At 45.1% G+C, this 461,373-nt stretch carries 422 protein-coding genes, 3 tRNA genes, 2 pseudogenes and 1 riboswitch (2 of these 428 cut by a window edge); of the genes and pseudogenes, 186 read left to right on the top strand and 241 right to left on the bottom strand.

Going from position 1 to position 461,373, the window contains the following annotated elements; genetic code table 11:
- Together M1D72_RS03170 and M1D72_RS03165 are read right to left on the bottom strand one after the other, a co-directional pair.
- A protein-coding gene (locus tag M1D72_RS03170; RefSeq protein WP_456295540.1) for a DUF11 domain-containing protein crosses the window boundary here: on the bottom strand, window positions 1–2,316 show its start. The gene continues 8,223 nt to the left of window position 1, outside the view; only the first 2,316 of its 10,539 coding nucleotides appear in the window; its start codon is at window positions 2,314–2,316; the stop codon falls past the left edge of the window.
- Window positions 2,317–2,593: 277 nt separating this feature from the next.
- Window positions 2,594–3,598: a sugar-binding transcriptional regulator gene (locus tag M1D72_RS03165; RefSeq protein ID WP_456295539.1), complete on the bottom strand. Its 1,005-nt coding sequence runs from the start codon at window positions 3,596–3,598 to the stop codon at window positions 2,594–2,596.
- Between the two features lie 428 nt (window positions 3,599–4,026).
- On the opposite strand from M1D72_RS03165, the gene tal reads away from it, so the two are divergent.
- Window positions 4,027–4,977: a transaldolase gene (tal, locus tag M1D72_RS03160; RefSeq protein WP_456295538.1), complete on the top strand. Its 951-nt coding sequence runs from the start codon at window positions 4,027–4,029 to the stop codon at window positions 4,975–4,977.
- A 102-nt stretch (window positions 4,978–5,079) separates the two neighbouring features.
- Window positions 5,080–7,074, top strand: a complete 1,995-nt coding sequence (tkt, locus tag M1D72_RS03155) for a transketolase (protein WP_456295537.1) — start codon at window positions 5,080–5,082, stop codon at window positions 7,072–7,074.
- A 112-nt stretch (window positions 7,075–7,186) separates the two neighbouring features.
- Here tkt and M1D72_RS03150 read toward each other — a convergent pair whose 3' ends face one another.
- The 8 genes from M1D72_RS03150 to M1D72_RS03115 all read right to left on the bottom strand — a co-directional run bounded on the left by M1D72_RS03150 (window position 7,187) and on the right by M1D72_RS03115 (window position 19,960).
- Window positions 7,187–8,650 (bottom strand): glycoside hydrolase family 32 protein, encoded by a 1,464-nt coding sequence (locus tag M1D72_RS03150; RefSeq protein WP_456295536.1) that lies wholly within the window; start codon window positions 8,648–8,650, stop codon window positions 7,187–7,189.
- Between the two features lie 48 nt (window positions 8,651–8,698).
- On the bottom strand, window positions 8,699–10,321 hold the full coding sequence (locus tag M1D72_RS03145) for an ABC transporter ATP-binding protein (protein ID WP_456295595.1): 1,623 nt from the start codon (window positions 10,319–10,321) through the stop codon (window positions 8,699–8,701).
- 55 nt (window positions 10,322–10,376) lie between these two features.
- The gene (locus M1D72_RS03140) at window positions 10,377–11,399 is read right to left on the bottom strand and encodes an ABC transporter permease (RefSeq protein ID WP_456295535.1); all 1,023 of its coding nucleotides are present in this window, start codon (window positions 11,397–11,399) and stop codon (window positions 10,377–10,379) included.
- A gap of 66 nt (window positions 11,400–11,465) precedes the next feature.
- Entirely contained in the window at window positions 11,466–12,464 is a 999-nt protein-coding gene (locus M1D72_RS03135; RefSeq protein ID WP_456295534.1) for an ABC transporter permease, read from the bottom strand.
- A gap of 47 nt (window positions 12,465–12,511) precedes the next feature.
- Window positions 12,512–14,560: an ABC transporter substrate-binding protein gene (locus M1D72_RS03130; protein WP_390195579.1), complete on the bottom strand. Its 2,049-nt coding sequence runs from the start codon at window positions 14,558–14,560 to the stop codon at window positions 12,512–12,514.
- 497 nt (window positions 14,561–15,057) lie between these two features.
- Window positions 15,058–16,176, bottom strand: a complete 1,119-nt coding sequence (locus M1D72_RS03125) for a carbohydrate porin (protein WP_456295533.1) — start codon at window positions 16,174–16,176, stop codon at window positions 15,058–15,060.
- A gap of 204 nt (window positions 16,177–16,380) precedes the next feature.
- Window positions 16,381–17,754 (bottom strand): melibiose:sodium transporter MelB, encoded by a 1,374-nt coding sequence (gene melB, locus M1D72_RS03120; RefSeq protein WP_390195583.1) that lies wholly within the window; start codon window positions 17,752–17,754, stop codon window positions 16,381–16,383.
- 88 nt (window positions 17,755–17,842) lie between these two features.
- Entirely contained in the window at window positions 17,843–19,960 is a 2,118-nt protein-coding gene (locus M1D72_RS03115; RefSeq protein ID WP_456295532.1) for an alpha-galactosidase, read from the bottom strand.
- Window positions 19,961–20,251: 291 nt separating this feature from the next.
- Between M1D72_RS03115 and melR the strand changes: the two genes are divergently transcribed.
- From melR to M1D72_RS03100, 3 genes are all read left to right on the top strand, one after another.
- Window positions 20,252–21,145: a transcriptional regulator MelR gene (gene melR, locus M1D72_RS03110; protein ID WP_456295531.1), complete on the top strand. Its 894-nt coding sequence runs from the start codon at window positions 20,252–20,254 to the stop codon at window positions 21,143–21,145.
- Window positions 21,146–21,284: 139 nt separating this feature from the next.
- A complete protein-coding gene (locus M1D72_RS03105; RefSeq protein ID WP_456295594.1) occupies window positions 21,285–22,442 on the top strand; it encodes an iron-containing alcohol dehydrogenase in 1,158 nt (385 codons plus the stop codon).
- A 265-nt stretch (window positions 22,443–22,707) separates the two neighbouring features.
- A complete protein-coding gene (locus M1D72_RS03100; protein WP_456295530.1) occupies window positions 22,708–24,270 on the top strand; it encodes an HD domain-containing phosphohydrolase in 1,563 nt (520 codons plus the stop codon).
- Between the two features lie 33 nt (window positions 24,271–24,303).
- Here M1D72_RS03100 and M1D72_RS03095 read toward each other — a convergent pair whose 3' ends face one another.
- The 4 genes from M1D72_RS03095 to M1D72_RS03080 all read right to left on the bottom strand — a co-directional run bounded on the left by M1D72_RS03095 (window position 24,304) and on the right by M1D72_RS03080 (window position 28,445).
- A complete protein-coding gene (locus M1D72_RS03095) occupies window positions 24,304–25,923 on the bottom strand; it encodes a PAS domain-containing sensor histidine kinase (RefSeq protein ID WP_456295529.1) in 1,620 nt (539 codons plus the stop codon).
- 153 nt (window positions 25,924–26,076) lie between these two features.
- A complete protein-coding gene (locus tag M1D72_RS03090) occupies window positions 26,077–26,391 on the bottom strand; it encodes a DMT family transporter (RefSeq protein WP_456295528.1) in 315 nt (104 codons plus the stop codon).
- A gap of 174 nt (window positions 26,392–26,565) precedes the next feature.
- Entirely contained in the window at window positions 26,566–27,519 is a 954-nt protein-coding gene (locus tag M1D72_RS03085) for an FAD:protein FMN transferase (protein ID WP_456295527.1), read from the bottom strand.
- Window positions 27,516–28,445 (bottom strand): LysR substrate-binding domain-containing protein, encoded by a 930-nt coding sequence (locus M1D72_RS03080; protein ID WP_456295526.1) that lies wholly within the window; start codon window positions 28,443–28,445, stop codon window positions 27,516–27,518. The genes M1D72_RS03085 and M1D72_RS03080 overlap by 4 nt, the downstream gene beginning before the upstream one ends.
- Before the next feature lie 150 nt (window positions 28,446–28,595).
- Between M1D72_RS03080 and M1D72_RS03075 the strand changes: the two genes are divergently transcribed.
- The 3 genes from M1D72_RS03075 to M1D72_RS03065 all read left to right on the top strand — a co-directional run bounded on the left by M1D72_RS03075 (window position 28,596) and on the right by M1D72_RS03065 (window position 32,332).
- Window positions 28,596–29,204 (top strand): NADPH-dependent FMN reductase, encoded by a 609-nt coding sequence (locus M1D72_RS03075; RefSeq protein WP_456295525.1) that lies wholly within the window; start codon window positions 28,596–28,598, stop codon window positions 29,202–29,204.
- Between the two features lie 5 nt (window positions 29,205–29,209).
- Entirely contained in the window at window positions 29,210–31,630 is a 2,421-nt protein-coding gene (locus M1D72_RS03070; RefSeq protein WP_456295524.1) for a flavocytochrome c, read from the top strand.
- Between the two features lie 291 nt (window positions 31,631–31,921).
- Window positions 31,922–32,332, top strand: coding sequence for a VF530 family protein (locus M1D72_RS03065; protein WP_390195612.1), 411 nt, complete (start codon window positions 31,922–31,924; stop codon window positions 32,330–32,332).
- Window positions 32,333–32,456: 124 nt separating this feature from the next.
- Here the strand turns inward: M1D72_RS03065 and M1D72_RS03060 are convergent, their stop codons facing one another.
- On the bottom strand, window positions 32,457–33,101 hold the full coding sequence (locus M1D72_RS03060; protein WP_390195615.1) for an OmpA family protein: 645 nt from the start codon (window positions 33,099–33,101) through the stop codon (window positions 32,457–32,459).
- Between the two features lie 211 nt (window positions 33,102–33,312).
- On the opposite strand from M1D72_RS03060, the gene M1D72_RS03055 reads away from it, so the two are divergent.
- Together M1D72_RS03055 and M1D72_RS03050 are read left to right on the top strand one after the other, a co-directional pair.
- The gene (locus M1D72_RS03055) at window positions 33,313–33,939 is read left to right on the top strand and encodes a DsbA family protein (protein ID WP_456295523.1); all 627 of its coding nucleotides are present in this window, start codon (window positions 33,313–33,315) and stop codon (window positions 33,937–33,939) included.
- A 15-nt stretch (window positions 33,940–33,954) separates the two neighbouring features.
- Entirely contained in the window at window positions 33,955–34,428 is a 474-nt protein-coding gene (locus M1D72_RS03050; protein WP_456295522.1) for an FKBP-type peptidyl-prolyl cis-trans isomerase, read from the top strand.
- A gap of 60 nt (window positions 34,429–34,488) precedes the next feature.
- Here M1D72_RS03050 and M1D72_RS03045 read toward each other — a convergent pair whose 3' ends face one another.
- Window positions 34,489–35,097, bottom strand: coding sequence for a beta-phosphoglucomutase family hydrolase (locus tag M1D72_RS03045; protein ID WP_456295521.1), 609 nt, complete (start codon window positions 35,095–35,097; stop codon window positions 34,489–34,491).
- 154 nt (window positions 35,098–35,251) lie between these two features.
- Here M1D72_RS03045 and M1D72_RS03040 point away from each other — a divergent pair, with 154 nt between their 5' ends.
- Window positions 35,252–37,018 carry a methyl-accepting chemotaxis protein gene (locus M1D72_RS03040; RefSeq protein ID WP_456295520.1) on the top strand — a complete coding sequence of 589 codons (1,767 nt, stop codon included), beginning with the start codon at window positions 35,252–35,254 and terminating at the stop codon, window positions 37,016–37,018.
- A gap of 26 nt (window positions 37,019–37,044) precedes the next feature.
- Here M1D72_RS03040 and M1D72_RS03035 read toward each other — a convergent pair whose 3' ends face one another.
- The 8 genes from M1D72_RS03035 to M1D72_RS03000 all read right to left on the bottom strand — a co-directional run bounded on the left by M1D72_RS03035 (window position 37,045) and on the right by M1D72_RS03000 (window position 46,384).
- The gene (locus M1D72_RS03035) at window positions 37,045–38,307 is read right to left on the bottom strand and encodes a BatD family protein (RefSeq protein ID WP_456295519.1); all 1,263 of its coding nucleotides are present in this window, start codon (window positions 38,305–38,307) and stop codon (window positions 37,045–37,047) included.
- Window positions 38,304–39,998: a VWA domain-containing protein gene (locus M1D72_RS03030; RefSeq protein WP_456295518.1), complete on the bottom strand. Its 1,695-nt coding sequence runs from the start codon at window positions 39,996–39,998 to the stop codon at window positions 38,304–38,306. Before M1D72_RS03030 ends, M1D72_RS03035 begins: the two co-directional genes overlap by 4 nt.
- Window positions 39,988–41,007, bottom strand: a complete 1,020-nt coding sequence (locus M1D72_RS03025) for a vWA domain-containing protein (RefSeq protein ID WP_456295517.1) — start codon at window positions 41,005–41,007, stop codon at window positions 39,988–39,990. Before M1D72_RS03025 ends, M1D72_RS03030 begins: the two co-directional genes overlap by 11 nt.
- The gene (locus M1D72_RS03020; protein ID WP_456295516.1) at window positions 41,000–41,488 is read right to left on the bottom strand and encodes a DUF4381 domain-containing protein; all 489 of its coding nucleotides are present in this window, start codon (window positions 41,486–41,488) and stop codon (window positions 41,000–41,002) included. Before M1D72_RS03020 ends, M1D72_RS03025 begins: the two co-directional genes overlap by 8 nt.
- Window positions 41,488–42,447 (bottom strand): DUF58 domain-containing protein, encoded by a 960-nt coding sequence (locus M1D72_RS03015; protein ID WP_456295515.1) that lies wholly within the window; start codon window positions 42,445–42,447, stop codon window positions 41,488–41,490. Before M1D72_RS03015 ends, M1D72_RS03020 begins: the two co-directional genes overlap by 1 nt.
- 16 nt (window positions 42,448–42,463) lie before the next feature.
- Window positions 42,464–43,453, bottom strand: a complete 990-nt coding sequence (locus M1D72_RS03010; RefSeq protein WP_456295593.1) for an AAA family ATPase — start codon at window positions 43,451–43,453, stop codon at window positions 42,464–42,466.
- A gap of 27 nt (window positions 43,454–43,480) precedes the next feature.
- Complete coding sequence (locus tag M1D72_RS03005; RefSeq protein ID WP_456295514.1) at window positions 43,481–44,788, bottom strand: anaerobic sulfatase maturase; 1,308 nt, start codon at window positions 44,786–44,788, stop codon at window positions 43,481–43,483.
- 75 nt (window positions 44,789–44,863) lie between these two features.
- Complete coding sequence (locus M1D72_RS03000; RefSeq protein WP_456295513.1) at window positions 44,864–46,384, bottom strand: arylsulfatase; 1,521 nt, start codon at window positions 46,382–46,384, stop codon at window positions 44,864–44,866.
- Window positions 46,385–46,526: 142 nt separating this feature from the next.
- Between M1D72_RS03000 and M1D72_RS02995 the strand changes: the two genes are divergently transcribed.
- Complete coding sequence (locus M1D72_RS02995) at window positions 46,527–47,363, top strand: LysR family transcriptional regulator (RefSeq protein ID WP_456295512.1); 837 nt, start codon at window positions 46,527–46,529, stop codon at window positions 47,361–47,363.
- Between the two features lie 49 nt (window positions 47,364–47,412).
- Here M1D72_RS02995 and M1D72_RS02990 read toward each other — a convergent pair whose 3' ends face one another.
- Both M1D72_RS02990 and M1D72_RS02985 read right to left on the bottom strand, forming a co-directional pair.
- Entirely contained in the window at window positions 47,413–48,246 is an 834-nt protein-coding gene (locus tag M1D72_RS02990) for a DUF5718 family protein (protein ID WP_456295511.1), read from the bottom strand.
- A gap of 35 nt (window positions 48,247–48,281) precedes the next feature.
- Complete coding sequence (locus tag M1D72_RS02985; RefSeq protein ID WP_456295510.1) at window positions 48,282–48,935, bottom strand: TetR family transcriptional regulator C-terminal domain-containing protein; 654 nt, start codon at window positions 48,933–48,935, stop codon at window positions 48,282–48,284.
- Between the two features lie 219 nt (window positions 48,936–49,154).
- On the opposite strand from M1D72_RS02985, the gene M1D72_RS02980 reads away from it, so the two are divergent.
- From M1D72_RS02980 to M1D72_RS02925, 12 genes are all read left to right on the top strand, one after another.
- Window positions 49,155–50,687, top strand: a complete 1,533-nt coding sequence (locus M1D72_RS02980; RefSeq protein WP_456295509.1) for an ABC transporter ATP-binding protein — start codon at window positions 49,155–49,157, stop codon at window positions 50,685–50,687.
- Window positions 50,680–51,792, top strand: coding sequence for an ABC transporter permease (locus M1D72_RS02975; RefSeq protein ID WP_456295508.1), 1,113 nt, complete (start codon window positions 50,680–50,682; stop codon window positions 51,790–51,792). Before M1D72_RS02980 ends, M1D72_RS02975 begins: the two co-directional genes overlap by 8 nt.
- Window positions 51,792–52,721 carry an ABC transporter permease gene (locus tag M1D72_RS02970; protein ID WP_456295507.1) on the top strand — a complete coding sequence of 310 codons (930 nt, stop codon included), beginning with the start codon at window positions 51,792–51,794 and terminating at the stop codon, window positions 52,719–52,721. Before M1D72_RS02975 ends, M1D72_RS02970 begins: the two co-directional genes overlap by 1 nt.
- 363 nt (window positions 52,722–53,084) lie before the next feature.
- A complete protein-coding gene (locus tag M1D72_RS02965; RefSeq protein WP_456295506.1) occupies window positions 53,085–54,164 on the top strand; it encodes a BMP family ABC transporter substrate-binding protein in 1,080 nt (359 codons plus the stop codon).
- A 95-nt stretch (window positions 54,165–54,259) separates the two neighbouring features.
- On the top strand, window positions 54,260–55,672 hold the full coding sequence (gene xdhA, locus M1D72_RS02960; RefSeq protein WP_456295505.1) for a xanthine dehydrogenase small subunit: 1,413 nt from the start codon (window positions 54,260–54,262) through the stop codon (window positions 55,670–55,672).
- Complete coding sequence (xdhB, locus tag M1D72_RS02955; RefSeq protein WP_456295504.1) at window positions 55,665–58,049, top strand: xanthine dehydrogenase molybdopterin binding subunit; 2,385 nt, start codon at window positions 55,665–55,667, stop codon at window positions 58,047–58,049. Before xdhA ends, xdhB begins: the two co-directional genes overlap by 8 nt.
- Complete coding sequence (xdhC, locus tag M1D72_RS02950) at window positions 58,033–58,926, top strand: xanthine dehydrogenase accessory protein XdhC (protein WP_456295503.1); 894 nt, start codon at window positions 58,033–58,035, stop codon at window positions 58,924–58,926. The genes xdhB and xdhC overlap by 17 nt, the downstream gene beginning before the upstream one ends.
- Complete coding sequence (gene uraD, locus M1D72_RS02945) at window positions 58,923–59,414, top strand: 2-oxo-4-hydroxy-4-carboxy-5-ureidoimidazoline decarboxylase (RefSeq protein ID WP_456295502.1); 492 nt, start codon at window positions 58,923–58,925, stop codon at window positions 59,412–59,414. The genes xdhC and uraD overlap by 4 nt, the downstream gene beginning before the upstream one ends.
- Entirely contained in the window at window positions 59,411–59,734 is a 324-nt protein-coding gene (gene uraH, locus M1D72_RS02940) for a hydroxyisourate hydrolase (RefSeq protein WP_390195687.1), read from the top strand. Before uraD ends, uraH begins: the two co-directional genes overlap by 4 nt.
- A gap of 1 nt (window position 59,735) precedes the next feature.
- On the top strand, window positions 59,736–61,103 hold the full coding sequence (gene guaD, locus M1D72_RS02935) for a guanine deaminase (protein ID WP_456295501.1): 1,368 nt from the start codon (window positions 59,736–59,738) through the stop codon (window positions 61,101–61,103).
- Window positions 61,049–62,281 carry a urate hydroxylase PuuD gene (locus M1D72_RS02930; protein WP_456295500.1) on the top strand — a complete coding sequence of 411 codons (1,233 nt, stop codon included), beginning with the start codon at window positions 61,049–61,051 and terminating at the stop codon, window positions 62,279–62,281. Before guaD ends, M1D72_RS02930 begins: the two co-directional genes overlap by 55 nt.
- A gap of 319 nt (window positions 62,282–62,600) precedes the next feature.
- Entirely contained in the window at window positions 62,601–63,557 is a 957-nt protein-coding gene (locus tag M1D72_RS02925) for a hypothetical protein (protein ID WP_456295499.1), read from the top strand.
- Window positions 63,558–63,911: 354 nt separating this feature from the next.
- Here the strand turns inward: M1D72_RS02925 and M1D72_RS02920 are convergent, their stop codons facing one another.
- Window positions 63,912–64,442 carry an Lrp/AsnC family transcriptional regulator gene (locus M1D72_RS02920; RefSeq protein ID WP_456295498.1) on the bottom strand — a complete coding sequence of 177 codons (531 nt, stop codon included), beginning with the start codon at window positions 64,440–64,442 and terminating at the stop codon, window positions 63,912–63,914.
- 83 nt (window positions 64,443–64,525) lie between these two features.
- Between M1D72_RS02920 and M1D72_RS02915 the strand changes: the two genes are divergently transcribed.
- The 5 genes from M1D72_RS02915 to M1D72_RS02895 all read left to right on the top strand — a co-directional run bounded on the left by M1D72_RS02915 (window position 64,526) and on the right by M1D72_RS02895 (window position 68,949).
- Window positions 64,526–65,755: a trans-sulfuration enzyme family protein gene (locus M1D72_RS02915; RefSeq protein WP_456295497.1), complete on the top strand. Its 1,230-nt coding sequence runs from the start codon at window positions 64,526–64,528 to the stop codon at window positions 65,753–65,755.
- Window positions 65,756–65,936: 181 nt separating this feature from the next.
- Window positions 65,937–66,743 carry a transporter substrate-binding domain-containing protein gene (locus tag M1D72_RS02910; protein WP_390195702.1) on the top strand — a complete coding sequence of 269 codons (807 nt, stop codon included), beginning with the start codon at window positions 65,937–65,939 and terminating at the stop codon, window positions 66,741–66,743.
- Window positions 66,744–66,820: 77 nt separating this feature from the next.
- Window positions 66,821–67,765, top strand: a complete 945-nt coding sequence (locus M1D72_RS02905; protein WP_390195705.1) for an amino acid ABC transporter permease — start codon at window positions 66,821–66,823, stop codon at window positions 67,763–67,765.
- Window positions 67,758–68,510 (top strand): amino acid ABC transporter ATP-binding protein, encoded by a 753-nt coding sequence (locus M1D72_RS02900; protein WP_446697916.1) that lies wholly within the window; start codon window positions 67,758–67,760, stop codon window positions 68,508–68,510. Before M1D72_RS02905 ends, M1D72_RS02900 begins: the two co-directional genes overlap by 8 nt.
- A 163-nt stretch (window positions 68,511–68,673) precedes the next feature.
- A complete protein-coding gene (locus M1D72_RS02895) occupies window positions 68,674–68,949 on the top strand; it encodes an EF-hand domain-containing protein (protein ID WP_456295496.1) in 276 nt (91 codons plus the stop codon).
- 57 nt (window positions 68,950–69,006) lie between these two features.
- Here M1D72_RS02895 and M1D72_RS02890 read toward each other — a convergent pair whose 3' ends face one another.
- The 11 genes from M1D72_RS02890 to M1D72_RS02840 form a co-directional block, all read right to left on the bottom strand.
- Window positions 69,007–70,233 (bottom strand): allantoate amidohydrolase, encoded by a 1,227-nt coding sequence (locus M1D72_RS02890; RefSeq protein WP_456295495.1) that lies wholly within the window; start codon window positions 70,231–70,233, stop codon window positions 69,007–69,009.
- 18 nt (window positions 70,234–70,251) lie between these two features.
- Window positions 70,252–71,484, bottom strand: a complete 1,233-nt coding sequence (locus tag M1D72_RS02885; protein ID WP_456295494.1) for a pyridoxal-phosphate-dependent aminotransferase family protein — start codon at window positions 71,482–71,484, stop codon at window positions 70,252–70,254.
- 1 nt (window position 71,485) lies between these two features.
- Window positions 71,486–73,051 (bottom strand): gamma-glutamyltransferase family protein, encoded by a 1,566-nt coding sequence (locus M1D72_RS02880; protein ID WP_456295493.1) that lies wholly within the window; start codon window positions 73,049–73,051, stop codon window positions 71,486–71,488.
- Entirely contained in the window at window positions 73,048–74,247 is a 1,200-nt protein-coding gene (locus M1D72_RS02875; RefSeq protein WP_456295492.1) for an amidase, read from the bottom strand. The genes M1D72_RS02880 and M1D72_RS02875 overlap by 4 nt, the downstream gene beginning before the upstream one ends.
- 30 nt (window positions 74,248–74,277) lie before the next feature.
- Window positions 74,278–75,282 carry a bile acid:sodium symporter family protein gene (locus M1D72_RS02870; RefSeq protein ID WP_390195718.1) on the bottom strand — a complete coding sequence of 335 codons (1,005 nt, stop codon included), beginning with the start codon at window positions 75,280–75,282 and terminating at the stop codon, window positions 74,278–74,280.
- Between the two features lie 37 nt (window positions 75,283–75,319).
- Window positions 75,320–76,138 carry a MurR/RpiR family transcriptional regulator gene (locus tag M1D72_RS02865; protein ID WP_390195722.1) on the bottom strand — a complete coding sequence of 273 codons (819 nt, stop codon included), beginning with the start codon at window positions 76,136–76,138 and terminating at the stop codon, window positions 75,320–75,322.
- 34 nt (window positions 76,139–76,172) lie between these two features.
- Window positions 76,173–76,901: an amino acid ABC transporter ATP-binding protein gene (locus M1D72_RS02860; protein WP_390195725.1), complete on the bottom strand. Its 729-nt coding sequence runs from the start codon at window positions 76,899–76,901 to the stop codon at window positions 76,173–76,175.
- Complete coding sequence (locus tag M1D72_RS02855) at window positions 76,888–77,538, bottom strand: amino acid ABC transporter permease (RefSeq protein ID WP_390195727.1); 651 nt, start codon at window positions 77,536–77,538, stop codon at window positions 76,888–76,890. Before M1D72_RS02855 ends, M1D72_RS02860 begins: the two co-directional genes overlap by 14 nt.
- An 11-nt stretch (window positions 77,539–77,549) precedes the next feature.
- Window positions 77,550–78,218: an amino acid ABC transporter permease gene (locus M1D72_RS02850; RefSeq protein ID WP_456295491.1), complete on the bottom strand. Its 669-nt coding sequence runs from the start codon at window positions 78,216–78,218 to the stop codon at window positions 77,550–77,552.
- 8 nt (window positions 78,219–78,226) lie between these two features.
- A complete protein-coding gene (locus tag M1D72_RS02845) occupies window positions 78,227–79,018 on the bottom strand; it encodes a transporter substrate-binding domain-containing protein (RefSeq protein ID WP_456295490.1) in 792 nt (263 codons plus the stop codon).
- Between the two features lie 259 nt (window positions 79,019–79,277).
- Window positions 79,278–80,720 carry an NCS1 family nucleobase:cation symporter-1 gene (locus M1D72_RS02840; RefSeq protein ID WP_390195734.1) on the bottom strand — a complete coding sequence of 481 codons (1,443 nt, stop codon included), beginning with the start codon at window positions 80,718–80,720 and terminating at the stop codon, window positions 79,278–79,280.
- Window positions 80,721–81,000: 280 nt separating this feature from the next.
- Here M1D72_RS02840 and M1D72_RS02835 point away from each other — a divergent pair, with 280 nt between their 5' ends.
- From M1D72_RS02835 to M1D72_RS02820, 4 genes are all read left to right on the top strand, one after another.
- Window positions 81,001–81,672 (top strand): GntR family transcriptional regulator, encoded by a 672-nt coding sequence (locus M1D72_RS02835; protein WP_390195736.1) that lies wholly within the window; start codon window positions 81,001–81,003, stop codon window positions 81,670–81,672.
- Between the two features lie 2 nt (window positions 81,673–81,674).
- Entirely contained in the window at window positions 81,675–82,406 is a 732-nt protein-coding gene (locus M1D72_RS02830; protein WP_456295489.1) for an aspartate/glutamate racemase family protein, read from the top strand.
- A 22-nt stretch (window positions 82,407–82,428) separates the two neighbouring features.
- Window positions 82,429–83,352 carry an allantoinase PuuE gene (puuE, locus tag M1D72_RS02825; protein WP_456295488.1) on the top strand — a complete coding sequence of 308 codons (924 nt, stop codon included), beginning with the start codon at window positions 82,429–82,431 and terminating at the stop codon, window positions 83,350–83,352.
- 250 nt (window positions 83,353–83,602) lie between these two features.
- Window positions 83,603–84,982 carry a nucleobase:cation symporter-2 family protein gene (locus tag M1D72_RS02820; RefSeq protein WP_390195742.1) on the top strand — a complete coding sequence of 460 codons (1,380 nt, stop codon included), beginning with the start codon at window positions 83,603–83,605 and terminating at the stop codon, window positions 84,980–84,982.
- Between the two features lie 145 nt (window positions 84,983–85,127).
- Here the strand turns inward: M1D72_RS02820 and M1D72_RS02815 are convergent, their stop codons facing one another.
- Genes M1D72_RS02815 through slyA form a run of 3 tightly spaced genes read right to left on the bottom strand, consistent with a single transcriptional unit; the run spans window position 85,128 to window position 87,728 of the window.
- Entirely contained in the window at window positions 85,128–86,165 is a 1,038-nt protein-coding gene (locus M1D72_RS02815; protein WP_390195744.1) for a DUF2955 domain-containing protein, read from the bottom strand.
- Window positions 86,166–86,175: 10 nt separating this feature from the next.
- On the bottom strand, window positions 86,176–87,237 hold the full coding sequence (locus tag M1D72_RS02810) for an HlyD family secretion protein (RefSeq protein WP_390195746.1): 1,062 nt from the start codon (window positions 87,235–87,237) through the stop codon (window positions 86,176–86,178).
- A 35-nt stretch (window positions 87,238–87,272) separates the two neighbouring features.
- Complete coding sequence (gene slyA, locus M1D72_RS02805) at window positions 87,273–87,728, bottom strand: transcriptional regulator SlyA (RefSeq protein WP_456295487.1); 456 nt, start codon at window positions 87,726–87,728, stop codon at window positions 87,273–87,275.
- A gap of 368 nt (window positions 87,729–88,096) precedes the next feature.
- Here slyA and M1D72_RS02800 point away from each other — a divergent pair, with 368 nt between their 5' ends.
- Window positions 88,097–88,900, top strand: a complete 804-nt coding sequence (locus M1D72_RS02800) for a class II glutamine amidotransferase (protein WP_390195750.1) — start codon at window positions 88,097–88,099, stop codon at window positions 88,898–88,900.
- Window positions 88,901–88,927: 27 nt separating this feature from the next.
- Here M1D72_RS02800 and M1D72_RS02795 read toward each other — a convergent pair whose 3' ends face one another.
- From M1D72_RS02795 to M1D72_RS02780, 4 genes are all read right to left on the bottom strand, one after another.
- On the bottom strand, window positions 88,928–90,034 hold the full coding sequence (locus M1D72_RS02795) for an adenosylhomocysteinase (RefSeq protein WP_390195752.1): 1,107 nt from the start codon (window positions 90,032–90,034) through the stop codon (window positions 88,928–88,930).
- 236 nt (window positions 90,035–90,270) lie between these two features.
- Window positions 90,271–90,732, bottom strand: coding sequence for an IS200/IS605 family transposase (tnpA, locus tag M1D72_RS02790; protein WP_456295486.1), 462 nt, complete (start codon window positions 90,730–90,732; stop codon window positions 90,271–90,273).
- Between the two features lie 206 nt (window positions 90,733–90,938).
- The gene (locus M1D72_RS02785; RefSeq protein ID WP_456295485.1) at window positions 90,939–91,988 is read right to left on the bottom strand and encodes an NAD(P)-dependent alcohol dehydrogenase; all 1,050 of its coding nucleotides are present in this window, start codon (window positions 91,986–91,988) and stop codon (window positions 90,939–90,941) included.
- A gap of 149 nt (window positions 91,989–92,137) precedes the next feature.
- Window positions 92,138–93,049: an AraC family transcriptional regulator gene (locus tag M1D72_RS02780; protein WP_456295484.1), complete on the bottom strand. Its 912-nt coding sequence runs from the start codon at window positions 93,047–93,049 to the stop codon at window positions 92,138–92,140.
- A 456-nt stretch (window positions 93,050–93,505) separates the two neighbouring features.
- On the opposite strand from M1D72_RS02780, the gene M1D72_RS02775 reads away from it, so the two are divergent.
- Complete coding sequence (locus tag M1D72_RS02775; RefSeq protein WP_456295483.1) at window positions 93,506–94,261, top strand: carboxymuconolactone decarboxylase family protein; 756 nt, start codon at window positions 93,506–93,508, stop codon at window positions 94,259–94,261.
- 21 nt (window positions 94,262–94,282) lie between these two features.
- Window positions 94,283–94,762 carry a (R)-mandelonitrile lyase gene (locus tag M1D72_RS02770; protein ID WP_456295482.1) on the top strand — a complete coding sequence of 160 codons (480 nt, stop codon included), beginning with the start codon at window positions 94,283–94,285 and terminating at the stop codon, window positions 94,760–94,762.
- An 80-nt stretch (window positions 94,763–94,842) separates the two neighbouring features.
- Here the strand turns inward: M1D72_RS02770 and M1D72_RS02765 are convergent, their stop codons facing one another.
- The 7 genes from M1D72_RS02765 to M1D72_RS02735 form a co-directional block, all read right to left on the bottom strand.
- The gene (locus tag M1D72_RS02765; protein WP_456295481.1) at window positions 94,843–95,805 is read right to left on the bottom strand and encodes an aldo/keto reductase; all 963 of its coding nucleotides are present in this window, start codon (window positions 95,803–95,805) and stop codon (window positions 94,843–94,845) included.
- 216 nt (window positions 95,806–96,021) lie between these two features.
- Complete coding sequence (locus tag M1D72_RS02760) at window positions 96,022–96,579, bottom strand: cyclophilin-like fold protein (protein WP_456295480.1); 558 nt, start codon at window positions 96,577–96,579, stop codon at window positions 96,022–96,024.
- A 29-nt stretch (window positions 96,580–96,608) separates the two neighbouring features.
- The gene (locus M1D72_RS02755; RefSeq protein WP_390195766.1) at window positions 96,609–97,769 is read right to left on the bottom strand and encodes a MalY/PatB family protein; all 1,161 of its coding nucleotides are present in this window, start codon (window positions 97,767–97,769) and stop codon (window positions 96,609–96,611) included.
- Window positions 97,770–97,776: 7 nt separating this feature from the next.
- Window positions 97,777–98,643: a DUF3737 family protein gene (locus M1D72_RS02750; RefSeq protein ID WP_456295479.1), complete on the bottom strand. Its 867-nt coding sequence runs from the start codon at window positions 98,641–98,643 to the stop codon at window positions 97,777–97,779.
- A 63-nt stretch (window positions 98,644–98,706) separates the two neighbouring features.
- Window positions 98,707–99,657 (bottom strand): alpha/beta hydrolase, encoded by a 951-nt coding sequence (locus M1D72_RS02745; RefSeq protein ID WP_390195770.1) that lies wholly within the window; start codon window positions 99,655–99,657, stop codon window positions 98,707–98,709.
- Between the two features lie 181 nt (window positions 99,658–99,838).
- Complete coding sequence (locus M1D72_RS02740; RefSeq protein WP_390195772.1) at window positions 99,839–100,285, bottom strand: cupin domain-containing protein; 447 nt, start codon at window positions 100,283–100,285, stop codon at window positions 99,839–99,841.
- A gap of 114 nt (window positions 100,286–100,399) precedes the next feature.
- A complete protein-coding gene (locus tag M1D72_RS02735) occupies window positions 100,400–101,029 on the bottom strand; it encodes a carboxymuconolactone decarboxylase family protein (protein ID WP_456295478.1) in 630 nt (209 codons plus the stop codon).
- 435 nt (window positions 101,030–101,464) lie between these two features.
- Between M1D72_RS02735 and M1D72_RS02730 the strand changes: the two genes are divergently transcribed.
- From M1D72_RS02730 to M1D72_RS02720, 3 genes are all read left to right on the top strand, one after another.
- Window positions 101,465–102,358 carry an AraC family transcriptional regulator N-terminal domain-containing protein gene (locus M1D72_RS02730; protein WP_456295592.1) on the top strand — a complete coding sequence of 298 codons (894 nt, stop codon included), beginning with the start codon at window positions 101,465–101,467 and terminating at the stop codon, window positions 102,356–102,358.
- A 355-nt stretch (window positions 102,359–102,713) separates the two neighbouring features.
- On the top strand, window positions 102,714–103,193 hold the full coding sequence (locus M1D72_RS02725; protein WP_456295477.1) for a cytochrome P460 family protein: 480 nt from the start codon (window positions 102,714–102,716) through the stop codon (window positions 103,191–103,193).
- 79 nt (window positions 103,194–103,272) lie between these two features.
- Window positions 103,273–104,166 (top strand): LysR family transcriptional regulator, encoded by an 894-nt coding sequence (locus tag M1D72_RS02720; protein ID WP_456295476.1) that lies wholly within the window; start codon window positions 103,273–103,275, stop codon window positions 104,164–104,166.
- A gap of 58 nt (window positions 104,167–104,224) precedes the next feature.
- On the opposite strand, the gene M1D72_RS02715 is transcribed toward M1D72_RS02720, so the two are convergent.
- Window positions 104,225–105,136: an AraC family transcriptional regulator N-terminal domain-containing protein gene (locus M1D72_RS02715; RefSeq protein ID WP_456295475.1), complete on the bottom strand. Its 912-nt coding sequence runs from the start codon at window positions 105,134–105,136 to the stop codon at window positions 104,225–104,227.
- Between the two features lie 193 nt (window positions 105,137–105,329).
- On the opposite strand from M1D72_RS02715, the gene M1D72_RS02710 reads away from it, so the two are divergent.
- On the top strand, window positions 105,330–106,418 hold the full coding sequence (locus M1D72_RS02710) for a Gfo/Idh/MocA family protein (RefSeq protein ID WP_456295474.1): 1,089 nt from the start codon (window positions 105,330–105,332) through the stop codon (window positions 106,416–106,418).
- A gap of 128 nt (window positions 106,419–106,546) precedes the next feature.
- Here M1D72_RS02710 and M1D72_RS02705 read toward each other — a convergent pair whose 3' ends face one another.
- Window positions 106,547–107,167, bottom strand: a complete 621-nt coding sequence (locus tag M1D72_RS02705) for a DsbA family protein (protein WP_456295473.1) — start codon at window positions 107,165–107,167, stop codon at window positions 106,547–106,549.
- A 121-nt stretch (window positions 107,168–107,288) separates the two neighbouring features.
- Here M1D72_RS02705 and M1D72_RS02700 point away from each other — a divergent pair, with 121 nt between their 5' ends.
- Both M1D72_RS02700 and M1D72_RS02695 read left to right on the top strand, forming a co-directional pair.
- Window positions 107,289–108,182 (top strand): LysR family transcriptional regulator, encoded by an 894-nt coding sequence (locus M1D72_RS02700; protein WP_456295472.1) that lies wholly within the window; start codon window positions 107,289–107,291, stop codon window positions 108,180–108,182.
- Between the two features lie 254 nt (window positions 108,183–108,436).
- On the top strand, window positions 108,437–109,528 hold the full coding sequence (locus M1D72_RS02695; RefSeq protein WP_456295471.1) for an MBL fold metallo-hydrolase: 1,092 nt from the start codon (window positions 108,437–108,439) through the stop codon (window positions 109,526–109,528).
- Between the two features lie 69 nt (window positions 109,529–109,597).
- Here the strand turns inward: M1D72_RS02695 and M1D72_RS02690 are convergent, their stop codons facing one another.
- Together M1D72_RS02690 and M1D72_RS02685 are read right to left on the bottom strand one after the other, a co-directional pair.
- Window positions 109,598–110,338, bottom strand: a complete 741-nt coding sequence (locus M1D72_RS02690; protein WP_456295470.1) for an SDR family oxidoreductase — start codon at window positions 110,336–110,338, stop codon at window positions 109,598–109,600.
- A gap of 76 nt (window positions 110,339–110,414) precedes the next feature.
- Window positions 110,415–110,864, bottom strand: a complete 450-nt coding sequence (locus M1D72_RS02685; protein WP_390195794.1) for a MarR family winged helix-turn-helix transcriptional regulator — start codon at window positions 110,862–110,864, stop codon at window positions 110,415–110,417.
- Between the two features lie 264 nt (window positions 110,865–111,128).
- On the opposite strand from M1D72_RS02685, the gene M1D72_RS02680 reads away from it, so the two are divergent.
- Both M1D72_RS02680 and M1D72_RS02675 read left to right on the top strand, forming a co-directional pair.
- A complete protein-coding gene (locus M1D72_RS02680) occupies window positions 111,129–111,530 on the top strand; it encodes an MbcA/ParS/Xre antitoxin family protein (RefSeq protein ID WP_390195797.1) in 402 nt (133 codons plus the stop codon).
- Entirely contained in the window at window positions 111,521–112,201 is a 681-nt protein-coding gene (locus M1D72_RS02675) for an RES family NAD+ phosphorylase (protein WP_456295469.1), read from the top strand. The genes M1D72_RS02680 and M1D72_RS02675 overlap by 10 nt, the downstream gene beginning before the upstream one ends.
- Window positions 112,202–112,232: 31 nt before the next feature.
- Here the strand turns inward: M1D72_RS02675 and M1D72_RS02670 are convergent, their stop codons facing one another.
- Both M1D72_RS02670 and M1D72_RS02665 read right to left on the bottom strand, forming a co-directional pair.
- A complete protein-coding gene (locus tag M1D72_RS02670; RefSeq protein WP_456295468.1) occupies window positions 112,233–112,700 on the bottom strand; it encodes a DMT family transporter in 468 nt (155 codons plus the stop codon).
- Between the two features lie 6 nt (window positions 112,701–112,706).
- Window positions 112,707–113,141, bottom strand: coding sequence for a DMT family transporter (locus tag M1D72_RS02665; RefSeq protein ID WP_390195806.1), 435 nt, complete (start codon window positions 113,139–113,141; stop codon window positions 112,707–112,709).
- 100 nt (window positions 113,142–113,241) lie between these two features.
- Here M1D72_RS02665 and M1D72_RS02660 point away from each other — a divergent pair, with 100 nt between their 5' ends.
- A complete protein-coding gene (locus M1D72_RS02660; protein WP_456295467.1) occupies window positions 113,242–114,174 on the top strand; it encodes a LysR substrate-binding domain-containing protein in 933 nt (310 codons plus the stop codon).
- Between the two features lie 59 nt (window positions 114,175–114,233).
- Here the strand turns inward: M1D72_RS02660 and M1D72_RS02655 are convergent, their stop codons facing one another.
- Window positions 114,234–115,127, bottom strand: a complete 894-nt coding sequence (locus M1D72_RS02655; protein WP_456295466.1) for a LysR family transcriptional regulator — start codon at window positions 115,125–115,127, stop codon at window positions 114,234–114,236.
- 102 nt (window positions 115,128–115,229) lie between these two features.
- Here M1D72_RS02655 and M1D72_RS02650 point away from each other — a divergent pair, with 102 nt between their 5' ends.
- Window positions 115,230–115,985, top strand: coding sequence for an SDR family NAD(P)-dependent oxidoreductase (locus tag M1D72_RS02650; RefSeq protein WP_456295465.1), 756 nt, complete (start codon window positions 115,230–115,232; stop codon window positions 115,983–115,985).
- Between the two features lie 72 nt (window positions 115,986–116,057).
- On the opposite strand, the gene M1D72_RS02645 is transcribed toward M1D72_RS02650, so the two are convergent.
- Together M1D72_RS02645 and M1D72_RS02640 are read right to left on the bottom strand one after the other, a co-directional pair.
- Window positions 116,058–116,636 (bottom strand): nucleotidyltransferase family protein, encoded by a 579-nt coding sequence (locus tag M1D72_RS02645; protein ID WP_456295464.1) that lies wholly within the window; start codon window positions 116,634–116,636, stop codon window positions 116,058–116,060.
- Window positions 116,637–116,698: 62 nt separating this feature from the next.
- Window positions 116,699–117,874, bottom strand: coding sequence for an XdhC family protein (locus tag M1D72_RS02640; RefSeq protein ID WP_456295463.1), 1,176 nt, complete (start codon window positions 117,872–117,874; stop codon window positions 116,699–116,701).
- Window positions 117,875–118,602: 728 nt separating this feature from the next.
- On the opposite strand from M1D72_RS02640, the gene M1D72_RS02635 reads away from it, so the two are divergent.
- The 3 genes from M1D72_RS02635 to M1D72_RS02625 all read left to right on the top strand — a co-directional run bounded on the left by M1D72_RS02635 (window position 118,603) and on the right by M1D72_RS02625 (window position 122,732).
- Window positions 118,603–119,067: a (2Fe-2S)-binding protein gene (locus M1D72_RS02635; protein WP_390195820.1), complete on the top strand. Its 465-nt coding sequence runs from the start codon at window positions 118,603–118,605 to the stop codon at window positions 119,065–119,067.
- Window positions 119,064–121,328 carry a molybdopterin cofactor-binding domain-containing protein gene (locus M1D72_RS02630; protein WP_456295462.1) on the top strand — a complete coding sequence of 755 codons (2,265 nt, stop codon included), beginning with the start codon at window positions 119,064–119,066 and terminating at the stop codon, window positions 121,326–121,328. Before M1D72_RS02635 ends, M1D72_RS02630 begins: the two co-directional genes overlap by 4 nt.
- A 66-nt stretch (window positions 121,329–121,394) precedes the next feature.
- Window positions 121,395–122,732, top strand: a complete 1,338-nt coding sequence (locus tag M1D72_RS02625; RefSeq protein WP_456295461.1) for a c-type cytochrome — start codon at window positions 121,395–121,397, stop codon at window positions 122,730–122,732.
- Window positions 122,733–122,789: 57 nt separating this feature from the next.
- Here M1D72_RS02625 and M1D72_RS02620 read toward each other — a convergent pair whose 3' ends face one another.
- Together M1D72_RS02620 and M1D72_RS02615 are read right to left on the bottom strand one after the other, a co-directional pair.
- A complete protein-coding gene (locus tag M1D72_RS02620) occupies window positions 122,790–123,770 on the bottom strand; it encodes a hypothetical protein (protein WP_456295460.1) in 981 nt (326 codons plus the stop codon).
- Between the two features lie 253 nt (window positions 123,771–124,023).
- Window positions 124,024–125,079: a hypothetical protein gene (locus tag M1D72_RS02615; RefSeq protein ID WP_456295459.1), complete on the bottom strand. Its 1,056-nt coding sequence runs from the start codon at window positions 125,077–125,079 to the stop codon at window positions 124,024–124,026.
- 378 nt (window positions 125,080–125,457) lie between these two features.
- Between M1D72_RS02615 and M1D72_RS02610 the strand changes: the two genes are divergently transcribed.
- Window positions 125,458–125,763 (top strand): hypothetical protein, encoded by a 306-nt coding sequence (locus M1D72_RS02610; RefSeq protein ID WP_456295458.1) that lies wholly within the window; start codon window positions 125,458–125,460, stop codon window positions 125,761–125,763.
- A gap of 50 nt (window positions 125,764–125,813) precedes the next feature.
- On the opposite strand, the gene M1D72_RS02605 is transcribed toward M1D72_RS02610, so the two are convergent.
- The 4 genes from M1D72_RS02605 to M1D72_RS02590 all read right to left on the bottom strand — a co-directional run bounded on the left by M1D72_RS02605 (window position 125,814) and on the right by M1D72_RS02590 (window position 129,688).
- A complete protein-coding gene (locus M1D72_RS02605) occupies window positions 125,814–126,620 on the bottom strand; it encodes an arylamine N-acetyltransferase family protein (RefSeq protein ID WP_456295457.1) in 807 nt (268 codons plus the stop codon).
- Between the two features lie 13 nt (window positions 126,621–126,633).
- Complete coding sequence (locus M1D72_RS02600; RefSeq protein WP_456295456.1) at window positions 126,634–127,071, bottom strand: GNAT family N-acetyltransferase; 438 nt, start codon at window positions 127,069–127,071, stop codon at window positions 126,634–126,636.
- 409 nt (window positions 127,072–127,480) lie between these two features.
- Window positions 127,481–128,569, bottom strand: a complete 1,089-nt coding sequence (locus M1D72_RS02595; protein ID WP_456295455.1) for an acyltransferase family protein — start codon at window positions 128,567–128,569, stop codon at window positions 127,481–127,483.
- 399 nt (window positions 128,570–128,968) lie between these two features.
- Window positions 128,969–129,688: an SDR family NAD(P)-dependent oxidoreductase gene (locus tag M1D72_RS02590; RefSeq protein ID WP_456295454.1), complete on the bottom strand. Its 720-nt coding sequence runs from the start codon at window positions 129,686–129,688 to the stop codon at window positions 128,969–128,971.
- 119 nt (window positions 129,689–129,807) lie between these two features.
- Here M1D72_RS02590 and M1D72_RS02585 point away from each other — a divergent pair, with 119 nt between their 5' ends.
- A complete protein-coding gene (locus tag M1D72_RS02585) occupies window positions 129,808–130,692 on the top strand; it encodes a LysR family transcriptional regulator (RefSeq protein ID WP_456295453.1) in 885 nt (294 codons plus the stop codon).
- A gap of 70 nt (window positions 130,693–130,762) precedes the next feature.
- Here M1D72_RS02585 and M1D72_RS02580 read toward each other — a convergent pair whose 3' ends face one another.
- Entirely contained in the window at window positions 130,763–131,215 is a 453-nt protein-coding gene (locus tag M1D72_RS02580) for an Lrp/AsnC family transcriptional regulator (protein ID WP_456295452.1), read from the bottom strand.
- Between the two features lie 107 nt (window positions 131,216–131,322).
- Between M1D72_RS02580 and rarD the strand changes: the two genes are divergently transcribed.
- On the top strand, window positions 131,323–132,216 hold the full coding sequence (rarD, locus tag M1D72_RS02575) for an EamA family transporter RarD (RefSeq protein WP_456295451.1): 894 nt from the start codon (window positions 131,323–131,325) through the stop codon (window positions 132,214–132,216).
- A 16-nt stretch (window positions 132,217–132,232) separates the two neighbouring features.
- Here rarD and hxpB read toward each other — a convergent pair whose 3' ends face one another.
- From hxpB to dalD, 4 genes are all read right to left on the bottom strand, one after another.
- A complete protein-coding gene (gene hxpB, locus M1D72_RS02570; protein ID WP_456295450.1) occupies window positions 132,233–132,934 on the bottom strand; it encodes a hexitol phosphatase HxpB in 702 nt (233 codons plus the stop codon).
- A gap of 49 nt (window positions 132,935–132,983) precedes the next feature.
- Window positions 132,984–134,258, bottom strand: a complete 1,275-nt coding sequence (locus M1D72_RS02565; protein WP_456295449.1) for an MFS transporter — start codon at window positions 134,256–134,258, stop codon at window positions 132,984–132,986.
- A 104-nt stretch (window positions 134,259–134,362) separates the two neighbouring features.
- Window positions 134,363–135,823: a xylulokinase gene (gene xylB / locus M1D72_RS02560; protein WP_456295448.1), complete on the bottom strand. Its 1,461-nt coding sequence runs from the start codon at window positions 135,821–135,823 to the stop codon at window positions 134,363–134,365.
- A 9-nt stretch (window positions 135,824–135,832) separates the two neighbouring features.
- Window positions 135,833–137,200 carry a D-arabinitol 4-dehydrogenase gene (gene dalD / locus M1D72_RS02555; RefSeq protein WP_456295447.1) on the bottom strand — a complete coding sequence of 456 codons (1,368 nt, stop codon included), beginning with the start codon at window positions 137,198–137,200 and terminating at the stop codon, window positions 135,833–135,835.
- A gap of 235 nt (window positions 137,201–137,435) precedes the next feature.
- On the opposite strand from dalD, the gene M1D72_RS02550 reads away from it, so the two are divergent.
- From M1D72_RS02550 to M1D72_RS02510, 9 genes are all read left to right on the top strand, one after another.
- The gene (locus M1D72_RS02550) at window positions 137,436–138,377 is read left to right on the top strand and encodes a sugar-binding transcriptional regulator (RefSeq protein WP_456295446.1); all 942 of its coding nucleotides are present in this window, start codon (window positions 137,436–137,438) and stop codon (window positions 138,375–138,377) included.
- 478 nt (window positions 138,378–138,855) lie between these two features.
- The gene (locus M1D72_RS02545; protein WP_456295445.1) at window positions 138,856–139,359 is read left to right on the top strand and encodes a sugar dehydrogenase complex small subunit; all 504 of its coding nucleotides are present in this window, start codon (window positions 138,856–138,858) and stop codon (window positions 139,357–139,359) included.
- Window positions 139,360–139,384: 25 nt separating this feature from the next.
- Window positions 139,385–140,998 carry a GMC family oxidoreductase gene (locus M1D72_RS02540; protein WP_456295444.1) on the top strand — a complete coding sequence of 538 codons (1,614 nt, stop codon included), beginning with the start codon at window positions 139,385–139,387 and terminating at the stop codon, window positions 140,996–140,998.
- Window positions 140,991–142,337, top strand: coding sequence for a cytochrome c (locus tag M1D72_RS02535; protein ID WP_456295443.1), 1,347 nt, complete (start codon window positions 140,991–140,993; stop codon window positions 142,335–142,337). The genes M1D72_RS02540 and M1D72_RS02535 overlap by 8 nt, the downstream gene beginning before the upstream one ends.
- Window positions 142,338–142,654: 317 nt before the next feature.
- Entirely contained in the window at window positions 142,655–144,235 is a 1,581-nt protein-coding gene (locus M1D72_RS02530) for an ABC transporter substrate-binding protein (protein ID WP_456295442.1), read from the top strand.
- Window positions 144,235–145,290: an ABC transporter permease gene (locus tag M1D72_RS02525; RefSeq protein WP_456295441.1), complete on the top strand. Its 1,056-nt coding sequence runs from the start codon at window positions 144,235–144,237 to the stop codon at window positions 145,288–145,290. The genes M1D72_RS02530 and M1D72_RS02525 overlap by 1 nt, the downstream gene beginning before the upstream one ends.
- Window positions 145,290–146,126: an ABC transporter permease gene (locus M1D72_RS02520; RefSeq protein ID WP_456295440.1), complete on the top strand. Its 837-nt coding sequence runs from the start codon at window positions 145,290–145,292 to the stop codon at window positions 146,124–146,126. The genes M1D72_RS02525 and M1D72_RS02520 overlap by 1 nt, the downstream gene beginning before the upstream one ends.
- Window positions 146,116–146,961, top strand: a complete 846-nt coding sequence (locus M1D72_RS02515) for an ABC transporter ATP-binding protein (protein ID WP_456295439.1) — start codon at window positions 146,116–146,118, stop codon at window positions 146,959–146,961. The genes M1D72_RS02520 and M1D72_RS02515 overlap by 11 nt, the downstream gene beginning before the upstream one ends.
- The gene (locus tag M1D72_RS02510; RefSeq protein ID WP_456295438.1) at window positions 146,948–147,658 is read left to right on the top strand and encodes an ABC transporter ATP-binding protein; all 711 of its coding nucleotides are present in this window, start codon (window positions 146,948–146,950) and stop codon (window positions 147,656–147,658) included. Before M1D72_RS02515 ends, M1D72_RS02510 begins: the two co-directional genes overlap by 14 nt.
- A gap of 73 nt (window positions 147,659–147,731) precedes the next feature.
- Here M1D72_RS02510 and M1D72_RS02505 read toward each other — a convergent pair whose 3' ends face one another.
- Window positions 147,732–148,619 (bottom strand): LysR family transcriptional regulator, encoded by an 888-nt coding sequence (locus M1D72_RS02505; RefSeq protein WP_456295437.1) that lies wholly within the window; start codon window positions 148,617–148,619, stop codon window positions 147,732–147,734.
- Between the two features lie 52 nt (window positions 148,620–148,671).
- On the opposite strand from M1D72_RS02505, the gene M1D72_RS02500 reads away from it, so the two are divergent.
- The 3 genes from M1D72_RS02500 (at window position 148,672) to M1D72_RS02490 (ending at window position 150,882) form a co-directional block, all read left to right on the top strand.
- Window positions 148,672–148,935 (top strand): DUF2798 domain-containing protein, encoded by a 264-nt coding sequence (locus tag M1D72_RS02500; RefSeq protein ID WP_456295436.1) that lies wholly within the window; start codon window positions 148,672–148,674, stop codon window positions 148,933–148,935.
- A 138-nt stretch (window positions 148,936–149,073) separates the two neighbouring features.
- Window positions 149,074–149,463 (top strand): NAD(P)H-dependent oxidoreductase, encoded by a 390-nt coding sequence (locus M1D72_RS02495; RefSeq protein WP_456295435.1) that lies wholly within the window; start codon window positions 149,074–149,076, stop codon window positions 149,461–149,463.
- A 324-nt stretch (window positions 149,464–149,787) separates the two neighbouring features.
- Window positions 149,788–150,882, top strand: coding sequence for an ElyC/SanA/YdcF family protein (locus M1D72_RS02490; protein ID WP_390195895.1), 1,095 nt, complete (start codon window positions 149,788–149,790; stop codon window positions 150,880–150,882).
- A gap of 106 nt (window positions 150,883–150,988) precedes the next feature.
- Here M1D72_RS02490 and M1D72_RS02485 read toward each other — a convergent pair whose 3' ends face one another.
- Entirely contained in the window at window positions 150,989–151,399 is a 411-nt protein-coding gene (locus tag M1D72_RS02485) for a GNAT family N-acetyltransferase (RefSeq protein WP_456295434.1), read from the bottom strand.
- Between the two features lie 264 nt (window positions 151,400–151,663).
- On the opposite strand from M1D72_RS02485, the gene M1D72_RS02480 reads away from it, so the two are divergent.
- Entirely contained in the window at window positions 151,664–153,286 is a 1,623-nt protein-coding gene (locus tag M1D72_RS02480; protein ID WP_456295433.1) for a methyl-accepting chemotaxis protein, read from the top strand.
- Window positions 153,287–153,565: 279 nt separating this feature from the next.
- Entirely contained in the window at window positions 153,566–154,357 is a 792-nt protein-coding gene (locus tag M1D72_RS02475; protein WP_456295432.1) for a CLCA_X family protein, read from the top strand.
- Between the two features lie 255 nt (window positions 154,358–154,612).
- Here M1D72_RS02475 and M1D72_RS02470 read toward each other — a convergent pair whose 3' ends face one another.
- The 5 genes from M1D72_RS02470 to M1D72_RS02450 are packed head-to-tail and all read right to left on the bottom strand — an operon-like array spanning window position 154,613 to window position 161,612.
- Window positions 154,613–156,370: a peptidase M14 gene (locus M1D72_RS02470; protein WP_456295431.1), complete on the bottom strand. Its 1,758-nt coding sequence runs from the start codon at window positions 156,368–156,370 to the stop codon at window positions 154,613–154,615.
- Window positions 156,367–157,221: an ABC transporter permease gene (locus tag M1D72_RS02465; protein WP_456295430.1), complete on the bottom strand. Its 855-nt coding sequence runs from the start codon at window positions 157,219–157,221 to the stop codon at window positions 156,367–156,369. Before M1D72_RS02465 ends, M1D72_RS02470 begins: the two co-directional genes overlap by 4 nt.
- A gap of 4 nt (window positions 157,222–157,225) precedes the next feature.
- Window positions 157,226–158,149, bottom strand: coding sequence for an ABC transporter permease (locus M1D72_RS02460; RefSeq protein ID WP_456295429.1), 924 nt, complete (start codon window positions 158,147–158,149; stop codon window positions 157,226–157,228).
- A 57-nt stretch (window positions 158,150–158,206) separates the two neighbouring features.
- Entirely contained in the window at window positions 158,207–159,736 is a 1,530-nt protein-coding gene (locus M1D72_RS02455; RefSeq protein ID WP_456295428.1) for an ABC transporter substrate-binding protein, read from the bottom strand.
- Window positions 159,729–161,612: an ABC transporter ATP-binding protein gene (locus M1D72_RS02450; RefSeq protein ID WP_456295427.1), complete on the bottom strand. Its 1,884-nt coding sequence runs from the start codon at window positions 161,610–161,612 to the stop codon at window positions 159,729–159,731. The genes M1D72_RS02455 and M1D72_RS02450 overlap by 8 nt, the downstream gene beginning before the upstream one ends.
- 181 nt (window positions 161,613–161,793) lie before the next feature.
- Here M1D72_RS02450 and M1D72_RS02445 point away from each other — a divergent pair, with 181 nt between their 5' ends.
- From M1D72_RS02445 to glgC, 4 genes are all read left to right on the top strand, one after another.
- The gene (locus tag M1D72_RS02445; protein WP_456295426.1) at window positions 161,794–162,714 is read left to right on the top strand and encodes a LysR substrate-binding domain-containing protein; all 921 of its coding nucleotides are present in this window, start codon (window positions 161,794–161,796) and stop codon (window positions 162,712–162,714) included.
- A 157-nt stretch (window positions 162,715–162,871) separates the two neighbouring features.
- The gene (gene mmuM / locus M1D72_RS02440; protein WP_456295425.1) at window positions 162,872–163,810 is read left to right on the top strand and encodes a homocysteine S-methyltransferase; all 939 of its coding nucleotides are present in this window, start codon (window positions 162,872–162,874) and stop codon (window positions 163,808–163,810) included.
- Window positions 163,811–164,101: 291 nt separating this feature from the next.
- Window positions 164,102–164,923, top strand: coding sequence for a transporter substrate-binding domain-containing protein (locus M1D72_RS02435; protein WP_456295424.1), 822 nt, complete (start codon window positions 164,102–164,104; stop codon window positions 164,921–164,923).
- Window positions 164,924–165,457: 534 nt separating this feature from the next.
- Window positions 165,458–166,675, top strand: coding sequence for a glucose-1-phosphate adenylyltransferase (gene glgC / locus M1D72_RS02430; protein WP_456295423.1), 1,218 nt, complete (start codon window positions 165,458–165,460; stop codon window positions 166,673–166,675).
- Between the two features lie 903 nt (window positions 166,676–167,578).
- On the opposite strand, the gene M1D72_RS02425 is transcribed toward glgC, so the two are convergent.
- Window positions 167,579–168,214 carry a DUF1826 domain-containing protein gene (locus M1D72_RS02425; protein ID WP_456295422.1) on the bottom strand — a complete coding sequence of 212 codons (636 nt, stop codon included), beginning with the start codon at window positions 168,212–168,214 and terminating at the stop codon, window positions 167,579–167,581.
- The gene (zigA, locus tag M1D72_RS02420) at window positions 168,204–169,415 is read right to left on the bottom strand and encodes a zinc metallochaperone GTPase ZigA (RefSeq protein WP_456295421.1); all 1,212 of its coding nucleotides are present in this window, start codon (window positions 169,413–169,415) and stop codon (window positions 168,204–168,206) included. The genes M1D72_RS02425 and zigA overlap by 11 nt, the downstream gene beginning before the upstream one ends.
- A gap of 190 nt (window positions 169,416–169,605) precedes the next feature.
- Between zigA and M1D72_RS02415 the strand changes: the two genes are divergently transcribed.
- The gene (locus tag M1D72_RS02415; protein WP_456295420.1) at window positions 169,606–170,685 is read left to right on the top strand and encodes a CobW family GTP-binding protein; all 1,080 of its coding nucleotides are present in this window, start codon (window positions 169,606–169,608) and stop codon (window positions 170,683–170,685) included.
- A gap of 112 nt (window positions 170,686–170,797) precedes the next feature.
- Here M1D72_RS02415 and M1D72_RS02410 read toward each other — a convergent pair whose 3' ends face one another.
- The 17 genes from M1D72_RS02410 to M1D72_RS02330 all read right to left on the bottom strand — a co-directional run bounded on the left by M1D72_RS02410 (window position 170,798) and on the right by M1D72_RS02330 (window position 192,943).
- Entirely contained in the window at window positions 170,798–171,814 is a 1,017-nt protein-coding gene (locus M1D72_RS02410) for a DUF2955 domain-containing protein (protein ID WP_456295419.1), read from the bottom strand.
- The gene (locus M1D72_RS02405; RefSeq protein ID WP_456295418.1) at window positions 171,804–172,862 is read right to left on the bottom strand and encodes an HlyD family secretion protein; all 1,059 of its coding nucleotides are present in this window, start codon (window positions 172,860–172,862) and stop codon (window positions 171,804–171,806) included. The genes M1D72_RS02410 and M1D72_RS02405 overlap by 11 nt, the downstream gene beginning before the upstream one ends.
- Window positions 172,863–173,060: 198 nt before the next feature.
- On the bottom strand, window positions 173,061–174,851 hold the full coding sequence (gene atzF, locus M1D72_RS02400; RefSeq protein WP_456295417.1) for an allophanate hydrolase: 1,791 nt from the start codon (window positions 174,849–174,851) through the stop codon (window positions 173,061–173,063).
- 11 nt (window positions 174,852–174,862) lie between these two features.
- Window positions 174,863–178,459, bottom strand: coding sequence for an urea carboxylase (gene uca / locus M1D72_RS02395; protein ID WP_456295416.1), 3,597 nt, complete (start codon window positions 178,457–178,459; stop codon window positions 174,863–174,865).
- A gap of 92 nt (window positions 178,460–178,551) precedes the next feature.
- Window positions 178,552–179,190, bottom strand: a complete 639-nt coding sequence (locus M1D72_RS02390) for an urea amidolyase associated protein UAAP2 (RefSeq protein ID WP_456295415.1) — start codon at window positions 179,188–179,190, stop codon at window positions 178,552–178,554.
- 12 nt (window positions 179,191–179,202) lie between these two features.
- Complete coding sequence (locus M1D72_RS02385; protein WP_456295414.1) at window positions 179,203–179,943, bottom strand: urea amidolyase associated protein UAAP1; 741 nt, start codon at window positions 179,941–179,943, stop codon at window positions 179,203–179,205.
- A 7-nt stretch (window positions 179,944–179,950) separates the two neighbouring features.
- Complete coding sequence (locus M1D72_RS02380) at window positions 179,951–180,742, bottom strand: ABC transporter ATP-binding protein (RefSeq protein WP_456295413.1); 792 nt, start codon at window positions 180,740–180,742, stop codon at window positions 179,951–179,953.
- Between the two features lie 2 nt (window positions 180,743–180,744).
- Window positions 180,745–181,566 carry an ABC transporter permease gene (locus M1D72_RS02375; protein ID WP_456295412.1) on the bottom strand — a complete coding sequence of 274 codons (822 nt, stop codon included), beginning with the start codon at window positions 181,564–181,566 and terminating at the stop codon, window positions 180,745–180,747.
- Window positions 181,567–181,601: 35 nt separating this feature from the next.
- Window positions 181,602–182,687, bottom strand: a complete 1,086-nt coding sequence (locus M1D72_RS02370; protein WP_456295411.1) for a putative urea ABC transporter substrate-binding protein — start codon at window positions 182,685–182,687, stop codon at window positions 181,602–181,604.
- Window positions 182,688–182,754: 67 nt separating this feature from the next.
- Window positions 182,755–182,854: riboswitch (guanidine-I (ykkC/yxkD leader) on the bottom strand.
- Between the two features lie 347 nt (window positions 182,855–183,201).
- Entirely contained in the window at window positions 183,202–183,960 is a 759-nt protein-coding gene (locus tag M1D72_RS02365; RefSeq protein ID WP_456295410.1) for a WecB/TagA/CpsF family glycosyltransferase, read from the bottom strand.
- A gap of 192 nt (window positions 183,961–184,152) precedes the next feature.
- Window positions 184,153–185,589 carry a phosphomannomutase CpsG gene (locus M1D72_RS02360; RefSeq protein WP_456295409.1) on the bottom strand — a complete coding sequence of 479 codons (1,437 nt, stop codon included), beginning with the start codon at window positions 185,587–185,589 and terminating at the stop codon, window positions 184,153–184,155.
- A gap of 48 nt (window positions 185,590–185,637) precedes the next feature.
- A complete protein-coding gene (locus M1D72_RS02355; protein WP_456295408.1) occupies window positions 185,638–187,044 on the bottom strand; it encodes a mannose-1-phosphate guanylyltransferase/mannose-6-phosphate isomerase in 1,407 nt (468 codons plus the stop codon).
- A gap of 887 nt (window positions 187,045–187,931) precedes the next feature.
- Complete coding sequence (locus M1D72_RS02350; RefSeq protein ID WP_456295407.1) at window positions 187,932–188,975, bottom strand: GMP reductase; 1,044 nt, start codon at window positions 188,973–188,975, stop codon at window positions 187,932–187,934.
- 371 nt (window positions 188,976–189,346) lie between these two features.
- Window positions 189,347–190,822 carry an NAD(P)H-hydrate dehydratase gene (locus tag M1D72_RS02345; RefSeq protein WP_456295406.1) on the bottom strand — a complete coding sequence of 492 codons (1,476 nt, stop codon included), beginning with the start codon at window positions 190,820–190,822 and terminating at the stop codon, window positions 189,347–189,349.
- Window positions 190,823–190,905: 83 nt separating this feature from the next.
- Window positions 190,906–191,352, bottom strand: a complete 447-nt coding sequence (locus tag M1D72_RS02340; RefSeq protein ID WP_456295405.1) for a PAS domain-containing protein — start codon at window positions 191,350–191,352, stop codon at window positions 190,906–190,908.
- Complete coding sequence (locus M1D72_RS02335) at window positions 191,352–192,356, bottom strand: response regulator (protein WP_390194736.1); 1,005 nt, start codon at window positions 192,354–192,356, stop codon at window positions 191,352–191,354. The genes M1D72_RS02340 and M1D72_RS02335 overlap by 1 nt, the downstream gene beginning before the upstream one ends.
- 125 nt (window positions 192,357–192,481) lie before the next feature.
- Complete coding sequence (locus tag M1D72_RS02330) at window positions 192,482–192,943, bottom strand: TetR/AcrR family transcriptional regulator (RefSeq protein ID WP_390194738.1); 462 nt, start codon at window positions 192,941–192,943, stop codon at window positions 192,482–192,484.
- 507 nt (window positions 192,944–193,450) lie between these two features.
- Between M1D72_RS02330 and M1D72_RS02325 the strand changes: the two genes are divergently transcribed.
- Both M1D72_RS02325 and M1D72_RS02320 read left to right on the top strand, forming a co-directional pair.
- Window positions 193,451–193,747 carry a YfcZ/YiiS family protein gene (locus M1D72_RS02325; RefSeq protein ID WP_390195144.1) on the top strand — a complete coding sequence of 99 codons (297 nt, stop codon included), beginning with the start codon at window positions 193,451–193,453 and terminating at the stop codon, window positions 193,745–193,747.
- Between the two features lie 123 nt (window positions 193,748–193,870).
- Window positions 193,871–194,464 carry a hypothetical protein gene (locus M1D72_RS02320; protein ID WP_456295404.1) on the top strand — a complete coding sequence of 198 codons (594 nt, stop codon included), beginning with the start codon at window positions 193,871–193,873 and terminating at the stop codon, window positions 194,462–194,464.
- Between the two features lie 37 nt (window positions 194,465–194,501).
- Here the strand turns inward: M1D72_RS02320 and M1D72_RS02315 are convergent, their stop codons facing one another.
- Window positions 194,502–195,605, bottom strand: coding sequence for a lysophospholipid acyltransferase family protein (locus M1D72_RS02315; protein WP_456295403.1), 1,104 nt, complete (start codon window positions 195,603–195,605; stop codon window positions 194,502–194,504).
- 175 nt (window positions 195,606–195,780) lie between these two features.
- Between M1D72_RS02315 and M1D72_RS02310 the strand changes: the two genes are divergently transcribed.
- Window positions 195,781–196,383, top strand: a complete 603-nt coding sequence (locus tag M1D72_RS02310) for an AraC family transcriptional regulator (protein ID WP_456295402.1) — start codon at window positions 195,781–195,783, stop codon at window positions 196,381–196,383.
- 46 nt (window positions 196,384–196,429) lie between these two features.
- On the opposite strand, the gene M1D72_RS02305 is transcribed toward M1D72_RS02310, so the two are convergent.
- Window positions 196,430–197,782 (bottom strand): alpha-amylase family protein, encoded by a 1,353-nt coding sequence (locus tag M1D72_RS02305; RefSeq protein WP_456295401.1) that lies wholly within the window; start codon window positions 197,780–197,782, stop codon window positions 196,430–196,432.
- A gap of 214 nt (window positions 197,783–197,996) precedes the next feature.
- On the opposite strand from M1D72_RS02305, the gene M1D72_RS02300 reads away from it, so the two are divergent.
- A complete protein-coding gene (locus tag M1D72_RS02300; RefSeq protein ID WP_456295400.1) occupies window positions 197,997–198,647 on the top strand; it encodes a DsbA family oxidoreductase in 651 nt (216 codons plus the stop codon).
- 30 nt (window positions 198,648–198,677) lie between these two features.
- On the opposite strand, the gene M1D72_RS02295 is transcribed toward M1D72_RS02300, so the two are convergent.
- On the bottom strand, window positions 198,678–199,601 hold the full coding sequence (locus M1D72_RS02295) for a DUF808 domain-containing protein (RefSeq protein ID WP_456295399.1): 924 nt from the start codon (window positions 199,599–199,601) through the stop codon (window positions 198,678–198,680).
- Window positions 199,602–199,778: 177 nt separating this feature from the next.
- Between M1D72_RS02295 and M1D72_RS02290 the strand changes: the two genes are divergently transcribed.
- Entirely contained in the window at window positions 199,779–200,699 is a 921-nt protein-coding gene (locus M1D72_RS02290; RefSeq protein WP_456295398.1) for a M14 family metallopeptidase, read from the top strand.
- On the opposite strand, the gene M1D72_RS02285 is transcribed toward M1D72_RS02290, so the two are convergent.
- Complete coding sequence (locus M1D72_RS02285; RefSeq protein WP_456295397.1) at window positions 200,693–201,496, bottom strand: AraC family transcriptional regulator; 804 nt, start codon at window positions 201,494–201,496, stop codon at window positions 200,693–200,695. The genes M1D72_RS02290 and M1D72_RS02285 overlap by 7 nt on opposite strands.
- A gap of 275 nt (window positions 201,497–201,771) precedes the next feature.
- Here M1D72_RS02285 and M1D72_RS02280 point away from each other — a divergent pair, with 275 nt between their 5' ends.
- Window positions 201,772–202,536 (top strand): DeoR/GlpR family transcriptional regulator, encoded by a 765-nt coding sequence (locus M1D72_RS02280; RefSeq protein WP_390194758.1) that lies wholly within the window; start codon window positions 201,772–201,774, stop codon window positions 202,534–202,536.
- A gap of 110 nt (window positions 202,537–202,646) precedes the next feature.
- Here M1D72_RS02280 and M1D72_RS02275 read toward each other — a convergent pair whose 3' ends face one another.
- Window positions 202,647–204,467 carry an MOSC N-terminal beta barrel domain-containing protein gene (locus M1D72_RS02275; RefSeq protein ID WP_456295396.1) on the bottom strand — a complete coding sequence of 607 codons (1,821 nt, stop codon included), beginning with the start codon at window positions 204,465–204,467 and terminating at the stop codon, window positions 202,647–202,649.
- Window positions 204,468–204,664: 197 nt separating this feature from the next.
- On the opposite strand from M1D72_RS02275, the gene M1D72_RS02270 reads away from it, so the two are divergent.
- Window positions 204,665–204,826, top strand: a complete 162-nt coding sequence (locus tag M1D72_RS02270; protein ID WP_390194762.1) for a YqaE/Pmp3 family membrane protein — start codon at window positions 204,665–204,667, stop codon at window positions 204,824–204,826.
- A 149-nt stretch (window positions 204,827–204,975) separates the two neighbouring features.
- Window positions 204,976–206,007, top strand: a complete 1,032-nt coding sequence (pyrC, locus tag M1D72_RS02265) for a dihydroorotase (protein ID WP_456295395.1) — start codon at window positions 204,976–204,978, stop codon at window positions 206,005–206,007.
- Between the two features lie 77 nt (window positions 206,008–206,084).
- Here pyrC and M1D72_RS02260 read toward each other — a convergent pair whose 3' ends face one another.
- Window positions 206,085–206,285, bottom strand: a complete 201-nt coding sequence (locus M1D72_RS02260) for a restriction endonuclease subunit S (protein WP_456295394.1) — start codon at window positions 206,283–206,285, stop codon at window positions 206,085–206,087.
- A gap of 87 nt (window positions 206,286–206,372) precedes the next feature.
- Window positions 206,373–208,289 carry a methyl-accepting chemotaxis protein gene (locus tag M1D72_RS02255; RefSeq protein ID WP_456295393.1) on the bottom strand — a complete coding sequence of 639 codons (1,917 nt, stop codon included), beginning with the start codon at window positions 208,287–208,289 and terminating at the stop codon, window positions 206,373–206,375.
- A gap of 423 nt (window positions 208,290–208,712) precedes the next feature.
- Between M1D72_RS02255 and M1D72_RS02250 the strand changes: the two genes are divergently transcribed.
- The 7 genes from M1D72_RS02250 (at window position 208,713) to M1D72_RS02220 (ending at window position 215,789) form a co-directional block, all read left to right on the top strand.
- On the top strand, window positions 208,713–209,669 hold the full coding sequence (locus M1D72_RS02250; protein WP_456295392.1) for an AAA family ATPase: 957 nt from the start codon (window positions 208,713–208,715) through the stop codon (window positions 209,667–209,669).
- 16 nt (window positions 209,670–209,685) lie between these two features.
- Window positions 209,686–210,627, top strand: coding sequence for a DUF58 domain-containing protein (locus M1D72_RS02245; protein ID WP_456295391.1), 942 nt, complete (start codon window positions 209,686–209,688; stop codon window positions 210,625–210,627).
- 6 nt (window positions 210,628–210,633) lie between these two features.
- Window positions 210,634–211,107 (top strand): DUF4381 domain-containing protein, encoded by a 474-nt coding sequence (locus M1D72_RS02240; RefSeq protein ID WP_456295390.1) that lies wholly within the window; start codon window positions 210,634–210,636, stop codon window positions 211,105–211,107.
- Window positions 211,100–212,068: a vWA domain-containing protein gene (locus M1D72_RS02235; protein WP_456295389.1), complete on the top strand. Its 969-nt coding sequence runs from the start codon at window positions 211,100–211,102 to the stop codon at window positions 212,066–212,068. The genes M1D72_RS02240 and M1D72_RS02235 overlap by 8 nt, the downstream gene beginning before the upstream one ends.
- Window positions 212,061–213,896 (top strand): VWA domain-containing protein, encoded by a 1,836-nt coding sequence (locus tag M1D72_RS02230; RefSeq protein WP_456295388.1) that lies wholly within the window; start codon window positions 212,061–212,063, stop codon window positions 213,894–213,896. The genes M1D72_RS02235 and M1D72_RS02230 overlap by 8 nt, the downstream gene beginning before the upstream one ends.
- A 2-nt stretch (window positions 213,897–213,898) precedes the next feature.
- Window positions 213,899–215,548 (top strand): BatD family protein, encoded by a 1,650-nt coding sequence (locus M1D72_RS02225; RefSeq protein ID WP_456295387.1) that lies wholly within the window; start codon window positions 213,899–213,901, stop codon window positions 215,546–215,548.
- 73 nt (window positions 215,549–215,621) lie between these two features.
- A complete protein-coding gene (locus M1D72_RS02220) occupies window positions 215,622–215,789 on the top strand; it encodes a hypothetical protein (protein ID WP_390194782.1) in 168 nt (55 codons plus the stop codon).
- 99 nt (window positions 215,790–215,888) lie between these two features.
- Here the strand turns inward: M1D72_RS02220 and M1D72_RS02215 are convergent, their stop codons facing one another.
- Window positions 215,889–216,662 carry an ABC transporter substrate-binding protein gene (locus M1D72_RS02215; RefSeq protein ID WP_456295386.1) on the bottom strand — a complete coding sequence of 258 codons (774 nt, stop codon included), beginning with the start codon at window positions 216,660–216,662 and terminating at the stop codon, window positions 215,889–215,891.
- On the bottom strand, window positions 216,659–217,768 hold the full coding sequence (gene hisC / locus M1D72_RS02210; RefSeq protein ID WP_456295385.1) for a histidinol-phosphate transaminase: 1,110 nt from the start codon (window positions 217,766–217,768) through the stop codon (window positions 216,659–216,661). Before hisC ends, M1D72_RS02215 begins: the two co-directional genes overlap by 4 nt.
- Before the next feature lie 182 nt (window positions 217,769–217,950).
- On the opposite strand from hisC, the gene M1D72_RS02205 reads away from it, so the two are divergent.
- From M1D72_RS02205 to M1D72_RS02195, 3 genes are all read left to right on the top strand, one after another.
- Entirely contained in the window at window positions 217,951–218,829 is an 879-nt protein-coding gene (locus M1D72_RS02205) for a LysR substrate-binding domain-containing protein (protein WP_456295626.1), read from the top strand.
- A gap of 92 nt (window positions 218,830–218,921) precedes the next feature.
- Window positions 218,922–220,340, top strand: coding sequence for an MATE family efflux transporter (locus M1D72_RS02200; RefSeq protein WP_456295384.1), 1,419 nt, complete (start codon window positions 218,922–218,924; stop codon window positions 220,338–220,340).
- 137 nt (window positions 220,341–220,477) lie between these two features.
- Window positions 220,478–221,257, top strand: coding sequence for a nitroreductase family protein (locus M1D72_RS02195; RefSeq protein ID WP_456295383.1), 780 nt, complete (start codon window positions 220,478–220,480; stop codon window positions 221,255–221,257).
- Here the strand turns inward: M1D72_RS02195 and M1D72_RS02190 are convergent.
- Window positions 221,251–222,189 carry a LysR substrate-binding domain-containing protein gene (locus M1D72_RS02190; RefSeq protein WP_456295382.1) on the bottom strand — a complete coding sequence of 313 codons (939 nt, stop codon included), beginning with the start codon at window positions 222,187–222,189 and terminating at the stop codon, window positions 221,251–221,253. The two genes, M1D72_RS02195 and M1D72_RS02190, sit on opposite strands and share 7 nt — an antisense overlap.
- Before the next feature lie 149 nt (window positions 222,190–222,338).
- Here M1D72_RS02190 and M1D72_RS02185 point away from each other — a divergent pair, with 149 nt between their 5' ends.
- The gene (locus tag M1D72_RS02185) at window positions 222,339–223,136 is read left to right on the top strand and encodes a DODA-type extradiol aromatic ring-opening family dioxygenase (protein ID WP_456295381.1); all 798 of its coding nucleotides are present in this window, start codon (window positions 222,339–222,341) and stop codon (window positions 223,134–223,136) included.
- A gap of 70 nt (window positions 223,137–223,206) precedes the next feature.
- On the opposite strand, the gene M1D72_RS02180 is transcribed toward M1D72_RS02185, so the two are convergent.
- The 6 genes from M1D72_RS02180 to M1D72_RS02155 all read right to left on the bottom strand — a co-directional run bounded on the left by M1D72_RS02180 (window position 223,207) and on the right by M1D72_RS02155 (window position 228,239).
- Window positions 223,207–224,127, bottom strand: coding sequence for a homocysteine S-methyltransferase family protein (locus tag M1D72_RS02180; RefSeq protein WP_456295380.1), 921 nt, complete (start codon window positions 224,125–224,127; stop codon window positions 223,207–223,209).
- A 229-nt stretch (window positions 224,128–224,356) separates the two neighbouring features.
- The gene (locus M1D72_RS02175; protein ID WP_390194798.1) at window positions 224,357–226,003 is read right to left on the bottom strand and encodes a methyl-accepting chemotaxis protein; all 1,647 of its coding nucleotides are present in this window, start codon (window positions 226,001–226,003) and stop codon (window positions 224,357–224,359) included.
- 156 nt (window positions 226,004–226,159) lie between these two features.
- The gene (locus M1D72_RS02170) at window positions 226,160–226,438 is read right to left on the bottom strand and encodes a hypothetical protein (RefSeq protein ID WP_390194800.1); all 279 of its coding nucleotides are present in this window, start codon (window positions 226,436–226,438) and stop codon (window positions 226,160–226,162) included.
- Complete coding sequence (locus M1D72_RS02165; RefSeq protein WP_456295379.1) at window positions 226,438–226,818, bottom strand: hypothetical protein; 381 nt, start codon at window positions 226,816–226,818, stop codon at window positions 226,438–226,440. The genes M1D72_RS02170 and M1D72_RS02165 overlap by 1 nt, the downstream gene beginning before the upstream one ends.
- Window positions 226,819–226,859: 41 nt before the next feature.
- Window positions 226,860–227,165: a hypothetical protein gene (locus tag M1D72_RS02160; protein ID WP_390194804.1), complete on the bottom strand. Its 306-nt coding sequence runs from the start codon at window positions 227,163–227,165 to the stop codon at window positions 226,860–226,862.
- Window positions 227,166–227,339: 174 nt separating this feature from the next.
- Window positions 227,340–228,239, bottom strand: a complete 900-nt coding sequence (locus M1D72_RS02155) for a helix-turn-helix transcriptional regulator (protein WP_456295378.1) — start codon at window positions 228,237–228,239, stop codon at window positions 227,340–227,342.
- 77 nt (window positions 228,240–228,316) lie between these two features.
- Here M1D72_RS02155 and M1D72_RS02150 point away from each other — a divergent pair, with 77 nt between their 5' ends.
- Window positions 228,317–229,678, top strand: a complete 1,362-nt coding sequence (locus M1D72_RS02150; RefSeq protein WP_456295377.1) for an MATE family efflux transporter — start codon at window positions 228,317–228,319, stop codon at window positions 229,676–229,678.
- On the opposite strand, the gene M1D72_RS02145 is transcribed toward M1D72_RS02150, so the two are convergent.
- Window positions 229,675–230,436, bottom strand: coding sequence for a hypothetical protein (locus M1D72_RS02145; protein WP_456295376.1), 762 nt, complete (start codon window positions 230,434–230,436; stop codon window positions 229,675–229,677). The two genes, M1D72_RS02150 and M1D72_RS02145, sit on opposite strands and share 4 nt — an antisense overlap.
- Window positions 230,437–230,755: 319 nt before the next feature.
- On the opposite strand from M1D72_RS02145, the gene ylqF reads away from it, so the two are divergent.
- Complete coding sequence (gene ylqF, locus M1D72_RS02140; protein ID WP_390194812.1) at window positions 230,756–231,700, top strand: ribosome biogenesis GTPase YlqF; 945 nt, start codon at window positions 230,756–230,758, stop codon at window positions 231,698–231,700.
- 64 nt (window positions 231,701–231,764) lie between these two features.
- On the opposite strand, the gene M1D72_RS02135 is transcribed toward ylqF, so the two are convergent.
- Window positions 231,765–232,751: a CobW family GTP-binding protein gene (locus tag M1D72_RS02135; RefSeq protein WP_456295375.1), complete on the bottom strand. Its 987-nt coding sequence runs from the start codon at window positions 232,749–232,751 to the stop codon at window positions 231,765–231,767.
- Between the two features lie 411 nt (window positions 232,752–233,162).
- Here M1D72_RS02135 and clcA point away from each other — a divergent pair, with 411 nt between their 5' ends.
- From clcA to cqsA, 3 genes are all read left to right on the top strand, one after another.
- Window positions 233,163–234,566, top strand: coding sequence for a H(+)/Cl(-) exchange transporter ClcA (gene clcA / locus M1D72_RS02130; protein ID WP_456295374.1), 1,404 nt, complete (start codon window positions 233,163–233,165; stop codon window positions 234,564–234,566).
- 98 nt (window positions 234,567–234,664) lie between these two features.
- Complete coding sequence (locus M1D72_RS02125; RefSeq protein ID WP_390194818.1) at window positions 234,665–235,642, top strand: TDT family transporter; 978 nt, start codon at window positions 234,665–234,667, stop codon at window positions 235,640–235,642.
- A 179-nt stretch (window positions 235,643–235,821) separates the two neighbouring features.
- Complete coding sequence (gene cqsA, locus M1D72_RS02120) at window positions 235,822–237,003, top strand: alpha-hydroxyketone-type quorum-sensing autoinducer synthase (protein ID WP_456295373.1); 1,182 nt, start codon at window positions 235,822–235,824, stop codon at window positions 237,001–237,003.
- Between the two features lie 41 nt (window positions 237,004–237,044).
- Here the strand turns inward: cqsA and M1D72_RS02115 are convergent, their stop codons facing one another.
- The 4 genes from M1D72_RS02115 to M1D72_RS02100 form a co-directional block, all read right to left on the bottom strand.
- The gene (locus tag M1D72_RS02115) at window positions 237,045–239,090 is read right to left on the bottom strand and encodes a hybrid sensor histidine kinase/response regulator (protein ID WP_456295372.1); all 2,046 of its coding nucleotides are present in this window, start codon (window positions 239,088–239,090) and stop codon (window positions 237,045–237,047) included.
- A gap of 108 nt (window positions 239,091–239,198) precedes the next feature.
- Window positions 239,199–242,243, bottom strand: coding sequence for an AAA family ATPase (locus tag M1D72_RS02110; RefSeq protein ID WP_456295371.1), 3,045 nt, complete (start codon window positions 242,241–242,243; stop codon window positions 239,199–239,201).
- 3 nt (window positions 242,244–242,246) lie between these two features.
- Complete coding sequence (locus M1D72_RS02105; protein ID WP_456295370.1) at window positions 242,247–243,389, bottom strand: exonuclease SbcCD subunit D; 1,143 nt, start codon at window positions 243,387–243,389, stop codon at window positions 242,247–242,249.
- A gap of 97 nt (window positions 243,390–243,486) precedes the next feature.
- A complete protein-coding gene (locus M1D72_RS02100; RefSeq protein ID WP_456295369.1) occupies window positions 243,487–244,572 on the bottom strand; it encodes a beta-ketoacyl-ACP synthase 3 in 1,086 nt (361 codons plus the stop codon).
- A 94-nt stretch (window positions 244,573–244,666) separates the two neighbouring features.
- Here M1D72_RS02100 and trxC point away from each other — a divergent pair, with 94 nt between their 5' ends.
- From trxC to M1D72_RS02085, 3 genes are all read left to right on the top strand, one after another.
- Window positions 244,667–245,101: a thioredoxin TrxC gene (gene trxC, locus M1D72_RS02095; RefSeq protein WP_456295368.1), complete on the top strand. Its 435-nt coding sequence runs from the start codon at window positions 244,667–244,669 to the stop codon at window positions 245,099–245,101.
- Between the two features lie 216 nt (window positions 245,102–245,317).
- Window positions 245,318–246,970: a BCCT family transporter gene (locus tag M1D72_RS02090; protein WP_456295367.1), complete on the top strand. Its 1,653-nt coding sequence runs from the start codon at window positions 245,318–245,320 to the stop codon at window positions 246,968–246,970.
- Between the two features lie 244 nt (window positions 246,971–247,214).
- A complete protein-coding gene (locus tag M1D72_RS02085; RefSeq protein WP_456295366.1) occupies window positions 247,215–248,372 on the top strand; it encodes an MFS transporter in 1,158 nt (385 codons plus the stop codon).
- 31 nt (window positions 248,373–248,403) lie between these two features.
- Here M1D72_RS02085 and M1D72_RS02080 read toward each other — a convergent pair whose 3' ends face one another.
- Window positions 248,404–248,730, bottom strand: a complete 327-nt coding sequence (locus M1D72_RS02080) for a nitrous oxide-stimulated promoter family protein (protein WP_456295625.1) — start codon at window positions 248,728–248,730, stop codon at window positions 248,404–248,406.
- A gap of 215 nt (window positions 248,731–248,945) precedes the next feature.
- Between M1D72_RS02080 and M1D72_RS02075 the strand changes: the two genes are divergently transcribed.
- Complete coding sequence (locus M1D72_RS02075) at window positions 248,946–249,383, top strand: DUF4174 domain-containing protein (RefSeq protein ID WP_456295365.1); 438 nt, start codon at window positions 248,946–248,948, stop codon at window positions 249,381–249,383.
- Here M1D72_RS02075 and M1D72_RS02070 read toward each other — a convergent pair.
- Window positions 249,380–250,036, bottom strand: coding sequence for an HAD-IA family hydrolase (locus tag M1D72_RS02070; protein ID WP_456295364.1), 657 nt, complete (start codon window positions 250,034–250,036; stop codon window positions 249,380–249,382). The genes M1D72_RS02075 and M1D72_RS02070 overlap by 4 nt on opposite strands.
- 34 nt (window positions 250,037–250,070) lie before the next feature.
- Window positions 250,071–250,478 (bottom strand): GFA family protein, encoded by a 408-nt coding sequence (locus M1D72_RS02065; protein WP_456295363.1) that lies wholly within the window; start codon window positions 250,476–250,478, stop codon window positions 250,071–250,073.
- Between the two features lie 219 nt (window positions 250,479–250,697).
- On the opposite strand from M1D72_RS02065, the gene M1D72_RS02060 reads away from it, so the two are divergent.
- Window positions 250,698–252,731: a methyl-accepting chemotaxis protein gene (locus M1D72_RS02060; protein WP_456295362.1), complete on the top strand. Its 2,034-nt coding sequence runs from the start codon at window positions 250,698–250,700 to the stop codon at window positions 252,729–252,731.
- Window positions 252,732–252,801: 70 nt separating this feature from the next.
- Here the strand turns inward: M1D72_RS02060 and M1D72_RS02055 are convergent.
- The 5 genes from M1D72_RS02055 to M1D72_RS02035 form a co-directional block, all read right to left on the bottom strand.
- Window positions 252,802–252,875 (bottom strand) — tRNA-Cys (locus M1D72_RS02055).
- A 29-nt stretch (window positions 252,876–252,904) separates the two neighbouring features.
- A tRNA-Leu gene (locus M1D72_RS02050) sits at window positions 252,905–252,991 on the bottom strand.
- A 92-nt stretch (window positions 252,992–253,083) separates the two neighbouring features.
- Window positions 253,084–253,159, bottom strand: a tRNA-Gly gene (locus M1D72_RS02045).
- Between the two features lie 239 nt (window positions 253,160–253,398).
- Window positions 253,399–255,747 (bottom strand): sensor domain-containing diguanylate cyclase, encoded by a 2,349-nt coding sequence (locus M1D72_RS02040; protein WP_456295361.1) that lies wholly within the window; start codon window positions 255,745–255,747, stop codon window positions 253,399–253,401.
- 132 nt (window positions 255,748–255,879) lie between these two features.
- Window positions 255,880–256,956 (bottom strand): hypothetical protein, encoded by a 1,077-nt coding sequence (locus tag M1D72_RS02035; RefSeq protein ID WP_456295360.1) that lies wholly within the window; start codon window positions 256,954–256,956, stop codon window positions 255,880–255,882.
- Between the two features lie 743 nt (window positions 256,957–257,699).
- Here M1D72_RS02035 and ushA point away from each other — a divergent pair.
- Entirely contained in the window at window positions 257,700–259,385 is a 1,686-nt protein-coding gene (ushA, locus tag M1D72_RS02030; RefSeq protein WP_456295359.1) for a bifunctional UDP-sugar hydrolase/5'-nucleotidase UshA, read from the top strand.
- A gap of 59 nt (window positions 259,386–259,444) precedes the next feature.
- On the opposite strand, the gene M1D72_RS02025 is transcribed toward ushA, so the two are convergent.
- Window positions 259,445–259,861: a MarR family winged helix-turn-helix transcriptional regulator gene (locus M1D72_RS02025; protein ID WP_456295358.1), complete on the bottom strand. Its 417-nt coding sequence runs from the start codon at window positions 259,859–259,861 to the stop codon at window positions 259,445–259,447.
- Window positions 259,862–260,048: 187 nt separating this feature from the next.
- Here M1D72_RS02025 and M1D72_RS02020 point away from each other — a divergent pair, with 187 nt between their 5' ends.
- From M1D72_RS02020 to M1D72_RS02010, 3 genes are read left to right on the top strand one after another with little or no spacing between them, the layout of a single operon-like run.
- Window positions 260,049–260,618 (top strand): non-oxidative hydroxyarylic acid decarboxylases subunit B, encoded by a 570-nt coding sequence (locus tag M1D72_RS02020; RefSeq protein WP_456295357.1) that lies wholly within the window; start codon window positions 260,049–260,051, stop codon window positions 260,616–260,618.
- Window positions 260,619–260,641: 23 nt separating this feature from the next.
- Entirely contained in the window at window positions 260,642–262,090 is a 1,449-nt protein-coding gene (locus M1D72_RS02015) for a non-oxidative hydroxyarylic acid decarboxylases subunit C (RefSeq protein ID WP_456295356.1), read from the top strand.
- Window positions 262,087–262,323, top strand: a complete 237-nt coding sequence (locus M1D72_RS02010) for a non-oxidative hydroxyarylic acid decarboxylases subunit D (RefSeq protein ID WP_456295355.1) — start codon at window positions 262,087–262,089, stop codon at window positions 262,321–262,323. Before M1D72_RS02015 ends, M1D72_RS02010 begins: the two co-directional genes overlap by 4 nt.
- Window positions 262,324–262,360: 37 nt before the next feature.
- Here M1D72_RS02010 and M1D72_RS02005 read toward each other — a convergent pair whose 3' ends face one another.
- The 5 genes from M1D72_RS02005 to M1D72_RS01985 form a co-directional block, all read right to left on the bottom strand.
- Complete coding sequence (locus M1D72_RS02005; RefSeq protein WP_390194863.1) at window positions 262,361–262,969, bottom strand: LysE family translocator; 609 nt, start codon at window positions 262,967–262,969, stop codon at window positions 262,361–262,363.
- A 17-nt stretch (window positions 262,970–262,986) separates the two neighbouring features.
- Window positions 262,987–263,814, bottom strand: coding sequence for a helix-turn-helix domain-containing protein (locus M1D72_RS02000; protein ID WP_456295354.1), 828 nt, complete (start codon window positions 263,812–263,814; stop codon window positions 262,987–262,989).
- A 187-nt stretch (window positions 263,815–264,001) separates the two neighbouring features.
- Complete coding sequence (locus M1D72_RS01995; RefSeq protein WP_456295353.1) at window positions 264,002–264,292, bottom strand: DUF1330 domain-containing protein; 291 nt, start codon at window positions 264,290–264,292, stop codon at window positions 264,002–264,004.
- A gap of 160 nt (window positions 264,293–264,452) precedes the next feature.
- Window positions 264,453–264,878 carry an organic hydroperoxide resistance protein gene (locus M1D72_RS01990; RefSeq protein WP_390194870.1) on the bottom strand — a complete coding sequence of 142 codons (426 nt, stop codon included), beginning with the start codon at window positions 264,876–264,878 and terminating at the stop codon, window positions 264,453–264,455.
- Between the two features lie 251 nt (window positions 264,879–265,129).
- Entirely contained in the window at window positions 265,130–266,056 is a 927-nt protein-coding gene (locus M1D72_RS01985) for a helix-turn-helix transcriptional regulator (RefSeq protein WP_456295352.1), read from the bottom strand.
- Window positions 266,057–266,182: 126 nt separating this feature from the next.
- On the opposite strand from M1D72_RS01985, the gene M1D72_RS01980 reads away from it, so the two are divergent.
- Window positions 266,183–268,339, top strand: coding sequence for a TonB-dependent siderophore receptor (locus M1D72_RS01980; RefSeq protein WP_456295351.1), 2,157 nt, complete (start codon window positions 266,183–266,185; stop codon window positions 268,337–268,339).
- Between the two features lie 70 nt (window positions 268,340–268,409).
- Window positions 268,410–269,462, top strand: a complete 1,053-nt coding sequence (locus M1D72_RS01975; protein WP_456295350.1) for an alpha/beta hydrolase — start codon at window positions 268,410–268,412, stop codon at window positions 269,460–269,462.
- Window position 269,463: 1 nt separating this feature from the next.
- Here M1D72_RS01975 and M1D72_RS01970 read toward each other — a convergent pair whose 3' ends face one another.
- Window positions 269,464–270,798: an aminotransferase-like domain-containing protein gene (locus tag M1D72_RS01970; protein ID WP_456295349.1), complete on the bottom strand. Its 1,335-nt coding sequence runs from the start codon at window positions 270,796–270,798 to the stop codon at window positions 269,464–269,466.
- A gap of 342 nt (window positions 270,799–271,140) precedes the next feature.
- Here M1D72_RS01970 and M1D72_RS01965 point away from each other — a divergent pair, with 342 nt between their 5' ends.
- The 3 genes from M1D72_RS01965 (at window position 271,141) to M1D72_RS01955 (ending at window position 274,656) form a co-directional block, all read left to right on the top strand.
- Window positions 271,141–271,761, top strand: coding sequence for a LysE family translocator (locus tag M1D72_RS01965; protein ID WP_456295348.1), 621 nt, complete (start codon window positions 271,141–271,143; stop codon window positions 271,759–271,761).
- A gap of 353 nt (window positions 271,762–272,114) precedes the next feature.
- Window positions 272,115–273,701: a BCCT family transporter gene (locus tag M1D72_RS01960; RefSeq protein WP_456295347.1), complete on the top strand. Its 1,587-nt coding sequence runs from the start codon at window positions 272,115–272,117 to the stop codon at window positions 273,699–273,701.
- A 205-nt stretch (window positions 273,702–273,906) separates the two neighbouring features.
- On the top strand, window positions 273,907–274,656 hold the full coding sequence (locus M1D72_RS01955; RefSeq protein WP_390194884.1) for a GntR family transcriptional regulator: 750 nt from the start codon (window positions 273,907–273,909) through the stop codon (window positions 274,654–274,656).
- 62 nt (window positions 274,657–274,718) lie between these two features.
- On the opposite strand, the gene M1D72_RS01950 is transcribed toward M1D72_RS01955, so the two are convergent.
- The 3 genes from M1D72_RS01950 to uxaC form a co-directional block, all read right to left on the bottom strand.
- Window positions 274,719–276,206 carry a UxaA family hydrolase gene (locus M1D72_RS01950; RefSeq protein ID WP_390194887.1) on the bottom strand — a complete coding sequence of 496 codons (1,488 nt, stop codon included), beginning with the start codon at window positions 276,204–276,206 and terminating at the stop codon, window positions 274,719–274,721.
- A gap of 11 nt (window positions 276,207–276,217) precedes the next feature.
- Window positions 276,218–277,678, bottom strand: coding sequence for a tagaturonate reductase (locus M1D72_RS01945; RefSeq protein ID WP_456295346.1), 1,461 nt, complete (start codon window positions 277,676–277,678; stop codon window positions 276,218–276,220).
- Window positions 277,679–277,757: 79 nt separating this feature from the next.
- Entirely contained in the window at window positions 277,758–279,161 is a 1,404-nt protein-coding gene (gene uxaC / locus M1D72_RS01940) for a glucuronate isomerase (RefSeq protein ID WP_456295345.1), read from the bottom strand.
- Between the two features lie 420 nt (window positions 279,162–279,581).
- Here uxaC and M1D72_RS01935 point away from each other — a divergent pair, with 420 nt between their 5' ends.
- The 5 genes from M1D72_RS01935 to uxuA all read left to right on the top strand — a co-directional run bounded on the left by M1D72_RS01935 (window position 279,582) and on the right by uxuA (window position 285,134).
- Complete coding sequence (locus M1D72_RS01935; protein ID WP_456295344.1) at window positions 279,582–280,121, top strand: TRAP transporter small permease; 540 nt, start codon at window positions 279,582–279,584, stop codon at window positions 280,119–280,121.
- 62 nt (window positions 280,122–280,183) lie between these two features.
- Entirely contained in the window at window positions 280,184–281,476 is a 1,293-nt protein-coding gene (locus M1D72_RS01930) for a TRAP transporter large permease (RefSeq protein ID WP_390195148.1), read from the top strand.
- A 21-nt stretch (window positions 281,477–281,497) separates the two neighbouring features.
- On the top strand, window positions 281,498–282,460 hold the full coding sequence (locus tag M1D72_RS01925; RefSeq protein ID WP_456295343.1) for a TRAP transporter substrate-binding protein: 963 nt from the start codon (window positions 281,498–281,500) through the stop codon (window positions 282,458–282,460).
- Between the two features lie 81 nt (window positions 282,461–282,541).
- Window positions 282,542–284,056: a mannitol dehydrogenase family protein gene (locus tag M1D72_RS01920; protein WP_456295342.1), complete on the top strand. Its 1,515-nt coding sequence runs from the start codon at window positions 282,542–282,544 to the stop codon at window positions 284,054–284,056.
- 16 nt (window positions 284,057–284,072) lie between these two features.
- Window positions 284,073–285,134, top strand: a complete 1,062-nt coding sequence (gene uxuA / locus M1D72_RS01915; RefSeq protein WP_390194900.1) for a mannonate dehydratase — start codon at window positions 284,073–284,075, stop codon at window positions 285,132–285,134.
- A gap of 117 nt (window positions 285,135–285,251) precedes the next feature.
- On the opposite strand, the gene viaA is transcribed toward uxuA, so the two are convergent.
- Both viaA and M1D72_RS01905 read right to left on the bottom strand, forming a co-directional pair.
- Complete coding sequence (viaA, locus tag M1D72_RS01910; protein WP_456295341.1) at window positions 285,252–286,697, bottom strand: ATPase RavA stimulator ViaA; 1,446 nt, start codon at window positions 286,695–286,697, stop codon at window positions 285,252–285,254.
- Window positions 286,698–286,706: 9 nt separating this feature from the next.
- Entirely contained in the window at window positions 286,707–288,356 is a 1,650-nt protein-coding gene (locus M1D72_RS01905) for an ATPase RavA domain-containing protein (protein WP_456295340.1), read from the bottom strand.
- 263 nt (window positions 288,357–288,619) lie between these two features.
- Between M1D72_RS01905 and M1D72_RS01900 the strand changes: the two genes are divergently transcribed.
- The 3 genes from M1D72_RS01900 (at window position 288,620) to M1D72_RS01890 (ending at window position 290,761) form a co-directional block, all read left to right on the top strand.
- Complete coding sequence (locus M1D72_RS01900; RefSeq protein ID WP_456295339.1) at window positions 288,620–289,147, top strand: NUDIX hydrolase; 528 nt, start codon at window positions 288,620–288,622, stop codon at window positions 289,145–289,147.
- A 189-nt stretch (window positions 289,148–289,336) separates the two neighbouring features.
- The gene (gene ltaE, locus M1D72_RS01895) at window positions 289,337–290,341 is read left to right on the top strand and encodes a low-specificity L-threonine aldolase (RefSeq protein WP_456295338.1); all 1,005 of its coding nucleotides are present in this window, start codon (window positions 289,337–289,339) and stop codon (window positions 290,339–290,341) included.
- Between the two features lie 105 nt (window positions 290,342–290,446).
- Window positions 290,447–290,761, top strand: a complete 315-nt coding sequence (locus tag M1D72_RS01890) for a c-type cytochrome (protein ID WP_456295337.1) — start codon at window positions 290,447–290,449, stop codon at window positions 290,759–290,761.
- Here the strand turns inward: M1D72_RS01890 and M1D72_RS01885 are convergent.
- Complete coding sequence (locus M1D72_RS01885) at window positions 290,743–291,663, bottom strand: polysaccharide lyase family 7 protein (protein WP_456295336.1); 921 nt, start codon at window positions 291,661–291,663, stop codon at window positions 290,743–290,745. The genes M1D72_RS01890 and M1D72_RS01885 overlap by 19 nt on opposite strands.
- A gap of 492 nt (window positions 291,664–292,155) precedes the next feature.
- Between M1D72_RS01885 and M1D72_RS01880 the strand changes: the two genes are divergently transcribed.
- Together M1D72_RS01880 and M1D72_RS01875 are read left to right on the top strand one after the other, a co-directional pair.
- On the top strand, window positions 292,156–293,196 hold the full coding sequence (locus tag M1D72_RS01880) for a hypothetical protein (protein ID WP_456295335.1): 1,041 nt from the start codon (window positions 292,156–292,158) through the stop codon (window positions 293,194–293,196).
- A gap of 192 nt (window positions 293,197–293,388) precedes the next feature.
- Window positions 293,389–293,709, top strand: a complete 321-nt coding sequence (locus M1D72_RS01875) for a DUF1840 domain-containing protein (protein WP_456295334.1) — start codon at window positions 293,389–293,391, stop codon at window positions 293,707–293,709.
- 338 nt (window positions 293,710–294,047) lie between these two features.
- Here the strand turns inward: M1D72_RS01875 and M1D72_RS01870 are convergent, their stop codons facing one another.
- Entirely contained in the window at window positions 294,048–295,184 is a 1,137-nt protein-coding gene (locus tag M1D72_RS01870) for an enolase C-terminal domain-like protein (protein ID WP_456295333.1), read from the bottom strand.
- 255 nt (window positions 295,185–295,439) lie between these two features.
- Here M1D72_RS01870 and M1D72_RS01865 point away from each other — a divergent pair, with 255 nt between their 5' ends.
- Window positions 295,440–296,126 (top strand): FadR/GntR family transcriptional regulator, encoded by a 687-nt coding sequence (locus tag M1D72_RS01865; protein ID WP_456295332.1) that lies wholly within the window; start codon window positions 295,440–295,442, stop codon window positions 296,124–296,126.
- A gap of 59 nt (window positions 296,127–296,185) precedes the next feature.
- Here M1D72_RS01865 and ppiC read toward each other — a convergent pair whose 3' ends face one another.
- Window positions 296,186–296,464 carry a peptidylprolyl isomerase PpiC gene (gene ppiC / locus M1D72_RS01860; RefSeq protein WP_390194940.1) on the bottom strand — a complete coding sequence of 93 codons (279 nt, stop codon included), beginning with the start codon at window positions 296,462–296,464 and terminating at the stop codon, window positions 296,186–296,188.
- Between the two features lie 237 nt (window positions 296,465–296,701).
- Between ppiC and M1D72_RS01855 the strand changes: the two genes are divergently transcribed.
- A complete protein-coding gene (locus M1D72_RS01855; protein WP_390194942.1) occupies window positions 296,702–297,616 on the top strand; it encodes a chemotaxis protein in 915 nt (304 codons plus the stop codon).
- Between the two features lie 71 nt (window positions 297,617–297,687).
- Here M1D72_RS01855 and M1D72_RS01850 read toward each other — a convergent pair whose 3' ends face one another.
- Both M1D72_RS01850 and M1D72_RS01845 read right to left on the bottom strand, forming a co-directional pair.
- The gene (locus M1D72_RS01850; protein ID WP_456295331.1) at window positions 297,688–298,047 is read right to left on the bottom strand and encodes an MmcQ/YjbR family DNA-binding protein; all 360 of its coding nucleotides are present in this window, start codon (window positions 298,045–298,047) and stop codon (window positions 297,688–297,690) included.
- Between the two features lie 12 nt (window positions 298,048–298,059).
- Window positions 298,060–298,542 carry a MarR family winged helix-turn-helix transcriptional regulator gene (locus M1D72_RS01845; protein WP_390194946.1) on the bottom strand — a complete coding sequence of 161 codons (483 nt, stop codon included), beginning with the start codon at window positions 298,540–298,542 and terminating at the stop codon, window positions 298,060–298,062.
- 115 nt (window positions 298,543–298,657) lie between these two features.
- On the opposite strand from M1D72_RS01845, the gene M1D72_RS01840 reads away from it, so the two are divergent.
- The 8 genes from M1D72_RS01840 to M1D72_RS01805 all read left to right on the top strand — a co-directional run bounded on the left by M1D72_RS01840 (window position 298,658) and on the right by M1D72_RS01805 (window position 308,532).
- A complete protein-coding gene (locus M1D72_RS01840) occupies window positions 298,658–299,554 on the top strand; it encodes a DMT family transporter (RefSeq protein ID WP_456295330.1) in 897 nt (298 codons plus the stop codon).
- 380 nt (window positions 299,555–299,934) lie between these two features.
- On the top strand, window positions 299,935–300,528 hold the full coding sequence (gene betI / locus M1D72_RS01835) for a transcriptional regulator BetI (protein WP_390194950.1): 594 nt from the start codon (window positions 299,935–299,937) through the stop codon (window positions 300,526–300,528).
- A gap of 21 nt (window positions 300,529–300,549) precedes the next feature.
- A complete protein-coding gene (gene betB, locus M1D72_RS01830) occupies window positions 300,550–302,010 on the top strand; it encodes a betaine-aldehyde dehydrogenase (RefSeq protein ID WP_456295329.1) in 1,461 nt (486 codons plus the stop codon).
- Window positions 302,011–302,029: 19 nt separating this feature from the next.
- Window positions 302,030–303,730, top strand: coding sequence for a choline dehydrogenase (gene betA / locus M1D72_RS01825; RefSeq protein WP_456295328.1), 1,701 nt, complete (start codon window positions 302,030–302,032; stop codon window positions 303,728–303,730).
- Between the two features lie 36 nt (window positions 303,731–303,766).
- Entirely contained in the window at window positions 303,767–304,708 is a 942-nt protein-coding gene (locus M1D72_RS01820; protein WP_390194956.1) for a choline ABC transporter substrate-binding protein, read from the top strand.
- Window positions 304,709–304,756: 48 nt separating this feature from the next.
- Window positions 304,757–305,602 carry a choline ABC transporter permease subunit gene (choW, locus tag M1D72_RS01815; RefSeq protein ID WP_390194958.1) on the top strand — a complete coding sequence of 282 codons (846 nt, stop codon included), beginning with the start codon at window positions 304,757–304,759 and terminating at the stop codon, window positions 305,600–305,602.
- 3 nt (window positions 305,603–305,605) lie between these two features.
- Window positions 305,606–306,793, top strand: coding sequence for a choline ABC transporter ATP-binding protein (choV, locus tag M1D72_RS01810; protein ID WP_456295327.1), 1,188 nt, complete (start codon window positions 305,606–305,608; stop codon window positions 306,791–306,793).
- 194 nt (window positions 306,794–306,987) lie between these two features.
- Window positions 306,988–308,532, top strand: coding sequence for a methyl-accepting chemotaxis protein (locus M1D72_RS01805; RefSeq protein ID WP_456295326.1), 1,545 nt, complete (start codon window positions 306,988–306,990; stop codon window positions 308,530–308,532).
- A gap of 108 nt (window positions 308,533–308,640) precedes the next feature.
- Here the strand turns inward: M1D72_RS01805 and M1D72_RS01800 are convergent, their stop codons facing one another.
- Window positions 308,641–310,377, bottom strand: coding sequence for a right-handed parallel beta-helix repeat-containing protein (locus tag M1D72_RS01800; protein WP_456295325.1), 1,737 nt, complete (start codon window positions 310,375–310,377; stop codon window positions 308,641–308,643).
- 434 nt (window positions 310,378–310,811) lie between these two features.
- Between M1D72_RS01800 and M1D72_RS01795 the strand changes: the two genes are divergently transcribed.
- Window positions 310,812–311,828, top strand: a complete 1,017-nt coding sequence (locus M1D72_RS01795) for a GGDEF domain-containing protein (protein ID WP_456295324.1) — start codon at window positions 310,812–310,814, stop codon at window positions 311,826–311,828.
- Between the two features lie 15 nt (window positions 311,829–311,843).
- Here the strand turns inward: M1D72_RS01795 and M1D72_RS01790 are convergent, their stop codons facing one another.
- The gene (locus M1D72_RS01790) at window positions 311,844–312,776 is read right to left on the bottom strand and encodes a DHH family phosphoesterase (RefSeq protein WP_390194970.1); all 933 of its coding nucleotides are present in this window, start codon (window positions 312,774–312,776) and stop codon (window positions 311,844–311,846) included.
- 227 nt (window positions 312,777–313,003) lie between these two features.
- Between M1D72_RS01790 and M1D72_RS01785 the strand changes: the two genes are divergently transcribed.
- The 3 genes from M1D72_RS01785 to M1D72_RS01775 all read left to right on the top strand — a co-directional run bounded on the left by M1D72_RS01785 (window position 313,004) and on the right by M1D72_RS01775 (window position 316,072).
- Window positions 313,004–313,300, top strand: coding sequence for a putative hemolysin (locus M1D72_RS01785; RefSeq protein ID WP_456295323.1), 297 nt, complete (start codon window positions 313,004–313,006; stop codon window positions 313,298–313,300).
- Between the two features lie 273 nt (window positions 313,301–313,573).
- Window positions 313,574–314,266 carry a hypothetical protein gene (locus tag M1D72_RS01780; protein ID WP_390194976.1) on the top strand — a complete coding sequence of 231 codons (693 nt, stop codon included), beginning with the start codon at window positions 313,574–313,576 and terminating at the stop codon, window positions 314,264–314,266.
- Window positions 314,267–314,611: 345 nt separating this feature from the next.
- Window positions 314,612–316,072, top strand: a complete 1,461-nt coding sequence (locus M1D72_RS01775) for an aminotransferase-like domain-containing protein (protein WP_456295322.1) — start codon at window positions 314,612–314,614, stop codon at window positions 316,070–316,072.
- A 48-nt stretch (window positions 316,073–316,120) separates the two neighbouring features.
- Here the strand turns inward: M1D72_RS01775 and M1D72_RS01770 are convergent, their stop codons facing one another.
- Entirely contained in the window at window positions 316,121–316,951 is an 831-nt protein-coding gene (locus M1D72_RS01770) for a YdcF family protein (RefSeq protein WP_456295321.1), read from the bottom strand.
- A 213-nt stretch (window positions 316,952–317,164) separates the two neighbouring features.
- Here M1D72_RS01770 and M1D72_RS01765 point away from each other — a divergent pair, with 213 nt between their 5' ends.
- Complete coding sequence (locus M1D72_RS01765; RefSeq protein ID WP_390194983.1) at window positions 317,165–318,535, top strand: L-serine ammonia-lyase; 1,371 nt, start codon at window positions 317,165–317,167, stop codon at window positions 318,533–318,535.
- 28 nt (window positions 318,536–318,563) lie between these two features.
- Here the strand turns inward: M1D72_RS01765 and M1D72_RS01760 are convergent, their stop codons facing one another.
- The 5 genes from M1D72_RS01760 to yjjG form a co-directional block, all read right to left on the bottom strand.
- Window positions 318,564–319,268, bottom strand: coding sequence for a UTRA domain-containing protein (locus M1D72_RS01760; RefSeq protein ID WP_456295320.1), 705 nt, complete (start codon window positions 319,266–319,268; stop codon window positions 318,564–318,566).
- Window positions 319,269–319,422: 154 nt separating this feature from the next.
- Window positions 319,423–319,962 carry an NUDIX domain-containing protein gene (locus tag M1D72_RS01755; protein ID WP_456295319.1) on the bottom strand — a complete coding sequence of 180 codons (540 nt, stop codon included), beginning with the start codon at window positions 319,960–319,962 and terminating at the stop codon, window positions 319,423–319,425.
- 106 nt (window positions 319,963–320,068) lie between these two features.
- On the bottom strand, window positions 320,069–320,668 hold the full coding sequence (locus tag M1D72_RS01750; RefSeq protein ID WP_456295318.1) for a DUF1294 domain-containing protein: 600 nt from the start codon (window positions 320,666–320,668) through the stop codon (window positions 320,069–320,071).
- 156 nt (window positions 320,669–320,824) lie between these two features.
- Window positions 320,825–321,673 carry a hypothetical protein gene (locus M1D72_RS01745; protein WP_456295317.1) on the bottom strand — a complete coding sequence of 283 codons (849 nt, stop codon included), beginning with the start codon at window positions 321,671–321,673 and terminating at the stop codon, window positions 320,825–320,827.
- A 154-nt stretch (window positions 321,674–321,827) separates the two neighbouring features.
- The gene (gene yjjG, locus M1D72_RS01740; protein WP_456295316.1) at window positions 321,828–322,502 is read right to left on the bottom strand and encodes a pyrimidine 5'-nucleotidase; all 675 of its coding nucleotides are present in this window, start codon (window positions 322,500–322,502) and stop codon (window positions 321,828–321,830) included.
- Between the two features lie 107 nt (window positions 322,503–322,609).
- On the opposite strand from yjjG, the gene M1D72_RS01735 reads away from it, so the two are divergent.
- Together M1D72_RS01735 and elbB are read left to right on the top strand one after the other, a co-directional pair.
- On the top strand, window positions 322,610–323,521 hold the full coding sequence (locus M1D72_RS01735; protein WP_456295315.1) for a LysR family transcriptional regulator: 912 nt from the start codon (window positions 322,610–322,612) through the stop codon (window positions 323,519–323,521).
- A 67-nt stretch (window positions 323,522–323,588) separates the two neighbouring features.
- Window positions 323,589–324,236, top strand: coding sequence for an isoprenoid biosynthesis glyoxalase ElbB (elbB, locus tag M1D72_RS01730; RefSeq protein ID WP_390194997.1), 648 nt, complete (start codon window positions 323,589–323,591; stop codon window positions 324,234–324,236).
- 266 nt (window positions 324,237–324,502) lie between these two features.
- Here the strand turns inward: elbB and secF are convergent, their stop codons facing one another.
- The 4 genes from secF to M1D72_RS01710 all read right to left on the bottom strand — a co-directional run bounded on the left by secF (window position 324,503) and on the right by M1D72_RS01710 (window position 328,538).
- Complete coding sequence (gene secF / locus M1D72_RS01725) at window positions 324,503–325,402, bottom strand: protein translocase subunit SecF (protein ID WP_456295314.1); 900 nt, start codon at window positions 325,400–325,402, stop codon at window positions 324,503–324,505.
- A gap of 2 nt (window positions 325,403–325,404) precedes the next feature.
- Window positions 325,405–327,249, bottom strand: coding sequence for a protein translocase subunit SecD (secD, locus tag M1D72_RS01720; protein ID WP_456295313.1), 1,845 nt, complete (start codon window positions 327,247–327,249; stop codon window positions 325,405–325,407).
- 87 nt (window positions 327,250–327,336) lie between these two features.
- Window positions 327,337–327,765, bottom strand: coding sequence for a hypothetical protein (locus M1D72_RS01715; protein WP_456295312.1), 429 nt, complete (start codon window positions 327,763–327,765; stop codon window positions 327,337–327,339).
- A 95-nt stretch (window positions 327,766–327,860) separates the two neighbouring features.
- Window positions 327,861–328,538, bottom strand: a complete 678-nt coding sequence (locus M1D72_RS01710) for a hypothetical protein (RefSeq protein WP_456295311.1) — start codon at window positions 328,536–328,538, stop codon at window positions 327,861–327,863.
- A 162-nt stretch (window positions 328,539–328,700) separates the two neighbouring features.
- On the opposite strand from M1D72_RS01710, the gene M1D72_RS01705 reads away from it, so the two are divergent.
- A complete protein-coding gene (locus M1D72_RS01705; RefSeq protein ID WP_456295310.1) occupies window positions 328,701–329,162 on the top strand; it encodes a hypothetical protein in 462 nt (153 codons plus the stop codon).
- 62 nt (window positions 329,163–329,224) lie between these two features.
- Here the strand turns inward: M1D72_RS01705 and M1D72_RS01700 are convergent, their stop codons facing one another.
- Window positions 329,225–329,557: a 4a-hydroxytetrahydrobiopterin dehydratase gene (locus M1D72_RS01700; RefSeq protein WP_456295309.1), complete on the bottom strand. Its 333-nt coding sequence runs from the start codon at window positions 329,555–329,557 to the stop codon at window positions 329,225–329,227.
- Window positions 329,550–330,341 (bottom strand): phenylalanine 4-monooxygenase, encoded by a 792-nt coding sequence (gene phhA / locus M1D72_RS01695; RefSeq protein ID WP_456295308.1) that lies wholly within the window; start codon window positions 330,339–330,341, stop codon window positions 329,550–329,552. The genes M1D72_RS01700 and phhA overlap by 8 nt, the downstream gene beginning before the upstream one ends.
- Window positions 330,342–330,558: 217 nt before the next feature.
- Here phhA and M1D72_RS01690 point away from each other — a divergent pair, with 217 nt between their 5' ends.
- Window positions 330,559–332,535 (top strand): acetoacetate--CoA ligase, encoded by a 1,977-nt coding sequence (locus tag M1D72_RS01690; RefSeq protein ID WP_456295307.1) that lies wholly within the window; start codon window positions 330,559–330,561, stop codon window positions 332,533–332,535.
- 102 nt (window positions 332,536–332,637) lie between these two features.
- On the opposite strand, the gene M1D72_RS01685 is transcribed toward M1D72_RS01690, so the two are convergent.
- Complete coding sequence (locus tag M1D72_RS01685) at window positions 332,638–333,219, bottom strand: class I SAM-dependent DNA methyltransferase (RefSeq protein ID WP_390195015.1); 582 nt, start codon at window positions 333,217–333,219, stop codon at window positions 332,638–332,640.
- Between the two features lie 204 nt (window positions 333,220–333,423).
- Here M1D72_RS01685 and M1D72_RS01680 point away from each other — a divergent pair, with 204 nt between their 5' ends.
- Window positions 333,424–334,302 carry a LysR family transcriptional regulator gene (locus tag M1D72_RS01680; protein ID WP_390195017.1) on the top strand — a complete coding sequence of 293 codons (879 nt, stop codon included), beginning with the start codon at window positions 333,424–333,426 and terminating at the stop codon, window positions 334,300–334,302.
- A 194-nt stretch (window positions 334,303–334,496) separates the two neighbouring features.
- Window positions 334,497–335,390 (top strand): cation transporter, encoded by an 894-nt coding sequence (locus tag M1D72_RS01675; protein ID WP_456295306.1) that lies wholly within the window; start codon window positions 334,497–334,499, stop codon window positions 335,388–335,390.
- 92 nt (window positions 335,391–335,482) lie between these two features.
- On the opposite strand, the gene M1D72_RS01670 is transcribed toward M1D72_RS01675, so the two are convergent.
- On the bottom strand, window positions 335,483–337,843 hold the full coding sequence (locus M1D72_RS01670) for a Lon protease family protein (RefSeq protein ID WP_390195022.1): 2,361 nt from the start codon (window positions 337,841–337,843) through the stop codon (window positions 335,483–335,485).
- Window positions 337,844–338,053: 210 nt separating this feature from the next.
- Between M1D72_RS01670 and M1D72_RS01665 the strand changes: the two genes are divergently transcribed.
- The 3 genes from M1D72_RS01665 (at window position 338,054) to M1D72_RS01655 (ending at window position 341,117) form a co-directional block, all read left to right on the top strand.
- Window positions 338,054–338,542, top strand: coding sequence for a hypothetical protein (locus M1D72_RS01665; protein WP_390195024.1), 489 nt, complete (start codon window positions 338,054–338,056; stop codon window positions 338,540–338,542).
- Between the two features lie 11 nt (window positions 338,543–338,553).
- Window positions 338,554–340,176, top strand: a complete 1,623-nt coding sequence (locus tag M1D72_RS01660) for an ABC transporter ATP-binding protein (protein WP_456295305.1) — start codon at window positions 338,554–338,556, stop codon at window positions 340,174–340,176.
- A gap of 143 nt (window positions 340,177–340,319) precedes the next feature.
- On the top strand, window positions 340,320–341,117 hold the full coding sequence (locus M1D72_RS01655; protein WP_456295304.1) for a PhzF family phenazine biosynthesis protein: 798 nt from the start codon (window positions 340,320–340,322) through the stop codon (window positions 341,115–341,117).
- Here the strand turns inward: M1D72_RS01655 and M1D72_RS01650 are convergent.
- Genes M1D72_RS01650 through fepB form a run of 4 tightly spaced genes read right to left on the bottom strand, consistent with a single transcriptional unit; the run spans window position 341,114 to window position 344,993 of the window.
- Window positions 341,114–341,974 (bottom strand): ABC transporter ATP-binding protein, encoded by an 861-nt coding sequence (locus M1D72_RS01650; protein WP_456295303.1) that lies wholly within the window; start codon window positions 341,972–341,974, stop codon window positions 341,114–341,116. The two genes, M1D72_RS01655 and M1D72_RS01650, sit on opposite strands and share 4 nt — an antisense overlap.
- Window positions 341,974–343,008, bottom strand: coding sequence for a FecCD family ABC transporter permease (locus tag M1D72_RS01645; protein ID WP_456295302.1), 1,035 nt, complete (start codon window positions 343,006–343,008; stop codon window positions 341,974–341,976). Before M1D72_RS01645 ends, M1D72_RS01650 begins: the two co-directional genes overlap by 1 nt.
- The gene (locus tag M1D72_RS01640; protein WP_456295301.1) at window positions 343,005–344,042 is read right to left on the bottom strand and encodes a FecCD family ABC transporter permease; all 1,038 of its coding nucleotides are present in this window, start codon (window positions 344,040–344,042) and stop codon (window positions 343,005–343,007) included. Before M1D72_RS01640 ends, M1D72_RS01645 begins: the two co-directional genes overlap by 4 nt.
- Window positions 344,043–344,048: 6 nt before the next feature.
- The gene (fepB, locus tag M1D72_RS01635) at window positions 344,049–344,993 is read right to left on the bottom strand and encodes a Fe2+-enterobactin ABC transporter substrate-binding protein (protein ID WP_456295300.1); all 945 of its coding nucleotides are present in this window, start codon (window positions 344,991–344,993) and stop codon (window positions 344,049–344,051) included.
- A gap of 188 nt (window positions 344,994–345,181) precedes the next feature.
- Here fepB and M1D72_RS01630 point away from each other — a divergent pair, with 188 nt between their 5' ends.
- Entirely contained in the window at window positions 345,182–346,489 is a 1,308-nt protein-coding gene (locus M1D72_RS01630; protein ID WP_456295299.1) for an NtaA/DmoA family FMN-dependent monooxygenase, read from the top strand.
- Window positions 346,490–346,555: 66 nt separating this feature from the next.
- Here M1D72_RS01630 and M1D72_RS01625 read toward each other — a convergent pair whose 3' ends face one another.
- The 3 genes from M1D72_RS01625 to pepT all read right to left on the bottom strand — a co-directional run bounded on the left by M1D72_RS01625 (window position 346,556) and on the right by pepT (window position 349,112).
- Entirely contained in the window at window positions 346,556–347,440 is an 885-nt protein-coding gene (locus M1D72_RS01625; protein WP_390195042.1) for a mechanosensitive ion channel family protein, read from the bottom strand.
- Window positions 347,441–347,610: 170 nt separating this feature from the next.
- Window positions 347,611–347,808: a hypothetical protein gene (locus M1D72_RS01620; protein WP_456295298.1), complete on the bottom strand. Its 198-nt coding sequence runs from the start codon at window positions 347,806–347,808 to the stop codon at window positions 347,611–347,613.
- A gap of 74 nt (window positions 347,809–347,882) precedes the next feature.
- Window positions 347,883–349,112: a peptidase T gene (gene pepT, locus M1D72_RS01615; protein WP_456295297.1), complete on the bottom strand. Its 1,230-nt coding sequence runs from the start codon at window positions 349,110–349,112 to the stop codon at window positions 347,883–347,885.
- A 593-nt stretch (window positions 349,113–349,705) separates the two neighbouring features.
- On the opposite strand from pepT, the gene M1D72_RS01610 reads away from it, so the two are divergent.
- Window positions 349,706–350,149, top strand: coding sequence for an exoribonuclease R (locus M1D72_RS01610; RefSeq protein WP_456295296.1), 444 nt, complete (start codon window positions 349,706–349,708; stop codon window positions 350,147–350,149).
- 54 nt (window positions 350,150–350,203) lie between these two features.
- Here the strand turns inward: M1D72_RS01610 and M1D72_RS01605 are convergent, their stop codons facing one another.
- The gene (locus M1D72_RS01605; RefSeq protein ID WP_456295295.1) at window positions 350,204–350,923 is read right to left on the bottom strand and encodes a carbonic anhydrase; all 720 of its coding nucleotides are present in this window, start codon (window positions 350,921–350,923) and stop codon (window positions 350,204–350,206) included.
- A 367-nt stretch (window positions 350,924–351,290) separates the two neighbouring features.
- Here M1D72_RS01605 and M1D72_RS01600 point away from each other — a divergent pair, with 367 nt between their 5' ends.
- The 4 genes from M1D72_RS01600 (at window position 351,291) to M1D72_RS01585 (ending at window position 356,069) form a co-directional block, all read left to right on the top strand.
- Window positions 351,291–352,127 carry a hypothetical protein gene (locus M1D72_RS01600; protein ID WP_456295294.1) on the top strand — a complete coding sequence of 279 codons (837 nt, stop codon included), beginning with the start codon at window positions 351,291–351,293 and terminating at the stop codon, window positions 352,125–352,127.
- Between the two features lie 181 nt (window positions 352,128–352,308).
- On the top strand, window positions 352,309–353,952 hold the full coding sequence (locus M1D72_RS01595) for a LytS/YhcK type 5TM receptor domain-containing protein (RefSeq protein WP_456295624.1): 1,644 nt from the start codon (window positions 352,309–352,311) through the stop codon (window positions 353,950–353,952).
- Window positions 353,946–354,668 (top strand): LytR/AlgR family response regulator transcription factor, encoded by a 723-nt coding sequence (locus tag M1D72_RS01590; protein WP_456295293.1) that lies wholly within the window; start codon window positions 353,946–353,948, stop codon window positions 354,666–354,668. Before M1D72_RS01595 ends, M1D72_RS01590 begins: the two co-directional genes overlap by 7 nt.
- Before the next feature lie 153 nt (window positions 354,669–354,821).
- Entirely contained in the window at window positions 354,822–356,069 is a 1,248-nt protein-coding gene (locus M1D72_RS01585) for an L-lactate MFS transporter (protein ID WP_456295292.1), read from the top strand.
- A gap of 57 nt (window positions 356,070–356,126) precedes the next feature.
- Here M1D72_RS01585 and M1D72_RS01580 read toward each other — a convergent pair whose 3' ends face one another.
- Complete coding sequence (locus M1D72_RS01580; protein WP_390195059.1) at window positions 356,127–356,840, bottom strand: DUF554 domain-containing protein; 714 nt, start codon at window positions 356,838–356,840, stop codon at window positions 356,127–356,129.
- A 326-nt stretch (window positions 356,841–357,166) separates the two neighbouring features.
- Between M1D72_RS01580 and M1D72_RS01575 the strand changes: the two genes are divergently transcribed.
- From M1D72_RS01575 to M1D72_RS01565, 3 genes are all read left to right on the top strand, one after another.
- Window positions 357,167–358,069 carry a LysR family transcriptional regulator gene (locus M1D72_RS01575; protein WP_456295291.1) on the top strand — a complete coding sequence of 301 codons (903 nt, stop codon included), beginning with the start codon at window positions 357,167–357,169 and terminating at the stop codon, window positions 358,067–358,069.
- A gap of 233 nt (window positions 358,070–358,302) precedes the next feature.
- Window positions 358,303–359,451, top strand: coding sequence for an L-threonine dehydrogenase (yiaY, locus tag M1D72_RS01570; protein ID WP_456295290.1), 1,149 nt, complete (start codon window positions 358,303–358,305; stop codon window positions 359,449–359,451).
- A 217-nt stretch (window positions 359,452–359,668) separates the two neighbouring features.
- Complete coding sequence (locus tag M1D72_RS01565; protein ID WP_390195066.1) at window positions 359,669–360,526, top strand: AraC family transcriptional regulator; 858 nt, start codon at window positions 359,669–359,671, stop codon at window positions 360,524–360,526.
- A 70-nt stretch (window positions 360,527–360,596) separates the two neighbouring features.
- On the opposite strand, the gene M1D72_RS01560 is transcribed toward M1D72_RS01565, so the two are convergent.
- From M1D72_RS01560 to M1D72_RS01545, 4 genes and pseudogenes are all read right to left on the bottom strand, one after another.
- The gene (locus M1D72_RS01560) at window positions 360,597–361,625 is read right to left on the bottom strand and encodes a glycoside hydrolase family 5 protein (protein ID WP_390195068.1); all 1,029 of its coding nucleotides are present in this window, start codon (window positions 361,623–361,625) and stop codon (window positions 360,597–360,599) included.
- A gap of 852 nt (window positions 361,626–362,477) precedes the next feature.
- A complete protein-coding gene (locus M1D72_RS01555; RefSeq protein ID WP_456295289.1) occupies window positions 362,478–363,101 on the bottom strand; it encodes a hypothetical protein in 624 nt (207 codons plus the stop codon).
- Window positions 363,102–363,388: 287 nt separating this feature from the next.
- Window positions 363,389–363,550 (bottom strand): annotated as a pseudogene (tdh, locus tag M1D72_RS01550) (L-threonine 3-dehydrogenase); the annotation flags it as partial.
- Window positions 363,551–363,660: 110 nt separating this feature from the next.
- Entirely contained in the window at window positions 363,661–364,971 is a 1,311-nt protein-coding gene (locus M1D72_RS01545; RefSeq protein ID WP_456295288.1) for a methyl-accepting chemotaxis protein, read from the bottom strand.
- A gap of 405 nt (window positions 364,972–365,376) precedes the next feature.
- On the opposite strand from M1D72_RS01545, the gene M1D72_RS01540 reads away from it, so the two are divergent.
- A complete protein-coding gene (locus M1D72_RS01540; RefSeq protein ID WP_456295287.1) occupies window positions 365,377–365,841 on the top strand; it encodes a hypothetical protein in 465 nt (154 codons plus the stop codon).
- Between the two features lie 210 nt (window positions 365,842–366,051).
- On the opposite strand, the gene M1D72_RS01535 is transcribed toward M1D72_RS01540, so the two are convergent.
- The 28 genes from M1D72_RS01535 to M1D72_RS01400 form a co-directional block, all read right to left on the bottom strand.
- Window positions 366,052–367,044 carry a contractile injection system protein, VgrG/Pvc8 family gene (locus M1D72_RS01535; RefSeq protein ID WP_456295286.1) on the bottom strand — a complete coding sequence of 331 codons (993 nt, stop codon included), beginning with the start codon at window positions 367,042–367,044 and terminating at the stop codon, window positions 366,052–366,054.
- The gene (locus M1D72_RS01530; RefSeq protein ID WP_456295285.1) at window positions 367,035–367,241 is read right to left on the bottom strand and encodes a tail protein X; all 207 of its coding nucleotides are present in this window, start codon (window positions 367,239–367,241) and stop codon (window positions 367,035–367,037) included. Before M1D72_RS01530 ends, M1D72_RS01535 begins: the two co-directional genes overlap by 10 nt.
- Window positions 367,216–367,608 (bottom strand): phage tail protein, encoded by a 393-nt coding sequence (locus M1D72_RS01525; RefSeq protein WP_456295284.1) that lies wholly within the window; start codon window positions 367,606–367,608, stop codon window positions 367,216–367,218. The genes M1D72_RS01530 and M1D72_RS01525 overlap by 26 nt, the downstream gene beginning before the upstream one ends.
- Before the next feature lie 11 nt (window positions 367,609–367,619).
- The gene (locus M1D72_RS01520; protein WP_456295283.1) at window positions 367,620–369,413 is read right to left on the bottom strand and encodes a phage tail protein; all 1,794 of its coding nucleotides are present in this window, start codon (window positions 369,411–369,413) and stop codon (window positions 367,620–367,622) included.
- A gap of 102 nt (window positions 369,414–369,515) precedes the next feature.
- Window positions 369,516–369,806, bottom strand: coding sequence for a phage tail assembly protein (locus M1D72_RS01515; protein ID WP_390195086.1), 291 nt, complete (start codon window positions 369,804–369,806; stop codon window positions 369,516–369,518).
- Window positions 369,807–369,817: 11 nt separating this feature from the next.
- Window positions 369,818–370,333, bottom strand: a complete 516-nt coding sequence (locus M1D72_RS01510) for a phage major tail tube protein (RefSeq protein WP_390195088.1) — start codon at window positions 370,331–370,333, stop codon at window positions 369,818–369,820.
- Window positions 370,333–371,799, bottom strand: a complete 1,467-nt coding sequence (locus tag M1D72_RS01505; RefSeq protein WP_456295282.1) for a phage tail sheath C-terminal domain-containing protein — start codon at window positions 371,797–371,799, stop codon at window positions 370,333–370,335. The genes M1D72_RS01510 and M1D72_RS01505 overlap by 1 nt, the downstream gene beginning before the upstream one ends.
- A gap of 51 nt (window positions 371,800–371,850) precedes the next feature.
- A complete protein-coding gene (locus M1D72_RS01500; protein ID WP_456295281.1) occupies window positions 371,851–372,423 on the bottom strand; it encodes a hypothetical protein in 573 nt (190 codons plus the stop codon).
- 9 nt (window positions 372,424–372,432) lie between these two features.
- A complete protein-coding gene (locus tag M1D72_RS01495) occupies window positions 372,433–373,602 on the bottom strand; it encodes a phage tail protein (RefSeq protein ID WP_456295280.1) in 1,170 nt (389 codons plus the stop codon).
- Window positions 373,599–374,207 carry a phage tail protein I gene (locus M1D72_RS01490; RefSeq protein WP_456295279.1) on the bottom strand — a complete coding sequence of 203 codons (609 nt, stop codon included), beginning with the start codon at window positions 374,205–374,207 and terminating at the stop codon, window positions 373,599–373,601. Before M1D72_RS01490 ends, M1D72_RS01495 begins: the two co-directional genes overlap by 4 nt.
- Window positions 374,200–375,087 carry a baseplate assembly protein gene (locus M1D72_RS01485; protein WP_456295278.1) on the bottom strand — a complete coding sequence of 296 codons (888 nt, stop codon included), beginning with the start codon at window positions 375,085–375,087 and terminating at the stop codon, window positions 374,200–374,202. The genes M1D72_RS01490 and M1D72_RS01485 overlap by 8 nt, the downstream gene beginning before the upstream one ends.
- The gene (locus M1D72_RS01480) at window positions 375,084–375,422 is read right to left on the bottom strand and encodes a GPW/gp25 family protein (RefSeq protein WP_456295277.1); all 339 of its coding nucleotides are present in this window, start codon (window positions 375,420–375,422) and stop codon (window positions 375,084–375,086) included. Before M1D72_RS01480 ends, M1D72_RS01485 begins: the two co-directional genes overlap by 4 nt.
- A gap of 2 nt (window positions 375,423–375,424) precedes the next feature.
- Complete coding sequence (locus M1D72_RS01475; protein ID WP_456295276.1) at window positions 375,425–375,715, bottom strand: PAAR domain-containing protein; 291 nt, start codon at window positions 375,713–375,715, stop codon at window positions 375,425–375,427.
- On the bottom strand, window positions 375,712–376,176 hold the full coding sequence (locus tag M1D72_RS01470; RefSeq protein WP_456295275.1) for a hypothetical protein: 465 nt from the start codon (window positions 376,174–376,176) through the stop codon (window positions 375,712–375,714). Before M1D72_RS01470 ends, M1D72_RS01475 begins: the two co-directional genes overlap by 4 nt.
- Window positions 376,176–376,751, bottom strand: a complete 576-nt coding sequence (locus tag M1D72_RS01465; RefSeq protein ID WP_456295274.1) for a phage baseplate assembly protein V — start codon at window positions 376,749–376,751, stop codon at window positions 376,176–376,178. The genes M1D72_RS01470 and M1D72_RS01465 overlap by 1 nt, the downstream gene beginning before the upstream one ends.
- Complete coding sequence (locus M1D72_RS01460; protein ID WP_456295273.1) at window positions 376,738–377,271, bottom strand: hypothetical protein; 534 nt, start codon at window positions 377,269–377,271, stop codon at window positions 376,738–376,740. Before M1D72_RS01460 ends, M1D72_RS01465 begins: the two co-directional genes overlap by 14 nt.
- Entirely contained in the window at window positions 377,268–377,858 is a 591-nt protein-coding gene (locus M1D72_RS01455) for a phage tail protein (protein ID WP_456295272.1), read from the bottom strand. The genes M1D72_RS01460 and M1D72_RS01455 overlap by 4 nt, the downstream gene beginning before the upstream one ends.
- Window positions 377,821–378,171, bottom strand: coding sequence for a head-tail joining protein (locus tag M1D72_RS01450; RefSeq protein WP_456295271.1), 351 nt, complete (start codon window positions 378,169–378,171; stop codon window positions 377,821–377,823). The genes M1D72_RS01455 and M1D72_RS01450 overlap by 38 nt, the downstream gene beginning before the upstream one ends.
- 5 nt (window positions 378,172–378,176) lie before the next feature.
- A complete protein-coding gene (locus M1D72_RS01445; protein ID WP_390195116.1) occupies window positions 378,177–378,359 on the bottom strand; it encodes a hypothetical protein in 183 nt (60 codons plus the stop codon).
- Window positions 378,360–378,405: 46 nt separating this feature from the next.
- On the bottom strand, window positions 378,406–380,226 hold the full coding sequence (locus M1D72_RS01440; protein WP_456295270.1) for a phage major capsid protein: 1,821 nt from the start codon (window positions 380,224–380,226) through the stop codon (window positions 378,406–378,408).
- Complete coding sequence (locus tag M1D72_RS01435; RefSeq protein ID WP_456295269.1) at window positions 380,201–381,586, bottom strand: phage portal protein; 1,386 nt, start codon at window positions 381,584–381,586, stop codon at window positions 380,201–380,203. Before M1D72_RS01435 ends, M1D72_RS01440 begins: the two co-directional genes overlap by 26 nt.
- Window positions 381,587–381,876: 290 nt before the next feature.
- Window positions 381,877–383,772, bottom strand: coding sequence for a phage terminase large subunit family protein (locus M1D72_RS01430; RefSeq protein WP_456295268.1), 1,896 nt, complete (start codon window positions 383,770–383,772; stop codon window positions 381,877–381,879).
- Window positions 383,744–384,256: a terminase small subunit gene (locus M1D72_RS01425; protein WP_390195124.1), complete on the bottom strand. Its 513-nt coding sequence runs from the start codon at window positions 384,254–384,256 to the stop codon at window positions 383,744–383,746. The genes M1D72_RS01430 and M1D72_RS01425 overlap by 29 nt, the downstream gene beginning before the upstream one ends.
- A gap of 93 nt (window positions 384,257–384,349) precedes the next feature.
- Window positions 384,350–384,841 carry a lysis protein gene (locus M1D72_RS01420; RefSeq protein WP_456295267.1) on the bottom strand — a complete coding sequence of 164 codons (492 nt, stop codon included), beginning with the start codon at window positions 384,839–384,841 and terminating at the stop codon, window positions 384,350–384,352.
- Window positions 384,817–385,299 (bottom strand): lysozyme, encoded by a 483-nt coding sequence (locus M1D72_RS01415; RefSeq protein WP_456295266.1) that lies wholly within the window; start codon window positions 385,297–385,299, stop codon window positions 384,817–384,819. The genes M1D72_RS01420 and M1D72_RS01415 overlap by 25 nt, the downstream gene beginning before the upstream one ends.
- Complete coding sequence (locus M1D72_RS01410; protein WP_456295265.1) at window positions 385,283–385,462, bottom strand: phage holin family protein; 180 nt, start codon at window positions 385,460–385,462, stop codon at window positions 385,283–385,285. The genes M1D72_RS01415 and M1D72_RS01410 overlap by 17 nt, the downstream gene beginning before the upstream one ends.
- Before the next feature lie 159 nt (window positions 385,463–385,621).
- Window positions 385,622–386,284, bottom strand: coding sequence for a hypothetical protein (locus M1D72_RS01405; RefSeq protein WP_456295264.1), 663 nt, complete (start codon window positions 386,282–386,284; stop codon window positions 385,622–385,624).
- 112 nt (window positions 386,285–386,396) lie between these two features.
- Window positions 386,397–387,293, bottom strand: coding sequence for a hypothetical protein (locus M1D72_RS01400; protein ID WP_456295263.1), 897 nt, complete (start codon window positions 387,291–387,293; stop codon window positions 386,397–386,399).
- 489 nt (window positions 387,294–387,782) lie between these two features.
- Between M1D72_RS01400 and M1D72_RS01395 the strand changes: the two genes are divergently transcribed.
- Both M1D72_RS01395 and M1D72_RS01390 read left to right on the top strand, forming a co-directional pair.
- Entirely contained in the window at window positions 387,783–388,277 is a 495-nt protein-coding gene (locus M1D72_RS01395; RefSeq protein WP_456295262.1) for a hypothetical protein, read from the top strand.
- Between the two features lie 838 nt (window positions 388,278–389,115).
- Window positions 389,116–390,171 (top strand): pectate lyase, encoded by a 1,056-nt coding sequence (locus M1D72_RS01390; RefSeq protein WP_456295261.1) that lies wholly within the window; start codon window positions 389,116–389,118, stop codon window positions 390,169–390,171.
- 103 nt (window positions 390,172–390,274) lie between these two features.
- Here M1D72_RS01390 and M1D72_RS01385 read toward each other — a convergent pair whose 3' ends face one another.
- From M1D72_RS01385 to M1D72_RS01355, 7 genes are all read right to left on the bottom strand, one after another.
- Entirely contained in the window at window positions 390,275–391,081 is an 807-nt protein-coding gene (locus M1D72_RS01385) for a hypothetical protein (protein WP_456295260.1), read from the bottom strand.
- 60 nt (window positions 391,082–391,141) lie between these two features.
- Window positions 391,142–392,164, bottom strand: a complete 1,023-nt coding sequence (locus M1D72_RS01380) for a DUF968 domain-containing protein (RefSeq protein ID WP_456295259.1) — start codon at window positions 392,162–392,164, stop codon at window positions 391,142–391,144.
- 1 nt (window position 392,165) lies between these two features.
- Window positions 392,166–392,369, bottom strand: coding sequence for a hypothetical protein (locus M1D72_RS01375; protein WP_456295258.1), 204 nt, complete (start codon window positions 392,367–392,369; stop codon window positions 392,166–392,168).
- The gene (locus M1D72_RS01370) at window positions 392,359–393,333 is read right to left on the bottom strand and encodes an ATPase (RefSeq protein ID WP_456295257.1); all 975 of its coding nucleotides are present in this window, start codon (window positions 393,331–393,333) and stop codon (window positions 392,359–392,361) included. Before M1D72_RS01370 ends, M1D72_RS01375 begins: the two co-directional genes overlap by 11 nt.
- Before the next feature lie 92 nt (window positions 393,334–393,425).
- The gene (locus M1D72_RS01365; RefSeq protein WP_456295256.1) at window positions 393,426–393,653 is read right to left on the bottom strand and encodes a hypothetical protein; all 228 of its coding nucleotides are present in this window, start codon (window positions 393,651–393,653) and stop codon (window positions 393,426–393,428) included.
- Window positions 393,650–394,099 (bottom strand): YmfL family putative regulatory protein, encoded by a 450-nt coding sequence (locus M1D72_RS01360; RefSeq protein WP_456295255.1) that lies wholly within the window; start codon window positions 394,097–394,099, stop codon window positions 393,650–393,652. Before M1D72_RS01360 ends, M1D72_RS01365 begins: the two co-directional genes overlap by 4 nt.
- A gap of 36 nt (window positions 394,100–394,135) precedes the next feature.
- Window positions 394,136–394,363 (bottom strand): helix-turn-helix domain-containing protein, encoded by a 228-nt coding sequence (locus M1D72_RS01355; protein WP_456295254.1) that lies wholly within the window; start codon window positions 394,361–394,363, stop codon window positions 394,136–394,138.
- A gap of 101 nt (window positions 394,364–394,464) precedes the next feature.
- On the opposite strand from M1D72_RS01355, the gene M1D72_RS01350 reads away from it, so the two are divergent.
- The 4 genes from M1D72_RS01350 to M1D72_RS01335 all read left to right on the top strand — a co-directional run bounded on the left by M1D72_RS01350 (window position 394,465) and on the right by M1D72_RS01335 (window position 396,955).
- Window positions 394,465–395,130: a LexA family protein gene (locus M1D72_RS01350; protein ID WP_456295253.1), complete on the top strand. Its 666-nt coding sequence runs from the start codon at window positions 394,465–394,467 to the stop codon at window positions 395,128–395,130.
- A gap of 134 nt (window positions 395,131–395,264) precedes the next feature.
- Entirely contained in the window at window positions 395,265–395,480 is a 216-nt protein-coding gene (locus M1D72_RS01345) for a hypothetical protein (RefSeq protein ID WP_456295252.1), read from the top strand.
- An 81-nt stretch (window positions 395,481–395,561) separates the two neighbouring features.
- On the top strand, window positions 395,562–395,750 hold the full coding sequence (locus M1D72_RS01340; RefSeq protein ID WP_456295251.1) for a hypothetical protein: 189 nt from the start codon (window positions 395,562–395,564) through the stop codon (window positions 395,748–395,750).
- Complete coding sequence (locus tag M1D72_RS01335) at window positions 395,726–396,955, top strand: Arm DNA-binding domain-containing protein (protein WP_456295250.1); 1,230 nt, start codon at window positions 395,726–395,728, stop codon at window positions 396,953–396,955. Before M1D72_RS01340 ends, M1D72_RS01335 begins: the two co-directional genes overlap by 25 nt.
- 277 nt (window positions 396,956–397,232) lie before the next feature.
- On the opposite strand, the gene yddG is transcribed toward M1D72_RS01335, so the two are convergent.
- Window positions 397,233–398,114 (bottom strand): aromatic amino acid DMT transporter YddG, encoded by an 882-nt coding sequence (gene yddG / locus M1D72_RS01330; RefSeq protein ID WP_456295249.1) that lies wholly within the window; start codon window positions 398,112–398,114, stop codon window positions 397,233–397,235.
- 497 nt (window positions 398,115–398,611) lie between these two features.
- Window positions 398,612–399,568: a DMT family transporter gene (locus tag M1D72_RS01325; RefSeq protein WP_456295248.1), complete on the bottom strand. Its 957-nt coding sequence runs from the start codon at window positions 399,566–399,568 to the stop codon at window positions 398,612–398,614.
- A gap of 98 nt (window positions 399,569–399,666) precedes the next feature.
- Between M1D72_RS01325 and M1D72_RS01320 the strand changes: the two genes are divergently transcribed.
- Complete coding sequence (locus tag M1D72_RS01320; protein WP_456295247.1) at window positions 399,667–400,554, top strand: LysR family transcriptional regulator; 888 nt, start codon at window positions 399,667–399,669, stop codon at window positions 400,552–400,554.
- A 274-nt stretch (window positions 400,555–400,828) separates the two neighbouring features.
- Here M1D72_RS01320 and tdh (M1D72_RS01315) read toward each other — a convergent pair whose 3' ends face one another.
- On the bottom strand, window positions 400,829–401,860 hold the full coding sequence (tdh, locus tag M1D72_RS01315) for an L-threonine 3-dehydrogenase (RefSeq protein ID WP_456295246.1): 1,032 nt from the start codon (window positions 401,858–401,860) through the stop codon (window positions 400,829–400,831).
- A complete protein-coding gene (locus tag M1D72_RS01310) occupies window positions 401,860–403,056 on the bottom strand; it encodes a glycine C-acetyltransferase (RefSeq protein WP_456295245.1) in 1,197 nt (398 codons plus the stop codon). The genes tdh (M1D72_RS01315) and M1D72_RS01310 overlap by 1 nt, the downstream gene beginning before the upstream one ends.
- 193 nt (window positions 403,057–403,249) lie before the next feature.
- On the opposite strand from M1D72_RS01310, the gene M1D72_RS01305 reads away from it, so the two are divergent.
- From M1D72_RS01305 to gloA2, 4 genes are all read left to right on the top strand, one after another.
- Window positions 403,250–404,164 carry a LysR family transcriptional regulator gene (locus tag M1D72_RS01305; RefSeq protein ID WP_390193231.1) on the top strand — a complete coding sequence of 305 codons (915 nt, stop codon included), beginning with the start codon at window positions 403,250–403,252 and terminating at the stop codon, window positions 404,162–404,164.
- A 396-nt stretch (window positions 404,165–404,560) separates the two neighbouring features.
- Window positions 404,561–406,378 (top strand): DUF1800 domain-containing protein, encoded by a 1,818-nt coding sequence (locus M1D72_RS01300; protein WP_456295244.1) that lies wholly within the window; start codon window positions 404,561–404,563, stop codon window positions 406,376–406,378.
- A 6-nt stretch (window positions 406,379–406,384) separates the two neighbouring features.
- A complete protein-coding gene (locus M1D72_RS01295) occupies window positions 406,385–407,707 on the top strand; it encodes a DUF1501 domain-containing protein (RefSeq protein ID WP_456295243.1) in 1,323 nt (440 codons plus the stop codon).
- A gap of 105 nt (window positions 407,708–407,812) precedes the next feature.
- On the top strand, window positions 407,813–408,196 hold the full coding sequence (gene gloA2 / locus M1D72_RS01290) for an SMU1112c/YaeR family gloxylase I-like metalloprotein (RefSeq protein ID WP_456295623.1): 384 nt from the start codon (window positions 407,813–407,815) through the stop codon (window positions 408,194–408,196).
- Between the two features lie 103 nt (window positions 408,197–408,299).
- On the opposite strand, the pseudogene tnpA (M1D72_RS01285) reads toward gloA2, so the two are convergent.
- From tnpA (M1D72_RS01285) to M1D72_RS01260, 6 genes and pseudogenes are all read right to left on the bottom strand, one after another.
- Window positions 408,300–408,761, bottom strand: a pseudogene (tnpA, locus tag M1D72_RS01285) (IS200/IS605 family transposase).
- Between the two features lie 201 nt (window positions 408,762–408,962).
- The gene (locus M1D72_RS01280) at window positions 408,963–410,384 is read right to left on the bottom strand and encodes a PepSY-associated TM helix domain-containing protein (RefSeq protein WP_456295242.1); all 1,422 of its coding nucleotides are present in this window, start codon (window positions 410,382–410,384) and stop codon (window positions 408,963–408,965) included.
- Between the two features lie 89 nt (window positions 410,385–410,473).
- Window positions 410,474–410,791, bottom strand: coding sequence for a hypothetical protein (locus M1D72_RS01275; protein ID WP_456295241.1), 318 nt, complete (start codon window positions 410,789–410,791; stop codon window positions 410,474–410,476).
- A gap of 67 nt (window positions 410,792–410,858) precedes the next feature.
- Window positions 410,859–411,242 (bottom strand): cytochrome b562, encoded by a 384-nt coding sequence (locus tag M1D72_RS01270; protein WP_456295622.1) that lies wholly within the window; start codon window positions 411,240–411,242, stop codon window positions 410,859–410,861.
- Between the two features lie 102 nt (window positions 411,243–411,344).
- A complete protein-coding gene (locus tag M1D72_RS01265) occupies window positions 411,345–412,088 on the bottom strand; it encodes a PHP domain-containing protein (RefSeq protein WP_456295240.1) in 744 nt (247 codons plus the stop codon).
- 62 nt (window positions 412,089–412,150) lie between these two features.
- Entirely contained in the window at window positions 412,151–412,603 is a 453-nt protein-coding gene (locus tag M1D72_RS01260) for an SRPBCC family protein (protein ID WP_456295239.1), read from the bottom strand.
- A 203-nt stretch (window positions 412,604–412,806) separates the two neighbouring features.
- Between M1D72_RS01260 and M1D72_RS01255 the strand changes: the two genes are divergently transcribed.
- Window positions 412,807–415,680 carry an HD domain-containing phosphohydrolase gene (locus M1D72_RS01255; RefSeq protein ID WP_456295238.1) on the top strand — a complete coding sequence of 958 codons (2,874 nt, stop codon included), beginning with the start codon at window positions 412,807–412,809 and terminating at the stop codon, window positions 415,678–415,680.
- A 65-nt stretch (window positions 415,681–415,745) separates the two neighbouring features.
- On the opposite strand, the gene M1D72_RS01250 is transcribed toward M1D72_RS01255, so the two are convergent.
- Both M1D72_RS01250 and M1D72_RS01245 read right to left on the bottom strand, forming a co-directional pair.
- Window positions 415,746–417,908 carry a TonB-dependent siderophore receptor gene (locus M1D72_RS01250; protein WP_456295237.1) on the bottom strand — a complete coding sequence of 721 codons (2,163 nt, stop codon included), beginning with the start codon at window positions 417,906–417,908 and terminating at the stop codon, window positions 415,746–415,748.
- A gap of 106 nt (window positions 417,909–418,014) precedes the next feature.
- Complete coding sequence (locus M1D72_RS01245) at window positions 418,015–418,896, bottom strand: helix-turn-helix domain-containing protein (RefSeq protein WP_456295236.1); 882 nt, start codon at window positions 418,894–418,896, stop codon at window positions 418,015–418,017.
- Window positions 418,897–419,416: 520 nt separating this feature from the next.
- On the opposite strand from M1D72_RS01245, the gene zwf reads away from it, so the two are divergent.
- The 4 genes from zwf to M1D72_RS01225 all read left to right on the top strand — a co-directional run bounded on the left by zwf (window position 419,417) and on the right by M1D72_RS01225 (window position 424,381).
- Entirely contained in the window at window positions 419,417–420,919 is a 1,503-nt protein-coding gene (gene zwf, locus M1D72_RS01240; RefSeq protein WP_390193329.1) for a glucose-6-phosphate dehydrogenase, read from the top strand.
- Window positions 420,916–421,632, top strand: coding sequence for a 6-phosphogluconolactonase (pgl, locus tag M1D72_RS01235; protein ID WP_456295235.1), 717 nt, complete (start codon window positions 420,916–420,918; stop codon window positions 421,630–421,632). The genes zwf and pgl overlap by 4 nt, the downstream gene beginning before the upstream one ends.
- 23 nt (window positions 421,633–421,655) lie before the next feature.
- Window positions 421,656–423,104 (top strand): decarboxylating NADP(+)-dependent phosphogluconate dehydrogenase, encoded by a 1,449-nt coding sequence (gene gnd, locus M1D72_RS01230; RefSeq protein WP_390193327.1) that lies wholly within the window; start codon window positions 421,656–421,658, stop codon window positions 423,102–423,104.
- Window positions 423,105–423,265: 161 nt separating this feature from the next.
- Window positions 423,266–424,381: an alkene reductase gene (locus tag M1D72_RS01225; RefSeq protein ID WP_456295234.1), complete on the top strand. Its 1,116-nt coding sequence runs from the start codon at window positions 423,266–423,268 to the stop codon at window positions 424,379–424,381.
- 88 nt (window positions 424,382–424,469) lie between these two features.
- Here the strand turns inward: M1D72_RS01225 and M1D72_RS01220 are convergent, their stop codons facing one another.
- A complete protein-coding gene (locus tag M1D72_RS01220) occupies window positions 424,470–426,206 on the bottom strand; it encodes a methyl-accepting chemotaxis protein (protein ID WP_456295233.1) in 1,737 nt (578 codons plus the stop codon).
- 297 nt (window positions 426,207–426,503) lie between these two features.
- Here M1D72_RS01220 and nfsA point away from each other — a divergent pair, with 297 nt between their 5' ends.
- On the top strand, window positions 426,504–427,226 hold the full coding sequence (gene nfsA, locus M1D72_RS01215; protein WP_456295232.1) for an oxygen-insensitive NADPH nitroreductase: 723 nt from the start codon (window positions 426,504–426,506) through the stop codon (window positions 427,224–427,226).
- A 36-nt stretch (window positions 427,227–427,262) separates the two neighbouring features.
- On the opposite strand, the gene M1D72_RS01210 is transcribed toward nfsA, so the two are convergent.
- Window positions 427,263–428,111 carry a DUF6279 family lipoprotein gene (locus M1D72_RS01210; RefSeq protein ID WP_456295231.1) on the bottom strand — a complete coding sequence of 283 codons (849 nt, stop codon included), beginning with the start codon at window positions 428,109–428,111 and terminating at the stop codon, window positions 427,263–427,265.
- Window positions 428,112–428,550: 439 nt separating this feature from the next.
- Between M1D72_RS01210 and M1D72_RS01205 the strand changes: the two genes are divergently transcribed.
- On the top strand, window positions 428,551–428,913 hold the full coding sequence (locus M1D72_RS01205; RefSeq protein ID WP_390193195.1) for a DUF3316 domain-containing protein: 363 nt from the start codon (window positions 428,551–428,553) through the stop codon (window positions 428,911–428,913).
- A 130-nt stretch (window positions 428,914–429,043) separates the two neighbouring features.
- On the opposite strand, the gene M1D72_RS01200 is transcribed toward M1D72_RS01205, so the two are convergent.
- The 7 genes from M1D72_RS01200 to rbsD all read right to left on the bottom strand — a co-directional run bounded on the left by M1D72_RS01200 (window position 429,044) and on the right by rbsD (window position 436,373).
- Window positions 429,044–430,219: a lytic polysaccharide monooxygenase gene (locus M1D72_RS01200; protein WP_456295230.1), complete on the bottom strand. Its 1,176-nt coding sequence runs from the start codon at window positions 430,217–430,219 to the stop codon at window positions 429,044–429,046.
- Window positions 430,220–430,453: 234 nt separating this feature from the next.
- Window positions 430,454–431,461 (bottom strand): substrate-binding domain-containing protein, encoded by a 1,008-nt coding sequence (locus M1D72_RS01195; protein ID WP_456295229.1) that lies wholly within the window; start codon window positions 431,459–431,461, stop codon window positions 430,454–430,456.
- 26 nt (window positions 431,462–431,487) lie between these two features.
- Window positions 431,488–432,408, bottom strand: a complete 921-nt coding sequence (gene rbsK / locus M1D72_RS01190; protein WP_390193185.1) for a ribokinase — start codon at window positions 432,406–432,408, stop codon at window positions 431,488–431,490.
- Between the two features lie 107 nt (window positions 432,409–432,515).
- Complete coding sequence (rbsB, locus tag M1D72_RS01185) at window positions 432,516–433,394, bottom strand: ribose ABC transporter substrate-binding protein RbsB (protein WP_456295228.1); 879 nt, start codon at window positions 433,392–433,394, stop codon at window positions 432,516–432,518.
- A 62-nt stretch (window positions 433,395–433,456) separates the two neighbouring features.
- On the bottom strand, window positions 433,457–434,440 hold the full coding sequence (gene rbsC / locus M1D72_RS01180; RefSeq protein WP_390193179.1) for a ribose ABC transporter permease: 984 nt from the start codon (window positions 434,438–434,440) through the stop codon (window positions 433,457–433,459).
- Window positions 434,437–435,942 carry a ribose ABC transporter ATP-binding protein RbsA gene (rbsA, locus tag M1D72_RS01175; protein ID WP_390193176.1) on the bottom strand — a complete coding sequence of 502 codons (1,506 nt, stop codon included), beginning with the start codon at window positions 435,940–435,942 and terminating at the stop codon, window positions 434,437–434,439. Before rbsA ends, rbsC begins: the two co-directional genes overlap by 4 nt.
- A gap of 20 nt (window positions 435,943–435,962) precedes the next feature.
- Window positions 435,963–436,373, bottom strand: coding sequence for a D-ribose pyranase (gene rbsD, locus M1D72_RS01170; RefSeq protein WP_456295227.1), 411 nt, complete (start codon window positions 436,371–436,373; stop codon window positions 435,963–435,965).
- Between the two features lie 766 nt (window positions 436,374–437,139).
- Here rbsD and M1D72_RS01165 point away from each other — a divergent pair.
- Window positions 437,140–437,691, top strand: a complete 552-nt coding sequence (locus tag M1D72_RS01165; protein ID WP_456295226.1) for an MSHA operon transcriptional regulator — start codon at window positions 437,140–437,142, stop codon at window positions 437,689–437,691.
- A gap of 76 nt (window positions 437,692–437,767) precedes the next feature.
- Here the strand turns inward: M1D72_RS01165 and M1D72_RS01160 are convergent, their stop codons facing one another.
- On the bottom strand, window positions 437,768–438,544 hold the full coding sequence (locus M1D72_RS01160) for a substrate-binding periplasmic protein (protein ID WP_390193170.1): 777 nt from the start codon (window positions 438,542–438,544) through the stop codon (window positions 437,768–437,770).
- Window positions 438,545–438,765: 221 nt separating this feature from the next.
- On the opposite strand from M1D72_RS01160, the gene M1D72_RS01155 reads away from it, so the two are divergent.
- The 3 genes from M1D72_RS01155 to M1D72_RS01145 all read left to right on the top strand — a co-directional run bounded on the left by M1D72_RS01155 (window position 438,766) and on the right by M1D72_RS01145 (window position 439,869).
- Window positions 438,766–439,020, top strand: a complete 255-nt coding sequence (locus M1D72_RS01155) for a hypothetical protein (protein ID WP_456295225.1) — start codon at window positions 438,766–438,768, stop codon at window positions 439,018–439,020.
- Between the two features lie 113 nt (window positions 439,021–439,133).
- Window positions 439,134–439,547, top strand: coding sequence for a VOC family protein (locus M1D72_RS01150; protein WP_456295224.1), 414 nt, complete (start codon window positions 439,134–439,136; stop codon window positions 439,545–439,547).
- 67 nt (window positions 439,548–439,614) lie between these two features.
- The gene (locus M1D72_RS01145) at window positions 439,615–439,869 is read left to right on the top strand and encodes a Rho-binding antiterminator (protein WP_390193161.1); all 255 of its coding nucleotides are present in this window, start codon (window positions 439,615–439,617) and stop codon (window positions 439,867–439,869) included.
- Window positions 439,870–439,922: 53 nt separating this feature from the next.
- Here M1D72_RS01145 and M1D72_RS01140 read toward each other — a convergent pair whose 3' ends face one another.
- Together M1D72_RS01140 and M1D72_RS01135 are read right to left on the bottom strand one after the other, a co-directional pair.
- Window positions 439,923–441,779, bottom strand: coding sequence for a M4 family metallopeptidase (locus M1D72_RS01140; protein ID WP_456295223.1), 1,857 nt, complete (start codon window positions 441,777–441,779; stop codon window positions 439,923–439,925).
- Between the two features lie 380 nt (window positions 441,780–442,159).
- A complete protein-coding gene (locus M1D72_RS01135) occupies window positions 442,160–442,720 on the bottom strand; it encodes a hypothetical protein (protein ID WP_456295222.1) in 561 nt (186 codons plus the stop codon).
- A gap of 149 nt (window positions 442,721–442,869) precedes the next feature.
- Here M1D72_RS01135 and M1D72_RS01130 point away from each other — a divergent pair, with 149 nt between their 5' ends.
- Window positions 442,870–444,396, top strand: a complete 1,527-nt coding sequence (locus tag M1D72_RS01130) for a DUF3612 domain-containing protein (protein WP_456295221.1) — start codon at window positions 442,870–442,872, stop codon at window positions 444,394–444,396.
- Between the two features lie 307 nt (window positions 444,397–444,703).
- On the opposite strand, the gene M1D72_RS01125 is transcribed toward M1D72_RS01130, so the two are convergent.
- A complete protein-coding gene (locus M1D72_RS01125) occupies window positions 444,704–446,092 on the bottom strand; it encodes a diguanylate cyclase (protein ID WP_456295220.1) in 1,389 nt (462 codons plus the stop codon).
- Window positions 446,093–446,288: 196 nt separating this feature from the next.
- Here M1D72_RS01125 and M1D72_RS01120 point away from each other — a divergent pair, with 196 nt between their 5' ends.
- The gene (locus M1D72_RS01120) at window positions 446,289–446,894 is read left to right on the top strand and encodes an alpha-ketoglutarate-dependent dioxygenase AlkB family protein (protein WP_456295219.1); all 606 of its coding nucleotides are present in this window, start codon (window positions 446,289–446,291) and stop codon (window positions 446,892–446,894) included.
- Between the two features lie 127 nt (window positions 446,895–447,021).
- Window positions 447,022–448,116, top strand: coding sequence for a DUF3541 domain-containing protein (locus tag M1D72_RS01115; RefSeq protein WP_456295218.1), 1,095 nt, complete (start codon window positions 447,022–447,024; stop codon window positions 448,114–448,116).
- Window positions 448,117–448,169: 53 nt separating this feature from the next.
- Here the strand turns inward: M1D72_RS01115 and M1D72_RS01110 are convergent, their stop codons facing one another.
- A complete protein-coding gene (locus M1D72_RS01110; RefSeq protein ID WP_456295217.1) occupies window positions 448,170–449,117 on the bottom strand; it encodes a DMT family transporter in 948 nt (315 codons plus the stop codon).
- Between the two features lie 91 nt (window positions 449,118–449,208).
- On the opposite strand from M1D72_RS01110, the gene M1D72_RS01105 reads away from it, so the two are divergent.
- Both M1D72_RS01105 and M1D72_RS01100 read left to right on the top strand, forming a co-directional pair.
- Window positions 449,209–450,099: a LysR substrate-binding domain-containing protein gene (locus tag M1D72_RS01105; protein WP_456295216.1), complete on the top strand. Its 891-nt coding sequence runs from the start codon at window positions 449,209–449,211 to the stop codon at window positions 450,097–450,099.
- Between the two features lie 235 nt (window positions 450,100–450,334).
- Complete coding sequence (locus M1D72_RS01100; protein ID WP_456295215.1) at window positions 450,335–451,465, top strand: GGDEF domain-containing protein; 1,131 nt, start codon at window positions 450,335–450,337, stop codon at window positions 451,463–451,465.
- On the opposite strand, the gene M1D72_RS01095 is transcribed toward M1D72_RS01100, so the two are convergent.
- A complete protein-coding gene (locus tag M1D72_RS01095; RefSeq protein ID WP_456295214.1) occupies window positions 451,466–451,744 on the bottom strand; it encodes a hypothetical protein in 279 nt (92 codons plus the stop codon).
- A gap of 202 nt (window positions 451,745–451,946) precedes the next feature.
- Here M1D72_RS01095 and M1D72_RS01090 point away from each other — a divergent pair, with 202 nt between their 5' ends.
- Both M1D72_RS01090 and tnpA (M1D72_RS01085) read left to right on the top strand, forming a co-directional pair.
- A complete protein-coding gene (locus M1D72_RS01090) occupies window positions 451,947–452,792 on the top strand; it encodes a pirin family protein (protein ID WP_456295213.1) in 846 nt (281 codons plus the stop codon).
- Between the two features lie 216 nt (window positions 452,793–453,008).
- Window positions 453,009–453,470: an IS200/IS605 family transposase gene (gene tnpA / locus M1D72_RS01085; RefSeq protein WP_456295212.1), complete on the top strand. Its 462-nt coding sequence runs from the start codon at window positions 453,009–453,011 to the stop codon at window positions 453,468–453,470.
- A gap of 116 nt (window positions 453,471–453,586) precedes the next feature.
- Here tnpA (M1D72_RS01085) and ppnP read toward each other — a convergent pair whose 3' ends face one another.
- The gene (gene ppnP, locus M1D72_RS01080; RefSeq protein ID WP_456295211.1) at window positions 453,587–453,868 is read right to left on the bottom strand and encodes a pyrimidine/purine nucleoside phosphorylase; all 282 of its coding nucleotides are present in this window, start codon (window positions 453,866–453,868) and stop codon (window positions 453,587–453,589) included.
- A 266-nt stretch (window positions 453,869–454,134) separates the two neighbouring features.
- Here ppnP and M1D72_RS01075 point away from each other — a divergent pair, with 266 nt between their 5' ends.
- The gene (locus M1D72_RS01075) at window positions 454,135–454,620 is read left to right on the top strand and encodes a DUF2850 domain-containing protein (protein WP_390193128.1); all 486 of its coding nucleotides are present in this window, start codon (window positions 454,135–454,137) and stop codon (window positions 454,618–454,620) included.
- Here M1D72_RS01075 and M1D72_RS01070 read toward each other — a convergent pair whose 3' ends face one another.
- The gene (locus M1D72_RS01070) at window positions 454,621–455,988 is read right to left on the bottom strand and encodes a TrkH family potassium uptake protein (protein ID WP_456295210.1); all 1,368 of its coding nucleotides are present in this window, start codon (window positions 455,986–455,988) and stop codon (window positions 454,621–454,623) included.
- Window positions 455,985–456,647: a potassium channel family protein gene (locus tag M1D72_RS01065; protein ID WP_390193122.1), complete on the bottom strand. Its 663-nt coding sequence runs from the start codon at window positions 456,645–456,647 to the stop codon at window positions 455,985–455,987. Before M1D72_RS01065 ends, M1D72_RS01070 begins: the two co-directional genes overlap by 4 nt.
- Before the next feature lie 200 nt (window positions 456,648–456,847).
- Here M1D72_RS01065 and M1D72_RS01060 point away from each other — a divergent pair, with 200 nt between their 5' ends.
- Together M1D72_RS01060 and M1D72_RS01055 are read left to right on the top strand one after the other, a co-directional pair.
- Window positions 456,848–457,993 (top strand): mechanosensitive ion channel family protein, encoded by a 1,146-nt coding sequence (locus M1D72_RS01060; RefSeq protein WP_456295209.1) that lies wholly within the window; start codon window positions 456,848–456,850, stop codon window positions 457,991–457,993.
- Between the two features lie 403 nt (window positions 457,994–458,396).
- On the top strand, window positions 458,397–459,722 hold the full coding sequence (locus tag M1D72_RS01055; RefSeq protein WP_390193117.1) for an anaerobic C4-dicarboxylate transporter: 1,326 nt from the start codon (window positions 458,397–458,399) through the stop codon (window positions 459,720–459,722).
- A 62-nt stretch (window positions 459,723–459,784) separates the two neighbouring features.
- Here the strand turns inward: M1D72_RS01055 and M1D72_RS01050 are convergent, their stop codons facing one another.
- Window positions 459,785–460,693, bottom strand: a complete 909-nt coding sequence (locus M1D72_RS01050; RefSeq protein ID WP_456295208.1) for an aldo/keto reductase — start codon at window positions 460,691–460,693, stop codon at window positions 459,785–459,787.
- 95 nt (window positions 460,694–460,788) lie between these two features.
- On the opposite strand from M1D72_RS01050, the gene M1D72_RS01045 reads away from it, so the two are divergent.
- Entirely contained in the window at window positions 460,789–461,208 is a 420-nt protein-coding gene (locus tag M1D72_RS01045) for an XRE family transcriptional regulator (RefSeq protein ID WP_390193111.1), read from the top strand.
- Between the two features lie 25 nt (window positions 461,209–461,233).
- Here the strand turns inward: M1D72_RS01045 and M1D72_RS01040 are convergent, their stop codons facing one another.
- Window positions 461,234–461,373, bottom strand: partial view of an NADH:ubiquinone oxidoreductase gene (locus tag M1D72_RS01040; protein ID WP_390193108.1) — the 3' end only. Its footprint extends 226 nt past the window's final position; 140 of the gene's 366 nt are visible here — the last part of the coding sequence; the start codon falls outside the window, past its right edge — the gene reads right to left on this strand; its stop codon occupies window positions 461,234–461,236.

Raw genomic sequence — 461,373 nt, 5'->3', positions numbered from 1 at the left:
TGTGTATTCACGGCGATAATCGCTATCACTGTTGGTCTTAACCCATTTCTCAACCTCGATTTGGAAATCTCTGGGATCGACACCACGGTCAGCATAGACATTCCCATCCACCGTCACGCTGTTCTTTATATTGCCGTTCGCATAAGGGTTCACCTTCGCGACAATGGTATAAATCACATAACTATTGGGTTCGATAGTCGCGGTAACATCCAACGGCTCAGGGCTTGTCATACTATTGGAAATTCCGGTATTGGTTGCGCTTGCCGGCGTTCCATCTTGATGCAACGCCTTGGCCGTCACCGTCCATTCACTAAATGCAGAGACCTCATTGCCTTCAATCCCAGTGGTAGTGATATTGGGCAAGTCATCAAATACCCGCACTTGGTTGGCAAAACCGTCACCATCATTATCAACTCGAATGGTATAGGTAAGCTCACCATTGGGTGAATAATAACGCGCGTCGACATCTTTGCTGACTCGCAAATTATCATCGGGCATTTGGATGCCTGATCCACTCTCCGCCACGTTGTCACTGCAGCCAGCTTGAGTATCTAAAATAGTGCCAATACTGGTGCTACTGACTTCTGCGGTAAGCTGATAATGAATTGATTTACCTGGTGCAATGTCAGGAGATAGGGTCAGCGGCGTGGTTATCCATTGCCCATATTGAAAACGCCCAGGATCGCTACCGACGTTATCTTCTCCTGATACTACCTCCAGCTTCCAGCGAGAAAAGGCAGGACCAACGCCTGCACCATCAGCTTGCTCTGTGACCACACAGCTTAAGTCATCCACCACCTGCACGTTGTTGGCAAAATAATGACTTGCCTTATTTTCAACGTAGATATCATAAGTGACAGCGTCACCAGGAATGTACTCAGAGCGGGTTGTGGACTTTTCAATACGGACCTCAGAATCTGTGGCAGAGAGAACTTTTTCGGCGCTCAACCCTCCGGTTAACAGGCTATCAGCGATAAGCACTTTATCAGAATTAAGCACTCTGGCATTAGCGCCATGAAGCTCACCAATGGTCACAGGTGATAACGTCGCAACTATCTGGTAGTCAATACGCTCATTAGGATAAATCGTAACCTGATCGTCCAATGAAACATCAGTGCCGTCGCCTAATTCGCTTAAGCTCGAGGAACTGTGCTCACCAAGCTGATTGATTTGGATATGCCACGTTGAAAATGGCTGACCACTAACATCACTGTGGTCGTGATCACTGGCTAAATTATTTGCAAGACCAAGCTGAGTCACCAGGTCTGCGATATTGTGCTGAACGTGGTATTGGTGAGCGATGCCCTGTCCGTCGTTAATCACGGATACGTCGAATACCACCTGATCATTCACCAAATAAGGTTGGGTTTGATTGATGGTATGCGTTAAAGAAATAGCCGGTAATGCAGAGGGCGTAACTAAAGTTTCACTCTGTTGCGACCCCTCTCGAGTCACCGAGTGTGCTTGGGTCACAATCTCACCAGTGATGTTGTCGCTAACTTGCGCGGTAATATGATAGGTGAGCGTCCCCCCGACAGCTAACGCTGCATCTGTAACAGCAAGATCAGATGAAGCGTCGAAGCTTCCAACATCACTGCCGCTGCCGCTTTGGGTTGCGCTGATATTCACCGAGTGAAAAGCAGGTTGCTCGCCGCTCTCAGTCCCTTGCGTATTCACGCTCACCACAGGAAAATCAATATCAAGATGTTGGACTTTATAGCTCCCAGTATTTTCAAGCGTTAAGGTGTAATTCAAAGCCTGACCCACTTGATACTGGGTTTTATCCGCGCGAAGCGTCAACGTATATTGATAAGGCGCCGGCTGAAGGGCAACGTGGGAGCTCGATTCAAATTGCTGCTCACTGCCATCAATCTCAGCCCAAACTGTTGCTTCAGCCAAGTTAATCTGCTCAATCACATCGTCGCTGGCCTGCGCTTCAACATGATAAGTAACACTGCCTAAAGGCGAGAGGACCACCGAGTCTGCAACCAAGTCGCTATTTGATGCTTCAAATACACCCGCATTGGAAAGCCAACCGCTGCTTGCTGAAATCTCAGTGGTTTTGAATGCCGAAGTTAACCCATCCTTTGAATAAGACTGGAGACTAAAAACATCACTTTGCACTCGTACGTTGGTTAGGCGTTGCAGCGTGGTGTTACGAACCGTAATTTGATAATGGACCGAGTCGTTATTCTCATAGTGGGTCTGATTGGAGGCAACAGACACCGTGATTTCGCCAGCAGAATAAGCGAATGCTGAAAACACGAAAAAGAAAAACGAAAAAAACCAAACAACAAGCGTTTTTTTTAAGAGCACGTGACATACCTAGATTAACTTAAAACGGCAAGAAATCGGCTCTTAAGAGTATTCAGTTTTTACAGATGGGGATTATCGCCCCGAACGCCCTGTCACTCTGTGATAAACTGCTTGAAAAAGCATGAAGACAACATTTTAGCGCTATCTCACTCTTTTTAGCCGAACAATGAAACGCGGCTAAAATAGAGCAAAATGACAGCAGTGTAATGACAGTAACACCTTATTTATCAGTGCGTTATTTCCTACACCAAAGGCATTAAATCGGAGTATTAAAATTTCAATCGGTAGGCTGAGTGCTGAGCCCTTCCATTTGTTCGTCTAAGTTGAGAACGGTTAACGCGTTACTGACGCTTGTGGCGATAACATCGATGGCTTGAGTTCTTAAAGCGCCTAGCAAAGCCAGTGGCTTACTGTTTTCCGCCGCGATAGCAATCACTTCATTTATCGGGCGAAACTCATCGATTCCAAGCCCTATAATGCGATCACTCATCACGGTCTTCGCCGCTTGACCATGAATATCAAAGAAATCATAACCAGCAAAATCACCCACAACCCCTTGATGAAGACGAGACTGCACCACCTCTTCAGCGGTAAACCAGCCTAAATCAACCATGTAACTGTTTTCACTCATATCACCAATCCCCACCAAAGCAACATCAGCTTTACGCGCTAAATCAAGGGTTTGCTTGACTGTTGCATTTTGCATAAAGGCTAACTTTTGCTCTCGGTTTTCGGCATAGGCTGGCGCATAGAGCGTTTCTGAGGTGCCCCCATATTTTTTGGCTAACTGACGGCAAATATGATCAGCATTGAACATACCGCCGCGCGGGTGAATTCCGCCGATACCACAAACGAACTTGCAGTCTCGAGACGTAATCACCCCCACATGATGTGCCACGGCAGACACGTTGCGCCCTTGTCCCACACTAACCACCATACCATTTCTCAATGTTGAGTTAAGGTAGTTAGAAACTAACCCCGCCACTTGCAGACGTTGCTGCTCTTCGTTAGGTTGATCGAGAGCAATTAATGCACGCTTTACACCAAAACGTTCAATAAGGCGCTGTTCAATTTTGGCACTAAAGACGGGGTGATATTTGACAGTAATTTCAACAATGCCTTCATCGCGCGCTTGTTTGAGCATTCGCCCGACTTTCGCTCGAGAAATGGCGTATTTTTTTGAGATCTCTTCTTGAGTCGCACCATCCTGATAATAGGACACCGCTACCTCAGTGAGCAGATCAGTGCTTTCAACTGAAATCTCTTTACTCGAACTCGACATGCATTTACCTCATTAACTGTGAACATTTGTATCAACAAGTTACAAATGTAATAGGCACTTTAACATGTAACTTTTGCTCAGCCAAATAACATTTTCTCAGTGGGTTTGTTGCGTCGTTACGGCTTCGGTGGATGCTTATTGGACATAAGCAAACGTTTTTCTTTTAGTACCTAAATAAATGCCCAAAAAAAGCTTGATGGAGTTCACCTAAAACTCCCAATTTCAATTGACATTTTCATCCATTCAGATAAATATGGGTACATCATTTACTCAACATTGGAACAAATGCTCAACGCAAATTGTTTTCGTGTTGAAAAATTAGAGTTAGCTGGTCGCAACTCACGCAAAACAAGCTATGTTCGATTAGTTAACCTGCTAGCATCTGCCTGACTGTAATGCAGTCCAAAGCCAAATATAGGATGATCGATATGAGCAACAAGCTAGAGCAACTTCGTAAAATGACTACTGTTGTCGCGGATACCGGTGAAATCGACGCGATTAAAAAGTACCAACCAGAAGATGCCACCACTAACCCTTCTTTGATTCTTAAAGCCGCTCAAATCGCCGAGTACGCGCCCTTTATCGACCAAGCGATCGAATATGCTAAATCACAAAGCAATGATAAAGAGCAACAAATCCAAGACACTTGTGACATGCTTGCGGTCAACATTGGTAAAGAAATCCTTAAGTCTATCCCTGGCCGTATCTCAACTGAAGTTAACGCTCGTCTTTCATACGACACGGAAGGCAGCGTTGAGAAAGCCCGCCAACTGATCAAAATGTATAACGACGCTGGCATCAGCAATGATCGTATCCTGATCAAATTGGCTTCGACTTGGGAAGGTATTCGTGCCGCTGAAATTCTAGAGAAAGAAGGGATTAACTGTAACCTAACGCTTCTATTCTCGTTCGCACAAGCACGTGCGTGTGCGGAAGCTGGTGTTTTCCTGATCTCTCCTTTCGTCGGTCGCATTATGGACTGGTACAAAGCGAAAGAAGGCCGTGAATTTGAAGCGCAAGAAGATCCAGGCGTACTGTCTGTCACTAAGATTTACAACTACTACAAAGAGCACGGCTACGATACTGTCGTTATGGGTGCAAGCTTCCGTAACGTTGGTGAAATTCTTGAACTTGCAGGTTGTGACCGTCTCACTATCAGCCCACAACTTCTTCAAGATCTTGCCGATGCAGACGGTGATGTTGTTGAGAAACTAAAAGTCACTGAAGCGTCTAAAGAGCGCCCTGCTGCTATGACTCACTCAGAGTTCCTATGGGAACATAACCAAGATCCGATGGCTGTTGAAAAACTGGCTGAAGGTATCCGTAACTTTGCAGTTGACCAAGGTAAACTTGAGTCAATGATCGAAGCGAAGTTATAAGCTGAGTAGACAAAGGCGAGCAATAGGCTCGCCTTATTTACAAATTCCTTTTGAGCCGAACCATCGGCTCTGACTTATTTAACGTATCGAGTAATGACTATTATGGATCGTAAAATTTTAGCTAACGCTATTCGCGCCCTTGCAATGGATGGCGTTCAAAAAGCAAATTCAGGTCACCCAGGTGCCCCGATGGGGATGGCGGATATCGCCGAAGTACTTTGGCGTTCACACCTAAACCACAACCCAGCGAACCCAAACTGGGCAGACCGTGACCGCTTCGTACTGTCTAACGGTCACGGTTCAATGCTGATCTACTCTCTGCTTCACCTTTCTGGCTACGACTTGCCAATCGAAGAGCTAAAGAACTTCCGTCAGCTGCATTCAAAAACACCAGGTCACCCTGAATATGGTTATGCGCCGGGTATTGAAACGACCACCGGTCCTCTTGGCCAAGGTATTAGCAATGCGGTTGGTATGGCACTGGCAGAAAAAGCATTAGCCGCGCAGTTTAACAAAGAAGGTCACGATATCGTTGACCACTATACTTACGCGTTCCTTGGCGATGGCTGTTTGATGGAAGGCATTTCTCATGAAGCAAGCTCACTAGCGGGCACGCTTGGCCTTGGCAAATTAATTGCGTTCTGGGATGACAACGGCATTTCTATCGATGGACACGTTGAAGGCTGGTTCTCTGACGATACTGCAAAACGTTTTGAATCGTACGGCTGGCATGTGATCCCTGCGGTTGATGGCCACGATCCTGAAGCGATTAATGCCGCCATTGAAGCCGCGAAAGCCGAAACGGCCCGCCCAACGCTGATTTGTACTAAAACCATTATCGGTTTTGGCTCACCAAACAAATCGGGCTCACATGACTGTCACGGCGCGCCGCTTGGTGATGACGAAGTGAAAGCAGCACGTGAATTCCTAGGTTGGGAATACGGTCCGTTTGAAATTCCTGCCGATATCTACGCTGAGTGGAATGCAAAAGAAGCCGGCGCTGCTAAAGAATCAGCATGGGATGAAAAATTTGCCGCTTACGCCAAAGCGTACCCAGAGTTAGCCGCAGAATTTAAACGTCGTGTCGATGGTGACCTACCCGCTGAGTGGGAAGCGAAAGCGTCGAAAATCATTGCCGACCTGCAAGCAAACCCAGCTAATATCGCATCACGTAAAGCATCACAAAATGCACTAGAAGCATTTGGTGCGCTACTCCCTGAATTTATGGGCGGCTCGGCGGACCTTGCGCCATCGAACCTTACTATCTGGTCAGGCTCTCAATCCATTACTGCGGATGACGCATCAGGTAACTACATTCACTACGGTGTGCGTGAGTTTGGTATGACGGCCATCATCAACGGTATCGCATTGCACGGCGGTTTTATTCCTTACGGTGCGACCTTCCTGATGTTTATGGAATACGCGCGTAATGCAATGCGTATGGCGGCACTGATGAAAGTGCAAAACATCCAAGTGTATACGCACGACTCGATTGGCCTTGGTGAAGATGGCCCAACTCACCAACCGGTTGAACAAATTGCCACACTGCGTCTAACGCCAAACATGAGCACATGGCGTCCATGTGACCAAGTGGAATCCGCAGTGGCTTGGAAACTGGCTATTGAACGTAAAGATGCGCCAACCGCGCTGATTTTCTCGCGCCAAAACCTTGCTCAACAAGATCGTAATGAGCAGCAATTGGCTGATATCGCCAAGGGTGGTTACATCCTGAAAGATTGCGAAGGCAAACCTGAACTTATTTTGATCGCGACTGGCTCAGAAGTTGAGATTGCAGTTAATGCTGCGGCAGAGCTTAGCGCTTCAGGTAAACAAGTTCGCGTAGTATCCATGCCATCCACTGATGCGTTTGATAAGCAAGATGCGGCGTACCGTGAAGCGGTATTGCCATCAGATGTGACGGCTCGTGTTGCGGTGGAAGCTGGTATTGCCGATTACTGGTACAAGTACGTGGGTCTTAACGGCCGCGTTGTGGGCATGACAACCTTTGGTGAGTCTGCGCCAGCTGGTGAGCTATTTAAACTGTTTGGCTTTACGACTGAGAATGTGGTTAAAGTTGCCAAAGAAGTTCTCGCATAAGCGCAAAAGTACTGATGAAAGCCCCCCCTTTGCGGGGCTTTTTATTTGTCGGTCAAAAGTATATGCTCGACTTGTTTTTCTTCGCCCCCGACGCCCCCGTTAACTCAACATTCTAAAAATGATCTTTAGGAACAAAGCTCATGCGCCTAACATTGACATGACCTTTAAGACAACGTACATAAAATCCGTTTTTGTCAGACGCAAAACTTAAATCTGTTATGCAAAACTCTCCCTGTTGAAACAGCAATTCGCTAGAACACCGGTCAATAACGGCAGTCAATTGAATACTGTCTGCCTCCGGTATAGATAAACTCACTTCATGAGCAAAATGGTCCTGATAGTTTTTTTCGCCTTCTATACCAATTGTTCGTTTGGTTGTGATTAAATAGCCACCCTCAAGACGCTGTAAGGTATAAACTAAAGATGCATTCCCCAAAGGCGAAAAAATCATTGTCGTTCCATGACCTAATACAAATTCACCCTCGAGTATCCCAGTTTGATGGTGCTGATTTGCAAACAGGCTTTCTCCACTTCGCAACGTATGATCTTGCATTATAATAGAGCCTTGCTGATTGCCCCAATGTTGAGGTAACGAAGATAAAAGTCGCAGTCCTGATGGCGTTTGTGCCAGTTTTAAATCTCGAGGGATAGTCATAGCACTTCGCCATGCTTTAGTAGGCACATCGTTCGCATAGAGCCAATTACTCATCCAAGCGATTGACGTTCGATGCCCATTACCGGTATCAGACCAAGTTTGTGCTGCATAGTAATCATGACCATAATCCAGCCACAAAACGGTTTTCGCATCGTTAAGATTGGTAAACCCTTCCCCATCAAATTGTCCAATAAAATATTGAGTGCCAGAGCCGCCTGCGTAACTACCCCGCTGCACACCAACAATTAATACCCAATAACACATATCTGAATCTTCCAATTGGATTGGAAATAGATCCGGACACTCCCATGGTAATTCATCATGTTTGCCATCATTCAAGCCAAAGTTAGACGTTTTATCCCAATGTTTAAGATCTTGTGAGCGGTAGAATCCTATCTCCTGTCCTTCGGTAACCACCATAACCCAATGCTGAGATGGTGAGTGCCAAATGACTTTCGGATCACGAAAATCATTTAATCCCGGATTGGGAAGAATGGGATTATCACTAAATTTCTCCCAGCTAAATCCGCCATCTTTGCTATACGCAAGACTCTGCATTTGATCGCTATCTCGTCCATTGTCATGAGCAATACATGCGGTGTAAAACGCCAGTACTCCAGGCTGCTCAATGTTCTCAAATAGTCCACTCGTATTGTGCCAATCCACTATAGCGCTACCTGAAAAGCACATTCCATTGGCATCAGGTACAAGCGCTGGCGGCAGGTGCTGCCAATGACACAGATCGACGCTGACAGCATGTCCCCAATGCATCGGGCCCCACTTATTTGCGTATGGAAAGTACTGATAAAATAAGTGATATTCGTTATTAACGTAAACCAAACCATTTGGATCATTCATCCAACCAAATGGTGGAGTAAAGTGTATGTTCGGTCGAAAAGGGTCCGCGACTAATTTTTGCATATCATTTACTTCCAAGTATTAGCCTATACGATTGAAAAAAAGATGAGTCTAAGCGGCAATCTCAAACGCAGCTTTAATCAGTTTTTGTGTGTATTCCATTTGTGAATTTTCTAGCACGTCAATCGTTAAGCCTTCTTCCACAACTTCACCATGTCTCATCACCAAGACCCGATGACAAAGTGATTTCACCACGCGTAAATCATGACTAATGAACAAGTAGGATATCCCTCTTTTGGTTTGCAACTGCTTAAGTAACTGAACGATCTGATTCTGAATGGTTAAATCCAAAGCCGATGTTGGTTCGTCCAATAGAATTACTTTAGGATCGAGAACAAGAGCTCTGGCTATTGCAATTCTTTGCCGCTGACCTCCGGAAAATTCGTGCGGATAGCGATTGAGGATATTTGCGGGTAACCCTGCGTCCAGTAACGCTTTTTCAAGTTTGATCAGGCGTTCACTGGGATCTGTGCATAACCCATTGACTGTCAATCCCTCTTCAAGTATTTGCTTGACCGAAAGACGAGGATTGAGAGAGGAGAACGGGTCTTGAAACACAACTTGGAGTTCTTTGCGCAAAACGCGAAGTTGCTCGTTGGTGATCGTATTTAAACACTGCCCTTCATAAGTCACATTCCCCCTAATCTCACCTGTATTGAGTAGCTGGAAAATCGCCATGGCGAGTGTTGTTTTGCCCGAACCACTTTCACCAACAATACCTAATGTTTCGCCACGCTTGAGGGAGATAGAGATGTCATCAACTGCCAGCAGTTTTTTCTCTGGCTTACGACTGAACCAGCCTTGATGGCCTAATTTAAATTCAACACTCATGTTGTCAGCATGCAAGATCACAGGCGATACCTGAGGCACAGGCAGTGCTGTACCTTTCGGCTCGGAGTCAATTAACATCTGGGTATAACTATGCTCTGCTTTGGTGAAGATCTTCTCGGTTAATCCATGCTCAACCACTTCACCACGCTTCATGACATAGATATAGTCCGCAAACTGGCGAACAATGGTTAAATCATGCGTAATCAACAAGACACTCATGCCAATATCTTGTTGTAAGTTCTTTATGAGACGTAATATATTTGCCTGAACAGTGACATCAAGTGCGGTCGTAGGTTCATCCGCGATGAGTAAGTCGGGGTTATTCGTCAATGCCATCGCAATCATAACCCTCTGGCGTTGTCCTCCAGAAAGTTGATGAGGGTACTGATCAAAACGTTCTTGAGGATGCGGAAGTTGTACCGCTTCAAACAGTTCAATCGTTCTTTGTTTTGCCTCAGCCTTCGATATTTTTTGGTGAATTAAAATCGCTTCACTGACCTGTTCACCTAGCGTATACAGTGGGTTCAGTGAAGTCATGGGCTCCTGAAAAATCATGGATATCTTGTTACCACGTAGCTTGAGTAACTGGCGTTCGCTTGCCGTGGTAATATCAACGTCGCGATAGCTGATTTTGCTTTGTTGCCCCACTTTGGCATGATTAGGCAGTAGCCCCATTAACGAGCGAGCTGAGACCGATTTCCCAGAACCACTCTCACCCACTAGTGCGACCATTTCCCCTGCTTTAATGCTGTAACTCACCCCGTGCAGTGCTTGCACCAGACCATCTTCTGTTTTGAACCCAACATTAAGGTCTGCAACACGTGCGATAACCTCTCTGCTAATCGATTGATTTTCAGGTTTCATTCTATCTTTCATCTTATTTCCTCAACATCAGCGCTTAATTGGAGTAAGGATCAACCGCATCTCGAAGACCATCACCCAAAGCGTTAAAACCTAATACCGCCACTAAAATGAAACCAACGGGATAAAGTAACCATGGATAGGAACCAATTGTTTGGAATTGTCCTGCCGCATTAAGTAACGATCCCCAACTAAACATGGGAGCTTTAACTCCAACGGCCAAAAAACTAAAGAAACTTTCGGTAAGTACGATAGTGGGTAACATAATTGTCGCTAGCACCACCACATTGCTGGTGACATTAGGCAGAATATGCCGCAGTACAATACGCATATCTTTGGCTCCGACCGCTTTGGCTGCTTTGATATAATCAAGATTGCGCATCGATAAGGCTTGAGCCCTTACCTGACGGGCGACAAACGCCCATTGCAGCGAAGATAAAATAATGATCAGCATAATAAATACGTTTAATGAGTCCGCTGTTTTGGGCAGTACAGCAATTAACGCTAAATAAAGTGGCACAGCCGGAAAGGCCAATGCCAGTTCTGCTATTCGCTGAACAACGAAATCAAACCGTCCACCATAGTAACCAGATAGAATGCCGACAACCGTACCAACGGCGATCACGATAAATACAACAGTAATCGCAAAAATCAATGTGATACGGCTACCAAAGAAACAACGCGCGAGCAAATCTCGCCCCAAATTGTCGGAGCCCAGCAGAAATAAAGGCGCATCATTTTCTAATCCAACCAAGTGAGTTGTGAAGGTCATACCAAGAAAGTCATACTCCCACCCCTGATGAAAAAACGTTAGGCTAATACGCTGCGCCCTATTTTCTTTAACAACTGGCAAAAAAGTCGTTGGGTCAAGTTCAATGACTTTTTCATAGACGAATGGTCGTAAATGAAAATCGCCCTCTGAGTCAAAAAACCGAATGTTAGCAGGCGCATCGTAAATATGTTCGCTAAAGCGAACCGTTGGGTTATTCGGTGAAAAAAAAGGGGCAAAAATAGAGGTTAAACCAAGTAGCGTAAGTAAAACCAAACTCGTCAGTGCCATTCTATTTCGTTTAAAACGTATCCAAACTAGGCTGGAATAACTTTGTGATTGTTTCATGATGACGACCTACGATAAGCGAATTCTGGGATCAAGGATGGCTAGCAACAAATCAGAGATTAAATTGCCAACGATAAGTAACGCAGCGACGAGCAGCATGATTGTACCGATCACGTAAGTATCCTGCTCAGCCATAGCCGAAATGATAAGAGGCCCAATCGTCGGAATACCCAATACCATCGCGGCTTCCATTTCTCCAGTAATCATGTAAGGCAAGGCGACGCCTTGATAAGAAATCAAACTATGTAGCGCGTTCGGAACTGCGTGTTTATAAATCACTTTGCTTTCACGTAACCCTTTCGCTCGGGCTGTTTCGATATATTGCATTCTTAAAATATCGAGTAAGTTGCCGCGCATTAATCGAAGATTGAACGCCATGCCACCAAAAGCGGCAATAAAAATGACAGGCCATATATGAAGCAAAGTGTCGAAGAACTTGTTCCAAGACATGGGCGCAAATAAATACTCGGGAGAGTTCATTGCCCCAATCGAGCCGATATCCCAGGCAAATATCATGAAATAAACAATAATGATGGCCATCACAAATCGCGGAACTGTCATCGCAATAAAAGACAGCAACGTTGCAACTCGATCTCCAATTCTATTTTGATTGGTCGCGGCAAATATTCCCGCAAATACACCTAGTAACGTCGCTCCGATGTGACACCCGAGAGCGATAAAAATCGTTCTAGGTAAACGCTCTCCAACGACATCCATGACGGGTTTGTTGTAAGCAAATGAATACCCAAAATCAAAATGGAAAACGATATTTTTTAACCAATTAGCGTACTGAGTTAAGATCGGTTGGTCTAAACCGTAACGTGTCCTAGCCGCATCAGCCAAACGTTGTGCTTGTTCCGGAGAGGCCCCGCCCATAGAAATCGCTTGGTTTTTGATTAAATCACCATAATCCCCATCCGGGAGCTGGATAATAACGAACGTGATGGCACTCAGTATCAACAGTAAACCGACCGTACTCAGTATCCGTTTAGTCATAAATTCAAACATGTGTATCCCTTAAGCCGGCGGGATTAGCTTCCCGCCCTATGCTGGTTTTACTCGTACTCTGGAACGGTATGTGGTTTCAAACCTTTTAGCTGCTGCTGTTTTGGTACCCAAAAACGCTCACGCATAACGGCATCTTCAGCCCATTGATAGGCCGTAATTGGTGCATTAGGCACATTACGAATACGTTTATTGACGAGTAGAGCACCAGGGTATGCAACTAACCCTACGTGATACACATTTTTGGTCATTTCATGGTTTAACTCACCAATAAGATCCGCTTGCTTTTTATTATCTCGCTCAGCGAAAATTTCATGTGCCAAGGTAACCATCTTCTGCTCAAACGGTTGCAGGACCTGCGGATTATTTGCCGTGCCTCTGTGCCATACCGGACCACTTTGTGCAATCGGCGCTAACCATTCCATGCGCTGCATTGGCACAATCAGTTCTTTATCACTACGGTTTAATCGCCAATCAAAATCGCCAGCATCACGCGCAGAATCGCCTTGAACACTATCGAGTAATCTTGGAATCAACTTAATACCGATATCTGCCATCATCGAAACTAAATTATCGTTAAACACACTGTCTGCGGTGCCATTGCCGCTATTGAACACAATTTCTAAATCGTCACCGTGATTAATATCGTCTGGGAAATTAACCACACCATTCCCATCAGAATCCACGAGTCCAAGTTCCGCCAGATATTGCTTGGATAGTCTTGGGTTATATGGGTAATACACAACATCACTTTGTCGATAGAACGCCGTCTCAGGATGCAAGCCTCCAGCGTATTCAGCCGTGAAAGGACCTTTTACCAACGCCTGCCCGAGACTTTTTCGATCAATCGCATGAGAGATCGCTTTGCGAAACTTAAGCTTCCGATTCAATTGGCGAATCGCCGCCTCTCGATCATCTCTAACCGATAACGTCGGATTCATATTCATTTGAATTTGGAAAGCTAGATTGCGTGGGCCAAACATTGCACGCGTCGGGGAGTTAGAGGCGGCAAGTTTACGCAGTGTTTCGATGTAGATTGGAGGATTCTCCATATTCGAAAAGTCTGCACTACCGGACATTGTTTCCAGTGTTCTCGACTCCCAGGTCGAGAGTTTGTAACGCACCTCATCCATATAGGGCAATTGATTGCCCTTCTCATCCACTTTCCAATAATAAGGATTGCGACGAAGCAGTATGATTTGATCTTCTTTGTAACTCACGGGAACCCAAGGCCCCATGGTAACCGTAGGCACCTCATTCGCCGGCAATGCATTGCTAAAATCTTCAAAGGTCGCTTGGTTGTTATATTTAGGATGTAAGGGTTTTAAAACATGGGCAGGGCCTGGACAAAACGTCATAAATGCCATGTTATAAAGTGCTTGGTTTTGAAATGGCTTATTGAAAGACCAGCGAATGGTATACTCATCGATAATAGTCAGTTTGGCGCCGTCACCCAGCGCATTTTGAGAAGAGAACGACGGAACTCTTGGCTCTAAAACCGTATCTTCCCAGTAAAAACGTACATCCTCTGAAGTAAATGGCACCCCATCAGACCACTTGGCACCTTTTAGCAGGTGCATAGTCAACGTCTTACCATCCTTTGACCACTCCCAGCTCTGGGCTAAGTTTGGCAACACCTGTAATTGATCCGTCTTGAGCTGATACATGGGACCTGTGCGGGTTAAACATTGCTGTACAATATAGTTAATACCACCCCAACCTTGAGAGTGGGCAGCTGACCAATTCCACCCCTGCGGACGCCCTCCGGTTACCTGGCGTAACACACCACCATAAACACCAACACCATCAGGCATTGAAGCGGTTTTCATGACCATAGGAGCCTCAGGTAAACGCTGCTCAACAGGCGGCAGTTTGCCTGTCTTTACGTAATTATCCGTGAGCCATTTCGGCTCTGAGTAATGGTCAAGTTTTTTAAACTCAAAAATTTGATCTGGAGAGAAATATTCGATCGACAAGCGATTCGGGATTTCAGGCGTGCTCGGAATTTTTGTAGCCCCTTCTGGCAGCGCTTCTGATAAAACAGGAAAACACATAGATAAAATTGATAGTCCTAATAGATGCTTATTATAATTCATCATGCTCTATCCTTTGATATTTAATGTAGGTTACATATTATTTGATTTATAGATTCAACTTATCCGACTCTTGAGCTGTCATCAATTCGAGTTGTATTCCGACGTCACCATTTATTACTTTTCAAGAGTAAATAGGATTACTTTCTCATACCAAGAAAATTTTCTTATAAATAAAAAATCGAATAACCCCAAAGATTTTTAAAGTAAAATTAGTACGTACTTAAACCTCATCTATAAACGTTTATAACGAAGATATCCATTTTCACATACGGGTGTGTCGGTTTAGAGATGGAGTATATTTACTAATATCAATGAGTACGTTTAAACATTATATGCATAGTAGTTAATAATGAGTAATAAAATATTTATGATAAAAAATCATTTAATACGATAACAATCTATATAGAAAAACATGCCCATGCGTAAAAATGAAAATGAATAAGCCATCATTGACCTGTAAAATTCAACGATGACTTAAATTTACATACATCTAAGTAAGGTTAAAACGCGTAATAGAGTCGAACTCGCATTCCATAATCGTCATCTTCTTTAAAATATTCATTCGGTAATGACTGAGTTAACTTACTGGAAATAGCCGTGTAATACGAACCTAAAAGGATGGAAAAGTCCTTAATATCCAGAGTATCCCTAAATGCATACGAAGCGTAGATTGTTGCAACTTCGACGTTACCATCAACCCAGCCTGACAACTCTTTATTATTGTATTCATTATCTGCATAGACATAGCCGATACCAACGTTATCCCAAACCATATTTATGCCAGAACTAAAATTCGTCTCATCTACGGCATCTAAATAGGCGACATTAACATTAATTGACCAATTATCATTAGACCAGTTACCAGTGAGTCCATAACCAGTGCGCTGTGAAATATCTACTCCATTGGCAACGACCGAATTGGAAACCAAATTGGATTCCATTGCAGCAGAGAAGCGGAACTGCCCCAAAGAGTAAGCAATAAGAGGACGAATTAAAAATGAATCTTTGCTTTTATCAATCTCATGGCCGTGATAACTTCCATCAATACCGTCTCTAAATAAGTTAGATCGGTCCCCCATCATTGAACCCACTTCGATGTACAAATTGTCAAAAGTTTGGTGATACATTAATTGACCATCCGCTCCGCGGCCACGGGCTTCTTTCATTTGGTAAGTATAAGCCCAACCATCAGTGTAAAGATCGTTAGCAGTATCGCCCGAGTACTCTAGAAATACATCCAAGCCAACAGGAAACATGTCAGCAGCTTCAAAACGACCAGCTTTAACTGCCCACTCATCTTTTTTACCAAACTCAAAGTAGGCATCATCTAATACAACATTACCCGTACTTTCAAATAGGGGTTGAGCTTTGACACCAACAAAATAGTCATGATTGGAGTATTTTTCCCCCGCAAATTCAATAAGTACCCGCCCATCTTGGTTAAACTCTTGGTCGCCTGAAACATTTGACTCTCGATCTCGATAGTTAAAATTTAACTCAACATTACCAGCAATAGCAAAGTTACCTCGTTCATTGTCAATGATACTGATACCCGCGTTTGCTGATAATGAAAATAGTACAGTGGCAGAACCTAAAAATAATTTATGTGCTCTATTCATAATTTTACCTATAGTATTATTTTTTATTAGTTAATAAAATTTAGATAATAAAAACCTTGCCCTTATGTCAAAGGCCATTATTTCGTTATTTGGATAAAGTTATCGAAGTAGATAGTTAATTATAAACTTAAAATAGAATTTTTGAGTTATTTTCACCTCCTTTGGTTATAAAGGTACCTAATTTAATAATTCCACATTCACTTATCACATCGCTCGTATAGACTTAAAACCATATCTTAACATCGTTTCTTCAACTTTATTTTTATCAAACCCATTGTGCAGTCTATAGAATTTTTTATATATAATAATACTTGCTAACATTAATAATGTGGGTAGCCATATCATCATAAACTCTAATCCAGAGATAGTTTCTGTAGTTTGAACTGCATTTGGAATATATCCGACTAATGATAACCCGACACCAACAACAAACCCGCCAGCAGCTCCGGCAAACTTCACTAACATTGTTTGCACGGAAAAAATAACACTTTCACTACGATGTCCTGTCTTATATTCACCATAGTCGACAACATCCGCTAGCATGACAGTTTGAAGTGCGTTTGTTAATCCTACGCCAAATTTAATTGCCCCACCTGATAGCGCGACTAAAAAGACACTGCCCGGAAAATACGTGCACATAACCAATAGGGATAAACTTGATAGGATTGGAAAGCTCATCGCAAATAACCATAAATTTTTTCGCGGAATTATTCTTGCGATGCGAGGCAATAAAAATACCCCAGCAACTTCTGATATCCCTGAAACCATCATGTAGATAGAAAATAACTCCACTTTATTCAATGCGTAAGTAAAATAGTAAATGGCAAATCCACCTACAATCATATTCGCAATTTGAAAGGTCAACACAGAGCTAATTAAGGCTTTTAATTGATCATTAGACTTTAAAATATAAACAACATCTTTTAAGTTAAATCTCGCTGTTTTTTGGTCAACAGTAGTATTCTCTTTAACATTTCTCGCCACCAAAAAAGCACTCATAATAAATAAGACCGCCACTAACAATGCAAGATTCGAAAAACCTTCACCTTGATCGCCATTTCCCAACTTTTTGATTATCGTTAAACCATAAGTCCCCGTGACAAACCAAGCCATACTGGCAAAAATACGCGGCCAAACAACAAGTTTCTCTCTTTCCTGACGGGAACTGGATAGCGCAGGTATCATAGACCAAAATGGAATATCCATTATGGTATACGTTAATCCCCATAAAATATAAGCAGCCGCTGCATATATATAGAGAGGTGTGCCTTCAAAGGTATGAGTTCGGAACAAAGCAATAAGCACCACGGAGTTTAGAAGTGTCCCAATAACAATCCAAGGGCGAAACTTTCCAAACCTCGAGCGCGTGTTATCCACGATCATTCCCATTATCGGGTCCGTCACCGCATCAATGACTCTCGCTGCGAGAAATATGGTCCCTATAAAACCTGCCGAAATGCCAGCGACATCGGTAAAATAAAACATTAGAAATATATAAATTGGCGCACAAGCAAAGTCTTTACCCAATGCTGCAAGCCCGTAGGACGCTTTGGTTTTTATGGTTAATTTACTAGACATGTTACTACCCCATGTTTGCCATCGATATACATATATCGATGGCACATTATGAACAACCAGTCCTGCCTTCCTTTATTAAAATGGGCAGTTAACTGATTTTTTCAGCTTTAATTAATATTGCCGTTTCCGGGTCTAATATCGGCATACTTAATCCCACTTCCTTACACCATTCACCACTCAATTCACATCCTTCTTTGCTCCACGTCGGTTGAAAAACCACAATATCGTTATAGTTTTTCGGTTTATCGAGAATATAAATTCGATACGTCGAATTACTATCTAGCCCAAGGATTCGAAGGTTACCGCTCAAAGAGTGTGTTGGCATTGCACTCTGTGTAACCATAACAACGGCTTGTGATTGATCCTCTGAAACCACCGACAACACCTGATGTGCTGGATCATCCGTTGGGGTGCGCCACATTGTTCCTGTGTGTAAAAGCGATCTTAATTGTTTGTGCAGTGCAACATAACGAGCAAAATGCGCTTTTTCCTCGCCATCTTCTTTAACCGGATCAAGCTCAATTCCCATATGGCCAAACATTGCTGTGACCCCACGGAACTCAATACTATGACGGCGGCGCGTACAATGACATTTGTCTGCACCAATATGGCTCCCCATGACTTCTGGCGGGAAGAAATAGCTCATTCCTCTTTGGATCCCTTGCCGTTCTAGCGCATCATTATTATCCGAAGCCCAAAAACGGTCCGTGCGTTTTAAGATCTCGTAATCAATGCGACCACCACCACCAGCACAAGACTCAATACTCACATGAGGAAACTTCGCTCTGATCTTGTCGACTAATTGATAATAACGTTCTGTCTGTTTACACCCAGACGCCACGCCATCGTGCGCAGGCTGAACAATTTCTCGATTCATATCCCACTTTATATAACCAATATTGTAAGCGCTTAGGAAATAATCCAATCGCTCATATAAGAAGTTGAAGGCATCATCATTCTGTAAATCAATAACATACTGATGTCGACCTGTGGGCTGTTCATAACCATCAACAGCAAGTAACCAGTCGGGATGCGCACGGTATAAATCCGAGTTTTTATTGATCATTTCGGGCTCAAACCATAGCCCAAACTCCATCCCCAACTGATTGACATGCTCGACAATTGGCAACAGACCCTTTGGATATTTACGTTCGTCTAAAAACCAATCACCAAGCGCTGCCGAATCATCATTCCGACCTTTAAACCAGCCATCATCAATAATAAAGCGCTCAACACCTAACTCAGCCGCTTGCGAAGCCATTTCCATGATATATTCAGGTTCGTGATCAAAATAAATGCCTTCCCATGTATTTAGGTGTACAGGGCGGGGCTTATTTTTAAAATCATCAGCCAGAACCGATTCCCTTACATGATCATGAAAATGATGGCTCATTTGATTAAGGCCGTTTTCGCTATAACTGGCATACAACCATGGTGTAGATATGCTTTCCCCTTTTTCAAGCGAAATCTCTCCAGGAAAATAAATCACTTCAGCTTGCATCATTCGACGACCGTCCGTTTTCACATCAGCGCGAAGTCGATGATTACCACTCCAAGCAAAATGAAATCCCCAAACCTCTCCCTGAATCTCACTAAAATTAGCCGTTCCGCAAACCATAGCGGGATAGTGTTCATGGGATGTACGACCACGTCTATTCTCTTGTTGATAACCATTGTGAAGTAACGGCTGACGTTGAGTTTGGAACTCTCTTGCCCAGCGTCCATGAAATGTCATCAACTCAGTGGTTCTTGCGGGTAATGGCATCGAGTTTGCGAAGCGATTGACAAAGTATTTGCCTGACTTGGTATTGATTAAAGTGTGGCGTGTTTTCACGACATCAAATTCATCAAGACAAATCTCAGTTAGCAAACTTAATCCGGCCCGTTGATCTTCGCTAGTAAGGCTCAGAATATCGCCACTTTTCTCGACGTTTTTTAGGAAGAAGACAGGTGCCCAATGATGACCATCACGATGGCCTTCTAAGCCAGGGCTACTAAAGACACCACGACCTAATTCAGGCAATGTCGTCATGGCAACATCGTTATCTAAACGTCCATGGGGAATTGGACGATACAAAGACTGACGGAAACTTTCTAAGCTTCCAGAGATTTTCTTACCCCAATGGAGAATTTCTGCAAAATCACCGACCTCAACAACCAGCTGAGATGATGTGCCATTTAACTGGAACAGTGTTTTTTCTTTCATGACATCTTACTCGACATATGACCAACGATTAACGTGTAATCAAATTAAACGACTCTTGTTTTGTCATCAAATCGAGATAAAAGCTCAAGTCACCGAACCTTACTTTTTCAGATTCTTAAGATAAAAAGCTGAAACCCTTATCCTTGTTGTCGTGAAAATCTGCTTCTATGATTTCTTTTACTACAAAGGCTAAAGCAAAGATCGATCACATATTAACGAAATACTATCTGATAGGCTGAAACATAAAGCTTACTTTTTGGCACAATGAAAATGCTTTAGGGATAAATGAGCATGAATAATTTGAAAGTGTTTCAGTCTGAAAACGTCAACTATTTAGTCAATGACCTGCGTTTTGCACCATTACTCGACGTCGAGACAGAGTTGAGTTTTGAACAACGCAAACCTTTTTATATGGCCGAATATCATTGGCATCAACAAATTGAGATTAATGTGCTTCACAAAGGCACTCTCGAATATGCAATTAATAATGCCAAGGTCCAAATCACGGCCGGAGAGATGGCCGTATTCTGGGCAGTGACACCGCATCGAGTAAGCAAAGTCAGTGAGGATGCTATGGTGGGTATTATCAATATCCCCTTGAGCGCTTTTCTGGGTTGGGTATTACCACAGGAGTTCATGCAACAAGTTATGCACGGTGGAGTCATTACATCCTCAACCGATGGGGTTGTCAGTCTTGCTGAAAGTAATCGCTGGCTTAGTTGCTATCACAATGAAAATAGCGTGCGAAACCGAATAGTCAGTGATGAAGTTTGCTTAATGTTGCGACGTCTCTGTTCATTCGACTACAAGGTGGAAATGTTTAGTTTCCTTCGTAATGGCTCATCTCGCCACCCAAGTGATACTGGTTATAAGAACGTCCAGTTGATGTTAGACTACATTGCCAAAAATCATAATAAAGATATTAAAGTTGATGACATTGCGGCTCATGTAAAACTCCACCCCAAATATGCGATGGGATTATTTAAAAACATGCTCGGTGTCTCGATAAAACAGTATCTAATCATCATGCGAATTAATCATGCAAAAGTATTGCTGAGTAATACGAGAAACCCTATAAAAAATATAACTAACGACAGCGGCTTCAAGCATCCAGGTTCTTTTTTTGCTGCGTTTAAAAAACACGTCGGTATTACACCTCAGGAATTTCGCGATCAAACCATGTGAATAACTCGCATCTCTTTGAAGCATATCGATTACAAAGAACCTTATACCGACTTGATAAATGAGCGGTTTCGCATAGGAATGAATGGCATTAATTGGTAGCCTACTTAAACACCCACTTCGTCAGCTTTCAGGAATTCACATGAATAACTTTACCTATTTTAACCCAACTAAAGCGCACTTTGGTAAAGGGCAAATAGCGACTCTCAAAGAAGAAATTGCAGCGAACAGCCGCGTTTTGCTCACTTATGGCGGCGGCAGCATCAAGAATAATGGCGTTTATGACCAAGTCATCGAAGCGCTTAGCGAATGCACTGTTGTCGAATTTGGTGGCATTGAACCTAATCCACACTATGAGACCCTAATCAAAGCCGTTGAGATCGCAAAACAGCAAAATATCGACGTGATTCTTGCGGTGGGCGGAGGCTCTGTGATTGATGGCAGTAAGTTTATCGCTGCAGCCGCCTGTTATGAAGGCGATTACTGGGACATCATCACGACAGGTGGAGGGTGTGTCACTCGAGCTTTGCCTTTAGGCTGCGTGCTAACATTACCTGCAACCGGCTCTGAGATGAATCGAAACAGTGTCGTGACACGTGCCGCCACACAAGACAAATTGTCTTTCGGCTCTGATCTGGTTCGCCCTGCCTTCTCTATTCTTGACCCAGAAACAACGTATTCGCTTCCACCAAGACAAATCGCGAACGGCGTTGTCGACAGCTTCGTTCATATCATGGAGCAATACATGACCTACCCGGTCAACGCTAAAGTGTCAGACCGCTTTGCAGAAAGCCTATTGCTTAATCTATTAGAAGATGGACCTGAGGCGCTCACTAAGGCCGAAGATTACGATGTGCGCGCCAACTTAATGTGGACCGCCACCATGGCGCTGAATGGAACGCTCAAAAATGGTGTACCAACGGACTGGGCCACTCATGCAATCGGTCACGAACTGACCGCCTTATATGGGCTCGACCATGCGCAGACTCTCGCGATAGTTATGCCTGCACTGTGGCGCTACAAAAAAGCGCAAAAGAAACACAAGCTGCTGCAATATGCTGAGCGAGTGCTGAATATCACTGCCGGTACAGACGATGAGAAAGTGGCGCAAGCCATCAAGAAAACCGAGGATTTCTTTATCCAAATGGGTAATCCGGTGACATTAGCAGCGTACAATCTAAGCGCTGATGCTATCCCTGCGGTTAAAGAAAAACTCATTGAACACGGGCACCTTGCGATTGGCGAACATCAAGATATTACCCCGCAAGACGCAGCGGAAATTTTAACACTCGCTTTATAAGCGTATTCGCGCCCAAGATACACGCCTGCCGGTTAGTCTATCTTGGGTGTTTTTGTATTGAGTGACATTTTAAGCCAACTTCCCCTCATCGATGCTTATTAGGGCGAGTCTTTCTCGCTATCTCTCTGAACAAAGAGAAGATTTCACTAACAATGATTAAACCGAAATTGGCCGAATTTTGGCTAATGAATGTGGCAACTCTTTAATCGTCCTCCTATAGTTTATATAGCGATAAATTGGAATCATCGACGGTTAGGTGCACTCAATGGCAAACCCCCTGTTTTCAAAGAAATCAGTCCCTAAATCAGCACAAGCTAAAGTAACAGACATTAAGCTAGACGAAGCGCTTACCCCATGGAAAGTCGCGCTCATAGATGATGAAGATGATGTTATTTCAATTTCAGAGATGGTTTTAAAGCGTGTACTGGTCGACAGTCGCCCGCTCGAATTTTTGAAGGCCCATTCGGCTCAAGAAGCCAAAGACCTCTTTGAACAACACTCAGACATAGCGATAGCGCTTGTCGATGTGGTTATGGAAGACGATCATGCCGGGCTCGATCTTGTGAAATGGATACGGGAAAGTAATAAAAACACAACGACTCGACTCGTGCTGCGTACAGGGCAACCTGGCGAAGCGCCTGAAGAAGATGTGATACGTGATTACGACATTAACGATTACAAAAATAAGGCCGAGCTGAATTCCACCCGCTTAAAAACCACGATTTATGCCGCGATTCGCTCATACCGAGATATTCTCGAAGTTCAGCATGGGCAAAAAGGGCTTGAAGATGTGGTCAGTGCCACCACTCGCGTGCTGCAATCTGCCAATAGTGAAGAGTTTTGCATTCGAGTCTTCAAAGAAGCGAACGATCTGCTCGGGCAGGAAACGGGGGCCTTTTACCTTCACTATCACTTAATCAATGCCTTGGGCAATGAAGAACAGATCCAACTCGCGTATGATGGCTCGCGCTATCACATCGATACTCACCTTGAGCACGACATTTACCCAGACTCGGTTAAAAAGACAATGAGCCAAGCGATATCCAACCATAGTAATGTTGAGCAGGACGATAGGCTGTGTAACTTTACTCAGCTTTCTGAAACCAGTTCATGTGTCTCCTTGGTAAGCCTTGCTCATCCCACCACGTCACTCACACGCCGTCTACTCAATGTGTTGCTAACTAAAGTTTCTATTATCTTTGAAAATCTCACTCGCCTTGAAGATATTGAACGAACTCAGCAGGAACTAATGTACATTCTTGGTGAGGCGATCGAGAAGCGCAGTAAAGAGACGGGGTCACATGTTCGCCGAGTTTCGCTCATCTGTGAGTTTTTAGCCCAGCGTTTAGGTTTAGACGAGCACTTCGTCCAGCTTGTCAAACATGCAACACCAATGCATGACATCGGAAAGATAGCAGTACCAGAGCGTATTTTGCACAAACCAGGCAAATTGGACGGTGATGAGTGGGAAGTCATAAAAACACACGCCCAAGTAGGCTATGACCTACTGTGCAACTCCAAACGCGCTCTTCCTCAAATTGGTGCTCGCATCGCTTTATATCACCATGAAAAATGGGATGGTTCTGGCTACCCCTCCGGTCTTAAAGGCAAAGAAATTCCTATCGAAGGCAGAATCATGGCCATCGCAGATGTAATCGACGCGTTAGCCGCACGCCGCTCATACAAAGAGCCTTGGCCGCCACAACAAATTCTTGCTCTCCTTAAAGAAGAACGGGGGCGTCATTTTGATCCGGAAATCTGCGACATTGCGGTTGACCATTTTGACAACATTATGGCGCTAAGGGCGATTTACCCAGATGATGAATAGCCTAACCTCTAAAACATTCAACATAGAGAGGGGTCAAACCCTCTCTTTTACGTTGAATACTAATTTAAATTCCACACCTTGCCCTTCAATACTACGGCACTCAATCGTGCCACCCAGTGCGTTTGTCACTATGTTGTAAGTCACATTCAAACCAAGCCCCGTCCCTCCATTCACACGGTTAGTGGTAAAGAATGGATCGAAGATACGAGGAAGGTTTTCTTTATTAATGCCTTTACCATCATCCTGATATGTGAGAGTAAAGCGAGTGTCACTCTGTTCTCTTACCGCAATAGTGATCCTTCCATCCGACTTTTCACTAAAGCCATGATAAATCGAATTGACGATCAAATTCGTGAGGACTTGAGAAATTAACCCGGGATTTGCGACGACATTGTAATGATTGGCGCAATCTAACTCGATATGAGCATTCGCTTTTCGGGTCACTGAACTTAAACTAAATATAACCTCATCAATATATTCTTTGAAATTAATCGCTCGATCTTCTTCACTGGTTTGGTCGACAGCAATCTGTTTAAAGCCTCTGATTAACTGCGCCGTTCTCTCCAAGTTTTTATTGACGATATCAGACAGCTCAGTGGCACTATTTAAAAAGCTTTCAAACAGCGCTTCATCAAGCTCCCCGTTTTGATAGCGCTTACGGATTGCACTAATTTCGTCGATAAACTGGCTAATCCCCATTAACCCGACCCCGACAGGAGTATTGATTTCATGAGCGACCCCTGCCACTAGCGAACCCAAACTGGCCATCTTTTCTGATTCGACCAGTTTGTCTTGGGTTTGCTTTAGGTTTTCGAGCATATGCTCAAGGTTAGTGTTTGACTGATCCAGCTCAGCATTACGATGATACAGTTTGAGTTCCAAACTTTTCTTCTCAGAAATATCGCGAATCACTGCATAAATCGAATCCACGCCATTGAGCGTCACTTTGGTAATAATCACTTCGGTCCAAAACTCTGTACCATCGGTTTTCTTGTGCACCCATTCAAATCTCGCACTCCCTTTGTCTAACGAGTCCATAATTAACGCTTTTGCAGCATCTTTAGAGGGGGTTCCGTCTGCTTGAAAGTGAGGAGAGATATCTTTGGGATGCAAACCAATGACTTGCTCTTTACGCTCAAAACCAAACATGCTTAAAAACGCCTTGTTGCAATCGGTGTATTTTTGACCATCAAAGATGCTTAACCCATCCATCGACTCATTAAATAGGGTTTCAAAAATCTCTTTTTGCTCGGCCAGTTTCAGCTCAAGGTCTTTTTTCTCACTAATATCACGCCAATTGGCATGCACAACCACCTCACCTTCAAGGTTCATTCGCGTAATGATGACTTCACTCCAAAAGGGTTCGCCATTAGATTTTTTATGAATCCATTCGAAACGCACACTCCCTTCTTCATAACATTGGTTGATGTATTCCATTCCCTTCTCTACCGACAACCTACCATCGAACTGATATTCCGGTGAGAAATCAAAAGGCGTTCGGCCAACCAAGTGCTCTTTCTTTTCGAGTCCAACCAAGTCCAGCATGGACTGGTTACAATCCACAAAAACGCCATCCTTAAAAAGTGCTAAACCATCCTTGGAATGCCTAAATACGGTTTCAAAACCGCTTGCTTGCGTATCTATCTGCTTCATTTGCCATCCGAGTCCATGCAACACGTTGAAATAACGTATCTATTAAAGAAATTAGCAAAGAACGCTGATAATTCCACTCAAAAATGCTAGGTTGTTAGACATCGGCAAAAGTACAGAGTGCAAAGCGTTCACGGTGCCCTAGACACTAAAAAGCTAGCTTGAGATCTTTAGGCCAATAACACCACACACAATCAATAGGATACTGACCAACTTGGTGACACTCAGCGCGTCTCCAAACAGCAATACACCAGAGAAAACTGTCCCAAGCATACCGATGACGACCCAAACGCTATACGCTAAGCTCATGGGTAAACTTTTCATCGATAGACCAAGCAAGCCGATGCTGAGAAAGAGGAAAAAAACAGTAAGGAAGGACACAAACGGTTTGGTAAACCCTTGTGTATATTTAAGCCCTACAGCCCAAGCAATTTCACTTAAGCCTGCAAGAAATAAAATGAACCACGCCATATACGATTACCTCGTTATGGGGTCGTCCCCTAAAACAGATGTGACCCCATAAGGTCGTCCTTATGGAGTTAGTGAAATGATATTTTAACCAGTCACGAATGAAAATAAAATAGGCGACGCTCCCCAATGAGGTTGAATCGCTCGGCCCTTATTAACAACACAATACAAGTTAAGTTACGCTAACGTAATTTTGTCCCTTAGATTCGTCGAAGCGGCAAGTTGACCATCGACGGTAATCACCACTGCTTCAATACCCTCTATTCCATTGACGCTATCTAAAATGCGTTTGGGAGGCATTCCAAATAGCTTAGTGGTGTATATATCACAGTCCAAGGATGTCTTCGAGATAACGGTTAAAGATGCCACGTTGTTTTCAACAGGGTACCCCGTTTGACTATCAAAGATGTGATGGTATTGATTGCCATTGTACTCAAACGTTCTTTCGTAAATGCCCGACGTTACAACCGACTGATTTGTGATTTTAACTTTGGCAACACTATGACCTCTGGGCAAGAAAGGGTTTTGTATCCCGACATCCCAATCTAGGCTATGTTTGGGAGACTCACCATAGACCAGCAGATTACCGCCGATATCAATCATCGCGGAAAGCGGATTTTTTTGCTTGAAGAAATCCATAATTTTGTCACTGAAATACCCTTTGGCAATGGCACCCAAGTCGATTTCAACACCCGGTTTAGCGAAAAAAACCGATTGATGCTCATCGTCTAAGATAATATCTGCTGGATCTAAACACGCGAGTACCGAGTCAATTTCACTCTGGCTCGGAACTCTGGCTTCGTCAAAGCCCACTCGCCAGAGCTTGATCAAAGGGCCTATCGCGATGTTTAAAAAGCTATTCGGAGCAAGGCTGTGCGCTTTCCCAATCTTAATTAATTCGTACAACTCAGAATCGATAACAACTGGCGCCTTGACAGCAGAGTGGGTCAAAGCAGACAAAGGTGAAAAGGCGTTATTGGCGCTAAATACTTGCTCATAACGCTTTAACATCGTACACGCCTCTGACACCCATCTATCGGCGAACTGACCTTTAAAGGAAAGACGAATCTTAGTGCCCATGAGCTCAATCGTTTTATGAGCTTCGGTCATCCACATTTCTTGAGACATCATTCTGCTCCAATCTCATCATCCCGCCAAAATGAATCAATCAGACCTTTATCAACCTCTGACAACACTCGGTGGCTATTGTGAGCAATAAAATAATCCAAGTTTAACTGGTTAATTGGCAGTTCATAAATATTGTACTGCTCAGGACATGGTGCCAACGTCAAACTTTCAGGCACGAAAGTCACACCTATGCCAGCCATCGCTAGGCTTTTGACCGTGGCAATTTCGCAGCTCTCCACCACAATGTTGGCTTTTAATTTGTATATCCCGAGCAAGTGATCAATCTGCATTCGAATCGCAGAGCCTTTTGACGTCAGCACCAAATCCTGTTTCAGCAACGCTTCTATACCGATACTGTTCTCTTTCAGTACAGCCGTCTCTGGCTGGTAAAGTTCGCAGGTACGTGGAATCACCGCATAGTATCCATGTTTTCCCCATGACTTAACACACAGTGTTGGCGCTATACTGCTGGAATTCTGTCCTATCCAAAAATCCACTTCGCCTTTTAGCAACCTTTTTTCATTGTTTTCTGGGATGTCTTCCACCAGTTCGATTTGGCAGTCCGGATAACGCGCCATAAATTTTGGAAGAAACAGTGGAATAAGGTAAGTACCGATACTGGATAAAATACCAATTTTGAGAGTCGTTTTTCCGCTGTCAGTGATGGCATCGACTGCTCGGCGCATATTGGAATACGCGGTTTCCAATGAGCCGAGGTAATCGTAGTAAACCTTACCGGGCTCAGTTAATCGATATGGCAACTCGCTACGATTGATTATCTGGCAATTCAGCTCAGTTTCAATGCGTTTAATCACTTGCGTCAGGTAAGGCTGAGAAATATACAGAGATTCAGCAGCCTTACTGTAATTACTGAATTTAAGCAAAGCATCGATATAGCATAAGGGATTTTGACTCTTGTATTTTGACATGTTTTCTCTCTGAACCCCGCCCAAACTCGAACTATAACAAATTACTTATAAAGCATAAATAGATAGCTATTAGCCAGCCTTTACAGACTGTGATAAAACAATAACCAGAATTTATTTATGGCTATTTAAAGATATAGGAAAACCTCTAATATGAGATACTTAGCAATTGTTGGCACCAATTCCAATGTGTCAACAAACCGCATGTTACTGCAGTTCATGAAAGAGCATTTCAAGCAAGAAGCACAAATAGAACTGTGTGAAATCAAAGATCTTCCTGCGTTCTACGAGGCGAAAGATGATCAGGTTCCTCAACAAGTCGAAGCGGTTTCTGAGCAAATTCGTCAAGCCGATGGCGTCATTATTGCCACCCCTGAGTATGATCACGCGATTACTGCAGCATTAAAAAGCGCCTTAGAATGGATCAGCTACACTAGTCAAGCACTCACAGACAAGCCTGTGTTAATTGTCGGAGCGTCCCATGGAGCCTTGGGTTCGTCTCGCGCTCAAGCGCATCTTCGCCAAATTCTAGACTCACCCGAATTAGCAGCGCGAATCATGCCAAGTAGCGAATTCTTGCTTGGAAAATCACAGGCAGCGTTTGATGCTACCGGTCGTTTAATCGACGAGGATAAGCTTACCGAACTCGATGAGATTTTTAGAGAATTCATGTTATTCACTCAACTTATTACAAAATTGTTATCAGAAAAAACCACGACTAAAAAAGCCAAAAAATACGTATGGCAAACTCAGGAGGCATAACCACTATGAAATTTACTGCAATCGTCGGCACCACGTCTCCAAACTCCCATAACCGTACGCTTCTTGAGTTCATGCAAGCGCACTTTAAACACAAAGCAGAGATTGAACTATTGGAAATCAATGAGGTTCCAATGTTTAATCAAGATAACCCCTCAAACCACCCTGCTCTGTTAGAAATTAATGAAAAAATCATCGCTAGTGATGGGGTGATTATCGCCACACCAGAATATAACCACTCGATTCCTTCCAGCCTCAAAAGTGTACTCGAATGGCTAAGCTATGAGCTTCATCCCTTAGATGGTAAACCCGTCATGATTTTAGGCGCTTCCATCGACTCGCAAGGTTCTTCACGAGCTCAATTACATCTACGCCAAATCTTGGATGCTCCAGGGGTCAATGCGAATGTGATGCCGGGTTACGAGTTCCTACTTGGCAATGCACATAACGCTTTTGATGACAATGGGCAGTTAAGCAATGAAGGCACCATTGATTTCCTAGAAATATGCTTCTTACGATTTATGCGTTTCGCTAAGATCTCAAATCAGCTCAACGAAGAAGAAGATTTTTCATTCCAACCCGGCGTTTATGAAGTTAGCGCATTGGGTCACGGCGGCGCTCTGCCCATGAAAGTCGCGTTCAGCGATAAAAAAATTGAACGCATTGATATTGATACCGGAGGCGAGACAGAAGGCCTGGCGGACGTGGTGTTTGTTCGCATTCCAGACAAGATAATCGAAGGTCAAACCCTCAATGTCGATGCATTATCCGGCGCTTCAGAAACAAGTAATGCGGTTATTGATGGTGTCGCTAAAGCCGTAAAACTCGCAGGTGTTAATCCCGATATCTTAAAACGCCGCCCGAAACCGGCAAGCAGCTTGAACCGTGATGATGAAGAATACCATTGTGATGTGGTTGTGATTGGCGGTGGCGGTGCTGGTTTAAGTGCAGCTGCAACCGTATTACAGCAAGGCAAGAGTGCTATTGTTGTTGAGAAATTCCCTGCAGTAGGTGGTAATACCATTCGTACCGGCGGCCCAATCAATGCTGCAGATCCTGAGTGGCAACGTTCTTTTGAAGAAAACCCGGGAGAAAGACATACCATTGAAAGCTTAGTTAACACCGATGAAAGCGAAATCCACCAAGAATACCTTGCAGACTTTAGAGCATTGAAGCAAGAATTTGCCGCTTATCAACAGCAGTTTGGCGAGAATAAAGGCTACCTATTTGATTCTCCTCTGCTTCACCGTATGCAGACTTACTTTGGTGGTAAACGTAGTGATCTCCATGGGAACAGCATCTATGGTCAGTACGATCTGGTTAAAATCTTAACCGATAACGCATTGGAAAGTGTTCAATGGCTTGAGAAAATTGGGGTCGAATACGATAAATCCGTGGTGTTTGCGCCAGTTGGCGCCTTATGGCGTCGTGGGCACAAACCTATCAAGAAATACGGCACTGCGTTTATTCTTGCGCTCAGCCAATATATTGAGGAAATGTCAGGCACCATTCTAACTGATAGCCCTGCGAAAGAGTTCCTTGTCGAAAATGGCGAGATCAAAGGGATTATCGCTACGGGTGCAAATGGCCAAACCATTACCATCCATGCCAACGCTGTTGTACTTGCCAGTGGCGGTTTTGGCGCCAATACCAAAATGCTCAAACAGTACAATACATACTGGAGTAACATTGCAGACGACATCAAGACGACCAACTCTTATGCCATGACGGGCGATGGTATCGTTCTAGGTCAATCCGTCGGCGCTGGATTAACAGGCATGGGCTTTACCCAGATGATGCCAGTTGCTGACCCAAATACCGGTGAACTGTTTAGTGGCCTGCAAGTCCCACCCGAAAACTTCGTGATTGTGAATAAGCAAGGAAAACGTTTCGTGAATGAGTTTGCCGGACGCGACGTATTAACCAAAGCGGCTTTGGCTGAAGGTGGCCTTTTCTATCTGATTGCCGATGATGAAATCAAGAAAACCGCCGCCAACACCAGTCAGGAAAAAATTGATCGTCAAGTGGAAGCTGGCACTGTGTTCAGAGCGGATACCCTTGAAGAATTGGCGGTTAAAGTGGGGATGGAACCCGCGGTACTGAAAGAGACCATCGATAACTACAATCGCTATGTGGATGCAGGGTTAGACCCAGAGTTTCATAAAGATACGTTCAGCTTGAAAGTGGAAAAAGCGCCGTTCTACGCAACGCCGAGACAACCCGCCGTTCACCACACAATGGGTGGACTTAAGATCGATACCGCCACGCGAGTATTGGACGAGAATAACCAGCCAATCAAAAACTTGTACGCAGCCGGTGAAGTCGCTGGCGGCATCCATGCTGGTAACCGCCTTGGGGGGAACGCCCTGGCAGATATCTTTACCTTTGGTCGGATTGCAGGTCAAACGGCCATTCAGGAAATGAACTAAGTCTGCCACATTAAGTTTTACTTAATGCCACACCATAATTACAGAGGCTTCCTCACATGGGTTAGCCTCTTTTTTATTATCTAATCCTTGAAACAAAGTCGCTGCCATCCACGCGAATGAAAGATCCTGTTCTATGATCTCTTTTGATTGACATTGGAAATTGTGACTAGGGAAAGCCCTATAACTCTGCTAGACTCCCTTCCCTTCCTAGCTTTATGGCTCTATTTGAATGCCTAGTAAAGCAAGGAAAGTACCACCGACATACCTCGTTTAAAGACTTAGGAACACGTTATGATGACAGATGAAGAAAGAATCGAATTGCAACAAAACAATCCGTTACATGGCCTTAAGTTAGAAACATTAGTCGAAGAGCTTGCTGATTTTTATGGTTGGGACATTCTCGATGCGGCGATGCGCTTTAACTGTTTTCACACCAACCCATCGGTTGCGAGCAGTGTTAAGTATTTGAAAAAAACCGACTGGGCACGAGAAAAATTGGAAAACTTCTATTTATACCGGTTTAAGCGTATGCCCCGAGCGTCAAGCGAAGAGTATGATTTACCTCCGCGTGCTCGTACTTTTCCACATGGTTTAAAGCCGAAAGAGCCGATGGAATTAACGGTCGATTCCATTTTGAAATCACAAGCTAAAGCGGCGGCAGCGCATAAAGAGCGATCATCTCGTCCGCGTCATCGACGCTAAGATCTTTACTCTCCTTTCTAGAGAACAGAACGTTGGCTTGACCTACTAAGTCAGCGTGAGGCGTTCTTGTGATACAAAAAAGCCGACATTCGTCGGCCTTCCTGGCTGCGTCATATCAATCAGGTTAATTTGAAACGATAAACATCACCTCAACGCGGCGATTACAGGCTTTGCCGTTGCGAGTTTGATTACTGCATTCTGGGACATATTCACCAAAACCACGCGTGTAGATAGCTTCGCGCGTCACGGCGCTGCTTAACAGGGTGTTTTTCACGGCGTCAGCACGTCGTTCTGACAGTTTGTCGTTAAACATCGGTGTGCCCGTATTATCGGTATGACCATTAATTACGATATCAATACCTTGCTGAGTAGCAATATAACGCCCAACACGCTGCAACCAACGGGCAGAATCAGGGGATACCCTTGCAGATCCCGTATTAAAACGAATCATATCCTTTACCTTAACCATCACATGGTTACCCGGTAGGACTTCATAATCGATGCCGTTGCTCATCAAAAAGCTTTCCAGCGAGTCATAGTTTTCTCGCTTCATTGAGGAGCGAGAGGTAGACGCTGTCCGATTATTAGTTGCGGTGCCAACGTAAACCGCAGCAGGCTTCTCTTTCACGCCCCATTCAGGGTGCATTAAGGCGTATTCATCTTTGGGCGCAACGTCCAAAAGATTACGCTCACCAAGTAAATTGAGATCAGACGGTAGTGATACACACCCTGATAACATTAATACTAAGAAAAGACTGGCAAATCTCATGCTCTCACCGCAAATTAACTATGACAAACACTGTATCGGTCACCTTTAAGAGTTCTTTAGTAAAGATTAACGTCTTCTGCTGTTTTATATCGCAAATTTTTAAGTCAGCCATGACACAAATATTCACAAAAGATTTGCAACTGGCTGTGTTCTCCTTTGAATTTTCAGTCGTTAGAATACGGGTTCTTTTTTAAATCAAGATATTATTCTCATGAACAAAACACGTCGCCTGCTATTACTGGTCGTCTCGGCTTCCACTCTGCTCTTTGGTTGCAATAATAACGATATACCTCAAGAAGGAGAGCAGTACCAAACATTGACAACGAACTTAGCTACCTTTCGTATTCAGCCCGTCACCGAGATCTTTTCACTGACATGCAGCCATTGTCGAAATATGGAAAGTGTGTTGCCCGAGCTTGAATCCCTCACCGAGCAAAAAATAGGTAAAATTCATGTCACGTTTAACCACGGCGCTAAGAGCGCAGCGGCGATTTACTACAGCGCTGTCATGCAGCTCAATCACAAGCCCAATGACGAAATGATGAGCGAGCTCTTTGCCGCAGTGCAACTTGGCAACGACAAGTCCCAACAAGAAAAGCAAGCCGCGATAGCCAACGTATTCACGAACCACGGGCTGATTCCCCCCGCTCAATTAAGCCTTGCGCAGCAAAAAAACTTGATGAATTACGTCAAAACCGCTGAAAAAATCACACAGCAAGGTAATATTCAAGCAGTGCCAACCTTTATCGTTGCTGGCAAGTATCAAATTCTGACGGAGGGGCATGACAACGTGAAACAGTTAGCCCACGCCATCAATTACTTACTCAATCCACAATAATTAACGGAACACACCATGTCTAAGATTATCTTCCCTATTGTTATCTTGGTGCTCGCAGGCTTTTTTATCTACCGCACTTGGTCAACAGGCAAAGAGTCCGAAGAAAACTTCGCTCAAGGACAAGCGTTTCTCACTGAAAATACCGCGAAAGAAGGGGTCGTCACCACACCGAGTGGGCTGCAGTACTTGGTACTGGAAAAAGGCCAAGGCGACGTGCACCCAACCACCAAAAATCGCGTTAAAGTGCATTATCACGGAACCCTGCTGGATGGCACAGTATTCGACAGCTCCGTTGAGCGAGGTGAGCCAATCACCTTTGGTCTGGGTCAAGTGATCAAAGGCTGGCAAGAAGGCTTAACTCATATGGTGGTGGGTGATAAGTTTCGCCTTTTCATTCCAAGTAATCTTGCTTATGGCAAAAAAGGCACTGGACCAATTCCACCCGGTGCGACACTGATTTTCGATGTCGAATTACTTGAGATTCAATAAACAGCGCTTTATCGATGCCAAAAAAAGAGCCACTCCTTAGTGGCTCTTTTTGATCGAACATTACGCGCTGGCGTCAAGCGGATAAAACACCAACTGATTGTTTTCGACCAAAACACAATCCATGCCAGCAGCATGAGCCGCTTGCAAACCCAGCTTGGTATCTTCGAATACCAAACAACGCTCAGGGCTTAAATGAATTTGTTCAGCCGCGAGTAAAAAGGTGTCGGGGTTGGGTTTATGATTTTCCACATCATTGGCCGTCACCACTGCATCCAGCTTTTTTAAAATCCCATGCGTTTTCAATAAAGGCAGAGCGCTGACTTTCTGACTGCCAGTACCAACGGCAATAGGCTTCTTCCCGACATAGCGCTCTAACACTTCATTGGTCACATTTATGCGTTCGCCAGTGTCTTCTAGGCTAGCAAAGGTCTTCATTTTGAAATCCGCCACCGCTTGAGCATCAAGACTTAAGTGATGGATTTGATTTATTTCATCGACAATTTTCTTGCTCGGCATTCCACCACGGCTATGCAACCAAGTTTGATCGTATGGAAAATCAAAAGCTTGTGATGCCTTTTGCCATGAGGTCAAATGCGCTGGCATGGTATCAATTAAGGTCCCATCCATATCAAAAATCAAACCGTCGTAATTGTCATAATTAATTAACATAACTGTCATACCATTAAATCTAAAGTTTAGCCTTGACGTTAGTGGCTTTGTAATACGTGTAGATCTTTTGTCGGTGATTGAGGAATCGCTACTTACTGACTACGCTCACTTTATAACTATAAAAATAAACTGGTAACCAAAGTAGGTATAATGTATGAATATTAGAAACAAACTATATTCATTGGGCGCTGTCTCCATTTTAGGTTTCGCCGCCCTTCTATTCTCCACCAGCCATTTTTCAGGGACAAAAGACACCCTTAATGAAGCAAAATATGTTGTCGCGAAACTTGAAATTAGGCTCTTGAACCTACGTCGAAACGAAAAAGACTTTTTGCTACGTAAAGACACTAAATATCTTGGAACATTCAATGACAATACCAAGATATTCCTTGATTTGGAATCGCAACTTAGTGGCATGCTTAAAGACCAAGAACTGCTTTCCACGTCAAAACTGCGTGCAGACTTACTTAATTATCAAAAGAGTTTTCAAACACTGGTTAACGGTTACACTGAACACGGGTTAAGCCAAGAGGAAAAATTGCTTGGTGAATATCGAAAACAACTTCGAGCGCTCGAACAATCGGCTAACGCAGAGCAGTTAGTCGCCCTTGACCGATTTGATGACAGTATACAAAGCGGTGTATTCAACGGTGATGTGCTAAACGGAATGTCGGCTGATGCACTAAAAAGCACCGCGCAAGCTTTGGTCAATAAGAAGGTCGAGATCGGTCTTGAATACAATCAAGGGCTGCTGGGTAATACGCGAGAACTTTCTCACACAGTCGAAGAGCAGTTTAAAACCTTCTCTACCGTCCTTGATAAACACATTGAAGAAACCCAGCATCAACTCAATTTGTTTAAGAACATCGTGGTGGGTGTCATTGTCCTGATCATCATTGGTTTTATCTATCAGATTGCCCGCTCGATTAACTTGCAAGTATCTAACCTATTAACAATTATTCAGAGCATTGCCGACACCAATAATGTCAGTATGCGTAGCACTCTGAAAGGCAATGATGAGTTAACCTCTATTGGTCGTTACTTTAACCATTTGCTGGATAAATTTGAGGCCCTAATTCGCGGCACGCAGCAGAAATCACGAGATCTATCTGGCAGCACACTAAGTATGCATAATGAACTGCAACAAGTCATTGAGCAGTTCAATGTTCAGTCCGACCACACTGCGACGATGGCAACATCGGTTCAGGAGATGGTTCACACAATTGCTGAAATATCAGAAAGCACTTCGGTCGCGGTAGATGGCGTCCATCAGGCGTCGTCCAATGCGAAAGACGGCCGTAGCGTGGTAGAGACAACCTTAAGCAATATTGATCAGCTTTCAACGATTCTCACCAACAGTCAGCAGTCCATCACCAATCTGAACGATCATGTCGATAAAATTGGTGATGCCGTGAATATCATTCAAGATATTGCCGAACAAACCAATTTGTTGGCGCTTAATGCCGCCATTGAGGCGGCGCGTGCAGGTGAGCAAGGTCGCGGGTTTGCGGTGGTTGCAGACGAAGTCCGCGCACTGGCAAGCCGTACCCATAAATCGACTGAAGACATCACCAAAGTGGTCACCGCAATTCAAAACCAAATGCAGACGGTGGTCTCTGACATTGATAAGTGTACTGATCAAGGGCGTCAAACACTCGATGCATCGCACCTTCTTGATTCAAGTTTGCAACAAATCATTGATGATATGGAAACCATTCAAGCCAACTCTGAACGTATTGCCTCAGCGATTGAGGAGCAAGGTATTGTGATGAATCAGGTCAGTGAGTCGATTACTGAATTGAATGAAATTTCAGTCAACAATATGCATTCAGCTCAGCAGGTATTAACCGAAGTAGATAGCGTTTCAATTCAAGCCAAACAGATGGATGAAACCGTCGCCGAGTTTAAAACAGATGCATAAGTCTCCTTGACATGTAAAACGGCGCTCTAGGCGCCGTTTTTTTTATCCTCAGTTTGTTCCAGCCCGAGCTGCCTATCCAAATTAAGCGGCTTAAGCCACTTAGTTATCGACCAATGCCGTGAACGGCGACTCACCTGATTCCACAGTCGAATAAATGTATGTTTAGATTCATTGGCACAAGGAAGCTTGGAAGCGGGCAAATGATCTTTTAACGCAGCTAATCCCGTCTCATGACGCAGCTTCCTGTAGACTAAAGTCCGCGCTAGTGGCCACTGCTGATGTTTTAGTGCGCGGCGAAATTGTACTCTCATTGGTAATGGTCGGTCACGATAAAACCGTGAGACCGCCCAAACGGCGATGACCAATGTGATGACGATACAAATCATCATCACTATCCAAATGCCATATAGGCTAAGCCATGAGCCTATTGTATGCTTCACGCGATAGTGAGCGGCAGGCAATGTCACCTGCTCTAGTTGATTGGTTTGTGTATTCCACCAAAGCACATGTTGCTCAGGAAACTGAACCTCTCCACCATGCTGCAAAACATACGTGACCTCTTCATGGCGCGATGACTGATAACTGCCTCGATTTTGGGTATCAATCAACGTAGGCGGTTTGGGGTAGCTTTGGTAACCAGCGGCAGACTGTGACGTATTCGGCGCGCTGAGTACGGCAGGAATCAACACCGACAGTGTATCCACCGCATTGATGGTGACGCGACGAGTCACGCTATCTCCAACATGCAATTCGTCATGGGATGGCGTCCAAGTTTCCTTTACTGTTACCTGTGGCGAGGCAAGCCAGGATTCTTCTTGGGTCAGCTCACCACTCGGTAACTGAGCGCTAAAGCTGAGAGGTTGAGTATACAGTGTTTTCTCGATACTTTTTCCATCACTGCCTGATACCGTCACCGTCACCGCAATGGGCGGAATCACATAATCTCCCGACACTTGAGGATACAACGTCAGCTCCCAGTGTTGGCGAGACCACGTTTGATCACCAATGCGTTCAGTGTAATTGGTCGCCAACGTATTGCGCTGCTTACTCATTAAATTAGGGACATCAATGGCGCTAATTTGAGTACCGCCGGTAAACCAGCGCGTCGTGCCGACATCAATGACTAAAATCACTTGTTGACGAACGCTGTAGCTTTGTTCACTTTGCTGCTGACTTCCCAACCACGCTTTAACCGAAAGCTCTTCGGCAGCATGAACACCGGGCATAGCGAGTAACATCCATAATAATACCCCAAGCACTACTCGACGCCGACTCCCTGTTTGAATCATTGCTGCCGCTCCTTCGTTGCGCTTGATGGTTGGTCCCGCAATTGTATTTGAAACTTAGCTTGCAAGAACTTCTTAGGATCAGCCTCAACACGTTTTAACCAAGTATCGGCCATCGCTTGATCATTAATGATTTGGTCAGCAGTGAGCTGAGCCTGCTGAATATTGTCAGCGCTGGTTTGCTCATCGGCACCCTCGCCCGTTTGTGGCTGATCTTCCTCAAGTTCGATGGAGGTTTCTTGCTCTAACCCACCTTGCTGGTCTTTACTTTGCTGATTCACTTCATCAATAAGCCCTACAATGACCTTCAAATTATGTTCAACATTGCGTTTTAGCTCTCCCGTTACCTGAGGGTTGTTGTTCAGCGTTGTGAGCATTCGCCTTGCCGCAACATACTCTCGCTGATGCGCCAGCGCGCTGGCCGCATAATAGTCTCCAAGTAAAGAGTCCGTTTCAATAAAGGCCGATTGAGCCAAGTTAAATTCACGTGCGTAGTAATAGGCGATCCCGCGGAGCATTGGATCCTGGTAATGCTGGCCAGCCGCAAGGTACTCTTGCTGATTAAAAAGCATTGCGCCTTGTTGGTCAGGCGTTAGCCACAGATCTAACCACCACTGCCATAGTTTATCGATTTGCGACACGGGCTCTGCAGAAGGCATGCTCTCTTGATTCACCGAGTGTACTGGTTGCGCTGAAACGAGAGGCGAAAAACCACTACCAAGGCACAATGTTGCAACTACACACCACTGCACCAACCAACCTTTTCGAAACCACAGCAGCATAATGATGGCAATAGGCATCAACAGGTAATAACCACTGTCTTTCCAAGGCATCGCCGATTCACCGTTCAATTGCATGTGGCGTTCAATCAAGTGATTGATGGTTTGAATATCCCCATCATCGGCGCTCACCGTAATCACTCGCCCATTGGTTACCGAAGCAAGCTGCTTCAGTGCGCTAATATCCAATGGCTGTTGCGTTGCACGCTCTGTATTCCCCATGGCAAAAATAAGTAATTGGTAGTCATGCTGAGTAAAGTACATTTTGAAACGGTCAATCATTTGCGGCGCGATACCATCGGTTATCATGACGACACTGCCACCGCTATCCTGCTCCATTAACGGCTCCAGCATCGGCAAAATGGTGTCCGGGCGCTTACCTTGTACGGGCATAATTGTCGGGTCAACGGCAGTCAAAAATGGCAAGTAAACTTGCTTGTCCTTGGTTAGCGGCATGGCAATATGGGCGCTGCCAGCAAACACCACCAACCCGGTTCGTCCCCCGTCTCGAGCGGCGACCAAATCCGTCACTTTTTGTTTTGCTCGCTCAAGCCGACTTGGCGCAATATCGTTTTGCAGCATAGATTCACTGACATCCAGAGCAATAACCAGCGGCGCTTTATCTTCACCAAATGGCGACGCTTGCCTCTGCCAGCTCGGCCCTGCACAAACCAGCACCGCTAAAAAAATCAGTAATGCCAGCAATTTTAAAGGCAGTAGCTTACTCCATCCTTGCTCACCCACCGTTAATGCTTTGCGCAAATGCGCTGGTAAATTTTGGGTCAGCGCTGGTTTCGAGTCTTGCTGCCAACGAAAATAAAAAATGATGCCAAGCGGTAGCAACGCAAGTAACCACCAAGGACGAAGAAAGTGGAACTGAGAGAAAAACACTTGCCAAGCACCGCTATCCAACATCGTTTTCTCCCTGCTCTAATCGACGGCGTTTCACCAAGGTTGCTAGAGCAAACGCAACCAAATGAATCACCACAACCAACATTAAAAAATAGTGATGCAGACTGACCTTGGCGCGAAACGTGGTACTTTGATATAACGTTGGCTCAAGCTGGTTAATGGCCTCATAAGCCGCTGACAATTCATCACGGTTGAGCGCCTGAAAGGCCTCACCTCCCGATTGTGACGCAATTTGCTCAATGGTTTGCATGTCTATCGCTTGCTCACCGACCGTCTGCGGATCGCCCATCGCTATCACATGAATACGCACTTGTTTGGCTTTGGCGACTTTGGCTGCATCAATGGGCGCGACAAAACTGCCGTTATCGTTCCCATCTGTCAGCACTATCGCGACTTTCTGCTTCGCCACTTCATCGCGTTGCTCCTCGAAGACTTTAATGGCTAAACCAATCGCATCGCCAAGATGAGTGCTTTGCCCCGCCATGGCCACGTCGGTTTGCTCAAGTAAGGTTAGCCACGCGTTATGGTCAGCGGTGAAGGGCGTTTGCACAAATGCGGCATCACCAAATAAAATTAGCCCAAGCCGATCGCCTTCACGTTGCTTCGCAAACTCGCTCAACACCTGCTTAGCAGCCGCCAAACGGCTAATCTCTTCGCCACTTGGCGATTGAAAATCGGGCTCTGCCATTGAGCCTGAGAGGTCAACAACAACCATTACATCACGCCCAAATTGCTCACGAACTTGCGGGGGTCCGAGCCTCTGAGGCTGAGTCAGCGCAATGACCACACAAACCCAAGCCAAATAGCGAAGGGATTTTTGCCAAGGTCGAGAATTCAGCTGGTGAGCGCCTTTTGTCGGTTCTTCACCCAACGCTTTCGCCAACATTAAAAAGAACGGGACTTTCAGCGCAGGCTCGATGGTGCGGTATGCTGGTGCTAGCCAATAGATAAGGAAAGGCAATGGTAACGCCAATAGCCACATAGGATGTGCCAATTCAATGTTCTCAAACATGCTTGACCTCCTGGTGATGACGAAGCCAATAGTCACTTCGGTTAAGCAATTGCTGCACTTCATCAACGCTGAGCACGTTTTTAGGATTGACTAAACTTTCTAGCCACGCTGACCCCAATGCGTCTTGATAGCAGCCAGCAGGTTCGTAATCGTCAAGACAAACAAGAAAAGCATGCCCATAAGTTGCCGCATTTTTATCACTTAAATGCGTGAGAACGATTTTGAGTAAACGATATAACCGGTCGCCAGTTTTAGGATCGTCAGCACGAAGCTGTTTCAAACTCGCCAATGCTTCACGCCGATAACGGTTGTGCCACCAACATCGTCCCCACATCACGACCAGCACCACACCAACCAAAAGCATCACTGACATGATGTAGTACCAACCTAAGGTTTGCGGCCACCAAGAAACCGCGTCGGGAACCGGCACTTCCAACAAGTGTCGCAACGTATAGTTGCTAGGTGCAAGATGCTCGGCCATCAAACTCGCCCTCCAATGGCATGGCGAAGCTGATTTAAATGCGAGCCAGAGGTATTGAGTTCAATATAGGGGAGACGTTTCACCACCATTAACTCCAAAAGCCACTCGCGCTTTTGTTCAAGCTGCTGAGTGAGTTCATCATTGGCTTTTTCAAATTGACTCTTCGCGCTGAGATTAAGTTGGTATTCCCCATCACCGAGCACCCAACTTTGTGACCCTGCAAGCTCAGGTAAACGTGCTTCAAGTGGATCAGTGATCATCACACTCAATACGTCATTATGCTGCTGGAGATGCTTGAGGTGGGTAAAAGTGTCTTCGCTGGCATCTAGCCAGTCACTGAGGATCACAATCGTTGATGACCGTAGATGCATTCGTGCCAAACGCTGAACCATCTGCGGTAAACTCTGTTGCGGTTGGCTTTGGCTCGACACACTCAATGCTTGATTGATCGTCGTCAGTTGCTGTAACCAATTGAGCAATTGATGTTGAGAACGTGTTGGCTTGAATGATGTTAAGTGCTCATCGCTCATCAGCAGCATACCAATCCGGTCTCCCTCTTTTAAAACCTGCCAGGCACACAGCGCCGCGGTTTCAGCAGCAACGACAGACTTCATCACCTCTACCGAGGAAAAAAACATATTACTGCGCTGATCAACACACAAAATAATATTGCGGTCTTTTTCTTCGGTATAACTCCGCACATGGGGTTTTCCCGTGCGCATGGTGACTTTCCAATCAAGGTTACGAATGTCGTCACCCAATTGATAATGCCGCAACTCCTCAAAGTTCAGTCCGCGCCCACGCAACGTGGATTGATGACGTCCTGAAAAGGCATTTTTTGCTTTCAAACTGGGCAGAAAAGAAAATTGCCCAGCGTAAGCCTGCAGTCGCACTAACTGTGAGTAGCTAACATGAATTCTAGGGTCGTCGCTTGACGTCTCAGTGGAAAATACAGCCATACACCCTCACTTTGGGTTAACCCACATTGACGTAGTCAAGTAACTCATTCACCACATCGCGGCGCGTGATTGCATCCGCCAACGCATCATAAGACAGCGTCAAACGATGGCCTATCACTAGCGGTAAAATAGTACGCACATCATCCGGAGTGACATGGTCGCGTCCGTCAATCCACGCGTTAGCGCGTGCGCATTTATCCAGCGCAATGGAGGCGCGAGGGCTTGCTCCCACTTCGATCCAGCGTGCAAGCTTTGCTTGCGGATACCGATCAGGATGTCGCGTCGCCATGACCAAACCAACAATGTAGCGTTCAACCAAATCCGACACATGAATATCGGTAATTTCTCGTCGTGCTCGAAGCACATAATTGGCATCAATGGTCTGTGAATGAAAATCGCCCCTTGCAACCGATTCGGTCGCTGGTCGCTCTTCAGAGCGAACCAAGCGAATAATATCAATCTCGGCGTCATCTTCCGGGTAATCGACATCCACCTTGACGATAAACCGGTCCATTTGCGCCTCTGGTAAAGGGTACGTCCCTTCTTGCTCAACCGGGTTTTGAGTCGCAAGCACCATAAAAAGCTCAGGCAACGTATGGGTCTCATCACCGACAGTAATGGTCCCTTCCCCCATAGCCTCTAAAAGAGCGGCCTGAACTTTGGCTGGCGCACGGTTAACTTCATCCGCTAAAACAATATTGTTAAATACCGGTCCAGGCTGAAAATGTAACTGAGGCTTACCATCAACATCTTGATAGACCTCGGTTCCCGTTACATCGGAAGGCAGCAAATCGGGGGTAAATTGAATCCGCCCAAAGTCGACATTCAGCACGGAAGCCAATGTTTTAACGGAACGTGTTTTTGCCGTACCCGGTAAACCTTCAAGCAGCACATGCCCATTGGTAAGGAGCCCAATGGTTAGGGCCCGAACCACATGACTTTGACCAATCACTGATTGTTCAACTTGCTCAATGAGTTGATGTATCGCTTGCTGAGCTTCGTTCATTACTGCATTTGACTCCATGATTCGTCCTTATTTGCTTGTTGTCTTTTCCCGCTGCAGCAGCACTGAAAGCCCGGTAAGCATGGGTAAGCTGTAATCAAAAAAGGCTTTAATCCCCGGGCACAAATAGTTGAGCCCGAGTTCGCCATCAGGGGTGCGGATTAAGCGGTTTTTCGGGCATTCCCCCCAACACAACTTTAAGTACGGACATGATTTACAATACTTAGGTAAGGCGTCACGCTTGGCCATACCGAAAGCTTGTTGGCGTATTGAGAATGCCATTTCATTCAACGCTTTTTCTTTTACATTCGCGAGTTTGTATTCCGGATAGACATAATGATCGCAGCTAAATACATCGCCGTTATGTTCAATCGCCAACCCTTTGCCACAAAACTCAGCGGTAATACATAGCTGGGCAGGCTTACCCATAACTTGCGCCACAGCGGTCTCAAACAAGTTAACCAATACGCGACCTAAATCGTTGTTGACCCATTCTTCAAACACCGCTTTGAGAAATTCGCCCCAATCATCGGCATCCACCGACCATTCCGTCACCACTGACATCGGGTGACCCGGTTTGGTTAGTTCACTGCCCACCTTAGGAATCATATTGTCATTCCAAAACTGGGGAGCGGTGGTTTTGAAGTCACTAGGTTCGACACACGGATTAAATTGAATATAAGTTACGCCCAACTCTTTGGTTAAAAAGCGGTACAATTCAAGCGGATGTTTGACGTTGTGTCGGTTAACTACGACCAAAGCATTAAACGGCACAGCGTAATGTTTGAGTTTTTCGACGGCGCGCATGACAAGATGAAAAGTAGGCTTACCACTTCGAGTAACGCGATAGCGATTGTGCATCTCTTCTGGCCCATCAATCGATAAGCCGACCAAAAAACCATGCTGAGCCAGAAACTCGCACCATTCATCATTCAACAGCAACCCATTGGTTTGCAGGTCATTTTCAATGCGCACACCTTGCGGTTGATATTTTTTCTGCAGCTCAACGATTTTTCGGTAGTAGTCAATGCCAAGCAGTGTTGGCTCACCGCCTTGCCATGAAAAAACGATCTCTTCACCATCTTGACTCTCAATATAACTCTTGATGAAAGCTTCTAGAGTTTCATCATCCATTTTCGGCTGCTTGGGTTGATGCAGCAGATCTTCTTTATGTAAATAAAAGCAATATTGGCAGTCGATATTACATTTCGCACCGCCGGGTTTTGCCATAACATGAAAGCGTCGTTCATAAGCTGGCGAATCACCTACATCTTTATAAGCGGTTTTTAAAGGAACCAGATCCAATCTGGTTGAGTCACGCATCGTGTGTTGGCTCATTCAAGCTCCATATCTGCTAGAAAGGCGCTCTAAACAGAGCGCCGTGAATTTCGGTTTGCTCTCGAAAATCAGTCATTACATTTTCGGAACAAACGAGCCTGCTTCCATACGTGGTGGGAACTCTTTGAAGGTTTCCATAATTTCCGCCACTTTGGCCGATGCTGGGCCCATTAAGAAAGAGTGCTCATACTGCCAGGTGTCGTAACCCATACCGGTGTCACCACGTTCAAATGGATCCACACTCAAATCAAAGATTTTCGGTACACGTAAACGAGTGAATGGTTTTTGCCAGATCGCCAAACCAGTTTCATTCTCTTGAATCAAGAAGTGATACTTGAACTGGTTGTAACGTAATGCCAGTAAATCACCATCATCACTCCAGTAAACAAATTCTTTACGGGGCGACTCTTGCGTTTCACCGGTGATGTAAGGCAGTTGGTTATAGCCATCTAAATGAACTTTGTATTGGTTACCGTTGACCGTTTCACCATTGAGCAAGTCTTGTTTTACCGTGGTGTCACCCGCCGCAGCCAGCAAGGTTGGCATCATATCTTCAAGTGATGCAATACCGTTTAAGGTTGTACCCGGCTTGATATGGCCCGGCCATTTGATCATCGCAGGAACGCGGAAGCCACCTTCCCAACCGGTATTTTTCTCACTCCTAAACGGCGTCATACCCGCGTCTGGCCACAAGTTGATCATTGGGCCATTATCGGTGGTGTAGATAATGATGGTGTTATCATCGACGCCGAGATCTTTGATTTTTTGCAGTAATTGGCCAATTTGGTCATCATGCTGCTTCATGCCATCGGCATAGAAACCCGCGCCGGTTTTACCTGCATATTCACTGGGAACGTGAGTGAAATTGTGCATGCGAGTGGTATTGAACCAAGTAAAGAATGGTTTATCGGCTTTCACTTGCTTTTCAATAAACTGCTCTGCAGCATCTAGGAATTCACCATCCACCGTTTCCATACGTTTGCGAGTTAACGCGCCAGTATCTTCAATTTTGCCATCCGCATACGAGTGGATAACACCACGAGGACCGAATTTCTTCTTAAATTCAGGATCCTTCGGATAATCGACATTTTCCGGCTCTTCTTCTGCATTTAAGTGGTACAAGTTACCAAAGAACTCGTCAAAGCCATGATTGGTCGGTAGATGTTCATCACGGTCTCCAAGGTGGTTTTTACCAAACTGACCTGTCGCGTAACCCAGTGATTTCAACATAGTGGCAATGGTTGGATCTTTCTCGCTGATGCCCTCAGGCGCACCAGGCATACCCACTTTTGATAAGCCAGTACGCTTTGGCATTTGTCCTGTGATGAACGCACTGCGTCCAGCGGTTGAACTTTGCTGCGCATAAAAGTTAGTAAACTTCGCCCCTTCTTTGGCGATGCTATCGATGTTTGGTGTTGTGTAAGCCAACATCCCTTGGTTATATGTGCTTAGGTTCCAGTAACCAACGTCGTCACCAAAGATCACTAAGATGTTTGGTTTATCGGCGGCGTGCGCCCCGAGAGAAGCCGCTCCCATTGCCAATGCACAAGCATTGAGCGCGAACTTACCAGCGCCGCGTTTTTTTATCTGATTCATACCCACCTCGTAGGATTATTCGCATTATTCCGTCAACGTTCGTGAATGAAACGCTGTGAGGTATAAGATAGAAATGGATCCGAGAAGGATAAATAGAGCCAAAGTTTGTTAATACATAAATACAATTTATGAGAGTGCCCCCATGGACCTGAATTTGGTCAACACGTTTCTTATCGTTGCTGAGTATCAATCCTATACTCAAGCCGCACAGCATCTGGGTTTAACCCAACCTGCAATAAGTTCAGCAATTAAACGTTTAGAGGAACAAATCGGTAAGTCATTGTTCGTTAAGCAAGGACGCGGAATTGCACTAACTCCCTCTGCAGTCCAATTAATGGGACATTTTCGCCACGGCATAGAAACAATTGAGAATGCGATCGACAATATCGAACGTTTCTATGTGAGCAGTGCTGAGCCACTACTGCATAACATTCAATCAATTAATGATGTCACTGTGATTGAATCCCCCAGTGACAAATACCAACTGTTCGAGGACCTGCGTCAGCAACGCATCGATCTGGCTATCGACCCAATGCCAGTCAAAGATTTGAGCTTCATCAGTGAGCCTGTTTACCAAGAAGACTTAGTGGTAATTTGTCGAAATAACCATCCACGCATTCAAGGAAGTATCAGTAAGATAGAGTTTTATTCTGAAACTCACTGCTTATGTTCGGCCAAATGGAATAACCTAACTGGTGTTGAACAACTGACTCGTGAACCGCTTCAAGAACGAAAGGTGGATATGATCGTTAGCTCAAATGCCAACATGATGCTGCGGGTGAGTCAAAGTGAGAGTTTGGCCGTCATCTCCTCGCTACTGGCAAAAACTTGGGCTCAGGTGCTCGGATTCCAAATATTACCGAGCCCTCTTGCCTTAGATCCTGTGCGTTATCAATTTATCTACCATCGCCGTAATCTCAACAATCCAAATCACCAGCGGCTGAGAGCCGAGTTAAAAGCGAAAATTACCGAGCTATAATCGAAAAAAGCCCAGTAAATATACCGGGCTTTTGATGGGTAAAAGATAACTAGCAATGCTGATATAACACAAGGGCGTGTTCACTCAATGCGTCTAAGTCTCCCCTTTCCACAGCCTGCTTTAGGGTTGTAAAATCGACCTGCTGCTCATCGTAGAGCAATGTACATAACTCATCACCACAGCGTAATGTGTGAGATTCGCCTTGTTCGGTATAACGCGAAGCGCCTAAAGAGATGACGATTTCTTGGGGATACCCTGCTTGTTCAAGTAGTGCCAAAATCGAATGCAACGCTCCCTCATCCGATTGGAAATTAATCGTTTCGACTAACCAATTGAGTAATGGCTGGTAGAAATAGCTGTAATCGGCCACCGAGGCATCTTTACAGCATAAATACCACTGCTGATTTTGACGGTGAAAACTGCAAAATCGATATTGAGACAGATCGCTATCAAAGCCGTTCACCAAAGGGATACTATCTTTACCAATGCCTTTACTCGCCTCGCCCCAGTTCTTTTTCTCCGCCAGTTTACTGACTTTGGCATTTCGGTAAGTGGCATCGTTAAGCAGCATCATTTGCGTCGGTTCAATGGTACTCACCTGCCCATTTTGATAATCAATCTTGGCGATCACCGCAACTTCGGACTCCATCTGCACCTTGGCATCAGCTTGAGTTGGCAAACTCAAAGCGCGGCTAGAGTATGGGTTAACGGTTAAATAGGTCTCTGTCGCGTTGGGCACAAAAAAGGGGAATATCGCCTGAGGCTTTTCATCGTCCACGGCTTGGCTAAGGCCCTTGGCCTCACCCGTTTGATTCAAATGGCCAGCAAAGTTACCGGCTATACCAATGCCAAATAGTGGCGTTGTTTCGACATTTAATGTCAACGTCTCTCTCCTTGAGTTAGAGGTAAAAAGGGAGTTCACTGCCCATTTTTGGGTTCAATACCTAGCCCGCGTAACACCATCTCGACAAGAAACTCTTGAGCCTCTGTAAATTCGTGATCGCTCATCGCCTGGCCTTTAATCAGCTTAATTTCCGTATCAAAATCGGCATAAAACTGTGTCGCACCCCAGATTAAAAACAGTAAATGTAGCGGTTCAATCGGGCGAATCAAGCCCTTCTCAACCCAAGCACTGATCACCGACGCTTTGCCTGTTGTCCAGCGGACCACTGGGTTCTCTATCGCATCGCGAATAATGGGAGCACCTTGAATGATTTCCTGAGCAAAGATTTTCGATTCTTGCGGATGGGTGCGACTGTATTGCATTTTTCCAGCAATATAGTTGCGTAGCACCACTTCAGGTTCAAGCTCCGCAGCTTGCTCAGAAAAGCCATCATTCCACATCGTCAGGATATCTTGCAACAGTGCCTTATACAGCCCCGACTTGGATTTGAAATAGTATAAAATGTTCGACTTCGGGAGACTGACACGATCCGCTATCGCTTGAACAGAAGTGCCTTTATAACCATTTTTCACAAACTCATCTGCCGCAGCCTGCAAAATTGCAGCCTCATTACGACGACGAATTTCCCCTCCTGCAGAGGCATTATTTGAAGCCAGAGCGATATCCAATTGAACTCCTTATTTAGTCGACATTTGGTTAGTAGTAATCCTTAGTTGTACTGCGCTTGTCAAGTGCATTGTTATGCACCAAAAGTGAACATCCGCACCATAAAGAATCATTCTCAAATTCGAAAATGGTCATCATCACCGGAAAACCATGAAGTTGAACATTTGGTCAAGTTTTTGCATTAGTTATGCCAAAAAATAAAAGAAAGGAATCTGCTCAACATGGACAAACCACTGCTCGAACTGTGGAACCTCAGTAAAGTGTTCCCGGGCGTCGTGGCTAACGACAAGGTGAACTTGCATATTCATGCAGGTGAGATCCTCGCGTTGCTCGGCGAAAATGGTGCCGGAAAATCCACTTTAGTTAAGATGATCTACGGTGTAAATCAGCCTAGCGAAGGGGCGATTTTATGGCAAGACCGCGAAGTCACTATCTCCTCACCCAATCAAGCCCGTGCGATGGGAATCGGTATGGTGTTTCAACACTTTTCCGTCTTTGAAACCCTAACCGTCCAAGAGAACATCGAGCTGGGTCTCGATAAAGAGTGCTTAGATAACATTGACGATCTCAAACAGACCATTATTGAAAAAAGTCAGCAATATGGTCTGCACGTAGAACCGGATCGCTATGTACACAGCTTGAGTATCGGAGAACGTCAGCGCTTGGAAATCCTGCGCTGCCTAATACAGGACGTAAAACTGTTGATTCTCGATGAACCAACATCGGTACTGGCTCCGCAAGAGATTGAAGGTTTATTTGCCATTCTCAATCAACTTTCCCAAGAAGGTTGTGCGATATTGTTCATCAGCCATAAGCTTAAAGAAGTCACCAGTTTATGCCACCGAGCGGTGATATTGCGCGGTGGCAAAGTTAGCGGTCAATGTGACCCTAAACAAGAAACGCCAACCTCTATCGCTCGTTTAATGGTAGGGGAAGATACGGTTCTTTCCGAAACCTATCCCAAAGCCAGTGGCGAAGAGCTAGTGCTGCAAACACTAGACCTCAACTTAGCGCCCTCCCATCCCTTTGGCTGCGGCTTAAAGCAAGTTTACATGAACCTCAACGGCGGCGAAATCTTTGGTCTTGCAGGGGTGGCGGGTAATGGTCAAGAAGATCTTCTCGCCGCATTAAGTGGCGAAGATACACGCAGCGCAGCAGATTCAATCCAGTGGCAAGGAGCCGCTATCGGTCACCTCGATGCAGGTAAGCGACGCGCATTGGGTTTGGCTTATGTCCCCGCGAATCGTCTCGGACAAGGCGCGGTGCCGGATATGACATTAGAGGAAAACACCCTTCTCACTCACGCCAAAAGCCTCACGCGTAAGGGCTTTATTCAATTTGCGAAATTGGGTGAACTGGCAAGCTCATTAATCCAAAACCACGATGTGAAGTGTCGCAATGGTCGCTCGCAAGCGAAAAGTTTGTCCGGAGGAAATCTACAGAAATTCATAATGGGGCGAGAAACCAAACATCATCCCAAATTGTTGATTTGTGCTCACCCGACTTGGGGAGTGGATATTGGGGCAGCCAGTGCCATCCATCGCCAATTGATCGCGTTGCGTGATGCGGGCTCAGCCATTTTAGTCGTCTCTGAAGATATTGATGAACTGATGATGATTTGTGACCAAATTGCAGTGATTTATGAAGGCCATGTCTCTCCGGCCGTCAAAACCCAAGACATGACGATAGAACGCATCGGACACTGGATTACTGGTGGCTTTTTGACTCACAACAAGGAGGCGGTCAATGCTTAGTGTTCAGCCTCGCTTAGAAAACTCGCAACTGATGTCATGGTTATCGCCGTTTATTGCGGTAATTTTGACCCTTTTGGTCTCGAGCCTTCTGTTCTCATGGCTTGATGTTGACCCCGTTGAAGCCTTTAACGTCTTTATCATCCAGCCTTTTGCTGACAGCTATAACTTTGGCGAATTGCTGGTTAAATCCACGCCCCTCATGCTGTGTGCTATTGGTCTAGCGCTGTGTTACAGAGCCAACATTTGGAATATTGGTGCAGAGGGACAACTTCTGGTTGGTGCTGTCGCGAGCGGCGCTGTCGCTATCCATGCGACAGAAACCTCAAGCGCTTGGTGGCTCGTACTGGCACTCAGCGCTGGCGTTTTTGCGGGTATGGTTTGGGCAAGTATTCCAACTTGGCTCAATCGCCGCTTTCACACCAATATTATCTTAACCACCATCATGCTTAACTACATTGGTTTCTATGTATTAATGTGGGGCGTTCATGGTCCGCTTGCGGATCCTCAAGGGTTTGGTTTTCCAGAATCGGTGATGTTTTCCGACCCAGTATTGCTGCCGACACTGTTTGACTCCGGCCGCGCCTCTATCTCGATTGTAATTGCGGTAATCATCGCCATCGTTGCCGGCGTCATGCTTTACAAAACCTTGCCTGGCTTCAAATTGCGTGTATTAGGCTCCGAGCGAGCCGCCGCGAAATACGCCGGTTTCTCAGAAAACAAATTGGTATGGGGAGTCATGCTCGGGGCTGGCGCATTGGCTGGTTTTGCTGGTGCGGCTGAGGTAACGGGTCCCATAGGGCAGCTTATTCCTTCGGTTTCTCCTGGCTATGGTTACGCGGCGATCATTGTTGCCTATTTGGGTCGCTTAAATCCCATTGGGGTGATTGTCGCTGCGTTATTTATGGGCGCGCTTTATATGGGCAGCGATTTAGCACAGATCGAGCTAGGGCTACCGACCGCCGTGACGGGGCTTTTCCAAGGAACTTTGCTGTTTTTCCTTTTGGCTTGCGATTTCTTTATTGCTTATCGCATCGTGCCACATGGCGCTAAAGGACTTAGCTCATCAACTAAATCAACCATTCGCGAAGAAAAAGGAGCAGCATAATGGACACGGTATTGATTCAATCTTTATGCATTGCTGCACTCAAAACCGGAACGCCATTATTGCTGATCGCGCTCGGTGAATTGATGTGTGAAAAATCCGGAGTCTTGAACCTTGGGCAAGAAGGCATGATGCTGATGGGCGCCATGGCCGGGTTTGCCGGGGCATTTTACAGTGGCAGCCTGATGCTTGGCCTCATGCTAGCGATGATTGCTGGTATCGCAATGGCAATGCTGTTTGGCTTGTTAACCCTGTCTCTCAGCACCAACCAAGTGGCGACGGGGCTCGCCCTGACAATCTTTGGGACAGGGCTAAGTGCCTTTTTAGGGGGCGGACTGGTCGGCTCAACGATTGATGGCTTCAAACCCATTGCAATTCCGCTGCTGAGTGACATTCCGTTTATCGGCCCGATACTATTTAACCAAGATATTATGGTCTATCTGAGCTTTGTGATTGTCGCCATCGCTTGGTGGGTACTGCACAAAACTCGTGCAGGTTTGGTTATTCGCGCGGTTGGTGAGAACCCTCATTCGGCCAATGCTCTGGGTATCAAAGTGATCGCCGTTCGTTACCTAGTTACCTTGTTTGGTGGTGCGATGGCAGGCCTTGCGGGTGCTTATATGTCACTGGCTTATACCCCGATGTGGATGGAAAACATGACCGCAGGCCGAGGCTGGATTGCGCTCGCCCTCGTGGTATTTGCCTCTTGGCGAATTGGATACTTGATGCTCGGTGCTTACCTGTTTGGCTTTACGTCCATCATGCATTTAATGATGCAAGGTATCGGTGTTGCTATTTCATCAAACCTACTGGCCATGACCCCATATTTGGCAACAATCGTCGTGATGGTGATCCTGAGCTCGAATGAAATGCGCCAAAAACTGGCAACGCCAATGAGCCTTGGCAAGCCCTTCGATCCGAAGCGCCAATAACTCAATCAACAACCTATTTAAAAGGCAAAAGCTCAGTTTTTGCCTTTTTCTTCCACCTCAGGCGACGTTAACAAATTGAGCACATTTGCTTCACATTGGTGCGATAGTGCATAACTAAGCACCAAATTGAATCATTTCCTCTCCGTTACACCTGAGTAACACTCAAGCAACCAAGGCACGTTAAATGCCCTTAACACCTTGTAACATAAGGGGTGAAAGCCGTCACAAAAAATAATTTATCAAAATACGACCAAGTGGTCAGGTTTTTGCTAATTAATTCAATTATCAAGGGAAATGAAGTTTGGGTCATCGCACCCAATGCGTTAATTGATAACAACGACAAAAATGAAAATGGAGAATTTCATGAAAATAAATCAGTGGTTCAAAGTGGCAGCGCTTTCAGCGTCCGCACTGGTTTCATCCGTATCATTGGCAGAGGATGAGCCGATGAAAGTCGGCTTTGTGTATGTCGGGCCCGTTGGCGACCACGGTTGGAGCTATGAGCATGACCAAGGCCGCATTGAAATGGAGAAATATTTCGACGGCAAAGTCGAAACCACCTACGTCGAAAACGTGTCTGAAGGTGCCGACGCCGAGCGTGTGATTACACAGCTCGCCAAAGCAGGTAACGATGTAATTTTCACCACCTCGTTTGGTTTTATGAACCCAACAATCAAGGCCGCCAAGCGTTTTCCAAATGTAACATTTGAACATGCAACAGGTTATAAGCGCGGCAAAAACGTCTCAACTTACGTCCTTCGCACTTATGAAGGCCGTTACGTTTCTGGTGTCGCCGCCGCCATGGAATCGAAAACCAATACACTCGGTTATATTGCAACCTTCCCTATTCCAGAAGTCATTCGCGATATTAACGCCACGTACCTCGGCGCAAAAAGCGTTAACCCAGATATCAAACTTAAAATTGTTTGGGTAAATACTTGGTACGATCCAGGTAAAGAATCTGATGCGGCAAACGCACTGATGGACCAAGGCGCGGACGTGATCATTCAGCATACAGATAGCCCAGCGCCACTGATTGCAGCAGAAAAACGCGGCATGATGGGCATCGGCCAAGCCTCTGATATGGCCCACTTTGCGCCAAAATCTCACATGTTTTCTGTGCGTGATCACTGGGCGCCTCATTACATTAAGACCGTCGAAGCAGTCATGGACGGCACATGGAAACCGCAAGATTTTTGGGGCGGTCTAAAAGAAGACATGCTACAGATTGTCTCAATCAACCCCAATCTACCTGAAGATGTAAAAACAGCGATTGTTACGACTGAAGCTAAAATTAAATCAGGGGAACTCAAGCCGTTCACGGGCCCAATGAAAGACAACCAAGGTAACGAAGTGATTGCCGCGGGTCATTCGTTGACCGATGAAGAACTGGCTGCGGTTAATTGGTATGTAGAAGGTATCGACGCCAAAATCCCACGTTAATCATCAAGAGGCTCGTGACACTCTTGAGTGCACGAGTCTTTTTTCACACCAAGACCTGACCAATTGGACAAGTTTTAACAAGTACAGAGGAAGTTATGTTAGAGCTCATGATAAACAGCGAAATCACCAAGGTAGTGGATGCTAAAGCTGACACTATGTTGCTGAACTATTTACGCGAACAAAAGCAAATGACCGGCTCTAAAGAAGGTTGTGCCAGCGGTGACTGCGGAGCGTGTACCGTGGTTATGGTGGATTTAACCCCGCAGCAACAACTTCGTTATCGTCAAATTAACGCCTGTATCACCCCGCTACATGCTTTACATGGAAAACACGTCATCACGGTTGAACACCTTAAGCAACCCCAAGGGCTGCACCCTGTTCAACAAGCCGTTGTTGAGGAGCACGGCACCCAATGTGGTTTTTGTACACCTGGCGTTGTTATGTCACTGTATGCGTTGTCAAAGCAATCTCCTGCACCTAGCCATCCCGCGGACTATTTGGCCGGTAACTTATGTCGCTGTACAGGCTATGGACCACTGATTACAGCCGCGGAAAAAATAGCGGGAAGTGACATTGCCGACCCATTAGATAGTGATGAACAAAAAGTGTTAGCGTGGCTCAAAACCGTTCAGCCGATTGAAGATGGGCACTACTTAAAGCCCAAAACACGTCAAGCGTTAGCGCAAGCCAAGCGTACGCTACCCAATGCCAAATTGATCGCAGGCGGTACAGATTTATCGCTAGAAATCACCCAGCAGCGCCATTCAATCGATGAATTCATCGATATCTCAGAGGTGGATGATATGCTGGAAATTACACCAACGGTGTCGGGCTGGCGAATCGGCGCTGCGATGCCGATGCATCAAGTTCACGAATTCGTCCGTGAGCATTTCCCAAGTGCTGATGAAGTCATAGAACGACTTGGCAGCCTCACTATTCGCCATCGCGCGACGCTGGGTGGTAGCCTTGGTCACGCCTCGCCCATTGGTGATATTGCACCACTTCTGATTAGCTTAAATGGGCACATTGAAGTTGACGATGGTGAAAACAAGACCTTATACGCACCAGAAGACTATATTACGGGTTACCGTGAAACCCTACTCAAACCAAACCAGTGGATAAGCGCAATTCACCTACCGCGCCTCGCGCCGAATCAACATCACGCGATTTATAAAGTCTCTAAGCGCTACGAAGATGATATCGCCACCGTCACTCTTGGCATCAATATGACCATCGGCAGTGATAGCCGTGTGAAATCTTGCATCATTTCAGCAGGTGGCGTGGCCGCTAAGTCAGTCCGTTTACGTCAATTAGAAGAAGTGTTTGTCGGCAAACCGCTTAATCTTCCACTGGTCCATGCCGCGCAAGAGCAAGTTCCACAGGTGATTCATCCACTGAGTGATGTTCGTGCGACCGCGCAATATCGCGTTCGCTTGGTGCAAAACTTGCTGCAACGTTTTTATCTGCAAACTCAACAAATTGAAACAAGGTTGGTTCATCATGCGTAAGTTAACCGATATTGATGCGCAAACGTCAGCGCAAAACGAAGCCTTTAAAGTCGTCGGTAAAACACTCAAACATGAAAGCGCCGACAAACAAGTCTCTGGCGAAGCCCTTTTTGTTGATGACTATCCGACCCCTCGTGGCACGCTTCACGCAGCGGTCGTATTAAGTCGTATCGCCAAAGGTGAAATCACCAAACTGAATTTACACGCTGTGGAAAACGCCGAAGGTGTGGTTAGTGTCTTGACCTGTGATGCGATTCCCGGTGAAAAAGACATTGGCACAGTGTTCAAGGGTGATCCGCTACTTGTGCTCGACAACCAGATTCGTTACTACGGCCAACCTATCGCACTTGTTTTGGCCACCAGTCACGATCTTGCTTGGAAAGCCGCCACCCTCGCTGAAGTAGAGTATCAAACCGCTGACGAGGTCATTTTGACCCACCACCAAGCTCAGCACCTTGAGCATCTGTTGCCAACTCATCAAATGGGCCAAACTGTTGAACAGCGCGTCTTTGAAAAAGCTGATGTGCATATTCAAGGTGATATGCATGTGGGAGGCCAAGAACACTTTTACTTAGAGACGCAGGCCAGCCTAACGGAAATGACCGAAGATGGTGGCGTATTTGTTCGTACTTCAACCCAAAATCCCACGGAAATTCAAAAGTTAGTAGCGGAAGTTCTCGCACTCGATTTTAACCGTGTCACTGTTGATATGCGCCGCATGGGCGGCGGTTTTGGAGGTAAAGAAAGCCAGGCGGCACAATGGGCATGTTTGGCGGCTCTTGGCAGTTATCACACCGGACGCGCGATTAAAATCCGTCTTCCACGCAGCATCGACATGACCGCAACCGGTAAGCGCCATCCGTTTTATAACCGTTACCAATTGGCCGCGGACAGCCAAGGCAACATTCTCGCCGCAAACATGGAAGTGAATGGGCTTTGTGGTCACTCTCCGGATTTATCTGATGCCATTGTCGACCGCGCGATGTTCCATGCAGACAACAGCTATTTCCTTGGGAATGCCTGTATTACCGGTCATCGCCTTAAAACCGATATGGTCTCGCACACCGCTTTTCGCGGTTTTGGCGGCCCGCAAGGGATGATTGTGATTGAAAAAGCGGTGGAAGAGCTGGCGTTAAACGTCGGATTGGATCCTTTTGATATACGCATGAAAAATCTCTACAACCAACAAAATCATGTTACGCCTTACGGTATGCCTGTTGAGCAGCATGAAGACATGAAAGAGATTTTACTGTCGCTGGAAGCGAGCAGCGATTACCGCGCCCGACGCCAAGCAATAAAGCAATGGAATAAAGCGAATCCAATTTTGAAAAAGGGCATCGCGATTACCCCTGTTAGGTTTGGCATCTCGTTTACGGCCACACACTTAAACCAAGCAGGCGCACTGATTCACGTGTATACCGATGGCACGATTCAAGTTTCTCATGGCGGGACTGAGATGGGCCAAGGTCTGCACACTAAAATTCAGCAAATTGTCGCGCAAACCTTCGGCATTTCACAAGACAAAGTTCTGGTGACATCAACGCGCACAGATAAAGTGCCAAACACCTCACCCACAGCCGCCTCTTCCGGTGCTGATTTGAATGGCATGGCCGCGCACAACGCGGCAAAAGAAATCAAGCAGCGCCTGTTGGATTTTGCTCAAACCCATTATCAGCCTCATGCTGAGCTCGACATTGAGCACGGTAAACTGGTTGGTTTGCCGCAAGATGTTAGCTGGTCCCAATTAGTTCAACAAGCGTACATGGCGCGCGTATCACTGTCGGCTACCGGCTACTACAAAACGCCCAAGATTGGTTACGACCGTGAAACCGCAAGCGGTCGACCATTCTTCTATTTCACCAATGGAGCATCATGCAGTGAAGTCACCATTGATACCCTGACCGGTGAGATGACCGTTGAGCGCGTGGATATTTTGCATGATGTGGGCAGCAGTCTAAACCCAGGTATCGACCAAGGGCAAATTGAAGGGGCATTTATTCAGGGGCTTGGTTGGTTAACGACTGAAGAGTTGGTTTGGCGTGAGGATGGCACACTGCTCAGCAACAGCCCGATGAACTATAAAATTCCAACCATCGGTGATTATCCCAAGCAGATGCACGTTGAATTTTATGAAAAAGCCAATCCAGAGCACAGCATCTATCGCTCAAAAGCCGTGGGAGAACCCCCGTTTATGCATCCGATTAGCGCTTGGTGCGCGATTTACGATGCCGTTGCTGCGATTTCTGATCATCGTGTCGCGCCGCAACTGCACGCGCCTGCAACAGGCGAAGCGATCTTAACCGCGTGCGACCATCAATTTGCATGGCTCAAAATGCATGCGCAATCAGAGGAGAACAGTGATGTCGTTACCTCCTAATCTTCATGGCAGTGATTTTCTATCCAGCCCTTCAGTTCATTGGTTAGATGCCTGTCAGCAGCTTGAGCAAAAAGGTGAAGCCTATTGTATCGCGACTGTGGTCGCCGAAGTTGGCTCAGTCCCTCGCGCGAGCGGCGCTAAGATGGTGATCACCTCACAATACCAATTTGATACGCTCGGTGGTGGAAACCTCGAACATCAAGTGATCATCGCCGCTCGTGACGCGTTGAAATCGGGTCAAGCACAAGTCAGCGTCGAGCGCTTCTCGCTAGCCGCCGATCTCGGGCAGTGCTGCGGGGGCGCTGTACAAGTGATGTTTGAGTATTTTCATACTCAAACACCGAAAGTTATGATATTCGGTGCAGGCCATGTTTGCCAAGCGCTCAGCCCGATTTTGGCTGAACTTCCTCTGCATGTCACCGTCATTGATAGCCGCGCCGAGTGGCTTACTCCTTTGAGGGAAAGTGGTGTACAAACCCAGCAATGGAGCAATCCGGTCGAAGCAATTGCTGAGCTTCCCGCAGAGAGTCACATCGTCATCATGACCCAAGATCACGCCCTCGATTTCGAATTGGCTCGTTTAGCCTTGGAGCGACGAGACATGGCGTTTATCGGCTTAATTGGTTCACAAGGTAAAAAACAGCGCTTTGAGTTTCGCTTAAACGAACAGTTATCAGACCCAGCGTTATTGCAAGGGCTGACTTGCCCTATCGGTCATCCCGATATCCAAGGAAAACTCCCCATGCAGGTAGCAGTATCCATCGCCGCACAGTTGATTCAAGTCACCAGTCCGCGTCCGACAGGTCACACAGCTTCGGAAGTTCAGTGGTCTCAAGCCAATCAATTACGCCAAGTTTTAAAGGAGGTAAAACAATGAACCAGCCCTGTACTGGCCTTATGTTAAGCAGTGAAGAGCTTAGCAAAATATGCACTAGCCATCACTGGCATTTAATGATGAAACTCGAGATGCCATTTAGTGATGGGCAAGCACTTATGAGTGCGGCTGACAAAGCGTTCGACGCCCTACGTGAAGAGGATTGGCTTGAAGCTTTCGCTGGCCACCCAATGATTGGCGATATTAAAACACTGCAAGCCAAATACGGCCAAGGGAAAGCGCTCAGTGAAAAAGAACAAAGCCAAGTTAAAAGCGCCTCTCAAGAGGTATTGGAAGAATTACTTGCGCTTAACCTCGCCTATCAAGACAAGTTTGGCTTTATCTTTATTGTCTGCGCGACCAATAAAAGCGCTGACGAAATGTTGGCTCTGCTAAAAGAGCGTCTTCCTCGTAGTCGCGAGGCAGAGCTAAAACAAGCGGCGATAGAGCAGCGAAAAATCAGTCGTATCAGAATGGAAGCTTATTTATGAATCAACTCAGTTGTCATGTACTCGATACCGCCACCGGTGTGCCAGCGTCGAATATTGACGTTGAACTGTACGCTTTAGACAGCGGTACGTGTATTGCCAGTTCAACCACCGACCAAGATGGTCGTGCCAAATTTGAAGACATCCGTTTAGAGGCACAATCCTATACGTTGCGTTTTTTGGTCAAGCCCTACTGTGAAACGCATTTCGGCCAAGCTTTTTTCCCTATGGTGGATGTGCATTTTTCAGTGAATGATCAGCGTAATTACCACATTCCATTACTGCTTTCGCCCTTCTCTTACTCCAGCTATCGAGGCAGTTAATATGGCGATACAGATTCATCGAGGTAGTTTATTGCATTTTCCTCAGACGACTCTGTCGCCAGAGAACAATTACCAATATTTTAATGATGGGGTATTGGTGGTTGAAGATGGTCTAATCTCTCACATCGGCGAAGCCCAAGCTTTTTTCGCTGATGAGCATCATCAAACGCTGCTTCAACAAGGTAAAGTTACGATACATAGCGGTTTAATACTGCCCGGCTTTATTGATTCTCACGTGCACTTTCCACAAGTTGAAGTGATTGCGAGTTACGGAACGCAATTGCTTGATTGGCTCAATACCTACACGTTTCCAGCCGAGGCCCAGTTTGCTCAGCAAGAGTACGCCAATGTTCAAGCGCGTTATTTCATTGATCAGCTATTTGCTCATGGCACCACAACCGCTAGCGTTTATGCCACTGTCCATCCTCAGTCCGTCAACGCGTTTTTTCAGGCAGCAGAACAATCTAATGCACGCATGATTTGTGGAAAAATAATGATGGATCGCCACTGTCCTGATAACCTTCAAGACACGCCAGAGTCAGGCTACAGAGACAGCAAAACCCTGATTGAGCGCTGGCACAATCAAGGCCGTGCGTTATACGCCATCACACCACGATTTGCTCCGACAAGTTCACCGCAGCAACTGGCTTTGGCCGGGCAATTAGCGAATGAGCACCCTGATGCCTTTATTCAGACTCATATCAGTGAAAACCCAAATGAAATCGCTTGGGTTAAAGAGCTTTTTCCTCAATCTCGTGACTACCTAGCGGTTTATGAACAATACGATTTAGTTCGTGACCGAGCACTATTTGGTCATGGCATTCATCTCAATTCACGGGAATTCGACGCCCTATCCGCTCATGGCGCCGCGATTGCATTTTGCCCTTCATCCAACTTGTTTTTAGGCAGCGGTTTGTTCCCGTATCACCGCGCCAAAGACCGCCATATTCCCGTCTCTATCGCCAGCGATGTAGGCGGAGGAACAAGCCTCAGCTTATTTAAAAACCAAGCCGATGCTTACAAAGTTTTGCAGTTACAAGGCGAGAGCTTAAACCCGTTTGAATCTCTCTACCTCTGTACTCAAGGCGCGGCCGCGTCCATGGGGTTGCAAGACAAAATCGGTAACTTAAACCCGGGAAGCGAAGCAGACTTTATCGAAATAGATTTAACCGCCTTCCCGATTCTTCAGCAACGCATCTTGCGCTGCAATCAGCTTTCAGAACAACTGTTTGCCCTCATTACCCTAGGTGATGAGCGAGCAATTGAACGTACCTACGTTCACGGAAATTTAGTTTATCAAAAGGAAATGACGTTATGTGGCCACAACTCTACGAATGGTTTGCGCTCTTTATCAAATGGTTCCATGTAATCTGTGGCGTGGCCTGGATTGGCGCAAGTTTTTACTTCGCATGGTTGGATAACAGCTTAGAAACACCACCGAAATGGAAACAAGACAAAGGGATTAAAGGCGACCTTTGGTCAGTCCATGGCGGCGGTTTTTATGAAATCGCCAAGTACAAAGTTGGCCCAGAGCAGATGCCAGAGAAACTGCATTGGTTCAAGTGGGAAGCTTATACCACATGGATTACAGGCTCGACCTTGATGATTTGGATGTACTACTTCAATGCCCAGGCCTATTTGATCGACCCGCGTGTGATGGATCTGAGTTCATTTCAAGCGGTTGCGATGGGTATTGGCGGAGTCTTGCTTGGGGTTGTGGTGTACGAAATTCTGATGCGTTCACCTCTGAGTAAGTCATCGCTTGCGTTTGTCTCTGCAATCATTGTGTTTGGGACTCTGTTTTTCTACGGATTTACCCATATTTTCAGCGGTCGCGGCGCCTTTATTCATATGGGCGCATTGATTGGCTCAATTATGGCCAATAATGTGTTCCATAAGATCATTCCTGGGCAACACAAAATGGTCAAACAAGTCGCGGCAGGCGAGCCTGTTGACCCAGCGCCGGGTCTGGAAGGTAAACGCCGGTCGATTCACAACAACTACTTCACTTTGCCGGTTATCTTTTTGATGATCAGTAATCACTACCCGATGATTTATCAGCATAGTGTGAGCTGGTTAGTCGGCATGCTAATTATGCTGATTAGTGCGTATATTCGTCACTACTTCAACCTCAAGCATTCTGGTCAACAAAAGCCGGATGTACTGGTCTATGGCGCGACTGCAATGTTTTTGCTCGCCATCGTGATCAGCTGGCAAGCAACCGAAAAAATGCCAACCGCCATCACGGTTGAGAAAGCCCCTGTAGAAACCGATGCGAGCCAATTATCTATGGACCACCCAAAAGAGCTGGCTTTGCATATCATCAATAAACGTTGTTCAACCTGCCATAGCGCGAACCCAACTGACGATATCTTTAAAGCCGCACCGAGTGGTGTTCAATTTGACACTTGGCAAGATATCGAGCGTTGGAAATCACACATCATTACGCGAGCAGTTGACAACGGTGACATGCCGTTTATGAATAAAACTGAGATGACCGACCAAGAGCGTCAAGAATTAAAACAAGCGCTCAGCCAAATTCAATAATACGAATTCTGATGTGATAATTAAAAGCCACCTAATCGGTGGTTTTTCTTTTTTAAGCGAACCTAATCATTATCCCGGTGGAAAATTGTCATTATTCAACTTTAAGAAAAATGGACATTTCAATCATTATAAAAGTTATAGAACTACAATTTAACCATAAAACTCGCGCTGCGGTTTAGTGGATCTTTAATATAAAAGATAATATTACTTGGTTAACTTAAACCTAACCGAGCAGAGATTTAAATAATAAAAATATCATGCCATTTGATTTTTCAAATCCGCTACTCTCTATCTAAATACATGATAAAAGGTAATAAATATGACGAGAATAGTAGGAACAACGAATACCGATGGAACCGGTAGTGCCGCGAATTTGAATGTCAATAATGGTCAAGAGATAAGCTCAAGTAATTCCGCGCCCTATGTAAGCTATGAAGAAGATAATTACTTCTATAGTTCACTCTCTATCGAAAATACAACAGAGTGGAATGCAGATGGTCTCAAAGAAATCTCGATAACCGATTTAAATGGCGTTGAAGAGACGACAATTAATAACTTTGTCGATGTATATATTACGGCTCATACTGACTTAACCAGTTCCGACGAGGGAGAATGGAGTTCTCTGTTTTCTGATATCAGTATTTCTAATGCGAAACGCGGCTATATTGATACAACGTCTGCTGACGATAGTACCAGTTATGATGACTATATTACGATTTCTCCCATCAGCAACGGCAGTTCTTGGAGCAATCTGTTTGAGATACAAACGGGTTCAGGACAAGACCAAGTTCAATTTGAATCCACAGATGGTTCGACACAGTATACCGAGTTTGATGTCGATCTTGGTGATGATTCAGATTTATTCGATTACGGGCTAGAAGCGGCAGCAAGTCAAAGTCAAACCCGTCATGTCGATGGTGGCAATGGTGATGATTTCCTCTACCTGAGCAGCGATGCTGTGGATTTGGATTTTGAAAACTTTGAAGTCGTGTTCGGTCAAGATGATCGGTCGCTCACTCTGGATCAAGACATTCTCGCCAAGAATGACGGTTTACTGATCGATAAAGTCTCGATAGACATTGCCGATGATTACGATACGGTCTCTGTCACAGCACTGAGCGACGACCAGATTAGCTATATTGACCAGCTGTCTGATAGCAATCCATGGACTTACCTTTCCTCTGATGAGTATTACGCCGTCACCGTCACGTATGACGCTGAAGAATACACCATACTCACGAATGACATTGATAGTGATTGGTTGGTCAGTGCATAAACCTCTGATGATAGCAACTCACTGCAAGCTGGAAGATAAGTTCCTTTGGGGAGGTATCCAAAACACTGTTGGTGATGAGTTTTATTAGTTGGTAACGTGCCATTAAGTCTTCGATAGCTCTATCGTTAGTCTGTTGGTGATGGCGCGTCAATTCGCAATACCGTCCCAAATAATAATATCACCCTTTTCAGTTATAATACTTTCAGAGGTTGAGTCTATAACCTACCTACTCAAATACAACGTCCCTGATAACGCTCTATAAAACGTAAGTCTGTTTTAAAAAGCGTCACATCAAGAAAATTTGAACATGACTAGCGAATAAGCCGCTGACGATATCACGGTGTGAGCTCACTATTAGATAGGTAAGTAGAGCCCTTTCTTTGGTGTATCCAGCACCACATTGGTGGTGACACGCCTAATCTGTGGGTAGCGTGCCATTAAGTCTTCAATATATCTGTCGTAGTCTGTCGGTGATGGCGCGTTAATCACTAACATCAGATCAAAATGCCCGGTCACATAAAACACCTGCTGAATCCAAGGTTGGTCACTCGCCCATTGCTTGAATTGACCGATCACTGCGTAGTTATCTCGCTCAATTTCGATCTCCGCAAGAAAACTCACACCGTGCGATGACACGTTACCATCAATAATCGCCACTTCTGCGGCAATGATCCCCTCTTCACGTAGGCGTTTGATTCGTCTTTGTACCGCCGATGCAGATAAACCAACTTGCCCCGCAATCTCTTCGCTAGCAACACGGCAGTTAAGCTGCAGAATATGCAGTATTTTTTTATCAAAATTATCGAGCGTTGATGACATGTTCTTCCCGTGCGGCTTTTCTGCAAACGATGGTGAAAAATGCGGTAAATCAGCATATTTAGCCACAGAATAGCCTAATTCCTTTGTGCAATAAAACCGATAATTAATACTCGGCTGTTATTTTCTCAACACAAAAAAATTGATTAATTATGCACAACAATGATCCTAAACCCAACGCCTCCCACGAGCTAAGCTTACAAACTCAGGCGCTGCATAGCGCGTTTCAAGCCGACCCACAAACCTGTGCGATTGCGCCAAATATTGCGATGTCGGTCAATCATACCTTTAGCCCCGAGGGTGGTGCTTTTTCGGCCCAAGGGCTCGATGACATCAGTGACGGACCATTTCTTTATGCTGGTTGGACAAACCCTACCGTTCGTCAATTAGAACAGCGATTAGCCGTGCTTGAACAAGCGGAAGATGCACTATCAACGGCAACAGGTATGGCCGCGATTTCAGCCACGTTTTTGTCATTGCTTGAAGCCGGTGATCATTTGATCATCAGTGATGTCTGCTACGCAGGCGTATTTGAATTTGCCACTCAAGTGCTCCCACGTTATGGAATCGAAGTCTCTGTTGTCGACACTAGATGCACCACATTGGTTCGAGGTGCACTAAAAGAGAACACAAAACTGGTGCATATTGAGACGCCGAGTAACCCGTTATTAAGGCTTACTGATATCAAAGCGTTATCGTTATTACTCAAGCAGAACAATATTCTGCTTAGTGTCGATTCGACGTTTTCTACTCCGGTTATTACCCAACCGTTAACTCTAGGGGCGGATTTGGTCATTCATTCACTCACCAAATTCATCAATGGTCATGGTGATGTACTCGGAGGCTGTATCCTAGGTTCCAAGCCTGTCATTAAACGGCTTCGAGCCATTGGTGGCGTGTACCTTGGCGCTAGCTTATCCGCCCATAGCGCATGGCTTATTATGCGGGGGATGGAAACCTTGTATGCAAGAATGAAAACGCTCAGTGACTCGGCGTTAACCATCGCCAACTGGCTCGAATCACATCCTCGAGTGTGTAAAGTCCTCTACCCCGGTCTTGAGTCCCATCAACAATTTTCACTTGCTCAGCAACAAATGGCACTTTTTGGCGGCATAATTGCATTCCAAGTTGATGACATCGATTCCATAGAGCCGCGTTTTGCTCATGAGTCGGCAATGTTTTATTACGCGTTTTCGATTGGTCATCAACGCAGTTTAGCGGTGGTGATGAGAACGGATGATTTAGATGCATCAACGTACAGATTTACTCCAGAACAACGCACACAGTTTTGTCGTGATGCTGGGGCCGGCGTGGTTCGACTGTCCATTGGATTAGAATCCGCAGATGATTTGATTCGTGACCTAAGACACCTGCTCAGATAATAATTGCATATTTATCCCTTCGAAACAGCTATAAATTCAATTTTTTGTTGAAATATTGCCATAAAGTGTCGCATTATCTGCACGCTTCTGATGTAACCTCGGTTGCTACGCAACCATTACACAGCGCAATCTATGTCATTGGAAGAACACAACAAAAAACAATATCTATATAAGGGATAATATGAAAACTTTGATCAAATCGACCGCTACCGGTCTTGTATTGGCTTGGTCTTTATTGGGTACCACTCAAGCCATGGCAGAATCTGCCCTTGAGAATGTACTAAACACAGGTGAACTAAAAGTTTGTTTTGACGCAGGCTACATGCCGTTTGAAATGAAAACCAAAGATGGCCGTTTCATTGGTTTTGACATCGATGTGGGTAAACAAATGGCGCGCTCAATGGGCGTAAAATTTACTCCGGTAAACACCGCTTGGGACGGCATCATCCCTGCTTTGCAAACCGGCAAATGTGACATCATTATGGGTGGCATGACAGTAACAGCAGAGCGCAACTTAAAAGTGAACTTTGCTGACCCGTATATCGTGATTGGTCAATCTGCGCTGATTGCACCTAAGCTTGCAGACTCGATTAAGAGCTACCGCGATCTTAACGATCCAAAATACACCATCGCGACCAAGCTAGGCACCACAGGGGCTGAAGCTGCTAAAAAATACATCCCTAAAGCGAAAATTGATCTTTACGACACAGAGATTGACGCTGCGCTACAAGTTTCTAGCGGTAAAGCGGATGCCTTTGTTTATGACTTCCCTTACAACGCGATTTACGCCGCTCAAAATCAAGACAAAGTTAATCATCTTGCAGAACCGTTTACCTATGAACCTCTGGGTTGGGCCATTCGTCAAGACGATCCTAACTTCTTGAACTTCCTAAATAACTACTTACGTCAGATCAAGGGTGACGGCACTTACGATCGTATTTACAATAAGTGGTTCAAAACTGACAGCTGGCTAAAAGACGTTCAATAATTACGTCAGCTCAAGTCAAATCAACTGGGCTGCTTCGGTGGCCCAGTCCATGTATAAACATAAAGAGAATCTGAGTGATGCAGTCTAAATCCTCAAATTGGTCGGGACACTTACTTTACGTCCTGATTATGGTCATGTTGGTGGGCGCCGTTTATTTTGCCGGGCGCAGCATCAACTACAACTGGCATTGGGACCGTTTATGGCCCTACGTCGTCAACACCGAAGCGCAAGACATTCGTGCGAGCGGTGACGGTACGGCGCAAGTTAGTGACGGCCAATTAGTCATAGAGTTCGATAATGGCGCTGAGCCGCAAGTCATCAGCAAATTCACTACGCTAACCGTTCGCGATGGTGACTTAATTTTTCAAGGCGACACCGTCGCACAACTTAACGATTGGCAGTTTGGCCCTATCGCACATGGTTTATGGGTAACGATTGAAATATCGTTTATCTCCTTGCTGTTTGCCGTCGGCTTAGGACTGATTTTTGGCTTAATGCGTATTGCCAAAAACCAAACGCTTCGCAACCTCGCTTTAACCTATGTTGAATTGATTCGCGGGACACCGTTACTGGTCCAGATTTTTATCGTCTACTTCTTTATCGGTACCGTTCTCGACTTTGACCGCTTTACCGCGGGTGTGGTGGCACTTTCCGTTTTTACGGGCGCTTATGTTGCAGAAATTGTTCGAGCTGGGATTCAATCTATTCCGCCAGGGCAAATGGAAGCCGCGCGCTCACTGGGCATGACCTACCCAAAAGCAATGTGTTACGTTATTTTGCCACAAGCTCTCAAACGTACGCTTCCCCCATTGGCTGGGCAATTTATCAACCTCATTAAAGACTCCTCCTTGGTGTCGGTGATTTCAATTACCGACTTAACTAAAGCCGGCCGTGAAGTCGTCAGTGGTAGCTTTGCCCCGTTTGAAGTGTGGTTTACCGTTGCCGCGCTGTATTTAGTGGTAACGGGTACGCTGTCTTGGGCTATTCAACGTTTAGAGAAGAGGTTATCTGCCAGTGACTAATCAATACAATGGCGTTGATATGGTTTACGCCGACAACGTCGACAAATACTACCCCAACGGATGTCACGCATTAAAGTCTGTATCGACCTCCGTCAAACGCGGTGAAGTTGTGGTCATCATCGGCCCTTCAGGTTCGGGTAAGTCAACCTTTTTGCGTACCTTAAACCAGCTTGAAGAAATTTCTTCTGGCACCATCATCGTTGATGGTTTTGACATGTATGCAAAAACCACCGATATCAACGTGCTGCGCCAAAACGTCGGGATGGTGTTCCAGAGTTTTAACTTGTTCCCGCACAAAACGGCACTTGGCAACGTGATGCTCGCGCCGCTGAAGGTATCAAAACGTTCTAAGTCCGAGGTCGAAGAAGATGCGAAACGTTTGATCAAACGTGTTGGTCTTGAAGAGCGCATGAACAACTACCCGTCACACTTATCGGGTGGTCAACAGCAACGTGTCGCTATCGCACGCGCGCTGGCGATGAAACCTGACCTCATGCTGTTCGATGAACCCACTTCAGCACTAGACCCAGAAATGGTTGGTGAAGTTTTGGACGTCATTAAATCGCTAGCCAAAGAAGGCATGACCATGGTCATCGTTACTCATGAAATGGGCTTTGCCCGTGAAGTGGCTGACCGAGTCCTGTTTATGGAAGAAGGCGAACTGCTGGTTGATGGTAGCCCGGAAGAAGTGTTCGAAACCTTGGAACACCCACGCCTGCGCCAGTTCTTGGCTAAAGTGTTATAAGCGAATTTCGCGAACGAAACGAGCCCTTGTGGCTCGTTTTTTATATCGCAAAACGAATTACCACAAGCTCCCTACGTAAAGTTTGGTAAACCTGAGAACGGTTTTCACTCAAAACCACTCTATACATGCGCTGAATTAACAGCATGTTTTAGAAGGAAATACCATGAAAACGTTCAAATCTTGGATCGCGCTGTCGGTCATCCTCTTATCGAACACGGCTCTTGCCCAAGACCGACCAAGCCCACCGGATAATCCTGGTGGTCAACCGCCAAGTTTTAGCAAAATGGACACAAATGGCGATAGCGTCGTTACATGTGATGAAGCCGATGGCCCAATCCGCGATCATTTCACAGAAATTGACACCAACGGCGATGGGAAAATAACCGAGCAAGAGTTTACCAATCACACGCCGCCTGGCCCGCCACCCAGTGCGCAATAACTTTGCGTTCGCCAAAAAAAAGCCCTGAACACTCAGGGCTTTTCACCTAACTAGGTATTAATTTGCAAAAGATTGAATCATATCCGTAAAGCAATCTAGCGCAACCGCGACGTCGCTTTCCATCACGCTTTCAGCCGGATGGTGGCTAATCCCTCGGTCACAACGAACAAACAACATACCGATATCAGCAACATTGGCCATCACCATCGCGTCATGCCCTGCGCCACTGGGTAAAAAGCACGGTGTTTGCTGAGTGTGCTTTTCGACCACCGATGCCCAGCGTTGCTGCAAAGCATCATCACAAGGCACCGCTTGCGCTTGATAAAGCTGACGGTGAGAGAAGCTCAAGTTGCGCTGCGCAGCAATATTGGCCAGTTTCGCCAATAGCTCGTCACAACACTGCTCAAGTTGCACCTGAGAAAGGCTACGAATATCGAGCGTAAAGCGAACTTCACCAGGAATAACGTTGACCGCGCCGGGCAGTACATCACACTTACCAATCGTCGCAACGATATTATGAGACAACGCGTATGCTTCAATTTCACTAGCCATTTGTGCCATGCCGCAAAAGGCATCTTGGCGCAGGCTAATCGGCACCGTACCAGCATGTCCTGCCATGCCTTTTACCGTCATTTCGTAACGTTTTGCACCAGCAATACCCGTTACAACCCCCACAGGTAACTCTTTTGCTTCGAGCACAGGGCCTTGCTCAATGTGCACTTCAAGATACGCCAAAATATCGCTGGCCACACGTGCATCATGCCCAGCGAGCGTTGGAGCTAAGCCAAAGTCATGCATTGCTTTGCCCATCGAGATACCTTGCGCATCTTCAACCTCCAGCCAGCTAGGCTGAAAACACCCTGCGACACTGCTTGAACCGATCAGCGTGGTGTTAAATCGAGTACCCTCTTCATCAGCAAACGCAACCACATCAACGTGGTAGGGCAATTCTACATCTTTAAGCAAAGCCAGCGCTTCAAGCCCTAAAATGACCCCAAGGTTGCCATCGTATTTACCCGCGTTCGCCACAGTATCGCTGTGAGAACCTAAAAGCAGTGTCGGCATCGTTGGATTACTCGAGACTTTGCGCCCCCACTGGTTACCCACACTGTCTTGCCACGTTTCGAGCCCGGCTTGCATCATCCACTGCGCTAATTGATCGTGCGCATTGCGATGCTCAGGGGTCAAGTAAGCCCGTGTTAAATGCTCAGGGCTTTCACTGTAAGTCGCGAGAATGTCAGCGCGCGACATCACGCGCGCTGCACCACTTTCCATGTTCGTCATAGGCACTCCTTGCAAGCCTTAAAGGTAAAATTCCATTGCGGCTGCAACCGCTTGCCCTGGTTGGATTGCGGCTTTATGTTTCACTAAGATAGACTCCAGTGCCGCCAACGTGGTTAATACGCACTCTTGACGAGCGTTATATCCCATGGTGCCAATACGCCAAATCTTGCCGTGTAATGGGCCAAACGATGTACCGATTTCAATCCCAAAGCAGGTCAATAATTCACGTCGAATCGCATCTCCGTCAACGTTAGCAGGAATATAGACACCAACAACATTGTTCATTTTGTAGGTTTGATTGCCAAACAGCTCAAGTCCCATCGCGCGAAGGCCAGTTGCTAGGGCACCACCGGCCTGTTTATGGCGGGCAATGACTTCGTCCGGGCCTTCTTCAAGGAACAGACGCGCACATTCACGCGCGGCATATAACATGCTGGTGGCTTCAGTGTGATGGTTTAGGCGTTCCGGGCCCCAGTAATCCATGATCATTGCCAAATCGAAATAATTTGACTGAATCATCGCATCTTCACCTTGCTCATGGTGATCCGCTCGAATGCCGGCTTCAACGTGTTTACGACGATTGATTACCTCAGCGCAGCGGTCGCTTAATGTGATAGGCGCAGAGCCAGAAGGGCCGCCAAGACATTTTTGTAAACCTGCCGAAACCGCGTCTAAATGCCACTCATCAACTTTTAGATCGTTGCCCGCAATGGAGGCGGTTGCGTCACAGTAAAACAACACACCATGACGCTCACAGATTTCACCCATTTCTTTAAGTGGCTGATTCATCGTGGTTGACGTATCACCTTGAACGGTCGCCAACAGTTTTGGTTGATACTGCTTGATCGCTTTTTCAACTTGCTCTGGGCTACACACTTCGCCCCATTCGATATCGATGGTTTTCACTTCAGCACCAACACGCTGAGCGATTTCACACAATAAGTGACCAAATCGGCCAATCACTGGAATAAGGACTTTATCACCAGGTTGAAGTACAGAGACCAATACCGCTTCAATCCCAGAACGCGCGGTGCCATCCACCAGCATGGTTTGTTTGTTTTCCGTTTGAAACACACCGCGATAGAGCGCTTGAACCTGATTCATATACCCTGTCATAACCGGATCATATTGGCCAATCAAGGATTGAGAGATCGCTTGATGAACGCGAGGGTAAGCATTGATTGGGCCCGGACCCATTAACATACGTTGAGGTGGGTTTAAGGTTTCAAAAAGCGAAGTTTTGTCTGTCATGTCATTCTCCAAGTAAAAAGGTTCCATCGCTACGAGGATCGTTGGTGGCACATGCTTGTCCTTGAGCATCGAGCACAATTGCGCCGGCATGTCCCATTAATTCGTTATTATCATCAACAAACGTGACGTCATGGCCTCGCTCAATAAGCGCCTGTCCCATTTGTTGGTAAAGTGATTTTTCCAAGCGTAAGTTGTTGGTTTCATCGCCCCAAGTTCGGCCAAGTAACCAGCGCGGTAACGCCACTGCATCTTTTAAGCTTTTCTCTTGATAAAAGAAACGGCTAAACAAGCACGCTTGTGTTTGCGGTTGTCCTTCCCCGCCCATGGTGCCGTAACTGATACGACGACCATCTTTTAGCTCCGCGTAGGCAGGGTTTAAGGTGTGAAACGGTTTTTTATTCGGCGCCAATACATTGTGATGAGAGGCGTCAAGCGAAAAGCTTTTCGCGCGTACGTTCCACAGCACACCGCTGGTAGGCAACACGACACCCGAACCAAATTCCCAATATATGCTCTGAATGAAGCTCACCATGGTACCGTCGCTGTCTGTCGCGCCCATCCAAATCGTGTCGCCCGGCTTGGCCACATGAGGCCATGGCTGGGCTTGCGTCAATGAAATACGCTCCGCACAGGCATCAAGAATCTCATCACCGAGCCAAGCTTGTAGCGGCTTTTCAAGGCATGTTTCATCACACACCACTTGGTCACGAATGATAAAAGCTTGCTTAGTTGCTTCAACAAGCAAATGGACATGATCCAGATCGTTTGTCGCTTGCTTTGCGACGCGATCATAAATTGCCAAAATCAGCAGAGACGCCACGCCTTGTGTCGGCGCGCCAAAGTTAAACAAAGTTCCCTTTGAGGTTTCAACACGTAATGGCGCCATCACCTTAGCTTGGTGCTGATGAAAGTCATCTAAGCGAATCGGGCTGCCAAGCTGATTCAGTTCATCAGCCATCGACTTGGCCAGTTCACCGCGATAAAAATCGTCCAACCCATTTTCCGCCAAGGCTTCGAATGTTTGAGCAAGTGCGGGATTAGTTAATACGTCCCCAACTTGTAAAGTGCGGTCATTGGGTAAAAATAAATGTTTAAATCCTTCTAGCCCACCGAGGCGCTCAAAGGTTTTTTCGCTGGCGTTCACTAGGCTTTGCGTCACCTCAATCCCATTGCGCGCAGCATCAATGGCTGGTTGCAACAAAGTTTGAAGCGGCATGCCACTCGCATTGAGCTCTAACGCTTTGTCCCACCCGGAAATGGTTCCTGCCATCGTAATCGCGGCTTCGCCTCCCGCTTCGGGAAGTTCATCACTGAGTAAGCGATAATTGTCAACGTTAACCCCGCTCGCTGCCGCACCACAGGCATCGATAGTAATTGGCGCTTCACCTGGTTTAGCAATAATCCAAAAGCCATCGCCCCCAATACTGTTCATATGGGGATATTGCACCGCAATCATTGCGGCCGCCGCCACCATCGCTTCACTGGCAGTGCCGCCAGCATCAAGAATGTTTTGCCCAGCTTGCGCGGCTTTATGATGTGAGGCAGTAAAGGCAGTTTGGTATTTCATTGGCCGTCTCCTAGTGCTTTTTCTGCTTGATACAACGCCATCGCCGTGGCAATTAAATCCCCCTCGCAATGGGCGCCGCCAAGCAGCGACACACCGCAAGGCCCTTCTTCAAGCTGATTCATGGGTAAATGCAACTGTGGCAGGCCAGTTAACCCTGCTACGCTGGTCATGCCCATTAAATGACTGCGATAAGTCGCAAGCGCTTGTGCGTCCATGGTTAAACTTGGTGGGCCTGATGGCGTGGTTGGCAACACCCAGACACCATCTAACTGCTCAAGCATGGCATCAATCTGTTGTTTAAACGCATGTTGGTCCGCTTTGGCTTGTTGGTATTGCTCTGCGGTCAAGGTTCTAGACCATGCGACACGCTGCGCGATCGCTGGATCTAAGCTGTCACCATAATGCGCTAGCCACTCACCATGCTGTTGAATGATTTCAAAACCTTGGATAGTCCGAAATAGTTCGCTGAGCGCGGTTAAATCCCACCCCGCCTGTGCGATAACATCACCAGTGATTAATTCAACATCTACGCGCTCGCACCACGCTTTTAGTCGTGTGAGACGCGCTTCTCCTATCAAGGGAGCAAATGCGTTATCAAGATACAGCGTCGACTGGATCGCCCCCGGCTGCGGTTTGCTCGCCAACGTTTCCAATACTTGATTTAGCATCGTCAGTGAGCGTGCAAAGATACCCGCAGTATCAAAGCTTCCCGCCAGTTCAAAGCAGTGACTTAAATCGAGCTTACCCAGTGTTGGGCGCAGGCCAAACAGCCCACAGTAGCTGGCTGGAACGCGAACCGAGCCGCCGGTGTCAGTGCCGATCGAAAAGTCGGCATCACCTGTTGCCACGGCGACGGCGCTGCCACTGGATGAGCCGCCAGGAATGCAACCTGGCGCCTTGGGATTTTCCGGCGTACCGTAATGAATATTTTGACCATTAAGACTGTAAGCGAGTTCATCGGTTTGCACTCGTCCTACACAAGTCGCCCCTTCGCCAAGCAGCGCCACAATCAGCGGTGAGGTTTTCTCCGCAGGTTGATGCGTCGTCAGCCAAGTTGGGTTCCCTGCTCCGGTTCTATAACCGCTGACATCAAATAAATCTTTAAATACAAATTTAGTATTGGACAGCGTACCGTGGCTGGTTGGCGCAATCGTATCTGGGCCTTGAGCGCAATAGACGCGAGCATCCTTACTCATAATATGTTCCTTTCTTCCAAGAGGTTAAGCTTATTTAGTCGCTACAGCCGCTTGGGTCTGTTCACTTTTTTGTGCGTATCGGTTAGCCAGTACCGCACAGTAGAAAATCTGAATCGGGTGATAAAGCATGATCGGCAGCAATAACATCCCAAGAGTTGGGTCAGCCCCAAAGATCACTTTTGCCATTGGCACCCCAGCAGCTAAGGTTTTTTTGGTGCCACAAAAAACGGCCGCCACTTCATCGGGCAAGTCAAACTTGGCACGGCGTGCACTCCACTGAATAAAGTGCACCATAACCACCAACACCACGACACAAATAGCAATAGAGGTAGCAAGAAGGCCAACCGAGAACTCACTCCAGATACCGTTTGCCACCGAGTCACAAAACGCGTTGTAGACGATCATGAGAATGACGTATTTATCAATCTTATTGGTAATCGCTTTATGCTTCTCGACCCAGTTGATGAGGTATGGACGTAATACTTGGCCAACAATCATTGGAATAAGCAGCAATTTGGCAATAGAAATGACTGACGCCATCAAATCCAATTCAGCGCCCTCAAAGCCCATAAATAGTTGAATCAGTAACGGAGTAATAAATACGCCAAGTACGCTGGAGAGCGACGCGTTAAAAATTGCGCCCGGCACGTTACCTTTACCAACGCTGGTCATGGCAACAGAAGAAGAGATGGTGCTTGGTAGCGCAAACAAATAACAGAAGCCAAACGCTAACGCCGCTGGCATATACGCCATAAACGCACCATTGAAAACGACCCAGAGTAGCGGGTACAGCGCGTAAGTGGCTAACTGAATAAAAATGTGGAGACGCCAATTACTTAGCCCTGCTTTAATGGCTTGTGGAGACAACCCCAAACCATGCAGGAAAAACACAATAGCCACACCGATACCAGTGAGTTGTTCGAGGTGAATCACCCCACCCGAGCGACCGATATCTGGGGTCACGGTTGCAAGGCCGATGGCAACCACCATCCCGACCAAAAACCACTCTTTTTTTATTTTCGCTAATACACTCATGTTATTTATAACTTTATTGTTAGGTTGGACATTGCAGCTATTCCAATTCATTCATTTGCGAATAACTATGGCTGATACTTTGGCTTAGCTTAACCGCATTTTGACCAAGGTATCGGTATACCTTATTGACTAAATAAGAGATCAGACTCATTGGCACCGCGTAGCTATCAAGCGGCGCATGATTGTTCATATGGCAGATAATGACATTCGAGACTTGGTCGGCGTATTTCTGCCCAGATTGGTCGGTAATCAACAGCGTTCGATAAGGTTTCAACTGTGCGAGCATGTCGCTAAACCCGCTCGCCCGGCGTCGAATACCGATCACAATCACAAAATCTTGCTCAGACAAGGACGCTAGATCTTCACCCAGCGTCTGACCAGGCACAGGTAGCAACTCGACGTGGCTTCGACACTGCATCAATTGCTGACGCATGTGCATCGCCAACGGATAACTATTGCGATAGCCAATCACCTTAACCGTTTTGGCTTGAGCAATGGCGTCTATCAGCGCTTTGGAATCCATATTGTTTAATTGGCTCCAAAGCTGTTCAAGGGCGCGCATATCATGCTGAATCTCCGGGTCTTCAATCGAAGAGGTTAATACCGGAACGCCCTTTTCACGTTCAGTGATCAATTCTTGGCGAAGCGCAACGTGATCATCGTAACCCAGTTGGCGAATAAACCGACTCACGCTGGTTTTGGATACATTACACGCCTCGGCAATTTGTCCGGTCGATAACATCAAAATATTTTCCGGATTCAACTGCAGAAAGTCTGCCACACGCCGACTGCTCTCGGTTAAACGAGCATAATGTTGCGTTATACGTTCACTTAACGAGTGGTGACTGTTTGGCATTCTAACTCCCATGGTTAATTAATCGTGGCGACACTTAACGTACCGCAGAAAGAAAACTTTGTAGCTCAGGGGTTTGCGGATTGGCAAACACCACATCACTTTGCCCCGTTTCCCACACTTTGCCTTGATTCATAAACACCACCCGGTCACCAACATCACGGGCAAAGTTCATTTCGTGCGTAACGAGAATCAGCGTCATGCCTTCTGCTTTGAGTTGCTCTAACACCTTAAGCACTTCACCGACTAATTCCGGATCAAGGGCAGAGGTAATTTCATCACACAGCAGCACTTTAGGATTCATTGCCAAAGAGCGAGCAATGGCAACACGCTGCTGCTGCCCGCCTGACAGATTGGTCGGATAGGCATCAAATTTGTCCGAAAGCCCAACTTTTTCCAGCAGCTCACGAGCAAGAGTTTCACACTCTGAAGGCGTTTTTCTTAGTACCAACTTTGGTGCAAGCATCACGTTTTCTCCCACAGTCATATGTGGAAATAAGTTGAAGCTTTGAAACACCATGCCCACACTACGACTGAGCAAGCGCAGCTTGTACTCATCATTTTCGACCGCTTGGTTGTCGACGATAACCACGCCATCTTGATAGGTTTCTAACCCATTCATACAACGCAGTAAGGTGCTTTTCCCCGACCCACTGCGACCAATAATCGAGACCACTTCCCCCGGCTCAACTTTAAGGTCGACCCCTTTTAGAACGTGGTTTTCGCCATAATATTTATGGACTTGTTCAACACTAACCAGCGACATGATTGCGAGCCTCCAAATAACGCGCCAAAAGAGAAAGCGGGTAACAAATAACAAAGTAAAGCAGCGCGACTAACGCAAACACTTTAAACGGCTGGAACGTCGCGTTATTCAGCATGGTTCCTGCTTTTGTCAATTCGACGAAACCAATGATCGACGCTAACGCGGTGCCTTTAACAATTTGCACCGAGAACCCAACCGTAGGCGCGATAGCTAAGCGCGCAGCTTGTGGCGCAATCACATAACGCATGCTTTGCAGATAGCTCAAGCCCATTGTGCGGCATGCTTCCCACTGTCCTTTTGGCAGTGACTCGATACACCCACGCCATATATCATGAAAAAAAGCGCTACTAAATAGCGTTAATGACAATGTTGCCGCCGTCCAAGGACTCACTTCAATCCCAACCAGTGATAACCCAAAAAAGGCCAAAAACAGCTGCATTAACAACGGCGTCCCTTGAAACACTTCAACATACGCCTTAATCAAATAACCAAATGCGGGGTTACGTGTACTGCGTAAAAACGTCAATACCAATCCCAACAAACCACCGCAAACAAACGCAATCAAAGACAGCGCGATGGTCCAACGTGCGGCCAGCAACAAGCTACGTACGATATCCCAATCAGTAAATTGCATCATAATCGTGCCTCCTACAGCGATGGGTTTCTAAACGTAACGCGTTTAACCAGCGCAAAACACTGACGCATCACAATCGCAAGTACCAAATAAATCGCCGCTGTCATAATGTAAGACTCAAAACTTAAAAAGCTTCGCGACTGCACAAAGTTGGCGGCGAACGTTAAGTCTTCCACCGAAATCTGCGACACCACGGAAGAACCGAGCATCACGATAATGCATTGACTGACGATGGCTGGGTAAACCCGTTGATAGGCCGGTGGAATCACGATACTCATAAAAATTTGGCGTCTGGTTAATCCTAACGTTTTCCCCGCTTCCCACTGCCCTTTTGGTGTTGCTTCAATACCCGCTCTTAAAATTTCGGTTGAGTAAGCCCCAAGGTTAATGACCATGGCAATAAACCCAGCCTGCCACGCAGATAGCTTGAGCCCCAGCGCTGGTAAACCAAAAAAGATAAAGAACAACTGCACAATAAAAGGCGTATTTCGAATCACTTCAACATATAGCGAGCAAAGCCATCTCAGCCACTGGCTTTGACTGGTTTTTGCCGCAGCGCACAGCGTGCCCAGCCCTAGCCCACACACCGTTGATATCAAGGTAAGCTCAACCGTGGTGCCAAGCCCTGCCACAAACTGCGGCAGGTAGGGAGTCAGCCCACTAAAATCTAGCTGATAACTCATAGTAAGCCCTATGCACCGAGATCTTTAGGAAACGGTGCTTTCAACCATTTCTGAGACAATTCCTCAACCACACCTTGTTGCTTCGCTTCATCTATGAGCGTGTTAACTTCTTCAACCAGCGCGGTTTCACCTTTAGCGACACCGACATAGCAAGGGGAGTTTTTCAGCAAGAACTTGGTTTCAGGCGCTTTACCCGGAAAGCGATTGGCAATTTCAGTCACCACCAGGTTCCCGGTTGCAATTAAGCTCACTTGACCTGATAAGTACGAAGACAGCGTCGCGTTATTGTCTTCAAAACGCTTGATCACGGTATCGTCACCTACCAATTTACTCAGCTCCAAATCTTCCACAGAACCTCGAGTCACACCGACGGTTTTACCGCTCAGATCACTAGGTGCAGACACTGATTCTTCATTCGCGCCAAACACGCCCAAATAAAACGGCGCGTATGCTTGAGTAAAATCGATGGCTTTCTCACGCTCTGGGTTTTTACCCATGCTTGAAATCACTAAATCCACTTTACCCGTTTGTAAGTAAGGAATACGGTTAGCGCTAGTAACCGGAACAAGCTCGAGTTTGACATCCATTTTGTCCGCTAAGTACGCCGCCATATCAATGTCGTACCCTTGTGGCTGCAAATCAGTGCCCACCGAACCAAACGGTGGAAAGTCTTGCGGCACCGCCACTTTTAGTACACCACGCTGTTTGAGGGTCTCCAATTGGTCTGCTTGGGCATGGCTCACTCCTAGTAGCAACCCAAGCGCTATCATCGCTTTTGATATCACATTGCTCAATTTCACTCTGTATCTCCTTAAACTAAATGAAACGTTTGAAACAATTACCGTTAACATCGCAACGTTCGTGCCAAACCGAAGCAAAATAAAAACCGCAATGATATGAGTCAGTTAGTACCAAGTGCGGATTTATAATTTACTATTCAATTAATAAAGTGAAACTTTTGGTGCAACAATGAATCTTGTTGGTGCAATCGTTTCATTATCTCTGTTTGTATTCATATAAGCAAAGGCTGTCTGCATAAAACAGACAGCCTTATCATTTTTAGCCTTTTTGCTTCGACATTTCGAGCGTTGATAATTTTACCGATGATGACTGCATCATGATTCGATAAGACAGTGCTGCAACCGCACCACCAATGAACAATGAATAGTTCGCTAAATCAGTGACAATGAAGGTCGTGACAATCGCCACCAAACCAGCAAATACTAACGCGTATACGCTCTTCATATTAATACCGTTCTCGTACCAGTAAAGCCCTTTAGGTGACTCGGTGTACAGTGAAGGAATGTCAATTTCGCCTTTCTTCACGAGGTAGTAGTCAACCAAGATAATGCCGTACAGTGGCCCAATCATCGCCGCCAATACATCCACTGTGTAGTGAATCACTTCTGGGTTATTAAACAGGTTCCAAGGCGTCAACAGTACGGAACCAAAAGCGGCAATAAACCCGCCCGCTTTAAAGCTGATCTTTTGTGGAGAAACGTTAGAGAAGTCAAACGCTGGCGCAACAAAGTTCGCCACAATATTGATGCCGACGGTAGCGAAGATAAATGTCATCGCACCAAGCACAGTAATTAATCCAGAATCAAGGCGTTTTACGGTTTCAACTGGATCAGTAATCATCTCGCCAAATACAGGTAGAGAAGCTGAAACAATCACCACACTGAAGACAGAAAACAGAACAAAGTTCAGAGGTAGACCCAACCAGTTGCCTAATTTGAGCTTTTTGTAGCTACCGCAGTAACGAGAGAAGTCACTAAAGTTTAACGTGGGTCCAGCAAAGTACCCGGCCACCAAGGCAGATGCGATAAACATTTGAACAAACGCATCCCAACCTTCCAGTTTCTTCGAACTTAGGTTAAAGCTAATGTTGTCCCAACCAGCAAGGTTTATCATGTAAATACAAAGCGCAAACATTGCAATGTAAATCGCAGGCCCAGACCAATCAATCACTTTACGAATCGCATCCATACCAAACATGAAAACAATCCCTTGAATCACCCACATTGCGATGAAACCAACCCAACCTAAATAAGAAAGCCCTAAGAAAGTCGGCTCAGAAAGGCTTGCCATATTCGGGAAAAAGTAAAGTAAAAGAATGATGAATGAGCTAGAAGCCAAGAAGGTCTGAATCCCGTACCAAACCACCGCAATCAGGCCACGAATCACAGCTGGAATATTGGCTCCAAACACACCAAATGACATACGAGCGACCACCGGGAATGGCACACCGGCTTTTTGTCCAGGCTTGCCCATCAAGTTTGCAAACAGCATCACCACCATAATGCCGACTAACAAACTGATGAAGACCTGAATTCCGTTTAGCCCAAGGGCAAACAGACTCGCTGCGAACACATAGCCACCCACGCTGTGAACATCAGACATCCAAAAAGCAAAAATACTGTACCAACCCCACTTCTGTTCTTTATCAGGAGCGAGATCCTCGTTGCTTAAACGTTTACTAGGAGTAAAGTCCTTTTCCATTGTTTTATTTCCTTATCGCACATTGTATACAATCCTAAATACAAGTTGTGTGCCAAAACGTTAAAGCAACGTATTTCCTAGGTTTATCGAAAACTCAATAGACATTTTTAAGCGCAATTGCACTAAGATAGATCACAATTGCAACCTTGCGGTGCAAGGCTTTCTCGGTAAACGGTGAAAAGTCACGCTTTTACTGGAAATAGTAAGGTAAAAAAGTACTAATAAAATGGTATACATATTGCTAAGATATTTTGTATACAACCGTAGCAAAGAGAGTATCATGTCTAACGACGAGAAGATTTATCGAAAGATGTTGAAAGCCATCGTTGAGCACCAATTACCTCCTGGTGAGCGCCTTCCCGAAGATAAGCTATCTGAAGCGTTTGGAGTGAGCCGGACAGGCATACGAAAAGTGCTACAACGCTTGGCAATTGAACGCTTTGTCGTTATTCAACCCAACAAAGGTGCGCAAGTAAACCGCCCTAGCCGCCAAGAAGCGGAAGAGGTTCTCGAGAGCCGCATTATGTTAGAGCCGCTTCTATTACCCGATGTGATCGATAATTGGCAGCCACGTTGCCTTGACCATTTCGTGACGATGGTGGAAGAGGAAAAACGCGCCGATCGCGAAGGTGACCTTGCCAGCTCAATACACCTCACCGCCAAGTTTCACTATGAACTGGCTAAGCTGGGTAACAACTCCGTACTCGCTGAATTTATTGAGCAACTTTGTTACCGCTCGTCATTAGTGATTGCCGCCTACGGTACGCGTGAAAGCGTAAGCTGTGATTGTGGCGATCACCACGCTTTGCTGGAGCTGATTGATAATGGAAAAATCGAGCAGGCCCAGCACTGGATGACTCATCACCTCAAACAGATCAAAGCCTCTATCTCGCTTCGAGGTAAACGCGATGATCACATTGATTTCCAAAAGCTTTTCTCTGGAATGGAATAATTATGCGAATTCAAATTATCAACCCTAATACCTGCCAAGGGATGACCGATAAAATAGCCCAAAGTGCACAGAGCGTTGCCTTACCAACGAGTGATATTCTTGCCCGCTCACCTGCTCATGGGCCTGAAAGTATAGAGAGTGCTTTTGATGAAGCCATTGCTGGTGCCGCGGTATTGGATGTTGTCGCTGATGGCGAACAGCAAGGCGTCGATGCGCATATCATCGCCTGTTTTGGTGATCCTTCAATTGATGCGGCGCGCGAAATTGCTCATGCCCCCGTTATCGGCATCGCGGGTGCCGCGTTCCAACTCGCGAGCCTTGTTGCTCATCGCTTTGGTGTGGTGACGACCATGAGCAGAACCTTGCCAGCGGCCCACCATCTGTTGGATCGTTACGGTTACGCGCACCTTTGTTCTGGCGTTCGTGCCACCGACATTCCGGTATTAGATTTAGAACACGTAGAACACAGTATCTATCAACAACTGTTGGACGAGTGCCGTGCAGCGATTGAACAAGATGGCGCCGAAGCCATTGTGCTCGGCTGTGCAGGAATGTCTGATTTGGCCAATGAATTAAGCCTTGAGCTGCAAGTCCCCGTTATTGATGGGGTTGCCGCCGCAGTCAAACTGGCAGAATCACTGCATCAACTCAAACTGACAACGTCAAAAAGCGGGCAATACGCTGCGCCATTAGGCAAAGCCTTCATTGGACGCTACGCACATTTAAGCCGCTAATTAAAACAACAAGGAACTCAACATGGACGTAAATAACCCACGAGATTATATCGGCTACGGTCGAGACAATGTGCCAGACGCCAACTGGCCCAATAAAGCCAAAATTGCCGTGCAGTTTGTATTAAATTACGAAGAAGGTGGTGAAAACTGTGTCTTACATGGTGACCCACACGCGGAAACTTTCCTTTCAGAAATGGCAGGCGCAGAACCCTACCCAGCTCGCCATATGAGCATGGAATCTTTGTACGAATACGGGTCACGTGCCGGGGTTTGGCGCATTCTCAATGAGTTCAAAAAACGCCAGTTGCCGCTGACCATTTTTGGTGTTGCAACCGCATTGCAGCGCAACCCTGAAGTTTTGAAAGCAATAATGGAAGATGGACACGAGATTGCGTGTCACGGTCTGAAATGGATTCACTATCAAGACAAGTCGATGGAAGAAGAGCGTCAGCATATGCATGAAGCGCTTGAGATCATTGAAAACTTGACCGGTAAGCGTCCTATTGGTTGGTATACTGGACGTGATTCACCGAATACACGCTTATTGGTCGCCGAGCAAGAAGGCCTGCTTTATGACTCTGACTATTATGGTGACGATCTGCCGTTTTGGACTGACGTTCCTGATGGTGAAGGTCAAACCAAACCACACCTCGTGATTCCTTATACTCTTGATACTAACGACATGCGCTTCGCATCGCCGTACGGTTTTAGCCATGGGGAAGAGTTCTTCCAATATTTGAAAGAGAACTTTGACTGTTTGTATCAAGAGGGTGAAACCAAGCCTAAGATGATGAATATCGGTATGCACTGCCGAATTTTAGGTAAGCCAAGTCGCTTTATGGCGCTGAAAAAATTCCTTGATTACGTGCAATCATTCGATGATGTGTGGGTAACCACTCGCGAGCAAATCGCCCATCACTGGATAGAGAACCATCCGCCGAAATAATGGTTGAAGGCGTTTTTTAAATCGTTCCAATCCTTTCACCAAGCCAAAGCCACTCGCCCCTTCCTGAGAGTGGCTTTTTTTATGCGCCTAGCCTCTTATCCCAATTTTGGTGCAAAAGCTCTAGACCAGAGCCACATCATTAAACCTAAGTTTATAATAAATAAAGATAAATTTGAATAACACAGCATGGCATATAGCTTGCTTAAAACTAATACAATAACGAAAACAACATTGTATACAGGAAAGTATTATGTCTAAACAAGGAAGTGACGAGCTGATTTATGCGCTCGATGACAAACCCGAAACCGTGCCTGCCTTTTACGCCGGTTTGCAGCATGTTCTTGCGAGTTTCGTTGGAATTATTACCCCGACTCTGGTGATTGGCGGCGTGCTTGGTTTGGGATCTCATGTCCCGTATTTAATTAGCATGGCACTCATTGTCTCTGGTGTCGGCACGTTTATTCAAGCGCGGCGTATCGGTCCCATTGGCGCTGGGATGATATGCGTACAAGGTACCAGTTTTGCGTTTTTGGGCTCTGTTTTGGCGGCAGGTTTTATTGCCAAATCGAAAGGTGGCGGCCCTGAAGAGATCTTATCGTTGATCTTTGGCGTGTGTTTTGTCGGTGCATTTATTGAAATTTTTCTGTCCCAGTTTATTGGCAAGCTTCGCAAAATTATTACTCCGATCGTTACTGGTGTCGTTGTTACCACCATTGGCATTTCACTGATTAAAGTCGGCATGACAGACTTAGCCGGTGGAATGAAAGCGCCAGATTTCGGTCAGTGGCATAACTTGGCGCTCGGCGCCGTGGTACTGGTGACGATTATCCTAATGAACCGTTCAAAAAACCTCATGGTGCGTTTGTCATCAATCCTAGTGGGTATGGTGGTTGGCTACGCGATCGCGGCACTAATGGGGATGGTAAATCTTGAGGGCGCGTTTAACCAGCCCATGGTCAGTATTCCGGTGCCCTTCAAATACGGTTTTGATTTTGATTGGTATGCTTTCGTCCCAATCGCGGTTATTTATGCCATTACAGCGATTGAATCGACAGGCGATTTAACCGCAAACTGTATGATCACTAAACAGCCAGTCACAGGGCCGACTTATCTGCGACGCATTAAGTCCGGCATTTTAGGTGACGGGGTCAACTCACTCATCGCATCGGTATTTAACACCTTTCCCAACACCACGTTCAGCCAAAATAACAGTGTGATTCACCTTACTGGTATTGCGAGCCGTTATGTCGGTTATTTTGTGGCTCTGATCTTATTCGTTTTAGGTCTGTTTCCCATTATCGGCGGCATTTTAACAACAATCCCTAAACCGGTGATTGGTGGTGCAACCTTGGTGATGTTTGGCACTGTGGCGGCCGCGGGCATTAAAATTATTGCTCGTGAGCAGCTTGATCGTAGAAACTTAATGATTCTAGCGGTTTCGTTTGGCATTGGGCTGGGCGTTATGCTGGTTCCTGACATCGTGAAAGAGATGCCAAAACTGCTGCAAAGCGTTCTAGGCTCGCCGGTCACCACCAGTGGTATTGCGGCGATAATTATGACGCTGATTCTATCGGAAGAGGAAGAGACTCAACCGCAAACCAAACAAGCCTGGAGTGAGGAACACAGCTAAGCGCAAGCGTGGATAAAAAAACACCCAGCCATTGTGCTGGGTGTAAAGTATGCAGCCTGTGACGGTTAACACCCCAAGCAATAAAAAGAAGCGCTAGCCGACATGGAAAGCGCTCCCTTTGGGGGTGTTTGCTGCATAAAATCGGTTAATCGTGGCTAAACCTCGTGGCGTCAAACATGTTAAGAAAGCGGTGCACAATATAGGTAACAAGTAATGTAACAACGATGGCAAACAATACACTGCTCACTCGATATAGCGCACTAAACACGAGGTCGCCGTCTGGCGCGAGATACTGCCCAAACAGAATTCCCAGCGTGGTCAACCCACCGAATCCGGCACCAGAACCACTGGATTCTTTAACGTGCATGTAGCTAAACACCATGGTGCCAATCCAAAGCAGTGGGACGACAAACAGCAGTAATCCAGACCAGTCATAAAGAAATAACTGCCCCACCATACCAAAGCTCACCCCCATCAAAGTGCCCATTGCCCGTTTGCGCGCGTACCCTAATGCGCCATTCCAATGCATGGGAAAAAGCAATAGTAACGTCGTCGCTTGGGCCGACATGGAATCACTAAGATCAAAAATCTGAAACACCAAAAATGATAATGTGGCGATGGTCGCGCCCATCAATGCTTCATGACGCATGCGGTGCGATTTTTTCGGCTCGGTTGGCCTTGGTGGTGGCTGACGCGGTTCGACATCGGGAATCAAATAGGTCATCAAATACGCAATACCAATCGAAAGAATATTGGCAAGCAAGTTACCCATAATTAATTCATTGAGATCCGTCGACTGATAGCTGGCAAAATGCAACATAATACTCAAGCTGATGACACTGTTTGCCCCAAACAGGAACAAACTGCCTTTCGACATGGCTGCGAATTTGCCAATGAAAAGCAGGAAAACGATCATCGTCATCATCATTGGGTGACTACCGAAATAGCCACCAAGCAGTCCCACTTCCAGACCGCACACTACACCAGCCGCAAGCAGTTGCTTCGCTGCACTCATGCTCATGACGGGTACCATACCAAGCAGCAACATAGGCGTGACGGTAAAAAAGACACCGTTATTCCAACCAAACAACTTACAGATAGTAAACCCGAGCGTAGAGCCACACGCGATACGCAAACATTGTCTGAAGTCATTTTCAGACATCGAATGGTCCCAAAGTTTCATACCGCCTCCGTTAGTAAATGTAGTGGAGGATGCTCAAGAAACGAATTTGCACACGAGCTAAAAAGCCAAAGAAAAAGCCGTCTGGTACTAATTGAACACTGGCGCGTGCTCCTGATGGCATGTTCTCTGCAATATCGGACTCAAGGATATCAACGTGCAGGCGCATACGCTGAGCATCTCGAACCCAACGGTTAGATGTTGTTGGCGCGGCTAAACGGCCATTAGCTTCAATCTGTCCGTCGCTAACCCCGGCATCAATACTGCTGACTGCCGCTTCAAACACTTGGCCTGGTTTGCTGTCAAACGCCACCAACGCTTTGCTGTCCGTGGTAAAGTGACGCAGACTTTTTTCACGAAAATCGGCAATCACATCCACTTTATTTGAGACCAACGCGACCAAAGGGGTTCCCGCGGCCGTGTACGTTCCCGATTCCAGTTGTAAGTTAGTGACAATCCCATCACTCTCTGCCACAGCTTGAGTGTATGAAAGATTTAATATCGCCGAATCTAACTCGTTACGAGCAACACGAATATTAATGTTGTTATCGGATGTGTCTCCGCGGCTTACAATCAGCTGTTTTAAACGCGCTTTTGAGGCGAGCAAATTGGCTTTGGCTGCGGTAGCCTCACTAACGGCATCATCACGTAACTGCTGCGAAGTGCCCTTACGATTAAACAGCGTATCAAGACGGTTTGCTTCACGTTGTCTTTGGGCAAGCGTCGTTTCCGCCGCAACCACGTCCGCACGCGCCGCTGCGATAGAAGCATCAAGTTGAGCGTTATTTTGTTTTACCGTTTCTAAGTTGAGCTTTGCTTTTTCTACTGCCAACTCATATTGCTGAGGATCGATTTCAAACAGCACATCACCTTTATGGACAACTTGGTTGTTGTGGACATAAATGTTGGTGATTTGACCACTAACACGAGGCGCGACTTTGGTCGTCACTCGAGTCGCCATCGCTTGTGGTGTCACTGGCATCGCCAAATCAGCAATCAGAAAATAAACAAATAAAGCAAGGAATACCGAGCAGGATATTTTAATCCAGCGGGTAAATTTCTGATCTGGGGTCATAGAACATTACTTCTCTTTAATACAAATAGGATGACTTATTCACTAAGTACGGCAGTGGCGTTGAGAGAAATTCTTTCAAGGATTGAACGCATTAATTGCATTTCTTCTTCACTGATACCCTGAAGAATTTGACGACGAACATTGAAAATACGCTGCTCCAACTGCTCAAGGATTACCTTACCTTGCGCAGTTAAGCGAACATTACGGACACGTTTATCATGCTCACAACAGTGACGCGTCACCAACCCTTGTTCTTCAAGTTGATTGAGTGTACGCATTAAAGAAGCGAGCTCGATTTCTAGTGCATCGGCTAATGTCTTCTGGCTTACGTTGTCGCCTAGCCGTTTTAACTTCCACAACGCAGTCCAACGCGAATGGGTTAAACCGAGTGGCGAAAGTTCTTCGTCGGCCACGGTTTTCCACAATCGAGTTGCTCGACTCATCTGTTCGACAGGCGACAATTCATTTGTGTTATGGATGTCTAACTTCATTATTTGGCTACACCATTACTTAGCAGGCTAAGCAATGTATAATACTTAGCATGCTAAGTAAAGTTTTTGTGACTAAATTCTCATTATTCGTGTAATAAAAGCTATTAATCATTCACAATGTAAGGACAAACATTATAAGCGTCGCACATTTTCCCTTGGCATATTTCAAAACAATTACTCAATGTTTACCACCTGACAACAACACGTTAAGCACATGTCCCAAACGCACTGCGAAAAATGGCGCGAGTCACGATGCTCCGCCCGGCATTATTTCTCATGGAACAACGCGCTCATTGCCTAGAGTTATTGCTAAAAGTTCAGAAAAGGTGTTTGATTGATAGAGATGTTGTAAATGAAGGATTCTTCCTATGTGTCGCTGGCTTGCTTATCAAGGCAGTCCTATTTACCTTGATGAATTGGTATATGAACCAGAGTATTCACTCATCCATCAGAGTCTCGAAGCCCGCAAGGCGATTACTCGAGTCAACGCCGATGGTTTTGGCCTGGGTTGGTATACCGAGCGAAGTACACCTGGGCAATTTCATGAAGTATTACCCGCTTGGGGTGATGAAAACTTAAAGTCCCTGACACACCACATTCGCTCACACCGTTTTATGGCACATATCCGTTCTTCAACAGGAACCCAAGTATCGCGCAGTAACTGCCATCCGTTTATCATTGGCAATTGGATGTTCTTGCACAATGGACAAATTGGCGACTTTACAAAGGTCAAATACGAGTTAGAACGCCGATTACCGGAATACCTGTATATTGAAAAGCGCGGAACAACAGACAGCGAATTAATCTTTCTATTGATGATCAAAAATGGTCTGCGCCATACACCAGTCAAAGCTATACGCACCACGATTGCTGAAATTGAATCAGTCATCGAAGAAAAGCAGGCGGGTGAGCATCCATTTAAAGCCTCAATGTGCATTTCTGATGGCGACCAATTCTGGGTTGTCAGATACAGTACCGATGAGCAGCCACCAACCATTTTCGCGAAACCGCAACAAGATGCCATGGTTTTAGCCTCAGAACCCCTCGACAGTGATCCACAGTGGAAAATCATTAAACCGCAAACCATCACGCATGTGGTCGGCAATAAGACCATTGCCTACCCGATTGAAGAAACCAGCGCATTCACTCTTCAACAAAAAGCCACCTCATAGGTGGCTTCATTTCACTTTATTGCTCGATTAAAGTGCCGATTTCCATGCCGATTCTGGCAACAGATATAAGCCTGCTTGGTGGCTTGAACCTTGCCCGACAATATGCCCAATGCCACTTGCCATCACTGCAAGCGTCACATCAAACGCATTTAGACTGTCGCCATACCCTGCCGTTAAATTAAACATTGAACCATCGGCCAAAAGGTAGACCGTTTTACTATTCCATTGATAAGCGTCAACATGAGGCATTGGCTGAGTGTGCGTCGCCACTTGCTTGAGATACTCAACATTAATTTCTTTCGCCACATGCCCGACATTCAAGACAAATACACCATCTTTCATCGCCTGCAAGTGAGTCGCACTGACCACATCATCCGCACCTGTCGCGGTGGCGATCACATCGGCATACTGGGCAGCTTCGGCGAGCTCAACGACTGGCCAACCATCGTATTTAGCTTGCAGTGCACGCGCCGGGTCTAACTCAACGATCTGCACCTGTCCGCCATAAGCCTTAGCAGAGGCCGCAACGCCCTGCCCGACCAACCCATAGCCGATCACTACCACAATTTTTTCATGTAAGGTCAGGTGTGTGGTTTGAAAAAAGGTATGCCAAGCCGTTAGTCCTACCATGTGTCGGTTATGCAGCCCCTCTTTAACGGGTAGATCATCCCAGTTAAAAATGGGGTAATCAGGCGTAACCCCACCTAAACGACTAATGCCTGACCCCGTAGCTTCTAGGCCAGCTTTAATCTTATGTTGACGTGGCATTTGATGCAGGCGAGAAGTTAAATCTGCACCCATTTCGCATAAATGGCTCGGCTGCCAATCCAAGGCTTTATCGAAAGAGTCGAACCAATCCTGCTCACTCATATCACGCCATGCGTGAGCACATGCCCCCTTGTGTTTGAGATAATCGACGACGTCATTTTGGACTGTGGTTGGGTTGCACGTGGTGAGATAAATCTCCGCGCCTTTATCGAGGAGTCCGCCAACTAACGGCGCCATTTTCAAATCCAAATGCATGTTGCACGCAAGTTTGACCCCATTTAAATCAGGCAAGGCGGCAATCGCCGCGTGAGTTCGGGGCATATGACGGGCAGCCCATGCTAATTCTGCAGAAAAATCCTTGTACATATCATCAAACTCCAGGAATAAATTTCAATTTATCTTACTGAAATAACGGCGTTTTGATAGTGTTAAACGAGATAAATCATTTCAATACTATGAGTATCCCACTCCACTTCAGTATCAAGTTACGCCCATAAAAAAAGTATCCACCGGCATAGCCGGTGGTTTTTCATATGCGCCTATAAGGCTCTCCTACTGGCAGCGCCCTAGCAGGCGCGTAGTGATCTGACATTTGCATATGACTATTTCCTGCGGCCCGTAAACGGGCTACCTGAATACGGGAGCGATAATTGCTCTCCCATTTTATCCTGCTCTAATTGGTGCTTGATGTAATTTTGTATCTTGCTCGTATTCTTACCTACCGTATCTACATAATAACCTCGGCACCAAAACTCTCGATTTCTATATTTAAACTTCAAATCGCCGAATCGTTCATAAAGCATTAGGCTACTTTTGCCTTTCAAGTACCCCATAAACCCTGAAACACTCATTTTGGGCGGTATTTCTAAAAGCATGTGGATATGATCCGCGCAACATTCCGCTTCAAGAATGTTCACATTTTTCCATTCACATAGTTTCCTCAATATTTCACCTATCGCTCTACGTTTTTCTCCGTAGAAAACTTGCCTTCTATATTTCGGTGCAAAGACTATGTGGTATTTACAGTTCCAGCGCGTGTGCGCTAAGCTCTTTTCGTCCCCCATTGGGACCCCCTTTCAATTCTTAATTAACTCTTGCAGTTGCCAGACCACAAGACGTTTTTATCAAATTGAAAGGGGTTATATAACTGACTTATAGCTATAAGCTTTACGGAACCCCCAGCCTAGCTGGGGGTTTTCTCTATACAAAAAAACGGCGATGCTAAGCATCGCCGTTTGGTTCACCCAATAATTGGATTTATTAGAATTCCTTAGTCTACGCTCAGTGAAGACATATCAATCACGAAACGGTGTGCTAGGTCACCTTGAGCTAGACGCTCAAATGCACCATTGATACCGTCCATCTTGATCATTTCACATTCTGGGTAGATGTCGTGCTTAGCACAGAAATCGATCACTTCTTGAGTCTCTTTGATACCACCGATGAGAGAACCTGCGACACTGCGACGGTTGAACACAAGTGGTACTGACATAAGCTCTTCTAGTGGGCCTACTTGACCAACGATAACAAGAGAACCGTTAACGTCTAGCAGTGGCGTGTACACGTTCACGTCGTGTTTTACTGGTACGGTGTCGATGATAAGATCAAACGCAGCACCATTTGCTTGCATTTCATCAGCATCAGATGAAGCAAGGATGCCTTTCGCACCGAGTGCTTTTGCTTCTTCTTCTTTTGATTTAGAACGGCTGATAACAGTCACTTCTGCGCCCATTGCAACAGCAAGTTTTACCGCCATGTGACCAAGACCACCAAGGCCAACAACACCGACGCGAGAACCTTCTTTCACACCCCAGTGACGAAGTGGAGAGTAAGTGGTGATACCTGCACATAGAATAGGTGCTGTACGAGATAGATCCATGCTTTCAGGAATGCTTAGAACGAACTCTTCACGAACGACGATGTGTTTAGAATAACCACCTTGAGTGATTTCACCAGATTGACGATCAGGTGCACCGTACGTTGGTGTCATACCGTGACGGCAGAATTGCTCTTCATGATTATGGCATTGATCACACTCTTGACAGCTATCGACCATACAACCAACAGCAACTTGGTCACCCACTTTGTAGTTTTTCACATCTGAACCAACAGACAGTACTTTACCTACAATTTCATGACCAGGAACGAGTGGGTATGGTTGATCACCCCAGTCGCCGTTTACTGTATGCAAATCTGAGTGACAAACACCAGAATACAAAATTTCAATTGCTACATCATTTGGACGCAATTCTCGGCGTTCAAAGTGGTAAGGAACGAGATCTGAGTCAGCTGAATGAGCTGCATATCCTAATGTTTTCATTAATTTATAACCTTTTTCTATTGAATAAGTGTCAAGATTATTGCCGTTAAGGCAGCGAGTACTATTATCAAAGATAGTTGACCCTTTTAGTATGCTCAATTCTCTCTGAAATATGCACGATTCTACAAAAATCAGTGAGGAAAGCGTCTCTAAGCCAAGGTTTGATGATTAATTGTGCTCTCTGGAATATTTTGCGTATTACGGTCAAGTGACGGGGCGACGCCAAACGTACGTCCGTAATCGCGGCTAAATTGTGATGCACTTTCATAGCCAACGCGGTACGCCGCAGAAGAAATCTCCATACCTTGCATAATCAAACGACGCGCTTCGTACAAACGCAACTTCTTTTGAAACTGCAAAGGCGACAGCATGGTGATGGTTTTAAAGTGCTGATGCAAAGAAGAGACACTCATGTTCACTTCATTCGCTAAGGTTTCAACCTTAATTGGACAGTGGAAGTGTTCATTTAAATATTGCACAGCGCGCATGATTTTACTGCTGGATGAATCATAAGAGCATAAGTGGCGAAGACGCGCCCCCATCGGGGTATTGAGCAACCGATAGGCGAGCTCTCGTTCAAGCATTGGATATAACACCGGCACATCACTTGGATTATCGAGCAAGTCCAACATGCGTCGCATCACATCCATCAAATCATCGGTTGGTGAATTAATCGTCACTGCTGGCATGTCCGCCGCTTCAGTTTGCGGATTGACCTGAATCGTTGGCATCACACTGACTAACACATCCATATCCAATTCAAACACCAAGCATAGATACGGTTTTTGTTCAGATGCATCGACGATATTGGACGTAATCGGCATATCAACCGACGCCACTAAACACTGCCCAGCGACAAACTCTTGATTCTCACCTTGCAAAGATAAACTTTTAACCCCTTGAAGGGTAAGAATAAAACTGGGTTTATAGATATTTGCATCGCATCGGGTAGGACGAGACGCTCGAAAGAAACTCAGCGCTTTAAGCTCAGTCGTATTCATGCCGTCATGTTCGATATGGGCGGCAACTTGCTGTGCAAACCTCTGAGTTAACTCATTCATTTTGGTAATCCCTTTATAAAAATGACGCAAATAAGTGAATTGTTACGAGCCGTAAAATTTTCTTACATCTTTAATTGACGGCAAACTTAGCTTTGTAGAATCAAGCAAGTGTTTTGGAGAAACGTGATATTGGTATCGTCAGCCTGTATCTAGACTAGTAACAATACCATCTATGCTGTTGAAAGGTAACTACAGTTAAGTAAGCAAAGGTATCCATTTTTGTTCAATGATATAGAGAATTAGGCAAACATCATCCGGTTAATACCCCCGGTCATGTTGCTATTGAGATGGTGCTGAGCAGCAATACCTTCTATACAGAAACCTTTGTTACAGGTTACAGCCACAACAGCAGAAAACGATCACCCCCAAACCGTCAGTGGAAACCAACTTGGCGACCTCTGACGGTTTATTCAGACCATTGCACGAAGATACGCTAAAAACAAGGAACTTTAGTCTATGAAAAAAAGATACCAAATCCCTTTGCTTGTCTCGCTCCTTTCCGCCTCTGTCTATGCTGCAGATAGCAGCTCAAGCAAGGCGATGCTCGAAACCGTTTCACCAAAGATGGCACAAACGCAAGAGTTTATGGACAACGAGCTTTGGAAGCGTTCTGAACTGTCACCAAAAGAGCGTAGCCTTGTCACCTTTGCCGCAGCGATAGCGCGCGACCAAACCGCAGTGATGAGCGAACAAATCGAGCAAGCGCTTGATAATGGTGTAACGCCAAAAGAGTTGTCTGAAACTATGACCCACCTGGCTTTTTATGCTGGCTGGGGTAACGCAATGTCAGCCGTCAAAGCGGCAGAGCCTATCTACAAAGCTCGTGGTATAAAACCTAGCGACATTGAACCTGCAAACATCAAACTTTTACCGATTAACGAAGAAGCAGAAAAAGCACGTGCTGATTTCGTTGATGAGCGTTTTGGCGACGTTTCGCCAGGTGTTGTCCAATACACCACAGACAAGCTATTTAAAGACTTATGGCTTCGTCCAAACCTTGCGCCAAAAGATCGTAGCTTGGTAACCGTCAGTGCGTTAGTGGCGTCCGGTCAAGCAGAGCAAGTGCCTTTCCATTTAAACAAAGCAATGGATAACGGCTTAACCAAAGAACAAGCGTCAGAAATCTTAACCCAACTAGCCTTTTACTCAGGTTGGCCAAAAGCATTTTCTGCCCTACCCGTATTTAAAGAAGTGTTTGAATCACGCGACTAAGCGAAATAGAAAGGAGAGACCATGAAAAAAATGACTTACACCGCAACTGCAGCGCTATTCCTTACTTTGTCGGCCGGTTCAATCGCCAGCGAAGAACTTAAAACCACCGTCATTAAAAGTGGCGACAACCAATCGTTTGTTGGCCCAGAAGATTACTTCACAGGCCAGGCGAATGTTGACATGCTTTTCAAGCCTGCCGATGACATCCCAGCCTCAGCCGCTTACGTAACATTTGAAGCAGGTGCTCGCTCTGCTTGGCACACTCACCCTGCTGGACAACGTTTGATCGTGACAAAAGGGACAGGTCTTACCCAGGAATGGGGTGGTCCAGTTCAAGTCATTCATGAAGGTGATGTCGTGGTATGTCCACCTGGAGTAAAACACTGGCATGGCGCAAGCCCAGACTCAGCAATGACTCATATTGCTATCACGGGTGATAAAGACGGCAAGAACGTAACTTGGATGGAAAAAGTCAGCGACGAGCAATACAACGCAAAGTAATGCCCTAAGCTCAATCATCTACTGAGCAAAAGCCCTGCACAATAATGTGCAGGGCTTTTTTATTAACTGATGGCGCAACATCAATAACGATCGCCGACGACCTCAATTTTTGCCATACCTTGCGCAAGCTGTTGTAAGTCTTCAGAGCTCAATTGAATGTCCGCTGCCGCCATGTTTTCTTCTAGGCGTGACAACGTTCTCGACCCAGGAATAGGAACAATCCACGGCTTTTGTGCCAATAACCACGCTAGGGCAATTTGTGCCGACGTCGCGTTGTGCTTTTCACCAATACTTGCCAGTAAGTCGATGACGACCTGATTCGCGTCAATCGCCTCAGGCGTAAATCTTGGGTTCCAGCCTCGAAGGTCACTTTTATCATACGTCGTCTGCTTGGTAATCGCGCCAGTGAGATAACCGCGGCCAAGTGGGCTGTATGGCACTAAACCTATACCCAGTGCTTCACATGTCGGTAGAATCTCTTTTTCAATCTCACGCCACCAAATAGAATACTCACTTTGTAGTGCTGAAACAGGCTGAACCGCATGAGCACGGCGAATGATGTCGGCACTGGCTTCAGATAAACCAAAGTGTTTGACTTTTCCTTCACGGATCAAATCCTGTACAGCACCCGCAACGTCTTCTATCGGCACATTGGGATCGACTCGATGTTGGTAAAAGAGATCAATACACTCGACGTTAAGCCGCTTGAGTGACGCTTCAGCCACCCGTTTTATTTGTTCTGGACGACTATCAAATTCGCCAGGTGTCGGACCGATGTTGGGTTGGTGCTTAAAACCAAATTTCGTCGCGATCACTAAGTCACTTTTGTCTAACTGCTGAAAAGCTTCACCAATCAACGTTTCATTGGTGAACGGACCATAGACTTCGGCGGTATCAAAAAACGTCATCCCCGCTTCAACCGATTGGCGTAAGAACGTCAGCATTTGTTGTTTATCGGTTGGTTTGTCGGAGTAGCTCATCCTCATGCAGCCTAAACCGAGAGCGGACACTTCAAGCCCGTTGCCTAATTGTCTTGTTTTCATATCGTCACCTTTTCTAATCAGTGTACTTTCGAATACAAAAATGGGGGAGACTCGCGTCTTCCCCCATATCAACTCCATGATTACTGCAGAAAAAAAGAAATGTGTGGTCAAAACAAACTTACCCCCGACCACACATTGTAGAAACCTGCGGTAACATCAAACTGCGCAAATACGCATTGAGCGTTCGAGTGAGGCCAAAGACCTTCAACCCGTCGATTATTCGGCAGATTCAATCGTGACGTGAGAAGAACCTTTGGTGAAACGCTCAAGGCCGCCATCCAGCTTACCTAACGGGATTAGCCCAGAAGCGTAGCCAAAGCTCTTATAGAAGATCACGAGGTTGCCCCAAGGCGCATAGTAGGCAATATCACCAGCACTTGAACTGCTACCCTTTGGTGCGCCTTCTGTGGTTAATTTACGAGGCAGGTAAGCAATTTTTTCCGTGCTTGCATAATCTTCAAGATCGAAAGTCAATGGCAGCTGAGACACAAAATCGCGCGTACTTGGCGTATCGTCTAAGGTCGCCTCAACGGTACGGTCATCAAACACAAAACGTATTTTCATCTTATTGGCTTCTCTATTAGTTTTTTCAAGTTGAGTTGGCGAAGCATTATTACTCTGCTCCGCGCGGCTAATACTAGGGATGGCAAAGGTGACACACGCAAGCATGGTCAAAAGTAATGCGAGAAAAATGGGTTTATTTTTCACCGTCCCTTCACAGGTATCACAGCCCACATCAATAGGTTTGCTCCTGCCTTTTTTCATTTCCAACATCTTCGCCCCCCTTTTTTACGTGATGCTGGTTAACCCAAAACGCTTTTTAGGCGGTTGAGTCCGTCTTCAAGCACACGGCGTGGACACGCCATATTCAAACGAATATACCCTTCACCAAAATCACCATAGATGGTGCCTTCACTAATGTGCAAATGGCCCTTTTCTTTCAGTAACTGACTGATTTCGTGCGAAGTGAGTTTCAAATTTCGGCAATCAATCCATGCAAGATACGTCGCTTCTTGCTGCGTTAACGTAAGCTCTGGCAGATGCTGGGTTAAAAACGCTGCGACAAATTGGTAGTTACCGTATAAGTAATCCCGCAAATCATCTAACCACTGCTCGCCTTGCGTATAAGCGGCGATTAACGCTTCAACGCCGAATGGGTTAACGTCACACACTTCATGGACGTTAATTGCTTTATCGACACGCTGGCGAATGGTGGGCTCGGCCGCGATGATATTAGCAATTTGTAACCCTGCGATATTGAACGATTTACTTGGCGAATTGCACGTCACAGAGTTCATCAAAAACGTCTCACCAAGCGCAGCGAATGCCTGATGTTTCTGCCCAGGGAAAACCAAATCACAATGAATTTCATCGCTGATGACTTTGACATCATGCTTGAAGCAAATCTCTCCGACACGGCGAAGTTCGTCTTCTCGCCAAGCTCGCCCTACTGGATTATGTGGGTTACATAAGATCATGACGGTGACATCAGGTCGCTTGGCCTGTTGTTCAAGCAAGTCAAAGTCCATCTCATAGTAGCCATTCACATTACGTAGCGGGCTATCAATCAAGTGGCACTCCGTATTTCGAATTGAACTAAAAAAGCAATTGTAAGCCGGAGTTTGCACAATAACGCCATCACCCGGTTGTGTGAGCGCTTTTAAAATTGCCGACAACGCGGGCACCACACCAGACGTGTAAATCACCCAGTCCCGTTCAATGGGCAACTGATGACGACGAGTAAACCAGTCATTTAACGCCACGTAGTAAGTGTCAGGCACTTTGGTATAACCAAACACACCGTGTTCGACTCGGCGCGCTAATGCCGAAAGAATCGCAGGCGCGGTTTTGAAATCCATGTCAGCCACCCACATAGGTAACATTTCTGGATCCTCAGAAAGATCCCATTTCGCACTTCCTGTACCACGTCTTGGCGTGATTTCGTCAAAGTTATACCCTTTCATACCCGGCTTAGTCCTCTTGTGTCTCAATCACACAGCCACCTGGATTTTGGCAATGTTCATCGATAATAATCTCACCAATCGCTTTGGCTTTGATATGCCCAGCTTTTGGATTTTTAACACTAATGATGTCTGAAACAATCTCTGCTTCGAGTGTTGCGTATTCAAAACATAAATCGGTATCAACCATTTTACAGTTGATCATGACCAAGTCTTTCGCGTAACACAAAGGCTGTTCACCACGAATGGTGCAATTGACCAACTTCAGTTTTTTGGAGTGCCAACCTAAGTATTCACCCTCAATCACACTGTCGTAAACCGTCACATTTTCCGTTCCCCAGAACGCATCTTTAGAGTTCAGGTAGGACTTACGGATGGTCACGTTCTTCGCGTCTTGGAAGGAGTAATTACCTTGCAGTGTGAAGTTATCAATTTCGATGTTTTCACAGTTCATGAAGACATAATCGGCGCTCTTCATTTCCACATTGGTGAGGCGAATGTTGTCACACAGCCATAACGTTTCACCTGCACTCGTAAAACGCGAGTTTTCAATGGTTAAATTGGATACACGGCGAAACATTTTTGGGGCTTCTACCACACTGTCTCTCATGGTCAGATTTTGGGTATACCAAATGGCCGCACGTGCGTAGACAGTAAATAAACACTTATCCAGCTCGATATTTTCGCTATGCCAGAACGGGTACTTACCCATAAACTCACACTGAGTAGCAGTGACATCACTTGAGTGTTTGAGTGCAGACTCCCCTGGGTAAAAACGAACTTTATTCAGGCGCTGATTTTTCAACGCAAATAAAGGGCGTTCCCCTTCGTAGAATCGGTCATAGATTTCATTACTTTCTAGAATCTGGTCGAGCATAAATAACTTGCCTAAAAATAAAACAGAAAAGGCGCCAGCGCTTTGGCTGGCGCAGTATTACGATTAGAATGCGTCTTTGAAGAACGCTTCAAATTTGTCAAAAGGAATCACGTCAGTTTTGTCGTAAAGGTCAACGTGGTTTGCGTTTGGAATCACCAAGAGCTCTTTCTCATCACCCGCTTGCTGATACACATCTTCACTGAAGTAGCGTGAGTGCGCGTGTTCACCGATGACCAACAAAATAGGTCGAGGTGAAATCCAATCAAGATGATCAAGAATTGAGAAATTCATCATTGATGGTGCACTGGTCATGGTAAATTGCGTGATGGAATTTGGATGGTAACCACGTGGTGTGGAGTAAAACTCACCAAATTCTTTACCAATGTCGTCTGTGTTTTCATCAAAACCGATTGGCGCGCCACGATCCGTTAGCGCAGGTGCATTGCCTTCAAACTCCGCGTAACGCTGCTCTGCAATAGAGTCAAGCCACGCTGCGCGCTGCTCATCAGTTAATGAATCGCCAAAACCTTTTGCGTGCATCCGAGTAATGTCATACATGCTGGTTGTTGCAACTGCTTTGATTCGGCGGTCCACCTGCGCCGCGCTAAGGGCAAAGCCACCACTACCACAAATACCGATGACCCCAATTTGCTCACGATTCACAAAAGGACGTGTACCAAGGAAATCGACAGCGGCGCTGAAGTCCTCGACGAAAATATCTGGGGACGATAAGTGACGAACTTCACCAGAGCTGTAACCGTTGTATGACGGATCAAAGGTCAATACGGCAAAGCCACGCTGTGCGAGTTCATTTGCGTAGACACCTGGGCCTTGTTCTTTAACGCCGCCATAAGGTGCACCAACAACCAATGCGGGTAGTTGGTCACTTTCGTTCAAACCTTTCGGCAAATACAAATCCGCAGAGATGTTAATCCCGTAGCGAGTTTTGTAAGAAACGGGTTTACGAGTGACGTTCTCGCTCAGTGTGAAAATATAATTATCAACCGTTGCCATAATCATTCTCCTCGAATTTGGTGTATTGAATTCCACACAACAGACTGTTGCGTGTCGCTCGATAACAATTGAACTGAATGTTCATCGAGTAATATAAAGAGCTGAGCACCAGAAAGGCAGTGTAAAACGGTACTCAGCTTCGTTTGCTTTAGAGACCAGTACTTAGGACTAAAGGACAGTACTAATCGAGCAAACCATATTCTTCGTCAGAGACAGGCTCTAACCACTCATTGCTTTTGCCTTCGGCTGGCACATCAATTGCGACGTGAGAAAACCAGCTATCTTTGGCCGCGCCATGCCAGTGTTTGGTGCCCGGCGCGATATAAATCACGTCCCCTGCTTTCATTTGCTGAGCAGGTTTACCCGCCTCTTGGTACCAACCACGGCCACCTGTTCCGAGCAAAATTTGACCACCCTTATGGTGGATATGCCAAAAGTTGCGGCATCCAGGTTCAAAAGTGACATTACCAACACCAACCCCCTCCTTATTTAGGATGTCGAGGTAGCTGGTGCCAGTAAAGTAATCCGCATACGCGGTATTTTCTTCACCGATTGGAAAAATACCAATGCCATCAAATTGTTGTTCATCAAGCTCTGCTGGAATTTTTACGTTTTTTTCTGTGCTCATAGTTCCTCCTTTAAGGGTGAGGTACTGAAGCCCAAAGTACGATTTCCATCTCTACTTCGCGGCTCTTGTTATAAGAGAGTGAAGTCCTGATTCACGGACAATAAACGCGGCAAGTTAACTTAAAACGTTTTGCAACACTTGATTTGCGTTATCGGCAATATCATCACCACAATGCTTGCGTAAGCTGCCAATAAACTGCTCAAGTAGTGTTGGGTTGATACCGTTATTGAGGCTGATACCAATATGTGAGCCAAGCTGGCTATTGACACCATCGATGTTCGCTAGCGCAGCGATGGTGGCTAACTCACGGTCTTGCCAGCTCAAAACATCACGTTCAAAGATATCGCCAAACAAATGCGCTTTTAAGAAATGGTCAATCTCCGGGCAAAAATCAAACATCGGCCCAGCGACAGCTTGCCCGACTAACTGAGTTTGGTTGTCGGTACCAAACTCTAAGCTGGTTTTGTCTTTAGGAAACGGTGATGCGTCTTTACCTTGATCGTCTTCAATGCCGCGCTGTTTACGCTCTTCAACCACGCTCATTAAGGTGCCAATACCGTTTAAGCTGCGAGGAAAACCAGCATAAGCGTACAGCTGAACCAGAACTTCTTTGACTTCGTTGATCGATAACCCTGCGTCAAGCCCCTCATTCAAACTGGTTTTCAGTTTTTCAATGTTGCCACTCGCTGTGAATGCTGAAATAGGAATAATGGCTAGTTGCTTTTCGCTAAATTCTGTTTGCATGGACAATGCCTCCGACATAGTGGTTATAAGTAAAAAAGAATAAACGCAATGGGGTTAATCTTTATTACGCTCTGCGTTCAAACAGTATGGATACTTTACGACGACTCTGCTCAAAACGGTTAGCCTGATCCTTGCCAATTTTTGCCTATTTCTCCAAATGAATAAAATTATTGATAAGTAAAAATTGGTTAACCACTCTAAATTTAAAGTGATAGATTAATGACATCCTTTTGACATTTGCTTGAAAATACTGGGCTATGAAGGTATAAATTGAATAAAAAGAACAGAGCTCCTTTTTTGAATCAAGGTAACAGCCTCCCATCAGAATTGCCTAATATTCTTCTTTTTTAGACAAATTAGATGTTATAGTCTATCCTCTCAACCATATCGAGACTCGCAGGTAACTTGGAAATGAACAGTAAACCATCACCAGATATGGCCACCGCTTCCGCGAAGTTGGCTCACTACGTAGCAAAGTTCGCTCAGCAAGCCAATTACTTTGAAACTGACATTCCTGGTCTAAAACTTAGCCGTTGGTGTTCACCGACTGAACCCACCAGTTATACCCATAATCCCAGTATCTGTTTGATCGCCCAGGGCTCGAAACGCCTGTTGCTTGGTGAAGAAAATTACGAGTATGATGCGACACGTTTTTTGATCTCCTCTGTCGACTTACCGTTGATCGCCAGAATTACCGAAGCATCAGAAGAAAAACCTTATCTTGGTGTGATATTGGAGCTGGATCTTCAAGAGATCGCTCAGCTTATCATCGACAGTAAGTTAACCTTCAATCAAGGTAAGAAGACACAAAAAGGTATTGCTGTCGGCCAACTTTCTACCTCTTTGCTGGATGCGTTTGTTCGACTGCTTGCCCTGCAAGATGAACCCGAGAACGTTAAAATTCTCGCTCCCGTTATCAAACGTGAGATCTTTTATCGCCTTTTAACCTCTCCTCATGGGCAGCAGCTCTACCATATCGTGACATCAGGTAGCCACAGCAATCAGATCTCTAAAGCCATTGAGTGGCTGAAGAGTAATTATATTGAAAGCTTGAATGTTGGCATGTTGGCGGATTACGCAGGCATGAGTAAATCCGCGTTTTACAGTCACTTTCGAGAAATGACGTCGATGACGCCACTTCAGTTTCAAAAGAAACTTCGTCTTAATGAGGCTCGCCGCCTGATGCTAACGGAAAACTTGGACGCGATGGCGACCACCTTTAAAGTCGGTTATGAAAGCCCGTCTCAGTTTAGCCGTGAGTACAGCCGCCTATTTGGTGCGCCACCTGCAAAAGACATTAAAAATTTACGCTCAGCGTATGCAATGTAAGTCGCTTATTCCACAGAAACGACGTAGTGAAACACACCAAAGGTCGTAGTATCCATATTGTTAAAAATCACCGCTTGGCATTTATTATCCTGTGCTGTAAATGCCAAGCTGACTATTACGCTAATCAATAGCTCACTCTATGTCCAATACCTATATCAAATGCAATATTATGCCTTTTAAGCATAATTTGTTTATTTAAAGCCTCCCCCGAGTTCACCAAATCATCGTCTGGTTACGCCAAAACAATGCCTTTCAGGCATCCTGTCCTATTCCTAATAACGATTAGACATAAAAAAATCGGCTTTTTATCATCAAAGCTCGGTTTAAAGTTCAAATTGCGAATGGAGGCGTAATCATGAACCCATCTCTAACCCACTCTCAGCTCCCAGCGTTCATGTTAAGTGGCATGGCACTGTTTATCACAACTACGGCGACTGCGGCTCAAAGCCCGGTGGCGTTCAAGCAAGATTATCAGCAAGACATCCACTACTTTACAAAACATCGCGGTGGCATCACTGAAGAATTATATGCCAGCCAAGCAGCAATAAACGCCGCCAAGCAAGATAAGCCACTCCCCGTCGGGACGTACATTATGATGGAAGACTTTCGCTCAGGTGAGCTGTATCGTTATGTTGCGATGGAAAAGGTTGCAGGCTATGGTGATACTCGAAATGGGTCAAGTAACACCGGAGACTGGGCATTTCAGACCTTTTCCCCTGATGGCGAAATTAATCACAATGAAGATATTAGCCGCTGTCACTCATGTCACAGCTCGCAGGAAAGCAACGATTACGTCTTTAGCTATCAGCAGCTTAAAGCGACCAAGAGCGAATAAAAACGCAAATAAGCTGGCTTCTTTCATTGGCTAAACGGTAAGCTATCTATTAGATCCCCCATGACAAGTAACACATCTAATGGATATTCGCGTTTTACGATACTTTCTCACTATTGTTCGGGAAGGCAGCTTCTCTAGAGCGGCAGAAACTTTATTTATTACTCAGCCTACGTTGAGCCGGCAAATCGCCCAATTGGAGGACGAATTGGGCACAAAATTGTTTCTTCGTGATAAACAACTCACGTTGACAGACTCCGGTCTGATGCTAAGGCGCAGGGCCGAAGAAATACTTGAATTGATGGATATCATTAAAAGCGAGTTTCAATCAGGTGATGAGCTGAGCGGTAAAATTTCCATTGGTTGTGGCGGACTACGCTCGGTCAATGTGCTGATGGAAGAGATGGCGCGTTTTAAGCAGTTATACCCAAAAGTCACTTTTGAGCTTTACACTAACAGTGCAGAAGATATCAAAGAAAAGCTCGACCGCGGCCTTCTCGATTTTGCTATTTTGCTCGAACCGATTGAAATTCAAAAGTATCACTATTTAAGGATTGAGACAAAAGAGCGTTGGGGTTTGTTCATGCCTAGCTCTAGCCCTCTTGCTGCGCAAGCTGAGATCACCAAACGCGATTTAATCAATCTTCCGCTGATTATGAGCAATCGCCAAGCGTTGCAAAAAGAAATCGCGCATTGGCTTCGACTCGATTGGGACGAGCTTAAGATTGTGGCTACCTACAATATCATTACCAACGTCGCCGAAATGGTCAGCAACAACCTCGGTTATGCCATGACGATTGAAGGCGCCGTAGAGCAATTTGATCCAGCTCGGTTTACATTTACGCCATTCACTCCTCCCCTTGAAATGACGTCTGTCATCGCATGGAAAAAACGCGCATCTTCTTTCAATGCCGCGGATACCTTTTTAGCCCATTTAAAGAGCTCAAATTTTGTCGAAAAAACCCAAAATCAATAGCCTCGATTCAAACAGCGCTAACCATCTATGCGACGGCTGACCAACGCGAGGTCATGAATTACCAAGGGGCGTGGCTAATTTCTTGACGAGTCACTCCCCGCGCCTGTAATCGCTTAGCATCAACCGACGGCGCAATGCCATACAAGCGAGAATATTCACGGCTAAACTGCGATGGACTCTCGTATCCGACAGCGTACGCCGTTTCACTCACATCCTTACCCTCAACAAGCAATTTTCTGGCTTCTTGCAAACGAATGGTTTTCTGAAACTGCAGAGGCGTCATGCCGGTTGCCGAACGGAAATGGCGATGAAGCGATGCTTGACTCATTCCGGCTTGCTCGGTTAATCCCTTTATACTCATTGATTCGGCATAGTGCTCTTTTACCCAATTGATCACGTCTCGAATTTTATTAACGCGATAATCATTCCCGGTAATCTGCCTCAATATCTCTTGCTGGTCACTTTGCAATAAACGATAAAGAAGTTCTCGTTCAATCATTGGCGCGAGAAAGGCAGCATCATCCGGGGTATCGAGCAATTCAAATAATCGCGATAACGGCGCTAAAAGATCGTCGGAAGCTTTTGATAGAACAAAGCACTCTCGCTGGGCAGGCTCTCGTTTATCCATACCAGATTCGGTGATCACTTGCGCCAGCTTATCTGGGTCTAGCGTGATACTCAGCGAGATATACGGCGCATCCTGACTGGCTTGGATAATCTGAGTGGCAATGGGTAATTCAATCGAGTTGATAAAAAAATCCCCGGGCGTGTAACGAAAAACCTGTTCCCCCACAGTGACTTCTTTCTCCCCTTGTAACACCAAACACAGCATGGGTTCGTACAATGTCGTTACCGGGCACGTCGCGTTGCTCGACCAGAAAACACTGTAATTGGGATACACGCTTTTACTACCGCCAACCGTAACATGAGGATGCAATAAATTAATAATCTCGTGCAGTTTTTGCTCCATAACTATAAACCTTACTAGCCCACCCACAATTTGGCGAAATAAATTAGGTTGATAGTATTGAGCATGTGATTGAGACAATCAAGTAAGTGCACGTTTATCCGCTACGATACACTAAATCAGTCATCAGGCTAGGTAGGAACATGACGATACTTACCAAACCGAAAGACCTATTTTGATAGTATTAGGAGAATTTATGTCAACAGCTCAAAACTTGAAAGTCGGCTTTATTGGTTTAAACCCAGATAGCCACTGGGCCGCAATGGCGCATTTGCCTGCACTTCAATCTATGCCTGAAAAGTTCACTATTGTCGGCGTAGCGAACAGCAGCCTTGAAAGCTCTCGGCGAACCGCCGAAGCCCTAAAATTGCCTTATGCCTTTGCCAGTGCTCAAGATCTGGTTAACTCGCCTGAGATTGACGTGGTGGTCATTACGGTAAAAGTCCCGTATCACTTTGAACTGGTCTCTGCAGCGCTTAACGCAGGTAAACACGTTTACTGTGAATGGCCATTAGGGAATGGATTAGAAGAAGCTCGTCAATTGACAGCGTTGGCGAAACAAAAAGGTGTGGTTGCGGTTGCAGGTACTCAAGCACGTGGCGCTTTAGAAATTGAACACCTTGCACAACTCATCAAAGAGGGTTATGTCGGCAAAGTTCTATCAACCACACTTATCGGCTCTGGCGGGAATTGGTCCGGCGAAACCGTGAGTGAGTATTACTATCTGTTCGAAAGCAAAAATGGGGCGACCATGCAGTCGATCCCACTCGCTCATACATTAGCGGCGATAAAAGACGTTTTGGGCGACTTTGCAACGCTTGATTCCCAGTTCGTTTTCAACTTCAACGACGTGAAAATCACGGATACAGGAGAAACAAAAGAGAAAACGGCCCCGGACCAAGTATTGGTTCAAGGTACAATGGCAAGCGGTGCTGCTCTCTCTGTCCACTACCGTGGGGGCGCAAACCGCGGTACCAACCTGCTATGGGAAATAAATGGTACTGAAGGCGACATTCAAGTCACCGGCGATCTTGGCCACGCACAAATGATCCAACTCACGGTGAAAGGCGCAAAAGGCGAAGAGAAAGAACTGCAACCACTGATGCCAGAAAAGTCTCTTTATCAAGGGCTACCAGAATTCCCGGGGGCTCGTAATATCAGCCGTCTGTATAGCCGCCTGTACGATGACATCACAACAGGTAGCCAGACTGCGCCTTCATTTGAAGATGCCGTAAAACTGCATGAAGTCGTTGATGCGATTGAGACATCTGCTCAATCCAAATAACCCTTGTTCTAAGGTCTAAACAGCGCGGCTAGCCACCGGGCTAAAATCGAATTTTTGTCCGTATTTTATTTCGGCGGCTAAGGTTACCGTAACTCCCTTAGCCGCTGTTTTTTATAGCTAATATTTTATCACAGTAACGTCGATAACCAAGCTTCCCACGATTGCGGCTGAGAGTAATATTGGCTATGTGGTAATCGAATCCATTTCCCGTCAATATCTGCAAATAAAGTCGGATAGCCTCGCACTTGATGCTCAACCATCAACTGATGAGTCTCATTGACCCAATCGACAGACGCCGCGCCCTGTAAGTCCATCTCATGTTGCCATTGTGTTTCGTCTGCCCCCAATTCTATTGCGATACGCTTGAGTGTTTCTCCCTGTTCAACGTTTTGCCCTAGCTGATAGTGCGCACGTTGAATCGCTTTTAACATGTCAAAGCCACTCAAACCAATTCGCGATGCTACATAGATCGCACGGATAGCAAGAAACGAATCCAATACCAATGGTAACTCACTGTTAACACGGGATAAATAAGCCTCAGCAAATGTAGCGCCGGTTTCAAGCGCGATGCGTTTGTCTGCTTGTACAATGTGCTGACGAAAACTAACCTCGATGGGTTGGCGCTCTATCATGCCTCCAGGGTGGAGGACTAACTCAAACTCACTGTGGTTTTGAATAATGTCGACTAATTGCGTTGCGCCAAAACACCAGCCACACATTGGGTCGAAAAAGTAATGTACTTTGATCATGTTGTTATGTCCTGTTCAATTCCACGAAAGGCTCATCGATGGCATTGAGTTTAGAAAATTGATTAGATAAGAAAAATAGCCAATAATAAGCATCATTATTTCATATTCCGAGCAAATAAAGATGGACCGACTGACCGCTGCTGAAGTCTTTGTGGATGTCGCCTACACAAAAAGCTTTACCGCAACCGCTCAGCGCCTCGAGATGTCTCGCCCAATGGTTACTCGCTATATTGAAGCGATGGAAAGCTGGCTGCAAACGCGTTTACTGCACCGCACGACACGCAAAATTTCATTAACCTCTGAGGGAGAACGCTACTTAAGAGAAGTGGAGATTTGGCTCAATCAAGCCAAGGCGATGACAACGCTAAGGCCAAACAGCTCACATCTTTCAGGAACCATTCGTTTAGCGACCAGTATGTCATTTGGTTTTTCAATACTCGCTCCTATTGTGAGCCAATTTATGGCCATGCATCCACAGGTCTCCATCGATATGGATCTGCAAGATAGTGTGGCGGATTTAGTCGAGCAGCGCATTGATTTAGCGATTCGCATCGCCTCCCACCCAGCCCCGTCACTCATTGGTAAACCGATAGGTGTATGCGATTCTGTCCTAGTCGCCTCACCCGATTATCTCATGATGTCGCCGGCTCTCAATGAACCGCAGGACCTGCGCCGCCATCACTGTTTAGGGTATCGTAATTTTGACATTCCAGTATGGCATCTCTATCGCCAACAGCGGCTCAGCTCAATTGAAGTTCACTGCCAACTGACGGCGAATGAGGCAACAACACTCCTTCACGCCGCTATCAATGGCGCTGGTGTCGCTCAGCAACCGTTGTATCTGGCAAAACCATTAATAGACAATGGTCAACTTATCCATGTTTTACCTGAGTGGGCGCCTAACCCAATGCAGATATACGCTTTGTATTCATCACGCAACTATTTATCACCTAGCGTCCGCGCCTTTATTGATTTTGCTGAAAACGCTTTAAAAACCGCCTTACCGACCAAATAATCGAGTGTAATAGGCGTTAAGTATTCACTGCGCTTGTGTAGGATTAGGCAAAAATAAAATAGTTTTGTCTCTACCAAAATGGGGGAAAATTGGGTCAAATGAAATTAGTGATCAATCTAAGATCACACGACGAGCCCCATGACTCTCCATTTATTTTAAGGTAAATAATGTACAAGAGCCCCTCGCCTACTGTTCGTGAAAATCCGGCTAACGCCACAAATTCAAAACGTCATAAATCATTTAGGTGTTCAGTAATGATCTATATTTCAATACTTATTGTTATTGTCGCTGTTGGTGTATACGTCTACTTGCAACGTCCGCAGTTCGACGCACCCAGCGTTGAAGAGCAATCTTACCAAGGCAAGTATTACCAAGGACAATTCCACAACGTGAATGAAGTCCCCGTGACAACATCCGACGATAATTTCTTTGTTGGCTTGTATAAGTTTCTGACAGACAAAACTCAAGACGCAAAACCAGCGGCAGAACTACCATCGCAAAAAACAGATCTCTTGGGTTTGGATCCCAACGAAAATATCGTAGTGTGGATGGGACATTCATCATACTTTATGCAACTTGATGGTCAGCGTTATCTGATTGATCCTGTGTTTAGCGACAGCGCCTCACCGGTCCCCGGTACCAATACCGCGTTTGCAGGGAGTAACGTGTATCACGCCAAAGATATTCCCGAGATAGATTATTTACTTATCACCCACGATCACTGGGATCACCTCGATTATCCAACATTGGAAGCTCTGCGTGACAAAGTGGCTCAAGTGGTCACCCCAATAGGTGTTGGTTCTTATCTTACACAGTGGGGTTATACCAATGACACAATATTTGAACGCGATTGGTTTGAAGTATTCAATGCCCATCAAAGCACTGATATTTATGTATTGCCAGCACAACACTTCTCTGGACGCATGTTACAGCGTAACCAAACACTTTGGGGATCGTTTGCGATTGTGACGCCAAATCACAAAGTTTACTTTGGTGGCGATAGTGGCTATGGCCCCCACTTTAAGCAAATTAATGAGCAGCTTGGTGGGTTTGATTTAGCGGTATTAGAAACTGGGCAATACAGTAAAAATTGGCCATTTATTCATATGATGCCAGAAGAAACGGCGCAAGCCGCCGAGGATCTGGAAGCTCAAGCGGTATTACCTTCGCACAATAGTAAGTTCCGCTTATCCAATCACAGCTGGTATGAGCCATTAGATCGATTGAGTGGGGCAAGTCGTGATAAACCGTATCGTTTGTTGACGCCGCTAATAGGACAAAGCGTTCGCTTAGATGATGAGGGTCAAGTGTTTAATGCCTGGTGGCAACCACTTAAAAGTGAATAAATAAAAAAGCCCCCGCGGGATAAGCGGGGGAAGCGTAAATCTTATCAATCCCTCTACCGAGGGATTTTTTTATGGCAAATAAGCGCCACCACAAACTGGCGTATAGGTTCCCGTGACGTGACCGCTGTTTTCATCACATAAGAATTTAACCGTGTTGGCAACATCTTCTGGCGTTGCAATCTTTTGTGTTGGCGTATGTAAGCGGATCATTTCTTTAAACTCTTCAGGCGCATCTTTAGTCGCATCGGTAGCAACCAGTCCTGGCGCGACAATGTTAGAAGTGATACCAAATGGCCCCAGCTCTTGAGCTAAGTACTTATTGAAGCTATCCAACGCACCTTTCGCTGAACCATGAGCAATGAAGTTAGGTGCCGGGCTTTCAGAAAGCGTACTCGAAATAAACACTAAGCGGCCAAACCCTTTGGCTTTCATCGAAGTCGCTGCAAGCTGCGCTGAGGCATAGGCTGCGTGCATTTCATCGTTAAGTTTCTGTGCGAACTCATCCCACGTCTGTTCCATAAATGGTTTTGACGTGAAATTCATATTCGCGTTAGACACCAAAATATCCACGCCACCATGCTGTTCCACCGTAGCAAACATCGCTTTTAGTTGAGTATCATCACGAACGTCAGCTTGAATAATATGAGCTTCCCCTCCGTTGCGAGTGATCTCTTCAGCGAGATCGCTGGCAACTTGATTGCTGTTTACAAAGTTAATAAAAACTCGGTTTCCAGCAGCAGCTAAGGCTTTCGCTGAAGCAGCACCGATACCTCGAGCTCCACCAGTAATAAGCACGTTACGTTTTGTCATAATAAGCTCCATATAGGATTGAGGGTTAATTGTTCGCGAAACCGCGAATGTTCATTCAGACCGCATTACGCGACTGTTAATTATGGTTCATCTGCCTTAAGTTCTTAATCACATGACCAAGCATTTGCTGGCTGTTTTCCAGCACTTGCTCTGAGACACCTCGCTGGGCTTCATCGAGCAATTGAGAAGCAATTTCAGCGCATCGCGTCGCAATTTCGGCGGTTTTCTGCGTTGCGGACACTCTTTTCTTGCGACTATCGTTTGGATCTTTGGCTCTTAATATCCAGCCTTTTTTCTCGAGGCCATCAACACAGCGACTCACGCTCGATTTTTCCAAATACAGCTTCTCTCCGAGCTCAGCTTGGGTCATCGATTGATGTTCGATGAGGACCACCAACACTCCCCACTGTTCTGGCGTCATGTCGATTTGCGCTTGTTGAAAGCGAACCGCAAGTTGGTTATTAAACAGCCGGCTGGAAAGACCCGTTAGGAAACCCAGCGAATCGGTATGGTCATACAAAGACATATAAGCTCTTTTACAGCATCGAATAATTATAGTTGTATACACAACTATAATCCTAACTGTCAAGTCGAATCGAAATCTATTCTCATTTAACTGCAACCTCGGTAAGGGATAACAACCAGCTTGAACTCCTCATCAAACAAGCTTGTATGGGCTTTTCCACCTTCAGTAACCTTGGTTTCCAGCGCTAAGTCGTATCGATCGATTTATTTACAAAAGTCCATAAATGAACTATATTTCAAAATAAATCCATATTGAGACTTAACTATGAAAGTGACAAAAACCGAACAACACAACGGTCAATCACTTGCCATCGCAGGGTTTAAAGCCGCTGATAATATTCTCGCCTCTTGGGGATGCTCCGCGCTGCAAAGCCAACAAATTCTCAAGTTGTCCAAGTCGTCTTATCACAAATACAAAGCGAATCCTGAAACAACACGGCTCAGCGATGACCAACTTGAACGCGTTAGTTACCTACTTAACATCCATCAGGCACTGCGCATCGTGTTCAGTAATCCTCAAAACGTCAGTGGATTTATGAAAATGAAAAACCACAACGACTACTTTGCAGGTCGCAGCCCACTTGAGATTATCGAATCCGGAAAATTTGGCGATCTGTATGAAGTTGCGCGACGTGTTGATGCGTTAAGAGGTGGGTTGTGGGGATAAAAGAGGTAAAAGCGTCGCAGGGTTACCGTTTAGTTAACACCAAGTATCCACCAATTTCACTCTTCGATGATGTGGCTGATGCAGAGGATTTTGACAAATTATACGCAATTCAAGCGATGACCAACCCACGCTTACGCGACGAGGTGGGTGATGTAACACTGATAGCGCCCGACGAAATACCTTATCAGTGCCAACGAGGAAGGAGCTTTGCTATTGCGCCTTTTACCCACATTAATCCGTCAGGCGGCCGCTTCAGCGATGGACTTTTTGGCGCGCTGTATATCGCTTCAACCGAGCAAACGGCAGCACTAGAAGTACGTCATCATCAACAGCAATATTGGCAAAATGTCGAAGGGCTCGGTTATGATCGGTTTTTGTTTCGAGGTTTAATTGTCACTCACCAGGCAGCACCGATTTATCATATTGATACCGCTCAAGAGGCGGTGCTCAATCCAAGCAGTTACATCGACTCACAACAACTGGCTCGCGAGCTTAAGCAGCAAGATTTCCAAGCGGTACATTACCCTTCAGTGCGAGATGAAAACGGCGAATGCTGGGCGTTATTTACTCCTAAACCCGTATCGGATGTCGTCCAAAGCTACCTTTTAGAAATGATTTGGGATGGTGACAGCATTTCAGAGGTGAATAAAGTGGATCACCTTTGTTTGTAATCAGAGCCACAATAATGTGGCTCTTTGATGATCATTCCGCCGTGGCGACAGAGACTGATTTTCGGCTACTGGCATAAATAAAGTACAAAGCGGCCGCTAAGCAGATAATGGCACCAATTCTAGGGGCAGAGAGTGTGATTTCGCTATTCCCAAACCACCCAAAGTTATCGATTAACATGCTCATTAGAAGCTGACCAAAAATCACCGCAACGGTCGATACCGCGACACCAATTCGTTGTACTGCGATAACCATAATGACAATATAAGGCACCCCGCACATAGCGCCCAATAACTGCCATTTAGGCACATCCATCAAAGTGACGGCATGATTCGGCTCAAAATAAAAGATCAGTAACGCCGTTACCAAGGCTCCGACTGAAAATGTCAAAAACGCACAACGAAACACCCCAACTTTATTCCCTAACTGACCGTTAATAGCCGCCTGAATACTCAATAAAGCACCACCGATGATGCTCAATACAATCATTATAATTGTCATATTACTCTACCCTTGCGCTATGAGGATTAACGCTAACACAATAAAACCCATCGCAATTAGCCGATGGCTATCGACTTTGCGGCGCTCTGTACCCAGTAATCCGTAGTGGTCAATGATGACACTTTTGCCGATCTGTCCCGCCAAGATCCCAATCATGGTCATTGCGATACCAATCGCTGGTGTTACCACCGTCAAAATGACCACATAGCCAGCTCCCAAAAGGCCGCCAAGTAACTGCCATGAAGGCTGTTCAAAAAACGAAGGGCTGTTACGCGGGCTAAAAAACAGCATCAATAAAAATGTCAATGCAGCGCCTACGCCAAAGATGCTAAGCGTCGCCCAAAGGTGACCCACTTGTTCGCCAAGCGGGCCCAGCAAACCAGCCTCGACGGAAAGTCCCATCCCCCCGATGATTACGATAAGAATAAGTAAAAATTGCATATCAATGCGCCATGTTATGAAAAAACCCGTGAATGATACATTGGCTAATTAGCAAGAAAAACGACATAATCTAGCAATCACCTTTGCAAAAAATGCACAAATGAACCGTACTAATACTATTGATATTCGCGCGTTACGCTTTTTTATCAGCGTGTTTAATGCTCAAAACTTTTCGGTGGTCGCGAGGCGAGAAGACGTCTCTGCGTCAATGATATCTCGAACGATTCACCAGCTTGAAGATGCGCTTGGGCAGCAACTTTTTTATCGCAATACTCGAGCCGTGATTCCGACAGAGGCAGGTAAACTGTTTTTTGACTATGCAAAAAATGTGGTAGAGCAGCTCGATGAAGCGCAGGAGCAACTACAAGACCGCGTCGCCGAACCTACTGGTCTTGTTCGAATCAATGCTCCAGTATTTTTTGGTCAACGCCACATCGCACCATGGCTAGCCAATCTTTATCAGCGTTACCCTAAGTTATCCGTAGATTTAACGTTAACAGACGAGTTTATCGACCCATTAAAAGAAGGCGCTGATTTGATGTTTCGTATTAGCAAACTGGGCGACTCTTCGTTTCATGCCAAGGTTCTGGCCAGTCAGCATTACTATTTAGCGGCATCGCCACACTATATAGCTCAGCATGGTCAACCTGAGACGCCCGAAGCGCTATGTGAGCATCAATGTTTAGTCTACAAAGGGTTTCAAGGTCCGAATCGCTGGCTGGTACAAAACAAGAATGGGGGTTGGGTGCAGTGCCCTATCACTCCGTATCTCACTTCAAATAACTCCGACAGCCTACTCACCGCCGCGTTACAGGGAATGGGGATCATCCTTTTTCCTGACTGGTTGATCGGCAATGAATTAAAAAACGGCCAGTTGTGTAAAGTATTACCGAATCATCAAGCAGCGATTCATACTCAGCCGCAGCATGTCGCAGCCATTTATCCCAATGTTCGCCACCCACCGCTTAATGTGCGAACCGTGATTGATTACTTTACAGAAGTCTACGGTTCACCCGCTTATTGGCAACTATGAACACCATATGAGTGAGTTAACGGATTAAATTTGATACCTAATTATAAAAAGCGGCCAGTCTATTTCACCGTCACGACGCTGACCAGCCAATCCATAAATGCGCGAACGCGCCTAGGCACATAATGTCTCGACTCATAAAGCAGCGTCAATGGCATTGACTGACATACATACTCAGGGAGAATTTCGATCAACTCTCCGCTCGCGAGCTCACTTTCAACGCCGTGCCTAGGCAGCTGGACAATTCCCAACCCAGCGAGGCAAGACGCTAAATACGCATCGGTCGTACTCACTGAAACCAGACTCGGTACTGCCAAAAAATGTGTCTTTCCATCATCAACATATTCAAAAACACTCTTCAGCCCACGGCCTGAGGGTTGGTAATCGACCACATAGTGATTCGGTAACTGCTCTAAGGTTTTTGGCACGCCATAACGTTTCGCATAGCGGGCACTGATACAATTGATCATGGCGACTTTTCCTATCGGTCGAGCAACCAATTCACTGTCTTCGAGCTCACCGACTCGCACCACACAATCGACACGCTCTTTGACGGGATCAATGCGAAAATCCGCCCCCATTAAACGAATGTTCGTGTTCGGATGCATGGCAAACCATTCCTGCAAACGTGGCGCAACAACAGCGCTATAAAACCGACCTGGCATATCAACCCGAACGACTCCTTCGACTTGTTCGGTCTGCTGCTGAAACTGCTCTTCGAGCGCATCAAATTCTTCAAGTAGTTTAATGCATTGTGGCAGATACTGCTCCCCTGCTGCACTCAAGGTGACACGACGGGTACTTCGATGTAATAACCGTGTATTGAGTAGAGCCTCCAGTTGCGTAATCGCATTTGAAATAGCCGATTTAGGTACATCCAACCGCTCTGAAGCTCGTGTGAAACTGCAAGTTTGTGCGACCACAACAAAACGCTTCATGCATTCGAGTTTATCCATTCTTTGTTCTCTTTAAGTGAACAGTGATATCAAATTGGTCATATATATCAAATCAATCATCTCGTTTAGTCTGGTTCTCGTCAACAACAAAGAGGAAGCATCATGACACAATTAGCATTAATTACAGGCGGGGGTCGTGGCTTAGGGCGTAGTAGTGCACTGGCGTTAGCCGAACGTGGCGTCGATATTGTTATCACTTATTTACAAAACCAAGAGGCGGCGTTAGAGGTTGTCAAAGAGGTCGAGAAACGCGGGCAAAAAGCATCGGCGATTCAACTTGATACGCGAGACTTCAACGCCTACCCCGGCTTTGTTCAACAACTCGAGACTGTGCTCAGCCAAACATTTTCGCGTCAAGACTTTAATTACTTGCTTAACAACGCGGGAACCGGCCTCCATCGCTCCTTTTCTGAAACCAGCATGGATGAATTTGACGACTTATATCAAATCCATCTCAAAGCGCCCTACTTTTTAACTCAAGCACTGCTTGGGCATCTCAGTGATGCTGGACATATACTGAATATCTCGTCTGGTTTGGCCAGATTTAGTGTTCCCGGCTCGAGTGCTTATGCGATGATGAAAGGTGGCGTTGAAGTCATGACCCGCTACTTGGCTAAAGAATTGGGTTCAAGAGGGATTAGTGTGAATACTCTCGCACCAGGCGCTATCGAGACTGACTTTTCGCAAGGAAGAGTACGCGATGACAAACAAATGAATGCGTTTGTTTCAAGCGTTACTGCGAAACAACGAGCCGGTTTACCCAATGATATAGGAGGCGTGGTTGCTCAGCTCCTTAGCGAGGATTGCTATTGGGTGACAGGACAACGCATTGAAGCATCTGGTGGCATGTTCTTATAGCTCCCATTAACAGGTGCGTTCTATTAATAAGCCGAGCATCGGCGCTCGGCTTAACTAAGCATTAAGAAATATTCAGCCTCTTAAAAGGTCTTCCTCATGGTCAACATCACGCAATATTCCGTCATCGTTAACGTCGACGTAAACACAATACTGCTGATAACGCTGGATAATGGCTTTACCACCTTGATCGCCATCTAACTGCTGCAACTCGTTCCAAAACTCACGGCCAAACACAACCGGGTGCCCCTTTTTTCCTTGATAACACGGGATAACAATTGTGCGGGTATCGGCCTGTTGAACAAGCATTTTCTGTGTGTGTGATGATATCCAAGGCATATCACCAAGAAAAATCGCTACCGCGTCTGCATCCGAGGTTTGAAGCTCAGCCACACCAACTGCGAGGCTAGCTCCCAGGCCGCGTTCAGATTGATCTGAATAAATGATTTCTGTCTCTCGACTTAAGCCAAGATTGGTTGGAACGTCTCCTCGGCGCAGCACCACACGGCGCTGACTGAAAATCGGATCTATATGCTTAACGCTTGCGGCGATAAGTGTTTGCTCATCCGAAAAACGTGATGCGCGTTTGTCACGACCAAAACGGCGCCCAAAACCTCCGGCAAGCACCAAAGCGATGCATGATTTAGCGTTCATTAACGAACAAACCTTTGCGTATCTCAAGTAACACCAACTGATGATCAACTCCTACGGATGAATTAATCAAGCTTTGACTTTAGCGACTGCTTCGTCAATTGCGAACGTATCACCGGATCTGGGTCGTGAATTTTATCTTGCCTAAATTTAAGGCTTTTACCATTACGCCCGTAACTGTTTGCAGTGATCTCACCGAGAATGGCGATCGCGACACTCTCTGGCGTATCCCCACCCAGATCAAGGCCTACGGGGTAATGCAATTTGGTCAGCGCCGGTAACAAACCATATTGCTCTTCTATTTGCTGCAGCAGCTTTTCAGTGCGGTCTCGCGGCCCAAGTTGGCCGATATATACCGGATCACTGTGAAGCGCGGCTTGTAGCCAATAGGCATCCTGCACCAAGCTGTGACTCATCACCACCACTGCCGCTCCCTCGAAGAGGCTTTGATACTCAAAAGGTTGCTCGACATCCGCGACCAGGATGTTATCCACTTCCATAAAGCGCTGACGGGTTGCAAAATGTGAACGCCCATCCAACACACTCACATGCCAGCCGAGCATTTTGGCTGTTTTAGCGAGAGGCTGAGCATCATAGCCAGCGCCACAAATAACCAATTTTGGTACCGGTCGAACATACTCAACAAAGACTTCGACTTGTTGGTCACCCAACTGATAATAATGCAGTGATGAACGTTGCCCTTGCATCGTGACCTCGAGATCCTGCATCAGTTTCGGCATTAACTCCGGCTGGTTAAAATCACCAACCGCTGGTTCGCCTTTTACTTTCAACAAACGTTGGCCGATACTGAGACCAGTGTCAGCGCCTGGATTAATCACAGTCGCAACTACCGCAGGGACATCCTCATCAACAACCTGCGATAATGTGTCAACCAATAGATGGTTATCTGCTAAGCTCACACGTTCAAAGAGCACATGGACAGTTCCGTTACAACCTAAGCCAAAACTCAGAGCGACATCGCCGTCTTCATCTTCTTCGGCCGTGCTATAAGCGCGGATCACTGGACCGGATTCGGTCAACCACCAAGCGGTTTTAGCAACCTCCGATTCAAGGCATCCTCCGCTAATTGCCCCTTGAGTGCCGAATTGAGAAATCACCATTCTCGCCCCCGGGCGTCGGTACGCTGACCCCTCAACTTTCACGACAGTCGCAAGGACAGCTTCATTCCCCGTGCCAATATCATTGTGAATGGCTTTAACCAAGGCACTAAGTCCTGACATAAACGCTCTCCCATTTTGCTCAGTAAACGTGTTCAAAACCAAATCCGTTGCCGATTTTAGCCAAGTACATAATTCCAACATTTTGAACAAGCTTTTTTATCAGACTATTACAATACTCAAACAAACTAAAGCTGGACGCGACTCGCTTGAAATAAAAAATAAAAGGAGATAATTACGAATGATTCTTATTAAATAACATTCAATACTGACAAACAGCTAGGAGGAGAAATAATCAATCCGTGAGTAACCCTGCGCTAAATGAAGCGAAAAAAATATGAACAAAATTTTTTAATTACAAATAAAACAATATGTTAACCAACATAAACCAGCGAGTATCTTTTCTTTAAACGTGAAAACTTAAGACAGAGAAACCCATCAATTTATTTCAGATTTCAGTCTCCTAATGCCTTTATTATCAGCAGCGTTTTTTAGCAAAAAGAAATAATTACCGTGAATTACTAATAGGACTAATAAGCCTAGTTAATCAATAGAGCAATTGTAATTCCCCCCTAATGTTTGTTAAATGTTTATAATAACTATGTATTGATGTGATCATGGTTCTTAAACATACAGCAACACCTTTTTATCATATCGACATTCAAATATGTTGGCTAAACTTATAGCCAATCACACTCAATTCGACGCATGAAAATTAGACACCGGATCTAACTCTATACATTTAAAACAATAATAAGTGTGTCGAACTTACATGGAGCAATGATGACAACATGAAATTACAGATTAATAACCAAACATACGATGTAGACGTGGCAGAAGATACACCGTTGCTTTGGGTTATCCGTGACAATCTAGGCCTTACAGGCACTAAATTTGGCTGCGGTTTAGCTCAATGCGGTGCATGCTCTGTCATGATCGACGGCGAAGTCATGCGTTCATGCGTGATGCCAGCGTCACTCGCTGAAGGAAAATCAATCACCACGATTGAAGCGATTGAACAAGACGATGTTGGTAAACGTGTTGTCTCTGCATGGACCAAGCATCAAGTACCACAATGTGGATACTGCCAATCAGGTCAAGTCATGGCTGTGACTTCTCTTTTGAAGTCAAACCCGAATCCAAGTGAAGACGAAATCAACGCTGTCGTCAGTAACCTGTGCCGTTGCGGTACGTATAACGCTATCGACGTTGCGATCGAAGATTTAACTGGTAAACCATCTGGGAGCAATGCATGAAAAAGCCAATAGAGGATCAAGCCCTCTCCGAGGTCAATCAGGAGACCCCCGTTAATGTTTCACGGCGTCGTTTTCTTCTTTCTTCTGCGGGCATCGCAGCCGGTGCTTTTGTGCTTGGTGTAGGTATTCCGCTGCGTCAAGCTCGCGCTGCTCAGCAAGAGAACATGCCTGCAGGCACTCGCGTTCCAGCCTTTTTGCGCATCACACCCGATAACCAAATTTATTTTCAAAGTCCGTTCGTCGAAGGTGGGCAAGGCATTTTCACCGCTATGGCCCAGATTATCGGTGAAGAGCTCGATGCCGATCCAGCCAACTTTATCGTAGAAAATGCGCCAACCGGCCCTGACTTCAAAGTCATGACCAACGGTGCTGGCCGTATTACGGGCGGCAGTATGTCGGTACGTTTTAGCTACCCAGTGATGCGTAAGCTCGGCGCCCTAGCCCGTAACATGCTGCTTCAAGCTGGTGCTAAACACATGGGTGTCGGTATTGAAGAACTGACGACTGAACCAGGTAAAGTCATTCACGCGAAAACTGGTCGTTCCTACACTTATGGTCAATTGGCTGAATTGGCCATGGAAATTTCGGTTCCAGATCCTGACAGCATTGAGCTTCGCGATCCCAAAGACTTCCGTTGGATTGGTTCATCGGTTGACCGTCTCGATGTCTACATGAAATCGACAGGTAAAGCCGATTACACCATTGATATGAAAGTCGACGAAATGATGCACGCCGCAGTGCAACATGCGCCTCGTCTGGGTATGAGTGTCGGCGAGATTGTCAACATGGATCAAGTCAAAGCGATGCGCGGTGTTCACTCTGTCCACAAACTTGACGGCGCCGTCGCCGTAGTCGCACAGCACTGGTGGGATGCTAAGCGTGCAGCCGAAGGGGTACAGGTGAGATGGCTCGAATCAAAAGGTGATGAGAAGAACGGCGCTCGACACATGCCAAGTGACTTCTCCACTGAAGCGTTTAACGACATGCTTGCTAGCCGCACAGAAAAAGGCATCGATGCAGAAACTAAAGGTGACGCACCAAAAGTGTTAGCCGACGCTTCCGATGATTCTTTGTTAACGGCCACTTATCGCACGCAATATGTTCACCATGCGCAACTTGAGCCACCTTCGGCACTCGCTCGCTTTAATTCTGATGGCACCTTAGACGTTTGGATGCCAAACCAGGCGCCAGATGTATTCCTTGGTGATATTGCAAAACGCACAGGGTTATCAGAGGATAAAATCAATGTTCACTCATCCATTTTGGGTGGCTTCTTTGGTCGTCATTTCTTGTATCCAAATGGCAGCCCTTACCCTCAAGCAATCGAACTTGCTAAAGCGGTTGGTAAACCTATCAAGCTGATTTGGAGCCGTGAAGAAGAGTTCTTGCGCGATCCACTTCGCCCGATGGCAGCCGTAAAAATGCGCGCAGCCATTAACGACAATAAACCTCAAGCCCTGGAAATCATCTCCTCAACCGAAGGGCCAACCGATGGTATATACGGCCATACTGATGGCAAAGTGGATCCTACTGCGGTTGAAGGTCTCAGTGGAAAAGCTTATGACATTCCGAATGTTCGCATCGGTTATGACTATGTGAAAAACCCAGCCATGCTTGCTTACTGGCGTTCTGTTGGCAACTCAATGAATGACTTTGTCTACGAGTGTTTCTTTGATGAAATTGCCGACAACGTTGGCAGCGACCCTTATGAGTTGCGTAAAGAGTTACTGCAAGATAACGCTCGACTTTCTCATCTACTGGATGTGGTGGTTGAGTCATCAGGCGGCTGGAAACGAGGTCCTTATACCGCAGAAGATGGCACGACACGTGCGCGTGGTATTGCAATGGCATCTCCATTTGGATCACACGCGGCATCGATTGCTGAAGTGTCTATAGACAATGGTCAAGTTCGTGTTCACAACGTTTGGGAAGCCTTGGACCCTGGTTCAATCGTCAACCCTGCGATTGTCGAAGCGCAGGTTAAATCTGCCGTCGCACTGGGTGTTTCGCAAGTTTTAATGGAAGAAGCGGTTTACACCAATGGTAAACCTCAGGCTCGTAACTACGATATGTATCCGATTCTTCGCCCAACGCAAATGCCAGATGTGCATGTGAGCATTGTTGAAAGTGGCGCAGAAATGGGCGGCGTTGGTGAACCTGGACTACCATCCGTTCCACCCGCAGTGATCAATGCCGTGTCCCAACTATTGGGCAGACGTATTCGTAGCATGCCGTTATCAAGTGTGTCACTTGAGGCTTAGAGACTCAAAAACGTTATCTAAACACTGGAATTTGAACCTCGAAAAAGACCAAAAGAAGAGGGATTTGTGAAAAAATCAACCATCATAATCGCAGTGATAGTCGTGTTGGCGGCTATCACTAGCTGGTTTGTGACACGTACGCCTGAGTCGGCCTTTGAGTCGACACAAGCCGAAAGCAAACCCGCGTCAGCAGAGCTGATTGAACGTGGTCAATATGTCGCCCATTTGGCCGACTGTGTGGCTTGTCATACGGTGCCTAATGAGCCCGCTTTTGCCGGTGGCTTACCAATGGGCACCCCAATTGGCGCCATTTACAGTACCAATATTACGCCTGACCCTGAAACCGGTATCGGCAACTACAGTTTGGCTGACTTTGATCGAGCGCTGCGTCATGGCGTTGCCAAAGATGGCGACCGTTTATACCCAGCGATGCCATTCCCATCGTATGAAAAAATGCCAGATAGTGATATTGAAGCGCTATACGCTTATTTCATGAATGATGTGGAACCCGTGAAAAAAACCAACCAAGAAACCGATATTCCTTGGCCACTTAACATGCGCTGGCCACTCGCCTTCTGGAGTGTCATGTTTACTGACTCAGGCACTTATGAGCCGAAAGCGGGCCAAAACGAGCAATGGAATCGTGGTGCTTACCTCGTACAAGGACCCGGGCACTGTGGTAGCTGCCATACGCCTCGTGGTTTCGCGATGCAAGAAAAAGCACTGGATGAAAGCAGTGATCAATTCGTCTCTGGTGCAACACTTGATGGGTGGTACGCGCCAAGCTTGCGCAACGATCCTAACTCCGGGCTAGGACGTTGGAGTGAAGAAGACGTCTATCAATTCCTGAAAAATGGGCGTAATGAACACGCTGTTGTTTATGGTTCAATGACAGATGCGTTCAATAATTCAACTCAATTTATGACTGACGATGATTTGTACGCGATTGCTCACTACTTGAAATCACTCCCTGGTAATCCAGAAAAAGATGGCGAACCTTGGCAGCACAAACCACAAAAAGTATCTGGTGAACTGGCGAAACTGCCAGGCGCAGAAACTTACATGACACGTTGTAGCGCATGTCATGGCAGTGATGGCATGGGGCACAAACCTTGGATTCCACCTCTGGCTGGGGCAACGTCCATGCTGGTGTCTGATGACTCTTCAGCAGTTAACGTCACATTAAATGGCTCTGGACGCGCAGTCGCGCACGGTGTGCCAGATGCTTATCGCATGCCTCCGTTCCGTCAACAGTTGTCAGACAAAGAGATCGCTGAGGTCTTGTCTTTTGTCCGCACAACATGGGGTAACAATGGCGGCGAAGTCAGTGTTGACGATGTAAAGGCAATGCGTGAAGACACAGACCCTGCCAGCAGTGAAGTGATTATTTTACAAATGCGCTAATTGAATAAATTCAGGTATTTGAAAGGGAATACAGTTTGTATTCCCTTTTTTAGACGCCTAAACAACGAGATCCCAACCTTCATTTAGACTGTCTGTTAATACGTAATAAGCAGTATCATCATAAGAAACGACAACCGTATATTCGATTTCATCGCCCTCATAAGGGTCGTCATAGACTTGATCGTATGTGGCATATAAATAGTCGTAGCCTTCAGCGAATTCAATGCTTAAATCGTTGACTGTTAGTGGTGCAGTATCAGCATTGTTTCCCGACAACAGCTGCTCATCCAATGTTAACGTATAGTCACCCTGACCTTCGATTACCTCAAAATTGGAAAACGATAAATCGTCTGGGTTTTTATAAACGTTCAGAGTGTCAATTCCGTCGCCTCCATCCACATAGCGCATTTGCTGTGATGAACTCGAAGCATCGAGTCTGTAACTGAAATAATCGTCACCACCGTTAAGTGATACGTCAAACTCCGTCCAATGAGAACCTTGGTTTTCAGAAATAAAATCTAAGTAATCACTGCTATCTGTCGTATTTACCGTAAATAGATTACTCCATGACGCGCTGTTACTTTGCGGTATAATGTACATGTCCACGCCATCATTCATCTCAGAAACATCAATTTCTCCACGTTTCGCACCATCGACAACGACAAGACTTCCGGTTTCATCGCTCAAATCTCTCGTCAACGTTAAAGACACATCGACAAAGTTTCCGACATAGAGGTTCCCATACTGTCCACAAACTAGTGCTATACCATCATCATTAATCGATATTTCCTTTAAGCCTTGATGATTCCATTCTGCTGTATTTCTGAATTCAATACTCTCATAGCCATAATGGTCCCAACTTTGGGAAATATAAATATCATCGTATCGTTCGTTATAATATGTCCCTCCACCACCACTACCATCCCAACTGCCATCGTAACTAGTGTATTCCATATTAAGTTCTAGCCCATTATCGGGGGTTAAATTCGATGCACTGCCGCTACCATCAGTATTACTACTTCCTACAATAACCGTCATAATTTCTGATCCTTTAAGAGGTTTTATTACCTATAAGAAGTGTATGCCTGAAAGCGAAACTAAAAGTTAGAAATTAAATTAGCATTACCTAATGTAATTTTACTAATAAATTACTTATCTAAATTTATATGAAACATTAATCACTTAGTGGTAAAAGATGAGTTTATCGATAAGCAAAAGTATGTCATCCAATGATGGCTTAAATTGACATTAAAAAAGGGAATACTGTCGGTATTCCCTTTTATTTTCTATATTATGCTGCAAGTTCCCAGCCCTCTAATGTATTGGTGACTAAACCGTAAGTCTGGTCATCGTAGGTTATAATGACGTAATACTCCGTTTCGTAATATTCATACTCGTATTCATAACCTCGTCTTTCGGTGGTATAAATACTATCGTAATCATCCGCAAACTCGACAGCGAGATCTTGAATCTCTAACAAAGAAGCATCTGCGTTATTGGCAATCAATATTTCCTCATTCAAGGTCAACGTAACGTTATTCTCGTAGTCATCTTCATACTCATACTCATATTCATATTCATATTCATAGTCATAGTCATCATAATAATAGCGACTCCCAGATATAGATTCGAAATTAGCAAATTCTAGATTTTCCGCATCCTCGTAAATCACTAACTGATCAAACCCTTCGCCGCCATCCACATAACGTGTTTGGTATTGAGAACTGGCTTCTTCAAGTCGGTAGATAAATGTATCGTCTCCATCATTGAGAGACACATTGAATTCTGTCCAATTGGTTCCTTGATGGTCATCTGTAGAAGTAAAACTCACCTGATCATCATCATCAGACGTTGTTACCGTAAATAAATTGCTCCAAGATGGCCCGTTACTTTGCGGCTCAATGTATAAATTAACGCCATAGTCTAATTCAGATACATCAATATGCCCTCTTTTTGCGCCACTAACATAAATATTACTACTCCAGTAATAAACAAAGTCCTCAGTGAGCGTAAGCGACACATCCGCAAAATTCCCGATATAAATATCCCCCTCTTCATTTTCGTCTTCCAGCATCAAAGATTGGCCATCATCATGAATGTAGATTTCTTTCAATCCATCCGCATTCCATTCACCGGTATTTATAAACTGAGCTCTTGAGTAGTAGCCCCAGTCATCCCACTCCTGTGACACGTGAATGTTGTCATATTGATGCTGATAGTAAACACCACCTCCCCACCCGTTCTCGTAGATTGCATATTCCATATTAAGTTCTAAGCCATTTTCTGGCGTTAGATTGGATGCACTGCCGCTTCCATCCTTATTACTGCTTCCGACTATGACTGTCATCACTTTGCTCCTTGCTAGGTGTGTGTACCTTTTAGAAGTGTATGTGCAGCAGCAAAACAAAAAGTTAGAAATTTCATTAGCAGAAACTGATATGATTTCCCTATATCTACACTCATTGCAATGTAGGTATGACGCTTGCGCAGCTTAGTGACAAACGATGAATGTAAACAGTTCAATGTAGAATGGCGCACCAGACGGCTTAGCATGCCATTAAATGAAGATTCAATCATTTAATTAACAATATTATGAATAGTTGCACACACAACCCTGCTGGTCGAGTTTACTCTAGAACAAACCAATAAAAACTTAGTTGCATATGGGCATGGAATGTTGACCTATACTTTAACTACTTTCGTTTAGATCAATAGGGGGATTTTGATGCCAGAGCAGAACATTGGTCAGATACTTCAAGCGTTCAATAGTATCGAATCAAAGATTCAAGATCAGAACCAAATGTTAAAAGAGCTGTCCGCTAAAATGAACGCTCTTGAACAACAAAATAAGCACCTGGTTCAGATTGTGCACCAGCTTCAGTCACCATCTAGTCATGAACCATTGGATGTCCACAATCACGAATTTGAAGATAAAGTCACCCAGCAACTTCGTTCCATTGAAGATCAATCGAAAAAAACCATGGAAATGATAAAAGCGAATGGCGGGGCGAAAAAACGCGCCTGGCCATAAGCAGCAAAGCCTACGTTACGGTAGGCTTTGTTATTCGGTGCTCGCTATGACTAAAGCTTTGTCTCAATACAGCGTTCAAACAGGTGTCGGGATTCGTCCACTTCAATATTCAGCTTGAATTGTTGAGTGAGTACTTGATGAAGTTTATCCGAAGTATCCATTACCTGCTCCGTCTGTTGGGTAGCTGAGCGAGTAAGTAAAGTTTCGTTGGTCAGAACACAAACCTCATTCGCCGATTTTTGGCTCACAACCAAGTTATTTACAAACACCGCATCCGGATGCTGGTGTGAATAAAAATGCCCGACTTGGCAATCAGCTTCACTGTAGTTTGCCAAATCAAAACGATAGAGAACAAAAGGCCCGCCTTCCTTCTCAACCACCAGCTCAAACTCTCGATTTTCGATTTCACGTATGAGATAACGATCCAACCCAGACCGTTGCCACACTTCGCCAAATTCAATCGCGGTTATTGGACAGGCAGAGCCAAAGCCAACATCAACTAGGTAGCTTTTTTGGTTGAGTTCAACCACAGTAAAACGATGCGTCCTAGGCGCTGAACGATCTTGATTGTTTAAAACTCGCGCCACAACCAAGCGAGTGGAGTAACCAAGCGAGCTCAAGAACTCAAAAGCAATCTTATTGTGTTCAAAGCAGTAACCGCCCATCCCTTGGCTCACCACTTTTTCTAGCAGCTCATCCAGCTCAAGAGGCATGGTTTTCCCAAGCACTGAATAAACGCTATTAAAACTGAAAGACGCTATGTGCCGAGTAATAAACTGGTTCAAAAATGCCAAATTCGGCTGCTCTGGTGGCACCAGTTGCAGCTCAGCAAGGTAATCATCAAATAATATCGACATCGCCGTTCCTTTATTACGAGTTATCAGTAACCGTCCACTGCATCTCAATCAACTGATGCTCACCAACAACTTCCACCTCTTTAACAAACTCAAAGCCGAGGTTTTGGTAATAAGCACGTAAGTGTTGATGAGCATGAATTTCCACAGTTTTAGCATCTACATTTTTGGCATGGTTCATCAGCGCCTTGACGAGTCGAGTGGCAATTCCCGCCCCACGAAACTCTGGCATTACCGCCACACGCGCGAGCACAGCATGACCTTCACTATTCACGGTTAATCGCGCGGTAGCCACGGGAGTATTCTGCTTCATTACCAGGGCATGCGTTGACACCTCATCTAAGCCATCGAGATCGAGATGCGGCGGAATATTTTGCTCCACAGTAAACACGTTGTAGCGAATGGTTTGCGCCATATCGATGAGTTCGAAGTCTTGCCCTATCTTTATGTCCAAATCACGTCCTCATTAATATCAAATTGGTTTCCCAGTGGGCGCTACTGGAAAAGAAGCATCATGCAATTTTTTCTAACGATTTCAAAGTGCAATCACATCATACTTGAGCGTTGTTGAAAGGTGTTTATCACCATATCCGTACATAGAATACGAGTCTATATAACGCCAGTAACGCGTTTTGCTGATGATTCTTACTAAGAAGGCGATAAAGAACCTAGTAACAACATAGGGTAAATGAAACGTCAAACCACGGATTTGGAAAAGCGAATGGCTTTATCCGAGACAGAAAGTAAAGAATATAGATAGGAGGTAATAAGGCAGTTCGCTAGTTCATACTATCGATTTTACGGCAATAGATAGGTGTTCAGAAACAGCGTAGAATTCCTGAACACCTCGATCTTTTAGTGACTTAGTAGCCAACCAAATATCGACTCTTTTTGCTGCCTTTAAAAATGCGTTTCGTCAACAGCGCTAGAGAGACAGAGGCTAAAACAATAACGATTAGAGTAAATAGATAAAGAAAAATATTGTTTTCAGCACCAAAATCTTGAAGGTGGTGTGTTCTTCTATCAATTTTAAACAAAATCATTAATAACCAAGGATGTATAAAGTAAATAGCAAAACTGGTTTCAGAAATAACAGTAAGAAGCGGAATATCAAAGGTATATTTCTCTAAAATACCATATAGAAAGCAGATAACAAAAATCATCTGTATGTATTGTAAGTCAATACCGTTGTACTCAAAAAATGGCTTGCCGTAGTTGCCTACATGGCCTAAATAGACTTGTATGAATGACATCGCAACGGATAGAAATAAGAACATCAAAAAGTTCTTTTTTAGGAACTCGGTAATGACACGGTTATGAATCGAAAATAATATTCCCATTAAGTAAACCGGAGTGAAATACACTAAAGAGTGAATCGCATTCGTTCCGGCTACCGGTCTTTGAACAATCACAGCAATAACCGATAAAATAACGACTAATCCTATTTGAAACTTTAGATTTTGTTTTATAAACTTCATGTGCAACGGTGCGGACGCAAACAGGAGCAACCCAAAGGGGATATACCAATACGCTATTAGAAATCGCCCCGTTAAATAATACTTAAACACCGTCATCCAGTCTGAGTCGCTTGGCGAAAAAGGAATCCCATCCCGGTACATGTGAGCTGGATCTCTCATCAATTCAAGCGGTGTAAAATATTCAACTTTAAACGCATAAAGGTAGGCAATCGCAACGGTCGCCAATATAAGGTAAGGAATACCAATATTTTGGAATTTATTTTTAACAAACTTTTTGTAATTAAACTTCTTATAAAAAACATGATGAAACATAAAACCAGAAATAAAAACAAAAAGAGAGGAACCTCCTGTAATTAAATTTCTTATCGTTGCACTAAATAAATCATTACTAGTAAACCCCGAACTGTATACATGACCAGCTACGATAGCAATGATTGCAATTCCTCTAAAATTGCCAATTGACTTCAAAAACATCTAACACTACCTAAAATAAAAACCTCCACCGATATAATTGAATACTATCAGATATATATGGCATAGGAATGTAACAGAATCTACAGTGTATCAGGATAGATGTCTCGCAATTAGGAATGGTTGAAGAAAAATGATATTCCTTTTTTCAAAAATAAATCAGTATAATCATTTACCATAAAATACTATTAGTTGTTTATATCATCATTGGTATATCGACAAATATATCAATTTAACCTACAGAATAATTGAGTTTTTCAACTTAACAACAACTCACATTTGTATCTCATTGACTGTTACCCTCCTCCATTTTTGGCTTGTTGAAATCTGAGTACTCTAGTTCAACAAGCCTTATTTTATCGAGTGATGTTTGCTTTTTTATCGTCTAGTCACGCTCACCCATTACCAAGGAATCACACCGCCGGTGGTTAAAAACAGACCTGTTGGGCCGTCAGATCCTTCTAAAGCCGTTTTAACCGCAATCACGGCCCCCTCCTCTACACTACCCGGCGCTTGCTCGCCGCCAAGATCTGTCGCGATCCAGCCCGGGCTCACCGAATTCACACGAAATCCTTCATCACGCAATTCTTTTGCTAGTAATACCGTGAACATATTCAGTGCTGATTTTGAAGCATTGTAAGCCAGCGGCGTGGTACCATGAAACGGCCATGAAGGGTCGCCATGCATGGTCATGGATCCAAGACCTGTCGATACATTTACAATCGAACGATGACTGCCTTTTCTCAACAATGGCAGCATAGTTTGAGTCAACATAATGGTTCCAAATACATTGGTTTCAAACGTTTCTCGTAGCGCTTGATGAGTGACGTTCGACGCATTGCCATAACCCACAATAACGCCTGCGTTATTGATTAAACCGTCTAAGTGACCACTTTGTTGCTCAATGAGCTCAACTGCAGCCTGATGACTCTTCGCATCGTTAAGATCTAAGTAAACCGACCTCGCATCCCCTCGCTCTTTTAGCTCTTGGGTCACCTTTTTACCTGCTTCCAAGTTACGAGCGCCAAGATAAACGGTATGCACTTGCTCGACGAGCTCCAAAGCAATTTGTTTACCAATTCCTTTATTGGCCCCTGACACTAGATAGATGTGTTTGCTCATCGTATACACTCCTCTTCATTGCACTTTCTCGGTTTATTGCGATGAATGAGCAGTGTAGCCAGAGAGATTATTTAAGATAATAGTGATAATATGGATGCATTATTCGATTGGAGCCAATAATGGAATTACCCCCAATCCAAGAGCTTCATGCCTTTCAACAAGTGGCCAACCATCTCAGCTTTTCAAAAGCAGCGGAAGCGCTGAGCATTTCACCATCAACGCTAAGCCATCTGATTCGTTCGCTTGAAGAACGCTTACAGACGCGCCTGTTTAACCGCACAACTCGTAGTGTATCGTTGACCGAATCAGGTCAGAGATTTTTTACTCAAGTAAATCAAGTACTCAATCACCTCAAAGGCGCGATCAATAATTTGAGTGCCGAAAAAGACCAACCACAAGGATTGGTTCGACTTAGCGTCAACGAAGTGGTAGCTGGTTTTGTTCTTGATAAATTGAATGCCGACTTTGCGGCCCAATATCCTGACATCGAATTGGATATCTCGGTCGACAATCACCTCATTGATATTGTGTCAGAAGGATTTGATGCAGGTATTCGCCTGAAAAACACCATCCCTCAAGATATGATCGCGGTACCAATGATGACAAACTTTAGGTTTGTCACTGTCGCGTCCAAGCAGTATGTCCAAACCTACGGCGAGCCAAAAACGCCTCAAGATTTGTTACGCCATAACTGTCTCGGCTACAAATTTCAAAGTGGACGACGCTATGAATGGGAGTATAAAAACGGTAATGACATTCAAACGCTTCGTACGCGAGGCTCTATAACCACGAATAGCCCGGCTATACTTTTAAAGGCCGTAAACGATAACTTGGGTATCGCCATGATTGCTGAGCCCCTTATCCGACATGAGCTTGAATCTCAGCAGTTAGTCAGATTGCTGGAACCTTGGACTATCGACTGGCCTGATTTGTACGTCTATTTTCCCAAAAATCGCAACATGCCCACCGCACTAAGAGCTGTGATTGATGCATTGAAAGCGTAATTTGCTCGCTGTTTGTCTTTTCCTCTTTGTGAGAGAGAAAGCGCAGCACAATACGCTTAACTCCGCTCATTCACAGTACATCCAGAGACACTTTGACCCGCTCAAGTGATACCATAGTGCGAAACGACTTCACGTTCGGGTTGTGATGAAATAACTCATCGCACAAAATTTGAAAACGCTCCATGTCAGGCACCAATAGCACGAGCATAAAGTCGGCTTCTCCTGTGACGTAGTAACACTGCTGAACCTCGGGGCCGGAGAAGCTTTCTTTAAGCAGCTTCATATCCTCAGCTTGCGTCTTATCAACCTTAACCTCCACCAAAATCGTGATGACCTTATCCAATTTATTAGGCGCAAGCACAGCAACATGGGCCTCTATATAGCCATCGTCTTTCAGCTTTTGGATTCTTCTTTGTACCGAGGCGGTCGACAAGTGAACTTGCTCGGCTAACTCGCGCAAAGGCACCTGACAATTTTTTTGTAGCCTTTCCAGTAGCGCATAATCGTATTTATCCAGTGGCATAGTCCAAACCTGTGAGAAAATTTCTCACCAACGCTATGAAATATGCGCACCTTTATCAAGTATCATGAAATAAAATATCGGCACATTCACTCATTCATCACCGCTTTATGTCGACTCAAACCAATACTTCACTTGGCGTGATTCTCAATGTCATCGCCTCTGCTCTCTTTGCTTTAATGTTTGCCTACAGTGCGTTACTGCACGATCTGGGCGGAGATGAAATCTACGGCTGGCGAATCAGTTTAACCTTCCCACTGCTCACCGTATTCATTTTGATCAATGGCTATTGGTCTCAAGTTACACGTATATTTGAGCGTATGATGTGCACACCGAGTTTTATATTCACTCGCGTCATTTCTTCGCTATTGTTGGGCTTTCAACTGTGGCTATTTATGTGGGCACCAAACAATGGCTATGGTCTTGCCGTGTCGCTAGGCTACTTTATGATGCCGATCACCATGGTGGTGGTAGGATGGTTTGCGTTCAAAGACAGAATGTCCAGATTTCAAAAGCTTGCTTGTGCTTTTGCGATCATTGGGGTGATCAACCTGGCGGTTTCACAAACGTTGACTTGGCCAACGCTGGCGGTCTGCCTTGGCTACCCCATTTACTTTTGGTTACGTCATAAAACCGATACCAATCATATTGGAGGTATGTGGTTCGACATGCTACTCAGTCTACCTGTGAGTTTGTATTTTATCTTCGATAACGGCTTTGTGGTTCATCGGTTCAACATCGATTTCAACCTCATATGGTTGGTTCTTGGTTTGGGCTTAATCAGTGCACTCGCGCTCGGCTTTCAATCGCTCTCGGCGCCGCATCTTAATTTGAGTTTATTCGGTCTACTGATTTACGTTGAGCCAGTGCTGTTACTGCTGGTTGCTCTGTTGCTTGGAGAAAGTATTATGCCCAGTGAATGGCCAACCTACATTGCAATCTGGTTGGCCGTAATGGTGTTATGTCTTGAAGGTGTTGTGAGCTTAAAACGCCAGCAACGATAATACGACGATTAAAGACTCAAGACGTCGCCAATCGAGCCTTGTCACTATACGTCTTAAGGACATCAAGCGGTTCGTTTTCTGTTAAGAACGCAAGCAGTTCAATCATATTGGCAAACTTCGCGTCTGCACTCGCAAACGTCTTCGCCTCACAATGAGGTGAAACTAAAAACGTCGTCATATTAGCGGCTTTGCTCGCCGTTAAACCGGTCACGCTGTCTTCAATAACCAAGCACGCTTGTGGAGAGAGGTTAAGCTTCTTTGCTGCAGACAGGTAAACATCAGGCGCGGGCTTACCCTGTTTTTCATCCTCAGCACTGCACACGAGGTCAAATTTATCCCACAACTTAAGTTGGTCAAAAACGGCTTTTATCACCACATGATTGGAAGAGGTGGCTAACGCTATTTTCAAATTGAGCTGTTTAACGTAGTCAAGCGTTTGAACAACACCAGGCATGGCTTGACCAACCCTAGCGATAAGCTGACATAACTTGGTTAAAATCCGTAGCTCTAATTCAGCGGCACTGACGGACAACGCATAAGATTGGCACCAAATGCGCGCAATTTCATCAACTCGCTTTCCCATGGTCAACAGCTCGCAATCAGCCCTTGTTACCGCGATGCCATAAGATGCCAGTGACGCCATCTGAGCGTCTTGCCACAAGGGCTCGGAATCAATGATTACGCCATCCATATCAAAAATAACCGCTTTTTTACTCATACTTACCTCAAAAATAACATGTGGCGCTCAATGTGAGCGCCACACAAAACTAGGCAACCCTGGTGTTGCTAGTATCAATGACAGAGCTTTCAAATCCAGGTTGCTCGACTTTAATTAAATAGGTGAAGAAAAATGCCAGTACATACAGCGTGGTATAAGCGATAACCACGCCTATGGTGCTGAAATACGGCAAAATAATCACAGCAATAGCGGGCGCTAAGAAGTTAGAAAGCCCTGCTGAAAGGTTGTAAACAGAAATAGCTGCGCCCTTATGGTTGGGCTCTAAGGCAGGAAAGACTGCCGCCATCGGTACAAACGCCGCGACAAAAATCCCCAATGAAATGGCCGGGATCAGCGCCATATAAAAATTATTACCGAAGTGCTGAGGAATGTAGTAAAACGCGAGACTTGATAGCGCCATGCCCACACAGCCAAACCAACGCACCACTCTCATCCAACCTAGTTTTTCTCCCATAATGCCCCAGAAGACATTGGAGAAGATGGTCGTAAAGAAGAACACCGCCCATACTTGCAGCCAGTCGGAAGTGGTAAAGCCAAGATCATCAACAAACATCATCGGCATGATTACCGCAAACCCAAACAAAGACAGCGTATTGATGATGCGAACGAAACTCGAATACAACACGTTTTTATTGGTAAACAGTAACGTGACAGCGCGGCTTAACTCGGTCAATTTCTCTTTATTACTCAAATTATGCATATGCGTTGGCGTTTTAACTTTACGTAGCGCAACCATCGCGATGATTCCACCGCCCAAACAAAAAACCAGTGACAACCAAAGCGTACCAAACTCACCGATCCACGGAATAGTAAAGCTAGGAATATAGCTGCCAGCAACACCGATACCAATTGAATAGACGGTCCAAAACCAGCCAAGGGCGGAACTCACACCATCACTGCGAACGTTGTGGACAATGACGACAATGAATGAGTAGAGAAACAGAGGATAGGCAAAACCACGAATACCATAAAACAGCAGAATCAAAGCATAGTTGGAATGGCCTAATCCGAAGGTTAAAAACAGCACGTGGAAAACACACCACACAAAAAAGCCAATTTTCATGGTTTTCTGTGGGGTAATAATTTCGGCGACGACACCTGAGATCCAAGCCGCCAACGCCGCAGCTAACCCGTATAACGTAAAGGCCATCGACGACTGAGCCGGTGTAAACCCTAGTTCCGTGATGTAGTGAGAAAGAAAAGCGAGTTCAAAGCCATCACCAGTCATAAAAATGGCGATGGCGACATAACCCCAGATGAGATTGAGTGGCAATCCAAGCCACTGTTTGCTTACGTTATCCATATATTCCTCGATTGTAGGGTAAAGGAATCCTGTACCTCACGAAGGAGGCACAGTCCGTTGTTATTGGGATGTTATTGATTTAATTTATTTTTATTGGTTTTTCTTCATGACCTCAGAGCAAGGTCATTTTGGTAAAGCGCGCGAAAAGACGCGTAGCGTTGGTTTAAAATCGTCTGCCGCGCACTATCAGGTTGATAGATGCGATGAACCTGCGGCTTTTTACACACCGCTTCAAGGTCTTTGCCAGCAGCTAAACATGCCAGTCTTGCCGCTCCCAACGCACCACCGGTTTCACCGCCTTTATGGGTAATGATCGGTAAGCTCAAGGTGTCTGCTAATAACTGCGCCCAGAAAGGACTTCGAGCGCCGCCCCCGACAAGTGAACACTGCTCAATGTCCGTGCCACTTTCTATAAGCACGCGAAGTCCGTCCGCAACACCAAAGCTCACGCCTTCAATCACGGCATAACCGAGCAAAGCTCGATTCGTTGAGTGAGTCATACCATGAAATAGTCCCGTAGCCTTGGGATCATTATGCGGAGTGCGTTCTCCAGAAAGATACGGATGAAACAGTGGTGCTGTTGATTTCTGCTCATCACTTAGCTGCTCAATTTCTTCCAAAAGCGCCACTTCAGTCATCCCGATAATTCGGCAGAACCATTGCAGGCAGCTTGCCGCGCTGAGCATAACGCTCATCTGGTGCCAGCGTTTTGGTAACACATGACAAAATGCATGGACCGCCGATTCTGGTGCCGGGCGATACTGATCATTGACGACAAACAGCACACCGGACGTGCCCAAGGAAATAAACGCATCACCAGGATTCACCGCACCTACGCCAATGGCGCTTACGGCATTGTCACCGCCACCACCAGCAACAATGACGGACGGGCTTAATCCCCATTTCTGAGCAATATCGTCCGACAGCGTCGCTGAGATATCACATCCTTCAACAAGTTTCGGCATTTGTGCGCGAGTTAGTTGACATTTATCGAGCAACGAATCAGACCAATCACGTTTTGCTACATCGAGCCATAATGTGCCCGCAGAGTCCGACATATCGGAAATCTTTTGCCCGGTCATTTTTAGGCGAAGGTAATCTTTCGGCAATAAAACGGTGCGAATACGCGCAAAGTTTTGCGGTTCATGTTTACGTACCCAAATCAATTTGGGCGCCGTAAAACCAGGCATCGCAAGATTACCTGCTACACGGTGCAGTTCCGGCGCCGCAGCTTCAAGCTCGGCACATTCTTCATGGCACCGCGTGTCATTCCACAAAATGGCCGGGCGAATAACCTCATCTTGCTCATCCAATAAAACCGCACCATGCATCTGCCCAGACAAACCAATCGCTTTGATCGCACTCCAATGATCGGCGCATTTTTCACGCAGAGCCTCGATTAAGTAATTGGTGGCTTCCCACCAAGCTTGAGGCGATTGTTCAGACCAATGTGCTTGGGGACGTTGAATCGTCAATGGCGCACTGTGCGTCGCGACCATTTCTCCCTGCTCATCAATAACCAAAGCTTTGACTTCGGAAGTCCCTAAATCAATTCCTAAATACATGCTCACTCCTTAGTGGATCATCGGATAAACGGCGGCAATTTTTTCGCGAAGTAACGCTTCAAAATCAGCACGTTCGGCCAGTTCGCCAAACAGCGCTTTATCGCGAGCATAAACCGCGATGGGGTCAGAGGAATCAAACATAGCGTGTACAGCCTTAGCATCAAGAATCCCATCTTGATATTCATAAGGCAGTACGCCTTTATGCCATTGCTGCATGAAAACGAAGAATAAAGCAGGTAGCATCGCGGTCGCTTTAGGTTCGACCCCACGTTGGTAGCATTCGATCATCGTTGGGGTGATCATCGCAGGAATTTTTGAAAAACCGTCCGCCGCAACGCGCTGGTTGGTATCTTTAATATGCGCATTGGTAAAACGATCTAACACCACATCGCGATAAGTCGGCAAATCAATGCCATTGTCCCCTAAACACGGGATCACGTCCTGAGTGACATATTCATGGGCAATATTGTAGATATAATCGGTTTGAGTACTTTCATGAATGAATGACTGCCCAACCAAGGTTCCAGCCCAAGCGATGCAGCTATGAGAAGAGTTAAGAATGCGAATCTTCGCTTCTTCATAAGGAACAACCGATGCCACCATTTCAACCCCAACTGACTCAAACTCTGGACGAACGGATTTGAAATTATCCTCAATGACCCACTGAATAAATGTTTCACCCATGACAGGCGCTTTGTCTTCAATGCCAGTTTGCGCATGAATACGTTCAGGTAGATCAGCCGCTGGTCGCGGCACGATGCGGTCAACCATGGTATTCGGACAGGTCGTATTATCCTCCATCCAAGCCAATACTGAGTGCTTTCCAGTTAAATTGAGAAACTCAGTTAGGCCGTCTCGAAAGCGTTCGCCATTGTGACGCACATTGTCACAGCATAGTAACGTCAATGCACCCGCCTTATCCGCAATACGCTGTTCTAGTATTTTAGTGATGGTGCCGTAGATGGTCTGGTGATCACCGTTTAAATCGGCCTTGAGAACCGAATTATCCGTGTCCAATGTATGATCGGTTTTGAGGTAGTACCCGCCTTCGGTCACCGTAAATGCGATGACTTTGGTGTTGGGTTTCGCGCCTTCAGCAATCAACGGTGCGAGGTCTTGCTGCCATGGCAGTAGCGTTTGAATAGATTTGATCACTTCATAGTGTCGCTCACCTGCCGGACTCACCGTTTCTAATACATATTCGCCTTCTTGCGCCTGCAGTGCAGAGACGGTTGCTTCCGCATCATTGCGAATATTACCAGCGGCGATATGCCAGCGCTTATCCCCTGATTCACGTAATTGATGCATATACCATGCTTGATGAGCACGATGAAATGAGCCTAAACCGATATGTAGCCACGTATATTGGGTCGTCATGATATTGATCCTCGTTATTGTTTGATGGCGCCACTCTAAAGGATCAAAGAATCAAAAAAAGAGCCAAAGATCACAAATGAACAAAAGACCATTAATAGGTCTTTTATTCATTTGTGGGTAATTGATGAAACTTGAACTCACAAGCCGTTCGCGAGAAGATAGGGCTAATAACGACAGCAACAGGCAAATCGGCGTTGCCTAAATAGGTTTAACAGCCTGAAAAAAAGGAATAAATGTGGCAAGAAGTGATAACTTCAAAACCGATCAAATGGTTCGCGCAGCGTGGATGTATTACATATCGGGAAGAAATCAGAGTGAGATTGCGGCCGAGCTCGGGTTATCACGCCCGGTCGTCCAACGCTTGATTGCAGCCGCCAAAGAAGAGGGAATCGTCTCTGTGGGGCTTCACCACCCAATATCAACCTGCTTAGATTATGCAGAGCTACTCAAACAAAAATATCAGCTGGTGGAATGTAACGTGGTCCCCTCAACCAGCGACCAAGAAACGTTAGACAACGTATCATTTGGCTGCTTTCAATTGATGGCAAAATACCTAAAAGAACCGCAAAACCAAATTATTGGCATCGGATCAGGGTTGACACTCAAAAAAGCCATTAACCGCATCGATTTTGATTCTTCCAATCGCCAGTGCGTCGCCTTGATCAGCGCTATGGGAGTGAATGGCCAATGTAACTATTACGATGATGTTCCTCTGATTCTCGCAGGTAAAATTCAAGCGAATTACTACCAACTTCCAACACCTCGCTACGCTATTTCTGCCGATGAACATCGTTTATGGACCAATACGCGTGTTTACAAAGAAGTGGCGTCTGTGGCCGATAAAGCCGATGTCATCTTTATCGGAATTGGCTCACTGAGTAAAGCAAGCCCAATTATTAAAGATGGGTTTATCTCTGGTGACAAAGCAAACGAACTCAGCCACCAAGGCGCAATAGGCGAAATTCTCGGTCGTTTTATTGATCCGCAAGGAAAGGTGGTCGACTGCAGCATCAATACCCTCATCACCAGTTACGATATTCGTCAAAACAACTGCCCTCGAATTGGCGCGGCTTGTGGTGAAGATAAACATTTAGCGATTTTGGCCGCTCTGCGCGGAAAATGGATTAACGGTCTCGTCACTGACGAAACAACGGCACGCTGGCTCCTCACCCAATAGGCTTAATACCTTCCTCGACACCAACGCAGCTTACTACGCTGGTGTCTCTTTTCAGCCTGACTTTAGCCTTGATGAATCAATTAGTTCGTCTACGTACAATGGTCTGATGTGTTGCGGCTGCATTGCGCTTTTTAAAACCATTGAGTATGGTTATGCAAAATTGTTAGCAATTAGTTGAACAATATAGATTTACCTATATCACTTCCCTACAAACGCTAATTTTTTTGTCGCTCAAATCATCTGAATAACCAGTCAATCTGGTGTTGTCGAAATAGACATTACTAGCGATACCTTGGCATCTCATTGTCATTCAAACCAGTGACCAGATTTGGTCATACCGTGTCATGACGATCGACAACTGACTGTTGTTAACTATGTTTTTAGCGTGAATAAAAATAACAAAATTATAACTTTCGAACTGTCGCCTATAGTTTTTACGGACGACAATTTTTGAAATGATGACTCACTGGAAAAAGCTATGACTTATTACTCACGCCGACGAGTGTTGAAGATGGTAGGAGTGGTCACGATTGCGAGTGCGACCGGACAACTTTTACCTATCCCTAGCTTAAATGCAGCAGAACAAGCTGCACCAACGCAGGGACTTGAAGAATTTACACAAGTGTCACAATGGCTTACCGCGCAAGACGCGCTCAACCCGACGGTTACCCAAGCGCTTTTAATTGCCTTCACGCAAACAGACAACACCTTTCTTAGCCGTCTCTCCCAGCTTAAAACGCTCCTTGAAGATAACCCACCGCTACTTAAACAGGATCGCTTGATGTTTGGCGATGCCAATACCGACAGTGAAGCGCTTGCGCGAAGCATTCTCAGCAGTTGGTATAACGGCGTTGTCGGTAAAGGATTTGATGCTGTTTACGTCACGTACGTCAACAACCTCGCGAATCAACTGGTCAGTGACAAATTGGTACCGCCAAGTTTTTCTTACGGTGAAATCGGAAGCTGGGCACAACAGCCATAATCAATTTAAAAGAGTAATGTCGTTTATGAACAATAAAAATTCTGCTGATGTGGTGGTAATTGGCGCCGGTATCAATGGTTCGCTACTTGCTTCACGTCTAGCTAAAGCGGGAAAATCCGTATTAATGTTGGAGTCAGGCCCTAAGCTTGAACGAGACCAACTGGTTGAGCGCTATCGTACGTCTGCATTTAAATCAGACTTTATGTCACCTTACCCTTATTCTCCTCAAGCACCGCACCCACGCTATACCCCAGAACCCAACGAGTATCTTGACCAAGTCGGTCCTAATGCATTTCATGCGCAATACATTCGTATGTTTGGTGGTACTAGCTGGCACTGGGCGGCGCAGCTTTGGCGTTTTCTACCCAACGATTTTCGTCAACATAGTCAGTATGGCGTCGGTAAAGATTGGCCAATTGGTTATGACGACATCGAAGACTACTACTACCAAGCGGAAGTCATTGCGGGTGTCGGTGGTTCCCCGAATAATGGCTCTCCAAGAAGTAAGCCCTTCCCGATGGAAGCCGTTCCTGCTTCATACTTACAGCAGCGCGTCACGGAAAGGCTCGCCCCCGAGTTTTCTGTGATTGATGACAGTACTGGGCGTAATAGCCGCAGCTACGATGGCCGTCCGGCATGTTGCGGCAACAACAACTGTATGCCGATTTGCCCGATTGATGCCCAGTATCATGGTGGCCTTGCTGCGCAAGAAGCAGTGAACAGTGGCGTCGAAGTAATTACCGAAGCCGTGGTTTATCAGCTTGAACATGATGATAAAGGCAACATCGTCGCAGCAAACTATTACGATTGGAACAAAGTCAGCCATCGAGTCACGGGACAAACCTTTGTTCTCGCATCGAATGCGATCGAGACACCAAAACTTCTACTTATGTCTGTCAGTGATAAATTCCCAAATGGTATCGCTAACGCACAAGATAACGTCGGTCGTCATCTGTGTGATCACCCAGCTATCGGGATTACTTTTGATGTTGATGAAGAAGTTTGGCCGGGACGCGGGCCAGTAAGCCCATGTTCAATTGGCCAATTCCGTGATGGGGATTTTCGTAGCGAACACGCTCCATTTCGCATTGATATCTCAAACTCCTCCAAACTGGCCTCTGTAACCAAAGAAGTGCTCGCAGAAGGCTACTTTGGCAAGAAATTGCAAGACGAAGTTCGTTTTCGTGCCGCGCGCCGAATGAGTCTAAAAAACTGCTTGGAGCAACTGCCCGACCGCAATAACCGAGTGACGCTGAGTGACAACAAAGATGCGCTCGGTTTGCCAACACCCGCGATGTTCTGGAACGTTCTCGACACTAATGATTACGTACGTAAAGGCACCGAGAAAACGCGCGAACATTATGATGCTATCGCGAAAAAACTGGGGGCAACCAATATCAAGCACAGTACCGAAGGTAAATTCAAAAACCGCCAACATATTACGGGAACACTCTCAATGGGTCTCGATCCCGCCACCAGCGTTACCGACCAATGGGGGCGCGCCCATGACCATGAAAATCTATTCATGGTAGGGACAGGCGTTATGCCAACGGTAGGTACCTGTAACGTCACCTTGACCGCAATGGCGCTTGCGCTTCGCACCGCTGATAAAATTCTTCAGGAGACACAACATGGTTAAATACTGGAGACTCTTACTCACAACGGCAAGTCTGCTTTCTGCCAGTGTTGCTCAGGTACATGCGGCAGACCAAGATGCTCTTATCAAGCGCGGAGAATACCTGGCTATTGCGGGAGACTGCGGTGCCTGTCATACCGCTGCAGGAAAAGCGCCATTTAGTGGTGGTTATGCGATTGATAGTCCCCTTGGCACCATATACAGCACCAATATTACGCCTTCGACAACAGCTGGCATCGGTAATTACACCGAAGCGCAATTTGCGGCGGCGTTACGTGAAGGGAAACGAGGCGATGGAAGCCAACTTTACCCAGCGATGCCTTATACGGCTTATGCCAAAGTATCCGATGATGATATCTCAGCGCTATACGCGTACTTTATGCATGGTGTAGAACCGGTCGATGAAAAACCGCAAGAAACCAAACTGCCATTTCCATTTAACTTGCGTTTTAGCATGGCAGCGTGGAATCTGTTGTTCCTTGATGATGAAGTCTATACGCCTGATTCAAGTCAATCTGATCAATGGAACCGAGGTGCGTACCTAGTACAAGGCTTAACCCACTGCAGTACTTGTCATACACCGCGTAATTTCTTGATGGCAGAGAAAAGCGATCAAAACCTTGAAGGTACCTCTCTCGGTACTTGGTTTGCACCAGATATTACCGCAGAAACCTTACAAGGTAGCCCGTATTGGTCTCGTGATATGTTAGCCAATTATCTCGCAACTGGACACGCGAGCAATGGAGCGACAGCCGCTGGGCCGATGCTTGAGGCCATCGACAAGAGCTTTTCTCGCATGAAGCACGAGGATCTCCAAGCGATTGCGACTTATCTTCTGCCTGAAGCAGATAATGCGCCAACAACAGACACTCATGAGCATCACCACCAAGCGCTGACTAAAGTTGTTGGTGACGATACTCCGCTTGCGCTCGCCAATCAAAGTGAAGGTGAACGTCTATACCGCAATAACTGCGCATCATGCCACAACTTGTCGGGCCGTGGTTTAAATGGTTTACCGCCACTGCAAGACCACCCTGTTCTTAAAAAACCTAATGCGGATAACGTCGCGATGGTGATTCTAGAAGGTGTTTGGCCTGAAGAACATCAAGGCATGCTTGGTTTTGCTGATGAAATGACTGATCAACAAATTGCTGATGTGACCAATTATGTGATGGCGGATATCGGTGGCAGTGATGTTCAGATCACTACCGATCGCGTCAAAACGCTGCGTGCCGGTGGTGAGACGTCCCCACTACTTATGCTGGCCCGTATTGGTATGGTCGCTGGCGGCATTATTGTTGTTTTGCTATTACTTTGGTTACGCAGACGACGTAAGGCCTAAGACATATATCACCTAACATCTCCGCCTATTGGCGGAGGTGTTCTTTGAATAACAACCCAACGCCTCTACAGAGCGAATAGATTTCCACAATCTGCATTTCCACAATCCACGCGACCTTTCTATCAAGCACAGCGGACTCACGTTCGGGCTTTTCATTCCAGGATGTTCATCTTCTCATCGTCTCTTTTTTGAACAAGCCATTGAGCCGATATATATCAGAACGAAATTTCATATCTTTTGCATTATACCGTGCTTGTCATCACACATTGAATCCGATATTTTTAGCCTGCAATTCCCACCATTCACATGGAATAATAATGAAAACAAGAACTCTCATCTCAATTAGCTTAATGGCCAGTTTGGGTTTCGCCGTGCCGTCCTTGGCGAAAACCCCTAGCAACACTCTCGTGGTTGCGCAATCTTTAGAAGATGTCACCAGTTTGGATCCGGCTCAAGGCTTTGAATTATCCTCTGTTCAAAGTTTTAACAACCTTTATCAACGTCTTGTGCAGTCAAACCCGGAAGATCCTACAGAGTTGCAGCCAACGCTTGCCGAGTCTTGGACAACAACCAAAAACAGCCTAACGTTTACCCTAAAACCACAAGCAACCTTTGCCAGCGGTAATCCGGTTCGTCCTGAAGACGTTATCTATAGCTTGTCTCGTGTGGTGAAATTGAACCTAGCGCCGTCTTTTATTCTTACCCAACTTGGTTGGAACAAAGACAATGTCACTAACTTCATTACCAAAGTGTCTGACAACCAAGTGAAAATCGCGTGGGATATGGATGTTGGCCCTCAATTTGTGCTCAGCCTTCTCACCGCCCCTGTGTCTTCGATTGTCGATGAAAAAACCGTGTCTGCACACGCAAAAGACGGTGATTTCGGTCACGCGTGGTTGAATATGAACTCAGCAGGCAGCGGACCATTTAAAATCAAAAAATACGTTCCACACCAGATATTAATGATGGAAGCAAATACCAGCTCACCAGCCGGTGCGCCTAACATGAAATATGTGCTGCTTAAGAACGTACCCGATGCAGCAACCCGCCAACTATTACTTGAACAGGGCGATGCAGACTTAGTCCGTAACCTGGGTACAGACCAATACTTTTCACTGCAAAACAAGCCCGGCATCAAGACACTTAACCTGCCTTATGCATCGCTATACTACTTGATGTTTAACGCAGAGAACGCCGATAACCCAGCGATTGGCAAACCGGAATTCTGGCAAGCCGCTCGCTATGCGTTCGATTACAAAGGTATTGCCGATGATCTGATGCATGGTCAATTTGCAGTGCAGCAGAACTTTTTACCAGTCGGCTTTAATGGCGCATTGACTGACCAACCATACCGCTACGACCCACAGAAAGCGGCACAAATTCTCAAAGACGCGGGCATTGAAAACCCACACTTTAAGTTAGCGGTTTCCAATCAACCGCCTTATCTGGATATTGCTCAAGCACTACAAGCGAGCTTTGCTAAAGCGGGTATTGATGTTGAATTGATTCCTGGTGTCAGTAGCCAAATCGCCACGGATGTGAAGGCTCATAAATACCAATCAACCTTAACCGCTTGGGGGCCTGACTACTTTGACCCACACACCAACGCATCTGCGTTTGCGTACAACCCTGAAAACGGCAGCAAAACCTTAGCATGGCGTGCGAACTGGCATATTCCCGCATTAAATAAACTGACGCTACAAGCGCGCTCAGAAACAGATGCAGAGAAGCGCACAGCAACCTATCAAGAACTGCAGCGCAAAGTTCGTGAGTCGTCACCGTTTGTTGTTGGTTTGCAAAACAAGAAGCTGGTCGCCCTGCGTGATAACGTTGAAGGTTATGTTCAAGGCATTACACCAGAAATGGTGTTCTATAAAAACGTATCTAAATCAGAATAATGACACAATCTAACCCAACTTCCGGCGCTGTGCGCCGGTTTTGGACTGGCCGCCTTCAACCATTGATGAGCGGCTTTTTGTCCTTTTTACTCACCCTTTTTGGACTGTTGGTTTTTACCTTCATCTTGTCACGTGCTGCACCAATTGACCCTGCTTTGCAACTGGTTGGTGACCACGCCAGTGAAGCCACGTATCAGCAAGCACGTCACCAGCTCGGGCTCGACCAACCTCTCCCCATGCAGTTCTTAAATTACTTGGGTCAAATGCTTCAAGGCGATTTCGGGGTTTCACAAATCACTCAGCAACCGGTGGTCAATGACTTAGCTCAAGCCTTCCCTGCCACACTAGAGCTCGCTACAGTCGCGATGTTCTTTGGCGCACTGTTTGGCATTTTTCTCGCTTCATTAGCCGTTTATAAACCGGAAAGCATTCTAGACCACCTTGCGAGACTGATTTCCCTACTCGGCTATTCGGTCCCCGTTTTCTGGCTTGGTTTACTTGGGCTATTGCTGTTTTATGCCACCTTGCATTGGTCCGCCGGACCGGGGCGTTTGGATGATATTTATACCTACACAATGGAATATAACAGCGGCTTTGTACTCTTTGATGCTGTGCGCACTGGTAACCCGGAAATTATGCTCAACGCTATTGGCCATTTATGGCTCCCGGTAGCAGTATTGGCACTGTTATCAATGGCGTCAATTACACGTCTACTGCGCGCCGCAATGCTTGAAGAGAGCAACAAAGAGTACGTTATTCTCGCGCAGGCCAAAGGCGCAACGCGTGGACGTATTTTATTTTCTCATATTTTTCCAAATGTACTCGGTACATTGATTACGGTGCTCGCGCTGTCTTATACCAGTTTGCTTGAAGGCGCTGTACTCACTGAAACTGTGTTTGCTTGGCCAGGGCTCGGACGTTACCTGACCAGCGCTCTGTTTGCGTCTGATACCTCTGCGGTATTGGGCGCGACGTTGCTTATCGGCACGTGTTTTATCACACTCAATGCCCTTGCAGACGCCCTCACCCGCTGGGTCGACCCGAGGACTCGCTAATGACAACAAGTAATAAAAACCTCTGGCCAACTTGGCTAAACACCTTCACCTTTGGGCTATTTCTGGTCATGTTGTTAGTGCTCGTTGCGCTGTGCGCGCCGCTACTAACGCACTATGACCCTAATATTCAAAATATTGCGGATCGTCTGGCACCGCCTAGCCACGAGCATCTACTCGGAACTGACCGCTTTGGTCGTGACCTTTTAGCTCGTGTACTTTATGGCGCACGCCCGACTCTCCTGCTGGTTTCTCTGGTTATCATCATTACCGTCCCTATTGGTTTGATCATCGGCATTTGCGCTGGGTATTTTGGTGGTTGGACTGAGCGGATTCTGATGCGCTTAACCGATATCGTCATGTCGTTGCCAAGCTTAGTTATTGCGCTGGCGTTAGTCTCAATATTAGGCCCTAGCTTAATGAATGGCGCATTAGCGTTAGCCTTTACCAGTTGGCCTTCTTTTGCACGTCAGGCTCGAACTGAAACCCTTGCGCTGCGCCGTAGCGATTACCTGGCTGCAGCAAACATGCAGGGAATCCATGGTTGGCGATTAATCATTGGCCATATTCTACCGCTGTGCCTACCCAGCGCGATCGTTCGAGCAGCCTTAAATTTAGGTGGAATCATTCTTTCAGCTGCGGGCCTTGGTTTTCTGGGCATGGGTATTCAACCGCCAGCGGCAGAATGGGGCTCGATGGTCGCCAGTGGTAGCCGAGTGATCTTCGACCAATGGTGGGTGGCAGCGGTTCCCGGCTTTGCCATTCTATTTGCGAGCTTAGCGTTTAATCTGCTGGGTGATGGTTTACGAGACAAAATGGATCCACGTCATGGCAAATAATCAAACCTTAATCGATATAGAAAACTTAACTATCTCTCTCGATAACGGCCAACGTCTGGTGAAAAATCTGAGCTTTCAAATCGGTCATGAACGTGTTGCTCTGGTTGGTGAGTCGGGCTCAGGGAAATCACTCACAGCGAAAACACTGATGGGATTACTTCCTAACGCATGCTACGTCACGGCGGATAAACTGGAAATGCTTGAGACGCCGCTGCTTAACCTCTCCCAAAAACAATGGGGACAATTACGTGGACGAAAAGTGGCGATGGTTTTGCAAGATCCAAAATACGCACTGAATCCGGCGCGTACCATCGGAATGCAAATCGAAGAGCCGCTTGTTCTTCACCAAAAAATGAGCCGAAAAGCGCGTATCGAAAAAGTCGAAGCCATGATGATCGCCGTGGGCTTGCCGAACCCAGAGAAATTGCGCCACTCTTATCCACACCAACTTTCGGGCGGCATGGGTCAACGAGTTATGCTGGCGATTGCGCTCATCAATGACCCTGAGCTATTGATTGCCGACGAACCGACTTCCGCATTGGATCATGAGATGCGTGATCAAGTACTTGAGCTGATCTTTTCGCTAGTAAAAGAACGCAATATGGGGCTATTGCTGATAAGTCACGACTTACAGCAAGTCGCCGATTACAGTGAACGGGTCTTGGTGATGTATCAAGGTCAACTGGTCGATGAACTCAAAGCCAGTGAACTCGCGCACTCAACGCACCCCTACACCCAAACTTTGTGGTCATGTCAGCCTCACATCGATAAACGTGGATCACCATTACCTGTATTGGATCGTGATGTATTGGAGAAACGTTATGGCACTACTTGAACTCAATAATGTCAGTGTGACACATGTTCAGGGGCACCAACAAAACACGGTTGTCCATGATGTCAATTTCGCCGTCAATCAAGGTGAATGCTTTGGCCTAGTTGGCCCATCAGGCTGTGGAAAATCCTCACTGTTGTGGGTACTGGCGGGGTTGAATCCGCATTGGCAAGGGGCGATCCGCATGCTCGACCGAGTATTAACTCCGGGCCAAACCTTCAAAGGGAATTTGCGTCGTGAAGTACAAATGGTATTTCAAGACCCATACGCCTCGTTGCACCCAAAGCACCGACTGCGACGTACCTTGGCAGAACCACTCAAAAAACTCGGTGTTGAGGATATTAACGATCGTATTGAGCAAGGATTCAAACAAGTCGGTTTAACCTCTGCAATGATTGACCGTTATCCTCACCAGCTTTCCGGCGGACAACGTCAGCGAGTTGCTATCGTTCGCGCTTTATTACTAGAGCCTAAATTACTGTTACTTGATGAGCCCACATCAGCGCTTGATATGTCCGTACAGGCCGAAATACTGAACTTACTCAATGAACTTAAACGCGAACATCAACTCACGATGCTATTGGTCAGCCACGATCCCAACACCATCGACTACATGTGTGATTCCGCGGTGATGATGAAAGCGGGCCGCATAGACCAATATCGCGACTATTCTGCTTTCGATTTACCTCTCAACATCTAACGTGAAAGTGACAGTCCTCTAAAGGGCTGTCACTGCATCCACCACAAACTAGACTGACTAATCTTCAACACTATCAAGCGTGCATAGTAAACCAGGGCTGCGCCTTGAGAAATTCTATCAACGCTTCACGAAACGCTTTCGCCCGCGCAGACAATGTGCGTTTTTGAGGCCAAAGCAGTGAAATCTCTCGTGGAATGCCGCTCCAGTCAGGGAGAACTCTTACCAATTCACCACTTTCGATCTCCTGATACACCATACTCAGCGGTAACAGTGCAATCCCCGCTCCCGCTTTCACCAAATTTAAGGTCATCGTCATGTCATTACTAATATGACTGTGCTTTTTATTCAGTAATCGCTCTTCCTCACCATTGGTTAATCGCCATTCACTAAATAGCGATGCCGCGATGCTCGGCAAACAATCTAGTTGATTCAAATCATTAGGAAAACGATCAGCAACCGCTGCCGACACCACGAGCACAGGCGTAATTGTTCCCAGTTTTTTCTGGATTAACGATGAATTTTGTTGAGGACCAGAACGAATCGCAATATCCACTTGATTGGAAATAACATCATCATTGGGATCACTCAATAAGATATTTAGCGAAATACTGTCGTTATCTGTAACGAACTGAGACCAAAACTCATCTAATGGTCCACTGCCAATATTGGTTGGCGCCATCACCCGTAGTTCCCCTTCAAGACTATTGAGTGATTTATCTAAATTGACTAATCGTAAATCTAATTCATGAATAAAATCAGCGGTTTCTTCATAATATGCTTGGCCTGATGGTGTAAGCGTTAAACCTCGATTTGAGCGATGAAATAATTCACAACGCAGTTGTTGCTCTAATTCAAGAACACGCCTTGACACGGTTGCGATGGTCATTCCCAATTCGCTGGCAGCACCGGTTAAGCTACTTTGTTCCGCAGCGCTGATAAATACTTTAAGATTGTCGAGCATGGCTTTTCAAATATGTAAATAAGGCTATTAATATTCACTCTACAATACAAATATGAAAATCGATAGGGTATTACCAACCTTCTTAAACAGAGCTCATCAAATGAAATATAGATTTATCTTTGCCATCTTAATGTCGTTTGTATTGACGTTTTTCATGTCCGCTTGGGTGACATATTTGAATGTTGGCTTTATCCAAGGCTTTACCGATTATTGGATGTCCGCTTGGTTTCTTGCATGGCCAGCGGCCGGCGTTATTTCTTTCATCTCTGGGCCAAGAATCCACCAATGCGCGCAGCAAATATCACAAAAACTTTAACGTGTTAGCTGTAAGCCTTGCTGCTGTAGGCAACACAAAAGAGCCGGCATACCTGGCTCTTTTCCATTTTCTCTATTACCTGATAACCTTTCAAACAAATAAGCAAGGTAGCGTGAATGACGGTGTTCAAGCGCCTTGATGAAAGGTTGGATTGAACGAGTATTTACAGGCGGCTGGGCTTATCAATATGGAAAGGGGGTTGAAGATCGAGGCCAAGCACCGCTTGATGGATTACTGACCAACATTCCTACAACGCTGATTGGCGTTGGTGGTTCGAAGAAGGCCACTTATGATAAATATCGCTATGATGACGCAATGAAAATCCTGATCGATCTTGGCATTTTTGCCTATTGTGGCGTCACTGATCTCGAAAGTCATATCATTTATGATGTTGAAGGCAAAATGAATGCACTCAACCGCGAGCAAGGATTAAAAACGGCAAGTCAAATAGGTAAAGCGTTTATCTGCGCCGAACGCCAGCCAAAGAATGTTAAACAAGCGTTTTTAAATGGAGACTTATTCCAATGATGCGGTAACGCGAGTTTTACCGTTCACTCTAGAAAATAGAATAAAACCAGTCTCGTTTACTGTTCAGTAACGGGGCTGTTTCATGCCTTAAAAATCGTCCTAAACACAAACCATTATCCACAACAAAACATCAGAGCCTATCTATTCATCCAGTTATTTTTCTTGATGAATTTTGTCCTTATCACTAATCAAATTCAGCGTTAAAAGCCACCTTAAATTATAAAACATTAATAATTTTATAACTTTTTGCTAGATCAATCACAATGAACATCATATTTATTTTGATATAAAAAATATGTTATCACACACCATAAAGGACTATTCATGACCAAACATTTACTTGCTGTTCTCTTGTCAGGGTTCGTTACCGCTTCTATTTCTGTACATGCTGTTTCTCAAGATCAAATCGCTATCGATTCAACAAGCAACTACGCACAATACACAACCAAACGTCAGGTAGTTGATCAACTACTAGAGGATGCAGTGGTCGCCTTCAAATCTCCTGCCCGGGTTTCGGATGCCGGATTCACTGCCAAAATGCCCACCAACATGGAAATCGTAACCAATAAGCTATTAGCGGCTTATGAACTTGAACCCTATCGCACCGACCTGTTGATTTCAGCGGCCAACGCGCAGATCTACAATAAAAATGTAGATAACGCTGTAGCCCTATTCGAACAAGCTTTATCAGCGGCTCCAGATGATGTCGACATACACTCTTATCTTGCAGTTTGGTCTCACTTTAACGGCGATGATGCTAGCTCTAACGAGCATATGGATGCTTTATCAACATTGGATCCTGGCAGAAAAGCGGATTTAGACAAAATCTTTTCTACTGTCGAGCGTGTTATCAAAACACCGTTAACAGAAACCGCATCCATTCCCGATGATGGCAATAATGCAATTGTGACTTTGGGATATGCACTAAATCCCGATGGTTCTATGAATGATATTTTAATTCAGCGCTTAGAAACAACACTCAAGCTAGCAAAAGCACACCCTAAAACCCTTATTATCGTTACTGGTGGCGTACCTAAAAATCACAAAACCGAAGGTAAATTGATGGCGGATTGGTTGACTTCAAAAGGAATCAGCGCCAATCGCATAATAGAAGAAAACTACGCTACCAGTACCGTAGGCAATGCACTTTATAGCAGCTACGCACTGGCGAGACATCATATTTCTCATGCGACAATTATTAGTTCTGCTAGCCATGTCAGACGAGGACAAACGCTATTTGAAATAGCCAGTTGGCAGACAGGTCCACAAAACATTACCTTTGACACTGTCGCATATCCTGACAAACCACTTTCTGAGCTTAAAACTGCTTCTTCCTCCGAGTTATTAGGTATTTACCGTGATGCTTTAAGAACCTATGGGATGTGGAGTTATCGCTCATATCCATTGGAATCACGCTGAGATTAATCACCAAGTAGTAGAAGCGATGAGTGGCCATCCTATGGTCACTCTCATTACCTAGTCACTGTTGCAAGTAACATGAAATATTGATGGAGGAAAAACTCGGCTAATCGCGCCAACAAACCGACATTTTGTAATACGCTATGCCCGATTTCTCAAATTCCGGCCCATCAACCTCAAGCCCGAACCTTTGATAGAAGCTGAGGGCTGTGGTTCGCGCATCACACCAAAAATAGTGCATGTTGAAGTGCTGCAACGTCGACATAACATGCTCCAGCACCTTTGAGCCAATACCTTGGCCCTGATATTGAGGCAAAGTCGCAAACTTTCTTAATCTCGCTTCACGACCATTAATATAAATTGACGCCACGCAGACCAACTGGTTATCGACAAAGGCACCATAGTGAGTGGCGAACTCGTCCCCTTCAACAATACAAAATGAAAGTGGCTTTTCAGGCCAAAGCACTTGATGACGAATCGGTAAAACCTCTACGGCCGTAACTTGCTGTATTTTCATCTTGCCTCAAAGAGATAATGTCGGATTAAGGTAAACTTTAGAACAGACTACCATGAGAAAACCTTTTCCTAATTTTGCTCGAATTTTAATAATTTAGCACGTGCCTCAGCAAGCGCTTTCTCTATGTCTTTCCGCTTACGCTCACGGTTAGTCATTTTGCTGGCTTTGCCACTCACTCTCGCCCTGCAAACGTAATCGGATCATCTATAGTTATTAGAACTTATTTACTCAATACGTTTAGTCACAAAGACAGGGCAAGGTTCTATGCGCGATATAAAAATTGGCAAACTACTTCTTGGTGGATTCATCATTCCCGTGATAGCTCTTCTTGTCATGGTTTGGATATCCATCACTCAGATGGGCACCATCAACCATCAGTCGACTGTCATCTCGACTAATTGGCTACCCTCTGTACAACTGATTGAGCGTATCAATACGTTAACCGCCGACTTACGCAACTATGAGTCAGTACATATTATTTCTACCGACAGCCAGCAGATACAAAAAGCAGATCAAGAAATACAATCGGTAAAAACGGAGGTTTTACAAACACTCTCTGAGTATGAAAAGCTGGTTTCTAGTGACCAAGAAGAGCAGCTTCTTCAGGAATTTAAACGTAAATATTCTGAGTATCTAAACATTCAAAAGAACCTATTAGAACTCTCCGAACAGAATAAAAACCAACAAGCAAAAGACTTATTCTTAGGTACTTCAAGAGAGGCTTATCAAGAATACTCCGCGGTATTGGTAAAATTATCCGACTTAAATAAAAGTTCAGCAGCACAAGCCAGTAACTACGGGGACGTGCTGTATGACGAAGCCATTCAATTAATGATTTTGGTCGTCATTGCCGTGACAATTGTCGTCATTTTCACTGGCTTTTTTATTTCCCGCCACTTAACCAGCGCCATTACGTTAATTCAAGGTGCCATGACCAAGATGGCGGAAGGTAATCTCACGATTCGCATCGAAGATCTGGGCAAGAATGAATTAGGCATCCTTGCTGAAAGCTACAATAAGACCGCTGTTAAATTGTCCGATCTAACCAGCGAGTTGGTTTCCGTTGCCGACAACGTGGCATTATCCTCAGAAACCCTTGCTTCAACAATGGACCAAGCCGACACTAATTCTCAAAATATGTTATCGCAAGTCGAGCAAATTGCGACCGCACTTAACGAGATGTCGAGTACGGCTTTAGAAATGAGCCAAAATGCCGCCAACGCGGAGACCGCCGCAGGGGAAGCCATGAGCAATGTTGAAAGTGGCAATAAGTCACTGACCGAATCCAACCAAATTTCAATCAAGATTGGAGAGTCGATTAGTGAAGCCACAAACTTGGTTAACCAACTGAAAGAATACTCTACGGAGATTGGTGCTGTGATAGAAGTCATCAACAGCATATCAGAACAAACGAACTTACTGGCACTGAACGCCGCGATTGAAGCTGCCCGTGCAGGCGAAGCTGGTAGAGGTTTTGCCGTGGTCGCCGACGAAGTTCGTTCGCTAGCAGCCAAAACTCAGCAATCAACGATCGACATTAAAGAAATTATCGATAAGCTTCAAACGCAAGCAGAAAAAGCCGATCAATTTATGAACTCGAATACCAAATTGATTGATAACTCTCAACAGATTGCCAACAGCGTGCAACAAGCATTTAAAAAAATCATTGATTCCGTTACCACAATTTCCGATGTGAATACGCTGGTCGCAACAGCAGCGAGTGAGCAGTCTAGCGTCACAGAAGATATTTCGAGCAATATTTCTTTAGCCGTTGATATCGTCAATCAAAATGTATCGGGTATTGCAGAAAGTACCAAAGCGAGCAAAGCGCTTGCCAGTGAATCTGACAATCAAAAACGTCTTCTTAGCGTATTCATTGTTCGATAATGTTTATTATACGTTAGGCTCAACCCCAGAAAAAACCAACCCATGCGGTTGGTTTTTTTTCATTGCCAAGCCGGCAATGTTCCGACTGCGTCAGCGATATCACCCCATAGCGTCACAGCGTACAACCACACAAGTGACAATGTAACCGAACCACGCAACACTTTCCTTATAGAGAAGTTAAAGCCTCTACCTCACTTATCGATTCATGTACAATTGCTTTTATGAGAGTGAGTGTCGCATGCCATAGCCGTTCACTGAGCAGACACCTTAGGAAATACCTTGCAGTTAACCCATTTTAAACACAAAACTCGTCATGGTCCGGATTACCGTCATGGTGAGCAAGTCTCGTTTATCGATATTCGAGATACATTTGGGATGGGAAGTATTCGCGTTGGTAACTGGGTCAACGCGGAAGAAAAAGCGCTCGCAGCTAATCTAATATTCGACTCTTTGGCTGACCTTGCCTACTTATTAGCTCTGCCACCGAGCGCTGTTGGTCTACGTGGTACCTTGAATTTGGCGTTTGGTACTGGCGGTCGTAAAGGTGTTCAGGCTCACTATGCACCGAATCAACGTGAATTAGCGCTGGCAAAAAACGCGGGCGCAGGTGCGCTTGCTCATGAGTTTTGGCATGCCTTTGATCACTACATTGCAGACAAGGTCTTTGATATCGGTGACAGATCCGGCCCACAGAGAAAAATTTTGTTTGCCAGCGATTGCTGGTTAAAAGATGTTGACCACTCCCCTCACCCTTTAAACCAAAGATTGCTTGCCATTTTTGATGCCACTTTGCTCAATGAAAGTGGGCAAGATAAGCATGACTATGTATCACGTAGTGTCAACGCCGATAAAACTCTTGGTACGCGTTATTTTTCACAACCCACAGAAATGATGGCCCGAGCATTTGAAGCCGTCATTGAATCATGCTCAGGCATTGAAAACCGCTATTTAGTATCAGGAACAACACTGCCTGCAAGCATGGATTTATATCCTGATATCGCGCATCGGCATACCATTTATACTGCTTTGCAGGCTTATTTTCACCCACTTGGATCGGCATTAAGTCGTTAGTTTGACCTGTTTTCAGCGGCTCAAATGATAAAGCTCAACAGCAGTGAAACGATGAGCCCCACCAAAAAGCTCGGCGGGTGAAAACCTCGCTTCGATGATGAATCATATTCTTTTTGTGGTTCTTCCTGAAAACTTTTCTTGGCGAGTTCTTTGATATAGGTGTTTTGCATCCTTTGCTCTCTCCCTGTTGATTTAAGCTCAGGATAAAACCTCAACCTAAGTTGAGGTCAACACGCTATCGTCTATTTTTAACACTTAACATTCAGCAGAGGTCATAGCTTGAAAAATGCGATACGCCGCTAACACGGTTTCCATCTGAGTTTCGTGCCCCTGTATAAAATCGTCACCGTATATCGTTTCGTCAGGATATTCCGTAATCAGATGCAATGGAAAGTCCGGTTTATCAACACCAGATACAAAACATGGAAAGCCATTAATCATACGAAACCCCGTTTCTCCCGCGTGCTGCTCATACAGAGCAATTTGTTGGCGGTTCATCTCAATCACATCAGTACAGACTTGCAATTCACGAGTAACGGCATCAATAAACCGCTCAGCAAATTGCGGCCAATCGCCTTGATGACTATGACGAATAACCAGAAAGAAACCTTTGGGAATCGTCCACATATCAAAGCCTTGAGGCACGTACCCCGAAAATGGACGCGTCCATTCGTGACAAGGGTAACCATGTAAATTGACATGTAACTGCGCACCACTCATGGCCGCTTGTTGGCGAATCTCTTTTTCATAAAAAGGCGCCACATGGCGGTATTCAAGGTCATCGCCAAACGCGGTGTAACGCGCGGCGTGATGCATATGTAACGGATTGTCTTTGATAAATGCCTGATATTGAGCGTAACCGTCCGGGTTATCCAACGGTGATAAGACTAAATGTGCAGATTCACTGACGAGCAATCTCTTTGCAGCGCGCAGCGCGCCGACCACACCGGTCGACTCATTCGCATGCTGTCCACCTGTCACCAAGATTGGCCTATCACTACCTCGAAAGTACCTTGCATTAACGGTGTTGCCGGTCACCGTTGGCGCCTTTACGGCTTGCCCACCAAGCGCGACTAATTCAGCGCTAACTTGTTCAACCGATATTGGCCGAGTTGCGCGCTCCAAAGCCTCCCCTTCATGAGTTTCACTGCAGATTGAATACGGTTTTAGTTCGATATCAATATGGTAGCGCCCATCGCTAGAGTCAGTAATCACCGGAACGATCTGACCGGGCTGACAATCCCGAGCTGTCGCGTCTTTTCCTTCCCGCCACTTAAAATACTCTTGAATCGAAAAGTACAAATCTTCATGCAGCGCCTCTTTTAAGCTAATCACTTCATGTTCATAACCAAGTGGTTCGTCTTGTACCGGAACCTGAATGTTGAGTTCCAAGCGCTGAAAATAAGGCGATTGGGACGGCCATTCATGCTGCTTTATGCTTTGCATAATAGTGAGGAATGTCTGCTCGTAATCACTCACAAAAGGCTGATGATGAACAATATTTTTTTGCGCATCAGTGAAAGTGATCCAAGACGTTGGTGATAACTGCTCAGTCTCCACCGCATCACGTCTTAACACATTCGGTGCAAATACCGAGTACCGCGCGGTGTTGCGCGACACATCAGTAATGGCCACCTGATAGTGGTCGCTTGATGCCTCGCTGGCGATGAAATTCATCTTGTTCGCCTTTATCATTGCAGCTAAAGGATAGGCTTCTAATAGAAAACGTTTATTTGATGTCGAGGGATGGATTGGATATTCAATCGTCACACTCTCAAATGGTGTGCTGGCCTCATTCAGTTTTTCTAAAAAGAAATGGACCAGTGGCTTATATGCACTATTCACCTCGGCATCGAAACCGAGATTTCGCAATTCGTGTTCAATACGATGGCGGCTTACCTTGTCGTTAAACGTCCAAATTTGGAGTTTTCCACCTGAGTATTGATTCAGTTGAAAGTGCTCAACCCATTGATTTAACGAGGTTCCAATGGTTGTCGATAATATTCTACTCATTTAGCGGTTCTCCCCATTGGATCTAATGTGTCTCTCAGCCAATCTCCTAAAAGATTCAACCCTAAAACGGTCAATAAAATCGCCATTCCTGGAAAGAAACTCACCCACCACGCGGTTTGTATGTAGGTACGTCCATCCGCCAGCATTCCGCCCCAACTCGGCGTGAGTGGATCAACGCCTAATCCGAGAAACGTTAAACTGCTTTCTAACAAAATGTTATTGGCGACGTTGAGCGTCATTAGCACAATCACTGGACCAATTAGGTTTGGTAATAGATGTTTAAACAAGATATTGAAATTACTCACGCCAATCGCCTTTGCTGACTGAATAAATTCTCTATCTCGCAGTGAAAGAACAGAGCCCCTAACCAACCTTGCGTATTGAACCCATTGAGAAACAATCAATAAGATAATCATATTGGTTAAGCCGCCACCCACAATGGCAATGAACGTAATCGCTAACAGAATAAACGGCATCGCCAACTGTACATCGGCAAAGCGCATAACCACCGTATCCCAAAATCCTCGGTAATAACCTGCGACTAACCCCATAACGACACCAAAACCAACAGCGCCAAGAACAGAAATAAACCCAACTTGCAGTGACACAGTCCCCCCTGAAATCACCCGAGCCATTACATCACGCCCAAGAGGGTCAGTACCAAATGGAAACGAAGCGTCGGTAAACGGGGCCAGAAGCCGAGCGGTTAAGTTGATTTTATCTGCCGCGCCCTGGAAAATGACGTCAGACATTAAAACCAGAAGCATCATTCCTATGGTGAGAATAAAGCCCAAGATAAACTCTAAATTTTTATAACGGGTGAACCGTCCTTTATAAGCAGCCGTCGCCATTTCTTCACTCCGTTCTTATTCTTGGATCAATCAGGCCATAAGCCACATCAACAAGTAAGTTGACGCCAACAATCAACATCGATAACACGGTGATGACCGCTTGTAATACTGGGTAATCGCGCGCGCTTACAGCGTCAAATGCTAAGGTTCCAAGTCCTGGCCAATTAAACACTTTTTCAATCACCACAATGCCACCCAGTAAGCCGCCAAACTGAAGCCCAAAGTAAGTAATCAGCGGAATTGCGCAATTTCTCAGTGCGTGCTTATACAACACCTTGGTTTCACTCAAGCCTTTGGCTCTAGCTACCATAATGTATTGAGACTGAAGCGTTTCAAGCATCGCAGTGCGAATCAGACGAACATTCGTCGCTGTAAGGATCACCGCCATCGTAAACGCCGGCATAATGAAACTTTCGATGCCGTCCATGCCGCTTGGAGGCAGCCACTGCAAAGTGACGGAAAAAATCAGCACCAACATCAGTGCTAACCAGAAGTTGGGAAAAGACAGGCCAATCAATGAGGTAACGCGAATAAACTGGTCGACCCACCGACCTTTGGATACCGCGGCTTTAATCCCTAACGGGATTGAAAGAAAAATAGACACAATCATTACTGCAAACGCCAGCAGGACTGTGGCAGGCAACGAGATTTTGATCAGTGAGGACACAGGGGTTCCCCCCATAAAACTGTGGCCAAAGTCTCCTGAAAACAGGCCGATGAGAAACTCCGCGTATTGCGCCCAAAACGGTTTATTCAGCCCCATTGACTCGCGAATTAGCGCCAAATCGGCTTCAGTCACACTGCCTGCACCTTGCGTAAGCATCAAAGCAGGATCACCCGTCATACGAATCGCCCATGCGACCAGCACGGTAATTGACAGCAGCACGAAAACGGCTTGAACGAGTCGTTTAAGCAAAAAATTGGTCATGAAGTAGTCCTTAGATGAGAAAGTGAGCCACCCCGTTTAGCTGGTGGCTTCTTTTCATTACTCGACAGAGATCTCTGTCAAACGCAGACGGCTGTCTGGCACTGGCGTGAAATTTTTCACACGTTTATTGACCCCAAAAATGGCATTTAAGCTATAAAGTGGCATTTCCAGCGCTCGGTCTGCGGTGTAGTTGGCGATAGACTTTAGAATCTCTTCACGTTTGGTTTGATCAATAATAGAACGCTGCGACTCTAACCATTTATCTAACTCAGGATCGCTGTCATACGGATTCCATTTTTCACCCGTGTGATACATAAAGTAAGCGGTATTGTCGTAATCAAGCGTCCAACCACCCCAAGATTGCTGGAACATTTCACCGGTTTTACCTGATGGAATGATGTCATTGAGCAATACGTTGGTTTCATAAGGCTTAATCGTGGCATTCAGTCCGATAATCTGCAGATAGCTCGCCACAGCCTGCGTGACTTCATTAAACGTGGCATCATTGCCACGGATATCCAGTTGGATTTTCGTGCCTGGTTTGACCCCTGCTTGTTTAAGCAATTGCATCGCTTTATTGGGATCATACGGTAGCGGTTTTAATGTCTCATCATTACCAAACGAAATTGCACTTTGAAAGCTAGAAATAGCCTCGGCTTGCCCACCTAAAATCGAATCAATAATCGCTTGGCGATCTACACCATAGATCAGTGCTTTTCTGACTCGCTCATCTTTGGTGATCCCACTTTTAGAGTTAAAGCGCAGCGCGTAGACCGTTGGGCTTTGCGTCGTCACAACTTCAAGGTTTGGGTTATCCTCAATGGTTGGAATCATCCCGATAGGAATGGTTGGCGGTATCACTAGGTCCACGCGGCCAGACTGCAATTCAGCCACCGCGGTAGACGGCTCGGATATAAATCGATAGTTGAGCTGCGATAACTTCGGAGCCTCGCCCCAAAATCCTTGATACGGTTCCAGTTCGATAGACACTTTAGGGCTGTATGATTTGAATTTAAACGGGCCGGTACCAACAGGATGAGTATTAAAATACGCTTCACCGTGTTGTTGAATGTATTTTGGCGGAACAATCATCGCCCCATACCCCGCCAGTTTGGTTAGCAGCACAGGATCGGGCGCGTTTAAATGGAAGTCAACGGTCTGTTCGTCAATCACTTCCACATGATCAATGGCGATATAATTAGAGCGCTGTGGCCCTTTCTTTCCCTGCTCTCCCAGCAAGCGATCGAAGGTAAACTTCACCGCTGCAGCGTTAAACGGTTCTCCATTATGAAAAGTCACGTTTTCGCGTAAATGGAAGCGAATGCGCTTACCGTCATCAAGCTGCTCCCACGAGGTGGCTAAGCCAGGTTTCAGCTGTAAATCAGGGCCTCGATATGTCAGGCCATCATAAAGATTGGTCGCCACCGATGCCCAGTTAACCAGAAATGTATCAACCGGGTCCCAACTGCCTGGATCTTGGGGTGATGAAACCGTTAAGGTACCCGCCGCCATACTCCATGATGAAAACGTCAGGCCTGCTGCTAGCCCTAGTGATTTGAGCCAGCGTGTTTTGATGTGGTTATGCATTAACATAGTCTCCATTTATGTCTGATTGTTTCGCCCCTTCCTGAGGCGTTCTGGCAACCCAGTGTCCGGGATTGATTTCAATGTGTGTTACCGCTTTGGGCTCATCCCCAACTTGGCGAACCGGGCTTGGAATGTCTCCGGTTAAACGCACATGGGTTCGCTGTAACGTCGGGTCAGCAACGGGAACTGCACTCAGTAACTTTTGGGTATAAGAGTGTGTAGGCGTTTCAAGAACCTGCTGGCGATTGCCAATTTCGGCGATTTGCCCAAGGTAAAGGACCGCCACTCGATGGCTGATTTTCTCAACCACGGCCATATCATGGCTGATAAATAGGTACGCAATCCCAAATTCTTCCTGAAGCTCCATAAACAGGTTGATGATCTGAGCTTGAATCGACACATCCAGCGCCGACAACGCTTCATCGGCAATAATCAACTTCGGATTAGACGCCAGAGCGCGAGCGATACATATCCGTTGGCGCTGCCCACCGGAAAACTCATGAGGGTAACGAGCAGCGTGTTCAGGACGTAAACCAACACGTTCTAATAGCTCCGCAACTCGTTCATCAATCTGTTTACGACTGCTCAGCAAATGATGGGTTCGAATCGGCTCAGCAATCGAGTAGCCCACGGTTTTTCTTGGATCAAGAGAGGCGTATGGGTCTTGGAATATGTACTGGATATCTTGTCGTAACCGGCTTTGCTCAGCGTTTGACCTGTGCTCGATGGGGCGGCCTTCAAACTCGATATTGCCGCTGGTTGCTTTTTGTAACTGCTGGATAGTTCGACCAATGGTCGATTTGCCCGACCCCGACTCACCCACAAGAGCTAAGGTCTCTCCCGGATAAATATCAAAACTCACATTCTCAACGGCATGAACACGATGAGTGGTACGACCCCAGAAATTTTTCTTGGTATCAAAACGGGTGATCAGATCTTTCACGCGCAGCAAAGGCGCCATGTCATAGCGCGCGGTATCTTGCTCCTTCTCTTCGCCCACCACTTTTAACTGCTCATTTTCAAGCACCATGACAGGAAAGCGACATGGGTGACGTCTTCCCGTCATACTGCCAAGCTTTGGCACCGCATTAAGCAACGCTTGTGTATACGCGTGCTTAGGCTTCGCAAACACCTGCTGAACCTTACCTTGTTCGATTTTTCGTCCTTGCCACATGACCACCACATCATCAGCAATTTCCGCCACCACCCCCATATCATGGGTAATGAAGATCACCGCCATATCGAGCTCTTTTTGTAAATCAGCAATAATGGCAAGAATCTGCGCCTGTATGGTGACATCAAGCGCCGTGGTCGGCTCATCAGCAATAAGTATTTGGGGTTTACACGCTAACGCCATGGCGATCATGACGCGTTGTCGCATGCCACCTGATAGTTGATGCGGATAACGTTTGAGCATCTCGCTGGAATCGGGTAATCGAACCATATCCAGCAGCTTTTGGCTTTCGGCTAATGCTTGTGCTTTGGTCAGCTTTTCGTGCAATAACAGAGCTTCACACAGCTGATCACCAATCGTAAATACGGGATTCAGAGACGTCATCGGTTCTTGAAAGATCATCGCGATATCTTTGCCACGAATGCCACGCATTTGCGACTGCGACAAAGAGAGCAGATCTTGTGATGGCTGTGTCGCTGACTGAAAGTGAATCTGACCTGACTGGTATGACGCACCGGCCATATCTGCAAGGCGCATAATGGTTTGTGAAGTCACTGATTTCCCAGAACCTGACTCACCAACAATCGCGAGCGTTCTGCCCTGGTGAACATCAAAACTCAGGTTTTCAATCACGGTATTGTCACCGAATTGAACGGTGAGATCCTCAACGCGAAGAATGAGGGCATCCTGCCTGTCTGTCATCGATTTATCCTTTTGTGACAGTGAAAACCTATAACTCAGTAACCATCCCTCAGTCACTGCGAAACTGTACTAGCCAACCTAAAGTTCTATATCGATTGACTCAGTTCCATCATGTAAACTAAATTCAATGACATCAACTTATATTAAGTCATGTTCAATAAACAAATGTTATGGATTATGAATGAAGTTCAGACAAATTGAAGCTTTTCGAAACATCATGCTTAGAGGAACAACGGCTGCCGCCGCTGCTGAAATGCATGTCACTCAACCCGCTGTAAGCCGTCTGATTAGTGACTTAGAGCACTCGATTGGCTTTCGACTTTTTGAACGTCGCAAAGGTCGCCTGTTCCCAACTCAAGAAGCCGGAGAATTCTTCCGTTCTGTCGAAGAAAGCTTCCTTGGGCTTGAGAAATTAGAGTCGGTTGCTGTGCAAATTCGTAACCAAGCCCCTCAAGAGTTAAAAATAGCCAGTACCTCAGCGATATCGAGTTCACTTCTGCCTATTGCGTTATCTGAACATGAACGCTACTTTCCCGATGAAAAAGTGGTGATTCATACTGATGGATTAGCCGAGATTGTTATGAAGCTACAAACCAACACGGTTGACTTAGCAGTCGGGCTGCAACTCCCCCAACTCAGTGGTATTGAGCAGGAGTTTATCGGTAATGCTCGTTATGTTTTTGCTGCCAAGCAAGGCCACCCTTTATTGGAGAAGCAAGTCATCACTGCCGATGATCTGAAAGGCGAGTCAGTTATCACGGTGTTAGACAGTAACCCAAATTACTGGCAAAAGCTGACCACGGCTTTAGACAACGTTGAATCCGAGCTTAATCGCCGAGTGTTTATAGATACCTCACACACCGCTTATGCAATGATTGCGCAAGGCCTCGCCGTTGGCGTACTTGAACCTTTTGCTGCGAGAGCTTGGGCGAATAATGGCGTTGTCACTCGCCCGTTCGAACCGACCATTTATTATCCATACAGCATTGCGTACCCCACGAATACTCGGCACCACAAATCACTGTATCGCTTTGCAGAATCCGTGAAGCAATCGGCGAAAACAATGCCAGAGTTTATGTCAAAAGACCTTGATGACCGCTAGCAGAAATAACCGCTTGTGCGCCCACCGCAGAATCATCAAATGGCATGTTCGGTATTGAAACATAACCCAATTCACTGTCTAATTTTATCTGGCAGATTCCTTACCGATTTCAACAACAATTACAACACGCTGCCCGTCATTCACATAAGGAACAACCATGAGACAAAATCTCACTCACATTCTCTCAACCCCTCATCTTCTGATCACTGATGGGGCTGCTGGCACCCACCTTGAAGCCATGGGTTGCGACCTTAACGACGAACTTTGGACAGCAAAAGTTCTTAAAGAAAGTCCCGAACTTATCAAGCAGTTACACCGTGATTATTTTGAGGCTGGCGCCGATTTTAGCGCTTCGGTCAGCTATCAAGCGACCATCGAAGGCTATACCAAGCAAGGATTGTCAGAGTCCGAAGCGATTGCGCTGATCAAAGCATCAGCCACGTTGCTTCTTGATGCACGAGATGAGTGGTGGGAACAACAAGGAAAAGCGGATAACCGACGTTATCCGATTGCCGCTGCATCCATCGGCCCCTATGGCGCCTTTCTCGCTGATGGTTCGGAATACCGCGGCGACTATGAGTTATCGGCGCAACAGCTTCGCCAGTTTCATCAGCAACGCATTGAAATTCTGTGGGATCAAGGTGTTGACCTTATCGCTGTCGAGACGATTCCTCGTTTGGATGAAGCCTTAGTCATCGCAGAGATTGTCCAAGAACTGGATGCGAAATGCTGGATTACATTTAGCGCACAAAATTCATCACAAATCTGCAATGGTCAAGAGATTGCCGAGTGTATCCGCGCCCTAGAACCCTTTGAGTGCGTGGTTGCCGTTGGTGTTAACTGTACTGCTCCCCAATATATCGGTGGGTTGATAGAGAACATCAAATCGCAGACTAATAAACCAATTGTTGTGTATGGCAACTTGGGTAACAGCTATGATCCGAACAGTAAAACTTGGTGTGAACATGATAAGCAAGGTGTCACCAGTTACCTTGAATACGCGCGGCAATGGAAAGCTCTCGGTGCAAAAATTATTGGCGGCTGCTGTGGTACCACGCCCATGGAAATAAAGCAGATTTTCTCAAACATCGACTAAAGCATAAAAATAGTTGGCTCCTAGAATGCGAGCAAACGTTGTTCACCCCAAGCGGAGAAAACGTACGAGCAGTCGTTACTGCTTCTAGGAGCGATAAGTTATTCGCACTGTTCATGCTGGCTATTAAGCGTGGCTAGCCAGATAAATACTCGGTCAGAGCAAAAATAAGCATATCTTATAAAGAATAAGGTATTGATTATTCCTTCAAAATCTTCATCATTCATTCGCCGTCATACTTGCAATCTCAAGCAGACAAACGACAAAACAATAAAAATTACGTGGATGTATAAAATGAAGTTAAAACCTTTCACACAACAACTTAGAACCGTATTAACCTCTTCGCTTGCCATTTTCTCTCTGTTTTCAGCAGCCAATGCCACCGCAGCGGAATCAACACTTGATGGAATATTAAGTTCCGGTGAACTTAAATTCTGTTTCGAATCTGGCTATCTACCATTTGAAATGACGGACAAAAATGGCCGCTATGTGGGCTTTGATATCGATATCGCTAAGCAGATGGCACGCTCAATCGATGTTAAATTTGTTCCCGTCAATACCGCATGGGACGGTATTATTCCTGCTCTCAAAACGGGCAAATGTGACTTTATCGGCGGCATGACCATCACGCCTAAACGTAATGTCAGCGTGAATTTCGCCCAGCCATACATTGAAGTGGGTCAAACGGTGCTCATTTCGCCAAAGCTGGCTGACAAAATCACCTCATATCGTGATCTTAATAGCGCACAATACACAGTCGCGACACAAATGGGCACCACTGGCGCACAGGCGGCAAAGAAGTACTTATACAACGCAAAAATCGACCTGTATGAGACATCTGCCGACGCGGCGCTGCAAATCGCCAACGGCCAAGCCGATGCCTTCGTGTATGACTTACCTTATAACTCGATGTATGAAGCGCAGCACCAAGGCAAAGTGATCCATCTTGATGAAAGTTTTACCTTTGAACCTTTGGGCTGGGCTGTACGCCAGCAAGATCCTGACTTTCTCAACTTCCTCAACAATTTTCTTCGTCAAATTAAAGGCGATGGAACCTATCAGCGCATTTATGACAAGTGGTTCAAATCGGATAAGTGGGTAGATAGCATCCAGTAATCCCAAACACTCACTCCCAAGCCTAGTCACCTCAAGGCTTGGGAGGTCAAATCAGCAGCAGTCTCTGAATTATTTTTGTTCTGACTTTTCCAAACTACCTGTTAGAAACACGGAAAGATTTCATTAATTCCCCACACCCAAAGTACCTCTCTTCATTGAAGATTGGCTATCATTGATGACCTCTATCTTGTCCCGCTTATTTATAATAAATAACAATTTAACTATTAATCATGAAAACCAAAATTCAAACGGAAAGAAACATAACTCTTTCAATAAAAATATAACAAACATAAAAATAACAAAACAACCAAAATTATTATCAATTAAACCTTAAAACCAATAATAAAAAACAATATAAACCTTCACACCAAAATTATAATAAAACCACCTCCTCACTGAAACTGTAACATTACCTTAATGTCATTACCGTATAAGTAACTGTAAGCCATATCGTATAAGATGGGCTTCCCCCGAAATATAAAGCTTAAGATAAAAGTTATTATATATTAGTGTAAATAAAACTGGAGTATAGCTATGTCTGATGTTTTAGGCATGATTTTAGCTGGCGGTGAAGGTTCTCGATTAAAACCGTTAACCGAAACCAGAGCCAAACCGTCTGTTCCATTTGGTGGTAGTTATAGATTAATAGATTTTGCACTTAATAATTTTATTAATGCAGATCTTATGAGAATTTATGTATTAACACAATTTAAGTCACAATCTCTCTATTTACATATGAAGAAAGGGTGGAGTGTTTCAGAGTTCAAAAATCGTTTTATTCATACTATTCCAGCACAAATGTTAGATGGTAAACGCTGGTATGAAGGAACTGCTGATGCTATATATCAAAATATTACTTTTATCGAACACTCCGATGTCAATGATGTTTGTATATTCGGTTCAGACCATATATACAAAATGGATATTCGCCAAATGCTGAATTACCACAGAAATAAATCAGCAAAACTGACGGTAGCAGCAATAAGAGTTCCTATCAATGAAGCTTCAAACTTTGGCGTTATAGAAGTTAATCGTGAAGGCGTCATGGTAGGTTTTGAAGAGAAACCTATTCACCCACAAGCCATTCCCGGACACCCAGGCTGGGCGCTGGTTTCAATGGGAAACTATATCTTTAATGCTGAAGCGTTATGTCATGAATTACGGGAGGACGCCGAAAATAGTCTCTCTAGTCATGACTTCGGCAAAGATATTATCCCAAAGATGATGCACCACAGCGAAGTCTATGTTTATGACTTTTCAACCAACAGCATAAAAGGTGAATTAGAAAACAGTTATTGGCGTGATGTGGGCACCATAGATTCTTATTGGTCTGCTCATATGGATTTATTGGGGAAAGCGCCGCTATTTTCGCTGTATAATCGCAGTTGGCCTTTACATACTTACTACCCCCCTCTCCCTTCGGCAACCTTTGTCAACTCAGGAAGAAACAAAGTCAAAGTTATCGATAGTGTTGTCTCAGCGGGCAGTTATGTTCAAGGTGCAAAAATTCACAAATCCGTATTGGGTTTCAGAAGTAACGTTGCTGAGGACACCTTTATTAGTGAGTCAATTATTTTAGGTGATGTTAAGATTGGCTCAGGTTGTTCGATTCGACGCACCATAATCGATAAGCATGTTGAAATCGCTCCAGGCACCGTTATTGGTGAAAATTTAGAATTAGACAAACAGAGGTTTCATGTTAGTGAAAGTGGTATCGTCGTAATAAAAAAAGGAGAAAAAGTTGGATTTTAAATTGCGTATCAACGTTAAGTAATAACCTGATTGTACTCCTCTGGCTACTTTTACTTACTCGTTAGATAAAAGTAGCCTTACTATATAGAGCACTACATTCCAATTAGTTTAATTTATTTCTTGAGACACATCCGTTGCTAAAGGTACATGCTAAACATGGGTGGAAATCACTCACTGAATGGCTATCTACTGTACAAAGTCCTTTTTTGTTTTTCCTTATTTTTTTATTTGATCTACTTTTTATCTTATTGTGAGAACGGCTGGCTTGTATAATTCGCATAACAACTTTCCTCTAATGTTAATTTGTAAAAACAAATACTCATAAGATTAAAATGAAACTGCCCTTAAAACGTAAACCTTAAGGGCTAACTAGATATTTAAAATATTTATTAGAGACAGTAAAAACTATCTATAAATCTATTCATTATCGATACATTTTGTTCTTCGGCACACATCGAAATCATGTGAATCACAATTACAAAAATATTGAGTTCTCCACAAAAGATCATCATCATAATCTTTCATGGTGACCAATAAATCTTGTCCACTAATTTGTGGACAAGAATAAACAACAACCTCTTCGTTTTTTTGACCAACACATTTTCGATAAGCTCTTACGAATGTAAAAGTAGATCTCGGTGAGCATTTTAAAAAATGCTCACAAACACAAATCCCTAGATCATCTATCATCATAGTGAACTAAACATCTCTCACTGAAATTTAACACCTCTTAAGATTATCGCTATTTCATTAAAATTTTATTAATCGAATTAAATAAACTCATAGCCATCGGGTATTCTTTATATTCCATTATGAATAATAACCGAAGTGTCTTTATATATTACATAGGGTATTTTTATAACATACTGAATATATTACATAATAGTGATGGAAAGAGTGCGATCAAATACAATCTAGCGTCAATAACAGTCGCCGTTCTCCCTGCCTATTTTGTGGCGAGCGATGGACTAAACCATGATGTTCGTTTCCCTCCCACCCGCTGCCCTTTAATAGAGCGACATCGCCTGGCTGCATTTGTTGGATATCCGTATAGGCGAAAACCTCATCACTTGGGTTCCCTGTACCAAGCCGCTCGCGTTTGACGTTATCATCCTCCAACCACTGTGTTGCGGTGCCAAGGTAAGTCGTGACTAAGCGAACTGGAATATGGTCAACATGGAAGTTAGGACACATTGGCTTACTTAATGTTGTGAGTCGCAATCCGGCTTCTTGTCGTCCAAACAAGCAGCAAAACATATCGACAAGTAACGCGATATCTTCGCTTAACTCTTCAGCGCAAGCAAAATCGCTGAGTTTTGATTTCAGCTGATCAGCGGCGCTGTGCGGACTTACCCTTTCGACTATCGATAAGTTGGCCTCGCTTGCAAGCAGTTGTTCAAGATTAGAAATGAACGCTAACGGCAGCTTGCGAGGCCATATGGCAATGTTTGTTGATTGATAGATGTTCGCCAATACATTTGGCTGAACATTCGTCGTACTGGCCGCTGTTGGTCGCTCATTAACGTTATCAAAGTTCATCGTCTTCCTCCCAGGTAAGGAATGGATCCGCGAGCGCCAGCCAAGCTTCTCGCCCCGAATTCATCTCTTCATTAGTCAGCAAGCAACGCTCTAAAGCCTCAGTCATGGCTTTAATATCAAGACCTTGACCGATAAACACAAGTTCTTGCCGGCTATCGCCATACGGCTCAACCCAACTTTCTTGGATAGCGTTTAATGCTTCGTTATCCGTCGGCCACTCGGCTTTAGGTATGGCACTCCAAAACATCCCGGCGTATCCATAGCGTGCCATTCCACCAGCTTGGCTCCATTGCCCAACGTAGTCAGGACGAGAGGCGAGCCAAAAATAGCCTTTTGAACGTATTAGCTTGCCAAAACCTTCGGTGTTATGAATAAATTGATAGAATTTTTCAGGATGAAATGGACGACGAGCTTGGTAACTGAAACTGCAAATTCCATACTCTTCGGTTTCAGGAACATGTTCACCTCGTAACTCTTGTAACCAGCCCGGTGCCTGTTGAGCGCGTTCAAAATCAAATAGCCCAGTATCGAGAACCTCTTCGGTGTCCACGTGACCATTCTGTATCGGAATGAGCCTTGCTTGCGTGTTTAAGGTTTTTAAAACCGCCGTTAACCTCTCTAATTCATCGGCACCAACGAGATCGGTTTTGTTTATTAGAATCACATCCGCAAATTCAATCTGTTCAATTAACAAGTCGGAGACACTACGTTCATCATCTTGATCAATAAACTCACCTTTCTCTTGTAAGCTACAAGCTTCATCGTAATCCTTTAAAAAATTCATCGCATCCACCACAGTGACCATGGTATCAAGCGTTGCAATATCAGAAAGGGAACGTCCTTGCTCGTCGGCAAAGGTGAAGGTTTCAGCGACAGGCAATGGCTCCGCAATCCCAGTCGATTCTATGATAAGGTTATCGAACCGCCCTTCTTTTGCCAACTTGCCGACTTCGATAAGCAGGTCTTCTCTCAGCGTGCAGCAAATGCAACCATTGCTCATTTCCACCAGCTTTTCTTGCTGGTGGTTGAAAGAAACCTCGCTTTTCACAAATGCAGAGTCAATATTAATGTCACTCATGTCGTTGACAATAATAGCCACTCGCTTTCCTTGGCGGTTATTTAAAATATGGCTGAGAACTGTGGTTTTCCCTGCGCCTAAAAAGCCGGACAAAACTGTCACAGCAACCTTTTTTTGATACATGTGTCCTCTCAAACGCCACCTAAATTTGTCGCCATGCTTAATGGCAATATGCAACACCTTTAGACTGGTGATGGTTGTCAGATATAGCCTGCTTTTGTTATGTTATAACAATACATGCAACAATACCACTCATGCTATTTTCAGTAACACACGCAGAGAATAGGACTGACATCACCACAGAAGAATGACTATGAACGAGCAATACGACCCCATTCCTACCAATATTATTACTGGATTTCTTGGTGTAGGAAAAACCACAGCCATCAATTCGTTACTTGCAAACAAGCCGAAGAATGAACACTGGGCGATACTGGTGAATGAATTTGGTCAAGTGGGTATCGATCAGGAGATGATGCCAACGCAAGATGGCCTAGGCGTTCAAGAACTGGCGGGCGGTTGCATATGCTGCTCTTTAGGATTATCGCTAGGCATAACGTTACACACGCTCATTGAGCAAACGAAACCAGACCGTTTAATTATTGAGCCCACCGGCATAGGACATCCAGAGGGTATCATTGATACCTTGATGGGGCCGAATTTTAAACATCGTCTCGACCTTCGCGCCACACTCTGCTTATTGGACCCGCGTTGTTTAACGCAAGGGGAAATCATGGATAACGAGATATTTCATGATCAGCTTAATCTGGCTGATGTCGTACTCATCAACAAGTGCGATCTCGCTGAGCAAGCGCAGATTGAAGCCGCAACATCAAGTCTGAATACGATGTTTCCTCCCAAACAATATATTGGTCAAACCCACAAGGGGCGAATCACCCTAGACCTCTTAGATTTAGTCAGAAACGGGCAGCTAAAATCGCAATTTCCAAATGCGCACCAACATCATGAGCATGAGCATGAGCATGAGCATGAGCATGAGCATGAGCATGAGCATGAGCATGAGCATGAGCATGAGCATGAGCATGAGCATGAGCATGAGCATCATGACAGCACCGAGCCCGCCCCTCAAGCGCCGATACGTAAAATAGGGAATGGTCGCGGTTTATACAGTTGTGGCTGGATATTTCATCGAGATGACTGTTTCGATTACTGGGCTCTGGAAAAAGTACTCAACGATTTAACCGATATACAGCGTATTAAAGGGGTGATTCGTATTGGCTATGCTTGGGTTTTCTATAATCGAGTGAACGACGAACATGACTTTGATAAAGTCGCATACCGGCGTGATAGTCGCATCGAAATTATCAGCAAAACCGAACAAGACTGGGGCCAGATAGAGAAAGCCATGCTTGCCTGCCAAGTCAAAAGTTAAACGGCTACGACGATCATGCTTTATCGTGCCCCCTTAACTCATTGAAAAAGCCATTACGCTTTTAGTGTCAAAGAGCCGCATCAGCGGCTCTAACGTCTATTAATTTCTAGCGCTAGGGATCCGATAACTGACGTTTCGGCTCGACACTCGGTGTGCTTGGGCCTATGAGGCGTAATATTAAGGCGCCAATAACGATCGCGAGACTGATCGACACTAAGCGCATAAACCCATTAGAAAATAAGTCAATACCGGCATTTTTAATGATTTGGAAAGTGATGACGATAAAATTGGTAAACAACAGTTGATAAATCGTCGCATGTGCGTCTCTTCGAATGGCGTAGCAGGCCAACTGAATCCCCAGAAAAAGCGATACCCCCATCACAACCCATGAAGGTGCCCCAAAGCCATACAAAAACATGGTTGGCAATGTAAAAAGGATGCCCGTTGCTGTGGTGATTAATCGCTGATAAACAAAGTCTTTTTGATGATGCAAAAGTGGTAACTTGAGCATGCTGCTGATGGTGATGGCAATCAGCATCGTTTGTGAACTACCGATACTTATCAACGCAACCAAAACCAAACACATCGCAGTGGCTTTCAATATAGCGACCATCAATGCGCTGTTGACGCCGGTACTCACTTCATCTGGCTTAATATCCTGTTGATCGCCCGGGAATAGAAAATGGACAACGAAAGTAGTCGCCAACGCCAATAAAAAAGCTTGAGCAATAATGAACGGAACACCATCAATCGGATATTCCATCTGTTTGCTGACAACGGTGGCAATGATAAGAACAATAAGGCTGAGTGTTGAAATAATGTCTTGGGGGTTTTGATGGCCGCGATGATAGCTCCAAGTCATCACTCCCCAAACAAATAGTGCGTACCCTGTCGGCGTCCCCGCAAACATTCGAGCAAAAAACACCACAACCACACATACAACCAGCAGCACGACCACTAACTGAAATACCACGTTGAGCGGAGGCCGGGACGGAATCGTGGTCAACAGTATGACGACAAACATCGGCGCCAAAATCGGCATTGGGTGCCCGGTGTATTTTAAGTAAAAAAGTAACAATACCGGTGTGAAGACAATCTTAACGATTGGATTGACGCAGCTACGAAACATAAGTCCAAACACTGACCACTTTCATCCACAGACTCGCTAACCATTCACCGACTTGGCTTTGCCCCGTATAGAACGCCACCGTTGCTTGAGAGCCATAACGAATGTTGTCTGGAGTGTCGTCAAAAACGATGTTTACAGGGTATCGCTGAGCATTAATCGTGGTGGTATCCGCACGGATAAACCCCGTTGCGGCGTCAACGTTATTACTATCCCCTGTCCCCCAGCCAAGGCTATAAACCTTACCGTTCAATACTCGCCCGGGCATAGAATCCAGTACGATCTTCACCTGCTGGCCGGGTTGTATATATTCTAACGAGTTTTCTCTGACCAATGCCGATATCCAAATTTCTCTCGGATCGATAAACGTGACCATCGGGCTACCAACGTTGGCTTGCTGACCAACAGTCAGCTGAACATTGGTCACAATCCCATCCGAGGGTGCGGAGACTGCCGTTTTCTGTAAGTCCAACTGCGCCTTTTCCAAGCTCACCATGGCAGCTAAGATATGCGGATTATTATTGCCTTTAGGACCGAGATTCTGCTTGGCTTGGTCAAGTGACGCTTGAGCTGCATTCAACGCCGCCTGAGCACGCGATCTTGATTCAAGTGCGTTATCAAGCTCCGCCTGGCTTAATACTCCCTTTGATGCAAGCTCAGACACTCGCGCCGCTTGATCTCTTGCATTATTTCGCGCGGCTATCGCATCGGTCACTTTAGCCTGCGCGACCTCGACCGCTGCCATATTCGCTCCAATATTTTGCCCGGCGAGCTCTAAGTTCGCCTTAGCGGAGCGCACCGCCAACTCATAGTTTCTATAATCAATATTGAACATGACATCGCCAGCCCGAACCACTTGGTTATTCTTAATATTGACACCAACGACATTACCAGAGACTTCAGGGGCAATACGTACCAGATAGGAATGCACACGCGCTATGCTAGTCATCGGCGTGACTCGGTCAGACCACAAGCTATATAGCCAAACGACGAGAACGATAGCAATAACATAGAGGCTTAACTTTCTGGATGATTGTTCGGCTTTTGACATTAGCAACCTTATCTTGATGTATCCGCACGGCGACTCTACGCAACAGTATAGGTTTATCGCTAAGTGAAACTTGCCAACGACCTCTAATAATTCAGTCAGATAAATGAGATTAAGGGGAGATATTGGGAAAGCATTGACTGCCAGTGGTGTGTCGTTCAAAGGAGAAAGAGACCTTTCTCCTTTGGTTAATCCTGAGGTTTAAATGGCGGTTTGATTAACATTTCGTTGGCTAACGGCGAGGTAATTTCGCCATCCACCCAACTCGGTAATGTCCTCGGCACCATTGGTACCAATAGGCTCACAAATAAATCCTATCACCCAGTGACCATCTTTTAGCTCTACTTTACCTAACCCGAGTGGATGTGGAATTTGGCACAGTAAGCTACCGAGTATTGACTTCGGCAACGACCACACTTCGATTTCGATAGCCTGACCATTCTCTTCATCACGGACTAGCCCCGGTCGTTCAGGGGGGCCGCCAGCCAGCGCATACATTCGGTAAGACTTTGCGGTTTCACCTGTTGCTTTGAGTTTCGCCCCCACTCCTGTCAACTGATGATTCAACGCGAGTCCTTGCATATGGGCGCCGCACACCAATAGATCAATACGTTCCTCTTCAAATAAACATTGCTCAGTCGCACCAAGAGGAAGACAAGTTGCTGTTTGCCATGCTTTGGCAAGCTTGAGCAATGCTGAGTCTGTAAAGGCAGGCGCAAACAGCGTAAAGCCAAATGGCAAACCGGATTCACAGAACGATGATGGAATGGCAATGGCTGTATAATCCAATAAATTCATGAAGTTGGTGTAATAACCAAGGTTGCTGTTCAGCTCAATCGGGTTAGATTCCAGCGCTTCAATCGTATAGGTACTGCCCGCCGTCGGAGTAATGACAACGTCCACCTCTCGAAGCAACTTGTCACACTGAACTTTGTAATCCTGTAACTGATACATATAGTTAAATGTATCAGCCGCTGTGTAGTTCTTTGCGCCGCCGATAATCGTTTCTATTACCGGTAAACAGCGGCTACTGTCTTCATCAAAAAATGACTGAATGGCTGCATAACGCTCTGCCACCCAAGGGCCTTGATACAAGAGTTTTGCCGCATCGATAAAGGGTTGCAGATCAAACTCAACCAGCTCTGCGCCCATTGCTTTCATTCTTTCCAGCGCCAAAGCAAACTGTTTTTTGTATTGTTCGTTACCAAAAAATGCCAGTTGCTCTTTCGCAGGAACACCCACTTTTAAACCGTGAAATTCATCAGGCAGCGTTTGTTGAACATTTTCACGCGCATAACCATCTTTTTCGTCATACACCGCGGCGACATCAATCAATGTTTCGAGATCCCCCGCACTGCGCGCAAAGAAGGTTACACAGTCTAGCGTGCGACATGCCGGCACGACGCCACGGCAACTCAGTAACCCCTTGGTTGGTTTTAAACCCAAAATATTATTGAATGCCGCCGGAACGCGTCCTGAACCAGCGGTATCCGTTCCTAACGAGAAAAACACTTGATTTAAAGCCACACTGATGGCGCTACCCGCACTCGACCCACCAGACACATAATCAGGATCGAAGCTGTTTTTGCCCGCGCCCCACGGGCTCCGAACCCCAACTAACCCTGTCGCAAACTGATCGAGGTTTGTTTTTCCCAGAGGAACCGCGCCTGCTTTGATCAACAGCTCGACCACAAACGCCGACTTTGACGGTTGATAAGCATATTCTTTACATCCTGCGGTTGTTGGTAAATCTTGTAAATTAATGTTGTCTTTTATCGCAAATGGCACGCCATACAAAGGCAGTGATTGGCTGTCTTTTGTCTCCAAATCGGAAATATAGTCATCCAGCTGCGACTCTGAAATCAAAGAAATCCAGGTATTATGTGTATCTTCCTGAGCCAGTTGGTATTTTTGTTTAAGAAAAGTACGTACGTCTATTTCACCGCTCCGGTAGCCGGCGAGTAATTGTTCGATAGTAACTAGAGTATTCATCCCTTTACTCCTTATGCTGCTTGAGTATTTATAATGACAAGAGGCTGACCAGCACTGACCTGTGCCCCTTTATCGGCGCAGACCAGATCAACAACGCCCGACTCTGAAGCGACCACTTCAAGTTCCATTTTCATCGCTTCGAGAACCATAATGACCTGCCCGGCTTTAACGCTATCCCCTGGTTTCACTAATGCTTGCCAGACATTACCAGCAACATGGCTTTCAACCAGAGCCTGCCCGTCTTCGAGCACCAATTGTTCCTGCTCTTCTTCTTCGGCTTCTTCAATAACAAAGTTTGCTTGTCCGCTTTCTACCCAGCGCTGACGCTCGGCCTCAAAAGCAGTTTGCTGACGCGCCTTACAAGCATCAATTTCCTCACAGTGCGCATCAATCAGAGACTGATAACTCGCCAGTGAAAAGTCCGTCTCTTCGATTTGCAGTGGGTATTGACCCAATGGATGCTTACGTCGTATTTCCAGCAGCTCTTCTGCACTGACTTCGTAAAACTTGATTTGGTCAAAGAATCGTAATAGCCAGGGCTGTTCGAACTCTTTGGTTTGACGATAACGGTTCCACATCTGCAAAGTTCGGCCAACAAACTGATAGCCGCCCGGGCCCTCCATACCATAAACACAAAGATAGGCGCCGCCGATACCAACCGCGTTTTCAGGGGTCCAGGTTCTTGCCGGATTATATTTTGTCGTCACCAGACGGTGGCGAGGATCCATTGGCGTCGCCACTGGCGCGCCCAGATAAACGTCTCCCAAGCCCATCACTAAGTAACTGGCATCAAAGACAATCTTTTTCACTTCCTCGACCGAATCTAGGCCATTAATACGACGAATAAACTCAATATTATCCGGGCACCACGGTGCATTTTTGCGCACCACTTCGTCATACTTTTGAATCGCTAAACGTGTTGCTTCGTCATCCCACGACAGCGGAATATGCACCACACGAGCTGGCACCGTCAGCGCATCAATATCGGTCAACTGCATTTCCAGTTGCTCTAGATATTTGAGTAATTTATCGCGAGGCAGAGTCAGGTTATCGTAGTGAATTTGCAGAGAACGAATGCCTGGGGTTAGCTCTTTCACACCGTCAATATTCCTGTTTTCAATCTTCCTCATCAGGGCATGCACACGAAAGCGAAGACGAATATCCAGCACTTGCGGACCATATTCGACCAGTAAGAAATCTTCGCCACTCGGACGATACACCACGTCTTCACCAAAGACTTCTTTAGGTAACGTTTTGATTACTGGTGATGATAGCTCTGCCGCTTCCAGCTCAGCTTCTTCAATATTGAGCGATGCAATACCATCAAGTTGAGCGCGTTCTGCCATTTCAGCTTGCTCAATGGTTACCGGGACAAAACGTATTTTATCGCCCGCCTTAAGCTGGCCGGCTTTCCATAAATCGGCTTTAATGATGGTTGCAGGGCAAACGAAACCGCCTAAGCTTGGACCGTCAGGGCCCAAAATTACTGGCATATCACCAGTAAAGTCGATGGTACCTACGGCATAGGCGTTATCGTGGATATTCGAAGGGTGCAGCCCAGCCTCCCCCCCATCCTGACGTGCCCAGTTTGGTTTAGGACCAATAAGACGAACACCTGTGCGGCTTGAGTTGAAATGCACTTTCCACGTCGCAGAGAAAAAGGCTTCAATGTCTTCATCAGTGAAAAAGTCCGGAGCCCCATGCGGGCCGTAAATCACGCGTACTGTCCATTCCGTCGTCAGGGTGGGTAATTGAACCTGTGTCCCTTCAACGCCAGAGTCTGCAACAGCTCCTTTAACATGCAATACATCACCGGCAACAATGGCGCGACCGGCATGTCCGCCAAACTGACCTAATGTAAAGGTTGATTTACTGCCAAGATAATCTGGGCATTGGATTCCACCTTCAAACAGCAGGTAACTGCGCGCCCCATTCCCTTTGACAAATCCAGTTTTCAGAATTTGCCCCGCTTTCGCTGTTGTCACTACACCGTGTTCAATAGCGATACCATCCAGCGTGGCATCAAGATGTGCTCCAGTAAGGACAAAGGATTGGTCAATATTGAATTTGAGTGTTGGACCAGAAATGATGATTTCCAGACCTGCGCAAGCTTCCTCATTCTTGAGCATTTGGTTACCAAGACGGAAGCTAAGTGAATCCATCGGGCCTGAAGGCGGAACACCAACATGCCAGTAGCCTGAACGGCCAGGGTAATCCTGAATGGTTGTCTGGGTCCCCCCACTGAGCACATCAACAGACGATGGTTGATAAACAAAGTCATTGAGAGAGCGGGTCAGAACCATGCCACTTTGAACGAGATCAGACTGAATCAGTTGCTGTAAGTATTTCTGGTTATGTTCGATACCATAAATAGTTAGGGTTTGCAGCGTTTCGGACATTTTGTCCAAGGCTTTAGTTCGGGTTTCTGCCAGTGTGATGATTTTCGCTAGCATCGGGTCGAAGAAAGGTGAAACTTCGACGCCCGCTTCAATCCAGTGCTCTATGCGCAGCCCATCGACTCGTGGCCATTCAACGTGACTGAGCAGCCCTGCACACGGCTGAAAGTTTTTGTTGGCATCTTCGGCGTACAGACGCACTTGCACGGCATGCCCCTTGGGCTCACGTTCTTTGCGAAGCTCTGCCTGAGTTAAATCGCCAGCACCGAGCTTCACCATCCATTCAACCAGATCGACACCAAACACTTCTTCGGTCACGCCATGTTCAACCTGTAGGCGAGTATTCACCTCCAGGAAGTAAAATTCTTCGGTGGTTTGGTCAACTACGAACTCAACGGTACCTGCATTGCGATAATTCACTTGTTTAGCAAGGTTAATGGCCGTCTGGTGCAGAAATTGGCGGGTTTTCTCGCTCAAGTTAGGGGCGGGTGTCTCTTCTATCACCTTCTGGTTACGGCGCTGAGAAGAACAGTCTCGCTCACCAAGCGCCACAACGGTTCCCTGTCCGTCTCCAAAAATTTGCACTTCAATATGGCGTGCACGTTCGATAAATTTTTCGATAAACACGCCGCTGTTGCTGAAATTGTTCTCGCTCAGGCGTTTCACTGAATCAAAAGCCGCAGCCAGTGACGACGCATCGTAGCAGCACTGCATACCGATGCCACCACCACCAGCAGTGCTTTTCAGCATAACTGGATAGCCAATGGCGTTGGCTTCATCTAACGCTTGCTGTTTGTCTTTAAGCAGTTCGGTGCCGGGTAAAAGAGGGACGCCAGATGTCTCGGCAATGGCACGAGCGGAGTGTTTGAGGCCAAAAACATTCATTTGATCCGGCGTTGGACCAAGGAACACCAAACCGTGAGTTTCACACAAGCCGACGAAATCTGGGTTCTCACTTAAAAAGCCATACCCAGGGTGAATCGCTTCAGCGCCAGTCTGTTTGGCAATATCGATGATTTTTTTCTGGTTGAGGTAAGTCTCCGCAGCTGCGCCTTGGCCTAATGAGTAGGCTTCATCAGCCTGAGTGACGTGACGACTTTGTGAATCTGCTTCACTGTAAATCGCGACACTGGTGATACCCAGTTTTTTTAGCGTTCTGATGACTCGAGTAGCAATTGCACCACGGTTTGCGATAAGTACCTTGTTAAACATAGACGATTCCAATTCTTGTCCGGGTCGTCCCGGCTAAAAACTCAGAGTCAAAGTATGGGGTCGTCCCCGACTCTATTGTGGATGCGCTGAGTTTAATTCCACACCAAGACTTCAACTGGCGTTGGGTTGTAGGCATTACATGGGTTGTTCAATTGAGGGCAGTTTGAAATTAGAACGATCACATCCATCTTGGCGGTTAGTTCCACGTACTTGCCCGGCGCACTGATCCCGTCTTCAAAGGTTAATCCCCCTGCTAGGGTGATTGGCACATTCATAAAGAAGTTGATGTTGTGCGTGATATCGCGTTTGCTCATGCCAAACTCTTCGTTTTCAGCAACAGCCAATAACCAGCTATCACGGCAGGCGTGCATGCATTTTTTTTCAATTGCATAACGCACGGTATTACTCTCCGTCGCGCAGGCACCGCCTAATGTGTCGTGACGACCACAGGTATCCGCCACAATTTGCAGCATCTCATTACCATGATTTGATAAAATCTTAGTACCAGCACTCAGGTACACATTCCCCTGCTCGCGAATGGTATCAATAGCGCTGTAACGTTCTGCCGGATCATTGGCATTATAAAACAACGTGTCGGCGGCCTGGTTTCCTTCCAAATCGAGGATACGGAATGTCTGACCGGCTTTAACCACTTTCATGTAATAATCACCAGCAGGCACGATGTCTCGGCGAATTGCAGTTTGAGGCTCTAATTTACTTTCAACAATCATCTTTCATCCTCCTTACTGATGACGACACGCTGAGTGCATGTGGTAACGGCGGTTGTTTTCAAAACCTCGACCATTTTCTTCTCTAGAGGTCACACAAGCGTCATCTTCACGGACGGGTTGTGCTTCAAACAGCGCAAGTTCAACGGGTTTAAATGGGTAGTCTTCTGCCGGGTTCATTGGGTGTGGACAAGTGGTTAACACCACCAAGGTATCCATTTCAAAACGCAGCTCGATACAATCGCCTGCTTTACTGTGATCCTCTACATATTGCAGGTTGCCATCTTCGTCAGTTTTTACACAGCTGAACAAGTTCAGATTAGCGGCAAGATCGCGTTGACCTAGGCCGTATTTCGCTACTTCGACTAGCAGCGCGTCATAGCCATTTTGGTTCCACTGGTTTCTGTCTTTTTGATAGTCACGTTCACCCCATTTTTCAGCGACTTTTTGTTTGTTGGCAACGCCACAGACGGAGTCAATCCAATGGGTATCATCACGAACTATCGAGCAGAATACGCGCCCCATATCTGAATAAAGGCAATGCCCGGCGGTCAGTTTAAACGTGTGTTGGCCCTTGAGTGAGTCAGGCGCATTATAGCGCTCCAGCAAGTTGGTCGGGTTGTAGAACAACATGCTCAGATTAGCACCACCTTCTAGGTCCTTAGCTTGTAATACATGTCCTTTTGGAATAACCATTGACCAGTGTGCGGCCCCTGGAATCGTATCGGTAAAAATCGGTGTTTTAGACGACATCATTGTCCTCCTATGCAATTTTCTTTTCTAATAAAGTGTTTACTACTTCGGCTTGCTCTGGTTTTCTCAAATCGATATCAAACGTAACCTGCGCGCCAAAGCGTTCCGGAGCCTGTTCGTCATTTCTTACATGATCAAACACCCACAACCGGTTGCCTAAGTGAAAACCTTCACTGAGGTCATGAGTGATCATGAACACGGTGAGCTGTTGTTCGTGGCAAAGTGATTTAATTAAGCTGTGCATGTCTTTTCGAATGCCTGGATCAAGGGCGCCAAACGGCTCATCAAGGAGCAAAATACGGGGCTTTTTAATCAAAGCCTGAGCAATCGATAAGCGTTGTCTCATTCCACCGGAAAGCTCATGAGGATATTTGTCCAAAGCGTGTCCCAGCCCGACTTGCTTGAGAATCGCCGTTGCGTCTTCCCGCGCTTTTTTCTTGTTGGCTCCAAAGCCACGACCGGTTAATGAGGTCAAAACACTGCTTGATTGTAACTCCTTGCCCAACATGACATTCTTTAGTGATGTGAGGTGAGGAAACACAGAATACTTTTGAAAGACAATACCCCGTTCGATACCAGGCTCTGTTGATAACGGCTGGCCATCAAGTAAGATCTCCCCACGAGTCTGCTTTTCTGTACCCAGTAACATGTTAAGCATGGTCGTTTTGCCGCAACCTGAAGCGCCAACGATGCTGACAAAGTCACCAGGATAAACATCGAGATTGAGTTTCTCTAAAACGATGTTATCGCCGTATTCTTTCCAGACCTGCTTAACCTCAATGATCGGTTTTCTTATATTCATGCTTATTCTCCCTGAGCTTCGTGATACCAAGGGCATGCCTTCTCAGACAGTTTCCTTAATAACCAATCCATGGTGAAAGCAAGAATGGTTATCCAGACAACGTATGGAAGAATGACATCCATCGACAAATAACGACGGACAAGGAAAATTCGATAACCCAGGCCATCGGTGGCGACAATCGCCTCGGCAGCAATCAAAAACAGCCATGCACTGCCCAATGTCAGGCGAACCGCTTCAATCAATCGAGGGAATATCTGTGGCAACACAACTCGAACAATAATTTGCCAGCTGTTGGCGCCAAGCGTTTGCGCTTTGATCAACTGCTCCTGAGGCAGTGACTGAGCTTTAAGTTGAAGATCCCTAACGATAATTGGGCAAATGCCAATAAAAATGAGGACGACCTTGGACACTTCACCCAAGCCAAAAGTGATGAACAAAATCGGAAGTATCGCCATTGGTGGAATTAAAGAAATCGCGGTGACCAGTGGAGAGAGCGAAGAACGAACAACCGGTAACATCCCGTTCGCGACGCCGATGGCTAAACCGAACAAGGCACTCGCACCGACCCCAATCGCTAAACGTTGCAAACTGGCTAAAGTGTCAGTCCAGAACAGGTAGTCGCCAGTGCGTTTGCTCGGAGTAAATGCCATTCGCTCAATGGCATCAACAAAGCTGCTGAACGCGGGTAACAATTTATCGTATGGGTTCTCCGCCAAACGGGCATCCGATGCCGTCATATAAACAAACAGCAATATGATAAACGGCATTAAACCCAGCATGACCTTACTAATGCGGGAAGGTTGACGATTGATGAGTTTTGTCATGGCAACTCCTGAAACTCTGGGGAAAATATCGAAACTTATAATTTACCGTCTGCTGCCATTTGCATGTATTCGGCAGTGAAACGTAGTTTGATATTGCCCGGGTTACCATAGACACCAGAAGGTGTTTCAACACCGATAAAGCCCGCATCTGGCGCACTTTCACCAAGCAGGCCGTGATCAAAGGAAAATTGCGCGACTTTTTGCATCGTCGATTTCAAATCTTCGCTTGTCGTAAAATTAACCGCTTCTACTGGTGAGAAGTACATCTTAGTTGCCGCCAGTTGGTCGTTATAACCCGCTAAATCGGTACCAGATGCTTTCGCCATATAGGTTTTTGCTTGATCAGCCGCGGCTTTGTCTTCACCAGACATGAGCGACATGATCTCATACCATGCACCGGTTAACGCTTTGCCCAGAGCCGGGTTATCTTGCAGCGTTTCGGTGTTGGCGACCATCAGGTCAATGATTTCCCCGGGGATTTTCGAGGAGTCAAAAACGAGGGTACTATTAGGTTGGGATTTGATTTCGCTAAGCAGCGGGTTCCAGGTGACGGTAGAAGTGACATCATCTGTGGTGAATGCCGCGACCATATCGGCATCTGAAGTGTTGACGACTTTCACATCTCGCTCACTAAGACCGACGCTTTCAAGGCCTCGAGCCAGTAAGTAGTGAGAGACACTTAATTCAACCAGATTGACATTCTGGCCCTTGATGTCTTCCAGTGACTGATTGTCACCTTTCATCACAATACCATCATTACCATCTGAGAAGTCGCCAACAATAACAGCCGTTGAATCGACACCGCTTGCTGCTGGAATCGTCAACGCGTCCATGTTGGTCATGACCGTTGCGTCAAACTGACCGGCAGTGTACTGGTTGATAGACTCAACGTAGTCGTTTACCTGAATGACATCGATGTTAATGCCATATTTATCTGCCCATTTATCGATAATTCCGCTGTATTGTGCGTAATCCCATGGCATCCAACCAACGTAGATCGACCAAGCGATAGTAAAATCTTGTTTTTCTTCTGCGAGCGCAGTTGAGGAAATAAAAGACGTGCTGAGCGCACTAGCGGATAAAGCGATTGAAATAAGCGAGCGTTTAGAGAAAAGTGACATGGACCACCTCCAATGTGAATCACATAATTGAACAAGCGCGCAGAGACATAACCAATGAAATTGGTTGGCCTCCCGGGCTTTTGTCCCGCCGTGTGACCTCATAAGAGGTTGACAACTCTCGGACCAGTCGCTAACCGCAATTAGCCGGAACCCTAGATGTCTATTTTACCGAATTGTATCCAGCTTGCTCCTATTCACTGGTTAATGACTCTTTGCTACGAACACGTCAACCAAAGCAAAACTGATGCCATGAAAATTTTCATCTATTTTTCAACAAATTAAAAAAATGCTTCTCGCAAATGCACAATGAACGCACCAATAAACCTCAGAGAAAGCCCCAATGTAGTGCATGGTAGAAACAAGAACGACAGATCGCCATCACCCATCAATCCGATAACAAACCGAACAAAGAGGCAACCCGTGGTACAACTGGAACGTCAGAAGCGAGTTCTTGACTCAAGAAGATCTCAATGTGTTTAGGCCGGTTAACGCACTGTGCTGCGTCTCTTTGTGTTTAGTGTGTACTCGGCCTCTTTAACGCTTGGCGCTCTTTAAGCACAATCGGTACAATCTGCCAACCATCCACCAGGTAGCGCTTGGCCAAACGCTTGGGGCTTTGTGCCAAACGAAACAACCACTCGCAATTTGCACGACGCACGAATTCCGGAGCCCGCTTCTCTTCACCAGCCAAAAACAACAGCGATGCACCAATACACAAGTAGCAACCACTCACTCCTTGTGCGCGTAATCGATCAGCAACAATTTCTTGCTTAGGACTCCCAACCGCCAAGAAAACGATATCGGCATTGGCTTGCTGACACACTGCGACGCATTTATCGATTTGTCGTTCATCACTATCAAATCCCATCGGTGGATTATGATGAGTGAGTTTAGCAATCGGATAAATCTCCGCGATTTTGGCAACCACCTCTTCGCTGGCTCCAATAATGGCGACCGATATTGATTGATGGCTCGTAAGTTGCTCAAATAGACGTTCGGTTAGGTCGCTTCCTGACACCAGACTATTAATTGGATTACCTATCGCTTGTGAAAATAATTTGAGTACACGCGAATCGTTTAAATACACATCGGCTTTAGCGTAGATATCATGAAAATGCCGATCTTTTTCATAACGAATAACATGATCAACATTGGGAGTCACAATCATTTTTTGATTGTATTTCCCACCTAAAATATCATCCGCCATCGAGTTTAAACCGATATTAAAAAATCGAATCCCAAACACGGTAGTAAATGGATCACTTTGATTCATTGTCTTGCTCCCTAACACGCCAGAAAGAGTTCAATTAAGAACGACGTTTACGACCAAGCCGATGGTTTTTATAAGGCCTAACTCACCGTAATTAACTCACGCTATGTCTGTATTAGCGTACGGTTAATATTCTGACCGCAGAATGTCAGTCACAATGAAAATCATAAGTAACACAAGTTAACCAATCGATAGCTACTGTTTAAGAAAAGAACCACTGCGTTGCCGTTTTCGAGCCGGATCGTCATTTGGCGCATCACACTCGGCGATCAAGTCTTTCAACTGCTGGACTTTCTCCTCTAACAACTTAGCCTTGTGTTTGGTTTCAATATTTAAACGTAAAACGGGTTCGGTATTAGACATACGTACATTAAAACGCCAATCTTCAAAGCACATATCTAAACCATCAATATAAGAAATGCTCACTGGCTGGCACCAAGGATAATGCTCAATACGACTCATAATCTGAGCTGGGTTATTGACTCGAAAATTGATTTCACCAGAACTTGGAAAGCGTGCCATACCGTCACCAAGTAATTCACTCAACCGCATACCCTTGACACTTAACAGTTCAATCACCAATAACCAAGGAATCATTCCGCTATCGCAATAGGCAAAATCGCGAAAGTAATGATGGGCGCTCATCTCGCCGCCATAAATGGCATCTTCCTCACGCATACGTGCTTTGATGTACGCATGGCCAGTTTTCGACATCACCGCCCGACCACCACACTCAGTAATCGTCGCCTCGGTGTTCCAATATACACGCGGGTCGTAAATAATTGTTTCATCGCTATTCTTTTGCAAAAATGCTTCGGCAAGCAGGCCCACAATGTAATAGCCTTCAATAAAACCACCGTGTTCATCAAAAAAGAAGCAACGGTCAAAGTCACCATCCCATGCAATACCTATATCCGCCTGATGTTTGCGTACTGCCTCCGCGGTTTGCTCACGATTTTCCACCAGTAGCGGATTGGGGATACCGTTAGGAAAGCTTGAGTCTGGAGCATGGTTGAGTTTGATAAATTCAATATGGACGCCAAGCGCCTTAAAGCGACGCTCAATTTCATCAATCACACGACCTGCTACGCCATTCCCCGCATTCACGACTAACTTAAACGGATTTAGTTTTGCGGTATCGATATACGACAGCAGGTGATCCACGTAAGCGGTTAAATTTGAGCGAGTCTGGTACTCGCCGCGAACGGCTGAAGCATCAAAGCCATTACGTTCGGCTAAACACTTTATTTCATTGAGTCCTGAATCATTGCTGATGGGCTTTGAGCGTTCTCGCACCAGTTTCATACCATTGTAATCCATTGGATTATGTGATGCTGTTACGATAATGCCGCCATCAAGATTGAGCTGCCAAGTCGCAAAGTAGATTTCTTCACTACCAACCAGTCCAATATCAATCACATCACAGCCCTCGTCGAGCAACCCTTCGGCTAAGGCATGCTTGAGCTCAGCGCTGGTTTCCCGAGCATCTCCACCGACGACCACACGCCGCGCCTTGGTAAATTGAGCATACGCGCGGCCAATTCGATAAGCGATATCACTATTCAACTCCGCGCCCAATTTGCCGCGAATATCGTATGCTTTAAAGCACGACAGTGATTCTGTGGTTGCCATAATGTCTCCTTGGTTGATAGATCAAATATGTAGGTTTGCCGGAGGTTGCTATTTTCGCCCATAGCGGTCGTCAAATCGCACAATATCGTCCTCACCAAGGTAACTGCCGGTTTGTACTTCAATCATCTCAAGTGGAATATTGCCGGGATTTTCTAGCGCATGAACTGAGCCCAGCGGAATATAAATTGACTCATCTTCACTCACCAATTTGGTGTTCTCACCCGTGGTAACTTTGGCGGTTCCGGCGACGACAATCCAATGTTCCGAGCGGTGATAATGCATCTGAAGGGAAAGTTTTTGACCAGGATTGACCGTGATACGCTTAACTTGGTCGCGAGCACCCACATCCACCGAGTCATACTTACCCCAAGGGCGATATACCTCACGATGTACATAGTGTTCGCTGCGCCCAGTTGATTTAAGTTGTTCCACGATTTGCTTGATGTCCTGAACATGATGTTTATCAGCAATCAACACCGCATCTTTGGTTTCCACCACCACTATATCGTCAACCCCCACTGCAGCGATCATCTTGTCTTCGGCGTTGAAATAGCTGTTGAGACAATCGTGGGTAAGGACATCGCCACGCTTTACATTCCCTGAGCCATCTTTGCCGACCATATCCCAAAGCGCATCCCAAGAACCAATGTCATGCCAGCCGGCATCAAGCGGCACTACGACAGCACTTTGGGTTTGTTCCATCACCGCGTAGTCGATAGAATCACTCGGACAACGAGCAAATATACTTTCATCCACTCGCACGAAATCCATGTCGCTGCTGGGATCACTCACGGCTTGCTGACAAATTTCAAAAATATCGGGGCGATACTGCGACAGTTCTTCAAGATAGCGCGAGGCTTTAAACAGAAACATACCGCTGTTCCAATAAAACTCCCCAGAGGCGACATACTGCTCAGCGAGAGGCAAGTCAGGCTTTTCAACAAATTGCTCAACTTGGTATACACTTCCCAGACTCTCGCCACGCTTTATGTACCCATAGCCTGTTTCAGGATGATCTGGCACCACACCAAACGTCACCATCTTTCCCTGTTTTGCCGCCTTTACCGCTTGCTTAACACTGCTCTCAAATGCGTCCTGGTCAGTAATGACATGATCGGCGGCAAGTACTAACATCAGTGAATCTTCGCTGTGAGCCCTTAGATAAAGCGCAGCTAAGGCAATAGCGGGGGCGGTATTACGACCTTCAGGCTCTAATATGATCTGCCCAAGTCTATCGATTTCCCGCAGCTGCTCAGCAGCTAAAAATCGATGCTCTTCATTACAGATGACGATATTCGGCAGCGAAGCCAGCGTATCGGCACGCAGCACCGTTTCTTGCAGCATGCTTTTGTCACTGATCAATTTCAAAAATTGCTTGGGTCTTTGCGTACGCGACATAGGCCAAAGCCGTGAACCAGCGCCACCCGCCATAATCACAGGAGTAATATTTTCCATAATTTTCGTTCCGTTTAGTGCTTATCGATATTTACAGAATCGGTCATATTTAAAATAAACCGTTGCGAACGCTGATCGAAAAAGCAAAAACTAATTAAGCGTTTTTCATACTCCACAACAGCAATGTTAATTAACATCCTTGATATACCAATCTAGATAAACGTTATATTTGAAGTAGGAAAAAGGAAATGAAGATCATGAGATTAATTATCAATATGAAGATAACGAATGACATCCAATAAAAACAGTCACTAAAAATAGTGTAGAAAAAATCTACTGAATATGACTTAGCTAAATAACCACTCAACGATCAATCAAGAATAGAAAAACCATAAAATAACTAAATATCAAATAGATAAATTAACACTCTAAAGGTGAAACCACCTCGCTAATACTAAGCTTTACAATAGCTCCATTCCACATTGGATTTAAAATGATACATTCACTCTAAACTTAAGCCCTCTTAGACTAAAGATACGCGACATTAATAAAAATTAAAAATAAAAATTCATTAAACAATACAATTAATTATATAGATTAACTATTTTCTAATCAGGAAGGTAGAACACGATAAAAGAGTAATTTTTACGCCATATTTTCATTTAAATCATTTCGCTAAAACCTAAATCTTTATCGAAATATCAATATGAAATAGCTTATTTTCTTGCAAAAACGAATTAGGTTCGTAGCAAAAACACAACGAGAAATCCATAATACTAGGGAGCCCGCACAAATTGAGCGCATAACTGGTGGCATTGGTGTAGAGAAACTTCCCCAACCGTCAAAAAATCTGTTAGCGAACTGTTATCACTCAACCAATTTTGAACCAAAAAAAGAGCCGCGATAGGCGGCTCTAGTTAACTCGATTTTTACGATAATTAACCCGTTTACTCTTTACCGTAAACGTTGTTTTCTTGTTCTCTCACGCGGATGAAAGTTGTGCGCTTTGTTAGCTCGCGAAGCGCCGCTGCGCCTACGTATGTACAGGTTGAGCGCACGCCACCAAGGATATCTTGAATGGTATTATCTACAGGACCGCGGTATGGCAATAGTACGGTTTTTCCTTCAGCCGCGCGGTACTTGGCGACGCCGCCAGAGTGTTTGTCCATCGCCGACTGAGAAGACATGCCGTAGAATTTCATAAAGCTTTGGCCGTCTTTTTCGATAAGTTCACCACCCGCTTCTTCATGCCCAGCAAGCATACCACCGAGCATCACAAAATCGGCACCACCACCAAAAGCTTTGGACACATCCCCTGCACAAGTACAACCACCATCACCAATAATACGGCCGCCTAAGCCGTGTGCGGCGTCAGCACACTCAATAATGGCGGACAGCTGCGGATAGCCAACACCGGTTTTGACACGAGTCGTACATACTGAGCCCGGCCCAATTCCGACTTTAACAATATCCGCACCAGCAAGGATCAATTCTTCAACCATATCGCCAGTGACAACATTCCCCGCGGTGATGACTTTATCCGGAAAGTGGGCACGAACTTTCTCAACATACTCGACCAAATGTTCAGAATACCCATTTGCGATGTCGATACAGATAAACATCAGTTCATCGGTAAGCGCCATAATCTGCTGCGTTTTTTCAAAATCAGCATCTGAGGTACCTGTTGAAACCATGGCATTATTCAACGTTGCTGTGTCTGCAGTCGCGACAAACTCACCCCATTGCTCAACCGTGTAATGCTTATGAATCGCCGTCATCACTTGATGTTTCGCCAGCGCTTTGGCCATTTCAAAGCTACCGACTGAATCCATATTCGCCGCAATGACTGGAACACCCGACCATTGACGACCACTATGCTTGAAGGTAAACTCGCGGGTTAAATTTACTTGAGAGCGGCTTTTTAAGTTAGAACGTTTCGGGCGAAACAGGACATCTTTAAAACCTAACTTAAGTTCTTGTTCGATACGCATTGTGCATTTTTCCTTGAATAGCTAAATGTTCGTGCCTCGGCAATTGCGCAGTAACGATGTTGGCAGACATCGTTACTGATTATCGGACACAAAAAAACCGGAGCGTTGGCAGACGCTCCGGTTTTCAGCATTATAGGCTGTGAATTTTTGCTGACAAGACTGATATTTGAAATTTTTTTGTGATACGCTTCTAGAGTATATACACCGTGTTTCTATCTGTTTTCAATATTCAACTTTCTAAATAAATAACAATAAGTTATATCCATTATCACCTCTATTATTTACCTCTCAGCGCACACCATGTTCACCCGCTAACCCAGCCAGCATCACAAAATGCATATAAATCAGACGCTTTTCAAGACGTTAATAGGTCACAAACTGTTCATAATTTTACGAAGGTGAACAAAAATATCGCTCGCCAGCATGCCATTTTCTCCGTTCGCTTTCGCTTCGGCGTCCGCCGCTAAACTGTGGATCAGCACACCAATGCATGCAGCCTCGCTTAGCGTGAACTTATTGGCCAGTAATGCGGTGATAATGCCGGTTAACACATCCCCCATTCCACCTGTTGCCATTCCTGGATTCCCATGCAAACAAACGTACGTTTTCTGTCCGTCACAGACCAAGGTTCCGGCACCTTTTAATACGCAGACACCGCCATAACGTTTTTGAAGAGATACCACCGACTTATAGCGATCAGCTTCAATGGTTTGCACGGTGGTGTTAAGTAACCGTGCCGCCTCTCCTGGATGGGGCGTGATAATACGGTTATCATCATGGTTAGGATACAGAGAAAGTAAGGTCAACGCATCCGCATCCACGACCTTGGGCAACGAGGTCGCCATTACTTTATTTAGTCGCGCCTTCGCGGCTTCATCGGCCCCCAGCCCAGGACCAATACCCACCGCGCTTGCCCACTCCAAACGCTTATCAACCAATTCCGTATCTTCCCAATCCCCAGCCATCACTTCGGGGCAAGCAATCAACGAAGCATGGGCATTATCCTTATGAGTCAGTGACGCAGTGAGGCCTGCCCCACTGCGTATACATGCTTGAGACGCAAGTAGCAAAGCACCGCCTGTGCCTGATTGACCGCCAATCAAGACGGCTTTGCCAAAATCACCTTTATGTGCACTTTTATTACGAGGCTGATTAATATCAATAAGAAGCGATTTTGATAACGAAGAGATGTTGCTTTGGCAACTTTGAATAAAGGCTTGTTCCACCCCAAGGTTCGCGTAGTGCACTTTACCCACGTAATCTCGCGCTTTGCCGGTTACCAATCCCTGCTTTAAACCAATAAAACTCACGGTATGATTCGCATGTACCGCGCATCCTAACACTGCCCCAGTGTCAGCACATAAACCAGATGGAATGTCCACCGCGACAACAGGGACGGGGCTGCGGTTAATCGCCAAAATTAAAGCAAGGCGTTCTGAACGAACCGGACCTTTAAGGCCAGTACCCAAAAGAGCGTCGACAACGACATCAACGTCAGGAAGCGACTCCTGGACTGGCTCTATGCCCCCACCGTTTTCGATATAATGTTGATACGCTTTTTGGGCGTCACCTCGAATGGCTTGCTGATCACCAATATGCCACACTGAAACTTGCCAGCCCTCCTGGATTGCGTGTGACGCAACAACATAACCATCACCACCATTATTGCCACCACCACAACACACAAGCATCCGTTTAGCTTGAGGGTAAAGCTCGCTCACCTTATCAAAAACCGCGCGCCCAGCACGTTGCATTAACGTATATAACTCAATTCCGTTGGCTTGAGCGGCCAGTTTTTCACCGGCTTTGACTTGCTCAGCAGAATAATATTGCTCAGGTAATGACATCGATTACTCCTTAGAAACGGTTGTCTGTTAAGACGTAATCCTAAAACATGGTAATAGTATGCCGCGTGACGAAAAACGTTATGTTAGCCGGATGTTTTTTCTCGGGAAATAAGTGCCTCAGCTGTCGCGTCTTGAATGGAAAGAAATAGCGAACGAACTTCTCCGGTCGGCGTACGCATTGGATTTAACGTGACATTTTGATACATGAAATCAGCTTGCTGAGTGACCGGACGAACATTTCGACATTTAAAAAGATAGGGGCGCTGCTGCCAAGTAATAAAACTGCGGCAACCGAGGTCATACACAGGTTTGGTCTTTAGTTTAAACCACTCTTGAGGAATTTCGTTGAACACGTCGAATAACGATTTGCCCAATACATCATGCGCTTGTAACCCGCTATGATGGGTCATAAAACCATTCCAAACTTGAATATTATAGTGTTTGTCAATAACGACAAGCCCAAGGTCGACGTTTTGTACCATGTCAACCATCCAATGAAACTGTTCGAATTCAGCAGGGAGACTAGCCATTAAAAGTCCTCCATTAAGTAAGCCAACTTATTATCGAGTAGGGGGAGAGATTCATCGACAAACATAAATAATAAATCACAGCGAATCGATGTATTTTCGATGGTATAACTGACTTCAAACGTCATTGTTTTGTGAAAGGAACCTGCGGTATTTTCGACCACTGAATCGATCGAGATATGTTGTCCAAGCAAAACTGGAGAGCTTTGAAAAAAGCGAACTTCGGCTTGCTCCCCTAACCCATTAAGAAACGCACCGACCAATATATTGGAGACGTCCATTAACAGCTCAAGCTCCTCAAGCTCTTCACTGTCTGCTGGAACCTGCATAAGTTGCTTCAAATCACTAACGCTGGAATCACTGAGTAAAACCAGAGCTTCACCGGCAATGCCCTCACCACTGAACCCCTGGCACACACCCGAGACTTGGTCATTGTCTGCCAAATCGCGAAGCGCCATATGCAACTCACTGACTTCAAAAATATTAACGTTCGGTAGGGGTAAGTTTACAAATACATCAAAATGACGCGCAAGCGCATCGGCAGCGCGACCAATGGAAACGTTAGCGACTTCCATGTAGATATCTCGCCGCTTTAGAATAGGCAATTCAATACTGCGCGGGGTCACGATCGTCGCTTGGCTTTGCGGCTCAACCAACTCTCTGAGCACATCTTTTAAGCGATCTTGCGCAATCGGCTTCTGGATAAAATCTCGAGCCCCAAGGCCCAGTACCCGTTCTTTGGCTTTAGGCTGAATATCCCCCGAAACCACAACAACAGGAACAGCGATCTGCCGTTGGTTCATCGCTTCTAATGTTTCAAACCCATCAAGCTCTGGCATAGTTAAATCAAGAAACATCAATTTAAAGTCTTGGGTTTGAAGCTGTTCTAATGCATCTTTTCCATGAACGGCAAAATGAATATCTGCGTTAAGCGAGGGAGGCAAGGCGCGCGCCATTTGCTTTCGAGCGAGTGCGGAATCATCGCAGATAAGAACAGGAAATGTCATGCAATCCTACCTTCGGTCAGAATATGAATAAACTAAGTGTAACATATAGATAGGTAACTGCATGACGTATGGAATAATGGGCATAAAAAAACCTTCCGAAGAAGGTTTTTAAGGATGGTAACCGGTTACTTTGCCATGTAAATAAGTGACTTTCCGACTAACCACTCGAGCTGCTTTTTACTTTCATCACCGAATTGATTTTCCGTCGTTTTATACAAACGTTCAATTCCGTTCGCGGCAAAATCGTGTGCAGGTTGAGCCGTAACGATATGGTGAAACAGTAAACGCAAAATGGCTAAGAACTCTTGATTGTTTAAAGCTTTCATCCAACTGTCAGTAAAATCTTCGATTTTGTTTTCAAAATCAAGGTATTGTACGAACATTCTAAAGATGCGCCCATCAAGAGCCGAGGTAAAATCGGTCTTCTTAGGAAAGTGGTGACTGATACCGGTTCGTGAAACGCCCGTTTGCTGACTCAGGGTGGTGTACGACATTTTGTCATAACCAAGACGAATCAACTGATCGACAACAGCGTCCATTATCTTTTGGATGGTTATTTCTGTATCTTCTTTACTACGCTTTGGCATGTCTAAGCTCTTCTCTCTGTAAATCCGTAAACTCTAATATTGAGTAAATAATGTTTTTAACTTTGATTATTTTTGTCCATGTTGTAAGAGCGACTTATTTATGGCTAAATACATGCATCTGATATATATGTATTAGACTAAAAGACGTTCAATACGGCGGCATAAGCTAACATTTTTATACGAACTCATATGCCTCACGAATGAAACATGTGGGTTCTTTGTTTATATTTTAATAATTCGACCGATAATCTTATAAAATTTATTTTCTATCAACCCTCAACCCGCAAATTGTATTCAACTTGTGAATGACAATTCCTCATATCTTTGAACTAGATCACGTATATTAGAACTAAAACTCAAAATTTTTTAGTTACATAAAATTAACAATTGTTGTTTAGAACATGCTAAAAAATGGGATGTTTTTCACGCGATCTTGCATTTTTTCATGGATAAAAGTGAGTGGAACCGCTACCATAACCACACTAATTGTAAGAGGATTAAGCCATGATTTCTGACCAAGTAGAGAATGACGTATGCGAAGCTTGCGGTTGTGCGGGCGAAATGGGCTTCATCATTAAAGAAGGGGATGATGTTGCTGAAGTATCTATCTTTGGCCCAACTCAGGAACTTCGTAATACTGAACTTGAAAAATATATTGCATTAGCGAAGCAAGTTTGTGCAAACGTAGAATATGAAACAACACAACCAAGTGATGATTCTGAGCAATTAAATGCACGTTTTAAATTTGAAGTTAGTGCAGAAAAATTAATTTTTGAGCTAAAAACTCGTTCTATTTCTCGTTAATTTTTAAAAGCGGGCTCAATGTCCGCTTTTTTATTTTATTCTACTTTTCATTTTATTGACCTTTGCGGTTATTTCACTGGATACTAAAATAATCATTAATTACTCAAACTGATTGTTTTTGTTATGCGTTTAGGCTGGTTTCTTTCAATCTTAGTTCTTTTCCCTGCTCATAGTGAAGAGTTGGATGTGTACCATATGCTCAACCATCTCGATAACTACGGGAATCTGGATCTGCGCAACAAACCCTATACAAGCCTGCCCCCCGATACGGTTATCAATGGCAATCTTAATATTTCAAAAACGCAATTTACTCGCTTACCCAAAGGCTTAGATATTCAAGGCAGTTTGAATGCAGCGAACAGCAGTTTAAAGACGGTTCCGCGAGGAGTAAATATTCGTGGATTCGCCAATTTCCTCGGCGCCCAAATTGAAAAGTGGCCTGCGGGCGTTAAAGTTGGGGGGTATATTAACTTTACCGATACGCCGTTAAAGCAGCTCCCTCCCCGCTTTCGTGTTAAGGGCGATCTCAGTTTAATGCGCACTCAAGTTGAAGAGTTACCTGAGGGTATTGTTGTTGAGGGGAACTTGTATATTGGTGGTTCCAAGATTCATACTTTTCCTGAAACCATGACGGTCAACGGCAATATCTTTTTGGGCGGAAATCGTATCAATCAGTGGCCTAAGAACTTAACCTTAGGCGGTGCGGTTGCGCCTTAGTAAGATGAAAAATGCCCGCATCATGCGGGCATTTTCTTTATTCGGGCTTATTACGTACCGGGTTGGCGTAGCTCGCCACCAAGTACGGATGCGCGGCTTCTGGCAGTGCATCCAATTTACTTTTGAGCTTGGCTTTGACTGATTCATCAACACTGTCATCTCCCGCTGCTAAACGGTTAATCGGAAACAGCTTATAATGCTGATGAATTTGACGATCAATCTCTTGCGCGAGCTCATCCGCGTTCTCAAAATCTTGGTCAATCACATCACCAAACGCGACATGCACATGGCCCTTCTCACCAATAATGCCCTGAATAATACTTTCAATATCTTCAAATTCACTTTTTTGGTAAATACCATGCGTTGCTTTTTCAAACAGTTCACGCGCTTTAGCAATGTCACATGGGTCGTTCTCATAAGAAATCGCTACAGGCACAATTTTGAGCGTCTTGATGTAGTCTGCAAAGCTGAGCTTTTGCTTACGGCCTTCGACATGAAACATTTTCAGGATTGCAGGGTCGGTATAGTCATTGCCATCTTTAGCACGCCCCTCTCGCTGAGCTATCCACACCGAGTGCCCAGTATCAAGCGAATGTTTGATATAAGAAGATAAGGTACCCAGCGCTTTCATCATTTCGCGGGGGGCTTTGATCGCACGTTTAACAATAAAACTCTTATTAAGACGCATCAATTCGGTCGCACATGGCTTTTTAAGCAGGTTATCGCCAATGGCAATACGCACGGTCTTGTGCTCACTCATGTGTAAACCATAGTTCACCAACGCAGGGTCCATAGCAATATCGCGATGATTGGATACAAAGAGGTACGAAGATTGTTTATCAAGGTTATCCAACCCTGAATAGGTCACGCCTTTTGTGGTCGTTGCCAGCGTTTTATCTAAATATTTTTTGACTTCAAGCTGAATGGTTTCAACACTGTCGAGTTTGCTCCATTTAAACTTAAGATACATTTTCACCAGCGGAGACATCAAGGCTTTAAACCAAGGGGCGTGGTTTTCAAAACGATGCTCTAAGATGGCATCAATAAACTCTTCATCATTGATAAGACGATCGATGGCTGCGGGAATTTCATCGTCATTGTAAGGGCGGATATCAGAATATGGATCGTTGTTGGTTGTCATATATGGTTACATCAAATAAAAAACGGGGTTATTTTACGCATACTGTCGTGACTTCGCAGTATTATCAGCAAATCTTTCACCAAGGTCAGACCAGAATAACGAGGATCAGTTTCATCGCCTTGGTTTTTTATCTCTTTGGCGTTAATCTTAGCGCCTCATTAAGTTAGAGGTTTTCATGCATTACGCCATACAACACACCACCCAGCACCATGCTTACCTGAGTAGCACACCCAGAAAACGTACGTTCAAGTATCAACTTATCGTCGTCACCCAAGGAATGGTGTTGTGTCGGCTTGGAAAAACGGAATATGTTATCGAAGCCAATCAAGCGTTTTGGTTGCCTTTCGATTGCCTGACTAGCTTAACCTTCTTTCCGCAGACTCGCATAGAAAGTATCGAAATATCGAGTCGTTCGCACGCTTTTATGCCGTCAAACGCAGGTTACGTGACGTTGAGCCCATTAGCCACCGCGCTGGTCGACGCGTTAGCGAAGCAAACCAACGATGCAAAGCGTCAGAAACTATTAGCTGTTGTGCTCGATGAAGTGGAGACATGGCAGCCCGAATTAACCACGAGTGAATTGACTCAGGCGGTGAGCCAATGGCAAAAAGACACCAGAGGTCTTAGTGCAGAATTGTTGCTGGGGCTGAAGTTGCGTGAAAGTCAAAAGCGGCAACTTTCCGGAATAAGTCAACAGCAAGTGATTAAAGATTTGTTTGATGATAACGCCCAGAGCTATCAGCAAATTTGTCAGCTGATGCTGGCACCAAAACACTAACCTTGGTGAGGAGGGATGCCCCTCCTCTGATGGCCAAGGGTGAACCTTAAGACAGTTCAATCATGCAGCTCGACATCGGTTCAAGCACCAAGGACAATTTACCGTTTTGATTTGGCACCATGCGTTGCGACAAACTCTCCCAACCTTGCTGCTCACTGGCGACCTCAATATGCTGCTGCCTCTTAGATTTATTGATCGCTACAATGCCTTTATCGCCTCGAGCAAACACCAGAAGGTCATCACAGGCTTCGAGCACGGTCATCGCTTCACCATGAACCTTGTTGTGGAAATCAATGCGCGCTTTCATCGCTTTATCACACCAAGCCGTTTGCCAGCGCGGGGATTTACGTTTATCAAGCATGCCACTCGGGTTTAAATCGGTATAAATTAAAGGCACCCCGCCATCACGGCCTAAAATGTAGCTATACGCTAATCCTTCCAATTGTTCGTCCATAACAAGGTTGGCAAACACATCGTTATTAGGAATATCGTGAGTAATAGCAAAAGTGATGGCTCTCGCCTCGGATAACGCCAGACCAAAGCAGTAAGGATCGATAAGGGCGGTTAAACTCCCCTTAGGTTGCAAGGCATCAAACAGTGTTTGAAACAGAGGAAAATCATAAGCGCCAAGGTGCGTTTGACACAGGAATGGCTCAAGGAACAGCTCATATTCAGCGCGTGTCGCTCCACCATCAGTAATAATTTCACCAAAAATATGGACATCAGACACAATATCTTCAGTCCATACTTTTTTGAGGTGTTCCAATTTCATGTGTTTCGCCGCATCAATTCGAAACCCCTTCACACCCAGTTGTTTGAGTGCCGTTAAATATTGACGCTGTTGTTTCACCACATGCTCGCTATCATTCAGAGTGGGCAAACCGGGATCGTTGTCACCACCGGTAATACGGCCATTTTGCACTTGCCACGTATCTTCCCAATCTTTGATGCCAAATGCCTCGACAAAATCGTTGGGGCCAAATAATGGCTGAGATAAGTCGCCATATAATGTTTGCTCATCGAAATACGCTTTGTTGTTCACGTATTCCTGCATATCCGCTGCGCTCGGGTATTGAAGGTCATTACGTAACGATGACTCATTGGCCATGTGATTAAACACCACATCAACGTACACCAAAATATCGAATTCACGGAGCGCATTAATCATGGCGACAAAGTCATGCTTGTTCCCCAATTGATTATCAATCACGCGATAATCTTGTGGTTGATAGCGCTGCCACCACTGCGTGCCTTTGGGTAATTTCAACGATTTCATTGCTGGTGAAACCAACACGGATTTATAGCCCATATCGGCAATTTGCTTCGCTCTTGTCGCCACCAAATGGTAAGGCCAATCAAACGCATGCAAAATCACATTAGCGTGTGTTACTGATGTCATGTTTTTATCCTTCACACTCCCACTGTCTACAGTGAGAAACCCGTGACCAATTCAACCGTGGATTATTATAGATAGCAAAAGCAATAAACATTCCCCCTTTGATAACAATTTTCGGGTGTAGATAAAAGGCGTAGAAACAGGCACACTCATCGTTAGGTTTATGAATTGAATCAGTAATGACTACAATTTTATAGTAAACAGCAAGGAGCAAACGATGATCAAAATTCGAATCGATATTGTCTCAGATGTAGTTTGTCCGTGGTGTATTATTGGCGTAAAACGCCTGGAGAAAGCCCTGCTTGAGCTAAAACAAGAAGCGATCGAGGCTGAGCTTTATTGGCATCCGTTTGAACTTAATCCTGCAATGAAGCCTGAAGGGCAGAATCTCAGAGAGCATATCGCTGAAAAGTATGGTTCGAGCCCGGAAGCCAGTCAGTCAGCGCGTGAAACACTCACTCAGCTTGGTCACGAGGTGGGATTTACCTTCCAATTTAGCGATAACATGCGTATCTATAATACGCGAAAAGCTCATCAGTTATTAATGTGGGCGCAGCAAGAACAGCGTCAATATCAACTTGAAATGGTTTTGTTTGAAGCTTATTTCACACAAGGTCAAGATGTCAGCGATCCGAAAGTGCTCCTTAAAGCGGCTCAAACTGCGGGTATTGAGCGCGACACCGCTCAGAGAGTGCTGGATGATGACAGTTGGGCCAATACGGTAGCGTCAACAGAACAGCAATGGCTCGAAGCAGGAATTAATGCTGTCCCTGCCTTTATCATCAACAAAAAGCATCTGATCTCAGGAGCCCAGCAGCCTGACAGCCTTGTTGCTGCGTTGAAAGAAGTTGCCAATCAACAAGGGTAAAAGCCGCCTAATTGTTGGCGGCGTTATCGATTATTTGGCTTTTTCACCTCTAAGCCGGCTAAATACCGAAATGAAAGCGACCAAAATTAGGCCCGCGACAAACCCGATTAAGCCATTAAGAACAACAGGCACGGTTGCCGTGGCTAGGGAAACTTTTGGTAAATCCATAATGATGGGCTCAATCCAATGATGAATCATTGGAATGTTATGAACGATGATCCCGCCCCCGACTAAAAACATCGCCAAGGTACCAACGATGGTCAGTAGCCTCATGAATTTCGGAGCAAACGTCACCAACCCTTTACCGATCACTGAAAGTACGCCTTTGCCTTCAGAGCGGCGCTCAAGATAAAAACCTAAGTCATCAAGTTTAACTATCGCCGCGACAATGCCATATACACCCGCGGTCATCACCAACGCAATCAAACTGACGACGATAATCTGGGTCAATGTTGAGCTTTCCTGTACGGTTCCTAAAGCAATAACAATGATCTCTGCCGAGAGAATAAAGTCGGTACGTACCGCTCCTTTGATCTTTTTCTTTTCAAACTCTTCGACAGACATTTTTCCAAGTACTTTCGCATGGGGTGCCTGTTCGGAATTCGGCTCCTTATCATGATGAAAAAGCTTTTCGAGGACTTTCTCCGCGCCTTCAAAACATAAAAAGCAGCCACCGAGAACCAGCATCGGCATAATTAACCAGGGAATGAACGCACTAATAAGCAGCGCTGCTGGCACCAAAATAAACTTGTTGCGAAACGAGCCTTTTGCGACGCCCCACACCACCGGAATTTCTCGTTCTGCGGCAACACCTGTCACCTGCTGAGCGTTAAGAGCGAGGTCATCACCTAGCACACCAGCGGTTTTCTTGGCCGCCACTTTCGACATTAGAGCAACATCATCTAATACTGTGGCAATATCATCGAGTAACGTTAGTAAACTGGCTCCAGCCATGTCACTGTTTCACCTATTCAAGAAGAACTAAAAACGCAATGTAGCACCTCCACTTGAGAACACCAATCACGGCGGTGTTAACTATGAGTAAAAATCTCAATTAAGGGTTACCTTGCACTCCATTAAGCCACGTTTTATTCTTTTGTTCCTCAAGAACAACAGTAAAAGAGTCACTTTATGACCATCGAACGTTTTTATCCTATTGGTACTCCAGGCCAACCTTGGGGTCACGCTGAGCGCGAGCAGTGGCGTGCACAAACGCGTATCCAACGTGATTACCAGCAGCAAGTCGTCAGTAAGATTAATGCATTAACCGATCGCTTTGACGTCGAGCAATATGGCGCACTTTCTTATGATCCAGAGCACTACCCTTTACTGTGTATAAAAACGAAACATTGGGACGAGACCAAGCCCATTGTGCTTATTACTGGAGGCGTTCATGGTTACGAGACCAGCGGCGTTCACGGCGCGCTGCTCTTTTTAGAAACCAAGGCGCAGCGCTATGAGACACATTTTAATTTTGTGGTTGCCCCTTGCGTTAGCCCATGGGGATACGAAATTATCAACCGTTGGAACCCACTGGCACTTGATCCTAACCGCTCTTTTTACGCAAACTCTCCAGCCGAAGAATCTCGCCACCTTATGGCGCTTGTCGCCAGCATTCAGGCCCCTATTTTGGCGCACTTTGATTTGCATGAAACAACGGACAGCGATGAACAAGAGTTTCGTCCTGCGCTTGCGGCAAGAGATGGCATCCACTTCGAACCAGGCACCATACCCGATGGTTTTTATACAGTAGGCGATAGCGAAAAACCGGTCGCAGACTTTCAAACTGCGATCATTAATGCTGTGCGTCAGGTTACGCACATTGCCCCTGCCGATGATAACCAGCAAATTATCGGCTCTGACGTGGTCCAGGAAGGCGTAATTAACTACCCAATGAAAACGCTTGGTCTGTGCGGCGGAATCACGGATTGCCAATATGGCACCACGACGGAAGTCTATCCAGACAGCCCCAAAGTCACGGACGATGAATGTAATCGCGCCCAAGTTGCCGCAATTACCAGTGGATTAGATTACATCCTTGACCATCAATAAGCACTTGGCGAAAAGAGCTTGTTCTTATATTGCTCCGGGGTTTGCCCGGAGTATTTCTTAAACATGGCAATAAACGGACTCGCTTGGTGATACCCAAGCGTTAGAGCAACCTCTTTAACAGAATGCCCACTTCTTAATAATTCCATTGAGTACAGATAGCGCACACGCAGGCGCCACTCGGTAAAACTCATACCCAATTCAGATTGACAGTATCGCGCCAGCGTTCGTTCCGTGGTATGCACTTTTTCAGCCCATGCACTAAGGCTGGTATTGTCTGTTGGGTTCTCTTCCACCAGCGCCAAGATAGGCGCCAAATACTTATTATTACTGGTTGGTAAAAAGTGATGCTCCGCTTCGCGCGTTGCCAGTTGATCTAGGAGCACTTGCATCAGCCGTTTATCTTGGGAAGATTGAGCAACACTCATATTTCGCTGTCGAAAATCCTCAATGATTGCCGAAACAATAGGCGTGACGGAAATAAGGCTCGTGGTATCCGGGAATGATGCTGTGAGATGCTCAGCGATATTCAGCGAACAGTAGGACAGCGGTTTACGATTAAAACTGGTGTGCTCGGTGCCTGCGGGAACCCAAATAGCCAAATGCGGCGGCGCGAGGAATCGCGTCTGCTGCGCTTGCATCTCTAAAATTCCACCGCTGATGAGTTGAACTTGCCCCCATGGATGGCTATGCAACCTTGTTTCAGTGTTAGAGAGAAACGCCTCAAAATTCATAAAGATATCTGCCGGCGCTTCTTCAATCGAAAGCTTTGGATGAAGATGTTTTGCGGATTTACGCACGAAAAGCTCCTGTTGAGATTGCCGCTATGTCTTTTTAGCAATGGATAGCACCAAACTGAAAAACTATCCTAGCCTGAGCAATGGAATAACACAACGCCGATGACAACTGCCAGATTCGATAAATTGCACATTCACCACGACAAATGTGCTTTTTTGCGCGCTTTATGTGAATATCACCATGAAACAAACACAAAACTGGCTAAATACGAAAGCTTAAATTGAATTCACTTGGAGAAACCGTAGACTAAAGCCAGATTTTGAATGGGGAACCAATCGTGAAAGCCATTAAGCGTCACAAAGAGATTATTGAATTAGTTCAAACACATGGGTTTGTTAGCACCGAGGATTTAGTCGAGCGTTTTGATGTCAGCCCACAAACGATTCGTCGTGATTTAAATGAATTGGCAGAAGCCAACAAGTTGCGCCGAAATCATGGTGGAGCCACGATTGCATCCAGTTCAGAAAACTCGTCCTATCACACGCGTCAAGTCTCCCAGCAAAGTGAAAAGCAAGCCATCGCCGAAACCTTAGCCCAGCAAATCCCAGATGGCGCGACCTTGTTTATTGATATTGGTACCACCCCTGAAGCCGTCGCCCACGCGTTGGTAAAACAGCATCATAACTTACGCATCGTGACCAATAACATCAATGTTGCCACCATCATGATGGCAAAAGCGGATTTCAATGTCATTCTGGCAGGTGGGGAAGTTCGTAATAAGGATGGCGGAGTGACCGGCGAAGCCACACTTGATTTTATCTCTCAATTTCGTCTTGATTTTGGCATATTGGGGATCAGTGGTATCGACTTTGATGGATCATTACTCGACTTTGACTATCATGAAGTTCGAGTCAAACGCGCGATCATCGAGAACAGTCGCTGCGTATTTTTGCCCGTTGACCACAGTAAGTTTGGCCGAAATGCGATGATAAAACTCGGCTCGATGTCTGACATCGATTTGATTATTACTGATCAAGCTCCGCCAAAAGAAATTGCTCAGTTCGCGAAAGATAACGAAATTACCATTCAAGTTGCCCAGTAAATCGACCACTTAGATTCTCGACTACTTGGGTTCGAGAAGCATTGGGGTTGGTAGAGATTAAAAAGCCGAGATCCATCGATCTCGGCTTTTTGATATACGCATCCAAAACATTACACGCTAACCACTTCAATGTTTGATTGCGGAACGCAGCAACAGGCCAACACGGTCTGTTCATCACATCCATGCATTGCTGGCACATCCGGCTGCTCAATATCGCCGCTTTCCACTCGCACTTGGCATGAACCACATAAACCTGCGCGGCAGCTATTGGCAATCGCAACCCCAGCGTTTTCGGCTTGTTCAAGAAGCGTGGACTGATTATCCCCTTGAAATACTTCCCCATTGACACTCAGCGTAAGCGCTTTAAATGGCTGAGGTTGGGTGCGCGCCACCCCAAACGCCTCTTGATGATATTGCTCTTCTGGTAGCCCTTTCTTCAGCATGAGGTTCTTTGCTTTGGCCATAAAACCTTCTGGGCCGCACACAAAAACTTGCCTGTGCTCCAAATCCTTAATCTGCTTGATATGAGAAAGCGAAATGCGTCCTTTTAAACCAAACCAATCAACAGGCGCCTGAGTTAAACAAATCAATACCTTAAGACCTGGATGTTGACGTTTAAGCTCATCAAGTTCGGCAAGACAAGGGATGTCTTCCACTGAGCGGCATTGATGATAAAACACCACATCATCCATTTGCTTTTGGTCAGAAAGATATCGAAGCATTGATAGCATCGGCGTCACCCCGCTGCCAGCGGACAGTAACAACAAAGGTTGGTTATGATGATGAGGTGCAAGATGGAATGTGCCATTCGGCTGCTCAGCCATCAGTACATCACCGACATGCAGGTTATCTTGCAGCCAATTAGAGACTTCGCCACCATCAATGCGCTTTACCGAAATCGCGACGCGCCTAGGCCTTGAAGGGCTCGATGACAAAGTATAGTAACGGCTGATTTTTTGATTCCCGACTTGAAGCTGAATAGGTAAGTGTTGGCCAGGTTGATATGAAAATGCAGGCGCATTCGGGTCTGGCTCAAGCCAAAACGTCACAAAATCACGGGCAATTTCTTCGCGCTCAACACAGGTAAACTGATGACGTACCGGACTGTTATCGGCGTAGACTTCTGGCGCTTTATACTCCAGCACTTCCACCCTATCGCCAGCACGGATCATGCCTTCGTTTTTGGCCACTAAGTTTTGTCCAAAGAATACACCGCCGGCTTCATTCGCACGAAATTGTGATAATGTTGCGAGCGGCTCTTTGCTCGCCCGAAACTCGCCTTTTTCAACATCAACCGTGGTTAAAATACAGCGTTCACAGGGTTTGACTGACTCAAATTCCACCTCACCGATTCGAATTCGCTTCCAGCGGTCTTCTTCAAATGGCTCGGTGTTCGACACCACCAAGTTGGTACGGAACTGATCCATCGAATGCACTTGTGAACTGCGGCGATTCAATTCCTCTAATGAAGCCTCGCCAATCACCAATACAGGGTATCCATCAGCAAAACTGACATTGTGGCCAACTTTTTCACGCACACGGTTCGATTGCGCCCCGCAATACAGCAGCGTCACACGCTGACCGAGAACATCACTAAACCACGCATTCGCTTCTGCTGTGGTTTGGTAAGCGGTAAATTGATCCGCCCATACTTGGGCATCATGCTCTTGCATCGAAAAATCACAATAGCGCAGATGAAGTGCCGGCTTGCCTTGCACACTAAACGTCACGCCATCCGCGGTTAGCGCAGTTTTCACTAATACCATTTGCGGATACTTACGCGCTGTCACCATCGCGCCATCAGGCTGTGCGATTAAAAATCGGCGATCAAAACTCAAGCCTTGTTTTTCAACCCAAGAGGATGACATGGCGATACCGCCGATGGATTTGGCTGGGTAAATATTAATTTTAGACAGATTGGGAGATGACATTCGCTTACCTACTTCCATGAAATATGCCGAACACAGACCTTACTTAGTGTATTAAAACATCAATACACGCTAAGGTTTTCTAATAATTAAGTTTTTGCAGAGACTTGACTCAGCGAGCTTGAACCATACACCGATGAACTCAATACTTAAATGCCGAATTATCGACAACCGTCAAAAAGTAACCGAAAGGAGTTTAAATGAATAAACTGATTTTGATTCTGCTGTGCGTTTTTGTTCCGCCTCTCGGTGTATTAGTTGACCGAGGGTTGGGTAAAGACTTTCTTATCAATCTGATTCTTACGCTGATTTTCTTCTTCCCGGGAATGATTCACGCGCTGTGGATCACACTCAAAACATAAATCGCTATTTCCCGACCAATGAAACAAAAATAGGATGAAATGACATACCTTTTGCTCTATCATCCTGTCGCCTATACGTAAGCGTTTGCGCACCTTGCTGCGCTTACGTTAGGCTTCAATCCAGTTTTATTTATTTGGTGGGAGCTACAATGACAACTTTAACGATTACTCGTCCTGATGATTGGCACGTTCACTTACGCGATGGCGATGTTCTTCAACATACCGTAAAAGACATCAGCCGCTACAACGGACGGGGGTTAATCATGCCAAACACAGTTCCTCCAGTAACGACGACGGAAATGGCTCGTGATTACCATCAGCGTATTAGCCAGCATCTCGCGCCTCAAAGCACCTTCCAACCTCTGATGTCACTTTACCTCACCGACAACACCTCCCCTGAAGAAATTCGTAAAGCCAAAGCCTCTGGTCTGGTTGTCGCCGCAAAATTGTACCCTGCCGGCGCCACAACCAACTCAGATTCCGGCGTGACTTCCGCTCAAAATATCTATCCGGTATTGCAGGCGATGCAAGAAGAAGGGATGTTACTGCTTATTCACGGTGAAGTGACCACGCACGATGTGGATATTTTTGACCGAGAAAAACATTTTCTCGATACAGTGCTCGCACCTATCGTCAATGACTTTCCAAACCTAAAAATCGTACTTGAGCACATTACCACCGCCGATGCGGTGGAATTTGTCAACAAGGCCAATGACAACGTCGCAGCAACCATTACCGCTCACCATCTTCTTTACAACCGAAATCATATGCTTGTTGGGGGAATCAAACCTCACTTTTACTGCTTACCCATTTTAAAGCGTAATAGTCACCAACAAGCCTTAATTGCAGCGGCGACCAGTGGCAGCAAAAAATTCTTTCTAGGAACAGACTCCGCGCCACATGCCAAGGATAAAAAAGAGAATGCTTGTGGCTGCGCAGGCTCTTACACAGCGCATGCAGCATTAGAGCTCTACGCTGAAGTCTTCGCCGAGCAGGATAAACTGGCTAATTTAGAAGCATTCGCCAGCCATAACGGCCCTGATTTTTATAACTTGCCACGCAACAGCGATACCGTCACCCTAAGTCAAGAAAGCTGGGCCGTGCCAGAAGTGATGCCATTTGGCGATGATAATGTCGTGCCGATTCGAGCCGGTGAAGAGATTTATTGGACCGTCAAATAATCAATTCGACACAGCCATAAACGTAAAAAAGCCGCTTCATCAACAAGCGGCTTTTCGTTATCAAGAGATGGATTCATTTAATGAATTGGCGCATCCGTTTTGGCGTAGAACTTACCAAAGTAATGCTCAAGAATTTCGGGCGTCAATTTACCCTCTTCTTCCAGCTTCTTAAGCTCAGCGGCGATCGCTTTTTGCTCTTCCATTGAGGGCAGTTTTACCTCTGGCTCTTCTGTTACCTCTTGCGACATGGCTTCTAGGTCTTTCTCAAAATCACTCATGCTCGACTTACCTTTAAATCATAAAAAAACTGGCGCTAAGTGTACCCATTTAGCGCCAGTTATGCCAGTTAACGAACTCTGTAGAAATTAGAGTTTAAAACTTCCGACCATACGGTCCAAGCGTACGGAAAGCTCTTTAAGCTCAAGACTTGCCTGCGCGAGTTCTTCCGCTGTTTCCGTCGTCGTTTGGTTGATCAGGTTAATCTCTTCGATATTTTCATTAATCACATGCACCACGGTTGACTGTTCTTCAGTTGCGGTTGCCACTTGCGTGTTACGATCGGAAATATCGTGAATGCGCTCAGAGATACTCAGAAGCACTTGAACTGCTTCATCAGAAGCCTCGACCCCTTCATGGGTAATCGTGATCCCCAACTCCATCGCTTTCACGGCATCGGTCGCGTCGGTTTGAAGTTGGTTGATCATCTTCTGGATTTCATCGGTTGATGAAGCGGTGCGACTGGCCAAGTTGCGAACCTCATCGGCCACAACAGCAAAGCCTCGACCTTGCTCACCTGCGCGCGCCGCTTCGATAGCAGCATTCAACGCTAACAGGTTGGTTTGGTCGGAAATGTCACGAATCACATCCAGTATCGAACCAATTTCTTGCGTCGTCGAAGCGAGTTGTGTCACCACCTGCCCGGTATTCTCAATATCTGCGGCTAAGCGACCAATCGCATCTTTGGCGGTGTTCACCACCGTTTGGCCATTGGTACTACTTTGAGACGCTTCGTTCGCTGTTTCGGCCGCCGTTGCTGCGTTAGAGGCAATTTCACTGATTGTCGCCCCCATTTCGTTGACCGCCGTCACCACTTGAATGGTTTGGTCTCGCTGAGTTTGGCTATTATCGTGAGTCCGAGTTGCTTTAGACGACACCCCATCCGCTGCAGATTGCAACGCGTTACTGGTTTCGGCTACTTCTTTCATCGACTGATGAATTTTTTCAATAAAGCCATTAAACCCGGCTGAAAGTTGCGCGATTTCATCTTGCCCTTCAACCTCAATTCGCTGTGATAAATCACCATCCCCTTTGCCAAGATCAGAGAATCGAGCCGCCAGTGCCTTGATAGGTTTGGTGATACTGTTGGCGAGGAAAATGCCCATCAGAATGAATAGCGCCGCAACAACAATCGTAATGATCATCATTTGTTGCCCAACCGCATCTAAATCCGCGAATACTTCTTTAACAGGCACAACACCAATTACAAACCAGTCCATTGTTGGAATGTACTGGCTCGCCACGAACACGTCTTGACCATTAAAGTCACTGCGAATCATGTTAAATGACGACTTATTCAACAGCTTCGAGACATTGTTACCATACAAGCTTGAGAGCGTACTCTTCACTTTGTCTTTTTGACTGTGAATTTGGACGTTACCCGCGGCATCGGCAAGGAAAACAAAGCCTGTTTTTTCGATTTTAAACCCGTTCAATAACGCCACCATGTCATCCATTGACTTGGAGACGCCCGATAAGCTAAAGCCATTAACGTCTTGGAAATTGGCGAACATTTTCACTTCACCGCTCGGCTCTTGGAACATGCTCACCATGGTCGCATCACCTGATTGGGTAAATCCAAAAAACCACCCATCTTGACTACGGTTAAGTTCTCGCAAGAAGCCTTTTTGGTTCCAGTAGTAAGCGGTTTGACGGTTCGCAACCGACGCATCGTTCAACTTATATTGGTCACGAACATTATTCAGCTGTTTCACCAATTTTGCTTCTGCGCTGGAATCAATCTGTTTGGTTTCAATGACGTCTTTAATGAATTCATTGTTCGCTAATTGCTGAGCCGCAAGTAGCAACTGATTGACTTGGTTGTCGATGTCGTTTTCGATCTGCTCAAGCATCGATGGTAATTGAATGTTCACCAAACGATATTCAAGAACTTCTCTGGCCGTTCTTTGGGCCATCAAACCAACAATCACTGTCGATGCTAATACCGCAAATGTGATCCCCGCGACCACTTTTTGCTTAATACTGAAAGAACTGAGTTTTGCCATTCATCGTGTCCTGATTAGGAAATATGTTTTGTTGTCGAAATTTATTGTCGGCTGCAAAATATATTACTTTACCGAACATTCGCCCTTTTTATACTAAAAGCAAACAAAGTAGAAATACTTTATGGCTATAAAATTACTTGAATATAAAACTAAAGGATTAAAAATAACGAGTTTCGTACCAAAAAAGGACATTAATTTTAAGAATAATTGACTGATATAAATCACGTTTTGCTAAATTGAACTGGGGAGAAAAACGGTGTAAGTTTAGTGACAAGGTCACCCGAAACTCACTAAGAGATCAAACCAGTCCAAAAACACTTAACTGACGAAATAATCATCAATTAAGTCAAAAAAATGAGACATAACGGAACTTTTCACCCTGCTTATCCACTAAAGCCAATAAAATCCGGGAGATAATCAGCAATGACGTCAACACTTCTTCAACAACTTGAAGAGTACTTAAACCATCAGGTTATAGGCCAAACGGAATTGGTAAAGCAATTGCTCGTCGCATTGCTTGCTGATGGGCATATTCTTGTTGAAGGGCCTCCAGGCTTAGCAAAAACTCGCGCTGTCAAATGCCTTGCTGATTGTATTGAAGGGGACTTTCACCGTATTCAATTTACGCCAGATTTACTCCCTGCGGATCTCACCGGTACGGACATTTTCCGTCAAGAAACCGGGCAATTTGATTTCCAACCCGGCCCTATTTTTAACTCACTGATTCTGGCCGACGAAATCAACCGGGCACCGGCCAAAGTTCAGGCGGCAATGTTAGAAGCCATGGCGGAAAAGCAGATTACCGCAGGTCGTAAAACTTACGCTTTGCCGACATTATTTCTTGTTATGGCCACGCAAAACCCGATTGAGCAAGAAGGCACCTATCCACTCCCAGAAGCGCAACTCGATCGTTTCTTACTTCATCTGGATGTGAATTATCCAGATGCAGACAGTGAACTGGCTATTCTGCGTTTAAACCGTGGTGAAGCCAAAGGTGACAAGACACCAACGCCGCCGACCTTAAGCCAGCAAGATATCTTTAGTGCGCGTCAAGAAGTCCTTAACATTCATATGGCGGACACTATCGAGCAATATATTATCCGCTTAGTCATGGCGACACGCGAACCTGGACACTATGACGAGACGCTCGCGCAATGGATCAACCTCGGTGTCAGCCCGCGTGCCACGATTGCGCTTGATCGCTGTGCCCGTGCCCATGCATGGCTGTCAGGGCGAGACTTTGTATCTCCTCAAGATGTACAAGCAATGGCCTTTCCCGTATTACGTCATCGTATTTTGCTCAGTTACCAAGCCCAAGCCGAAGGCATTCACGCGAACCAAGTCATTAGCCGCTTACTGGCCTTAGTGGGCAGCGCATAACGCGGGCGTAACCTTGATGAAAACGGCTTATAATCAAACGTCATCACAACCATTACCAGATTACGCCAATGGCGTAACGTTAGGCTTGCAGGAACTGATGGTGTACAAACAGCAAGCGGTACGCTGGCTACCCCCTGCTAAAAGCTTATGGGCGACAGCACTTGGCCAACATCAGAGCCGTCAACTTGGTCGCGGAATGGATTTTGCGGAAGTGCGCCAGTACCAACCCGGAGATGATATTCGAACTATCGATTGGCGGGTCACCGCGAGAACGGGTAAGCCACATACCAAACTGTTCACCGAGGAAAGAGAAAAGCCGGTCGTCTTATATATCGACCTTAGCCGCAGCCTCTTTTTTGGCTCAACGTATTTGCTGAAATCGGTACAACTTGGGCATATGGTAAGCCTAATTGCTTGGCTTTCTTTGGCGCAAAAAGATCGTATTGGTGCAGTGATTGATACGGGCGCTGCACTGATTGAACTGCGTCCTAGTAACCGAATGCAAGGCCCACTCGGTATTCTTCAGCAACTCATCGACCACCACAATCAACTGCTGACAGCCCCTGTGGACTCGCCAACAATCAGCTTTACTCGCGCGTTAGAAACATTAAGACGCTTGTGCTCCAAAGGCAGTGAAATCGTTATGCTCAGTGACTTTACCCGCTTTGAATCGCAGCATGACACGCTTATCGGGCAATTGCGCCAACACAACCGCGTGCGTATGGTCCAGTTTTGGGATCCGCTGGAGCAAGGTAACACTGAATTTCGCGGCATAGAACAAGTTTCAGACCGTTCAACCACGCAATGGTTAGACTTCGCTTCAAAACAAACACGAACAGTATTGGCTAATAGCTTTCAAGCGCGACAAGACGCGTTAAAATCGACAGCGTTATCACATGGAGTGTCTTTTTCATCCATCTCCAGTGCTAAGCCCCTATTACAACAATTATTCGGATAACGTCGAATGACAGAAAATCAAAATGAATCGCTATTACCGCTTAAATCCCTGCATCTACCGGAAATGCCGTCATGGTTTCCGCTTGCTTGGGGATGGTGGGCATCACTTGCAGCAGTATTGATCGCCGTCCTTTTGGTCTGGCTATTTATTCGCTGGCGCGTCAAGCGCATGGCACCAAAGAAAACCGCATTAAGAATGCTGGCCAACACCAAGGAGCCATCGAGCGCAATAGAATTGTTACGCCAAGCCGCGCTATGTTATTACCCAAGAGAAGACATGGCGGCGTTAACTGGCAAACCTTGGTATGTTTTTTTGGACCGACAAATCGGTAAAACGTTGTTTGAACGCAATCAAGAACGCTGGCAACAAGCGCTTTACTCGAGAGAGCCCATTGAAGATGCTCAAGAACTCGTAGAACACTGCGTTTACTGGGTCGAAAACGCACTACCCCCCAAAAAAGGAGGAGTACGACGTGGCTGATATCGAGTTCGTTTGGTGGTGGATGAGTTTTGCTTTGCCGCTACCAATCGCGATATACAAATTGCTACCGCCCAGCCAACAACGATCGCCGATTTACCTCCCCTCTCTGCCTGAGAGCGGAGGCGGTCACCAACCAAAACAACTGACAGCCAAAATCCTGAGCGTCTTAATTTGGCTATGTTTAGTACTTGCTGCGATGCGTCCGGTCTGGTTTGGAGAGCCCATTATCGCTCAGCCCAAACACCGCGACCTGATGTTGGTCGTCGATTTATCGTCATCCATGTCGACCGAGGATATGCGTCAAGATGATGAGTTTATCGACCGTCTCAGCGCAGTAAAAAACGTACTCAGTCACTTTATTGACCAGCGCCAAGGTGACCGACTGGGTCTGGTGCTATTTGCTGACCATGCGTATTTACAGACGCCGTTAACCCTAGATCGACAAACCATACGTCAACAACTCAATCGCACCATTTTGCGTTTAATCGGTAACCGAACCGCGATTGGTGAAGGTATCGGTTTAGCCACTAAGACCTTTATTGATAGTGACGCGCCCCAGAGGGTGATGATTTTACTCAGTGATGGAACCAACACCGCTGGCGTACTCGATCCTATCGAAGCCGCTAAGATTGCAAAAAAATATCATGCAACCATCTATACCGTAGGTGTCGGTGCAGGTGAAATGGAAGTCGATGGGTTATTTATGCGCCGTACAGTAAATACAGCGCAGGACCTTGACGAAAAGACGCTCACCGAGATTGCGAATATCACTGGCGGCCAGTATTTTCGCGCCCGTAATAGCCAAGAATTGGCAGAAATTTATCAAACCATTAATGATTTGGAACCAGTGAGTATTGCCGACCAAACTTGGCGACCACAAACCGAATGGTTTGGCTTACCAATCGCTCTGGCACTGATGCTTTCTGTTATCCTCACCCTATTTAGGAGGAATCATGTTTGAATTTACTTTCCTCTATCCGTGGGCTCTTATTTCACTGATTCCCTTAGCGTTAGTCGTTCTATGGATCAAACTTCGTCCTCGTCAACACAGCCTGATCGCGCCGCATATCGCTAAAGCGATTGGGATAGAAAACCGCCAGCATCAAAGCCAACTGCTATCTGGTATTACACTATTCTGGCTGCTCGCTACCCTAGCGTTAGCAGGCCCAAGCTGGGAACACGCCAAACGGCCGAGTTATCAAAGCGGTCAAGCGCGGGTTTTAGTGATGGACATGTCACTATCGATGTATGCCACCGATTTAAAACCGAACCGATTAACCCAAGCTCGCTATAAAGCGATGGATCTTCTCAAGCAGTGGCGCGAGGGTAGTACCGGCCTAATTGCCTACGCCGCAGATGCCTATACAATCAGCCCGTTAACCAGCGATACACAGACCATCGTCAATCAGATCCCAAACCTGTCACCAGATATCATGCCCTATCCTGGCGCTAATGCCGGGCAAGGCGTAAAGTTGGCGATTCAAATGCTAAAAAATGCGGGGCTAGAGCGCGGTGATATCGTCTTGATGACGGATGATCTAGATAGCCAAGAGGTCAATGATATTCAGCAATTGCTCTCCAACGAACGGTGGCAATTGTCGATTTTGGGCGTTGGCACAGAGTCAGGCGCACCCATCGTGCAGCAAGATGGGTCATTACTGAAAGACAACCACAACAGTACAGTCATCGCGAAAGCCAACTTTGCTAATATGGGGCACCTAGCCCAGTCAGTAAACGGTATTTTTGTTCCGATTCAACTTGATAGTAAAGATATCAATACCATTACTCACTTCACTCAACACCTCTCCACTCACGCCAAGAAGAATCAAGATCAGAGCGTTGATGATGTCGTTAATAATGGTTATTGGCTAGTACTGTTACTGCTGCTGCCCGCTCTTGGACTCTTTCGTAGAGGCCTCATTTTTACTCTTATTTGGCTGGCACTTCCACTTACGACACCCAATCAAGCCCAAGCAAGTGCATGGAAAAATCAAGACCAACAAGGGTATGAGCTGTTTAACGCGAAGCAATACAAGCAAGCGGAGCAAACATTTAAGAGCCCCGAATGGAAAGGGATTGCCCAGTATAAAGCCGGGGAATTTGAGAAAGCGATTGAAAGCTTGCAAGGCATTGATACGCCTCGTGCACAATACAACCTCGGTAATGCATACGCACAAGCCAAACAGTTTCAGCAAGCCATTGATAGCTACAAACATGTCCTCAAGACACAACCAAACAATCAAGATGCACAACATAATCTTGAGATCGTGAAAAAAGCATTAGAGCGTCAACAGAATCAACAGAATCAACAGAATCAACAGAATCAACAGAATCAACAGAATCAACAGAATCAACAGAATCAACAGAATCAACAGAATCAACAGAATCAGTCTGATCGACAAGGCCAGCAAAGCAAGCAAAATGGCAATCAATCACAACAATCAGACGCGAATCGCTCACAAAGCGCTCAGCAACAACAGCAGCAAGAGAAGCAAAATCAGTCGGCTCAGGAGCAAAATGCACAGTCTTCGGATAAACGTCAGCCAACACCGTCATCTCAAGACCAGTCGCAAGCTGCTAAGCAAGCTCGCACGTCATCTGACGATGAACAAGATGACAGCTCGCAATCGTCTCAAGCATTACCCCAGTCCGCATCGTCGGTAGAGCCGGAACTGAGGAAGCTAGAACAAGTTGAAGCGGCGCGTGACCCTAGCCAACTGCTGCGTGCTCAAATGATTCTTCAAGCAAAACAGAAACAAGCGCCTCTTGATACAGGTAAAAAGTGGTAATCATGACTATGCAATCAATTCGCTCCCTGATACTCCTACTGTTCATTGGACTTAGCTATAGTCCACTCAGTTTTGCACTTAATCTGCAGGCCAGCGTAAGCAAAAATAAAGTGGCGCAAAATGAAGTGTTTCAGCTACGTATTGTCGCTGATGAGCGCCTGTCTTCCGATGACATCAATTTTGATGTGTTAGACCAAGACTTCTACCTAAGTCGCCCAAGTTTTGGCTCATCAATAAACAGCATTAATGGTAAACGGACCACACGCAGCGAATGGAATATTTCCCTTGCCAGCAATAAATTGGGGATGGTTAAAATTCCATCTTTTGAGGTCAATGGCGCTCAAACGCAACCCATCGCTATTCAAGTGGTCAAAGCGCAAGATGCCGTAGACCCTTCAGAATTAATCGACCTTAATGTTAGCCTCGACAACCAACAGCTTTATCCGAACGAATCCGCCATTTTATCGATTCAATTAGTCGTAAAATCCAGTGCCAGTCGCCTCAGAAACCCACGTATTTTTCCGCCGAAAATTGACGGTTTGAGTATGGAATCGGTGGATAATGGCAATCAATACAACACCGTCATTGATGGCGTGAGCGCCTCGGTTGTTGAATATCAGTTTCGTCTGACGGCTGACAAACCAGGGACTTATCAATTACAAGGCCCGCGGTTTACCGCCAACTTGATGGATGATGATCCTCGTTCGGGCTCTACCCGCTTGGTGCCTGTCGATATTCGAGGTAAAAACTTCACGATCACCGTAGAAGGAAAACCCAGCAATTACTCTGGCGTCTGGCTACCAACGCCTCAACTGACGCTGGATCAAAATTGGCAGGACAGCAATAACAATGCGGTCGATGTGCGCTACGACCAACCCTATTCAACACAAGTGGGTGAGTCACTATCACGAGAGATCACGTTAGATATTCAAGGTCTTAACCCTGAACGATTCCCAGATTTAAAGATTGACTACCCGAACTCTGTGCGCGTTTATAGCGAAAAACCGCAATTTGAGAAACTCGACAATAATACAACTCGCATGACTCTAAAGCAGGTGCTTATTCCTCAAGCGCCAGGTGCTGTTACGCTTCCCGGGTTAACACTCAATTGGTGGGATAGCCAAGAACGAGAGCAGCGCAGTGCAAGCCTTAACGCTCTAACGCTGGACGTGGCCAGCGCAACCAGTATTAATGCCGCTCCCGTTGCACCTTCATTACCCAGCGTCGATAACCCTGTCGAAACCGTTACCATAAAAGATGCGGGTTGGTGGCCAACCCTCAGCGCCATACTCGCCGTTTTATGGTTGGTTACCGCTGCCATTGCATTCCGCCTGAGACGCCATCGTGGCAGTAAAGCACCAAATAAAACCGAAATCGATGTGGATAATCATTGGGACCCGCTACTTTATGCATGCCAGCGTAACGATGTCATACAGATTCAACATTACTGTTCTTTATGGCTGCAAGATCACCCTGAGTTACTCAGCCAATATCGTGCAGAAATCGAACAACAACTTAGCGAGATGAACCAATCTCAATTCTCAGAGTCAGATAAGGTATGGCAAAGTCGTCATTTAGTCAGTGTGCTTAAGAAAGCACGTAAATCTCTCAAAAAAGAGACAGCAAAAGACGTCACACTAGCCAAACTCTAGCTGACCGTTGACATAGGCGACGATAGTTAATGCTAGTTTTATAACTAAAGTGGATGTATCGGAGGGAGAGATTGTGTCTGCTGCACAAAGCCCAAAAACTGAAGAGACGTATGTGATTATTTATTTTGATGGTGCCGACATGGCGTCATTTGAAATCGAAGCAGAAACTCGCGAGGAAGCGGTCGAGGCATTCAAACATACGGGTCGTTCAGATAAAGATGTATTTTCTATTCGCCCCTAGTTCGCTATTCGAATACAAAGTTCATCGCGCGTTATAAAAAACCACGTCCAATGACGTGGTTTTCTGCTTTTATGACGATAGCGGTTAGCCCCTATAGGGCTATAAGTTCTCGCCATAAATATCAAAATTGAAGTATTTGGCGGCGATTTTATCGTACGTGCCATTATCTCGAATGGCTTTAATTGCTTGGTTGAATTTAGCCGCGAGCGCTTTATCCTGCTTACGTAACGCAAGCGCTGTTCCTTCTCCTATATAGGCTTTATCGGTTACCGCTTGGCCTTTAAACTCAAAGTCTGCGCCCTCAGGCTTATCTAAAAATGCCAATGCCAGTTGATCCGCATTACCAAAGGTCACATCCAAACGACCATTTTGCATATCGAGATACACTTCATCCTGACCACCATAGCGTTTAATATCCGCGACACCCGCAAACATATCTGTTACATAGCGATCATGAATGGTTCCTTGTTGAACACCAATTACTTTACCTTCTAGCCCTGCTTTATCAATCGCAAAATCCGCAGATTGTTTGGCAACAAAGCGTGCAGGAGTCTGATAGTACTTATCCGTAAACAGAACTTTCTTTTTACGGTCTTCCGTGATTCGCATCGAGGCCATAATCACATCCGATTTACGAGCCATCAAACTCGGTATCAAGGCATCCCAACCCTGGGAGACCCAAATACAATCCAGCTTCGCCTCTTCACACAGAGCATCAGCAATTTCAATATCAAAACCAACGGGTTCGCCCTGTGCATTTTTATAGTTAAACGGTGGATAGGTAAAATCCGAAGCTAACCGAACTTCCTTTGCACTTACCACACCACATACCAAGCTGGTAATAACGGCTAATCCCAAAGTGAATTTTTTCATTTCACGATTCCTTTTGATTCATTGTGTTCATTGGTATTACTTACAGAATAATTGTTCATGGCCTCAAGCACTTCTTGCATACTGGCTTGACTGCCGATGGTGATTCTTACGCAATTGGCTAGTGCGAGTTCGTGCCCCTGATCGCGCGTGACGATACCGTGGCTCAACAAATAATCAAACAGTTTTATGCCCTGCTTAGTACGAAGCAAAACAAAGTTGGTTGCGGATGCATACACGGTTTCAATCCAAGCGAAACCAGTGACTTGCTCAGCAAACCAGTCACGCCTGGCAATAAGTTGATGGGTTGCCTCTCGCATCTGTGCAATTCCTTGCTCTGACAGCGCTTTTAGTACAATTTCAGAGCTGGAATCTGGCATCGGGTACGGTGGAATCAGCTTCATCACATAATTCATGACCGAATCATCGGCGATAATGAATCCACAACGTACCGATGCAAGGCCAAACGCTTTGGATAACGTTCTAATAACCACAAGGTTCGGGTAATCAAGGACTAAGTCCGCTACGCTCTGTTGCCAATCGAACTCGATATAGGCTTCGTCCACCACCACTAATGTATCGTCTCGAGTGGCCTCTAAAATGCGTTCGATATCTTTACTCGCCAACACATTCCCAGTCGGATTATTGGGTGAGCATAGAAACACCACATTGGCCACCTTCGCAGCCGAAATGACCCCTTCGACATTTAACTCGAACTCGTCACCGAGTAATGGTACAGGCAAAGTAGCAACGGAGAGTGCTTCTGCACAGAATTCGTACATAGCGTAGGTGGGCGTACACACCACGATGTTATCTTTTCCCGGCTGGCAAAAGGTGCGTATTAGCAGATCAATCGCTTCATCTGCGCCGCGTACAGCAAGCACGGGTGACTTGATCTCACTGTAACTTTGGTACGCCTTTGCCACTTCTGATGGCATAAAATCGGGATAACGATGATACTGCCCTTGCCCCGCAACGTAATCGATAGGCTGCTCTAATTCGTTGGCATTGAGCCAAATACGTCCTGCGCCTCCAATCCGACGAGCCGACTGATAAGGTATTAACTTTTTTATAGCCTCTGGTGCTAATTTTTCTGCAACCGATGACATTCCAACCTCATTACAAATGTTAACTATTTGTTTATGGTAATTTTTTATGCACTAAAAACATGAATAATGCGTTTATTTGCAATTTTATTAACTTATTAACCATTCAAACAAAAACCATTTGTAAACTGAATCGAAATAAAGACATACTAGGCATGATAAAAATTCATAGCTGTAACTCTTTTATGCCATTACCATCGACCAAATCACTGCAAGTATTTCTTGCCACAGCAAAACACCTTAATTTTACTCGAGCCGCAGATGCGATGAATCTGACCCAAGGAGCCATTAGCCGGCAGGTCATTGCGCTTGAAGAAACCGTCGGCGTGCCATTGTTTTATCGGCATGCTCGTGGCTTGTCCTTAACCGAACAAGGTCGTTTGCTTCTCCCCAAAGCCCAAGACATTCTTGACCGCCTGCAGCAGGCGATATCGGATGTCAGCGCCAGCTCTTCGCGTATCAAGCTTAATGCTCCGAGCTGTGTGACCTCATGGCTATTACCACGGTTAATGGCGTTTCAAGAAGCCCATCCAGATGTCGATGTTGAACTGACGTCGAGTATTAATCATCACTCCGCACCGAACTTCGAAGCCTTTGACGTGATCATCATCTATGGCAAAGAGCCAAGACAGCCGAGCGTCACCAGCCATCATTTATTTGAAGAGCGCCTTACTCCGATGTGCCGCCCTGAACTGTGGCATGCCATTGTTCCCAAGGCCATCTCTGACCCCAGTCCTTGGCTTGAACAATTTACGTGGCTTCACGCCAACAGTGCACAAAGTGATTGGCAACTGTGGCTAAACCATCGTCAGCAAAAGAAAATGTCGAGTAAAAGCAATCAGCACTTTTCGACCCTAGACCAAGCAATGAACGCTGCACAGCAAGGGTTTGGTATCGCCATTGGCGATGTCACGCTCGCGCAGCAAGACTTATCGATGAATCGTTTAATTCAGCCTTTTAACGACACCGTGTTATCGGGACAAAGCTATTACTTTTTGTATCCAAGACAAACTCATAACCCAATCTTGAACTTGCTACAAAATTGGCTAATTTCAACACATTAACTGACGCGATTTTGCCGTATGATAAAACGAAGAGAATGAATTAGAACGGGCCGGCTAATACGATGCCCACCACCACCTCTAGGATAGGATGAATGCCAAGTCGACAAAAGCTACTAGAAGCGCCGATTCACCGAGCCCTGCTCTCGCTAGCCATTCCAATCGTCATCGGGCAAATATTGCAATCCACCTATCAACTGACTGACGCGTTTTGGGTCGGACGGTTAGGCGCGCATCAGGTTGCCGCCGTATCTGTGAGTATGCCTGTCACCTTTTTAGTCATCGCGCTTGGCTCAGGGCTTGCGATGGCAGGGGCAACATTAAGTGCCCAGTATATGGGCGCTCGCCAATACGAAAAAGTCAATAAAGTTGCAGCGCAAACCATGCTAATGGTGTTGTTTAGCTCAATCATTCTTGGGCTTACTGGCTATTTGCTATCACCCTACTTTTTAACACTCTTACAAGTTGAGCCTGCGGTTTATCAAGACGCACTGCGATTTATGCATGTGTCATTTATTGGTGTGGTGTTCGTTTTTACCTTTGCGATGTTTCAAGCCATTATGCGCGGTATCGGCGAAGTCAAAGTGCCGCTCCTGATCGTCTTTGGTACGGTCATTCTTAATTTCTTTTTGGACCCATTATTTATCTTTGGCTATGGCCCACTCCCTGGCTATGGCGTGATGGGCGCCGCGCTGTCAACGCTGGTGACTCAAGGGTTAGCAGCGCTTCTTGGTCTAATGGTGCTACTAAAAGGTCGCCATGGCATTCATTTACGTCGTTACCATTTTAAGCCTGACATGAGCTATATACGCCGCGCGTTTTTTTTGGGTGCGCCTGGTTCGGTTGAGCTTTCCGCCCGTGCTTTGGGCTTAATCATTATGTCCTTTTTGGTCGCCAGTTTTGGCACCGTCACGATTGCCTCTTACGGCGTAGGATCCAACATACTGCAAGTGGTCACGATCCCTGCGATGGGGCTATCGATGGCGGTCTCGACCTTAGTGGGGCAAAACCTCGGTGCTAAGCAGGTCGAACGCGCCGAGCGCGTCACGTACATCGGCACGTTATGGGGTTTTATTGCGCTGACTATTTTAGGCATTCTCGCCTACTTTTTTGCGCCAAATATTGTCGGATTCTTCATTCCGGATGATCCTCAGGTCATTGAAAATGGGGGGCAATTTGTCAAAACCATGTCTCTAACATGGGGATTTATTGGCGTACAGCTGTGCGTCGTATCAGCATTTAGAGCCTCAGGAAATATGGTCAATACCATGGTGCTCTCGTTGCTCTCACAATGGGTATTTCAATTTCCCTTAGCGTATGTGCTGTCAAAGCATACACCTCTATCACAAACGGGAATCTGGTACTCTTTCGCTATCACCAATGTCCTGATAGCCGCAGTATCCGTAGCCTGGTTTGCACGCGGTCGCTGGAAGCAAACCCGGTTAACCGATGATGATCAAGACGTGTTGCAAGTTACCGAAGAAGCGCTATTGGATATTGAAGATCATCGATAGGTATTATTGTGCATTCGGGGTTTTAAAATCAGCGTGAGCCAACAAGCGTTGTAAGCTCTTCATACTTGAGCAAATCACGTAAGCCACGGATACTAGAGCTCTTTCAGTCAATAGTTAGCTGCTCTAAGGTTACTTACATGGACGTTTTTCAAAGCCTTCACCACCACCGTTCAATTCGCCAATACCACCCAGATCCTATCGACCCACAACTGCTCGAGCAGATATTAAATGCAGGCATACGGGCATCGTCATCTGGGAATATGCAGTCGTATTCGATTATCGTCACCCAAGATCCACAGCTCAAGCAGGCATTGTATGAGCCTCACATGCAACAAAACATGGTTGTGGATGCACCTGTCCTTCTCACGTTTTGCGCCGACTTTCGCCGCATGCGTAAGTGGCTCGAGCTTAGCGATGCTCCGCTGAATTTTGATAACTTTATGAGTTTTATGATTGGGGCGATTGACGCCACTCTGGTATCGCAAAATGTGGCTCTAGCCGCCGAGGCGAAAGGTTTGGGACTATGTTATATGGGATCGACCTTAGCGAATTGCGACCAAATCGCCGAGCGATTAGCGCTGCCCCAAGGTGTCGTGCCTGTGGTCGGCTTTTCACTTGGCTACCCCGCAGAAAAACCAGACATTCGAGATAGGTTGCCCTTAGAAGGCTTGGTTCATTACGAAACCTACCATGATCATAGTGATGAAGAGATTAAACGTATTTATGCCGATCGTGAGAAATCTGGCTGGGAACGCTACATGTCCTACCCTGACCTAAAAGCAATGATTACCTCGTCAGAAGTCGAAAACTTAGCGCAAATCTATACCAAATTAAAATACACTCGAGACTCTCATATCACCTTTTCTAAAACCGTACTCGATTGTCTTAAAGCACAAGGCTTTATGAATCATCAATAACCCTTGTTGGGCAACTTGAGCTCATCAAGCTGCCCCGTTTTATCCCAATACGGCGTATCACCGTAATATTCACTCAAGAAATCGATGAAATGGCGTACTTTTGATGCAAGAAATTCACGATGGCTGTATAACGCGTAGAGACCCAAAGATTCGATAGGAAAATGCTCTAGGGCGACAAGTTCACCGCGAGCAAGAGCTTGCCCTGTCAAGAATGTCGGTTGAATCGCATAACCACGCCCTTGCATCGCCATATTCACAATGACATCGCCATTGTTACTGGCAAAGTCACTTTTAAAATCCTGAATGGAAACGGACTTCGGCCAATCAACCAGTAAACTACGCAGGTCCGAATAGGTAAATCGCAAATAATTTAAGTGGCTCAACGCCACTAAGTCTTGGGGTATTCCGTGTTGCGTCCAATACTGCGGAGCCGCGCACAAAGACAAGCGAATAGGGGTAATTTTCTTCGCCACCAGCGTAGAGCTTTTAAGGTGGCCAATTCGAAGCGCGACATCGATACCTTCATCCAGCAGATCGACTTTGCGATCGGTCAGAAACAGCTCAACCCGCATCTCTGGGTAACGCTGCTGAAATTCTGTTATTGGATTGGATAAATGGTGAATACCGAACGACATCGGCACGCTGACCCGTAGCGTCCCTGTCACCTGATTTTGCAAATTAGTTAAATCATTCTCCATATTATCAATATCTTGGAGAATTTGCTGGCAACGCTCAAAGTATGATTGACCGGCTTCGGTTAGATGGACTCGTCGTGTGGTTCGATTGAGAAGCCGCACCTGTAAACTCTCTTCTAACTGGCCAATGTACTTACTGATCAATTGCGGAGATATCTCTAAGCGACTCGCGGCTTTGGTAAAGCTACCTTCCATAACCACAGCATTAAATGCACGCATTGACGTGAACTTATCCATATTAACAACGCTCCGTTGATAATTAAGCAATGAATACCCGTTTTATCATACAATCTAACAGAGGTATATTAGTTCCATCGCAGTCGCCACCAACGAATAGATGAAAGAGTGGCGCAGTAATTCGCCGAAATGGCTAAGAGAGAGGTAACATGACAAATCAAACCCGTATGCCAGCGCTGTTTTTATCCCATGGTTCTCCAATGATGGCGATGGAGTCTTCATCAACGACCGCGTTCTTTAAAACGTTGGGGCAATCCGTTCCTGCGCCAAAAGCGATTGTTATTTTCTCCGCTCACTTTGATTATCGTGGCCCTGCTGTTATTACCAGTGGGCATACTTTGGGTACCATCCATGATTTCTATGGTTTTCCTCAACCTCTGTATGATATTCAATACCCAGCTCAAGGTGCCCCAGAGTTAGCCAAAGAAATCGAAACAATGCTGACTGATGCGGGTATTCCCGCGATAACCAATGGCGAACAAGGGTTAGATCACGGAGCTTGGATCCCCATGTTGTATATGTTCCCCAACCATGATGTACCTATTATCCAAGTCTCGATCGACAGTACTAAAGACGCGATTTCACACTACGAAATTGGTCGATTTTTGCGTCCACTACGTGAAAAAGGCGTGTTGTTTGTCGGCTCGGGTGGTATTAGCCATAACTTACGTGAAATCTTCGCGCCAAATGCGGATCCACAACGTGTGGCGAAAGTGAATGAGTTTACACAATGGGTCGGAGACGAAGTGACCCATGGGCGTGTCGATGCTTTGCTTGATTACCGTAACCAAGGTCCACATTCGTTGTATAATCATCCAACACCGGATCACTACCTACCACTGCCAAGTATTCTAGGGGTGACTTATGATGATGAAAAAGGTCAAGTACTGCATCGTGCAATGGATTTAGAGATACTTGCGCTGGATGCGTATGGCTACGGAATGTAATAAAAAAGCGCCTATTAAGGCGCTTTTTTTAGGAGCAAAGAACAAGGAGAACGACTTTGACTATTTTGGACTATTCATCAATAAGGTGACAATGTAACTTATTGATATGCTCCGGACCAATACCACAACACCCACCAATTAAACTTGCCCCGAGTTGACGCCATTTATGAGCCCAAGCTAGATAAGCGTCTGGGGTTAAATCGGCTCGAATGTCATCAAGCCCCTCATTTGCTGTCGCTTCCTTGGTTTGAGGCGGAAACGCATTGGCATACGCTCCAACTTGAATGTGGTTTGCGCCTTTTTTACGAAGAATGGTTATCGCTGCGTCAACGGCTTGTTCAATGACTTCCGGCTGAGAACAGTTGAACAGAATCGCTTCAACACCTGCATTTGCCAAAGCCACAACTGCTTCCTCAACTGGCTCGCCAGAGCGCAGTAGCGGTGTATTTGATGGATTTTCATCATCCAATGTAAACGCTACCCAAAACGGTTTATATTCACTCGAGATCTGGTCAGTTAGTGCTTTGATATCAAGCGCTTCTGTGATTAAGCTCTGAGTCTCGGCTAACCAAATGTCAGCATAGGACGCTAAGCCTTTAATCAGCGGCGTGGCTATATTTGCAACATCGTCTCTTTGGTAGAGATCTGGACGATAAGACCCAAACATAGGCGGTAAGGAAGCTGCCACTTGCACCGCTTTACCTGACTCAGTAACAGCTTGTCGCGCCACTTTTCCCGCTTCAGTCGCTAACAACAACGCAGATTCCAAGAAGCGTTGTTCACCGAGATGAAATGGCACTAAAGCATAACTATTCGTGGTAATAACTCTCGCCCCACTGTCGATGAAATGCCGATGAACTTGTAATACGGAGTCTGGTGATTCAATCATAGCAAGCGCAGACCATTCGGGTTGTTTAAACGGCGCCCCAATGCTTGCGAGTTCTCTTCCCATTCCACCATCAAGTAATGTAACTGGCTGTGACTGCATCATTCTTCTCTCACCTATAAACGACAAACATTTAATGGACGTCTAAACATCTAGAATTCCATTAGATGGCAATATAATTGACTTGCTATTTATTGACAAGCATTTTGTAAATTCTTTTATTGCAGTTAAGGACAAAACAAGCTGCTCATTTTATCTTTGTGGGCAATGAGTTAGAGTAAAAAAAAACGAAGGCGCGATGGCCTTCGTTTTATCAACGCAAATGGCGAACATGCTATAACTTAAAGTAACTGACCAACTTATCAAGCTGGGTTGATAGTCGCTGCAGGCTAGCACTCGCGTCGTTGAGCTGCTCTGCAATATCTGTCGTTTCGGTAGTAATTTGATTGATGTCTTCTACGTTGCGGTTAATGTCTTCAACCACGCTGGATTGCTCTTCGGTCGCCGTCGCGACTTGGATATTCTGGTCACTGATTTGATCAATATAACTGTCGATTTGCTCAAGCGATAAATTGGCTTTATCTGCGTATTCCACCACCAAACCACTTTTTGTTCGGCCTTTATCCATAGCATCAACCGCTCGCTGCGACTCAGCTTGTAAGCTGTCGATGATATGTTGAATTTCTTCTGTTGAATCCGCTGACCGGCTCGCGAGCGTGCGGACTTCATCTGCAACCACGGCAAAACCACGGCCTTGCTCCCCTGCCCGCGCCGCTTCTATCGCTGCGTTCAATGCTAGCAAGTTAGTTTGTTCTGAAATGCTACGAATCGTATCAAGCGTAGAACTGATACCATCGATTTGGCTGGCTAACGATTGCACTACCGCCGCTGACTGCTCAAGTTCGGTTGAAAGCTGAGCGATCTGTTCTCTCGCCTGCCCAACGACTTCACGCCCGTCAGCAGAACGGTGCGTTGCATCACGCGCAACTTCGGCTGCATTAGCCGCATTCGATGCAATTTCCGTTACTGTAGCGCCCAATTCATGTATGGCTGTCGCCACTTGTACCGTGCGATCTCGTTGAGACGTACAGTTGCTTTGGGTCAGTTTTGCGCGCTCAGCCACATCCTTCGCCATCGCTGACAAATCTCTTGAGTTGGACGCAACCTCATTGATCGACTCATGTACTTTTTGAATAAAGCGATTGAAGCTGTTACCAATCTCGGTAAGCTCGTCTTTACCTTGCAGATCAATACGCGTATCTAGTGCCAGAGTTTCAGCAGCGCTGCTCATCGTATCGCGCAAGAACGAAACTCGTTTGCGTAGATTATTGACGATAAACCAAGAGGTAATAAACGAAATCACCAACCCAATAATGATCACAGCAATTTGATTACGACGACCATTTTGATAACTGGTCACACTCATGGCATTTTCCGATTGCGCTTGTACTAATAACACATCCAATAAATCATTGGCGGCTTTACGCATCGTGCCGTAACTTTTCGCGTATCTATCGCGATATAAACGCTGTGCAAGGGGAATGTCACCTTGTTCAAACGCATCAAGCAAAGGGTTCAAGTCATTGCTGACCATTGACTCAAATTGATTTAACAAATCGTTCGCTTTGGTTTTTAGTTCAGGATTAACCTGAGCATCCACCGCTTGAGTCATCGCTTCACGCATTTGCGGAATATCTTCTGTACGCGCCTCTTTAACGCGAGTTAATACCCCACGCTCATCTCGTAGCGACGTTTCCTGCAAAAGCATCATATCGATGCCAACACGCATTCTCGGTATCCTCGAAGCCGCTTCGGCCATTGCTCGCATCGGCGACGCGGTATTGAGGTACAATTTTTCCGCCTGAGTTTGCATTACCGACATTGTCGTCAAGCTACCTAGCCCAACAATAATCAGTGCAATACATGGAATTGCAACAGCAATAATAAGGCGGCTTTTAAGCGTGAGCCTATTAATAAACATGAAGGGTCCTTTTGTATATAATTCGTACTGTTATTGATAAACAACTTAAGTATAAGAGAAAAATATACAAAGGAAGTGAAATGTTTGGATTCGTTGAACTGTGCCAGATTTATTGCTCAGGAATGCAACAAAAGTGTTAGAAGACTATACCGTGAACTAGCTATTTTTATCCATCCACTGAGCTAGGTATTGCTTGCCCATCATCAGCAACTCGGTTCGGGCGGTTGCAAGCAGTAAATTACGCTGGCTATTCACAACATCGCATTGCGTCGTTGCACCAGCGATAAAGCTTAACCCTAAACCTTGTGGACTTGACGCCAGATTCAGTACCTTACTTTTATACTGTTGTCGCGAATCGCTCGCCAATTGCTCCATCGCTTTGGTTTTCGCATGAAGTAAGTCGCGCTTGCGGCGCATCTCTTTTAGACCAAACATTAGTCCTCCTCATCACTTGGGATTAACGCATCCAACGTTCGAGTAAAGTTCATTGATTTCAATGTTCTTTTAACCAAAACTATCAGTCCATAGGCGGAGACTAACGTAATGATCGCCCCAACAAATAATGTTAAAGGTAAAGAAAATCCCGCTTGCCAAGCAATCACCGCGACTGCAGCGATAAGGAGCAACCAAGCCGTTACTAACAATACCGCTGCGCCACACATCAACGCGACAAGCTGTGCGCCAGAAGCAACCCAAATTTTTGCTTCCAGAGCGCCAAGCCCCAATACTCGTTTAAACCACAGTTTATGAGTTTGAGTAACTTGTTCAAAGCTAATCGCTTGCTCTGTTGCTTGTTCTGAACTGGCTTGGCTCATCGCGTTGTGACCTCTAATAAACTAAAACGGCTGTGAGGAGATTATTTACGTTTGCTGCACAAGAAACCAGCCACTACCGCACCGGCTAAGAAGGCGATACCTACTGATTTCACTGGGTTTTCTTGAGTGTAGCTACTGACAGCAGTCGACACACGCTCAGACTGAGCTTTTGCTTGATCAGAGATTTTATGGGCTTGATCGCTGATTTGGTTCGCCACCTGGCGAATTTGCTCTTCACTGCGTTCAGCGGCTTGCGCTGCACTGTCGACACCTTTATGCGCAGCCTCAGCTGCTTGGTCTACTTTATCGTGTGCTTTTGTTTGAGTGCTTGCATTAGTCGTTGCCATAATATGTCTCCTTCTATTGATGTACTTAAACTAAAGCCAACATCATGCCAACATTTCATCTTATTGTTTTTAAAGGTCTTTATTAAAAACTTGTTTATTTCGACACGGTGTATGAAAGGAGATTCTGCAGATCGGTTTGTAAAAATTTCATACCATTTTTACGAGCCTCGCTTTTTAGTCTGACTTACGGGTCGTGTTAGTGGTTCGAAATAGGCGCGGCGACATTCCAATAGATTTAGTAAAACGGTGGGTAAAGTTGTTGGCATCACGATACCCAAGACGCGATGCAATCATTTTCACAGACCAATCTTTGGTTCGTAATAAGTCTTTTGCTTTATCCATGCGCAAAGAGATCACGTAATCTCGCGGCGTTTTGCCGTAGAGTTTTTTACAGATTCGATTAAGTTGCTCTTCACTTAAGTAAGCATGATTGGCAATCGCACTCACCGTCCAATCAAGATGAAGTTGCGACTCCACCAAGTTAAATACCCGCATGACTCGAATCGAGGCCGGTTTCATCGAACCATCAACTCCAGAAAGCAATTTCACCACTTCACTGACCATTAGGGCACGAAACGTCTGACGACCATGAATGTCACGATGCACCAAGTTTAAAGCGGAATAAACCGACTCTGCCATGTCAGACTCCAGAACAACCGGCGCCATATCATCAATTGCACGCCACTGAGGATGAGCCTTTAATAAGATCCATGCCATTTTCCAATGTCGATGTTGCGGGTGGAGCTCAAAACAGAAAGCCGTCTTTGCCGGTAACACGGTCACTGTGTTTTGACCTATTTGTTGCCTACCCTCATCAGTTGTCAGTTGCCCACACCCACCGATCGTGGCAAGTAGAGTATGAACGTCCGGGTTCTGACGCTCCACTCGATAGCCATCATTGAGGTCAGCCAGTCCAGCCATGAATATCTGTTGCTCAACAAATTCGGGAATGTCCGTAGTGGTTAGAAAGCGTTCCTTACACGCCGGCGCTAGATACACATCGTCGCGCCAAACCATCTTATGACTAAGGGGGGAGATGACGGATTTGCACAGGTTTTTATCAGTTTTGAACATTTTGCTTGCGCCCTGCAAAAGGTAAAGTGAGCGCTATTATAGTCTCTTTTTATTCAACAAATTGGAACTCATTGCCAATGTCTGTTCACGCTCGAGCCATTCAACCACGTTCGGTTTTATTTAACGCATTCAAACTCGGGTTTCCAGTTGCTGTCCAAAGTGCGTTAGTCGCCATTCTTGCTTTAGCGGATGTTTTGATGGTGAGTGATTTTGGTCAAGCGGCGACCGCAGCCGTCGGACTTGCCTCCAAATGGCACTTTGTCGTCACCATGATCATGGCAGGTATGGCCAATGCAAATGGTATTTTGGTCGCTCAATATTGGGGACGGGCAAACGTAGAAAAATCCAAGCAAATTTCACGCTTTGCGATTGGCGCGGGTTTAGTGATCCTAACCCCTGTAACGCTTGCACTCACCTTAGGAGCTGATTTCATCATGCTGCTACAAACCAATGACATTCACGTCATTGCGTTTGGTGTTGACTATTTATGGTTCGCAGCGCCTGCACTGCTATTGACTCATTTTATTATTGTTGTTGAATCCAGTATGCGCTCGACAGGCGATAGTATGACTCCGTTATTGGTCGCCGCGTTTACCATAGGTTGTAACATTACGCTCAACTACGCCTTAATTTCAGGGCACTTTGGTCTGCCTGCGCTTGGGGTTGCTGGAGCAGCGTTGGCAACCACCTTATCGCGCCTTATCCAAGTCATCATTTATCTGATATTACTTAAAAAACGCCAGCACTGGCTGTATACCACCCAAGCAGATAAAGCCGATGCACGACTGAAAAAATCTTATTTACAACTGGCTGCACCAGCCGCAACCGGTGCCGTACTTTGGGCAACGGGTACACTAATATATCAAATGATCTTTGGGCACATGGGAACCACGGAGCTTGCTATTTTCAGCACTATCGCGCCTTTTGAGTCTCTATGTTATTCCGTATTTCTTGGTATTTCCGTCGCCTGCTCGATCATTCTTGGTCAGCATCTAGGACGAGATGAGTTTGATAAAGCGACACAAACAGCAACGTTGTTTACCCAGCTGATTCTAGTACTCGGCATCACCACTAGCGTGGTGCTATTTATCGGTAAAGATGGGTTAATCGAGTTACTTCGTCTTGACGGCTTGGACACCGCTTCCATGGCCAGCTTGGCATTGAATGTGACCTGTCTTGGTGTCAGCGTAAAAATGATGAACATGCTGGTCATCAACGGTATTTTACGTGCGGGCGGCGAGAATAAGTTTTGCTTAAAAATGGACTTTATTTCCACTTGGGTATTTGGTCTCCCTCTCACCGCATTGGGCGCAATTTTACTCGATCTCCCTTTCCACCTGGTTTATTTGTGCATGTTGGTTGAGGAAGTGGTCAAAATCGGTTTGTGCTTTACACGCTACAAGAAACACATTTGGCTCAGAAACCTAACCCTCAATTAGAATTTCACCACCGTTTGAGTATTGGTTTCCTGCTCATAACGCCTCAATAAGCCGTGCAAAGCGACATATTGCTGAGAAAGCCGATTGTGGCGAAAACGTAGAATGAGTGTCGGCAACCATACCCAATGATGAATAAACTCAATGGTTTTATGTAACTCTGTTCGCATCGCTTCGCTAGCCGTCAAGTGCCATGCAAGAAGCTCTTGAAGACGAGTTTCTTGACTCACGCTTTCTAAGCGATAGGAATCAAGCATAAACAAAATGAGATCGCGCACTTGCAACTTTGGTAAGGTCGACACACGGGATTCTTCCAAATCGAGAAAAGTGACCTTACCTTGCTCATCAACGACAATATCTCTCATGGCTGGTCGGCCATGAATAAACCCTTCTTGATGCAAGCGCTGCAAGTTTTTAAAAGCGTTAATGTAGAGTCGTTCTTGCGGCTGATTTTGCACTTGGTGGATTGGAATACCGGAGTTTTCCGTTGCAAATGAAGAGCGTGTTTTGAATATCAACTTTGGCACAGGTAAATGGTGTGCCAGCGCATATTCTAAGGCTTCTAATTCATGGAGAAACCTCTGTTTAGGCGGATAAGCGCTATAGAGAGCTAAATGGGTTAAATGAGGACAAGAACGAAACAATTTGTTGGCCAATACATTGAACCAATTACGTTTATCTTCGCCACATTTTTTAAGCCAAACTTGACGCCCATGAACTTCAAGTTGGTATACATACGGATTACGGGTGATAAGGCGCATGATCAGGTCCTTAGCAGAAAATTAAAGGAATAAAAACTTCTGATCAACAGAAAAACATTATGTTAACACCATTAAAAATGAGATCAATGTCTCAAAATTAAGTTACACAAACAATATATTGCGCAGATGAATCGCTTCCCCTATCGCCATGATAATTTTCGCACGCATTCCCGTTTTAGCGCATAAAGTGTTAGAATCGCCGCCAACACAATGGCAGCGGTCATAGCGGCTTATAACCAAAAGGCAATTTACGTCTTTAGAAGCATAAATAAGCGCACTTTACTACCGCTCAGCAAGATATATAAAGGTTGAATTACAAATGGTTAATAACTCGATTCAATGGTTCCCGGGCCATATGCACAAAGCTCGTAAAGAGATCGAGGAAGCTATTCCACAAGTCGATGTCATTATTGAAGTTCTTGATGCGCGCATTCCTTTTAGTAGCGAAAACCCAATGATCGCGCAGCTTAAAGGCGAAAAGCCAGTGGTTAAAGTATTGAACAAGCGAGATTTGGCCGATCCAGTTCTGACTCAACTTTGGATAGAACATTTTGAAAAAGAGCATAATGTCAAAGCCATAGCGATTACCACGTCACAGCAGCAAGAAGTGCAACAAATCCTTGAACAGTGCCGCCAATTAGCACCTCACCGTGAAGAAATTGGTAAAAACATTCGCACTATGATCATGGGCATTCCGAATGTTGGTAAATCAACCATCATTAACACACTGGCAGGCCGAACCATAGCGGTAACGGGTAACCAACCTGCGGTGACTCGCCGTCAGCAACGGATTAATTTGCAAAATGGCATTGTGCTTTCAGATACACCAGGAATCTTATGGCCAAAAGTAGAAAACCCACATAGCGGTTTTCGCCTTGCCGCGACTGGCGCAGTCAAAGATACGGCAATGGAATATGATGAAGTGGCTTTCTACACCGTTGAATATCTTGCAAGTGCCTACCCTGAACGCTTAAAAGAACGGTATCAGCTTGACGAGCTTCCAGAAACTGACTTAGAGATCATGGAAGAGATTGGTCGTAAACGCGGTGCCCTGCGTTCTGGTGGTCGTGTTGATTTACACAAAGTATCAGAAATACTGCTTCATGAACTGCGTTCAGGAACACTTGGCCAGCTCACGTTAGAGCTGCCTGAGATGATCACTCAAGAACTGATCGAAGTGGAAATTGAAGAAGAGCGTAAAGCAGAAGAAAAAGCCAAACGCAAAGAAGAGCGTCGTAAACGTTACTTGAGAAACAAACGTTAAATTGGATTAAAGGTCTCTAAGTGATTGAGTGCTCAGAGACCTTTTTTGTATGATTGGGCGTTATTTACTTGTGTACGCCCGCAAGCTCTAACAACACGTCCTCTAGCTGATCCCATGGCATCAGTGATGAATCGATCACTTCAATGCGTGATTCAAAACCTTCTAAACTCATTTCATTAACAGATACCACACCTTTTGCCACATTAAATGCATAGCAACCACGTGACGTATTGACCACCGCTTTCACTCGCTCTGCCGTGATGTCATTGAGCATGGAAAGCAACAAATCAAAATCGAACTGATACTCAGCGCCAAACAGCCAACCACAGCTAAAATAACCTTGGCCTTGATTCTCCCTACGCGAATACGCTTCACCCGGTGGCAATTGGAATTGGGGCTCCATCTGTGCGTGGTGGTGATGGTGGTCATCACCTTCATTTTTGGCAACAGAATACACACTGTGAATATCGAGCACTTCCAAAGGTAATTCGCCATGTTTTACTAATTTTGAAAATACCTTGGGAGGAACTTGGTCGGTGATCCAAGCATTGAAACGATCGATATCTTTCACTTGGCATTGGTCAACTTTGTTGCCAATTACTACGTCAGCACACGCGAGTTGGTCAGCAAAATTCTGGTTTGAATAATACTTTTCGTCACTCAGATTTCGAGGATCAACTAAGGCTATCGTTGCTTTTAAATCAACATAGTCTTGATATTGCGTGGAGCGAAGCGTTGCCATTACCTGTTTTGGATGACCTAGGCCTGTTGGCTCAATAAGCAGTCGATCCGGCTTTTGACGCAACAATGCGGTAATGCCTACCGACATTGGCACGCCAGCAGTGCAACACATACATCCACCGGGCACTTCTTTTATCATCGCCCCTTGCTCAGACATCATCGCCCCATCAATGCCTATTTCACCAAATTCATTGACCAACACTGCCCAATTTTCATCTGCAGGCTTGGTTTTTAGCAAATGTAAAATAGCGGTTGTTTTTCCTGAGCCTAAAAAGCCGGTGATGATATTGGTCGGGACGCGGGATGACATATAATCGCTCCAAAAGAATTTTTCGACAGTATACCACTCTTTATAAACGACAAAAGGCGCATCATAAGATGCGCCTTAATCCCTCGTGACTCAATCGTGAGTTTGCGAATTGGACAGTCTCTAGATGCTGACCAATCATGGTACGAGGCGTTGGAAATGACTGTTTGAATCCATCCAAATTGTAGGTAAGGCGATTGCATTCCTCCCTGCGAGTCGGTTCAGATTGCCTTACACTTTAACTATGGATCAGATTTTGATTTGTGCAAATTTCAACTGTGATCTTGCTTGCAAAACGACACCAAATTTGCAACTCAATATTTCATTCTTGTCGCTATAGTTAGACGAGTTGGCGAGTATAATTTGTAGCACATGCTCCCCTTTTTCTTCGTCGACTACGAGGCCTTTAAACTAATGACAAATAGAGAGAAAATAAAGCGGTCTTTTCTTGCCCATGTTCCAAAAGATGCAATAAATCAGTTTCTCTCTAAAGATCGAACCCCTATCTCTGTATTATTCATGGCGCTCTTGGTTGGTATCCTTGCTGGTTTAGTCGGCACCTATTTTGAAGTCGCTGTGCACTTTGTCTCCGAAACGCGCACTGAATGGCTAAAGAGCGAAATCGGCCACCTCGTTCCACTCTGGTTTGCGGCATTTGTTATTAGCGCAGGCTTGGCGTTTGTTGGCTATTTCCTTGTGCATCGCTTTTGCTCAGAGGCAGCAGGTTCAGGAATTCCGGAAATCGAAGGGGCGATGGATGGTATGCGGCCTGTTCGTTGGTGGCGAGTCATTCCCGTAAAATTTCTTGGTGGTATGGGCGCCCTTGGTTCTGGCATGGTGCTTGGCCGAGAAGGCCCTACCGTGCAGATGGGCGGAGCTATCGGGCGCATGGTCACCGATGTTTTTAAGATAAAAAATGAAGACACTCGACACTCTCTGCTTGCTTCTGGTGCTGCAGGAGGACTGGCGGCGGCATTTAATGCGCCATTGGCGGGAATTTTGTTTGTCGTCGAAGAGATGCGTCCGCAGTTTCGCTATTCACTAATTTCAATTCGAGCCGTGATCATTTCGTCGATGTCAGCCAATATCGTATTCCGGATGATTAGCGGTCAAGATGCCGTGATTAAAATGCCGCAATATCAACCCCCTGAATTGATTTCGTTATGGCTATTTTTGTCATTAGGCATTTTGTTTGGTGTGTTTGGCGTGATGTTCAACCGCTTAGTCACCTTTTCTCAAGATTTATTTGCGCGTATTCATAAAAATGACCGTAAGCGCTATTTAGTCACAGGCACACTGCTAGGCGGATTTTTTGGGATTACCCTACTGTATATTCCTGAACTGACTGGTGGCGGTATTTGGTTAATTCCTAATATCACCAATGGCGACTATGGCGCCGCATTCTTACTTGTCCTGTTCTTGGGTCGTATTTTAACCACCATGATGTGTTTTGGCTCTGGTGCGCCTGGCGGTATTTTTGCGCCAATGCTCGCGCTCGGCACACTGTTTGGGTATGCGTTTGGCGTGGTTGTCAAAGGCATATACCCAGAGCTGGACATAGACCCTGGTATGTTTGCCATCGCTGGCATGGGGGCCTTATTTGCGGCGACCGTGCGAGCCCCCATCACTGGCATCGTATTAGTCATTGAGATGACGAATAATTACTACCTCATTCTTCCGTTGATTACGACCTGTTTAGGTGCAGTGGTTGTCGCACATATGTTTGGTGGCCAGCCCATTTACAGCCAGTTACTTCGTAGAACATTGAAAAATGAGAAGTTACGTCAGCGAGATCTCCCAAAGGAGCGACATTCTTAATTGCCAGTTAGTCACTCCTATTGATATTATTTGAACAAATAATACTCTCGGTGAATTTTCACCTGAAGTTCTTATAATATCCAATAGGAGATTAATTTTTGGACTGGAAGCGTTTTATACGGTTTAATGAAGTACCGTCATCTCAGGCATCACTTGCTTTAGCTGTCATAGCACTTGGTCATGCTTGGTCGCTTTACGTTCCTAAAATTGGTCCCTTTACTCGACAATATTGCGCCATTTTTGGTGCTTTATTATTAATTCCAGTTCTAATTAAGTATTTTACTAACTTTTCACTTTTTATTCGTGATCTACAAAATCCGCTCACTGGCAGTTTAATGGCACCAATCACCATGGCACTCCTGGTACTTTGTGACTACCTTGCCGCCATCTCACCGCTTATCGCCTACCCTATTTGGTTTTCAGCGCTGTTACTCCATCTTGTTATGATGATTTTGTTTTTCTTCTTTCAAATCGTCAATTTCAAAATGTCACATCTGCTGCCTAGCTGGTTTTTGTACCCAGTAGGGATGATCAGCAGCTCTCTCGCAGGAACTCAATTTGGCCACACCGTTTTCTCATCGACGCTGGTCAATATCTGTGTCGCGATTTATTTCTTTATGTTGCCCGTCGTGCTCTATCGCTTAGTGTTTGAAGGTATGGTGCCTAAACGCGCGAGGCCAACGTTGGCCATTATGGCAGCGCCTATAAATTTGACGCTTGCGGCATATCTGGTCAACTACAAGCATGCGGACCCAATCTTAACCGGTGCTCTCGCAGGGATCGCCATCACAATGACGGTCTTAGTGTATTTATGCTACCTAAAACTGCTTAAATCTAAATTTCAACCTTCGATCGCGACAGTAACCTTTCCTTCCGTGATCAGCGCTGTTGCAATGCACCATCTTACGACCTTTTTTGCCGCCTATTATCCTCACTGGCATTGGCTACACCATTTTGGATGGTTTGAACTTTCTGTTGCAACAGGATTGGTTATTTGGGTCACTTTTGGCTATATAAAAATGTATTGGCCGGAAATAATAAATAAACAAAAAGATATTAAAAACAACGTTCCTTAAATTTAGATATACCCCCCTAGGGGTACGGAAAAACAGAAATAATAAATATACACACTATTTTTGTTTGTTATGGTACCCAAAATAATAATAATTTCACCTCGTAATTATATTAAAATTAACTCATATATTTATTTGTCAGCTGGCTATCAGGTTTACAAATAAAAAAGGATATATGAGTTATGAATACCGTTACGAATTTCCCAGTCTTACCCGATTTCATTCAATCTAAAATTGACTTTTATCTAAAAGATTTATTCGATTCAACCGATGATGGGCGTCACTTGGTTGTAGGAAAAAAGCCTGCCGCTAATGATATTGTATTACAAAGCAACGATTACTTAGATCTTTCCAATCACCCTGAAATCGTACAATGTCACGCAGCAGCTTTGCTTAAAAACCAAAACACCCCCTTCATGTCTGGCGTTTTCCTGCAAAACGATGGCGTAAAACCCTCGGTTGAAACGGAGCTAGCAAAATTCACAGGCTTCTCTTCTTGCCTACTGTCACAATCAGGCTGGGCTGCCAATACCGCGCTTCTACAAACCATTTGTGATAGTGAAACGAATGTATATATAGATTTCTTTGCTCATATGTCATTGTGGGAAGGAGCACGTATTGCCGGAGCGAATATTCATCCGTTTATGCACAACAACGTTCGCCATATGAAAAAGCAAATCAAACGAAATGGTCCTGGAATTGTGGTTGTTGACTCCATTTACAGTACGATTGGTACGATAGCGCCGCTCGAGGAAATCGTGCATATCGCAAAAGAGTTTGGCTGCGCAGTACTTGTCGATGAATCTCACTCTTTGGGAACACATGGCCAACATGGCGCTGGCTTAGTTAATGAGCTTGGTCTAACCAAACAAGTCGATTTCATCACTGCTAGTTTGGCGAAAACTTTTGCTTATCGTGCTGGTGCTATCTGGTGTAACAATTTAGCGAGTGAATGCATTCCTTTTGTTGCTTACCCTGCGATTTTTAGCTCTGCAATGCTACCGTATGAGAATGACCGTATTTCAAAAACACTTGAGGTCATTATTAAAGCTGATGCTTCTCGTGAACGTTTAGCAAAATCTGCGAAATTTCTTGCTGATGAACTTAAAGCAATCGGTTTTAGTATTCGAAGTGAGTCGCAAATTGTTTCTCTAGAAACAGGAGATGAAAAAAATACAGAAAAAGTGCGTCAATACCTAGAAAAAAATGGTGTCTTCGGTGCAATATTCTGTCGACCAGCAACCACACCGAATAAAAACATCATGCGTTTCTCATTAAACAGTTCTATTACGCAAGTTGAATTAGACAAAATAATAGAGGTATGTAAAAGCGCCTATTCCGAGCCCACTATGTATTTTGTTTAAACAAAGAAGCACCCACGACTAAAAAAGTGGTGGGTGTCACTTTATATCCAATCGGAGATTTTATCTAACATGTCATCACTACTTGAGGGTTTTACAATATAGTCATTCATACCCGATAACTTGATTTGCTCTATGGTATCGTTTCTCGCATCGCCGGTATGAGCCAATATAGGTACAGATGAATAACTATTCAGCGAATTACGTATCATTGAGGCTGTTTTAATGCCATCCAATTGTGGCATTTCTAAATCCATAATGATTAAGTCTACCGATTGCATATTCAGCATATCAAGAACTTGTCTTCCATCTTCAGCTTGAACTGTGTGATAGCCCTGTTTCTCAAGCAAAATGGAGGTATAAGTCCTTAGAGAATGATTATCATCGGCAATCAAAATAGTTTTCCCGACTTTAACATCTTTACGCGGTAGCAAATTACGGTTACTGGATGGATTTTCAAAAAACAGTTCATCCAGAACCGATTTGGCATCCATAATCAAACGATTTCGCTCAATTGGATATATCGTTAAATGTCTTTCAATATCCGTGTGATAGGTTTTCGTATTGTCATACAGGAAGACAATTCTGGCTTCGGTAAAATGTAACTTATTTAATAAAGCTTTAAACTGCGTTGGCTTATTCACCATCACTTCCAAATCAAGCAAAATAAGTGAAAATTCAAACTGATACTCTTCTCGCTCCAGCGCTTGTTCAAACTCGCAGGCGTTGAAATGAAAACCTTGATAAAACGCTTGTTCACTTAAAAATCGGCCAAACACCGCAGTTTCACCAATAAAGAGCACCGAGCGCGACTTCATAAGGTCGAGCTTAATATTATCCGTTACTTTGGATTCGTATTTAGGGAAAGACAATGTAAATTCCGTCCATTTGCCAACAACAGAGCGGCAAGTGATATTGCCACCAAATGAGTTCATTACCTTTTTACAAAACGGTAAGCCTAAGCCGTAGCTCCCGTTTTTGCCAAAAGTGTAAAAATCCTTAAAGATGTTTTCAAGAATATCGGGCTCAATACCCACCCCATTATCCTTAAAACGGATAAGGTTCTGATTGCTTTTCGATGTAATTTCGATATCAATCTTAAAGTCATTTGAGCTTCGGTAGTAAAACGCGTTTTTTAGCAAATTGTACAACGCATATTTCAGCAAAGTATCGCTACCAAGATAGGCAAAATCGTCCTCAACATGTAAAAATACAGACTCTCTATCCAACGCACGTTTATATGAAAAACTTTTCAATGTCTTTTCAACAACCGATTGAACGTTGTGCCGCTTAAATGTATTGCGGGAAACACGGTTTTCATCGATAGATGTTAACAATAGATCAATGGTTTCATTACCATTACGAATCACTTCATCTGCATCATTTATGACTTCCCTCGCTAGGGATAATTCAGAATCGGAGATCGAATAAAAATCGCGCTTAATATCTTTATTTTTTGGCAAAATTGAATCTAGGACTTCAAGCGATGATTTGAGTGCACTTAACGGATTACGCATCTCATGAGCAATACCCGCACCAAATGATTTAGCAATCGACGCTTTAGTTTCATGCGAGACTTGGTTACGAAAATACGCTAAATTGCCGAATATGTAGGTAAAAAGGAAAATTGGAATATAGGGCCATACAACTTGTGATGCGGCGAGATCAAAGTCGAGTCCATAAACAGAAAAAAACGCTATAGCAATAAAAAATGCTGCGTGTGACACCATAACTCGAGTCTGATGGACTAACAGAATATGCAAGAAGATGGATGCCATAAATGACATCGCCCACACTGTTGTCCAGCCATTTTTAAACATCATGTATGAAAAGAAAAACGGAATACAAATGCCTATAGACACCAAGTAGTAGGCAGGGATGTATCGTTTTATGTATTTAGGTGCATACTCCCTAAATGCGACACCTCCCAAAAGAAGCGCACAAATAATACGAAGAGGAGCACTTTCATAGGGCTGAGGAAAAATGAATTTCCATACGATGTAATAAGTAGGAAAACCTACTAAGCCTAGCCACCCTACTAAGGTAAGATTCGGTTCCGCATATTGATAAACCTTTCTTACTGTTTCCATTGAAATTCCTACAAACCTTTGTGCCATCCACTAGCCGCCTATTTTATAATTTTTTAAAGCTGTGCGCACATCTAACTGACATTAATCGTTTCTGAAAATATCGATTCGTTAATGTGCTAACGATATCGAACTTCCTGCCCTTTTACTTTTTATATCCACACGCAGAGACATTTGTTCTTTCATTTCTGTCACGTGAGATATGACACCGATGGTTCGTCCACCCTGCTGTAAATCGATCAAGGTCTGAATCGCTAAATCAAGTGATTCTGGGTCGAGGCTACCAAAACCTTCATCAATAAATAACGTATCCAAACGAATACCGCCGCTGTATGATTGAACCACATCAGATAAGCCTAATGCCAGCGCAAGCGCCGCCATAAAAGACTCTCCGCCTGATAGCGTGGCGACATCACGCCATTTTCCTGTATACCCATCTTCCACCATCAGGTCTAAGCCAGAGCCCGCATTTCCTCTCGCTCTATCTTCTTTGCGGCGTAATTCATAACGTCCTTTAGTCATTAATCGCAGCCGAGTTGATGCTTGAATCAGTACATCATCAAGCAATACACCCAGCACAAAACGATGCAAACTGACCTTAGAGCCTGTTCTGCCATTTGCAACGTCACTTAACGTTCCAACCACCTGATACTGTTTCTCTAAAGCCTCATTTTGCTGATGGATTAATTTTAAGTTTGTTTCGACTTTGTGATACCCATCAAAATTCGATTGAAGTTCAGACTGCTGTTTTTGTGCTTGTTGATATTTTTCGCTGTGCATTTCAACACGTTTGACGAGCGAATCCATCTCTGGTTCTTTATGCTGACCAAGTTCCTTGTGGAGAGATTCCAAGACGCCGTTAATCGCTGCCTGTTTTTCGAAATAGGTTTTGATGGCCGCTTCTAACCCTTCTAATTGAGCGGGTTCCAATTTGGCGTTCAAGAATGCTTGTTCACTTTCAAACGCACTCTCTTTTAATACCGAGTACCACTGAGTCTCAAGCTCTTCCGTTCGCTGACGACTTTGTTTGTGATATTGCTCTTTGTTGGCGAGATCAGTTTGTGCGGCAACCAACTGCTGCTGAGACGATGAAAGCCGTTGCTGAGTTAGTGACAACGCCTCTTTTAGGCGAGTGATTTGTTGTGTGAGTCGTACTTGTTGAGCCTTAACATCTTCAACTCGTGTTAACTCATCTTTCGCTAGCGTCTCAGCAAGATTATCAACTAAGCCTTTTAACCTTACGACGTGATTATGCGCTTCATCACGACTTGCCAACAAAGCGTGAATCTCACTCTCTTTACTCACCACACACTGCTTAAGGCTGTTGGCTTGTTGCTCAATTTGGTGCAAATTAATGGCTTCAAGCTGCGTAATTTCTTGCTGCAATTGCTCTGATTGCTGCTGTAAAGCCTCTAAGCTCTGCTGCTCAACATCGCCCAACTGTTGGCGCCATCCCGCAACAGCCTGTTCTACTTTACTCAACTGGAGACTGGCTTGATGACGAGACTCTGCCGCTTGGTTAACAAGCAACTGAGCCTGCTGCTGATGCTGACGAGCCTGTTCTACGGCTTCTTTGCTCACTTCCTCTGACTCAAATGTTGCGGGGGTTGGATGGTCACAACTCCCACAAACCGGGCAAGGAGCATCTTCAAGCAACGTTTTAGCCAGTAGCGCTGCTTGAGAACTATGCCAGAGATACTCTTGCTGATTGGCAAAATGCTCCGCATCCGCGAGGGCTTTTTTTGCCGCTTCAAGCTTGCCTTGCTCACTGGCATCCTGCTGCTGATAGTGAGAGAGGGCAGACAAGGTCTGATTGAGCTCTTGATAAGCTCGAATTTGCTTATTTAACTCTTTATATTGTTGCTGTTTGAGAGCCAACTGCGATTGCTGCGCTTTAGCGCTGTCAAACTCTTGATTCTTTTCTTCAAGTTTCTTATTTAAATCAGATAATTGACCCAGACTTTGCTCGTGACGCTGCTGGGCCTGAACCAACGCTTTTTGCGACTCATCCAATTGTGCGCTCAGTTTACCTTTCTCAGTCAGCTTTTTTTCCAATTCATCAAGGTAATAGCCCCGCTGGTTTAACTCAGGTAACTGCTGTGATTCTTGCTCCGCTGTTTGGTGGTTTTGCTGCGCCTGAGTTACCGCTTGCTGCTGCTCTAAAACGACTTGTTTAGCTTGAGTGATGGCTAAATTCGCTTCTACCGTTTGCTGCTGCGATTGCTTCCAGTCTCGATATGTCACACTAATTTGTGCCGCTTTTTTTCCGTCAGTCAGCTGGAGTTGTTGTTTTTCAATGTCACCGCGAGTAGCTTGAAGAAAATCAAGCTCCTGCTGAGTACGCCGTAATTGGGTATACTTATTGGCGATATCCTGCGCGGTTTTTTGATCAAGCTTAGCGGTTTCAAGCTGCTCAAAACACTGTTGGGTGTATGCTTTAGCGGCATTCAACTCGGGAAGCAATGCATCCATCGCTTGCCTCAATTCTTGCTCCGAGTGCACGTTCGCTGTGCCCAAAGCCCCCATAATTTGATTATCAAAATCCTCTTTCGCTTTGCGAATACTTGAGGCTTTTTCAAACAACGCTCGCTCAATAGCGGTATAAACATGGGTTTGAAACAGTTGCCCAAAGATTTGCTCTCTGTCTTTTGAGTTGGCGATCAGTAATTCACGAAACTTTCCTTGAGGAAGTACCATGACCTGACGAAATTGTTTTACGTCTAAGCCTATAAGTTCGAGCATCGCCTGTGAGACGGGTTTGGGTTTGTTGGCAATTAAGGTTTCTTGCTGGTTTTCAATTGCAAATAACGTCGCACTATGCAGTTTTTTTGTCGTCCCCTCTCCACGCTTTTTAGGGATTTGCTGCTCTGGACTGCGCACAACTTTGTACTGTTTGTCACCAAGAGCAAACACAAAGCTCACCTCTGTCATACTATCAGAGGAGGCATAGTCACAACGCATTTGATCACCCGTACGCTCACTACCCGTTGTTTCACCATACAACGCAAAGCAAATCGCATCGAGAATCGAGCTTTTTCCTGATCCAGTTGGGCCATTGATCAAAAACAATGGATTCGCCCCAAGCAGAGTAAAATCAATCCGTTCCGTGCCTGCAAATGGCCCAAACGCTTGGATCGTCAAGGTAATTGGTTTCATTGATTACTCCTCGCCATGGCGGGTTAGCGTCTGAATCACTTGAGTCACGACCGCTTCTTGCTCTGGCGTTAAATCGCTTTGCTGCGCTTCTAAGAAAAAATCTTTAAACATATCCAATTCGCCACGAGCTAAACGCGCTTTGCCCATTTCCTGCTCAACGCCAATAAGCATTCCTGGCTTCTCAAGATGCAGGACGTTTGGGTAAATGGCTCGAAGTTTCTCCATCGGGTCCAAAATAGCATGCTGATCCATCAAACGAACGAGAAGATAGTCATCAGCTTTAGGGTCAGATTTGCCACACTCTAGCAAGGTATTGAGCTCACCTTCCAAAATACGCATTTGATGCGGAGCATGAAGATCGATATGTGTCGCGGAATGAAAGCCTTGTTGGTTGATTTCCACCAGCGTCATACCTTTTTTCTGATGCTGCTCAGAAAAGCTATATTTCATGATTGAGCCTGAATAGCGAATGTAGGACTCACCTTTGTATTGCGGCTGATGTAAATGCCCGAGTGCCACATAATCAAAGTCGACAAAGTGTTGATGATTCACGCGATCAGAGCCACCGATAGAAAGTGGACGCTCAGATTCAGATTCCATAGCGCCATCAACAAAACAATGACTGATCAAAATATGTTTTTGCTCAGAGTGGAATTGCTCACGTATCTTTTCACATAGCAGCTGATGCGCATCATCATGGGTCGATACCGACTGCTGGTAGTAATGACGAACGATTTCTGGGTCGTTATAAGGCATGCCATAAAACGCGACATCACCGGCCTGCTCCGTGTGAATAACCACGGGTTGCAGCATATCGTCAAAATGAGCAATGATATGCAGCCCTGCCTGCTTGAGTTGCTCTGCGCCAAACCCAAGTCTCTGAGCTCCGTCATGATTCCCCGGAATCAGGATAACGGGTACATGAAGCTCGCCACAAACGACGTTCACGAAATGATTCATGACTTCAATCGCGGCGGTTGGTGGCACTGAGCGGTCATAAATATCACCGGCCACGACCAAGGCATCAATGGGATTTGAACGCATAAAGTCAATGATTTGCTCTAGGACCACTTTCTGATCATCAAGCAGAGATACATTGTGGAATTGACGCCCTAAATGCCAATCAGAAGTGTGAAGAAATTTCATTGCAATTCAGACTCTTCAAAAAACTAAAGTCTATGATAACAAGAAAATTGTAATGATAACTATAAGCAAACAGCCGCGAAATGCGGCTGTTGTTCAACTATTGGGCTTTTTGTTTGCAATGGGTTATCGCCCGCTCAAGTAGCTCAAGCGCAGACTGCTCACATGGCGGGAGTTGAGCATCACTCTGAGCGAGAGGAGTCACACGTTCGCCCCATTTGATATGGCCTGCCCCCCATGTAAGGCCAGCACCAAACGCGGCAAGCAACACGTTATCCTCAGGCTTAATTCGGCCTTGCTCGAGCGCTTCACACAATGCAATGGGAACGGTAGCTGCCGAGGTATTACCATACTGCTGAATATTGATGAAAGCTTTGCTCTGTTCAATACCTGAAAGGTCGCACAATGTTTGGATAATCCGAACATTGGCTTGGTGCGGAATGACAACATCAATATCGCTTTTGTCCAATTCACTGCGGCGCAGCACTTGCGTTGCCGCGGCTCCCATTCCTTTGACTGCGCGCTTGAAGATTTCCTTACCGACGAAATCAAATTCCCAATAACCATTATCCGCAGCGAATCGATCCATGGCCGTTCCAAATTTGGGTACGGCTAAAATATCTCGTCCTTTCGCATCACAACCGATTTGTGCTTGCATTAATCCTACAGGCTGATCAGTTTTACTTAATACCACCGCGCCAGAACCATCACCAAATAAAACCGCGGTATCACGCTTAGTCCAATCAAGGAAAAAAGACAGTCGCTCAGCGCCAATCACTAGCGCATGCCGATAATTCCCAGCTTGAATCAAGCGAGTTGCTGTTTCGAGCCCATAGACAAAGCCAGTACAGGCGGCATTGAGGTCAAATGCCGCGGCTGAGGTGATGTGTAAATTTTGTGAAACTCTAGAGGCAATATTCGGAATTAAAGAATCTGCTGAGCACGTTGCTACAATCACTATATCAATATCGTTGGCTTCAAGCCCAGCACACGCCAATGCCCTTTTAGCAGCTAGCGTCGCAAGTTCTGACGTATTGACATGGCTAATTCGGCGATTTTCAATACCGGTGCGCGTTCGAATCCACTCATCTGACGTATCGAGGAACGTACTTAAGTCATCGTTGGAGAGCGTGGCGGGCGGCAGACATTTACCCCACCCTGAAATTTCAGCATAATAATTTGTCATCAAACACCTAATTATTTTTATATTTGTTACTTAGCAGTATAACGGCTCGCGCTATAGCGTGTCACAGCGGTGACAAAAATCAGAGAGGTAAGTCATGTCTACATTTAATACTCGCTGCCCGTCTTGTGCTGGAGTCAACCGAGTCCCAAGCGAACGCATATCAGAAAGTCCAATATGTGGAAAATGCCAATCGCCGTTGCTCGATGGAGCACCTATTGAAGGAACCGAGCAGAATTTCACGACCTTATTGCAAAGTAGCCAACCTGTTGTTGTCGACTTTTGGGCGTCTTGGTGTAACCCATGTGTTGGGTTTGCACCCGTTTTTTCCGATGTCGCTAGCGAACGAAAAGGTCAAGTTCGATGTGTAAAAATCGACACAGAAGCACAGCAAAATATCGCAGCGCAATATCAGATTCGCAGCATTCCAACCGTCATAGTCTTTAAGGATGGCCAACGCGTCGATATGATCAATGGCGCTCTGCCCAAAGGCCAATTTGACCAATGGCTCAACGCAGCGCTCGCTAAATAGTTTTCACTTAATTAAGGCGAGGGCCATATTCTACCTTCGCCTCCTCCTCAACTAACTGCTGACTTCTCTGAAAATACCTCACAACGTTCTATTCTATTAGACTCATCACTTGTTTTTTGCTAAATATCGCAAATAGTTACTCGTATTTTATAATTTATTTGAGACGTATAACCATGAAACAGTCATGCATTAAAATCTCATTTCTGGAGTGTTCGTATGAGCAATGAAGATAACGGCGGCGTACCTCGTCCAAGTGGCAAGGCGACGCCGATTGATACTGATTATACCGTTGGACAAGACAACGTCGTTGTCTCCGTAGGCCCATTTGGTTTAGATATTCATAACCGCGTTTTCGCCATTTCCGGGTTAGCGATTGTCATATTCGTTTTTGCCACTCTGATTTTTCGAGAGCAAGTCGAGCCCTTGTTCGTTAGTCTCAGAGCTTGGTTAACCTCAACCTTGGATTGGTTCTTTCTATTTTCTGGTAACATTTTTGTTGTCATCTGTTTAGCTCTTGCAATTTCACCGCTCGGCCGAGTACGTATTGGTGGAACAGACTCGACACCGGATTATTCCTATATGGGATGGCTGGCGATGCTCTTTGCGGCTGGGATGGGGATCGGTCTGGTGTTCTTTGGCGTATCCGAGCCAATGTCCCACTTCACGACAGCGCTTGGCGGGCCAATCGTCGAAAACGGCGTGCGAACAGATTGGGCTCCGCTTGGCGGCGCATTGGGTGATACTGACGCGGCAACGGCTCTGGGTATGGCTGCAACCATCTATCACTGGGCGCTTCATCCTTGGGCGATTTACGCATTGCTCGCCTTAGGCCTTGCTATCTTTTCCTTCAATAAGGGCCTTCCGCTCACGATGCGTTCTGTGTTTTATCCCGTTTTTGGCGAACGCGTTTGGGGTTGGACGGGGCATATCATTGATATTTTGGCGGTCATCGCCACGGTATTCGGCTTGGCAACCTCTTTAGGGTACGGTGCATCGCAAGCGGCAACTGGTCTGAACTACCTGTTTGACATCCCAATGACCGACACCACGCAAATAGTGCTGATTATCGCGATCACCTCTCTGGCGCTATTGTCTGTCGTTGCCGGGTTAGATAGCGGCGTAAAACGCCTCTCTGAAATTAATATGGCGCTCGCCGCTATTTTGCTGGTGTTTATTGTTTTAGTCGGTCCAACGCTAGCGATTTTAGGTGGCTTTTTTGAAAATATTTATGCTTACATCACCAATATTCCAGCTCTCTCTATGCCGTTTGGGCGTGAAGATGTGAACTACTCACAAGGGTGGACTGCATTTTACTGGGCATGGTGGATTTCCTGGTCGCCATTTGTTGGTATGTTTATCGCTCGCGTGTCTCGTGGTCGTACCGTTCGTGAATTCATCGTCTGCGTGCTGCTCGTCCCTTCAACTGTGTGTGTATTCTGGATGACAGCGTTTGGAGAAACGGCGATCAGTCAGTATGTCAATGATGGTTATGAAGAAGTGATGAATGCTGTATTACCACTGAAACTGTTTGAGATGCTTCACGTAATGCCACTTTCAAGCATCACTTCGTTTGTCGGTATTGTATTAGTTATCGTGTTCTTTATTACCTCTTCGGACTCTGGGTCATTAGTCATCGATACCATCGCTGCCGGTGGTAAAGTCGATGCCCCGACACCACAACGTATATTTTGGTGTACGTTCGAAGGTTTGGTCGCGATTGCCTTATTGTTAGGCGGCGGCCTAACCGCTGCCCAAGCGATGGCGGTAACGACTGGGTTCCCATTTACTATCGTGCTGCTCATTGCGTCGTTTTCGCTTGTCTTGGGCCTCATGAGTGAACCAAGAGTGCACAAAAAACCTAAGCTCTAACGCTTCCACCAAGCCCTGATTCAGTCAGGGCTTGTTTCATTCTCAACGGTGCTTTTTAAGCTGAAGCGCCGAACCTAGATCTGCCATTTTTAATCCATTTCAATCCGCTGCGTTTTTCGCACGAAATATAAAAATTTTTTATCGTCTCGACCAAAACCTTTCGTTTTACCTTTGATAGTATCAGGCGCATAGTCGCGCCCGACTGTTATGAATTTTCTTACTTTTTCCGTAGTTGAGGCGTGTTGTGAGTACCTCTGTGGTAGACCTTCCAAACGTGCGAGTCACGGTTCCTGTGATCGCATTAACTCTTTATGCTGTTGCATCCGGTTATTTAATGAGCATTATCCCTTTAATGCTTACGTTTTATGGCTTGGATACTGAACTCGCCGGTTGTTTGGCGAGCCTGTTTTATGCAGGCTTATTGATTGGCGCAGTAGCCATTGAACCAGTGATTCGTCAAATCGGTCATAAGAATGCCTTTGTTTGGTGTTTGCTTACCCTTATCTTAACGATCATCGCTCTGCCCAGTATGCCAAACGCGTTTGCCTGGTTAGCAAGTCGCTTTGTCGCTGGCTTAGCGGTGGCAGGTATTTTTGTGGTTGTCGAATCGTGGTTACTCTCTGGCGATGAACAAGCGAGAACCAAGCGTTTAGGCGTGTACATGGCCGCCTTGTATGGCGGTACTTCAATCGGACAATTTGGTATAGGATTTATCGGCGTAAGTGGTGCAATTCCTTTTATCACAATGATCACGTTTTTACTGTTTGCTGTGATGGTATTGCTCGTTGGACGTGGTCAGCAGCCCAATCACCATCAAAGTCACCGCCTATCGCTCAAAAGCGTCACCAAAGCCAATCAAGCCGCGTTGATCGGTTGTGTCGTCTCTGGGTTGACGTTGGGAGCAATATACGGACTGATGCCACTGGCACTTAGCAAGCAACATATTGAACACCAACACATCGGTAGCTTGATGGCTTTAATCATACTAGGCGCGATGGCGGTTCAGCCTGTTGTTCCCTGGTTATCAAAAGTATTTGGTAGCACATTGCTCATGGGCGGCTTTTGTCTGATTGGCTCTGCCGCAAGTATTACGGCACTCTTAAGCACAAGCTTGATAGAGATGAGTATCAGCCTATTTGTGCTAGGCATTTCGATTTTCGCACTCTATCCAATTGCGATTAATCTCGGTTGTAAAGCGGTATCGGCGGACCAAATCGTCACCATCACACAAGTGATGCTACTGAGTTATAGTGTTGGTTCGGTTGTTGGCCCAGTATTGGCCGACATATCCATGCAATCCCAGCATGGGCTATTCGGCTATCTGTTCGCTATGCTATTCTCAACATGCCTTTGTATGATGGTTATGAGTATCAAGCGTCATAAACGCGCTATGGCTGGTTAAACTCGAAAGATTCCGATGTTAATAAAGGGGCTTAATGCCCCTTTTTTCGTCGCAATTGCCAATTCGATGGCCCTTTAGGAGGCATGTTAGGCCGTGCTTGACGTTCTTTGAGTAAATGCTGCACCGCCTGTATCGGATGATGTAGCAGCATCCTCGGGCCTGAATACCTCATCACTCTTTTCATGGTTTGCTTTGGTGCTGGTTTATAGCAATGTATGGGACAACGTTTGCAAGCAGGTTTTTCAGCCCCAAACGGACAACGATCTAACTTGGTTTCGGCGTATTGAATCAATTGCCGACAATCGGCACATAGACTTTGCTGACGGTCATGGTGAGCATGACAATATAAATTGACCATATCACTAACCGTGTTGAACTCCTTTTGTAAACTCGGAATCAGCCACTGGTTATCTTGTACCTTCATTACCGTTCTTCAATCCACTCATTTGCCGCTAGTCTAACAACATTTAAAGCAGCGTTTATTGATATCATTCCTTTTCATTCACTTTCAGCAAAAGTCATCCAAAAGTCTAGAATCAACGTATAAAGGGAAATCATTAAGGGAGTACCAAGATGCATCGATTCTTCTACGTCATCATTTCCATGTTGTTCGCCACAACCGCTTGGAGTTACCCCAATTACACCAACTCTTGGTCGCATCGTAGCTTACTTTACTTCGCTCCAACCTTTGACAAGCAAGTTAACGAGTTCCAGTTGCAGGCGCTGAAATATCATTGCCAATTAGAAGCGCGTGATGTGATTACTTTGATTCTGGCAGCCGATGGTGATTCCGAACCCAAATGGGTAAAGGAGCAGTACAATATCGCTCAACTCTTTGTGAATTACGATGTCAGGCCCTCTCAGCACACTCTGATTTTGATAGGCAAAGATGGTCAAGAGAAACTCCGCTTTGATCATGAAGTTGATTGGCCTCTGATCACTCAGACCATCGACGGCATGCCGATGCGACAAGAAGAGATGCGACAACGGCGCGATCCCTGTTCAGTTTAACGTGAGCCCAAAATGGAATCTGTGTGGTTTTGAACTAACTCAAGCAGCTCATTCATATGCCGAAATGGAATTTCACCATGAACACTCTTCAGGTGACCATGTGGACGATAGTGAAAACATGTCATTCCGGCAGCCAATGCGGCGGCGACACCAACATCGCTATCTTCAATCACGCAACATTCCTCTGGTTGCACCGACATTGCTTTGGCCGCATGCAGGAAAATATCAGGCTGAGGTTTCCAAACACCAATGTCATAGCAGCTAAAAATCTCATTGCCGAAATACGAACGTAGTCCTGTGACCGTCAGCGATTGCTCAATCTTCGTCCGAGGCGCAGACGAAGCAACACACTTAGTGGTCTTGAGCTGTGACAACACCGCCGATGCACCTTCTATCGGCTGTAAGTGTTGATCAAACAAACGTGTCACCGTTTGGCGATAATCAGCTTCAAAGTTCTCAGGGACGCTAATGCCTCGCTCTGTGATTAAAACTTGTAAGATGACATCAAACTCCACACCGCGAAAACGCTGGACAAGTTCATCCCCAGAGATATCAACGCCAATTGATGCTAACTGCTGAGACAGCCCTTGATTGCACAATAATTCACTGTCAACCAAGGTTCCATCACAATCAAAAATAACCAGTTTTGCCATGTTTTCTCCTGTAAAAATGCGGCTTAAGCTGAAGTTATGGCTGTTTATCGAACGTTTTTACACCTTCAGGTATCGTGTACCAATCTTGCTTCTCACTAACCCAGGCGTGAACGGTAGGCTGAATCAAATCGGTATTTGATAAATTAGACGGTTTGAGTTTTAGCGTACTCATGTCCGCGGGATTAAAATGGTAGAGTCGATTTCCACAGGTAGGGCAAAACATAGCGCCCGAGATATTACCGCTCTCAGCTGGGCGGCGCCACTCTTTCATCTCTCCTTCAAATACAACATCTTCCGTTTTTACAATGGCAGTAATGCTAAATGCACTGGTTGAGAGTTTTTGACACTCTTTACAATGGCAAGCCACCACCATTAGAGGCTTGGCCAACAGTTGATAGTGGACGTTGCCACATTGACAAGCCCCTTCAATCGGATATTCCATTTGCCCTACTCCTTTGTGAACTCTATTAAAATAAACTTCTTCACACCTTACATCACTCTTCATGAGCAGACGAGTATGAACATGCCTTCGAGTTCCACAAAAATTGCCTTAACGCATTTTTCAACTAAAAGATTGAAGGAAATTTGCGCAGTTTCAACCTCTTGCCTAGACTTTGTTTAACACAAAAGAATCACCCCTTTGTTAACCTTGAGGACGACCATGCGCATTCATTCAATACGGATAAAACTGATGCTTCCCGTTATCTTCCTAACTGTTGTAGTCTGCGGACTGTTTGGGTCGATGGTAGTTGTGACGAAAATGCAACAAAACGGTCTCGAGCAACAAGCCGCTCGTTACTTCGAGGCCATCACTGAAGTACTTAACGCTGACCGAGATATCTATCAAGCCCGTTTGGCTCAAGAGCGCTTGATTGGAGGGCAAGGAACTTTTGAGGAGAACAAAGCGACGTTTGAAGAAAACGCGCAGCAAGTCGCTGATCGCTTCTTTAAATACCGGGAGTTCTTAAGTGAAGAACCTGAGCTGCTTGAAGAATTTGAGTCATTTGATGCCCAATACAACAATTGGCGAGAAGCCAGCGATAGCCTGCTGTCTTTCTCTAGTGCCAGAGTTCAGCTAAACAGCGATTTTACGACCTTGGATAGCCAATTTCTCACACTACGTAAAATGCTCGATGACGCGGGAGAGGAGCTACGTGTCTATGCGCGAGAAATCGAGTCACAACCTGACGCCCAAATTGACCTTGAACGCTATGTTGAAGCCATCGCTGAAATTCTTAATGCGGATAGGGATATCTATCAAGCTCGATTGATTCAGCAACAGATTCTCAACGGAGTGGGTGACTTTACTGAAAATCGTCAAATATTTGAAGAAAATGCCAATCAAGTGATTCAGCGTTTTCATTCCTACCGTAATTACCTACGAAAAGAACCCCACTTAACGGAGCCGTATAGCAATTTTGATGCGCTATTTACCAATTGGTTTGACGAAAGTAAGCAATTTTTGGCGTCTGACCCTGCTACCGCGCAAGCAAAAATTCCAGATGCACTCATCCTAGCGGAACAACGCTTTGATGTTATTCGCGATACGCTGGATAAAGCAGGAGAACGCGTTCGACAACACGCTCGAGAGATGGAAGATCAACTGACGTCTCGAATTGAAAAGTTTCAATCGATTGCGATGGTGGTCATACTAGTCGCATTTGTTACGTCGCTAATTGTCGGTTTTCTTGTTCCTCGTAAAATTACCAATAACGTCGAAAATCTTTCAATGCGAATTAGAGAAATCGCCGAAGGTGATGGTGACCTAACTCAAAGAATAAATTCCTCAGCTAAAGATGAACTCGGAGACTTAGCCAATGAATTTGATGGATTTGTTGAGCGGCTGCAATCGATTATAAGTAGTGTTCACTCGCAATCGAGGGCACTTGGTAGAATGACAGGTGAGCTGAACAGTACATCAGAAACAACGGCGCACATCACTCAAGCTCTCGTTTCAGCTTCTGACTTTATTGTCGGGTCCGGGGACGATATGAATCGTTCGACACAGAATATGTCCGATGTCGCGAAAGAAACTTCGCTTGAAGCGAATAATTCCACCCAGCTCACTCAGCAGGGTGTCTCTGCGGTGAATACCTCACACAAAGCGATTAATGCGCTTGTGTCTGATATTGAAGAAGCCCTAAACCGCGCTGGAGAGCTTGAGAAGAGTTCGGAAGCGATATCTTCGGTACTTGAAGTTATTCGTAACATCGCCGAACAAACTAACCTGCTTGCGCTAAACGCAGCCATCGAAGCGGCGCGAGCTGGCGAACAAGGACGAGGGTTTGCAGTGGTAGCAGATGAAGTTCGCACTCTCGCGACAAGAACGCAGCAAAGTACAGATGAAATCGAGACGATGATTGAACGACTAAAAGTCAACGTGAATGCATCCTCATCCGCCATTCATAATAGCCGTACAAACGCAGATACGACTGTGGCAAATTTTGATGAAGTTATCCGTATTTTTGATGCGTTAGAAGAGTCATTTGAAAAAGTGCAACTGATGGCGGGCCAAACTGAGCATGCGACGGAAGAACAATTTAACTTGGTGAGTGCAATTAACGACAACCTAGGGCAACTCAAAGAACAAACGGATGGTGTAAAAACCGTATCAGAACTGATTCAATCCATCTCACAGCAGATTTCTGACTTATATATTGAACTGGATACTCAAGTCGGGAACTTTAAGGTTTAACCGCATTACCGATGGAAAATGTAAAAGGCGCCTTATGGGCGTCTTTTTCTTAGTGATGAAGAAAAGAAAATGGAGGCGCGTCCCGGAGTCGAACCGAGGTCCACGGATTTGCAATCCGCTGCATAGCCACTCTGCCAACGCGCCATATTTTGAATTAGATAGAGAAAGAGAGATGGTGCCCCGGGCCGGACTTGAACCGGCACAGCGCGAACGCCGAGGGATTTTAAATCCCTTGTGTCTACCAATTCCACCACCAGGGCACGCAAAATTTTGCGATGGAGACACCATCTTAAACACCGCTGAGCGGTATTGTCTATCTGTATGAATCAGGTTATACCCGGTTCAAGAAATTTGGAGCGACACACGAGGTTCGAACTCGTGACCTCAACCTTGGCAAGGTTGCGCTCTACCAACTGAGCTAGTGTCGCATTGTGTTCTTATCGGGCTTCCCCGTTGGAACGAGGCGTACTTTAACTGATTGAAAAATCCCGTCAACTATAAAATTTCGTTTTATCAATCGAATGACTAAAAAATACGCCACGCTGTTTATAGCGCAAACAATACGGTCAAATAAACGCCTGAACAAACCCAATAACATAAACGAAAAAACCTAAAACCCGACATCAAAGTCGCTCAGTTTTAGGTTTTGATGACGCAGACAACCGCGTCAGTGACGATTTTGTGCCTTTTTTTGTGGCTCATCATGTGTAGTCGAAGCATCCACCAGAGTTTGAACATACCACTGTAAACAGTTTCTCTGACTATTTTTCGCCATATACAAAGCTTTATCCGCATCGTGCAAATGGCGCTTCAGGTTCTGCATAGACGCTTTGCGATACCAATTCGCGCCGATACTCACCGTGACATGAATTGGCTTTTCTTCCCATTTAGCTGGGTTAGAATCAATATAACATCGAATATTTTCAAGCACCTTTTCAGCATGATCACGTTCGGTGTGATTAATGATCACTGCAAATTCTTCGCCGCCCATCCGTGCGACAAAATCATCTGTGCGTAGATTACTTTTCATGCATTGCGCAATATGACAGATCACGGCATCACCGGCTTCGTGTCCATAGGTATCATTGACCACTTTAAAGTGGTCAATATCAATGATCGCAATCGCATAAGGCGCCCCTTCTTTTTCCAAACTACGGCAGTGGTCAATAAAGGCACGGCGATTAGGTAACCCAGACAGAGCGTCTGTCATCGCCAAATATTTTAGTCGCTCTTCAGCTTCACTCCGTGCATGTTCAAGCTCAACGGCATAATAAAGCCCTCCTAAAGCATCAAGCAGTGGCTGTAAGAAGACAACATCTTTTTGGCTGTACTCTTCTGCTTTGTTAGCGAGGCCAATCATGCCGACCAGTCTGTCTTGAATGTAAATCGGTAGTCCAAGAAAACTAAAAATAGGTGGATGTCCTCCAGGTGTGCCTCTCGAACTCGTGTGAACATGCATGCGATTACTGATCACCTCTTCACCGCTTTTTATCACCTCACCAAATAAATTATCAAACGAATAAAAATACAGCTCCCCCCCTTTGTAAAGGTCGAGCAACTGTTCACTGGTTGAATTCCAACTCAGTTCTGAAATCGCATGGATCAATAATCGCCGCTTGCCCTGCTCTTCGATTAAATGCCCAATAAAACCAAACTGGCTGTCGGCAATATCAATCAGTTCGGGCAAAATAGCTTGGCACGCTCGTGGTAAATTGTTATCGACTAAATACGCCGCACGGGCATTGTTAATAAAGCTCAGTAATTGGCCCTGCTTCTGCTGGAATAATTCGGCTTCTTTGCGTTCGGTAATATCACGATGTGTCCCTGCAAGTCGCAATGGTTGTCCGAGCTCATTTCGTTCGACGACGCACCCATAAGTTTCAACCCATACCCAATGGCCATCACCGTGTTTGAGTCGATAAGTTGACATATATGCTTCACTTCGGCCGCAAAGGTGGCTGTCTAACGCATCATCCACTTTACTGAGATCTGCCGGATGGATCCGCTGCCGCCAGAATTGGCTTGTACCATCATAGAAATCATGGTCAACACCCAAAATGTCGCACCAACGTTTGTTGACTTTGGTGGCATCAGCAATGATATTCCAATCCCAAGTCCCCAACCCAGAAGCTTCGATGAGCAGCCGCATTTGCTTATTGGTTCCACTGAGCCTGTCTTCCATGTACTTGTGGGCAGTATTATCAGTGATAATAGCTTGAATAGAATGAAGTTTTCCGTTTTGGTCGAAGAAGGCTTTACTCAGCATGCGCAGCCAAACCGTTCGAGTTGGATGCTTGATATTGAGGTGACATTCCGCGTTTTCGACGCCATCTAAATGATTCTGTAACCAAAAGCCAAACTCTTGCTGGCTTTCAACGGTTAAGAAATCCTCAAAGCAAGCGTCGTGCTCGATAAGTTGAGCATACTCAATTGCGGTGACATCTTTAATATTGCGAGAGACGCTTTGCAGCAGTAGACAGTTTTTGTAATGCCATGTTAGTAATACCGCCGGTGAGCTATCAAGCAAGCTGTGCTCCAACTTCAGTTGAACATGCTCTTTGACAAGACACAGATGATTGCTTACCAAGTGGCTGATTTGCTCCAAACTTTCAATTTGCTTCGCCGTAATACAGCGAGGAGAGCGGTCAAAAAGGCACACAGTGCCAACCACCACCTCTTCAATTTGCAAGGGTACGCCAGTATAAAAACGGAAAGTCTCGTTACCCATACCTTCGAATAACGCTGCAGATTCAGCTTCAAGAGATAAGTCTTCAATGACTAATGGCTGCCCACAATCAATAATGTGCCGACATAATGAGGTACTCTGCGGCATCGAGGTTAGCGTCGTACCATAACTGGCACGCACAACGGACCGGCCTTCATCGGCAATCGTCACCAAGGCGACGGGAACTTCATATAAGGTTGCAAGCGCATCCATAAGCGGTGCAAGGCCTAGATCATACGAATCAAGTAGCTCGTACCGCTGAATTATTTTTTTACGCAGAGTCTCAGGCATAATGCTTACACTAACCTAACCATTGATTGAATATTCAACTAACTGACTACTTTAACCATAGCAAAGGTTAGCCGTTTGTCTCATTCTTTCGTTGTATTATGTCAGTGCGCACAGCCTACCCAGTGATGGCCTTTACAGTGCAATGCTAAAACCGGTATTCAACTCAAGATGCGTCGCGGCTTGATAATCCAAATCATCACTGCGAAGTCCTAAATAAAACCCGTGCCAATTGGCCTTTAAACCGAGCGCGTGACTTTGTGTATTAACGCTCACTTGCGTCGAAAATTGAGGCGTCCAATGAGCAAACCACTCAATATCCGTGAGCCAAAGTCCATCGACGTACAAACCTTTAACACCCAACGCCCCATTACCATATAGGAAGGCCGTGCGTGCATAATATTTGGTGGGTAAATGCTGGGTATAATTTTCGCTATCACTGACGCCAAAAACGATTGGACGAATGGAGACATTGCCTTGGTCATCGGTTATCGATATCGCGGAATTCGCATAAGCCTGAGTACGAGGCAGATCTTTCCAACGAATCGCATTGAAGGCATCTTGAACCCAAGCGCTGATGAACACATGGTCACTAGGCTGCCAATTAAATCCGATATCAGAGCTATAACCAAAATCACTCTTTGGCGCATTCGTTGTGCGATTAAACAATACGTCATTAGTATAAACATAATTTAGGTTGAGCAAGCCTTGGTATTGACCAAAAACGTCGCGTTGCGCGTCACCTTGCAAAGTCCCACTCAGCATGTCTTGCGCTTGCAAATAACTCACGGATAAATATGTCGTAAAGCGAGGGGACCAATCATGACTCCAGCCCAGGCGAAGCCCATGACTGTATAAATGTTCGGCATCCAGCATGATTTGATATTCCCGCCCCACGGCTAAATCCGCTCCCTCTAAGGAACCAGCGTAAATTGACATGGTGTCGGGGTTAAATTTTAAATACCATTCATAGCGGCTAAATAAAGAGACGGAGAAGTCACCATATTGCACACCAACCTCACCTTGATTCAGTGTATAAGCGTGATCCGAGGATACATACCCACCTTGTTTACCCATAATGAGTGGGTAGATTTCATTCCCCTGAGCGTAACCCGATGCAGAAAGATGTGTAAACATCACTGATTGATCACTTGGTATCGGTAAAGGAATGAGACTCAACATTGGAGCCAATAGCGTTGTACTTGCAACCATTATGAATACTACCCTAGTGTTTAAACCATCATCGATGATGTTAAAACTAGTTCAACGTATTCAATTTATTGCACATTTATCGTCATATCCATGTCAATGAACGACGAGAATAGAATAGTGTTCAAATTCAAAAGAAACAAAGATCGAACTTGTTCTTACTTTAAGACACATCAAACTCAACATTTTATTCTTTCATTGTAAATGGCTAGGAATAAAAATTATATTGTCACTATTTCAACATAATTATTAAACATGTTTTCGTTAGTACTCACCACTCTAGAAAAAATTAAAACATGAAAACAAAAGACAATAATCTCACAAATGATAATATAGTTTTAAAATATGATGTAAATACAATATATTTCTAACAAAACTCAAGAGAAAAAAACCAACTTTGGAAGCAAATTTCTCCCCGACGTAAATGGTGACTCATTAAATATGATAATAAATCAGTTAGCACAATAAATTACAGAAAAACACAAATAAGGTTATTAAAACCACACCCTTCTTATTTAAAAGTATTTTTATGGTTAAAATATTCAAAAATTGCTTAAGCCATAAAATAACCGATAAAAAGAGATGCTATCAACAAATAAACAAACTTTGTAACTATCTCTTCCCATTATTGTTTAATAACAAATAGTAAAAAACGATAAAAACAGTAATAAAAACGAAATTTGACTTTCACAAAATGTATTTATATTTTCATTTCCCCCTATACAAAAATACATGGAAGTTAGTATATGACCTTGAATAAATTAATGTTAACCATAGCGGTTGGAATTGCATTAACAGGATGTAATGACGACGAAGAAAACGTGACCTGTGATACCGACGAATCGTGCGTTAAGTTTACCATTTTACATACCAACGATAACCACGGACGGTTCTGGCAAAACAGTGATGGCGAATATGGTATGCCCGCTCGCAAAACATTAATTGACCAAATCAAACAAGAAGTCTCAGCTAACGGTGGCGAAACCTTGGTTTTATCAGGTGGGGATATCAATACTGGTGTGCCTGAATCTGATATGTTGGATGCTGAACCTGACTTTGTCGGAATGAGTGACATCGGATACGATGCCATGGCAGTAGGTAATCACGAATTCGATAATCCGCTGTCTGTTCTCGAGCAGCAACGGAGTTGGGCCAACTTCCCTATGCTTGCCGCTAATATTTACAACCAAGACGGTACGCGTTATTTCGACCCTTACCACATCTTCACGATCAACGGTTTGCGAATCGCTGTCGTCGGTTTAACCACAGAAGATACAGCAAAAATCGGCAATCCGCAGTATACAAGTAGCCTAGAATTTCGCGATCCTAAAGTAGAAATGGCGAGCGTAATTGACGAAATCGAAGCGGATGACAGCGCGGATCTCATTATTGCAGCGACCCATATGGGCCACTATGTGAATATGCTCCATGGCTCAAACGCCCCCGGCGATGTAGCGCTCGCTCGCTCACTAGAAGAAGGGCACTTAGCGGCAATTATCGGTGGTCACTCGCAAAATCCGGTATGTATGGAACCCTCGGATAACACCAGCTACGCTGACTTTGAACCTGGAGATGATTGCACACCAGACCGCCAAAACGGCACTTGGATCATGCAAGCACATGAGTGGGGTAAATACGTTGGTCGAGCCGACTTTGAATACTATGGTGGCGAATTGCACCTTGCGAGTTATGCATTAATCCCCGTGAACTTAAAACGCGAAAATGCGGACGGTGACCTTGAGTTTATTCAATCAGAAATCGCTGAAGATGATGCTCTCAAGCAGCGTTTGCAGCCATATCAAGATGAAGGCCAAGAAGCCTTAGACGAAGTCATTGCTACGTTGACCGGCGATCTTCAAGGTGAACGTGCTGTGGTTCGAAGCCAACAAACCAACCTAGGCCGCTTAATTGCCACGGCACAAAAAACTCAAGTGGAAGCAGATTTTGGTATTACCAACTCGGGTGGCGTCCGTGCTTCCATTGCCGAAGGTGACGTCACCTATCGAGACGTGCTCACCGTTCAACCCTTTGCCAACTTAGTGACGCTCGCCACGATGACTGGGAGCGAACTCACTGAATATCTCAACACCGTAGCGACAATTCAAGGAGGCTCAGGGGGGTATGCTCAATTTGCGGATATCAGTATGACTGTGGATTGCCAAGCAGGTACAGTGGAAATCAATACCATTAACGGCCAAAGTTTTAACTCAAGTGCGAGCTATACGTTTACAATTTCAAACTTTAGTGCTGCGGGTGGTGATGGTTACCCTGAGATAGACCCGTTACCGACAGGCAATGTAGACGCCGATGCGTTATATCAATACTTTGTCGACCAAGGCTCGATCAACGCGACTGATTATGAACCCAATGGAGAAATTGTATATACCAACTCTTCAAGTAGCACATCTTGCGTTATTGCTAGCGTAGAATAAGACCGCATCGTCAATAAAAGCCGCTGCCCTCGATATTTGAGCAGCGGCTTATTATCACGTTAAATATCTTGATTCATTAACTGCAGGCTTGCAAGCAATTGCTTTTGCTGCTCGATACCAAGTTTATTTAGGAATTGGCTATCAATCTGAGCAGCGACAGGAGCGACAGATTCGAGCAGTTTCTTTCCTTGGTGAGAAAGAAAAACAAAACGTCGACGTTTATCGCTTTCACCTTGTTCACGATAAATCAGCCCTCTCTTTTCCAACCGAGCTAACAATTCCGCCAAGGTTGCCTTGGTGCTTACCGACGCATCGATCAGTTCGACTTGTTCAATTCCAGGATGATTTAACACCGCTTGCATCACGGCATACTGCGGTTTAGTTAAGTCTGGTATCGCTTTTTGCCATGCCGCGGTATGGGCCTGAAATAGCTTACGCATTAAGTAAAAGGCAGCTTGCTCTAATTCGTTACTCATCCCTTGTGCCTGACCTAATCTTACCTATTTGAAGATTAGCATATTTCTCTTTCAAACAATAACTTAAACAAAAATTTGCCAGCTACATTCGTTCGTCAACGATCTTTTTACCCCTCCTTCTATTGCTAAATGTTTCAACTCGATCTAGAGTAGCCTAAATGTTCGCACACGAACAATAAGGTTTAATATGAAGTTAATTGTTGCCATTACGGGTGCAACAGGTGCCCCGTTAGCTGTTCGCTTACTTGAAGCGTTAAAGCATATTCCCAATGTAGAAACACACTTAGTCATGTCCCGCTGGGCAAAAACAACCATTGAGCTTGAGACGGAATACTCGGCGCGAGATGTCGCCGCCCTTGCCGACGTTTGCCATAACGCATCGGATCAAGCTGCAACCATTTCTTCCGGATCATTTAAAACCGATGGAATGATCATTATTCCCTGCAGCATGAAAACACTAGCCGGTATCCGCACTGGCTATGCTGAAGGGTTAATCGGCCGCGCCGCTGATGTGGTGATGAAGGAAAATCGTAAACTGGTTTTAGTCCCCAGAGAAATGCCACTCAGCACTGTCCATCTCGAGAACATGCTGGCTCTAGCCCAGAAAGGTGTGGCCATGGTTCCCCCAATGCCGGCTTGGTACAACCACCCGAAGTCGGTCACTGATATTGAAAATCATATTGTCACCCGAGTACTCGGCCAATTTGATTTGGACTCCCCATTCGCCAAACGTTGGCAAGGTATCCACGCAAAGTGAATACCGCTCATAAGGAGAAACATATGCCATTTGATGATTTGCGCAGTTTTTTAGATGCGCTTGATGAACAAGGCCAGTTATTAAAGATATCTGAGCAAGTAAAAGCTGAACCTGATATTGCCGCAGCAGCCAATGCCGCAGGGCGTATCGGTGAAGGCTCACCCGCGCTGTGGTTTGATAACGTTGAAGGGTTTGATAATGCCCGCATTGCGATGAATACCATTGGCTCTTGGCAAAATCACGCGATTTCCATGGGTCTTCCAGCCAATACCACCACCAAACATCAAGTTGATGAGTTTATCCGTCGTTGGGATACATTCCCCATCGCCCCCGAACGTCGTGACAATCCACCATGGGCAGAAAATAGTGTCGAAGGTGAAGAGGTCAACTTATTTGATATTCTCCCTCTATTTCGTCTCAACGATGGCGATGGTGGTTTTTACCTCGATAAAGCAAGTGTCGTTTCACGTGATCCTCTCGACCCTGATCATTTTGGAAAACAAAATGTCGGTATCTATCGTATGGAGGTCAAAGGTAAGCGTAAATTAGGCCTACAACCGGTTCCGATGCACGATATCGCGCTGCATCTGCACAAAGCCGAAGAGCGGGGTGACGATCTTCCCGTAGCCATTACCCTTGGAAATGACCCAATCATCACTTTAATGGGCGCCACGCCACTAAAATACGACCAATCTGAATATGAGATGGCTGGCGCGATCCGTCAAGCTCCCTACCCGATAGCAACAGCACCATTAACGGGGTTAGATGTGCCTTGGGGCTCAGAGGTCGTAATTGAAGGCGTAATTGAAGGCCGTAAACGTGAAATTGAAGGCCCATTTGGTGAGTTTACTGGTCACTACTCTGGCGGCCGAAATATGACGGTGGTGCGTATCGATAAGATTTCCTACCGCACGAACCCGATTTTTGAGTCCTTGTATTTAGGCATGCCTTGGACAGAAGTTGACTACCTGATTGGTCCTGCGACGTGTGTGCCACTCTACCAACAGCTCAAAGCGGAATTTCCTGAAGTACAAGCAGTCAATGCCATGTACACCCACGGCTTACTCGCCATTATTTCTACCAAGAAACGTTATGGCGGTTTTGCGCGCGCCGTAGGTATGCGAGCCATGACGACTCCTCACGGCTTAGGCTATGTGAAGATGGTGATTATGGTCGATGAAGACGTTGACCCATTCGACCTTCCGCAAGTGATGTGGGCCCTGTCATCGAAAGTCAATGCCGCGGGTGATTTGGTACAACTGCCAAACATGTCTGTTCTGGAATTAGACCCAGGCTCCTCGCCTGCGGGGATTACCGACAAATTGATTATTGATGCAACAACCCCTGTAGCACCAGATAATCGAGGGCATTACAGCCAACCGGTAAAAGACCTGCCAGAAACCAAAGAGTGGATCAGTAAGTTAAACGAGTTGATCGCCCAGCAAACCGGTAAAAAGGAGAAAACATCATGATCTGTCCTCGCTGCGAACACCATGATATTGAGCTATTAGCGACATCGCCCGTTCCCGATGTCTGGAAAGTTCATCAATGCCAACGCTGTCTTTATACTTGGCGCTCGACAGAGCCACTAAGAAGAATCAGCCGTGAGCAGTACCCAGAAGAGTTTCGCATGACTCAGCAAGATATAGATAATGCGCCGGAAGTACCAAGTGTACCGCCACTGCTCTCACCATCAGAACGCTAATTCTATCAACGCGCCTTTCTCGATGGAGGGCGCGCTTTTAGAAGGTATGGCCGGTTAACCCCTCCATTTCATACACTAAGCTACCCGCAACGAACACTAAAAAACATGACATGGTAAGGTTAAACACTCGAAAGTAGATTGGGTTATGAATTCGTTGCCCCAGTATTCTTCCAATTAAGTAATAGGAAAACGGCGCGCCAAACGCCAATATCGCTAACCCAACACTCCAAATACCAATCCAATGACCAGTAATATGTTCTGCGGGAAACTGCACCGTCGCAACGGGTAGTGACGCGGTTAACCCTTTCGGATTCATCAGTTGAACCAACAAACCATCCTTGAAAGACAAATGCTGTTGGTGTGGTTTTTCTTTAGATAAATCCACACTCGACTTGGCAATTTTATAGGCAAGATACACGATGTAAGTGCAGCCAATCAGTGAAAAATAAAATAACCAATCACGTTGAATAAACTCAGCGCCAAGTAGAGAGAAGCCAAAGAAAAAGATAAACATCGCCACGCCCACGCCAATATAAAAATGGATAGCACGGGCGCCTTGTTTTTGAATACCGTTATTTAAGGCAATAAGATTCACCGGGCCAGGCGTGTACATAACGCCTAGCGCATAAAGTAGGATTTCTAACATAGTTTTCTCAGTGAAGGTTAACGCGAGAACTGACGTTGATACTGTTTTGGGGTTATTCCAAAAACACGTTTGAACTTACGGTTAAGGTGACTCGCATCAGAAAACCCTAAAGATAGGGCAACATCCAATGCTGAGGTCCCTTGCTCTAGCGCTTGCCGCGCACGATTAATTCGGCAATTGAGTAAATATTGATGCGGGGTAATACCAAATTGCTCACGAAACAGACGAATAAAATGATACTTCGACATATTCGCCGCTTCACTCATATCATCTGACGTGATGGGATTCTCTAGGTTACAGAGAATGAACTCTTTTGAACGGAGCAACAATGTATCTTTTCTAGCATAAGATTTTGACGTTATCACCTTTGCACCGCTTAAACGTACCAGTGATTCCGCGATGGAAATCAACCCCGCCTCTTGGTCCACATGTTGGCTGTCATCTTGGTTTAGCAGCGAGCACATCGTAAGAATCTGCTGGCGCAAAATAGGGTCATTGAACACCGAGTCGCTCACTCTCGCTTGGTTAAGATGAGTCAGCCCCATGGTACGCATTAGTGGAATCAGCTTTGCCGGTGGAATGTAGAGCATATCGTACTCAAGTGTCGAGTGCGCGCCGGCTGAACCATCATGAACTTGTTCCGGGTTAAAACACATCACGTTGCCTGCGTAGCTTTTATGAAATGCTCCGTCACTGAAGTAATCTTGACGCCCTTTACGAGTCACGCCGATCGCGTACTCTTCATGAGCATGCTTGTCGTAGGTAAACGAGGTCATGGTCGCGTTAAAAGCTTTGACACCTTCAATATGCTGACTACTGGCATATTCAAAATGATCTTGTTTCATCCTTTCTTCCACTTCTATTGACCACCGTTTGCTTAGTATATGAATCGATAGCCAACAAAAATAGAATAAAATTGCGCTTTTTTATACTTGAGTCACCATGCTTCGCAAATCAATAAGCATTCATCGCATCTTTTAGCGGAGCCAAAAGCCTTGCGGCTTAGCAAAGCTTTTTTAGCGTCTCGTCGGATTAGTGTACTCCATCGAGAATAAATACGGTGTAATCTGCTCCTAAATTGCGGTGCGCTTTAGCCGTTTGATATTCAGGACTGTAGTACCACCGCTTAGCCGCATCGATATCATCAAACTTAAGAATAACCGCGCCTTCTGGCTCCTGCCCTTCTAACCTTTCCAGTTCACCGTAAAAAGCTAAGGGCGTAATGTTATGGCCATCTCGAGCTTGACTGGCTAAGGCGCCATAGATATCAAGTTCAGCTTGATCGTTGGTGTTGTTACGAATTAAAACAACAAATGCGCTCATTACCGCTACCTCTTTTTAATGGATTCTCGCCTGATCATGCCTTAACCGGCATAAACTTTGATTCAGTTTATTAGAACAACTCGTTCGAAATAATGAAAAAACGCTTGGGCGTTTAACCCAAGCGGTTTAGACAAATCATTGTGTGATACAACAGTGAGAATTAAAGCACTGTGAGTTTCACATCGATGTTACCGCGAGTCGCATTCGAGTATGGGCAAACTTCGTGGGCTTTTTCTACAAGCTCTTGAACCTGCGCTTTGTCTAGCTCGGGAACATTAATACGAAGTTCAACTTCAATACCGAAACCTTTCTCGGTTGGACCGATACCCACTAAACCTTCAATGGTTGAAGCTTCTGGAATTTTCACGCTGTGTTGTGATGCCACCAGCTTGAGTGCGCCAGTAAAGCAAGCCGCATAACCCGCTGCAAATAATTGCTCAGGGTTGGTGCCGTCACCACCCATACCACCGAGTGCTTTTGGCGTCGTCAATTTTAGATCAATCGCTTCATCATCAGCAGTCGCTCGACCATCACGGCCACCATTAACTGTTGCTTGAGCGGTATACAGAACTTTATCTAAAGACATAATGATACTCCGTTATTGTTTAAAAGTGACGATTCGTATCTACAACTGACCGCCCTTTATTCGAAGGCCTCTGCCTTGATATAAAGGGTGAGATGCGAATGTTTGATATAAGGTGCGTCTCGCGACCCGATGTCAATAAAGGTAGCAGCTCCCCCTTTTGATTGCAAGCAATTAAATTGTGCACAATTTAATTTAATAAAAAAGCATGACTCATCCAAGATCTTTGGTTGTATGATCATACAACCTTATATTTAAGGGTGAGATATGGCATTGGGCGCTTTGAGTGCATGCTTGGGTGAATCACCAAATAGTTTGCGATAAGCGGTAATAAAATTAGTAACGTGGTTATAGCCAGCGAGGCTTGCCGCTTCCGATAAACTCATCGGCTTTTGCTCTAGCAAAACTCGAATTTGATGTAATTTCTTTTCACGCAAATAGCGATTGAGGCTCATTCCTAATTCTTTACGCGCCGTGCGCTGCAAAGTTGACACACTCATGCCTAACTGACTTGCGATATCATCGAGTGTTCTTCCGTGAGTGTCTTCATCACGAAGAAACACTTTTAAACGCGTGGCTTGCACCGAGGTTTTATTTGGTGTGGTAAAGCTCAACTGCTTAGCTTGAAGTAAAAGGTTCTCCCAGATAGCCAAAGTAAAGGCTTCACGTAACTGGTTCTCAGCTTCGGTTTGGCTGCTGGTCAAATTGAGCGCCTCTGCCAACTGCCCTAAATGCAGCGGTAAAGACCAATCAAATCGAGACAAATGCTTATCAAACATATGATGAAAGGCATCTCGATCTTTTGCTTTCAACTGACCATCAATCCATGGCAACGAGAGAGAAATCACAATGCTCCGGCTACGCACATACGCTTTGGCGCTGCCTTCGACCACGTCGGATTTGGCGTAATAGATGGCAGTGGCTAACACTGGCGCCGACTTATCAAAACGGCCTACTTTTAACGCCTGTTTATTGCCGTAGCACATAAGCGCCTTGCTCTCGAGTTGCAAGGCGATAATCAGCTGAGCCTCCAGCTGACGTTGGCTATGAAAATCAGCGCGATGAACAATATCTTTGTTATGGAACCGAACCCCCGGCTGGACGACGAGATTTTCCACACGGCCAGTAAATAAGCCACGCTTACGAACTTGAGTATCAGGCAGTATTGGTTGATTCATCATGCTTTTGACCATTTCCCATAATTAAATGAACATGCCGCATAATTCCACGTCGACATTGAGTGATATATTAACGCCAAATAAAGCTTAATGAAAATTATTATCATATAGATTTAGGAGTTTTTGATCATGACGGCGAATCGGAATGTGGTGCGTACCCCACTCGCTCTAGCGATTACAATGGCATTACTAAATAGTGCCTCTGCTCTGGCAAATACCGACACGGAAAGCGAAACAGAACAAGTGATTGTGTATGGCAATCCACTCTTTGCAATGGATCAATCCGAGCAAACCGGTGGTTATGGCATCGACTCTGCCACGATTGGTACCAAAACGCCTGCTGCGCTTAAAGATATTCCTCAGTCGGTATCGGTTCTTACCAACGACTACATAGAAGAGCGTAACTTTGTTGCTGTCGACGACTTGGCGAAATATACCCCGGGGTTACGTACAATGATGAACGACAGCGGGCGGTCATCGATCTTTTCTCGTGGTTACGAATACGATGAAGTTAACCTCAATGGATTACCCGCGCCAATGCAAAGCCGCTACGGTAACCTGCCTTCTCTTGCCGCGGTGGACCGGGTTGAAATCATGCGAGGCCCTTCTGGCCTGTTCAACAGCAGCAGCGAACTTGGCGGCGTGATTAATATGGTCTTAAAACGGCCAACAGAGGAATTCAATGCTTCAGTCACGGCGCGCTATGGCTCTTGGAATCGTCACTATTTAGAAGCGGATATGGGCGGCGCACTCAATGACGATAACACTCTAAGAGGACGTTTAGTTATCGCCAATGCGGACATCAAGAACCAAGTTGACGACAACGAAAATGACAATGGCACCTACTACGGTACTCTGGAATATGACCTGAATGACAATACATTATTGTCAGTTTATGCCTTACACCAAACGAAAGATATCGTGCCAACCAATGGCCTACCTGCCTATAGCGATGGTACGTTATTAGACATTAAACGTACCACGTATTTGGGTTCGGCTGATGACAATTTTGACGCTGAAACCACCGATTTGGGCGCAGCCCTTCAACATACGTTCGCCAATGGCGGTGTCGGCCAGATAGCCCTGCGTTATATGGACCACGATGTTTCGCTTGAGCAAACATACACTAATGGCGCCGTAGATGCCGATGGCAACACAGGGTTAATGTTTGCAGCCCAAGCTAACCAACAGAAAAACTTTTCGGCCGACGCTAACTACAGCCAAACATTTGACCTTCTTGGTCATGTCAGCGAATATGTTGTCGGTGCCGATTACAAACGCTTTGAAGCCGACACCCAAACGTATCGCAACCGAAATTTAGTCTCGTCAATCAACGTGTTTGACTTTGATCCGCGCAGCGTCACCACACCAGATTACAACTATACCACTAATGCCTACGAAGAAAGCTCGGAACTGGGTTTATACGCCAAGGCTACATGGCGTATTATGGAGCCATTAGCCATCATCACTGGTGCTCGTCTGTCATGGTACGACCTTGAACTCACCAATACGACCTTGTCTTCAGGAGTCTCATCAACAGATGCGGATTCCATCAACGCCAAATTTACTCCGTACGCGGGGTTAGTATTCGATCTCAATGCAACGCATAGTTTGTACGCCAGTTACTCCAATGTGTTTAAACCGCAAACTAGCCAAGATATCAACGGCCATATGCTTGAAGCGCGAGAGGGCCACCAATGGGAAGCCGGGGTTAAATCGTCACTACTTGATGGTCAACTCAACACTCGTGCTACCGCCTTTATCATGGAAGATCGCAACATTGCCGCTCAAGCTTACGATGAAAGCGGTAATGCTATCTCTAGTACCTATGTGGCGACCGGTGAGGTAGAAACTAAGGGGATTGAACTCGAAGCCATGGGCTACCTGACAGACAACTGGATGACGATGACGGGTTACACCTATACCGACATCACCGAACTATCCGGTGATCATAATCCGAAGTTTGATGCCATTCCCAAACATTCGTTATCACTGTGGACGGACTACCACCTTGCGTCAGTGGTGCCTGGTTTACATCTGGGTGCCGGGATGACCGCGTACAGCGAATACACATTTAATCGTGGAAGCGCGACAACCAAACAAGCTGGATACGCCATCTTTGACGCTGCAATCCGTTACGATGTCACTGAGAACCTTCAAGCGTCTTTGAATGTTTACAACTTGTTTGATCGCGAGTATTACTATCGCATTGGCTCGACATCGACCTTCAACATGTATGGTGAACCAGCAAATTTCATGGCGGGCGTTACCTACAAATTTAACTAACGGTCTCCTCCAACCACATTCAGACTCAATGCAGGGGCTTGTTCCCTGCATTTGCCGTTAAGGAATTGATATGAAAAAGCGACTCGCCACATCCATGGCTGCGCTACTCAGCGCACAAATCAGTGCAGAGCCAGCACTCAACTATGCTGAGCTTTTTAGCCACCCTTCTCAAACATTAAATGAAACCCGTCATTACAGTGTCCACTTACCAAGAAGTTATCAGCAATCCCCAAAGAAACACTACCCAGTCTTATATCTATTGGATGGTGAAAATCGGATGCTGCAAGTGTCTGGGATTGCAGACTCATTTCAGGGAGGGCTTAGCGCTGAAGTACCAGAGCTTATCATTGTCGGGATTCATAATACGGATCGCATGCGCGATTACACCCCAACCCACTACGAAAAACTGCCCAGCGGAGAAGACGTTGCTTGGTATAAAAATACCGGGGGCGGCAAGCAATTTCTTAACTATCTCACCACGGAGCTGATGCCCGTAATTGACCATGACTACCGCACGACAAACCCCAATTTGCTGGTTGGCCATTCGTTAGGTGGATTGATAAGTTTAGACGCACTCAGCCAACACGAGACGTATTTTCAAGGAGTTATCTCGATTGATCCAAGTTTATGGTTTGATTATCCAAATTATTATAAAACGCTTAAATCTAAGTTAAACGAACCGTTCACCACCCCAGCGGCTCTATATTTAGCCATCGCAAATAATCCCTTTACGCCGGGACTTGGTCGTGACAATTTTCACCGCGACAATCTCAAGCGTTTTAGTCAAGATGTCGCTCCTTCAGCGAACAGTCAATTGCAGTTTAAGAGCGAGTACTACCCGCAACAAGACCACCATACCGTATATCATTTAGCGGTGTATCAAGGGTTGAAATGGCTATTTGATGGGTATGCGCTCGATTCCGCTCCAGAAAAACTCCAACTCGAGAGTATCAAAGAAAACTATCAACGCCTGAATCAGCGATTCAATAGCCAATTAAAACCGGATGCGTCAGCACTCGACAGCTTAGCCAAAAAAGGCGAACGCTGGCCATTAATGCAAATCTCACCTAAAGAGATACAACGCATCAAAGCGCATTTTTATCCATCATCTGAGCAACAGTAAACTAACTGGCGATAGCCGAAGTACGCAGTGAGTCTAGCAGGGTATTCAGCATCACTAACCCTTGTGTAAGTTTAGGCTCACTGCTAACTGACATCAGAGAAAGTCGTACGCAGTGCTGAGCAGGCTCAGAGACGGTAAATTGGTCGCCAGATCGCAAGTAAATATTCTGTTTATGTGCTTGCTCCACCAGCCAGTGGACTTGAGTTTGCGATCCTAGGGGCAACCAAATGTGGTACCCCCCTGTATGGATGCTACCTAGGTTTAAGACTTGGCGCGCGATAGCTTGCCGAGCTTGGGCAATCTCCCGCTGCCCACTCGCCAGTTTAAAGGCATCACCCGTTTTAATGAGTTCACACGCGGTCGCATGCCCCACCGAACTCGAAAGGTAAACGTTAGCACGTAAGTGAGCATTAACTTTCTCGATCAAAGATAATGGCGCTTTTAAGAAACCACAATTCAAAGAAGGGCTGAGCGCTTTCGACAAACTGGTTAAATGGCATACTCGCTGGGGAATAAAATTGCTGATGGCAGCAACAGGCTGAGGATTGAGAAAACCAAATGCATCATCTTCAATCAACCACAGTTGATGGTCTTCGACCACTTGCGCAATTTGTTGACGGCGCTCGACACTCATTGTCGCCCCTGTGGGATTTTGGAAAGACGGGGTCGCAATCACAACCTTAGGGGCATGTTCAGCAATCACCTGCTTTAGGCTTTGTGGCGTCATTCCCTGTTCATCCATCTTCACTCCAACAAGACGCCGTCCCAGAAGGTCGCCAAGTGCGATCATCCCAGGATAGGTTTGCGCCTCAACCGCGACACAATCGCCTTCACTGGTTAACAGCGTGAGGAGCAACGATAAGCTGTGCTGAACACCATGGGTAAGCAGAGTATTGTCGGTATTTCCGCCTTCAAGACCATAGCGTTTCGCCCATTCCACCGCAGCTTGCCGATGTGCATCTAAGCCGGAATGTTCAATGTAGGTCAGTTGTTGCAAATTTAAGTTACGGCTTACTTTCTCCATCGCCTTTTTAATAAAAGGCAGATTTTCTGGCAAATACGGCTGAGTAATCGAGAAATCAAATCCTTGTTCTGCCAGTGAAGGGGCGGGTTCTACATCATTGGCGGGCTTAACAAAAGTGCCACGACCTACAAACGATTCAACCCGTCCTTTGTCTGCCAGTAAGTTATAGGCTTTGGCAATCGTGGTCGGCGTCGTCTCGAGCACATCGGCCATAATCCGATGCGGAGGAAGTTTGGAATGAGTGGGATATTCGCCTTGTTCGATCCTTTCTTCAATCTTACGTGCTATTAGCCTAAATTTGGTCTCACTCACTACATCACTCCTGGATACATTGCGCCGATGAGTTAGTTTAAATTTCATCATCGACAAAGCAAATGTTTTATAAACATAAGTTATGTGCAGCCAAACTATATAAATGAGTTAATAAACACAATAACCGTATGTTTTTATTGAAGCTTGGATGTTCTATTCACGAAATCGCGCCCAATGGATCGATGCTAAATCCACATTCGTCTTATTGTTAACACAGATTATTTATGGCGAATTTGCTGCATAAATAGTGATTGTGCTTCACTCCATTTATGGCATCATGCCTATTCGATCTACCCTATGTTTCTCACTCTTTTGATGCATGTTGCTTGGAGGCTGTACTGCATGAATACCGCATTGTTGGGCGTTTTTATCCCAACCTTCTTTTTTGTGTCTATTACACCGGGAATGTGCATGACGCTGGCATTAAGTCTTGGTATGAGCATCGGCTACAAGCGTACATTGTGGATGATGATCGGCGAATTAATTGGCGTTGGAGCGGTCGCTATCGCGTCGGTCATCGGTATCGCTGCAGTGATGCTCAAATACCCTTGGATATTTATCGCCTTTAAAATCATTGGAGCCAGTTACTTGCTTTATCTTGGCATTCAGTTATGGCGTTCTCGAGGGAAATTGGCAATAAGTGATGGTGTCGAACAAGTGAGTACAGGCAGTGACTGGGACCTAATTGTACAAGGCTTTGTCACGGCGATCGCCAATCCTAAAGGTTGGGCGTTTATGATCTCACTGCTTCCGCCTTTTATTGACCAAAGCCAGCCACTGACTCCCCAACTTACGCTGTTAGTGGGTATTATTTTAATCTCTGAATTTGTCTGCATGACGCTATACGCAACAGGTGGAAAAGGACTCAAGCGTGCATTAGGCCACGCGAAAAATGTTCGATTAATGAACCGAGTCGCGGGGACGTTAATGGTGGGTGTCGCAATTTGGCTTTTCATGAGCTAAACCCCGCTAAGACATGTTGTTTAAAAGCCAAGGTTCCACCTTGGCTTTTTTATATCTAATCCTTTGTTTTCATTCAATTAGCCAGCTTGGTATTAGGCGGTTGTTCTTGAGGGCAAATCTACATCCGATCAATATTAAATCACACAACAATAATTAGAACACATATCAAATAACGACATTCAAACAGACCAAACATTAACCAAAAACACATTAAACCTTGCAAAATTGATAAAAACATTGTTAATATCCTAAAAAATAAATTTAGAACCCTAACTATTACTGCCCAATTTTTCAGGATTAACGTGCTTTCCTACTTCTAAAAAGCATAGAGAACTAAACATAAAGACATTGTTATGGAAGAAGATGTATTAAACAAATACAGTATCGAAACCACCGATTATCAGGTGGGTCAGGATAACGTTCAAAAATGGGGATTTGATGTCCACAACCCTGTTTTTGGTATTAGTGCTGGACTTATTTTGCTCTTTTTAGGCTCCCTCCTTTTTATTGATCCCAGTGTTGCAAAAGAGGCATTAAATTCCGTCAAGAACGGCATCATTGAAGACTTTGATGCGTTCTTTATGTGGTCAGCAAACCTTTTTGTGTTATTTACCTTTGCGGTTATGGTGTCACCACTTGGCAAGATACGCCTCGGTGGTAAAGATGCCGCGCCGGATCACTCGCGTGGCTCGTGGCTCGCAATGCTTTTTGCCGCAGGTATGGGTATTGGTCTACTGTTTTGGGGCGTTGCGGAACCGACCGCTTACTTCACCGACTGGTGGGGCACGCCATTGAATGTGGAACCAATGACACCGGAAGCGCGTTCGCTTGCTATGGGCGCTACGATTTTCCACTGGGGTATTCATGGCTGGGCTATTTATGCCATCGTCGCTCTTGCACTCGCATTCTTTGCATTTAACAAAGGCTTGCCTTTATCAATTCGCTCCGTATTTTATCCCATTTTTGGTGATAGAGCTTGGGGTTGGTTAGGTCACATCATTGACATCATGGCAGTACTTGCGACCCTATTTGGTCTCGCAACCTCGCTTGGTCTTGGTGCTCAGCAAGCCACCAGTGGTATTAACTATGTGTTTGGTACTGATGGTGGTTTTGGCATGCAGATGGGAGTGATTGTTTTTGTTACTCTGATTGCGATTGGTTCAGTCATTCGTGGTATTGATGGTGGTGTCAAGCTACTGAGTAACATCAATATGGTGTTTGCATTTTTGCTGCTGGTCTTTATCACCATTGTCTGTTTTGATATTGCAGTCACTGCGGTACCGCAAACTTTGCTCGATTACGTTGAAAACATCATCGGTCTTAGTAACCCTCACGGTCGAGAAGATGAAACTTGGATGCACGGTTGGACGGTCTTCTACTGGGCTTGGTGGATTTCATGGTCACCATTTGTCGGTATGTTTATCGCTCGTGTATCAAAAGGCCGCACCGTTCGTGAATTCTTGTTTGCTGTTGTGTTTGTACCAACCTTAATGACCATCATTTGGATGGGTATCTTTGGTGGGATCGCCCTTGATCAAGTCATCAACAATGTCGGTGAATTGGGAGCAAACGGCCTAACAGACATTTCGCTAACGCTGTTCCAAGTCTACGATCAGCTGCCATTTGGACATGTTATTTCAGTGGTTTCGATTGTTCTGATTCTGATTTTCTTTATCACATCATCAGACTCAGGTTCATTGGTTATCGATAGCATTACTGCCGGCGGTAAAGTGGATGCACCAGTGCCTCAGCGTATTTTCTGGGCATCTATTGAGGGGGCTATCGCCGCGATGATGCTGTGGATTGGCGGTACTGAAGCCTTACAAGCGTTACAGTCGGGTGTGGTTGCCACAGCGCTACCTTTTAACTTCGTACTGCTGTTAATGTGTGTTAGCTTGATTAAAGGCCTGAGAACAGAACAGCACTTGTATGTGAAGTAAACATCACCACTTACCATACACAAAAGGCCAGCAAATTTGCTGGCCTTTTTTAGTTGTATAATAACTTATATAAAAGTGAATATGGTTCAAAAATATTGCAACGCATTTCGAAAACCCATAAATACAGGCTCATAGCCTAATATTTATTTCTCATATAAAGTGGTATACTAAATTTTGGTATAACACATTACGAATGATTGCGATAATGGAAGCGAACGAAAAACTTTATCAAAAAATTGCGGCGCAATATAAGCAGCAGATACAAAGTGGTCAATACGCTGTCGGTGACATGCTGCCTGCAGAGCGCGTGATCTCTGAACAGATGGACGTTAGCCGTACTGTTATTCGTGAAGCGATGATCATGCTGGAAGTCGAAGGCTTTGTTGAAGTTCGTAAAGGCTCTGGAATTCGCGTGATTAGCCAAAGTGGTAATAGCGATAAAAGTAGCGAGATCTTGAGTCCTTATGATGAATTCATAAAAACCTGTGGGCCGTTTGAACTGCTACAAGCTCGGCAGTTGTTTGAAAGCAGCATCGCTGAATTCGCCGCGATTCAAGCCACCAAAAAAGATTTGGTTGAGCTAATGAAAATCCAAGAAAACGCGAAAGACGATGATTACTCGCGAGATTCTCATTGGGATCAGCAGTTCCATATTCAGCTTGCACGTTGTACTCAAAACTCGGCCATCGTGCACATCGCAGAAATGCTGTGTAAGAACCGAGAAAATAACCCTTATTGGAAAAAACTTCACGAGCACATTGCCGATAATCAAATCAGCAGCTGGTGCAGCGAACACGACCTTATCGTTCAAGCGTTAATCAAAGGTGACAGTAAAGCAGCCAAACATGCTGCCTGGATGCACATTGAAAATACGAAACAAATGCTATTCAACGCATCCAGCGATGACTATGACCGCTTCCTATTTGCAGACAGCCCATTGGTCGAACACCCATAATCAGAATAGTTGTTGCCACACAAAAAAAGCGCCAATCGGCGCTTTTTTATGATGAGACACACTTATAATGTAACCCCACTTTTGAATACCGCAATTTCCCTGAAATCATTGCGCTCATTACAGGTGGGTTCCCCACTGACATGAGCCGCAACCACCTCAACAAAATCACTTAATAACTCTGGCATCGTCATGCCTTCCACCAACTTCCCTGCGTTGAAATCAATCCAATGCTTTTTGCGTTCTGCTAACTGAGAATTGGTTGCGATTTTCATGGTGGGCACTGGTCCGCCGTAAGGCGTGCCACGTCCGGTTGTAAATAAAACCATGTGGCAACCACAAGAAGCCAACGCCGAAGTGGCAATCGCATCATTACCCGGAGCACTCAACAAATTTAACCCGCGCTGGGTAATGCGCTCGCCGTAGCGCAGCACATCCATCACTTTGCTCTGCCCCGCTTTCTGCGTACAACCGAGCGATTTCTCTTCCAACGTTGAAATCCCCCCAGCTTTGTTGCCTGGTGATGGGTTTTCATAGATGGGTTGGTTGTGGTCGATATAGTAACGCTTAAAGTCATTGATCATAGATACCGTTTGTTCGAACTTCTCACTGCTCACACAGCGATTCATCAATAGTTGCTCAGCACCGAACATTTCCGGGACTTCCGTCAATACCGACGTTCCACCATGAGTAATCACATAATCAGAAAACGCGCCTAACATCGGGTTGGCGGTGATGCCTGAAAATCCATCTGATCCCCCACACTCCAAACCAAAATTGACTTCACTTAATAGGCCTGGTTGACGATGATCTTGCTGCATTTTACTGTGCAGTGCTTTGAGCATTTCTACCCCAAATTCCACTTCATCGTCATGATGTTGGCATATCATGAATGAAACTCGGTCTGCATCGTAATCTGTAAGCGTGTCTTTAAAAGCGTTCACTTGGTTATTTTCACACCCAAGTCCCACCACAAGAACGGCTCCAGCATTAGGGTGACGAACTAAATTTTGCAGCAATAAACGTGTGTTGTAATGATCATCACCTAGCTGCGAACAACCATACTGATGAGTAAAAATGTGCACACCATCGATATCAGAAAGATCCACCTCCTGCTCTAACTGACGGGCCATCATCTTCGCCATCGCATTGACGCAACCGACGGTCGGAATAATCCACAGCTCATTACGGATGCCTATTTGACCATTGGCACGGCGGTAGATTTGCACTGGTTTATCCGCTAATGCGGTCTCTACCTGTTCAAATTCAGGAAGGTAGCGGTAATCATTCACATCACCAAGATTGGTTTTGATGTTCCCGTCAAACACGCGTTCGCCCTGCTTCACTGCCTGCGTCATATGACCAATTGGCGCGCCGTACTTAGTGACGATGTCACCCTCATTTAAGTCATACAGCGCCACTTTATGCGCCTGTGGTACTGCTTCGGCAAGTTCAAAATGGTACTTGCCGACAGACACCGACTGCCCAGCAGCAAGATCACCCAGCGCAACAGCGACATTGTCTTGCGGATTAATTTGGAAAATTGAGTTCATCGTAATCTCCCTCAACAACGCGCTAACGCTTCACGCATACCCAGTTGGCAAATATTACTGGCATCGATAACCACTTTGTCTAACAAGCCCGGCACTGACGTTAACGACATGCCCCAATGGTCATTTTGCTCAAGAACGCCTCTCACCAGCGTCTCAAGTGACAACGAACCTTGGTTCACCTGTGGCCAATGCTCCGCGAAAAAATCAATCCACGGCTGATCATCAGCCAGTGGATACGCGCCTGAGTCACGCTCACCACGATAAAAGGTGATCAAAGCGGCTAACGCGAACGTCAAGTAACGCGGTAATTGCTGACGTTGCTGTTGATAACCAATCAGTTGAGGCAAAATGCGCGTTTTGAACTTGGTCATACTGTTGAGAGAAATGGACAACAGCGCATGCTTAATAAATGGGTTTTTAAAGCGGTACTCCACATCTTTGGCAAAACTCGCCAGTTCATCTTGCGGTAGGGAGAGCGTCGGAATGATCTCTTCATAGATCACGTTTTGTAGATAATGGGCGATTTGCTCATCTTGCATCGATTCCCCCACGGTATCGATTCCAGCTTGAAACGCGACAGGTACCATTGCAGTATGCGCACCATTAAGAATCGCGACTTTACGCTCTTTATAAGGTTTGATGTCGTCAACAACTTTAATGTTCAGCGCATTGTCGCTGGTCAGCTGATCCAAACATAACGCGTTGTGTAACCACTGAGGGCCTTGAATCACGAATAAGTAAAAATTTTCAGCCGCAACCATAAAGGTGTCTTTATAGCCGACGCTCGCTTCAAGCGTTTCACTTTCCTCTTTTGGGTATCCAGTCACAATACGGTCAACCAATGTTGAACAGAAAGTGTTGGCATCTTCTAGCCACTGAACAAATTCCGGTGGCAATTGCCAATCATTGGCATAACGCAGCACAATGTCTTTCAGGGCATCGCCGTTATAATCGATCAGCTCGCACGGTAACAGTACCCATCCTTTATCAGCATCGCCATCAAACGCCACGAAGCGTTCCCACAATAAGCGCGTTAATTTAGCCGGAAAACTGCTTGGCGGCATATCGTCAAGCTTATCGCTGGCGACATAAGCGATGCCCGCTTCCGTTGTATTTGAAAACATAAAGCGCACATCGGGATTTTTGGCTAGCTCAATCACTTGATCAAACTCACCATACGCAGCAATCTCTTGATTGATTGAATAGATAATTTTTGACTGATTGACTTCTTGACCTTGTTCATTCAAACCACGAATAAACGTGGTATACAACCCTTGCTGAGTATTCAAACTCGGCGGAAAGTCACTAGCAATAGGGCGTACAATGGCCACACCTGCATTAAAATCGGTGTGTTGGTTAAGGTGGTCAATTTGCCAATCAACGAATGCACGCAGAAAGTTACCTTCGCCAAATTGAATAATTTTTGTTGGATATTGTGGGCCAGTAAAAGCATCACGGGATAGTTGTTTCATGGTGATTACCTACAAACGGTGAACCACCGTAAAAAGGCGGCTCACGAATTAAGGGCTTAAGACGCAAACGCGTCGGTCATTAAAGGCTGAAGTAACGTTTTGCGTTGTGATAGCAAATATCAGAGACCATTCGGCTTAGGAGCTCAAAGTCCGCAGGCGCTTCACCTTGCTCGACCCAATGACCAAGCATTTGGCACAGAATACGGCGGAAATATTCATGACGCGTGTACGACAGGAAGCTTCGGCTATCGGTCAACATCCCCACAAAACGGCTGAGCAATCCCAATTGAGCCAATTGCGTCATTTGACGTTCCATGCCATCTTTTTGGTCGTTAAACCACCAGCCAGAGCCAAACTGAATTTTGCCCGCAACACCCCCACCTTGGAAGTTGCCACACATGGTCGCAATCACTTCGTTATCACGTGGGTTCAAACAGTAAAGAATGGTTTTTGGCAGTTCGTCTGTTTTATCCAACGCACTCATTAAGTTGGCCAGCGGCGCTGCGACGAGTCCGTCATTGATTGAGTCAAACCCAGTATCCGGCCCCAAAATATCAAACATACGCTGGTTGTTGTTGCGTAAAGCGCCAATGTGATATTGCTGCACCCAACCACGTTTAGCGTATTGACGACCAAGATAAACCAGTACCGCCGTTTTAAACTGCGCGGCTTCTATCGTATTGACAGGCTCGCCCGCAAGACGCTTAGCCAGAATGCGATCCAATTCCGCCTCGCTTGCCTCTGCATACTCAACCGTATCCAGTGCGTGGTCTGCAATACAGCAGCCGTGATCAGCAAAATGCTGCAACCGTTGTTCGAGTGCTTGAGTCAAATCCCCAAAGCGGCTTATATCAACGTTAGAAACGTCACTGAGTTGTTCGATATAAGCTTTGAAAGTATCCAAATGAATATTAAATGCCTTATCAGGACGCCAACTTGGCAACATCTTGACGTCAAAATTCGCATCCTCCGCCACCAAGCGATGCTCAGCTAAATTGTCGATGGGATCATCGGTCGTACCGACCATTTCCACATTCATCTTCTGCATAATCGCTCGAGCGCTGAATTCGGGAGAAGCCAGCATTTCATTGCATTGATCCCACACGCGTTCAGCGTTGGTTTCATTCAGATTGATGTCAGTGATACCAAACGGACGGCGCAATTCAAGATGCGTCCAGTGATAAATAGGGTTACCGATGGTAAAAGGCACAGTACGTGCGAAAGCGAGAAATTTTTCTTTATCACTCGCATCACCAGTGCAAAAACGTTCTTCAACGCCATTACTGCGCATCGCGCGCCATTTGTAATGGTCTCCACGCAGCCATATGTCGGTTAAGTTAGTGAATTGGTAGTCGTCTGAGACTTGCTGAGGAGGCAAATGGCAGTGATAGTCGATGATCGGCAGATCCGCAGCAACCTCATGATAAAGACGTTTGGCAAGCTCGTTATGTAATAGGAAATCTTGGGAAAGGAAAGCACTCATATCACTTCTCTAGTTGTTATACCAATTTGAAAAATAATTACACCAAAAATTTAAGAAGTAAATATGAGCCTGTCATCAATTGCTCAATTAATGGCTATTTCATGATCTAAAATGGCCATTTAAAGCAGATTTGAACTAAAAATGTCAGTGAGTTCAAAGTTTTTTATATTGATTAAATGAATAGCAACAAATTTGATCTACCACTTAGTTTTTATGTCATACCAATTTTAGCATAAAGGGGAATAAACACTCTCCATCGTGTCTAAACGGTAAGGGATAACAATAATAGAACCTGCCCTCCACCATCAATGTGGAAGATTAACGACGGATTAATGGATAACGGCTCAACACTTCCAGGCACTTGAGCTCTCTGTGAGAAGCAACCTTGCTGGAACCAGTATTAACAAAGAGATGGATACAATGTCGACCATTAAGACAATTAACGAAGGTGTGAACAAAGTACTTTGCTACACACTGACCCTATTTATGGTGGTGATGATCGCAGCTGTCGTTTGGCAGGTCTTTACACGTTTTGTTCTTCAAGCCCCTTCAAACTTTACTGATGAATTATCTCGCTATCTACTTATGTGGATAGGGATTCTCGGCGGTGCTTACACGTTTGCCATTAAGCGCCACCTCGCACTCGAACTTTTAGCCCCCAAACTCCAACGACGAGGCCAACTTATTCTCGGTATGGTCATCAACGCCATCATCGTCATCTTTTCTTCTGTCGCCTTCATTTACGGTGGGTACGTTCTCGTATCGAGCACCTTAAATCATGGTCAGATATCACCTGGGATCATTATATTTGGTCATCACTTGCTGATTGGGTATGTCTATCTTGTGGTTCCAATCGCAGGATCGTTGATCAGTTATTTCGGCTTGGTGGATATCATCACCGCCGCATTCGAACTCAAAAAAAAAGAAGTTGAAATTCCCGCAGAAGGTAGTCTGTCATGACATTAATGGATCTTTTATTTTCGCAAGACTTCTTGCTTAATGCGCCCGACGCATTTTACGACATGTTTCCAGTACTTGTGCTGTTCGGTGTTTTAGGTGTCTTGTTATTGGTTGGTGTGCCTATCGCATTCTCGATTGGTATCGCTGCAATGCTAACCGTCTTTATCGATTTCCCAATCGATAAAGCCACCATTTTAATTTCTCAAAAACTCGCCAATGGCCTCGATAACTTCGGCTTGCTGGCTCTGCCATTCTTCATTGTGGCGGGTAACTTAATGAACCGCGGTGGCTTGGCAACGCGACTTATCAACTTTGCCATGCTCTTTGGTGGCCGCCTACCCGGTTCGTTATCTCATGTTAACGTGATGGCCAACATGCTGTTTGGCTCGTTGTCGGGGTCGGCTGCGGCATCCGCCGCGGCGGTAGGCGGTATCATGAAACCGCTGCAGAAGAAACATAAATACCCAATGGACTTCTCAACTGCCGTCAACGTGGCGTCTTGTCCATCAGGCTTGCTCATTCCGCCATCAAACATTCTGATTCTGTTTGCCTTGGTCAGTAGCACATCAGTGCAATACCTCTTTATTGCAGGCTACATTCCCGGCATTTTGATGGGACTTGGCATCATGATCGGTATTTTTCTGCTTGGTAAACGCTACAACATTCCAACTGAAAAAATCGTATTTAAAGAAAAAGCCAGCAAAGTGGTTTTAGATGCGCTGCCAAGTTTAAGTCTTGTCGTTATCATCATGGGCGGTATTTTGGCGGGCGTGTTCACAGCAACCGAAGCCTCTGCAATCGCGGTGGTCTATGCCCTACTTCTTGGCGTGCTGTACCGTGAACTTAAGATGAAAGACATGTTCCCAGTGCTGATCGAAAGCGTGGTAACAACATCAATTGTACTGCTGATGGTGGCAACGTCTTCAGCCATGTCTTGGGCCATGGCCAACGCCGACATTCCAACTTTCATTTCTGATTTCGTGATGGAAACGTCCACCAACCCAATCATGGTCATTCTACTTATGAATGTGATTCTGTTGGTAGTGGGTACCTTTATGGACATGACGCCTGCGGTACTCATTTTTACTCCGATTTTCCTACCGATTGCCACCCAGCTCGGTATTGACCCGGTTCACTTTGGCATCATCTTAGTGTTCAACCTCTGCATCGGTATTTGTACACCACCCGTCGGTACTGCCCTATTCGTTGGTTGTAGTGTATCAGATACCAAACTTGGCCAAGTAGTACCGAAACTACTGCCTCTGTTTGTGATCATGGTGTTGACCTTATTACTGGTCACCCTGTTCCCTGCACTTTCTTTATGGCTACCTGGATTGGCTGGCTATAAATATTAAAACCCTACAAAGGACATGATAATGAAAAAAATGAACAAACTGCTGTTAGCATGCGCTGTCTCTACCATGGCAGCGGGCAACGTATACGCTGCCACGTTGAAACTGGCACACGCACTGCCTACTGAGCATCCCGTTCACGCATCTCTAGACTGGTTTGCGAACCAAGTAAAAGCGAAAGCCAAGTTGCGCGTTAAAGTGTATCCAAACGGTACACTGGGTAACGAAACTAACTTGCTGCAAATGGTTCAAAACGGCACCATCGCGTTTACCAAAGTTAGTGCGGCGCCTCTGACTGCATTCGCACCAGACTACAAACTGTTGTCATTACCATACCTATACAAAGATCGTGACCAATACAACGAAGTACTCGAAGGTCCTATCGGTCAAGAAATCCTTGAGTCTTCTCATGACTCAGGTTTCGTCGGTCTTGCATTTTTGGATGCCGGTGCACGTAGTTTCTACACCGACAAAGCAATCAAAACCCCTGAAGATTTGAAAGGGTTGAAGATCCGTGTTCAAAACTCTGCTCTTGCCATCGACACCATCAAAGCACTTGGCGCAACCCCAGTACCACTGCCTTACGGTGAGCTCTACTCAGCATTGCAACAAGGCGTGGTTGATGGCGCGGAAAACAACATCCCGTCTTACTTCTCATCTCGTCACTACGAAGTGAAGAAAGTCTACTCTTACGATAAGCACACCATGGTACCGGATGTACTGGTTGTATCTGCTAGCGTTTGGGATTCTCTCACCGACGAGCAACGCAGCATCATCCGTGACGTTGCGAAAGAAACCGTGAAACAACAAGAAACCAACTGGAAAAACTACGTTGATAAGTCAATCAAAGAACTGAAAGGCTACAACGTCAGCTTCGTGGACAGTGACATCGCGCAGTTCCAAGAAGCCGTGAAACCCGTGTACGAAAAATTCCGTAAAGAAAATCCTGATCTGGTTCCTATGCTTGATCAAATTCAAGGAATGTAACCCTTGAGCGATGAGAAGTGCCGAACACAGGCGCTTCTCATCTTATTGTGACTGATAACTCTCTAGCCTTCGGATGTATACATGAGACTGAATCTCTCGACTCTTGAAAGCGCAAATGCGCACATCAAGCCTTCAGCGCAAAGCCTAAATGCCGATGTTGGTATTGTTCACTTGGGTTTTGGCGCATTTCATCGTGCTCATCAAGCTTTGATCACCGATACCGTTATGCGTGAGCATGGCGGCGATTGGAAAATCGTTGGAGTGAGTTGGGGACGCAGCGGTGTAGAAGCACAACTGGCGCCGCAAGATAACCTATATTCCGTCGGTGTGGGTTATAACGATGACTTATCAATTCAAGTGATTGGTGCCATCAAAGAAATTCTTACGGTTAAGCAAACCCGTGAAATTCTCGACTACATGTGCCGCGAGAAGGTGAAAATCGTCAGTTTAACCGTCACAGAAAAAGGCTACTGCCACCAGCCATCAACGGGCGATCTTGACTTAGCTCATCCATTAATTCAGCACGACTTGATCCACCTCGATGCGCCTCAATCGGCGATTGGTTTTATCGTTTCTGCGCTCAACCAACGTAAACAGCAAGGCATCGCGCCCTTCACTCCGATGAGTTGTGACAACCTGCCTGAAAACGGTCAGGTACTCGAGAAAGTGGTGCTTCAATTTGCCAAAGCGTTTGATGATGACCTCCATCAGTGGATCAAAGCCAACGTGACTTTCCCATGCACCATGGTCGATCGCATCGTGCCGCGTACAACAGACGCTGATGTCGCAAGAATTGAGCAGACACTGAGCGTGACCGATCAGGGCTGTGTGATGACCGAACCCTTCCTGCAATGGGTCATCGAAGATAAATTCGTTAATGGTCGCCCCCAGTGGGAAGCGACCTCGATAGACAATATTCAAATCACCCACAACGTGGTGCCGTTTGAGGAAATGAAATTACGTCTGCTCAATGGCACGCACTCGGCGATGGCTTACCTTGGCTATTTAGCGGGGTATCAAACCGTTGCCGACACGATTCATGATTCTGACTTCCACACCTTTATTCGCTATTTAATGGATGTCGAAATTACGCCTTCGATTCGTATCAAAGAAGTGGATCTTGACCATTACAAAGACCAGCTTATCGAGCGCTACCAAAACCGTGGCTTACAGCATCGGACTTGGCAAATTGCCATGGATGGGTCACAAAAGATTCCTCAGCGTATGCTGCAAACCCTCGCTTTTGCCATTGTTCAGCAGTATTCAACACCTGGTATCTATCTCACTTTAGCGGCATGGATTCGTTACACCAGTGGTCAAGATGAGCAAGGACAAGCCATTGATGTGCAAGATCCACTGGCAGAGCAATTTGCTGACATTTGGCACAGCGCTGGCAACAATTACGCCCAGGTTGTTGAGCAGTTTTTAGCAATGGATAACGTTTTCCCAGCACAACTTGCCGCAAAGCCTGAAGTGAAACAGCAGCTCACAGAAGCACTTGAACACATAATAAAACACGGAGCAAAAGCCAGCATTGAGCAATTGCTTCGCAGTAACCACCCCGCGTCACCCAGTGATTCACTGGCTGACGATTAAGTAGGACTCCGTACAAATGAAAATGACATTTCGCTGGTATGGCGAGGGCAATGACCAAGTTACCCTCGGTCACATCAAACAAATTCCAGGCGTTGAAGGGATCGTATGGTCACTTCACGACATGCCTGCAGGCGAGCTTTGGAGCGAAGAGCGCATTCTCAAAGAGAAACAAACCATCGAAGCGGCGGGCTTTAATATCGATGTGGTTGAAAGTGTCAATGTGCACGAAGACATAAAGCTCGGCTTACCAAGCCGCGACAAGTACATCGAAAACTACAAAGAAACCCTGCGTCGCCTTGCGAAAGTCGGCGTGAAAGTGGTGTGTTATAACTTTATGCCGGTCTTTGACTGGACACGCACGAGTCTCTACAAAGAAACCGAAGACGGGTCGAATGCGCTATTTTTTGAGAAAAGCAAAATCGAAAACATTGACCCTACCGAGCTTATCGAAACACTGTCTAAAAACGTTGATGTCACCATGCCAGGCTGGGAGCCCGAACGTTTAGACAAACTCAAAGAGACGTTTAAGCAGTATGAAGGTTTTACCGCTGAGCGCTTGTGGGAAAACTTGCAATATTTCCTAGACCAAGTGATCCCCGTGTGCGAAGAATGCAACATTAAAATGGGCATTCACCCTGATGATCCGGCGTTTCCTATTTTTGGTCTGCCACGCATTATCATCAACAAAGAAAACATCGGTCGCTTTTTAAATCTGAATACTAGCCCAGCCAACGGCTTGAGCTTGTGCACTGGGTCACTAGGTTCTGCCAACAATGACATTCCAAGCATTATTGATGAGTACCACGACCGTATCCACTTTATGCACATTCGTAACGTTAAACGTTATGACAATGGTGATTTTATCGAAACTTCACACCGTGCATGTGACGGTTCGGTCGATACGGTGAATGTGATAAAAACACTCCACAAACATAACTATCAAGGCTATGTACGACCTGACCATGGCCGTCATATCTGGGGTGAAGAAAAATGGGCGCGCCCAGGTTATGGCTTGTATGACCGCGCTCTGGGCATCATGTACATACTGGGGGTGTGGGATAACCTAAACCATCAGTAATATCGAGCATCACACGTAAGCGAGCCCATAACTTAACCATTCGTCACTCGCCTGCGTTAGGGACGGTGTGTTCCCAAGGATGGGGAATCTCACTCAAAAAAATGGTAACTCTGAGAGTTACCATTTTTTCATTAAGCGCCCGACCAAATTAGGATGATACGACCAACAGTGATCAAACATCGACATTAACTGTGGATTACCGTATTTCGACAAACTGATCGCGTGAAAACGATTACTGGCCCTTTTCAACGCACTCACAGCCTGTTCCATTTCCTCTGATTGCTTAGGTGCAATAAAGTCCGAGAGGACGACTAAATCGGCATTGCGATAGCGATCGCTCTGCATTACGTCAATCGCACGCTTGAGTGCCGGCTCAAGTTCTGTCCCGCCATGAAATCGATAAGAGAGAAAATCACTGGCTTCACGCAAGCCGTCTTGGCGTGTTAGCTCATAGGTAATCTGCTCGGTTGAAAACAGCATCACATAGCAGTCTCGGTCGCCGGCCAATGCGATTTGCATTAACGCATAAGCCATTGCTTTCGCGCACTGCTCTGGGAAGCCACTCATCGAACCTGATGCGTCAACGCATAAAATGAACGGCCCTTTTTCAATATCGGCTTGCTTATGCTCAGGCTCGTAGGATTTGACTTTACGCAGTGTCCGAGACTTGCCTTGCATGCGATAGTTCATTAAACGTTTGTCTACAAGGTGTTTGTAAAACACCACTTCCAGCTCAGGATAAGCTAAAAACATGGTCTCGTTTGGCAGAAGCTTATTAAGATCATCGTTCTCATGCACACCCACAATATCGTCAGTGGCGTGGTCCGACTTTTCTTCCACCATTTGCAACGCTTCATTCGGTGCTCGGTTGAGGTCAGGGTCATTCACATCACTTGCCATTCGCCCTAACTGCTCAGCAATCTCCTGCACCGTTTTGTGCTTTTGCAGAAAACTGGCGTGTTTTTTCATCACCGCAACGTCGCCTTTGCTCAGCTTGGCTGACGCCATATCCCACAACCGACCAACACTGGTTTCATCGCCATTTTCGGTGACTTTGTCCATGGTTTTCATAGTTTCCATGCGTTGATAGAGGTCGCGTAACACTTTCTCTTTGTTTGACTCAAGCTCATTAAGCTGAGCTTGGCGGATCGCTTCGGATAAGCTTTGATACCACTGGTCACAAAAATAATGAGGAAACATTGGGTTATTCACCCCTTTGTTTCGCTCCAGTAAGCGGCGAGCCTGCATGTAAAACGCTGAATGCCACTCAAGCTGTTTGATGATGTCGGGAATTTGTTTGAAGAAGGTCGCTTCATCCCAGTAAATCACCTGTTGATACAGCCCTAATTCATGCTGAAAGCGTTCTGTTTCACACACTCGGGTTATGCGGTTTTTGACATTGCCACGCCATTTCGCTAGGTGATTCTTAACCGACGCTCGCATACCGCGATTTTCAGCCATCATCATCACTTGCGACCGCGCCATTAAGTCATTAACCGCAGAGTCAATGATCCCTGAATCCGCAATCATCAAAGCCAGATTTAAACCATCTGCACCGAGCATAAACCTTCCTCAGGAGAAAAATTGCGTCAAATTCTTAAAACGAAACAAGGCGCGTTCCGATTCAGTTTTGACAGAATCTAATGTGGTTTGGAGTGTCTGTAAACTGGACTCCATGGCCAACGGCATATCTGCATCAATGAAGTTATGGGGTAATGCCGCGTGGAATTGATGACGCACATGACGAATCTGATGCTCAGCCTCGCTAAGTTGATAAGTGGCCTGCTGCGCTTTGTCTAACCATTTTTGGTACAAATCAGTATCCAGCCCTTGATGCGTGACCAAAGCCAGCAGTACCGCGCGATTAGCAATATCTTTCACCACGAGGCGACCTGACGAATCGGTATCAAAATGCAAACGACACATGCTGGTATTTTGGTTCACGTAACCATAAGCATCACCGTGGCCTTCACGAATCACTCGTTCAAGCTCATTTTTCGCCACATATATCCAGCGGCTATCTCCTTTTTCCGATTCAGACACAGACATATTACTTTGCAGCAGCACCAATTTCAGCAAACCGCTTGCGGTGCCCACTTGATAACTTTTCGCCGCAGACAAATCATAGTGAGTCACCTGCTTTTTCAATATTCCATTGCTGGTCTCGGTGGAGAGCGTCATGGCATAGTGTTCATCAAGCGCAAGTTGCACATCCTCCATCTCTTCACGACAGAGGATAATTTGGCGCTCCACATCTTGCTGGTCAAATGCTCGCTCGAGTGCAAAGCGGCGAATCACATCTCTCACCACATCGCGCGATTCAGGGCTATTCCACAAACAGTCTTGAAGCAGTAATAAATCCAGCGGATTGATTTCATCACGGCCATTGAAGAAAGCACTCGCTTTTAACAGTTTGACCGCTTTTTTCCATCGGCGGTCAGAGACATACATATCCACATGACCCGCTTGCTTTTCGGCCTCTTCCAACATGGTTTTGAGTTCGAACAGCTTCTCAAACACGTTGTCACCAAGACGCAGCGTGTCTAGCTGCTGTTGCCAGCTGCGATACTCTTGGTCGGTGATCGCCAATCCTTCAGGGATCTTCGCCTCTTCATTGGTTCCGACCGTTAGCATGGATTTAAAGTTTTGCTTATTCTGAATTCGATTCACGAAAACACGTACCAGCATACGGTCATACAATGCCTCTAAGCCGCTGTCCTCATCCGGTAATTCGTTTGACGCCGATACCAACAGACGCATCGGAACACGTTCTATCTCACTGCCATTTTTGAAGGTTTTTTCGTTAACCACGGTGAGCAGCGTATTGAGAATCGCCGGTCCCGCTTTCCAGATTTCATCTAAAAAGACCACTTGCGCAGTCGGTAAGTAGCCATCCGTTAGGCGTACATAGCGACCATTATCTTTGAGCTCTTGAATACTTAATGGTCCAAACACCTCTTCTGGCGTTGAGAATCGCGTCATTAAGTATTCAAAATAGGACGAGTTATCAAACGCTTGAATCAAGCGTTTTGCGATAAGACTTTTAGCGATACCGGGCGGGCCAAGCAAAAACACGCTCTCGCCAGCCAACGCAGCAAGCAAACACAGTTTAATGGTGTCTTCACGTTCATAAACCCCGTCAGCTAAAGCTCGAGCCAGCTTATTGATGCGTTCAGAGAGCAACGCTTTTTGCGAATGGGAGGCGGGGTTTGGATTCATCATGAATGCGCTCCTAAGAAGGCGATAGCGTATTTAAAACCGTTTATACAGTTGTTATTATTTTGTTACAAGTGATTTTCTATCAGAAAACACCACCTGCCAGAAGGTGTAGTTTAACACGGCGTACAGCAATCTATGTTTTCACAAATGAAATCATACATTTCTATTACGGTTAACCGAGTTATTCATAAACTCACTTATGATGCTTTCCATTACCTGAGTAAATCGCTAAGGTAGAGATAGAACACGTCAGTTATCGAATATTAATGAATATATTAAGCTCTAAAACCATTCACAGTTGGAAACGGATCTCGTTAGTCGAAGAACACGTTGAACTTCCAAATGGTCAAAATATCACGCATACCACTATCGTTCATCCCGGCGCTGCAGTGATTCTGCCTATTACTCAAAGCGGCGACATTCTTCTCATCAATCAATATCGTCCATCACTCAAAAAATGGTTACTTGAATTGCCCGCAGGAACGATTGAGGAAAACGAAACGCCCGAAGTTTGTGCCCAGCGTGAACTCGAGGAAGAAACCGGGTATCAGGCTGGCCGATTTACTTCATTGGGACAGGTCACCCCACTTGCCGGCTTTTGTGATGAAATCCAACATTTGTTTGTCGCCAACGATTTAGCCCTGAGTAACCAGCGCCAGTGTGATGACGATGAGGTGATCGAAGTGCTCACACTCAGTGTTGAAGAGCTAGAACAAAAAATCATTGATGGTGAGATCAGTGACACGAAAACCATTGCCTGTTTAGGTAAAGCGCGCTTGTGCGGTTATATCTGACACAGCCATCGATAATACTTATCTAACCATTACATGGTCTTAGGCGTCCTCGTGTTCCGCGCCAGTTAGCCAGAACACTCAAAAGTGGCATTCGTGCCACGCAAATAACATTATTAATACTAAAAACATTCTTAATACTAAAAGCAATTGCACCAGCAAAGTCAGCAATCACAACCCGAGGAGAACTACATGGATTTTCGTTCTGATACCGTAACCCAACCCACTCAAGCAATGCGTGACGCAATGGCTAATGCCATTGTTGGAGACGATGTCTACGGTGATGACCCGACCGTCAATGAACTTGAGCAATGGGCAGCGGAAAGACACGGCTTTGAAGCCGCACTGTTTACCTCTTCGGGCACCCAAGCCAATTTGCTTGGTCTGATGGCACATTGTGAGCGTGGTGATGAATACCTGTGCGGCCAACAGGCACACAACTATATGTTTGAAGCCGGTGGCGCGGCGGTATTAGGTTCAATCCAACCTCAACCTATTGAAAATAACCCTGACGGTACGCTTGATTTTGATAAGCTAGCGGCGGCGATCAAGCCCAATGATTTTCACTTTGCTCGCACCAAATTGTTGAGCTTAGAAAACACCATTAATGGCAAAGTGCTGCCCCTTCACTATATGGCGCAAGCACGTGAATTTACCAATCAACACGGGCTGTCTTTACACCTCGATGGTGCGCGCGTTTACAATGCGGCGATAGCACTTAATGTCGATATTCGGGAGATAGCCCAATACTTTGATTCGATGACGGTCTGCTTATCGAAAGGGCTTGCGGCGCCAATTGGTTCTTTGCTACTTGGCTCGGCCGATTATATTCAAAAAGCACGTCGTCTCAGAAAGATGGTCGGTGGTGCGATGCGCCAGGCAGGGATTTTGGCGGCCGCAGGGAAGCTTGCCCTCACGGAACAAGTCATGGCGTTAGAAGCGGATCACCGCAACGCCAAGCGTCTCGCAGAAGGCCTTGCTGAATTGCCAGGGTTCAACGTCAATCCGGACTTTGTCCAAACCAACATCGTCTTCGTAAAATTAGCAGAGAATATCGATGTTCACTTTATTGCAAAAGCACTGAGTGACGCTGATATCACCATTTCGCCAAGTAACCCACTGCGTTTAGTCACGCATAAAGACATCTCAAATGATGACATTGAGCTGTTTCTTACCAAAATAGCGACTCTGATTTAACCTTTTGGTTGCTATTGAATTAAAACTTGATCTTACCACATTGAGCTTCCCCTAAGGGGAAGCTTTATGCTCTTGCGACTTAGTTGATACGCGTCAGGAGCCAACATGCGTTACTTCTTCACTTTACTGCTGTGTGTACTTGCTTTGCCGACGTTTGCTCAGGGCAACCCCGAGCAAGGAAAAATTAAGTCGCCAAGTTGTGTTTTCTGCCACGGTAAAAACGGCCACGCCGTCGATGCCCAATACCCCAATTTAGCAGGGCAAAATGCCGAGTATCTTTATCGAGCAATGAAGGCTTACCAACAAGGTCAGCGTGAATCGCAATTTGCCAAAATGATGCAAGCCCAACTCAGTAAATTAAGCGATCAAGATCTTAAAGATGTGGCTGCCTTTTACGCTAATCAGTCGGCCAGTGATTGACAAGCATCAGCCGGTCGGCGCTGCGCATAATGGGTACTAATCTGACTAAAAGTGGCTTGTGTATAGCCTTGCGCATCACCCGACTTATTTAAGTTATACACGCCAGCTTTAAAGTACATATACTCCCCACCTCTATCGTACCCACTATCCGTCATATCGATTGTTTGCTCTCGTGGCGCTTTGCCTTCTCTTAGCAATTGAAACGTCAATAGATTGCCTTCAACGATGATCTTATAACTAAACGTTTCATTCAGCGCGATACCATCTTTTGGCTCCGGCGCATGATCTTTTCGACTTCCAACTACATCAAACCAACGCGTGTGACCACGAGTATTTTCGTGAGCTAGATACAGCGAACCTCGTTGGTGATTGGGTAGTTTACGATAATGGACTCGAATCGGCTCACTGTGGGTTGCATGAATTTGCCCAATGACCACTCGTCCAACTTGCTTGCGTTTTCCGGTGGTCGTGACATGGTTCACCGCTAACGTCGCCTCTAACCGACCATCTACGCCCCCAGCTTGCTGTATGTCCTCTTTGGGGGCCGATGAGAAAACCCAATTATTCAGTGTCACACCCTGTGTTTTGATGTGTTTATTGCCACAGCGTAACATGCTGCGCAGTTCTGAGCGTGTGTAGGTTGTGTTTGTCGTTCTCGCCCCGCTTACTGGCGAGCGAAATATCAAACTTCCATCAGGCTGTTTGACAAAATAAGGCGGATACTCAAACCCTTTAGCCAAGTCATACTCTTTAATCATATCCGCTTTACCGGAACGATCATCATCCACCGGCAAGGTAATCGCCCACTGATTGAGCGAAATGTCACCTGCATGGGCGAAAGCCACATTGAGCAGTAGCCCAATTGCAAAGTATTTGAGTTTGACATGAACGTGTTTCTTCATAGAAATTGGTGACCTAGCCAGCGAAAACACCAATATCGCACACTCAAAAGCCAAGGAATGCTAGTTCTCACAAAAATCTGAATCCGCTTGACGATTTTGTCACGAAGCCGTGACATGGGTTAATTTTTTGTTCCACTTAAACGCTCTACCTCATTGGCCTTGCCCCAACTAAACCATACTTAAGGATGAGAATTGTCGTCTTCAAAATCCATGCAGCCCTCACTTGTTCACCCTCTTCAATCTCATTACCACTCTCAATCGGTCATACCTTGGTTGATATTCCACCTAGGTTGAGAAAAGAACTAAATTGGCAGCAAAAACCTTAAACGCACATCGAGCTTCTTTATTATCGATAGAAGCTTGTTGACCGCGAGAGGCTTTATTATGTGCATCCATTTTTAGCTCCCTGTGTAAATTTCAATCGCGCTCCGTACGAATTCTTCGACCATTTCGTTATTCCATCGACTCATTACAACTTTCAAGGAAACCATCATGAGTAGCATTATTATCGGTTCTAGCAACACCAACGGCAGTGGTTCTGCAGCCAACTTAACGCCAGACAATGGGCAACTCATTACCTTAGAGCCCAGTGAATACAACAATGACTATTACTGGGAATACTATTACAGCGATGACCTCGTTTACGCGGATCTTTATGGCACACAGCGCGGAGAAACGCTCTATGTAGAAAATCTCGCTGAATGGAATGCCGAGGGGGTCAAAGAGATTTCGATTGAATCAGGCACTGACTATGACACCTATAACTACCTTGATGACATTATCATCGATGGGTTCGTTGACGTGAATATTCGCTTAGATGATCACACCGACATTGGCGCTGATCACCTCTACGTTGATATTGACTCGGCCAAGCGCGCGACCATCGATACCAGTGAGTTAGTCTTTCACCATGAGGATGGCACCGTCAGCGATATGAACAACTACATTTCGATTTCAGTGACCAGCAATAGTGCCAGTTGGAGTAACCTATTTTCGATCAAGACTGGAGCGGGCGAAGATACTGTCGATCTCTATGAACGCAGTTCCGACAGTGGCTCACAATGGACAGAGTTTGATATCGACCTAGGCGATGGTACTGATCACTTCTACTTTGATATTTCGGCCGCAGCGAGCAGTCGCCAAACGCGAGATGTCGACGGCGGTGAAGGTACTGATTACCTGTATCTATATCGAAATATGGAAGATGTTGACTTTACCAATTTCGAGGTTGTCGCTGCCTACTACCCGACGCGAAACTATGACATTACCCTTGATCAATCGTTACTCGCCAATAATCATGGTGCCGATGAGGGACTCATCGTCGCAAACTTAGACGTTAGCTTTAGCGATGATTATGACGATCTTCAAGTGTCAGAACTGACAGAACAACAAGCGTTGTATATTACCAATACCATGGAAGACTTCTATTTAAGCCGCGTTGATGTTGAAGATTTTCAGGCAGTGACGCTCTCTTACGGAGATGATAGCTACACCATGTTTACCAACGAAACGGAGCTCGCTTGGTTTAATTAAATCGTTTGTCATCCAGCCCTCTGAAGCCGCTTTACGCTTTAAAAGCGGCTTTGAATAAATCCAGCCAGCTTTGGTTGTAACCACTGTCTCAGCACTCGAAAAATAGCAGAAGTATGATTGTCATTGGGCTCTGTTTCGAATTTTGCGTAAGATGGCGATAACAACCCCCCATTCCTACATCAGGAGCACTCAATGTTAGTTACCTTTCGTTGCCACAGTTATTCTAGCGTTACCATGTTTGGTGATATTGCACTTCAATTAATTAAGATGATGGGGCATAGCGAAACAGTCCCCGGCTCTCTTGCCGCAAAAGACATACCTAACGCGTTAGATTCATTGATGGCCTCACTTGCGAAACAAGCGGCCCAAGAGTCCTCATCCAATAACGATGAGAACAGCGATGACGACGAGCAGACTGAGCCCAGTGTTGGGCTTAACCGCCGTGCTTATCCACTCATTGAGCTGCTTAAATCCGCGATAAAGAATGAAGATGATGTGATGTGGGAAGAATAAGTCACATGTAGTGCCACTCGGCGTGACGCTACTGTGCCTTCAGCATTCAACACCGACAAACTAAAAAGGCAGCGAGCCCATGTTGCACGCTGCCTTTTCATTATTCACCCGCTGAGAGAAAGGGTATAAAAATTAATTCTGATGGTTTTAATATATGTAGCATAAACTATCACTGCAGCTCGTTCATGATGAGAATGCAGCTCAAAACGAGCGAAAGCTATTCATGCCAATTTTGATCAAGCGTTCTTCCGTTAGTTGTTTGAGGTAACGGACCCTAGCATAAACACCGACTACGCTTTTGTGGACTGATAACGAAACCTATTCTAAAAACACTATTTTCACCTAGTAGAATAAAAATATTGTTTTAATTTAAGTAAGCCCTCTCTTTCGAGTTTTTCTAGATTTAAGCGCTGAGGATTACCAGGAATATCGTCAGGTAAATAGAATCTCCCATTACGCTCTTGGGGAATATTTAACGCATAGTCACTGACAGGTTGGCTAATCGGTTCATGAAACTCAATTAATTCATCATCATTGAATAACGTGCCAAATAAAGCGCACAAGTAAACGCGCCCGCCCGACATAAACCTCAGCCCTTTTTCACGGGCAAGGTCACGTATGGCGATAAGGTCATCAATTCGTGTCATTCGCCCAACAGAAGGTTGTAAAACATCAACGCCCTTTTCGGCATATATTTCAAACTCATAGCTAATACGCATCGATTCACCAAACGCAATCGGAACATTAACCCCAGTCTCTTTTAATTGACGAATACCATTCATATCATTGGCGTGAATCGGCTCTTCCAACCAAGCAAGATGATAAGGCTCTGTTAATTCAGCAAACTTCGCAGCCGTTGCCACATCCCATTTTTGGTTCGCATCAACAGCAATCTCAATATCAGGGCCAACTGCGGCGCGAACTTTATCAATACGGCGCAGATCTCGTTCCATCTCTGCACTGCCAACTTTAAACTTAACGGTTTTATACCCTTCGCTAACATAACGCTGCATGTCATCAACGAGTTCTGAGTCCTCAAGTAAAATTGAACCGCCACCTTTATACGCATTTGCCCAATCTTTCGTGGCACCTAGAAATCGGTGTAATGGCATATTTTTACGCTGAGAGAGTAAATCCAGCATCAAGGTATCCATCTTGCCAAGACACACGGCCTTTTCACTTTGGCTGCCACTATTTCTTACTTTCCAATATAAAAACTCACGCCACTCATTAAAGGTGCGAGTTTCACCGGTTAAAATCAGCGGCAAAATCGTATTGATAAATGTTCGGTCAATGGCTAGGTAATGGGCTACAAACCCCTCAGAGTCGTAAAGCTCTATACAACCTGTCTCCGGCGCAAACTTGCCAAGCCCACCGGTCCCATCTTGAAAAACTCGAGGCAAGGAGATCGGGTCAAACTCATAGTAAATGGCTTTACGAAAGCTCAGTTTTTCATCAAATTGGTAACGAAACATTGTTATCCTCATATACTTTCTTCTAAAGAAAAAACCAACTTGTAATACAAGATTAATTTGCTTGATGAATAAAATGTAACAGATAACAAGTGGTATAAATGCTGGAAAGATCGAATAAAAACGAAGTTTTTCATTATTTTATTGCAAATAATAACAAGCCATGATGTGAGTCACATTTTATCCGGGTGGAAAGGTTGCGCCCTCGCCTAACTTGTATTACAAGTTATAAGATGAATTTATGAGGAGTGATAGCCAATGAGCCCCCCAAAAAACGGCCGTTTGTCGACACAGGTTGTTCAGCAAATTGTTAACGATATCGATAACGGGACCTATAAGCCCGGCGATAAACTACCAACAGAATATCAATTGATAGAACGATTTGGCGTTAGCCGAACGGTGATACGAGAAGTTATCGCTAACTTACGCGCCAACAACTTAATCGAGACTCGTCAAGGTAAAGGCGCATTTGTCATGCAAAAGCCCTCTCTTGAACTTTTTCAGTTGAAACATTCTGGCGCCTCTGAGGCGGATGAGCTTGGCTATATCTTAGATTTGCGTATTGCGATTGAAGCTGAAACAGCACTTATGGCAGCAAAATATCGTACTGATGAAGATCTAACGCGAATTAAGGCTACGCTGGATGAAATGGTTCGCCTGGTTGATGAAGAAAAAAATACCCGTCAAGTGGATCTCAACTTTCACTATGCAATAGCGATTGCCTCCAAAAACCCGCACTTTCTTGGGCTACTTAAATATATTGACAGCAGCTTGATGGCAAAAGAGCAGATCACCCCAGCGTCTCGAAAGTTACAGGCTTTAAAGGAACACGAACAAATTTGTCATGCTATCGAACAACGGGATCCAGAGGCCGCAAGGGCAGCGATGAGGCTCCATCTTTCTAGCACTCGACAGCGACTGACCACAAGGCTCAACGATCGTTAATCTAATCACCGTCGCTCGTAAAGAAAATTAAAGATTATCCACAGATGAACACATAACTATTACGTGCGGTAAAGCACTTTGACCACATGCCAACCAAATTTGGTTTTGACTAAATGTGGCGTTAGAACTTCACCATTGAAGCAGACTTTATCAAATTGAGGCACCATCTGACCGCGACGAAATTCTCCTAAGTCGCCCCCTTTCTTACCCGATGGACACGTTGAATATTTCTTAGCCAGGGTTTGAAATTTCGCGCCGCGCTTAAGCTGCTGAATGATGTCTTCAGCTTGGGATTTATGCTTAACCAAAATATGTAATGCGGCTGCTGTATTTGCCATGATCATTCTCAACTCAGTTTTGTATGGCGCGGATTGTACCCCAACTCCGAATCCGGTTCATCTGCGAATGCACAGGTAAAGACATCTGGACTGACCTGTAAGATAAAAATGGTGAATCGGATTTATTGTTTCCTGCAAGGAGGACGCATTTTCTTTAAAGATTCTCTGCTTTTTCTTGCAGATAAATACCAAGTCGTTACTATTTAACTCATTAGTTTAGGTCAAAGAATTATCGCTATGGCAAAAACCACTAGTAAAGCAAACCAATCCCAGGGCATGTTAATTTTCACTTTAAACATGCAAAAACAAAAGTTTGCTATCGGTACATTGAAGGTACGCGAAATTGTACCTTACATGCCCACCACGCAAATTCCCTATTCACACCACCATGTGATTGGTGCTTGTACGTTTCGTGGTATCACGGTTCCTGTGATTGATATGGCAGCCGCGATCGGTTTTCGTCCCATTCAGCCTGAAGAGTATAAAGACAGTTATCTTATCGTCACTGACTGCCTGCGTACTGTGGTGGCCTTTATGGTACGTTCCATCGAGAAAATCATCGAATGTAACTGGCGAGAGATTGAATCGGCACCCAAAAGTGCTGGAAGCAACGTGTTCGTCACTGGCGTGACACGTTATGAAAATGAAATCATCCAAATGTTGGATGTCGAATTATTGCTTTCGAAAATTTATCCTCAATACGAATCAGCCAAAGTTCCAATGCTAACCGATGTCGAGCGTGAGCGCCTCAAAGCACTGAATATTCTGCTTGTAGATGACTCTTCAATTGCACGTCGTCAGTTGTCTGAAGCATTAGATAGCATCAATGTGCCTCATCAGATCTGTAATAACGGGATGGATGCTCTCGAACTGATGCGTTCGCAAGCGTCTCAGGGTCGACGAGTCGATTTGCTGGTCAGCGATATTGAAATGCCCGGGCTCGATGGTTATGAATTGTCATTCGAAGTACAAAACGATCAAGACCTCAAAAACGCCTATATTATTTTGCATACATCCCTCTCCAGTGAGATGTGCTTAGATCAAGCTCATCAAGTAGGTGCTCACGAAGCGCTATCTAAGTTTAATGCGGGGGAATTGATAGAGGCGATGCTACGCGGCGCGGCCAAAATTGAGAAAGAAGCGCACGCTTAACGCGCTAATACCCAAAGACGATTAGCCCACAGATGAAAAGGAGCCGACCGGCTCCTTTTTTGTTTCTCACTTTATTGGATAAGCCCCAACGCGCGCTGCTGAGTTTTGGTTAACTTACTTGCCACCAGCTTATAGGACTGCTCGCACAAGTCTTGAATCAAGCTATCTTCGACATCACCATTATAATAGACCGTGATCCAATGCCTTTTGTTCATGTGGTATCCGGGAGTAATGTCAGTAAACTGCTCGGTCAGTACTTCTCCATCATGAGGCTGCGCTTTGAGCGTCACATAATCCCGACCATGGCGGCGTGACAGAAGAGCGAACATTTTAGCTCTAACTTTATACACGGTGGCTTCAGGGCCAAAAGGCTCACTCGCTTCAGCCCCAAGCATTTGGTCTAAAAAAAGCCTTAACTCATCGTGTCTCATGTCAACTTCTCGCTATTCAAATTGATTTAGCCATTGTTTCATCAATTGATTCAACTCTCTGAGCTGCTCAGGAGCCAAACCTTGCGTCAGTTGATTTTGCGTCTCCACATGAACGTGAATCAGCTCATCAATGAGACTCAAACCTTGCTCTGTCAGTTTCACTTCCACACTACGACGATCTTGTTCACTGTGTGTACGTGTGATCAGATTCTTCGTCTCTAGTTTATCGATGCGATTAGTCATCGCGCCTGACGTTAGCATCATAGAATCCATCAGCTTAGAGGGAGTCAGTTGATAATCGCCACCACTGCGACGTAGCGTTGCTAGTACATCGAACTCACCTTGTGTTAATCCATATGATTTATGTAACGCCGAAACTTGAGTTTCTAAGTATTTGTAGATTCTCATAAAGCGCCCCATTAGCGCCATACTGTCTGTGTCTAGCTGTGGAATTTCCTTATCCCATTGGCTGATCACGCGATCAATTGCGTCCATTGATTTCCTTGATTATATTGGCTGGCTTAAAAATATCTTAACATAAAGATACTTTACAAACCTAATTTACCCGCGTAAAGTTGCGCACAGTTATCTCAACGTAAAGATAGTTTATATGAATATATTATTCGCGATGATTCCCGCCTTCTTTTGGGGGACCACTTATGCAGTAGCGCAGTACACACTACCGGACTGGCCCCCGCTACTGCTCGGCGCGCTTAGAGCGTTGCCCGCTGGAATCATTTTGCTGTGCTTACGACCATCGTTTCCGACAAAAAACGATATCAACAAACTCGTATCACTGGGTTTAGTCAATATCGCGGCTTTTTTCAGCCTGATTTTCGTTATGGCGATGACGCTACCCTCTGCCATTTCAGGTGTGGGGATGATTTCTGTTCCCGTCTTTGCAATGCTTTTTCATTGGCTGATGAAAGGCAAAGCACCTTCAGTAATTCAAGGCGTATCTGGTGCTTTACTGGTTGTTTTAGCGTGGCGGTTATTTGACCCAGGAAAAATCTCACTATCAGCGATCGGCCTTGCCGCTATGTTTATTGCCATCATGTGTATTGTTATCGGAAGTGGGCTAACAAAATCGCTTGGCAATCGTATCCACTGGTGGACAGTACTGACATGGCAACTCATTTTTGGTGGCGTAATTCTCGCTGTAATCTCATTGGTTCATGCACTGATTACGCCAGAACCCTATTTACACGCGGTTCAAAACCTAGATTTAACCAACATGGTCGGCCTAGTTTGGATTGTGGTAATGAACACAGCACTCGGTTACGGCTTGTATGTATGGCTATTACAGCGTATGACGGTGGTCGACTTCACATTTGGTGGGATCGCTAATCCAGTTGCAGGGATAATGGCAGGGTTGGTATTACTTGGAGAAACCTACACTCATGAGCAATATCTATTGATGGCTGGCATGATCATAATGTCATTGATGCCTCAAATTGTTTCTAGTATTAAAGTACGTTGGCGACTTCACCATGCCAACTCCTACTAGTACACCGATAACCAACTAAAATTGTCGATAAAGGCGAACTGCTAGCAGATTCGCCTTTTTTATGTCTCAACATTGTTCATTTCTCACTCTCTCCTAGTCGATATTTTGATAGTCACTTTTCTATTTACGACATCACTTTTCCATTTACGTCTAATCATTAAACTTTGATAAATTAAAGCTCAAAAATCATACAAACCACCCTCTCAAAACATAGACCCGTAAAATATTTTTATTAAAATAAAGCACTGATAATTAAGAATTAATGCAATCCCCCCCCTAAAATAAACCTCAAATACACCAAAAACTCATTTGAGATCTAATTATTTTCCCTGTAACCTTATTTTTAATTAATCGTTCAATAAAAAAAGGTGGAAGCGTTAATGCCGAAGGTAGGGATGCCAAAAATTCGTAAACCACAATTAGTCAAAGCCACGATGGCAGTGATAGGAAAAGTGGGACTTCATAGCGCAAGTATTGCCTTGATCAGCCGTGAGGCAGGTGTGTCGACAGGCATCATCAATCATTACTTTGGTGGCAAGCAAGGTCTTCTAGAAGAAACCATGCGTGTCATACTTCGACAGCACTCTCACACCGTAAAAACCGCTCTAAAAGCACTTCCTGCTGATGCTCACCAGCAGAGAATTAACGCCATCATTAATGCCAACTTTGCAGGGTTTCAAACTCAAAGCGAAGTCACCAAAACTTGGTTAGCGTTTTGGTCTTATTCAATGCATGACGACCAATTGAAGCGTCTACAGCGCGTCAATGAAAAACGTTTGATTTCACACCTACGTTTAGAGTTGAAATCACTTTTACCAATGGATAAAGCAAATTTGGTTGCTGTAGGCATTGCAGCACTGATTGACGGTATGTGGTTGAGAGGCGCATTAACGCCTGACGGCATTAACGCGCAAGCTGCGCAGATCATCATTAACGATTACCTCGAATTACAACTAAAAAAACACCAAAATTAATAACTTAAGTCAGGCCTTAAAATGGAAAAACACGCTTTATACATTAACGGTCAATACTCAGAAGCCTCTTCTGGCGAGACCTTTAACACTCTAAATCCAGCCACTGGAGAGATCATTGCAGAGGTAGACCAAGCCTCGAGTAATGACATTGAACGCGCGATAGAAGCGGCCAAAGCAGGCTTCAAAGTCTGGTCAGCCATGACAGCGATTGAACGCAGCCGCATTCTGCACAAAGCCGTCGCCATTTTGCGTGAGCGCAATGGTGAATTAGCCGCGCTTGAAGTGATGGATACCGGTAAACCGTTACAAGAAGCTTTGGAAGTAGACATTGTGACGGGTGCCGATGTTATCGAATACTACGCAGGCTTAGCCCCAGCAATGCAGGGTGAGCAGCAGCCACTAGGAGAGAGTCAATTTTACTACACTAGACGCGAGCCTCTTGGCATTTGCGCAGGTATCGGTGCTTGGAACTACCCGATCCAAATCGCGATGTGGAAATCTGCACCAGCACTCGCCGCTGGGAATGTCATGATTTTTAAACCTTCCGAAGAAACACCGCTTAGCGCCCTAAAACTGGCAGAAATTTTCACGGAAGCTGGCCTGCCTGACGGTGTTTTTAATGTGGTTCAGGGGGATTACCGTGTTGGTCAAATGCTGACCGCGCATCCTGATATCGCAAAAGTCTCATTCACGGGCGAATCTGGTACAGGCAAAAAGGTCATGTCAGACAGCGCAAAAACTCTCAAGTCTGTCACCATGGAGCTCGGCGGCAAGTCGCCTTTGATCATTTTTGATGACGCTAAATTGGACCAAGCGGTGTCAGCTGCGATGGTCGCCAACTTCTACACCCAAGGCGAAGTGTGTACCAACGGCACCCGCGTTTTTGTCCACGAAGGCATTTACGACCAATTTCTCCAACAGCTAAAAACACGCACTGAAAAGCTCGTTGTAGGCGACCCGATGGATCTGAACACACAAGTTGGCGCTCTGATTTCTAAAGAGCATTTAGGTAAAGTTCTGACCGCCATCGAAGGCGCTAAGCAAAGCGGCGCAACGCTGCTAACCGGCGGCTATCAAGTCACGGACAACGGCTTAGATAAAGGCAACTTTGTGGTTCCTACCGTGTTTGTTGATTGTGAAGATGACATGGCGCATGTCCAGCAAGAGATTTTTGGCCCGGTGATGTCAGTATTAAAATTTTCAGATGAAGATGAAGTTATCAAGCGAGCAAACCAAACGGATTATGGTTTAGCTGGCGGCGTGTTTACGCAAAACCTATCACGCGCGCATCGCGTTATTCACCAAATTCAAGCTGGAATTTGCTGGGTGAATACCTGGGGTGGTTCTCCTGCAGAAATGCCTGTTGGAGGTTACAAACATTCCGGCGTTGGGCGAGAAAATGGTCCAGAAACGCTGCTTCATTATACGCAAACTAAAAGTGTTTATGTCGAGCTGGGTGATTTCGAGAGTCCTTACGCGTAACTTCTAGGAGGGAACCAAGATGAAACAACACTACGATTATATTATCGTCGGTGCGGGATCCGCTGGTTGTGTATTAGCGGATCGCCTCACAGAGTCGGGGCAATTTGACGTCCTTTTACTGGAAGCGGGCGGTAGCGATAAGAGTATTTTTATCCAAATGCCGACCGCGCTCTCCTACCCGATGAACACCGAAAAATATGCATGGCAATTTGAAACCCAACAGGAAGTCGGTCTTGACGGCAGACGCTTACATTGCCCTCGCGGCAAGGTGCTTGGTGGTAGTTCATCGATAAATGGCATGGTCTATGTTCGTGGTCACGCCTGCGATTTTGACGAATGGGAAGAGCATGGTGCTCACGGATGGAATTATCAAAATTGCCTGCCTTATTTTCAACGTGCTGAGACTTGGATTGGTGGCGAAGATCAATACCGTGGCGGCCAAGGCCCCGTAGGGACCTGCAACGGGAATGACATGAAGCTCAACCCACTTTATCAAGCCTTTATTGACGCGGGGAAAGAAGCCGGGTACCCAGAAACCAAAGATTATAACGGTTATCAGCAGGAAGGCTTTGGCCCAATGCACATGACGGTTAAAAAAGGTGTACGTGCTTCTACGTCAAACGCCTATTTACGCCGCGCGTTGAAGCGCCCTAACTTAACTCTGCAAAAAGGCATCGTTGCACGTAAATTCATCATTGAAGACAACGTTGCGGTTGGGGTGGAATTTGAACACTCAGGCCAAGTAAAACAAGCCTTTGCCTCAAAAGAAGTGATTTCGAGCGCTGGCTCAATTGGCTCGCCACAACTGCTACAGTTATCGGGAGTTGGCCCAGCCGATGTGCTTGCAAGCGCAGGTGTTAACGTCATCGAAAATCTTCCCGGTGTCGGCGCAAACTTGCAAGATCACCTTGAAGTCTACTTTCAATACTACTGTAAAGAGCCGATTACTTTGAACAGTAAGCTCGGTCTGATTAGTAAAGGGCTTATCGGTACTGAGTGGATTTTGACTCGCAAAGGCCTTGGAGCGACCAATCATTTTGAGTCTTGCGCCTTTATTCGCTCTCGGGAAGGTCTGAAATGGCCAAATATTCAATATCACTTCTTACCCGCAGCCATGCGCTACGATGGTCAAGCGGCGTTTAATGGCCATGGTTTTCAAGTACACGTTGGACCAAATAAACCACAAAGTCGTGGTCATGTCGCGATCACCAGTGCCGATCCACATGCCAAACCGGAAATTGTATTCAATTACATTTCAACCGAACAAGATCGCCAAGATTGGCGTGATTGCATTCGTTTAACGCGTGAGATTCTTTCTCAGCCGGCGCTTGATGGCTTTCGAGGTGATGAAATTCAACCTGGATTCGAAATCACAAGTGACGACGCAATTGATGAATGGGTAAAACAGAATGTCGAAAGCGCTTATCACCCATCATGCACCTGTAAAATTGGAGACGATAACGACCCAATGGCGGTATTGGATACCGAATGTCGCGTGCGCGGCATTGATAACCTACGTGTCGTTGACTCTTCTATTTTCCCAACGATTCCCAACGGCAACCTCAACGCGCCAACCATTATGGTTGCAGAGCGTGCTGCTGACATGATTTTGGGCAACCCACTACTAGAGAGCAAAGATGTTCCGGTGTGGATTGCCCCTGACTGGCAAACAAAACAACGTATAACACCGCCAGTTCGAGACGCGAAAAACGTCTCATAACCTAAGAAAAGTAAACTCAGTACAAGGAATTTAAATATGTCTATTAATAAAACGTTACTTACCCTTAGTCTTAGCTCTCTGGCAACTTTTAATGCTGTGGCGGACCAATGTGATGTGGTGAATTTTTCGGATGTCGGCTGGACTGACATTACCGCGACCACCGCAGTAACCAGCGAGCTTTTAAAAGGGCTTGGTTACCACACCAAAACTGACTTGCTATCAGTTCCAGTAACGTATTCTTCAATGGCTAATGGTGATATCGATGTCTTCCTAGGTAATTGGATGCCAACCATGGAAGGCGATATTAAAAAGTATCGTGAAGCAGGCACCGTAGAAACCGTTCGCGCGAACCTTGAAGGTGCCAAGTACACCCTTGCTGTACCAAAGTATGTTTATGACGCAGGGGTAAAAAGCTTCGACGATATCGCGAAAAACGCTGATAAATTCGGTGACCGTATCTACGGTATTGAACCGGGGAACGATGGTAACCGACTCATTCAAGAAATGATCGACCAAGACGCATTTGGCCTTAAAGGTTTCCGTCTAGTGGAATCAAGTGAAGCTGGTATGGTTTCGCAAGTAACGCGCGCTGTGCGTCGCAACCAATGGATTGTTTACCTTGGCTGGGCACCACACCCAATGAACAGCAATGTGGACATGGAATATCTTAGCGGTGGTGACGACTTCTTTGGCCCAAACTATGGCGGTGCAAACGTCTATACCAATGTGCGTAAAGACTACCTAACTCAGTGTCCAAATGTAGGTAACCTTCTGAAAGACCTTCAATTTAGCCTATCAATGGAAAACGAGCTTATGGGCAAGATTCTAAACGACAATGTCCAGCCTGCCAAAGCCGCTCAAAACTGGTTGAAAGCACATCCTGAGCAAGTTGAAGCGTGGCTGAAAAACGTGAAAACTGCCGACGGTCAACCGGGAGCTCCTGCGGTTATGACCTACCTGAAAGACAAAAAAGCGTAAGTAAAACCAAGGACTGGCGAGCGATTGCTCGCCAGGTAAGGCCAAATTGTGAATTTTATTACTGATTACAAAATCCCACTGGGTCATTGGATGGAACTGGTTGTTGATTGGCTAACCATCAACGCCGCCGTATTGTTTGATTCCATCTCAATCTTTTTAGAAACCGTGATTATGTTTCTGGTTGACGTCTTTAAGTGGATGCCACCAGCGTTACCTATCGCGCTCACCGCTGCAATTGCTTGGTATATCCATCGCAAGGTGTCGTTGGTTGTTTTCATCGTGGCGGCTTTGTTACTCATATTAAATCTCGGCTACTGGCAAGAGATGTTGGAAACGTTTGTCTTGGTGTTCGCGGCCACCTCGATTTCCGTATTGATTGGTGTACCTCTCGGTATTATGGCGGCACATCGTCCGTGGCTTTATACGGTACTGCGCCCTATCCTTGACCTGATGCAAACGGTTCCAACCTTTGTTTACCTGATCCCAACCCTCGTCTTGTTTGGTTTGGGTATTGTTCCGGGATTAATCTCCACGATCATCTTCTCTATCGCGGCGCCGATTCGTCTGACCTATTTAGGGGTAACTCGTGTACCTGAAGAATTAGTCGAAGCAGGTAAAGCATTTGGTGCAAGTCGCATGAAGTTGCTGTTTAAAGTCGAGCTTCCAGCAGCAATGCCAAGCATTATGGCAGGTGTCACTCAGTGCATCATGCTGTCGCTATCCATGGTCGTCATCGCAGCACTTGTCGGCGCGGATGGCTTAGGAAAGCCGGTCGTACGAGCACTCAACACCGTTAATATTTCACAAGGGTTTGAAGCCGGTCTTGCTATCGTGCTGGTTGCCATCATTTTAGACCGCCTGTGCAAAACACCTAACCAAGCAAAAGAGGGTTAAGCGATGAATGCCATTACAATAGAAAATCTTGATGTCGTATTTGGTCAATCGCCACAAAAGGCACTCGCTCTGCTCGATCAAGGCTTAACTCGCCAAGAAATCATCGATCAAACCAGCCAAGTGGTTGGGGTGAACAACGTAAGCCTATCGATCAAAGAAGGTGAGATCTGTGTATTGATGGGGCTATCGGGTTCGGGTAAATCAAGCCTACTTCGCGCCGTTAATGGTTTGAACACCATCTCTCGAGGCTCACTAAAAATCAAAGACGCCGATGAAAACGTCGATCTCGCGTCCTGTGACGAAAATACCTTGCGCCGTTTGCGGACTCACCGTGTTTCTATGGTGTTTCAAAAATTTGCGTTGATGCCATGGCTAAGTGTGGTAGATAACGTGGCTTTCGGACTCGATATGCAAGGAGTCAGTAAGTCAGAACGCCGGGAACGCGCTCGTAAACAGCTTGAAATGGTAGGGCTTGCCGAGTGGGAAGACAAATTCCCTCATGAGCTGTCCGGCGGTATGCAGCAACGCGTTGGTTTAGCGCGCGCCTTTGCCATGGATACCGACATCCTTCTCATGGATGAACCCTTTTCCGCGCTTGATCCATTGATTCGATCGCAGCTTCAAGATGAATTGCTTGAACTGCAAAGTAAGCTCAATAAGACCATTTTGTTTGTCAGCCATGACTTGGATGAGGCGCTCAAGCTGGGTAACAACATCGCAATTATGGAATCGGGTAAATTGATTCAACACGGTAAACCCGAAGAGATTGTGTTGACGCCAGAAACCAAGTATGTAAAAGACTTTGTTGCTCATACTAACCCTCTCAATGTGTTAAAGGGTCGCTCACTGATGCAGCCAATTGATCAACTCAAAGCAGAGCAGCAGAAACTGTGTATCTGTGAACATGATGAGATTTGGATGACAACAGCCAACGACAACTTGGAAGTCTTCAGTAAAAAGCCACTTGAGGTTGTGCATTGGAGTACCGCCAACCTTGACCTCGAAAACATCGGCTCAAGCATGCTGATTATTGCTAGCCCAGACATCGATATGCGTGAAGCGATTGAACTTAAACACCGTTCCCAGCACCCTGTTTTGCTTATGGAACATAATCAGGTCGTGGGTGTTCTAAACGACAGTGAGTTTTATAATGCACTGCTTGGTAACTATCAAACCGTCAATGCTGCGTAACGTTTATCAATAGATTAAGCCAGCAATATGCTGGCTTTTTTTACGTCGATTTCCTTTCTCTAAGCTTCGGTTAACATAAACAAGGTATTTTTCTATCATACTTTAGTTAAAGTCTTACTGACGGACCTGTTTTCTCATCTTAAATGGCTATAGTTAATCAATAACACATTATTAACATAACGTTAGGATGGAATATGCCGGCTTGGTTAACAAAATACGGATTGGCTTTGGTGATCACTGCGACTGCAGCGACTTTTGCCACAATGCAATTTGGACAAAATACCGCGATTTTATTGGCAGTAACAAACTTGCTGATATGGTCTCTGCAATTTATTAAACGCCCGACACCACCATTGCCTTTAGAGTCCAGTCACAATCAGACCGTCACACAACAGCTCTCGCCAGAGATAACCAAAAATGCAGTCAGCGCTGCAGAAGTCTCTTTTGCCATAGACCAACTGCAATCTCAGGTCAGCAAGCAAGTGGCATCGATTCAAGATGTCACCAACACCTCGCAAGCGATCACTCACACCCTAGAAACCACCTCAAATTCCGCAGAGCAAGCACTAAGCGCCGCCCAGTACATGCAAGGGTCAAGTCTTGAGGGTCTGACAGAGCTTGAATCAGCGGTAAATGGCATGCAGCAAATTACCACTCAAACTTCGGCCTCCGTTGAACAAATCACCATACTTGATGACCAAGTGGCCAAAATAAAAAATGTTGCTCAGGTTATAGAAGACATTGCATCACAGACCAACCTTCTCGCATTAAACGCCGCTATAGAGGCGGCGCGGGCTGGCGAATCAGGAAGAGGGTTTGCCGTGGTTGCCGATGAAGTTCGAGGTTTAGCTGAGCGGACTTCACAAAGTACTGATGAGGTCGCACAAATTGTTCAGCTCATCTTTAACGAGACTCGAGAAGTGACGTCAACCATTCAAGCGTTATCGACTGAAGTAGAACAAGGTTCCGCCAAGGTTACCAGTGTCGGCGAACGCCTACAGTCAATCGCCACCCAAGCAAAGGATGTGGAGCAGCAAGTTTCAGAAATCACCCATGGTGTGGAATCCAATGAACAAGGCCTACGTCAGATTGCCACGGCAATAGGCAGCGTTGAACACGAACTTTCTGCCAGCGATACGGAGCTGATGAAACTGCAAAAAGAAGCGGAAAACCTAATGGAAATGGCCGAGCATACCAATGCTCTTCTGGTCGAACACGACGAACAAAGTGTTCATTGGCCGTTTTATCAGCTGGCCAGTCAATTAGCACAGCAGATCGGCGCTCAATTTGAGCAAGACATCCAATCAGGCCAAATTACCGAATCTGAGTTGTTTAGTCGCCAATATCAACGTTTAGGGGAGGCCACCCCACCGAAGTATCAGTCACAGTTTGATCGCTACTGTGATTCTGTATTACCTCAGCTGCAAGAACCTGTCTTAGCTGAGCGAGCAGAAATCATCTATGCCATTGCCACTGACGACAAAGGCTATGTGCCAACCCATAACAATCAATTTTGCCAAACACTCACCGGCGATACACAACACGATATGATTCACAACCGAACAAAACGAATCTTTTCTGACCGTGTGGGTCAGCGTTGTGGTCAGCACACTCAATCCATGCTGTTACAAACTTATAAGCGTGATACAGGCGAAGTCATGCATGACCTTTCTGTGCCAATTTACATTAACCAGCGTCACTGGGGCGGTTTAAGAATGGGCTATAAACCACCGATGTGATCAATAACACTTGCTCGCACATTCTGTCGATACCACTGAGAACAAGGTGATCATCAACAAAAAAGCCAGTCATGATAAGTGACTGGCTTTTTTGTTATTTGATGGCGATTACTCTCGTTCAAACGCACCTAAATCAGGGGCGTTACCCAGAAAATTAAGCCCTTGAGGACTCCCCGCATCAATCTGCGCTGCACTGGGCGTTAAACGCAATAATGGAATAAAGGGTAACTGCCCGTCGGGAAGACGTTCAGCAGACGCAAAATCAGTATCTAAACTGATAAAATCTGCACCCGATACCGAAGGGCCACTATCCCAAGAATTGAAACTGGCATTGGCGTTCGCGATATCAACGCTACCTGACAAGGAAATATTGTTTCTAAAATAGTTTTGCTGCCCGGTTTGTAAATCTCCGCCAAAACCATAATTGATCCCGTTGCGATAAGCGGTGTTATTAATGACCGTCATCCCACCCTGATTGTTATTTTGATCAAACCCTTTTGCCACATTATCAAACGCTACTGAACCGGTGATTTGATTGTTTTGCACGGCGTGGTTGCCTCCCAACTTAAACCCATTGCCGTTACCACTGAACTGCGAATCGTTCCAATAATTGATGCCATTGCGAAACGCCCAACTGTCACTGATTTCAACTGGCTGTGGACTGTCGTAAGTATCAAAGCCATCGTCAGAGTTCTCCCATGCACGACACCCAATAAACCGATTTCCAGGCCCTTGGGTTTGCTTGGGACCAAACCCATCCGCCATGCTACCGTTTTTCTTCACGTCATAATTTCGATAGGCATCCGAATTGATAACAGTGGTATAAGCGCCCCCTTTGTTGACTTCAAACCCGGTATTACGATTGTGGTGAAACGCGCTATTTTCAAACGTATTGTGCTCTCCGGTCACATATACACCTTGATATCCCGCTCTTGTCACTTCGATTCCTTTAAAATACCAATAGTTTCCCGTCAAATAGATGCCATAAGAATCTTGAACCCAAGCATCCTCAGGAAACGAAAAGTCAAAGACAGCACGACCGCAATTTGCCGCCACAACATAGATTGGTGCACCTTGTTGACCTGAGCGACTGATGTTCAATGTATTTTTGTCTCCAGGCTGATAGGGAATGGTATAGGTACCAGATTGAAGAAGAACCATCTGACCAGCTTGTACCCGGTTAATTGCAGTGATTAAATCCAGCGGCGCATTAAAACTGCTTCCATCGTTACTGGCACTGCCATTTGGAGTTACATAATAAATGCGGCTAGCACTCAACCCGCTCGTCGCGCCATTATCACAACCGGATACGAAGCTGTTGGCCCATTGCGGATGAGGCGCAATGGCACCACAATTGGCGGCTTTCACCCCGCCCCCTACGATATTTAGGTAATCAATATTTGCCAAACCAGATGGTGATACAGCTCGAAGCCGAACCGTATGCGTACCTGGTGTCAGATATAATGAAATCGTCTTTTGCGCCCAAATATCCCACCCACCTGTCGCATTTTGCATTAAAGTCTGTGTGTGTCGGTCAATGACCAAATTGGCTTCACGTGCATTACTGCTGCCGTTCGCGTACCTAAACGTGAATTGGTAGGTTCCACTGGATTGCACTTCAACTCGCCATACAACTTGAGTATGACTTTGGTTGACAACATTCACATAACCGTCACCGCTAAAACCGGTGTTACTGGTCTCCTGAATATCGCCATCGGCATTACAAAAGCCTGGCTGGTTTTCTTGAATGGTTAGATTGGATACAAAATCATCTGCCCAAGTCGACACACTGCAAATCGACAGAAAAACGCCAATACTGCTCAAGAGGAAACGTTTTATCTTCATTTTAGCCTCATTCATTGTTAGTAAAATACACTCATTTTCTACAATTCTCAGCGCTGACTTGGCATCTGCGTATCACGCCCTCCATACCGACAATTGCATTCCAAAACTGCGTTTTAAAATGTAATCAATTTTGTGATGGCTTGATGATGAATTTTGTCAGGCTATGAATTTGAGCGCTTTTATCCGCTTGAATATCGACAAGTTTATCGATTGCCAAAGCCCGATAAATGCAGGCAAAGTACTCACTCAAAGCGTTACAACTTATGGGTGAGTGACGAAGCACCACCCAATGAGCGGTCAAAAACCACACAAAAAATGGTCATTAATTTACCAAACGCCGTTCCCATTCAAGGTTTTCAATAAAATCAGGAGCAAATACTTGCACAATCCGCTAAGCTTTAGAGTAATTAATTGGTGCAACTTAGTGCTTATCCATGACTCACGATGAATTTAAAAAGGCCGCAGAAAACCTAAAGAGAGCCATACCTTTAATGTTGAAAAATAAGGTGGCTACCACTCCAGAAAATTATGCACTTTGGTACACCTACGTAGAACATGCTATTCCAGAACTGAATGACAATATTGACCGCATCATTGAAGATTTTGGTCTCTGCCCTCCAGCAAAAACCCGTTGGCTCTACCAAACTTACGTCGCAGATCGAGAACTCACTGATATCGCTCACTTTCGTGAAAACGTTGAGATTTTAGCGAATGAAGTTTCCAGTGCGATGAGTGACACCATTAGCGATACATCGACCTTTTCACAGATGATCGATAAAAGCTTAGCCTCACTGGAAAATGTCAACTCGCAGAATATTTCGATTGAAGAAGTGATGAAAGTTATCCGTCAACTCGTTGATGGTTCTAATGATATTCGGTTATCAACACAGCAGCTAGGTGAACAACTCACCATCGCCAGCACAGAAATCACTCGCCTCAAGGAACAACTGGCCGCGGTTCAAAAAGATGTCTTATTTGACAGCTTGTCGGGTTTATACAACCGTCGTTCATTTGATGAAGATATTTCCGTGTTATGTAACGCCAAACAACCAATGTGTCTCGTACTGCTGGATATTGATCATTTCAAATCGTATAACGATGACTATGGGCACCTGTTTGGTGACACCATTCTTAAAGGTATTGCAAAGCGTCTGCAATCGAGTTGTCGAGAAGGTATATCCGCCTATCGATTTGGCGGTGAAGAGTTTGCCTTTATTGTTCCCAATAAATCACTGCGTATTGCTCGTCAATTTGCAGAAACCAATCGACGAGCCATGGCGAAATTATCGATTCGAGATAAGCGAACGGATACCGCAGTGGGCAACATCACCGCTTCATTTGGTGTTGCTGAGTGGGAAATGGGTGATACACCTGAACAATTGATAAATCGTGCGGACAGGCTCCTTTATGAAGCTAAGCAGCTTGGTCGTAACCGAGTGATGCCGCTTTAGGCTCTCAAGCCGCCACTAACCTACAGCGTTAATGGCGGTAATCAACTCTTTTTCCACTTTAGACGCACCTTCTAACGGCACTTGGCATGTGCCAGCTGCTTTATGTCCACCACCACCGTAGCGCAACATCAACTCGCCAATATTCGTCCGAGAGCTGCGGTCAAAAATAGATTTGCCAACCGCAAAAACAATATTTTGTCGCTGAAATCCCCAAAGTTTATGGATGGAGATATTACATTGTGGGAACAATGCGTAAATCATAAAGCGATTGCCCGCATAGATGGTCTCTTCTTGTGTAAGATCGAGGAAAACCAAGTTTTGATAAACCGTTGAACAACGAAGCAATTGCTCTTTAAATTGGTTCTCGTGTTCTCGGTATAACTGGATTCTCTCTTTCACATCCGGATGCGCTAAAATGTCTTCAATCGTGTGATCTTTACAATAATCAATGAGGTCCATCATTAAGTTATAATTGGAGATTCGAAACTGACGAAAACGCCCTAATCCCGTTCGTGCATCCATCAAAAAGTTCAGCAAATTCCAGCCAGTTGAATCGAGAATCTCATCTCGAGTAAATTGCGCTGAATCGCCCTTATCCACCGCTTCCATCATTTCACACCATGCTTGAGGAAACGCCTCTAAACCACCGTAATAATTCCAAACAACACGCGCAGCTGATGGCGCGTTGGGATCAATAATGTGATTGTCCTGTTTATCTTCGTTACGAATGGTCTCGGACAAATGGTGATCAAACACAAGATGAGCGTTAGCGACGTAGGGTAAGTTGGTCACGATATCATTATCAGTAATGGCGATTTTCCCATCTTGCATATCTTTAGGATGCACAAATGTTATCTCTTCGATAAGGTTGAGCTGTTTAAGCAATACCGCACAGACTAAACCATCAAAGTCACTGCGAGTTACGAGACGATACTTGTTTTGAATCATGAACTTAACCTACCTTTATTCGATTACTGACTGATTCAAAAAAACACAATTTAATCTTCCGTTGTCACAAAATCGAGACACCTATGTGTAATCAGTCAAAGCATTTTGGAACGAAGCTCTGACTTAATTTTAGACAGCGAATCTCTTTTAACAAACCTAAGACAATATTTTTCTGTCGCTCCCCTATACTCTTGTTACTAAAAGCAAAGTTAAGTTGGAGATAGGAAATGAATAAAGCGCTTATGCTATTGGGCATCGCTGCGTTAACCGCGCTCACTGGCTGTATCACCCAAGAACCTGACAAATATAATGTGGAAGAATGGGCGACAACAACAAATCCTGCCTCTATTTATTGTGTTCAACGCGGCGCTCAGCTGGAAACAGTTACCGAAAACAATGCTCGCGTAACCTATTGCGTCTTCTCTGATGACACGCAAGATAAAGATCGACGCGTTGAGCAGTGGGAATACTATCGAGAGCACCATGAAGATCCAAATCAGCAAACGAAAGTAAAAGCGAATTAGCTCATCAATAAAGCAATATTGAGTAGGGAGTCGTAAACTCCTTACTCCTCCTCACCTTCCTCACCGTAAAATCAACAGTGTGATCCTGCGCACACTAAATTCATGGCTGCAAGTCCCAAAATCTCAATTTAAAGTTTAAATGAACAATGTTTTATTCCTGACATTCCCCTGACATTTCATCAGAAAGTAGGAATAAAATGCGAGCGTAATCACATAAAGTAGGAAAAAAGCGACATAGATCGCTCGCTCAACCTAACACTTGAGGTGTTCATCATGAAAACAAACAGTCCGGTAGTAGAAGAGAATAATTCTGTCTCGGCGTCGAAAAATTCAACGCCTTCCGTAGTAACAGCCGACACAAAAAAAACCATTTATAGACAACTTCTTAATGCTCTTATGATTGTCGCTATCGGCATCCTTGTAAACTTGAGTATTCGTGTCGACTACACCCTATTCGGAGTCAGCTTAGGTGAGCAATCCCTGACCGAAACCCTGCAACTCGTCATGCTTGCGGGCAGCGCAGTGTGCTTCTTTAGCCTTGGGCGTCGTATGTCTCAAGTTAAACATGCGTCTTACTTAATTGCCGCGTTTTTTGTGGTACTCATGATTCGGGAAATGGACGTTTGGTTCGATATGATCGCTCATGGCTCTTGGGTCTACCCAGCTCTATTGGTGACTTTTGCTGCCCTTTATAATGCTTATAAAGGTGGAAAACAGAGCATTAATGAGATGGGGCAAATCCTGAAATCACGCCATATGAATATGTTGATCGGAGGCGTAATGCTATTGCTAGTGTTTTCTCGGTTATATGGCATGGGTTCATTTTGGCAAAGCGTCATGAGCGATAGCTACATTCGTGATGTTAAAAATATCTCCGAAGAAACAATGGAGCTATTGTGCTACTGCTTAATTGCTTTGGGTGCGGCGAAAACTCGCTTTGAAATGCTTACTGAGCAACCTAAGTAATCGCTCCAAACTCAAGTTACTAAAAAGCTGGTGTTTTTAACGCCAGCTTTTTTGATCGATTAAACACACCGCACTGCAATAGGGAAATATATTGCACCAAAACGTGCATAAATCACAAAAAAACCTATTGATACTTTCTCGATTCACAATCCCTTATCGTTTCTTTTTGAGGTATTTAATCGAATATGGCTTGATAGCCATTGAGCTGCGCACACTTTCAGTCTCCCAACATTCAAGCGTCCCCATCACTCAATCCTAAGTCGCACGTTTGGCATAGGAAATGCTTAGTCTAAGAATAAGTTTATTAACTAATTCACCAAGTTCATAACACAAGGATGGGTTTGAATGAGAAACGAGCAGTTAATTGACCTTTCATCAAGTAGCGAGCAACAGGTCAAACAACATGTTTTGAATAACATCAGACAAGGGGTTTATGCGGATAAAGCTCTGCCATCATATCGTCAAATGGCGAGTATGATGCGAGTGAGTCGCCAAACGGTCATGAGTGTTTATCAGTCACTTGTCGACGAAGGCGTGATTTATTGTCAGCAAAAAAAGGGGTATTTCGCTAAACAAATCGGTGACTCAACTCCCTTACCAAGCCAATACGCGACCCAAAGAGCGCCATCCCCTGCAGTTCAGCAGCAATTTTGGCAGCAGAGGTTCAATACTCAGCACCGTGAGCACGAAAAAGCATACAAGCCTCTCAATTGGCGTAACTACCCTTATCCTTTTATCGGTCATCGCCCAGCGCCTTCAATGTTTCCTTTTACCCAATGGCGTGAGTGTGAACGCTTGGCACAGAAAAGTGGTATTGCTCGTGACTGGAACTCGGAATCCATCGATACCGATGACACACAACTCATCAGACAGCTACAAACGCAAGTCTTAGCAAAGCGTGGAATTCATGCCAGCAACGACGAAATACTGCTGACCATTGGCAATCAAAATTCACTGTACCTATTGGCCAATTTACTGCTCTCCCCCAATACCACGATTGGTATGGAGGAACCTGGCTATATCAGTGCTCGAACAATATTTGCCCAGCACTTTGCTAAGCTCGAACCGCTCGCACTTGATACACAAGGCATCGAACTGAGTCCCACACTGAGTCAATGCGACTACATTTACACCATGCCAGACAATCAAATTCCCACCAATATCACCATGACAGCAAAGCGCAAAGAGGCCTTGTTGGAAGCGGCTGAGCAGAAAGATTTCGTATTAATTGAAGATGATCATCAAAGTGAACTTAACCACCTTGGTCACTCAGCAAACCTTAAAAGCTTGGATAAGCATGGACGTGTCATTTACTTGGGCAGTTTGTCGAAAACCTTAGCACCCGCAATGCAGATGGGGTACATCGTGGCAAGCAAACATGTGATCTGTGAACTCAAAAAGATTCGCCGAATGATGTATCGCCATCCATCAGCGACTAGCCAACGTACCTGCGCACTTTTTCTCTCAATGGGTTATTACGACAATTATCTGAAAAAGCTACGAAATAGTGATAAACAAAAATGGAGCGAGATGCGCCGTGCGATTGATCAATACCTTCCTTACACCGTCGATTACGAAACGATTGGTGGCCGATCATTTTGGCTGCGCTTACCTGATCATCTCGACTGCAGTACGTTAACAAGCCAAGCTGAGAAGTTGGGCATCCTAGTCGAACCAGGCGATGCGTATTTTTCGTCACAGAATCCTCAGAGCAGTCGCTATATTCGACTTTCTTATTCCGCTATCGATTTAGAGGATATTGCTTCTGGTATTCAAAAACTGGCGAAACTCATTCAGTCTTTGTAGCGTCAGGTAGGGTGAAGAGAAGATTATTGTTTGCTCTGCTGCTTGTGGCTAGCTCTTTTGGTCAGGGTCACAAGCAAGACGTAACTTTTCTAACGGTCTCTGAAAACGCTGGAGAGCGAAAGCCAGTACATCAACAGCAATGGGAATATCAATAGCCTCCAGTGACTGATACACGCGATTCACGTCCTTATCAGCAAGCTTAAGCTCGGGATTCTCGGCAATCAACATCAGCATCGCTTGGACGGTCTGTTTTGCTTCTTCAAGCATAAACTGACCTAAGTGAACATTTTGGTTATCTATATTCCCGTGCAGTACGCCCTCTAGATAAACTCGAAATGGCGTCAGCTGTTCCACACACAAAAACAATGTCGCTTGGTTAGAGTGATACCCATAATCGACAGACAGATGATCTTGGCGTCGTAGCGACACTTGAGCTTGAATCGAATGCGCGGCCAACTCCATTTGTAAAAACCTAACTAAACCTTGCTCCGGTAAGTAACGCTGAATCGACAAAATTCGCTCTAGATGATAATCGTTCGATAATAAAGTGATGTGAAGCGGCAGCGCGTCCGGCTTTACGTCTGGATGCTGTGTTAGGACTTTGGCAGCAAAATAAAAGTTTTCAACACTGCTGGTTGAATTATCTTCCAGGCACCACCGATTCAGAGGCCAGTGCATATCTCGCACGACAAGCTGCTCATTAAAGAAGTCAGCCATAGCCTGCGCTTCACTGATGTGTTGGTCATGAGTCAGCCCCCCACAAAACATAATTAGAGTATGCTCTGGATTGAACTGATTTAGGTGCTGCAATAGCCATTCGACGCGAGCCTTGCCTTGTTGGGTAAGTCTGTTATTTATCAGACGTTTACCAAGAACCATTATAATATTGTTTATTTTAGCCAAATCGCTTCTCACTATTTGTTCACACCAATTAATGGAATAACTGTACAACACTATTCTAAATGTATACTGTACGCCAGCAGAAGATGCTGACGTGTAACAGTTCAAAACAACACGTTAACATTAAACTATAGTTAATTATAAAGAACAGCACGAAAAGTGCCGATGACTCGGCAGTGTGAGGAAGTTGTTATGTTGTCAATCTTTGACATTTTTAAAATTGGAGTCGGCCCATCAAGCTCTCATACCAATGGACCGATGATTGCCGGTTTTCAATTTACTCAGAGACTGAATTGCATTTTACATCAAGTAGACAGAATTCAGGTTGATCTCTATGGCTCGTTATCCCTAACAGGTCGCGGTCACCATACTGATCGCGCGGTCATACTCGGTTTACTTGGAAATCGTCCAGATACAATCAAAATGGGCAGTGCTAAAGCCGCGCTGGCCTCCACACTTGAACAAGAATGTTTAAATTTAGCTGGTGAGCGAGACATTCGATTTCAATATCAGCATGATATTCGTTTTCATAATGATAACTTGCCGTTACATGAAAATGGCATGACGATCTCTGCTTTTGATAGTCACGGCCATCAAATCGAGTTTGAAACCTATTATTCAATCGGTGGCGGTTTCATTGCGACCGCTGATGAACTTGAAAATGGCATTAATGAAGAGTCGGTATCGGTTCCGTATCCTTTTAAATCTGCAGACCAAATGTTGGCGCTAGCGGAACAAAACGGCTTAAGTCTTGGCGGCATGATTTTGCAAAATGAACAATCATTTCGTGAGTTACAAGACATCGACGAGCGCGCCGAACAAATCTGGAAAGTGATGTCGCTCTGCATGCAGCGTGGTTTTGATACCGAAGGTATTTTAGAAGGTGGGCTGCAAGTGACTCGCCGTGCACCGAATCTACTTAAAAAGCTTGAAGCAAATGCAGCGGTCGAAAATGATCCCATGGAAGTTATGGATTGGATCAACCTATTTGCGTTTGCGGTCAGTGAGGAGAACGCAGCGGGCGGTCAAGTCGTTACCTCACCCACCAACGGAGCTGCGGGCGTAATCCCTGCCGTGTTGATGTATTACCATAAGTTTATCCGCCCACTCGATACTAAGCAGTTAAAAGACTTCCTGTGCGTATCGGGCGCTATTGGTATTTTGTATAAAACCAACGCATCAATCTCAGGTGCTGAAGTGGGATGCCAAGGCGAAGTCGGCGTCTCTTCATCAATGGCGGCTGCCGGTTTAACCGCGTTAAGAGGCGGAAGTAACGAGCAAATTTGTATCGCTGCTGAAATCGCGATGGAGCACTCACTTGGCATGACTTGCGATCCCATTGGTGGGTTAGTTCAAGTACCTTGTATCGAACGTAACGCAATGGGAGCAATGAAGGCGATCAATGCTTCACGCATGGCCCTCAAACGCAATAGTAAATGTTTGATATCCCTTGATAAAGTCATAGAGACTATGTATCAAACCGGCAAAGACATGCACAAGAAGTATCGGGAAACATCCCTTGGTGGATTAGCCATGATTCACCTGGCTCCGCCTTGTGAATAACGTAAAAAGCCGCTTATCGCGGCTTTTTTTATGGCGATGGATCGGCCTGGGCTTGCAACAAAATGGCATCATGGCGCCAATATTCGATATCCACACAACACACGGTCCCATCGCTGTCACAATAAAAACGTTCAATGAGCAACGCTGCGCTGCCTTCCGTTGCTCGTAGCACTTGAGCGATGTCGCCCACTAAAGAAGACGGACGAACCCGATAACGAATTTGATGAGGTTTAAATGAAAACTGCTGCTGATAGATGTCTAGTAAGGCCCCCTGCCATTCACCGGCAGCAAGGCTCGTAAAGCGATCAAGTCGTGTATAATGCATCGCGAATGCCACTGGTCGCTTATCCAGAAAGTGTGTACGCTCAATACTCATGACGTCACTAAAGGGAGGTAAATGCATGAGTTCGGCAGCTTGCTGGTTGGCCAACATGGATTTAACCTCTCCAACACTAACTTGAAATGCTCTTTGCTGCTCAACCGCTAATTGCTCAATACTCACTTGTCTAGACAGATCAAAGTGCAGCGGCAACGGCGAAATAAACCATCCTCGTCGATCCTCACGAAAGATTCTCCCTTCAGCCTCTAAGAGGGACAGCGCTTCTCTCAGCGTGACACGTGTCGTACCAAAAGACTCTGCCAGCTTACGCTCGGGCGGCAATTTTTGCCCAGAAGACAACATTCCAGCATCAATCTGCTCGATAATCGCGTTGCGGATTTTTACGTACTGCACCAGTTTGCCTTTAGAATGAAATTTATTGATAAATCATAACGTAAATTAAAACGCGAATGTATCTTCATCCCGTGTAAACGGACAACGCCGCACAGCAATTCAAACTTTCTGATGACTAATGAGATCTTTCAACACTGGTGAAATAGGTAGCGACTTATAGCAAACCTTTTAATTTTGCCATGCCATACGCCGAGATGGTCAATGTATCTTTGATCTCGCCATTTAGAATCATCGATTCAAAGCTTTCAAGCGAAAACGAGTGCGTAATCAAATCTTCCTCTTCATTATCTAACTGGTTTCCGACATGAGATAGGTCAGTTGCAAAAAACATATGACAGGTTTGGTTCAAGAACCCGTAAGCAATAAACTGTGGTCCAAGGTATGTCATTTCACCAGCGATAAGCCCCGTTTCTTCTCTCAATTCGCCCTTCGCCAATTCCACAGGATCTGCATCAGGGGTTGACTCCCAAGAACCCTGAGGAATTTCCCAGCAGCGCTGCTGAATGGTATATCGATATTGTTCTACAAGATGGAGCATGCCATTAGAAACCGCAATGATCGCCACACAATCCGGTTTATCGACCACACCGTAAATACCACGGGCACCACTTGCTCGCTCAATGGCATCCTCACGAACCGTCATCCACTTATTTTGATAAACGACTTTACTTTCCAAGCACTTAATATCTGACATTCTAGTTTATCCACTGTTGTAAAACCTGTATTCACCATAACAATAAACGCGATAAACCACACCCAGGTGTGTTCCCAGAAAATAAAATGTCCCACTAACAAGAAAGTTAAGCTGTCAGCGCCAATAACTCACCTAGCAGCAAATACATCTGCTCATGACCTTGCTCCGTTAACGTCCAGCAATAAGTTGAAAAATTGATGATGGTCATTAACCAAAAAATGAATTTGAAGGTGTCATCATGATAACGGTGATAAAGAAACGACTGTGCCAGCAATGCTCCTGGCCACCCTCCGATCAAAGCCAAAAGATACAGAGTGAACGTCGGAACTCGCCAATTCCCGGCTTGTTCTGCACTCTTGTCAAAAGCGTAGACGGCATAAGTAATCGAGCTGACCAGAAAATAAAAAACACAGGCAATGACCGAATAGTCAAACAAGTAAACACTCGAGCAGAGAACGGTGGTAAACCAAACCGCCAAAGCGACTGAAAAGTTAAAGGTCGCTGGCCTTTGAACATGGGTAGCGCGAACCGTACCATAAACATCCTTGGTCAATTCGAAGCGAACGTACTCATCAACCTTAGGTAGATGTTCTCGGTTTGACACATCTGATAGCTGGAAAAAAATGCGTTTCGATTGACCACTTAACGTAATAAATCCGTACCCTTTCTCAGCATTCCACTCACTGATTGTTCCGATCATATCCATGATTGAACCTCAAAGCTGTCCGATAGCCTTACGTTGAAATTGAAATATAGGTATTCTTAGCCCTGCCCATTTGGATTGAGCATTTTTCGAACAAATACTAGACAATAGACCGGCATTAAATTGCTAACCAGATCACATTTATTGGTGAAGGTACATCTAAAGTGGGGCTATCTGAGCAGGGACCCCATGCCCTAGGGTGAATTCTCGTTGTAATCGTTGACTAAACTCCGTTAACACTCGCGCATTATTGGCGCGATGTGCATCACCACAATTTTGACCTTGATAGCGAATATTTGGCTGAGAGTATATCGGTAGGATGTTCTGGTGATAACTCATCACCGTTCCTGCGTCACCACACAACGCTGCCCTTGCATAAGGCTTTAACTGTTTTTGGTCCCATAACGGCACGATTTGCTCAAAGCCATAAAGCGCTTGCTCTTCAATCGTCAGCTCATCATGATCCGCACCGGCTAGATGGCCTAGTTCATGCTCAAGTGTATAATCTGGCGCGTTATAAGCGAGAGCAATGAAACGCCCGTCAGGGGTCATTTCTGACGTTCCTAACCATTGGCTATCAAAAATCGTATTATCAGGACCAAGTAAAACTGCATAAAACTCGTTGATGGTTTGACGTATTTTACCGATTGTTTGGGTTCCAACAGCACGCTCTAGCGCAAAGTGTACTGAACCAAAATCAAACAAATACTCGTCGCTGAAGTCAACGTAGGTGATGGTTTTCACTTCACGATGAAGGGGAATACAAGAGTTGGTTAATATGGTGTTCGACATATCGATACGCCGCTGAATACTTTCACGAACTTGGGATTGACTCATTACATCCAACACATCGTCCGTCACAAAAAAGTGAATCGGTGTATTTATGTTGGACGAGTTAGGCTGACAAGCCACCAATTCAAGACCTGACGAAACTTGCTTCCAATGCAACAATCCCCAGGTCATGCCGATAACCAGCGCTACAACGCCCCAAAGCAAATAGCGTTTCATGAGCATACACAATATAAAAAGACCGAAACCGTTTTAACATATTGAACTTAAATATAAAACTAACCAATAACTAGGCCATCTTATAATACTTTAACAAATGTTAATTCTATCAAATTATCACGATGTCATTATCCTTGAAGGGGATTAACACGCCTTAGGCTAATAAAATCTGCTTTAGCTGGTGCAATGAATCAACGGTATATTGCGGCGCGATCCCTTCAATTTGAGGATGCCCTGCCATGTTTAACCAACAAGTCTCTAGGCCAAAGTTTAATCCACCAACAATATCAGAATGTGGATTGTCACCGACCATTAATACTCGATGCTTTTCCGGCTCCCCCATTTGTTGATAAGTATGGGCAAAGATCATTGGATCCGGCTTTGCCACACCAACCTGTTCAGAAATCGTCACTAATTCAAAATATTCCGCCATCCCCGTACGCTCAAGTCTTACTCTCTGTAACTCGGTAAAGCCATTAGTAATTATTCCTAGCCGAACTTTACCCGCTAAAGCTTCAATTAAGTCTTTTGCTCCGGGAAGCGGCGCACAAATATCAGCCATCGCCTGTAAAAAAGCGCGATTTAGCTCCTGAGTCGTTGTATCCAATTTGTCGGCCCACGATTGAAAGCGGATGTGTTTTAGCTTTTCTGCGCTAATCTCGCCATTTTGATAATCTACCCACAATGGTTTGTTAACTGATTGATAATTTGAGTAATCCTGTTCGCTAAACGTCACCCCTTTCCGCTCAAACATTAGTTGCATCCCTTGAAAAGCATCGAAATGAAAAAGCGTGTCATCGGCATCAAACAGTATCCAGTCGTATTTCATTGTGTTGTCCTTCTAATTCTTCTTGAGCATTGTATATTGTCTACCATAAGAAGATAATCATTAGAAATGGAAATACATTGTGTCCATTTGGTTGACAAGGTCTGAATATGCATCATTTCTCCTCGCTTCCCATTTTTGTTCGAGTCGTCGAATGCGGTAGCTTTTCGCTCGCGGCACAGCAGCTTAAAATAACCAAATCTGCTGTCAGTAAGCGGATTAATCAGCTAGAAGATGAGCTTGGTACACGATTGTTAAATCGTACCACTCGTACTTTGAGCCTCACTCATGCGGGCAAGCGGTATTTCGATTACGCCAGCCAAGCTGTACATTTCGCGCAGCAAGGGCTGGATTCTGTCACCGAATTGCAGGGCTCTCCGCAAGGAGTGCTCACCTTAACGGCGCCGATGTCATTTGGTGTGGTTTACATTGCACCGCTTATCAATGAATTTATCCAGCGCTACCCGAATGTCGACATCGATTTGCATCTCGAAGACAAAGTAGTTGATTTGGTACAAGGTGGCTATGACCTCGCTATTCGTATAGGTGAATTGGAAAGTTCCAATTTGATCGCTAAGCGCATCTCTCCATGCAAGAGTGTACTTTGCGCGTCTCCAGAATATCTGCAGCGCTATGGTGAACCTCAAAAGCCAAGCGATTTAGTTGCTCATAACTGTCTGCGTTATACCTATTTTCGAGGCGGCCAAGAATGGACCTTTTCCGATGGTACTCATCAGCACAAAGTCACGCCAAAAGGAAATTTTGCAGTCAATAACAGTGAGGCAATACGCCGAGCGCTACTCGATGGCTTAGGCATTGCACAAATGCCCACCTTCATTGTCGCGAAAGATATCAGCGCCGGTAAACTGGTATCAGTCATGAACCAATACCAGCTCCCGTTACATGCGATTTATGCCGTTTTTCCAGAACGTAAACACATGCCATTGAAAGTCAGAACATTTATTGATTTCATAGAAGACAAGCTTGGCACAGACACACCAAAATGGGACCAAACAAACTAGGTTGTCTCACCTACCCCATTCAATTGTCACTATGCTTAGTGGCATCGCGATATAAAAGGAGCATAGGATGAAAAAAGTAGCGGTTATACTCAGCGGCTGTGGCGTTTTTGACGGTACCGAAATTCATGAGGCCGTTTTAACGCTCCATGCAATAGAGAAAAATGGTGGCACTTGGCACTGTTTTGCACCGGATATTGAGCAGTCCCAAGTATTGGACCACACCTCAGGTGAAACATTAGATCAAACTCGCAATGTTCTGATTGAATCAGCACGAATAACACGTGGCCAAGTTGCCGACGTAGCAAGTTTAAATGTGGAAGAGTTTGATGCGTTACTCGTCCCTGGCGGCTTTGGCGCAGCCAAGAATCTTACGGATTTCGCCTTCAACGGCGCCCAATGCAGCATCAATGCGCATGTTGCCTCGGCTTGTCGGGCCTTTGCTGAGCAAAGAAAACCAGCAGGATATATGTGTATCGCGCCAGTACTAATGCCCATGGTTTACCCTCAAGGTGTAAAAGGCACCATAGGTCAAGACCCAGACACCGCCGCCGCCTTTAATGCTTTAGGTGGAGAGCATGTGAATTGCCCGGTTGACGATATTGTCTTTGACCAAGCGAATCAAGTCGTAACCACGCCAGCATACATGTTAGCGCAGTCGATTAGTGAAGCTGCCAGCGGGATTGAAAAACTGGTCGAAAAGGTTCTTTCTCTATAACTTAATACGACTTCAGCTCAAACCCTGTAAATAGGCGGTTAAAGTATCTTCGCGTGTCACCTTGTCTTAGCGTTTTATTGAACGCTGAAAGCCAATTTCTATATAGAAAAGAATCTGACCGAGTTACTTCCCTTACTCGCCTAGCAGATTAGGGAATCAAAATTTACAATGTAAATGCCCGTAAAAATGGGCTAACCAGCTAAATTCCAGTTCTTAAAATCAAGGGAAATTTCCATAAAAAAAGCTCCTTACGGAGCTTTTTTTATTTAAGGCGCAGCGTCAATTTCTACGGGCTGATAATGCCTAGAACGGAGTTTAAACCACTCAGGTAATACAGTGCCGATAGAAATCGATGACCAGGTTCCAGTCAACACACCAATAAACATTGCCGTTGAAAAGCCTTGCAGAGCATGACCGCCCATTAACCACAATGCAGCAATCGTGATAAGCGTGGTACCTGAAGTCACCATGGTACGAGAAAAGGTCCCTAGAATCGCTTGGTCATTAATGTCGGCGGTTGACGAGTCTTTTTTCGCCACCAGCAACTCTCTAATACGGTCAGAGACAATAATCGAGTCGTTCAGTGAGTAACCAAGTATGGCTAACAACGCAGCAAATACCGTCAAATTGAACTCCATCTGACTCATTGCAAAAAAACCAAGTACTAAGACCACATCGTGAAGCAACGCCATTAATGAACCACTTGCCAAACGCCACTCAAATCGAAAACACAAATAGCCAAGGATACACAACACCGAAACGAGCAGTGCCATACCACCTTCATCCACAAGTTCCTGCCCAACTTGAGCCCCTACTAAGCTATCACTCACCACCGTAACTTGGTGTGAAATCGAAGATAACCACTGTTCAAAGTTGACCTCATCATTTCGCGGCTCGCCAGCATAACGAATGACCCAACGACCTTGCTCGTCGGAGTGAGTTGCCGTCGCTAATTCCCCGAGATGCGGTTTGAGCGCGTTTAATAACTCATTGCGAGTAATTTGCTGCTCGACCTGAACCTCAGTGACTCTTCCCCCAGTAAAATCGAGCCCCATATTAAGGCCTCGAGTCATGAGCATTACGAGAGAAAACACCATTAGAACCAGCGAAATAGCGCTGGTGATATAACGAATTTGACGGATATAACGTTTGCAAAAGTTAATCATGATTACACCCTTACTTGATGGCGGGAATCTCGTCCCCAAATGAGATTTATGATGGCTCTTGAAGCAAACACACCACTAAACATACTGGTTAGTAGCCCGAGTCCGAGAGTCAGAGCAAAACCTTGAATCGGCCCATTGCCGACAGAAAATAAAATGACCGCCGTAATCATGGTCGTAATATTGGCATCAAGAATGGTACTAAAGGCACTTTGAAAGCCAGCATCAATAGCTTGAGCAAAGCTTCGTCCTTCATGCATTTTGTCTTTTATCCGCTCAAAAATTAAAACATTGGTGTCTACCGCCATACCGACGGTTAGCACCAAACCAGCAATCCCCGGAAGCGTCAGCACAGCGCCAGGTAGTAAGCCAATTAACCCTAACAAACAAACCATATTAATAATTAACGCCGCATTGGCGACCCAACCCAGACGACGATACCAAAGCGCCATAAACGTCAGTGTTAATGCTAGACCTAACGCTAAGGCAGCAAATCCATTGTGAATATTTTCAGCGCCTAATGACGCGCCAATAGTGCGCTCTTCCACGATGGTGACTGGCGCGGTTAGCGAGCCTGCTCGTAAAAGTAACGCTAATTGCTGAGCTTCATCAATAGAACCTGCACCGGTAATACGAAATTGACTTGCAAGCTGAGACTGAATCGTCGCGACACTAAGCACACGCTCACTACGCTGAGTTTCGCCTTTGGCATCACGAGTATATTCACGATAGACCGTCGCCATCGCTTGACCAATGTGCTTAGCTGAGAACTCACTCATCCGTTTACCACCAGCATGATCAAGTGAGATATTCACCTCGGAAAAGTCCATCTTATCGACACCGGCGCGCGCATTGACGATATGTTCACCAGTGATCACCGGATGCTTATCAATCACGACATCTTTGCCATCGTTATCTTGTAGTACCATGGAATCTGTCGTTCGAGCTTTGGCTGGCTCTTTGACGGCATAAAATGCCAAGCTCGCGGTTGCTCCGATGACATTTTTGGCTTCTGATGGATCTTGCACGCCAGGTAACTCAATACGAATACCATGCTCACCTTGACGTTGAACCAGCGCTTCAGTAATACCAAGTTCTTCGATCCGCCCGCGCATGATCTTCAAGTTTTGCGCTATGGTTTGCGTTTGAAAATCATTTTTGGCTTTACCAATCGGAGAAATCACCCATTGAGCATGCGTTTTTTGAATCTGCCAATCTGGATACTGATTATGAATCAATGACGTCAATTGAGTGAGCGTCTGTGTATCTTGGCTTGAAACCATTAATTGGTTTTTATCTAGCGATTGAATGGTTAGCGGCGGCCAATGCTCTTCACGGGCACGGGTTCGAAGCTCATCAGCGAGTGCATCACGCTGCTCAGCGAACGCTTTATCTACGTCCACATTCAGCAAAAATTGTACGCCACCGCGTAAATCTAAACCCAGTTTGATCGGATTAAAGCCAAGTTGGTTAAGCCACGAAGGAGCCACCGAGACATAAGAAAACGAGATAGAGTTGCTCTCTCCCAGAAGTTCGTTCAGCACCTTCCGCGCTTGAGTTTGTGTATCTTCATCGCGAAAAACTAAGGTAAATTGCTCGCCGCTTTGGGTAATCTTATCCGCGTCGATGTGGTGCCGCTTTAAATAACGGTCGATCGTAGCAACGCTGCTTAGCTCGTTTGGCCGATGCGCCGATGCAGAAATTTGAATAGAAGGCAGCTCTCCAAACCAAGTGGGTAGAGCACTTAAGGTTAAAACAATTACGGTGACAATTAACACCGCGTATTTCCATGAAGCGTAGTGATTCATAAGCCTTCGAGGTGAAGGCTTGGATCTTGAGGATTTTTTCATAAACACAACCTCTCAGCTCAAATTAAGCTGAGTAAAACAATTAAAATAGCAACTCGCTAGCGAGTTAAGAAACGTTGAGGTCGGTGTTTAATATTGACTATTGAGTGCTACATAAAATGCATTCGTCTCTTTCCAAGAAGAGAGACGATGAGAATTCGCGTGCGTTTGATGAAACCAACACGTGTTACATTCAACACGGTGATCCACTGAAAAAGCCCCGAAAGGCGCAAAGAAATGAAGGGAGTCTGAGAGCCCATTATCGATGTCGATACGTGGGTTTTGTTTCCAAGTGCTGCGAATCAGCCGTTGCTGCGCACTTGCTGCGGTTTCAAATTCGACTGATGAAGAAACGCTCTCGAGCTGATCAATATGACTTTCGGTGGTCGCCATGCCGCGAGACACCAACAAACGGCTCGATGGCTCCGATTCATTGAGTGTTAGGTACGCCAAGGCTTGCGAAGGCAGAACCATAGCAAGTAGCGTAAACCACAAATATTGAATAAATCGAAAGCCCATTCACATAACAACAAAAGATACTTCAGCAAGCATGATAGTCACGTAACTACATACCTACAACTAAAAACTTCTAAAACCCGAATCGTCAGCCAAAACTATGGGTAGGAAAGTTCTCCGGTTTGTACGTCCAAATAAATTTTGTCTTCTTGCTTTAAGCCTCCGCAGTAAACGAAATACACATCGCGTCCCTCGAATCGATTTGAGCGAACCCAACCGCCGAGCTCATCAAAGTCTTCTGGCGTACAAGTACCGTCTTTGAGTAACTGATCGGCAGTCTTAGTAAACATGTCAAAAAAGTCTTTAAAATCATCTGATTTTTCTACGTATTGGCTGACAGTCTCAAGCCTCTCTTCGCGACTTATGGTCGGGGCGACTTCAAGCAACTGATCCATTTTCACCCACTCAGCGACCTCCTCTCCCCCTTCTTCATATACGTAGTATGGCGTTACCCGCCCCCAGCCTTGCTGCTTTTCAAGGATGTGTAACTTATCTCCGCGATAGACAAAGCTTTCAATAAAACCTTGCTCACTCGGCGAAGTCCGCACCGCTAATTTGGCTGGATTCACATAGTAATCAGTAATCGGTTCAGGCTCTGGATCAGCCTGTTCTACTTTGGGCTCTTGTGGCTGTATTTTAGGCTTTAACCGCTCAAGTTCAGCTAGGTTTGCCGCTTCAAGCGCTTCTCGTTCCGGTTTCATCACAAACAAATAATAGCCGGCCCCTGCGCCTCCAACTCCGAGCAAAAATAACACCAGCATGACGATCTTTTTCATAATACTCTCAGTGAAATATCTATACTTATTCTAGACCACCCAACACCATGAAATATCATGAAATGGCGACGATTGATTACTAGGTTAACGGCGAGCTTACTCATAACTTTACCTCTGTCTGTACAGGGGCAACAATGCGTGGAACACGATTGGAATCAACTCTTGATAGAACAAAAAAGACTGGATTCTTGGTATAACCAGCACGCTGAAGCATTTAACCAGTTTTTACACATCTATCAGCAACAGGTGTTTTTACATAAACAGTTCACCAAGCAGCAATTACGCTCGTTTTGGGCACCGAATAAGCCGGATTTACACCATAAAATGCAGCAGCAGATTGAAATCTCAACCCAAATCCATCAATTGCTTACTCAAGAAATAACACTCTTGGAAAACCAATCTACTCCAGTAGAACAATTAACTCAGCGTTGGCAAACGATGATGACATCCTGCAAGGCGGCTGAACTGAACGTCAATGTACTTTCCAGCCAAACCTATATCAAGGATAACACCAAGCTGCTCGAGCAATTAAATCTACTCACCCGCAAACTGAAAACGCTCGCTCAGAACTATCAACACGAGCGCCAAGCGCTCATTTCCAGTCAAAAGCAAAGCGAGAAGTAATAAAAAAGGCGCTCAAAGCCACCTGGAGGGGATAGTGGCTCTGAGCTAACCTTGAACAGGAATTACTGGAGCAGCGCATCGCATTTCGCGGCGCAGATAAAATCATTGCGATGCAACCCCTTGATAGAATGACTCCACCAGGTGACGGTCACTTTTCCCCACTCCGCTGCGATGGTTGGGTGATGAAACTCTTGCTCCGCAAGCTCTGCAACCTGATTAGCAAACGCCCAAGCGAGTTTAAAATTTTTGAATGAATAACATTTCTCAAGCTGGGCGATATTGTCACGCTGTATCCGTTGCCACCCCGTTAGCTGAGCAAGCAACGTCTGCTGCTCCTCAAGCTCTAAGGCGCGAGCTCCCTTTTTACACGCTTCACACTGCATTTTTTCAAGCATTATTTACTTCCTTAGGTTCAAAAAGCGGCGGTAGTAAGCCTGCCGCCATGGCTTGTTGTACATCGTGGAGCAAATCGCGCTGACTGAGACGAAATAGCGCACTAATGTCGTTAAGCACAAAATAGATTGGTTGCATGATATCGATGCGATAAGGCGTTCGTAACACGGTGTGTATATCAAACGGAATCCGCTGTGGTTGATTGCTTTCCAAGGCATAACACGTTTCCCCCGGTGAGGACAAAATGCCTCCCCCATAGATTCGCAGCTTGCCATGCTCTCTGACTAAGCCAAACTCGACGGTAAACCAATAAAGCCGAGCTAAAAAAACGCGCGTTTGATGATCCACCTGTCGGCCCAGTTGTCCGTAAACTTGAGTGAATTTCGCGAAGTCAGGATGCGTCAACATCGCACAGTGACCAAAGACTTCATGGAAAAAATCGGGTTCTTGAAGGTAATCAAACTCTTCTCGGCGACGAAGAAAAGTCGCAACAGGAAACTGTTTTTGGGCGAGCAGATCAAAAAAGCGGTCAAAACTGATTAACGCAGGAACAGGAGCAAGACGCCACCCTGTCTCTCGTTGCATTACATGGTTTATATCACTGAGCTTCGGAATACGTTTGGTCGGCAAATCTAACATCGCAAGCCCGTCGAGATAAGCTTGGCATGCACGGTTGCCCAGCACCTTTTGCTGCCGCTCAACAAGGTCATGCCATGTTTTATGCTCTTGCGGGCTCCAATCGATAGTGCCATCCGGTGCTACTGGCTTTGATTGATAATCAGACATCACCGCCTCCGACAATACGCCACCTAATAACAGCCTAAGTCATTGCGCTTCAGGTGCCAATTTGACCGCCATTCCTAGCCGCAAAATTATGTAACAATATTTTTACAACTAATCATTTTTTGCTTAATTATCAGACTCCTGTTTTTATTGCTCAGTTTGACTTTGCTCAATTAGCGACCAACACTTATGTCAACAACGGTTAAGGACGGATAACACCATGCCGAACTCAAATTTACTTTGGCAGCCAAGTGACAAGCGTATTCAACACGCAAACATGACTCAGTTTATTCAACACATCAATATGCAAGGCGAAATCTTAACGGATTACGCGTCACTTCATGCTTGGTCGGTCGCAAACAGTAAGCAGTTTTGGCTGGAGGTTTGGCAAGTTTGCGATGTTATTGGTTATCAAGGAAACTGCATCTTTGGTGAAGGCATTGCTAAATGGGAAAAATTTCAATCCAGTCGTGACACGATCTGGTTTCCCCAGGCTAAACTCAATTATGCGGAAAACCTGCTTTCCTACGCGTTTCAAGACCCAGACGGCCTCGCCATCTGGTTCAAAAATGAACGAGGCCAAACTCGAAAAGTCACTTGGCAATCGTTATGCGATCAAGTCTCTATTGTTCAGCAATGGCTAAAGCAAAACGGAGTCGAACGTGGTGATGTTGTTGCAGGTTACATGCCTCATATTCCTGAAACCATCATCGCGATGCTCGCTGCAACCAGCCTCGGCGCTATCTGGACATCCACCTCACCCGACTTTGGCATCGACAGCGTGTTAGAGCGCTTTGGCCAAGTTCAGCCAAAGATACTGTTTTGCTGCAACGGCTATACGTTTAATGGCCAAGTTTTCCCAATGGAGAACAAAAATACTCAGCTGGTTGAAGCGCTACCCAGCTTGGTCAATACCTGTCAAGTTGACTATCTACAAACCGGACAAAGCAGCGTATTCAGCAATGAAAACTTTTCTGATTGGGAGTCCGTCCAAGCGGGCTACTTGGCGCGTGGGGTCGAATATCAACGTATTGGTTTTAACGACCCGTTATTTGTTTTGTATTCATCAGGAACAACCGGCAAACCTAAATGCATCACGCATTCAGTCGGTGGCACGATACTCAATCACTTAAAAGAACATCAATTGCACTGCGATATTCAGCCTAAAGACCGCGTTTTTTATTACACGACGTGTGGCTGGATGATGTGGAACTGGCAAGTTTCCGCATTAGCGAGTGGCGCGACTTTAGTCATCTACGACGGTCATCCGATGATGCCGATGTCAAGTGCGCTATGGGAGTTAGCGGATGAAGCTGGCGTTACCCTGTTTGGTACTTCAGCAAAATATCTCGAAGCACTTCAAAATGCCCCATTTTCGCCCAGTGAGTATTTTAAGCTCACCCAACTACGTACCTTGTGTTCGACAGGCTCAGTACTCTACCCAGAACAATTTGACTACGTGTATGCCAATATTCACGCGGATATCCACCTTGCCTCAATCTCTGGTGGCACTGACATCTGTGGCTGCTTTGTCATTGGTAGCCCGATTTCTCCAGTTTATCGTGGAGAGTGCCAAGTCCCGGCGCTGGGAATGGACGTTGCGGTATTGAATGACAAAGCAGAAAGCGTGATTGGCGAGCGCGGTGAGCTAGTATGTCTTAATAGCTTTCCCAATCAACCGATTGGGTTTTGGCATGACGACGGAGAACGTTATCACAACACCTATTGGGCCACATTCAATAATGTATGGCGCCAAGGTGATGATGTCATGATGACAGAACGCGGCGGTATGGTGTTTTATGGACGTAGTGACGCGCAGTTAAATGTTGCGGGAGTGAGAATTGGTACTGCCGAAATTTATCGCCAAGTCAACATCATGCGTGAAGTGCAAGATTCCATTGCCGTCTCACATTACAAAAACGGCCATGAAGTAATTGCTTTGTTTGTCCAGCTCAAACCAGAATTCCTACTAGATGAAAACCTCAAAGCCGATATTCGACTCAGGCTCAAAACCCACTGCTCACCAAGGCATGTTCCACAAGCGATCTATCCGATCAGTGACACACCTAAGACACGCTCAGGTAAGTTAATGGAAATTGCGGTCAGACAAGCACTCAATGGCCAAGATGTGACGCATCATCATGCACTGGCTAACCCCCAAGTTTTGGATGAGATCCTGAGTATAATCTCATCTTAATGACCAATCCATTTCTGCCCAATCAACAAACTTCTCAGCGGCAAAAAACAAAAACTCCCTTGAATGCGGGAGTTTTTTCGTTTTAAGCCACCATGATGCTTGCTACTTTTTCGCCACGCACATCACGACTTGATGAGGGCCAAACCCGGCATCAACAGCAAAAGGTATAGAGACCTTAACCTCCGTAAACCCGACGCTGGTTAAGACTTGCTCTGCGCGTGATGGTGCCATTCCTTCTTCCGCATTGGGATCATCACTATGCCAATCCCACTGAATAAAGTAGCCACCCTCTTCAATTAATGAATAAATGACATCGGCGATATCAGCATAATTACTTAAATAACCACACACAGAGGACGCTGTGATGATATCAAACTGACCACGAAATGCGGGGTGAATCGCGACTAATCCTCGTGACAACATATCAACGACTGGCTCGACATTACTGAGCTCTTTGTCATCAAGTTGCTCAATCATGGCTTCAGAGCCATCAAGTGCCACAATATCTTTTGCCAGCGGTGACATCTTTTGACAAAGCAAACCGGTGCCACAGCCAAAATCCAACATACGCTTACCTGAAAGGTCCAGAATCGCTGTCAGTGATTCAAATGCCTTGGTTGTGAAATCAACGGTCGCAGGGCTTGCTTCCCAATCTTCCGCATAATCATCCCAATTCATTGCCATATGATCTCCCTATTACTTCATACATCTGGCAGGTACCTCACAAGAGTAAACTAAAACTAAAGCAAGTTCATAGTCTTAAATGAGTTAAAACGGACATCCGCCGATAATTTGGTTAAAATTACCCATTAATATCGCGAGGTCATCGGTTTACTATTGACTTACAAATCCCGCGAATGGTCCACCATTGAGAGCAATGATAACGCAATGAATATCTCGCAAATAGAAGCTTTTTGTTTGATTGCCGATCTCGGTTCTGTCTCAGAGGCCGCACGGCAACTTGATTGCAATAGAACTAAGCTTAGCATGGCGATCAAAGCGCTGGAAAAAGAGCTGGAGATTTCGCTGTTTATTCGTAGTGGTAATCATCTCGCGTTATCAGAAGCAGGCAAAGCAATATATAAAGATTGCCAAAATATGCTAACCACCGCGGCTCGAATTAGGCAAACTTGCTTACAAGTCACGGGAGAATTTAACGCCGAGTTGTGGATAGCTCGCGATGACTCACTGCCCGATGAACTGTGGCAAGAACTTTCACATACGTTGAATCACAAATTCCCTGCGACCTCTTTTAACATCGTACTCGCATCAAGTGGCGACTTATCCAATTTAGTCAGTACCCAACAGGTTGATTTTGCATTCGGGGTTGATTATGAACGTCTTGATAACCCAATGATCACTTACCAGCCGCTGGGGAAAATTCGCATGATGTCGGTGTGTAAAAGTGGTCATCGTTTAACCAAGATGAGCCGAGTGTCTGATGAGGAGCTGAGAAATTCTATGCAGGCGGTGATGGTGTATCTGAACGAAAAAGATAACCCAGAATTACAGCCGCTTTCGCTAACGCATATCGGCTTCTCTAGCTTTGATTATATTCTCAATACCATTTTGACCGAAGACGCCTGGGGCGTGCTTCCAGAGCCACTGATTCGTCACTATCTCCGTAAGCAGGAGCTTGCGGTGATTAAGCACACCTATGGCCTTACCCAAGAAGACTTCTGTATGTTAACCGCCGCCGGTATGACCGAACACCCCGGAATGACATGGCTTGCTGATCAATTGAACGAATATCTCTTCGATTTCTAACGATATTTCAGTAGGATGACGAACAAAAAACACTCACCGTCAAAAATATTGTCACCAACAAAAGTTCTAACTGATTGTTTTTAAATAATATTAAAACATGCATTTCATTCCCTTGTTTCATTGCTGGATATAGCGATTGTCAAAAATGCGATTTAGCAGAACAATACGCTTATCGAATTGAGTGAGATGATTTTATGTGTGCCAGGACAAGCTTAAACGAAAAACGTGTGTTAACCATTTCAGCCCTTTTAGCATCAGGCTTTGCCGGCGGTGGTTTGTTACTCGGTTTATTCGTCGGCTCTCTGGTTATTGTGTTTGATGGCGTTTATTCCTTAGTAAGCTTGCTGTTAACATTATTGTCACTCGCCGTTTCAAGTTACATGCGCAAACCCTCGCGTGGCGAATTTCAATACGGCAAAGCGGTGTTGGAGCCGCTGGTCATCATGATCAAAGCCTCCGTAATCCTGTCTATCGTCAGTTATTCTCTGTATTCAGCGGTATCGGCAATGTTTTCGGGCGGTCGCGAAGTCGACCCTTCTATCGCAACCGTTTTTGGTCTCGTTAACGTGATAGGTTGTGCTTATGCTTGGTGGAAAATTGCAAAGAGCTCTAAACGTTTTTCTTCTGGTTTAATTGATGCAGAGGCAAAACAATGGAAGATGGATACGTTGTTAAGTGTCGCGGTTACCGCAGGTTTCGTTTCTGCTTGGGCGATGACGTTTACGCCTTGGGCAGACTACGCCATCTATGCTGACCCGATGATGATGATTTTAATGTCGTTTTACTTTATTAAAGTGCCTTTCGATATGCTTCGAGGCGCCGTACGTGAACTGTTAATGATGCGGCCTAGTAAAGAAATCTGCCAATTGGTCGGCAGCGAAATCAAAGCGCTTAATCCGCAATCACCGTCGATGTTCAAACTGGCAGGTGTGACTAAGGTTGGACAAGAACTGAGAGTCAGGGTTGATATTCACAGCAGCAGTGCGCAGCTTGATGTAAAACACTTAGACCGAGCACGCCAAGTCCTCAAAAATAAACTGGCAAAACTCTCGCTGGATCTTAATCTGACGATGAACATTGCCAACTAGGTCTCGAGCTGAACATCGGCGACATTTTATCGATAGAAAAATGACCACAAAAAAGCCGACATCAACGTCGGCTTTTTTATTTGCTTGTGCATTTACTTTTTCAGCGCATTGAGTTTTGCCTGAGCAATACCAAAAATGGTCTCTATCGGATAACTCCCTTCTTCAGTTGCACTGCCAGCCGGCTTGCCTGTAAATATCTCGATGGCTTCTGTTACGTGGTCAATCGCCCAGATATTGAACTCGCCGCGTTCTACGGCTTTAACGATATCAGGCCGCAGCATTAAGTTATGTTGATTTGAGCGTGGAATGATCACCCCTTGATCGTTACTGCGCCCTTTAATCATACACACATCAAAAAAGCCTTCGATCTTCTCGTTGACGCCACCAATCGGCTGAGATTCTCCAAACTGGTTCATTGATCCGGTGATAGCAATATCCTGACGATTAGGCACCTTTGAAAACGCTGAGACCACCGCGCAGAACTCTGCCATACTCGCGCTATCACCATCAACGCCGCCATAGGATTGCTCAAAAGTAATGGTCGTCGTGAGAGGTACACGCGCTGTTTTGCCAAACACCGACGAGAGGTAAGCGGTTAAAATCATCACACCTTTAGAGTGAATACTGCCACCTAAATCGACACTGCGCTCAATATCAATCACATCCCCGTCACCATAACAAGCCGTAGCCGTAATACGATTTGGCGCGCCAAACATATATTCACTGGTACTTAGCACCGATAAAGCGTTGACCTGCCCTACGGCTGTACCTGAGGTTCGCAGTAATGTCGTGCCATTCACAAAGCCTTCCATGACACTGTCACGTAAGCGATTGACTCGCATTTCTTGATTACTGAGCGCTTCTTCAACGTGGCTAGCTCGAATCATATTCGAGTTCGCTTGTTTGGCAACGTAGTTAGATTCGCGCAGTAGGTTAGCAATATGGGCAGAATGCAGCGATAACTTATTTTGGTCACCCGCCAATCGACAGCTGTGTTCAATCACACGAGCAATGGCTTTGCGGTCGCAATGCAGCATATTGCTGTCATGGACAACACTGGAGATAAAACGCGCGTATTGCAGCTCCGCGTCGTCGTTACGCGTCATTTCATCTTCAAAGTCAGCGGTGACTCTAAACAATTCACGAAACTCAGGATCATAATGCTGAAGCAGCTGATAAGTACGGTAGTCCCCAAACAGAATGATTTTTACATCTAACGGAATCGGTTCGGGATCGAGAGACACAGCTCCCGTCAGCGTCACTTCTTTTTCCAGCGAGGTAAAACTCATTTGCCGCGAACGCAGTGCTCGTTTGAGCCCATCCCAAACATAAGGTTGCTCAAGCACTTTTTGTGCGTCCATGAGCAGCACCCCACCATTGGCTTTATGTAAACTGCCTGCACGGATCAGAGAAAAGTCGGTAAATACCGTGCCTTTAAAGGTGGCGGTTTCAATATACCCAAACAATGAGTGGTAGTTCGGATTCTCCTCGACCACGATAGGAAATTCATCAGATTGGCGCGCCACCAGCACGTTCACTTTGTAGCGTCGCGGTAGCTTTTTATCCAATGAAGCCGTGGCGATTTCGGCCTGCTCATTGCTCTGTTCTAGAAAGATGTCGGCGTTTTCTACGATGTCTTTCTGCAAATCGGTTAGATAGTGCTTAATTTCTGGAAATTCGCCGTAATCAATTTTGAGCTGCTTGATAAAGTGGGTAATAACATCCAGTGTCACTTCATCATTCAGCTTTTTAATTTTTTCACTGTATGACTCTTCCCATTCGGTCAACTGGCGGACCATAGTACGAAGCTGAATTTCAAGCTTATCGATGGTGTCACTGAATGCTTCCTGCTCCTTTTTGCTCAGTGCATCAAAGGTTTCTTCGGTGTGCAGCTCCTCACCATTCATTGCCACAAACTGATAATCTCCCTGAGTGGTGATCGTTAAACTTACACCTTGCTCTTTCGCTTCATGGCTGATGTTTTCCAGTTCGGCTTCTTGCTTTTGCGCTAACTGATTTTTCAGCTTTTCCGCGCGAGTGAAGTACATTTCATTATCAAACGCCAACGGCAGTGCCTGCAGCAGTTTGGTCATGAGCTTTTCTATATCTTGGCGTAATTTATTGCCCACACCGACGGGCAACTTTAATACTTTAGGGGTTCGAATATCTTCAAAATTCGCCACATAACACCAATCAAACAGTGCATCGGTATCATGTTTGTGACGGTTCAAGTAACGTAAAATCATCGTCCGCTTGCCTAGGCCATTTTGGCCAATTGCGTAGATGTTGTATCCCTTCTCACGAATTGACATCGCAAATTCAACCGCCTTTTGCGCTCTTTCCTGACCGACAATTTCGTCAATCGGCGCCAATTCCTTAGTTGATTTACTGGTCAACTTTTCAAGTACAGCGGCGTGATACAGCTGCTTTGCTTCAAGCCTTTCTATCGCCATCACGGCCTCCTTGCTTTTTTGTTGTTATACAGTGCTTCTAAAATCTTAGTTTAATTTTATTTACGATTTAGTGACTTACAGTCAAAACGCAACCAAGTGACTAAAAATTCAACAATTCACGCTATTTTATTGTCACTAAATGATAATTGTTTGCATTCGCGTCTAATTTCTATTTAAATGTGGGTATGAAAACGGTGGGGATTTTTGATTATGGATTTACAACAAAGTTGGGCGCACTTTCTAAAGGCAGAACAGTTACTCGAAGAAGGCCATTGGCCTGAAGCCCATTATCTGTTCGACCAAGTGTTGAACCACTTACCACAACATGTTCAAAATACACTGAGTGACAACAACACCAAACCTTGCCAGTTCTCTTGTCTACTTTCGGGTTTACGAGATGCCACCGTTTATCAGTCTGAAATTCTCAATAAGATGGGCAATCAACAGCAGGCCTTTCAGGTACTCAACCAAAGCTATGCCTTGTTGCAATTCCTCTCTATTGAGCCGTCTCCCTTAGTGGAAGCTTGCGCTGACACTTTATATAAGCACAGTGAAGATTTACTCCGTCATATCGGCGCTTTTTGCGCGGCGCAGCGAAGCGCGCAATGGATGCTTGAATTTCAACAAATGGAAAGAACGCACCACCACTTTGCGACATTGAAGCACTATCCATCGATGCCACGCCGAATGATGAACTAAAAGGATGTCCCATGTCTCAATCACCGATTTTGCAAGTTGAAAATCTATCGGTCAGTTTTACCACTAACGACGGTATCGTTGATGCGGTGAACTCAATCTCTTTTCAACTTCAAAAAGGCGAAACCTTAGCAATTGTCGGCGAGTCTGGCAGTGGCAAATCTGTCTCGACCAATGCCTTGATGAAGCTATTGCCCAACAACGCGTTGGTTGCCAAGGACTCGAGCATTAAGTTTGAAGGCAACGAACTGATCAACTTGAGCGAAAAGCAGATGCAATCCATTCGCGGCAATCGTATCGGTATGATTTTTCAGGAACCGATGACCTCACTCAATCCATACGTCCGTGTCGGAAAGCAGGTTACAGAAGCCATTATTTGTCACCAGTCGGTTAATGCCAATCAAGCCAAAGCGCGCGTGATTGAGCTATTTAATCTGGTTCAACTGCCAAGCCCTGAGCAGGCGTTAAAGAAGTACCCTCATGAATTCTCAGGCGGGCAACTACAGCGCATTATGATTGCCATGGCGCTGATTAACGAACCCGATATCCTCATTGCTGATGAGCCCACAACTGCGCTGGACGTCACCGTTCAAGCTGAAGTTCTTGATCTTATCAAACGCATTCAACACAAAATGGGCATGGCTATTTTGTTCATTACCCATGATTTAGGTGTGGTGCGTCATCTCGCTGACCGAGTTATCGTCATGTGTAAAGGCGACGTCGTTGAAACTGGCGACTGTAAAGCCTTATTTGACGACCCACAGCACGACTATACAAAAATGCTACTCAATTCAGTGCCTCGTGGGCAAAAAGCGCCGATCGCTCAGCACGCGCCCATGCTGTTAGAGGCTCACGACATTCGTGTTAAGTTCCTGGTAAAATCGCACTTTATTGAAAGTCGCAGCGAATATTTTGAAGCGGTAAAAGGCATTTCTCTTTCCCTCAAGCAAGGTGAAACCTTAGGAATTGTTGGAGAGTCGGGCTCCGGAAAATCGACGTTAGGACGAGCGCTTATTGGTCTATTACCCAGCAGCGGTCAAATCAAATTTCAAGGACAAGACCTTGAACAATTAAGTGCTAAGCAGCGTTTTGCGCTGAAAAAAGACGTACAGATGGTGTTTCAAGACCCATACGGCTCACTGTCACCACGTATGACCATAGGCGATATTATTACCGAAGGCTTAACGGTACACCGCCCCAACTTGACCCGCTCAGAACGCATGCAGCGCGCTCGTCAGGCATTGCAAGAAGTCAGACTGGATCCGCAGTCGATCAACCGCTATCCGCATGAATTTTCTGGCGGCCAACGTCAACGAATCGCGATTGCACGCGCACTTATCTTGGAGCCATCATTTATTTTACTTGATGAACCGACCTCGGCATTGGATCGCTCCGTGCAACTGACAGTGATTGACTTGCTCAAAGATATTCAACAAAAACACAATATTGGCTTTCTATTTATAAGTCATGACCTTAGTGTGGTCAAAGCACTGTCAGATCGTGTTCTGGTTATGCAAAAAGGCCAAGTCATGGAACAAGGCAGCGCCTCAGACGTGTTCCATTCGCCAAAACACGACTACACCAAAAAGTTAATCGCGGCTTCTTTTGATATTGAAGAAAATACGCAAGCAGCATAAAGAGATAATAACGTCAGGCTGGCAGCCTCAAACCGTGGCATTCCCCAATGTCACGGTTTTTTTATTCTTAGACCAATTAACGTCCTTTCTTTATTGCACAAGATTGATTAGCTTAGTGTTTTGCCAATAGACAGAGAAGAGTCATGGAACTAGAAATTTTTGTATGCGATGCGTTTACTAACCAGCAATTCAAAGGAAATTCTGCGGCAGTCGTGCCCGTCAGCGAGTGGTTGAGCGATGAGGTTATGCAAAATATCGCCAGAGAAAACAATCTCTCTGAGACGGCGTTTATCAAACCAGTTGGCAATCACCATTATCACATCCGCTGGTTCTCACCACTGTGCGAAGTCGATTTTTGCGGTCATGCAACCCTCGCCTCCAGTTTTGTTCTCTTTGAGTATTTTGACGCACACGACACATTACACTTTGAAACCAATCAGGTAGGCAGTCTGTGGGTAACGCGAGAGAGCAGTGGTCGAATCAGCATGGATTTTCCTAACATGGCGCCGAAGCCAATTGATGAACCACCACGAGCGTTGATTGAAGGGCTGTCTATTCCACCCCGCCAGGTACTGGTTAACGAGCAAGCTTATGTGGTGGTTGTTGCCGATGAGCAGCAAGTTCTTGCGATGCAAACCGACAACGCACAGCTCAAGCAATTACACCCTCGTGATGTGGTGGTTACTGCTCGCGCTGATCGAGAGGGTTACGATATGGTGTCACGCTACTTTTGGCCAGCCAATGGTGGTGACGAAGACCCAGTGACCGGCTCGATTCATTCAGGGTTGGCTCCATACTGGGCAGAACAGTTAGGAAAATCATCGTTGGTTGCTTATCAAGCCTCACAGCGCGGCGGGACGTTATATTGCCAGGTATTAGATGAACGCGTAATGATTGCAGGTGACGCAATACTCTACTCTCACGGCAAAGTGTATCTTTAAGTTTTCGATGCCCAACGACTCAGCGGGACAATCATTGGCGTCCCGGTGACCGGATCGGGAACCACTTCACTTTTAAGCCCAAACACGCGCTCAACCAACGCACTATCAATGATGGTATGCGGAGCGCCTTGCGCAATCAATTCGCCTTCGGCTAACGCAATCACGTGATCAGCATAACGACACGCCTGATTTAAGTCATGCAGCACTGCAACAACGGTTCGACCTTGTTCAATATTAAGCGTTTTAAACAAGTCCAGCAGTTCAATTTGATGCGCAATATCCAGATAAGTGGTCGGCTCATCAAGCATTAACGTGGGGGTTTGCTGCGCTAAGACCATAGCAATCCACACTCGCTGACGCTGCCCGCCGGATAGGCTATCTACGGTTTGCTGGGCCAATTCAGTTACGTTCGCATCGACCATCGCCTGCTCTACCGCTTGTTTGTCTTCGTCACTCCATTGACGAAACACACTTTGGTGTGGATATCGTCCGCGAGCGACCAAATCGTAGACCCGAATGCCATTTGGGCTGTTTGCACTTTGCGGCAAAAGACCAATTTTCTTTGCGACCTCTTTCGTCGGCCAACGATGAATATCCTTACCATCAAGTAAAATTGTCCCTTCCAATGGTTTCAGTAACCGGCACAAGCTTTTAAGTAAGGTCGATTTACCACAACCATTTGGCCCAATGATGACCGTAAACTGGCGCGGAGGAATAGTTAAACTTAGTTGTTCACATACGTGTTTATTGTCGTAGCCTAAGGTCAGCGACTGTGCAGCAATACTTACTGGCTGCTTGGCGGATGTCTCGATAGGTTTCCCCTCAGGGGAAGTCAAAAACTCAAGTTCTGTGGTCATTAGCGGGTTCTCGTTAGTAACCAAATTAGATAAATGCCGCCTACGATACCAGTCACCTGACCGATAGGTAGAGTAAGATTTAAAGGCGCCCACTGCGTCAATAGGTCGGCCAGAAGTAAAAGCAGTGCGCCCATCAACGCCGCACTGACAACGGGAACGCTATGATGGCGCGTAACACGTCGAACTAATTGCGGCGCCGCTAAAGCGATAAAGGCAATAGGCCCTGCCGCTCCTGTCGCTAGCGCTGCAAGAATTACCGCCGCAAACAGACTGATTGCGCGCATACGCTCAATCGCCACACCAAGCTGCGCAGCAATGTCTTCGCCCATTTCAATCAGCGACAGCGACCTCACACTCCATTTCAATACGGGAATACAAATGAGCAAGCCAAAACCAACCGACGCGACATCACTCCATTTTCTTGCGTTCAACGAGCCAGATAACCACAGGTTGGCGGTAATCGCACTGTCGATATCTCCCCACACTAACATCAGCCCATTGAGCGCTGCCAAGATAGCGCCAACACCAATACCGATCAGAATCATGCGATAGCTGCTAATTTTGCGTTTATCCAAGGACAAGAAATACACCACCACCGCAGTAATCATTCCGCCGAGAATGGCACACAGCGCGACACCCAGCACACCATTATTCAATAAGATGATATTGACCAGAGCGCCGGTTGCAGCGCCAGTCGTAAAACCGATGACATCCGGCGAGCCTAACGGGTTTCGAGAGATAGATTGAAATACGGCACCAGCGGCGCCGAGTGAGGCGCCAACAAACACCGCGGTCAACATTCTTGGTAAACGAATATGCATTAAAATTCGTTCTGTAATGCGACTGGTTTCTTCCCCCATCAAGAAGTTGCCCAGTGATGTGTAGCTAATAGGAAACTTACCCATCGTTAGCGCCACGCCACCTAATGCCGCGACCAAAACGAAGAGTAACGTGCTGACCCAGACAACACGCGATGAATATTGCCAAGAAAATGATCCAATACGGTAAACAGACAGAGGGGTTTGTGTTTTCATAATTGCGCCAACCTCCAGCGACGAACCAACACAATAAACACAGGCCCACCCAGTAACGTCACCATAATGCCCACACTGATTTCTCCGGGAGAGCCGATGACTCGTCCTAACACATCCGCCGCTAATAGCAGCAAAGCAGAAATCATCATTGAATAAGGAATTAGCCAGCGATGGCCGGGACCGACCAAAAATCGAGCAATATGCGGCGCAGTTAAACCAACGAAGCTGATCGGCCCAGCAGCGGCAGACGCACTCGATGCCAATACCACGACACAACCACAAACGAGTAGCCATACCCAGCGCGGATTCACACCTAAAGCGCGGCCTAAATCATCACCCAACGCCAAAATATCGAGTAAGCGACTTAAGTTAAGTGCAATAACGCTGCCAAGCGTAATTAAGCCACATGTGAGCCATACAACGCTAAAGCCACGCCCTTGCAGTGACCCCACCGCCCAATGGCGAAACTGGTCAAACACCGCTTGGTCACTGTTGATAGTGATAATCTGAGTAATCGCGAGCAAGACCACTGACACAGCAGCCCCCGCTAAAATCAGCCTGACAGGACTTAATGCATGGTAAACACTTGAAAGGACATAGACCAACAGCCCCGCCAAAGACGCCCCAGCCATACCAAACCACAAATATTGCTCAACACGGGTAAAACCGAACAAGGCAATTGCGCCAACGATCCCCACCATGGCTCCGGCATTAACGCCTAAAATACCGGGATCTGCGAGCGGGTTACGTGTTAGTGCCTGCATTAATGCGCCCGCCGCCCCTAGGCCAGCACCAACAAATATGGCCAATATGGTTCGAGGTAAGCGTACCCAGTGCACCAATAAGTGCTCAGTATTGGTTTGATCAAAGTGGAATAGCGCGTCAAGCGTGGTCGAAAACGCCACATTGCGGGCTCCGACAGCAATACTCAGCGCCGAAAAACCAACAAGTAATAGCGCGCCAATCACTAACCCTAAGCGATATTTATGTCGCTTTAAGGGCATCGGTTGTGTCAGAGTTAAACGCTTTTCCATGGCCTTCTAGTCCGACTTTTGGGAAAAGATCTGAGCAATGTTATTGACGATTTCCCGCGCACTAAATAGATCAATTCGAAACGAGTTTTCACCCAGCCCATACACTTGCTGAGCCTGAATTGACGGCAAGTTTTGAAGTACCGGATCCTTGGTGAACGCTTGAATATCGTTACGTCCTCGGCTGAGTAGAAACGTGGTCGGCGCCGTTAATTCCGTCAGATTTTCGTAATGCACACGCATAAAGTCACGATGAGAAATGGGCCCACTCTGCCACTCTGGCTTGGGCACTTCGATATCAAATCCCAGAGATTTAAGTAACTGAGCGTGAGTCCCGAGCGGCTTAGCAATCGCATTGACGACCCCTGCCCCTTGGAAACTAACAATATTGGTCTTACCCTCCGGCAATTGAATGCTGTCTCGGGTGGTTTTCACCAACTGGTTAAATTGGGCGATATTGTCTTTTGCGGCCTGTTCTTGTCCAGTGGCCTGCGCGAGTTGTTTGGCTAATTGCTGCCATGAGACATCGGTGTAATCGACAACAATAGTCGGCGCCAACATTTTAAATTCTTCTACCTGAGCCAGTGCAGAATCGGCACCACTGGTTGACACCACGATCAAATCTGGCGCGACGGCATAAGCCGATTCAAGATCAACACTGCCAGCAGGCCACAAAGCCTCGATTCCTTGCTGTTTGGCTAGCGATTGCCACTGGGCAAAGTAGTCCCCCGCCATCGTCGTTGCACTGGCCACAACAGGCGCATCAATCGCGAGTAACGTGCCGGTCACACTGACAGCGGTAGACAAAATTCTCTGCGGCGGCTTTTCAATCACGGTTTGAGTGCCATCCGCATTTTCAAAGGTTCGCGGCCAATCTTGTGCCTGGGCTAATTGGGCAACAAAACACAATATGATAAAAGTTATAGTTTTGATATTGATTCTTATTTCACTCATTGAATGGTAATATCCCTAAATTCGATGTGGCTCGCGGTTTAATATAACCCTCTGACGCGGTTCAGTCTATCCCTAGCCTGGCGCTGAGAACATGATCTGACGCAGTCTACCCGTGTTTGACCTCGAAGCCAAAGGATTGGACTCCCATGTTCTGACTCAACCCACAACATATTCAGTAAGGAAAAAGTATGTCTCGACCTGCGCCATTATGTATTGGACTCGCGTTAGCGATGAGCTGGCTGACTAAAAGTGGTTGGCGCCGTGAAGATAGCCAAGTAGAACACCTGTTCTCAATTGATGACTATATTCAACTCGCTAAGCAAGCCGAAGCGGCGAAATTGGACTTTGTATTTCGTCCGGACACGCTATTTTTACCGATGGAAATGGTCGGAACGGAGCCCGGATTCAGCAGCTTGGATCCGATGGTCCTTCTCGCGGCACTCGCCACTGCCACATCAAAAATTGGATTGGTTTCTACGGCATCAACCACATTTAATCCGCCTTATGTCGTCGCTCGTCAATTGCAATCTCTTAACTGGCTCAGCCAAGGACGTATCGGCTGGAATATCGTGACCGCCATTGATGGACAAACCAATTTTGGTCAGCAGAATCTAATGGCTTCAAAACAACGCTACGAGATGGCTGCCGAGTTTACTGAAGTGGTGCAAAAACTATGGAACAGCTACCCAGACGATGCGCTCACCTTTGATCGTCAGTCGGGCGAATTCGCAAATAGCAATAAAGTGCAAGCGATTAATCATCATGGTGATTTCTTTGATGTTCAAGGGCCGTTAAACGTACCGCAGTATCCGTCAGGTAACATTCCTTTATTTCAAGCTGGCGCCTCCCCTTGGGGAAGAGATTTTGCCGCCAAAGTCGCCAACGCGATTTTTGCCGCAACGCCTGACTTACACGCGGGAATCGAACTGCGTAATGACTTACGCCAACGCGCGGCGCTACAAGGTAGAAATGCTGATGATATTAAGGTTCTTCCCGGGCTAAGCCTTTATTTAGCAGAGACAAGGCAGCAAGCTGAAGATTTGTATTACCAGACGCACACCAGTTTAACTCGTGAGAAAAAACTCGCTTATCTCCAAAAAAACTTAGGGGTTGATTTCAGTGCATTAGAAGATACCCAGCCGATAACTGTTGATATGCTGCCGAAACTCGACGCCGTACGCAGCCATACTCACACCAATTTGCTGACGCGCTTTATCGAACGTGAATCCCCCACATTGGAACATTTACTTACTCGACCCGAGGTGATGGGCTCCGCTCACTGGTTAGTGATTGGAACACCGGAAGATGCGGTAGAATCAATCAAACAACGTGTGGAAGCAGGTGCTGCGGATGGGTTTATTGCCGTACCTGGAGGCTCACGTCAGTCAGCCCAGCTTTTCTTTGACCAAGTGATCCCATTATTAGCGAAAGCGGGGTTAAGTCGCACTGAATACCAAGGCTCAACACTGTGCGAGCATTTAGGGTTAAACGCCTAATTCGATATCACCCGACAAAAAGAGCGCGATAACGCGCTCTTCCCATCACCAAAACCGCTTTCCCTATCAGTGGCTAAGTCCTGTCTCCGACGCTGGTTGGGGCGTTCGCGCCTTTTGAGTTAAAAACGCTTGTTCATACATCAACATGAAATCACGGCGAATAAGCTGCTCTAGGTGGACCGCTTTATCCGTTGGGCAAAAAATCATGAAATGGACATTTTGTTCTGCCGTTGGCGTGCTACTGATATGAATATGAGGCTCGGCGCCGGGTAAATCAACTCCGGCATGCTTTTCAATCATAACGTTATAACGGCGGGCGACTTCACTAAAGTAATGACAATGTTCTTCGATTTTCTGCTCTAGAGGTGCCACCAGCGGATACAAATTGACGAATTCTTTCACCACAATATTAAAGTTATGATAAACATAACGTTTCATAAAGTTGAGGTTCTTTACTGGAAAGGTAAAAAACATGCTATTTGGTAGCGTCGCCGTCTTACCGGTAAAGTGGTATTGACCATGATGTAAATCGATCTCTTGGAGCACCGTCGCCATCATGTTGTGCTCAATCACTTCCCCGCAAATCGTTCCAACTTCGATCCAATCGCCAATACGAAAGGAGCGTGAGCTCGCACGCTGAATCGAACCAGTAAAGCACAAAATGATTTCTTTTGATGCCACAACAATGGCCACAGCAATCGCGGTCACCGATAATGCAAATTGGCTGATCTCAGATTGCCAAAGTATGAATAATAACAATACCAATGCGATAAATGAGCCATTTTTGGTTCGCGACATCCATTTGCGCTGCTCATCTGAGACAAAGGCATGATCACCGCGAATCTGTCCCAACGTGAAACGGCGGACACCGACAACCAACAAAAAAATCAGCAAAGAAAAAAGGAATTTATGAGTCAGAAGGTAATCCACCGCCAACTGAACCTTATCCATAAAAAACTCCAGATAGTGAAAAGGGGCCTACGCCCCTTTATCGTTGTTATATGTGTTGCGCTGCATGGTTTATTGCAGCAAACAAATCCAGCGCTTACTTTCCCACACATCAACCAAACTATCTAGCGACCAAGCACATTATTGCCGCACAGATTACGCTCTGAGTTCATTTATTCCCATGTTGACACGGTTGATTTGTCACTTTCTGGCATGATTTGCTCAAGAGAACGCCGCTCCGGTGCTGAAATGGATTGCTCAGTGATAATGGTTGTCGCGGTATCGGTAATCGTTGGATAAGCGGCCACACCCAACATCACCCCTAATCCGAAGATGATAAGATGGGAAAGAGAAAGTAATAACCACTTCATACCAATACCTAAATAAATTGATAAATTTAAGCGGCATACAATAGAGCAATCACTCGGCTGTGGGTATCCCACTATCATCTGATATTGGTAGCAGTTATTTCTGACAAACGAACGATCACCTCAACGGCACTCTGCATTCCTTCGATAGTGGCAAATTCATGTATCCCATGAAAGTTGTAGCCACCCGTAAAAATGTTCGGGCATGGCAATCCCATAAACGACAAACGAGCCCCATCGGTTCCACCGCGAATAGGTTTAATATTGGGTGTAATGCCGCACTCCAGCATCGCCTGCTTTGCCGTCTCGATAATATGCGGAAACGGCGCGACTTTCTCTTTCATATTGTAGTAGCTATCTTCAATCACCAGTTCAACCACATCCTGCTTATAGCATTGATTTATCTGGCTAACTTTGGATTCAAGAAGTGCTTTTCGGGCTTGTAACCCTTCAAGATCGAAGTCACGTAAAATATAGTTAAGCTGACTACGCGCAACACTCATGGTCGATGAAGTAAGGTGGAAAAAACCTTGATAGCCATCGGTACACTCTGGCGTATCCTGAGTAGGCATACCCGCATGAAATTGGCACGCCAACGTCATCGAATTGCGCAGTTTGTTTTTTGCGGTTCCAGGGTGAACATTGACACCATGAAATACCACTTTTGCATTAGCGGCATTGAAGTTTTCGTACTCAAGCTCTCCTACAGGACCACCATCGATGGTGTAAGCCCATTGCGCTCCAAATTTTTCGACATCAAAACGGTCAGCACCGCGGCCAATTTCTTCATCCGGCGTGAAGCCAATGCAAATCTCACCATGCGCAATCTCAGGGTGTTGAATCAAATATTCAACCGCCGTGATGATTTCGGCCACGCCCGCTTTATTGTCTGCGCCAAGCAGTGTATCACCGTCGGTCGTGATTAAATGACAACCACGCAGTTGGTTAAGTTCTGGGTACTGAATTGGCGATAACACTTCATCACCGCGACCTAACGCGATGTCACCACCTTGGTAGTTCTCGACAATTTGCGGCTTAACATTTGCTCCAGATGCGTCCGGCGCCGTATCCATATGAGCAATAAAGCCGATACTTGGTACCTCATGGCACACATTGGCGGGCAGGCGCGCCATAAGGTATCCGTTTTCATCAAGGCTTACCTGCGCTAACCCTAACTCCATTAACTCTGCCTTTAGTGCCTGAGCAAACGTTAGCTGTCCGGGAGAACTCGGACACATCGGATTATCAGGATTCGATTGAGTATCAAAAGTAACATAGCGTAAAAAGCGCTCAACAACAGGATTCATGATGCCCACCTAAAAAACAGCAAAAGAAAATACGTCAACAACAACGTAAGAAGTCTCTATCTTACTGAGCAACCTGCATTTTGGTTTTGCTTAAAATCATCTTTTTCTGTTATTCATTGCTTGCCATTCACAGCCAAATGACGGGTTGAAGATAAAAATAAACCGTCTTTCATTCTTTTAAGTTAAAGCCTCTACTCGCCATTGTTCACCTCTTATTGTCGGTTGCTCTGCGTCTACCCTGATATAAAAGAATGACGCTTAAGGCACCAAAAGATGACATACGGTTTATTAGTGATAAAGATCCCATATACTGTGCAGTTATTTATGAACCGCGATCACTATTAACAGCAAATTGACAAGTTCAAGGTTGAAGAGCTTGGCATCGCCGATTAAGGTTTAATTGTGCAAACTAACGTTCTAACTCGTAATATTTAAGGCATTCGCCAGTGCCTATTACTCCATGATGAACGCTAAGTTATAGAGCCTCACTTTCGCCAGTGAGGCTTTTTTTTTGCTTATGAATCCGCTCTGACTTACTAGACACAGAAAACTCAGCCGCTACAATACGCAGCCACTGTTTAGGAGGCGTTTTTATGGTTCAAGATTACACTTACCCTTGCTTGTCTGAGATGTCGAATCCAGAACTGCAAGAGCTTAGTCATCGCTTGCTGCACCGTTTGGTTCCCGAATCATCTGTCAAAGAATTATTTACCTTTGAGGATCAACAAACGATGGACGACGATAAGCGCCAAGAGCTGCACTTTGATGCCCTATTACGAATGAATGCGATTGCGTTAAGTGAAATCCCGGCTCTGTTTGCAAGCGCAGACAACCCGGAACAAAATATCGAACGTATGACGCGGCTGATTTTATGGCACTTCTATGCGGTGTCGTTCCGCCTGCAAAATGCGATATCACTAAAAACACATTGTGACCAAGTCGAAGCGTTATTAAACAACCGCCCGAAAGAGGCGTACCAGTGGGTAAATAGCTTAACCCGCTTACTACAGGATTATGCAGAGCTGGCCAAGGGCTAGAACATGCACTAAAAAGCCCACAATCTGTGGGCTTTTCGACTGTTCAATATCGTATTAATTATTGGTCACGATTTGTCGTGCATTCACCGCCTGCACAGGTCGGTTGTTATGTCCCATCACTGACATCATTTTCTCGGCTTGCGAACCCGCGAGTTTGTTGACATCTTTCAGAACGAACCAGCGCACACCTTCACTACAAGGTGGCGTCGTGAGTGAGCCATTGAAACGGTAGTATTCATCGTATTCAGGGAGTAAGTCAGCCACATTTAGTGGTGTGCTTAGCGTGGCTGTTTCGCCAACTTTAGGCATCGTTTGAGTTAGGCTGGTGAGAAATTCGCTCTCTACTCCTTTATCAAACATCACCGAAATCACCACTAATTCGCCTTGATCATCACTGTTTACAAAGTGTGCTTCAAGCGGATACTGCTTACCTGAAATTAAGTTTTCCGAGGGAGTATGAAAGTGGAATTGCAATAAATTGAAGGTCTTACCATCGACCGTTAGCGTGTTATCGCCTTCGACAACGGCTTGCAACGTGTGGCCATTATTGGTCAAGCCAGTCACTTTACCAGAGTAATTTAATTTAAGATCTTGCAAGTCAGCTTTAACGTCACCTTGGATATCAATCGGACTTTGATTGACCCCCTGCGCGCAAGTGGCTGAAACACTTCCCCAATGCGCAGGACCATGCTCATCAGCATAACCCCATTCAGACGCTTGAACCGCCCCTGCCATTAACGCCGAAACTGACAAAGCCAATAGTAGTTTTTTCATTGTTATTCCTTTATTAAACATATGACGTGAGTAGTGAGTAATGGCTGAACATAGTAATCAAATTCCCCATATCAATAGTAAGTGAAATCTATGTTTACCATTACCATACGCTAAAAATTCGTATCGTTTTCAGCAATGAGAACAGGCCACATATAGGCGTCTTCATTAAGTGAGCAATCAGCAATACCAATAAACCAAGCAACCTTCATCAGACACGACACACGTTAATCATGCGATGAATCAGTCCACCAGATGAATTGCTCAAAGTCGCGTTAAACATAAGGATTTCTCAGTTTTTGAACTCGCAAGCTTTGCTGAGTTGGACAATGATTAAAACTTAATAAATGACCTTAAACACGGCGTAACTATGCTTAAAGCACATTCACTTAAACCACATTCTTCTTTTCCTTCATGTTCGCGCTTATTCATCACCGCCTTTGCTTGTGTGACATCCGCCTCCGTGGTGGCACAAGAGCCGCAATCCGACGTTCAAGATATGTCTGACCCGCTCGCTGTCTACACTCAAGTTGGGGCCGGCTACACCGACAAAGGCATCAATTTAAAAGTTGGTCAAACGTATGACACCAAAGACCCACTGACTGCGGCGATGAATATCATTGAAGTGAAAGGCGCACTTGGCGATGCGTTTGGTTGGCGTGGCCAAAACACAACCAATAATTCTATTGATTCTTTTCGCTTTCGAAACTTTGGCGCCAACCTGCAAACAGGCCTTGCCAACCAGTTGGATATTAACTACACCCTGAAACCAAATTTGGTTGCCGAAGAAAGCGCGGATATCTCTTATAGCTTTATTCAAGCGTTACCGAAAATGGGCCCAGTGAACTTGTATCCTCTCGCTGGCGCTGGTGTATCCATCGGTAATAATGCCTTAGAAGACGATGGCACCACAGACAGTGGTTATTCCATCATGGGAACGTACGGCTTAATCGGGATGTACGGAAAACTGCAACTGACCGATAAAATCTGGCTCAACTACAATCCCTTTTGGCTCACCACCATCTCAGGCTCTGATACTTACAAAGACAACTATTATGGACGCGGCGATAGCCACCTGTTAACCCATGAATTTGCCGCGAGTTATCAGATAACGCCTCGCTTTAATGTGCGTTACTTTGCCAACTGGAACACTAACGTCGATTTCCTCGATGGCGATCATCGCATTGAGTTTAACTACCAGATCTAACGCAGAGAATACACGCCTCCAAAAACGCCATGCGCGACTCGCTCATGGCGTTAATCATCTTATTAGCAATTTATAAAAAGCCCCTACAATTGATTCACCTCATGAATTCGTAATCAGGGTTTGGGTACCCTGAACTCAAACTCCACTTGGGTAACCCCTTTTGTATATCGAGCAATTCTCAATGCTGCTGGCGGTGTTTGAGCGTGCAGCACTTATGTTAATGGCGCTGTTTTTACTCACTCGTAGTCATCTATTTCAACAAATTGTTATTAAGCGCCAGCGCCGACCTAAAGAAACTGCAATGATCAGTTTGCTGTTTATTTGCTTTGCAGTTTTTAGCACCTATACAGGCGTCAATGTCTACGGCTCGGTGGTCAATGTTCGCATCATAGCCATCATCAGTGGTGGCATTTTGTTTGGCCCTTGGGTTGGTATAAGCGCGGGATTGATTTCGGGTATTCACCGCTACTGGATAGATATCGATGGGCCAACATCACTTGCGTGCTTGATCACCAGTATTTTGGCGGGGCTTATGGCCACCTGGATCCATCAACGCGGCAACAAAACCCACTATGCTTACTACGGCATTGCGGCCGGAATGGTGTGCGAAATTCTGACCATGAGCTTAATTCTGCTGCTCAATGACTTCTCTCCACTGGCTCGCTCCATTGTTGAACACATAGCGATTCCGATGATCACTGGCACGGTGTGTATTGGCTTGATCATTACCTTGGTTCAAGACATTGATGATGAGAAAGACAAAATCGCGGCAATGCAGGCTAAACAGGCTCTCAAAATCGCCAATAAAACCCTCCCCCACTTTAGAAAAAACGATCGCGATTCGCTGAGTAAAGTCTGTAGCATCATCCGCAGTGAAACCGATGCCGATGCGGTTGCCATCACCGATACCAAAGATGTGATGGCATATGTTGGCGTAGGAGAGGAAAACTTTCTCGATTCACACCATCAAATCAGTAACATGACGCAGCAAGCGGTCAATTTAGGTAAGCAGATCATCAGTAACAACCTTAACGTACATAATTTTCACTCCCTGCTTATCATACCGTTGTGGGAGAACGGACAAGTGACGGGCACACTCAAGATCTTCTATTGTCAGCCTAACCGTATTCGCCACGCGCTGCGCGAAATGGCGATTGGTTTATCACACATCATTTCCACTCAGATCGAAGTGTCTAAAATCGAACAGCTCAAAACCATGGCGAGTAAAGCCGAGTTCTCTGCGCTGCAAAATAAGATTAACCCCCATTTTCTATTTAATGCGTTGAATGCCATTTCAACCTTAGTGAGAATCAAACCGGCTCAAGCCCGGCAGCTTATTGCTAACTTAGCCAACTTTCTACGGTTTAACCTTGAGAAAGGTGATCATTTAATTGATATTCAAGAAGAAATTCAGCAAGTCATGGATTACGTGGCCATTGAGCAAGCACGCTTTGGTGACAAACTCGACGTGGTCTTTGATATTGACCCGGTGCACGTCAGCATTCCATCACTGCTTATTCAGCCATTAGTCGAAAATGCCATTCAACACGGGATTGTCCCTGCACGTCACCCGGGCCAAGTGTCGATAGCCGTGAAACGCCACCACAACAAAGTCAAAATTACCATTCGCGATAACGGCGTCGGTATTGATCCCAACGTGATTGAACAAGTGTATCAGGGCTCGATCAGCAGCCATCGTATTGGGATGGCAAACGTCCACCAGCGCGTCGCTTTGTTGTATGGCAATGGGATGATCATTACCCGTCTCGAACCAGGTACCGAAGTGAGTTTTTATGCCGAGCATATTGAGGAGGTTACATGTTAAAAGTCATTATTGTTGAGGATGAATACCTCGCGCGTGAAGAGCTCAATTATTTGATTCACACCTACAGTGACATTGAGGTTATCGCTACGTTTTCTGATGGGCTAGAAGCGTTTAAATACCTGCAAAGTCATACGATTGATATTGCCTTTTTAGATATTAATATCCCATCGATTGACGGTATGCTACTGGGGAGAAATATTCATCAGTTCGCTCAACCCCCTCTGATTGTCTTTACCACGGCTTATAAGGAATATGCGGTCGATGCTTTTGATCTTGAGGCTTTTGATTATCTGTTAAAACCTCTTGACGAACAGCGCGTGCAACGTCTGCTCACCAAAATAGAAGCTTACGCCACCGAAAGGCCTGAAATTGAACCTAAATCACAAGCGAGTACGATCAACTTATCACGCGACAATCGGATTCGAGTCACGCCAGTGGAAGAGATTATCTATGCCGAGGCGAGCGAAAAGGTCACTGAAGTACATACCGCACAAGGGGTTTATATCGCGCCTTATACCATCAGTGAATTAATGAGTAAGCTACCCAGTCAGCAGTTCTTTCGCTGCCATCGTTCTTACTGTGTCAACCTCTCTCGTATTGAAGAGATCATTCCTTGGATGAACAGTACCTATTTGCTCAATCTGCACGATGAAAACGACCAGGTCCCTGTCAGCAGAGGCAATATTAAAGCGTTTCGCGAACTGATGCATTTGTAATTCATGCTCAAATAATGCATTTCATGGTCGCCATTCTGCCGCTCATTTTATACTTAACCACAACTATTGTAATGTTTCTTTCTCGTCGTATTTTGAACTTATCTAAAGCGTTTTATGACGCTTGTTACGCTTTGACGTATTGGAGTTCAAATCATGAAAAGACACCTTTCAAACCCGAAAAAATGGTCCACTTTATTAGGGACCATTATGGCCCAGTTCGCGTTGGGTTCTGTGTATACTTGGAGCTTATTCAATTCCCCACTCGCCAGTAAACTGGAAGAACCGATCAGCCAAGTGGCTTTTTCATTCGGTATTCTTAGCCTTGCTCTGGCTATCGCCTCCTCACTTTCAGGCAAATTACAAGATCGCTTTGGGGTGAGAAACGTCACACTAGGCTCAGGACTACTGCTTGGCGCGAGTTTGTTGCTTGCTTCTTACGCCTCTAATTTATGGATGCTGTATCTTTTTGCCGGCGTATTGGTTGGCTTTGCCGACGGCACTGGGTATTTGATGACACTCTCAAACTGCGTCAAATTCTTCCCTAAACATAAAGGGCTTGCCTCAGCATGTGCGATTGGGGCTTACGGATTAGGCAGCTTAGGATTTAAATACATTAATATGTACTTACTGACTCAGTTTGGCCTAGAACAGACCTTCGGTGTGTGGGGAACTATCGCCATGGTTATGGTCATCGTCGGCGGGCTGCTGATGAGTGACGCGCCGGTTAAATCCGCGAGTAACGAGCAAACACCAGTCGCCTCTACGCCTCAACCTGCGAGTGAATTTACCTTAGCGCAAACCATCAAAACACCTCAATTTTGGATGTTAGCCGTTATCTTTTTAACGATTTGTATGAGTGGCTTATATGTCATAGGCGTCGCGAAAGACATAGGTGAAAACTATGTGCACCTTTCCGTAGCAACCGCCGCGACATCAGTAGCCGTGATTGCGGTAGCCAATTTGGGAGGACGTTTGGTATTGGGCGTACTTTCAGACCGAGTAGAACGGGTAAAAGTGGTGACGTTCTCTGTGCTCATTAGCCTCGTGGGGGTTGCCTCACTGTTGTATCTTGACCTCAACAGTTTAAGCTTTTACTTCGCGATTGCTTGTATTGCCTTTAGCTTTGGCGGCACGATTACCGTTTACCCTTCACTGGTGAGCGATTTCTTTGGGCTTGAGAATCTTACCAAAAATTACGGCGTGATTTATCTTGGCTTTGGAGTAGGAAGTATTGCAGGGTCCATTGTTGCGTCACTGTTTGGTGGTTTTGTTCCAACATTCTATATGATGCTTGGCTTTCTCACCGTCTCATTGATTTTCACGCTCATCGTAAAACAGCCTCATCACCAAGCAGTTGACATGAACACCTATGGCGAACCAGCACATCACCACTCCGCTTAACCTATAAACGTATTAATACGCCACCCAACGAGAAAAAGTTGCGGTGGCGTACTGCCGTTACATAAAGTAGCGCCATAGATAGGTAAATGGCACGACCAGCAATAATGCAGGTAAAAAGTTCACCACAGCAAAATGCATAATGTTTGAGATACGAAGCCCAACAGCGACCATGATGATACCGCCGATGGCCGTAAAGTTGGCGTAACTTTCTGCATCCATATAAGGCATAATGGTTTGAGCTAAACCAAATAAAATCGCCTGCACTGTAAACTGCACAACCGCAATCAGTACAATGCTCGGCCCTAAGGTAATGGCAAAAATAATGGCAGTCACAAAGTCCATCATCGACTTGACCAGCAGCAACTGATAGCTACCGTTGATGCCTTCCGTCATTGAACCAATGACGCCAAGTCCACTGGCACCAAACAATACAATCATTGAGGTAAATTGCAGCGAGAACTCATTCTCACTTAAGCCGCGTGGTCGAGGCAGAAACTTCTGGCATTTACTCTGAATAAACATTGCCCCCTTCTTAACCCCCGCCTCGAGAAAAATCAGCTCGCCGACTGCCGTCCCCAGAATAAAGGCCATCACCATAACTGGAACATTGTGGACTTTGACAATCATGCCTACGCCAATAGAAATCGAGGCTAGAGCGAAGGTCGCTGGCAGCCCGTCAACAAGTCGTTTGGGAATACGACGGGCAAAGGTGGCACCGATGACGCCCCCCAAAATAATTGCACAGCTATTAATCACTGGGCCAATCAGCATAATTATCACTCCTTAAAAAAATCGGTCATGGGTATACCAGCAGACAAAGCTCTCCCCTCAGGCGACACGTATGGCTCACTGGGCGGCTTTTAATAACCAACCAGAATCGAAGACGGTGGAACGCGCAATAAACGGCAATCAGTCGTTGGGGTTAGGATGTGCAGCGTATACAAACGGGTGCAGTCATAGTGAGGAAGAAGGTTACATTTATTCGATCTATGATCCAACACTCGACCATTGATTCCATTATGATTGCAAAAATCAGACAAATAAACCGCATTTTACGCACCTATTAGTTGCATAAATCGAAACAGTCAGAGGATCACATGGACCGAATTGCGGGGATCAGAGTGTTCGTCGAGGTGGTCAATTTAGGCAGTTTAACCGCTGCGGCTAATAAATTGGGGATCTCTAAATCAATGGCATCCCGCCATATTGCGAGTCTAGAGAAGTCATTCGGTACCAAATTACTTTATCGAAGCTCACGCAATCTCACCATGACCAGCACCGGCGAAAGCATTTTACCTTACTGTCGCCAGATGCTGGCTGTGAATGATGATATTACGTACTTAACCAGTGATACGCACCGTGAACCCCACGGGACGATTCGGCTCGCCTGCAGCGTTTCATTTGGCCACTCTTATGTCGCTCGTGCTGTGCGGCGTTTTCTCGCCCATTATCCGAAAATATCGGTCGACCTAACGCTCACCGACCGCCACATCGACCCTGCAAAAGAACGCTTTGATGCCACGATTCAAATCGGTAATGTGCATGATACCAACTTAGTCGCGCGCTTAATTGGCCGCTGCGCATCCATTATTGCCGCCTCTCCACGGTATCTTGAGCAGCAGGGTACACCTTATCAACCAACAGATTTGATGCAGTATAACTGCTTAACACATTCCAATTTAGGGCACACATGGCGCTTACTTCCGACAGAGGGTAAAGAAACAGATGAGCAACTTGAAATTCCCATTTCAGGTCAACTGGCATCAAATGATGCGATGATTTTGCTGCAGGCCACCTTAGCAGGTGAAGGCATCTCTTGCCTGCCGACCTTTGTGGTCGACCCTTATATTAAACAGCAACAGCTTGTTCCTCTCATCGAAGATTACAGTTTTGAACAGCTCGGTGTTTACTTACTTTATCCATCTCGTAAGTATCTCACGCATGCAGTCCACCAACTGATTGACTTCCTAGTTGACGACTTTAACCAAGCCATTTTTTAGTGGCATCAATCCAGCGTAACAACCACACCAATCACACTAAATAGCATTTTATTGATTTAGATCTAATGGAAAATCGGGGTTTTAAAAATCCGAACTATTTTGTTTAAAAACGCGTTAGTTTCGAAAATTTTTCCTTGATAGCCTAGCTCCATCGTTTCGCTTTCCTTACAAAGTATCAGGTTAAAGTGAAAGATTTGTATTGAATCTTATTGGCTACGCCACAGGAGCTACCCATGTCTAATATGTTTTATATTCCTTCTTCTAACTTAATGGGCCCAGGCTGCTTGTCTGATGCGGCAACCATCATTGCATCTCATGGCTTTAAACGTGCATTAATCGTTACTGACCACTTTCTAAACAAAATGGGTGTGGTTAGCAAAGTGGCTCAGCTCCTTGAACAATCTGGGGTAGAATCCGTCATTTTTGATGAAACCAAACCCAACCCAACCGTAGACAACGTCAAAGCTGGCTTAGAAAAACTCTCACAAAGCGAATGTGATTGCGTTATTTCACTGGGTGGTGGTTCTCCTCACGACTGTGCCAAAGGCATCGCACTGCTTGCAACGAATGGCGGAGAAATTAAAGATTATGAAGGGGTAGACCAATCCGCTAAGCCTCAACTACCACTCATTTCTGTCAATACCACTGCTGGAACCGCCTCAGAGATGACGCGCTTTTGTATTATTACAGATGAAAAACGTCACATTAAGATGGCCATCGTAGATAAACACGTCACGCCAATGATGTCGGTAAACGACCCTGAACTGATGCTAGCCAAGCCAGCCTCGCTAACCGCAGCAACCGGAATGGACGCTCTTACTCATGCCATTGAAGCCTATGTTTCCACTGCGGCGACCCCGATCACTGATGCTGTTGCGATTAAAGCGATTGAGATGATTCAGGGCAACTTGCGTCAAGCCGTTAAGCAAGGAGAAGACATCACTGCCCGCGACAATATGGCGTATGCCCAATTTATGGCGGGAATGGCATTCAACAACGCCTCATTGGGATATGTGCATGCTATTGCTCACCAATTGGGCGGCTTTTATGACTTGCCACACGGTGTGTGTAATGCCGTACTTCTTCCACATGTGCAGCGTTATAACAGCCAAGTAGCCACTGAGCGCTTAGCCGATGTAGCAAAAGCGATGGGAATCGATACACAAACAATGAATGCCGAACAAGCAACACGTGCCGCAATTGATGCGATTTGCCAGCTTTCAAATGATGTGCAGATTCCGGCAGGCCTTGCTGAGCTTGGCGTGAAAGAAGAAGACTTCGATGTGTTAGCAGAAAACGCATTGCGCGATGCTTGTGGGTTCACCAACCCGAAACAAGCCTCGCATGAAGAAATCGTCGCCATTTTGAAAGCGGCGATGTAAATAACAAAGACTCTGCAAAATCTCACTCAATTCAGCCTAAAGCTGGGTTCAAGTGAATCTCCTCGCCCATTGTCGCGACCGTCGTGACTTTGGGCTTTTTTCTAATTACAATTCACCATGTACCACGTCTTTACCCCATTTTTAAGCGCAAAAAATGGCATAAGCATGAAAATCCTTTACTATAAGCACCACTGTTCCGTAAACCGACTCAGACGCGATGAAATCTTTAAATAGCTTCTGCCGTATCGATGAAACGCAATATGCGTTATCGACCGATAGCGTCAATATGCTCTACTACGACCTACCAAAGCATTTTCAAGGCGAATATCGCTCCTACGAAACACCTCGGCTGTGCACAATTTTGCAAGGCACCAAGGAAGTGCATATCAATCAGTCAGAACAGTTTGTGTACCGCAAAGAACAGTGCGTTTTGCTGCCTCCTCATTCGAATGTATACATGTCGATGTCTGAGTACACCAAGGCATTAGTTTATGAATTTAGCGATAAATTGGTCGATACTGTTAGCGCCAAGGTTGGTGATATGCTGGAGTTGAACACGCACTCCCAACTTGATTATCGCCAATTCAAGCTCGAAGGTTTGCAGGATCGCATCTACACATTACACGCGCGAGCCCAAGAGGTGCTTCTAACCTCGAATGAAAACGTTCACTTCTTACTTGATTTGACGTGCCAAGAAATGGTCTATGAGCTGTTGAAACGAAGCGGTTGTCGCGAGATTTTATCGCATCACCAGCACCACCCGATCAATAAAGCGATACGCGTGATGAAAGCAAATCACGGAAAAAGCATCTCAGTCTCTGAGCTTGCTGAAGAAGCTCAAATGTCGCTGTCGAATTTTAGCCAAAAGTTTAAGTTGATCACCAATCAAACCCCGAAAGCGTACTTAACCCAATTAAAGCTCGAGCAAGCTAAACATTATTTGGGACATTTATCCGTTACTGACACAGCGATGGAGCTTGGCTACGAAAACATATCGCATTTCATTCGTCTGTTTAAAAACCAATTTGGTGTTACGCCTAAGCAGTTTCAACTCACTCAGTACCACACACACTAAACAAAAGAAAAAGCCGCCTAGTGTTTAGGCGGCTTTGCGTTGATAGAGACTGTTTTCTTAGCTTAAATCATTAGTGGAGCAACGCATCAAGCAAGTCAGTTCTCCATTCATCTGTGTGACGGTCATAGATGCCATAACCGTAACAGAACTCCCAGTAAGCCCATGACCAACCACGTTTTTCAGCTTGCTCACGTATAAAGCGAGTCCATTTAACACGAGAGGTCATATCCGCTTTGTCATACGCACCAAACTCACCAATATGGATTGGCACATCATTATTTTCCGCCCACTCGGCAACAATATCAAAATGGCCAATCACGCGATTGCGTTGATATTCAGTCGCACGCCATGTGGTGCCTAACCATGATTCGCTAATGTCACCCATCCAAGCCGCGCCTTGATGCGTAAAGTTCATTGGATCATAGTAATGCAATGACATGATAAGGTTATGATCTCCACGTGGCAGCTCAATCGCAGACAGCTTGGTATAGCTATTGTAATAACCTGGTCCAACAAAAAGGATACGCTCAGGGTTGGTCTTTCTCACCACGCGAATCGCTTTATTTAGCATGCTATTCCAAACTTCGCCATTTAGGTTCTGGCTTGGTTCATTCAGAATTTCAAACATTAGCTTCGGTGAATAATTGGCGTAATGTTGCGAAATTTGCTCCCACATACGCAGGAAACGCTTCTCTTGACCCGCTGGATCTTTCATCACTGCGGTATAGTGATGAATGTTAATAATCGGAATTAAGTTATTCGCTAAAGCTTCATTGACAATCTTATCCACACGCTCAAAGAACGCAGGCTTAATCGTATATGGCGCATTACTTCCTGTATATGTTGACCATACAACTGGAATACGTACCGACTTAAAGCCAGCTGACGCGATGAGCGCTAGGTGATTCTCTTCGATAGCACGTAATTTGCCATCTCTCATGACAAACGCATTATCTAGGTTAATTCCAGGGTTGAGCTGTTTGTTCCAATAAAATGCATCTTTGTAAGTATCGCCTTGCGCAAAAGAGGATGTTGCACTGAATGCAAGCATGACACATGACAACAAGGCTAAGATGATACGGTCGGCTACTAATTTCACTATGACTACCTTCTTAAATTTTATGAAACCACCTGATATTTAAGAGTAATTAAAGCGAAACTACACTCGCTAAATACGGCATCGTCAACTTAATACTAAACACTACATCCACTATATCAAATTAAAACATTTAGTCGAAAGATGTATTAGCAAACAGTACTAAAAGACTATTATTCAGGTGGGTGAGGGGCGCATTATGCAAATAACAAACAATTTCAAACATCACCCAAAAGTATGAAAGTAAGTTTATTTTTTTAACCTATAAGTAAACACTGTCAGTATAGGACTATATTATAATTTGTGTGAATACTTAAACCTTTTACGGGCTGTTTTTTCAATAAATTAACTCAGAGCTTTCTCAAAAATTGCTTTCTTTCCGTCTAACAAAAATCGAACAAACCTTATAAATAAAGGACTTAATAGGGAATAGGCTGACAAAGAGATAGGAAATTCGCTTCTATTAACTCAATGAACTTTTATTGTATTCATCTTCTATTCTTTACCAAAAATACGATTTACACATACAGAACTGGGATGCACAATTTTGGTTCATTATCATTTTCAGTATAACCAACCCCACCAAATGTAGACCTAAAGTTTATATAAGTATAAATAATTGAATTTTAAAATACATTTAATCAAAATAATTAATTAGGGATAAATATAAAGTGTAAAATTCAGGTAATAAAAGTCGGTAAGACATCTTATTTTGACTTGATTACACTCGCCATTTTACAGACACAATATATTTGGCATTAAATATTTATAAAGCGCTTAAAAGTGATAATCAATATAGACGTGACACAAAAAAAGCACCATTCGGTGCTTTGCTTAACTATACATAAATGTTCTCTAGAAACGATATGACACGCCAAAACTGCCTATGACAGACTGATCATCGATACTCAATTCAACGCCACTCATATCGACTGATGTCCAATGTCGTCCCTGGTAACCAATCGCCATATGTAGCCTCAATGCGGGTTGTATATAATAAGCAAGCCCTATATCTCCCTTGAGACTCAGCGTGGATGCGCTGCTTTCGCTATATCCGGATATATCCATGAAACCGAGGCCTAATGCGATTTGAAAATATGGCGTTAATCCCTCAATGCCACCGATAGACTCTGCAGGAATCGAAAATTCTTCTTGAAAGCCCACCGAGAAAGTCGCGAGGTTATTATTATCAGAATCGTAGACCCCCAAATCAAACTCTTCACTCATGTATTCAATAAAGTAAACACGCTCACACACCTCGCAGAATGACGCATCTTCGCTATACCAAGATAAACGCAAAGCGTAAGCCTCACTGTCATCATCAACCTCGGTACTTCCCCAATCACTATCGATCGTAAAAGTATTTGAGGAGCTCAATGATTGAACGGACACTGACATATTTTTATACGCTTCAGTAGATACCGTCTCCGCTGCAACAATAGGAGAGATCAGTAACAAAGCAAAAACTATCTTATTCATCGTTAACCCTATGTAATTAATTCCATAAGAAACGGGCGACCAATAGCTCCGTTTGTTAACCATTCCTCTTTAGACTGAAGACATTTTGCAACTTAGCTCACGCTCAGTCACAAACAGAGTCAATCACAAGAGTCTGACTGAGAGATTATGTCGTCAAAATACCTACTCTATCTGGAACTAAATTAGGGCTTTTTGGGCGGTTCAATGGACTATTTATTCCATCTGATGATTTCTAGACACAAACAAAAAAAGCGCCCCAATCGGAGCGCTTAAAATTCTTAACTTGATTATTCCCAATCTAGAATAACTTTTCCGGAAGCCCCGCTACGCATGGTGTCGAAGCCTTTTTGGAAATCATCAATCTTGTAATGGTGAGTGATAATTGGCGTCAGATCGAGGCCTGATTGAATGAGGCTCGCCATCTTATACCAAGTCTCGAACATCTCACGCACAATAGGTTTATTTTACTTAAATTTCATACAGTTAAAATCACATGAATTTCTTTTGGGGCGAAATTGGGGCTATTTAAATAAAAACTTTAAAAAGCATACCTCAGTAACTACATTTTTCTGTTTAGATCACCAATCATTGACATCACTTGGTCAGCACCACTTTGGATATCCTCGATAACACTTCCCGCTTCTTTAGACAATTTCAGACTGCTATTTGCCTGATTTTCACACTGAGAAATTAGGCTAACAGCATTCTCTGTTTTGCTTAAATTTTCAAGTACCATAGCGACGATTTGCTCGGTTGTGGTATTGGTGCGAGAGGCCAACTGCCTAACTTCGTCTGCTACCACGGCAAAACCACGCCCATGGTCACCAGCTCGAGCAGCTTCTATTGCAGCATTTAGTGCAAGTAAGTTGGTTTGATCAGCGATGCCACTAATACTAGTAACTAATTCACTTATTTTTTGAGAATGTTCATTGAGGGCATCAATTGCGGTATTCGCCTGCTCCATCAAATCTGATAGCTCTTCCATGTTTTGCACAGTTGAGGCAATAATCTGTTCACCACGCTCTGTCTGCTTTCTTGTTTCTTCTGAAATAGAACTTGCCATATTTGCGGCTTCTCTTGCAGCTACCTCTTTCTGGATCTGCTCAGTGACAACAGATGCAAATTTTACGACTTTATACAATTTCCCATTTTCATCATGAATTGGGTTGTAGGAAGCCTCAAGCCAAAGCTCTTGTCCATAACTATCCACTCGTTTGAACTGTCCAGATACAAATTGCCCTGAAGCTAGTTTTCTCCAAAACTCCTTATATTCAGAAGTCTCAACATCATCGCTAGAACAAAACATACGGTGATGTTGCCCGGTAATATCTTCTAACTTGTATCCAACAGCAGATAGAAAGTTATTGTTGGCAGTTAGAACTATGCCATCCAGGGAAAACTCTATGACAGCCATCGAGCGATGAATCGCTTTCATCATATCTTCTTGAGCTCTTGAACGTTCAATAGTGCGTGTCAGTTCAGAAGCTAACATAATGAAACTTTTTGTCTGGCCATCACTACTTTTCACTGGATGAAGAATCGCTCGTAGCCACCCTTCTTCACCATTCCCTTTCACAATCTGAAAAGCGCCATTCCAATGCTTATTGTCTTTTATCGCTTGTGCTGTTCGCTTGAAATGTTTCGTATCACGGGCATCCATAGGCACTAGATCGGTTATGACCTTCCCTGTGACATTACTATCAACTAATCCTAGTTCCTGAGTTACATTTGTATTTATTGAAGTGACCTTACCATTTACGTCTAAAGAGAACCGGAGCATATCGCTCTCAAGACTCGCTTGGATATCATTGAGCGCAAAATTTTGCTCTCTTAGCATGGATTTCTCATTCTTCTTCTTTTTAAAAAACATAAAACTACCTGCGAACTGACGTTGATCTGTGGTAATTAACTATAACGTATACGAAAAAGACTAGCTTATATCTCTTATAACTACAAACGTTAAGCATTCTTAATAAACCTGACAACCACTCAAAAAAACACAGCAGCGATAATTAACAAAAAGACAAAAAAAACATTGTAAACTATAAAATAGAAAATATAACAGTTACATTTTATAAATACACAAAAGATATAAAATTCTTAAATTTAACACAAGAAAAACAGCATAAAACCATATGTACCTTATACTTAAAAATACATTATTATTTAAATAATTAAACTCATAGAAACAAAGACAATATAAAATATATATGTGACTGAAATCACTGCTTTTTTAACAACCTTGAATATAATCAAATCCCTAACGGGAGATCGCATGACAGAATTTTTTATAGTGTTAGTCATAGTTTTTGTTTCATTAATGACAAACTATGGAATATCTTTACTAAAAAATATGGAAAAAGAAACAAACCTAATGGATGCACTGATAATAGTGAGACAATTAACAATAATCGTACGTGAGATTTATGATCTATTGGTAAATGATAAATTTATAAACCAAAACCAGTTTAATATTAATGAAAAAGTAAAAGAAATAGAATCAAATCTATCGTATTTAAATAATATAATTAATAATATAAGCCCATCAGCACCGAACGTTAAAAGAGCATTAGAAAGGGTAAATAATCATTACGTGATATTTATATCATTAATAAATGATGATGAAATCGTGCTCAATGAGTTAAATGAGCAAACTTATATTCTTAATGATAATCTTTTCGATTTGAATAGGGTAATTGAAGATTTATTACAAAAATCCGACCAAAAAAAATCCGCCTAAAAGACGGAACTCAGAGAGTAGAGAAAAATAGAATCTATATGCAAAAGGTAGCACATTAGTATATTGAGTCAATTATTTAATATTAAAAATCAAAGAAATATCAAAAAAAACTGCAACCCTAACCCTCATTTTCATAATTAAACCAAATAAACGATTAAGCTTATTGATATAGAACAAGTTTAAGAATAAGTCAGTTATTCTTAACAATAATTAAGCTCCTGCTAATATAGAAATGTCAGAGCCCCCCTCGTTGATTGACAGCTTTATAGACTTAACGTGCCAATCACGATTTTCTTTCTCCCCTACTCCAACACAATGTACTACACACATTGTTGATAAGTGGATCAGGTCAGGTGTTAAAGGTGCAGAGATTTCCAAAGACTCAGAGCCTTTTGATCTTTTATGAAACATTGAAACAGCAGCAAACTCAGCATCTTCATAATTTGAATATTTAAATAAAATCCTAAAAGCTGGCTCTCCTCTGCCCACCGATACTTCTTTTGTTTGACCACCTTTCACATCATGATAAGTTGCCACAATACGTTTTGAATCATTCCGACTAGAGTCTCTGTACTGCCAGTTGGAAATCATTTCGCGAGTAATAGTGAAATTCTGTAAGGTCTTTCCAGAGGCCGACTTTTGTTGCCCTTCTTTAAGAAACAACCAATAACCATTCATTGGTTTACTAATAGCGCCATAGCGCCGAGCAAGCCGAGTCATTAAACTCATGTCACTTTCATTTATCTGATCGAGGTGCTCAATTGCAATTTGGGAAAAATCATTACTCATTCTCGGTATTAAGCCATGCTCACTGGACGTGGTCTTCAATACATCTTCAAGAGTTACAGAATCCCAACTTCTGGTTTTATGGGCTTGTAAGCTACCCAGTTGTTTTGTGCTATCCATGGGAGCTGCATTTGCGACAATTTGAAGCCGCCTCGGAGGACCACTAATATTTATTTCATCAACGACAAACTGACCTTTGTCCACCAGCTGTCCTTCAAACCCTATTGATAACTTGAGTACAGCACCTTTAGTTGGAGTCTTATGATTGCTTGGCCAACTAAGTGCAATAGATAACCGGTCGGATTCGTTACCGGCTTTATCTGTTAATGTTAGATTGATCAAGTTCTTTGCAATGATGTCTGAAATATCCTTACCATCAGCGGTCAATTTGAAGTCCGGCTTGTAAGCTAATCCCATAAACTAATTATCTCTTCATCTGACGCTTTACTTATCTCTGGTAAAACAAGCTTCAATCCCTTGGGCAAAACTGCTCCATATTCCACTATCCCAGGATTGGCATTAAGAACGTCGATCACGACATTTACTCTCTCATAATAGCGCCAGCAAATATCGTCCAATACATCGCCGTCACGGGTTTGATAAATTATCGCCATAAAACGAAAGCTCCAAAGAAAAAGACTGCCCCCTGGGCACACCACCCTGGATAAATTTATTGTTATTTTCGGTAAGGTTCGTCATGACCCAATAGCCCAAAACATCACCTAGACCACTAATTAAAAGTAACGGCTTAGCTTGGTTACCTAAGCTGGCTAGAGAATTCACTTGTTGGGTACCAACATCTCGGAACAACGGGGCTATTCGGCCACTGAGAGATATCTTTGTTGCTGCTTGGCCGGTGTACTGAAGTAGATCATTTACGCCAACTCTAGATTGATTTGCCCAGCGCCATTGCCAGGTTCGAATAAGCTCATTGTAAGCCGCACTTTCTATATGAAATTTGAAACCACCAAGAGATAGCATCACGCTCGCCATTAACTTGCCTCCGGTAAGTCATATAAAGCACTGTTCTGATAGCCTCCCAATTGGGAGTGAACGGCCTGAGCAACTTCTTGAGGTGACTGGCTAGGAGAAGCATAGACTTTGATCTCCCCAACACTTTGGTTAACCGTATTTCCTCGTTCTGGGTTAGAACGGCTAGATATAGCCTCCTGAGCTCGAGCACTCTGACTTCGATCTCGAGCTTCATTGACTTTCTGGCTGACTGTTATTTTAGAATCGGAGTCATCCCAAAATTTAATAGCATCAAGCCATCCCGTAACGGTCTCCCAAACGCCTGTGATTTTTGCTATGCCAGATTCAAATAAGCCAGTGATGCCACCCCATAGCCCTTTAAAGAAATCTGTTATCCCACTCCAGTTGTTGATGATGAGTCCTAAAGGTGACCAATCCCATAGCTTCTTCAGAAATTCGAAAGTCGCCGGAAACTCAGTCTTAAACCAATTAAATTTCTCTTGAAAAAAGGAGGTAACAGCGTCCCAATGTGTATACAGAGAAATCCCTATAGCAATAAGTGCCGCTACAGCGGCGATAACTAAACCTATCGGATTCGCGGCCATAACCACATTTAATCCAGCCATGCCCATTTTCATTAAGCCTACAGTCCTAACCAAGCTGAATAACGTAGAACCTAAAGAAACAAGACCAATAATCATTTTTCCAGCGATCAGAGACGTCACTGCAATACCGACCGTTTCCCAGCCTCCAAAAAGCTGCACAACTTGATTGACTCGAGAGCCTAAGCTCCATAATGCAAGCGTGAAATCCTTAGCGCCATAAACAAGACTTTTTAAGGTGCCGGCGACCGCTTCTTTATTCTCTCGAATGTACTTCCCAATATCGGTAGCTAGCGTTTCAATGTCTTTCGACATCTCTCCACCAACAATACCCGCGATTTCTTGCCAAGCACTTTGAACAACAGATGTTAGATTTCGAAATGCATTACCGTAGGCAACGGCGCCATCAGCACCTCTTTGACTTAATAGGTTAAACGATCTTTGCTTATCCAAAAGGCTGTCCAGGCTTTGGCCCGTATTTCGGATATACGTAACAAGCTTATTGCCCTCTCCACCGAATAACATATCAGCCAACGAGGCGGCTTGTTGTTTGTCTCCTACGCTCTCCAACCTCGACATGATAAATTCAAATTGATCAGCAGCGGCCATTCCATCCATCATCGACTGCTCGATCCCCAAAGCGCCAAACACGTCAGCGACTGAAGATTGTTCTCCCAACGCTTTAAACTCACCAAATTTATTGGTGAGCTCTTCAATCAAATCCCCGACGTTCTCACCCTCTAGCCCCGCTTGTTGAGCAACCCCATTCCACGCTTTGAAACGGTCGATACTCATGTCGTAAGCTTGGGCCATACCAGTCATACTCGCGGTATTTTGATTGGTAATTGTCATTAGTCCAGCCAACGCAGTACCCGTGGCCCAAATACTCCCTACTGCTGTTGCTCCTGCAGTCGCAATACCTCGAAACTTCTTTCCGACATTAGCTGCTCGGTCGAATGCATCCGCTTTATCCCTGGCATCATCAAGCTCTTGTCCTAACTGGCGGTAACGGTGAGTTAGCAAACTTACATCCGCGCCGGCTAATTTGGATTTGCGAATCTCTTTAGTTAACTTGTTTTGTTCACGTTCTAGTTCTTTGACGGTCTTCGTTGCCTTGCCCATCGACGCAGTAAAAGTAGAACCTATTTTGCTAAAGCTACTATCAACCGCACCACCGAGCGTTACGACAGTTCTAAGATTTTGAGTGGCCATGGTTATCTCGTTTGGGAAGTAGTTCTATGAAATCGATTAGGGTACTGAGAGGAAGGTCGAGCAGCTCACTGAGGGACCAGCCTGTATGACTGGCCAATAACATCACTCCGCGTTGGATGTCTCGCTCTGTGAGCCTTTCTTCCGAAAACCCACGATAGCCTCCTGCAGTTGACCATAGTCATCTAAATCCAATTCCTGAATCAGAGCTTGGTCAACTCCAGCGAGTAACGACATCAAGTGAATTTCTTTATCCGCTTCGTTAGCGTTTTGCTTGTCAGCAATAAGTTGATCGCGAACTTTAGGTCTTCGTACTTTTAAAGTTTCTACTTGGTTACCTTCAAAAAAGACTGGGTAAATCAATTTAATATCTACCGTTTCAACTGGGTAAGTCATATGGTTCTCCATTACGATAATTGCAAGGCAGCGCGAATACCTTCAAGCATGTCGATGCCCCCTAAACTACGAACATGATTAATTGGGTCAATTTCAATAAGTACGACACCAGCGCTGACAACTTTGTAGTAATCTAGCTTCATTGTGACTTTCATGGCTTTGTCACGCTGGCTACCTGTATCCTGAGTGTCTCGCTCAATTTTGGTAATCATTCCACCGAGCTCTTCAACCAAGTCCATTGCGTTGCCGGCTCGGTCTGTATATGTGGAACGGACAGAAACCGCTGTACGCGAACCTTGCCGAAACCCAAACAGAGGGAGTACAGCCATATCGATACCAAAGAGAGAAAAGGTCGTTTCCATCGGAGACATTCCATCATCGACAGGAACCGGCATATCCATATCACCAGCTTGGAAGTCAGTCGTCAGTACCTCTAACACTGGTGGTGTGTACTCTTTTGCGTTTCCAGCCTTGCCAATACCATCAACCCAAATGGACCATTTGTTCAGTAAGTTATCACCGGCCATTAGTTAAACACCTCTTCTAGGTAATCGTTATTGAGCCGGCTTCTGAATACGATGTGTTCAGCCGGATATGGAGGACAAAAATCAAAGTCGAAGTAAACCAGCCCTTTTTGAATGGTTGCCGGTGTATTGATTTCGCTATCCGCCCAACATTCACCGCCAAGAATGGCTCCTAACGATTTGAGTTCACGCAAGTACGAATTGACACCAGAGACCACATCTTCGACGTATGTCTTGGTTATATTTCGGTCGACCGCCCATAAGTGATTCGTTTGGACGCTGTCATTGATTAAATCGGCCGTACGACGAGTTTGCTCAAAAGTCCATTTTGGGTCAGAGCTACACGTCCTATTTCCCCAATGTCTGAAACCGCTTTGTCGAATAACGGTACTGACCTTGTTTTCATTGAGCATATTGGCTGTCGTTTCAGAGTCACCAAGTGACCAGTCCACTGGTTGAGTAGTGCCAACGATTCCATAAATTTGTTGATTCGATTTGGACCACCAGAACCCTTTTTCACCATCAATTCGAGCACGTAACCCTGCAGCTCGAGCAGAGTATGGACGGTCTATGTTTTTGGATAACGTCGTGTCGTATACAACAACCCAAGGCCATGTAAGTTCAACTCGTTCACTGAACTGACGCGCTCGTTTTATCGCATCGGTATATGACGATGTACGACTGCAGTCCAAATAGGCGATAGCTCTCAACCGTTTTGCTTTCGCTTCCAGTTCAGAAGCAACAGCATCAAACTCACTAAATTCAGGTGCGCATAGAATCCGAGGTGTGTAGCCAGTTTGTGTTTGGCTGTCTAACCATCCTTGCATACCGTCGATAACTGCTGACTGGGTTTCAGCATCAGAATTGCCACCAGCAACACGAACAACAATTACTAAGGCACCGGTTTGGTCAAAAATGTCATCTAAAGCAGCAGCTAAAGTGCCTTCATCACCGAGGTCATCAATACTTTTCCTCGTACCCGCAACGGCCACGGGTACGCCCAAAGGAAATGGCTCATCGGAACCATCAGCCAGATAAGACCTAGAAATAGGAGCGACTTCACCAGTCCCAGAACCAAGAGTAGTAACAGAGACTAAAGCACTCAGTTCAGTGTTATCGTCAAAGATATCTTTGATTTGACTGGCAGTTGAACTAATTCGTCCCTCATCATCCGTTGCTAATGAAACTGCTATAGCTTGTCCATTTAAGCTAACCTCGACATCACGATTCGCTTGTTGCAACGCGGTCAATTCAATACTAATCGCATTCCCTTGCGTCCCAGGCGATATAGCGGTGAAAACTAAGCCGTCATTCAGAATAGAACTACCAACCGTCAAAGTTGCAGCTGTCGCTTGTGCTGACTTAGGCGCTGTGCCAATCAAGCCAATGACTGCCGATTTCACAGTTTGAATAGGGCGTGAACCATCATCGATTTCGATGACCTCAACGCCATGGAGAAATTGTGTCATGGATAATTCCTACCTTAATGGTATTAAAAAGCCCGTCATTAAGACGGGCTATCAGGATTCAATTGGCTCAGGCCAAGGGTGCTCTTCTTGAATTTTCTTTCTTGCGGCTAGAGCCTGTTTTTCCAACTCTTCGGCTTCGGATATAGCCGCTTCTGATTTGATTAAATAACGCTTGATATAAGCTTCTTCTGTTAACGGCGAAACCATTTCAACGTAGGCAGCTCGACGCTCATCATCTACTTTATTGTACCTTTCGATATATTGGTTACTTTCGTTGGTGACCCAACGCTCACCGTCCCACTCATCAAAGTGAGTTAGCGGTTTTTCGAGAGTCCAACCTTCCGTTAATGGTCCAAGCTGCTTAACCACCTGTTCAACCAAACAATCTGTTTTGGCATAAGCTATTTTCCCACGATGATCTTCTACAATCTCTGAGCCAATAAACTGCCCTGTATCATTCATTGTCGCAACAGCTACGTATCCAGCTCCCGCATCCAAAGGTTTGATTGTTGTTGCGTTTCTAGGAACATGAAATAAGCCTCCACGATATTCAGCAATATTGGACTCTTGTGAGATAACGAAAGTGGACGGGTCAACCATCCAGTATTTTTTTGTTTCAACCATAAGTCATCCTTAAATGGCTATCGCCATGGGCCGAGCGACATTTCGAACATTGACACCATCAGTGGAATTTCTTGCTCTTACGCCAACCGAATACGGTGTAGAACGGCCAGTACTGGTATATTCACTCCAGCTACCATCAGATGGAACATCTACAACACGCCGGACATTACCTGTCCATCCACCTGTGGCTAGTTGAGCTAAGCCTCCACCACTCGCAGATTGCGAAGAACCTAAAGCACGATCAACATCAATACCTCGTCCCTGATCTAGAACTCTGAGGTATTCACCTCGAATCTCACCAGTATTGATGTATTCAACGTCATCGGCAGTAAAAACTAACTCAGGATACAAACGAGCCAATCGCCAATAGACTCGTACTGGGAGATCTACGTTGATTTCCATAACCGCCCACTCAGGCGCAGATACATCAAGCCAGTAAAATGGCATTCCCGTAATGTCACCTTTGTAAGGAATCCAATAGAAAGGCTTATCTATCGCAGACCACCCCACTTGACGGTTGCTTTCATCTAATGGGCTTTTGCCACTTAGAGATTCAAGATTCGAGTACCATTGCCAGTACAACAGCTCCCCTTTTTCTAAAGTGGTACAGACTTCACCGCAGGTATAAATACGTGAATTGTCATAAGGTTCAAACTGAGCTTGCGCTTTTAAAACATACTGAGGATGTGGATCAACCGCCGCAACATGTGCTGCATCTTTCTTGTCAACATACTCTCTCGTCGCAAGTACAATTGAAGGATCAATTTTCAGCTCAACCGATGCAGTGGCACTGACTTGTAAAACCATCCGAATCGTCTGAGTTCTACCTGAGCCTTCCGCAAGTATCGGCTTATAAGTCTCAGGGAAATTGCCTATAGCAATTAAGTCATCATCTTCGTCATACAAACCGACTTCTCGAATAGTCCAACCGCCGATGCTTTCTGGTAGAACTTGCTCGCAGACAATCCAATTCAGATTATCTTTATCGACATCGACAGAATTAAGGGCTGCTCTCCTTACTTCGTTAACTAAGGCCGTTTGCTCCTGTTGCGGTGTCGGTAAACTGCCGTTGCCATCTCCTATGGCCATCTGAGTCAATTTGACAGTAAGTCCTAGCGCAGTTGCGTTAGCGAGCTTTGCTTCTCCTACCGTCGTTAAGATTGTGAAATAGGTACTCATAAAGGATATACACTCGCGTCATCTATAATATGTTGGCCATGTGCTTGGTAGTAATTTCCTTCAACACTGATTAGTGTGGGGAGGTAGGGATAAATTGTTGTAATGTCGCCACAATAGTTAACAGCGCCAATGAAAATTATCCCTACCGTCTGAGCTTGTATATCAAGCCCTAATAGGTGGCTTCGAAGTGGTTTAGCGTCTTCAATAAGGTCTGTCATTTGGCGGTAGACAGCCTCGGTAATTCCCTTGCCCGATACACCAATGATCAACTCAAATGTATGAGGTCTGCCTTTAGGTGATTTTTCCCACCACTCAACGACATTAATTAAAAAACCAAAGGGCTCTACGACTCGCCTTACTGCAGCAATGGTTCCCTTATGTTTGTGAACATAAAATGCGGCTTCGATAGCTGCTCGTTTTTCTTGCTCACTCCAATTGGAGTCCCAGCGATCCACAGAATAGCTTTGAGCTAAATAGGGAAGAAACGCCTTAGGACACGTTTGAGGATTCCATAAATCTCGGATAGAAACTTCTAGCGGTGAATTGAGTACATCTACGAGTACTTTTTCTAACTTCGTGGCATTTGGCGGCAAAATACTACTCATCAAGATCTCCACTACTTACCACAACCTGGACGCAATGCCCTGCTTGCTCCTTAGATATCAGAATATCTTCTTGAGGCTCAGTAAGAACGACATTCTGTACTCCTGTGACATGGAGAGAAGCCATTATTGCACTGCGCCGAATACTCCTACCCAACCGAAACTGACCATTGATATAGCGATCCAGACTAACAAGCGCTTCTTCAACGATAGGCTCAGATTCTGGAGAGTCATCAACATAAATGGTGGCATCAACGCTGTATTCCACCAGCTTTACTGATTGAACAATCACTTCATCGGTTAACGGTCTGACATCTTCTGCATTGAGTGCATTTAGCACGATTTCAATCAGCTCCTGACTTGCTTCTCCATTGTCGTTTCTCGATAAAATAGTCACTAAAACTTCACCTGGGTTAGGACTTGTTGCACTAACATCCGCAATTAACGGGTCGGCCGATAGAGCGTGAAAGTAATAGGCGTTCGTTGGTCCCGCCACTGAGATGCCTTCCAAAGCCAATAGGATTCGGCGCCGAAAGTCAGTATCTGGCTCTAACTCCGCTTCCGTTGGAGGAACGATAGAGCTATCAGCGGGAGAAATCACTAAACGGGCAACGTCATACCGAGCTCCAATGTTATCCAAATCGGTATCTGAAGCGTATGGCAGCAACGTCGCAAGAGCTGCCTCATTGACTCGTTGCCGATCGAGCATTCTGAAATAAGCTGCGACTTCAAGCACCTGATATGCGGGGTCTGACTCCACCAGAGCAGAGAACTCAGGGTTTACCGATACAAGCCTATCTACCATTTCAGATAGAATTGACTCGTAGCTGATCTCTTCGAGTAACGATGGCGCCGGTAATGATGATAAATCTTGAATACTCATTCGATCTGAATCCCCTCCATCGTAATGCTTTCACCATTGGGCAAATAAATACCTGTAATCGCTAAAGTAACTTTCCCTTTCGATGCACTTTGAACCTCAACTCGATTAACTCGAATCCTAGGCTCCCAAGCATTTAATGCCTCAGCGGTAGCAGAAATAATGTCCGCAACTGTTTCTGGATTGGTGGGATTATCAATGAGCTCAAAGAGCTTGCTTCCGTAATTACGCCTCATCACTCGAGAGCCCAGAGGTGTTGAAAGTAACTTGCGAATAGATTGCTTTAGGTGCTCGACTCCGCTTAAGCGCTTACCGGTATTCATGTCCATACCAATCATCGTTAGTCTCCAGCAAAGACACTTGGGGACCCTGCTGCAACAAGCGAACCGCATTCAATAGGATCACCAACCCTGCCTATGGGTAAGCCATTTACAAATATGCTTTGAGCTCCCTGTAACAAAACTCCTGTATGACAGGAAAGAGACGGGTCACAGTGCACTGCCCAAGAATCGCTTTGCCGATGAACTGGCAAGCCATTACAAAATACGTTGTCTGAACCTTGGTTACTTGCGCGAGGAACGAAAGCTCCATGCCCAGTACCACCATCACCAAGTCGAGAGATGGCTCTCATAACATGTACTCCTGTAGCCGGCGTTTTCCTTCGTCATAATCATGCGAAACCACAATGTTAAATCGCTGGTTTCTTTCCTCTGTGTAGCGGGTGGATTCACGTGTTTTTATAACCGTTGCGATAACTTCTAACTGATAAATTCGGCTGGCAGTAGATGTTGGTTTGAACTCAATAATTTCCTTTCCTAAAGGCATTTCATCCCAGGACATGACACGCTTGATGCCTTCAGGAGTCCAATAGTCAATATAATCCGGCTTAAACAGTCCGCTAAAGGAAGCCACTTTCAGTGTTACGCCTGTACTGTCTGCTGTAATTTTGAATTGGATTGGTTTTTCGGGTTGTAGCGTCCACTGATAAGACGAAACAACTTCACTAACTCCAGGTTCGTAAGAAATGAGGTGCTCTATAGCCAAATCAGAGTCTTTATGCTCCAGGTCGGTTTGTTCTGGTATCCACGCCATCAGTTAAGATCAATCCTTGTGCCTTTAAGGGATAGGTTACCTTCCGCTTCAATATCGATATCACCACCGGAATTGATTGATAAGGAATCCTTAGATTCCACAGAAACAGCCCCGAGTGAAGAGATATAAGCATCCCCCTCAACGGATATATCCAACTTCCCGCTTGTAGATAGAGAAAGCGCCCCTTTAATATCTACTTTCAATTCATGCGTTTTTCGGTTGTAGGAAAATGAAGTCCCATCATCAAATTGAGTCATATGCTCAAATTCAGAATGACTTGGAGGGGTATTAGTAGAATCGAGCAAAGATCCAATGACGACTCCAGAAGATAGATCTCCGCCTTCTGATATGATAAGAACTTGCTCACCAATAGAGAGAGGATTCCAATCAGTGCGCCCTTTAACTGACGCCAATCCGGATACCCAAGGTAGCCATCCGGTTACTGCGTTCTCGGCATATTCGACTCGTACTCTTGGTGGTATTTTTGAAAAATCAACGCTATGAACTCTTCCTCGTTTGACCATATTGCTTAGCCGCCGCTGAATGTCACGGACAATGTAATTAAGTTCGCTCATCAGTTACTTGCTCATATGAATCTTGGTCGTTCAATCCCACTTTAGGCACATAACCAACCTTCACTGTTGAAGGAGTAACACCGGTATATTGAAATTCGTCTTTTCCTATATCGATCTCTTGAGTGAAACGGATTGACCACACAGCATAATCATCCAACTCAGGATTAAAGGCGTCAGGCTCGGCCGAACTGAACACTGCAGGCTCTACCGGTAGACCGAAACGCTCTCCTTCGACAGCGATAGCCAAGGCCATCGCTGCATTTCGTATGTCTAATTGGTATTTATCTTCTGCAATACCCAAAACTGCCAGTAATTCGCAACTCAAGGTAACCGTAAGCTGCCCATTCATTCGTTGATCTTCGCTTCGCTCCCAATCTTGCACAGAAAAGAAAGCACATGGCACAGGTAACGCCGTTTCCGTTTCTGGATAAAAATCCACTAACTGCAACCAATTGACGTGCTCTTTTAGCCACTTAACGATCATTTGGTGATAATGGGTTAAATGAATGCCATCACTCATCGTCGTGAAACCCTCCCCTTAAGATCCAAAGAAAAATGCCTGAGAAAAATCTCAGGCACTTGAGCAAATATCTGGTCTTCTATGTCGACCTGAATCGCTTCTTGTATTGGTAACTCTCCCTCTTTGATTGGAAAACGCGTTTTACCAACACGACTGTATATACTGCGACGCTTTCCGAACCTGGCAATAAACGCTTTATCATTACGGTAAGTGGGCAATCTGGAGGATGCAGGAGTGAACATTGCCCCTGCCGGTTTCCTTTTTGTTCCGAGTCGGGTTACCTTTCCCTTTAAATGTCCAACGGATAGATCATTAAGGCCAAACCACAGGCGTAATTCATCAAACGCTTTGCCACTCTTATTGAGCCTAAATTTCTGTAGTCTATTGCGTATAGATTTAATGCTTTGCGCCTTGAGATCATCGCGAACTAGTTGCCTGCCTAGCTTATTTAAAGTAACAGCTGTTCTAGATAACGCTCTACTGTATGCCTGATTAAATTCCTTATCGGTGGCGCCAAGCATTTGTTGAACAGCATGTAACTCGTCAAGATCAATATCGAATTTCAACGCTTGGAGATTGCTGTCCATTATTGACCCCTAGAACAAGTTTGGTTAACCCCGTGCCATCCGACTCAGAAGGCTTTATAACAATCCATTGTTTATTCGCTACCGTGACCAGGTCACGCACTTCAATACCCAAGGCGTCAACATCTTTTACGTATAGCTCAGCTTCTTGCGAAGAAACGTATCCACCACCAGGAATAGAACTTAAAACAGATGGGTTATCAAATACCCCTTTTAGCTCTCGATGATCATTTCCCTGGTGAACTATCACAGGAATAGAGAACTCATTGATTAGAGCCCGGTCCATTTCACTGACACATGCTTGCCAATTACTCATGGTCATCACTTACTTTGTTGCTTTGCGCTTTTCCCTACTTTCGCGTCTTTGTCTGCAAGAATCGCCGCGCCGGCTTGGCGCAAATTTGTTGCTGTATCCACATCGACTTCAACAACTTCGTCAGCAACGGCATGAATGTCTTTACCAATAACAGTGCCACGTGTGATTTTTAATTTTACTTTGTCCATTGAAAATACCTCTGGAGAATGCCCCACGTTCAAATGGGGCATAGTGTTAGGCGCTAGCGGCAACACCTTTGACAAACGATTGTGGGTTTCGGATAGCGACATCAGCCATTTGATGGCACCCGATATCTAAACCACCAGTTTTGCTATTTCGGGTAGGGATAAGTTCAACCATCCCCCAGGTACCAACCATCACATCAGCAAAGTTACCAAAGAGAGAACCACCAACTGGCATTTGTGTAGAGCTATGTGCTTTGTATCCATTACACTCACTGCCCTCGATAACAAATCGACCCGACCCCGCATCTTTTTTAGTTGTTTTGAGAGCGGAATAAACAGTTGGACGGAAAGCGTAAGCTAGAGATCCCATAAGGGCATTTACGTCGTCGAGCTTACCTTCCATTTTGACAATCTCTTCCCAGGAAGGAATACGATTATCTGCATCCGCTAACTCGACAGTTTGAACGCCAGCCGTATTGAGAATACCAAGCGGTTGATTATTGGCGCCTGTACCGATAAAGCCAGCTAAGTCAATTGCTAAAGCCATCCCTGTGAGCATATCTTCTCGAACAATTTGTTCGATTGCAGGAGACGATTGGCGCATAAGTTCAAAAGTCATTGGCACGACACCACCCACATGCTTACCGCTCATGGTGATATTACCCACTGTAACTTCAGACTCTTCGGCGTTTTCCTTTTCGGCTACCCAGCCAAATTGAGATGTCGCCGTTTTCTTTGGCATTGATAAGTTGCCATTCAGCCCTGGTAAGAATCGGGCACCTAAACGACCAAGCAAAGTATTTGCTCTGAGAACATCAATAAATTGGTTCGCCATATGCTGCGTTCCGATCAGGCCACTCGCGTTATCGGTATCTGACCGTACCCCCGTTAAAACACTCATCGGTACAACAAGACCACCACCTACAACAGAGCCACCTTGACGAATCAGCTCTTGTGACATCTCTCGCTCAAAACCGGCATCTGACCAATCACCTGACAGTTGGGCATTTAAAGCGCGTACTAGAGAATATTCTCGATGTTCTTTGCGAAGCATTTCTTCTCCAGTATGTCCCGCTTTAGGAGCTGGTTGTGACGCAATAAACTCAAATGATTTTGAGCGAAACTGATCTACATTCCATCCTTTTTCAATCGCCTCGCGTTTCAACTCAGATAAATCCCAACTAGTCCCGGATGCAGCTCGCTCGAGTTCAATGAGACGTTGACGTTCCTGTTGTCGAATATTTTCTAAGTTAATTGGTTCAGGCATAACCTGAGTGGTTACCTGACGCTCTTCTTGTGAGTCGGGCACCGTCGTAGATGTCGATTGTTCAGACATATCACTGTTATCCTTGTTTTCAAATAAAGATTCTTCACTGCGTCCAACACCAACACTCGCGTCAGCTGGCACAGCAACAATAGAAATTTCCGTTGGTTCCCATTGAGTAATACGAATTGTGTCCGGAGCGCCATTTTCGCCCTTTGTTCGTTCGTATTTTTGAATGTTGTAACCAACACTGATGTGCTTTCGGATACCATCCACGACATCTTGAAATACTTCGTCAGCACGCTTGCCTTTACCAAAACGAAGCGTTGCCCGTCCCCGACGGTCACTGCCGATGTATGCGATCTCAACTACACCAATTTGATCAGTGCGGTTGTGGTCCATTAAAACTGCGCCACCAGAGTTCAATCGTTCCAAATTGACAGACTCAGGCGCATGGTCGAGTACTTCGATACCAAACCAACGCTCGACTTCGATTTCAGACGAGAAAGCAACTTCAACGGTTCGTTTCTCTAAATCAAACTCTCGTTCTCCCTCCAGTAAAATCGAGCGCGTAAGAGATTCATTCTGTATCTTCTTTGGGCTCATCTTCTGCCTCCAGTTTGCTCAGCACTTGTTGAGCCGATATACCTAGCTGTTCCATTAGCTCGTTTTCTTCCGCGATCTCTCGGAATACATCTTCGGGCTCATCACCACGCTCTCGGATAATTTGTGAGAGGGAAACCGTCCGCATGTCATATTGAGTCTTTTTGGCCATAGCCTCGTTCTTGGGGTCCACCCAGTCCCAACGACGTCCAACAAATTGAGCAGGAAGGTAGTAATCAAGTCCTCGAGATAGAGGACGCTGACCAATTGTGATCCGTTGATACAAAAGAGAGGTATCAAGCCATAACTTAAACAATGGCTTTAAAAATGAGTGAATGATCCAACCTTGGATTGTCTTAAAGTATTCTCGGGTTTCCAACATTCCGACTCGAGCGCTGGAGTAATTCACGCCAGATAAATCATTACCTAAAGAGTGGTAGTCAACACCCAAGCCTGATGAAACGCCTTTTAAGATACGTTCAACAAAAGGAGCATAATCTCCAGAAGGATATGTCGGATCAAAAGCTTCGAATTTGAGGCTACCAATGTTCTCAAAAGTACCGGCCTCGGCATTAAGCATCATGTCCCCAGACTCACCATCACCGGTATATTCTTCATCTTCATCAGAGCGGAAAAAGCCCATTTTGGCCGCTCCTATCCTGAACGCTGTAAGAGCTGCTTTTTCTGCTTCGCCGAGTTGAAACAGACGACCTAAGGAAGGCGCAATCCATGGTGTTCCACGCTTTTGGCCGATAAAGTTTTTTCTGAATAGGTGCAGCATTTGAAGAGCAGGAATTCGTGTGCGTTTCTGGCTTTCTTGACTCGCTCCGACTGATGGGTGGTGAGATTGGTAATCGTCATTAATATGGTAAGCAACGGGATTTACGTGAGAATCATATTCAATTCCCATACGAACAACATTTCCATTATCAAGCTCCTCGTTAAAGTTAATATCGAGCCGGACTGGGTCTATTAATGTAGGAACAATATTGCCATTGCGCTCCACCCTAAGATAACAGAGCGCTTCGCCATCAGTCGCAAGCCCATCAATTAGCAACTGCTCAATCTCAACCAGATTTGAATCTTCAACAAATCTCATCCAAGCGCGCTCAATCGCTTGTCGCGCTGGCCGATCGGGCTTTCCATTGAAGTCGATCACCTTCGAACGTAACTTAAACCCCTGAGCACCAACGATATTGTCTTTTAGGATTTGAATCAGTCGAATTACATAATCATTATTACGGGCTTGATGCCTAGATCTGGCCCTTAATAACTCTAACTGTGCATAACTGACTTGGTCTGCAGTATAAGAATTGGAATCCCAAGAAAAGGTTAACCGATCGGGACTACCTGAGTCGTACATTCGACGCATTTCATTTACGACCATCCGTTGAATTGTATTACTCCTCATCCAATAACCCTTATTGTCTTGGTCCCTTGACCCATTTCTTTTCTTTCAAGCTTCAAGAGTTCAGACTCATAACTTCGTCTAAGCCGCTCGAGCTCCGAGGGCGCTAAATTAGTTGCGCTTCGACCATTAAAAGTGATGGAGGATTTTGCATTCGTCAGTAACCCTAACTGCGCAGATTCAATAGCGGTTAGAGCCTTCTCTAACCAGTCTTTTCTAGCGGCTTGCCTGGTCGTTAATGGCATTTAAAATCCTTTCATTTTGAACCGCCGGCGCGGTTTAGGTTTGGGCTTAGGTGAGGGGTTTTCGACAACCTTGAGATGTTCGGCCAATGCCGCGTAGTTTGGGTTTAAAATTTCTCTTGCCGCTAAGTTATAAACTTCTAAGTCAAATGCTTCATTCCGCTTTCGTATTTTTATCCACTCCAAAACAGCATGCCCTTTGAGATATCTAGTTCGACGCTCTTCTGCAGTAAGTTGTTTAAAGAACTCTTCATCAAATTTGGAGTTAATCGGATAGTGGTAATAACCACTTCCGTGCTCTTGGATTTGCAGATGTGCCATAACGAGCTCTTTACTCGTGTCGGTACCAACAGCGAATAACTTTATTTTCGCTTTGTTGGATGTTGAAGGCCGAGAAACAATAGGACGTCCTATCCCGCCAACTCCTTTAATCGCAAATATTCGTCGGCTTTCTCTAGGCTTAACAAACTTGTACACCTCTTGGGTAAAGTGACCACCTGAATCGATGCAAGTACATGCTATGGGTAGTTTATTCCCTGATTCATGTTGATAGCTTTGACTTAAAAACGAATCCAATTCATTCCAAATATCTGGTTTAGCTAAATCCCCATATAAAATTTTAAAGTCGACTGCCCAGCTCTCTTCTCCTGGCCCCCAAGCTTTAACCTCACATTCGAGGCGATCATCTTGAACATCGACAGCGCATGTCAGGACAACACCACCAAGAGGAATATCAGCGATGTAGTTTTCTCTGCGACGATATAGTTCATCCGAGTCGAGTTTTTCACCCTGCTCTTCCCAGGTTTCACCAAGAATGGTGTTCACAAAGGTTTTTAACTTACCAACATCGTCTTTAGCTTTTAGCCAGTCCAAGACCAAGCGACGCCAGTCAGTAAAAGGTGAATAGGCTGACCAAATATGAAAACTGACGAACTCTGGAGTATCTGCATGTCGATCATCAATCGTTGTCCAGCGCATACCATCTTGAGTTGCTAAGTTCGCGTTTCTATCTCTCCAAATCCCTTTATATTGCTGCGGCATCCATTCAGCGTAAGTACCTAGAACACCACAGTGCGCACATAAATAAGCAACGCTAGAGGGATCAGAGTTTTGAAACTTCATACCAAAATCAGCATCTGGCCCACCCCACTGAAAATATTGAAGCTCGCCACAGTGAGGACACGGTAATTCATAGTGCAGCATTACACCGCTTTCTTTACAGGCTCTTTCTATCTGGCATTCATGTTTATTTTTTGGCGTCGAACCGCGAATAGACTTACCAAAAACAGAGCCCTCTAGACGCCGATCACCTAAGAACGTTGGAGCCCCCTCTTTCTCGACATCAGCAGGAAATGCAGCAAGCTCATCGTAAATCACTGTATCTACTGATTTTTCACGATAGTTCTTAGCCGCTGTCCCACCCAAGCACCATAGTTGGCGTTTATTAGAAAATTTCTTAGTATCAAGCGTGTTGTCTCGATGCTTCTTGCCATACCAAGGGGCAAGAGCTTTAACGACAGGAACATCACGAATCATTGATTCGATATGGGCTTTCATGAACCCCGATGCAGCTGCGTCAGTAGGCTGAAACAACAACTGATTGCGTTTTTTGTGCTCGAGCATATAAGCCAGAGCAGCTTTCAACATTTGTGAATATCCGACACGAGCGGACTTCATCAGGTTAACGACTCTGATTTCATCGTTCCCCATGCTATTAAGTATCGCCACCTGGAAGGGAAGAGTTTCCCAACGACCTTCCAGATAAGATGATTCAGCAGATAGAAAGAAATGCTCATCAGCCCACTCAACGGCCGTCATTGGCATTGGGCGCCAAAAAGTTGATAGACCCTTTTTCACTGCAGCTTGAAAGTTACTCAGTTGTTTCTCGGATATAGTCATCTAATATCTCCGGCAATGATCTTTCTAATCTGCTTAATGCATTCAGGGCCTTGGCTAATTCGCGTTTAATATTCTCCGTTTGGATAGTGCTTAGTTCTGGATGCTTTCGGATGATATTCAGCGGCAAACTATCGATAACACCGGACGCTTCCGCCGACACTTTGGCTAATGCGTATGTAGCGAAATCTGCAGGTACCACTTCCTGTGTTGCGATTTGATTTTTTAGCTCCTGGCTATCAGCCTGAGCTTTGGTCAATCGGTAGCGTTCATATTCCAGACTACCCTCTTCAAAATCATCCTGTTCAACAGTAGCTTTACTGCTACTCGCCAAGTGCCGAAGGTAATGGATATAAGCTTTGCGGCATGATTCAAGGTGTAATCCCCCTGGACCTTTTGCCGCCGGTAGGACCCCATCTTTGATGAGGTTTCGCACCTGACGATCGGAGATATCTAGGTGCTCACCAACCTCTTTTTGTGTGCTCATAAATACCTATCAAAAAGCGGAAACGGAAACGGGTTTTGGAAAGGCTCGTAAGTAGAAAATTCTCGCGCGTGCTGGACCCACAATGCTCAGGCTCTAGGAAGGACCCAAATCATCTATAAGGCATTGAGTTTTAATATAATCTTGAAGATATTTAATTTGCTGATTGTTCAGTAACATCATTCGTCTGAGACGTAGATAATCTTCTCTAGCTGTTTCGCTAAGTCTTGGGGGCTTTGCATTGCCCAAGCTTCTGGGACTGGAGGTACTACGCACTGCTTCTGAACAGACAGCGTTGACGCGCAAGCGCTGAGTAGTAGAGCGCAGATGCTCACTAAGAGAGTCGATCTCCTGATTCGCTTCACTGAGTTGCTTGGCATGTTTGACCCCGATAGCAGCGTACTTTTCTAACTTTCTACGTTGCTCTTTATTAAGGTTGATTTGTTCATTGAGTTCCGTTGTCTTGACCGATAACTTTGTCTCGATGACTTGACGACGAGAGTGCTCGATAAACCAAGCAGACACCAAGCTAACCACTAAAGCCACGACTAAGGACCAAGCGGCTATTGATATTGTTCGGCTAAACATATCTCTCGCTCTATTGCTCTTCTTGTAACTAGTCCCTTCCAAACCTTTCCAGCGGCATACACCCAACGTTTAAGCTCGTTACAAGCGCTGATTACATCACCTTGATTGAGCTTCCTTAGTAGAGTCGATGTTTTAAAAGCGCCAACGCCAACGTTATAAGTAAATGAGTAGAGCGCGGCCTTCTGGGATTCAGTGATAGTCGTAGTAATGAGCGGGTCAACCTCTGCCTTGATGACTTTCAGTTGGCGCTCCAATAAAGCATCACATTCTGACTGGGTATAAGTTTTTCCTTCGATAACATCTGGTCCCGTCATTCCATAGCAAACCGTTAGAACACCGGCGACATCCCGATAAGGTTTGTATTCAATACCTTCCAGAGGCTTAACCATTGCCGTAGCCAGTAGTAATGCGCCGACACCAGAGGCGGCTAGTTTACTGACGTTACGGCTGATGCTCATTTCTTAGGTCTTCCTTACGCTTGTAATACCAATTCACTAGAAAGTTGCCAACAGCACATAACGCGCCAATTAATATGGCCCATTTCTCTAAGGTTACCGTTCCCATTGCGGTGGTTAGCCATGCCCAAAAATAAGCGACTGGGCTGGAATATTTTTCAGGCATACGCATATCCACCCCCTATTGGAGTGCCCTTCAGCTAAGAGATAAAAAAAGCCCCGCGAAAGCGAGGCTATGAATGGAATGTTAGAGGCATAAAAAAACCGTCTATCAGGCGGTTAATTTAAGTATGTATATTTATCCATACTAGATATATACACACTATTATGCCCCGTTTTTATTTTCAAGTTCTTTTTTGAATAATTTACGAGCAGCTTTGTCATAGCCAATCAGTAAGGTGCGAATGGATTGAATATGTTTATCCCAGTCAGCCCAGTGATTCTGGTAGAAACGCACTCGTTTTTTCTTGAATGATTCACTGCTTTCTTGCTTATCAAGACAATCAACTTCGACTAAAACATGAATCAGATAAGAGCGGGTCAGCGAAGGAGAGTATTTTACTCCATCGATATCCTGGCATGTTTGAGCGCCACCAATTTGCTCTAACGCTAAACCACCAGCGACAACAGGAATTAAAGCTTGAATACGATCGTGAGTCCGTTTTTGAATCATGATGCCCTGCTCCGCAGAATCAACAACCCAATCATTTAAAACATTTTCGAAAAGGCGAGTCTTGTTATCAGTTGAATTCCACAGTGGAGAAGCGTAGGCGAAGAGACTCCAGTCTGCTAAGTGCTGTGCTTTGACGGCCATGCGTTCAACAGCTGCCAAAACTTTAGCACCATCTAGCTTAGAACCAATTTCAATATCTGCAGCTCCATAGTTTCCACCACTAGAACCATCACTATACTTAGCTCGAATACCTTCAGTCGCCATACCAATGGCAGCTGACATATCCCAACGCTCGATGTTTGTTACCAATCCCATCGCTAAACCTCTTGTGAATACGACAAGAGAACTGTATATCCATACAGTTTAAATTTCAACAATAAGAATCTAATTAGCAGTGAGTACTATCGAAAAATCAAGCTCTACTTATCTAGTTGCTGAAGTCAAAGCCAAGAGATATTGCAAGCCATAAGTCACTATCATCTTCGAATTTCGGTCTATCACTTTTACTCACTTTATCGGCCCCTAATACAAAACCAAGATTAAAATCATTCTTGATTTCAAAGAGTAAGCCACCACCAAAACTCAAACCAAATAAATTGGTTGAGTCTCCCGATTGGTCCTTGCCTTGTAGAGATGTGGGTCCAGCAAAACCCACGAGAGTGGCCTCTAAACCTATATTGCTCCAATCTATCCGGTAACCAGCGAATGGAGCGACAGTTACAGCACCACCGAAGTTCTTGGAATCCGTATAATATTTATAAGGAACCAATAAAACACCGTAGCTAAAACCAGACATCACCGCGTTATCAGGAATAAAACCGCCTTTATTTATCTCTGCACGTACTAGTTGGCGTCTTGGCAAATATTCTGCTGTTTCGTTCACACAGTAATACGTGGGTGCTTTACCTTCGGCAACTTTTTCACTAATAGCTCTTGATCTTAAATCGTCAGTATTTGCTTTTGCGATCTGAGCACCGAGCAATACACTTTGCCTCAGCTTTTCCTCATCCCTTCGATCGCTTTCGCTCGTCCAGCCCCAATTAGAAACACGATAGACTTCATAAGTCTTATCGTCATAGGCTTGCACCCTTACCTCCTCTCCAGAAGGCAAACAGTACTTACTGTCACTACCCGAATCTTCCAGTACAACGTCATAAGGGAAAGACAATTTATCTCCCTTATACTTTCCTTCGCTATTAACAATGTTAGCGTTTGTAGTTGTATCATTAGGTCTTAGAGGTTCATCTTGATTTTCTGCACTAGCACCTGCTGATGAAAAAAGCACTATAGCTAGTATTGAAAAGCCACTTATAGATTTACTCATCGTGCCACCGACTGTCGTTGTTGTTGTGAATTATGATTTCTATAAAAACATTAGAATAGAAAATGGCACTTGCTATATCGATAAGACCTGTCATACGACAAATTTTAATGAAAATCATGAAACCGGCGGACTAAATAAATAGGTATAACTCGAATAGCAGGTATTCAGGCTTTCCATGTTTGTATCCACGTAATACGCTCTCCTCTGACATCCTTCGCTTGTCACAGCCGCCCTGAGGGGCGGCTATTTTTTTAAGCTCAACAAGACAGTCCTCCTTCATACACAAGAAACCACCAACTCGATTACAATACCATCACTCCATATGTGACCATCTGACTTTTGCTATAGCGCATCACCATACCTTATCCTGTAAGGTCGGACATAAATTTGGGGTGAGAGTCAAAAACTAAAAATTAAATTTAATTTAACATCCCTCTTCAATAGAAGAGGCGTATAAGTAAGGAAAGATAAAAGTAATTTATGAGATTCATGGCTAAAACTAGAGAAATAAAAACAGTTGAAAATTACGAGTGGATTCTAACGGAGTTTAGCTTAGGAGACCCATCATTGTCTCATAAGGTATATATAATCGATTACAGAGAAAAGACAATAAAGATAATTTTAATTGATGACTTTGAAATTAATTTATCCCAAGAAAACCTTTCATTATCCATAAAAAGGATGGCATATAATATATATGTCATGAGTAAAAAAATAGATAAAAGTTCAGCATTAAATCAATGTAGAAGAAAGCTTATACCTACGCTGTCTGGACTGATAAAATCAACAGACGATTATAGCCATTGGCTCATCTCAGCAGATAAAACAAATCATCTGAGTATCTTAATTAACATATATGACAATAAAAAAATGGGTTATACCTTCTTAACATCAGAAACAAAAACGCTAAGACCAGAGGAAGCTATGGTTCTATCAAATATATTGAGAAATGAGAATATAATAAAATTTAAAGACTTACACTGAGTTTTATAGAGATAATAAGAAGATATAAAATCAACAAGCATCGCCCCCTATCTTGCCTACCTTTCAAGCCACAAACCTCACAAATACAACTTTATGTCTAGTTAAATGGTGTTGTAAATTTCTAGGTTAGACAATACTCTATTCGTATACTATGTTTAAAGGTTATTGAACCTATACACTTAAATATCATCGGTCTAAGGATCAGCCCAATGATTAAAATAATAAATACAACTGTCCCATTCACTTGGGTCTTATACGCTCTAGGTTGGCATTTTTTTCTCAAAGCTTTAGGAACCGCTCAAACTACACATTTAGATACTTTTTTCTTACTTTACTATATCTTCGTTCCCATCAGTGTACTTTGGGGGCTATGTTACTCTTTACACGAGAGAATGTGGTTTTGGGTAGTAGGTTTCATTCTTTTTGGCGTTATACCGGAATTGATAATTTTACCAGGATGGGTAGCTGATTGCGTGAGCTACTTTTCTCTTTTATAAAGTCTAAGACATCCACTACAGCTCTCATAGCTACCCACCAGACAATTTTTTACTGTCTTATCACACAGCTCTTCAAAGAAGAGCGTACATAATGTAGTGATATAATGGTTTTAGCCACATGATTAGAGGTATTAATAATACCAGTGACTACTAGATCCAGGTTCAGCAATGATCAAAGTCATTGCAATTGTAAAGTATTGTAAAATTAATCCAAAAGAAATTAACAAAAATGATAATTTCAAAGAAACTTGACCAAAACAAAAAAAAGCAAAAAAAAATCAAAACATCATTTTAAATAATACTATATTGGTAATGGGAAAAACCACATAGGATATAGAAAAATGTTAAAGATAGTATCAGCTTTAATTATCATTATATCATCTATATCTTCTGCTTTTGCAGATGATATTACGTTAATGATATATAAAAACAACGACCAAAACATTCTAAGTTGGTCTTCAAACAATACGGAAGCTTCAAGACAAGAAGTATATAGGAAATATATAGACGATAGTAAGGAAGAAAAAATAGCCACTCTATTAGCTAGTGATAGAACATATGAGGATATAGACGCTGATTTAAACCAAGATTATTATTATCAAATTAAGTTAATAGATAATAATAATACAGTGCACACATCTAATCTAATAAGTACCTTGGAGTCAGAAAACGAATATATGTCCTCTGTAAGTCCATCTGCGTCGTCAGAATGTTACGCAGGAGCAACCATTTCAAACAAAACGGTTGATTGTGGGGGCAAAACCATTGGGCTAAGCTGTGACGGAGATAGTGAAGATCAAAAACCTGTATTGACACTTTATAATGCTAGTGTCAAAAACGTTAAAATATCAAAAAATGGTGGTGCTGATGGCATCCATTGTAAATCAGGAAACTGTAGTTTAGAAAATGTAATCTGGGAAGATATTTGTGAGGATGCAGCAACGAACTATGGAAACAAACTAACTATAAATGGTGGAGTAGCATATAATAGTACTAGTGGTCCAGGAGGGAAACCAGATAAAGTTTTCCAACATAACTCTAAAAACAGTACCATAGAAATTAAAGGTAATTTTACTCTAACTGGTGAGCACGGAAAATTATATCGTTCATGTGGCGACTGTACAGGAAATGGTGGCCCAAGATATCTGACTATAAATGGCGTAAAGATTGATGCTGATATTGGCTCTGTCGCTGGAGTTAATGGGAACTATAAAGATGTGGCAACAATTAGAAATTTGAAAATTAAAGACTTCAAGTACTCGAGTGGAAAGGGGAAACCCAATGTCTGCGTTGAATACAAAGGTGTAGAGAAAGGCAATGGAAGCTCTCCGAAAATCGGCGAGCAATGGAATACAGATGAATGTAACATATCACCTTCCGATGTTAGCAAGTTGTAAAGTCTTATAGTTTGCTTGTTGGCGTACATGGAATTCCCCAAAATTTTTTTGAAAATTTTATGTACGCCTTTTTTAAAACATCTAGAGTTTATATTGGTAATAATTATTTATTACATAAAAAATATTCCATCTTAAAAACAAGCATATTTTGAATAAAGTCCGGCCAAGAAGTGCATTCAACCCCTTGATAAACAACAACTAGAACATTGGACATAAATATAGGAATAATCACGAATAATGGGACAACCAAAAAGAACCCCGTTGCCTCCCTACTACGATGATTAGAAAACGCTAATCTTTCTATTAAAACACTATATAAATCATTTATGTGGATATACATTCCATTCTGAAATTTGTTTAAAAGACTCATATCTTCATCGAAATAGCTTTCTTCAATCTCAGCTAGTTTCCCTTTATCTTTTCGTTGTTGGTTTGTTTCTATAGCTAGCTTGACATCGTCTCTAAATGATAAACGACTACCACTAGACTTCACAAAAGAATCTAAGCTACCATATCTGTACACCTTAGGAGAGAAGGTATAAAAAAGAACGATAAAAATAAGGAACATAAATCCACAAGCCCAATAAACAAAAACGAATGGTGTTATATATTTATTTAACTCAACAATATTTAGTGCCTTAATTAAAGTAGGAGCAAAAAAGAAACACATAATGTAAAAATTCAGTTTCTTACTATGTATAATCGTGGAGTATACTTTCCAGCTACTAATGCCACCAAATCGATAAAATAACTGTATAGCAATACAACTTATAGTTATTGACATGGCAATCAATAACGCATAGTCATAAAACCCATATGTGACGCTTGGGACGAAATAGGAAACAGCATTAATATAGGCCAAGATCTGACCTACTGTAAAAATACATCCTTCAACTAATTTTCTATTCATAAGACTAGAATTTGAGCCCTTAAAATAAACTTAAGTGCTATATTAAGTTTTCCGACGTTGTTAAGCAATGACCATCATATTAAAAGCTTCGCTAATGGTTCTTTTTATATAAAATAGCTGAGAAGCATTCCTCGCTTCCCAAGCTTTTGGATCATCATGAAACTTTCGATGCTCATCGATATGAAGCGGTATAGTGAACAAATCATGACACTTGCCTCCCATCTTCCCTTCTCCATGGCCAATAAGATGGTGCGCGACTATATCTGTGGTTTTACCTGTAATGACGCAGGGTAAAGAGCGTACAAACTTTAGGTACGCTTCGCTTTTCCAGGTAATCTCTTTGGGACACGCCATAAACATTGCTGGTGGTTCTGGGTCGATAATGAACTGTTTAATTGGTTTTATGTAGTTGGCCATCCTTTCGCGTTCGTCGGGAACGTACCGATTATCAGTATCCTTTTTACCACCAAACATGACACTTCGACTTTGTTGATTATTGCCAAACAAAGCAGTCAGCAATTCTTGAGGCATATACTGAGTCAGTTGTTTAGTTACGGCCCACCAGCCAATTTCGGGAAAAGATAAGGCTCTATCATGAGGAAGCTTTAATTGTGAACGAATACTTTCAAAAGCCCAGATAGACAAATTCTTTAAAGCGATTGATTGAGTGTTATCCGTTTGGTTACTTCTTTCAACATTGTCATGATGCCAGCAAAGCCGAATCGCTCCTCCACCAGCTGGCTGGAAAACCGTTAAATTCTTATCGCAATACTCACCATCCGATAACTGACAATGAGGAATACGTTTTACCCAAGATAAAAAGTCATCCCCCAACCTCTTCTGAACTTCCGACCTTAAAAAGAAAGCATTCAGACGACCATCACCTATCAGTGTTTCAACAGCCGCGTGAGAAATTACCTTCTTCAATCGTCCACTTGGTTCTCCCACAAGTTGAGCCGGCAGCGGCATAACCAGAAATCGATTCCCATGGCTTTCCTTGATGATTTCAGATAGTAGGCTTTTCCCTGGCTTAAACATCATTAGCCCTAAATCAGGCTGTAAGAACGGCTGCAGTACGAACAAACTAAGCCTCCGCTAACCAGAACTTACTTGAAAAACCGGTTAATTCACTACTCTCGTGATAAACCGGCTTCCCCGCTTCTCGAGCTCTACGAACCAAACGAACCAATTCACAAACATGAATATTCAAAGCCCGACACAACTCACTAGGACTCCAAAGTTTCTTTCTCGATGCCATGACTGAAATTAACTGCTTCTCACTGGCCATTGGAACCTCCTAATTGGTTTACGAGCTCTTCACGTTTCGCTAGTAGCTCTGTGAGTTTGCGTTTGGACGATTGAATTGCAGCTTCAGACTTCCTTTGCTGGAAACTGAGCAATGCTGCATTTTCATTGTTGATATCGATTTCGAGCAGATGTATTTGGCGCTTAAGAAGACTCAAGTCGTCCGAGACAACCGACTTTGAAGCTTGTGGTTTTGGTCCCCTATCCTGCTCTTTGCTCAACCACTGGTGAATAAATCGATTAACACCTTGCTTGGTTTTTTGCTTCGTAGGGTTTCCTTTGCACCAACCAATCATGTTTCGGATTTGCTGGGGAACGTCGACTGCTGGATAGAGTTCTTTCAAGTCATTGATGTCTGATTGGGTTATCCCATGAGTTTGGGATTTGCCCTTGAGTGGAATTTCAAACAGAGCCAATTCGGCGGTTTCGAGTTCGCTCGTAACATCTAAGATCTGTTCGTTCTGATCTGGTTTGGATCTGTTAATGGAATCGGTAATTTTACCACTTCCATGGTTCTGGTAATTTTCCCGATTCGAACTGGTAATATTCCCATTTCCATCTGGTAATTTTACCGAATCCATTTGGGAATTATGCTTTTCAGGAGGAAACAGTAACTCCACCAGCCGTTCACCATCAATTTGGTAATGAGTCGTTGGAACGCCATTGGCCTTTTTAACGCGGCTAAGAATGACGTCACCCAGTCTTTTTTTGAGCTGGCGAATCGCGTAGCGTACTTGATCAACTGTTAGACAAAGCTCATCCCCCAGCTCATCGTTAGATTTATAAAACCATTCACCATCAGGTTTGGTACTGGACCAAAACACCAACTGCGATAGAACGGCAGCGTGAGTATGGTTACCTTCGCAAAAGTTGATATAAGGTCTGGGAATAGTAATCGCTGCAGCTTGGCCAGACAGCTGTCTTACCACATCAAACAACCTAGCCATGGTTCACCTCTTTACCTACCACAAGGCGTAAAAGTTTGTAGTTCTCCGTAAGAACCATAAGTGCTATTCTTTTCATGACTTCTCCGAGCGTTTTAGTCGATGCTGAGAGTCGAACCAGGCTTTAGGCTGTTGGCGCAGTCTAAAGCCATCTCTTTATCTTCAAGTGATCGTAAGTAGGTCTCACATTTCTGCCTTAGAAACTGAATCTGCTCCTTTTCATAAACATCAGTATTTTGTCCCTGAGCATTTGCACAACGACACGAGTTTCGAGTCATATCCCCCATCTGTTCGACGGTGACCCAGAATTGCTCTGTTTTCATCTTACCCCCGCGTATAACCGATCGAGCTTTAACATGAAACCCTCAAATGTAGATTGATAACGATTCTTGAGCTTATGGATTAGCTTTCGCTCCTTTGAATCAAAAACTCCGTCCTTCGCCGCTTCGTGAACCGTCTTATCCAGTAGGCCCTTTACTGCGTTTAACTGGATGTGGCAGTCGAACATATCTTCGCTATCTAACTCAGTTGCTTTTGGTTGCTGTACTAAGAAGTAACCACACTGCTCTGCAAAGTACTGAGCGACAAAAGGCGTCTGGGTTATATCTGCTAGTTCTAGCAATTGATCGACGCTAAAAAATCGAGAACCATTCCTTTCATACAAGTGGTTTTCAAATATATCCTTCGTCATGCCAAGTTCAGCAGCTGCCTCTTTCCGGCCGCCGATCAAGCTGGCAATAGTCAAAATGACCATTTCTTTCTTATCCACAATTCATTCCTCAAAATAGTAGTTACGCTAATCTATTTATCCCGCTAAATTCTTTACCTTAGTAGGATTAGGAAAAACCTCTTCAAATGAGCAAGAACAACCGAGTTCATTAAGTGCATTGAGAATCTCCCAACACTGGCTAAAATTCGGCATTCTTCGGTTCGTTTCATAATGATAAATAGAGCCAGGTTCTATTCCTGATTTCTCTGATAGTTGCTTTACCGAAATGCCAGAAGATTCTCTTAATTCTCTAATTAACTGCATAGAGTCCTCCAAACTCAATATGTACATTATGTATATCACGACAAAAAATAAATGTACATATTGTTGATTGAACCTTTTTGTACAAAATGTACATTTAACATATGAAAATGAATTGGACTGTCCTGGTAAAAGCCAGGTTAAAAGAGCTTGGGATAACTCAAGAAAAACTCGCGGAAATGGTGGACGTCACCCCGGGAGGAATGGGACATTGGCTAAACAAGCGTAGAGAACCAACGTTAGAGCAGATTGCTAAGATACTAAATGCGTTATCGTTAGATAAGTTGATCCTTAATTCTGATGGTACTCTTGAGTACCCACAAGAACTCATATCCAACGTAACGCCTAGTAATATACAGCCCAATTACCAACAAAACTTTCCAGTATTAAGTTCAGTACAGGCAGGAGCTTGGACCGAGGCTGTTGAGCCATATCGCCCAGAAGAAATCGAGGAGTGGTTTCAAACAACAGAGAGAACGAGTGGGCGCTGTTTTTGGTTAAGAGTGCAAGGGGATTCTATGACTTCCTCTTCTGGAGTTAGTTTCCCACAAGATACTCTTGTATTAGTTGATACCGAAAAGGAAGCTCAAAATGGTTCTTTGATTGTTGCTAAGTTAACAGAAGTAAATGAAGCTACTTTCAAGAAGTTAGTTATAGATGCCGGCCAGAAATTCCTCAAGCCACTCAATAGCTCCTATCCTTCTCTTCCAATAAACGGCAATTGCAAGATTATCGGTGTTGTTGTCGATGCAAAAATGAAGCTGATTTAAACGCAACAAATTCTCCTCCATATAAAACCACCAACCAGGTGGTTTTTTTACGCCCGTAAAATATACAAATTGTATTGACACACAAATATACAATATGTACATTTTAAGTATTGGAACATTTCTATGGAGCAATCATGCCATCAACAATCGATACCCAATATGGGAAAGTCATCGCTAGTACGCCTTATTACAGCTTTACCAAGTGGGAAGAGGTTATTTCCCTAACTCTCATTAAGCCAGAAAACCAAGACAATGGTTACGGCGTATCCAAAGAGTTTCGAGAAAGCGAACTGCAGCTAAACCGAAAATTCATTGATAACTTTGCGAAGGAAGCCAGCCTATTCCTTTAATTTTCCAACTTGTCAACAACCAGAATTCTGTTGGATTGGTTGTTAACTCAGGCTCGCCAAAAAGCTATATAGGTGTTTCTAATGAGTAATTTAAAAATTTCTGTCGTTTCTCTTAAAGCTGCCAGTCAAGCAATTGGCTTTGCGGAAGATACTTTAAGAAAAGGCGCAAGAGCTGGGAAATACCCTTCAACAGTAATCAAAAAAGTTAAAGGGTCCTGGATGGTCGATATTGAGGAATGGGATAGATGGCACCGAGAGCAGCATCATTAGTTTTTCCCACGGGAGTTGAAGCCCACGGAAACACGATACGTATCGCTTTCTCTTATAGGGGAAAGAGATACCGAGAGTCTTTGGGGATACCAGTCACCAAGCAAAACATCAATTTTGCTAGGATGAAGCGAGAAACGGTCCTTTACGAAATCAATATTGGTACATTCAACTATGCAGCCCACTTTCCAAACTCTAAACATGCCTTTGGTACTCCTTTAGCGAGGACAATTGAATCGTTAGCTGAAGAATTTCTAAATTCCAAAGAGCGCGAAATTCGCAGCTCAACGCTGCAGAGATATAAATGGGTTTTGCGAGATTTTGCGTTGTTATATGGCCCAAACCGCAGCTGTGACACGCTATCACCGAGGTCTCTCAATAAATTCCGACAAGAACTAGTAAAAGGCAAAGGTGGGCGCACGATAAATCGGAATCTAGTGACTATTAATGCCTTTTTGTCATGGCTTTTCAAAATGGAATATGTAGAAAAGGATTTGTCCAAATGGCTGGGACGCGTAAAAGAAACCGAATCTAATATCCACCCATTTTCGATGGAAGAAATCGACAAAGCCCTATCTGAATGTCATCAACTACAGCATCGCAATATGATCACACTTCTTGTGTACAGCGGTATTCGAAGTGGAGAAATATGCGCCTTAGCTTGGGAGGATGTGAACTTTGACGACAATACGATTCATATTAGGCGTTCAACGTATGACAATCGTGGTTTAAAGACCACAAAGACTGACAAAGAACGGTTTGTAGACCTACTTCCACCAGCTATAGAAGCACTTAAAGCTCAGCGTCACTTGACATATCTTTATCCAGCACAAGAACACGAAGTCGAGTTACCAGGAAACACTTATCGCACTGAGAAAATTCGCTTTGTATTCAACCCAAAAGTAGTCAGAGAACAAAAAGGCAGTGACTATGATTATTATGGCAAACGAGCCTTAGGCAGAATTTGGGCTGCTTTGTGTGACAAAGCTAACATACCTTATAGGAACCAGTATCAGCTTCGCCATACCTACGCCAGCTGGATGATCACTCACGCTAATGTCAACATCAGTTACCTTGCACAACAAATGGGCCATGCCGATATAACTATGGTCGCTAAAGTTTATGGTAAATGGCTTCAAGAATCGAATAAAAAAGAGTCGACTCGAGTTTGGAAAGAACTACAGAAAGTAAAAAACTGCCAAGTATAGCTCTTAATCCTAACAACTTTTTGGACAAAAATGAGTTTCGGAAACTAGAATATTAGCACTTAATAAATTACTTAAAGTATGGAAAAATAGCTTAACTCAGTGTCCAAAACTAATGGTGTAGATCAAAAACCAGAAAAGCCATAGCTGAACATCACAACCGCCGAAAAATCAGGATTGATGGCGATGGCTTACACCGATCTCAGGTTAATTAGCTGTAGCGTATGGCCAAATCATGGAACCTTTCAGTTTGCTTTGCCAAGAAGCAGACATACAGATTTTAATTTAATCTGGTTGAGATCCAACAGATAATAGAACCAGCGCTTACCATCAATGCACCCATCCAGAATTCAAGTCCCAGAGATTCGTTTAGAAGTAGAGCAGCAAAAAGGGCTGAAAGAATAGGTGTAAAATAGGATGCCGTTGCAAGTACAGTGACGTTACCATGTAGAATGCCAATATTCCATGCTGCATAACCCAGTCCCATTGCGCATGAAACTAAGGCAAGATCGACTAGTACCCGAGGCGATAAATTTAATGTAGGGAACTCCCCCAAACTGAGTTTTATCCACAATACGATTGCAGTGAGCATAAAAAACGGTGTGATGCCGTTGAATCCTCCAGCTAATTTCTTGGTTAGCACACAGTAGACGCTCCAAAATATGGCTCCGGCAAAGGCAAGTCCATAGCTAAGTGGGTTGGATACAATATTGGCGATCATATCAGTTATTGAGAACCCATGATTTCCTCCTAACACTTTACCGACCCCGATCAAGCAAACAAGCATTCCTACGAGTAAAAGCGGATTAATTTTTTTCTCGCTTGTAATAGCTGCAAGTACCAGTGTTAAGCTTGGCCATAAGTAGTTCACCATACTGACTTCAATCGCCTGCGCCCCTGAGTTTGCCATGCCAATGGACAGGGATAGACACAACTCATAGGCGACAAAAAGAAATCCACCCAATATGAGATACTTCCGCGGAAATTTTGAGAGTTTTGGAAAACCAACGGCAACAAATAAGATCACTGAACTAAGTGTGTAGACCATGGCTGCTCCCGCTACCGCCCCCAAAGCCTCGGTTACTGTTCTGATGAGGCCGATCGTGGAGCTCCATAGTAAAATGGCAATCATTCCGATACTTGTAGCTTTGTTGTATGTCATATAAAAATTTTTCCTTTAAATATATGGAAAGTCGTGTTTTAGCCGATCTGTAAACGAGGCGTGAGGGGTAGAGCAAGATCGCGAACGTTTTTTTAACCACTTGGAAAGATCGATTTGGCGATCATGTTTAGCGGTGATGATATAGCTTATTCTGCTGTTTTTCGAGTAAGCTGTCGCCATTTTTTACATTCGGATAACTTTTGATAGGGAGAAACACTAGAAACGGAGTGGAACAAGAACTTTTGCTCTGAATTGTTTTGGGGCAGTTTCGTGCCAGCCAAGATCAAGCTGGCATGTTGATGGACAATGCTGAGTTACGAATTCTGTTATGTTCGAGGTTAATGGCTTACTTTTTTTTATTCAGGAGCCAACGGACCCAACTCTTTGTTAAAAGGCCACTACGAATATAAAACGCGGTTTCCATCCCTACGAGCAAGTAATATTCACTCTTTAGGGAGCAAACATAGCCATTCATTTTGCTCCCTAAGCTTATTACTTCATACCTTCTCGGGTAAGTTACACAATGTGACTCCTACCACAGACAGTCCTCCCGCAAAAATCAAAACATTTGTTATTTCTTCGCCAAGAAATAAACTTCCAGTCAATACTCCTGTGACTGGTGTGAGCGCTAAAAAAACTCCAGCTCTGGTTGCGCCAATGGATTCTACTCCCATGTAGTACCAAGCGTACGCTAATGCTGACCCCAAAATGCCCAAATAGGCGAGACTAAACAGATCAATGACACTTAAAGTTCGAATCAGTGCTGAATTAAATTGCCCCGTCAGTATGGTGACAGCCAGAAGCATTACCGCACCTGTTATCACAGAGTACACAATGGTAAAAAACGAGCCGATACTTTGTATCAGGCTTTTACCTAATAAAGTAAATACAACCCAACTCAAAACACATCCGAGAATATATAAGTCTCCGACATTTGCAGTCATGATGTCATTTAATGAGGATGATTTAGTAACAATGACGAGCACTGCACCACTCAAGCTTAACACTATACCTATTGTTTTATTTTTAGTGAGTTTTTCCTGATATATGCACACGGATGTCATTGCGATAATCGCAGGGCTTAGTGTCATGATTAATGAAGCTCGCGATGCACTTACCGTTTGCAGACCTGAGAAGAAAAACAGGTTATAGGCGAACACACCACAAGTACCAAGGATGATCAACATGGCCCCTTGTCTCAACGTCACCTTAACAAATCCTCTACCGCTCACTATCAAAAACAAGCATAAACTCAGACTTGCGAGAGCAAATCGAATTGAAGATGACATCAAAGGTGTAATCTCTGGATTAAGCACTCGGCCCGCAACGAGCGTTCCCCCCCACACCATGGCGACAAACGCTAATTGTAGACAACTAACCAGTGAAGACCGTGTTTGCACTGCGAGTAACTCGTCATTAGGAGCGAACTCATAATTTTTTGTACGATTAGTCATAATATCCATCTACATTAATCAGCTAAACATCGTTCATTTTTGATATGATAATTTATATGTATCCTCACACGGAAATGAGTGTTTACTCATAACTATTTATGACTTTTTCCCAACTCAAAATCTTTTCAGTTCTTGCTAACTGTTCAAGTTTTACTAGCGCATCACAACAACTTGGTATTTCACAGTCTGGGGTCTCTCACGCGATAAAAACATTGGAAGATGAATTAGGCGTTAAGCTGTTCTTACGCAACCAGAATCGCATAGAGCTAACCTACGTTGGAATGCGATTATTAGAGCGAGCACGAACTATCTTGAGTCTGGAGGCAACGATGCGCCAAGAAGCGACGGGCGTGAAACAGATGAAACAAGGGACTGTCAAAATAGGCGCTTTTGACCCTGGTTCCACCATTCATATTCTTCCAAGAATTTTAGAAGCGTATCGTGAAAAATACCCAAATATTGATGTTTTTGTTGAAGAAGGGTCGAACAAGCAAATTCACCAATGGCTCATTGAACGCCGTATCGATATCGGTATTATGCAGCTACCTCAACCCGAGCACGATGCATTCCATTTATTGACAGACAGATTAGTGGCCCTTGTACCCAAACAGCATCCGTTAGCCAAAGAGTCGGAGGTATGCCTTAAAGCACTATGTAAAGAACCGATAGTATTAGCTGAAGTAGGCTCTCCCGAACTTGTCACTCAATTATTGAGTTCTCAGAATCTCAAACCTCAAATTCAATATCGCACCTCTCAACTGATTAGCACGCTTGATATTGTTGCTAGATGCGAGGCCGTATCTATTGTTGCCTCTTCAGATTTACCCAAATCAGTGATGATGGATGTCACACAGAAACCGCTAACACCAACACTAGAACGACAGATTGGTATGGTCGTACTTAATGAACAGCACACCAGTCCTGCTGTAAAAGCATTTCTAACTCTGGCTAAAAAGAAAGTTGCAAGCGACTTTATTAATAAATAGCGAGTACGTAGACACCAGTTAGTGCATAATCACTGACGTTAGAAATATTAGGGCATATATCGATACTCAGGAATGTCATAATTAATATATCTAAATTAAAATGGGGCAAAAGTTTGTCGCGGGGACTGGGGCATTAACAAAAGTAGATTTGGGGCAAATTTGGGGCAAATCTAATGTCCCAATATACCTAAATTCACCAATTGACTGTTTTTATTCACAGTGGTGACCAAATAAAAAAGCGCCCCAATCGGAGCGCTTTAATTTTGCATTTGAGTTATTCCCAATCAAGGATGACTTTTCCGGAAGCCCCGCTACGCATGGTGTCGAAGCCTTTTTGGAAATCATCAATCTTGTAATGGTGAGTGATAATTGGCGTCAGATCGAGACCTGATTGAATCAAGCTCGCCATCTTATACCAAGTCTCGAACATTTCTCTTCCATAAATCCCTTTGATGACCAATCCTTTGAAAATGACTTGGTTCCAGTCAATCGTCATATCGGATGGCGGAATCCCCAGCAGCGCAATACGCCCGCCGTGGTTCATCGTTTTGAGCATTGAACTGAACGCAGATTGGTTTCCGGACATTTCAAGCCCAACATCAAAGCCTTCCGTCATGCCAAGCTCCGTCATCACTTCTTCTAACTTCTGCTCAGCAACATTAACCGCGCGCGTCACACCCATTTGTCGAGCAAGCTCTAAGCGATATTCGTTTACATCCGTAATCACAACATGTCGAGCACCAACATGTTTGGCGACAGCAGCAGCCATGATACCAATAGGGCCCGCACCAGTAATTAAAACATCTTCTCCCACAAGGTCAAAAGACAGCGCGGTATGCACTGCATTGCCAAACGGGTCAAAAATAGACGCCAGATCATCGGAAATTTCATCCGGGATCTTAAAGGCATTGAAAGCCGGTATAACCAAATATTCCGCAAACGCACCTGGGCGGTTCACACCAACGCCGACGGTGTTGCGGCATAGATGGGTGCGCCCTCCCCGGCAGTTACGGCAGTGCCCACAGGTAATATGACCTTCACCAGATACACGGTCGCCAATCTCAAAGCCACGAACTTCTTGGCCAATTTCGACGACTTCCCCCACGTATTCATGGCCAACCACCATTGGTACAGGGATGGTATTTTGCGACCACTCATCCCAGTTGTAGATGTGAACATCTGTACCACAGATCGCCGTTTTTTTAATTTTGATCAGAATATCATTATGACCAATCGTTGGCTTGTCGACTTCCGTCAACCAGATACCTTCTTGTGGCTTAAGTTTTAATAATGCTTTGATTTTCATTACTTAATTAACCCCATATCACGGCCTACTTCAATGAAAGCGTCGATGGCTTTATCTAGCTGTTGTCGGCTATGCGCTGCTGACATTTGAGTACGGATCCGAGCTTGGCCTTTTGGCACCACAGGGAAAGAAAAACCGATCACATAGATGCCTTTCGCCAACGCCCGTTCTGCAAATTCTGCGGCTACTTTGGCATCGCCTAACATAATAGGAATGATTGCGTGATCAGCGCCACCCATTGTAAAGCCAGCATTTTCCATTCGCGTACGGAAATGCGCCACGTTTTCCCATAAGCGTGTGCGTAAATCACCACTTTCTTGCAATAAATCCAATACTCGAATTGATGCGTTAACGATCGCTGGCGCTACGGAGTTTGAAAACAAATAAGGTCGAGAACGTTGACGCAACCATTCAATCACTTCTTTCTTACCCGAAGTGTAACCACCAGACGCACCGCCCATCGCTTTACCCAGCGTACCTGTAATAATATCAATTCGATCAATAACGTTATGGTATTCGTGCGTACCAGCACCAGTTTCGCCCATAAAGCCGACCGCATGAGAATCATCGACCATAACCAATGCATCGTATTTATCAGCTAAATCACAAATAGCGGGAAGATTGGCAACAACGCCATCCATAGAGAACACACCATCAGTGACAATCAGTTTATTGCGAGCACCGGCTTGATCGGCGGCGATCAGTTGCTGCTCTAATTCTGCCATGTCATTGTTGGCATAGCGGTAGCGCATCGCTTTACACAGGCGGACACCATCAATGATCGACGCATGATTTAGAGCATCCGAAATAATGGCATCTTCTTTGTCTAAAATAGTCTCGAATAACCCAGTATTCGCATCAAAACATGATGTGTAGAGGATCGTGTCTTCTTTGCCCAAGAAGTGAGATAACTTTTCTTCTAACTGCTTATGAATATCCTGCGTACCACAAATAAAACGCACAGAAGCCATGCCAAAACCATGCTCTTCCATACCGGCTTTTCCAGCTTCAATAAGCTCTGGGTGATTAGCAAGGCCCAAGTAGTTATTGGCGCAAAAGTTCAAAACCTGTTCACCCGTAGAGATAGAAACCGCAGCTTGTTGCTGAGAGGTGATAATACGTTCAGATTTGTACAACCCTTCCGTTTTGACATCTTCGATTTGTTGGCGAATTTGCTGATAAAATGCAGAGGACATTGCGAATTCCTTTTGATGTGCGAGAAAACCGACTAAAGCAAAATATGCCGAACTCGGTCTAGGACTTTACAAATAAGTGTAATCCAGCACTGACAAAAGAATTATCCCTGATTGCGGAAAATCATTTGTGAATCTCAGGCACAAATGATTTATAATTCGGTCCGTTCATTGATTATGATTTAGAGGCTTTATCGTGTTTGACCCGAAACTCACCGCCCTGCTCCCTGACTTAGCCTCTTATATTTTAGTCGTCACAGAAGGCAGCTTTACTGGCGCGGCAAAAAAGTTGAATGTGACGCCTTCGGCACTGAGTAAACTGATCACACGCTTAGAGCAGGCTTTAAACTGTAAATTGGTCGAGCGAACCACTCGCAAACTGATCATTACCCAGGCTGGGCAAAAAGTGTATGACCAAGCAATGGTGATGATGAATGCCGCTCAGCAAGCGGTCGAAGTCTCGCAATCAGAACATTTAGAGCCACGTGGTTCACTCACAGTGGCTGCACCAGAAGCTTTTTTAAACTCTGTGCTCCAACCACACGTGACCACTTTTCTTCATCTCTATCCTGAAATTCAACTAAAACTGCGGGTCGCCGACGGAGAAATTGATCTGTTTCGGGACGGTATTGATATCGCATTTAAATTGACTGACAAACCGGATGAAAATCTGGTACTCAAGGAGATAGGGACGACAAATTTGGTGCTTTGTGCCAGCCCTAAATATCTCGCTGAACGTGGAACCCCTATTCACCCCACCGAACTCTCCATGCACGACTGTCTCTATCTGGCAGAAACGGCTCGCGACAACATATGGGAATTTGCACGAGATGACGCCTTTTTTACGATAAGTGTCTCTGGACGTTATGCCGTCAACCATTCTCAGATGCGTTTGTCCGGTGTAAAAAATCATTTTGGAATTGGCATCTTTCACGACTTCGTGGTCCAGCAAGCATTAGACAATGGTGAAGTTGTAAAAGTGTTACCCGAATGGACGATAAAAAGTAATTACCACGGAGTGATTGCGATGCAATATTTACAGACTCAGTACATGCCCACTCGATTACGTGTTTTTATCGACTTTATTAACGCCAAGTTAATGGCTAGATAGTTATCTAAAATTTTGGTAAAAATATGGTCAATCCTTGCTATTTATAGCGCCAAAGCTAATTTTCCAGTTTTTTAAAGATTACTTTCATGCCAAATGAAACACTTCAATATAATTAACCCATAAATCAGCCAATAAGAGACTTGAAATAAAAGTCATTTAAAACAAAAAGTTAACCATTGATTTGCAATCATAAGTTGACTTACTCATTTAAAGTCAACTTAGTGGTTTCTTATTTTAGATATTTTTTTGTTTTCCTTATTAAAATATTCATCAATGTTTAAACAAATATAATGTAAGAAAATACAACATTCCTGACATAGCTTTTACTTAAATAACACTTAAGCCTACAGCGTACGTTATTAAATAGCCGCTCAACAATTTTGGCTGGTTTTAGTTATGACATTAGGAATCAATAATAAACTGTCAAATATAGCGCTTTGCTTGGGGGTTATATTTACAGGAGTAGGAAATACTTTTGCCGCGAATACGACGCATGTTCCCGTCGCCAAATCGATTACCAAGCAATTTCACAGTGGTGAAGCAACCACTGTCAACGTCAGTGACATCGCTCAGGACCAAGACGGTGATACTCTGTACATCGATCAAGTTGCTATCGACAGCAAAGTCGGTAAAGCCACTCATCAAACCGACGACTCAGTGACCTTAACCTTCTATGAACCTGGACGGCAGACCGTCGATTTTGTCATCTCAGACAGTCAAGGCGATGTACTTGATACCACGACAACCTTCAGCGTTGACGTACTGAGTGACAAGCAACTTCATCGTTTTTTAAATCAAGCCACATTTGGGCCTACTCATCAATTGATGGAACAGGCAGCAACGTTTGATCCTAAACAATGGTTGCATGAGCAATTTGATGCCCCAGTGAGCAGCCACGAAGCTAAATACTTTGAGTTCGGGGGCAATGACCACGCCGCTCACGATGATGCGTGGATGGACATCGCTGTGTATGGCGAAGATCAATTACGCCAAAGAGTGGCTTTTGCATTGAGCGAAGTGTTTGTCGTGTCGCGTTACGGTACACTTTATGAACGTCCTCGTTCCCTGGTCAACTATTATGACACCCTAACGTACGATGCATTCGGCAATTTCAGAAAGCTGATCGAAGATGTTTCATTACATCCCGCCATGGGATCGTATCTCACCATGACCAGCAGCAAGGAAGAAGACCCAGACACAGGCTCTCAACCGGATGAGAACTATGCTCGCGAGATCATGCAACTGTTTACCATCGGTCTAAACAAACTCAATACCGATGGAAGCATACGAACCGATGAATCAGGTAAAGCCCTCGGGGCTTACACACAAGATGACATCACGAATGTCGCGAAAGCGTTTACCGGTTGGCGCCATCAAGAAGGGGATACCAATCACGTACTTCCTATGGTTGCGGATAATAGCGTTCACGACCAAAGTGAAAAAGTCATCATGGGTCATACCTTGCCTGCGGGCCAAACGGCAGAACAGGACATGCAAGACGTGTTGGATATTTTATATAACCACCCTAACACGCCGCCGTTTTTCGCCAAGCATATGATCAAACGCTTGGTCACTTCGAACCCTTCGCCTGAGTATATTGAGCGTGTCGCTAACGTCTTTATTGATAATGGAGAAGGCATTCGCGGCGACCTTCAAGCAGTGATTGAAGCGATTTTGCTAGACAAAGAAGCCCTCGGCGAAGATCCAGAGCATATGCCCGTTAAGATAAAAGAACCAATTATCGCTGTGGTTAACCTCTATCGTGCACTGGATTTAAAACTCAATTCAGACCACTTCGTCAATAGTGATATTCCATTTTGGCGTATTGGGCAAGGCCCGCTTCGCGCCGATTCAGTGTTTAATTTCTATTCGCAAGATTACTCTCCCGCGGGAACGGATCTGTTTGCGCCAGAGCTTGAAATCATGACTTGGCCGACGTTTATTACCACCTTCAACTATATGCGAACGTTTACCGCAAAATGGCGCGACCCTCTGTTACCGAATTACAAATACTTCCAAGGAGCTGGTGATGATATGGATGAACTCATGAGACGCATTGGGTTGGTATTTTTCGGGCGCAGCGTCGATCCAAATTTGGAACTGGCTTTGCGTGAACACACCGCCTTTTTGCGAGGTAAACCGAAGAATGCCTGGGTGATTGAAGAGCTCATGGAATTCGTTATCGCTTATGAAGACTTTTACGTACAGGATTAATTTCAGATGGCTATTTCAAGAAGATCATTTTTATACGGCTTAGGCGCATCAGCACTACTTCCGAGCTTCGGTTGGTCGATGGGCAACAGTAATGGTAGCAATCCCCAAGGATACAAAGCTTTGATCTGTGTTTACCTGATTGGCGGTAACGATGGGTTCAATATGCTGATTCCAAACGATGACACCCACTACAAAGAATATAAAAAAGCACGGAAAAGTATCGCGATCCCTCAAAACAAGCTTCTTCCTGCAGGCTTAACCGGCGTCGATAGCCTCGGTAACGACGTAGAATTTGGCTTACACCCCTCAATGAAAGCGATGCAAACTCTATGTAATAAAGGCTATGTGAATGCGGTACTGAACTGTGGCGTATTGAAAAAGCCCATGACAAAAGATCAAACCGAGTACGCACCTGGAATGCTCTTTTCACACAACTCCCAAAAGGATGAGTGGTTAAAAGGCAACGCCAACGCCACTGACAGCACCGGCTGGGGAGGCCGACTGATGGAACAACTCGTCGGTACTGAAAACAGTACCGTACTGCCTCCACTGTTTAGTATGTCAGGCGCGACACGCTATTTTAACAGTGGCGTCAAAAGCAACGCTTACAAAGGAAGCCATGTTGAATCATTGGAATTTCGCTCACCCGAAATTACCGACATCTATAAAACGATGATCGAACAAGATGATGTAAATAAGGGCGAATTCCACCGTTTATTTGCCGATGTTACCCGCGATAGCGTCAACTACAGTGAGATTTCCAGCAAGGTATTCGCGACCGACGATGAACCAATACTGAAAAACTCCGACTACAACCTCGCTCAGCAATTTAACTCGGTGATGAAATTCATTAAAGCGCGAGAAACGCTAGGGCAGAACCGACAAATTTTCTTTGTCACCCTAGATGGCTTCGACACACATCGCAATCAAGGTGGTACTCACTATCGGCTCCTCGAAACGCTGAGTGATAGTATCAATCGCTTATACTCATCTCTTGAATCGCAAGGTCTAGAGGCAAATGTCACGACAGTGACTATGTCTGATTTTGGACGTCGAATTCAACCCAACGCTTCAGGTACCGACCACGGTTGGGGAAGTAATCAGCTGGTTATCAATGGCGGCTCGTTGATTCCAGGAACGACAGGAACTTGGCCTTCACTGGCTGAAGGAAGTGACGACGATTACTCGACGGGGCGAATCTTACCGTCAACCTCCGTGGATCAAATTGGCGCTACTTTGGCCAATTGGATGGGAGTGTCCAATTCGGATATGAGCAAAGTCTTTCCAAGCTTGTCAAACTTCTACCCGAAAATTCTCGATTTTATTTAATGCCTCGACAGCCCTAACCATTTGGTTGGGGCTTTTTTATCTCGGTCTCATTTTTGTTTTTCAGCGATGTTACAATGGGTTAACATCAAACTGTTCTATGATTTTATGTTTAACCGAATCCATCACGTCGCCATCATCTGCTCCGATTATGCAAAATCTAAGTGGTTTTATACGGAAGTTATGGGGCTCACCATCATCGAAGAAACCTACCGCGCCGCTCGAGGCTCCTATAAGTTAGATCTCGCCTTAGCCAATGGAGACCAAATCGAACTATTTAGTTTTCCAGATTCTCCGCCGCGACCCAACTTCCCTGAAGCGCAAGGATTAAGGCATTTAGCGTTCGAAGTTGACAGCGTTCATGATGTCAAAAGCTACTTGCAAAGCCAACATATCGAGGTCGAACCCGTACGCATTGATGAGCTAACAGGTAAAGCCTTCACGTTTTTTACCGACCCTGATGGGCTGCCTTTAGAGATTTATCAGGAATAAAAAGTATCCACCGGCATAGCCGGTGGTTTTTCATATGCGCCTATAAGGCTCTCCTACTGGCAGCGCCCTAGCAGGCGCGTAGTGATCTGACATTTGCATATGACTATTTCCTGCGGCCCGTAAACGGGCTACCTGAATACGGGAGCGATAATTGCTCTCCCATTTTATCCTGCTCTAATTGGTGCTTGATGTAATTTTGTATCTTGCTCGTATTCTTACCTACCGTATCTACATAATAACCTCGGCACCAAAACTCTCGATTTCTATATTTAAACTTCAAATCGCCGAATCATTCATAAAGCATTAGGCTACTTTTGCCTTTCAAGTACCCCATAAACCCTGAAACACTCATTTTGGGCGGTATTTCTAAAAGCATGTGGATATGATCCGCGCAACATTCCGCTTCAAGAATGTTCACATTTTTCCATTCACATAGTTTCCTCAATATTTCACCTATCGCTCTACGTTTTTCTCCGTAGAAAACTTGCCTTCTATATTTCGGTGCAAAGACTATGTGGTATTTACAGTTCCAGCGCGTGTGCGCTAAGCTCTTTTCGTCCCCCATTGGGACCCCCTTTCAATTCTTAATTAACTCTTGCAGTTGCCAGACCACAAGACGTTTTTATCAAATTGAAAGGGTTTATATAACTGACTTATAGCTATAAGCTTTACGGAACCCCCAGCCTAGCTGGGGGTTTTCTCTATACAATAAGGCCTGACTCATGATAAGTCAGGCCTGAATACCGTCATACAGCGATGCGCTTGGCTAACTCATCGCTTGCTTCAACGCTGGGATTCGCTTGAACACCAACCAGTCTAACCCCAATACAACAGCAATGGTAAGCCCACCAAGTGGAAACAATACACACAGTAAAATTAGCGTGACCAGTCCAGTCTTCCATACACCATCACTAGCAAACTTCGGCGGTGCGCCGAGTCGTCCCTTATTTTGAGGACGACGCAGCCACCACATCATCACAGCAGCAATCGACAGAGCGATAAAAGCAAGGCATATCGCCAAATTCGCGAATTTATTCAACGGGCTAAGATCCCCCTGATGCAAAGAGACACTCGCTGCCATCCATTTTGCGTATAGGTTGTAGTCATCCCAAGTTACCTCTTCCAATAATTGGCCAGTGTATTGGTCAAAATGGTTGGTTCTATCGTTTCTTGGATCGCTAACGTCCCCTGCCATTGAGTTTGCTGCCAAGGTATAAACACCAGTATTTGATTGCGGGAAATAGATTCGATAGTGAGAAAAACCCAGTACCTCCGCTTTTTCAACAATGTCGTCAACACTGATGGTTTGCTCAGAAACAAACCCTTGAGCCATGTTCATAGCTGAGTGGTCATGAGAGGTTGGCACTGGCGCTTGTTCTAATGTCCACGGCATCTCTTTCTCAGCGCCATGGTTGAGATCTGCGTGAGTCATCAAGCGCGAAGTCGGCTTTTCACCCCAAGTATAATAGGTCGGAAATGTGTTCCAAGCTTGGACCAGCTGCTTGCCCCAGATGCCTGTCCAAGACAAGCCTGAGATTAAAAAAAACAGCAAGGCCAACGATAAAACACCACCAATATTGGCATGCAAATCCCTCAACCAAATTCGTTTTCCACCGCGAAGACGAATTTTTAAAAAACTGGCTCGGCTTGCGTTGTCTTTCGGCCACCACAGATATAACCCTGAGACCAGAAGCAAAATGCCTAAACTCGCTGCCACCTCAAGCATGTAGTCTCCACTGTCCCCGAGCAGCAGGGTAGCGTGGATTTTGTTGGCCCACTGATAAACGCTATGACTCCGATCAATTGTGCCTAAAACCTCTGCGGTATAAGGGTTAACCGTCACAAATTCGGATGCCCCTTGAGGCGACGTCACTGAGAAGCGATTGGCCATCTCGGGCTCTGACGCAGGAATAAATTGCGTCACTGTAAACTCAGGAAAGGCGTCGCGTACTGCACTCAGTTGTGAAGAGACTGGCTGCAGCTGCTCTCCAGGTTCGACTTGGAGAATATCTGAATATCGCGCCGTTTCAATTTCTTGGTCAAATAACATCACGATGCCGCTGCAGCAAAGAATCAATAAAAAGGGAATGACATATAGACCGGCATAAAAATGCCAACGCCAAGTGAAAAAATAAATCGCTTTTGAGCGCGAAACAGAATGTGCTTTTGGCTGAGTAGAACTCAACATATTAGTTTTCCTTTTGCAGTAACTCACGTTGCCTCCCGAGACCGTCGCTGAAGCAAACGCTACTTATTATTTTTTAAACGTACGAGTGGTTATGCAAAAAGCGGTGGGGCTCTGTATAGCGGTCGACGATGGCGCTCAATGGCGAAAAAGGAGATATATTGAATTCGGCGAGGCAGATATTGACGAAGTTCAATATAAGCAGGTGTATGAACAGCCTGGTGTAAATTGGAAAAGTGGGCAAATAAACAAGGGTGATTAGGCCTTTGCGCTTGAACATCTTGATCAAGATTAACCCATTTAAAGCCACTCAGTGTACAAAGCGTTGTCCAATGCCCACTGGTCACATGCGCATTCACCACTGGCATAGCCGCAAGCAGTGCCCAACTGAGGGCACTGGCTAGCAACATTAAGTTTAGAAAACCGCGGCCGCGGATTAGCCTCGTCAAAAACATCGAGTGCGGACAATAAGCCTACTCAACCAAAAAGCTTGCTCCAAATACTCGGATTTCGCTTATCGTGATACTCTTCGCGCAAGTCATCAACACTACGCAATGATTGCTGTGCTTGTTGTAAATCTCCGGCCTCGAGGTGCTGTTCTACTTCCTCAATCGCGACTGAGAGCTTATTGAAGCCTTCCATATAAATCGCTTCTTTCTCGACAGGATACACGCCTCGTTTCGCCTGCTCGACCAATTTATCGAGTTCAATAATTGGCTCTTTCATCTCCTCGACGGAGGTGGCTGATGCCGCATGTTTAAATTCCAATCGCATCTGTTTCATCAGTGATTTCAAATCACTGGCCAACGCTTGAGAAGCGCTCAGCAACAGAATTGAAGCTAATAACATTTTTTTCATCAGACACACTCATAGATAACAAAAGTGTCGCAAGTGTAACGACACTCTTGATAAAAGGAAACAAACAAACTGTTTCAAGTTCTTTGGCGCACGCAAGCGAGAAAACTATAATCCGGCAAACTCTGGAATCGTTGCCCTTCCTCTAAGTTCAATAAAATCAAGAAACTGGCGAGGCGTGTGGGTGATGACTTTCGCTTCATCAACGCCGACTTTCGCCAGCAGTTCACTTGCCAGAGCTAAGTTGCCAATATCATCTCGGTAATGCGCATCACTGCCTGTCGTAAAAAAGACACCGAGTTGATGACCTAACTGAACGATCGCCTCACAGCGCTCAACACTGCCAACACGGCTATTTCCCCGTAGAGAAGTGTTGTTTACTTCGATCGCCACATTATGCTCTGCCGCGCACGTTAGTACGGCTTCAAAATCAAAATCAAAATTCGGGTTACCGAGGTGTCCTAACGCATCGACACGTCCGCTTTTAATCACGTTAAGTAAGGCTTGAGTGTGTGTTTTGCTATCGCTCGGAGTAAACACCGGTTCGTGAAAACTGGCTATCATCCAATCAAGGCGGCGATCAACCGATTCAGGAAGGTCAATATCACCGGCGGTATTCACAATATTCGCCTCAACACCACGAAGTACCGCCACATCATGAATAAAGCGCGGTAGGATTTTTTGATTGGAAAAAAACCAATAATGTGGCGCACCCGGCATGGATTCAGAGTGGTCAGTGGTGCAAAACATCGCAAGTCCGCACTCTTTAGCGGCTTGGGCGTTTTCGATTAAGGTACTGTAGGCGTGACCACTGGCGTAGGTATGAGTGTGAGTATCGACCGATAATTTCATGACAACCTGAGTTCTAATGTGAAGAGGCGCACATTATAACAACTTAAGTCGTCAACGTCTTTTCACTCTTGGCTGGATGACTCTGATAGCGATTTGATCATCGGTAGCGCACTTTGCCAACCTTGATTGAACATGGAGACAAACGCAGGGTCCGTGTGGACTTGGATATGCAAAACAACACCGTTTTCCACCGGTTCAAGGCGGAAAATTTCTCTGGAGCCAATCCATTTTCTCGCCATGTCAGTGTCGATATCAAGTTGATGTTCAGTGCCAAATACCCCCGTATGGTGGTATTCAATTAACTTGTGGTACTCAATACGATCCACGAGGGCTCGTGTGCCACCAAACTCTGGGTCAAAAAACGCAATCACTTCGCCTTCAAACCAATCGCCCTCGAACTGGGAGTTGGGAGAAAACGCTTTTGCCCATTGAGTGTATCGCTCTACTTCGGTCAATACCGCCCAAATTTTATCCGGTGTTGCATCAATCACAACTTGATATTTCAAGGTCAACATAATTTTGCTTCTCCCTCAGCAAACTCGCTCAACTGTGACTTTATCAGAGTACCTCGCTGCGGTAGAAAAGCACGAATAATCGACCAAAATGAGATCAAAACGACGAATTGTTTTTCGTCACCACCAGCACGATTTAGTGCACAATTTTTACATATTTCCAAGTGTGGCTAATACTTAAGTAACATCTTTTGGGTGGTACAAAAATGAAGAAACAACGTTACTCTTTAAGCATACATATCACCAACTTATTCTTGGTGGTCACATTCGCTATCGGTGCCGTACTGATTGGCATCAGCTATTACTATGCCCAAAAAATCTTAACCGGAACCGCGAAAGAACTGGCTTATGAAAATTCCAGTAAGTTGCAATCCACCTTTCGCCAAGAAACCAGCCCAATTCTGACCAGTTTGGATCTCATTGCGCTTCATCCATCTGTTCGCGACCGTCGCCCTCCGCTTGATCAGCCGCATCTATTAGCGTCCATTAAACTCATTTTTGAGCGCAGCCCCTACCTCGCGTCGATGTTTTATTCCAATGAACATGGTGACATGATTTTATTTCGCTTAATAAGAAACGAACAAGATAGCGAAAAGTTTTCCGCGCCAACTGATACGGCGTTATTAGTGCATCACACTCAAGCTACCGGGCTGAGTGAATATTTTTACCTCAACAACGAACTTACATTAATTCAATCGAAGCGAGAGCTGGATAATCAATTTGACCCGCGGCAACGCCACTGGTTTAAAGAGGCCAAAAATGACGGCAAAATTCGCCTGTCTCAGCCGTATCTATTTTATTTTCTCAAAGCGAATGGGGTCACTTTTTCTCGCCGCAGCGACAATGGCCAAGCGGTGATTGGTGCAGATTTCACTCTGCAATCACTTTCTGACCAAATCAGTGAAATTGGCCATTCCGATCACTCTAGATTGGCGCTGTTTGACAACCAATTCCGTCTGCTCGCCCACCACCAAGCAGGCATTGATCGCGACAGTGATTCACAAGACCTCTATCAGGCATTACAAAACACGGTGTTCAAACCCGTTCTCAATCGCATCAGTAGCGAAACCTTGTACGAAAATTTGCAAGTCGACGGCGAGGAGTGGTCTGTCACCCTAACCCCCGTAAAATTGACCGATGGTGTTCAGTTGCTTCTCGCTGAAGCCACGCCTCAAAATACCCTGTTGGGTGATCTCCGAGAGATGAGAAATACACAAATAAGTTTTGCTATTGGCCTGTTGCTGCTGAGCTTTTTTGTCGTGTGGTGGGTCGCGCGCCGACTTGCCAAACCACTGATCAAAATGGTTGAACTGACAGGGAATATTGCGCGTTTCGACTTTAAGCGAACCCGCTATCCCAAAAGTGTTATTAAAGAGGTCGCGGACTTAACAGATTCGATTAAATTAATGGAACATACCCTCCATGGCCTACTCGGGCTACTGCGCGAAACGGCGGGTAATGATGACTTTAAGCAATTGGCCAAAACCATAGCCCATCAAAGTTATCTGGTAACCAAAGCAGAAACCATCATTTTATATACGTTGTCGACTAAGAAAAATGCGTTCTCGATTGCCGCCAATCACGCCATTATTCCCTTCAAAATTGATTTAGATGAACTGCTTAAGTCGACGGCTTGGCTGCTTACGGGATTGAAAAAAGGCGATATCATTCACCTTAATCGACACGATAATGCCCTGAAGAAATATCAAGATTGCCTCTACAACTCAGATATTTATCTCTTTCCCCTATTGAATCGAGAAAAACACCTCGTCGGCGTCCTTTTGATTGGTTATGAACGTAAGTTAACCAAACAACAAGCGGATAAGCATGCGTTTCTAAGTGAACTACTCAGCTTTGCCGAAATTGCCAAAGAAAATATTGACCGCATGCAACAACAAAAAGACGTATTAAACGCCTTTATCGAACTTATCGCCTCAGCCATCGATACCAAGTCGCCATATACTGGAAGCCATTGCCAACGCATTCCGGTTTTAACCAATAAAATAACTCAAGCCGCGGATAACGATCAGCAATATTATCCCCATTTTTCAATGTCGCCTTCACAGTGGGAGGAGCTGCGCCTAGCGGCTTGGCTCCATGATTGCGGGAAGATCACGACCCCCGAATATGTCATTGATAAGGCAACCAAGCTTGAAACTATCTACGACCGAATTCATGAAGTCCGTATGCGTTTCGAGCTGCTCAAAATGCAAGCTGAAAAAGATTATTGGCAACAGTTGGCGAAGGGCGGTGATGCGCAACAATTGGACGCGATTCGAGTAAAAACTCAGCAAGCCCTTGATGAAGAATTTGCTTTTATTGCTCAATGTAACAAAGGAAGCGAAAAGCTCGATGACGAATCATTACTGCGACTACAGCAGATTAGCCAACGTCAATGGACAAGAACGCTCGATGACCAGCTAGGCATTTCTTGGGTTGAAAAGCAGCGGGCTGGAGAAAAGGCCCCTCTCCCAGTACAAGAAACACTGTTAAGCGACAAGGATGTACATTTGATACCGTGGGATTATGATCGTTCAGAGATCGCCAAAGCCGACGAGTTTGTACTTAAGCCTGGCGACTACAAATACAACCGAGGCGAACTGTACAACCTATCGATTGCTGCAGGCACGCTCAACACCGAAGAGCGATTCATCATTAATGATCATATCATTCAGACCATTACTATGCTCAAGCGATTACCGTTTCCTGAGCACCTTAAACACATTCCTGAAATCGCAGGCAACCACCATGAGCGCATGGACGGAAAAGGCTATCCAAGAGGACTGAATGAAGAGCAACTATCGATTCCCGCACGAGCGATGGCAATCGCCGATGTCTTTGAAGCACTGACCTCCAATGACAGGCCATACAAAAAAGCCAAAACTCTGGCCGAATCCATCGAAATCATGACCCATATGGCCACTTCTGGACATATCGACCCCAAGCTGTATTTACTGTTTTTGCAAACCAAAATTGACCAGAGCTACGGTCAGATTTACCTCACTGCGGAGCAATATACCTCCATCGACCGAGACGCCCATATTCAGCGCGTTAAAGCTTATATCCGTGACCAATTTTAAACCAATAATGAGCCTCTAAAAGTAAAAAGGCTGCCGTCGGCAGCCTTTTCGTTCTTGCGTTGTGCTTAGAACTGATATTTAACATTCAGCTCGACGCTGCGCTCTGCGCCATACCAACAGTTAGCGTTGTCATAACATGTATAAGATTCTTCATCGAACAAGTTATTGGCAATCAGATTAGCACTTGCGCCTGTCATTGAGTCACTGATTTCACCTAAGTCGTAACCGACGGATAGATCAACAATCGTGTATGAGGGAACTTTACCTTGCGTATTGGTTGCATCCATCTCCATTTCACCCACATAGCGAGCTCCGCCTCCGAGACGAGCACCGCGCAGCGGACCACTGGATAAATAGTAATTTGTCCATAAGTTGGCAGAATGGTGAGGAACATAAATAGGCGTTGTGCCTTCAAGACTATAAGCATCGTCTTGACTAATCTCGATATCGGAATACGTGTAACTAGCGGTAATATCCAAGTTGGTATTGACGACCCATTGCCCCTGAAACTCAATTCCTTGAGATGTCAGTTCACCAATTTGTAAATCTGGATCAAGGAAGTCTGCAGGGTTATTAATTATTGCGTCATCTTTGATAATACGGAAAAGCGACAAGGTTGCTGTCTTTGAGAGATCCTCAGATTGATACTTGACACCTGTTTCTATCTGACGGCTCATTTCTGGCTTGTAATCATCACCATTAATATCTTTTCCTGCTGTTGGCTCAAAACCAGTGGCATAACTGATATAAGGAGAAAGACCGTTATCAAATTGATACATCGCTCCAACACGATAAGAAAACTCATTTTGATCCGTGTCTGTTTCCCCAGTTAGATTACTATCTGACTTAGCCGTATAATGGTCCCACCTTGCACCAGCAAGTAATATCCATTTTTCATACCGAATTTGATCCTGAAAATATAGTCCTAACTGTTCAACATCAATGTCGATTTTTTCATTGTAAATTTCCGCCAAGTTTGATGGATCGAGCAAGTCGTTATTCGGTGCGAAAATATTAAAATTATAAAATGTGCCATTAGGGGTCGTAAATTCTTTGTAAAGAGAACTACCATCCAAGCGCTGGTAGTCTGCACCAAACAGCAGATTATGCTCGATGTTTGATAACAAAATTTGTCCAGCAATTTGGTTATCTACGGTAAACCCTTTAGACTCTTCATTCGTACTGTAGATCGAACGATTTAGGGTCCCAGTTGCCTCATCAAAATCACAGTATTCTGTACCTGCATAAACGTAACATTGGTGATAAGTATTATGCTGAGTCAGATTTGCATCCAGATAGCGAGCATTGGTTAGCCAAGTCCAATTGTCATTAAATTCATGGTTCACCTTAAAGCCTGCAAGCCAAAACTCCCGTTCAAATTGACTCCAATTACTATCCCCTGCATAAGTTGAAGGCGACGTAGAACCATTTGGGTTGCTGTAAACCGTGCCTGACGCTGGGATTGCAGAGTTGATTCCCATCGACGGGTCTTTTTGATAGTACAGGTTAAAATTCAGTAGAGTTTTGTCCGTCGCCTGCCAGTCCAAAGAGGGCGCAAAAACATAACGCTCTTGTTCCATGCCATCGACTTGAGAGTCTTGCTTTCGCGCTAGAGCAATGACACGGTAGGCAAAATCGCTATCCGCGATTTGCCCTGTGGTATCGATGGATGCTTCAGTAAGATTACGTGACCCCGTAGCGAAATTTACCTCTGTCGCCGCTTGCTGCTGCGGCGTTTTGGCAATCATGTTAATCATACCGCCCGGTGGCATCGCGCCATAAAGCACCGAGGTTGGCCCTTTAAACACTTCCACTTGCTGCAGTGCAATCGGGTCAATCTGTGGCTGTAGATTCCATCCCGATAAATACTGCAGGACTAATCCGTCGTAGTAGCTTTGGTTAACCGAAAAGCCGCGAACGGTGAAGTTATCGTACATGGTCACCGAGCTGCCTTTGTTTTCACTCACTACGCCTGGCGCATAACGTAACGCTTGGTCAAGAGACTTCACTCCACGCTGCTGCAACAGGTCACCATCTAAAATCGTCACTCCCTGCGGCGTTTCTTCTGGTTCCAGAGCACTTTTCGTCGCGGTGTTACGATAAGTTTGCCCTAAGACAGTAATGGTTTCGCCCTCAGACTCGGTGGTTTCTGCAACAGAAGACGTCGACAATGCAGATAACAACGCTGCGGCTAGGGTGGAAAAGACAAATGGATGGGAAATTTTCATAATCCTTTAAGCACCAAAAAGTTAAATAATAATAAATATCATTTGCATTGTACTTATTGAACTTAAAGAAAGTTAACATTTTGGTGCAAAATGGCAGAAATAGCGGCTATGAGCCTACTTTTTTTATGGGTAACCAATACTCCATGATTGCCATTGGCTGTTCTCCATCATAATCCGGCGGATATTGTTCAATTTCAAAACCGTCGATACCTCGAAACTCAGAATTGGGTAGCCAGTGCAACATAAACCACAACAGTGTTTCTGGTAGCGCACTAATCTTGCCGCGGTGTTTAATCACGGCATAAGTTTGCGCAGGAACCGTCACCAACTGAAACGTTTTATGGGCGGTGGCTGGCAATGCATTGGGTTGTATCGACGCCCAATAGGTTAAACGCCCTGATTTGTCGGGATCCGTAGTGACATCAATCACACCAAATTTTTCGGTCTCGCTCAGGTCAAACTGAGCTAGGATCTGCTGCCATAGCTTAGGAACACGATGAGAAAAATTCGGCTTATCAGAAAATAACCCGCTGATGGGCGTAGACACGCCATAAAAGTCACGTTGTTCTCGGCTCTCGACACGCACTTCAACAAACGGAGTGTTTAAACCACAAGATGGCGACGATTCGACAACAATCATTGGCTTACGTAACCGCGTTCGCTGGCCAGCTTGCCGGTATGCTCGAGGGCTGACGCCAAACATCTGGCGAAATGCCCGGCTAAACGCTATCTCAGAACCAAACCCAAGTTCAAACGCAATATCGATACTGCGCTGTTTACTATCTAATAGCCGTTCGGCCGCCGCACTTAATTTGAGTTCTCGAACATACTGTCCAACACTGATACCCAGTTCACTTTGAAAGACGCGCTGCAATTGCCAGCGAGACCAACAGCTTTGCGCCGCGATGTCCTCTACAGACAGTGGCCTATCCATATGGCGGTGGATGAAATGCAAAACATGTCGAATACGGTCGGTTGCCGTCGTCATTGCGGTGGAACATTCAAAAGGCAAATTCAATGGTTAAGTCCAAGGTCAATCTAGTACGACCAGTTTCTCATACTCGCGTAGCGATGAAAATATGAACCCAGTTCATGAAAAGCTTTTCAGTAACTGCGCCAGTGCGTTGAATTCAAACGCCTGATGCGATATATCTTGTGGTCCTAGCAATGTCCTACATCAATTTATCGTTAGTTTGTATTGGACATTATTATAATTTTTTCGAATTTATAGATAACGGCTCGATAAGGTAAGTTGATTCACGACATTATTTGAACGATCACTCTCTCAATAGTTGATGTGAATCAAATTGTGATAGACAATGTGACCCTGTATTGAGACTCGACTCTATTGCCGAATCAGGGATGTTGGCCTTGTCTATTAGACAAATAGGTGAGACCTATTATCCATTTATATGTGACGCTGCTACCGTTTGGGTCTATCTCGCAGTAGTGTACCGAAAGGTCAAACTGTAGCAGTCGATAAGTACCTCGTTCTTAAAGGAAAGATGATGGTAATACCAGAAAACAGCAGCATCGTTATTTTTGGTGCTTCCGGTGACTTAACCTACCGAAAGTTGATCCCAGCTTTGTACCACCTCTATGCAAGTAACCAGCTCCCTAAGTCATTTGCTATTCTGGGCGTAAGCCGCACCGAGTACAGTGACGAGTCATACCGAGAAAAACTTAAAACCTCGTTGCAAGAGATGGAAAAAACCGAGCCAGAAACGCTCGATGCCTTCATTAATCATTTGCATTATCAAGCCCTCAACACGTCAGACACTAAAGAGTACTCAAAACTCTCTGATCGTTTAGAACAGCTCGGCAAAGAATATCACTTTACTGACCGTAACATGCTGTTCTACCTTGCAACGCCACCGAGTCTGTACAGCATTATTCCTGCTAGTCTTGCAGCCGAAGGCTTGAACACCGAAGATGACGGTTGGAAACGCCTGATCATCGAAAAACCGTTCGGTTACGATTTGGCCTCAGCCAAACAACTCGATAAAGACATTCACGAACACTTCCTTGAACATCAAATTTATCGTATTGACCATTACCTAGGTAAAGAAACGGTTCAAAACCTCTTGGTCCTTCGCTTCTCTAACGCGATGTTTGAGCCGCTATGGAACCGCAACTACATCTCTTATGTTGAGATCACTGGTGCGGAATTCTTGGGTGTTGAAGGGCGAGGAGGCTACTACGATAACTCCGGTGCCGTGCGCGATATGTTCCAAAACCACTTGCTACAAGTGCTTGCTATGGTTGCGATGGAGCCGCCGGCACAGATCAATGCTGACTCGATGCGTGATGAAGTCATCAAAGTATTGCAGTGCTTGAAACCGCTTGAAGAAAACGATCTTCGTAACAACTTGGTGATGGGTCAATACACCGAATCTGATGTCCGCGGCGAATTCCTACCAAGCTATCGTGATGAGCAGGGTGTCGCAGAAGACTCTCGTACTGAAACGTATGTGGGCCTTAAAGCCTTTATCAACAACTGGCGTTGGAACGGTGTGCCGTTCTACGTTCGTACGGGTAAACGTCTACCAACGCGTGTCACCGAAGTGGTTATTCACTTTAAAGAAACACCGCATCCAGTATTTGGTCAAAATGCGCCAGAAAACAAATTGATCATCCGTATTCAGCCTGATGAAGGCATTCAAGTCAGTTTTGGCCTCAAAGAGCCTGGTGCAGGCTTTAATGCGAAAGAAGTCAAAATGGACTTCCACTACAACTCGTTGAAAGAAACACAGATGTTGACCGCCTATGAGCGTCTACTTCTGGATTCGCTTAATGGCGACGCAACACTATTTGCTCGCAGTGACGCCGTAGAAGCTTGCTGGCAATACGTTCAACCGATTCTCGATTTTAAACAAGATCCTCAATCTTTGTTTGGGTATGCTTGTGGTACTTGGGGACCAAAAGAGTCAGACCAACTTTTAGAACGTGATGGCCGCGAATGGCGCTTCCCGTGTAAAAACTTAACAGATACGGATTACTGTGAACTATGATCAACCATAAGATTTACCAAACACCAGAGCAAGTTGTCGAAAGCCTAGCAAACGACATGAAAGCCTACAGCGAACAAGGAAAAACGATCCATATTTCTTTGTCTGGCGGCAGTACGCCTAAGATGCTATTTCAACGTTTAGCCAGTGAAGACTTTGCTACTGCAATCAACTGGGGAAACCTACACTTCTGGTGGGGTGACGAGCGTTGTGTCGCACCTGATGATGCAGAAAGCAACTACGGTGAAGCAAACACTCTGCTGTTTAGTAAAGTCGACATTCCGGCTGGCAATATTCACCGTATTTTAGGTGAAAACGACCCGCAACAAGAAGCGGAGCGCTTTGCGAAAGAGATGACCGACGTTATCCCTTGTGAAAATGGTACGCCCGTATTTGATTGGATTTTACTCGGCGTTGGCGCCGATGGTCATACAGCCTCTTTATTCCCAGGCAAAACCGACTATCAAGATCCAAATTTATCGCTTGTCGCGTCTCATCCGGAGTCTGGTCAATTGCGTGTATCAAAAACCGCGAAAGTACTTGAAGCGGCAAAACGCATTAGTTATCTCGTTCTTGGTGCTGGAAAAGCCGAGATCGTTTACGAAATTAATACCACCCCAGCGGAAGCGCTGCCCTACCCAGCGGCAAAAGTTCAGTCGACAACGGGTTTAACAGAGTGGTACTTGGATTCACACGCAGCAAGTAAGATTGCCTAAGAGAATTAATGGAGAACAACATAATGAAAGGTGATATCGGTGTTATTGGCCTCGCAGTAATGGGCCAAAACCTTATCCTAAACATGAACGACCACGGTTTTAAAGTGGTTGCTCACAACCGTACCGCTGCGAAAGTAGATGAGTTTCTTGAAGGTCCAGCAAAAGACACCAACATTGTCGGTGCTTACTCGCTAGAAGAATTAGTTGAGAAACTAGAAAAGCCACGTAAAGTGATGCTCATGGTACGTGCTGGTGCGGTTGTTGATACCTTCATTGACAATCTAACCCCGCTTCTAGAAGAAGGCGATATCATCATTGATGGTGGTAACACTAACTACCCTGATACTAACCGCCGTGTGGCTGCTTTGCGTGAAAAAGGCATTCACTTTATCGGTACGGGTGTCTCTGGTGGTGAAGAAGGTGCTCGTTTTGGACCTTCTATCATGCCTGGCGGCGCACCTGAAGCGTGGGAAGCCGTGAAGCCAATCTTCCAAGGCATCTCTGCAAAAACAGATGCTGGCGAGCCTTGCTGTGACTGGGTAGGTAAAGATGGCGCAGGCCACTTCGTGAAAATGGTGCATAACGGCATCGAATACGGTGACATGCAGCTTATCACTGAAGCATACCAATTCATGAAAGATGGTTTAGGTATGTCTGCAGAAGAGATGCAAGCCGTGTTCAAAGATTGGAATGAAACTGAACTTAACAGTTACCTAATCGAAATCACAGCGGACATCCTTGGCTACAAAGATGAAGACGGTGAACCTCTGGTTGAGAAAATCCTTGATACCGCAGGTCAAAAAGGCACCGGTAAATGGACAGGCATCAACGCTCTTGACCTTGGTATTCCACTGACACTGATTTCTGAGTCGGTTTTCTCTCGCTGCCTATCTGCGCTTAAAGACCAACGTGTTGAAGCGGAAAAACTGTTTGGCAAAACCATCGCACCTGTTGAAGGTGACAAACAGCAATGGGTTGATGCCCTTCGCCAAGCGCTTCTTGCTTCAAAAATCATCTCTTACGCACAAGGCTTTATGCTAATGCGCGAAGCCTCAGAAGAGAACGGCTGGGATCTTAACTACGGTAACGTTGCACTTATGTGGCGTGGCGGCTGTATCATCCGTTCTGCATTCCTTGGCAATATCCGCGATGCTTATGAGAAGAATGGTGACTTAGCGTTCCTCGGTAGCGATGACTACTTCAAAGGTATCCTATCAAACAGCCTAGCGGCATGGCGTAAAGTGGCGGCTAAATCACTTGAAGCCGGTATTCCAATGCCTTGTACTACGTCAGCGTTGACCTTCCTAGATGGCTACACAACGGCTCGTCTTCCAGCTAACTTACTGCAAGCGCAACGTGACTACTTCGGTGCTCACACTTATGAGCGTCTTGACCGTGAGCGTGGTGAGTTCTTCCACACAAACTGGACAGGAACCGGTGGTAACACTGCATCAACAACTTACGACGTATAATTGTTGAACATGACTAAATTTAAGGGCGCTCATTGAGCGCCCTTTTTGTTTGCCCATATCTCACTCTTGAACCTGTCTTCACCACCAAATAGCCGCTAGCCTAATTCATTATTTCCCTCTTGGTTTCACTAGGTGCTCAATCCGCATCAAAGGATGTCATCATGAATAACGACTCTTCAAAAAATCCACTTTTCACTCCAATTCAGCTCGGAGATTTACATTTAAAAAACCGTATTGTCATGCCGCCAATGACCCGTTCACGCGCTACTCAGCCAGGCGATATTGCCAACGATATGATGGCCAAGTATTACGCCCAGCGAGCATCCGCTGGGCTTATTGTTGGTGAAGGCACACAAATTTCGCCACTTGGAAAAGGTTATGCGTGGACACCAGGCATCTACAGCCCCGAACAGCTCACTGGATGGAAAAAAGTCACCGATGCCGTCCATGCACAGCATGGCGTCATTTTTGCCCAACTGTGGCATGTTGGCCGCGTCACTCATTACGATAACATTGGCGGCGAGCAACCCATCTCCTCCTCGGCTCTTAAAGCCCAAGGAGTGAAAGTGTTTGTCGATAATGGCAGTGATGAACCGGGATTTGTTGATGTTGTCGAGCCAAAAGCGATGACACAACACGATATCAATGTGGTTATTGAGCAGTATCATCAAGCGGCACTGAACGCCCTTGAAGCTGGGTTTGATGGGGTTGAACTTCATGCCGCCAATGGGTATTTAGTCAACCAGTTTATTGACTCACAATCGAATCAGCGCGAAGACCAATATGGCGGTAGCCTAGAAAACCGCCTACGGTTTTTAGATCAAGTGGTGGCAACCTTGGTTAAGGCCGTTGGTAAAGCGCGCGTGGGTGTTAGATTAGCCCCATTAACCACATTGAACGGCACTGTCGATGATAAACCGCAGGAAACCTATACCGCTGCTGCGAAGTTGCTCAACCAACATGATATCGCCTACCTACATATTGCAGAAGTGGATTGGGATGATGCGCCAGAAACACCGCTCGAATTTAAACGGGCGCTTCGAGACGCATTTCATAACGTGCTGATCTACGCGGGCCGTTATACAGCGCAAACCGCTCGCCAAGCCATTGATGATGGTCTCGCGGATATGATTGGTTTTGGGCGCCCTTTTGTGGCCAATCCTGACTTACCAGAACGCCTTTTACATGGCTATCCACTGGCAATACATCAGCCTGAAACCTTGTTTGGTGGCGATGAGCACGGTTTGACGGATTATCCCACATATCAGCCTGAATAATAGGATAATGACCATTAGCACGATTCGTCGTGACGTCATCTCATTAAAAAGGGAGCTTTCGCTCCCTTTAGATTATTTATTACCGCGTTTATTGAACTTTAAAACGCGAGACCACCGAAGATAGCCCTTCAGAGGTGTCTTTCAACTCGCTACTCACACTAATGGTTTGTGATGCGTTAGCGTTCAACTGACGGATGATTTCCTGAATAGCAGACATATTACGGCTGACTTCTTCCGTCACCGTGCGCTGCTCATGGGCAGAGGTCGCCATCAGAGAGTTTAAGTCGTTGATTTCCGATACGGATTCAGTCACCACATTCAGCGAATCCATCACTTTGTTGGTATGCTCTGCGGTGCTTTCACAACGTTCACGTGTTGAGGTCATATCCGATACGACGTTTTCAGCGGTTAGGCGCAGCTTATCAATAATATCGTTAATCTGTGAGGTGCTTTGCTGAGTGCGCGCGGCTAAGGCGCGAACTTCATCGGCTACCACAGCAAAACCTCGGCCTTGCTCGCCTGCTCGCGCTGCTTCAATCGCTGCATTGAGTGCCAACAAGTTGGTTTGCTCGGCAATTTCACCAATCACTTGGAGTACAGAGCCAATTTCCTGAGTATCACGGTTCATTTCACCAATCGTACCAGACATCGCAACCACTTGATCCACCAAGGCATTCACACTATTGACCGCATCGGTTACCGTTTGCTTAGACTCTTCAGCATTACGATTCGTGGTTTCAGTTAAGGTTGCAGCGTCACCAGCACTCTGCTCAACCGAGTTTGCTGAGGCACTCAACTCTTCAATGGCCGTAATCGCTTGCTCAGTTTCTAGCGTATGCTGCTCAAGCGTTTTAGAGTTTGACTGAGATTGGCTGTTAAGATCCTGTATCGCATTGTCGATCTCTTTTGATGACTCAGAAACTTCAATGAACATCGCTTGCAGTTTTTCAATAAACAAGTTGATAGAATTAGAAATCTGGCCAATTTCATCTCGGCTATCCACCGTCAAACGTTGCGTGAGGTCTCCTTGGCCTTGAGAAAGCTCCCCCACCAGCGAGTTCAGTCGAGCCAGCGGCTTAAAGGCGATGTGCAATAGCGCCACACTAATACCAATGACCAATACGGCACAGACGAGTAATGCAAGCGTGATCTTCCAGTTAATGGTATCCGTATTGCTTTGAATACTGTCTCGGTCAATGTAACCAGTCAGTGACCAATTCTGCCCGGCAAACTCCATTTCCCGCTCAATAGGGATAAGGTGATCACCGTGCTTATTGGAGAAAATGACCTTATCTCCCGCCACGAGTTCAGCATAACTTCCCTCAAGCGCATAATCATTGATGATGGTAATCAAGTCGGCTAAATCAAGGACGAAAAAGTCCACTGACTCATCAATACGCTTCACAGAAATGGTCACCAACTCTTTGCCGTCCACTTCTTTCACGGGGCTAACGACCATCTCATCGCCGTGATTTTCCGCCTGCTGAACATAGGGTTCAGCCAGAGCATCATCCATGGCACCGGTTTCATCGAAAGCATAACCATTGAAGATTTTAACGACTTTGTAGAAACCTGAATTCGCTTGAGTATCCGCCACGTCCATCATGCTGAAATTTAAACTGCTCGCCAGTGACAATTTACCCTCCAGCTCGGTTTGTAATTTATTGTGTAGCAGGTTGATGTTATGGGTAATACTTTTGGAATTTGATTGATAAATGTAGTTGCTAATGAAGTGATTAACACTGAAATACGAAACGAGAATAGTAATGAAAATAATCGCGACAATAAGTGACAACAGCTTGTTTTTGAAGGACAAATTGGCCATACACTTTACATCCTTAAAAGTGACTAAAAATAACACCGCCAAATGACTGTGTTAGAAAATGAAAGACAACATTGTTATTTTTACAGTGCTCAATAGTAAGGCGGTACTAGTTCGGTTTCAATTAAAACCAAACCAAAGTTTTATTATATTTATAAAATATTGAGCAACACGTCGATTTTTACGTGTCACATAGACTGGCGCATAAGCAACCATCATCACTCACCTTGGCGATATCGACAACGGCCTGATTTGTGGTTAGAGTTTTACTCTAGGTTTAACCAACGAGAATGCTTTACTATGAATTCAGTTATTGACACTATCTTAGCTCATCGCTCTATTCGCAAATTTACCGACCAACCGATTGAAACAACGCAATTAAATGCCATTTTGCAATCAGGGATTGCCGCGTCTTCATCGTCCTTACTTCAGGTCGTGAGTGTTATTCGTGTCACCGATACTGAAAAACGTCAGGCACTTGCTCAATATGCAGGGAATCAGAAATATGTCGAAACGGCTGCGGAGTTTCTGGTTTTTTGTATCGATTATCAACGTCACTATCAGATGAACCCACAGGTAAAACCTGATTACGCCGAACTGACGCTCATCGGTGCTGCGGATGCAGGCATTATGGCGCAAAATTGTCTTCTGGCCGCAGAATCACTTGGCTTGGGAGGTGTCTACATCGGTGGGTTACGTAACTGCGCCAAAGAAGTTGATGAATTATTAGGTCTTCCTGAGTACAGCGCCCTGCTGTTTGGTATGTGTTTAGGTCACCCAGACCAAACGCCTGAACTGAAACCGCGACTCCCGGCCGAGGTGATTGTGCATGAAAACCAGTACCAGCCATTACAAACAGAACGCATCGCTGAGTACGATGCTAAGATGCATGACTATTATGCCAACCGTTCAAGCAACCAAAAGCAGAGCTCTTGGTCTGAGGAAGTGACCACTAAATTAGCGGGTGAATCTCGCCCACATATTCTTGGCTACTTGAACAGCAAAGGATTAAACAAACGATAAACCGCACCAACAAGGGAGCCCTCTTGGCTCCCTTGTTTAATCTCCCTCAGTGGCCAGCACTTCCTGCGCGATCTGTTTCCAATCTTCAAGTTCACTTCTCACATGCGCAGTTTGCTCTGGTGTCATGCTGCGAATCATCGCGACCATATATTTCTCGGTTACCGTTTGATTAAACGCGTTTTTCTCTTTTAGGGTATCGGAAAAAAACGATTCTGGATGGAGTAAGAGCGTTTCAAACTGACGACTAAAGAAATCATGATCGCTGCGTTTTGCCAGTAACGTTTTGAGTTCTATTCGCATATTGGTTTGCTGGTCAATCCAATCTGGTGTGGTCACAATCAATGCATCTTGCCACTCACTCAATAGTACTTGCTGGGATCGAGTTAAATCACCGAGCCAATCTTCGAGGTTTTCTTGTGCACGTTCACGATATACGTCTCGCAGCTCTTGCTCAGTCAAATCCTGATATTTATTTTTAAATTCAGCATGCTGAGTACGAATTGCGCTCATCAAGTCACTCACCTGCTCGTCACTCATCGCGGCCGTTAATGCTTCAATATCAGGCTCTGCTTTACGTAGCAAACGTTGAGTATGTTGGGTCATTTTACGGCGTTGATACTGAAATTGCTGCGCGGTAAATGTGGTGGGATCGACCGCCATTAATTCATCGATATGTGCAATATAGCGTGGGATTTCCGATGACTTATGCCAAGTGCTCAAGTGTGCAACACTACGGCTGACCATCTCCTCTTGTTGATCGGTTAACTCAACAAAGTCTTCAATATAATCAATCAAAAACCAGTCAATATTGCGGTAGATAAATTGGGTACTGCAACCGACTAATACACTGCAAACCAATATCAAGCCTAAACATTTTTTCATCATTGCTTCCAATCCATCCCACGTCGTGCGCTCTCAATACTCATCAATCACATCATATTCCACCAGTATTATGATGGTTGCGACCAAAACAAGATGCGAATGTTGTCTGTTTTCACACCACTTCACAAAACCACCAGCCGATAACGCTTTCTTTATCATCGTTAATAGACTGATACGTGATTGACCGCTAAGCCGATGAGTTAGAGTGATTAAAAAGGATAATTTTAATTTTAGACATTTTACTAACGGCATTTTTGTTGAAAATTAAAATAGCCGCTCGCTCCTGTCTTTTGAATGACGTTGCTTAAAGTTCTCTGACTTAAGCAAATGAATTGTCAGGAATTCCATGTAACAACCTAGAATAACTTTCACATCTGTTGACTGACCTCTTACTTCGATTTGGTTAGAGTAGAACTTCACGTTAACCAATGAGGAGAAAGTTATGAAAAAGACGATTCTAGTCGCTAGCGCTTCCGTTTTGGCCCTAAGCACATCAGTCTTTGCCGCGCCACTGACTCAGCACACAGCAACAACGTTCCAATCCAACGCTTTCTCAGATCAAGGGCAAGCCAAACGCGCCGGGGAACAAATCAAAAATAAATTTGCCAATATGTCTTCTCAAGAGCTTCGCGATGAGCTGCCAATTCTGGCAGAGCCGCAGTCAGTGGACGAAGACAGCATTGAAATCAACGATATGAATATTCAAGTCAAAGAAGTCGCGCTGAGCAATAATGATGTGCAATATCGAGCGATAGTTGATGTCGATTACAACTACACTTATAACCGTGGAGGTCAAGAAGGCTAAACATAGGCTCCTGTTTGACCATTATACTCCCCCCCAGATACATCCTTTTGCCACCTGGAAACAGGTGGCTTTTTTCTATATTAAAATTAAAGTCAGGGCGGCGCCGAAGCACCACCCCACATGATTATCGCTAGCGCCAAACGCCCCATTGCCCTGTTGTTCCCGGCTCTTCGCCACGGGTCCACCACTGTGCCGTCCAGCTTTGTCCATCATGGATTACCACGCCTCCCACATCATATATGATATCAGCTTGCCATAAGTTATCGACTTGCGTTGGTGGCTGATCTTGTTTTATTAAAGAAAGTTGATAACTGAAAAGAGCATCTGGAGCATGCACTTGGTTTGCGTAAAGGTTCTCGCTATCGAACATATAATGTTGCATCGATTCACTCCAAATACCGATAACCCAACCCTCGTTATCTTGGTTAAACTGCGCCGCGAGTTCTGGCCCCCAAGTATTGAGGTTGGTGTTAGATATCATCATCGTTAGATCACGAATTTCATTGCCGTCACGGTCGAAACTGCGAAAACGCACGGTATCGCCAACCTCCGCTGGGCCAAACCCTGTCTCCACAAATTGACCCAATGATGTTAAATCCTGGCTTTCAACTGGAGGCTCTGTGGGAACCGTTGGAATGCTGCTGTCTCCATCCGCGCTAAAAGTAATGTCGCTACAGTTATAAAACCCTTCTCCAGCTGGGTCGACACGCTGCCAACGAGTCAAGAGTACCGCGTCCCCCGAGCGCTGCGAAGGCAGTGTTACCTTGATTCGGTACTTTTTATCACTTCCAGCATCGACATTTTGCGCCTCACCAATCTGTTCCAAATCATTCCACGTAAGGGGAGTAAATCCATCATAGTTGGGTGTAGTGAGATAAAATTGCCAATACGAGGGGTTATGAACCGCGGTAGCGTTAAAGACCAGTTCAATTTGTTGATTTTCATCTAACGTTATTGCAGTTTTTTGCCAATCTGGCGAAGGGATATTCAACCCCGATTTCGCAGGGTCAGCCGCAGAACAAAGCTGACCATCCACCACAACCGCTTTCACGGCATCCATATCGTTATAACTGGCCACGTTCGCGGAAACTTCATTACGCTGCACAAACGGATAGGCTCCCGATTGATCGTAAGCATTTTGACACGCGGCATTCGGAATGGTGCTATCCCAAAAACCCCCGTCTAAAAAGCAGATATTTTGTCGCGCACTTGGAAACTCCACCCACCCATGAGCCTGAACTTGAACACTGGAGAGCGCAGCATAAACTGCAGCACCTAGCACACTGGAGATATATAACTGTTTCATTATTATTCCTTTTTTGACTGACTAACAATTCACTGGCTTCACGCCATGCACTTAAGCTAGCAACTGCTGCTTAAATGAAAGTAAAAATCGCATCATTCACGCTAAGGAAATAATCAAAATGCCATATTGTTTCCAGCACCAACTCAAGCGTTACGTTTAACGACATATCGCTTCGAGTCACTTCAAAATATTTCAGCTTTGAGCTGTTAGGAACGAGACCAGCACTTTGCTGGTCTAATGATTGATAGGCATTACACTGCTGCGCTCAACTAAGGTGGGCTCAAGCTGAACCATCTGAGTTTCGCCATCTGGCTGCTCCAGCCTTTTCAGTAGCGCTTCAACCGCCGCTTTGCCCAAACGGTATTTCGGTTGATGAATGGTGGTGAGGGACGGGGTCATAAACTTAGCAACATGCACATCATCGTATCCAATCATTGATACATCATCAGGAATACTCACACCCAGTTCGTTTGCGGCGTTAATGGCTCCCATTGCCATCATGTCATTACAAACAAACAGTGCGCTAGGCAAATTGCCTCTTTCATACAACTGCTTAAAGCATTGATAGCCCCCTTCACACTCAAAGTCACCTTCTAAGATCCAGTCGGCATTAAACCCAAGCCCAGCTTCATTCATGGCTCGCTTGTAACCTTCGTAGCGCATCTGCGCCTGATGTTTAATTAAAGGCCCTGTAATACAGCCAATATCACGATGACCTGCTTCAATCAAATACTTGGTAGCCATGTAGCCACCTTGCAGTGAATTATCTTGAATTTTGTCACTGCTAAACAACATCGGGCCCCAATCCATAACGACGATCGGGATGTCTGGATAACGTTCAAAAATATCAATACGCTCTCCGACTAAGGTCGAGCACATCAGGAGCAATCCATCTACCCGTTTTTGGAGCAAGGTATCAATAGAAGCACGCATTCGCTGCGAATCACCTTCAGTATTACAGAGTACTAAGTTGTAACCTTGGTGATAACAACTGCGCTCCACGCCCTTCACCACTTCACCGAAAAAGGGGTTGGTTGAAGTGGTCACTAACATACCGATGGTTTTGGTACGATTCATTTTAAGACTGCGCGCCAACGCGGAAGGCGCATAATTCAGATCTTGGGCGGCGCGATTGACTTTGTCAGCGATCTCTTCACTGACAAAGCGCGTTTTATTAATGACATGACTTACCGTGGACGTTGACACTCCGGCAAGCTTTGCAATGTCTTTCATTGTTGCCACAGGTCACTCCTTTTCCCTAGCAAAGATTAGCTGTGCTGTTGCAAAAACTCATCCACTTCAATGCGGCTAGGAATGGACGTTTGAGCGCCAAATCGAGTTACCGATAACGCCGCCGCCGCATGAGCGAACTTAATTGCTGATTCTAAAGACAAACCTTCCAATAAACCAGTCACAAATGCGCCGTTAAACGTGTCGCCCGCAGCGGTGGTATCCACGGCATCCACTCGAAAGCCGGTGATCAGTTGGCCCTGTTGTGATTGACTTAACCACACGCCTTTGGCACCTAACGTAATCATCACCGTCGCAATACCTTTCGCATGCAGTGCATTGGCCGCACGCTGCGCAGTGACATCATCATTCACTTCAATCCCGGTCAGCACTTGGGCCTCGGTTTCATTCGGCGTAATAATGTCGATACAACTTAATAATTCATCAGACAACACGCAGGCTGGCGCGGGGTTCAAAATCACTTGAGTCTCCCCTTTTTTAGCGGCTCTGGCCGCACTTTCAATGCCGTCTATTGGGGTCTCTAACTGCATCAAAAGATAATCTGCTTGCTGGATACGAGGTAAATATTCTTCGATGGCGTTTGAGGTTAATTTGGCATTGGCCTCCGCTGAGATACAAATGGTATTTTCTCCGCTCTGATTGACCTGAATCATCGCAATGCCTGTTGGGCAATTGGGCGCCATTTTGATGGCTGACACATCCATGCCATCGTATTTAAAGCTTTCGCGAATATTAATGCCAAACGAATCGTCACCGATACTGGCAATAAAGCCAATATCCGCGTTAAGCCGCGCCGCCGCGACCGCCTGGTTTGCCCCTTTGCCTCCGGGAATCACTTGATAATTTTGGCCATGTAATGTCTCACCGGGGCGAGGAAAAGAAGGCACCTGAAGAACATGATCGGCGTTTACACTACCTAGTACAACTAGCTTGTTCATACAATAATCCTCGGCTAACTAGCCTTATTTCACAGCAAATGGAGATAGCTTTATTCACGGTGTCGTGAATAAAGCTATCTGCCCTCCTAACGAGGGCAGATGCGTGATTATTCTGTCACCACTTTTAACGGTACCGGAATGTATTCTTCAACACTCTCACCTTTTAGCACTTTATCTGCTGTCTCCACGCCCAATGCACCGATAAGATCAGGTTGCTGAGCAATTGTAGCGGCCAACTTGCCTCGTTTCACAGCAGCGATCCCATCTTTGGTCCCATCGAAGCCTACGATAGTAATGTCTTTCCCCGCAGCTTGAACGGCGCGCAGCGCACCAAGCGCCATTTCATCATTCTGAGCAAACACCGCTTGCGCATCTGGATTGGCTGCCAGTAAGTTTTCCATGACGTTAAGCCCTTTAGTACGGTCAAAATCAGCAGGTTGACTGGCCAGTAACGTCATTTCACTGCTGCTGACTGCATTCATAAAGCCCTCACCACGCTCACGTGCCGCCGAGGTTCCCGCAATCCCTTCAAGTTGAATGACTTTGGCTTTTTCACCCACTTTCTCCATGATGAAATGACCCGCCATTTCACCACCGATCACGTTATCCGACGCGATATGACTGACCACCTCACCACGACGAGCTCCGCGATCTAACGTCAATACTGGAATATCTGCACGATTGGCCATACGAATCGCATTCGATACGGCGTCTGTATCAGTAGGATTGATCAAAACCGCTTTAACACCACGAACTGTCAAATCCTCTACGTTCGACAGCTCTTTGCTCGGATCGTTTTGTGAATCAAGCACAATCAAGTTGTAACCTAACTCTTTCGCCTTAGCTTCTGCCCCATCTTTCATGGTGACAAAGAACGGGTTGTTGAGCGTTGACAATACTATCGCCATGGTATCCTGTGCTTGGGCAGCAACCGATACCGTAGATGAAAGTAAAGCGGCAGAGATCAAAGTGGTCAGTTTTTTCATCGTTATCGTCCTTTTCAGGGAGGGTTGGGGAGGCTGACTCTTTGGTCAGCCCTGTTTGTTGTTTATTTGTTTTTGTTGTCGACCATCACCGCCAGCAAAATTACGGCAGCTTTGGCAATCATCTGGTAGTACGACGAGACGTCGAGCAAGTTAAGCGCATTATTGAGAAAGCCAATGATCAGCGCACCGATAAGCGTGCCCATAATCCGACCTTTGCCGCCCATCAAACTGGTGCCGCCAAGGACAACTGCAGCGATAGCATCAAGCTCATAGCCCATACCTGCTGTAGGCTGCGCTGACGACAAGCGGGATGTTACGATAATGCCAGCAAGTGCTGATAACATGCCACATATGGCATAAACACCAATTTTGATGCGATCAACATTAATACCGGATAAACGGGTCGCTGACTCATTCCCGCCCAAGGCGTAGATATAGCGTCCAAAACGCGTTTGGTTGAGTAAGTACCACGCAGCGCCAAACACAACGACCATCAACCACACGGGGACAGGAATACCTAAGGCGTAACCAGTACCAAACCACGCAAATGCATCTGCGGTATCGGTAAACCCTGTAGAAATGGGGCGACCATCGGTATATACCATAGTGACACCGCGAAGCAGCGTCATCGTCACCAAGGTCGCAATAAAAGCTTGCACCTTACCTTTAGCGATGATGGTACCGCTCAATGCCCCCAGCGCTGCGCCGGCAAGCAAAGTCAGTGGAACCGCAATGAATACCGACATTTCTAGGCCAATCATACTTGCCGCAAGCGCACCACATAACGCAAGTACCGAACCGACACTCAAATCAATACCCGCGGTCAAAATAACCAACGTCATCCCAACCGCGATAATGGCATTGATCGAGGTTTGGCGCAGAATGTTGAGTAGGTTATCCACCGTAAAGAAGTTCGCGTTTAAAAATGACACCACCACAATCAGAAAGATTAAAGCGATGAGCGATTTCTGTTCGATCAACCAAGCTTTGCTCGGCCATTTATTGGAAGAAACCTGGGGCGTTTTATTCATTGTATTGGTACTCATGCTGCTACCTCGTCATGCGATTTACCTACTGCGCAGGCAAGTAAAGTTTCTTGGTCGGCCTGTTTGGCATCAAACTCACCGCTAATTCTGCCTTCATGCATCACGATAATTCGATCGCTCATGCCAAGCACTTCTGGCATTTCTGATGACACCAAAATGATGCTCATGCCACTGGCTTTAAACTGGTTAATCAGTTGATAGATCTCTTTTTTTGCGCCAACATCGACACCACGAGTCGGCTCATCCAAAATCAAAACCTTAGGCGTTGTCATCAACCCTTTTGCAATTGCTACCTTTTGCTGATTACCCCCAGAGAGGTTACCGATTATTTGGTCACGATTGGGCGTTTTGATATTGAAGACTTTGATAAAGTCATCCACCGCGAGCAGCTCTTGCTGATGCTGAATTTGAATGCCGTTAGAGAGACGATTGAGCGCACACAGAGACATGTTCTCTTTCACGGACAACCCAAGAACTAACCCATCGCCTTTACGATCCTCAGAAATATAGGCAATACCGCTTCGCACGCCATCTTCCGGTGAGTTGAGAGTCAGCACTTGGCCTTCTAAGGTAATGTGCCCGCGTTCACTTGGTAGCGCGCCATAAATCACTTTCATTAATTCGGTGCGCCCCGCCCCCATTAAGCCTGACACGCCCAAAATCTCACCGTGCTTGAGGCTGAATGACACGTCATGCACACCAGACCCCGTTAAATTGGTCACTTCAAGGCAAATATCGCCATTTTTGACATCAATTCGTGGGTACTGATCTTCCAGTTTGCGCCCAACCATCATCTCGATGAGGCCATCTTCATGTGTCTCCGCGACTGAGCATTCGCCAATAAACTTGCCGTCACGCAACACCGTAATGTCGTCACAAATTTCAAAGATCTCTTTGAGTCGGTGGGAAATATAAACAATGCCACACCCCTGACTACGCAACTCATCAATCACGTTAAACAACGATGCTGTTTCGGTATCAGTCAAAGCATCGGTTGGCTCATCCATAATGATCACTTTAGATTCAAAGGAGAGTGCCTTGGCGATTTCCACCATTTGTTGCTCACCAAGGCTCAGTTCACCTAGCGGGGTTTTAGCACTGCGTTTGACATTGAGACGAGCCAGTAGAGCGTCCGCTTCTCGATACATCTGATTCCATAGAATCTTGCCAAACGCGTTGGTTTTTTCTCGGCCAAGGAAAATATTCTCTGCAATGGTCAATTCAGCAATAAGATTGAGTTCTTGGTGAATAATACTGATGCCCGCCTGCTGAGAATCACGAGGGCCTTGAAATGCGGCTGGTCGTCCTTGATAGCGGATTTCGCCGCCATCAAGTGTGTAAATACCCGTTAATACTTTCATTAACGTCGATTTCCCAGCGCCATTTTCACCCATCAGCGCCATGACACGTCCGGGATAGACATTTAAGCTGGCTTTATCGAGCGCTTTAACTCCGGGAAAAGACTTTTCGATGTCGCTGAGCTGTAAAATTGCATCACTCATAACGGTTCCTCTCAGTCGAGTTAAAACACAACGCCAGATTGAAAAATGACGTTGGCATACGGGCTACACTCACCCGTGCGAACGACTGCCTTACTCTGTGCCGTACGCGACTTAAATTGCTCGTGGCTGACATACTCAATGTGGATAGGTTGCGTGGTTGATTGCTCAATCAACGCTAATAGCGATTGATGAAGTTGAGGATTTTTGGTTTTGATCTCTTCGGCTAAAACGATGCCTTCGATCTGCGCCTCACTCAGCCAAACCTTGACGGTTTCCAAGAAGGTAGGAATGCCTAAAGTGAGAGCTAAATCAATACGTTGAGTCGAGTCAGGAATCGGCAGTCCCGCATCACCAAACGTGACTTCATCGGTGTGCCCTAGCGTAGAAACTAGGTGGGATAAATGGGAATTTATCAACGCACTTTTTTTCATTTTCCGACCTCAAGTTGCAGTTAATGGATACATTCAAATGCTTTATTTTTCGAAATCTAAGCAAATATTTTTATTATTTATAACACCATCGAAACGTTTCGATGAATGCTAACGATAAATTTATTTTTTGCATTAGGGCAAAGATTGAACTGTGAGTTTGATCATTTGAATCGGTTTTGAGCCAACAAATTTAGTGAGCAATATCACCTCGATTTGTTGGCAAATTATGTCGTGAAGATCGAAAAGAGAATGTGGAAATGAAAATTAACACAGTCTTGAAATAGCGATGAGGAACACTGATAAAGTGCGCGCTAATTAACATTAATCTCAGTGAAGTTTTGGGAGCATATCACTGTGACATCACAGAGATTACCCTTCATCAAAGTGATTGAAATAAGCCGTAAATAGAGACCAATAGACAGCGTAGAAACCACGCTATAATTGGGCCTTAAGCCAAAGTGGGCATAGCAAACACACCAAGCTTGAGGGCTAAATAAGGTCATACGTCCCTATGAATCATCGTCGATAACTCGCAGATTAGACGATAATAATGACATTTTTCATGATAACGGCGACTTAACCAGCGGTTGAGGTAGTAACCAACGTATGTTTTCACTACAATGGGCAAAGTTTAGCTTATGCTGAATTAAGCAACACCCAGCTGCCGACTTTCAGTTGCCTAGTGTTATATCGATGAGAACAATCTAAATAGGCCATCGATAAAATTCATTATGTCTAAGACCGAATAACATTTGTGTATTGATCAATGGACCAAGATAAATTTACTAATATTTACCGCCTGCCAAATGCGCTTCAAGTGCGCATTGGTCAGTGGCAAAAAACGCTGAAAGGGACCTCGGATATTGTATTGCATCAAGCGTTACAAGAGCGCAATCAATATTTCCGTCAAACTAAGAACTGGTTCCCATCAGGTTGGAATGTCGCTTTATTTGATGAGAAAGATTTTTCCATCACTGAGCATGGCAAATATATCCAGACAGCAATGCGGACGATGATCGACCGTAAAGTCTCTTATAAGCGTGTTTATTTGTCGCGAGTGCCACTTGATGAGGCGATGCCAAAACTGGTTAAGTACAAGCAAGAGTGGTTGGCTAAACACAATCGCATTGCTCGTAAATATAACCAAATAAAGAAAAAACAGTTTATGCGTTTTGCCACCGAAGAGGTCGAAACGTTATACCCTTCTATTCCCAAAGGAGAATTTGATAAAGCCCTTTGGAATAAACTTGTGGTTCAAGACTTAGGGCCGGCGAAAAAATATGATAATCCATATTTTGTAAAAAAATCCGTTTTCTAATCGTCAAGCATACCCAACACTAAAACCAATAAAGAAGCCGGCATTCACGCTGGCTTCTTTATTTATTCATCATTACTTACCAATATTGCTCAATAATACGCTGATACTTGGTCATACCATTTTCATCTTCTTCTCGTTTGAGTTGATCCAACCCAGTCTGCAGTAACTCAAGTAATGCCGCATCGGTTTGCTTATTAAACGCATAGTAGAGCTGCCCTTGTTTAAGCAGATAAACTGACTCAAAACTCTCGGGATCGATGCCACTTTGACTCGCCCACCAAAGCGCAGCCGTTTCGTCATAGGCCAGCAGATCAATTCGTTTCTTTTGAAGCTGCTCAGCTAACATCACCACCGATGTCGCTTCTTGTAATGACTCTCTGGGTAAACCCAGCGCCAACAAGCTCTGCTCCCCCACATCATCACGAATCACCCCGATACGATATTTGGCCATCTCCAACGGATTATTAATCTCAATCTTGGCATCTTTACGTGCTAAAACGACCACTTTAATTGGATGAATGGGGCCAACCCATGTAAAAAGTGATTCCCGATGAGGCGTTCGAGTTGTTGAGAACAGAACAGAGTTTTCATCCGTTAATGTGGTTCGATAAGAACGTGCCCAAGGCTGCAAAGTAAATTGTGAAGGCTCTAGCGTTTGTCCCACCTCTTTAGCCGCCGCGTAAAGTAAATCGACCGCGTAGCCCGTCACTTGTTGTTGGTGCTGGAAATTCGCTGGCGGGTAATTCGCAGTATAAAAATGAAGCTGTGCTAACTGAGCTCCATACGTAACCGTGCTCCAAAAGCCAGTGAGCATGCCTCCTACAAGGACTCTGAGCCAGATGCGTTTTTTCATAGCGCCACCCCGTTGGTTTCCTTTCCGTTAAGTGTAACTTGGTCTTTTTAGCTTGTGCTCTACACATAAAGATTTGGTGACTCGATCACAACATGAGATGACTCAAACACACGTTGCAGTCACCCATCGGGTTTTATCCGTCTTTTTATCTCATGCTAACGATAAGCTAACAATCAATCTTTAGTATGCCGTGCGTTTACGTAATTAGATAAGGAATAAATATGCACTGGTTATTGATCCCCCTCGCTTTAGTAGCGACCTTTCCCGCCTACGCGAGTTTAGCTCTTTCTCAAGCCAACATTGATGTTGTCGCCGATTGTATTGAACTGGCTCACCCCAACGTGACGCTTTCGGCAGGTGATTGCTCGCCTTCAGACCAAAACCATAAAAATGATAAAGCATCAAAAGCCAAACATCGTAGTAAAGGAAACGCTGGGCACTCCGCATCCCATAAAAAAGCCAAACACCGCCAGTAACATTCATAACCACTTTTTTCACTGAGCGTGACTTTATTCTCAGCATTGGGCGGTTTAACTGTGCACTTTTCACGTTAGACTAAGAGAGAGTATTGATGCAAAAGGACACCGAGATGCTGACTATTAAAGGCATAGATCATGTGGTTTTTCGTACTTCACAATTGAAAAAAATGCAGCACTTCTACTGTGATATTCTCGGCTGCCCAATTGAACGAGAACTGCCGCCAGAATTAGGGTTAGTCCAATTACGTGCAGGCAATGCTCTCATTGATATTGTCCCTGTCGAAAGTGAACTGGGACGTGCTGGAGGCGATGCGCCATCTCAAAATGGACGTAACGTTGAACATGTGTGCTTACAAGTCGCAGACTTGAATGAACAGCAAGTTCGTGCGTATCTGCAAACACATGGCATTGAATGCAGCGAGTTTGCTGAGCGTTATGGCGCACAAGGCTTTGGACGTTCGACCTATATTCAAGACCCAGAAGGGAATATTATCGAACTTAAACCCTACATCGACATGGAATAGCCAGCGATTCTAAACGTCATTTTTACTCACTATCTCGCATCATAATGTCGCTAACAGGAAGAGGTCGATGCCAAGTTGCCAAGAACATGATTATTTAGAAATTGCCTGTCTTTATCAGCTTCCCATTCGTTTAAAACTAGCATCTGGCGCTATTGTTGAAGGCAAAGCGTTAGATTGTCGTTATGATCGTGTACGGCAGGAAGTATTGATTTTGAAAGGATTGACGGGGGAATTAGAGGTCATAACGGATGATATTCAGACCATGCAAGCTTTAGTGAGCAATCCGCATTTCGGCACCGTTACTTTTATGCAAACAGGCTAAAAAAGGCGTGAGTTAACACGCCTTTCAAGTTCGCTCATGAACGAGGTAATGAATCAGTCAGCACGCAGTGTAACATCCGAGTACGCGCTATAGGCCTGGATCATGATAAAGTAGATTTCACCTGCTCGTGCATTAATACGGCACTGCTCGTTGTTCCCTGTGACATAAGGTCGGCAATCGTAGCTATTCGACGTCGGTTTCTCGCCCGCTTTTACGTAAAGGTCTGCATCACCTTGCCCACCAGACATTCTCACTGTAACGGCGCTCGAACGGTTCACCGAGAATTTGAAGTAGCGTTGTGATCCTATACTGCCCTGAAGTCCCGTTACCGGCTCTGATAGTGTCGGAACGTCATCTGGCTGATCCGGCGAAGATCCGCATGTGGCATTCACACCCACTTGGGCAAATGCATTCACGACATCGTCGACATTATATCCGCTATCATCTGCAGCCTCAGCCACACCACATCCCGCGTCATCGAAATTACTGTCCGCTGACCAATAAAGTTGGTTAGCCAATGCAAAGACTTCAAAGCCCTTACGGACATCCCAGTTGGGCTTGTTGGCAAGTAGATAAAACGCTCGGTTAAAAACACCGCTCGAATGGTGAACGTCAATACCGTTGTAATACTGGCTAGCGTTGTCAATCGAACTGCCATCACGTGAAGGTTGTTCGAAATAACGTAAACCGCCAGAGCCTTTGATAATTTCAGCGCCCACTAACCAGTCCACTTGGTTGTCACTCTCTTGGTTGTGACTATTACGATAATACTCAGCCGCTTCTCCGGCAATATCGGAAAACGCTTCGTTAATCCCCCCGGCCATGCCTTCATAAATTAATCCAGAGTTTTGCTCAGTAAAGCCATGACTGACTTCATGAGCGCTGACATTCATGTCAACCAAGGGGTAAAAGGTGTTTTGTCCATCACCAAATGTCATCGATGTGCCATTCCAAAACGCATTTTCATAGTTACTGCCATAATGAACCCGCATAACCAATTTCTGAGTCAGTGGTGTGGTATTTAGCCAGTCTCGATACATATCAAACACAACTTTACCGAAGTATTGTGCATCATTGAGCGGTGAGTATGCCCCATTAACGTATTTATAATCATTGTAGTTATCGTCGTTTCCACACGTATAACGATACGCCGAGGCAAGGGTGTCACTGGTACTGCCGTTCAAGTCAACCGTTTTTACTTGATCGGTGTCCATGATGCACGTGGTGCCCGATTTCTCGACAATAAATGCCTCACGGTCTTGGCCATAAATATACTGGCCTGTTTTCTGGTTACCACCTGGGCCATGTCCTTCAACTTCAACATGCGTCAGACCTTGCCAATGCTTAACGATGGCTCCGCTATTGGCATCAATAAAGAAAAATGGCCGTGCTGGTTGCTCGGAGGGTACGAAGAAATTCACCATGTATACCAACTGAGCTTGCTGGTTATCGTCAAGGCGAACCATCAACTTCGCGCTATCGTTTTCAGTCGAGAGAGTGCCAGTCAACTGCATTTGGCGCTGATAGTCGCTCTTGGCAATTTGCAGTACCTGTTTATCGTTGAGCTGAGGTTTTACACTCGCGACATCACCACTGATCCCTTGCGCCATGATCCCATACACATCGCCCGCGCCGCTATTGGTTTGTGTCGACACCACCGCAGTATCAAAAACGGGTAATCCCTGATGGGTCTGTTGGTAGCGAATTTTTACTTTGCCGTTTGGCAAGGTCACTCGTTTTACTTCTGCTAACCCGGTATTGACGGGGGCAATACTTTGAGCCTGAGTACTGAGGATATTTTCCAGCACTTGAGTATCGGTGATTTTGATCTTCTGTGCCGCACTGACTGGAAGAGCAAACAGCGTACTCGCTGCTGCAAGATAAACAAACTGACGTTGTAAGTGATTCATTATTATTTCCTTTAGTATTAAAATTTATCCTTTGTTCCTAGATATTGCTAAGGAGTGCTAGTACCACTGAACCAGCTTGAACACGATGCGCATCAAACTGCATAAGAGCAACTTTACACATGAGATTTTTTTTAATACTTGGAAAATATTTATGACGCAGTTTTATCAATTAGATAAATGAGTGAAGGGGTTAATAAAAAATTCATTATAGAAATTAACCCGTTAGGATATATTTATATTTTTATGCGCTTCAAGGTTTACATTAATTTATCAATAGTAAACAGTGAGTTAGATCATTATTATTCAGAATAACGTACTAGAAATAAAATAGTCATCCCCACTCCTATTATCGAAATAAAAATGGGGATAGCTAAATCAATTTAATCAATAAAACTATCGACTAACACGTAATCCTCTCGACGTGCAGAGTGGAATTCTTTGGTTTCTCGGCTGACTAAAGGATGCCCTTTAAGATCCCCCTTGAGTAAACTCACCCAATGGCGCATCACAATCGCCCGGCTATCTGGTTGAGGAAAACGCATGCAGGTTTCGAGCTGCATATCATCAAACCGTGTGACCTCAATACGCCCCGTACCGCTTGGGTGGTCAAGGGTCAATTCTAGGTGGCTGCCCTTTCCATCTCTAAACAGCAGCGATTTTGGCTTTTCCACTTCTCCGTTGTAGCCGATGAAATGGCTTGGGACGCGCAGCCCTGTGTGTTGGCCATCTTTAAAGAAAGCGACAATATGGCAGTAATCAATCACATAAGCTGCAACGTCTTGGTGGCTCCCCATCGCCAGAGGAAATAAGTTATCGAGCAACTGCTTAGCCCGTTGCTGCTTTTCTTCACTAAACTGCACATTCAACTCTTCTACCGCCATCACCGCCTGCGCAATATAAGGTGTCGTCGTGGGGTGATTATTCCTTGCTAACATATTCATACTTATTCCCTCTGCACTTAAGGTGCTGATATCAATTTGCGAAGTAAACGGCACACCATCTTTAAATTTTGTGACAGCGCTTAATTGCTAGAGTAGTGAATTTTTAACTACAATTTCACAACAAAAATTTTACATTGTGAATTTTACAAATGACGGTTTCAAAGAGCTTAATTCGCCAATCTCATTTTTTGGGAACCAAAATTCGAAATCTGCGCAAGAGAAATCATCTCACGATGGAAGACCTCTCGACACGCTGTATCCGTATTGACCCAGAATACGCACCGTCTGTGTCTTATCTTTCGATGATCGAACGAGGTAAACGGGTTCCAAGCGCAGACATGTTAGATGTTATCGCCCAAGTGTTTCAAAAAGATCCCGCGTGGTTTCTTGACGATGAGCCAGAGCAATCTGCCATCACACCGGATAAAGGAAATCGTGGAGGTATCAGTGGCATGGCGTTAGAACCAAGTTTTCTGTTCTCTAACGACATCTTACAAATCGCCATTCCAGAGATGTTATCGCAAACGGGAATTACAGGTCGTCAGTTTGCGCATTTACTGATAAGAGCTCACCAAGAGAGTCACCAAAATCATTTCCCTGATCTGGAACGCTCTGCCGAGGAGGTTGGTCATAAGCAGTTGAATCTTTCGGTGGAGGATTTGATGAAAATGGCTCGCAGTCTAGGCCTGACGATTCGTTGGGTTCAGCGCACGCCTTACGATGTTGTCAATGAGTTAGGTGTATCAGGAAAGCAGCTCGTCACCTCTTTTTTTGAACCTCCCGGCTCAATTTATCTCAATGAAGTACTCAAAAGCTATCCTACCCGGCTTAAGTATGACCTCGCGGTCTACATTGGTCACTGTGTGCTTCACAATAAAGAAGGGTTAAAAAGCGTGCTGTCGGTCGGCTACTCAGCAGAAAACCACTTCGATAACCAGTCCTCTTCCTCGGAACTTAACTCGCAAGATATCCTTCAAGCGTGGCGCGATTTTGAATCAAGCTTTTTTGCTGGGGCTTTGTTGTGTCCTAGGCTTCCATTTCGACAGTTACTCGATCGCTGTGGCTACGACATTTCGGTGCACCTTAAGGCCGGGGTTTCACCGTCGGTGGCTATGCGTAGAATGACAGTAGTATCCCCCTACCCACACTGGCATTATTTTGATGCTTATGGTCAAAATAAACTCAAAGCCGTCTATCGAGGCAATGGGATACCTCTGCCTTGGGGCAACATGCGAACAGTCGCGGATCCGTGCCAGCACTGGTCCGTATTTCGCCAATTATCTTCCCCGAACCAAGGTAATTCAGCTCAAATTTCCATCTTGCATGTCGGTGATGAGCCTCGTATTTATTGCTGTGAATCGGTTAATGTCGCAGATGCTGCGGGAAATCAACGGGTGTTATGTGCCGGAATCGACCTAAACCCCGCGATTGACGCACAAGGCGGTAATGCTCAAGATATTGCCACCGCATTACAGCAACTGTGTGTTGACCAAGGAGGAATGGCGACCATCCCTCTCGCGATTCAACGGGAATTTACGACCATTGCACGTATTCTAAATATCCACTGGATAGAAAAAGGGGTTGAATCGCCGGCCCGCTTAATTTGCTCACGAGGCGCAGTGTGTCCTAGACAGCCAAGCTGCTATCAGAATTGCGAGTCGGTCACGGGTGAATGAGCAAAAAAAAAAGCCAATCGCAAAAAGGCGATTGGCTGTATACATTTGTGAACAAATTTCGGTTCACTAACAACGTCAGTTGGCTAGGTGACCCTCGGCTTAATAAGGGTCAATCCAACTAAAGCACTAAGCGTGCCAACTTTTTAATTAGCGTAAACACATCCAATTCTGTCGACAAAGTAACCAGATACATAAAAACTCAATGCATAGCATAATCTTATTTTGCAAATTGGATGCAAAATGCAAAATAAATCCTTTTGCATTTTGCATTTCTTCCATTGCGATGGCATCAATACCCTCACTTCCATTACAGATTCGATTTGGAAGATGATTGGGCATTTTTCTCATTTTTTTCGCTATACATACGGTCATCTGCAGCGTGAAGCAAGGCTTCAACATTCTCAAAATGTTCGCGGTAGAGTACACAACCAATACTCACCTTAACGTCGATGATGTGTTGCTGGTAAATGACAGGAGTATGCTCAATGGCTTCTCTGACTTTTTGACAAATCTGATCAAGCTCTTGGTAAGCCGTGATTCTCGGTAATAGCGCGAGAAACTCATCCCCTCCCATTCGGGCGACCAGATCCGAACTTCTTAATACCCCTTTGATCCGTTGGGCACAGGCAATCAATACTTTATCGCCTGCCGCATGCCCATAGAAATCATTGATATGTTTAAATTTATCGACATCCATATTCAAAATACCAAACGAATTATTTGTATCCGCACTGGCTTCTAATTCAGAGAACTGCTTTTCAAGCGAAAACATGAAATATCGTCGATTGGGTAGCGAGGTAAGATCATCATGCAGAGCCCGTTCATCAGCCACTTGATAAAGCCGGAAAACGAAATAGCAAGTAGCAAGAACCATCGCTAGAATTAGATATCCCATCACCCTTACCAAATAACGATGATTCCAGGGTAACTGACTTAATTCATCCTTTTTAACCGCAGCGGCTATCATCCAACTCCCATAAGGGAAGTGAACCGTTTCAGTCGCGAATGCTTGAGCAAAGGTTTGTGGATCACCAAAAAAGATATCTCCCTCTTGCCCTGAAGCATCCCCTCCTCTTACCGCAATATCAAAGCGGTGGCTCATTAACTCAACCCCCGCATCAAGGAATAATGTGCCAAGGGACAGCACGGCACTGCATACTCCCCAATACTGTTCATTTTTCGGTGCATCGGTAAAAATGGGAATACGCACGATAAGCGAGCGGCCGCCCTGCACTAAATCTACAGGGCCAGAAATCAAAATGCGTTCTAACTCCCGCGCTTGCTGGACCGATTGCCACTGCGCCGGGACACTTCGATAATCCAGCCCAAGAACTTTCTCATTTCCACGTTCGGGATAAACAAATTTAACGATGTCATTCGGCGCAAGACCGATAACTCGAATGTGACGGCTTTGGTGCTTAATTTGTCGTGTCAGTTGCGCCCATAGTTGTACATCATGGTCAGGCGATACGGATACCAATGTGGTCAATGCCGTGAGTATATAAATATCAGACATAACCGAAGCCTCAAGCTGAGCCCGCACGTGTGAGAGCTCTTCACGAGCTCGCTCTTGAAGTCTATCGCGTATGAAGGCTTGCTGATGGCGATTAAGTGTTTCAATCAACACCACTGAAAACGTGGTGAGCGCCAATAAAATAAGCGTTATAAAAATTTGTCTGCGTGTATAACGCTTCATTGAGGTCTCCTGAGAACGGAAAGCATCGTCATTCTCCGTAACGCTCTTTTCATATAAATTAGTGCTGCTTTAGGATTTGATAGTTATATCAATTATATTAGAACAATCTTTAGTTCTTGCATCTAGATTGCGGTTAAAGGCATGCTGTTTTCTGAAGGCAGAGTAGATTTTTACAAATCAACACAATGGGGGTGCGATGTTATTTGAGCAGCAAGGTGAATGGCTAGATATTGCCGACGGTAAACTCTATTGGCATCCTCATTTTTTGGATGCCAATGAGGCAGATGACTTATTTCAAACCTGTTATCAACAGCTAGCATGGCGACAAGAATCCATCACGTTATTTGGCAACTCTGTTCTCCAACCTAGGCTGCAAGCATGGTATGGGGATGCAGGTTATCAATATTCTGGTTTAATGATGCAGCCGCTTCCCTGGCCGGACTTTTTACTGACGTTAAAACAGCGATGTGAGGCCATTGCCGACACTTCGTTTAATTCAGTCCTTGCGAACTTATATCGCAACGGGCAAGACTCTATGGGTTATCATCAAGATAACGAGCCCGAACTCGGCCACCAGCCGATCATTGCGTCAGTAAGTGTTGGAGAACAAAGGCGCTTTACCTTAAAACATTTAACGACCAAGCAGACATATAACTTGGATCTCACCCACGGTTCACTGCTGATCATGGCAGGTAATCTCCAGCATTATTGGAAACACGCATTACCGAAAACTCAACGCTTCAATCAGCCACGTATTAATCTCACCTATCGAAATATCCTGACTTCGAAACACCTTCGCTAAAACTTTAATACAACAAGAAACTCTTACAACCGACTGACACTTGTTCACTCACAGTGCAAGTAGGATAACGGATAAGGTCCTAGTGATAGGCACTGGGACACAGCACGATGCTTTGAGTAATAATAAGATGAGAACACCCACCCGCTTACTCTGCGGTTTATGGCTCGGCCTTTTTGCCTTGCAACCTTTCGCTTCTGTCGAAGAAGCAACTTCGCCGATGACTTATTCCCAGTCTGCCGAAATAATCCGACACACCTACGAAAGCCAACTTTTTAGCCTCAAACCCTATCATGAGGGGCACTATGGGCTTCGAATGCTACGCCAAACTCAAAATCAACAACGTTATCGAACCGCGGTATGGAGTGATATTACTCGTGTCGCTGACAGGCTCAACCAATTTGCCGATGAAGTGAACACACCGGAACAAGTATTACTCTATTCTCAAACACGACTCGCACAATACCGAGACGATGAAGACGAGCGTAGTCAAAGACGCTACAACGTCACTAAAAACGTTCCTGAATACCTCTATTTGGGCATGGATTTACTCAGTGCTCTGGCCAGAGCTGATGAATACGGGCTAAAACACCGACAAGATACTTTGCTGCGTAACACTTTACGCCGTTACGATTTCAGCAAATACGTCACCAGTAAACCTATGATCGAGGCTTGGGGCCCACAACTTGCCAATCAAGTTTATTGGCTGCGTCACCTCGGAGAGCAAGACATCGTTGATGACTTCGTCAACACTTTACGAGCCACTTACCCTGATGAACAAGACTCAGCGTTAACCGCGCAGCAGTATGCGAATAAATTAGATGCGATGACACACCTCATTGTCGCAGATTCTGGGCACTTTCAGACGTCAGTAAAAGAGAGTGATCATCAGTGGATTTTTGACTATTTTCGACGTCATATCGATACTATTTTGCTAAGAGCAAAAGAAGATGTCATTGCAGAAGTGGGGATCAGCTTTCTGTTAGCTGGGCTGAATGATGATCCCGTTGTCGAAACCACTCGAAAAGCAATTCAAAAATCTATTGATGCAGACAACGGGATGATTCCGTCCTCCACCGGTGATCTCGATCTAAACAAAGGTGAGCAGCGTAACGTATTAGCCATTTTATTGCTCGATTGGCAAGGCGTACACCAAATTCCGACGTTAAAGCAATCTCCGAAGGTGTTCGACCAACTGCCTTACGGCTTACAAGCCAAGTCTTAAAGACGTATGTGTCTGAAAGCCAACAAGTAACAAGGGAGCGTAAGCTCCCTTCTTTATGATGAATGACCAAATCGATGATGGTAGTGGTCGCACGCTCGCTTGAGGATTGGCCACACAACAGGGAACATGACGTTAACGATATTCGCTGACACAATCATCGCCAAGCCGATAAGTTGCCATTGATTAAATTGGTCATCAAAGAACAGCCATTGCCATATAGCGGTAAAAACTAAATTGGTAAAAATCAGCGGGGCAAGTTGAGAGCTTGAATCCACCAATTTGTAGGCTTTAGAACGAAATATCTGAGTATTAATAATCAGCAGTGATAACGCGCCTAACATAGCGACCAATAACCATTGAGTATCACTGAACGTCCATTGGTTAAAATCATACCCAGCAGACCATATGTCCGTAGAGGCCATTGGCAATAACAGTCCTGACGCACATAAGAAAGTCCAAAAATTAATTTCAAACGCGTTCAGTTGCCCTTTACTGGCACGGTATAGACTCAACTGCGAGCCGGCATTAAACAGCCCAGCCGCTAAGCCAATCATTAACTCTGGCTTGAAAGCGATGGTAGTTACACCACCAGACAACAGTACCACACCATAAAAAGTGACAACCAAAGCCAAAATCGATAACCCACCTATTTTGCGGGCAAAGAACACCCGCTCCAATAGAGGGATGAACAGTGGCCCCGTGCTAAACAGAACCACACTTTCTACTAAGGTCAGGAGCTGCAGCGAGTAGAGAAAGCACAGCTGGGAAGCCGCAATGCACACTCCACGAATAATCAAAGATGGCCACATGCTACCTCGTGGCAAACGTAACTTTCGCGTGAATGAAATCGCGAAGATAAGCCCTGCAGGAATAAAAAATCGAAGAAAGCCTAAAACATTAGCGTCAATTTGCTGAGTCAGTGGTTTGGATAGCAGCCCGCTTAGAGACAAACTAAAGGTTGAGCACAACATGAATAAAATAGGGTACAACTGGTTTGGCATTATCTCCTCCCTTGTTGACCGCCATTTTATCGGGGTAGCAATAAAATAAAAAACGAGTAATATTTACACCACCGTTAAGAAAAACTAACAGATGAACAAACTCGCGCCTCTAAAATCTCTCTATTCATTTATTGCTGTGGCAGAAACTGGCAGCATGACTGAAGCAGCAAACCAACTGAATGTGAGTCACTCAGCGGTTAGCCAAGCGATAAAGTCACTCGAAACACAATTGGATCAGCCTTTGTTCCATCGTATAGGACGTCGCGTGGAGTTAAACGCAAGTGGAAGAAAATATTACAAAGAGGTCGCACCGAGTTTAGAGCGTATCGTCGAGGCCACTCAACGAATGTTGCAAAAAGAGCAGTCGAACCGTATTACCCTCAATATGATTAATTCCCTCGCCATGCACTGGTGGATTCCGCAAATGAACCGTTTCAGTGACTATGCGCCTAACTTAGACGTTCGGATTTCGAATTTAGTTGGCAGCTTTAAAATGGAACAGGAAGGAGTCGATGTAGCGGTTATTCATGGCTCAAAAAGCGACTGGCAAGACTATTATTGTGAACGTTTGGCAAGTGACCAACTGATCATGGTTGTCAGCCCTGAACTGGTGAAAAACGAGGATACACCAAAAAGTTTATTGGCTCGCTATCCCGCTATCATGGCAACCAATGAACGTCGTAAAGATGATTGGAAAATCTGGTGCCAAGCAAACAACATCGCTCTTCCCAGCTCAAGCAATAACTTAACCTTTACCAGCTCATTGCAAGCAATGCAGGCGGCGATTCGCCAGCTTGGTGTCTTTGTTACCCATCGTCTATTTGTCAAAGAAGATGTGAAACAAGGCTTGCTTGTCGAGGTTGGCGAATTGGTCGACAACCCCAAGCAAGGCTTTTACTTTGCCTGTCATAAAGAGAAGTTAGTGAATGAATTTATTTTGCAGCTTCGCCAATGGATACGGAGCGAATTTTCTCAATTATAGACCCATCACCTGTGTCATTTTGGCCCTGTTAAAATCGAAACATGATGTAAAATATTGCGGCTAAAATTGGCTATCTTGGTGCGTTTTTCGATAACTCTGCTCAGTGTGTGATTTATCAACAAGGTTTGTGGTAATAAATTGAAGCCTCTCACACTTTATGTCCAGATAAAGCGCATGGAGTTCGTCAATCTCTCCTATGATTAACAACAACGAACGAAACAGGACTCCTTAATTCATGACGCGGTTTGTTGGTAAACACGTAGAAGAGATAGCGAGGCTGTACGCCGATGAGAGAGTAAAATTGATTCTTCTCTGCTCGGTAATGGTGATGATGATGATCGCCTGCCTTGAATTACTCAATCAGCACCAGCAATCTCTTCCTCTCTCCATTATCAATGGTCTTTCCATCTCGATTCTAGCGATGAATAGCTGGTCTTGTTGGTGCCGCGACGGTCAATTTTCTGATATCACGCTTTCGGTCATCCTTCTATTTCAAGTTCCCCTTCTCCTGACTTTTTACTCCCCCATGCAGGGATCCATCTGGCTTTATCCACTCGTAAGCATTGTTGTTTTTGTCAATAACTTTCGATTTGGTGCCTTGTTTAGCCTGGTCTTTGCTTTGTTGGTGACCGCAAGTTTACTCATGAGCAATAATGTGGCGTTTTCATCGACCAACATGCCGACATTTATTCTCTCGTTTACCCTATTTCTCGGCCTGTTAAACACTATTCACTTCTATGCGGAAAAGTTGCTGCATTATATTGAGCATTTATCGGAACAAGGCATTTCAGAATTGGCTTTTCGTGATCATTTAACCGGGTTGGCAAACCGCTGGAGTTTTGAAAACGCGGCGCAAAGAAAGTTATCAGAGCAACTCAATAGCAATCACCTCACGGCGATCGTATTCATTGATGTCGACAACTTTAAAAATATTAACGACAACTACGGTCACTCGATTGGTGATCGAATGTTAAAAGAAATCGCCGTTCGCCTAACCAAAGTCAACTGCATCCGTCAAGCACTCAGAGATAACGACTGCGCACTAGCACGATATGCCGGGGATGAATTTATTCTCATGCTCAGCGAGATCAATAGTGTAGAAAGACTTGAGAGCATGCTCAACGAGTTAAGCCAGTTGTTCAGTCAACAAGATGAGAACAACGAAATGATTAATAGCCTCACCATGAGTGTCGGTGTCGCGATTCATCGTAAAGATGGGCTGACGTTGGAAGAATTGACAAGATGCGCCGATAAAGCAATGTACCAGGCAAAACAAAGCGGAAAAAATCAATACAGTTACTATTACTCCTCTATTACTGAACCACTGCAAGAGTTAGCGAGCAGCGGCCAACAGGAATCCGCTTAGTTAACCACTCATATACATTATCCATAAGCACACCATCATAACCACCAAAAGCCATATCGCGTAACGCACTGTATTTGGCTTATTCGGTCTTGGCCTTACAATCGGTTTGAATGCACGTTCTCGAGCATTATCAAACACGGAAGGATGCTTCTCTGCTTCCTCTTTTTTCTTTTGAACCTTATTCGCTACCTTGCCAAAACGGTGAATTTGATCCACGGTTAAGTCCTGCGACGGGTCATATTTGTTATGGTTCTGCCCATGTTTGGGTACAACAGCCATAATCTTTCTCCCATTACTTCCTTTTCTTAAGTATAGGCAATATTGATAAATTCGATATTTGCCTCTCCTTTAAGTGGAACGGGAACGACGTTCTACAAACATTGTTCGAAAAAGTCGAACATGACGCTCAGGCGTTTCCCCTCTTATCGCGCCCTCGCATTTTTTATTCTTATTGCATCAACCCATAGCGGAGAGTTTATCCATGACGAAGCTAAGAGAATTATCACAAATCATTCCAGCCCAACCGACATCAGACGGTGATGGCGTCAAGATCAGCCGTGTCGCTGGGTTTAATAACGCTCAATTGTCTCCATTTTTGATGATGGACGAATTGAAGTCTGACGAATCAAAAGATTATGTTGGTGGTTTTCCACCTCACCCTCATCGCGGTATAGAAACATTAACGTATATGATGGAGGGTCATTTCCAGCATAAGGATCATATGGGTAACGTGGGTGAGTTGCGCTCTGGTGGCGCACAATGGATGGCAGCGGGACAAGGTGTTATCCATAGTGAGATGCCAATTATGGAAGAGGGCCAGCTGCACGGTTTTCAAATTTGGATCAACCAACCCGCATCCGACAAAATGAAGCCGGCGAAATATCATGATTTTCAGCCTGAAACCATTACCGAGTACAAAACCGATAAAGTCGGCTTAGTTCGTATACTTTCTGGCGATCTCACTTTAGATGGAGAACGTCTTCAAGGGCCGCTTTTACAAACGGGTGTGCCAGCGACCGTTGCTGACTGGCGCAGTGAACTGCCAGCAGAGCTAAACCTCAGCACTCCCGAAGAGCACAACATGATGATTTATGTTTATCGCGGAGCAATGCAAGTCGGTGAGCGAGAACTGAAACAAGGCCAATTCGGTGTGCTATCACAAGGTGAAAAAGCCTTATTACAGACACAAGATGTTGGCGCACTACTGTTTATTGGCCAACCGATTCACGAACCAGTGGTTCACTATGGCCCATTTGTGATGAACAGCTTTGAAGAGATAGAGCAAGCGGTTGAAGATTACAACGCTGGTAAGTTTCATCAATATTAAAGATTTCGCAACCTCAACACCACTGCCTTTATGAGTTTGCCATTTTTGCCACGCAATACGCGTGGCATTTTATTGTATAGAGAAAACCCCCAGCTAGGCTGGGGGTTCCGTAAAGCTTATAGCTATAAGTCAGTTATATAACCCCTTTCAATTTGATAAAAACGTCTTGTGGTCTGGCAACTGCAAGAGTTAATTAAGAATTGAAAGGGGGTCCCAATGGGGGACGAAAAGAGCTTAGCGCACACGCGCTGGAACTGTAAATACTACATAGTCTTTGCACCGAAATATAGAAGGCAAGTTTTCTACGGAGAAAAACGTAGAGCGATAGGTGAAATATTGAGGAAACTATGTGAATGGAAAAATGTGAACATTCTTGAAGCGGAATGTTGCGCGGATCATATCCACATGCTTTTAGAAATACCGCCCAAAATGAGTGTTTCAGGGTTTATGGGGTACTTGAAAGGCAAAAGTAGCCTAATGCTTTATGAACGATTCGGCGATTTGAAGTTTAAATATAGAAATCGAGAGTTTTGGTGCCGAGGTTATTATGTAGATACGGTAGGTAAGAATACGAGCAAGATACAAAATTACATCAAGCACCAATTAGAGCAAGATAAAATGGGAGAGCAATTATCGCTCCCGTATTCAGGTAGCCCGTTTACGGGCCGCAGGAAATAGTCATATGCAAATGTCAGATCACTACGCGCCTGCTAGGGCGCTGCCAGTAGGAGAGCCTTATAGGCGCATATGAAAAACCACCGGCTATGCCGGTGGATACTTTTTTTTAAATTCGTTTACAAGTATTCACACAAATAGGCGGTGGTCGCTGCCACTTTCACTTCAAACGATGAATTACCAACAACATCAAAAGACTCGCCTGCACTGAAAGTTTGCCATTGGTCGCTACCTGGCAGTTGGACAGTTAAGGCGCCTTTAATTACCGTCATTTTTTCAGCAGGTCCCGTGCCAAAAGTATATTCACCTTCAAGCATCACTCCGACACTGCTGTTTTCTCCTTGGTGATCAAAACCTAGTGATTTCACTCCACCTTCAAAATACGTGTTTTCCTTAATCATCGAACATTCTTCCTTGTTATTAAACGAGCTAACCTTATATCTAAATGCGGATATTGACGCAACAACAGTTTGCATTTTGTAAGAACATACGGTGAAACTGGCTGAATAATTCCCTCGCACTTCGTTAACTAATGTTGGCGTGTTTTTGCCTCAATGGTTGATGTAGCTTCAAGAAATGTGCTAAACGTTAGTTTGAACTCCTATTAGTCCGATACTATTCAAAGCGTGAAGTTCGACGATAATGGATGTGTATCTAACGAGTAATTATGGCCAACGACAAACAAAAAAAAACCAAAAGACGCAGAAGCCCCGATCAAACCATGAAGATTATCCGTGGCGTGTTTGGGGTCGCATTTGTAACGTTAGCCATTAGCTTTAGTTTGCTCATTTACTTCAGTTACAAAGACTATGTACAACCAGATAATGTCTACGGGACTTGGATCGAGATTGGTGCGCCACCATACAACACTGAGAAGCTCAAATTTAACGAACATGGTGTCTACCGTAACGGACGTTTGATTGCGACCAAATTTAAATTTGACGGCAGCACGATTGAAGTAAAAACAGGCCGTGGCCGTAGCGTTTACGAAATAAGTGGCACTCACGACTCACCACAACTAAGACGCCTAATCCCTAACAGTCCGACACAACGCTTGATCAAATCTGGTTACGAAGACACAGTGAACATGGAAGGTGGCGGCCCAGCGAAAAATCGCCGCGCCGCGCTACAAGAACATTTCTCTGATAATTAATTAGCCCGTTAATACGGTATCTTCAGGATATTGCACTAAGGAAGGCTCTGGTCTTGCCAGCATGTAAGCCAGGGTCAAGGGCCCAATACGCCCGATGATCATCACCACCACCATAATGAATTTCCCCGGCTCGGAAAGCTCGGCGGTCAGCCCGGCGGATACCCCGACAGTGGCAAAGGCAGAAATGGTTTCAAACAGAATTTTTTCAAAGCTTGCCTGTTCAGTAAGCATCAATAAAAACATCGCACTGGTTAAAATCGCGCCACTGACCACAATAATGGCTAACGCTTTGGTTACCGTAGGCCAGCTCACGGTGCGTTTAAACATCACCACAAACCGTTTTTGACGCAGAAAAGTCCAAGTGGCAACAAATGCCACTGCAAAAGTCGACACTTTAATCCCGCCACCGGTTGACGTTGAGCCAGACCCTATGAGCATAAGCACGATCATAATCAGCAACGCAGGCTGACCAAACTGCGAGAGGTCAACGCTATTAAAGCCTGCTGTTCTCGCACTTGCAGATTGAAAAAACGCCGCCAACCACTGGCCAGACGTAGATAAACTGCCCATCGTTGCTGGGTTGTTATGCTCTAACACCCAGAACATCAAGGTACCAAATAGTAACAATGCTGGCGTTGCAACGAGCATAATCTTGGTGTGAAGTTGCCAAGCTTGAAACCCTTTCAGTCCGTTAGTAGCGAGATCACCGACAACGGTAAAGCCCAGTCCACCAAAGATAAACAGCGCCGATAACGTAAAAATGACCTGAGGGTCATCAACAAAGCTAATCATGCTGTCGGAAAACAGTGAAAATCCCGCGTTGTTAAAGGCTGATATCGCATGAAACAAGGCATAAAATAACCCAGTGCTCCACCCCATTTCTGGCACCCAACGACTACTTAAAATGACAAAGCCGATGGCTTCTGCCACCAATGCAAAAATCATTATCCGCTGTACAAGGCGCCTTAAATTGACACTCCCATCTTGCCCTAAAGCCTCACGGGCTAATGCTTGCTGCTTAAGGCTCAAGCGTACACCAAACAGATACAGTAACACCGCCGATAATGTCATTTGCCCAAGCCCGCCAACTTGCATCAGAATCATCAATAAAATCTTTCCAGCAAGCGTAAAGTGCGTACCAGTATCGGCCACGCCAAGGCCAGTAACACTAATGGCCGACGTCGCGGTAAACAGCGCATCGGTAAAGCTAAGGCCAGAGACAGAAAACATCGGCAACATCAAGAGCAGCGCAGAAGGAACCAACATGGCCAAAAAGCACAGAAGTATGATTTGTGGTTCTGAGCCTTTATTTTTCTTTTTCTCGGTTTTAGGCAGCTCAAAGATGCCAGGGTGCTGGAAATCCATCATAGCGATTTGAGTCTGGTTACAAGTGTTGATTCAGGACCAACAATAATGATCACATCGCCAATTTCCAGCGTCTGCTCTCCGGATGGGGATGCCTGAACATCCGAGCCTCTTTTAAACCCAAGCACTTGTACCCCTTGATCATGAAATAAAGGCAACTCACTCAACGCTTTTCCCATCAGCTTGGCGCCAACCACTATCTCGGTCATTGCTATGCCTGATCCCAAAGGTTGGAACTCAAGAACGCGTCTATCAAGCATTTTTCTCGCAACACGAATCCCCATATCGCGTTCTGGCATGATGATATGATCAGCGCCAATTTTTTGCAGGATCTTGGCGTGGAACTTATCATTAGCTTTAACCCACACAGACTTAACCCCTGCCTCCTTGAGCACTAAAGTCGTGAGGATACTCGCGTTAATGTCTGAACCAATCGCCACCATCACCATGTCATAGTCGCTTAGCTTTAGCTCTGCAACGGCGTCTTCATTGGTACAATTAGCAATCAGACCTTGGGTCACTATCCCCGCAGCGGCTTGAACTCGGTCTTCATTAAGGTCAATAGCCAATACTTGCGTTCCTGAATCTTGTAGTTCTTGGCAAACGGACAAGCCAAACCGGCCCAGTCCAATCACAGCAAATTGCTTATCAGCAAGTTTCATTGGTTTACCTTTTAATACGTTAAAATGCGCAAAGTTTGCGCTTTCGAAGTGGTGGGATCAAACACCAAATATCGATCCTGACAGTATTTTTACTACTCGAGCGGCAATCTCTGTCGGATAAGACTTAATTGCATGATTTTTATAACGTAGTATAGGTGTTCTCGTCCAACCTTTATTCTCAATTACAAGAACAACACATTATGCAAGAAGAGATCGCTCAACTGGCCGAAGAAGCCACACAATTTATCGATAAATGGGCAGGAAATATTCTGTTTATTACCGCAGCCAGCCTAGTCGCTTGGTTAGTTTGGTGTGTTGTTTACAATCGCCTCTATGCCTTAACGGAGAAAACCAAAATTCGCTGGGACGACCTAACGTTGGAAGCCCTACGAACCCCAATCACGCTGCTTATTTGGGGCTGGCCAGGCATTATTTCGTTAGGCTTTTTACTTGAAGGGTATTTCAATACCAAAGTCGACTGGTTAAGTACGCTAAAAATGATACTTATCCTCGGTGTCTGCTTATGGTTTATGTTGAGACTTGTCAGTAACATTGAAGAATATGTGATTGAACAGCAAAAGCGCGACGAAACCACGGTTCAGGCAATTTCAAAAATCGTTCGCCTGTTCTTTACAGTGATTGCGGCAATGACCGTTATGCAGTCATTTGGTGTCAGCCTTTCAGGGTTGCTCACATTCAGTGGTGTCGGTGGTTTGATTGTCGGTTTTGCGGCGAAAGACTTACTCTCCAATTTTTTTGGTGGAATGATTGTTCATTTGGAACGTCCATTCAAAGTTGGCGACTGGGTACGCTCTCCCGATCGCAACATTGAAGGCACTGTCGAACGTATCGGATGGCGTATGACGATTATTCGAACGTTTGACAAACGACCTCTGTATGTTCCTAACTCGGTATTTAACAATATTGTGGTAGAAAATCCGTCTCGCATGCTCAACCGCCGCATCTACGAGAACGTTGGAATTCGCTATGAAGATAGCCAAGTTCTTGCTGATATAGTTAGTGACATCAAAGAGATGCTGCAAAATCACGATGATATCGATACCAAACAAACCTTGATTGTCAACTTCAATGCCTTTGGCCCCTCATCGCTGGATATGATGGTCTATACCTTTACAAAAACAGTGAACTGGATTCGTTACCATGAAGTAAAGCAAGATGTCTTACTGCAAATTATGGGCATCATTGAGAAACACAAAGCATCCATTGCCTACCCTACGCAGACCATTCACATGGCTCCGCAACATGCAGGAATGGAATACAGTCAGTCGGAGGATAATTCATCTTCAACCTCGGAAAATAAATCTGAGGAACAAGGGCAACAATGACCTTCTGACACAGCGCCTGTCTCATCAGGCGCTGCTTTTTGTGAGTAACGAGCTCTAAAATATGCCGCCTCTCACACCCGCTTTGAAAAGCCCGTATCTCACCTAAGTAATAAAACTTAACCTAATGATTTAAAAATAAAAATATCATTAAAGGCTTGTTGGTGACCTTTGCCTAAATCAGGCCATTTTATCCATGATAAACGCATCAAAAATCGTAACGTAAGTTAACAAATAAACAGCAAATTAATTACACCCAAGAAACCTATCAGCAAGATACTGTGAGTCTGATCAGAGAAGATAAATTTGCACTATCCTCGCGAATGGAGTGTGAACTTTACTCAAGCTTTTTTTCTGTTCGAGAGCGAAAATATATCAGTGAATCATAAATTTAAGGCTTAACACTATGCTGTATTTAGAGTTTTTATTTTTACTCTTGATGCTTTATATCGGGTCACGTTACGGCGGGATCGGTCTAGGTGTCGTTTCGGGAATAGGTTTGGTCATTGAAGTCTTTATCTTCAAAATGCCTCCCACCTCGCCTCCCATCAGCGTGATGCTGATTATCTTGGCTGTCGTTACTTGCGCCTCTATTTTGGAAGCCGCTGGCGGCTTAAAATACATGCTACAAGTCGCGGAGCGATTACTGAGAAAAAACCCCAAACGCGTGACCTTAATTGCCCCTTTCGTTACCTACTCTATGACCTTCTTGCTAGGCACCGGGCACGCAGTCTATTCCATCATGCCTATTATTGGTGATGTCGCCTTAAAAAATGGGATTCGTCCTGAACGACCAATGGCATCGGCCTCTGTGGCTTCGCAACTTGGGATAACAGCGTCGCCAATCTCTGCTGCTGTCGTCTACTATCTAGCCCAGCTATCCAATATTCAGCATGAGATTACGTTAGTTTCGATTCTCTCCGTCACCATACCAGCGACATTATTTGGCACATTGTTAATGGCACTCTATAGCTTGAAACGCGGTAAAGAGCTGGCTGATGATCCAACCTACCAAGAACGCCTTAAAGACGAAGAATGGCGCAAGCGTATTGAAAGTACAACGGCGACCTCTCTGGATGAAAAATTACCAACCAGTGCCCGTAACGCAGTGCTTATTTTCCTTGCTTCACTGGTCACGATTGTCATTATTGCGATGCTGCCGGACGTTCGCACGATTGTCGAAGGTGAAAAACCGATTAGTATGGCCGTTGTCATTCAAATGATGATGCTGTGCTTCGGTGGCATTATTTTGCTGGTCACCAAGACTGATCCACGAAATGTGCCAAATGGTGTGGTATTTAAATCGGGTATGGTTGCCGCCATTGCTATCTACGGTATCGCATGGATGTCGGATACGTACTTTCAATACGCGATGCCCCAGTTTAAAAGTGGGATTGTCGAGATGGTAACGGACTACCCTTGGACCTTCGCTCTGGCGTTATTTATTGTATCCGTGGTAGTTAACTCACAAGCAGCAACCGCACGGATGATGCTGCCAGTAGGCTTGAGTTTAGGCTTAGACCCTGCACTGCTGATCGGTATTATGCCTGCTGTCTATGGTTACTTCTTTATACCAAACTACCCATCAGATATTGCAACGGTAAACTTTGATACTTCAGGCACAACAAAAATTGGGAAGTGGTATTTTAATCATTCATTTATGGCTGTAGGTTTGATTGCCGTCATCGGTGCATGCTGTTTGGGCTATGTGCTTGCACAGGTACTAATCTAACTCGCTTGTTCATGAAAAAAGCCAGCAAAGCTGGCTTTTTTTGTACTCAGAGAAGGCACTTCTTAAGGCACATTATAACCTTTAGAGGCAACCCAAACTCGATACCATTGCTCACGAGTTAACGTAAAATCTAGAGACTGGACAGCGGCTTCCACTCGCTCAATTTTACCACTACCAATAATTGGCAATGGTTTGGATGGCAACCGCATAATCCAAGCAAAAATCACTTGGTCAATCGACTGCGCACCAATTTCTTCTCGAATGGCGTCTAACTCGGCGCGTACTCGCTTGGCTTGCTCATCATTATTACTAAACAAACGGCCACCAGCCAAACACGACCAAGCCATTGGCTGGATCGACATCTGTTGGAGTAGATCCAACGTACCATCGTGTGCGACCTCAAAATTCAAGGGGTTAATTTCTACTTGATTGGTGACCAACGGCTTAGATAAACGCGATTGCAGTAAACTGAATTGAGCAGACGAAAAGTTTGAGACCCCGAAATGTTTCACTTTGCCAATTTTATACAGCTCCTGAAACGCCTCTGCGACCTCGTCAGCATCCATGAGTACATCCGGACGATGAATGAGCAATACATCCAATTGCTCTACATTCAGCCGCTGTAAAGCATTGTTCACCGACTCATAGATATGTGCTGCACTGGTGTCGTAGTGATTAATTTTGCGCTTAGGAAACTTGTCACTGCAAAGCTTGATATCACATTTAGTGACGATTTGAATTTGTTCACGCATACTTGGATCAAGCTTCAACGCCTCTCCAAATAACGCTTCACATTCATAGTTTCCATAAATATCGGCATGATCAACGGTGGTGACACCGAGATCGACATGTTGCTTTAAGAATGTAAGACGCTGCTGAGGGGTCAACCCCCAATCTGCCAGACGCCAATACCCCTGAACAAACCGAGAGAATTCTGGGCCTTGAGGGGCTATCGTCGTTGTGGGTACCATGTTGTTACCTCCATTTAATTTTGCCTAAGAGGTTATGCTTGTTTCTACACAAGCTCAACGTATACTGCGGATGAATTCGAACTGGAGTACGAAATTTGAGTTTCGCAGCACGTTTAAAGCAACTTATTGGTGAAGAAACCATCAGTGGATTCGCCCGGCGCGTCGAGCTTTCAGAAGCGCTTGTCCGCAAGTATCTGCGCGGCAGTGAACCTAGCCTGAGCAAAGCCAATCAAATCGCAATGAAAGCCAATTGCTCATTAGAATGGCTCGCAACCGGTTGTGGTTATTTCTATCGCCAAGCCGAGGTTGTCGATATCGAAGCCTATCAACGGGCTTATCAGCATGTTTTCGGTCAGTTACCAACCCAGATTGAGGATCATAGACAAATGATTGCGGGATACCAATACTTGCGAGCACACAAAAAAGCAGACGGTTTCCTTGACCTTCAAGCCATGCAACAGTTTCTTATTCGGCAAACCGCAGCCAAGGGCCAAGCTAAGTCGGCTGAAAACTAAAAAGCTCGCCAGTGGCGAGCTTTTTCTAATGTGCAAAACGTGCGACTAATCTCTGCGTAAATCGCTTTCCCTTATCACGATAAGCAAACCATAAATAGGTCGCTACAATAGAGAAAAATAGATAAGACAAAGCAAACACAAATGGCGAGGTGATAAGATTCTCAG

Source organism: Vibrio sp. AK197 (assembly GCF_053903115.1).
Note: the sequence above shows the minus strand (reverse complement) of the source record. Positions and strands in the feature narration are given on the sequence as shown.

Coding starts and splice junctions, on each gene's coding strand:
- M1D72_RS03165 (WP_456295539.1), bottom strand. CDS start 3,598: ATGTCGAGTTCGAGTAAAGAGATTTCAGTTGAAAGCACTGATCTGCTC.
- tal (WP_456295538.1), top strand. CDS start 4,027: ATGAGCAACAAGCTAGAGCAACTTCGTAAAATGACTACTGTTGTCGCG.
- tkt (WP_456295537.1), top strand. CDS start 5,080: ATGGATCGTAAAATTTTAGCTAACGCTATTCGCGCCCTTGCAATGGAT.
- M1D72_RS03150 (WP_456295536.1), bottom strand. CDS start 8,650: ATGCAAAAATTAGTCGCGGACCCTTTTCGACCGAACATACACTTTACT.
- M1D72_RS03140 (WP_456295535.1), bottom strand. CDS start 11,399: ATGGCACTGACGAGTTTGGTTTTACTTACGCTACTTGGTTTAACCTCT.
- M1D72_RS03135 (WP_456295534.1), bottom strand. CDS start 12,464: ATGTTTGAATTTATGACTAAACGGATACTGAGTACGGTCGGTTTACTG.
- M1D72_RS03130 (WP_390195579.1), bottom strand. CDS start 14,560: ATGATGAATTATAATAAGCATCTATTAGGACTATCAATTTTATCTATG.
- M1D72_RS03125 (WP_456295533.1), bottom strand. CDS start 16,176: ATGAATAGAGCACATAAATTATTTTTAGGTTCTGCCACTGTACTATTT.
- melB (WP_390195583.1), bottom strand. CDS start 17,754: ATGTCTAGTAAATTAACCATAAAAACCAAAGCGTCCTACGGGCTTGCA.
- M1D72_RS03115 (WP_456295532.1), bottom strand. CDS start 19,960: ATGAAAGAAAAAACACTGTTCCAGTTAAATGGCACATCATCTCAGCTG.
- melR (WP_456295531.1), top strand. CDS start 20,252: ATGAATAATTTGAAAGTGTTTCAGTCTGAAAACGTCAACTATTTAGTC.
- M1D72_RS03105 (WP_456295594.1), top strand. CDS start 21,285: ATGAATAACTTTACCTATTTTAACCCAACTAAAGCGCACTTTGGTAAA.
- M1D72_RS03100 (WP_456295530.1), top strand. CDS start 22,708: ATGGCAAACCCCCTGTTTTCAAAGAAATCAGTCCCTAAATCAGCACAA.
- M1D72_RS03095 (WP_456295529.1), bottom strand. CDS start 25,923: ATGAAGCAGATAGATACGCAAGCAAGCGGTTTTGAAACCGTATTTAGG.
- M1D72_RS03090 (WP_456295528.1), bottom strand. CDS start 26,391: ATGGCGTGGTTCATTTTATTTCTTGCAGGCTTAAGTGAAATTGCTTGG.
- M1D72_RS03085 (WP_456295527.1), bottom strand. CDS start 27,519: ATGATGTCTCAAGAAATGTGGATGACCGAAGCTCATAAAACGATTGAG.
- M1D72_RS03080 (WP_456295526.1), bottom strand. CDS start 28,445: ATGTCAAAATACAAGAGTCAAAATCCCTTATGCTATATCGATGCTTTG.
- M1D72_RS03075 (WP_456295525.1), top strand. CDS start 28,596: ATGAGATACTTAGCAATTGTTGGCACCAATTCCAATGTGTCAACAAAC.
- M1D72_RS03070 (WP_456295524.1), top strand. CDS start 29,210: ATGAAATTTACTGCAATCGTCGGCACCACGTCTCCAAACTCCCATAAC.
- M1D72_RS03065 (WP_390195612.1), top strand. CDS start 31,922: ATGATGACAGATGAAGAAAGAATCGAATTGCAACAAAACAATCCGTTA.
- M1D72_RS03060 (WP_390195615.1), bottom strand. CDS start 33,101: ATGAGATTTGCCAGTCTTTTCTTAGTATTAATGTTATCAGGGTGTGTA.
- M1D72_RS03055 (WP_456295523.1), top strand. CDS start 33,313: ATGAACAAAACACGTCGCCTGCTATTACTGGTCGTCTCGGCTTCCACT.
- M1D72_RS03050 (WP_456295522.1), top strand. CDS start 33,955: ATGTCTAAGATTATCTTCCCTATTGTTATCTTGGTGCTCGCAGGCTTT.
- M1D72_RS03045 (WP_456295521.1), bottom strand. CDS start 35,097: ATGTTAATTAATTATGACAATTACGACGGTTTGATTTTTGATATGGAT.
- M1D72_RS03040 (WP_456295520.1), top strand. CDS start 35,252: ATGAATATTAGAAACAAACTATATTCATTGGGCGCTGTCTCCATTTTA.
- M1D72_RS03035 (WP_456295519.1), bottom strand. CDS start 38,307: ATGATTCAAACAGGGAGTCGGCGTCGAGTAGTGCTTGGGGTATTATTA.
- M1D72_RS03030 (WP_456295518.1), bottom strand. CDS start 39,998: ATGTTGGATAGCGGTGCTTGGCAAGTGTTTTTCTCTCAGTTCCACTTT.
- M1D72_RS03025 (WP_456295517.1), bottom strand. CDS start 41,007: ATGTTTGAGAACATTGAATTGGCACATCCTATGTGGCTATTGGCGTTA.
- M1D72_RS03020 (WP_456295516.1), bottom strand. CDS start 41,488: ATGGCCGAGCATCTTGCACCTAGCAACTATACGTTGCGACACTTGTTG.
- M1D72_RS03015 (WP_456295515.1), bottom strand. CDS start 42,447: ATGGCTGTATTTTCCACTGAGACGTCAAGCGACGACCCTAGAATTCAT.
- M1D72_RS03010 (WP_456295593.1), bottom strand. CDS start 43,453: ATGAACGAAGCTCAGCAAGCGATACATCAACTCATTGAGCAAGTTGAA.
- M1D72_RS03005 (WP_456295514.1), bottom strand. CDS start 44,788: ATGAGCCAACACACGATGCGTGACTCAACCAGATTGGATCTGGTTCCT.
- M1D72_RS03000 (WP_456295513.1), bottom strand. CDS start 46,384: ATGAATCAGATAAAAAAACGCGGCGCTGGTAAGTTCGCGCTCAATGCT.
- M1D72_RS02995 (WP_456295512.1), top strand. CDS start 46,527: ATGGACCTGAATTTGGTCAACACGTTTCTTATCGTTGCTGAGTATCAA.
- M1D72_RS02980 (WP_456295509.1), top strand. CDS start 49,155: ATGGACAAACCACTGCTCGAACTGTGGAACCTCAGTAAAGTGTTCCCG.
- M1D72_RS02975 (WP_456295508.1), top strand. CDS start 50,680: ATGCTTAGTGTTCAGCCTCGCTTAGAAAACTCGCAACTGATGTCATGG.
- M1D72_RS02970 (WP_456295507.1), top strand. CDS start 51,792: ATGGACACGGTATTGATTCAATCTTTATGCATTGCTGCACTCAAAACC.
- M1D72_RS02965 (WP_456295506.1), top strand. CDS start 53,085: ATGAAAATAAATCAGTGGTTCAAAGTGGCAGCGCTTTCAGCGTCCGCA.
- xdhA (WP_456295505.1), top strand. CDS start 54,260: ATGTTAGAGCTCATGATAAACAGCGAAATCACCAAGGTAGTGGATGCT.
- xdhB (WP_456295504.1), top strand. CDS start 55,665: ATGCGTAAGTTAACCGATATTGATGCGCAAACGTCAGCGCAAAACGAA.
- xdhC (WP_456295503.1), top strand. CDS start 58,033: ATGTCGTTACCTCCTAATCTTCATGGCAGTGATTTTCTATCCAGCCCT.
- uraD (WP_456295502.1), top strand. CDS start 58,923: ATGAACCAGCCCTGTACTGGCCTTATGTTAAGCAGTGAAGAGCTTAGC.
- uraH (WP_390195687.1), top strand. CDS start 59,411: ATGAATCAACTCAGTTGTCATGTACTCGATACCGCCACCGGTGTGCCA.
- guaD (WP_456295501.1), top strand. CDS start 59,736: ATGGCGATACAGATTCATCGAGGTAGTTTATTGCATTTTCCTCAGACG.
- M1D72_RS02930 (WP_456295500.1), top strand. CDS start 61,049: ATGTGGCCACAACTCTACGAATGGTTTGCGCTCTTTATCAAATGGTTC.
- M1D72_RS02925 (WP_456295499.1), top strand. CDS start 62,601: ATGACGAGAATAGTAGGAACAACGAATACCGATGGAACCGGTAGTGCC.
- M1D72_RS02915 (WP_456295497.1), top strand. CDS start 64,526: ATGCACAACAATGATCCTAAACCCAACGCCTCCCACGAGCTAAGCTTA.
- M1D72_RS02910 (WP_390195702.1), top strand. CDS start 65,937: ATGAAAACTTTGATCAAATCGACCGCTACCGGTCTTGTATTGGCTTGG.
- M1D72_RS02905 (WP_390195705.1), top strand. CDS start 66,821: ATGCAGTCTAAATCCTCAAATTGGTCGGGACACTTACTTTACGTCCTG.
- M1D72_RS02895 (WP_456295496.1), top strand. CDS start 68,674: ATGAAAACGTTCAAATCTTGGATCGCGCTGTCGGTCATCCTCTTATCG.
- M1D72_RS02890 (WP_456295495.1), bottom strand. CDS start 70,233: ATGACGAACATGGAAAGTGGTGCAGCGCGCGTGATGTCGCGCGCTGAC.
- M1D72_RS02885 (WP_456295494.1), bottom strand. CDS start 71,484: ATGACAGACAAAACTTCGCTTTTTGAAACCTTAAACCCACCTCAACGT.
- M1D72_RS02880 (WP_456295493.1), bottom strand. CDS start 73,051: ATGAAATACCAAACTGCCTTTACTGCCTCACATCATAAAGCCGCGCAA.
- M1D72_RS02875 (WP_456295492.1), bottom strand. CDS start 74,247: ATGAGTAAGGATGCTCGCGTCTATTGCGCTCAAGGCCCAGATACGATT.
- M1D72_RS02870 (WP_390195718.1), bottom strand. CDS start 75,282: ATGAGTGTATTAGCGAAAATAAAAAAAGAGTGGTTTTTGGTCGGGATG.
- M1D72_RS02865 (WP_390195722.1), bottom strand. CDS start 76,138: ATGCCAAACAGTCACCACTCGTTAAGTGAACGTATAACGCAACATTAT.
- M1D72_RS02860 (WP_390195725.1), bottom strand. CDS start 76,901: ATGTCGCTGGTTAGTGTTGAACAAGTCCATAAATATTATGGCGAAAAC.
- M1D72_RS02855 (WP_390195727.1), bottom strand. CDS start 77,538: ATGATGCAATTTACTGATTGGGATATCGTACGTAGCTTGTTGCTGGCC.
- M1D72_RS02850 (WP_456295491.1), bottom strand. CDS start 78,218: ATGAGTTATCAGCTAGATTTTAGTGGGCTGACTCCCTACCTGCCGCAG.
- M1D72_RS02840 (WP_390195734.1), bottom strand. CDS start 80,720: ATGGAAAAGGACTTTACTCCTAGTAAACGTTTAAGCAACGAGGATCTC.
- M1D72_RS02835 (WP_390195736.1), top strand. CDS start 81,001: ATGTCTAACGACGAGAAGATTTATCGAAAGATGTTGAAAGCCATCGTT.
- M1D72_RS02830 (WP_456295489.1), top strand. CDS start 81,675: ATGCGAATTCAAATTATCAACCCTAATACCTGCCAAGGGATGACCGAT.
- puuE (WP_456295488.1), top strand. CDS start 82,429: ATGGACGTAAATAACCCACGAGATTATATCGGCTACGGTCGAGACAAT.
- M1D72_RS02820 (WP_390195742.1), top strand. CDS start 83,603: ATGTCTAAACAAGGAAGTGACGAGCTGATTTATGCGCTCGATGACAAA.
- M1D72_RS02815 (WP_390195744.1), bottom strand. CDS start 86,165: ATGAAACTTTGGGACCATTCGATGTCTGAAAATGACTTCAGACAATGT.
- M1D72_RS02810 (WP_390195746.1), bottom strand. CDS start 87,237: ATGACCCCAGATCAGAAATTTACCCGCTGGATTAAAATATCCTGCTCG.
- slyA (WP_456295487.1), bottom strand. CDS start 87,728: ATGAAGTTAGACATCCATAACACAAATGAATTGTCGCCTGTCGAACAG.
- M1D72_RS02800 (WP_390195750.1), top strand. CDS start 88,097: ATGTGTCGCTGGCTTGCTTATCAAGGCAGTCCTATTTACCTTGATGAA.
- M1D72_RS02795 (WP_390195752.1), bottom strand. CDS start 90,034: ATGTACAAGGATTTTTCTGCAGAATTAGCATGGGCTGCCCGTCATATG.
- tnpA (WP_456295486.1), bottom strand. CDS start 90,732: ATGGGGGACGAAAAGAGCTTAGCGCACACGCGCTGGAACTGTAAATAC.
- M1D72_RS02785 (WP_456295485.1), bottom strand. CDS start 91,988: ATGAAAACATTAGGATATGCAGCTCATTCAGCTGACTCAGATCTCGTT.
- M1D72_RS02780 (WP_456295484.1), bottom strand. CDS start 93,049: ATGAATGAGTTAACTCAGAGGTTTGCACAGCAAGTTGCCGCCCATATC.
- M1D72_RS02775 (WP_456295483.1), top strand. CDS start 93,506: ATGAAAAAAAGATACCAAATCCCTTTGCTTGTCTCGCTCCTTTCCGCC.
- M1D72_RS02770 (WP_456295482.1), top strand. CDS start 94,283: ATGAAAAAAATGACTTACACCGCAACTGCAGCGCTATTCCTTACTTTG.
- M1D72_RS02765 (WP_456295481.1), bottom strand. CDS start 95,805: ATGAAAACAAGACAATTAGGCAACGGGCTTGAAGTGTCCGCTCTCGGT.
- M1D72_RS02760 (WP_456295480.1), bottom strand. CDS start 96,579: ATGTTGGAAATGAAAAAAGGCAGGAGCAAACCTATTGATGTGGGCTGT.
- M1D72_RS02755 (WP_390195766.1), bottom strand. CDS start 97,769: ATGAAAGGGTATAACTTTGACGAAATCACGCCAAGACGTGGTACAGGA.
- M1D72_RS02750 (WP_456295479.1), bottom strand. CDS start 98,643: ATGCTCGACCAGATTCTAGAAAGTAATGAAATCTATGACCGATTCTAC.
- M1D72_RS02745 (WP_390195770.1), bottom strand. CDS start 99,657: ATGGCAACGGTTGATAATTATATTTTCACACTGAGCGAGAACGTCACT.
- M1D72_RS02740 (WP_390195772.1), bottom strand. CDS start 100,285: ATGAGCACAGAAAAAAACGTAAAAATTCCAGCAGAGCTTGATGAACAA.
- M1D72_RS02735 (WP_456295478.1), bottom strand. CDS start 101,029: ATGCAAACAGAATTTAGCGAAAAGCAACTAGCCATTATTCCTATTTCA.
- M1D72_RS02730 (WP_456295592.1), top strand. CDS start 101,465: ATGGCCACCGCTTCCGCGAAGTTGGCTCACTACGTAGCAAAGTTCGCT.
- M1D72_RS02725 (WP_456295477.1), top strand. CDS start 102,714: ATGAACCCATCTCTAACCCACTCTCAGCTCCCAGCGTTCATGTTAAGT.
- M1D72_RS02720 (WP_456295476.1), top strand. CDS start 103,273: ATGGATATTCGCGTTTTACGATACTTTCTCACTATTGTTCGGGAAGGC.
- M1D72_RS02715 (WP_456295475.1), bottom strand. CDS start 105,136: ATGGAGCAAAAACTGCACGAGATTATTAATTTATTGCATCCTCATGTT.
- M1D72_RS02710 (WP_456295474.1), top strand. CDS start 105,330: ATGTCAACAGCTCAAAACTTGAAAGTCGGCTTTATTGGTTTAAACCCA.
- M1D72_RS02705 (WP_456295473.1), bottom strand. CDS start 107,167: ATGATCAAAGTACATTACTTTTTCGACCCAATGTGTGGCTGGTGTTTT.
- M1D72_RS02700 (WP_456295472.1), top strand. CDS start 107,289: ATGGACCGACTGACCGCTGCTGAAGTCTTTGTGGATGTCGCCTACACA.
- M1D72_RS02695 (WP_456295471.1), top strand. CDS start 108,437: ATGATCTATATTTCAATACTTATTGTTATTGTCGCTGTTGGTGTATAC.
- M1D72_RS02690 (WP_456295470.1), bottom strand. CDS start 110,338: ATGACAAAACGTAACGTGCTTATTACTGGTGGAGCTCGAGGTATCGGT.
- M1D72_RS02685 (WP_390195794.1), bottom strand. CDS start 110,864: ATGTCTTTGTATGACCATACCGATTCGCTGGGTTTCCTAACGGGTCTT.
- M1D72_RS02680 (WP_390195797.1), top strand. CDS start 111,129: ATGAAAGTGACAAAAACCGAACAACACAACGGTCAATCACTTGCCATC.
- M1D72_RS02670 (WP_456295468.1), bottom strand. CDS start 112,700: ATGACAATTATAATGATTGTATTGAGCATCATCGGTGGTGCTTTATTG.
- M1D72_RS02665 (WP_390195806.1), bottom strand. CDS start 113,141: ATGCAATTTTTACTTATTCTTATCGTAATCATCGGGGGGATGGGACTT.
- M1D72_RS02660 (WP_456295467.1), top strand. CDS start 113,242: ATGAACCGTACTAATACTATTGATATTCGCGCGTTACGCTTTTTTATC.
- M1D72_RS02655 (WP_456295466.1), bottom strand. CDS start 115,127: ATGGATAAACTCGAATGCATGAAGCGTTTTGTTGTGGTCGCACAAACT.
- M1D72_RS02650 (WP_456295465.1), top strand. CDS start 115,230: ATGACACAATTAGCATTAATTACAGGCGGGGGTCGTGGCTTAGGGCGT.
- M1D72_RS02645 (WP_456295464.1), bottom strand. CDS start 116,636: ATGAACGCTAAATCATGCATCGCTTTGGTGCTTGCCGGAGGTTTTGGG.
- M1D72_RS02640 (WP_456295463.1), bottom strand. CDS start 117,874: ATGTCAGGACTTAGTGCCTTGGTTAAAGCCATTCACAATGATATTGGC.
- M1D72_RS02635 (WP_390195820.1), top strand. CDS start 118,603: ATGAAATTACAGATTAATAACCAAACATACGATGTAGACGTGGCAGAA.
- M1D72_RS02630 (WP_456295462.1), top strand. CDS start 119,064: ATGAAAAAGCCAATAGAGGATCAAGCCCTCTCCGAGGTCAATCAGGAG.
- M1D72_RS02620 (WP_456295460.1), bottom strand. CDS start 123,770: ATGACGGTTATTGTAGGAAGTAGTAATACTGATGGTAGCGGCAGTGCA.
- M1D72_RS02615 (WP_456295459.1), bottom strand. CDS start 125,079: ATGACAGTCATAGTCGGAAGCAGTAATAAGGATGGAAGCGGCAGTGCA.
- M1D72_RS02610 (WP_456295458.1), top strand. CDS start 125,458: ATGCCAGAGCAGAACATTGGTCAGATACTTCAAGCGTTCAATAGTATC.
- M1D72_RS02605 (WP_456295457.1), bottom strand. CDS start 126,620: ATGTCGATATTATTTGATGATTACCTTGCTGAGCTGCAACTGGTGCCA.
- M1D72_RS02595 (WP_456295455.1), bottom strand. CDS start 128,569: ATGTTTTTGAAGTCAATTGGCAATTTTAGAGGAATTGCAATCATTGCT.
- M1D72_RS02590 (WP_456295454.1), bottom strand. CDS start 129,688: ATGAGCAAACACATCTATCTAGTGTCAGGGGCCAATAAAGGAATTGGT.
- M1D72_RS02585 (WP_456295453.1), top strand. CDS start 129,808: ATGGAATTACCCCCAATCCAAGAGCTTCATGCCTTTCAACAAGTGGCC.
- M1D72_RS02580 (WP_456295452.1), bottom strand. CDS start 131,215: ATGCCACTGGATAAATACGATTATGCGCTACTGGAAAGGCTACAAAAA.
- rarD (WP_456295451.1), top strand. CDS start 131,323: ATGTCGACTCAAACCAATACTTCACTTGGCGTGATTCTCAATGTCATC.
- hxpB (WP_456295450.1), bottom strand. CDS start 132,934: ATGAGTAAAAAAGCGGTTATTTTTGATATGGATGGCGTAATCATTGAT.
- M1D72_RS02565 (WP_456295449.1), bottom strand. CDS start 134,258: ATGGATAACGTAAGCAAACAGTGGCTTGGATTGCCACTCAATCTCATC.
- xylB (WP_456295448.1), bottom strand. CDS start 135,823: ATGTATTTAGGAATTGATTTAGGGACTTCCGAAGTCAAAGCTTTGGTT.
- dalD (WP_456295447.1), bottom strand. CDS start 137,200: ATGACGACCCAATATACGTGGCTACATATCGGTTTAGGCTCATTTCAT.
- M1D72_RS02545 (WP_456295445.1), top strand. CDS start 138,856: ATGACTTATTACTCACGCCGACGAGTGTTGAAGATGGTAGGAGTGGTC.
- M1D72_RS02540 (WP_456295444.1), top strand. CDS start 139,385: ATGAACAATAAAAATTCTGCTGATGTGGTGGTAATTGGCGCCGGTATC.
- M1D72_RS02535 (WP_456295443.1), top strand. CDS start 140,991: ATGGTTAAATACTGGAGACTCTTACTCACAACGGCAAGTCTGCTTTCT.
- M1D72_RS02530 (WP_456295442.1), top strand. CDS start 142,655: ATGAAAACAAGAACTCTCATCTCAATTAGCTTAATGGCCAGTTTGGGT.
- M1D72_RS02525 (WP_456295441.1), top strand. CDS start 144,235: ATGACACAATCTAACCCAACTTCCGGCGCTGTGCGCCGGTTTTGGACT.
- M1D72_RS02520 (WP_456295440.1), top strand. CDS start 145,290: ATGACAACAAGTAATAAAAACCTCTGGCCAACTTGGCTAAACACCTTC.
- M1D72_RS02515 (WP_456295439.1), top strand. CDS start 146,116: ATGGCAAATAATCAAACCTTAATCGATATAGAAAACTTAACTATCTCT.
- M1D72_RS02510 (WP_456295438.1), top strand. CDS start 146,948: ATGGCACTACTTGAACTCAATAATGTCAGTGTGACACATGTTCAGGGG.
- M1D72_RS02505 (WP_456295437.1), bottom strand. CDS start 148,619: ATGCTCGACAATCTTAAAGTATTTATCAGCGCTGCGGAACAAAGTAGC.
- M1D72_RS02500 (WP_456295436.1), top strand. CDS start 148,672: ATGAAAATCGATAGGGTATTACCAACCTTCTTAAACAGAGCTCATCAA.
- M1D72_RS02495 (WP_456295435.1), top strand. CDS start 149,074: ATGAAAGGTTGGATTGAACGAGTATTTACAGGCGGCTGGGCTTATCAA.
- M1D72_RS02490 (WP_390195895.1), top strand. CDS start 149,788: ATGACCAAACATTTACTTGCTGTTCTCTTGTCAGGGTTCGTTACCGCT.
- M1D72_RS02485 (WP_456295434.1), bottom strand. CDS start 151,399: ATGAAAATACAGCAAGTTACGGCCGTAGAGGTTTTACCGATTCGTCAT.
- M1D72_RS02480 (WP_456295433.1), top strand. CDS start 151,664: ATGCGCGATATAAAAATTGGCAAACTACTTCTTGGTGGATTCATCATT.
- M1D72_RS02470 (WP_456295431.1), bottom strand. CDS start 156,370: ATGAGTAGAATATTATCGACAACCATTGGAACCTCGTTAAATCAATGG.
- M1D72_RS02465 (WP_456295430.1), bottom strand. CDS start 157,221: ATGGCGACGGCTGCTTATAAAGGACGGTTCACCCGTTATAAAAATTTA.
- M1D72_RS02460 (WP_456295429.1), bottom strand. CDS start 158,149: ATGACCAATTTTTTGCTTAAACGACTCGTTCAAGCCGTTTTCGTGCTG.
- M1D72_RS02455 (WP_456295428.1), bottom strand. CDS start 159,736: ATGCATAACCACATCAAAACACGCTGGCTCAAATCACTAGGGCTAGCA.
- M1D72_RS02450 (WP_456295427.1), bottom strand. CDS start 161,612: ATGACAGACAGGCAGGATGCCCTCATTCTTCGCGTTGAGGATCTCACC.
- M1D72_RS02445 (WP_456295426.1), top strand. CDS start 161,794: ATGAAGTTCAGACAAATTGAAGCTTTTCGAAACATCATGCTTAGAGGA.
- mmuM (WP_456295425.1), top strand. CDS start 162,872: ATGAGACAAAATCTCACTCACATTCTCTCAACCCCTCATCTTCTGATC.
- M1D72_RS02435 (WP_456295424.1), top strand. CDS start 164,102: ATGAAGTTAAAACCTTTCACACAACAACTTAGAACCGTATTAACCTCT.
- glgC (WP_456295423.1), top strand. CDS start 165,458: ATGTCTGATGTTTTAGGCATGATTTTAGCTGGCGGTGAAGGTTCTCGA.
- M1D72_RS02425 (WP_456295422.1), bottom strand. CDS start 168,214: ATGAACTTTGATAACGTTAATGAGCGACCAACAGCGGCCAGTACGACG.
- zigA (WP_456295421.1), bottom strand. CDS start 169,415: ATGTATCAAAAAAAGGTTGCTGTGACAGTTTTGTCCGGCTTTTTAGGC.
- M1D72_RS02415 (WP_456295420.1), top strand. CDS start 169,606: ATGAACGAGCAATACGACCCCATTCCTACCAATATTATTACTGGATTT.
- M1D72_RS02410 (WP_456295419.1), bottom strand. CDS start 171,814: ATGTTTCGTAGCTGCGTCAATCCAATCGTTAAGATTGTCTTCACACCG.
- M1D72_RS02405 (WP_456295418.1), bottom strand. CDS start 172,862: ATGTCAAAAGCCGAACAATCATCCAGAAAGTTAAGCCTCTATGTTATT.
- atzF (WP_456295417.1), bottom strand. CDS start 174,851: ATGAATACTCTAGTTACTATCGAACAATTACTCGCCGGCTACCGGAGC.
- uca (WP_456295416.1), bottom strand. CDS start 178,459: ATGTTTAACAAGGTACTTATCGCAAACCGTGGTGCAATTGCTACTCGA.
- M1D72_RS02390 (WP_456295415.1), bottom strand. CDS start 179,190: ATGATTGTTGAAAGTAAATTAGAGCCTCAAACTGCAATTCGCCGAGAC.
- M1D72_RS02385 (WP_456295414.1), bottom strand. CDS start 179,943: ATGATGTCGTCTAAAACACCGATTTTTACCGATACGATTCCAGGGGCC.
- M1D72_RS02380 (WP_456295413.1), bottom strand. CDS start 180,742: ATGAATATAAGAAAACCGATCATTGAGGTTAAGCAGGTCTGGAAAGAA.
- M1D72_RS02375 (WP_456295412.1), bottom strand. CDS start 181,566: ATGACAAAACTCATCAATCGTCAACCTTCCCGCATTAGTAAGGTCATG.
- M1D72_RS02370 (WP_456295411.1), bottom strand. CDS start 182,687: ATGTCACTTTTCTCTAAACGCTCGCTTATTTCAATCGCTTTATCCGCT.
- M1D72_RS02365 (WP_456295410.1), bottom strand. CDS start 183,960: ATGAATCAAAGTGATCCATTTACTACCGTGTTTGGGATTCGATTTTTT.
- M1D72_RS02360 (WP_456295409.1), bottom strand. CDS start 185,589: ATGGCAACCACAGAATCACTGTCGTGCTTTAAAGCATACGATATTCGC.
- M1D72_RS02355 (WP_456295408.1), bottom strand. CDS start 187,044: ATGGAAAATATTACTCCTGTGATTATGGCGGGTGGCGCTGGTTCACGG.
- M1D72_RS02350 (WP_456295407.1), bottom strand. CDS start 188,975: ATGCGTATCGAACAAGAACTTAAGTTAGGTTTTAAAGATGTCCTGTTT.
- M1D72_RS02345 (WP_456295406.1), bottom strand. CDS start 190,822: ATGTCATTACCTGAGCAATATTATTCTGCTGAGCAAGTCAAAGCCGGT.
- M1D72_RS02340 (WP_456295405.1), bottom strand. CDS start 191,352: ATGGCTAGTCTCCCTGCTGAATTCGAACAGTTTCATTGGATGGTTGAC.
- M1D72_RS02335 (WP_390194736.1), bottom strand. CDS start 192,356: ATGACATTTCCTGTTCTTATCTGCGATGATTCCGCACTCGCTCGAAAG.
- M1D72_RS02330 (WP_390194738.1), bottom strand. CDS start 192,943: ATGCCAAAGCGTAGTAAAGAAGATACAGAAATAACCATCCAAAAGATA.
- M1D72_RS02320 (WP_456295404.1), top strand. CDS start 193,871: ATGCGTTTAGGCTGGTTTCTTTCAATCTTAGTTCTTTTCCCTGCTCAT.
- M1D72_RS02315 (WP_456295403.1), bottom strand. CDS start 195,605: ATGACAACCAACAACGATCCATATTCTGATATCCGCCCTTACAATGAC.
- M1D72_RS02310 (WP_456295402.1), top strand. CDS start 195,781: ATGCATTACGCCATACAACACACCACCCAGCACCATGCTTACCTGAGT.
- M1D72_RS02305 (WP_456295401.1), bottom strand. CDS start 197,782: ATGACATCAGTAACACACGCTAATGTGATTTTGCATGCGTTTGATTGG.
- M1D72_RS02300 (WP_456295400.1), top strand. CDS start 197,997: ATGATCAAAATTCGAATCGATATTGTCTCAGATGTAGTTTGTCCGTGG.
- M1D72_RS02295 (WP_456295399.1), bottom strand. CDS start 199,601: ATGGCTGGAGCCAGTTTACTAACGTTACTCGATGATATTGCCACAGTA.
- M1D72_RS02290 (WP_456295398.1), top strand. CDS start 199,779: ATGACCATCGAACGTTTTTATCCTATTGGTACTCCAGGCCAACCTTGG.
- M1D72_RS02275 (WP_456295396.1), bottom strand. CDS start 204,467: ATGTCATCTCCCAATCTGTCTAAAATTAATATTTACCCAGCCAAATCC.
- M1D72_RS02270 (WP_390194762.1), top strand. CDS start 204,665: ATGAATAAACTGATTTTGATTCTGCTGTGCGTTTTTGTTCCGCCTCTC.
- pyrC (WP_456295395.1), top strand. CDS start 204,976: ATGACAACTTTAACGATTACTCGTCCTGATGATTGGCACGTTCACTTA.
- M1D72_RS02260 (WP_456295394.1), bottom strand. CDS start 206,285: ATGAGTGATTTTGAGAAAGACCTAGAAGCCATGTCGCAAGAGGTAACA.
- M1D72_RS02255 (WP_456295393.1), bottom strand. CDS start 208,289: ATGGCAAAACTCAGTTCTTTCAGTATTAAGCAAAAAGTGGTCGCGGGG.
- M1D72_RS02250 (WP_456295392.1), top strand. CDS start 208,713: ATGACGTCAACACTTCTTCAACAACTTGAAGAGTACTTAAACCATCAG.
- M1D72_RS02245 (WP_456295391.1), top strand. CDS start 209,686: ATGAAAACGGCTTATAATCAAACGTCATCACAACCATTACCAGATTAC.
- M1D72_RS02240 (WP_456295390.1), top strand. CDS start 210,634: ATGACAGAAAATCAAAATGAATCGCTATTACCGCTTAAATCCCTGCAT.
- M1D72_RS02230 (WP_456295388.1), top strand. CDS start 212,061: ATGTTTGAATTTACTTTCCTCTATCCGTGGGCTCTTATTTCACTGATT.
- M1D72_RS02225 (WP_456295387.1), top strand. CDS start 213,899: ATGACTATGCAATCAATTCGCTCCCTGATACTCCTACTGTTCATTGGA.
- M1D72_RS02215 (WP_456295386.1), bottom strand. CDS start 216,662: ATGAAAAAATTCACTTTGGGATTAGCCGTTATTACCAGCTTGGTATGT.
- hisC (WP_456295385.1), bottom strand. CDS start 217,768: ATGTCATCGGTTGCAGAAAAATTAGCACCAGAGGCTATAAAAAAGTTA.
- M1D72_RS02205 (WP_456295626.1), top strand. CDS start 217,951: ATGCCATTACCATCGACCAAATCACTGCAAGTATTTCTTGCCACAGCA.
- M1D72_RS02200 (WP_456295384.1), top strand. CDS start 218,922: ATGCCAAGTCGACAAAAGCTACTAGAAGCGCCGATTCACCGAGCCCTG.
- M1D72_RS02195 (WP_456295383.1), top strand. CDS start 220,478: ATGGACGTTTTTCAAAGCCTTCACCACCACCGTTCAATTCGCCAATAC.
- M1D72_RS02190 (WP_456295382.1), bottom strand. CDS start 222,189: ATGGATAAGTTCACGTCAATGCGTGCATTTAATGCTGTGGTTATGGAA.
- M1D72_RS02185 (WP_456295381.1), top strand. CDS start 222,339: ATGACAAATCAAACCCGTATGCCAGCGCTGTTTTTATCCCATGGTTCT.
- M1D72_RS02180 (WP_456295380.1), bottom strand. CDS start 224,127: ATGATGCAGTCACAGCCAGTTACATTACTTGATGGTGGAATGGGAAGA.
- M1D72_RS02175 (WP_390194798.1), bottom strand. CDS start 226,003: ATGTTTATTAATAGGCTCACGCTTAAAAGCCGCCTTATTATTGCTGTT.
- M1D72_RS02170 (WP_390194800.1), bottom strand. CDS start 226,438: ATGTTTGGTCTAAAAGAGATGCGCCGCAAGCGCGACTTACTTCATGCG.
- M1D72_RS02165 (WP_456295379.1), bottom strand. CDS start 226,818: ATGAGCCAAGCCAGTTCAGAACAAGCAACAGAGCAAGCGATTAGCTTT.
- M1D72_RS02160 (WP_390194804.1), bottom strand. CDS start 227,165: ATGGCAACGACTAATGCAAGCACTCAAACAAAAGCACACGATAAAGTA.
- M1D72_RS02155 (WP_456295378.1), bottom strand. CDS start 228,239: ATGTTCAAAACTGATAAAAACCTGTGCAAATCCGTCATCTCCCCCCTT.
- M1D72_RS02150 (WP_456295377.1), top strand. CDS start 228,317: ATGTCTGTTCACGCTCGAGCCATTCAACCACGTTCGGTTTTATTTAAC.
- M1D72_RS02145 (WP_456295376.1), bottom strand. CDS start 230,436: ATGCGCCTTATCACCCGTAATCCGTATGTATACCAACTTGAAGTTCAT.
- ylqF (WP_390194812.1), top strand. CDS start 230,756: ATGGTTAATAACTCGATTCAATGGTTCCCGGGCCATATGCACAAAGCT.
- M1D72_RS02135 (WP_456295375.1), bottom strand. CDS start 232,751: ATGTCATCCCGCGTCCCGACCAATATCATCACCGGCTTTTTAGGCTCA.
- clcA (WP_456295374.1), top strand. CDS start 233,163: ATGACAAATAGAGAGAAAATAAAGCGGTCTTTTCTTGCCCATGTTCCA.
- cqsA (WP_456295373.1), top strand. CDS start 235,822: ATGAATACCGTTACGAATTTCCCAGTCTTACCCGATTTCATTCAATCT.
- M1D72_RS02115 (WP_456295372.1), bottom strand. CDS start 239,090: ATGGAAACAGTAAGAAAGGTTTATCAATATGCGGAACCGAATCTTACC.
- M1D72_RS02110 (WP_456295371.1), bottom strand. CDS start 242,243: ATGAAACCAATTACCTTGACGATCCAAGCGTTTGGGCCATTTGCAGGC.
- M1D72_RS02105 (WP_456295370.1), bottom strand. CDS start 243,389: ATGAAATTTCTTCACACTTCTGATTGGCATTTAGGGCGTCAATTCCAC.
- M1D72_RS02100 (WP_456295369.1), bottom strand. CDS start 244,572: ATGACAAATTATTATGCTGAAATTTCAGGGTGGGGTAAATGTCTGCCG.
- trxC (WP_456295368.1), top strand. CDS start 244,667: ATGTCTACATTTAATACTCGCTGCCCGTCTTGTGCTGGAGTCAACCGA.
- M1D72_RS02090 (WP_456295367.1), top strand. CDS start 245,318: ATGAGCAATGAAGATAACGGCGGCGTACCTCGTCCAAGTGGCAAGGCG.
- M1D72_RS02080 (WP_456295625.1), bottom strand. CDS start 248,730: ATGGTCAATTTATATTGTCATGCTCACCATGACCGTCAGCAAAGTCTA.
- M1D72_RS02075 (WP_456295365.1), top strand. CDS start 248,946: ATGCATCGATTCTTCTACGTCATCATTTCCATGTTGTTCGCCACAACC.
- M1D72_RS02070 (WP_456295364.1), bottom strand. CDS start 250,036: ATGGCAAAACTGGTTATTTTTGATTGTGATGGAACCTTGGTTGACAGT.
- M1D72_RS02065 (WP_456295363.1), bottom strand. CDS start 250,478: ATGGAATATCCGATTGAAGGGGCTTGTCAATGTGGCAACGTCCACTAT.
- M1D72_RS02060 (WP_456295362.1), top strand. CDS start 250,698: ATGCGCATTCATTCAATACGGATAAAACTGATGCTTCCCGTTATCTTC.
- M1D72_RS02040 (WP_456295361.1), bottom strand. CDS start 255,747: ATGCCTGAGACTCTGCGTAAAAAAATAATTCAGCGGTACGAGCTACTT.
- M1D72_RS02035 (WP_456295360.1), bottom strand. CDS start 256,956: ATGGTTGCAAGTACAACGCTATTGGCTCCAATGTTGAGTCTCATTCCT.
- ushA (WP_456295359.1), top strand. CDS start 257,700: ATGACCTTGAATAAATTAATGTTAACCATAGCGGTTGGAATTGCATTA.
- M1D72_RS02025 (WP_456295358.1), bottom strand. CDS start 259,861: ATGAGTAACGAATTAGAGCAAGCTGCCTTTTACTTAATGCGTAAGCTA.
- M1D72_RS02020 (WP_456295357.1), top strand. CDS start 260,049: ATGAAGTTAATTGTTGCCATTACGGGTGCAACAGGTGCCCCGTTAGCT.
- M1D72_RS02015 (WP_456295356.1), top strand. CDS start 260,642: ATGCCATTTGATGATTTGCGCAGTTTTTTAGATGCGCTTGATGAACAA.
- M1D72_RS02010 (WP_456295355.1), top strand. CDS start 262,087: ATGATCTGTCCTCGCTGCGAACACCATGATATTGAGCTATTAGCGACA.
- M1D72_RS02005 (WP_390194863.1), bottom strand. CDS start 262,969: ATGTTAGAAATCCTACTTTATGCGCTAGGCGTTATGTACACGCCTGGC.
- M1D72_RS02000 (WP_456295354.1), bottom strand. CDS start 263,814: ATGAAACAAGATCATTTTGAATATGCCAGTAGTCAGCATATTGAAGGT.
- M1D72_RS01995 (WP_456295353.1), bottom strand. CDS start 264,292: ATGAGCGCATTTGTTGTTTTAATTCGTAACAACACCAACGATCAAGCT.
- M1D72_RS01990 (WP_390194870.1), bottom strand. CDS start 264,878: ATGTCTTTAGATAAAGTTCTGTATACCGCTCAAGCAACAGTTAATGGT.
- M1D72_RS01985 (WP_456295352.1), bottom strand. CDS start 266,056: ATGATGAATCAACCAATACTGCCTGATACTCAAGTTCGTAAGCGTGGC.
- M1D72_RS01980 (WP_456295351.1), top strand. CDS start 266,183: ATGACGGCGAATCGGAATGTGGTGCGTACCCCACTCGCTCTAGCGATT.
- M1D72_RS01975 (WP_456295350.1), top strand. CDS start 268,410: ATGAAAAAGCGACTCGCCACATCCATGGCTGCGCTACTCAGCGCACAA.
- M1D72_RS01965 (WP_456295348.1), top strand. CDS start 271,141: ATGAATACCGCATTGTTGGGCGTTTTTATCCCAACCTTCTTTTTTGTG.
- M1D72_RS01960 (WP_456295347.1), top strand. CDS start 272,115: ATGGAAGAAGATGTATTAAACAAATACAGTATCGAAACCACCGATTAT.
- M1D72_RS01955 (WP_390194884.1), top strand. CDS start 273,907: ATGGAAGCGAACGAAAAACTTTATCAAAAAATTGCGGCGCAATATAAG.
- M1D72_RS01950 (WP_390194887.1), bottom strand. CDS start 276,206: ATGAACTCAATTTTCCAAATTAATCCGCAAGACAATGTCGCTGTTGCG.
- M1D72_RS01945 (WP_456295346.1), bottom strand. CDS start 277,678: ATGAAACAACTATCCCGTGATGCTTTTACTGGCCCACAATATCCAACA.
- uxaC (WP_456295345.1), bottom strand. CDS start 279,161: ATGAGTGCTTTCCTTTCCCAAGATTTCCTATTACATAACGAGCTTGCC.
- M1D72_RS01935 (WP_456295344.1), top strand. CDS start 279,582: ATGTCGACCATTAAGACAATTAACGAAGGTGTGAACAAAGTACTTTGC.
- M1D72_RS01930 (WP_390195148.1), top strand. CDS start 280,184: ATGTTTCCAGTACTTGTGCTGTTCGGTGTTTTAGGTGTCTTGTTATTG.
- M1D72_RS01925 (WP_456295343.1), top strand. CDS start 281,498: ATGAAAAAAATGAACAAACTGCTGTTAGCATGCGCTGTCTCTACCATG.
- M1D72_RS01920 (WP_456295342.1), top strand. CDS start 282,542: ATGAGACTGAATCTCTCGACTCTTGAAAGCGCAAATGCGCACATCAAG.
- uxuA (WP_390194900.1), top strand. CDS start 284,073: ATGAAAATGACATTTCGCTGGTATGGCGAGGGCAATGACCAAGTTACC.
- viaA (WP_456295341.1), bottom strand. CDS start 286,697: ATGCTCGGTGCAGATGGTTTAAATCTGGCTTTGATGATTGCGGATTCA.
- M1D72_RS01905 (WP_456295340.1), bottom strand. CDS start 288,356: ATGATGAATCCAAACCCCGCCTCCCATTCGCAAAAAGCGTTGCTCTCT.
- M1D72_RS01900 (WP_456295339.1), top strand. CDS start 288,620: ATGAATATATTAAGCTCTAAAACCATTCACAGTTGGAAACGGATCTCG.
- ltaE (WP_456295338.1), top strand. CDS start 289,337: ATGGATTTTCGTTCTGATACCGTAACCCAACCCACTCAAGCAATGCGT.
- M1D72_RS01890 (WP_456295337.1), top strand. CDS start 290,447: ATGCGTTACTTCTTCACTTTACTGCTGTGTGTACTTGCTTTGCCGACG.
- M1D72_RS01885 (WP_456295336.1), bottom strand. CDS start 291,663: ATGAAGAAACACGTTCATGTCAAACTCAAATACTTTGCAATTGGGCTA.
- M1D72_RS01880 (WP_456295335.1), top strand. CDS start 292,156: ATGAGTAGCATTATTATCGGTTCTAGCAACACCAACGGCAGTGGTTCT.
- M1D72_RS01875 (WP_456295334.1), top strand. CDS start 293,389: ATGTTAGTTACCTTTCGTTGCCACAGTTATTCTAGCGTTACCATGTTT.
- M1D72_RS01870 (WP_456295333.1), bottom strand. CDS start 295,184: ATGTTTCGTTACCAATTTGATGAAAAACTGAGCTTTCGTAAAGCCATT.
- M1D72_RS01865 (WP_456295332.1), top strand. CDS start 295,440: ATGAGCCCCCCAAAAAACGGCCGTTTGTCGACACAGGTTGTTCAGCAA.
- ppiC (WP_390194940.1), bottom strand. CDS start 296,464: ATGGCAAATACAGCAGCCGCATTACATATTTTGGTTAAGCATAAATCC.
- M1D72_RS01855 (WP_390194942.1), top strand. CDS start 296,702: ATGGCAAAAACCACTAGTAAAGCAAACCAATCCCAGGGCATGTTAATT.
- M1D72_RS01850 (WP_456295331.1), bottom strand. CDS start 298,047: ATGAGACACGATGAGTTAAGGCTTTTTTTAGACCAAATGCTTGGGGCT.
- M1D72_RS01845 (WP_390194946.1), bottom strand. CDS start 298,542: ATGGACGCAATTGATCGCGTGATCAGCCAATGGGATAAGGAAATTCCA.
- M1D72_RS01840 (WP_456295330.1), top strand. CDS start 298,658: ATGAATATATTATTCGCGATGATTCCCGCCTTCTTTTGGGGGACCACT.
- betI (WP_390194950.1), top strand. CDS start 299,935: ATGCCGAAGGTAGGGATGCCAAAAATTCGTAAACCACAATTAGTCAAA.
- betB (WP_456295329.1), top strand. CDS start 300,550: ATGGAAAAACACGCTTTATACATTAACGGTCAATACTCAGAAGCCTCT.
- betA (WP_456295328.1), top strand. CDS start 302,030: ATGAAACAACACTACGATTATATTATCGTCGGTGCGGGATCCGCTGGT.
- M1D72_RS01820 (WP_390194956.1), top strand. CDS start 303,767: ATGTCTATTAATAAAACGTTACTTACCCTTAGTCTTAGCTCTCTGGCA.
- choV (WP_456295327.1), top strand. CDS start 305,606: ATGAATGCCATTACAATAGAAAATCTTGATGTCGTATTTGGTCAATCG.
- M1D72_RS01805 (WP_456295326.1), top strand. CDS start 306,988: ATGCCGGCTTGGTTAACAAAATACGGATTGGCTTTGGTGATCACTGCG.
- M1D72_RS01800 (WP_456295325.1), bottom strand. CDS start 310,377: ATGAAGATAAAACGTTTCCTCTTGAGCAGTATTGGCGTTTTTCTGTCG.
- M1D72_RS01795 (WP_456295324.1), top strand. CDS start 310,812: ATGACTCACGATGAATTTAAAAAGGCCGCAGAAAACCTAAAGAGAGCC.
- M1D72_RS01790 (WP_390194970.1), bottom strand. CDS start 312,776: ATGATTCAAAACAAGTATCGTCTCGTAACTCGCAGTGACTTTGATGGT.
- M1D72_RS01785 (WP_456295323.1), top strand. CDS start 313,004: ATGAATAAAGCGCTTATGCTATTGGGCATCGCTGCGTTAACCGCGCTC.
- M1D72_RS01780 (WP_390194976.1), top strand. CDS start 313,574: ATGAAAACAAACAGTCCGGTAGTAGAAGAGAATAATTCTGTCTCGGCG.
- M1D72_RS01775 (WP_456295322.1), top strand. CDS start 314,612: ATGAGAAACGAGCAGTTAATTGACCTTTCATCAAGTAGCGAGCAACAG.
- M1D72_RS01770 (WP_456295321.1), bottom strand. CDS start 316,951: ATGGTTCTTGGTAAACGTCTGATAAATAACAGACTTACCCAACAAGGC.
- M1D72_RS01765 (WP_390194983.1), top strand. CDS start 317,165: ATGTTGTCAATCTTTGACATTTTTAAAATTGGAGTCGGCCCATCAAGC.
- M1D72_RS01755 (WP_456295319.1), bottom strand. CDS start 319,962: ATGTCAGATATTAAGTGCTTGGAAAGTAAAGTCGTTTATCAAAATAAG.
- M1D72_RS01750 (WP_456295318.1), bottom strand. CDS start 320,668: ATGGATATGATCGGAACAATCAGTGAGTGGAATGCTGAGAAAGGGTAC.
- M1D72_RS01745 (WP_456295317.1), bottom strand. CDS start 321,673: ATGAAACGCTATTTGCTTTGGGGCGTTGTAGCGCTGGTTATCGGCATG.
- yjjG (WP_456295316.1), bottom strand. CDS start 322,502: ATGAAATACGACTGGATACTGTTTGATGCCGATGACACGCTTTTTCAT.
- M1D72_RS01735 (WP_456295315.1), top strand. CDS start 322,610: ATGCATCATTTCTCCTCGCTTCCCATTTTTGTTCGAGTCGTCGAATGC.
- elbB (WP_390194997.1), top strand. CDS start 323,589: ATGAAAAAAGTAGCGGTTATACTCAGCGGCTGTGGCGTTTTTGACGGT.
- secF (WP_456295314.1), bottom strand. CDS start 325,402: ATGATTAACTTTTGCAAACGTTATATCCGTCAAATTCGTTATATCACC.
- secD (WP_456295313.1), bottom strand. CDS start 327,249: ATGAAAAAATCCTCAAGATCCAAGCCTTCACCTCGAAGGCTTATGAAT.
- M1D72_RS01715 (WP_456295312.1), bottom strand. CDS start 327,765: ATGGGCTTTCGATTTATTCAATATTTGTGGTTTACGCTACTTGCTATG.
- M1D72_RS01710 (WP_456295311.1), bottom strand. CDS start 328,538: ATGAAAAAGATCGTCATGCTGGTGTTATTTTTGCTCGGAGTTGGAGGC.
- M1D72_RS01700 (WP_456295309.1), bottom strand. CDS start 329,557: ATGCTTGAAAAAATGCAGTGTGAAGCGTGTAAAAAGGGAGCTCGCGCC.
- phhA (WP_456295308.1), bottom strand. CDS start 330,341: ATGTCTGATTATCAATCAAAGCCAGTAGCACCGGATGGCACTATCGAT.
- M1D72_RS01690 (WP_456295307.1), top strand. CDS start 330,559: ATGCCGAACTCAAATTTACTTTGGCAGCCAAGTGACAAGCGTATTCAA.
- M1D72_RS01685 (WP_390195015.1), bottom strand. CDS start 333,219: ATGGCAATGAATTGGGATGATTATGCGGAAGATTGGGAAGCAAGCCCT.
- M1D72_RS01680 (WP_390195017.1), top strand. CDS start 333,424: ATGAATATCTCGCAAATAGAAGCTTTTTGTTTGATTGCCGATCTCGGT.
- M1D72_RS01675 (WP_456295306.1), top strand. CDS start 334,497: ATGTGTGCCAGGACAAGCTTAAACGAAAAACGTGTGTTAACCATTTCA.
- M1D72_RS01670 (WP_390195022.1), bottom strand. CDS start 337,843: ATGGCGATAGAAAGGCTTGAAGCAAAGCAGCTGTATCACGCCGCTGTA.
- M1D72_RS01665 (WP_390195024.1), top strand. CDS start 338,054: ATGGATTTACAACAAAGTTGGGCGCACTTTCTAAAGGCAGAACAGTTA.
- M1D72_RS01660 (WP_456295305.1), top strand. CDS start 338,554: ATGTCTCAATCACCGATTTTGCAAGTTGAAAATCTATCGGTCAGTTTT.
- M1D72_RS01655 (WP_456295304.1), top strand. CDS start 340,320: ATGGAACTAGAAATTTTTGTATGCGATGCGTTTACTAACCAGCAATTC.
- M1D72_RS01650 (WP_456295303.1), bottom strand. CDS start 341,974: ATGACCACAGAACTTGAGTTTTTGACTTCCCCTGAGGGGAAACCTATC.
- M1D72_RS01645 (WP_456295302.1), bottom strand. CDS start 343,008: ATGAAAACACAAACCCCTCTGTCTGTTTACCGTATTGGATCATTTTCT.
- M1D72_RS01640 (WP_456295301.1), bottom strand. CDS start 344,042: ATGGAAAAGCGTTTAACTCTGACACAACCGATGCCCTTAAAGCGACAT.
- fepB (WP_456295300.1), bottom strand. CDS start 344,993: ATGAGTGAAATAAGAATCAATATCAAAACTATAACTTTTATCATATTG.
- M1D72_RS01630 (WP_456295299.1), top strand. CDS start 345,182: ATGTCTCGACCTGCGCCATTATGTATTGGACTCGCGTTAGCGATGAGC.
- M1D72_RS01625 (WP_390195042.1), bottom strand. CDS start 347,440: ATGGATAAGGTTCAGTTGGCGGTGGATTACCTTCTGACTCATAAATTC.
- M1D72_RS01620 (WP_456295298.1), bottom strand. CDS start 347,808: ATGAAGTGGTTATTACTTTCTCTTTCCCATCTTATCATCTTCGGATTA.
- pepT (WP_456295297.1), bottom strand. CDS start 349,112: ATGAATCCTGTTGTTGAGCGCTTTTTACGCTATGTTACTTTTGATACT.
- M1D72_RS01610 (WP_456295296.1), top strand. CDS start 349,706: ATGGTTCAAGATTACACTTACCCTTGCTTGTCTGAGATGTCGAATCCA.
- M1D72_RS01605 (WP_456295295.1), bottom strand. CDS start 350,923: ATGAAAAAACTACTATTGGCTTTGTCAGTTTCGGCGTTAATGGCAGGG.
- M1D72_RS01600 (WP_456295294.1), top strand. CDS start 351,291: ATGCTTAAAGCACATTCACTTAAACCACATTCTTCTTTTCCTTCATGT.
- M1D72_RS01595 (WP_456295624.1), top strand. CDS start 352,309: ATGCTGCTGGCGGTGTTTGAGCGTGCAGCACTTATGTTAATGGCGCTG.
- M1D72_RS01590 (WP_456295293.1), top strand. CDS start 353,946: ATGTTAAAAGTCATTATTGTTGAGGATGAATACCTCGCGCGTGAAGAG.
- M1D72_RS01585 (WP_456295292.1), top strand. CDS start 354,822: ATGAAAAGACACCTTTCAAACCCGAAAAAATGGTCCACTTTATTAGGG.
- M1D72_RS01580 (WP_390195059.1), bottom strand. CDS start 356,840: ATGCTGATTGGCCCAGTGATTAATAGCTGTGCAATTATTTTGGGGGGC.
- M1D72_RS01575 (WP_456295291.1), top strand. CDS start 357,167: ATGGACCGAATTGCGGGGATCAGAGTGTTCGTCGAGGTGGTCAATTTA.
- yiaY (WP_456295290.1), top strand. CDS start 358,303: ATGTCTAATATGTTTTATATTCCTTCTTCTAACTTAATGGGCCCAGGC.
- M1D72_RS01565 (WP_390195066.1), top strand. CDS start 359,669: ATGAAATCTTTAAATAGCTTCTGCCGTATCGATGAAACGCAATATGCG.
- M1D72_RS01555 (WP_456295289.1), bottom strand. CDS start 363,101: ATGAATAAGATAGTTTTTGCTTTGTTACTGATCTCTCCTATTGTTGCA.
- M1D72_RS01545 (WP_456295288.1), bottom strand. CDS start 364,971: ATGTTTTTTAAAAAGAAGAAGAATGAGAAATCCATGCTAAGAGAGCAA.
- M1D72_RS01540 (WP_456295287.1), top strand. CDS start 365,377: ATGACAGAATTTTTTATAGTGTTAGTCATAGTTTTTGTTTCATTAATG.
- M1D72_RS01535 (WP_456295286.1), bottom strand. CDS start 367,044: ATGGGATTAGCTTACAAGCCGGACTTCAAATTGACCGCTGATGGTAAG.
- M1D72_RS01530 (WP_456295285.1), bottom strand. CDS start 367,241: ATGGCGATAATTTATCAAACCCGTGACGGCGATGTATTGGACGATATT.
- M1D72_RS01525 (WP_456295284.1), bottom strand. CDS start 367,608: ATGCTATCTCTTGGTGGTTTCAAATTTCATATAGAAAGTGCGGCTTAC.
- M1D72_RS01520 (WP_456295283.1), bottom strand. CDS start 369,413: ATGGCCACTCAAAATCTTAGAACTGTCGTAACGCTCGGTGGTGCGGTT.
- M1D72_RS01515 (WP_390195086.1), bottom strand. CDS start 369,806: ATGACTTACCCAGTTGAAACGGTAGATATTAAATTGATTTACCCAGTC.
- M1D72_RS01510 (WP_390195088.1), bottom strand. CDS start 370,333: ATGGCCGGTGATAACTTACTGAACAAATGGTCCATTTGGGTTGATGGT.
- M1D72_RS01505 (WP_456295282.1), bottom strand. CDS start 371,799: ATGACACAATTTCTCCATGGCGTTGAGGTCATCGAAATCGATGATGGT.
- M1D72_RS01500 (WP_456295281.1), bottom strand. CDS start 372,423: ATGGTTGAAACAAAAAAATACTGGATGGTTGACCCGTCCACTTTCGTT.
- M1D72_RS01495 (WP_456295280.1), bottom strand. CDS start 373,602: ATGAGTACCTATTTCACAATCTTAACGACGGTAGGAGAAGCAAAGCTC.
- M1D72_RS01490 (WP_456295279.1), bottom strand. CDS start 374,207: ATGAGTAGTATTTTGCCGCCAAATGCCACGAAGTTAGAAAAAGTACTC.
- M1D72_RS01485 (WP_456295278.1), bottom strand. CDS start 375,087: ATGAGTATTCAAGATTTATCATCATTACCGGCGCCATCGTTACTCGAA.
- M1D72_RS01480 (WP_456295277.1), bottom strand. CDS start 375,422: ATGATTGGTATGGACATGAATACCGGTAAGCGCTTAAGCGGAGTCGAG.
- M1D72_RS01475 (WP_456295276.1), bottom strand. CDS start 375,715: ATGAGAGCCATCTCTCGACTTGGTGATGGTGGTACTGGGCATGGAGCT.
- M1D72_RS01470 (WP_456295275.1), bottom strand. CDS start 376,176: ATGGCGTGGATACCAGAACAAACCGACCTGGAGCATAAAGACTCTGAT.
- M1D72_RS01465 (WP_456295274.1), bottom strand. CDS start 376,751: ATGAGCGAACTTAATTACATTGTCCGTGACATTCAGCGGCGGCTAAGC.
- M1D72_RS01460 (WP_456295273.1), bottom strand. CDS start 377,271: ATGAGTGATGGCATTCATTTAACCCATTATCACCAAATGATCGTTAAG.
- M1D72_RS01455 (WP_456295272.1), bottom strand. CDS start 377,858: ATGGACAGCAATCTCCAAGCGTTGAAATTCGATATTGATCTTGACGAG.
- M1D72_RS01450 (WP_456295271.1), bottom strand. CDS start 378,171: ATGAGTAATTGGCAAGCATGTGTCAGTGAAATGGACCGGGCTCTAATC.
- M1D72_RS01445 (WP_390195116.1), bottom strand. CDS start 378,359: ATGGACAAAGTAAAATTAAAAATCACACGTGGCACTGTTATTGGTAAA.
- M1D72_RS01440 (WP_456295270.1), bottom strand. CDS start 380,226: ATGAGCCCAAAGAAGATACAGAATGAATCTCTTACGCGCTCGATTTTA.
- M1D72_RS01435 (WP_456295269.1), bottom strand. CDS start 381,586: ATGTACGACTCAGGTAGTCCCGATCGGTTAACCTTTTCTTGGGATTCC.
- M1D72_RS01430 (WP_456295268.1), bottom strand. CDS start 383,772: ATGACTATATCCGAGAAACAACTGAGTAACTTTCAAGCTGCAGTGAAA.
- M1D72_RS01425 (WP_390195124.1), bottom strand. CDS start 384,256: ATGAGCACACAAAAAGAGGTTGGTGAGCACCTAGATATCTCCGATCGT.
- M1D72_RS01420 (WP_456295267.1), bottom strand. CDS start 384,841: ATGTTTAGCCGAACAATATCAATAGCCGCTTGGTCCTTAGTCGTGGCT.
- M1D72_RS01415 (WP_456295266.1), bottom strand. CDS start 385,299: ATGAGCATCAGCCGTAACGTCAGTAAACTAGCCGCCTCTGGTGTCGGC.
- M1D72_RS01410 (WP_456295265.1), bottom strand. CDS start 385,462: ATGCCTGAAAAATATTCCAGCCCAGTCGCTTATTTTTGGGCATGGCTA.
- M1D72_RS01405 (WP_456295264.1), bottom strand. CDS start 386,284: ATGGGATTGGTAACAAACATCGAGCGTTGGGATATGTCAGCTGCCATT.
- M1D72_RS01400 (WP_456295263.1), bottom strand. CDS start 387,293: ATGAGTAAATCTATAAGTGGCTTTTCAATACTAGCTATAGTGCTTTTT.
- M1D72_RS01395 (WP_456295262.1), top strand. CDS start 387,783: ATGGCTAAAACTAGAGAAATAAAAACAGTTGAAAATTACGAGTGGATT.
- M1D72_RS01390 (WP_456295261.1), top strand. CDS start 389,116: ATGTTAAAGATAGTATCAGCTTTAATTATCATTATATCATCTATATCT.
- M1D72_RS01385 (WP_456295260.1), bottom strand. CDS start 391,081: ATGAATAGAAAATTAGTTGAAGGATGTATTTTTACAGTAGGTCAGATC.
- M1D72_RS01375 (WP_456295258.1), bottom strand. CDS start 392,369: ATGGCCAGTGAGAAGCAGTTAATTTCAGTCATGGCATCGAGAAAGAAA.
- M1D72_RS01370 (WP_456295257.1), bottom strand. CDS start 393,333: ATGGCTAGGTTGTTTGATGTGGTAAGACAGCTGTCTGGCCAAGCTGCA.
- M1D72_RS01365 (WP_456295256.1), bottom strand. CDS start 393,653: ATGAAAACAGAGCAATTCTGGGTCACCGTCGAACAGATGGGGGATATG.
- M1D72_RS01355 (WP_456295254.1), bottom strand. CDS start 394,363: ATGCAGTTAATTAGAGAATTAAGAGAATCTTCTGGCATTTCGGTAAAG.
- M1D72_RS01350 (WP_456295253.1), top strand. CDS start 394,465: ATGAAAATGAATTGGACTGTCCTGGTAAAAGCCAGGTTAAAAGAGCTT.
- M1D72_RS01345 (WP_456295252.1), top strand. CDS start 395,265: ATGCCATCAACAATCGATACCCAATATGGGAAAGTCATCGCTAGTACG.
- M1D72_RS01340 (WP_456295251.1), top strand. CDS start 395,562: ATGAGTAATTTAAAAATTTCTGTCGTTTCTCTTAAAGCTGCCAGTCAA.
- M1D72_RS01335 (WP_456295250.1), top strand. CDS start 395,726: ATGGCACCGAGAGCAGCATCATTAGTTTTTCCCACGGGAGTTGAAGCC.
- yddG (WP_456295249.1), bottom strand. CDS start 398,114: ATGACATACAACAAAGCTACAAGTATCGGAATGATTGCCATTTTACTA.
- M1D72_RS01325 (WP_456295248.1), bottom strand. CDS start 399,568: ATGACTAATCGTACAAAAAATTATGAGTTCGCTCCTAATGACGAGTTA.
- M1D72_RS01320 (WP_456295247.1), top strand. CDS start 399,667: ATGACTTTTTCCCAACTCAAAATCTTTTCAGTTCTTGCTAACTGTTCA.
- tdh (WP_456295246.1), bottom strand. CDS start 401,860: ATGAAAATCAAAGCATTATTAAAACTTAAGCCACAAGAAGGTATCTGG.
- M1D72_RS01310 (WP_456295245.1), bottom strand. CDS start 403,056: ATGTCCTCTGCATTTTATCAGCAAATTCGCCAACAAATCGAAGATGTC.
- M1D72_RS01300 (WP_456295244.1), top strand. CDS start 404,561: ATGACATTAGGAATCAATAATAAACTGTCAAATATAGCGCTTTGCTTG.
- M1D72_RS01295 (WP_456295243.1), top strand. CDS start 406,385: ATGGCTATTTCAAGAAGATCATTTTTATACGGCTTAGGCGCATCAGCA.
- gloA2 (WP_456295623.1), top strand. CDS start 407,813: ATGTTTAACCGAATCCATCACGTCGCCATCATCTGCTCCGATTATGCA.
- M1D72_RS01280 (WP_456295242.1), bottom strand. CDS start 410,384: ATGTTGAGTTCTACTCAGCCAAAAGCACATTCTGTTTCGCGCTCAAAA.
- M1D72_RS01275 (WP_456295241.1), bottom strand. CDS start 410,791: ATGTTGCTAGCCAGTGCCCTCAGTTGGGCACTGCTTGCGGCTATGCCA.
- M1D72_RS01265 (WP_456295240.1), bottom strand. CDS start 412,088: ATGAAATTATCGGTCGATACTCACACTCATACCTACGCCAGTGGTCAC.
- M1D72_RS01260 (WP_456295239.1), bottom strand. CDS start 412,603: ATGTTGACCTTGAAATATCAAGTTGTGATTGATGCAACACCGGATAAA.
- M1D72_RS01255 (WP_456295238.1), top strand. CDS start 412,807: ATGAAGAAACAACGTTACTCTTTAAGCATACATATCACCAACTTATTC.
- M1D72_RS01250 (WP_456295237.1), bottom strand. CDS start 417,908: ATGAAAATTTCCCATCCATTTGTCTTTTCCACCCTAGCCGCAGCGTTG.
- M1D72_RS01245 (WP_456295236.1), bottom strand. CDS start 418,896: ATGACGACGGCAACCGACCGTATTCGACATGTTTTGCATTTCATCCAC.
- zwf (WP_390193329.1), top strand. CDS start 419,417: ATGGTAATACCAGAAAACAGCAGCATCGTTATTTTTGGTGCTTCCGGT.
- pgl (WP_456295235.1), top strand. CDS start 420,916: ATGATCAACCATAAGATTTACCAAACACCAGAGCAAGTTGTCGAAAGC.
- gnd (WP_390193327.1), top strand. CDS start 421,656: ATGAAAGGTGATATCGGTGTTATTGGCCTCGCAGTAATGGGCCAAAAC.
- M1D72_RS01225 (WP_456295234.1), top strand. CDS start 423,266: ATGAATAACGACTCTTCAAAAAATCCACTTTTCACTCCAATTCAGCTC.
- M1D72_RS01220 (WP_456295233.1), bottom strand. CDS start 426,206: ATGGCCAATTTGTCCTTCAAAAACAAGCTGTTGTCACTTATTGTCGCG.
- nfsA (WP_456295232.1), top strand. CDS start 426,504: ATGAATTCAGTTATTGACACTATCTTAGCTCATCGCTCTATTCGCAAA.
- M1D72_RS01210 (WP_456295231.1), bottom strand. CDS start 428,111: ATGATGAAAAAATGTTTAGGCTTGATATTGGTTTGCAGTGTATTAGTC.
- M1D72_RS01205 (WP_390193195.1), top strand. CDS start 428,551: ATGAAAAAGACGATTCTAGTCGCTAGCGCTTCCGTTTTGGCCCTAAGC.
- M1D72_RS01200 (WP_456295230.1), bottom strand. CDS start 430,219: ATGAAACAGTTATATATCTCCAGTGTGCTAGGTGCTGCAGTTTATGCT.
- rbsK (WP_390193185.1), bottom strand. CDS start 432,408: ATGAACAAGCTAGTTGTACTAGGTAGTGTAAACGCCGATCATGTTCTT.
- rbsB (WP_456295228.1), bottom strand. CDS start 433,394: ATGAAAAAACTGACCACTTTGATCTCTGCCGCTTTACTTTCATCTACG.
- rbsC (WP_390193179.1), bottom strand. CDS start 434,440: ATGAGTACCAATACAATGAATAAAACGCCCCAGGTTTCTTCCAATAAA.
- rbsA (WP_390193176.1), bottom strand. CDS start 435,942: ATGAGTGATGCAATTTTACAGCTCAGCGACATCGAAAAGTCTTTTCCC.
- rbsD (WP_456295227.1), bottom strand. CDS start 436,373: ATGAAAAAAAGTGCGTTGATAAATTCCCATTTATCCCACCTAGTTTCT.
- M1D72_RS01165 (WP_456295226.1), top strand. CDS start 437,140: ATGGACCAAGATAAATTTACTAATATTTACCGCCTGCCAAATGCGCTT.
- M1D72_RS01160 (WP_390193170.1), bottom strand. CDS start 438,544: ATGAAAAAACGCATCTGGCTCAGAGTCCTTGTAGGAGGCATGCTCACT.
- M1D72_RS01155 (WP_456295225.1), top strand. CDS start 438,766: ATGCACTGGTTATTGATCCCCCTCGCTTTAGTAGCGACCTTTCCCGCC.
- M1D72_RS01150 (WP_456295224.1), top strand. CDS start 439,134: ATGCTGACTATTAAAGGCATAGATCATGTGGTTTTTCGTACTTCACAA.
- M1D72_RS01145 (WP_390193161.1), top strand. CDS start 439,615: ATGCCAAGTTGCCAAGAACATGATTATTTAGAAATTGCCTGTCTTTAT.
- M1D72_RS01140 (WP_456295223.1), bottom strand. CDS start 441,779: ATGAATCACTTACAACGTCAGTTTGTTTATCTTGCAGCAGCGAGTACG.
- M1D72_RS01135 (WP_456295222.1), bottom strand. CDS start 442,720: ATGAATATGTTAGCAAGGAATAATCACCCCACGACGACACCTTATATT.
- M1D72_RS01130 (WP_456295221.1), top strand. CDS start 442,870: ATGACGGTTTCAAAGAGCTTAATTCGCCAATCTCATTTTTTGGGAACC.
- M1D72_RS01125 (WP_456295220.1), bottom strand. CDS start 446,092: ATGAAGCGTTATACACGCAGACAAATTTTTATAACGCTTATTTTATTG.
- M1D72_RS01120 (WP_456295219.1), top strand. CDS start 446,289: ATGTTATTTGAGCAGCAAGGTGAATGGCTAGATATTGCCGACGGTAAA.
- M1D72_RS01115 (WP_456295218.1), top strand. CDS start 447,022: ATGAGAACACCCACCCGCTTACTCTGCGGTTTATGGCTCGGCCTTTTT.
- M1D72_RS01110 (WP_456295217.1), bottom strand. CDS start 449,117: ATGCCAAACCAGTTGTACCCTATTTTATTCATGTTGTGCTCAACCTTT.
- M1D72_RS01105 (WP_456295216.1), top strand. CDS start 449,209: ATGAACAAACTCGCGCCTCTAAAATCTCTCTATTCATTTATTGCTGTG.
- M1D72_RS01100 (WP_456295215.1), top strand. CDS start 450,335: ATGACGCGGTTTGTTGGTAAACACGTAGAAGAGATAGCGAGGCTGTAC.
- M1D72_RS01095 (WP_456295214.1), bottom strand. CDS start 451,744: ATGGCTGTTGTACCCAAACATGGGCAGAACCATAACAAATATGACCCG.
- M1D72_RS01090 (WP_456295213.1), top strand. CDS start 451,947: ATGACGAAGCTAAGAGAATTATCACAAATCATTCCAGCCCAACCGACA.
- tnpA (WP_456295212.1), top strand. CDS start 453,009: ATGGGGGACGAAAAGAGCTTAGCGCACACGCGCTGGAACTGTAAATAC.
- ppnP (WP_456295211.1), bottom strand. CDS start 453,868: ATGATTAAGGAAAACACGTATTTTGAAGGTGGAGTGAAATCACTAGGT.
- M1D72_RS01075 (WP_390193128.1), top strand. CDS start 454,135: ATGGCCAACGACAAACAAAAAAAAACCAAAAGACGCAGAAGCCCCGAT.
- M1D72_RS01070 (WP_456295210.1), bottom strand. CDS start 455,988: ATGATGGATTTCCAGCACCCTGGCATCTTTGAGCTGCCTAAAACCGAG.
- M1D72_RS01065 (WP_390193122.1), bottom strand. CDS start 456,647: ATGAAACTTGCTGATAAGCAATTTGCTGTGATTGGACTGGGCCGGTTT.
- M1D72_RS01060 (WP_456295209.1), top strand. CDS start 456,848: ATGCAAGAAGAGATCGCTCAACTGGCCGAAGAAGCCACACAATTTATC.
- M1D72_RS01055 (WP_390193117.1), top strand. CDS start 458,397: ATGCTGTATTTAGAGTTTTTATTTTTACTCTTGATGCTTTATATCGGG.
- M1D72_RS01050 (WP_456295208.1), bottom strand. CDS start 460,693: ATGGTACCCACAACGACGATAGCCCCTCAAGGCCCAGAATTCTCTCGG.